Below are 451,866 nucleotides of genomic sequence, written 5' to 3' on the forward strand. Positions count from 1 at the left end.
CTGAAGACACTAAAGAGACCGCACAGGCTGAGCCTGCGGTAGAAGCACCCAAGAATCCGCTGCACCGGGAAGTCATTGTTGCCAAGGGCGACACCCTTTCGACCCTGTTCGAAAAGGTCGGCCTCCCAGCCGCGACGGTCAACGATGTGCTGGCAAGCGACAAGCAGGCCAAGCAGTTCACCCAGCTCAAGCATGGCCAGAAGCTCGAATTCGAACTGGCGCCCGATGGCCAGCTGAACAACCTGCACAGCAATGTCAGCGACCTGGAAAGCATCACGCTGACCAAAGGCGCCAAGGGCTTTGCGTTCAATCGCATCACCACCAAGCCAGTGATGCGCTCCGCCTATGTACACGGCGTGATCAACAGCTCGTTGTCGCAATCCGCCGCCCGCGCCGGTTTGTCCCACAGCATGACCATGGACATGGCCAGCGTGTTTGGCTACGACATCGACTTCGCCCAGGACATTCGCCAGGGCGACGAATTCGACGTGATCTACGAGCAAAAGGTCGCCAACGGCAAGGTCGTCGGCACCGGCAATATCCTTTCTGCGCGGTTCACCAACCGTGGCAAGACCTACACCGCCGTGCGCTACACCAACAAACAAGGCAACAGCAGCTACTACACCGCCGACGGCAACAGCATGCGCAAGGCTTTCATCCGTACTCCGGTTGACTTCGCCCGTATTAGCTCGCGTTTCTCGATGGGTCGCAAGCATCCAATTCTGAACAAAATTCGCGCTCACAAAGGCGTCGACTACGCAGCTCCGCGCGGCACGCCGATCAAGGCTGCTGGTGACGGCAAGGTATTGCTGGCAGGTCGCCGTGGCGGCTACGGCAACACCGTGATCATCCAGCACGGCAACACCTACCGAACGCTGTATGGCCACATGCAAGGTTTTGCCAAAGGCATCCAGACTGGCGGCAACGTCAAGCAAGGGCAGGTGATTGGCTATATCGGCACCACCGGCCTGTCCACCGGCCCGCACCTGCACTACGAGTTCCAAGTCAACGGTGTGCACGTCGACCCACTGGGTCAAAAGCTGCCGATGGCTGATCCAATCGCCAAGGCCGAGCGCGCCCGCTTCCTGCAGCAGAGCCAGCCACTCATGGCCCGCATGGACCAGGAGCGCTCTACCCTCTTGGCCTCGGCGAAACGCTAAGCCATGTCGCTCTATATAGGTGTGATGTCCGGGACCAGCCTTGATGGCCTGGACATCGCGCTGATCGAGCTGGCCCCGGCGATCAAGCTGATCGCCACTCACTACATCCCCATGCCTGAGTCCCTGCGTTCCGAGCTGCTTGGCCTGTGCGCCAGCGGCCCGGACGAGATTGCCCGCTCGGCGATCGCCCAGCACAACTGGGTGACACTCGCCGCCCAGGGCATTCACGCCCTGCTGGATCAGCAGAAACTCAAAGCCCAAGACATTCGAGCGATTGGCAGCCACGGCCAAACCATTCGCCACGAACCGGCCCGTGGCTTTACCGTGCAGATCGGCAACCCGGCGTTGCTCACCGAATTGACCGGAATCACCGTCGTCAGTGATTTCCGCAGCCGCGATGTCGCCGCTGGCGGCCAAGGCGCGCCACTGGTCCCCGCCTTTCATGAGGCATTGTTTGGCGAGCGGGCGGGTCACCGCGCCGTGCTGAACGTTGGCGGTTTCAGCAATCTCAGCTTGATCGAGACTGGCAAGCCGGTCTCTGGCTTTGACTGCGGCCCGGGCAACGTCCTGCTTGATGCCTGGATTCACCAGCAGCGCGGCGAGAACTTTGACCGCGATGGCCAGTGGGCTGCCAGCGGGAAAGTTGAACCCCAACTCCTCAAGGCGTTACTCAGCGATCCGTTCTTCGTGACCAAAGGGCCAAAAAGCACTGGCCGCGAAGTCTTCAACCTGGGATGGCTCGAGCATCACCTGGGACGGTTACCGCCATTCGCAGCCCAAGACGTGCAGGCCACGCTGCTTGAGCTGACTGCCCTGACCATCGTCGAATCCCTGCAAACCGCACAACCTCAGACCGAAACCCTGCTGGTCTGCGGCGGCGGCGCCCACAACGCAACCTTGATGAACCGCCTCAGCGCGCTTCTACCAGCCACCCAAGTCAGCAGCACCGCCACTTACGGCGTGGACCCCGACTGGGTCGAGGCCATGGCCTTCGCCTGGCTGGCCCATTGCTGCCTCGAAGGCATCGCCGCCAACCGCCCCAGCGTGACCGGCGCCCGCGGCCTTCGCGTACTCGGCGCGATCTACCCGGCCTGACCCCCACACAGCAAAACGCCGCTTGACCCTATCAAGGCCAAGCGGCGTTTTTACATCCGCTTTCGATCAGATCGAGAACGAAGACCCGCAACCACAGGTAGTAGTGGCATTCGGGTTCTTGATCACGAAGCGCGAACCTTCCAGACCTTCCTGATAGTCCACCTCGGCTCCTGCCAGGTACTGGAAGCTCATCGGATCGACGACCAGGCTTACGCCCTCGCGCTCAACGATGGTGTCGTCATCGGCCACGTCTTCATCGAAGGTGAAACCGTACTGAAACCCTGAACAACCGCCGCCCGTAACAAATACGCGCAGCTTCAAGCGATCATTACCCTCTTCATCGACCAGGCTCTTCACCTTGTGCGCAGCACCGTGGGTGAATTGCAAAGCCGTGGGGGTGAAGGATTCAACGCTCATGCTGATAATCTCCCGGCGTAGCGCCGCCATATGCGTGATGGCGGGCATTATCCGCTTCTCCTAGAAAAGCGGTCAACTATTGTTACGGTATATCAATCTGCGCAGCGGCCATTAAAAACACGAAAGGCCCGATCAACGGGCCTTTGCGCGACAGCAGAAAACTTACGGCAGCATGCCCGCGTGGGACAGGCCCAGCTTCTCATCCAGGCCAAACAGGATGTTCATGTTCTGCACAGCCTGGCCCGAAGCCCCCTTGACCAGGTTATCGATCACCGACAACACCACCACCAGATCACCATCCTGTGGACGGTGCACCGCGATACGGCACACGTTGGCGCCACGTACGCTGCGGGTTTCCGGGTGGCTGCCCGCCGGCATCACATCGACGAACGGCTCATTGGCATAACGCTTTTCAAACAGCGCCTGCAGGTCCACCGAACGATCGACGACTGTCGCATACAACGTGGAGTGGATCCCGCGGATCATCGGCGTCAGGTGTGGCACAAACGTCAGGCCGACATCTTTACCTGCAGCGCGACGCAGCCCTTGGCGAATTTCCGGCAAGTGACGATGACCTTTTACCGCATAGGCTTTCATGCTTTCCGACGTCTCGGAGTAAAGCGAGCCTACAGCAGCCCCACGGCCAGCACCGCTGACACCCGACTTGCAGTCAGCAATCAAACGCGATGCATCCGCCAACCCGGCTTCCAGCAATGGCAGGAATCCCAGCTGCGTAGCGGTTGGGTAGCAACCCGGTACCGCGATCAAGCGCGCTTGCTTGATCTGCTCGCGATTGACTTCCGGCAGGCCATACACCGCTTCTTCCAGCAACTCCGGCGCACCGTGAGGCTGGCCGTACCACTTGGCCCACTCATCGGCGTCCTGCAAGCGGAAGTCGGCCGACAAGTCGATCACCTTGGTGCCCGCCGCCAGCAACTCGCCCGCCAGGGCATGGGCAACACCGTGGGGCGTGGCGAAGAACACCACATCACAGGCACCCAGGGTCTTGATGTCCGGCACGCTGAACGCCAGGCCGTCGTAGTGGCCTCGCAGGTTCGGATACATGTCGGCCACAGCAAGGCCGGCCTCGGATCGGGAAGTGATCACCACCACCTCAGCTTGCGGATGCTGAGCCAACAGACGCAGCAATTCGACACCGGTGTAACCCGTGCCGCCGACGATACCGACCTTGACCATAAACCTGCCCTCAACGAACCCACTGGAAAGCCGTCGATAATAGGGTCCGTATCGTCCTGCGACAACCGTCAACGTGACGTGTATACGCTTGAGCCACTACTATCTTCAGTTACCGTGAACCTGGGAATAACTAAAAATGCTTTATCTATGGGTAAAAGCCTTCCATATCGTCAGCATCGTTTGCTGGTTTGCCGCGCTGTTCTACCTTCCGCGCCTGTTCGTCTACCACGCCCAAAGCGAAGATACCGTCAGCAAGGAACGCTTCAGCGTAATGGAGCGCAAGCTTTACCGCGGCATCATGGGGCCGGCGATGATTGCCAGCCTGGTGTTCGGCGGCTGGCTGATCTACCTCAATCCCGCCATCTTTCAATCCGGTGCGTGGATTCACGCCAAGTTGACTCTGGTAGTACTGCTGATTGGCTACCACCACATGTGCGGCGCGCAGGTAAAACGTTTTGCCCGTGGCGAAAACACCCGCAGCCATGTCTTTTATCGCTGGTTCAATGAAGTGCCAGTTCTGATATTGCTGGCTATCGTAATTTTGGTCGTGGTTAAACCGTTCTAGTCTCTATTACTCGGGGTACTTCCAATGTCGCTGCCCGCTTCGCTCGAACACAGTCTGCGCCTGCCTGTAGTGGCTGCGCCGATGTTTCTGATTTCCAACCCGCAACTGGTCCTGGCCTGCTGCCGTAACGGAATCGTCGGCAGTTTCCCTGCCCTCAACCAACGGGAAAGCAGCGGTTTCAAGGCCTGGCTGGAAGAGATCGAAGCGGGCCTGGCGCTGCTGGACAACCCGGCGCCCTATGCAGTCAACCTGATCGTGCATAACAGCAACCCACGTGTGGAAGCTGACCTGGCGATCTGCGTCGAGCACAAAGTGCCGATCGTCATCACCAGCCTGGGCGCCGTGAAAGAATTGGTGGACGCCGTACACAGCTACGGCGGCCTGGTATTCCACGATGTCACCACCCGGCGCCATGCAGAGAAAGCCGCTGAGGCGGGCGTCGACGGTTTGATCGCCGTTGCAGCCGGCGCCGGTGGTCACGCCGGCACCTGGAGCCCGTTCTCACTGATTGCAGAAATCCGTCAGTTCTTCGACAAGACCCTGCTACTCGCTGGTTGCCTCAACCACGGCCACGAGATCCTCGCGGCGCAGTTGCTCGGTGCCGACCTGGCCTATTTCGGCACCCGCTTTATCGGCACCACCGAAAGCCACGCCCCGGATGCTTGTAAAGAGATGCTGCTCACATCGCGCGCCGCCGACATCGTGCACACTCCAGCCGTCTCCGGTGTACCCGCAAGCTTCATGCGCCAAAGCCTGGAAAACGCCGGTTTCGACCTGGCCGCGCTGCAAGGCAAGGGCGAAGTCAATTTCGGCTCCAAGCTCAAGCCACTCAACGACGAAACCAAAGCCTGGAAGACCGTGTGGTCCGCCGGCCAGGGCGTCGGTGAGATTGATGATTTGCCCAGCGTCGATGAACTCGTGGCCCGCCTGGATGCCGAATACCGCAAGGCGCTCGAGCACGCGGCACAACTGCCGGCACGCTGGCCACGCTAACCCGCGACGTAACGCCTGCTGATCAACGCAGGCTTCCCCCATTCAAGTGACAAGGATGCCCGCATGAGCGACAACCGTTTCAAAATTGTGTTTGATGGCGCATTGCTCCCGGGTGTCGAGAGCACCACCGCCAAGCTGAATCTCGCCGAACTGTTCAAAAGCGACGTTGAAGCGATCGAAAAACTCTTTACCGGCCGCCCGGTCGCCCTGAAACGCGACCTTTCCCGCGCCGATGCCGAGACCTATCTGCAAGCGCTGAAAAACGCCGGGGTCGATGCACGCATAGAAGAAGAGCAGCCTGTCGCCTTCAGCCTTGCCGAAACCCACGAAACGGATTCCGGCAGCTCCACTGATTACACCCGCCCCGCCGCTTCGCCTTACGCCCCGCCCCGGGCAGCCGTCGGCGAGAACCTGACGGAGTTTTCCACCCTTAAAGTGTTCACCGTCAACGGGCGTATCGGACGCCTGCGCTTCCTGGCGTGGACACTGGTGTTGAGCGTGGTGATGCTCCTTATCTCAGGCGCGTTCTTCACTGTCGGGCTGGGCATCGCCGCGGTGTCTCCGACGATTGCCATGGTCATTGGCTTCCTGGTGGGGATTGCTCTGCTCGTGGCCGCTGTGTGGGTCAGCGTGCAGATCACCGTGCAGCGCCTGCATGACCTGGGCTGGTCCGGCTGGCTGTGGTTCCTGCACCTGGTGCCCTTCGTAGGCAGCATCTTCCCGATTCTGCTGATGGTTCTGCCGGGCAATACCGGCGCCAACCAGTACGGCGCACCACCACCGCGCAACTCTACCGCGGTCAAAATCCTGTCCGCCCTGTGGCTGGCATTCATTCCGCTGGTCTTTGCCGGCGCAGTGTTAGTGGGCATGAGCGGCTACCTTGACCAACTGGAAAGCGACGTAGGCGGCAGCTACGAAAGCAGCTCCATCAACTCCGATGACGACAGCGACCAGGCCACCACCGTCGATGAAGTCGATGTGCAAAGTGCTGACGACACAGCCGAACCTGTAGACTCTACGCAACAGTGAAAAACGCCCGACGCCTGTGACGCCTCTGTCACAGGCCCGGTAGCGTTGCGATGGAGAAACGCATGACCCGTTACGCTCTGATCACCGGTGCCTCCAGCGGTATCGGCCTGGCCTTGGCCGAAGCACTGGCCCGTCGCGGCCGCAGCTTGATTCTGGTGGCCCGCCAGCGTGATCAGTTGGAAAGCATTGCAATCGAATTGACTCAGCGCTTCGGCGTCGAGGTGCTGTTCCGCGCCTGCGACCTCGGTGAACCCTTGCGGCTGTCGGGGTTCCTGCTGGAGCTTGAGGAAGGCGAGCGGCAGATCGACCTGCTGGTCAATTGCGCCGGCATCGGCACCAGCGGCCCGTTCCTGGCACAGGACTGGATGACCGAACAGGACCTGATGGAAGTCAACATCCTGGCCCTGACCCGCATGTGCCATGCACTCGGCAATGCCATGGCCCTGCACGGCGGCGGGCAGATTCTCAACGTCGCGTCGGTTGCCGCCTTCCAGCCGGGGCCGTGGATGAGCACCTACTACGCCAGCAAGGCTTACGTGCTGCACTTCTCCGAAGGCTTGCGCGAAGAACTGAAGACCTGTGGCATCAAGGTTTCTGTACTCTGCCCGGGCCCAACCCGCACCGCGTTCTTCGGCACCGCACAAATGGACACCGCCAAGCTGGACCGCAGCCAACAGCTGATGAGCCCGGAAGAAGTCGCGCTCTACACCGTGCGCGCCCTGGCCAAGAACAAAGCCATCATCATTCCGGGCCGGCGTAATCGCTGGCTGGCGTTCAGCCCGCGCCTGAGCCCGCGCTGGCTGACCCGCAAAATCGCCGGCGCGATCAACAAGGCCTATTGCCCGCGCTGATCGCCTGAGTACACTCACCCTGCACTTTCACAATGGAGAAACAGCTGTGGATACTCTGTTCACCAAGATCATCAACAGAGAAATACCCGCGAAGATCATCTACGAGGATGACCAGGTCCTGGCGTTCCACGACATCGCGCCAATGGCCCCGGTGCATTTCCTGGTGATCCCGAAAAAGCCGATCCGCACCCTTAACGACCTCACCGAGGAAGACAAGGCACTGGCCGGGCATATCCTGTTCACCGCGCAACGCCTGGCCGTTGAGCAAGGCTGCGAAAAGGGCTTCCGTGTGGTGATGAACTGCAATGAAGACGGCGGGCAAACCGTTTATCACATCCATATGCACGTGCTGGGTCAGCGCCAGATGAACTGGCCGCCGGGCTGAGCACTACCTGTGGCGAGGGAGCTTGCTCCCGCTCGGTCGCGTAGCGGCCGCACAAAACCGGGAGCGCTGCGTGCTCCAGCGGGAGCAAGCTCCCTCGCCACACAAGCAATTTGACCCAGCGCAAACGCTTCCCCCTCTCTTGCGGTAAACTGGCCGCCGAGATTCTTCCCGGAGGTCAGCATGACTACCCAACGTCACTACTCGCCGATTGATCGCCTGTTGCTGCAAGCCGACACGGCCATGCGCACGCTGTTGCCATTCAGTGGCCAACCGCACCGTCCTTCGCCCGCCATCGTGCAGCCCGAAGCACAGATGAGCGAGACCGACACCCGCCACGTCGCTGGCCTGATGCGCATCAACCATACCGGTGAAGTCTGTGCCCAGGCGCTGTACCAAGGCCAGGCCCTGACCGCCAAGCTGCCGCAAGTGCGCGCCGCGATGGAACACGCCGCCGAAGAAGAAATCGACCACCTGGCCTGGTGCGAGCAACGTATCCGCCAGTTGAACAGCCACCCAAGCGTGCTGAACCCGCTGTTCTACGGCTTATCGTTTGGTATTGGCGCGGTAGCTGGGCTGATCAGCGACAAAGTCAGCCTGGGTTTTGTAGCGGCCACCGAGCATCAGGTGTGCAAGCACCTCAATGAACACCTTGAGCAACTGCCGGCTGAAGACGAAAAGTCCCGGGCGATTCTTGAGCAGATGCGCATTGATGAAGAACATCACGCCGAAAGCGCGCTGGACGCGGGCGGCTTCCGCTTCCCGGCTCCGGTGAAGTTTGGCATGAGCCTGTTGGCCAAGGTCATGACCAAGAGCACTTACCGCATCTGACAGTCCCGCATCACGCAAAAAGGGCGCTTTTTAAGCGCCCTTTCTTTTTGCCTGCCAATCAATGATCAGCCCAGCTCAATGATCTCGTAGTCATGAGTGATGACAACACCCGCAGCGCCCAGCATGATCGAGGCCGAGCAATACTTCTCAGCCGACAGCTCGATGGCACGCTTGACCTGGGCTTCTTTCAGCGCCCGGCCCTTGACGACAAAGTGCATGTGGATCTTGGTAAACACCTTCGGGTCTTCGGTCGCACGCTCAGCTTCCAGGAACGCTTCGCAGCTTTCCACCGCCTGGCGGGATTTCTTCAGGATGCTGACCACGTCGAAATTGCTGCAACCGCCTACACCGAGCAGGAGCATTTCCATCGGGCGTACGCCCAGGTTGCGGCCACCGGCCTCAGGCGGACCGTCCATGACCACAACATGGCCACTGCCCGACTCACCGAGGAACATGGCTTCGCCCGCCCATTGGATGCGTGCCTTCATCGCCCAGACTCCACTGCTAAAAAAGGGTCGCCAGCTTAGCACAGGGCTTTGGGACCTCAGCGTTTCCCATGAAAGCGATCAACAGCAGCGATTACGGGGTAAATTCCCTAATGGAGTCAGAATGTGTCTGTTAAGCTGGCGCCAAATCAATGGCGCATTGCCATCCATTGGGTGACATAACTCAACCGTTGATCGCGCTGACTAAAAAAACAAGCTCAACAACACCGTGCAGTCTTTTCGGGATACAACCATGGTTGCTATTACTCCCACACCCAAAATCAAGAACCTCGACAAACTGTTGATGCATTGTCAGCGCCGGCGTCATCCGGCCAAGCACAACATCATCTGCGCGGGCGAGCGTTCGGAAACCCTGTTCTTCATTATCAAAGGCTCAGTCACCATCCTGATCGAGGATGACGATGGCCGCGAAATGATCATCGCCTACCTCAATACCGGAGATTTCTTCGGCGAGCTCGGACTTTTCGAGCAAGCGGGCAAGGAACAGGAGCGCAGCGCCTGGGTGCGGGCCAAGGTCGAATGCGAAGTCGCCGAGATCAGCTATGCGAAGTTTCGCGAACTGGCCCAGCAGGATCCCGACATTCTGTACGCCTTGAGCGGCCAGATTGCCCAGCGCCTGAGAGACACCACGCGCAAAGTCGGCGACCTGGCTTTTTTCGACGTCACCGGCCGGGTTGCCCGCTGCCTGCTGGAACTGTGCAAGCAGCCGGATGCCATGACCCATCCAGACGGGATGCAGATCAAGATCACCCGTCAGGAGATCGGGCGTATCGTCGGTTGCTCAAGGGAAATGGTTGGCCGGGTGCTGAAGGACCTGGAAGAACGCAACCTGGTACATGTCAAAGGCAAGACCATGGTGGTCTTTGGTACCCGCTAAACCGGCAGGAAGCTCGCGAGCATCTGGCGGTATAACGTGTCTAGCCGGGCAATCGCGTCTGGCGCAGCAAAGGCTTCGTGCAGGGCGATGTGGCTTTCGGCGCGCACCCGTTGTTCCAAGCCACACGATTCATTGAAGCGATTGACCGCGGCGATCAACTCGACGCGATCATCATCCAGCAACAACGCACCATGCACCAACCCCACCGGGCGTCCGCCACTCTGGCGCCAGCGCTGGGCAGTGCCGACCATTTTGCGGCCGTCCAGGTTGACGTTATAGCGACCGTCGCAAAAGGCTCCGTCAATCTCGCCCACCGATGCATTGCCACCCAGCTCGATAAGCAGGTCGCAAATCGGCTGGCACAAACGCTGGTAGCCGGTTTCGATACGGCCCTGGTCACCTTCACTGCGTGGTGGCGCGTAGACCAGCGCGATATTGACCGTGGCTGCCGACTGTGGAACCGGCTCACCGCCTGTTTCCCGCAGCAGCACCGGCCAACCGGCGTCTGCCGACACCTGACTGGCGGTCTCGAATGCCGGAAGGCGGCTCAAACGACGAGGCATCACCAACGCTTGATCGCTGGGCTGCCAGAACAGCAGACCGAACGGCTGCTCCCCCGCGCAGACAGCGGCGAGCAAATCCTGCTCGGCCTTAAGGCCTGCCTCGACCGTCATCGCCACCGGCTGGGTCATCATCAATCCAGGGTCGAACCGCTGACAGCAACGCCACGCTCCGGGAAGAACAAGCGCTGCAATTCGGCCCCCGGGTTCTCGGCACGCATGAAGGTTTCGCCGACGAGGAACGAGTACACGCCGCTGATTTCCATCAGTTCGACATCGGCACGATTGACGATGCCACTTTCGGTAATCACCAACCGGTCACGCGGGATACGCGGCAACAGGTCGAGGGTGTTTTCCAGGCTGACTTCAAAAGTGTGCAGGTTGCGGTTGTTGACGCCCACCAACGGTGTGTCGAGGGTTTTCAACGCACGTTCCAGTTCATCACCGTCGTGCACTTCCACCAGCACGTCGAGGCCAACACTTTTGGCCACGGCCGCCAGTTCGGCCATCTTGACGTCATCCAGTGCGGAGACGATCAACAGCACGCAATCGGCGCCCAAGGCACGGGCTTCGACGATCTGGTAGGGGTCGACCATGAAGTCCTTGCGGATCACCGGCAGCGAGCACGCGGCACGCGCTTGCTGCAGGTACAGGTCGGAGCCCTGGAAGAAGTCGATATCGGTCAACACCGAGAGGCACGTCGCGCCGCCCTTCTCGTAGCTTTTGGCAATGTCTTCAGGGATGAAGATCTCGCGAATCACGCCCTTGCTCGGCGAAGCCTTCTTGATTTCAGCGATAACGGCCGGCTGCTTTTCCTTGGCCTGCTTGATCAGCGCATTGGCAAACCCGCGCGGTGCATCAGCGGTTTTCGCCAGGCCTTCCAGCTCAGCCAGGCTGACCCGGGCGCGGCGTTCAGCGACTTCTTCTGCCTTGCGAGCCAGGATTTTCTCCAGAACGGTCGGAACACTCATCCTTCATTCTCCACTTTGAACACCGCAGTAAACGCACCCAGTTCTTCGAGCTTTTCGCGCGCCAGCCCGGTATGCAATGCATCATGAGCGAGGGCAACACCCTCTTTAAGACTGTAGGCGTGATCCGCGGCATACAGCGCCGCACCGGCATTGAGCACAATCATTTCTGCGGCTTTCTGGCCGTTTTCGGTCTTGCGACGCCCCAGGGCATCGCGAATCAATTCTAGGGAGGCTGCCGGGCTTTCCACCGCCAGGCCATGCAGGCTCTGGCTTTTCATGCCGAGGTCTTCAGGCTCGACCCAATATTCGGTGACCTGGTCATCCTTCAGCTCCGCCACGAAGGTCGGTGCGGCCAGGCTGAACTCGTCCAGGCCATCCTTGGAGTGCACCACCAGCACATGCTTGCTGCCCAGGCGCTGCAAGACTTCAGCCAATGGCCGGCACAGCGCCTGGCTGAACACGCCCACCACCTGATGCTTCACACCGGCCGGATTCGTAAGCGGGCCGAGCATGTTGAACAGGGTACGCAGGCCCAAGTCCTTGCGCGGACCGGCGGCGTGCTTCATCGCGCCGTGATGAGACTGGGCGAACATGAAGCCGATGCCGACGTTATCGATGCAACGCGCCACTTGTACCGGGGTCAGGTTGAGGTAGATACCTGCGGCCTCCAGCAAATCGGCACTGCCGCTTTTACCCGACACCGCGCGGTTACCGTGTTTGGCCACCGTGCAGCCAGCAGCTGCCACTACAAAGGATGCCGCCGTCGACACGTTGAAAATGTTCGCACCATCGCCGCCGGTGCCGACCACGTCGACCACACCGTCGAGGGTCTTGAGTTCGACCTTGTCGGCCAGCTCACGCATCACCGACACGGCGCCGACGATTTCGTCGATGCTCTCGCTCTTCATGCGCATTGCCATCATGAACGCGCCAATCTGGGCGTCGGTGCATTGACCGGTCATGATCTCGCGCATCACATCGCTCATTTCAGCGGTGCTCAGGTCCAGATGGCCGACGATACGGCTCAGGGCAGTCTTGATATCCATGAAAAGTCCTTAGCGCGTGCCGCCGCTCTGCTTGAGAAAGTTAGCGAACAGCTCGTAGCCCTGCTCGGTCAAAATCGATTCCGGGTGAAATTGCACCCCTTCGACGTTCAGTGTCTTGTGACGCAGGCCCATGATCTCGTCGACAGAGCCGTCTTCCAGTTGGGTCCAGGCCGTCAGCTCAAGGCATTCGGGCAGGGTTTCACGCTTGACCACCAGCGAGTGGTAGCGGGTTACCGTCACCGGCAGGTTCAAACCGTGGAATACGCCCTGGTCCTTGTGGAACACCGGGCTGGTCTTGCCGTGCATCACCTGGCGGGCGCGAACTACGTCGCCGCCGAACGCCTGGCCGATGGACTGATGGCCCAGGCAAACGCCCAGGATCGGCAGCTTGCCGGCGAAATATTTGATGGCCTCGAGGGAGATGCCCGCTTCGGTCGGCGTGCACGGGCCAGGGGAAACGACGATGCGTTCAGGGTTCAACGCGGCGATTTGCGCCACGCTCAATTCGTCGTTGCGCACGACCTTGACCTCGGCACCGAGCTCGCCCAGGTACTGCACAACGTTGTAGGTAAAGGAGTCGTAGTTATCAATCATCAGCAACATGTGGGTTAAAACCTCTTGAATTCACTGACTTCTAATGACGGCCTTCCAAGGGAGTGACCCGCTGCCAGACGCACTTTCCGGTTGCCGGGGTTGGCCGGCAAGGGGCGTCGAACAAAGGGTGAAGAAGGCAAATCGGTACAGGTCCGGCGTGGCCGGTAGAGAAAAGTTAGGCGCGCCAACGCCAACGGGCGTGTGCCTTGACTACTCGCATCAAGAGTTTGCTGATGATCAACACGGGGAGGGTCTCATTCATACGTCCAAGCACAGTAACGTAGCCTCGCCAGCGGTGCAATATGGCGCCGCAAATACGGGGGTAAGTGCCCGACCGATAATTGGCGTCAATTTTTTCAGAACCCTTGGAAGGTCGCTACAGTCACAGTGCTGATAAAAAAATAAAAGCATGGACGGACTCATGACCAAGACCCCTTGTTTCGCTCCACTCGTCGGCTGCCTGCTAACCCTGGCCTGCTCGCAAGCGTTCGCCGCGCCGTCGCCCTACTCGACCATGATCGTATTCGGCGACAGCCTGGCCGATGCCGGGACATTCGCCGACCCTGGGGCACCGGGCTCAACCTATCGCTTCACCAACCGCACCGGCCCGCAGTACTTCGACGGCAGCGGCGAAAGCACTTCGCTGATTTCCTCGACATTATTGGGCGGCAAGCTGGGAGTCGCGGCAGGCGACCTGAACGCATCCACCTCGCCGCAGCGCGCCGCTCAAGGCCAGGCAGACGGTAACAACTGGGCCGTGGGCGGCTACATCACCCAGCAGATCTACGATGCCATCACCGGTAACTCAACCGTCACCGATAGCGACACCGGGCAGGTGTTGCGTACGCGCCCCGGATACCTGGCATCCACGGGCGGCCGAGCCGACCCCAACGCGTTGTATTTTCTCTCCGGCGGCGGTAATGACTTCCTCGACGGCCTGGTCCTCAGCCCCGGTCAAGCCTCGGCCGCAGCCGGGCGCCTGGCCAACAGCGCCGAGGCTCTGCAACAGGCTGGCGCCCGATATGTAATGGTGTGGATGCTGCCGGACCTGGGCCTGACACCTGCCGTCAATGGCACGCCGCTCCAAGGGAGCGTCAGCGCCCTGGCCGGCGTGTTCAACCAGACTCTGGTGCAGCGCCTGTCGCAAATCGATGCGCAGATCATCCCGTTGAACATTCCGTTGCTGCTCAAGGAAACCTTCGCCGATCCCGGGCGCTTTGGCTTTGCCACCAACCAGAACCTCAACCAGACCTGCTTCAGCGGCACCACCTGCCGGAACCCCGTGTATGGCGTCGGCGGTACCAACCCAGACCCTACCAAGCTGATTTACAACGACACCGTCCACCCGACCGAGGCCGGCCAGCAACTGATCGCCGACTACGCCTACTCGCTGCTCGCCGCCCCTTGGGAAATAACCCTGCTCCCGGAAATGGCCCAGGGCACCTTGCGCGCCCATCAGGATGAATTGCGTAACCAATGGCAAGCCGACTCGGGTAACTGGCAGGCCGTGGGCCAATGGCGAGCGATCGTCGCCGCCGGCGGCCAGCACCTGGACTTCGATGATCAAAGCAGTTCAGCCAGCGGTGACGGCAGCGGCTACAACCTGAACATCGGCGGCAGCTACCGACTCAACGAGGCCTGGCGCGTGGGTGTGGCAGCAGGCTTCTATCGCCAGAGCCTTGAGGCCGGCGCCAGCGATTCGGACTACAAGCTCAACAGCTACCTGGGCACGGCCTTCGCCCAGTACCAACAAAACCACTGGTGGGCCGACGCCGCGTTGACCGGCGGCAAGCTGGACTTCGACAACCTCAAGCGCAAATTTGCCCTAGGCGTCAGCGAAGGCACCGAAAAAGGGGATACCGACGGTTGGCTGTGGGCCCTGAGTGGCCGCGTGGGATATGACATCGCCCAGCCGGGCAGCGACTGGCACCTGTCACCGTTCATCAGCGCCGACTATTCGCGGGTCGAGGTGAATGGTTACTCAGAGAAAGATGCTCGCTCCACGGCATTGACCTTTGATGACCAACAGCGCGACTCCAAACGCTTGGGGATTGGCCTGCAAGCCAACTACCGCGTTACTCCGCAAACCCTGGTGTTTGGCGAAGTGGCCCATGAGCACGAGTTTGAAAACGATACACAGCGGGTGGGCATGTCACTCAACAGCGTGCCGGGGATCGATTTCAAACTGGACGGCTACACGCCACGCAGTAATTCGGATCGCTTGAACCTGGGGATTAGCCACAAGGTGACCAAGGACCTGGCGCTGAATGCGGCCTATAACGTGAGGAAGGATGACAACTTTACCCAGCAGGGGGTGAGTGTCGGGGTGAGTCTGGATTTCTGATTACGCAAAAAATAACTGTAGGAGCGAGCTTGCTCGCCAAGGTCGTTAACGATGACGCGCCCATCCTGAATGCGCGCGGCGCCTATGAGTCCTTCGCGAGCAAGCTCGCTCCTACAAGGTTTGCGGTATTTAGCCCAGCGGGGTCTGCTCAGCCAACGCCACCGCACGGAACATCGCGCGGCGCTTGTTCAGGGTTTCTTCCCATTCCAGCGCCGGCACCGAGTCGGCCACGATCCCGCCGCCTGCCTGCACATGCAGTTCGCCGTCCTTGATCACCGCCGTACGGATCGCGATCGCGGTGTCCATATTGCCGTTCCAGGCGAAATACCCCACCGCGCCGCCATACACGCCACGCTTGACCGGCTCCAGTTCGTCGATGATTTCCATCGCACGAATCTTCGGCGCACCCGACAAGGTGCCCGCCGGCAGGATCGCCCGTAGCGCATCCATCGCCGTCAGCCCGGCCTTCAGCTCGCCGGTGACGTTGGACACGATGTGCATCACGTTGGAATAACGCTCGATCACCATCTTCTCGGTGAGCTTCACCGAACCGATTTCCGAGACACGCCCGGTGTCGTTGCGGCCCAGGTCGATCAGCATCAAGTGCTCGGCGATTTCCTTGTCGTCGCTCAGCAGGTCCAGTTCCAGCGCCAGGTCCGCTTCTTCGGTGGCACCACGCGGGCGCGTGCCGGCAATCGGGCGCACGGTGATCAGGTTGTCTTCGACCCGCACCAGCACTTCCGGCGAACTGCCCACCACGTGGAAGTCGCCAAAGTTGAAGAAGTACATGTACGGCGTCGGGTTGAAACAGCGCAGCGCCCGGTACAGATCGATGGGTGCGGCCTTGAAGTCGATGGACATGCGTTGCGACGGCACCACCTGCATGCAGTCACCGGCAAGGATGTATTCCTTGATGGTATCGACAGCACGCTCGTAGTCATCCTGGGTAAAGCTGGAACGGAATACCGGGTCAGCCGCCGGTGGACGGCTGAGGTCCAGACCACGACGCGGGGTGATCGGCTGGCGCAGCTTTTCCAGCAATGCTTCGAGGCTGGCCTGGCCCTGCTCGAACGCATCGGCCTGGGAAGGGTCGGCGAGCACAATCGCGTGCATCTTGCCAGCGAGGTTGTCGAACACCACCACCGCGTCGGAAACCATCAGCAGAATGTCCGGCACGCCCAATGGATCAGGGTTCGGGGATTTGCCCAGGCGTTTTTCCACGTAGCGCACGCAGTCGTAGCCGAAGTAACCCACCAGGCCGCCGTTGAAACGCGGCAGCCCAGCGATGGTTGGCACGTTGTAGCGCGCCTTGAATGCTTCGACGAAGGCCAGCGGGTCTTCCACGTCGTGACTTTCGATCTCGACGCCGTCCAGGGTGATGCTCACATGGTGGTCATGTACACGCAGCACCGTACGGCACGGCAGGCCGATGATCGAGTAACGGCCCCATTTCTCGCCGCCCTGCACCGACTCCAGCAGATAGGAGTTGGGCTCGTCGGCCAGTTTCAGGTAGATCGACAGCGGGGTGTCGAAGTCGGCCAGGGTTTCGCAGGCCATGGGAATACGGTTGTAGCCGGCAGCGGCCAAACGCAGGAATTCTTCGCGGATCATGAGGTGCCTCGTGGCTTGAGGGTCTAACGGTCAGGTGTGCAAACGTGCCGCAGCGCGGCGAGGATCAGTCAGGCGCGCCAACGCCAGCGGGCCAGGGCCTTGATGACTTTCATCCAGAGTTTGCGAGTGACCACCACGATGGGATTTCCAGAAGGGGATGGAACAGCGTCGGGCAACGTTATCTCAGCGCCCGCTCCCAAGCAACCGGGGATTAACAGGCGCAGGTCATCAATCACCAGCGCCGGGGATTCCTCGGCAATCGGCCGGCCATGGTTGTAGCCGTAACTCAAGGCCACGCACTTGACCCCCGCCGCTTTCGCCGCCAGCACATCACTGCGCGAATCGCCGACGAACAGCGATTGAGACGCCGGGATATTGGCCATTTTCATTACGAAAAACAGTGCCGCCGGGTCGGGTTTCTTCTGCGGCAAGGTATCGCCGCCGATGATCCAGCGGAAATACCGGCCGATCTTCATCTGGTCCAACAGCGGCGCGACGAAGCGCTCCGGCTTGTTGGTGATCAGGGCCATTTCCACGCCCTGCTTGTGCAGCCATTTCAGGGTGTCGCGCACACCGGGATAAACCACGGTCAGCTCGTGGCCGTTTTCATAGGCCACGTTGAACAACTCAAGCGCATGCTCGGCTTCCACATCGTCGACACCCTCGGCCTCGATGTTGTTGGCCAAGGCCCGGCGCACCAGCATCTGCGCGCCGTTGCCAACCCACTCGCGCACCGACTCGATGCCCGCCGGCTTGCGACCGAGCTTGAGCAGCATGTCGTCCACGGCGGCCGCCAGGTCCGGCACCGAATCGATCAACGTACCGTCCAGATCGAACATCACCAGCCGTGGCAGTTTGCCGGGGAACAGCTGCTCAAAGCCGCTCATGGACGCGCCAGCGCCAGTTCTGCACGCATCTTGGCGATCACTTCCTGATAGTCCGGGGCATTGAAGATCGCCGAGCCGGCCACAAAGGTGTCGGCACCGGCCGCAGCGATTTCGCGGATGTTGTTGACGTTGACGCCACCGTCGATCTCCAGGCGGATATCACGGCCCGACGCATCGATCAGCGCCCGCGCTTCACGCAGCTTGTTGAGGGTACCGGGGATGAACTTCTGCCCGCCGAAGCCTGGGTTGACGCTCATCAACAGGACCATGTCGACCTTGTCCATTACGTACTCAAGCACGCTCAGCGGAGTGGCCGGGTTGAACACCAGGCCTGCCTTGCAACCGCCCTCGCGGATCAGTTGCAGGGTGCGGTCCACATGCAACGTGGCTTCCGGGTGGAAGGTGATGTAGGTCGCACCGGCTTCGATGAAGTCACCGACAATGCGGTCCACCGGGCTGACCATCAAGTGCGCATCGATGGGCGCGGTCACGCCGTATTTACGCAGGGCGGCGCAGACCATCGGACCAATGGTCAGGTTCGGCACATAGTGGTTGTCCATGACATCGAAGTGAACGAAGTCGGCACCGGCGGCCAACACGTTGTCCACTTCCTCGCCCAGGCGGGCGAAGTCGGCGGAGAGAATCGATGGAGCAATGACGAAGGGCTGCATGACGCACCTTTTTTGAGCTAAATCACGATGGCGCGCATTGTATACCTCATGCTTTGCCGCGCGCACCGTGACCTCGCTCAATGGTTAGTAAGCGGCCCGGTAGATTTTCTCGATATCCGCGGCACTGAGCTTGCGCGGATTGTTGCGCATCAGGCGCTCGATCCCCGCGGCTTCTACCGCCATGGCCGGAATCGCGTCTTCAGGCACACCGAAGCTGCGCAGGCCGGACGGGATCTCGACTGCGGCACACAGTCGCGTCATCGCATCGACTGCCTGGTCCGCCGCATCCACCGTACTCAGCCCGGTGACATTCACGCCCATGGCCTGGGCAATCTCCTGCATGCGCTCCACGCACGCCAGCTTGTTCCAGTGCATCACATAGGGCAGCAGCAGGGCATTGCTCACGCCATGGGCGATGTTGAAACGCCCGCCCAGCGGATAGGCCAACGCATGCACCGCGCCCACGCCGGCATTCCCGAACGCCATCCCGGCCATCAGGCTGGCGGTGGCCATGTCATCGCGGGCCTCGAGGTTGGCCGGGTTGGCGTAGGCCTTGGGCAACGCCTTGGCGATCAGCTTGATCGCACCGAGTGCCAGCGCATCGGTGATCGGCGAGGCATTCAGCGATAAGTAGGACTCGATGGCGTGCACCAGCGCGTCCACACCACTGGCGGCAGTGACGCTGCGGGGGCAGGTCAGGGTCATTTGCGGGCTGATCAGGGCTACGTCCGGCAGCAAGTAATCGCTGACGATGCCTTTTTTCAGTTGCGCGACCTTGTCCGACAGAATCGCCACGTTGGTCACCTCCGAACCGGTGCCGGCGGTGGTGGGAATCGCGATCAGCGGCGGGCCTTTGCGCGGCACCTGGTCCACGCCGAACAGGTCGGCCAGGGCGCCGTGGTAACCGGCGTAGGCCGCCACGCTCTTGGCGATGTCGATGGCACTGCCGCCGCCGACGCCGATCAGGCCGTCGTGCCCGCCTTCGCGGTAGACGCGCATGCAGTCTTCGACGATGGCGATTTCCGGGTCGGGCAGCACCCGGTCGAAAATTTCATAGGTCCGTTCGCCCAGGTGCGCCAGCGCCAGCGCTACGGTGCCGGATTTGACCAGTGCCGCATCGGTGACAATCAGCGGGTTGTCGATATCCAGCCGCGTCAGCTCGGCGGCCAGTTGTTCGATGGCACCTGGACCGGTGAGCAGTTTGTGGGCGATCTTGAATGAGGAAGTACTCATGTGCGCGGCCTCTTCTCAGTTATGGGCTGGCACAAGATTAGCTGACTTAGGCTGGTTGTCTTGCATTCAGCAACTGAATAGACACAGAACCCATGTGCGAGCGGGCTTGCTCGCGAAGGCAGTAGGCCAGTCGATATCTCTGTTGACTGACACACCGCATTCGCGAGCAGGCCCGTTCGCACATTTTGATCTCTGTTTGGTTTTAGACTTGGGCGGTGCGCAGTTTCTCGCTGCGCCCGCGCAGCCATTCCAGGGTCAGCAACAGCACCACCGAGAACGCAATCAACAAGGTCGCCGCTGCGGCAATGGTAGGGCTGAGGTTTTCGCGGATGCCGCTGAACATCTGGCGGGGCAAGGTTGCCTGCTCGGGCCCGGCGAGGAACAGCGTCACCACCACTTCATCAAATGAGGTGGCAAACGCAAACAGCGCCCCGGAGATCACCCCCGGCGCAATCAGCGGCAAGGTCACCCGGCGAAACGCCGTCAGCGGTGATGCGCCCAGGCTGGCCGCCGCCCGCACCAGGTTATGGTTGAACCCTTGCAAGGTCGCCGACACCGTGATGATCACAAACGGCACGCCCAGCACCGCGTGCACCACGATCAGCGAAAAGAAGCTGTTGCCCAGGCCCAGCGGCGCGAAGAACAGGTAACTCGCCACGCCGATAATCACCACCGGCACCACCATCGGCGAAATCACCAGGGCCATTACCAACGCCTTGCCCGGGAAATTCCCGCGCGTCAGGCCAATCGCCGCCAGCGTGCCGAACACCATCGCCAGCACCGTGGCCGCCGGGGCGACGATGATGCTGTTCTTCAAGGCGCGCATCCATTCCGCCGAGCCGAAGAAGTCCTGGTACCAGTGCAGCGAGAAACCTTGCAGCGGGTAAACCAGGAAGCTTGCGCTGTTGAAGGACAGCGGGATGATCACCAGCACCGGCAAGATCAGGAACAACAGGATCAGGCCGCAGAGGATCCGCAAGCTGTAGAACCAGACCCGTTCCACGGGCGACATATAAGGGCTCAGCATCGCAACGGTCTCCTTAGCTCAGGCGCAGGCGGCTGGCGCCCACCAGCCAGTTGTAGATCAGGTACAGCACCACGGTGGCCAGCAGCAGCAAGCCGCCCAGGGCCGTGGCCATGCCCCAGTTGATGCTGGTGTTGGTGTAGAAGGCCACGAAGTAGCTGACCATCTGGTCGTTCGGGCTGCCCAGCAAGGCCGGGGTGATGTAGTAGCCGATCGCCAAAATGAACACCAACAGGCAGCCGGCGCCAACGCCCGCGTAGGTCTGCGGGAAGTACACGCGCCAGAAGCTGGCGAATGGGTGGCAACCCAGGGAAATCGCCGCCCGCATGTAGGTGGGCGAGATGCCTTTCATCACGCTGTAGATCGGCAGAATCATGAACGGCAGCAGGATGTGCACCATGGAGATGTAGACGCCGAGCCGGTTGAACACCAGTTCCACCGGTTTATCGATCAGGCCCATGCCCATCAGCGCGCTGTTGATCAAACCACCGGACTGCAGCAGCACGATCCAGGCCGCCACTCGCACCAGCACCGAGGTCCAGAACGGCAGCAGCACCAGGATCATCAGCAGGTTGCTTTGCCGCGCCGGCAGGTTGGCCAGCAGGTAAGCCAGTGGATAGGCCAATAGCAGGCAGCACACGGTGATGACCAGACCCATCCAGAACGTACGGGCGAAGATATCGAGGTAGATCGCCTGGTCTGGAGTGGCCGGGGCAATTTCGCCGAGGTCGTCGATGCGGTGATCGACGGCGGCCAGCAGGTAGTAAGGCGTCAGGCTGCTGGTGTTGCGCCGGATGGCCTGCCAGTACGCCGGGTCGCCCCAGCGTTCGTCGAGGTTTTCCAGCGCTTCTTTATAGGAGGCAGGCGCTTCGGTGAACGGCAGCGCCCGCGCGGTTTTCGTCAGCAGGCTGCGATAGCCGGCCAGTTCCATGTTCAAGCGTTTTGAGAGGTCGCCCAGGGTCGAGTTTTTCCGGGCTTCGCCCAGGTCTTCGCTGATGGCCTGGTACACCGGCTCGCCCGGTAGGCCACGACCGTCCCAGGCGGTTACCGCTATCACCGTGCGCGGCAGGCCGCCCATCACTTCCGGGTTGCCGACGCTTTTGTAGAGCAGCGCCACAATCGGCACCAGGAACACCAGCAGCAGAAACACCACCAGCGGCGCGATCAAGGCCTGGGCCTTCCAGCGGTTGAGCCGCTCGGCCCGCGCCAGGCGCTGTTTCAGGGTGGGGCTGGGAATGGCGATGGCCATGGCGAACTCCGGATTCTTAAACATAAATGCAAAACGTGGGTGTAGCGCTTGTCCTGTGGCGAGGGAGCTTGCTCCCGCTGGGGTGCGAAGCGGCCCCAAAAGATGGGACTGCTGCGCAGTCCAGCGGGAGCAAGCTCCCTCGCCACAAGGTGGGTGTCACATCAGCGACCGGGTTACTTGGCAGCCCAGGAATTGAAGCGCTGCTCCAGTTGCTCACCGTTATCCGCCCAGAAGCTCACGTCGATCTGCACCTGGTTGGCGATGTTTTCCGGGGTAGTCGGCATGTCCTTCAGGATGTCCTTCGCCAGCAACGGCACCGCCTGGATGTTGGCCGGGCCGTAGGCGATGTTTTCCGAATAGGTCTTCTGCTGCTGCGGCTGCACCGAGAAGGCGATGAATTTCTTCGCCGCCTCAGCACGGTCCTTGGCCAGGCCTTTTGGAATCGCCCAGGCGTCGAAGTCGTAGATCCCGCCGTTCCACACCACTTTCAAGTTGCTTTCTTTCTGCACGGCGGCGATCCGGCCGTTGTAGGCAGAACTCATCACGACGTCGCCAGAAGCGAGGTATTGCGGCGGTTGGGCGCCCGCTTCCCACCACTGGATGTACGGTTTGAGTTCATCAAGTTTCTTGAACGCACGGTCCTGGCCATCTTTGCCGGCCAGCACTTTGTACACATCCTTCGGTGCCACACCGTCAGCCATCAAGGCGAATTCCAGGGTGTACTTCGCACCCTTGCGCAGGCCGCGCTTGCCCGGGAATTTCTTGGTGTCCCAGAAATCTGCCCAGCCGCCTGGTGCTGCTTTGAGTTTGTCGGCGTTGTAGGCCAGCACGGTGGACCACACAAAGAAGCCCACGCCGCAGGGCTGGATCGCGCCCTTCACGTAGTCGCCCGGGTTGCCGAACAGCTTCGGGTCCAGGGGTTCGAACATGTCTTCGTCACAACCACGGGACAGTTCCGGCGACTCTACTTCCACCAGGTCCCAGGACACGCTCTTGGTGTCGACCATGGCCTTGACCTTGGCCATTTCACCGTTGTACTCGCCGGCGACGATCTTGCCGTTGCCCGCGCTTTCCCACGGTGCGTAGAAGGCCTTGACCTGCGCCGCCTTGTTCGCGCCGCCGAAGGACACGACCGTCAAATCAGGGCCCGCCATGGCCTGTGTCGCGCCCATCAGGCTCAAAGCCAGGACTGAATACTTCAGGGATCTCAACATTGTTGTTCTCTCCACGTGCGAGGTTGGTGAAGCAAGGGGGCGATCAATTCGCCTCTAGAAGTGGGTCGAGTGCGCGAACGTGCTCGACTTGCCAGCCAATCGGTACCACGTCGCCGACCGCCAGGGCCGTGTCCAGCTCGGCGATCGGTTGTTTCACAAAAAAATCGGTCTTGCCGCAGACTTCCAGGCGCACCCGCACGTGGTCGCCCAGGTAGATGAATTCCGCCACGCGCCCGGAGAAACGGTTGACGCAGCTTTCGCTGGAGCCATTCAGGCTCACGCGCTCGGGGCGTACCGACAGGGTCACCGGACCGCCGACCTGGCCAACGTTCACCGCCAGCGCCTCGACCTTTTCGCCACGCGCCAGCTCGACCACGCAGCGGTCGCCGGTGTGGCTGTGCAGGCGGCCATTGAGGCGATTGTTCTCGCCGATGAAGTTGGCGACGAAGGTGTTTTTCGGCTCTTCGTACAACGTGCGCGGCGCGGCGATCTGCTGGATTTCGCCCTGGTGGAATACCGCTACCCGGTCGGACATGGTCAGCGCTTCGCCCTGGTCGTGGGTCACGTACACCACGGTCACGCCGAGGCGCTGGTGCAGGTGCTTGATCTCCATCTGCATGTGTTCGCGCAGCTGCTTGTCGAGGGCGCCGAGGGGTTCGTCCATCAGCACCAGTTGCGGCTCGAACACCAGCGCCCGGGCCAGGGCCACACGCTGTTGCTGGCCGCCGGAGAGTTGCGCCGGGTAGCGCTGGGCGAAGGCATCGAGCTGGACCATGCTCAGTACACGCTTGACCCGCTCGCTGATGTCGGTCTTGCTCAGGCCGCGTACAGAGAGGGGAAATGCCAGGTTCTCGGAGACGGTCATGTGCGGGAACAGCGCGTAGTTCTGGAACACCATGCCGATGTCGCGCTTGTGAGGCGGCACGTTGTTGATCGAGCGGCCGGCCAGTTGGATCTCGCCTGCGGTGGGGGTTTCGAAGCCGGCGAGCATCATCAGGCTGGTGGTCTTGCCCGACCCGGACGGCCCGAGCAGGGTCAGGAACTCGCCCTTGCGAATCTCCAGGTTGAGGTCTTTGACGATCAGGTTCTCGCCGTCGTAGCTCTTTTGCACGCCACGAAAGCTGACCAGCACATCATTTGAATCCACCTCGCTCATACCCGCACCTTTTCGTTTTGGACTGCCATGGAGCAAGCGTAGTCCAGCCGCAAGCCCGCGGAAATCGGGGGGCCGGAGAGATTGGCATCAGCAGGATGGAAGGTTTGGGGTAGGGATTGCCCTACACGGATGGCGGGCACAGGACAGTGCGACAGCTACAGGTGGCAGGAACGGGTCTGTCGGGGCCTGAGGGTGGTCGCAAATAGATATGCGGTTATAGAAGCTTGTGCTCCATGGCGTACTTCACCAGTTCCGCCAGGGAGGTGATGTTGAGCTTTTGCATCAGGCGCGCCTTGTGGGTGCTGATGGTCTTGCTGCTCAAGGCCAACTGCTGGGCGATGTCGTTGACGTTGGCGCCTTGGGCCAGGCGCTCGAATACCGAGAACTCGCGCTCCGACAGCAATGAATGCAACGGGCGCGAATCGGTCAGGCCGACTTCGAAGACCATGCGGTCTGCCAGGTCCGGGTCGATGTACCGTCCGCCCGCCGCGACCTTGCGAATCGCCGTCAGCAGCAGCGCCGGGTCACTGTCCTTGGTGGCGTAGCCGGCGGCACCGACCTTCAGCGCACGAGCGGCCATTTGCGCCTCGTCGTGCATCGACAGCACCAGGATCGCCGGGGGGTTGTTCAGCGCACGAATCCGCGGGATGGCTTCCAGGCCGTTGACGCCGGGCATCGAGATGTCCAGCAACACCACCTCGCAGGGCACGTGGCGCAGGGTTTCCAGCAACTGCTCGCCATTGCTCGCCTCGCCCACCACCAGCAGGTCCTTGGCCAGGCCGATCAGTTGCTTGATGCCTTCGCGAACGATGGTGTGGTCTTCAGCTACCAGTACACGGATCACTGTGGATGTCCTCTTCTTTTGGTTATCAATCCAGCGGCACCGTCACGCTCAGGGTGGTGCCTTCGCCCAACTCACTGTCCAGGCTCAGTTGCCCACCCATGATCAGCACCCGCTCGCGCATGCCCACCAGGCCAAACGACACCGGTCGCCCGGGCGCCTGGACGAAACCTGTGCCATCGTCGCTGATGGTCAGCCGCAAGTGCGTGCCCTCCACCACCAGCGTCAGCTCGACAGTATGCGCCTGGGCATGGCGCATCACATTGGTCAGTGCCTCCTGCAGGATGCGGAACAGGCCGATGGCCTTGGCGTCGCTCAGTACCGGCAGGTTATCCGGCACCTGTACCAGGCACGGAATCTGCGTACGGGCTTCGAAACGCCGGGCCTGCCATTCGATCGCCGAGGCAATCCCGGCATCGAGAATCGGCGGACGCAAGGCGGTGGCTACATCGCGTACCAGTTGGAACAGTTGGGCGATCAGGCGCTTCATGCTGTTCAGCCGCTCGTGCAGCCCGGGATCCAGTTGCGCGTAGGTCAGTTCGCACATCGAGGTTTCCAGCTTGAGCACGGTGAGCATCTGCCCCAGTTCGTCGTGCACTTCCCGGGCGATGCGGGCCTTCTCTTCCTCGCGCACGGTTTCCAGGTGCGCCGACAATTCCCGCAGTTGCGCGCGGGAGGCGTCCAACTCCAGCTCGATGCGTTTACTCTCGCTGATGTCCCAGACAATTCCGTCCCAGACCACGGCGCCGTCTTCCAGGCGCCGGGTCACGGCCTTGATATCGGCCCAGCGCTGCTCGCCCAGGCGGGTCAGGATGCGGCCCTGCCAGGCCCAATTGCTCTCGGTCTCGATGGCCTGGTCCTGGGTGCGGTGATAACTGGCGCGGTCGTCGGGATGCACCAGGCTGCGAATACCCATGGCCGGATGGCTGAGCACTTCCGGTGCGTACCCGACCAAGCCCTCGCTGCCCTGGCTGATGTAGGCGAACTCGATCGCCTCGCTGCGCGGCAAACGCTCCAGGCGAAACACCAGCCCCGGCACATTGGCGGCGATCCCTTGCAGCCGCGCTTCACTTTCCTGCAAGGCCGCGAGGGCCCGGCGACGCTCGGTGACGTCGTTGAGGTAGACCACCAGATATTCGCCGTCGGCAAAGCGCAGGAAACTCAGGGACACATCCGCCGGCAATACGCTGCCATCGGCGCGCAGGCAATTGGTCGCAAAACTCTGCGGCCCGTCTTCGCTGGCCCGCGCGCGTTTCCACAGGTTGAGCCAGCGGTCCATGGTCAGCGTCGGGTCGAATTCGATCAGCGGTCGCTCGATCAGGGCGCCGGGAGCGTAGCCGAGCATGGTTTCTGCCGCCTGATTGGCGTAGCGCACATGGCTGTCCCAATTGACCCAGAGGATGCCGACGGTGCTTTGATCGATGGAGAACTGAGTCAGGCGCAAGGCTTCGGCGCCGGCCGCGCGGGCGGCGCTTTCTTCCCGGGCGGCCAGCAGGTTGTGTTCCAGGCCGCGTTGCTGGCGGCGCTGCCAGAACACCACGGCCAGGCTGGCGAGCAATAAGAGCCCCAACAACAGAGTGAGGTTTTGCCAGAAACCGGGCGACTCGGTCACCCGCGGATATTTGGGCTGCAGCCAGCGTGTGTGCAGTTGGTCCAGATCGCGGGCGGGAATCGCGCGCAAGGCGCTTTGCATGATCTCGGCCAGCTCTGGCCAGTCGCGCCGCGTTGCCACCCGCAACAATTGCGGCAGGCCGATATCGCCCACCACGGCAAGACCGGCGAACTCGGTTTCGCCAGACAACCGGCTCAATTGCGCCTCATCCACTACTGCATACCGGGCTTGCTGGCTCACCAGCAATTGCAGGGCCTGGCGCTCCATGGGCACGCCTTGCAGGTTGAGGCTCGGGTAGGTGCTGCGCAGGTAATCCGCCACGGCGCTGGGCATGCGCACGGCGACGCGGGATTGGTCATCGAGTTTCTCCAGGTCTACCGATGTGCCGCCGTCGCGGATCCCGACGATGTGCTGGGGCACGCGCATATACGGATCAGAGAACAACCATAAACGCAGGCCGGCCGGGGTTTGCACCAGGCCCGGGGCGAGGTCGACCTCGCCGTCACGCACCGCCGCCTCCAGTTGCTCCTGATTGGGAAAGTTGCGCCAGGTCAGCTCGATGTTCAGCGCCTTGGCCAGCCATTGCATCAATTCGACGTTGGCCCCGGACAGCCGCTGCAAGCGCCGATCGTATTGGGCATAAGGCGCCTGCAGTACCAGGCCGACCCGCAGGTCCGGATGGTGGTCGAGCCATTCACGCTGGCCGGCGTCAAGCTGCGCCTGGTAACTGACGGGCGCAGGCACGGCGCCCGCGATCAAGGGAAAGCATAAACAGCCGATAACCAGCAGGTAGCGAAAACCCATGATCCACGTCTCATATCACTGACAAATACTGACCAACCCATTAGGCTGCCGGAATCACTTCTGGCCGGAATTCAACGATGCCACTTTCCCACCGTTCGGCACTGCCAGCATTGTGCCTGTCGCTGCTGTTTACCAGCGCCTTTTGTGTCGAGGCTGCCGACACTCCCGCTCCCGTCCCGGAAAAACCGGTGGTACGCCAGCCCTTGCCGGAGCGCAGCCAGGAAGAAGCCAACGCCCTGGAGCGACAAATCCCGCAGCAGGAACAGCAACAGTTGCAGGCGGGCAGCGATTCTTTCCTGGCCCTGTGGAAGCCGGCCAACACTGGCGAACCTGAAGGCGTGGTGATTATCGTCCCGGGCAACGGCGAAAGTGCTGACTGGCCTCAAGCAATCGGGCCGTTGCGCAAGAAATTGCCGGACGCTGCCTGGGGCACCCTGAGCTTGTCGCTGCCGGACCTGACTCTGGACACGCTGCCACCCCGGGTCATCGAATCGCCCAAGGCGGCCGTGGACACCAGCAGCAAAGACGCCAGCACCGTCGCCAAACCCGTGGAGCAAGCCGCCAGCGCCGAAGCCGAAGGCACCGACCCGGCCGTGGTTCCGGGCAACGATGAACAAGACAAGACCGATGCCACGCGGATCTTCGCGCGCATTGACGCCGCCCTCGCCTTTGCCCAGGCCCAGAATGCCCGCAGCATTGTGCTGCTGGGCCATGGCACCGGCGCCTGGTGGGTCGCACGCTACCTGAGTGAAAAACAACCGGCGCAGGTGCAGAAATTTGTGATGGTTGCAGCGCAAACGCCGGCGAGTCGGCAACCCGATCTGCTACAACTGGCTCCGACCTTGAAACTGCCCACGGCAGACTTCTTCTACCAGGACAGCGCCCAAGCAAGCAAAGCTGCCCAGGAACGCTCCCAGGCCAGCAAGCGCTTGAAGAACGGCAGCTACAAGCAGGTGTCCCTGAAGGCTGTCCCCGACAACAGCCCGGCCGGACAAGAGCAACTGTACCGGAGGATTCGCGGTTGGCTGAGCCCGCAAAAACCGGGGGACTGATCGTCAATCTCAAAAACACTGAAGAGTAAAATGTGGGAGTGGCGGTGCGACGATTCGACTTGCTCGCGAATGCGGTGAGTCAGTCACTGTATCTGTTACTGATCCACCGCATTCGCGAGCAAGCCCGCTCCCACAGTTGATCCGGTTTACACCATAAAAAACAGCGGCTCCTGCTTCTGCTAGCGAAAGTCTCGTCTTTCGCGAATCAGCGCATAGGCGTTGTGCAGCTCGCGAGTGCGCTCGGTCGCCTCGCGCACCTGGGCTGGGCTGGCGCCACTGCCGGCAATCTTGTCCGGGTGGTGCCGGCTCAGCAGGCGCCGGTAGGCGCGTTTGATCACCGAAGGCTCAGTGGTCGAGGTCACCCCCAGAATCCGCAGCGCCTCCTGATAGGCCCCGCCACGATTGGCCAACGGTTTGCGCTCGGGCTCGTAGTCAGCCGCCAAAGCCCGGATCTGCTGCACGGTCCAACCCAGCCATTTGCCCCATTGCTCAATCAACTCGCGCTCGGCGGTACTGGCCTTGCCGTCCGCCCAGGCCATGCGCCAACAGGCACGCAGCACACCTTCCGCCGCGTGAGGCTGAGCCTTGAGCACGCCCAAATAACTGCGCACCCGGTCGGAGCCGGACTTGCCCCGGTTGAAGGCGGCAATCGCACGGCGCTGGGCCGGCTCGGACATGTCCAGCGAGCGCATTTCCTGGCGCGCCTGCTGGATATGCCCGTCCACCACCCGGCCGTTGCTCTTGGCCAGGCGGCCGAGCAACACGAACAGCAGTTCGTCATTGCGCAACGCCGGCCGGCCGCCGAGGCGCTCGCGTAACTGAGCCCAGCTTTGCAGCTCCAGGCGCCGGTCCAGCGCCTGGCCCAGCAACGCGCCCAACATGGCCCCCGGAATGCTGGCAATGGCAAAGCCCGCCCCGGCTCCGATCAGAGTCCCTGGCCACAACATCCTAGTGCCCCGCTGTCAGCAGGGTTTCGACTTGCGCGAGGCGCTCCAGCGTCCCGACATCGATCCAGCGTCCGTTCATATGTTCCCCCGTCACCAACCCTTTCGCCATGGCGTCACGCAACAGCGGCGCCAGCTTGAAAGCACCCGCACTGCAACCCGCGAACAACTTCGGGTCGAGCACGGAAATGCCACTGAAGGTCAGGTTATCGGCACCGGGAGCAGCATCATGAAGCGTGCCGTCCTTTATGTAGAAGTCACCGCCGGACGGGTGATGGGGCGGGTTGTCGACCATTACCAGGTGGGCCAGGCCATTCAACGGTTGGTTCAGGCTGGCGAAGTCGTAATCGGTCCAGATGTCGCCATTGACCACCAGGAACGGTTCGTCCCCCAGCAACGGCAAGGCCTTGAAAATCCCGCCGCCGGTTTCCAGCGGCTCGCCTTCGGCCGAGTACTGGATACGTACGCCGTACTGCGCGCCGTCCCCCAGGTAACCTTCGATCTGCTGGCCGAGCCACGCATGGTTGATGACGATATCGGTGAAGCCCGCTTTCGCCAGCGCCTCGAGGTGATACTCGATCAGGCGCTTGCCGCCGGCCTGAATCAGCGGCTTGGGCGTGTGCAGGGTGAGCGGACGCATCCGCTCACCTTTGCCGGCGGCCAGGATCATGGCCTTCATACCACCGCCTCGGCGCGCAGAGTCGTCAGCAATTCACCCAGGGCGCTCAACTCTGGCCGGTCTGCGAGCACCGCCTCTATATAAGCAAAGAAGCGCGGCACGTCCGCCAGGTAGCGTGGCTTACCATCGCGATGGCAAATGCGCGCGAAGATGCCGATCACCTTCAGGTGACGCTGCACGCCCATCAGGTCGCTGGCTCGCAGGAACTCTTCGAAGTCCGACTGCACCGGGATGCCCAGCGCGCCGGCGCGCTGCCAATAACCGCGCTGCCATTCCCGTACGCGGGCTTTCGGCCAACTGAGGAACGCATCCTTGAACAGGCACGTGATGTCGTACGTCACCGGGCCGTAGACCGCATCCTGAAAATCCAGCACGCCGGGGTTCGGCTCACTGATCATCAGGTTGCGCGGCATGTAGTCGCGGTGCACCAGTACCTTGGGCTGCGCCAGGGCGCTGTCGATCAGGTGTTCGCTGACGCGCTGCCACAGCGAAAGTTGCTGCGCGTCGAACTCGATGCCCAACTCCCGGCGAACGTACCATTCAGGAAACAATTCCAGCTCCCGACGTAACAGAGCAACGTCATAGCTGGGCAATGGCGTCTCCATCGGCAATTGCTGGAAAGCCAGCAACGCATCGATGGCATCGGCGAACAATTGATCGGCATTTTGCTCGTCAATCACGTCCAGATAGGTTTTTTTCCCCAGGTCGTTAAGCAAAAGAAAGCCGCGAATCAGATCTTGCGCATAAATTTTCGGAACATTTATTCCCGATTGACCGAGAAAATGCGCGATATCGACGAAAGGTTTGCAGTTTTCCTGGGGGGGTGGAGCGTCCATTACGACAAAACTGCGACCTCCTCCGTCCCACCGGAAGTAACGCCTGAAACTCGCGTCACTGCTGGCCGCAGTCAACGTGGCCGGGGGTACGACACCCCAGCCTTGGGCGGTAAAAAGGCGAGGCAATTGCTCATCAAGCCAGACTTTCAGCTGTTGCAAACGTAGATCTTGGTCGGGCATTACAAGGGTCTCCGACGGCGCTAGCCGTCAAGCGGGTCATGCTTTATTATCACGCATCTTTTTCAGACCATCGAGAGGCGTGCGGCCCACACCGCGGGCAGATGGCACGCAGGAAGCCCGGACTAATAAGATGGCATTGAAATCCCCCGCGTTTCGTAGAAAATTTCCGTTGCTGGTAACCGGCAGTCTGCTGGCCATGCAACCTTTCGCCACCTCATTCGTGGTCGCCGCGGAACAGTATGACTGCTCAGTCTCTGCTTCGGGTGCCTGGGATTGCGCGCCGAAGACGGCCGCAGCCCCGCTGCCACCGCGCCCGGTGCATGACGGCAGTGCCGTCAGCTCCGCCAGCAGCACGCCGCAAGGCGAGTCTGCTGGCACTGCCGAGGCCGTGCCGCAGACCACATTGGTCACCGAAGCCAAGGGCCGCGGCCTGCGTTCGCGCAGCGCCGACTACAGCCATCTGGACTGGGTCCCTCGCGAGAAGCTCACCGCTGCGCAACTGGCCGAAACCGGCCCGTACTGCTCCGGCGCGTACATCGAGCCGATCCGTCCTGGCATGAACGACAAGACGAACAAGAGCGACGCACCGACTTTCATCGGCGCCAAGGTCTCTCGTTACGAGCAGGAACAGCAGGTTGCCTCCCTGGCCGGTGACGTCGTCATGCGCCAGGGCAGCATGCAGGTCGAGGCCGACGAGGCCAACCTCTACCAGGCCGAGAACCGTGGCGAGCTGAACGGCAACGTCCGTCTGCGCGACAACGGCGCCCTGCTGGTGGGCGACCACGCTGAAGTCCAACTGGACACCGGCGCCGCCAAGGTCGACAACGCCGAATACGTGATGCACAAATCGCGCATCCGCGGCAACGCGCTGTACGCCAAGCGCGCCGAGAACGCGATCATCCGTCTCAAGGACGGTACGTACACCACCTGTGAGCCGAACAGCAACGCCTGGCAGCTCAAGGGCAACAACATCACGCTCAACCCGGCGACCGGTTTCGGTACGGCGACCAACGTGACGTTGCGGGTCAAGGACATTCCGATCCTTTACACCCCGTACATCTACTTCCCGATCGACAACCGTCGTCAATCCGGCTTCCTGCCGCCGAGCTTCAGCACCGGTGGCGAGACTGGCTTCACGCTGGTTACGCCGTACTACTTCAACCTGGCGCCGAACTACGATGCCACGTTGTACCCGCAATACATGACCAAGCGCGGCATGTTGATGGAAGGCGAATTCCGCTACCTCACCAAGTCCAGCGAAGGGCAGTTTGGCGGCGCGTACCTGAACGACGATAGCGACGAGCGAAGCAAGCAGACCGACTCCGAAAAAACCCGTTATATGCTCAATTGGCAGCATAGAGGTGGGCTGGATTCACGCTTGTCGACACTGGTTGATTACACCAAGATCAGCGATCCGTTCTACTTCCAGGACTTGAAGTCCTATCAGGAAGGCGTTCAGAGCCAGGACTTCCTGAACCAGCAGGGTACTGTGACTTACCGTGGCGACAGCTATCAGGCCGCTGTGAACTTGCAATCGTACCAACTGGCGACGATTTCCCAGATCACTCCGTATGATCGGCTACCGCAAATTACATTTAACGGTACCCTCCCGTTTCAACCGGCCGGACTGAACTTCTCCTATGAGACAGAAGCCGTCAGGTTTGATCGTGACCTGCGCAGCGGTACAGTTCGTGACCAGGATGGTGGCCCGTTTAATGCGGATGGCACCATTGGTGAGAAGCGCCTGGACGAAAACGTAACAGGTCTGACCCGTGCAAACGGTACTCGCCTGAACGTTGCGCCAGCCGTCTCTTACCCGATGAACTGGAGCTACGGCTTTATCACGCCGAAGTTGAAGTACGTCTATACCAAGTACGACTTGGATCTTGATGGTAAAGGCAAGGACCAAATGGCCCTGGCCGGCCAGACATTTAATAGCTCGCAAGATCGCTCCGTACCTATCGCCAGCATCGACAGCGGGCTGTTCTTCGACCGCAAAACCAATTGGTTCGGTAAAGACTACAACCAGACCCTCGAACCTCGTGCGTTCTACCTCTACGTACCGAATAAAGACCAAAGCGAGATCCCTGTTTTCGACACGAGCGAAAACTCGTTCAGCTTCTCCTCGCTGTTCCGGGATAACCGCTTCAGCGGCTCCGACCGTATCGGTGACGAGAACAAGCTGTCCTTTGGCCTTACCAGCCGCTGGATCGAAGAAAACGGCTTCGAACGTCAGCGCGCTTCCATCGGCCAGGCGATGTACTTCAAGGATCGTGAAGTTCAATTGCCAGGCGTCGACGCCAAGACGCGTGATGATGCTCACTCCAACGTTTCGCCAATTGCGCTTGAATACGAGTTCCGCTTCAACCGCGACTGGCGCGCCACGGCCGATTACAACTGGGATACTGACAGCCATAGTCCCCGCTCCGGCAGCGCGATGTTCCACTACCAACCGGAAGACAACCCGAACAAGGTCGTCAACCTCGGCTATCGCTATCGCAACGACCAAGTGGTCTACAACCAACTGACCGGCAAATGGCAGTTTGGTGGAGACTTCGGCCAGGAAGGTGATCCGAACTTCGTGAAGGATTACTACAAAATCCAGCAACACGACTTCTCGATGATGTGGCCGATCGTTCCACAGTGGAACCTGATCACCCGCTGGCAGTATGACTATGCCCGCAACCGTACCCTGGAAGCCTTCGGTGGTTTCGAGTACGACAACTGCTGCTGGAAACTGCGCGTCATCAACCGTTACTGGGTTTCCAACGACGAATACAGCCAGATCGCCCCACAGAACGAAAAGGGTGACCACGGGCTCTTCCTGCAAATCGTCCTTAAAGGACTCGGCGGCCTGACCGGCGCCAAGGTAGAGAGCTTCCTCGACAAAGGCATTGAAGGTTATCGTGAACGTGAAGACCAAGCTTTCTGATTGTCTGCGCCCGCTGATGCTGGGCGCGCTGTTCCTGGGTACTGCCGCAGCTCACGCTGCGGTTCAACCGCTGGATAAGGTAGTGGCCATCGTCGATAACGACGTGATCATGCAGAGCCAACTGGACCAACGGGTCAAGGAAGTTCAGCAAACCATCGCCAAGCGTGGCGGCGGCGTACCGCCGACCAGCGTGCTGGACCAGCAGGTGCTTGAGCGCCTGATCGTTGAAAACCTGCAATTGCAGATCGGCGATCGCTCCGGCATCCGTATCAGCGACGAAGAATTGAACCAGGCTGTCGGCACCATCGCCCAGCGCAACAACATGAGTGTTGATCAGTTCCGCGCGGCCCTGGCCCACGACGGCCTGTCCTATGAGGACGCCCGTGACCAGATTCGCCGTGAAATGATCATCAGCCGTGTGCGTCAGCGCCGTGTGGCCGAGCGGGTTCAGGTGTCCGAGCAGGAAGTGAAGAACTTCCTGGCCTCTGACCTTGGCAAGATGCAGCTTTCCGAAGAACTGCACCTGGCCAACATCCTGGTTCCTACCCCAGACAGCGCCAACGCTGAACAGCTCAATGCTGCCGCGGCGAAAACCCAAGCTATTTATGACCGGCTCAAGCAAGGCGCTGACTTTGCTCAGATGGCCATTGCCCAGTCCGGCAGCGACAACGCCCTCGAAGGCGGTGACATGGGCTGGCGTAAAGCCGCTCAACTGCCACCACCGTTCGACCGCGAGCTGAGCACCATGGAAGTGGGTGGCATCACCCAGCCTGCGCGCACGCCAGGCGGTTTCATCATCCTCAAGTTGCTCGACAAGCGCGGCGGCGAAGAAGCCCAGATGAAGGACGAAGTTCATGTTCGTCACATCCTGGTCAAGCCAAGCGAAATCCGTACCGAAGCCCAAACCAAGGAACTGGCCCAGAAGATCTATGACCGCATCGAAAGCGGCGAAGACTTTGCCACCCTGGCCAAAAGCTTCTCGGAAGACCCAGGCTCAGCCCTCAACGGCGGCGATCTGAACTGGATCGATCCGAAAGCACTGGTTCCAGAGTTCCAGGACGTCATGGCCAAGACTCCGCAAGGTGTACTGTCCAAGCCGTTCAAGACCCAATATGGCTGGCATGTGCTGGAAGTCCTTGGCCGTCGCGCCACTGACAACACCGCCCAGGCCCGCGAGCAACAAGCCCTGACCGTATTGCGTAACCGCAAATACGACGAAGAGCTGCAAACCTGGTTGCGTCAGATCCGTGACGAAGCCTACGTAGAGAACAAGCTTCCTGGCGCCGACCAAACAGGCACCGACCAGGCAGCCCAGTGAAACCCAAGCGTTTCGCATTGACACCCGGCGAGCCGGCCGGCATTGGTCCTGACCTGTGCCTGCTGCTCGCCTCGCAACCCCAGCCACACCCCCTGATTGCCATTACCAGCCGCGACCTGCTCCTTGAGCGGGCCGCGCAACTGGGCGTGGTTGTCGATCTGCTGTCGGTGGGGCCGGGCAACTGGCCTGATCTGCCTGCGCCAGCCAACAGCCTGTACGTATGGGATACCCCGCTGGCGGCCAAGGTCGTCGCCGGGCAACTGAACAAGGCCAATGCAGCCTTTGTTCTGGAAACCCTGACCCGGGCTGGCCAAGGCTGCATCGACGGGGATTTCGCCGGGATGATCACGGCGCCCGTGCACAAGGGCGTGATCAATGAATCGGGCATCGCCTTTTCCGGGCATACCGAATTCCTCGCCGAGCTGACCCACACCGAACAAGTGGTAATGATGCTGGCAACGGGCGACCTGCGGGTGGCCCTGGTGACCACTCACCTGCCTCTGCGGGAGATTGCCGACGCCATTACCCCCGAGCGCCTGGAGCGTGTCACACGCATCCTGCACGCCGACCTGCAACAGAAATTCGGCATCGCCCAGCCACGCATCCTGGTCTGCGGGCTCAACCCCCACGCCGGTGAAGGTGGCCACTTGGGCCATGAAGAAATCGACATCATCGAACCAACCCTGGAGCGTCTGCGCCTTGAGGGCATGGACCTGCGCGGCCCATTGCCTGCCGACACTCTGTTTACCCCCAAATATCTGGAGCACTGCGACGCAGTGCTGGCGATGTACCATGACCAGGGGCTGCCCGTGCTGAAGTACAAAGGCTTCGGCGCCGCCGTCAACGTGACGCTGGGCCTGCCGATCATCCGCACCTCCGTCGACCATGGCACCGCCCTGGACCTCGCCGGCAGCGGCAAGATCGATACCGGCAGCCTGCACGTGGCCCTGGAAACCGCCTATCAGATGGCCGAGACCCGTATATGACCGAGCATTACCAACACCGGGCGCGCAAGCGTTTCGGGCAAAACTTCCTGCACGACGCTGGCGTGATTGATCGCATCCTGCGCTCCATCCACGCCAAGCCTGAAGACCGCCTGCTGGAAATCGGCCCGGGCCAGGGTGCCCTGACCCAAGGCCTGCTGAAGAGCGGCGGCCAGTTGGACGTGGTTGAGTTGGACAAGGACCTGATCCCGATCCTCAACCAGCAGTTCGCCGGCATGCCCAATTTCAACCTGCACCAAGGCGATGCGCTGAAGTTCGACTTCACCAGCCTCAATGCGGCGCCCAACAGCCTGCGGGTGGTCGGCAACCTGCCGTACAACATCTCCACCCCGCTGATTTTTCACCTGCTGAACAACGCCGGCATCATCCGCGACATGCACTTCATGCTGCAAAAGGAAGTAGTTGAGCGTCTCGCTGCGGGTCCTGGCGGTGGTGACTGGGGTCGCCTGTCGATCATGGTTCAGTACCATTGCCGCGTAGAGCACCTGTTCAACGTCGGCCCGGGCGCGTTCAACCCGCCGCCGAAGGTCGACTCCGCCATCGTGCGCCTGGTGCCTCACGCGGTGCTGCCGCACCCGGCCAAAGATCACAAATTGCTTGAGCGCGTGGTACGCGAAGCGTTTAACCAACGCCGCAAGACCTTGCGCAATACGCTGAAGGCTTTGCTTAGCAACGCTGAAATCGAAGCCGCCGGCGTCGACGGCAGCCTGCGCCCCGAGCAGTTGGACCTGGCCGCCTTCGTGCGCCTGGCTGACCAGCTCGCCATTCAGCCTGCACCAGCGGCCGAATAAGTAGAGTCGGGCGCGGCCAGACAGCATGTCTGGCCTAGTGCCCACCACTTGGCCTAGACTGATCGGCATCCGCTGTTCCCCCGCTTTTGCTTTTAAGGCCTCTTGCATGTCCGATCCTCGTTATCAGATCGACGTCAGCGTCGTCACCCGCTTTCTGGCGGAACAATCGCAACCCGAGCAGAACCGCTTTGCGTTCGCCTACACCATTACCGTGCAAAACAATTGCGAGCTGCCTGCCAAGCTGCTGTCGCGCCATTGGGTCATCACCGACGGTGACGGCCAGGTCGAGGAAGTCCGCGGCGCCGGCGTGGTCGGCCAACAACCGCTGATCGCCCCCGGCAAGAGCCACACCTACAGCAGCGGCACCGTCATGACCTCCCGCGTCGGCAACATGCAAGGCAGCTACCAGATGCTCGCCGACGACGGCAAACACTTCGACGCCATCATCGCCCCGTTCCGCCTCGCGGTACCTGGAGCCCTGCACTGATGGCGACGTATGCCGTCGGTGACCTGCAAGGCTGCCTGGAACCGCTCAAGTGCCTGCTCGACCGCGTGGCCTTCGATCCTGCCAAGGATCGCCTGTGGCTGGTAGGCGACTTGGTCAATCGTGGCCCGCAATCCCTGGAAACCCTGCGCTTCCTTTATGGCATGCGCGACTCCCTGGTGTGTGTGCTGGGCAACCATGACCTGCACCTGCTGGCGGCCGGCAATAACATCGAGCGTCTGAAAAAGGGCGATACCCTGCGGGAAATCCTTGAAGCACCGGATCGCGCCCAATTGCTTGACTGGCTGCGCCGGCAAAAGATCATGCACTACGACGAGAGTCGTGACATGGCCTTGGTGCATGCCGGCATTCCACCGCAGTGGACGCTGAAGAAAGCCCTCAAGTGTGCAGGCGAAGTCGAAGCCGCCTTGGCCGACGACAACCTGTACACGGCTTACCTGGATGGCATGTACGGCAACGATCCGGTGAAGTGGGACAACGAACTCACCGGCGTCGCGCGCCTGCGGGTAATCACCAACTACTTCACCCGCATGCGCTTCTGCACCGCCGAAGGCAAACTGGACCTCAAGAGCAAGGAAGGTGCCGACACCGCGCTGCCCGGCTACAAGCCCTGGTTCGCCCACAAGGAACGCAAGACCCGTGAAACGAAGATCATCTTCGGCCACTGGGCAGCCCTGGAAGGCAAATGCGATGAACCCGGTGTATTCGCCCTCGACACCGGCTGTGTGTGGGGCGGCGCGATGACCCTGATGAATGTCGACACCGGCGAGCGCTCGAGCTGCCAGTGCGACTCGCCCATCCCCGACCAACTGCAGGCCACGGCAAAGCGCTGAGCCGCGCTTTCATACAGGCCAAAGGAGCCCGCCATGACTGAATTCAAACGTATCCCTCCCGAGCAAGCCCAGGCCTTGCGCGAAAAAGGCGCAGTGGTTGTCGACATCCGCGACCAGCCCACCTACATCGCCGGCCACATCAGTGGCGCCCAGCATCTGGACAACCACAACATCGCCGACTTCATCCGTGCCGCCGACCTCGACGCGCCAGTGATTGTGGCGTGCTACCACGGCAACTCCAGCCAAAGTGCGGCGGCCTACCTGGTGAGCCAGGGTTTCTCCGACGTGTATAGCCTCGACGGTGGCTTTGAGCTATGGCGTGCGACCTATCCTGCAGAAATTGCCGCAGGCGACGCGCAATAATTTTTTTCAAACCCCGCTACCCCGCGTGACGCTTGGCCTCGCGCCGTTTCTGACGAACGGCGCGGCCAAACTAATTTCGTATCGCGCCTTGACCTCCCTGATTCCGAACTATCCTTAAGCGCAGGCCATCCAAAACAGGGGAGAGCCGGTACACCGGCGTACGGGTCATCGGTAGCGTTTCAGGGTGTTCTGGGGGGAAAACAGCCATTGGTGTCCACCAATGACTGCCAGCATCGACTGATTGATCCGGCGTCGGCTCCACGTATCGAGCGAGGTGACGACGTCATGAGTATTTTTAGCCACTTCCAACAACGCTTCGAGTCCACCCGCCAGGAAGAGCTCTCGCTTCAGGAGTATCTCGAACTGTGCAAAAAGGACCGCAGCGCCTACGCGTCTGCCGCTGAACGCCTGCTGCTGGCGATCGGCGAGCCGGAGCTGGTGGACACCGCAGCCAATTCGCGACTGTCGCGAATTTTCTCGAACAAGGTGATCCGTCGCTACCCGGCCTTTGAAGACTTCCATGGCATGGAAGAATGCATTGACCAGATCGTCTCGTATTTCCGCCATGCCGCCCAAGGCCTGGAAGAGAAGAAACAGATCCTCTACCTGCTCGGCCCCGTCGGCGGCGGTAAGTCGTCCCTGGCCGAGAAGCTCAAACAACTGATCGAGAAGGTGCCGTTCTACGCCATCAAGGGCTCGCCGGTGTTCGAGTCGCCCCTGGGGCTGTTCAACGCCACGGAAGATGGCGCGATCCTCGAAGAAGACTTCGGTATTCCACGGCGCTACCTCAATACCATCATGTCGCCGTGGGCGACCAAGCGCCTGGCCGAATTCGGCGGCGACATCAGCCAGTTCCGGGTGGTGAAGCTCTATCCATCGATCCTCAACCAGATCGCCGTGGCCAAGACCGAACCCGGTGACGAGAACAACCAGGACATCTCGGCGCTGGTGGGTAAGGTCGATATCCGCAAACTCGAAGAATTTCCGCAGAACGACGCCGATGCCTACAGCTACTCGGGCGCACTGTGCCGGGCCAACCAGGGCCTGATGGAGTTCGTGGAGATGTTCAAGGCACCGATCAAGGTGCTGCACCCACTGCTCACCGCGACACAGGAAGGTAACTACAACAGTACCGAAGGCCTGGGGGCGATTCCGTTTACCGGCATCCTGCTGGCCCACTCCAACGAATCGGAATGGCACACCTTCCGCAACAACAAGAACAACGAAGCCTTCATCGACCGGATCTACATCGTCAAGGTGCCGTACTGCCTGCGGGTCAGCGATGAAATCAAGATCTACGACAAGCTGCTGTTCAACAGCTCCCTGGCCAAGGCCCATTGCGCGCCTGACACCCTGAAGATGCTGGCCCAGTTCACTGTGCTGTCGCGCCTCAAGGAGCCGGAAAACTCCAACATCTACTCGAAGATGCGGGTGTATGACGGCGAAAACCTCAAGGACACCGATCCGAAGGCCAAGTCGATCCAGGAGTACCGTGACACCGCGGGTGTTGACGAGGGCATGAACGGCCTGTCGACACGCTTTGCGTTCAAGATCCTGTCCAAGGTCTTCAACTTCGACCCGCACGAAATCGCCGCCAACCCGGTGCACCTGCTCTACGTGCTGGAACAGCAGATCGAACAGGAACAGTTCCAGGCTGAAACCCGCGAGCGCTATCTGCGCTTCCTCAAGGAATACCTGGCACCGCGCTACATCGAGTTCATCGGCAAGGAAATCCAGACCGCGTACCTGGAGTCCTACAGCGAATACGGCCAGAACATCTTCGACCGCTACGTGCTGTACGCAGACTTCTGGATCCAGGACCAGGAATACCGCGACCCGGAAACCGGCGAGATCCTCAACCGGGTAGCCCTCAACGAGGAACTGGAAAAGATCGAAAAACCCGCTGGCATCAGCAATCCGAAGGATTTCCGCAACGAAATCGTCAACTTCGTGCTGCGCGCCCGGGCCAACAACAACGGCAAGAACCCTACCTGGCTCAGCTACGAGAAGCTGCGGGTGGTCATCGAGAAGAAAATGTTCTCCAACACCGAGGATCTGCTGCCGGTCATCAGCTTCAACGCCAAGGCCAGCAAGGAGGATCAGCAAAAACACAACGACTTCGTCACTCGAATGGTCGAGCGTGGCTACACCGACAAACAGGTACGACTGCTCTCCGAGTGGTACTTGCGGGTCCGCAAATCGCAGTAAGGCAGCGACAAGCGTGCATGCCAGGCTCCCGGTACGCCGGACAGCCTGGCAATTGACCGCTTGTCTTTAAGCTTGAAGCTTGTAACTTGAAGCTGCCCGGAGGGCTCCTACATGAGCTATGTGATCGACCGACGTCTCAATGGCAAGAACAAGAGCACGGTAAACCGCCAGCGTTTCCTGCGGCGTTACCGTGACCACATCAAAAAGGCCGTCGAAGAGGCCGTCAGCCGCCGCTCCATCACCGACATGGAGCATGGCGAACAGATCAGCATTCCCGGACGCGACATCGATGAACCGGTGCTGCACCACGGCCGGGGCGGCAAACAAACTGTCGTGCATCCCGGCAACAAGGAATTCACCAGCGGCGAACATATCCAGCGGCCTCAAGGCGGCGCGGGCGGCAAAGGGCCGGGCAAGGCCGGCAACTCCGGCGAAGGCATGGATGAGTTCGTGTTCCAGATCACCCAGGAAGAATTCCTGGAGTTCATGTTCGAAGATCTGGAACTCCCCAACCTGGTCAAACGCAACCTGACCGGTACCGACACCTTCAAAACCGTGCGCGCCGGGATCAGCAACGAAGGCAATCCGTCGCGGATCAACATCATCCGCACCCTGCGTTCAGCCCATGCGCGACGTATCGCCTTGTCTGGCAGCAGCCGCGCGAAGCTGCGGGATGCCAAGGTGGAACTGGAGCGCCTGAAACGCGAAGAGCCGGACAACTTCGGCGATATCCAGGAGATCGAAGCCGAAATCGCCAAACTCAGTGCGCGAATTCACCGCGTGCCGTTTCTCGATACCTTCGACTTGAAGTACAACCTGCTGGTCAAGCAACCCAATCCCAGTTCCAAGGCGGTGATGTTCTGCCTGATGGACGTGTCCGGTTCCATGACCCAGGCGACCAAGGACATCGCCAAGCGCTTCTTCATCCTGCTGTACCTGTTCCTCAAGCGTAACTACGACAAAATCGATGTGGTGTTCATCCGCCATCACACCAGCGCCCGGGAAGTCGACGAAGAAGAGTTCTTCTACTCGCGGGAAACCGGCGGCACCATTGTTTCCAGCGCCTTGAAGCTGATGCAGGAAATCATGGCTGAACGCTATCCGGCCAACGAGTGGAACATCTACGCCGCCCAGGCCTCCGATGGCGACAACTGGAACGACGACTCACCCATTTGCCGCGATATCCTGATCAATCAGATCATGCCGTTCGTGCAGTACTACACCTACGTCGAAATCACCCCGCGCGAACACCAGGCGCTGTGGTTCGAATACGAGCGCATCAGCGAAGCCTTCGCTGACACCTTCGCCCAGCAACAATTGGTCTCGGCCGGCGATATCTATCCGGTCTTCCGTGAACTCTTCCAGCGCAGGTTAGTGACATGACCGCCAAAGAGCATAAGCGCCAACCCATATCCACGGGGTCCGAATGGACCTTCGAACTGATCCAGGCCTATGACAAGGAAATCAGCCGCATCGCGGCGGGTTATGCCCTGGACACCTACCCCAACCAGATCGAAGTGATCACCGCCGAACAGATGATGGACGCCTACGCGTCCGTGGGCATGCCCCTGGGTTATCACCACTGGTCCTACGGCAAACACTTCCTCAGCACCGAAAAGTCCTACACCCGCGGCCAGATGGGCCTGGCCTACGAAATCGTCATCAACTCCGACCCGTGCATTGCCTACCTGATGGAAGAAAACACCATCTGCATGCAGGCACTGGTGGTAGCCCATGCGTGCTACGGGCATAACAGCTTTTTCAAGGGCAACTACCTGTTCCGCACCTGGACCGATGCCAGCTCGATCATCGATTACCTGGTGTTCGCCAAGCAGTACATCATGCAGTGCGAGGAGCGCCACGGCATCGATGCAGTGGAAGACTTGCTCGATTCTTGCCATGCGCTGATGAACTACGGTGTCGATCGCTACAAACGCCCGTACCCGATTTCCGCCGAAGAAGAACGGCTGCGCCAGAAGGACCGTGAAGAGCATCTGCAAAAGCAGATCAACGACCTGTGGCGCACCATACCCAAACGCGCCGGCAAGAACAGCGACAAGGACAATGCGCGCTTCCCCGCCGAACCTCAGGAAAACATCCTGTACTTCATCGAAAAGCACGCGCCGTTGCTGGAGCCCTGGCAGCGGGAAATCGTGCGGATCGTGCGCAAGATTGCCCAGTACTTCTACCCACAACGCCAGACCCAGGTGATGAACGAAGGCTGGGCCACGTTCTGGCACTACACCCTGATGAACGACCTGTACGACGAAGGCCTGGTGACCGACGGCTTCATGATGGAGTTCCTGACGTCCCATACCAGCGTGGTCTATCAACCGGGCTTCGACAGCCCGTATTACAGCGGCATCAACCCGTATGCGCTGGGCTTTGCCATGTACCGCGACATCCGGCGCATGTGCGAACACCCCACCGAAGAAGACCGCCGCTGGTTCCCGGAGATTGCCGGCAGCGATTGGTTGTCGACGATCAAGTTCGCCATGAGCAGCTTCAAGGATGAAAGCTTCATCCTGCAGTACCTGTCACCTCAGGTGATTCGTGACCTGAAGCTGTTCAGCATCATGGATGACGACCTCAAGGATGACCTGCTGGTGCCGGCGATCCATGATGAGCCGGGTTACCGCACCATCCGCGAAACCCTGGCAGCGCAGTACAACCTGGGCAACCGTGAACCCAACGTGCAGATCTACAGCATCGACGTACGTGGCGATCGCTCGCTGACCCTGCGCCATCAGCAGCACGACCGCAAACCGCTGGGAGAGTCCACTGAAGAGGTCCTCAAGCACCTGCACCGACTGTGGGGGTTCGATATTCACCTGGAAACGCTGCAAGGCGACCAGGTTATGAAAACCCACCATGTTCCGCCCCGCAACGAACACAGCGACAATGATTACGGCCGGCTGGACCTGGCCATCGTGCATCTGTGAAACGGCAAAGCCTCCATTGGCGGGCCGCAGGCGTTATCCTGTGCCGCTAATGGAGGCTTTTTCATGCAAATCTACAAAGTCGGCGGTGCGGTGCGTGATCGCCTGCTGGGTATCCCCGTTACCGATGTCGACCGTGTCGTAGTCGGCGCTACCACTGAAGAAATGCTCGCCCTGGGCTACAAGCCCGTGGGCTCGGATTTCCCCGTCTTTCTTGACCCGAAAAACGGCGATGAGTACGCCCTCGCCCGCACAGAGCGCAAGAGCGGCCGGGGTTATGGCGGCTTTGTGTTTCACGCGAGCCCCGAAGTTACCCTGGAAGAAGACCTGGTCCGCCGCGACCTGACCATCAATGCGATGGCAGAAGATGACGACGGCAACCTGACTGATCCCTACCACGGTCAGCGCGATCTGAAAGAGCGCATTCTTCGCCACGTTTCCCCCGCATTCGCCGAAGATCCTCTCCGAGTCCTGCGCGTTGCCCGTTTTGCTGCGCGATACGCAGGCCTGGGTTTTACCGTCGCGCCAGAAACCCTGGAGCTGATGCGCGAACTCAGCGATTCAGGCGAGCTGGAAGCCCTGACGCCTGAGCGCAGCTGGAAAGAAATTTCCCGCGCCCTGATGGAAAATCAGCCACAGGTATTTATCCAGGTACTACGCGATTGCGGCGCGTTGAAAACCCTGATGCCTGAAATCGACGCGCTGTTCGGCGTGCCACAACCCGAAGTCCATCACCCCGAGATCGATACCGGCATCCACACGCTGAGCGTGCTGGAGCAGGCGGCCATCCACGCCCAACCGCTGACCGTGCGCTGGGCCTGCCTGCTGCACGACCTGGGCAAAGGCCTCACGCCTGTGGATAAGTTGCCGCAGCACATTGCTCATGAGCATCGCGGCCTGCAGTTGATCAAGGCGGTGAATGAGCGCTTCAAGGTACCAAGGGATTGCCAGGAACTGGCGCTGCTGGTGGGCGAATATCACACCCACGGACATCGCGCACTGGAGCTGAGGCCTGCAACTTTGCTGGAGTTGCTGCAAAGCTTTGACATTTACCGTCGCCCGCAGCGCTTCGAGGAGTTTGTGGTGGCGTGCGAGATGGACGCCCGCGGCCGCAAAGGCCTCGAGCAGAGAAGTTATCCACAAGCGGATTATTTGCGCGGCGCGGCGCTCGCCGCACGGGGTGTCGCGGTCGCACCGCTACTGGAACAAGGATTCAAAGGTCCCGACCTGGGTGAAGCACTGAAACGCGAACGGCTCAAGGCTCTGAAAGCCTACAAGAGCACATCCGGCGTTAACGGCTGATTCCGCCACTCGAAAGCGACCGGCGCCAGTACCTGGTCGATTTGTGCATCTTGCCAAAGCGCGGCAAATGTCTTGCCCGCCTCAGGGTGCACACGCTCCGACGCCATCAGCGACAGCGGCCACAGCACAAACGCATTCTTCAGGATTTCGGCCCGCGGCAGAATCAGGCCATCGAAGTTACCGACCAAGTCGCCGTACAGCAGCACGTCGATATCCAGCGGCAAGCCCTTGCGATCCGGGGCATAGCGGCCATTGTCGGCCTCGATAAACTTCAGTCGACGGTCCAGTTCCATCAGCGGCAGGTCGGTATACGCCGACACCACCAGATTGAAGAACGGCCCGCTCTTGATGCCCACCGGCTGGCTTTCAAACACCGCCGAACAGCGCAGATCCGTCAGGAAAGCCGCCAGCGCATCGAGGCCAGCGCGTAAATGGGCCTCACGCTCGATATTGCTGCCAAGACCAAGGTAAACCTGAGTTAGCGACATCCGCGCTCGATCTCCACGCCCACGCCCTTGGCTGCCGGAACGGCGCCGGGCTTGGTCAGTTTGAGGTGCAGCCAGGGAATCTGGAATTCACTCATCAAGACTTCGGCCAGGCGCTCGGCGAAGGTTTCCACCAGTTGGAACTGCGCCTGCTCGGCAAAGGCCTGGATACGCGCGGACACGCTGGCGTAGTCCAGCGCCAGGGTCAGGTCGTCACCGGCAGCAGCCGGGCGGTTATCCCAGGCGAAGCTCAGGTCCAGGCGCAGGCATTGCCGGATCCCGCGCTCCCAGTCGTAGGCCCCGATCACGGTGTCGACTTCCAGGCCATCGATAAACACTCTGTCCAAGCACTCTTCTCCGCTGCACGACAAGGGCGCAATGCCCCGTTAGAATCAGGGCGTCCTCGCCCGGAATAGTTAGCATGTTTTGGTTACTGGCGACTCTCGCCTACCTGCTCGGCTCGCTGTCCTTCGCCATCTTGCTCAGCCGCCTGACGGGAAATCCCGACCCGCGAATGAGTGGCTCAGGCAATGCCGGCGCCACCAATATGTTGCGCCTGGCCGGCAAGAAACTCGCCGTACTGACGTTGTTCGGCGACGTCTGCAAGGGCCTGTTGCCGGTGCTGATCGCCGATCTCGCCGGGCTTTCGCTGCAACAGCAAGCCTGGATCGGCGTCTGCGCGGTGCTCGGCCACCTGTTCCCGCTGTACTTCCGCTTTCGCGGTGGCAAGGGCGTTGCGACGGCGGCTGGCATGCTGCTGGGCATCTACCCACCGGCGGCGCTGCTGGCCATCCTGGCCTGGCTGCTGACGTTCTACCTGACCCGCACCAGCTCGCTGGCCGCATTGATCGCCACACCGCTGACCCTGCCGTTGCTGGCCTGGCAGGAGCCGGCGGCGCTGGTGCCGATGAGCGTGCTCACGCTGCTGATCGTCTGGCGCCACCGGGGCAATTTACGCGACCTGTTTGCCGGGCGCGAACGGCATTTTTAAATACGTCCGGTGAACCTGGTTCACGTTCGCCGGTTACAGCGGCGGCAGTTGCTCCATCGGCCAGCGTGCCTGCACGCTGATTGCCAGGCTTTCATGCTGCCCGGCCTGCAAACGCTGGCAACCGGCATAAGCGATCATCGCGCCGTTATCGGTACAGAATTCGGGGCGGGCGTAAAACACGTCGCCCTTCATGTCGCCGAGCATTTTCTCCAGGGAGCTGCGCAACGCCTTGTTCGCGCTGACGCCACCCGCGATCACTAGGCGCTTCATGCCCGCCTGCTTCAGGGCCCGCTTGCACTTGATGGTCAAAGTCTCCACCACGGCCTGCTGGAACGCCAGCGAGATGTCGCAACGGGCTTGTTCACTGTCGTCTCCGGCGCTGACGCTCTGCTGCCATGTATTCAGGGCAGAGGTTTTCAAGCCGCTGAAGCTGAACATCAGGCCAGGGCGATCGCACATCGGACGCGGGAAGGTGTAACGCCCTGCCACGCCTTTTTCCGCCAGCCGCGCAATTTCCGGACCGCCGGGATAATTGAGCCCCATCATTTTCGCGGTCTTGTCGAAAGCTTCACCGGCAGCGTCGTCCAGGCTTTCACCCAGCAGCGTGTATTGACCGATTCCGTCGACCTGAACCAGCTGTGTATGGCCACCTGAAACCAACAAAGCGACGAACGGGAACTCTGGCGGGTTTTCTTCCAGCATCGGTGCCAGTAAATGGCCTTCCATGTGGTGCACACCGAGGGCCGGAATGCCCCAGGCAAATGCCAGCGCCTGGGCGCAAGAGGCCCCAACCAGCAGGGCTCCGACCAATCCCGGGCCTGCGGTATAGGCAATGGCGTCGATCTCGGTCGGCACGCAGCCGGCCTCGTCCAATACCTGGCGAATCAATGGCAGCATGCGTTTCACATGATCACGGCTGGCCAGCTCCGGCACCACGCCACCATAGGCGCGATGCAGGTCGATCTGACTGAACAGTGCGTCGGCCAAAAGCCCGCGTTCACTGTCGTAAAGTGCGACACCGGTTTCGTCGCACGAGGTTTCTAATCCCAGAACTAGCATGGGTTTGCGCCTTGTAGAGGCTGAATTCGAAGGCGCGCATAATAGTCGCCGCTCCCCCTCCCGACTAGCGGTTTTCGATCAGAGGCTTTGCATTCCGGGCAATGAGGGGTTAACATCCGCAACCCTTAAAAACCGACGACCTCAGCCGCGAATTTTTTGCGACGAGAACGTTGATTCCCGGTAATGAAAGAAGGTAGCTCTGGATGCCAGCCGTCAAAGTAAAAGAGAACGAACCCTTCGACGTAGCTCTGCGTCGTTTCAAGCGCTCCTGCGAAAAAGCCGGTGTTCTGGCTGAAGTTCGTAGCCGCGAATTTTACGAGAAGCCAACTTCTGAGCGTAAGCGTAAAGCAGCAGCCGCTGTTAAGCGTCACGCCAAGAAAGTTCAGCGCGAGCAGCGCCGCGCCGTTCGTCTGTACTAATACACAGACGTTCGTAGCAAGCTTCTGCCAAGCCCGGCCCTCAGCCGGGCTGTTGGCATTTGCGGATATCGCTTGATGCTTCACCGTTGAGGCCGCACACGCGACTGAAACGAACTGCTTCACACGTCAGGACTGGCTCTTTTGCCAGCGGTGCACGTCTCTTCTGACGAGCCTAACAAGGCTACTGACGAGCACACTTATTTTTTAACAGACGATCAACAGGTCGGCTGCGCCCATCGATGAGCTTCCGAGGCCCGCACATGGCCAAGACCGGACTCCCGGGCAACATTTCTACGCCGGGCACTGATCGGAACTAACGTCAGTGAATGTTCGGCAGATACACTTCCTGACAGACCAAGCAGACGACAGTTGATCGAGCCGCACAATACGCGCGCCTTGAGCACTTTGCGGGCCCTCTTTTACACGCAGTGATGACGAGAACGCCATGGCCGGGCTAATTCCCCAGAGCTTTATTGACGACCTTCTGAACCGCACCGACATCGTCGATGTTGTCAGCTCGCGCCTGCAAATGAAAAAGGCCGGCAAGAACTACACCGCCTGCTGCCCGTTCCACAAAGAAAAGACGCCGTCGTTCAGCGTCAGCCCCGACAAGCAGTTCTACTACTGCTTCGGCTGCGGCGCCGGCGGCAACGCCCTCGGCTTCATCATGGACCACGACAACCTGGACTTCCCCCAGGCCGTCGAGGAACTGGCGAAAGCCGCCGGCATGGAAATCCCCCGCGAAGAAAGTGGCCGCCCGCACAAACCGCGGCAACCCACCGATTCGCCGCTGTACCCGCTGCTCACCGCTGCTGCCGACTTTTACCGCCAGGCACTGAAAAGCCACCCGCAGCGCAAAGCCGCCGTCGATTACCTCAAGGGCCGCGGCCTGACCGGTGAAATCGCCCGCGACTTCGGCCTCGGTTTCGCCCCGCCCGGCTGGGACAATCTGTACAAACACCTGAGCAGCGACACCCTGCAGCAAAAAGCCATGATCGACGCCGGCCTGTTGGTGGAGAACGCCGAGACCGGCAAGCGTTATGACCGTTTCCGCGATCGCGTGATGTTCCCGATCCGCGACAGTCGCGGCCGCATCATCGCTTTCGGCGGCCGGGTGCTGGGGGACGACAAGCCCAAATACCTGAACTCACCGGAAACCCCGGTATTTCACAAAGGCCAGGAACTCTACGGCCTGTTTGAAGCGCGCAAGAACAATCGCAACCTCGATGAAATCATCGTGGTTGAAGGCTATATGGACGTGATCGCCTTGGCCCAGCAAGGCTTGCGCAACGCCGTGGCCACCCTGGGCACCGCAACCAGCGAAGAGCACTTGAAGCGCCTGTTTCGTGTGGTGCCCAACGTACTGTTCTGCTTTGACGGCGACCAGGCCGGCCGCAATGCCGCCTGGCGCGCCCTTGAGTCAACGCTTTCAAGCCTGCAGGACGGACGTCGCGCACGCTTCCTGTTCCTACCCGAAGGCGAAGACCCGGACACCCTGGTGCGCTCCGAAGGCACCGACGCGTTCCGCGCGCGCATCAACCAGCACGCACAACCGCTGGCCGATTATTTTTTCCAGCAACTGACCGAAGAGTCCGACCCGCGCTCCCTCGAAGGCAAGGCCCATATGGTCACCCTCGCGGCACCGCTGATCGACAAGGTCCCAGGCGCGAACCTGCGAACCCTGATGCGCCAGCGACTGCTGGAAATTACCGGATTGAGTGGCGAGGCTGTCAGCCAGCTGGCGCGCAGCGCGCCGCAAGAGGCGCCGCCGGCCTACGACCCGGGCATGGATTACGACGCCATGCCGGACTATTCCGACTTCCACCAACCGCAGGAGGCCTACACGCCCCAGCAGGAGTGGACACCGAAGAAACCCGGTGCCGGCGGCAAGAAATGGGACAAGAAACCCTGGGACAAAAACGGCAAACGTGGCGGTGACCGTGACGAACCGCGCGGCCCGCGCGTCCCAGCAGCAGTAGAGCCGCCCACCATGGCAGCCCTGCGCACACTTTTGCATCACCCGCAGCTGGCACAAAAAGTCGAAGACGCGGGGCACTTTGCGGCCGAAGACCACACCAATACACAACTGTTGGTGGCCCTGCTCGAGGCCGTACAGAAGAATCCTAAGCTAAACTCATTCCAGCTGATTGCACGCTGGCACGGCACTGAACAGGGCCGCTTGCTAAAGGCGTTGGCAGAAAAGGAATGGCTGATTGATGGCGATAACCTTGAACAACAGTTTTTCGACACCATTACTAGCTTGGTAGCTCGTCAACGCGAGCGAAACCTGGAACAACTTCTTCGAAAAGCGCGTCAGAGTGAATTGACCGCCGAAGAGAAAAATCAACTGCGCGACCTTTTAAGTCGCAATGTTTCCGCATCAAACCCGACCTCAGCTGGCGTGTGAGGTCATAGCTCGGGTATAATCCTCGGCTTGTTTTTTGCCCGCCAAGACCTTCAGTGGATAGGGTGTTATGTCCGGAAAAGCGCAACAGCAGTCTCGTATCAAAGAGTTGATCACCCTTGGTCGTGAGCAGAAGTATCTGACTTACGCAGAGGTCAACGACCACCTGCCTGAGGATATTTCAGATCCAGAGCAGGTGGAAGACATCATCCGCATGATTAATGACATGGGGATCCCCGTACACGAGAGTGCTCCGGATGCGGACGCCCTTATGTTGGCCGACGCCGATACCGACGAGGCAGCCGCTGAAGAAGCAGCCGCAGCGTTGGCAGCGGTCGAGACCGACATCGGTCGCACGACTGACCCTGTGCGCATGTATATGCGCGAAATGGGAACGGTAGAGCTGCTGACACGTGAAGGCGAAATCGAAATCGCCAAGCGTATCGAAGAGGGCATCCGTGAAGTGATGGGCGCAATTGCGCACTTCCCAGGCACGGTTGACCACATTCTCTCCGAGTACACTCGCGTCACCACCGAAGGTGGCCGCCTGTCCGACGTCCTGAGCGGTTATATCGACCCGGACGACGGCATTGCGCCACCTGCGGCTGAAGTTCCTCCGCCGATCGATGCCAAGGCTGCCAAAGCAGACGACGACACCGACGATGAAGAAGCTGAAGCCAGCACCGATGACGAAGAAGAAGTCGAAAGCGGTCCGGATCCGGTCATCGCAGCCCAGCGCTTTGGCGCGGTCTCCGATCAGATGGAACTGGCTCGCAAGGCCCTGAAGAAGCATGGTCGCGGCAGCAAGCAGGCAACTGCTGAATTGCTGGCCCTGGCTGAACTCTTCATGCCGATCAAACTGGTACCGAAGCAATTCGAAGGCCTGGTTGAGCGGGTTCGTAGCGCCCTTGAGCGTCTGCGTGCACAAGAGCGTGCGATTATGCAGCTCTGTGTCCGTGATGCGCGCATGCCGCGTGCCGATTTCCTGCGCCAATTCCCGGGCAACGAAGTCGACGAAAGCTGGACCGACGCACTGGCCAAAGGCAAAAGCAAATACGCTGAAGCCATTGGTCGCTTCCAGGCCGACATCGTTCGTTGCCAGCAGAAGCTGACTGCATTGCAGACCGAAACCGGTCTGACGATTGCCGAGATCAAGGACATCAACCGTCGCATGTCGATCGGTGAGGCCAAGGCCCGCCGCGCGAAGAAAGAGATGGTTGAAGCGAACTTGCGTCTGGTGATCTCCATCGCCAAGAAGTACACCAACCGTGGCCTGCAATTCCTCGATCTGATCCAGGAAGGCAACATCGGCTTGATGAAAGCGGTGGATAAGTTCGAATACCGTCGCGGCTACAAATTCTCGACTTATGCCACCTGGTGGATCCGTCAGGCGATCACTCGCTCGATCGCCGACCAGGCCCGCACCATCCGTATTCCGGTGCACATGATCGAGACGATCAACAAGCTCAACCGTATTTCCCGGCAGATGTTGCAGGAAATGGGTCGCGAACCGACCCCGGAAGAGCTGGGCGAACGCATGGAAATGCCTGAGGATAAAATCCGCAAGGTATTGAAGATCGCTAAAGAGCCGATCTCCATGGAAACCCCGATCGGTGATGACGAAGACTCCCACCTGGGTGACTTCATCGAAGACTCGACCATGCAGTCGCCAATCGATGTTGCTACCGTTGAGAGCCTGAAAGAAGCGACTCGCGACGTACTGTCCGGCCTCACTGCCCGTGAAGCCAAGGTACTGCGCATGCGCTTCGGCATCGACATGAATACCGACCACACCCTTGAGGAAGTCGGTAAGCAGTTCGACGTTACCCGTGAGCGGATTCGTCAGATCGAAGCCAAGGCGTTGCGCAAGCTGCGCCACCCGACGAGAAGCGAGCATTTGCGCTCCTTCCTCGACGAGTGATCACAAAAACCCCGGCCCAGGCCGGGGTTTTTGCTTCTACAGATTAAATCCTCGCTGCCTCCCCTCCCCCGCAATGCCCGTCTACACTCGAAACATTCCCCGTGCCATAACGAGACCGTTATGCCCAGATTGCCGACCGTGTTACTGCTGTCGCTGCTGACCTGGACCGCAACGGCTGGCGCGTTGACTCTCACCGATGAAGAGCGTGGCTGGCTGGCGGACCACCAAGAGTTGCGCCTGGGCGTCGATGCCTCTTGGCCACCCTTTGAATACCGCGACGAAGACGGGCGCTACCAAGGCCTGGCCGCCGATTACGTGCGGCTGATGCAGGATCGCCTTGGGATCCGGCTAAAGCTGATCGAGCCGGTAAACTGGAATGCAGTGCTGGAGCAGGCTCGCAACAACCAACTCGACCTGCTGCCGGGCATCATGTCCACCCCGGAACGCCAAGGCTTCCTGTCGTTCACCCGACCCTATCTCGACTTCCCCATCGTCATCCTCGCCCATGAAGGCGGTCCGCAACCGCGCAACCTCAAAGACCTCTATGGGCTGAAGATCGCCGTGGTGGAGAACTATGCCCCTCACGAACTGCTACGCACTCACCATCCCGACCTCAATCTCGTGGCCATGCCCAACGTCAGCTCGGCGCTGCAGGCCCTGGCCACCGACAAGGTTGATGCCGTGGTCGGCGATCTGGCATCCAGCGTGTGGAGCCTGCGCCAACTGAAGCTGGAAGGCCTGTACGTCAGTGGCGAAACGCCCTATCGCTATCAATTGGCCATGGGCGTACCCAGCGCCGACAAGATGCTAGTGGGCATCCTCGACAAGGTCCTGGCGGATATCAGTCCGGCCGAAACCGAGGCCATCCAGCAACGCTGGGTCGGCAATGTCGTCGACCACCGCACCCTCTGGACGGATGTACTGCTCTACGGGCTGCCGGCCGTATTGCTATTGAGCATCGTGCTGGCGGTGGTCATCCGGATCAATCGCCGGCTCAGTTCGGAGATTTCCCGCCGTGTCGCCCTCGAACAGGAACTGCGCAGCAGCGAATACCACTATCGCGGCCTGGTCGAGAGCCTTTCCGCGATTGCCTGGGAAGCCAGCATCAGCGATTTCACCTACAGCTACGTGTCGCCCCATGCCGAGGAGCTGCTCGGCTACCCCCGCGCCCATTGGCTGATCCCGGGCTTCTGGCGCAACATCATCCACCCGGCCGACCTGACCCGCACCGAATCCTATTGCTACGCAGAAACCCGAGCCAACCGTGACCACAGCGTCGACTACCGGGTGATCACCGCCGATGGCCGCTGCCTGTGGGTGCGGGACATCGTCAGCCTGATCGAGCACGGCCACGAGCCGGTGCTACGTGGCCTGATGATCGACATCAGCGAAGCCAAGCGCACCGAGGAAGCATTGCAGCTTTCGGAACAGAAGTTTGCCTCGGTGTTCCAGCAATGCCCCGACATCCTGGTGATCGCCCGCCTGTCCGACGGCTGCCTAATGGAAGTCAATAAGGCATTCGAAGACCAGATCGGGCTGAGCGCCGAAGACGTCGTGGGCAAAACCGCCACCGAACTGAATATCTGGGGAATTCAGGGCGTAGGCCCCGGCCTGCTGCAACGGGTACAGACCACCAGCATCCGCAACCTGGAAATGCCCTTCCGGCGCAATAACGGCCAGGCCTTCACCGGGCTGATCTCCGCCGAACCCTTTCAACTCGATACGACCGAAGCCTTGGTGGTCGTGGTGCGTGACATCACCCAACTGAAAGAAACCCAGCAACGCCTGCAAACCTCCGAAGAGAAATTCGCCAAGGCCTTCCACGCTTCCCCTGACGGCCTGCTATTGAGCCGTCAAAGCGACGGCTTGCTGATTGAAGTCAACGAAGGATTCAGCCGCATAACCGGCTTCAACAGCGTGATGTCACTCGACCAGTCAACCCTGGACCTGGGCATCTGGGTCGACCTGAACGAACGCAAGCACATGCTGGAGCTACTGCAACGGGACGGATTTGTCCGCGACTTTGTCTGCCACATCCGCCGCAACGACGGCGAGATTCGCCTCTGCGAGGTCTCCAGCCGCCCGCTGCCCATCGGCGACGACGACTGCATGCTCACCATCGCCCGGGACATCACCGAACGCCAGCTGATGCAGGAAAAACTGCAACAGGCCGCCACTGTGTTCGAGAGCACGGCCGAAGGCGTACTGATCACCGACACCCGGCAAAATATCAGCGCCGTGAACCGCGCCTTCAGCGAGATCACCGGCTACAGCGAAGCCGAGGCCCTCGGCCAAACCCCGCGCCTGCTCGCCTCCGGCCTGCACGACAGCGCCTTCTACGCGGCCATGTGGCACCAACTGACGGCCCACGGCCATTGGCAAGGCGAGATCTCCAACCGGCGCAAGAACGGCGAGCTATACCCCAGCTGGCTGACCATCAGCGCCGTGCGCAACCAAGACCAATCGATCACCCACTTTGTCGCCGTGTTCGCCGACATCTCCAGCCTCAAGCACGCCCAGGCGCGCCTCGATTACCAGGCCCACCATGACCCGCTGACCGGCCTGCCCAACCGCACCCTGTTCGAAAGCCGCCTGCAGGCCGCCCTCAACAATCAACAGGAAAACGGCAGCCAGGGCGCCGTGCTGTTCCTCGACCTCGACCGCTTCAAACACATCAACGACAGCCTCGGCCACCCGATTGGCGACCTGCTGCTCAAAGACATCGCCGTACGCCTCAAAGACCAACTGCGAGACGTCGACACCGTCGCGCGCCTGGGCGGCGACGAGTTCATCATCCTGCTGCCCGGCCTGCAACAAGCCAGCGACGCCGAACACCTGGCCAATAAACTGCTGGCCTGCTTCACCCCGCCGTTCCAGGCGGGCGAACACGAGTTCTTTATCAGCGCCAGCATCGGCACCAGTCTGTATCCACGGGACGGCGATGATGTCGCCACCCTGGTGAAAAATGCCGACGCCGCCATGTACCGCTCCAAGGCCAAGGGCCGCAACCGCGTTGAAAGCTACACCCAGGACCTCACCGCCCAGGCCAACGAACGCGTGGCGCTTGAGCACGAACTTCGTCGGGCGATTGAACGCGACGAATTTTCTCTCTGTTACCAGCCGAAGCTGAGCCTCGACACCCAACAACTGATCGGCGCCGAAGCGCTGATTCGCTGGCGCCATCCCACCTTCGGCGAAGTGCCACCCGAGCACTTCATCGCCCTAGCCGAAGAGAACGGCATGATCCTGCAGATTGGCGACTGGGTACTGGAACAGGCTTGCCGACAAATGCACGACTGGAGAGAGTCCTATGACGAATTCGGCACGCTGTCCGTCAACCTCGCCGGCGCGCAACTGCGCCACCCCAACCTGCTGGCGCGCATCGAACAATTGCTGCGGGACAACCGCCTGGAGCCTGGCTGCCTGCAACTGGAGATCACCGAAAACTTCATCATGAGCCAGGCCGAAGAAGCGCTGGAGGTGCTGCACCAGCTCAAGTATCTGGGCGTGCAACTGGCCATTGATGACTTCGGCACCGGCTATTCGTCCCTCAGCTATTTGAAGCGCCTGCCGCTGGACTTCCTGAAGATCGACCAATCCTTCGTGCGCGGCCTGCCCGATGACCCACATGATGCGGCGATCGTACGCGCCATTATTGCCCTGGGGCACAGCATGCAATTCACTATCATCGCTGAGGGTGTGGAAACGCCTGCGCAGCAAGCGTTTCTGGCGGCTGAAGGCTGTGAGCAGATGCAGGGCTACATCGTCAGCCTGCCACTGCCGCCGGACCTTTTTGCCGCTACGTTCCTTCGTATGAGCGTTTCGGACTTTTCGGATGGCACAGCGAAGAAACCATCGCTATAATCCGCGGCCTACTGAGGGCCTATAGCTCAGTTGGTTAGAGCAGGGGACTCATAATCCCTTGGTCGTAGGTTCGAGTCCTACTGGGCCCACCATCTTGAAAGCCGCGCATTGCGCGGCTTTCGTGTTTTTGGGCAGCTCGTCTTCCGGCTTGTTTCTCGTTTGAAAAAGCAAAAGTGTCCACTTTCATTTTGGATTGGATTACGTGCCGCCCCTTTGAGCCTATGGTCAGCACTGAAATTCGTGAACGTTTGAGCCATGCTCGACGCCACATGTGCTGACAATTTTGGTAGTTTTCGTTGATTGTCGCCCTCGGCGCATAACGTTAGTCTCTTCGCGTCGCTGCTCATCAGCGACCGGGCCTGGAAACCCGATAAGAAGACGCTACAGCGTCGTCAAACAATCAGCGGGCGCTTTTTTTAGGCCCGCCGTTTGTGCTTTATGGCGGCTGTACGTGGGAGACACTTGTGTCTGCCGAGTCGCTTCTTCTCGGTTTCCAGCCTGCGTACAGCTGCCACCTTTCGCCTGGAAACGTCAGTGGCAGCTCTTGTTGGTTGTACCAAAGGAGCAAGCTAATGCCACACGAAAAAACCGCAATTCCCACGAGCCAACACTTCCATTGCTCTCCAGTATCAGGAGATGCGCAATGAGTGCCACATCCTCAGTAGCAACCATCGGCGTAGTGACCTTCGCGGACTGCGGAGAGAAAAAACACGAAATAAAAGTACTGCGCGTTAATGCCGGCGTCCCGCTCCGGGAAGCGCTGGAACACGCCTCTCACCTGCTCTACTACGCAAAAGTTCTTTCACTTGAAGCAGCCATGGATACCGGGGGAGAGCACTACGCTTTTGCCTCGCATTACCTTGGCGAAATGGGCAAGGCGATCGTTGATGACATCTCCCAAGCCTTGCTGCCAGATGGGCCTGACCCACAGTGAAAAATTGAGCTTTGCGGGCGCTCGATACGACGCGTCGAGCGCCGACTCAGCAGCTCCACCATCACAACTGAAAAATAAATCGACCCCTTTTGGGCGGCAGAAAAATAGCCTCGAAACCGACAACTTCAAACTCGATAAAGCAAAGAAATGACGCCATAAAATCGTCAGCTTCAAGTGCTGAGGCTGGCCATTTCAAAGGATCTAAATAGGCGCGAGTGAAGAGTATTTCAAAATGTGTCAGCCTTGGAAGCGCGTAGCCCGCGGTTTAGAAGGCCTGGGCATCCATACAGCATGAGAATGGATCCAAATCGCAGTTTACACACAAGTTATCCACAGACCTGTGATCTTGCATTGTGAAATAGACCACACTATCTTGTAGGTATGCCCGCACTTGACACACCATATGTTGTGTTTCTGCGAGTAAGCTGCGGATTCAGTTAAGACAGCGGGTATGAGTGCGAAGTTTGGACGCCAAGCACTCATACCCGCCCCCCCTGAGCCAATGCGAACATCGGTGGGATGCGCATTAGAGAAAAACCTGACTTTGGATGTCAACCATCCAGTTTGGTTTCCGCTCAAAGGTTACCCCTGCCTACTCGATCTTTATGTAGATACAGGAGCACCTAATCGTGCCAAAAAACACTAAACAAACTTCGACTCCGGTGGCCAGCCTAGCCTCCAAAATTCTCCGTAGCGACAGTTCCTCGGCCATTCAGAAAGAGTTGGCGGGGTCGGCTATGGCTCAGGCCTCCAGCGGTAAGCAAACGGGGGCTGATATGGAGACTAAAGCCAGTCACGTCTTGGACAGCAACAAGTACAACGATATCACCAAAACCCTCGCTGCCTCGGTACTCGCCCAATCAAATAAAGAGCGGAGTAAGTAACATGGCCCAATATTTCGTTAACCGCAATGCTCAGAACAACGGCGACCATGAGGTACATGTCAGTTCGTGCGTTTTCTTGCCGGCACTACAAAACCGCCTTGATCTCGGCCAGCACCTCACCTGCGTGACTGCTGTGCGCCAAGCTCGCAACACCTACCCACAGTCGAACGGTTGCCGGACATGTTCTTCGGCTTGTCACACCCAGTAGGCGATTTTAAATGTCTCATCTGGGCCGGGGCCAGCCCGTAGGCTGGCCCCTCTCCATCGTCGGTCGAATCCCTAAAGTTAAGTCGATTGGATGGTCGCATCGAATGATTCACGATCATGAATACAGTTTATTGGGCGGGGTCAATCGCGCGTTAATCGGGCGGTACCTCACAATACTGGCAAGTGCCATTTCTGGCATTGCAGTTTTTCTGCTGCTCTCAGCTGAAGATTGAGTTGTATTTATTAAACTGCGGCGAGGGAATTAACGAATAACTGAAAGCCCCAGTATTTCCTAGCGATTGATTCGGTTCAGACCGGACGGACAGTATCCGGACGAACAATTTAGGCACCACTTTCCGGTCCGTACAGCACCACATAAAGGTTCGAGTGCTACTGGGCCCACCATCTTGAAAGCCGCGCATTGCGCGGCTTTGTCGTTTCTGGCGTGCAGCAATGAAAGATTAGTTAGTTGTCCCGAACGGCGACGGCGAAGACCATGATTCCCAGTCAACGCCACTCCAGCACGAGGGAAACTTGTTCCATGCCTCAGAAGAAACGTTCGCCGCACAACGCAATCCACCGCCTGGGCCTACGTGCCGCAGCCGCCGTCGCAATCACCCTCGCCACCTTGAGCGGCGCCCAAGCCGCCCCCGCTGCCACTGACACCATCAAGGCTTTCAAGCTGTGCACCGGCGCCGACAACGCCTCCCACGTACTGGTAGGCACCATCGACCAGAGCATGCGCAACGACGTGACCGCCATCCACTTCAAGCAAACCCCGGCGCACTCCTCGTATGGCTGGCATAACGACCCGGAGCCCCAGTACGTCATGACGCTGTCCGGTACCCTGGCATTCGTGACTCGCGGTGGTGAGAAGTTCACGCTGCATCCGGGTGAAGTGCTGATTGCCGCAGACAATACCGGCACAGGGCACCGCTGGAATCTGGTGGACGATCAACCGTGGCGGCGCGGGTACGTGGTGCTGAAGCCAGACGCGCCGGATTCATTTATCCCGAACGATCCTGCGGCTGCGAAGGTGTGCAAGGGGCCGTAGTCTCGCTGACCACCCCGCCTCGGATAAAAGAAAGGCTTACGCTTTGCGGCGCAAGCCTTTTTTGTACTGTGTGCTCTCTCAGCCCGTTATCAAACGGAAAGTTCGCGCAAAGCCGCCGTCGCCAGGAACCCCGAGCGCGAGGCATAGCGGTGATCCTTTTGTACTCGCTCATCAATACGATTCAACAGTTGCTCCGGCAATGAGGCGTTGAACCTCACTGACTTGCCCAGGTAAGGAGTGAGATCAAAATCGATGACCGCCCACACCCCACCAGCAAAGTCGCGATTCTCTAAATGGAAGTCGACCTCTCTTGCCTGTGGGAGCCGCTCGTCATCGGCAACCAATCCCTCCAGATGCAGCGCCAAGGCTTCGCGCACGTTATCCAGAGCTTCCGAAAACGTAGTGCCGGCCGAGAAGCAACCTGGCACGTCCGGGACTGTCACGCTGTAATCTGAGTCAGCGTCTTTATGCATCACCACAGGAAATTTCATTTTTCATCCTCTGAATGAGCCGCCTGGGGCTCACTCAACAGATCAGAGACGTGTTCCGCCATAGTGCCTTTCAGCTTACCAATGCATCAACAATGACCTGCGCCGTGCTCAGCAACGGCGCATCCCCTCTGAACGCCCCAATCACCTGCAACCCCACCGGCAACTCCCCGTCACCACGCGCCACCGGCACATTCACCTGCGGCAACCCAAACGCGCCCCAGAACTTGATGAAGTCCGACGGCCCCGTGGTCTCCAACCCCACCGGCGCGAGCATCCCGCAGGAAACACTCAACATCGCATCAAACGGCTGGCAGATTTGCGCAAGCTGCGGGGCCAGTTGCGCCAAGCGCACCTTGGCCGCCGACTCCTGCTCCCAACTCGTCGCCTTGGCACGTTCGATCATGGCCGACGTCGAGTCGCTAAGTAGCCCGGGATGGGATTGAAACTCCTTGGCCAACGAACGGGCTCCTTCGCAATCGTTGATCAACTGGTGATCGTCGAATACCCCGTCGAACGCCTCGGGCAACACGACTTCACGGACAAGAGGCCCCAACCGGGCAACCGCTTGTTCAATCGCCTGGGCCACCACCGGCTGCACGTCAGGCCAGCGAGAGGTACGGCAGAAGCCAAGTCGCAAAGGCCGGCGCCCTGCCTCAACAGCCGGAAACCCCGGGATCAACACCCGCGCCACCCGCTCAAGATCACGCACCGAACACCCATACCAACCCACCGTATCGAAGCTCGGCGCCAGGGGTTTCACGCCTTCCAGCGAGACCAGTCCAAACGATGGCTTGAAGGCATACAACCCGCAATAAGCGGCTGGCTTGAGCAACGACCCAGCCGTCTGGGTCCCCAACGCCAACGGGAAAAACCCGGCCGCCATCCCCGCCGCGGAACCCGCGCTGGAGCTACCCGGCGTGCGGGACAGATCGAGCGGATTACGCGTCGGCCCCGTGTGCATGTAGGCAAATTCAGTGGTGTGGGTCTTGCCCATGATGATCGCGCCAGCCTGGCGCAACAGTGTCACCACATGAGCATCCCGCGATGGACGATTGCCTTGGTAAATCGGCGAATAGAACTCCGTTGGATGGTCGGCGGTATCGAAGATGTCCTTGATCCCCACAGGCACTCCCGCAAGCGGACCGGCACAGCCGTCAAGCTGCCTTGCCTGCTCGCGTACCTCTTCAGGATCGAAGGATACAAAAGCCTGGATCTGCGGCTCGTCGATACCGATCCGCTCAAGAAAGTGTTCAGCAACCAGAGCCGACTTACTAGCACCAGAACCCACCGCGTCGGCAATGCCCGTCGCATCAAGGTGATCCATCGACGCGCCCTCACTTGGCAAACAACTGCCCAATATCCTTGAACGCCTTGAACTCCAACGCATTGCCGCACGGATCAAACAGAAACAACGTCGCCTGCTCACCCACCTGACCTTTGAAACGAATGTGGGGCTCAAGCACAAATCGCGTATTCCGCGCCTGCAATCGCTCCGCCAGCGCATGCCAATCATCCCAACTCAGCACTACACCAAAATGCGGCACCGGTACGTCGTGACCGTCTACCGCATTGGTGTGCGCCGCTTCCTGAGAAGCGGTTTTCGGATGTTCATGAATGACCAGTTGATGCCCGAAGAAATCAAAGTCGACCCAGTGATCACTGGCACGTCCCTCCTCCAACCCAAACACCTCACCATAAAACTGCCGCGCAGCCGCCAAGTCGAATACCGGAATTGCCAAGTGAAAAGGAGCCAGTGCCATCAGGTCTAACCTCTATGGGTATTAAGTCCTTCCGAGTCTAGCCTTGCCGTCATCGATGGAAAGACGATAGTTTTCGCAGCGAGCTCAAATTATTTTGATCAATCGAGACGTCCATGCTGCGGGAACTGAAAACCTTTATCGCCGTCACCCGCCATGGCACGTTCGCCGCGGCGGGCATGCATATCGGGCTGACGCAGTCGGCGGTGAGTGCGCAGATTCGCCAGTTGGAGCAGGTACTCGGCGTGCAGTTGTTCGACCGCACCGGGCGCCAGGCCATGCTGAATGCGGCGGGCATCCGCGCGCTGCCACTGGCCAAGGAGATTCTCGAGACGTTCAACCGCATGGCCGTGCCGGTGGATGCCAACGAATACCGTGGGGAATTGAAAGTCGGCGCGATCACCACCGCCCAGACCGGGCTGCTGCCCCAGGCCCTGGTGCGCTTGCGCCAGGCTGCGCCGACGGTCGAATGCAAATTAGTGCCAGGGGTTTCCCTGGAGTTGCTCAGCCAGGTAGACGCAGGCGAGTTGGATTCGGCGATCATCATTCGCCCGCCCTTTGATTTGCCCAAGGAACTGCACGTGCAGGTGCTGCGCAAGGAGCCGTTTGTGTTGATCGTGCCGCACACGGTCAAGGGTGATGACCCGCTGCAACTGCTCGCCGCTCATCCTCATGTGCGCTACGACCGTGCTTCGTTTGGCGGCCGGCTGGTCAGTCGTTTTCTGCGGGAGCAGCGGCTGGATGTGCAAGTGGCGCTGGAACTGGACGAGATCGAGGCGCTGGTCAAAATGGTCGAATGCGGCCTGGGGGTGTCACTGGTTCCCCATGCCGGGCTATGGCTGGATCGCACGCCACAGGTGCGCGTCATCCCGCTGGGCGAGCTGACCTTTCACCGGGAAATCATCCTGCTCAGCCGCTATAGCCAGCGCAACCTTCCGGTGCCACAACTCTTTGCCCGATGCCTGCTGGCTGACGTGATCTGAGACGCAAAAAAAAGCCGCACATCCGTGCGGCTTTTTCAGGCCCTACTTCTTGGGCAACGCGTAGGCAATCACATAGTCCCCACGGTCCGGCGACTGTCGCGCGCCGCCGGCGGTGAGCACGATGTACTGCGTGCCTGTCTTGGGCGACACATAGGTCATCGGCCCCGATTGGCTACCCACTGGCAGGCGGGATTTCCAGATCTCATTGCCGTTGCCGGTATCGAAGGCGCGCAGGTAGAAGTCCTGGGTGCCGGCGAAGAACAACAGACCAGACTGGGTCGCCAGAGATGCGCCAAGGGTCGGCATGCCAATCGGAATCGGCATGTGCATGCGGATGCCCAGCGGCCCGGTGTCTTCAACCGTGCCCACCGGTACTTGCCACACAAGCTTGTGGGTTTTCAGGTCGATGGCAGATATGGTGCCGAACGGCGGCTTCTGACAGGGAATGCCCGCCGCCGAGAGGAAGCGCTCGCGCATCGCACCGAACGGTGTACCGTCTTGCGGCACCACGCCCATTTCGATGCCACTGGCACCGGCGGCGATCTTGTCTCGCGGAATCATGTAGTTGGCCAGGCCCAGGCGCATGTCGTTGACGAACATGTAGTGGGTGTTCGGGTCCACCGACACGCTTCCCCAGTTCATACCCCCCAGCGAACCCGGGAATTGCAACGCACGGTCCAGGCCTGGCGGCGTGTAGACGCCTTGGTGACGCATGCCCTTGAACTGGATGCGGCACATCAGTTGGTCAAACGGCGTGGCGCCCCACATGTCGGATTCGGTCAGTTGCTGATTGCCTATGGAAGGCATGTCCACCGAAAACGGCTGGGTCAGCGAATAACGCTCGCCGGGCACATTGCCCTGAGGTACCGGGCGCTCTTCGACCCGGGCGATGGGCACGCCGGTTTCGCGGTTGAGCAGGAAGATCTCGCCTTGCTTGGTGACTTGGGCCAGTGCGGGTTGTACGCCACCGTTGCCGTCCGGGATGTCGTAGAGCAAAGGTTGCGCCGGCAGGTCAAAGTCCCACAGGTCGTGGTGAGTGGTCTGGAAGTGCCAGCGCACCTGGCCGGTCTTCACGTCGATGGCGACGATGGAGGAGCTCCACTTGTCGTCATAGGCGGTACGTTCACCGGCGTAGAAATCCGGGGTGGCGTTACCGGTAGGCAGGTAGACCAGGCCGAGCTTGGCGTCGTAGGACATGGCCGACCACACGTTCGGCGTGCCACGGGTGTAGGTCTCGCCCGCAGGCGGGCGTTTGGTGGTGTTCGGGTTGCCCGGATCCCAGGCCCACACCAGTTCGCCGCTGTGCACGTCAAAGGCGCGCACCACGCCTGGCGGTTCGCCGGTGGAGAAGTTATCCGCCACGCGTCCGCCAACGATCACCACATTGCCCGCCACCAGTGGCGTCGAGGTTTGCTGGTAATAACCGGGTTTTACTTCGCCCATGTCGGTTTTCAGGTCGACGGTGCCGTGGTCGCCGAAGTCGTCGCAGGGCGCGCCGGTTTCAGCATTGATCGCAATCAACCGGGCATCGCCGGTCGGTAGAAACAGACGTTTCACACAGGCTTTAGCGCTGGCAGGTTGCTCGCTCGCGCTGCTGTCGAAATAGCCCAGGCCACGGCAACGCTGCCAGTTGGGACCGCTGCCCTGGGGGTCGAATTTCCAGCGTTGGGCGCCGGTGTCGGCATCCAGGGAAAACACTTTGCCATAGGCGGTGCACACGTAAACGCTGTCACCGATCTGCAGCGGGGTGTTCTGGTCTTCGGCGCCGGCGCCATTGCTCTCGGGGATGTCGCCGGTGTGGAAGGTCCACGCCACCTGCAACTTGTCGATGTTGCCTTTGTTGATCTGGTCCAGCGCGGCAAATCGGTTGCCAGCGGTCGTATTGCCCCAGTGGGCCCAGTCTTTTTGCTCGGTGCCCGGTGTCACCGGCGTCACCGCCGGCTCACTGCTGGCCTTGACCACATGGGTCGGCACAAACATGTACGCCAGGGTGGCGACCACGCCCACACCCAGCAGCCCCGCAACGCCATAGGCGCCGCGCCCGGGTGTCGATCCGGAAGCGCGGACGAGCTGTGGATAAATCAGCGCGACTACCAGGCCGATGACGGCAAAGGTCAACACTCGCGAAACAAGCGGCCAGTATTCCAGGCCGGTGTCCCACACCGCCCAGATCGCAGTCAGCACCAATGCCACGGCGTACAGCCAGGCGCCCTGAGGCTTGCGCTTGGCGATCAGTACGCCGGAGACCAGCATCGCGAGGCCCATCAGCAGGAAATACCAACTGCCGCCCAACGCTACGAGGTAACCGCCACCGCCTGCCAAACCCAAGCCGATCAAGCCGATCAGCAGGCCCAGCCCAACCAGCAACACTCTGCTGCCGGTGGCAGCCCCAAAGTTATTCATCGCGCAAACGTCCTTCCTGTATACCCAACTGGAAATAATGTACCAAACGGTTACTTTTAACAATCTGGCACAAATCAATGTGTGCGATCAGCGGCGAAAATAAATTCCGGGGCTTACTTGAAGTGGAATTTTATTTCCAATAGTGTCTACTTCAGAATCTTTGTCGCGCCAAAACAATAAAAAGGAAACCCTCATGAAGCGCCTGCTTGGCTGTGCCTGTGCCCTGCTGTTGTCCACCGCCGCCCACGCTGAATTGCGCATCGGGGTATCCGTCGGACAATTCGATAACTACGTCTCCTACCTGGTGCAGGCCATGCAGGACCGCGCCAAGGCCTCGCCTGATGGAGTCAAGTTGCAGGTGGAAGACTCCGCAAGCGACGTGGTCCGCCAGTTGAACCAGGTGGAAAGCTTCATCGGCCAGAAAGTCGACGCGATCATCGTCAACCCGGCCGACACCGCGGCTACCCGCAAGATCACCGAGAAAGCCAACGCCGCCGGTATCCCGCTGGTGTATATGAACAGCCGTCCCGAGGTCGAAACCTTCCCGCCGGGCGTGGTCTTCGTCGGCACCGACGAGCGCGCCATCGGCCGGATGCAGATGGAATACCTGGCCGAGAAGATGGGCGGCAAAGGTAACCTGGCGATCATTCTCGGACGTCTCGCCCACAGTGATACCGGCAAACGCACCAATGGGGTCAAGGACGTGCTGGCCAAATACCCCGGCATCAAAGTCGTCGAAGAACAGTCCGGCGACTGGCAGCGGGAAAAAGGCATGGACCTGATGAATGATTGGCTGACCAAGGGCCAAACCATCAACGCCGTGGCCTCCAACAATGACGAGATGGGCATCGGCGCCGCCATGGCCCTGCGCCAGACCGGTCGCCAGGACATTCTGGTGGGCGGCATCGACGGTACGCCGGATGGTTTGCAGGCGCTGAAAAAGGGCCAACTGGCAGTGACCGTGTTCCGCGACCCGGTGGCCATCGGCGCTGGCTCGGTGGACGCCGCGCTGATGCTGATCAAGCATGCCGCCCTGCAAGGCGATGTATGGATTCCTACGCAACTGGTCACCCCGGAAAACTACCAGCAGTTCCTGCGCAACTGAGCCAAATGCCGCCGCGAGCATCAAGGGGAACGAGCCTGTAACATGCTCGCCCATTGATGCCCGCGCCGGAGAACACCTTGCCCGCCTCTCACCCTCCCGTCCTCGATGAAATCGATCGCCAGTTGATCGCCGCGTTGCAGATCAACGCCCGCGAAAGCGTGGCCATGCTCGCCCGGCAACTGGGCATCGCCCGCACCACCGTCACCTCGCGCCTGGCACGCCTGGAAAAAACCCAAGTGATTACCGGCTATGGCGTGCGCCTGAGCCAGCGCGTGGTAAATGGCGGTTTGCAGGCCTACGTGGGGATTACCGTGCAACCGCGTTCCGGCAAGGAAGTGCTGCGTCGGATCAGCGCCATGGCGCAGGTTCAGCAACTGTGTGCGGTCAGTGGCGAGTTCGATTACGTGGCCTGGCTGCGCACCGATTCGCCGGAACAGCTGGATCAACTGCTGGACCAGATCGGCAGCGTCGACGGTGTGGAGAAGACCACCACCTCGATCATCCTCAGTAACAAACTGGATCGTGGCCAACCAATCTGACCACCCGCTTCGTCACTCTGACTAAAAACAATTCATTTCGACGACACATTGCGTCTTATTAACGAACGCTACGCTCCCTAGAATGGCTGCCATCTTTTCCTATACTCAGCGGGTCGCGCCCCGCCGAGTCGCCAGCAAGGTCAGCCATGAGCATTCCTTCCAGCACCATCAGCAAGCCCAATCGCCACCCCGCCAACGGTAAAAAGCCGATCACCATCTTTGGCCCGGACTTCCCGTTCGCCTTCGATGACTGGATCGAACACCCGGCGGGCCTGGGCAGCATTCCGGCGGCCAACCACGGCGCCGAAGTGGCGATCGTCGGCGCCGGGATTGCCGGGCTGGTGGCCGCCTACGAGCTGATGAAGCTGGGCCTGAAACCCGTGGTGTATGAAGCCTCGAAAATGGGTGGCCGCTTGCGCTCCCAAGCGTTTGAAGGCGCCGAAGGCATCATCGCGGAACTGGGCGGCATGCGCTTCCCGGTGTCCTCCACCGCGTTCTACCACTATGTGGACAAGCTTGGCCTTGCGACCAAACCGTTTCCCAACCCGCTGACGCCCGCTTCCGGCAGCACGGTCATCGACCTCGAAGGCCAGACGCACTACGCACAGAAACTCGCCGACCTTCCTGCACTGTTCCAGGAAGTGGCTGACGCCTGGGCCGACGCCCTGGAAGCCGGCTCGCAGTTCAGCGATATCCAGCAAGCCATCCGCGACCGTGACGTACCGCGTCTGAAAGAGCTGTGGAATACGCTGGTTCCGTTGTGGGACGACCGCACCTTCTACGACTTCGTAGCGACCTCCAAAGCGTTCGCCAAGTTGTCCTTCCATCACCGTGAAGTGTTCGGCCAGGTTGGCTTCGGCACAGGTGGCTGGGACTCGGACTTCCCCAACTCGATGCTGGAAATCTTCCGCGTGGTGATGACCAACTGCGACGATCACCAGCACCTGGTGGTCGGCGGCGTCGCCCAAGTACCCATGGGTATCTGGCGCCATGTGCCGGAGCGTTGCGCCCACTGGCCCGAAGGCACCAGCCTGAGTTCGCTGCACAACGGCGCGCCACGGGCCGGGGTCAAGCGCATTGCCCACGCGCCGGACGGCCGTTTCGCCGTCACCGACAACTACGGCGACACCCGTGAATACGCCGCCGTGCTGACCACCTGCCAGAGCTGGCTGCTGACCACCCAGATCGAGTGCGACGAAACCCTGTTCTCGCAAAAGATGTGGATGGCCCTCGACCGCACCCGCTACATGCAGTCGTCGAAGACCTTCGTGATGGTCGACCGGCCATTCTGGAAGGACAAGGATCCGGAGACAGGCCGCGACCTGATGAGCATGACGCTGACCGACCGCCTGACCCGTGGCACCTATCTGTTCGACAATGGCGACGACAAGCCGGGGGTGATTTGCCTGTCCTATTCCTGGATGAGCGACGCCTTGAAAATGCTTCCGCAGCCCATCGAGAAGCGGGTGAAACTAGCCCTCGACGCGTTGAAAAAGATCTACCCGAAAGTCGACATCGCCGCGCGGATCATCGGCGATCCGATCACCGTTTCGTGGGAAGCCGACCCGCACTTCCTCGGGGCTTTCAAGGGTGCGCTGCCGGGCCACTATCGCTACAACCAACGGATGTACGCGCACTTCATGCAGAAGGACATGCCGGCGGAGCAACGCGGTATTTTCATCGCCGGCGACGACGTATCGTGGACACCTGCGTGGGTTGAAGGCGCCGTGCAAACCTCGCTGAATGCGGTGTGGGGCATCATGACTCACTTCGGCGGCAGCACTCACCCGCAGAACCCGGGCCCGGGCGATGTGTTCGATGAAATCGGGCCGATCGCACTGCCCGAATAAGGAGTTGCCCATGCGTGTCGCCCTGTATCAATGCCCGCCTCTGCCACTGGACGTGGCCGGCAATCTCAAGCGCCTGCATCAGTTGGCGCAAGAGGCCACCGACGCCGACCTGCTGGTACTGCCGGAGATGTTTCTCACCGGCTATAACATCGGCGTGGAAGCGGTCGGCGCCCTGGCTGAGGCGCAGGACGGCCCGTCTGCCCAGTCCATCGCCGCGCTGGCGAAAAATTCGGGCGTGGCGATTCTGTATGGCTATCCGGAACGCGGCGCAGATGGGCAGATCTACAACGCCGTGCAGTTGATCGACGCCAACGGGCAACGCCTGTGCAACTACCGCAAGACGCACCTGTTTGGCGATCTCGACAACTCGATGTTCAGCGCCGGCGACGATGATTTCCCGCTGGTGGAATTGAGCGGGTGGAAGCTGGGTTTCCTGATTTGCTATGACCTGGAGTTCCCGGAGAACACCCGTCGCCTGGCGCTGGCCGGGGCGGAGTTGATCCTGGTACCGACGGCCAATATGGTGCCCTTCGATTTCGTCGCCGATGTGACGGTGCGGGCGCGGGCGTTTGAAAACCAGTGTTATGTGGCCTACGCCAATTACTGTGGGGAGGAAGGCGAGATCCAGTATTGCGGGCAAAGCAGCATCGCCGCACCGGATGGCCAGCGGATAGCCCAGGCGGGGCTCGATGAGGCGTTGATTGTCGGCACTCTGGATCGGCAGTTGATGGTCGACTCACGCGCGGCCAATCGCTACCTGCTGGACCGGCGTCCCGAGCTTTATGGTGCGTTGCACAAGCACTGATCCGGCAGGTTTGCGCTAGCATAGGCACTTCCTACGTTTCGGAAGTGCCCATGCCTGCGCCGGCCCACCCTCATTACCTTCAATTGACCCTCGCCAACGGCCTGCGGGTTTCCTTGCGTCATGCGCCGCGTTTGAAGCGCTGCGCGGGGGCCTTGCGCGTTGCGGCGGGCAGTCACGATGTGCCCTTGGCCTGGCCGGGACTGGCGCATTTTCTTGAGCATTTGCTGTTCCTGGGCACCGTGCGTTTTCCTGCAAATGAAGGGCTGATGGCCTACGTGCAGCGTCAGGGCGGGCAGGTCAATGCCAGCACTCGCGAACGCACTACCGACTTTTTCTTTGAGGTGCCTGTTTCGGCATTTGAAGCAGCGTTGGAGCGCTTGGGGGATATGCTCGGCCATCCGCGCCTGGCCATCGAAGACCAGTTGCGCGAGCGTGAAGTGCTACACGCGGAGTTTATCGCCTGGTCGCAAGATGCCACGGCGCAACAGCAACAAGCGTTGCTGGAAGGTGTTGCGGCGAATCATCCGTTGCGGGCGTTTCATGCGGGCAATCGGGATAGCTTGCCGGTAGAACGTGAGGATTTTCAGCAGGCGTTGCGGGATTTTTATGAAGGTTTCTATCAGACCGGGCAGATGACCTTGAGCCTTGCGGGCCCTCAGTCGCTGGCGGAGCTAGAGGCATTGGCGCAACAGTTTGGCGCTGCGTTGAAGACTGCACCGCTGCTGCCACAGAAGCCTGCGCCCGCGTTGCTGGCCGGCAATCAACGTACTTATCAACACACCGATGAGCATCACTGGCATCAGGTTGTGGTAAGCGAGGCATCCCCTGACGCGTTGGACTTCCTCTGCCTGTGGCTGAACGCTTCGGCGCCAGGCGGATTGCTCGCCGAGTTGCAGACGCAACAGCTGGTCAGCGCCATTAACGCAACTGTCCTGTATCAGTTCGCCGGCCAGGCTGTATTGGATATCAAGTTCACTCTGGACACTCACGGAGCACCACAGACGATCCTGATCGAAGAACTGCTGCACGACTGGCTGAGCTTTTTCGCCCACAGTGACTGGACCCTGTTGCGGGAAGAGTACGCGCTGCTGCTCGCTCGCAAACTACAGGTCAGCGGTGCCCTGGCATTGGTCCGACAGAATCACGAGCCCGTCCTGTCAGAACATGGCGCCGCGTCCCTCAAAGTCCTGTTGGACTCGCTGCAATTGCCGCCGTCCCGGCACGCCTGGCAACTGCCGCCCCCCAATCCGTTCCTGCGCCCGGCGGTCAAGGAAGAGCGCCCGGGTTTGATTCGAGGCCAGACCAGCGCCCATCGCGGTTTGCGCACGTTCGCCCAGGATCGCTCCCGTGGCCGAAAGGATCTCTCGGCATTGACCTTCAGCCAAGCGCTGCCAGGCGACACAGATGAAGGCGCGCTTTACCTGCGCTGGCATCTGGATTCGCCGCCGCATGCAGAGCTTTTCCCACGGTTGCGTGAGAACGCCCGCCAGGCTGGCGTCCAGCTGTCTTTCGAGACAATTGGCGGTTACTGGCAGTTGAAGATGGTCGGGCTGCACGAACCCATGCCAGCGATAGTAGAGGAAGTGGCACGCGGTCTGACCCAGCTGGATGAAACGACCGTGACGCAACCCGCCGCTGCACAGACCATGGCGATCCGGCAGTTGCTCAAGGCATTGCCCGGCTATTGCGCCGGCATCCCACCGGCAGAACAGACGGCCGGCCAAGATCGGTGGTCGACCGCTCGCTGGCAAGGGCTTGCCGTCGGACTGCCAGCCGCCTGCGAGGTGGCGATAAAAAGCGCAGCGGGGAAACTGCCGGGGCAACCGGACGCGGCTATCAGCAAGCTTCCATCAATCAGTGGCCAGCAGGTGTGGCACGAAGTGAGCACCGATTCCAGCGACAGCGCGCTGCTGCTGTTCTGTCCTACACCGACCCAGTCCCTGGCCGACGAGGCATGCTGGCGTTTGCTCGCACATCTACTGCAGGCCCCCTTCTACCAACGCCTGCGGGTCGAACTGCAACTGGGCTACGCGGTATTCAGCGGTATCCGACAATTCAACGGACAAACCGGCCTGCTGTTCGGGGTGCAATCCCCGAACGTTTCCGTCGCGCAAATCCTCGATCACCTGCACACGTTCCTGAAACAGCTGCCCGCACTGATCAACGCCGGCGAACTGCCAAACGATCTGGCCCAGCAATTTTCCCTCGACGCCCTACCCTCCGCCCAATCCACCGAACTGCTCTGGCACGCGCATTTGGCAGGCCACCCGTCGGATTACATCCAACAGCTGCGAGATTTCATCCAGCCCCGCACCCGCCAGGATTTAATGGAAGCGGCACAGCATCTCAATGCTGCTGCAGGCGGCTGGCGCTGCGTGGCTAACAGCGAGTGCCTGGCGGCTCCCTGGCAATTATCTGGCTGATCATTGCCGCTTCGGTAAAAGGCTTTTTCCCACAGGACAGCGCTATCTTCACAAGAAGTACGTAACATTCACATGCACACCTCTGAACATCTCCGCTTGGAGGTGGACTATATGTATTGGTAGTAAATGTCCCATCCATCCGTAGGAGTAAGAACATGACCTGGTCCAAACCTGCTTACACTGATCTGCGTATCGGCTTTGAAGTCACCATGTACTTTGCCAGCCGCTGATTGGCTTTGTATCGCAATGCAACGCCTCGGCCCGCCCGGGGCGTTTTTATTTTTGAGTTATGTGTAGTGGAGCGGCCATGTTTGTCCAGATTCTAGGTTCCGCCGCGGGCGGTGGTTTCCCGCAATGGAACTGCAACTGCGTGAACTGCGCAGGTTTTCGCGACGGTAGCCTGCGGGCCGAGGCGCGTACCCAGTCGTCCATCGCGATTTCCGATGACGGCGTGAACTGGGTGCTGTGCAACGCTTCGCCAGACATCCGCGCCCAGCTTCAAGGGTTCGCCCCGATGCAACCCGGTCGCGCCCTGCGGGACACCGGCATCAGCGCGATCATCCTGATGGACAGCCAGATCGACCACACCACCGGCCTGCTCAGCCTGCGCGAAGGCTGCCCGCACCAGGTGTGGTGCACCGATATGGTCCATGAAGACCTGAGCACCGGCTTCCCGCTGTTCACCATGCTGACCCACTGGAATGGCGGCCTGGCCTGGAACCGCATCGAGCTGGATGCCAGCTTCACGATTCCGGCCTGCCCCAACCTGCGCTTTACGCCGTTGCCCCTGCGTAGCGCGGCGCCGCCCTACTCGCCTCACCGATTCGACCCACACCCGGGCGACAACATCGGCCTGATCGTCGAAGACCTGCGCACCGGCGGCAAGCTGTTCTATGCGCCGGGCCTGGGCAAGGTCGACGGGCCGTTGCTGGAGATCATGGCCGGCAGCGATTGCCTGCTGGTGGACGGCACGCTGTGGGATGACGACGAAATGCAGCGCCGTGGCGTCGGCACCCGTACCGGTCGCGAGATGGGCCACCTTGCGCAAAACGGCCCCGGCGGCATGCTGGAAGTGCTGGAGCAGTTGCCCAAGCAGCGCAAAGTGCTTATCCACATCAACAACACCAACCCGATCCTGGATGAGGACTCGCCCGAGCGAGCCGAGCTGCTGCGACGCAATGTGGAAGTGGCGTACGACGGCATGAGCATTGAATTGTAGGAGTGAGCCAAATGACTGACACACCGCTGACCACTGCCGAGTTTGAACAGGCCCTGAGAGCCAAGGGCGCGTTCTACCATATTCATCACCCGTATCACGTGGCGATGTATGAAGGCCGCGCCACCCGCGAGCAGATCCAGGGTTGGGTCGCCAACCGTTTTTATTATCAGGTGAACATTCCCCTCAAGGACGCCGCGATCCTGGCCAACTGCCCGGACCGGGAGATTCGTCGTGAGTGGATCCAGCGCCTGCTGGATCACGACGGCGCCCCCGGCGAAGACGGCGGCATTGAAGCCTGGCTGCGCCTGGGCCAGGCAGTCGGCCTGGACCCGGATCAACTGCGCTCCCAGGAATTGGTACTGCCCGGCGTACGATTTGCGGTAGACGCCTACGTCAACTTCGCCCGTCGCGCCAGCTGGCAAGAAGCTGCCAGCAGCTCCCTGACCGAATTGTTCGCCCCACAGATCCACCAGTCGCGCCTCGACAGCTGGCCCCAGCACTACCCGTGGATCGACCCGGCAGGCTACGAGTATTTCCGCACCCGTCTGGGCCAGGCTCGCCGGGATGTGGAGCACGGTCTGGCAATCACCTTGCAGCACTACACCACCCGCGAAGGCCAGGAGCGCATGCTGGAAATTCTCCAGTTCAAACTGGACATTCTTTGGAGCATGCTCGATGCCATGAGCATGGCTTACGAACTGAAACGCCCGCCGTATCACAGCGTGACTGATCAGCGTGTATGGCATAAGGGGATCACCCTATGAGCTTCGATCGCAGCAAAAAACCGACCTGGCGCCAGGGCTATCGTTTCCAGTACGAACCGGCGCAAAAAGGCCACGTGCTGCTGTACCCGGAAGGCATGATCAAGCTCAACGACAGCGCCGCGCTGATCGGTGGCTTGATCGATGGCGAGCGCGATGTAAGCGCGATCATTGCCGAGCTGGACAAGCAATTCCCTGGCGTGCCCGAGCTCGGTGAAGACATCGAGCAATTCATGGAGGTTGCCCGTGCTCAGCACTGGATCGAACTTGCCTGACCTGCCACCGAAACCGGAGATCGGCCTCCCTCTGTGGTTGCTGGCCGAGCTGACGTATCGCTGTCCGCTGCAATGCCCGTATTGCTCCAATCCGCTGGATTTCGCCGAGCAGGGCAAGGAGCTGAGCACCGAACAGTGGATCAAGGTATTTCGTGAAGCCCGGGAAATGGGCGCCGCGCAACTGGGGTTTTCCGGCGGCGAGCCGCTGGTGCGCCAGGACCTCGCCGAACTGATCGCCGAGGCGCGCAAGCTGGGTTTCTACACCAACCTGATCACCTCCGGCATCGGCCTCACCGAGCAGAAGATCAGCGACTTCAAGAAGGCTGGCCTGGACCATATCCAGATCAGCTTCCAGGCCAGCGACGAGCAAGTGAACAACCTGCTGGCCGGCTCGAAAAAAGCCTTCGCGCAAAAACTGGAAATGGCCCGGGCAGTGAAAGCCCACGGGTACCCAATGGTGCTGAATTTTGTCACCCATCGGCACAATATCGACAAGATCGACCGCATCATTGAGCTGTGCATTGCCCTGGAAGCGGACTTTGTCGAGCTTGCCACCTGCCAGTTCTACGGCTGGGCCCAGCTCAATCGTGTCGGCCTGTTGCCGACCCAGGAACAGCTGGTGCGCGCCGAACGCATCACCAACGAGTACCGCGCCAAACTCGAAGCCGAAGGCCATCCGTGCAAGCTGATCTTCGTCACACCGGATTACTACGAGGAACGCCCGAAAGCCTGCATGAATGGCTGGGGCAGCATCTTTCTGACGGTAACGCCGGACGGTACTGCACTGCCGTGCCACGGAGCCCGACAAATGCCGGTGCAATTTCCCAACGTGCGCGACCACAGCATGCAACACATCTGGTACGACTCGTTCGGCTTCAACCGCTTTCGCGGCTACGACTGGATGCCCGAGCCGTGCCGTTCATGCGATGAGAAGGAAAAGGACTTCGGCGGCTGCCGCTGCCAGGCGTTCATGCTGACCGGGGATGCCAGCAATGCCGACCCGGTGTGCAGCAAATCGGAGCATCACGGGATGATCCTCCAGGCCCGCGAAGAAGCGGAGCACGCCACCCAGACCATCGAGCAACTGGCCTTTCGCAACGAGCGAAACTCACGGCTTATCGCGAAAGGCTGAGGTCTTTTTAGCGTTTGGCGATGATGTACACCGCGTGCACGATACCCGGGATATAACCGCACAAGGTCAGCAGAATATTCAGCCAGAACGCGCCGGCGAAACCCACTTGCAGGAACACACCCAGTGGCGGCAGCAAAATGGCGATGATGATTCGAATGATATCCATGGGTTCAGCTCCAGAAAATCGGCTCGTGTGAGCCGTACAAGCTAATCGACCTTGGGCGTTGATAAGGGTTCAGTGGGATCTGGCACGGGGCCATCCTCAGGCCAGGATTTCCAAACCATGCTTCTGCACGATGCTCAACAGCTTGAGCGCCATGCCGCTGGGGCGCTTTTCACCAGACTCCCATTGCTTCACCGTGGAGGCGCTGGTGTTCAAGTAACGGGCAAATACAGGTTGGCTGACGTGGCTTCGCTCGCGTAGTTGTTTGATTTGCTCAGCCGGGATTTGCACCGGAATATCCGCAAGACATGCATCGTCGAACTCACGAAGAGTCGTTTTGTTAATAGCGCCAATTGCATAAAGCGCTTCGGCGGATTGATGAATGGACTCAAACGCCTCACTTTTATATTTCTTGGTCATGATGTATCTCCACAAACTCCCTGAGATCCAGCATCTGCTGAATCTGTGCTTCGCTGAAACCTTCATAAGTCTTAGCCAGCGACCGAAACCAAACCAGTTCGCTTTGAGTGATATTGCTTTGGTTCTGCTTGGCGTATAGCAATTGATAAACCCAGCAGTGCCTACCCTTGGCCAAGACAATTGAACGATGTCGGTTCTGATTCAGACGTTTCTTCCAAACACCACCGCCCAAATTGTCGGCTTGGCCGTCAAGCATCTCGCTGAATGCTTCCCTCAATTCCGAATCACATATCCAAGCCTTGCTGGCTGCGTTGGCAAAATTCCGCGTTTTGAACAGCCTGAGCCTCATAGGCATCCCTTCCCGAAAACATACCACTCAGTGGTATAGATTAGAAATAGGGCATAAAAAAACTTCACACCCTATCGGCAGTCCTTGCCGACGCCCGCTAAAAGGCCATTTTTCCTAACGATGCTCAAGCACCCTTTTCAATCCAAAAATTACGCAGACAAAAAAACGCCCCCAGCCAAAAGAATCAGGCTGGAGGCGCCGCGTATACCGCGAGACGGTTCAGGAAATAAGGGGTTAAACGGCAATGCCCTTGCGGCATTGCAGCTGTGCGGTACGCACCCGGGAGAACGCTCGCGCCAGGCGCAGAAGCATTTCGTCGACGTTGCTTTTGCTCAAGGTGAGCGCCGGAGTGAAGCGCAGGCAGTCGGGTTGCGGCGCGCTCAGGATCAGTCCTTCACTCAGCGCTGCCTTTACCACCGCATCTGCCGAATCTTCCGACAGGCTCAGGCCCCACAGCAGCCCCTGGCCACGTAGCTCACCCTGGCCATAACGATGAGCCAGGCGGGCCAATCCATCGCCCAGGTACGCGCCGACCTCGCAGATGTGTTCAAGAAATCCGTGGTTCAGCACCGTATCCAGCACCGCTACGCCAGCAGATGCCATCAGCGCATTGCCGTGGTGGGTGCCTTCTAGCTCACCGAGTTCGAAACAGCATGCCTTGCCCCGCGCAAGCAACGCCGCCAGCGGCACACCTCCACCCAAGCCCTTGCCCAGGCAGATAATGTCGGCGCGTACGCCATAGTGCTGTTCGGCGAGCAACGTGCCACAGCGTCCAGTGCCGGTTTGCACTTCGTCGAGGATCAACAGGATGCCCAGCTCGCGGCACAGGCGTTCGACGCCCTTGAGGTAATGCTCGGTCGCGGGAATGACACCCGCATCGTTCTGGATCGGTTCCAGCATGATGGCCACGGTTTGTGCGTCGACGGCTGCATGTAATGCAGACAGATCGTTGAACGGCACGTGACTGAAGCCCGGCAATTGCGGCTCGAAGCGGTTTTCGCTGACGGCTGCCGAGGCCGACATCGCGGCAAAGCTGCGGCCATGGCAACCGTTGCTGGCGGTGATGATGCGATAGGCGCCACCGCGGTGCAGTTGGCCCCATTTGCGCGCCAGTTTGATCGCCGCTTCGCAGGCTTCAGCGCCGCTGTTGAGCAGGTACGCCTGGTCGCTGCCGGTGCGGTGGCACAGGCGATCGGCGAGGCTCAGTTGAATGCGGTTGTGCAGGCCGTGGCCGGGGTTGATCAGTGATTGGGCCTGATCGGCCAACGCCTGGGTCAGTACCTGCGGGCTATGGCCCAAGCTGTTGGCGCCGCCACCCTGGCTGAAGTCGAGATAGGCGCGGTCTTCGCTGTCCCATAGCCAGGAACCCTGGCCGCGTACAAACACCTGGGGCGGACGAGTCACGCTGGGCATCAGGCAGTTGCTGGAAAGGTCGTCTCGCAGTGTCGGAGTTTTCGCATCGAGGATCAGATCATCAAGGCTGGGGACCGGGCGACGCAGGTTGAACAGGTTCATGGATAAAACCCGCTGGCAATCGCACCTTGGTCGGTATTACCTATCAACCCACGGCTGAGGTTTTTTGCCCTGCCTATGCAAACACCATCAACATAAACACTACTCATCGCACTTTCCGGCCCTGTAAGCCCTGTGAATAGGCGCTAGACTAGGCGTCTCGGGGGCACTCGGCCATTTCGATTTTCCAGCATTTTCGATAAGCGTTACTTATGGATTTCAAGCAACTGCGTTATTTCGTCGCGGTGTATGAAGAAGGCCACGTGGGCCGGGCGGCAGAGCGCCTGTCGATCTCCCAGCCCGCCTTGTCGCAGCAGATTCGCCAGCTCGAACAGAACCTCGATGTGAGCCTGTTCGAACGCAGCAGCAAGCGCCTGCTGCCAACTCTCGCCGCCCATACCTTATACAACCACGCCCTGCCCTTACTCGACGGCATGCAGCAAGCCGTGGAAGCCCTGCGCAACTTCAAGGGCCAGGCGTTGCGTACCCTGGCGATCGGCGTGCTGCAAACCGTACACACCAGCCTGGTGCCGCAAATGCTCGAACGGGTGCGCAAGGCCCAGCCGCACTTGGTGGTACAGATCTACGAACTGACCGGTATGGAAATCGAACGCCGGCTGCTCAACGGTTCGCTCGACATCGGCATCAGCTACCTGCCGCCACGCCAGCCGGGGCTGCACGGTGTGCTGCTGTATGAAGATGAACTCAAGGTGGTCATCCCGTCTGACCACCCGCTGCGGGAATTCAAGAAAGTCTCCTTGAAGCAAGCCGCGGAGTTACCGATGTTGCTGCTGGGGGAGGAGTTTCAGGTACGGCAGATCTGGCAGGGTCAACTGGCCAACCTGGGCCGTCGTCCGCAAGTGCAGGCAGAGTTGAATACGATGGTGGGGATTCTCGACAGCCTGCCCTACACCAAGCTGGCGACAGTACTGCCCGGGCGCTCCCAGGACGAACACAACAGCAAGGCGTTGCTGTGGAAACCCCTGAGCGAACCACGGGTGCCGCTGAAAGTAGGATTGGTGTGCCGGGATGTGCAGCGTCAGCAAGCAACGTTGGAATTGTTACGCACGCTGCTGGAAGACGTGATGAACGCGCCTGTCTGACTTTTTCGCAGGCAAAAGAAAACCCCGCCGAAGCGGGGCTTTGCAGACTGTTTCCCTGACATCCATTTCACTCCGCCTTCCTGGCAGAATCCTACGTGTCCGTGTTGTTGCTTTGCGCTTCCTGCGCGACGTCCATGTGAAGTAGATTATCCGTGGATCCAATATGGCGATAGAGGACGAATAGCAGCACGTCATGTAAGAGAATGCTTACACGCCCTCCAAACCCTTAGAACAGTGCTTCATCCAGCAAAAACAGCGATTCGCTACCGGCTTTTACCGAAGCACTGAGGGACACGATCCTCGGCAGCAGGCGGGCAAAGTAGAAACGCGCGGTGCCCAGTTTGCTGGCGTAGAAGTCTTCCTGAGCCTCTTTGCCCACGGCCGCCTTGGCCATCAGGGCCCACATGTAGGCATAGGCCATGTAGCCGAACGCGTGCAGGTATTCCACCGACGCCGCACCGATTTCATTCGGGTTGGACTTGGCGCGATCCAGCAGCCAGGCGGTCAGATCGTCCAGATCATCCACCGCCGCGTTCAGCGGCTTGGTGAACTCGGCCAGTTCGGCGCCAGCGGTAGCGGTGAAATGGCGGATCTCGTCGGCGAACAACTTATAGAACGCCCCGCCGCTGCCGACGATCTTGCGTCCCACCAGGTCCAGGGCCTGAATGCCGTTGGTGCCTTCGTAGATCTGGGTGATGCGCACATCACGCACCAGTTGCTCCTGGCCCCATTCGCGAATGTAGCCGTGGCCGCCGAAAATCTGCTGGCCATGCACGGTGGTTTCCAGGCCCAGGTCAGTCAGAAATGCCTTGGCAACCGGGGTCAGCAAGGCAACCACGTCGTCCGCACGTTTGCGGGTGGTGGCGTCTTCGCTGAACTTCGCGGTGTCGAGTTGCATCGCCACGTAGGTGGAGAATGCGCGGCCACCTTCGTTCGAGGCTTTCATGGTCAGCAGCATGCGCCGCACGTCCGGGTGGACGATGATCGGGTCGGCAACCTTATCCTTGGCTTTTGGACCGGTTGGCGAACGGCTTTGCAGGCGGTCGCGGGCGTATTCGATAGCGTTCTGATAAGAGCGCTCGCCGGAAGCCAGGCCTTGGATGCCGACACCCAGGCGCTCGTAATTCATCATGGTGAACATCGCAGCCAGGCCACGGTTCGGTTCGCCCACCAGGTAGCCCACGGCTTCGTCGAAGTTCATTACGCACGTCGCGGAAGCCTGGATGCCCATCTTGTGTTCGATGGAGCCACAGGTCACCGGGTTGCGCGCGCCCAGGCTGCCGTCGGCATTGACCATGAACTTGGGCACGAGGAACAGCGAGATGCCTTTGGGACCCGCCGGTGCGTCCGGGAGCTTGGCCAGTACCAGATGGATGATGTTGTCGGTGAGGTCGTGCTCGCCACCGGTGATGAAGATCTTGGTGCCGCTGACCTTGTAGGAACCGTCTGCCTGAGGCTCGGCCTTGGTCCGAATAATCCCCAGGTCGGTGCCCGCATGAGGCTCGGTCAGGCACATGGAGCCGGCCCACACGCCCGAATACATATTCGGCAGATAGGTGGCCTTGAGTTCTTCGCTGGCGTGGGTGTTGATCGACACGCAGGCGCCGGACGTCAGCATCGGGTACAGGCCGAAGGCCAGGCCCGAGGAGTTGATCATCTCTTCAACCTGGGCCGACACCGCTTTGGGCATGCCCATGCCGCCGTAGGTCGGATCGCCACCGACACCTACCCAACCGCCTTCGGCGTATGTCTTGTAGGCGTCTTTGAAACCGGCCGGGGTGAAGACCGCGCCATTCTCCCAGCGGCAGCCTTCTTCGTCGCCGCCACGGCTGAGCGGGGCGACGGTCTTGGAGGTGACTTTGCCGGCTTCTTCGAGGATTGCCTCAACGGTCTCGGCGTCGACGGTCTCCGCCAGCGCAGGCAGTTGGGCCCAGAGTTTGGCGACCTCGAAAACTTCGTTGAGGACGAAGCGCATATCGCGCAGCGGCGCTTTGTAGTCAGCCATGGCAAACCTCGTGAGAACTAAAACGTTATTCGGGTGGGGTCAGTTTTACAGACCCCGAGTGTAACCGAACAACTTTTGTGATACATAGGGTCTGATCATGACCAACAAGTATTTTACGGTCACTAAAGCGCGAAAAGCTCCGCGGGCAGACTCATCAGGCATTCGCTGCCCGCCTCCACTGCCGCCCGGTGGGCTCCCGTGCGCGGTAGCAGGCGCTTGAAGTAGAACTCGCATGTCGCCAGCTTGCCTCGAGCGTAATCGGCATCACCGCTGCCGCTGTCCAACTGCTCCTGTGCCACCAGCGCCATGCGCAGCCACAGATAGGCGAGGATGATGTAGCCGCTGTACATGAGGTAATCCAGGGCCGCCGCGCCGACTTCATCCGGATTCTTCATGGCGGCCATGCCGACCTTGACCGTCAGTTCGCCCCATTGCTGATTCAACTCATTGAGCTGCGCCACATGGGCCTTGAGTTGCGGATGCTCGGCGTTTGCCGCGCAGAACTTGTGGACGCTCCTGGTAAAGCCCCGCAGCAGCTTGCCCTGGCTGCCGAGCACCTTGCGCCCGAGCAAATCCAGCGCCTGGATGCCATTGGTGCCTTCATAGATCGGCGCAATCCGGCAGTCCCGCACCAACTGCTCCATGCCCCACTCACGAATGTAGCCATGGCCGCCGAATACTTGCATGCCGTGGTTGGTCACCTCCAGCCCGGTTTCGGTCATGAAGGCTTTGCAGATCGGCGTAAGGAAGGCCAACAGGTCTTCAGCTTCCTGACGCTGACCTTCGTCGCCGCTCAAGTGCGCGGTATCGAGTAACTGCGCGCAGAAGTAGGTCAGCGCCCGGTTGCCTTCGTTGAAGGCTTTCATGGTCAGCAACATGCGCCGCACATCCGGGTGGACGATGATCGGGTCGGCGGCTTTTTCCGGAGCCTTGGCACCGGTCAGCGAACGCATCTGCAAGCGGTCGTTGGCGTACTTGATCGCGCCCTGGAAGCTCGCTTCACCCAGGCAAAGGCCCTGCATGCCGGTGCCCAACCGCGCATGGTTCATCATGGTGAACATGCAGTTCAGGCCCTTGTTCGCCTCACCGATCAGGAAGCCGCGGGCGCCATCGAAGTTCAGCACACAGGTGGCCGAAGCCTTGATGCCCATCTTGTGTTCGATCGAGCCGCACGCCATCGCATTGCGCTCACCCGAGTCGGCGTGGAATTTAGGCACGATAAACAGCGAAATACCCTTGGTCCCGGCCGGCGCATCCGGCAGCTTGGCCAGCACCAGGTGGATGATGTTTTCACTCATGTCGTGCTCGCCGGCCGAGATGAAAATCTTGCTGCCGGTGACTGCGTAGCTGCCGTCTGCCTGAGGTACGGCGCGGGTCTTGATCAGCCCAAGGTCGGTGCCGCAATGGGCCTCGGTCAGGCACATGGTGCCCGTCCACTGGCCAGCGGTGAGTTTGCTCAGGTAGGTGTTTTTCTGCTCTTCAGTGCCATGGGCGCGGATCGCCGACATCGCACCGTGGGTCAGGCCGGGGTACATGCCCCAGGACGTGTTGCTGGAGGAGATCATCTCCGCAAGCACCAGGCCGAGGGACATTGGCAAGCCCTGCCCGCCGTAGGCCGGGTCTGCAGCCAAACCGTGCCAGCCGCCTTCCACGTACTGGGCGAAGGCTTCCTTGAAGCCCTTTGGCGTGGTCACCACGCCGTTGTCGAAATGGCAGCCTTCTTCGTCGCCGGAACGGTTCAACGGCGAGAGAACGTTTTCGCAGAACTTCGCGCCTTCTTCGAGGATCGCGCCGACCATGTCCGGGCTCGCGTCAGTTGCCCCCAGCGCCGCGTAGTGGCCGTGGAAGTCAAAAACGTGATCGATCAGAAAGCGCATGTCGCGCAGGGGAGCTTTATAGTCAGGCATGGCAATGTCTCCGGCAGCAGATGCCTTCAACCTACTGCCGCACGGCCCACCGGACAATCACAGTAGGGCCGCTGAATACACCACCATCACTCAACCGGCAGCGCTGTCCATGCGCACCGCGCCGCGGCGGGTCTGCCCCGAAGCGACCACGCAGTTACGCCCCGCGCCCTTGGCGTTGTACAGCGCCTGGTCGGCGGATTTGAGCACTTCTTCAGGGCTGCGCTGCTCGGCCTGGCGCTCGGCGACGCCGATGCTGACGGTCACCGACACGCTTGACGCACCACTGCCTGCACGACGTTGTCGGCCCTGTTGATCATCGTTGGGACGATCGGGGTTACGCAGCTTGATGTCGTAGTTGGCGATGATTTCGCGGATTTCTTCGAGGTGCGGCAGGCATTCATCCAGGGTCTTGCCGGCGAACACCACGGCAAACTCTTCACCGCCATACCGATAAGCCCGGCCGCCGCCGTTGACCTTGGACAGCTTGCTGGCCACCAGGCGCAGTACCTGGTCGCCTACATCGTGGCCATGGGTGTCGTTGAAGCGCTTGAAATGATCGACGTCGCCCATGGCCAGCACATAGTTGCGCCCCAGGCGCTGCATGCGTTCGTTGAGTGCGCGGCGGCCAGGCAGGCCGGTCAGTTCGTCACGGAAGGCCATTTGATAAGCCTCGTGGGCCACGCCGGCGGCAATCATCAGCATCACCTGGCTGCACATGATGTTCAGGGTGAACGGCAGGATGAAAGTCTGCGGCAACATCCAGAACAAACCCAGCAAACCCACCAGTTGCGCGGCGTGCAACGGTCTTGGCTGGTACCAGTACTGCGCGGCCAAGGTCACAAAGCCAATCAGGAACATCGGGTACGACAACTGGATCAGGCTCATCCAGCGGCCATGCAAGGCGGGCCAGCGAATCTCGGCCAACCAGCTCAACAGCGCCTGGGGGAAACTTTGCTCAAGGGCCAGCGCCACGCTGCCGATCGCAAGCAGCACCGCGCACCGTGCGACGAAGTCGCGAAACAGGTGGGTTTTTTCCTGCCAGACCGCATAGATGCCGAACAGCAGCGGCAACAACAGGCAGCACAGATGGAAGACAACCGCCGCGTCCTCTCGAACACGGCCGTGGTCGCGGTAGTAATCGGTCTGGGTGTCCAGCAGGAAATAGACCACGTACACCGTGAGCATCAGGAACAGTTCGCGCTGGCGACGGTAAACCGCGCAGTACGAACCGCCTAGCAGCAGCACGAGGGTCGGCAGCACATTGAACAGTGAGGTGAAGAACACATTGAGGTCCTTCACGTACGCAGCCGAGAGCCCCGCCAGCAGCAACAGCAGTGAAGGTAAAAAATGACTGAAACGTAAAGCAGACACGCGTGGCAAGGGTAAAGCTCCGACCCACTAAAAAGATGGCACAGTGCCTTCACTGATCACAGTTAAGCACATTCGATGTGATGCGTATCACATTGCCATCACTTTAACGGCCGAGCGGCGCAATCCCTGAGTGCTGCGCTGTGGTTTTTTATTGCGCAAAAAAAACCGCCGCTCCCGAAGGAGCGGCGGCTTTAGAAATGAACCCGCCGAGGCTTAGTAGCCCAGGTCGAAGTTCTCTTCTTTCATGTCCATCAGATTGTTGGCGCCCGACAGCATGGTTGCAACGTGGGTGCGGGTACGCGGCAGGATGCGCTGGAAGTAGAAGCGCGCAGTCTGCAGCTTGGCGGTATAGAAGCCTTCTTCGGTGGTGCCGGCAGCCAGTTTCTCAGCGGCCAGGCGGGCCATGTCAGCCCAGAAGTAGGCCAGGCAGGCGTAGCCGGAGTACATCAGGTAATCCACCGAAGCGGCGCCGACTTCTTCACGGTCTTTCATGGCCGCCATGCCGACCTTCATGGTCAACTCGCCCCACTCTTTGTTCAGTGCCGCCAGCGGTGCAACGAATTCTTGTACCGCTTCGTTGCCTTCGTTGGCCTGGCAGAACTTGTGGATGATCTTGGTGAAGCCCTTCAGCGCTTCGCCTTGGGTCATCAGCACTTTACGGCCCAGCAGGTCGAGGGCCTGGATACCGGTGGTGCCTTCGTACAGCATCGAAATGCGGCTGTCGCGAACGTTCTGCTCCATGCCCCACTCGGCGATGAAGCCGTGGCCGCCGTAGATTTGCACGCCGTGGTTGGCGGCTTCAAAACCGACTTCGGTCATGAACGCCTTGGCGATCGGGGTCATGAACGCCAGCAGTGCGTCAGCCTGTTTCTTGGCTTCGTCGTCGGTGCCGTACTTGACCACGTCAACCTGCTTGGCGGTGAAGTACACCATCGCGCGGTTGCCTTCGGCGAAGGCTTTCATGGTCAGCAGCATGCGGCGCACGTCAGGGTGCACGATGATCGGGTCGGCTGCCTTGTCCGGCGCTTTCGGGCCAGTCAGGGAGCGCATTTGCAGGCGGTCACGAGCGTATTTCAGGCCGCCCTGGAAGCCGATTTCAGCGTGAGACAGGCCTTGCAGCGCGGTACCCAAACGAGCGGTGTTCATAAAGGTGAACATGCAGTTCAGACCTTTGTTCGCCGGGCCGATCAGGAAACCAGTGGCCGCGTCGAAGTTCATCACGCAGGTGGCGTTACCGTGGATGCCCATCTTGTGTTCCAGGGAACCACAGGACACCGCATTGCGCTCGCCAATCGAACCGTCGGCGTTCGGTACGAACTTGGGAACGATGAACAGCGAAATGCCTTTGGTGCCGGCCGGTGCGTCCGGCAGGCGGGCCAGCACGATGTGGACGATGTTGTCGGCCATGTCGTGTTCGCCGGCCGAGATGAAGATCTTGGTGCCGGAAACCTTGTAGGAACCATCTGCCTGAGGCTCGGCCTTGGTGCGCAGCATGCCGAGGTCGGTGCCGCAGTGCGGCTCGGTCAGGCACATGGTGCCAGTCCACTCACCCGACACCAGTTTGGTCAGGTAAGCCTCTTGCTGCTCGGGGGTGCCGTGCTCGGAGATGGTGTTCATCGCGCCGTGCGACAAGCCCGGGTACATCCCCCACGACCAGTTGGCTTCGCCGACCATTTCGCTGACTGCCAGGCCCAGGGACTCCGGCAGGCCTTGGCCACCGTGCGCCACGTCGTGGGCCAGGCTTGGCCAGCCGCCTTCAACGAACTGTTTGTAGGCTTCTTTGAAACCGGTAGGGGTCTTAACGCCTGACTCGCTCCAGGTGCAACCTTCGATGTCACCCACGCGGTTCAGCGGTGCCAGTACCTGCTCACAGAACTTGGCGCCTTCTTCGAGAATGGCGTCAACCATGTCCGGGGTAGCGTCCTGGCAAGCCGGCAGGCTCTGATAGTGCGCTTCATAGCCGAGCAGTTCGTCACGAACGAAGCGAATATCACGCAAGGGGGCCTTGTAGTCAGGCATAGCGATAAACCTCTGCTGATGTATCTGGGATGAACAACCGCGTGGATTGTTGTAGCGGTCAAACAGTTGTTTGAAACATACGTTTACGACCTATCCTTGTCAAGCGTCGTGCAAATGCCGTTTGTCATGACGCAGGTCAACGTCAGGCACAGCAAGGCCTGCAGCGAAATGCCGCATGGAGTTCCAAGGGTTTAGAAGGAATCGAGGGTGACGGGGATCAGGGTGGGAGCTGGCTTGCCTGCGATGCAGGCGCCACGGTGCTTCAGGAGGATTGGGGCGACATTATCGCAGGCAAGCCAGCTCCCACAGAGAACCTGGAGAGCGCAATATTCAAGCGTAGGTATCGATCAACGTGCCGAGCATTTCGTCGGAAGCCTTGGCTACTTTGGCGCCCAGTTCTACCTGGAACTTGCCTTGGGCCATCTCGACCATATTGCTCGCCGAGTTGCTTGCCTGATTGACGTCTACCGAACGCAAACGATCATTTTGCGCGTCCGAAGGCTGGGTAGTAGCGGCGCTGGCGATCTTGCCGGCGGCCTGGTCGACACGGTTCTGCCCGGTCTGAATCGCGCTCAGTCCCGAGTAAAACGCACTGCTGCCAGAGATTTCCATGGCGTGAACCTGCCTGAAAGAGAATCGTGAAATGTTATTGAAGCAGACATACCGGCAAAAGGCCCGTTAAAAACACTAATGGCATAATGCCTTATTGATAGGCAAAACTAGTCAAGCAAGTCCAGTTGCAAGTAATCGGCAACCGCTTCGGCGCTGGGATGCTTGAGCTTGGGCACCCTTCCCAGGCATGGCGCGGGAAGTCGTTCAGCCAGGGTCGCGAGGTTTTCTTCCAGACGAGAGGTCTTCGGATCGATGATATTCGCCACCCAGCCCGCCAGCGGCAAACCGTCCCGGGCGATGGCTTCGGCGGTCAGCAACGCATGGCTGATGCAACCCAGCCGCACGCCCACTACCAGAATCACCGGCAGCTTCAATGCCTGGGCCAGGTCCGAGAGGTTGTCCTGATCCGCCAAGGGCACACGCCAACCGCCCGCGCCTTCAATCAAGGTGAAGTCTGCCTGCTTGGCCAGAATATGCTGCATGGGCTTCAACAACGACTGCACCGTCAGTGCCACACCGGCTTCACGGGCTGCCAGATGCGGCGCGATGGCCGGCTCGAACGCCACCGGATTGACCTCGGCATAGGTCAAGGGCAGTGAGCATTCAGCCAGCAACGCCAGGGCATCCGAATTGCGCAGGCCCTTGGGTGTCAGCTGACATCCCGAGGCCACCGGCTTGCCCGCCGCCGTGCTTTTGCCGGCTTGCCGCGCGGCATGCAGCAGGCCAGCGGCGATGGTGGTCTTGCCGACGTCGGTGTCGGTCCCCGTGATGAAGTAAGCGGCATTCATAGAGGTTTCTCCAGGACGGCGTACACCACTTGATAAGTCGCCGGCAGGCCCTGGGCCTGGCGGAACTGCTCGTAGGCTTGCACCAGTGCAACAATCCGCGCCCGGCCCGTCAAGCCTCCGGGGCGCCCCGGGTTCAGATTGTGCGCACCCAACGCTTTCAGTTCGTGGGTCAGGCTGCGCACGTCAGGGTAGTGCAGCACATGGGGACACTGCTCCAGGCTGCGCACCCGCAAGCCACTGGCTGCGCACAGTTGCTCATAAGCACTGAACGGCCGGAAGCGGTTCACGTGAACCATGCCATCCGCCGCGCGCCAGCTTTCGCGCAACTCATCCAGCGTACCCACGCACAGGCTGGCAAACGCCAGCACGCCGCCGGGCTGCAACACCCGCTGCGCTTCGCTGAGTACTGCCGCAAAATCCGAACACCACTGCACGGCAAGGCTCGAATAGATCAGCCCGCAACTGGCATCCTGCAACGGCAAACGCTCGGCATCCCCAGCGATAAAATGTTGCGCGCCGCCCAAGGGCCGGGCGTGGTTGAGCATGCCCTCGGCGATATCCAGGGCCAAACCCTGGCTATCCGGAAATGACTGGCCCAGCACGCGACTGAAATAACCCGTACCGCAGCCCAGATCCAGCCAGCGTTGCGGCGAAATACCATCGGGCAAACGCCGCAGCAGCTCGCTGCCCACCGCACGCTGCAACTCGGCAACACTGTCGTAACTGGCGGCTGCGCGGGAAAAGGAGGCCGCTACCTGGCGCTTGTCTGGCAAGCCGCCGGGCAACACATGGGACAAATCAGTCATCACCGCACTCATGCAAAAAAGCCTGGATGGCCCCCGCTACACCGTGGGGGTCCTCCAGTAGAAAAGCGTGACCGGCCTGTTCAATCAGGCCGATTTCAACATCGGGCAACAACGTCAGCAGATCACTGGCCGCCTCGGCGGGCACCAGGCCGTCCATGCCGGCAAACAGGTGCAACTGCGGGCCGCGAAAGGCCAGCAACGCCTCACGTGTATCCATCTGAGCGAGTAACTCAAGGCCGGTCATCAGGACCGGAGAAGGCGTATTCGGCGCCCCGCTGACCAACAAGCGCGCCAACCCGCGAGGATCTTCCGCGCCCTTGGCGCACAACAAACCAAAGCGCTTGAGCGTGACTTGAGAATCGGCATTGCAACCCGCGAGAAACGCATCGAAGGTTTCGCCGGGCATTGCGCTCGGCCAGCCGTCATGGGCGACAAAACACGGGTTACTGGCCAGAGTCACCAGGCCGCAGCAACGATCACCGCGGCGCGCTGCAAGCTCCGAAGCCAACATCCCGCCGAGGGACCAGCCGCCCAGCCAAGCGTTGTCCGGCAGGCTGGCGTCCAGTTCGTCGAGCCATTCGTCGAGGTCACTGGAAGCCAGCACCGGCAAGGGTTCGATATGCACCCGCAGGTGTTCATCCAGCCCCTGCAACGCCGCCGCCAACGGTTCCAGCGGCGAAATGCCGAGGCCCCAGCCGGGCAGCAGTATCAGTCGATCACGCATGGTCGGGCTCCTGGCCTAACAAGCGGAAACACTCTTCCAATTCGTTTAACAATAGCTGCACCTGGACTTCGCTGTGGGCCGCCGTGAGGGTTACCCGCAGACGGGCGCTACCGGCAGGCACGGTCGGTGGCCGGATCGCGGTCACCATCAGCCCGCGCTCACGCAGCATCTGCGACAAACGCATCGCACGGGCACTGTCGCCAATCATGATCGGCTGGATCGGCGTGAAACTGTCCATCAGCTCCAGGCCGATCTGCTCGGCGCCCAGACGGAACTGGCGGATCAGCCCGTTGAGATGCTCACGCCGCCAATGCTCGGTGCGCAGCAGTTCCAGGCTTTTCAGCGTGGCGCAGGCCAGCGCCGGCGGTTGGCTGGTGGTGTAGATGTACGGGCGGGCGAACTGGATCAGGCTTTCGATCAGTTCCTCACTACCCGCCACAAATGCCCCGGCAGTACCGAAGGCCTTGCCCAGGGTGCCCACCAATACCGGCACGTCTTCCTGGCTCAAGCCAAAGTGCTCGACGATCCCGCCACCATTGGTGCCCAGAGGCCCGAAGCCATGGGCGTCATCCACCATCAGCCACGCTCCCCGGGCCCGGGTTTCACGGGCCAGCGCCGGCAGGTCGGCCAGGTCGCCGTCCATGCTGAACACGCCGTCGGTCACTACCAGCGTATTGCCGGTGGCCTTCTCCAGGCGCTTGGCCAGGCTGGCCGCGTCGTTGTGCAGATAACGATTGAAGCGCGCTCCCGAGAGCAAACCGGCATCCAGCAACGAGGCATGGTTGAGACGGTCTTCCAGCACCGTATCGCCCTGCCCCACCAGCGCCGTGACGGCTCCGAGGTTGGCCATGTAACCGGTGGTGAACAACAGCGCACGCGGGCGACCGGTCAGGTCGGCGAGGGCCTCTTCCAGTTCATGGTGCGGCGTGCTGTGGCCAATCACCAGATGGGAAGCGCCGCCACCGACACCCCAACGCGCTGCGCCCGCGCGCCAGGCTTCAATCACTTGCGGGTGATTGGCCAGGCCCAGGTAATCGTTGTTGCAGAACGCCAGCAACGGCTGGCCGTCGACCACCACTTCAGGGCCTTGCGGGCTCTGCAGCAGTGGACGTTGGCGATACAGGTGTTCGGCACGACGAGCCGCAAGACGCGCGGCGAGATCGAAAGACATGCAGACCTCGATTAGCGCTCAACCCTGTGGGAGCTGGCTTGCCTGCGATGACGGCGGCACATTCAGTATCAATGTGCCTGACAGACCGCTATCGCAGGCAAGCCAACTCCCACACTGGATCGCACTTCGGCAGGAGAAATGGCTTAAACAGCCGCGTTATAGAACTGCTCGCTGCTCTTCTGCTCCACCAGCGCCTGCTCGATCGCCGCCTGGTGCACTTCATCGGCGTGCTCTTCGCGGGCTTCCGGCAAGATGCCCAGGCGCGAGAACAGTTGCATGTCCTTGTCCGCCTGCGGGTTGGCGGTGGTCAGCAGTTTGTCGCCGTAGAAAATCGAGTTGGCACCGGCAAAAAACGCCAGGGCCTGCATCTGCTCGTTCATCGCCTCACGCCCGGCCGACAGCCGCACATGGGACTGCGGCATCAGGATGCGCGCCACTGCCAGCATGCGGATGAAGTCGAACGGGTCGATGTCGTCGGCGTTTTCCAGCGGCGTACCGGCGACTTTCACCAGCATGTTGATCGGCACCGATTCCGGATGCTCCGGCAGGTTGGCCAGTTGGATCAGCAGGTTGGCGCGGTCGTCCAGCGACTCGCCCATGCCGAGGATGCCACCCGAGCAGATTTTCATCCCTGAATCACGCACGTAGGCCAGGGTTTGCAGGCGTTCGCCGTAGGTGCGGGTGGTGATGATCGAGCCGTAGAACTCCGGCGACGTGTCGAGGTTGTGGTTGTAGTAATCGAGGCCGGCCTGGGCCAGGGCTTCGGTCTGGTCCTGGTCGAGGCGGCCGAGGGTCATGCAGGTTTCCAGGCCCATGGCTTTCACGCCTTTGACCATTTCCAGCACATAGGGCATGTCTTTGGCCGACGGATGCTTCCAGGCGGCGCCCATGCAGAAGCGGGTCGAACCGATGGCCTTGGCGCGGGCGGCCTCTTCGAGGACCTTCTGCACTTCCATCAGCTTCTCTTTTTCCAGGCCCGTGTTGTAGTGGCCCGACTGCGGACAATATTTGCAATCTTCCGGGCAGGCGCCGGTCTTGATCGACAGCAGCGTGGAAACCTGGACGCGGTTGGCGTCGAAATGCGCGCGGTGCACGGTCTGCGCCTGGAACAACAGGTCGTTGAAGGGCTGCACGAACAGCGCTTTGACTTCGGCTAAAGACCAATCGTGACGCAGGTTGGCAGTGATGCTGGCGCTCATGGGCGATTCCTTGATTATGCTTTGGCAAGCCCTGCGGGAAGTAATACCCACAGGCACGACACGGATGCTCGGCATATTTAAGGAAGATTCATGCACTGTCAACTTGAGAACAAACACGAGGTTTACATCTGGTTAAAAAGCGACCAAATCTGCTTAGTCTGCGATGAAAGCAGCGAAACAGCCCATTCCATCTGCAACGCCTGCGAAACCGAACTGCCTTGGTTGATGGATCATTGCGAGGTGTGTGCACTGCCGTTGCCCATGACAGGCCTGATATGCGGCCAATGCCTGAAGCGGCCACCGGCGTTTAAACAGGTGGTTGCACCCTGGACCTACAGCTTTCCCATCGACAGCCTGATCAGTAGTTTCAAGCACCAGGCCCGATGGCCCCTCGGCCATTTGCTCGCGCACCTGCTGGGGCAGTTTCTGCAACACCGTTATGACGATGCCGAACTGACGCGCCCCGACTGCCTGCTGCCCGTGCCCTTGGCTCGCAAACGCCTGCGGGAACGGGGTTACAACCAGTCAGCCATGCTCGCGCGCTGGCTGAGCAAGGACCTGAATATCCCCTACGACGAGCACCTGCTGTTACGGCCTCATGAAACGGTGGCGCAACAGGACCTGGACGCCAAGACCCGCAAGCGCAACCTGCTCCAGGCCTTTGCCTTGGCGGACGGTGCGCAAATCAAAGGCCGGCACCTGGCGCTGATTGATGACGTACTGACTACCGGCGCCACCGCCAACAGCCTGGCCCGCCTATTGATGGACGCCGGCGCCCGACAGGTGGATGTGTATTGCCTGGCGCGCACGCCCAAGCCCGGCACATGACTTGACTCTCAGGCGCCCTGCCCGCAACGTCTGCCCATTCCATCGAAGCGTGTCCCCATGTCCCTGCCAACCCTCTTGAGCCAACACATCGTCCGTCGCCCCCAGCGCATTGCGCTGTTGCAACACATTGCCGAGCAGGGCTCCATCACCCGTGCGGCAAAGAGTGCCGGCCTGAGTTACAAGGCTGCCTGGGACGCCATCGACGAGCTGAACAACCTGGCGCAAAAGCCCCTGGTGGAACGCAGTGTCGGCGGCAAAGGCGGTGGCGGCGCCAAGCTGACGGCAGAGGGCGAACGGGTATTGCGCCTCTACCAGCGCTTGCAAGTGTTGCAAGCCCAGGTGCTGGATTCCGCCGAAGACGCCAGCGACTTCAACCTGCTGGGCCGCCTGATGCTGCGCACCAGCGCGCGCAACCAGTTGCACGGCAAGGTCATTGCTATCGACAGCCATGGCCGCAACGACCTGATTCGCCTGGAACTGGCCGCAGGCCTGAGCCTGGATGCGCAAATCACCCACGACAGCACCGTGCATCTGGAGTTGGAGACTGGCACCGAAGTGGTCGCTCTGATCAAGGCCGGCTGGCTTGAAGTGCTGGCCGCCTCGCAGTCAGAAACACCTGGACACAATTGCCTGAAAGGAAAAATCGAGGCAATTCTCGACGCCGAAGACGGCCCCAGCGAGGTTCGTATCACCCTGCCCAATGGCCAGGTTTTATGTGCCCTGGCCCGGCCCGACGCGCTTGCGCAGATCGCCGTTACCAAAGGCCTGCAAGTGAAGGTGCAGTTCTCCCCCAGCAACGTGCTGCTGGGCACCCCGGTGTAACGCTTCAAACTGCAACAATTTCGTCACGACCGCTCCCTAAGGTGTCTGCAAAAACCCGCAGGGAGCCTGAAATGAGCCTATTAGAAGAAAACCAAGCCACCGACCTGGAACAGATGGTCGGCCTCACCCGCCGGCGGTTTATCGGCGCCGGCGCCCTCTGCGGTGCCGCGATGTTTCTCGGCGGCAACCTGCTGACCCGCAGCGCCCTGGCGGTCAACGCCGCAGCAAACAGCCCACTACTGGGTTTCACCAGCATCGCCGCAGCCACCAGCGACACCATCACCCTGCCGCCCGGCTACAGCGCCTCGGTACTGATCAGCTGGGGCCAGCCGCTGCACAAGAATGCGCCTGCCTTCGACCCCAGCGGCAACGGCACCGCCAAGGCCCAGGAACAACAGTTCGGCGACAACAACGACGGCATGAGCCTGTTCGCCTTCCCCGGTGACGACAACCGCGCGCTGATGGCGATCAACAACGAATACACCAACTACCGCTACCTCTACACCCACGGCGGCGCGCCGCAATCGGCTGAAGACGTGCGCAAGGCGCTGGCCAGCGAAGGCGTGTCGGTGATCGAAGTGCGGCGCAAAGGCGACACCTGGCAGTTTGTCCAGGACTCGCGCTACAACCGCCGCATCCACGGCAACTCGCCGATCCGCTTTGGCGGCCCGGCGGCGGGCCATGCCTGGCTGAAAACCAGCGCCGACAAAACCGGCAAAAAAGTCCTCGGCACCTTCCAGAACTGCGCCAACGGCAAGACCCCATGGGGCACCTACCTGACCTGCGAAGAAAACTTCACCGACTGCTTCGGCAGCAGCAACCCGCAACAGGCGTTCGACGCCGGGCAGAAACGCTACGGTGTGGTGGCCGCGAGCAAAGACATCAACTGGCACCCGCACGACCCGCGCTTCGACATGGCCAAGAACCCCAACGAACTCAACCGCCATGGCTGGGTGGTGGAAATCGACCCGTTCGACCCGCAATCCACGCCGGTCAAACGCACCGCCCTGGGCCGCTTCAAGCACGAAAACGCCGCCCTGGCGGAAACCCGCGACGGTCGCGCCGTGGTGTACATGGGCGACGACGAACGCGGCGAGTTCATCTACAAGTTCATCAGCCGCGACAAGATCAATCACAAGAACCCCAAGGCCAACAAGGACCTGCTGGACCACGGCACCTTGTACGTGGCGATCTTCGACGCGGGCGACGGCAATGCCGACCATCCCAAGGGCCAGGGCCAATGGGTCGAGCTGACCTACGGCAAGAACGGCATCGACGCCAACAGCGGTTTTGCCAGCCAGGCCGAAGTGCTGATCCACGCACGCCTCGCCGCCAGCGTGGTGAAAGCCACCCGCATGGACCGCCCGGAATGGATCGTGGTCAGCCCCACCGACGGCCAGGTGTATTGCACCCTGACCAACAACGCCAAGCGCGGCGAAGAAGGCCAGCCGGTCGGCGGCCCGAACCCGCGGGAGAAAAACGTCTACGGGCAGATCCTGCGCTGGAAGGCCAATGCCAACGACCATGGCGCGCCGGATTTCAGCTGGGATTTGTTTGTGGTGGCCGGCAACCCGGCGCTGCATGCCAGGACGCCCAAGGGCGGCTCGTCCAACATCAATCCGCAGAACATGTTCAACAGCCCGGATGGATTGGGCTTCGACAAGGCCGGGCGGTTGTGGATCCTGACCGATGGCGACTACAGCAACGGCGGCGACTTTGCCGGCATGGGCAATAACCAGATGCTCTGTGCCGATCCGTCGACCGGTGAGATTCGCCGGTTCATGGTGGGGCCGGTGGCGTGTGAAGTGACCGGGATCAGCTTCTCGCCGGACCAGAAAACCCTGTTTGTGGGGATTCAGCATCCTGGCGAAACCGGTGGCTCGACCTGGCCGGAACACCTGCCGAATGGCAAGCCGCGGTCCTCGGTGATGGCGATTCGTCGGGACGATGGCGGGATCGTCGGCGCCTGATAAGGCCCCTTCGCGAGCAAGCCCGCTCCCACATTAAACCGAGTCCTAGCCTTGGAATGCGGTCAAATGTGGGAGCGGGCTTGCTCGCGAAGGCGTCCGCACAGCCACCACCTATCCCACCACCTATCTATGCCCGTGTGCGTTACCATACCCGGCCGGACGCGGCGCCCTGCTGCGCGCAGGAGTTCGCATGGCACACCCGTTTGAAACACTGACCCCTGACCTGGTGCTCGACGCTGTCGAAAGCATCGGTTTCCTCAGCGACGCCCGCATCCTCGCGCTCAACAGCTACGAAAACCGTGTCTACCAGGTCGGCATCGAAGACTCCGAGCCCTTGATCGCCAAGTTCTACCGGCCACAGCGCTGGACCAACGAGGCTATCCTCGAAGAACACAGCTTCACCTTCGAACTGGCCGAGTGCGACGTGCCGGTAGTGGCGCCGATGATTCACAACGGCGAAAGCCTGTTCGAACACGCCGGTTTCCGCTTCACCCTGTTCCCGCGCCGTGGTGGCCGCGCGCCAGAGCCGGGCAACCTCGACCAGTTGTACCGTCTTGGCCAACTGCTGGGGCGTCTGCACGCCGTCGGCTCAACCCGGCCCTTCGAGCACCGCGAAGCCCTGGGCGTGAAGAATTTCGGTCACGACTCCCTGAACACCTTGCTGGAAGGCAATTTCATTCCTCGCAGCCTGCTGCCAGCCTACGAGTCCGTGGCCCGCGACCTGCTCAAGCGTGTGGAAGAGGTCTACAAGGCCACGCCCCACAAGAACATCCGCATGCACGGCGATTGCCACCCCGGCAACATGATGTGCCGCGACGAGATGTTCCACATCGTCGACCTCGATGACTGCCGCATGGGCCCTGCCGTTCAGGACCTGTGGATGATGCTCGCCGGTGACCGTCAGGAATGCCTGGGGCAGCTGTCGGAATTGATGGACGGCTACCAGGAATTCCACGACTTCGACCCACGCGAACTGGCCCTGATCGAACCGCTGCGCGCCCTGCGTCTGATGCACTACAGCGCCTGGCTCGCACGACGCTGGGACGACCCTGCGTTCCCCCATAGCTTCCCGTGGTTCGGCAGCGAACGTTACTGGGGCGACCAAGTGCTGGCGTTGCGTGAGCAGTTGTCGGCGCTCAACGAAGAACCGTTGAAGCTGTTCTGATCGCTACCGTCTGGGCCCTGACCTAGGGCCCTACACTTTCAACACACATCCCCTGAAAAATATCCTTACAATCGCGGCTTTGTTAGCTGCCTAAGCAAGGATTCTGCATGCAAGCCGCCAACCCCCGTCGCGGGTACATCTTGGGCCTGAGTGCCTACGTCATCTGGGGCCTGTTCCCGATCTACTTCAAAGCCATCGCCAGCGTTCCCGCCGCAGAAATCATCGTCAACCGCGTGCTGTGGTCGGCGCTGTTCGGCAGTTTGCTGCTGATGGTCTGGAAACACCCGGGCTGGTTTCGCGAACTGCGGGACAATCCCAAGCGACTGGCGATCCTGGCCCTGAGCGGCACCTTGATCGCAGCCAACTGGCTGACCTATGTGTGGTCGGTGAACAGTGGCCGCATGCTCGAGGCCAGTCTCGGTTACTACATCAACCCGCTGGTGAACGTGCTGCTGGGCATGGTGATCCTGGGTGAGCGCCTGCGCCGCCTGCAATGGGTCGCCGTCGGGCTGGCTGCTGTGGGTGTGGCGCAACAGGTGTGGCAAGTCGGCAGCTTGCCGTGGGTGTCCCTGGTACTGGCAGCCACCTTTGGTTTCTACGGTTTGATCCGCAAGCAGGCGCCGGTCAAGGCACTGCCCGGGCTGGTAGTGGAAACCTGGATGTTGGTGCCGATTGCCATTGCATGGCTGCTGTTCAACCCGTCTGCACACAGTGCACAGATGGAATTCTGGAGCACCTCCGAGGCGTGGTGGCTGGTGGCCGCTGGCCCGGTGACGCTGATCCCGCTGGTGTGTTTCAACGCCGCCGCGCGGCATTTGCCCTACACCGCCCTGGGTTTCCTGCAATATGTGGCACCGACCCTGGTGCTGCTGGAAGCGGTGTTGCTGTTCAATGAACACCTGGCGCCGGCCACGTTGATCGCCTTCTGCTTTATCTGGGCCGGCCTGGTGGTTTACAGCCTCGACGCGTGGCTGACCATGCGGAAAAACTGATCAAATAACGTACAAACCCCTGCAAGCCACAGCCGGCGTGGCTTGCAGGCATTCACCCCAAGGTTATCCACAGCCTGATCCCCGGCGTTTGTGCACAAGCCCTTGAAACTGCTCGTTTTTTGCTCAATCCACGCAGAGCCACGGCCCGCCTGGGCTGGACACGGGTCTCTACAGGTTATCCACAGGCCCATGCAAGATTTCCATGCATAACCTTGTGGGCAACTATTCCTCGCTGCGCAGTTCCAGCTCCACCATCAGGTCGTCTGCCAGGGTTTCCAATGCTGCCTGCAAGGTCTCCAACGGCAGTGTCAAAGGCACCGCCAACAAGGCTTCGGCGTGAAACAGCGGGTCACTGCTCATGGGTGCCGGGCGCACGTCGGTGATCAGGCGCTCCAGGTTGACGCCCTGCTTGCTGAGCAGCGCGGTAATGTCACGAACAATCCCCGGCCGGTCATTGCCCACCAGCGCCATCGCGATCGGTTGCGACTCACTGGCGGCGACCGAACTGCTTTCGCCCAGCAGTACGCGAATGCCGTGGGTGGACAAGTCTTCCAGCGCCCCAATCAAATCCAGACGATTTTCCGCCGGCACGCTCACCCGCAAGATCCCGGCAAACTGCCCGGCCATGTGCGCCATGCGGCTTTCCAGCCAGTTGCCGCCGTGGGACGCGATGCATTGGGCGATGCGTTCGACCACGCCGGGTTTGTCCGGGGCGATGACAGTCAGTACGAGATGGTCCATGGTGTCGTCCTCTTCTTTTGATTCTTGTAGGAGCGAGCTTGCTCGCGAAGAACGTGAGAGCACCGTTGGGTGTCAGGCATCCCGCGTTATCGTTAACGACCTTCGCGAGCAAGCTCGCTCCTACAAGGTGGACGCAGGCGCCCGCGAAAACAAATCGTGTACCATTTTTATATTTATCTGGAACAATCTAATAGTTTTTTGAGAACATCCTGTACCCCACTGTGACCGTACGACCAAAGTGGGTCGCTAAACGACGTATTTAGTCTAATTTTCACAACCGCAACTCATCATGTAGTATGCCCAATCGCGCACTACATAACGTTAGGTCGATGTCTGCCAAGGCAACCACGCACCGCGACGCAGCCCGCCCAGCCGCCTTCAACGGCATGTACTGGTGCAGCGTGTTCACGGTTTACATGGCCAGAGGCTTCATTGGTAAATTGAAAAGCTGAAAAGCGCATAAGCTCCGCAGAGTGAGGCAAGCAATGACTGAACACGTTCAAGTCGGTGGCCTGCAGGTCGCCAAAGTCCTGTTCGACTTCGTGAACAACGAAGCCATTCCTGGTACCGGCATTACCGCCGACCAGTTCTGGGCCGGTGCCGACAAGGTCATCCATGACCTGGCGCCGAAGAACAAAGCCCTACTCGCCAAACGCGACGATTTTCAAGTGCGGATCGACACCTGGCACCAGGCACACGCCGGCCAGGCCCACGACGCCGTGGCCTACAAAGCCTTCCTTCAAGATATCGGATACCTGCTGCCAGAAGCCGCGGATTTCCAGGCGTCGACCCAAAACGTCGATGAAGAAATTGCCCACATGGCCGGCCCGCAGCTGGTCGTGCCGGTGATGAACGCCCGTTTCGCCCTCAACGCCTCGAACGCGCGCTGGGGCTCCCTGTATGACGCGCTGTATGGCACCGACGCCATCAGCGAAGCCGACGGCGCCGAGAAGGGCAAAGGCTACAACAAGGTGCGTGGCGACAAAGTCATCGCCTTCGCCCGCGCCTTCCTCGACGAAGCCGCACCACTGGCTGCTGGCAGCCACGTGGATTCCACCGGCTACAAGATCGTCGACGGCAAGCTGGTGGTCAGCCTCAAGGGCGGCAGCAACAGCGGCCTGCGCAGCGATGCGCAACTGATCGGCTACCAGGGCGACGCTGCCAAGCCGACTGCTATCCTGCTCAAACACAACGGCCTGCACTTCGAAATCCAGATCGACGCCAGCACCCCGGTCGGCCAGACCGACGCCGCCGGCGTGAAAGACGTGCTGATGGAAGCCGCCCTGACCACCATCATGGACTGCGAAGACTCCGTCGCTGCCGTCGATGCCGATGACAAGGTGGTGATCTACCGCAACTGGCTCGGCCTGATGAAGGGCGACCTGTCGGAAGAAGTCGCCAAGGGTGGCAAGACCTTTACCCGCACTATGAACGCCGACCGCGTTTACACCGGTGCTGACGGCAAAGAAGTGACCCTGCACGGGCGTTCGCTGCTGTTCGTGCGTAACGTTGGCCACTTGATGACCATCGACGCAATTCTCGACAAAGACGGCAACGAAGTGCCGGAAGGCATTCTCGACGGCCTGCTTACCAGCCTGTCGGCGATCCACAGCCTCAACGGCAACACCAGCCGCAAGAACAGCCGCACCGGTTCGGTGTACATCGTTAAGCCGAAGATGCACGGCCCGGAAGAAGCTGCGTTCACCAACGAGCTGTTCGGCCGTATCGAAGACGTGCTGAAGCTGCCACGCAACACCCTCAAAGTCGGGATCATGGACGAGGAGCGCCGCACCACGGTCAACCTCAAGGCCTGCATCAAGGCGGCCAGCGAGCGTGTGGTGTTTATCAACACCGGCTTCCTCGACCGCACCGGCGACGAAATCCACACCTCCATGGAAGCTGGCGCGATGGTGCGAAAGGCCGCCATGAAGACCGAGAAATGGATCGGCGCCTACGAAAACTGGAACGTCGATATCGGCTTGAGCACCGGCCTGCAAGGCCGCGCACAAATCGGCAAAGGCATGTGGGCCATGCCCGACCTGATGGCCGCCATGCTTGAGCAGAAGATTGCTCACCCGCTGGCCGGCGCCAACACGGCGTGGGTTCCTTCGCCAACGGCGGCTGCGCTGCACGCGCTGCACTACCACAAGGTCGACGTATTCGCCCGCCAGGCCGAGTTGGCCAAGCGCGAACGTGCTTCGGTGGACGATATCCTGACCATTCCTCTGGCCCAAAATACCGATTGGTCCGACGAAGAAATCCGCAACGAACTGGACAACAACGCCCAGGGCATCCTCGGTTACGTGGTGCGCTGGATCGACCAGGGCGTGGGTTGTTCGAAAGTGCCGGACATCAACGACGTCGGCCTTATGGAAGACCGTGCCACCCTGCGTATCTCCAGCCAGCACATCGCCAACTGGCTGCGCCATGGCATCGTCAATGAAGGCCAGGTGATGGAAAGCCTCAAGCGCATGGCGCCGGTGGTGGACCGTCAGAACGCCGGTGACGCGCTGTATCGCCCGCTGGCTCCGGATTTCGACAGCAACATCGCGTTCCAGGCAGCGGTGGAGTTGGTGATTGAAGGGACCAAGCAGCCGAACGGTTACACCGAGCCGGTGTTGCACCGTCGGCGTCGGGAGTTCAAGGCCAAAAATGGCTTGTAACTAATCGCTGGAAACGAAAAAGCCCTGATCAATAAATGGTCAGGGCTTTTTTTGGCATTTCGTAGCAGCTGTCGAGCCTTGGCGAGGCTGCGTCGGGCGCGACTCGGTTCAGTGCCTGGATCATCATCGGCAGTGCGACCGACGCAGCCTCGCTGGCGCTCGACAGCTGCACGGGAGGATCCGTTACTGCGCCATCCCCAACTCCCGCTTCACCATCTTCGCCAGCTTCACGCTATCAATGGGCTTGAGCAAAAAGTCCACCACGCTCAAATGCATCGCATCAATCACATCCGGCGCCTCGGCATCCCCCGACATGATGATGATCGGCAGTGCGGCCCGGGTGGACCCGCGCACCTGGCGAATCAATTGCAACCCGTTGCTCGGCGCCATGCGCAGGTCGGTGATCAGCAAGCCAATGGAGCTGGTGGAGCTCAACAAGTCCCATGCCGACTCGCCGCTGTCGGCGGTCATGCAGCGAATGCCGTCCAAACCAAGAATTTCTGCCAGCAGTTCACGCGCGTCCTTGTCGTCATCCACGATCAAAACCCGTTGTGGCGGTAAATCAGGCTCCTGCATAACCGCGCTCAGGGCCTCGCGCTCGGCGTCACTCAAAATATCGTGGTCGGACATACGTTTCTCGGCAGTTCTGATCAATCTCCCAGCACAGAAGTCAGACATCACCGGAAGGGCGAACAATGTGCACTTCGTCGGAAAGTTTGCCTAGTGGGCGTTCTACGGGGTTTGGACGATATTCATGTAAGGTTTTTCCCTAGTCAGTGAGGGCGAATCGCTACCTAGACTTACGTCCAATGGGCACCCGCAGCGCAGGAGCCGACCATGAGGCACGATAACGACAAAAAAACTGCGGTCATAGGTATGAGTAAAGCTGATGCTTTCACACAAGCGGGGAAAACCGCTGTGTTGCAGAACATCCACGGCACCCTGCAATTCCTGCAACGCTTCCCACCGTTCAACCAGATGGAAAACACCCACCTGGGATTTCTGGTAGAGCAGTGCCAATTGCGCTTCTACGGCCCCGGCGAGAGCATCCTCAAGCCGTCGGGCGGGCCGGTGGAACACTTCTATATCGTCAAGCAAGGGCGCGTGGTCGGCGAGCGTCCCGACTCGGCCGAAACCACCTTTGAAATCACCACCGGTGAATGTTTTCCGCTGGCGGCGTTGCTCGGAGAACGGGCGACCCGCACCGAGCATAAAGCCGCCGAAGACACCTTCTGCCTGCAACTGAATAAGCCGGCCTTTATCAAGCTGTTCGCCCTTTCCAGCGTGTTTCGCGACTTCGCTTTGCGCGGGGTGAGCAGCCTGCTGGACCAGGTCAACCAGCAAGTCCAGCAAAAGGCCGTGGAAACCCTCGGCACGCAATACTCGCTGAACACCCGCCTGGGCGAATTGGCCATGCGTCATCCGGTGACCTGCAGCCCGCTGACGCCGCTGCGTGAAGCGGTCACGCAGATGCACGAGCAGCAAGTGGGCAGCATTGTGATCGTGGATGAGCACAAGGCACCCCTGGGGATTTTCACCCTGCGGGACCTGCGCCAGGTGGTGGCCGACGGCACCAGTGATTTCAACCAGAGCATCGAGCGCCATATGACCCAGGCGCCGTTCTTCCTCACCCCGGACCACAGCGCCTTCGACGCCGCGATCGCGATGACCGAACGGCATATTGCCCACGTGTGCCTGGTCAAGGATCAGCGTCTGTGCGGCGTAGTCTCCGAACGTGATCTGTTTTCCCTGCAACGGGTAGACCTGGTGCACCTCGCGCGCACCATTCGCAATGCGCCCAGGGTCGAAAACCTGGTGGCGATCCGTGGCGAAATCGGCCAGTTGGTGGAGCGCATGCTCGCCCACGGTGCTTCGTCCACGCAGATCACCCACATCATCACCTTGCTCAACGACCACACGGTGTGCCGCGTCATCGAACTGACCCTGGCCGAAAAAGGCGACCCCGGCGTGCCGTTCAGCTGGCTGTGTTTCGGCAGCGAGGGTCGCCGCGAACAAACGCTGTATACCGACCAGGACAACGGCATCCTGTTCGAAGCCAAGGACGCCGCCGAAGCCGCCGAGATTCGTGGCCGCCTGCTGCCGCTGGCACAGCAGATCAACCAGAGCCTGGCGCTGTGCGGCTTTACCCTGTGCAAGGGCAACATCATGGCCGGCAACCCTGAGCTGTGCCTGTCCCGGGCTGAATGGGCCCGGCGTTTTGCCGGGTTTATCCGTGAGGCAACGCCAGAGAACCTGCTGGGTTCGAGCATCTATTTTGATTTGCGGGTGGTTTGGGGCGATGAGCAAGGGTGCGAGCAATTGCGCCAGGGCATTCTCGACCAAGTCGCAGACAACCGTTTGTTCCAGCGCATGCTGGCGGACAACGCGTTACGCCAGCGCCCGCCAGTGGGGCGTTTCCGGGATTTCGTGCTGACGCGCAAAGGTGCAGACAAGGCGACACTCGACCTCAAGGTGCAAGGCCTCACGCCCTTTGTCGACGGTGCCCGGCTGCTGGCATTGGCCAATGGCATCAGCGCCATCAACACCCTGGAGCGCTTGCGCCAACTGGTGGCCAAGGAAGTCATCGAACGCCTGGACGGCGCGGCGTATGAAGAGGCCTACCACTTCATCCAACAAACCCGCATGCAGCAGCACCAACTGCAAACCCGCGAGAACCTGCCCTATTCCAACCGCGTCGACCCCGACAGCCTAAACCACCTGGACCGGCGCATCCTGCGCGAATCCCTGCGCCAGGCCCAACGCCTGCAAAGCAGCCTGACCTTGCGGTATCAGCTGTGAGCTTGTTTGGCTGGCTGCGCAAACCCAAACCTGGGCTGGACGCGGCGCAACAGCGGCGGGTTGAGCAATTGCCCAAACCTCGAGAGCTGGGGGACGGTTCGCTGCGGGACCAGCGTTGGGTGGTGGTGGACCTGGAAACCAGCGGCCTGAACCTCAATCGTGACCAAGTGCTTTCCATCGGCGCGGTGGTGATCGAGGACGGCGCAGTGGATTTCTCCCAACTGTTCGAACGCACCCTGCAACGGGCCGAGGCCAAGCTCAGCCCCAGTGTGCTGATCCACGGCCTGGGGCCCAGCGCCATCGCGGCGGGCAGTAACCCGGCAGAAGCGCTGATGGACTTCATGGAGTTTGTCGGCGACAGCCCGTTGCTGGCGTTTCATGCGCCCTTCGATCAACACATGCTGTGCCGGGCACTCAAGGACAGCCTGGGCTATCGCTTGAACCACCCGTTCCTGGACGTGGCCGACATCGCCCCGCTGCTGTGCCCTGATGCCAATATTCGCGAAGCCGGACTGGACGACTGGATCGGGCATTTCAAGCTGCAGGTGGGCGAGCGCCATCACGCCAGTGCGGATGCGTTGGCGACGGCGGAGTTGATGTTGATTTTGTTCAGCCGCGCACGGCAGCAGCAGATCGACAGCCCGCACGCGTTACAACAGCGCCTGGGCCAATGGAAACGCCGCAAGCAAGCGCCCTCATTCTAATTGTGGCGAGGGAGCTTGCTCCCGCCGGGGTGCGAAGCGCCCCCAAAATCAGCCAACCCATTTCCAACTGAATAAATGCACTGCCTGGATTACGACTGCTGCGCAGCCGAGCGGGAGCAAGCTCCCTCGCCACAGTAAGCTGCATCATCATGATAGATATCATTACGCCGCCGCCCGACCAACGCCAATTGCACCCGCCTTACACCTCTGCCACAATCGCGAATAATTCTCGTTAGTTTAAACTTTCCGATCGGTGTCGCCTTGTCGTCAATCCAAAGTCCCCACAGTGAGCTTGTTGGCGCGTTATACCGCGACCATCGCAGCTGGCTGTTGGCGTGGCTGCGACGCAATGTGGCCTGCCCCAGCCGTGCCGAAGACCTGAGCCAGGACACCTTCATGCGCCTGCTGGGCCGTGAAGAACTGCGCGAACCCCGCGAGCCGCGGGCCTTCTTGGTGGCCATCGCCAAGGGACTGCTGTTCGACTACTTCCGCCGCGCCGCGCTGGAACAGGCTTACCTCACCGAGCTGATGCTGATCCCGGAAAGCGAGCACCCGTCACCGGAAGAGCAGCAACTGATCCTCGAAGACCTCAAGGCCATCGACCGCCTGCTGGGCAAACTCTCGAGCAAAGCCCGCGCGGCCTTCCTCTATAACCGCCTCGATGGCATGGGCCACGCCGAAATCGCCCAGCGCCTCGGGGTTTCCGTGCCCCGGGTGCGGCAATACCTGGCCCAGGGCATTCGACAGTGCTACATCGCCTTGTACGGCGAGCCGCTGTGAGCCCGGTCAGTTCCAAGCCGGTGACGGCGCGGGTGCTCGATGCAGCCATTGCCTGGCAACTGTCCCTCGGTTCGGGCGACGGCAGCGCGGTGGAACAGGAAGAATTCGCCAAATGGCTGGCCAGCGATGAAGAACACGCCCGGGCCTGGCGCCAACTGGGCATGCTCGATCAGCGTTTCAGCGTGGCCTCGGGCCCGGCCCGTGCGGCGTTATTGAACTCGCGCGAAGGCATTCGCCGGCGCGTGCGCAAGCTCGGCAGCGGCCTGGCCAGCGTGGTGCTGGTGTGCGGCCTGGTGCTCTTCGCTGGCCAGCGCTACATGCCGCTCAACTATTGGCTGGCCGACCAGCGCACCGCCACCGGCGAACAGCGCACGCTCAAGCTGGCGGACGGTACGGTGATCAACCTCAATACCCACAGCGCGATCGACGTGCGCTTCGACGAAAAACGCCGAGTGATCGTGTTGCAGGAAGGCGAGATCCTCGTCGAGACCGGCCATAACGACGCCCGCCCGTTTTTTGTCGAAACCCGCGAAGGCAGCCTGCGCGCCTTGGGCACGCGGTTTATCGTCAAGCGCGAAGAGGACGGCACGCGCCTCAGCGTGTTGCAGTCTGCCGTCGGCGCGCAGCCTGAGGCGTTGCATCAGGAGCAGATCTTCAAGGAAGGCCAGCAAGTACTGATGCGCCGCGACGGCCTCGGCCCGATGCTGGCTGTCAGCCCCGGCACCGACGCCTGGACACGCGGCATGCTGGTGGTAGACAACGCGCGCCTCGGCGATGTGGTTGAGGAACTGAGCCGCTACCGCACCGGATACCTGGGTGTGGATAAACAAGTGGCCGACCTGCGGATCACCGGCAGCTTCCCGTTGCACGACACCAACCTGGCGCTGAATGCATTGCTGCCAACCTTGCCCGTGCAAATCGAACAGCACACCCCATGGTGGGTCACCGTAAAGGCCAAGCCGCCCACGCAATAGCCGCGTAGCGCACTCAATAGCCGCGTAGCAGCTGTCGAGCCTAAGCGAGGCTGGGTTGGCAGCGCTGCCAAACTTCAGCCTGGCATCGTACCGAGTCGCGCCCGACGCAGCCTCGCTTGGGCTCGACAGCTGCTACGGAAAAATAGCGCCTGGAGCTACCGATGCGGGCCAAATAGAAATTATTTTCATTCGGCCCTATCACTTTTTGCATTTCGTTCGGCACATAGGCAATTGAGAAATATTTCCATTCAGGAGCCGCCGTATGTCCCGCACGCTAGACACCTTGTTGCGCCCCAGCCTGTTAGCCGTGGCTATTGCCCTCAGCGCCCCGCTGGCCAGCACTCAGCTGATCGCCGCCGAACAGGCATCCAGCGTGCGCGCGTACAACCTGCCGGCAGCGCCGCTGTCCACCACCCTGAACCAGATCGCCAGCCAGGCGGGCTTGGCGCTGACGCTGAATCCAGGGTTGGCCTCGGGCAAGACTTCCGCACCGGTGAAGGGCCAATTCGATGCGCAGGGTGCGTTGCGTGAAGCGTTGCGTGGGACCGGGCTGCAACTGGAGCAAAGCAGTGCAGGCACGTTCAGCCTGGTAGCGATTCCGGATGGGGTTGTGGCGCTGCCGGAGACCAGCATTACCGGGCAGGCGGATGCGGAGAGTGCGTGGGGGCCGGTTGACGGCTACCTGGCGTCTCGCACCGCTGCCGGCACCAAGACCGATACCGCACTGGTCGAAGCCCCGCGCTCGATTTCTGTCGCCACCCGACAACAAATGCAGGACCGCAACGTCCAGAACCTGGATGACGCCGTGAAGTACATGCCCGGCATCGTGTCCGCCAGCTACGGCAGTGACACCCGCTACGACTGGATGCGTGTACGCGGCTTCGAACCCACCCAATTCCTCGATGGCCTGCCGCTGCCCCGCGGCGTGTACGCCAATCCCAAAGCCGAAACCTGGAACCTCGACCGCCTCGCGCTGCTGCGTGGCCCAGCCTCGTCGGTCTACGGCCAGACCCCACCGGGCGGTCTGCTGGACATGGTCAGCCGACGTCCCAGCGCTGAATCGAGCAATGCTATCCAAGTGCAATACGGCAGCGACAACTACCGCCAGATCAACTTCGCCAGCACCGGCAAGATTGATGATGAAGGCCAGTTTCTCTACGGCCTCAGCGGTGTGGTGCGCGATGCTGGCACTCAGGTCGATCACATCGACAACAAGCGCTACAACATCGCCCCCAGCCTGACGTGGAACATCGACACCGACACCAAGCTGACTTTCCTGTCGCAGTTCACTCGTGACGATACCGGCGCTACCAGTCAGTTTCTGCCGATTGTAGGCACCAAGATCCACTCGCCACTGGGCGACATATCTCATCACAAAAACCTCGGCGATCCGGACTACGAGTACTACGACCGCACCTACTACGCACTGGGCTATGCCTTTGAGCATCGCTTCAACGACACCTGGCAGTTCAAGCAGAACCTGCGCTACACCAAGTCGGAACTGTCCTTCCAACAACTTACCGTAGGCTCCTACGGCTTCTCGACCATTGATGCCGAGGGTAATACCAGCCGCGGGTCGACCAACGTGGACGAAAACATCGGCCAGTTCGCCGTAGACAACAATTTCCAGGCTGACTTCGCCACGGGCGACATCACCCACACCCTGCTGCTCGGCCTGGATCACCAGCGCACCGACACCTCCTACCTGTCGATCTTCGGTGATGGCGGGACGGTCAACCTCTACAACCCGGTCAACACCACGCCGGTGGTGCGCCCGGCGCGCTCCACGGCTTATTACGACTACAACCAGAAAACTATCCAGACCGGCCTGTACGCCCAGGACCAGATGGCCTTGGACAAGTGGCGCCTGACATTGGGCGGTCGTGAAGACTGGGTGCACCAAGGCACCACGTACTTCAACAAAAACGATGCAACCAATACCGACCGCAGCAAGAATTTCAGTGGCAACGCCGCACTGAGCTATGTGTTCGATTCGGGCTTCGTGCCTTACCTCTCCTACGCCGAATCGTTCCAGCCAGCGAGCAACGCCAGCGTCTCGCCGACCGAGTCGTACAAACCCACCGAAGGCAAGCAATGGGAACTGGGGGTCAAGTACCAGCCGCCCGGCTCAAATACCCTGCTGAGTGCGGCCGTCTACGACCTGACCCAAAAGAACGTGCTGGTTACCAGCTTCGGTGCCGGTGGCCAGTCGATCACCAACCAGACCGGCGAAGTGAAGGTCAAGGGCCTGGAACTGGAAGCCGTATCTGACGTGACCGAGAACCTCAAGGTCATCGCTGCGTACACCTTGGCCAAATCCGAAGTTCAAAAAGGCCAATACAAAGGCAACCGCCTGCAACTGATGCCGAACCAGCAAGCGTCCCTGTGGACCGACTACACCTGGCACGCCGGTGTACTCGACGGTTTTGGTATTGGCGCGGGTGCCCGCTACACCGGCAACACCTATGGCGACCAAGGCAACACCTGGCTGGGCAAAGCCGATGCCTACACCGTGTTCGACGCCTCGGTGCACTACGACCTCGGCCGCCTGGACAACAGTCTCAAAGGTGCATCGCTGAAACTCAACGCCACCAACCTGTTCGACAAGGACTACATTTCCACCTGCGACGCTTCGTACTGCTACTACGGCGACCAGCGCAGCGTGGTCGCCAGTGCCACCTACCAGTGGTAATCGACTGAGCTAACAACCAGGCCGCCCCTTTGGGCGGCTTCGGTGTGTCTGAAGGCTAGAAAATGAAAAGCAAAACCATCCGCCGCTGGTCCTTCATCCACACCTGGACCAGTCTCGTCTGCACCGTGTTCCTGCTGCTGCTCGCCCTCACCGGCCTGCCATTGATCTTCCACCACGAGATCGACCACCTGCTGGGCAACGAACCCGAGCTGGCACACATGCCGGCGGACACCCCACAGCTGAACCTCGAACAGCTGGTAGCCAAGGCCCAGGCCCATCGCCCCGGCGAAGCCATGCAATACCTGGCCTGGGACGAAGACGACAAGAACGGCGTGATCGCGATCATGGCCGCCACCGCCGGCACGGAGCCCAATTCGTCCCACACCTTCATGCTCGACGCCCGCACCGGTGAAGCGGTGGAAACGCCGTCGGCCAACGGTGGGCTGACGATGTTCCTGCTGCGCCTGCACGTCGATATGTTCGCCGGGTTGCCGGGCAAGTTGCTGTTGGCGTTCATGGGCATTCTGTTTGTGCTGGCGATTATCTCCGGCACGGTGTTGTACCTGCCGTTCATGCGCCGGCTGAAATTCGCCACGGTGCGCCAGGACAAATCCACCCGCCTGCGCTGGCTCGACCTGCACAACCTGATCGGCGTGGTCACCCTGACCTGGGCGCTGGTGGTGGGCGTGACCGGCGTGATCAGCGCCTGCGCCGACCTGATCATCGCCGCCTGGCGTACCGACAGCCTCAGCGCGATGATCGAACCCTACAAAAACGCCCCGCCGCTGACCTTGCGCGCCCCCGCCACCGACCTGCTGACGATCGCCGCCAAGGCCGCGCCGGGCATGGAGCCGGACTTTATCGCGTTCCCCGGCACGCGCTTTTCCAGCGAGCATCACTACGCGGTGTTCATGAAAGGCAGCACTCACCTGACCTCGCACCTGCTGACGCCGGTGTTGATCGACGCCAGCAACCTGCACGTCACCGCCATCGCCGAACGGCCGTGGTACATGGACGCCATGGGCATGTCCCAACCGCTGCACTTCGGTGACTACGGCGGCATGCCGATGAAGATTCTCTGGGCGGTGCTGGATGTGCTGACCATCATCGTTCTGGGCAGTGGCGTGTACCTGTGGCTGGTGCGGCGCAAGGCGGCCAAGTCATGAAGCCGCGGCAGTCGAATTTCTGGAAGGTGTTCAGCATCCCACTGGCCATTGGGTTACTGAGTGCGGCCGGGTTGTTTGCGGCGTTGCTGGGGGATGGGTTGTGGGATTCGTTGAGCTGGGTGGGGCTGGGCATTCCGGCTGCAATTGGGGTATGGGCCTTTTGTAGGCGCTAGCTTGCTCGCGAAAAACCTGAGAGCGCCGCGTTAAACCAGACGCGCTGCGTTATCGTTGACGCCTTTCGCGAGCAAGCTCGCTCCTACAGAGGAATGCCCATGTCCACCTCAAGCATGACGTTGTTCCACAACCCTGCCTCGCCGTTTGTTCGCAAAGTACGGGTACTGCTGCACGAGACCGGCCAACTGAATCGCGTGACCTTGCACGCCTGCGTGCCGACGCCGGTCAAGCCCGATGCCGATGTAATCCTGGACAACGCGCTGGGCAAGATCCCCGCGCTGCGCCTGGCCGATGGCAATGCATTACACGACAGCCGGGTGATCCTGGATTACCTCGACTACCAACATGCCGGGACCCCACTGATCCCACGCGACGGCCCTGCCCGCTGGCGGCGCCTGACCCTGGCCTCGACCGCCGACGGCATCATGGATGCCGCCGTGCTGGTGCGTTATGAAACCGCCATGCGCCCCGAGGAAAAACACTGGGACCTGTGGCTGGAGGGCCAGCGGGACAAGATCCGCCGCGCCCTCGACATGCTGGAACAGGACGCCATTGCAGAGCTGGCCGGGCCGTTTGATGTGGCGGCGATCAGCGTGGCGTGTGCACTGGCTTACCTGGACTTCCGCCACCCGGACATGCAGTGGCGGTCGAGCCATCCGAAGCTGGCGGCGTGGTATGCCGAGGTGAGTCAGCGGCCGTCGATGCTCCAGACCCAGCCGCCTGCTTAACCTGCTGCAAGGGTTCCTCTGTGGCGAGGGAGCTTGCTCCCGCTGGGCTGCGCAGCGGCCCCAAAAATCCTGGGAGCGCTTCGCACTCCAGCGGGAGCAAGCTCCCTCGCCACAGCAAGCTCCCGGGCTTCGGGAAACAGTGCATTGATCCGCATCATCAACGTCGCCCCTACCTGCTGATCCTCCCGCAACCCCAACGACCTACTCATCACCCACCTCCTTGCGCTTGCCCACCCCATACCAATCCAGCTTGCGGGTCAGCACCATCACCGTGCCCAACAACCCGAACAGCAGCAACGAACCCATCAACAACGCGTAATCCTCGGCACTCAACAACCCGTACAGCAAGCCATACAACGCCGCCAACCCGGCCGAGAACCCCAGGCCATGGGCGACGCTGCGCAGCACATTGCAGACGTAAAAACCAATCAGCACCACACAGGCAGTCGCCGATATCAGATACGCCGGGGCAAACCCGATGTGCTCAGACAACGACAACAGCAGCAGGTAAAAAAACGCCAGGGCAAACCCCACCAACGCGTACTGGATCGGGTGCACCGCCAGGCTCTTGAGCACCTCGAACAGAAAGAAACCGGCAAACGTCAGGGCGATAAACAACAGCGCATATTTGATCGCCCGGTCGCTCTTGAGGTACTGGTCCACCGGGTCGATAAAGCTCACGCCGAAGCTGCGCCCGTTGAAGTCGTCACACACCTGGTCCCACGAGCAGCCGCGCATGGTTTCTTCCAGGTTGGTGGAGAAAAATGTCGTCTGCCAATTGGCGGTAAAGCCTTGAGCGGTGACCTCGCGCTGGGACGGCAGGAAGTTGCCAATAAAGCTCGGGTGCGGCCAGTTGGACGCCAGCTTGACCTGGCTGGTCTTGCCCACCGGCACCACTTGCAGTTGCTCGGTGCCTTGCAGGCGCAGGTCAAAGGCGAAGTCAAAGGGTGTCGGCTTCTTGCTGTCCTGCTCGGGCAGCATCACGTGTACGCCCTCCCCCAGCCATGCCACTTGAGTGCCCGGCGAAAACTCCAGTTGCTGACTGCCCAGCTCCAGCTTCAGCGCGTTTTCGATGCCGCGAATGTCACTGATACCCACCGCCAGATACGCCGGGTCAAACCGGTAATCGGCAAAATCTTCCTTGATACCCAATTGCTCCGGCAATACAAAGCGCCCGCTGATCCGGCTGTCGGCGTGGAACAACCGTGCCTGGTAAATGCCCCGGGCCCGCACTTCGGTTTGCACCTGCCCGTCGAGGGCAAATTGCTCCGGCAGGAAATACAGACGACCGCGCACCTCACGGGTTTCTTCGTAGCGTTCGTTGAGTTTTTCATTGAGCTTCCACTCCCGGACGGTCTTGCGATAAGGCACCACCATCACCGGGCCGTTGAGAAGCTGGCTGTAGCTGGAGCTGCGGGCGATGTCCTGCAAGACATCGTCACGCATCTGCTGACGGTCGGTAATCACCCCGTGGATCATCAGCAACGGAATCAACAACAGCACCACCAGCAGCGCGATGGTGCCCAGTTTGAAAAGCAGATTGCGGTTCATGAAGCTCTCCCTGTTTTGATGGGGGAGAGTCTGGCGGGCGCTTAAGGGGACTTTATGAAGGGAATGTGGAGACTGTGTGGAGATGCAGTTTCACCTGCACGCCACCGGGCACGTTGCCGATCTGCAGTGAGCCGCCGTGCAGCTTCATCACCTCTTCGACAAAATTGAGCCCAAGGCCGGTGCTCTTGCGCCCGCTGGACGGGCGCGGCAGGGAATAGAAGCGCTCGCTGAGGCGCGGCAAGGCGTATTCGGGAATCGGCTCGGCCTGGTTGAACAGGGTGAATTCGATGCCGTCACTCAAGGCCTTGGCGCTGAACCGCAGGACGCCACCGGGCGGGGTGAAATCCAGGGCGTTTTCCAGCAGATTCCCCAAGGCCTGACGCAGCAGGAACGGCTCGCCGTACACCTGCACATCCGCCGCAATCGCCTGCTCAACCTGCAACCCGGCCCCTTCGATGCGCGCGCATTGAGCCTTGAGCACTTCGCTCACCAGCGCTGCCAGCGACAAGCTGCTCTGGTCTTCAAGTCCCTGGCGCTGCTCAACCTGAGCCAGGTTCAGCAGGCGTTCGATCAACTGCTGCAAGCGCGCACTTTCACTGTCGATATTGCCCACGAAACGCTGCTGCTGATCCCGGGACATGTCGCCCTGTAACAGTTCCGCCGCCCCGCGAATCGCAGCCAGCGGGCTTTTCAGTTCGTGGGTCAGGGTGTGCACATAACGCTCGACGTAAGCCTTGCCTTCCAGCTGGGTGCGCATGTGCTCCACCGCAGTAGACAGCTGCTCCAGCTCACCGCCGCGATAGTGCGGCAACTCGGCACGCCGGCCTTCGCTGACCGCCTGGGCATACGCCGTGAGCCGGCGCAGCGCGACACTCAACCACCACGACAACAACGCGCCAAACAACAGGCCGAGGCCAACCAGCCCGGCGCCGTACCACAGCAACCGGTTTTCGGTACGGTCCACGTAGGGCTGCAATGAGCTGTTGGGCTTGGCCACCGTGACTACGCCGATGATCTGCCCGTTATCGCGGATCGGCGCGCCGACGTGCATCACCGACGAAGCGGGGTCGTCCAGTTCGCTGCGGGTCGAGCGCGCACCGTATTCGCCGCGCAGGGTCAGGTACACGTCATTCCACTTCGAGTAATCCTCGCCCACGGCCTCGCCGGTGGAGTCCAGCAGCACGATGCCCTTGGCGTCGGTGACGTAGATGCGGTGGTTGACCTGGTTTTTCGGCAGGCCCCAGATGTTGGCGCCGGGCTGGCGTTCGCCATAGGCCTTGAGCAACTCGGGCCAATGGCTCTGGCCGAGGGTGCCGTTCTTCACATCCTCGCGCAGGATTTCCGCCAGCAGGTTGGCGGTGTCCACCAGAGTTTCTTCGGTGGACTGGCGCACACCGGGGCGGATTTCCTTCATTACGGTGCTGAGTACAAAGTAGCCGGTCAGGCCGATAAACAGCGCATACACCAGGAAGAACCGGATCCCCAGGCGCATCAGCTGTTGCCCGGGCTGTAGCTGTAGCCAAGGCCGCGGTGGGTCTGGATCGGTTCAGACTCGGGCGCCACCGTGCGCAATTTGCTGCGAACACTTTTGATATGGCTGTCGATATTGCGCTCGTAGCCTGCATCGGCCGCCACGCCCACCGCATCCAGCAGTTGCTCGCGGCTGAACACCCGCTCGGGTTGCTCCAACAGGCTTTGCAGCAAGCGAAATTCATGGCGCGTAAGGTTAAGCGGCTGCCCGCGATAACTGATCTGCATACGCTCCAGGTCCACCTGGAACACGGCCGGAGCAACACCGGGGCCAACCCGCTTGAGGATCGCCCGTACCCGCGCCGCCACTTCGCGCGGGCTGAATGGCTTGACCACATAGTCGTCAGCACCGATCTCCAGGCCCACCACGCGGTCGATCTCGCCGTCCCGGGCGCTGAGGAACATCACCGGCACTTCGCTGAAGCGCCGCAGTTGTTTGCAGGTTTCAAAACCGGTGATATCCGGCAGGCCGATGTCGAGGATGATCAGGTCCGCCGGGGTTTGCCGCTGATGGGCCAACGCCGCTTGGCCGAGGCTCAGCCAGGTGGTGGTGAAGCCCTCGCCTTGCAGGGCGAAAATCAGCGTGTCGGCGATGGCCGCTTCGTCTTCGACAATCAGGATATGCGGCATGGTGGTCCGTCAGCAGTCCGGTTTGTCCGCAGTGTAACGGCGAGCCGGGTTTACCGCAGCGCCGAATTCACGCAGGGCCTTGGCGCCGATCAGCAGCGGGTAGTTGAAGCTGCTGCGGTCGGTGAGGTTGACCTCGACGGTGCGCTTGACGTTGCCCAGGCACATTTCCAGGTCGATCACCGGGCGCTTGGCCACGGTGGCCTCGTCCTTATCGTCATCTTCGTCGGCGCGGCTTTTGATTTTGCTGATGCGCGACACCTTGTGCTCGTAGACCTTGTTGGTGGCGTCCTTGCCGCCGAGGCGGAAGCGCACCCAGTCGTCGCCATCACGGGTGAAGGTCTCGATGTCCCGGGCCGACAGCGAGGCGGTCAGCGCGCCGGTGTCCATCTTGGCCTTGAAGGTCTCGCCGATTTCCGGCAGTTGGATGTATTCGTAGCGACCGTAGAGGGTCGGCTCGGCGGCCATGACAGGCAAGGCCACGAGCGCTAGTAGGGCAAGGATGGATTTCACGTAGGAGGTTTCCTTGAAATAGATGGGCCAATTCTAGACTGCAAAAACGCCGCTTAGTTAGATCACAGAGCATACCCAGCCCGCTGTGAAACATTCGTCAGCTTATTTGCGATTTGGCCTCTAGACCCAAGCTGCTTATCATGGCGGGCCAAAATGATTCCAAGAGTTACTTATGCGCCGCCTGCTCACCGGCTGTTTCGTCACATTGCTGCTATTGCTCAACACCTTGGTGCTGTTCGGGCCGTTGATGGTGTTTGCCCTGCTCAAGCTGGTGGCGCCCGGTCGCTTGCGCGACTACGCCTCCTGGGCCGTCATGTGGATCGCCGAAACCTGGGCCGAGATCGACAAGCTGATCTTCGCCCTGTGCATCCCCACCCAATGGGACATTCGCGGCGGCGGCGACCTGCGAAGCGACACGTCCTACCTGGTGATCAGCAACCACCAATCCTGGGTCGACATCCCCGCACTGATCCAGGCCCTCAACCGGCGCACGCCGTTCTTCAAGTTCTTCCTGAAAAAGGAACTGATCTGGGTACCCTTCCTGGGCCTGGCCTGGTGGGCGCTGGATTACCCGTTCATGAAGCGCTACACCAAGGCGTTCCTGGCCAAGCACCCGGAGCTGGCAGGCCAGGACCTGAAGATCACCAAGGAGGCCTGTGAGCTGTTCAAGCGCCAGCCGGTCACGGTGGTGAATTACCTGGAAGGCACGCGGTTCAACCCGGCCAAGCGCAAACAGCAGGATTCACCCTTCGAGCGCCTGCTCAAACCCAAGGCGGGTGGCGTGGCGTTCGTGCTCGCGGCGTTGGGTGAACAGCTGGATGCGGTGCTCGACGTCACCGTGGTTTATCCACAGGAAAACATTCCGGGCTTCTGGGACTTGATCAGTGGCGCAGTGCCAAAGGTGATCGTGGATATCCGCACCCGTGAACTGGATTCGGCGTTGTGGCGGGGGGATTACGAAAACGATCCGGTGTTTCGCCAGACCGTCCAGAACTGGGTCAACCAGCTCTGGAAGGAGAAGGATGCGCGCATCGCCCAACTGCGCGCGGAGCGGTCTTAGCCGCCAGTGCCCCAGGCCGAAGCCAGTTTGCCCAGCACCGACTCGCTGGCGCCTTGGCCGCCCAGGTATTTCAGGATAACCGGGGCAAACTGGCCAACCATCCCACTGTCCATGCCCAGCGCGCTGAACGCGGTGTTCAGGTCGTTGGTGTTCTTCACGTTACCCAACACGCCGTCCAGGCCCGAAGTCTTGCTGCCGCCGCTCTGGCCGAGCATGCCGCTCAAGGCGCCGAGGCTGCCCAGGGAGTTGCTGCCGGAGAGCTTGTCCAGCCCAGGTACGCTCTGGGTCAGTTGCGAGTAATCACCGCCGCCCAATTTATTCTTGGCCAGGCCCAGCATCGCGCCGGTACCGCCGACGGCCTGCTCTGGGGTCACGTTCAATTGCGAGGTCAGGGCGCCCAGCAAACCGGCGGTCTGTGAGGTCGGCGCAGCCGCTGCTGCCTTGTCGCCACCCTGTGCGCCTGAAACGGCATTGGCTACGTCGCCGAGGCTGAAACCTGCCGCAAACACCGGGGTGGCCGCCACGGTCAACAGGCAGGACAGGGCAAAACCGCGTGAAATCTTCATCAAGACAACCTCTGAAAGTAAGCGCTAAAAGCAGGGGTTTGACTGGGTGTTACGAAAGATTGTTCCCACCTCACAGATTAGTTCAGAAAACCACTGCATCCGAACTGCCCTGCGCTGCGTATATCCACCACGAGCCGCGCGGAGGTAGATGGAATGAATGCCCAAGCTGGACTAACCTCAGCCTGCCCTCTTTACCGTGCGCCGTCCCATCGCCCTGTTGCAAGTGCCTGGAGAAGCCCCATTTCGACCCACGATGCAGATCAGTTGCGGCAATTGCTGGCCCAGTGTTCCCTGGGTAACCGCCAGGCGTTTGAAACGCTCTATCGCAGCGTTTCCCCGCGTTTGCACGGTGTCGCCCTGCGGTTCATGGGTCGCCGGGACCTGGCTGAAGAAGTCTTGCAGGATAGCTTCGTGCGCATCTGGTTCAACGCCTCGCGGTATGAAGCCCACTTGTCGGCGCCGCTGACCTGGATGATCAACATCACCCGCAACCTGGCCATCGACCAGTTACGCAAACACCGCGAACAACCCTTGGGCGACGGCCAGCAAGATGCCATGGCCGACGAAAGCCCCAGCGCCCATGAATTGCTCGACAGCGAGCGCGAAGCCCACGCCCTGAACCGCTGCCTCGACAGCCTCGAAGGCATGCAGCGTCAATCGATCACCGTGGCTTACTTCCAAGGCTTGTCCTGCTCGGAGTTGGCCGACCACCTGGCCGCGCCGCTGGGCTCGGTCAAATCCTGGATTCGCCGCGGCATGGAGCGCTTGCGCAGGTGCCTTGAATCATGAACTACCAGACTACCTCCCTGCGCCGCGCCCTCGCGGCTGACTATGCCATCGGGCTGATGCCTGCCACCGCCCGTCGGCGCTTTGAAACACTGCTGCTGGACGATGCAGCGCTGCGCGTTGAGCTAGGACACTGGCAGGACGCCCTCGCCAGCTTCACCGGGCCACTGCCTGAGCGGCCGGTGCCGGATCACGTGTGGGAAGGCATCAAGGCACGCATTGAGCCGCAAGTGCTGCATATGCCAGCGAAAAAACCGTTCTGGATGAGCTTGCGGTTGCTGGTAGCGGCGTGCGGGGTGGTGATCGCGGTGTTGGTGGGTGTGTTGTACCAGCGCGATCTTGGGGTGGAATACAACGCCACCCTGGTTGCGGCTAACCAGCAGCCTGCGCTGAAGATCCAGGCCTATGCGGACCATCTGCAGGTTGAACCGCTGGCCTTGGCGGCGGTGGAACCCGCTCGGGACCTGGAGCTGTGGGCAATTCCCAAGGGCGGCAAACCGATCTCTCTCGGGCTGGTGCCGGTCTCGGGCAAAGGCCGTATCCAATTGAGCAAAGAACACCAGGCGCTGCTGACGACGCCGTTGACGCTGGCAGTGAGCCTTGAGCCCCAAGGTGGTTCGCCGACCGGACAACCCACCGGGCCGGTGCTGTATCAGGGCCAATTGGCATCACTCTGAACAGAGGCTCAATACGATGGATGAGGAACCGATCGCCGTTAACTGGGTCCATGAAAGACTACAAAACATGTCAGGAAGAGCCTAATGACTGCGATCGACCCCCAAGTGATTGAGCACAAGCCTTCATTCTGGAGCCGCCCGCGCCTGTTCGTCGGCGCTTGTTTGGTGGTAGTCGCCGGCGTCGGCGGCGCGCTCTACACCCAGGACAGCGTCAAGTCTGCCGCACTGCTGGTGAACACCACCCAGCAACCGGCCGCACAGATCATGGCCCACAAGGATTACCTCGAAGTGCAGCCGATTGCCGCCACGGCACCGCCTCCGGACCAAAGCCTGGAGCTGTGGGCCGTCCCGGCTGACGGCACGCCGGTGTCGCTGGGCCTGTTGCCGGAAGACGGCAAAGGCATTATTGGCATCAACCCGCGCCAGCAGGAGTCGATCAGCAAACCGGTGACGCTGATGGTCAGTTCGGAAACCAAGGGCGGCTCGGTAACCAAGCAGCCGACGGGGCCAACGGTGTATCAGGGGGCTTTGGCGATTCGCTGAGTGACCCACGCAGGCAAAGAAGGCGACCCCCGGGGTCGCCTTTTTTTTGCCCGGCACGCTCAGGTTTTTCGCGGGCAAGCCCGCTCCTACAGTTGATCGTCGTTGTGTCGGGAAATGTGTTCGGCATTGCGTCTTGCCTCGGCCAAACAAGGAAGCTTATAGTCCGGCGGTCGTCCACATGGCGATACGGGTTTGGCGACTCGATTGAAATAATGCATGCAAAAGTACCTGTTTCTTTGCAGGTCTTTTTGCACCCGCAAAGCTGTGCTTTATGGCGGCTGTGCGCGGGAGACCTTCGGGTCTGCCGGCTTTGCTTCATTTCACCGGTTCGCCAACCTGCGTACAGCTGCCACCCATTCGTTTGGCGACGGGTGAGTGGTAGCCCCATTATCTGAAATGAGGTTGCACACATGAACCGCTACATGCCACTAACCGGCCACGACTGCACCGTCCCTTCCCTGCTCATCGACACCCAAACCCCGCTGGACGTGCTCCACGACGCAGCCGCCTACCGCATCCGCGCGGTGACCCAAGTCCTGGAAAACCTCGCGTTTCGCGACACCCTCATCACCGACACCATCGTCCTCAAGGACTTCGCCCTGCTCTGCGCCATTCCGCTGCGCGACGGTTGCGATTTGATGGATGTGATCGGTCGGCGGCTGCAGGAGTAGGCATACGCCGACACTTAAGTAGTCCATTTCCGAAACACTAAAAACGTCCCTGCACGCGTCTTACCTCGCCTGCAGCGCTTTCTTATAGTCGTGCGCCTCAGTCACTTGGAGGTGCACGCGATGCAGGGACCTTACGCATTTATCAATGATCGATCACAGCCTTATCCGCTACTGAAACAACGCCTCTCGCTTAATTCTCATGCTCAAACCAAGTTCGACATCCTTAACCAACATATCCGCAACACCGTGGTGTTACCTGGGCAGCTGGTGATTATCGGTGACAGCCGTACGGCTTCTTGTACCGTCGAAGAAGCGCGGTTGATGAGTTCGGCGCAGAACATAAAACATGCCCTGTTGGCACACTCCGCAACTGATCAATTCCTGATCAAAAATTACGACCAGCTGCAGAAGATCATGACCTACGCTTCGATCGGTGTCGGGAGTGCCACCAGCGCGTGGAGTAAACACCTGGAAGAAATCGAAAAGACCCTTCAGGAAATCGACGGCCTGCATAAGCAGTACTTAAGCAAGGGCACTGTGGCCGCAAGGGGTGAGTTCGTGGTTAAACGAAGCAACTTATTCTCCCGGCTCGAGAGTCAACTCTACGGCATGGCACGCTTCGGGAGCGGATTGAAAAATGAAGACTCCATCAAGAAAATGTTGGGTATTTCCAGTAAAAGCTATTGGCATCATGGAGAAATTCGCGGGTATGAAGAAACGGTCAAGCGCGTAGCCAAGGCTTCGCAGGTATTGAAGAAGGGGACTTACATTGGTATTGCGCTGGATGTTGGAGCGACAGCACTGGAGATAACGGAAGCGTGCTCCACGGGCCGCGAGCAAGCGTGTACGCAAGCGAAGTACGTTGAAGGTGGCAAGTTGGTGATTGGAGTGGGTGGCGCATCTGCGGGCGGGACACTTGGAGCACTTGGCGGTATCGGCGCCTGCGCGATTGTTTTTGGTATACCTACGGCTGGCGCCGGTGCTTTGGCATGCTCCATCATCGGTGGTGCAGCAGGTGGATTCGCCTTGGGCAAGCTTGGAAGCAATGCTGGAGAATGGGTGGGTAAAGTTCTCTATCAGGCAGTGGAGGATTGAATGCACTTGGAATACTTTGCGGTGGTCTCATGCGCCCTCCTGCTACTCAGCTTCCCAATCGTCTTTTCTGCCATGTACAAAAAGCTCGATGCCGCTGAGCGCTATATGCAATACAGCACCTTTATAGTCGGATGCAGGCAAACGTTTCGTCATAGCCACTTTGAAGGAAGACCGCAACGCGTATTCGCTATGGCAACCGTTATTCTCATTCCGGGAATAATTCAACGCAGGGGTATGGTACTGGTTGAGGACGTTGAACAAATACCACGGCACCTCAAGTATTGGATGGTCATACCAACACTCGTTACCTGCCTCTCGCTTATAGGTATCACCATCACCGGGTTTCTTATAGAAAACTGAAATTTTATATAAAAAGGGCGCCCCTTGGGTTAATGCCAATTAGTAGCCGCTTTATGGCGGCACACTTGGGGAAGCGCTTGGCACACGACTCTATGAAGCCTCAGGAGATTGAAATGAATCTGGAGTCGATTGGAATTTACGCCGCCCTGATCATGATACTGAGCCTTCCCCTCAACTTTTATGTCATGTTTACAAAGCTCGAAACCGCGGAAAGTTACCTGCGATACAGCGTATATATCGCCATGAACAAACATATATTCCGCAACGACACATTCAACGGCAAGCACCAGCGCCTGTTTGCCGCTGCCACCATCATTCTGATGCCAAGCGTATTCGAGTGGAGGCGCCTCGTGCTGGCTGAGGACGTTAAAGCCATTCCTAAAAAATTGAAGCTATGGATTGTGTTGCCTTCATTACTGACGTTGATATCCGCCGCAATAATGACCCTTTCGGGATTAGCGCTGATTTACAAATCATAAATAATAAGGGCGCCCTCAGGACGCCCTTATTAATCACGTCACTGCCTACGCCGCGCTGAACAACTTGTGCGGATCGATCACAAACTTCTTCGGCACACCCGCATCGAACTCGCCGTAACCGCGGGGCGCGTCATCCAGGCTGATGACTTCCACGCCCACAATGTCGGCAATCTTGATGCGGTCCCACATGATCGCCTGCATCAGCTGACGGTTGTACTTCATCACCGGCGTCTGCCCGGTATGGAAGCTGTGGGACTTGGCCCAACCCAGGCCAAAGCGGATGCTCAGGCTGCCCATTTTCGCGGCAGCATCCACCGCACCCGGGTCTTCAGTCACATACAGGCCCGGGATGCCGATCTTGCCGGCTACCCGCACCACGCCCATCAACGAGTTGAGCACGGTGGCCGGAGCCTCGTGCTTGACGCCGTCATGCCCGTGGCCGCGCGCTTCAAAGCCCACCGCATCCACCGCGCAATCCACTTCCGGCTCGCCCAGCAGTGCGGCGATTTGTTCATGCAGCGGCGTGTCTTTCGACAGGTCGGCAATTTCAAAACCCTGGGCCTTGGCGTGGGCCAGGCGGATCGGGTTGACGTCACCGATGATCACCACCGCCGCGCCCAACAGCCGAGCGGAAGCGGCAGCGGCCAGGCCGACAGGGCCGGCACCGGCCACATAGACGGTGCTGCCCGGGCCGACACCGGCAGTGACTGCGCCGTGATAACCGGTGGGCAGGATGTCGGAGAGGCACGTCAGGTCACGGATTTTCTCCATGGCGCGGTCGCGGTCCGGCAGCTTCAGCAGGTTGAAGTCGGCGTACGGCACCAGCGCGTATTCGGCTTGGCCGCCGGTCCAGTCACCCATGTCGACGTAGCCGTAGGCACCGCCCGGACGGGCCGGGTTGACGCTCAGGCACACGCCGGTGTGCATTTCCTTGCAGGAACGGCAACGGCCGCACGCCACGTTGAACGGCACGGACACCAGATCGCCGATTTTCAGGTTCTCGACGTCGCTGCCCTTCTCGATCACTTCGCCGGTGATTTCGTGGCCCAGGACCAGGCCGGTCTGGGCAGTGGTGCGGCCGCGCACCATGTGTTGGTCGGAGCCGCAGATGTTGGTGGAGACCACGCGCAGGATGACGCCGTGCTCAATCTTCCTGCCACGGGGGTCCTGCATTTTGGGATAGTCGATTTTCTGTACTTCGACCTTGCCGTTGCCGAGATACACGACACCACGATTACCAGACATGCTTTCACCTCGCTGTTGTTTTTATGAAACCGCGTTGCCCAGGCAGGCAGCGCGTTAAAGTGCTCGGGTACAGATGCTGTTTTTTGCGTTGTTAGTAAGGGCCTCTTCGCGAGCAAGCCCGCTCCCACATTCGACCGCATTTCAAAGGTAGGACTCGGTCAACTGTGGGAGCGGGCTTGCTCGCGAAGGCGTCCATCAGAGCACCACTGTCCGATTGGCGTTCAGAAACACCCGCCGCTCAATGTGATACCCCACGGCCCGGGCCAGGGTCAGGCCTTCGATATCCCGCCCCTTGGCAATCAAGTCTTCCGGATAGTGACTGTGGTCCACCACCTCAACGCCCTGGGCGATGATCGGGCCTTCGTCCAAATCGTTGTTGATGTAATGCGCGGTGGCGCCCACCAGTTTCACGCCCTTGTTGTAGGCCTGGTGATACGGCTTGGCGCCCTTGAAACCGGGCAGCAGGGAGTGGTGGATGTTGATGGCTTTACCATCGAGCTTGCGGCACAGCTCCGGCGACAGCACTTGCATGTAGCGCGCAAGGATCACCAGTTCAGCGCCCGACTCTTCGATCACCTGCCACACCTGGCGCTCTTGGGACGGCTTGTCGTTGGGGTCCAGGGGAAAGTGGTAATAGGGAATCTGATGCCAGTCGGCGAGCGGCTTGAGGTCGGGGTGATTAGACACCACGGCCACCACATCCATCGACAGTTGGCCGATGCGCTGGCGGTAGAGCAAATCGTTGAGGCAGTGATCGGCCTTGGAGACCATGATCACCACTTTCGGCCGGTAATTCGGCGCAGTCAGTTCGAAGATCATGCCGAACGCTTCACCGCGGGTGGCCAGGCCATCGCGGAAGCCTTGTTCGTCAAAACCGTCGGGCTGGCGAAACTCCACGCGGATGAAGAAACGGCCCGAAAGCCGGTCATCAAACGAGTGGTGCTCAGTGACGTAGCAGCCCTGCTCGAACAGATAGCGGGTCACCGCGTCCACCGTGCCGAGCACGCTGGGGCAGTCGGCGGTCAAAATCCATGTATCGGGTACGCGGCTCATATTGGAATCCTCAGGCCTTTGTGGCGAGGGGGCTTGTCCCCCGTTGGGCTGCGAAGCAGCCCCAAAACCTGCCGCTCGGTTGTTTTCAGAAAAAATGCGCTGACCTTATTGGGACCGCTGCGCGCTCCAACGGGGGACAAGCCCCCTCGCCACAACAGCGTTCATTCCATCAAGCTTCGCCGCTTAAACCATACTCAGCCGCCGCATCCTGCAACCACAGCCACCAGTAATCCGAGAAGCTGCGACGAATCACCAGCTCCCAGGTGTCTTCAGCGGTATGACGAATCACCAACTGCGACTTGGCGAACACCGTACCCACGGCCTTGCCCACCGGGAAGCTGTTGGGGTGTACGTCGTAGCTGGTGGACTTCATCAGCACATCGCGTACGTTCGGACCGCTGAGTTCCAGAATCTGCTGGCCGCCGCTGACGTTGACGATCTGGATATGCAAATCCCCCAGCGCCTCACGCAGGCTTTTTTCGGCGGCGAATTCTTCACCACTCGGCACCACCAGCAGCCACTCATCCGGGCCCAGCCATTGCAGGCTGGTTTCACCCTTGACGATGACTTGCAACGCGCCGGGCAACTCGATGCCCAGGGCTTTGTGCACGCCGGCGGCGAAGGCTGCGTCGTGACCATCGCCACGAATGGTCAGGTGGCCGAGGAGTTTCTTTTCACGCACGGTCACGCCGGCGTTCTTGCGGCCCTTGCCCACCAGGCTGGCGAGGTCGGCATGGTGCAGCGACGACTCGGCCTTGGCTCCGGAGGTGGGGCGTTGTTGGTAAACATTGGCTGCTGTCATAAAGCACCTTTCTGAATTCTGTGGTGAATCTACTGGCGCCAACGCGGGCAAGCCCGGCTCCCACATTTTTAAATTGCGAATACCTTCAAATGTGGGAGCTGGCTTGCCTGCGATGCAGGCGACTCGGTCTGTCAGATGTTCTGGCGGTCGCCTTTAGGGTCAAAGAACACCGAAGAAACAATCTCCGCCTCGATCACGCTGCCATCCGCCAACGGGGCAAACACCCGCTCGCCGATGCGCTTCAAGCCGCCCTTCACCACGCCCATGGCAAACGAATAACCGAGGGAGTTGTGGGCATAACTGGAGGTGACGTGGCCGACCATCTTCATCGGGATCGTCTGCTTGGTGTCGAACACCAGTTGCGCGCCTTCCGGCAGCCACACGTTCGGGTCAATCGGCTTGAGTCCGACAAGCTGCTTGCGGTCTTCACGCACACAATCTTCGCGATTCATCCCGCGCCAGCCGAGCCACGAGAACGGTTTGGTGCGGCCTACACACCAGCCCATGTTCAGGTCGTCCGGGGTCATCGAGCCGTCGGTATCCTGGCCAACGATGATGAAACCCTTCTCGGCCCGCAGCACGTGCATGGTCTCGGTGCCGTATGGAGTCAGGTTGTACTTTTTACCAGCCTCGACGATTTTCTCGAGCACGCCCATGGCGTAGTCGGCCTGCACGTTGACTTCGTACGACAGCTCACCGGTAAACGAAATCCGGAACACCCGCGCCGGCACGCCGCCTACCAGGCCTTCTTTCCAGGTCATGAACGGGAAACCGTCCTTGTCCAGGTCGATGTCGGTGACTTCGCTCAACAGCTTCCGGCTGTTGGGGCCGGACAAGGTCATGGTTGCCCAGTGATCGGTGACCGAGGTGAAGTACACCTTGAGGTCTGGCCATTCGGTCTGCTGGTAGATTTCCAGCCACTGCAGTACGCGTGCTGCGCCGCCGGTGGTGGTGGTCATCAGGAAGTGGTTGTCGGCGAGGCAGGCGGTGACGCCGTCGTCGAAGACCATGCCGTCTTCCTTGCACATCAGGCCGTAGCGGGCCTTGCCCACGTCGAGCTTGGTCCAGGCGTTGCTGTAGATGCGGTTGAGAAACTCGCGGGCATCCGGGCCCTGAATGTCGATCTTGCCGAGGGTGGACGCGTCCAGCAGGCCGACGCTGTCGCGCACGGCCAGGCATTCGCGTTTCACGGCGGCGTGCAGGTCTTCACCGTTGCGCGGGAAGTACCATGGGCGTTTCCACTGGCCGACGTCTTCAAACTCGGCGCCGTTTTTCACGTGCCAAGCCTGCAGCGCGGTGTAGCGTACCGGCTCGAAGATGTGCCCACAGTGTCGGCCCGCTACTGCGCCGAACGTCACCGGCGTGTAGTTGGGACGGAACATGGTGGTGCCCATCTGCGGGATGGTCACGTTCAGCGAACGGGCCGCGATGGCCAGGCCGTTGACGTTGCCGAGCTTGCCCTGGTCGGTGCCGAAGCCCAGTGCGGTGTAGCGTTTGACGTGCTCTACCGACTCGAAACCTTCGCGGGTGGCGAGTTCGATGGCGGCGGCGGTGACGTCGTTTTGCAGGTCGACAAATTGCTTCGGCGCCCGTGCGGTAGCTTTCTCGTGAGGCACCTGGAACAGCGCCAGGGTCGGCTCTTCCAGACGGCTCAAGGCTTTGGGCAGCGTGCCTTCCACCGGCGCGAAACCGGCGTCGCTGGCTGCGCGCACGCCACCTTCAAAACCGTCGGCCAGGGAGTCGCCGAGGCCATAGACGCCATTGATACCACCGACGCACACGCGTTTCTGCGGTGCTTCGCCCGGTACAAAACCGAGGATGTCTTCACGCCAGGTCGGCTTGCCGCCCAAGTGTGAGGCCAGGTGAACCACCGGGCTGTAGCCGCCGGAACTGGCGACCAGGTCGCAGTCCAGCCATTCGCCAGGGCTGGTGACCTTGTGGGCTTTGACATCGATGGCGGCCACGCGGGCGCCGGTCACGTGCTTGCTGCCACGGGCTTCGATCACGGCGCTGCCGGTGAGGATGCGGATGCCTTTGGCACGCGCCTCTTCAACCAGTGCACCGCGCGGGTTGTGGCGCGCATCCGCCACAGCCACCACGGAGAGGCCAGCATCAAACCAGTCCAGTGCAACGCGGTAGGCGTGATCGTTGTTAGTCGACAGCACCAGTTTTTTACCCGGCGCCACGCCGTAGCGGCGCACGTAAGTGGAGACGGCACCGGCCAGCATGTTTCCCGGCACGTCGTTGTTGCCGTACACCAGCGGACGTTCACAAGCGCCGGTCGCCAGCACCACACGCTTGGCGCGAACCCGGTGAATACGCTGACGCACCTGGCCAATCGGCGCACGGTCACCGAGGTGGTCGGTAAGGCGCTCGTGAATGGTCAGGAAGTTATGGTCGTGGTAACCGTTAACTGTGGCGCGAGGCAGCAGCACCACGTCCGGCAGGGATTTCAGTTCAGCGATAACACTGGCAACCCAATCGGCCGCCGGCTTGCCATCGAGGCTTTCACGGGAGTCCAGCAAGGAACCGCCAAACTCTTCCTGCTCGTCCGCGATGATCACCCGTGCGCCACTGCGGGCTGCGGCCAATGCAGCGGACAGGCCGGCAGGGCCAGCGCCCACAATCAGCACGTCGCAATGACGGTTCATGTAGTCGTAGGTGTCCGGATCGTTCTCGGTCGGTGAGCGGCCAAGACCAGCGGCCTTACGGATGTACTTCTCGTAAGTCATCCAGAACGATTGCGGGTACATGAAGGTTTTGTAGTAGAAGCCCGGCGGCATCAGCTTGCCGCCGACCTTGCCGAGAATGCCCATCATGTCGTTGTTCACGCTCGGCCAGCCGTTGGTGCTGGTGGCGACCAAACCCTGGTACAGCGCCTGTTGCGTGGCACGCACGTTAGGGATTTGCGTGGCTTCGGTAGCGCCGATCTGCAACACCGCGTTCGGCTCTTCGGCACCGGCGGCGAAGATGCCGCGCGGGCGGGAATACTTGAAGCTGCGACCGATGATGTCGACGCCGTTGGCCAGCAGTGCGGCGGCCAGGGTGTCGCCTTCAAAGCCTTTGTAGCTCTGGCCGTTGAAGGTAAAGCTCAGGGCTTTGTTACGGTCGATGCGACCACCGTTGGACAGGCGATTGATCTGGCTCATACCTTCTCTCCAGAAGCCTTGGCGGTGAATTGCGGCTTGCTGCCAATCTTGTAGGTTTCAAGAATTTCGTAGGTCACGGTGTCGCGGGTCGCGTTGAAATACTGGCGGCAACCGGCGGCGTGAATCCACAGTTCGTGGTGCAGGCCGCGCGGGTTGTCGCGGAAGAACATGTAGTCGCCCCACTGCTCATCGGTGCAGGTGTTCGGGTCCAGCGGGCGCGGGATGTGCGCTTGGCCGGACGCGTGGAATTCCTCTTCGGAGCGCAGTTCGCCACAGTGAGGACAGAAGATATGCAACATAGGGAATTTCTCCTGTTAGTGGGCGACGGCCGCAGCGCCGTGTTCGTCGATCAGCGCACCGTTGTGGAAACGGTCGATGGAGAATGGAGCAGCCAATGGGTGCATTTCACCCTTGGCAAGGCTGGCGGCAAACACGTTGCCTGAGCCGGGGGTGGCCTTGAAGCCACCGGTGCCCCAACCGCAGTTGAAGAACATGTTCGGTACCGGGGTCTTGGAGATGATCGGGCACGCGTCCGGCGTGGTGTCGACGATGCCGCCCCACTGGCGGTTCATGCGCACGCGGGACAGCACCGGGAACATCTCGACGATGGCCTGGATGGTGTGTTCGATTACCGGGTACGAGCCGCGCTGGCCATAGCCGTTGTAGCCGTCGATACCGGCGCCGATCACCAGGTCGCCTTTGTCGGACTGGCTGATGTAGCCGTGCACGGCGTTGGACATGATCACGCTGTCGATGATGGGTTTGATCGGCTCCGACACCAACGCTTGCAGCGGGTGTGATTCGATTGGCAGGCGGAAGCCCGCCAGCGAAGCCATGTGACCGGAGTTACCGGCCGTCACCACGCCGACGCGCTTGGCGCCGATGAAGCCTTTGTTGGTTTCCACGCCGATGCACACGCCGTTTTCCTTGCGGAAACCGATGACTTCGGTCTGCTGGATCAGGTCCACGCCCAGTGCGTCAGCGGCGCGGGCAAAGCCCCAGGCCACGGCATCGTGACGGGCCACGCCGCCGCGACGTTGCACGGTGGCGCCGAGTACTGGGTAGCGGGTGTTCTTGGAGCAGTCGAGGTACGGAATCTCGTCGGCCACTTGTTTGGCGTTGAGCAGTTCACCGTCCACGCCGTTGAGGCGGTTGGCGCTGACGCGACGCTCGGAGTCACGGATGTCTTGCAGGGTGTGGCACAGGTTGTAGACGCCACGCTGGGAGAACATCACGTTGTAGTTCAGGTCCTGAGACAAACCTTCCCAGAGCTTCATCGCGTGTTCGTACAGGTGCGCCGATTCGTCCCACAGGTAGTTGGAACGCACGATGGTGGTGTTGCGCGCGGTGTTACCGCCGCCCAGCCAGCCTTTCTCGACCACGGCCACGTTGGTGATGCCGTGTTCTTTGGCCAGGTAGTAAGCGGTTGCCAGACCATGCCCGCCGCCGCCGACGATGACCACGTCGTAGACCTTTTTAGGGGTGGGCGTGCGCCACATTTTCTGCCAGTTTTCGTGGTGGCTGAGTGAGTGCTTGAAGAGGCCGAAGCCCGAGTAGCGTTGCATAGTCATTACTCCAAAACCGCGCTCAGCGATAAACCGGGAAATCAGCGCACAGGGCGGCCACATGCCTGGCGACGTTGGCCTCTACATCGGCGTCGCCGAGGTTGTCGAGGATGTCGCAGATCCAGCCGGCCAGCTCCAGGCATTGGGTCGCTTTGAAGCCACGCGTGGTCACCGCCGGCGTACCGATGCGCAGGCCCGAAGTCACGAAGGGCGACTGCGGGTCGTTAGGCACGGCGTTCTTGTTGACGGTGATATGGGCGCGACCAAGGGCTGCGTCCGCCTCTTTGCCGGTGAGGCCCTGACGGATCAGGCTGACCAGGAACAAGTGGTTATCGGTGCCGCCGGACACTACATCGTAGCCGCGTTTGATAAACACGCCGGCCATGGCCTGGGCGTTGTCGATCACTTGCTGCTGATAGGCCTTGAAACCCGGCTCCTGGGCTTCCTTGAAGCACACCGCCTTGCCGGCGATCACGTGCATCAGCGGGCCGCCCTGGGCACCCGGGAACACTGCAGAGTTGAGTTTCTTTTCAATTTCTTCGTTGGCACGGGCCAGGATCAACCCGCCACGGGGACCACGCAGGGTCTTGTGGGTCGTGGTGGTGACCACATCGGCGTAGGGCAGCGGGTTCGGGTACAGACCAGCGGCCACCAGGCCAGCGACGTGGGCCATGTCGACGAACAGCAGCGCACCGACCTTGTCGGCAATCTGGCGGAAGCGCGGGAAATCCAGGGTCTTGGAGTAAGCGGAGAAACCGGCCACGACCATCTTCGGCTTGTGCTCCACGGCCAGGCGCTCGACTTCGTCGTAGTCGATCAGGCCGGTGGCGGTGTCGATGCCGTATTGCACCGCGTTGTACAGCTTGCCCGAGGACGACACTTTGGCGCCGTGGGTCAGGTGGCCGCCGTGGGCCAGGCTCATGCCAAGGATAGTGTCACCAGCGTTCAGCAGCGCCAGGTACACCGCGCTGTTGGCGGACGAACCGGAGTGTGGCTGCACGTTGGCGTAGTCGGCGTCGAACAGCTGCTTGGCGCGTTCGATGGCCAGCACTTCTACTTTATCGACGTGCTCGCAGCCACCGTAGTAGCGCTTGCCCGGATAACCTTCGGCGTATTTGTTGGTGAGGCCGCTGCCCTGGGCTTCCATGACGCGCTTGCTGGTGTAGTTCTCTGACGCGATCAGCTCGATATGATCTTCCTGGCGCTGCTCCTCGGCATTCATGGCCGCCAGCAGTGCATCGTCATAACCCTGGATCTGGTCTTGCTTGCTGAACATCGCGTCTCTCCCAGCATTTCGTCTTGTTGAGGCCCGTGCACGCGGCAGCGCCCTTTGATGCGATGGTAGGGCTGGTACAGACAGACCAAATGCCTACGGACGCCACGCAAAGGTGCGTTTACGACATGGCCCTCGGCATTTGTAGGAGCGAGCTTGCTCGCGAAAAACCTGAGGGCGCCGCGCGCATCCAGACAGCCCTCGTAATCGTTGACGTTTTTCGCGAGCAAGCTCGCTCCTACAAGGGGTTAGGCGATGATCTTTCGAAGGAGTAGCAGCAGCAAGAAATGCGCTGGATAAAGCGCATACGCCCAGCGCCGCATGGCCGGCGGCGACACCTGCCTGGCCTGTCGCAACAAGACCAATCCGGCCAGTGGCGCAATCAGGCATGTCGCCAATCCCAGCATCGCCACCGGCGTGCCGCTATTGAGCAGGATCTGCCATTGATTGGCGGCCAGGCACACCACACCCGGCAGCACGCTGAAATACCACGGCCGGCGAAACACCAGCAGCATCGCCAACGGCAGCAGCACGCCAAAAAAGCCGAACATCAACTGCGCCGAAAACAACCCCGCCAAAACCAGCGCGATCAACGCCAATCCTCGATCAATTGCCGCCTTCTGCTGCCATCCACGGGCAACCAGCAAGCCCAGCGCCAGGGTTGGCAGGACGTTCAGCGTATCGGCGTCGTCAATGAACATCCGGTACGGCACCTCACTGATCACACTGAACAGCAGCAACCAGCCCAGATAGCGCCACTGCCCGGTCACCGGCGCGTCCTTGACCCGATGCAAATTCGCCGCAATCGCCAGGCAAAACCACGGGAACGCCAGGCGGCCCGGCACATACAGCCCGTCCAGGCTCAAACCGACATACCGCAGGTGGTCCAGCACCATACTCAGCAGCGCCAGCCACTTGAGCAGGTCCAGGGCGCCATCGCGGACGCGGCTTACAGGAACGCTTTCAGAACCGTGCATAATTCCCCAATGACTTTGCATTAACAGTGCGTGCGCCCGCCCGACAATCTTGGGTAAAGTGCGCACCAACATCGACCACAGGACTGGGCCATGACCGACAAGAGCCAACAATTCGCCAGCGACAACTATTCCGGCATCTGCCCGGAAGCCTGGGCCGCCATGGAACTCGCCAACCAGGGCCATCAACGCGCCTATGGCGATGATGAATGGACCCACCGCGCCGCCGACGGTTTCCGCAAACTGTTCGAAACCGACTGCGAAGTGTTCTTCGCCTTCAACGGTACCGCGGCCAACTCCCTGGCGCTGTCCTCCTTGTGCCAGAGCTACCATAGCGTGATTTGCTCGGAAACCGCCCACGTCGAAACCGACGAATGCGGCGCGCCGGAGTTTTTCTCCAACGGTTCCAAGCTGCTCACCGCCCGCACCGAAAACGGCAAGCTGACCCCGGAGTCGATCCGCGAGATCGCCCTCAAGCGCCAGGACATCCACTACCCGAAACCCCGCGTCGTCACCCTGACCCAGGCCACCGAAGTCGGCAGCGTCTACACCCCGGAAGAAATCCGCGCCATCAGCGTCACCTGCAAGGAACTGGGGCTGAACCTGCACATGGACGGCGCGCGTTTCTCCAACGCTTGCGCATTCCTCGGCTGCTCGCCGGCCGACCTGACCTGGAAAGCCGGCGTCGACGTGCTGTGTTTTGGCGGCACCAAGAACGGCATGGCCGTGGGTGAAGCGATCCTGTTCTTCAACCACAAGCTGGCCGAAGACTTCGACTACCGCTGCAAACAGGCCGGGCAGCTTGCCTCAAAGATGCGCTTCCTCTCCGCCCCGTGGGTGGGCCTGCTGGAAAACGACGCCTGGCTCAAACACGCCCGCCACGCCAACCACTGCGCGCAATTGCTCAGCAGCCTGGTGGCGGATATTCCGGGGGTGGAGTTGATGTTCCCGGTGCAGGCCAACGGCGTGTTCCTGCAACTGTCGGAACCGGCGATTGCTGCGCTGACGGCCAAGGGCTGGCGCTTCTACACCTTCATCGGCAAAGGCGGCGCCCGGTTCATGTGTGCGTGGGATACCGAGGAAGAGCGCGTGCGGGAACTGGCCGCGGATATTCGGGAAGTGATGCAGGGCTGAACATCCTGGGCGCGGCCATACCGGCCGCGCCCTCCGAGGTTACAGCTCTACTGGCGTGAGCACCTCCCACGCATCCCTTTGTGAAGATTCAGCCGCGCCTCAAGAGCCGGGTGATTGGTATCGGCCTGGTGGCGGCGGTGATTTTCATGATCACCCTGAGTATTCCCGAGAGTTACCTGGCAAGTTTCAACACCTTTGTGCTGCTGATGTTGTACTTCCTGGTGCCGTGGACCGCCGTGAACCTCGCGGACTTCTACCTGGTGCGCAAAGGCAAATACGCCATCAGCGACATCTTCAACCCGGCCGGCATCTACGGCCAATGGGGCAGCGTCGGCCTGGTTGCGTACTGCCTGGGGCTGATGTCGATGGTGCCGTTCATGTCGCTGAGTTTCTATGAAGGCCCTGCGGCCGCAGCACTGGGAGGTGCGGATGTGGCGTTTGTCATCGGGCTGGCGGTTTCGGCAGTGATCTATTGTGTGATGAGCCGCAACCTCGACCGCGAGGCAGAGCGTCGTGCTATTGCCGCCAGCGAGGCGGTTCTGGAAGGAGTCCAGCCATGAATCCTGTACGAGTGATGTGTCATCAACTGGCACCACGGATCGCCGATGTACCTTACAACCGCGCGCTATGCGCCGACGCGATCCGTGGTGCAGCCGCACTGGGCGCACAGGTGGTCGTCCTGCCGGAACTGATACAAAGCGGCTACGTGTTCAATGACCGGGAAGACGCCCATGCGGTATCGGAGACCCTGGACGGGCCGACGCTCAGCGAGTGGAAAACCCTGGCCGCCGAGCTGAACATCATCATCGTTGCCGGTTTTTGCGAGCGGCTGACCGCCGGGCGAGTGGCCAACAGTGCGGCGCTGGTAGAGCCCGACGGCGGCCTGACGGTGTATCGCAAGGCGCACCTGTGGAATCGCGAAAAGCTGATATTCACCCCCGGCAGCGCACCGCCGCCCGTGGTGGAAACCGTCGTGGGCCGGATTGCCGTAATGATTTGTTATGACCTGGAACTGCCCGAATGGGTGCGTCTGGCGGCACTCGCTGGCGCCGACCTGCTGTGCGCCCCGGTGAACTGGCCCGACGGCTCACGCCCCGCCGGTGAACGGCCAGGAGAAGTCGTGCGGGTACAAGCCAACGCGGCGGTCAATCGCATGTTTATCGCAGCCTGCGACCGCTACGGCGAAGAACGCGGCGTCAACTGGGTGGGTGGCTCGGTGATCGTCAGCTCCGAAGGTTACCCATTGGCCGGTGGCACCGCCCATCAGAAAGAACTGCGGTTAATCGTTGACCTGCCACTGGTTCAGGCCCGGGACAAATACATCAGCGACTACAACCATGTGCATCAGGACCGTCGACCAGGATTGTACTGAGCCCGACAATGGATGCTGGCGGAGTGCCGAGACTGTTTTTTGATATTTCTGACAGCAACCAACCTGAATTTCTTTGACTAGCCTCTTGGAACCCGAAAGGAAAAGGCCGCCTTTCGGGACCAACCGCCAGCCGAATAATCGGCCGGAAACGGAAATCCAGCAGAGGGCAATACCATGGAAGCACAACGCTACGGCAACAACCTGCAAGGCGAAGGCACTATCAGCACCACCGTCATCGACTGGGACGAATTCAGAAAATCCGCGAAAATCGGTGACACCATCAGCGAACCGACGAGGACATTGCGGATCACTGACAAAGTCTTTGAACTGACAGCATCAGGCCAGCACTTCGTTGTGCATATTTACGCGCAATAACCGATAACGCCTTAAGACACGCGCAGAAGATTCATGACCTTCTGCGCGGTGCCGAGATGATTTAACCCCGTCCCCTTCCAGTCCGTCTGACGCAGACGCACCTATTTTGGCTTGTCAACCTGTAAAACTTGACAGCTAGGCAAGACAGCCGCGGGCTACTACTGTCGCCCTGCACTCAAGCACCAAAAAATGAAGAGAGATTGGTCGAGTGCCCTATTGATTTGTCACCTGGCAAGGAGAAACAAATGAGCTCACAACCAACAATCAAATTTACGGTTAATGGCGTAGCACAAACCCCGTCACTGACGGACGCCGGTGTAGAGTCTCTTCTCAAGATGCATACCCATGACCGAGTGGATAATGGCCCAGACAGTGGCTTCTATCGATCCCTAAAGCTGGTACGTAAAGATTTTGTATATAGGGACGACCTCTACCAGCTCTCCGAGGTTTTTTTTGAAGGTACTAACTGAAACTTCCTCGGCACTCCCGCCGTTCGTCGACACTGGTATTTCTGACAGTGCGCCCCACCTGACTGCGGCGGCGTACTGTCTGACGACACCTGAAAAGGAATTCACGCCTTCTTTCGGGCCACATCGAGGACAACACTATGACCGAACATGACCACGGCAAACCGCTCCAAAGCAAAACCCATCATGCTGACACCATCGTTGATTGGGATGAGTTCAGGAAAATCGTGAACATCGGTGACACCTATGAATTCGAGGGTGTGTCCAGGGTCGTTACCAAAAAGGTCTACGAAGTGACGCCAGCAGGGGACGCGTTCAACATCTACGTTTACATCGACTGACAGACTGCCGCCCTAACCTGCCTCTTAGGGCCCCCGCTCTGCCGAGAGCCTAAAGAGGCAACCCGATTAGAATTCGATCCGCACATCACCCTTCGGCACGCTGCAGCACGACAGGATGTAACCCTCGGCTTCGTCTTCCTCGGTGATCCCGCCGTTGTGCTCCATCTCGACCTCCCCACCCAGTTTCATCACCTTGCACGTCCCGCAAATCCCCATTCCGCAGGCCTTCGGAATCAGCAAGCCAAGTTTGGCCGCCGCCGCGTGTACGGTCTCGCCCGGTGCCACGCGGATGCTTTTGCCCGAGGCAATGAATTCCACCTGGTGCAGGTCCGCGAGGTCGATTTCCGGCGCATCCGCCGCTTGTTCGGCTTGTTCCACTGCGTCCGCACGGGCTTCCGGTGGCGTCGCGCCGAAAGACTCCTCGTGGTAGCGGCTCATGTCGAAGCCGGCGGCTTCCAGCAGGCGCTTTACCGCATTCATGTAAGGCGTCGGGCCGCAGCAGAAGACTTCCCGCTCCAGGAAGTCCGGCACCATCAGTTCGAGCATCTTGTGGTTCAGGTAGCCGCGATAGCCAGCCCAGGGTTCACCCAAGCCGTGTTTCTCGCAGATCAGGTGCAGGCTGAAGTTATCGATCCGCGACGCCATGTGCTCCAGTTCGCGGTGATAGATGATGTCTTTCGGCGAGCGGGCGCTGTGGATAAATGTCATGTCGACGTTGGCGTTGGTGTCGTAATACCAGCGGGCCATGGACATGACCGGTGTGATACCCACGCCACCGCTCAAGTACAAAACTTTCGGGTTGCTGAAGTCGATGGCGTTGAACAGACCCACCGGCCCGTGCACCGCCAGCTCCTGGCCTTCGTGCAGCGTGTCGTGCAGCCAGTTGGATACCTTGCCGCCCGGCACACGCTTGATGGTCACCGAAAAGCTGTAAGGCACCGAGGGCGAACTGGAAATAGTGTACGAGCGCATGATCGGCTGGCCGTCGATTTCCAGCTCCAGGGTGACGAACTGCCCGGGCTTGAAAAAGAACAGGATCGGCTGGTCGGCCATAAAGCAGAAGGTGCGCACGTCCCAGGTTTCCTGGATGACTTTGACGCAACGGACGATGTGCCGACCATTGGCCCAGGTCTGGGTAGTTACCGGATTCAGGAAGCTGTTGGACATGCTGTTCTCCGTAGCCGTGTGTCGGCCTTATGGTGGCGATTCTGCGTAACGCGCGAATCACCCATTTACCTATCTGCGACATTCACATACTTATCGCGACCAGCCCCCATACCACGGGGGTTGCGCGTCGGGAACAGAGTGGGCCATGTCGTTCATGGATAAGGTTCTGGCCTTTGCGGGGCCCACACTCGCTCCCAACAAAGACGCTTTCTTTACGCCTTGCTGCAAAACCTGATCAGCCACTTTTCGCCGGCCACACAGAATGGCCATGAGGACACACACGATGGACGTCACCGCAACCTTAAGCTTGGGCGATCCGCTGGAACCCGCACGCAAGGCCACCGCGCAAATGCTGCAAGAGCGCGAGCGCACCTTTTCGCTGCCGCAGCCGTTTTACTCTGATGAGCGGCTGTTCGATATCGACATGCAGGAAATTTTCCAGAAAGAGTGGTTGATCGCCGGCATGACCTGCGAGATCCCTGCCAAAGGCAACTACATCACGCTGCAAGTGGGCAAGAACCCGATCATCGTGATCCGTGGCGCCGACGGCGTGGTGCATGCGTTCCATAACGTGTGCCGCCATCGCGGTTCGCGCTTGTGCACCAGCGACAAGGGCAAGGTCGCCAAGCTGGTGTGCCATTACCACCAGTGGACGTACGAGCTGGACGGCCGCCTGCTGTTCGCCGGCACCGAAATGGGCGCCGACTTCGACATGAAGCAGTACGGCCTCAAGCCGGTAAACGTGAAAACCGCCGGTGGCTACATCTTTATCAGCCTGTCTTCGACTCCACCGGCCATCGACGACTTCCTGTCGACCCTGAGCCATTACATGGAACCCTACGACATGGAGAACACCAAGGTGGCGATCCAGACCACCTTGTTCGAAAAAGCCAACTGGAAGCTGGTGCTGGAAAACAACCGCGAGTGCTACCACTGCAACGCGTCGCACCCGGAACTGTTGAAAACCCTGCTGGAGTGGGACGACGTCACCGACCCGCGGGCCGACCAGGCCTTCAAGGACCACGTAGCCGCTTCCGCTGCCGCCTGGGATGCCGAAAAGATCCCTTACGCCCACGCCAGCTTTGGCCTGCGTAACCGTATCGTGCGCATGCCGTTGCTCAAGGGCACCGTGTCGATGACCCTCGACGGCAAGCAAGGCTGCAACAAGCTGATGGGCCGCATCAAGAACCCGGACCTGGGTTCGATGCGCATCCTGCACCTGCCACATTCGTGGAACCACTGCATGGGCGACCACATCATCGTGTTCACCGTGTGGCCGATCAGCGCCCAGGAAACCATGGTCACCACCAAGTGGATCGTGCACAAGGACGCCGTGGAAGGTGTGGATTACGACGTCGAGCGCATGCGCAAAGTGTGGGACGCCACCAACGACCAGGACCGTCGCCTGGCCGAAGAGAACCAGCGCGGGATCAACTCCACTGCGTACCAGCCAGGGCCGTACTCCAAAACTTATGAGTTTGGTGTGGTCAACTTTGTGGACTGGTACAGCGAGCGGATGCTGAACAACCTGGGGGCGGCGCCAGCGCCGTATCTGAAAGGCGTGGCCGTACACGAGTAACCGGCTGACACGCCGCCGATCAACATGTGGGAGCCGGGCTTGCCCGCGATAGCGATTTAACATTCAACCCCTCTGTTGGCTGTTACTCCGTCATCGCGGGCAAGCCCGGCTCCCACACTGGTTTGTGACTGTACAAAATTCATCCAACACTCTGACAGACCGCTGCCCGCCTTACTTCCAGCCATTGCCCAACAACTTATCCACAAAGCCACCCACAGCAGTTGTGGGCAACTGCGCTTTCCCGTCGAAATAAAACCAAGAAAATCCGTGACTTATTCAAAGGTACCGGTTTTATCCCACATTGATCGTTTTTTGATCTAAAGCCTGAAAGCCACGGCGGGTATGGGCTACAGAGGAACGCAAACACCTTATCCACAGAAACGCCAACAGACTTTGGGGGCAACTTTGGCCTATCTGTGGAAAACCGGCTGAAGCAGAGGAAAATCGCGGCTTTGAGCGCAAAATGAAGCTGGAATGGCGATATTGGTTATATTTTAACCAGAACACTGTAAGCCACGCTTCATATGGTCTACAGCGGATAGCGAACATCTTATCCACAGAAGCACCAACAGACTTTGGGGGCAAGTCTGCGCCGGGCATTTTCCTTATCCACAGAAAAACCCAAGGAAAAACCGTCAGTTAGGTTGGTTGTTTTTCATACAGAGCGCTGGAGGGCTTGATTTGCGTGGGGTGTGGACAGCCGCGAACAGGTTATCCACAGGTGGGTGAACAGGGATTGTGGGTAACCTAACAAGCGCCGCAAACAATGTGGGAGCGGGCTTGCTCGCGAAGGTCGTTAACGATGACGTGCGCTTTCTGGATGAACGCGGCGCCCTCGGGCTCTTCGCGAGCAAGCTCGCTCCTACAAGGGTTTAGCGCACTACGCCTTCTTCTATGAGCAGCTTGAGAATGGCTTCCGCGCCGGCCTCAGGGCTAACGCCCTTGAGCACTTGCCCGCCACCACCGCTGGCCTTGGCCGTGGCGGCCTTCATCCGGTCCGCCCCACTCTTGGCCTTGATCACCTTGAGCCGCTTGGGCCGTGGCTTGGCCGGCTGCAACACAGCACCTGTGAATAACTCATCCTCCAGCACCTCAACGTCGTGGGCTTCCAGCACCCCGCGCTGAGCCGGCCCGTAGGCGCTTTGCCGGGGCTTGGGCGCGGCGTTATCCACCGTGGCCAGGAACGGAAGGCGCACCTTCAGGCGCCGCCGCTGGCCACGTGGCAGCGCTTGCAGCACATGGGCCACGCCACCGTCGATGGATTCCACCTGGGCCAGGCCGACAATCAGCGGCCAACCCAGTTGCTCGGCCAGCAGGAACGGCAGCATCCCCGACCCTTCGCCGGTTTCCGCCTGGCTGCCGGTCAGCACCACTTGGGCGCCAGCGTCCCGCAGGTAGTCACTGAGCACCGGCAAGGCATCCGCCCCCGCTGGTTGCTCCAACACATGCAACTGCGGCAAGCCCATGCCCAGGTAAGCGCGCAGGGTCGGTTCGGCGATGTCACCCGCGTGCAGCACTTGCAGTTTATCCCCAGCCAGTTGCAGGCCCAGTTCCACAGCGCGCGCATCTTGCTCGGCGCGGCGCGGACGGCCGGAAGTCGGGTGGGCGCCGATGGACACCAGGCTGATTACATTCGTCGTCATGGCCATTTCCTTAAGCCGCATCGCGCTTGGCGCCGTTGCGGTAAGCCTCGACCGCAGCGATCAAGGCTTGCAGAATCGCGGCGCTTTCGCCGATCACCGACAAGTCGGCACGCTTGATCATGTCGCAACTCGGGTCGAGGTTGATCGCCACCACCTTGTCGCAGGCACCAATGCCTTGCAGGTGCTGGATCGCCCCGGAAATCCCCACCGCCACGTAAACCCGCGCGGTGACCCAGGTACCGCTGGCGCCGACCTGGCGATCACGGGCCATGAAGCCGTCGTCCACCGCCACCCGCGAGGCGCCTTCGGTGGCGCCCAACGCGGCCGCAGTCTGGTGGAACAGTGCCCAGTCCTTGACCCCGTTGCCGCCCGAGAAGATGAATTCGGCTTCGGCCATGGGAATCGCTCCCGGATCGACCGCCACCGCGCCCAAATCCTCAATGCGCGGCAAGCTGCGCGCCAGGCTTGTGGATAACTCCACCGGCAGCGCTTCGTGACGGGTATCACTGACCGGTTCGGCGCATTCCACCGCCGCCAGAATCATGCGGGGCAACGGCCGGGCGATATCTTGCTGACCGGCGCCCGCGCGTCCAATACATTCCTCGCCCTTGATCTGCCAGACCCGTGTGGCCGGGCGCTCCTTGAGGCTTGCGGCAAAGCGCCGGCCCAATTCCCCGCCACCGCTGCGGCTGTCCGGCAGCAACCAGTGGCGCGGGTTGAACTGGTTATCCACAGCCCGCAGGCCCTGGACCCGTTGCTCCGGTGAATAACCGTCGAACTCATGCCCGTCCAGCACCAGCAACCGATCCACACCGGCGGTGGCGAAGGCGCTTTCCTTGTGTTCGCCGAACACCACGGCCAGTACCGCACCGTCGGCGCCGGCCAGCTGTCGGGCCAGACCCAGCAAGTCGCGGTCGTGGCTGCTCAGGCGACCGCCGACCATGTCCGGCACCACGTTGATGTAGAACGCCGGCGCCGGTACCTGATGCAGCGGCAGCTGAACTTCTACTGCCGCCGAACGCTTGGCCGCGCCGCCCTGCTGGGCGCCGCTGCGGTCAATACGCTTGATGCCGTTGGGGCCGATAAAACCGACGCCATGCACGTTTTTGCGGATGACGCCGTTCGGCCCCATCCAGCTGTGTTGCACCGGCTGCATGGCTGTGTGCAGCGGGTGCAGGCGGTTACGGGCGATCCATTCGGCTCGCGGGTCGCGGCGGATAATGTCGCTCATCAATGCACCTCCGCAGGTTCGCGTTTCGGGGTCTTGACCGGTGCGGCGTCTTCGAGCAACGCGTCGGCCACCAGTTCAGCGATGTCCTTGATCAACGGACGCGGCTCAACCACGCCTTCCAGCATCGCCGTGCACTGTGGACACCCCACGGCCACCAGCTCGGCGCCGGTTTCGCGGATGTCTTCCATGCGCATGTCGGGAATCCGCTGCTTGCCGGGAATGTCGGTGATCGGCGCCCCGCCACCGCCGCCGCAGCAGCGGGAACGGAAACCGGAACGTTGCATTTCCTTGACCTCAATCCCCAGCGCCCGCAGTACTTGGCGCGGTGCTTCGTACTCGCCGTTATAGCGGCCCAGGTAGCACGGGTCGTGATAAGTCACGCTGCTGCCTTTGTGCTGGCCCAGGTTCAGGGCGCCAGCGTCGATCAACTCGGCCATGTAGGTGCTGTGGTGCTGCACCAGGTAGTTGCCGTCGAAGGCGCCGTATTCGTTTTTCAGCACGTGGAAACTGTGGGGGTCGCAGGTGACGATGCGCTTGAAGCTGTACTTGGCCAGGGTCTGGATATTGCGCGCGGCCAGCAGCTGGAAGGTGGCTTCATCGCCCAGGCGCCGGGCCACGTCACCGCTGTCGCGCTCTTCAAGGCCCAGTACCGCGAAGTCGACCTTGGCGGCTTTCAGGACTTTGACGAACGAGCGCAGAGTGCGCTGGTTGCGCATGTCGAACGCGCCGTCGCCAACCCAAAAGAGCACGTCGACGGTTTTCTTGTCGCTGAGCAAGGGCAGGTTCAAATCCGCCGCCCAGTTCATCCGTCCGCCCGGCGCGAAACCGCCCGGGTTGTCGGTGGCGATCAGGTTTTCCAGGACTTCGGCGCCTTTGTTCGGGGTCGCGCCTTTTTCCAGGGTGAGGTGACGGCGCATGTCGACGATGGCGTCCACGTGCTCGATCATCATCGGGCACTCTTCCACGCAAGCGCGGCAAGTGGTGCAGGACCACAGGGTTTCCGCATCCACCAGGCCGTTGACGATTGGCTGGTGCGGGTTACCGCTGTGTTCGCCGATGGCTTTGCCAGGGTAAGGGCTGCCGGCGAACTTGGCGTCGGTGCCACCGGCCAGGCCGACCACCATGTCTTGAATCAGTTTTTTCGGGTTCAACGGCTGGCCGGCGGCGAACGCCGGGCACGCGGCTTCGCACTTGCCGCACTGCACGCAGGCGTCGAAACCGAGCAACTGGTTCCAGGTGAAATCCACCGGTTTTTCCACACCCAGGGGCGCGGTTTTATCTGTGAGATCCAGAGGCTTCAAGCCGGTGGATCGGCCACCACCGAAACGCTCGGCGCGGCGGTGCCAGGCCAGGTGCAGGGCACCGGCGAAGGCGTGTTTCATCGGGCCGCCCCAGGTCATGCCGAAGAACATCTCGGACACACCCCACAACACGCCCAAGCTCAGCAGCGCGGCGAGCAGCCAGCCGCCGAAATCAGCAGGCAGAATCCCGGCCACCGGCAAGGTCACCAGGAAGAAACTCACCGAGAACGCCATCAGGCTTTTCGGCAGGCGCATCCACGGACCTTTTGACAGGCGCGCAGGCGGGTTGCGTCGGCGCAGGTAGACGAACGTGGCACCGACAAACATCAACACCGAGGCCAGCAGCAAGGCGTAGCCGAGGATGCGGTTATGCAGGCCGAAACCGTGCACCAGGATTGCCAGCAACGCCGAGAGCACAAAGCCCAGGGCGGTGGCGACGTGGGTGTTGGCGATGTATTTGTCGCGGGCGACTACGTGGTGCAGGTCGACCATGTAGCGTTTGGGCATGGCCAGCAGGCCGCCGATCAGGTCGACTTTGGAGGAGCGGCCGCGGCGCCACATGTTCACCCGGCGCAGGGCACCGAGGACGGCAAGGCCCAGGGCGGCGAACAAAAGAACAGGAAGCAAGGTGTTCAACATGGTGAAGCTCCCACAGACCACACAGGTCTAATGTGGGAGCGGGCTTGCTCGCGAAGGCGGTGAATCAGCCACCGGATGCATCGACTGACACATCGCTTTCGCGAGCAAGCCCGCTCCCACATTTTTGACCGAGTCCACATTGGTTCGGTGTTGGATCAGAAATCCTTGCACAGGCGCAGGGCGTCGTAGATGGCAGCGTGGGTATTACGCTGGGCCACACAGTCACCGATGCGGAACAGCAAGTACCCCTCACCCGGCTCGCTCAGGCACGGCTGCGGCTTGATCGCGAACAAGGCTTCGATGTCCATCTGGCCCTTGTTGCGCGAACCTGCCTTGAGCCCGTAGTAGATTTCTTCATCCGGACGCACGCCGTTCTCGACCACTACCTGATCGACCACCCGCTCCTCTTTGGCACCGGTGTATTCGTTCTCCAGCACCGCCACCAGCTTGTCGCCTTCGCGGTAGACCTTTTCCAGCATCATGTCGCCGGTCATGATCACTTCCTTCGGGTACATGCTGCGGTAGTACGTCGGGAACGACGTACCGCCGACGGCCACGCCCGGCTTGATGTCGTCGGTGACGATCTCGACCTGGCTGCCCTTGTCTGCCAGGAAGTCCGCCACCGACATGCCGGTGAACTCGCAGATGGTGTCGTACACCAGCACGTTCTTGCCCGGCGCGACCTTGCCATCGAGCACGTCCCAGCTGCTGACCACCAGGCCTTCAGCCGCGCCCCAGTGTTCGTTCTGTTCCAGGAACGGATGACCGCCCACCGCCAGCACCACCACATCCGGGCGCAGGTCCAGGATGGTTGCCGCGTCTGCCGCCACGCCCAGGCGCAAGTCGACGTTCAGGCGTGCCAGTTCCAGCTGGAACCAGCGGGTGATCCCGGCAATCTGGTCGCGCTGCGGCGCTTTGGAGGCGGTAGTGATTTGCCCGCCGATGAATTCTTTCTTCTCGAACAGCGTCACGTCGTGGCCGCGCTCAGCAGCAACCCGCGCAGCTTCCATCCCGGCAGGGCCGGCCCCCACCACCACGACTTTGCGTTTCGGCCCGGTGGATTTCTCGATGATGTGCGGCACGCCCATGTATTCACGGGAAGTGGCGGCGTTCTGGATGCACAGCACGTCCAGCCCTTGGTACTGGCGGTCGATGCAATAGTTGGCGCCCACGCACTGTTTGATCTGGTCGATCTGGCCCATCTTGATCTTGGCGATCAGGTGCGGGTCGGCGATGTGGGCGCGGGTCATGCCGACCATGTCCACGTAGCCGCCTTCCAGGATGCGGGTCGCCTGGTTCGGGTCCTTGATGTTCTGCGCGTGCAGCACCGGGGCCTTGACCACTTCCTTGATGCCGGCCGCCAGATGCAGGAAGGGCTCCGGTGGATAACTCATGTTCGGGATAACGTTGGCCAGGGTGTTGTGGGTATCGCAACCCGAGCCGACCACACCGATAAAGTCCAGCATGCCGGTGTCGTCGTAGTACTTGGCGATCTGTTTCATGTCCTCGTGGGACAGGCCGTCCGGGTGGAATTCGTCGCCGCACAAACGGATGCCGACGCAGAAATCCGGGCCGACTTCCTTGCGTACCGCCTTCAACACCTCAAGGCCGAAACGCATGCGGTTTTCGAAGCTACCGCCCCATTCGTCTGTGCGCTTGTTGACCCGCGGGCTCCAGAACTGGTCGATCATGTGCTGGTGCACCGCCGACAGTTCCACGCCATCCAGGCCACCGGCCTTGGCGCGTGCCGCTGCGGTGGCGTAGTTGCCGATCACCCGCCAGATTTCTTCCGGCTCGATGGTTTTGCAGGTGGCGCGGTGCACCGGCTCGCGGATGCCCGACGGCGACAGCAGCGTCGGCCAATGCTCGCCGTCCCAGCGTGAGCGACGGCCCATGTGGGTAATCTGGATCATGATCTTGGCGCCATGCTTGTGCATGGCATCGGCCAGGTTCTGGAAGTGCGGGATGATCCGGTCATCCGCCAGGTTCACCGACTTCCACCAGCCTTGCGGGCTGTCGATGGCAACACTGGAAGAACCGCCGCAGATCGCCAGGCCGATCCCGCCCTTGGCTTTCTCTTCGTAGTACTTCACATAGCGGTCGGTGGTCATGCCGCCGTCGGTGGCATACACCTCGGCGTGGGCGGTACTGAGCACGCGGTTGCGGATGGTCAGTTTGCCGATCTGGATCGGCGCAAACATTGCTTCGAAAGCCATGGCAGGGTCCTCGACTTACAACGGCTTGACGGTGAACAGGCCGTCGTCATGGCCCTCTTCGGAGCCACCGTAGACCTGTTCCGCAACGGTGCGGATCTTGCTGCCGCGGGCTTCGAGAATCTGGTCCATCGCACCGGCAAACCAGCCGGTGAACATGTAGTCGACCTTGCGCCCGACCTTGCCGTACACATAGACGAATGCCGAGTGTTCGAGCTTGACGCTGGCCGTGCCTTTGTCGAGATCGATGTCCTGGATCTTGAACAGGCCCCAGCCACGCTGCGACAGGCGCTTCATGTAGTGCTCGAACACCGCGACGCCTTCCAGGCCGTGGCATTCAGCTTCTTTTTCACACCAGTGCCAGGCGGATTTGTAGCCGGCTTTGTAAAGGATCTCGGCGTAGGCGTCGGCGCCCAGGACTTCTTCGATACCCATGTGGTTATTGACGAAGAAATGGCGTGGCACGTAGAGCATCGGCAGGGCGTCGGAGGTCCAGACACCGGTTTCGCTGTCGACTTCGATAGGCAATTGAGGGGCGATCTTGGCCATGGAAACTTAACTCCGGAAAATTCGTTGTGTTGTTGTCCCGTAGCAGCTGTCGAGCTCCAGCGAGGCTGCGTAGGGCGCGCCGCTGATCTGGAACCGAGTCGCGCCTGACGCAGCCTCGCTGGGGCTCGACAGCTGCTACGGGGCATCATTGTTTAGAGGTTGGCTTATTCGCCCCAAACGTCCTTCAAGACGTTGACCCAGTTCTCGCCCATGATCTTGCGCACCACGCGCTCGGGATGGCCGCGCTTGAGCAGGGTCTCGGTGAGGTTGGGGAACTCGCCCACGGTACGGATGCCCAGCGGGTTGATGATCTTGCCGAAGCTGGTCAGGCGGCGTGCGTAGCCTTTGTCGTGGGTCAGCATTTCGAAGAAATCCTGGCCATGGCCCTGGGTGAAGTCGGTGCCGATGCCGATGGCGTCTTCGCCCACGATGTTCATGGTGTATTCGATGGCTTCGGCGTAGTCGTCGATGGTCGAATCGATGCCCTTGGCGAGGAACGGCGCAAACATGGTCACGCCAACAAAGCCGCCGTGGTCGGCGATGAACTTCAGCTCTTCATCGGACTTGTTGCGCGGGTGCTCTTTCAGGCCCGACGGCAGGCAGTGGGAGTAGCACACCGGCTTTTTCGATTCGAGGATGACCTCTTCAGAGGTTTTGGAGCCGACGTGGGACAGGTCGCACATGATGCCGACGCGGTTCATCTCGGCGACGACCTCGCGACCGAAGCCCGACAGGCCGCCGTCACGCTCATAGCAGCCGGTGCCCACCAGGTTCTGGGTGTTGTAGCACATCTGCACCACGCCAACCCCGAGCTGCTTGAAGATCTCGACGTAGCCGAGCTGGTCTTCAAAGGCATGGGCGTTCTGGAAGCCGAAGATGATGCCGGTCTTACCTTGCTCCTTGGCGCGACGGATATCGGCGGTGGTTTTCACCGGGATCACCAGGTCGCTGTTTTCGCGAATCAGGGTCTGGCTGGCCACGATATTGTTAATGGTGGCCTGGAACCCTTCCCATACCGACACCGTGCAGTTGGCCGCTGTGAGGCCACCCTTGCGCATGTCTTCGAACAGGTCGCGGTTCCACTTGGCAATGATCAGCCCGTCGATAACGATGCTGTCGGCGTGCAATTCGGCTGGGCTCATCAGGCGTCCCCTTATTGGCGATTCATGCGCCGAATCGTCTGCCGGCGCTTTGGGGCCAGCATATGCCCCGGGGCAGAAGGAGCCGGGTGCAAAAACGACAAGGGAATTGCCGAAAGCGTCAATCCGCGACAAAGGCCAACATGACATCTCTGACGGGTGTCTGTTCTTTGTCTTACGCTTAAGCCAGAATTTGCTTATCAACTGATATGAGACGGCGCAATGAAATCGATTTTCCTGGCTTTGGCACTCATCGCAACCGGCGTACACGCGGCTGAAGACACCGACAACACGCCTTGCGATGGCATCGAGAACGACAAGCAAACCCTGGAATGCGCCACCTATAACAAAACCACCGCCGAGCAACTGCTCAAGGATAACTACCAGGGCTTGCTGGAACGCATGGGTTCGACCTATGGCAGCAACAAGACGCAGCTGGCGGACATTACCGCTCGTCTGAAGGATGCCCAGCAGAAGTGGGAAAAGTTACGGGATGCGGATTGCGCCGTGGATACCTTCCCGGCAGTGGCGGGAAGCAAGGACTATGCGATCCAGCAGAATGATTGTTTGGCGCGGATGAGTGATGAACGGTCGGAGTTTTTGGAGTCGATTGGGCAGGAATAAACACCACTCCCGCGCCATTGCGCGGGATGGTGGCTCCCTCATGCCATGAAGGGCGATTTGAAGGGGCTTTTTGTCAATGGCTGACTGGGGCTATAGGCGTAACCCAGCGCACTGATATCCATCACGTCTCTGATGCGACGGGTCCAGGGCTTGATCACATCGTCATAGTTGTGGCCCGGCGGGCCGTCCTGCATGGGGCAATAGTGGGGAGCCAGGCCCGGCTTATCCAGCTTCATCTGCGCTTGCCAGTCCGCCCATATCTTGTCGACAAAGCAATGGTGCAGGAAGAACACGGGGTCTTCCGGTGAAGTCATTGCCAGCATGTTGCCCCCAATCCACAGGTGCACCCGATTATGTAGCTGCGAACCGGGCGTCGTGACTTGCGGGTCACCGCGCTGGGTAATCCAGCCTTCCAGGCGATTCCTGAAACCTCGATTGAAAGGGCTCGAATTGTAATTGGGCTCGTCGTACAGCCCTTCGCGCATGACCATCTGTAGATCGTTTACGGTCGGCAACGAGCTGACCAGTTGCCCGAACTGACGCTTGAGTCCCGTTCCCGGCAAGCCGTCTTCCGGGTATGCCGGCACCGGCCAATTTCCGTACTTTTGTGCAAAAGCGCCCTCCTGCACCCGGTGCTGATCAGCTGGGTCACCGTTGCCGCCCATGAAGCCCTGGCTCCACACCGGCGATTGACCTGGATCCGCCGCATCCTGGGTCCAGTCCCAGTAAGGCAGCGTGACACCCGGCTGGATGCTTTGCAGATCCCCCTCAAGCTGCATCAACATTTCACGGTGCCAGGGCAAAAATGCCGGCCCCAGGTGAGCACCATTGCGGTAGTCAGGATCCTGAGGCTCATCCGGATGAACCGTAGGTATCATGACTTGATGATGCCAGTGGACATACTTGTCGTAACCTCCTTGTTTCTTGAGTGCCAATAAGGTGTTGATAAACACCAGCTGTTCCGCCGGGCTGAGCGTACGAACTTCCTTGCGTATATTCATGGCGCGATTCTCTTATCAGGCAAGTGATGGGATGAATGCGAAACCATGGTTCGGTCCCTCCACCAATCTAAAGACGCCCGGTACGAGGATCTACTGTCAGAAATAACAGGTCACCGGCCCTTTCAGACAAGTGGTAAAAAGCCAGGTCGAGGTGATCGTTTAAAGCGCTCCACATGCAACCGAAAGTGCGCGACCATCGCGCCATCTCTTTTTCCAAAGGCAATACCATGAAAATCTGCGGCATCGAAATCAAAGGCAGCGAAGCCATTATCGCTGTCGCCTCGCTCGACGGTCAGACATTGGGCCACGTTGCCCTGGCCACCAAGAAAATCGCCCTTGAAGACGATGATGAGGCGGCCAATGTCAAAGCATTTGCCACCCAGGTGAGTGCGTTTGTGCGGGAAAACGGCATCAGCCGCATCGCGATCAAGAAGCGCAGCAAGAAAGGCGAATTCGCCGGTGGCCCGACCACGTTCAAGATTGAAGGCGTGTTTCAGCTGCTGGAGGGTGTTGAGGTGACGCTGCTGTCGCCGCAGATCATCAATGCGCAGAACAAGAAACACGATTTTGCCCTGCCGGCGACGCTGAACAAGTATCAGCATGAGGCGTTTAAAGCGGCGTGCTCGGCACTGATGAAGAAGTAAGCCACACCACAAATCTCCTGTGGGAGCGGGCTTGCTCGCGAATGCGGTGTGTCAGCCATATAAGTGTCGACTGACACACCGCATTCGCGAGCAAGCCCGCTCCCACATTTGATCTGTGTTGTTTTCAAGAGCCGTGATCACACCGCCTCCCGCCGCCGATCCTCCCTTGGGCACTTGGCAAACCTTGCCCGGTAACTGCGGGTGAAATACGACGGCGACTCAAACCCACAGGCGATGCTCACTTCCAGCACGCTCATGTCGGTCTGGCGCAACAGCTGCCGAGCCTTCTCCAGGCGCAGGCCCAGGTAGAAATTGCTCGGCGTGTCGTTCAGGTGCAACCGGAACAAGCGCTCCAGCTGCCGTCGCGTCACCTTGATCGCGTCCGCCAGCGCCAAGGTGCTCAGCGGCGGCTCGGTGTGCTGTTCCATCTCGCCAATCACCTGCACCAACTTCTTGTTGTTGATGCCGTAGCGCGTGGCGATTTGCATGCGTTGGTGGTCTTTGCGCGGGCGGATGCGGCCGAGCACGAACTGTTCGGACACCTGGATCGCCAATTCGGGCCCGTGGGCCTGGCTGATCAAGTCGAGCATCAGGTCGATGGAGGCGGTGCCGCCCGCCGAGGTGATGCGCCGGCGGTCGATCTCGAACAGCTCCTGGGTCACTGTCAGCTGTGGATAAGACTCCTTGAAGGCGTCGATGGCTTCCCAGTGCAGGGTCAGGCGGTGGCCGTCGAGCAGGCCGGCTTCAGCGAGGACGCAAGCCCCGGTGTCGATGGCGCCGAGGGTCACGCCGTCGTGATCGAGTCGGCGCAGCCAGTGCTCCAGTGCCGGCGTGGCGAACTTCAGCGGTTCGAAGCCGGCCACCACCAATAAGGTCGAGCCTTTCTTCAGCGGCTCCAGCGCGGCGTCGGCGTTGACCGACATGCCATTGCTCGCCAGCACCGCGCCGCCGTCGGCACTCAAGACGTGCCAGCGGTACAGCTCGCCACGAAAACGATTGGCGACACGTAAAGGTTCGATCGCGGAGATAAAGCCGATGGCGGAGAAGCCCGGCATCAGCAGAAAGTAGAAATCCTGGGACATGGAGCGCTCTCGTAGGACGGACAGCGTGGTCACTGTGATACGCCAGTTCATTCGGTCATTCAAGGGGGCAGGTCGCTGCAGTGCAAGAGCTGGTCGCCGCCGTGCGTTTTGTCGCACTTCAAGCTGCGTAACTTGATCGCACGGCGCACAAAGACGCCGGAACCCACAATAACAACCTGCCGAGGGAACCACCATGAACCGACTGATCAGCCGCTGCGTGCTCGCACTCAGCGCCAGCGCCATTTTGAGCACCAACGTCATGGCAGCCGATGCGGCTTCTTGCCAGAACGTGCGCATGGGCGTGGTGAACTGGACCGACGTAATCGCCACCAGCGCCATGACTCAAGTGTTGCTCGACGGCCTCGGCTACAAGACCAAACAGACCAGCGCGTCCCAGCAAATCATCTTTGCCGGGATCCGCGACCAGCGCCTGGACATGTTCCTGGGCTACTGGAACCCGTTGATGACCCAGACCATCACCCCGTTTGTCGATGCCAAGCAGGTCAAGGTGCTCGACAAGCCGTCGCTGGAAGATGCCCGCGCTACGTTGGCGGTGCCGACTTACCTGGCTGATAAAGGCCTGAAGACCTTCGCCGACATCGCCAAGTTTGAAAAAGAACTGGGCGGTAAGATCTACGGCATTGAACCGGGCTCGGGCGCCAACACCCAGATCAAGGCGATGATTGCCAAGAATCAGTTCGGCCTCGGCAAGTTCCAACTGGTGGAATCCAGCGAGGCCGGCATGCTCGCCGCCGTCGACCGCGCCGTGCGCCGCAAGGAAGCCGTGGTGTTCTTCGGCTGGGCGCCGCACCCGATGAACGTCAACGTGGCGATGACTTACCTCACTGGCAGTGATGACGCGCTGGGCCCCAACGAGGGCATGGCCACCGTGTGGTCCGTCACCTCGCCGACCTACGCCGAGCAATGCCCCAACGTGCACAAGTTGCTCAGCAACCTGACCTTCACCGCCGCCGACGAGAGCCGAATGATGCAGCCATTGCTGGATCACAAAGACGCTTTCGAATCGGCCAAGCAATGGCTCAAGGATCACCCCCAAGACCAGCAGCGCTGGCTGGAAGGCGTGACCACCTTTGACGGCAAACCCGCCGCGGCCAACCTGCAATTGACCAGCAAATAACCGCTATTGAATCACCGTTTCGCAGCCGCTCCTGGCTGCGAACGGTATGACTACGCCTGAAAATCACGCCTGTAAGGAACCTGCCCCATGAACCACGACGTCATCATCACCTGCGCACTCACCGGTGCTGGCGACACGGCCGCCAGAAGCCCTCACGTGCCGGTCACTCCCAAACAAATCGCCGCCGCGGCGGTGGAAGCTGCCAAGGCCGGTGCCACCGTGGTGCATTGCCACGTACGTGACCCCGAAACCGGCAAGTTCAGCCGCGACGTGGCGCTGTACCGCGAAGTGATGGAGCGCATCCGCGAGGCGGACGTCGACATCATCGTCAACCTCACCGCCGGCATGGGTGGCGACCTGGAAATCGGTGGCGGCGAGAACCCGATGGAGTTCGGCCCCAACACCGACCTGGTCGGCCCGCTGACCCGCCTGGCCCACGTGGAAGCGCTGCTGCCGGAAATCTGCACCCTCGATTGCGGCACCCTGAACTTCGGCGATGGCGACACCATTTACGTCTCCACCCCGGCGCAACTTCGAGCGGGCGCCAAACGTATTCAAGAGCTGGGCGTAAAAGCCGAGCTGGAAATTTTCGACACCGGTCACCTGTGGTTCGCCAAGCAGATGATCAAGGAAGGCTTGCTCGACAACCCGCTGTTCCAGCTGTGCCTGGGCATCCCGTGGGGCGCCCCGGCCGACACCACCACCATGAAAGCCATGGTCGACAACCTGCCGGCAGACGCAGTGTGGGCCGGCTTCGGCATTGGTCGCATGCAGATGCCGATGGCAGCACAAGCGGTACTGCTGGGCGGCAACGTGCGGGTCGGCCTGGAAGACAACCTGTGGCTGGACAAGGGCGTGCTGGCGACCAACGGCCAGTTGGTGGAACGCGCCAGCGAAATCCTCAGCCGCTTGGGTGCGCGGGTCATGACCCCGGCTGAAGGCCGCGTGAAGATGGGCCTGACCAAGCGCGGCTAACACACAACGCACCACTCCCAGCAGGAACCGAATCAAATGTGGGAGCAGGCTTGCTCGCGAATGCGGTGAATCAGTCACCGAATGCATCAACTGATACACCGCATTCGCGAGCAAGCCCGCTCCCACAGGAGATCACCGAACTCTTTAGGAATTTGCCATGAGCTTTATCACTGAAATCAAAACCTTCGCCGCGCTGGGCAGCGGTGTTATCGGCAGCGGCTGGGTATCCCGGGCCCTGGCCCATGGCCTGGACGTGGTGGCCTGGGACCCGGCGCCCGGCGCCGAAGCGGCCCTGCGCAAACGTGTCGCGAATGCTTGGGGCGCCCTGGAAAAACAAGGCCTTGCACCCGGCGCCTCGCAAGACCGCCTGCGCTTTGTCGCCACGATTGAAGAGTGTGTGAAAGACGCTGACTTCATCCAGGAAAGCGCCCCGGAACGCCTTGAGTTGAAGCTGGAATTGCACAGCAAGATCAGCGCAGCGGCCAAGCCGAATGCCTTGATTGGTTCGAGTACTTCTGGGCTGTTGCCGAGTGAATTTTACGAAGGCTCCACGCACCCGGAACGTTGCGTGGTAGGCCATCCGTTCAACCCGGTTTACCTGTTGCCGCTGGTGGAAGTGGTAGGCGGCAAAAACACTGCGCCAGAAGCCATTCAGGCGGCGATCAAAGTGTATGAATCCCTCGGCATGCGCCCATTGCATGTGCGTAAAGAAGTGCCTGGGTTTATCGCTGACCGACTGCTGGAAGCTTTGTGGCGTGAGGCGTTGCACCTGGTCAACGACGGGGTGGCAACCACCGGCGAGATCGACGACGCGATTCGGTTTGGCGCCGGGTTGCGCTGGTCATTCATGGGCACGTTCCTGACGTATACGCTGGCCGGCGGTGACGCCGGGATGCGGCACTTCATGGCGCAGTTCGGCCCGGCGTTGCAGTTGCCGTGGACCTACTTGCCGGCCCCGGAACTGACCGACAAGTTGATTGACGATGTTGTGGATGGCACCAGCGATCAGTTGGGCAAACACAGCATTTCGGCGCTGGAGCGCTATCGTGATGATTGCCTGCTGGCGGTGCTGGAAGCGGTGAAGACGACCAAGGAAAAACACGGTATGACCTTCGCCGAATAACCGATGAACATCCAATGTGGGAGCGGCGGTGCGACGATTCGACTTGCTCGCGAAGGCGGTGTGCCAGGCGGTGAATGCATCGACGGATACACCGCCTTCGCGAGCAAGCCCGCTCCCACATTTTGACTGCGTACATTTTGGAATTTAAGTCATGGCCGCATTGACCACCTACACCACCAAAATCCTCCCCGACTGGGTCGACTACAACGGCCACCTGCGCGATGCGTTCTACCTGCTGATCTTCAGCTACGCCACCGATGCGCTGATGGACACCCTGGGCCTGGACAGCGAAAACCGCGAAGCCAGCGGCAACTCGCTGTTCACCCTGGAGTTGCACCTCAACTACCTGCACGAAGTGAAGCTGGGCGCCGACGTCGAAGTGCGCACCCAACTCATCGCCCACGACCGCAAGCGCTTGCACCTCTATCACAGCCTGCATCTCGTGGGCGACGAAAAGGAGCTGGCCGGCAACGAGCAAATGTTGCTCCACGTCGACCTCGCCGGCCCGCATTCGGCGCCGTTCAGCGAGGCGGTGCTGGGCAAGCTTGCAAGCATCAGTGCCGAACAAACCGACCTGCCGAAGCCCGCCCTGCTCGGCCGCGTGATTGGACTGCCACCCCAGAAATAAGGAATCGCCATGCAAACCGCCGCCGCTGTTGCCGACTTCCGTACTTACCCGCTGATCAGCGACCTGGCCGAGGTGCAGGTGCGCAGCGATCACCTGCGCGTGCAATGGGCCGATGGACGGGTTAGTCCGTTCCATCACCAGTGGCTGCGAGACAACTGCCCGTGCCCGACCTGCGTCTACAGCGTGACCCGTGAGCAGGTGCTGGAAATCGTCGATGTGGACGAAAACCTCACGGCTGTCAGCGCGCGTATCGACCAGGGTTTGCTGACGGTTGAATGGAGTGGCGGGCATCGCAGCCAGTACGATCCCGGCTGGCTGCGTGCGCACGCCTACGACGATGAGTCCCGCGCTGAACGCCGGGCGGCCAAGCCGAAATCCAGACTGTGGGACCGTAGTTTCGAGCTGCCCGTCTTCGACTATGCGGCTCTGATGGAAGACCCGAAAGCCCTGCTGCAATGGTTGCTGGCCCTGCGTGACAGCGGCCTCACGCAAGTGCGCGGCGTGCCCACCGAACCTGGCTCCCTGGCACTGATCGCCAAGCGCATTTCGTTCATCCGCGAGAGCAACTTCGGCGTGTTGTTCAACGTGCAATCCAAGGCCGATGCCGACAGCAACGCCTACACCGCTTTCAACCTGCCGCTGCACAGCGACTTGCCCACTCGCGAGCTGCAACCGGGACTGCAATTTTTGCATTGCCTGGTGAACGACGCCGACGGTGGCGAGAGTATTTTTGTCGATGGTTTTGCCATCGCCCGGGCATTGCGCGATGAAGACCCCGAAGCCTTTCGCGCGCTGTGCGAGATCCCCGTGGAATTTCGCAACAAGGACCGTCACAGCGACTATCGCCGGCTGGCGCCGATCATTGCGCTGGATGCTCTGGGTGAAGTCGCCGAGATTCGCATGGCCAACTTTCTGCGCGGGCCATTTGAGGCGCCGGCAGAGCAGATGCCCTTGCTGTATCGCGCCTATCGGCGGTTTATTGCGATGACCCGGGAGGAGCGTTTTCGGCTGGTCAAACGCCTGAATCCGGGCGAGCTGTGGTGCTTCGATAACCGCCGCACCTTGCATGCGCGCAATGCGTTTGATCCGGCGTCCGGCGCCCGGCATTTCCAGGGCTGCTATGTCGATAGGGATGAGTTGTTGTCCCGGATACTGGTGTTGCAGCGGTAGACCGAGGTGCGCCCTTCGCGAGCAAGCCCGCTCCCACAGTTGACCGCGTTCGCCCTGGAAAAACGCGGTCAACTGTGGGAGCGGGCTTGCTCGCGAAGGGGCCCGCACAACCACTAAAAATTCAGCCAAAAAAAGCCCCGATCAAGCCGTGACAGGATCGGGGCAGAGTGCTTTGTGTGAGCTGCGCATCCCGAGGGTGACCAAACCTTCAAGCTGCTTGCTGGATTCCAGTGTGCACACTCCCCTCTCTTGCGAGTTAGCCGAAAACGACCTGTTCATAGGTGTGCCGGACATTCGCGAATTCAGGCCTTGCCGACTCGGTGATGGCCTACCAGAATCGACCTCAATCCCCCGCTCCCCTAACAAGGATAAACGTCATGATGCACGCGGATTTGATTGACCAGGATGACCTGCTGGGCCAACTGCGGTCGTTGGGTTTCGAGGTGTCCAGCGGCGCTACCGCCGAGCAGGCGTGTGAGTGTGCGGTGCGCGGTTTGAGTGAAGCGCGGGCCAAGGCGCTGAAGAACATGGTTGAGCAGATGTACACCGGCAGCGCGACGATCTTGCCGGCGGTGAGGCAGGCGATCGATAAGCAGTTGTTGCCGGCTTTGGTGCAATTTCGGCAGAACTCTGGCGCCTGATATACCGCATTCGCGAGCAAGCCCGCTCCCACATTCGACCGCGTTCCTACTGAAAAAACGCGGTCAAGTGTGGGAGCGGGCTTGCTCGCGAATGCAGGCGACTCGGTCTAAAGCCTTACACTGGCGAAAGTCGACTCATTCCTGGCCTGGCTCAACGCCGACAACGGCCCGGACAACGGTGACAACACCAGCGCCTGCGGAATCGGCATCATCGCCACTTGCTGCGTGGTATTGGACCCCACGCGCTCATCCCGCGGCGGAATGCCGAAGTATTCGCGGTAGCACTTGGAGAAGTGCGGCGTGGAGACAAAACCGCACACCGACGCCACTTCGATGATCGACATCGGCGTTTGCTTGAGCAACTGCCGCGCACGGATCAAGCGCAACTTGAGGTAATAGCGCGACGGCGAACAGTGCAGGTATTTCTGGAACAGCCGCTCCAGCTGACGCCGGGAAACCGCGACGTACACCGCCAGTTCGTCGAGGTCGATCGGCTCTTCCAGGTTGGCTTCCATCAGCGCGACGATTTCCTGCAGTTTCGGCTGGTTGGTGCCGAGCATGTGCTTGAGCGGCACACGCTGGTGATCCTGTTCGTTGCGGATGCGCTCGTACACAAACATCTCGGAGATCGCCGCCGACAATTCACGGCCGTGGTCGCGGCTGATCAGGTGCAGCATCATGTCCAGCGGCGCAGTGCCGCCGGAGCTGGTGAAGCGGTTGCGGTCGAGGGTGAACAGGCGTGTGCTCATGGCCACGCGAGGGAAAGCTTCCTGCATCGACGCCAGGCACTCCCAGTGCACGCTGCAATCAAAACCGTCCAGCAGGCCGGCGCAGGCCAGGGCCCAGCTGCCGGTGCACACGGCGCCAAGGCGACGGGACTGGCGCGCCTGGCTTTGCAGCCACGACACGTGCTCACGGGTCACGGTGCGCTGGATTCCTACGCCGCCGCAGACGATCACAGTGTCCAGGGCCGGGGCTTTGTGCATGGAGGCATCGGGGGTGATTTGCAGACCGTCGCTGGCCCACACCTGGTTTCCGTCCACACTCAACGTCGTCCAGCGATACAGCTCGCGGCCGGAGAGTTGGTTGGCCATGCGCAGGGGTTCGACTGCGGAGGCCAGGGAAATCAGCGTGAAATTGTCCAGCAGCAAAAAGCCGATGGATTGAGGCGCACGGTTCTGGGGTTGAGCCCCTGAGTTGAACGACGTCATCGCGGTATCTCCTCACACAAAGCGGGTGATGGCCTCAGGCGAGGCTCTTGTTATTGCGCTCATCACCTTAAGGAAACTCCTGTGGCGAGAGGCTTTGTATTGATAGAGCAAATGCCATGCCTAAAGTTGAATGCGCATTCAATAACTCCTGAAAACGACCTCATGACGTGTCTATATAAGCCCGCGCATGGAGTGCGGGATATGACCCGAAAACGACCTGAGAGGACGCAGGCTCAAGGTGTGTGAGCAGATCGGTAGCACTTGTGGGAAGGGAGAGAAACGACGTAGGAAAAGTCTGTCACCACAAGCACGGGTGACAGAGGGCCGGGGCGGGAAATCGTTTGGGAGCTACTTATCTAATTGCGACGCGCTAAAAGGTGGCGTGACGAGTTGGTGATGCTCAATGTAGGAGCGAGCTTGCTCGCGAAAAACCTGAGAGCGCCGCGCTCGTTATCGTTCACGACCTTCGCGAGCAAGCTCGCTCCTACAGGGGGGGCTTACTTCAACACTCCACCGCACTCACCGCCAACCCGCCTCGCGATGTTTCCTTGTACTTGTCATGCATATCCGCCCCGGTATCCCGCATGGTGCGGATCACCCGATCCAGCGAGATAAAGTGCTGGCCATCCCCCCGCAGCGCCATCTGTGCCGCGTTGATCGCCTTCACCGCTGCAATCGCATTACGCTCGATACACGGCACCTGCACCAGGCCGCCTACCGGGTCGCAGGTCAGGCCGAGGTTGTGTTCCAAGCCGATTTCCGCCGCGTTGCACAACTGCTCCGGCGTAGCCCCGAGGATCTCCGCCAACCCCGCCGCCGCCATGGCGCACGCCGAACCGACTTCACCCTGGCAACCGACCTCGGCACCCGAAATCGACGCGTTCTTTTTACACAGGATGCCCACCGCCGCCGCCGCGAGGAAATAGTCGACGACGTTGGCCTCGGTCACTTCTTCGCTGAACTTCATAAAGTAATGCAACACCGCCGGGATGATCCCCGCCGCGCCGTTGGTCGGTGCCGTGACCATGCGCCCGCCCGCGGCGTTTTCTTCATTCACCGCCAGGGCGAACAGGTTGACCCACTCCATCGCGCTCAGGGTCGAGCCAATCACATTTGGCTTGCCCAGCTCCTGCAGGCTGCGGTGCAACTTGGCCGCGCGGCGCCGTACATTGAGGCCGCCGGGAAGAATGCCTTCGTGCTTGAGACCTTGCTCCACGCAATCCTGCATGGCGCGCCAAAGCTTCATCAGGCCGCTGCGGATCTCGTCTTCCGAGCGCCAGGTTTTTTCATTCGCCAACATCAGTTCAGCGACCCGCAGGTTGTGGGTCTTGCACAACTGCAGCAACTCCACCGCACTGGAAAAATCATAGGGCAGCTCGGTGCGGTCCATGTCCGCCACGCCGCTGGTGGCCTGGGCTTCATCCACCACAAACCCGCCACCCACCGAATAGTAGGTGTCACGGTGCAGCTCGCCGTTATCACCGAACACCACCAGGGTCATGGCATTGGGATGGAACGGCAGGTTTTCGTCGATCAGGCGCATGTCCCGCGCCCATAAGAAAGGCACCGGCAAATGTCCGTCCAGCAACAGTGTGTTGGTCTCGCGCAGGGTTTCGATGCGGATGCCGATCTGCGACGGATCGATCGCGTCGGGCCACTCGCCCATCAGGCCCATGATCACGGCGTTATCGCTGCCGTGGCCGATGCCGGTGGCCGATAAGGAGCCAAACAGCTGAACTTCGACGCGCGTTACTTGTTCCAACACATCACGTTCACGCAATCCTTGAACGAACAACGCCGCGGCGCGCATGGGGCCGACGGTGTGAGAACTCGAAGGCCCAATGCCGATCTTGAACAGGTCGAAAACGCTGATAGCCATTGACGTGAAACTCCTCGATGAGCACAGGCCAGGCGTAGAAAAGCACCTGGTGACGGAGCTGCTACGCTCATGTCGCAATCCGCCGAGATGCGGCCATCATCAAGCTTTTGTTGGCGCTCACGGCGTCTCACACCGACGTACCCATGCTCATCAGCGCCGCTGTTGTGGAAGGCGACGTTTTGGCCGTTTTTTGCGGTTCAGATCGGTAAAAAGTGCAGTTTTGCCGTTGAAAAAATCTGTAAGCGACGTCACCGACACTGGATACGACCATCCCTGTACTGGATACGACGCCCCCTGTAGGCGTCAGATTTTCACTGGTACATGATCAGTCTCGACTCGTTTGCACAGTTGCGTGGCAGAGCTGTGCCGCACGCCCAACCGCAACACCTATAAGCGCGGTGTTATTGCCGCCAGAAAAACACCAGGAGTCCACCCCCATGAAAGGTTCCCCGTCGTTGTTGTTGGCCGCCATGCTGAGTCTGCCAGTCCTGGCTCACGCTGCAGAACCGGCGCAATGCCAGACCGTCAACTTCTCCGATGTCGGCTGGACCGACATCACCGTCACTACCGCCACCACCAGCGAAGTTCTCAAGGGCCTCGGCTACAAACCCCGCACCACGATGATTTCCGTACCAGTGACCTACAAGTCCCTGGCCGATGGCAAGAACATGGACATCTTCCTCGGCAACTGGATGCCGACCATGGAAAACGACATCAAGCAGTACCGTGATGCCGGCACCGTGGAAACCGTGCGCGCCAACCTGGAAAACGCCAAGTACACCCTGGCCGTACCGGAAGCGCTGTACAACAAGGGCCTGAAAGACTTCGCCGACATCGTCAAATTCAAGGATGAGCTGGGCGGCAAGATCTACGGCATCGAGCCGGGCAACGACGGTAACCGCACCATTCAGACCCTTATCGACAAAGACGCGTTCGGCCTGAAAACCGCAGGTTTCAAAGTGGTTGAATCCAGCGAAGCCGGAATGCTCTCGCAGGTGGAACGCGCCACCAAGCGCGACCAGGCCATCGTGTTCCTCGGCTGGGAACCGCACCCGATGAACACCCGCTTCAAGATGAAGTACCTGACCGGGGGTGATGATTCATTCGGCCCCAACTACGGCCAGGCCACCATCTACACCAACGTCCGCAAGGGCTACACCCAGGAATGCAGCAACGTGGGCCAGTTGCTGAAAAACCTGTCGTTCACCCTGAACATGGAAAGCACCCTGATGGGTAACGTCCTGGACGACAAAATGAAGCCTGACGCCGCCGCCAAGGCGTGGCTGAAGAAGAACCCGCAAGTGCTCGACACCTGGCTCGCCGGTGTCACCACTGTCGATGGCAAACCAGGATTGGAGGCCGTCAAAGCTTACCTCGCCAAGTAACCGCTGACCCCGGGCCGGTACGCTGGCCCGGGATGTTTTTCCTCTTCGCATGTGGACATTCACTACCATGCTGACTGAACATAAAATCCCGCTAGGCCAGTACATCGCTGCCTTCGTTGAATGGTTGACCCAACACGGGGCCAACTACTTCGACGCAATCGCATCGACCCTGGAAACGATGATCCACGGCGTGACGTTCGCGCTGACCTGGTTCAATCCACTGGCATTGATCGGTCTGATTGCGCTGCTCGCTCACTTCATTCAACGCAAATGGGGCCTGACGGTGTTTGTCATCGCCTCCTTCCTGCTGATCCTGAATCTTGGGTACTGGCAGGAAACCATGGAGACTCTGGCGCAGGTGCTGTTCGCCACCCTGGTCTGCGTGGTGATCGGCGTGCCGCTGGGCATCGTTGCCGCGCACAAACCGATGTTCTACACCCTGATGCGGCCGGTGCTCGATCTGATGCAGACCGTACCGACCTTCGTCTACCTCATCCCTACCCTGACCCTCTTCGGGCTGGGCGTGGTGCCCGGGCTGATTTCCACGGTGGTGTTTGCGATTGCCGCGCCTATCCGTCTGACTTACCTGGGTATCCGTGATGTGCCGCAAGAGTTGATGGACGCCGGCAAGGCCTTTGGCTGCTCGCGCCGTCAGTTGCTCTCGCGGATTGAACTGCCCCACGCCATGCCGAGCATCGCCGCCGGCATTACCCAATGCATCATGCTGTCGTTGTCGATGGTGGTTATCGCAGCCCTGGTGGGCGCCGACGGCCTCGGCAAGCCGGTGGTCAACGCACTGAACACCGCTGACATCGCCCTGGGCTTTGAAGCGGGCCTGGCGATCGTATTGCTGGCCATCATGCTCGACCGCATCTGCAAACAACCCGACGCCAAAGTAGGGGGTGATGCATGAGCATTATCCGGTTCGAAAATGTCGACGTGATCTTCTCCAAAGACCCACGCGAAGCGCTCAAGCTGCTGGACCAGGGCATGACGCGCAACGAAATCCTGAAAAAGACCGGGCAGATTGTCGGCGTTGAAAACGCCAGCCTGGATGTCGAGAAAGGCGAGATCTGCGTGCTGATGGGCCTGTCCGGCTCGGGCAAGTCGAGCTTGCTGCGCTGCATCAATGGCTTGAACACCGTCAGCCGCGGCAAGCTGTTTGTGGAGCATGAAGGTCGGCAGATCGACATCGCGTCCTGCACCCCCGCCGAGCTGAAAATGATGCGCACCCAGCGCATCGCGATGGTGTTCCAGAAGTTCGCCCTGATGCCTTGGCTGACGGTGCGCGAAAACATCAGCTTCGGCCTGGAGATGCAGGGCCGCCCGGAGAAAGAGCGGCGCAAGCTGGTGGATGACAAGCTGGAACTGGTGGGCCTGTCGCAGTGGCGCAACAAGAAGCCCGACGAGCTTTCCGGCGGCATGCAGCAACGTGTCGGCCTGGCCCGAGCGTTGGCGATGGACGCCGATATCCTGCTGATGGACGAACCCTTCTCCGCACTCGACCCGCTGATCCGCCAGGGTTTGCAGGATGAGTTGCTGGAGCTGCAACGCAAGCTGAGCAAGACCATCGTATTTGTAAGCCACGACCTGGATGAGGCGCTGAAACTCGGCAGCCGCATCGCGATCATGAAAGACGGTCGGATCATCCAGTACAGCGTGCCGGAAGAGATCGTGCTGAACCCGGCGGATGACTATGTGCGGACCTTCGTGGCCCACACCAACCCGCTGAATGTGTTGTGTGGCCGCAGCCTGATGCGCACGGTGGATAACTGCACCCACGTCAACGGTTCCATCAGCCTGGACCCGGGTGGTGACTCGTGGCTGGACCTGGCCGAAGGCAACACCATCAAGGGTGCGCGGCAGAACGGCGCGGTGCTGAACTTGCAGAACTGGGCACCGGGGCAAGCCGTGGAAGGTTTGGGGCGGATGCCGACGCTGGTGGATTCCAATATCGGGATGCGCGATGCGTTGCAGATTCGGTACCAGACAGGGAACAAGCTGGTGCTGCAGGACAACGACAAGGTGGTGGGGATTTTGGGTGACAGCGAGCTCTACCACGCCCTCTTGGGCAAGAACCTGGGCTAACAGACACCGCAAAATAAATGTGGGAGCGGGCTTGCTCGCGAATGCGGTGTATCAGTGTCAGATGTACTGACTGACACTGCGCATTCGCGAGCAAGCCCGCTCCCACATTTTGCTCAGGTGGTGTCAGTAACGACACCACCTGTCCTTTCAACACTCAGCTATAGACACGGCCAAGGAGCTGCCGATGGCTTTCAAACTGATCGAGCACGTCCCGGGTGATTTGTTCCTGGGCAAAGCCCATCAGGTCGTACTCCTGAGGCCCGTTGTGCAGGTAAACCTCGGCGCGGTAGTAACGCGTGCGCTCTTCCTCGGGCAAGTCGCTCGGTGCCGACGAATAAGCATCCAGGCTCACCTCGTAGACAAACGGATTACCCTCTTCCATCTCGATGCGCACACCAATGCAGCGCTTGGATTTACCCAGCAGGGTCTGCACTTCCAGCCCCTGATCACGCAACGCAGTCGCCGCTTCTTCCAGCGCCGGCGTGACGTGTTTGTCCATAAAGCGCTGCACGGTGCCTTGGCTCGGTTGCAGGTCCAGGGCAGTCAAACGCTCGCTGAAACCACGCCGACCACGTTCAGCCAATTGCGCCTGCTCCAGCTCGATCGCCACGTCCTGGCGCATTGCCTTATGCAGGCCGAACATGAACAGGATCAGCACCACCGAGAACGGCAGGCCGGCCAGCACCACCATGGTTTGCATGGCTTCGAAGTTACCGGCGAACAACAGGCCGATGGTCACCAGCGTGATGACGACCGACCAGAAAATCCGCAGCCAGTGCGGCGCATCTTCGTCAACGTTGCCGCCCTTGCAGGACAGGTTCGCCATCATCACCGCGCCGGAATCCGCCGGGGTCAGGAACAGTACGAAGCCGACAAAGATCGACACACCGATGACGATTTTCGACGCCGGGTAATGCTCAAGCAGCTGGTAGATCGCCATGGACGGCTGTTCCAGTGCGGTTTTGCCCAACTCCACCGCGCCATGGTTCAACACCAGGTCCAGGGCCGAGTTGCCGAAGATCGACAACCACGCCAGGGTGAAGCCCAACGGGATCAGCAGCACACCGGCGACCAGTTCACGCACGGTACGACCACGGGAAATACGTGCGATGAACATGCCCACGAATGGCGCCCAGGAAATCCACCAGGCCCAGTAGAACAGGGTCCACAGGCCCATCCAGCGTTCGGTCTTGTCGGCGTCGCCTTCGTACACATACAGGTCGAAGGTTTTCAGCACGATACCGTTCAAGTAGTCGCCGGTGTTCTGCACCAGGCCGTTGAGCAAGTGCAGGGTCGGGCCAAACAGCAGCACGAAAATCAGCAGGCCGCTGAACAGCACGATGTTCAGGTTGGACAGGCGACGAATGCCGTTTTCCACGCCCGACACGGCAGCAATAGTCGCCACGGTGCTCATCACGATGATCACGATCAGCAGGTTGGTGTTGCTGTGCTCCATGCCGAACAGGTTTTCCAACCCGGAGGACACTTGCATCGAACCAATCCCCAGGTTCGTCACCAGGCCCAGCAGCGTTACGAACATGCCGAAACCGTCCACCGCGTGACCGGCCGCGCCTTTGACCCAACGCTCGCCCACCAGCGGGTACAGCGCCGAGCGCAAGGCCAGCGGCTGGTTATGACGGTAGGCAAAGTACGCCACGGCCAGGCCGACCAGTGCGTAGATCGCCCAGCCGTGCAGGCCCCAGTGCAGGAACGTCAACTGCAACGCCTGACGCGCAGCGCCGCCAGTGGCCGACGCGCCTTCAGGCGGGTTGAAGTAGTGGTCCAGCGGCTCGGACGCACCGAAGTACAGCAGCGAGATGCCGATGCCCGACGAGAAGAGCATGCCGGCCCAGGCGCCGTAGCTGAAGTCCGGGGTGTCGTCCTTGCTGCCCAGTTTCAATTTCCCATAGGACGAAAACGCCAGGCCCACCACAAACACCAGGTAGGCGGCGATCACCACCATGTAGTACCAGCCAAAGCTTTTCGACAACCAGGCTTGGGCCACACCGAGCATCCTGCCGGCTTCCTGCGGGGCGATAATCAGAATCGCGGTCAACAACAGAATCAGCGCGGTGGAGGTGTAGAACACCCAACCGTTGACCCGCACCTTTTCCGGCGGGGTCTTTATAAGAGAGGCAGAACTCATGGCACAGATGCTCCGGGCAGTGCAGAGAAACACAAGGCAACGCATGACCCGAGCCATCGATTTTTCGGCAGTCGACGGACGGGTGTATAAAGACACCCCGAAAAACCATGAACCCTCGGCGAACCGCTGTGCCGGGCTGTTTCATGGGTTTTCCCGATGTCAGGTGGCGCCACATGCACGTAGGAAATACCTGTAGGCAGCGACCATTTGTCGCAGATCTTATTCTTTGTTGATTGAACGTTCAATCAAAACAAAATAGACTGGCCCACAAGCCGACGGACGTTTATCGCCCGTTGGCAGGCCTAAGGAGAGGTGCACGATGCCCAAGGTCGGTATGCAACCCATACGCCGCCAGCAGTTGATCGAAGCCACATTGACTGCGGTCGATCAGGTCGGGATGGGAGATGCCAGCATTGCGCTGATCGCCCGTCTGGCCGGTGTCTCGAATGGCATCATCAGTCACTATTTTCAGGACAAGAATGGCCTGATCGCCGCCACGATGCGGTATCTGATGAACGTCCTGATCGAAAACGTCACCGAGCGCCGGTTGGCGCTGAAAGATGACAGCCCGCGGGCTCATCTTCAGGTGATCATCGAAGGCAACTTCGACGCCAGCCAAGTCAACGGCCCGGCTATGAAAACCTGGCTGGCCTTCTGGGCCACCAGCATGCACCACCCGTCATTGCACAGGCTGCAGCGGATCAACGATCACCGTCTGTATTCCAACCTGTGCTGCCAGTTCCGCCGAGCGTTGCCGTTGTCCGAGGCACGCAGCGCAGCCCGAGGCCTGGCGGCCCTGATCGACGGTTTGTGGTTGCGCGGCGCCCTGTCGGGAGACGCTTTCGACACGGAGCAGGCGCAACGGATCGCTTACGAATACATGGATTTCCAATTGGCCAAGCAGGTGAGTTAGAGCACACATAAACGCTCAACCCCTGAACGGCTGCCGGCCGGTGTTGCCAGAACCTTATGGCCCACCTTCGGCGGTTAACGCCAACCACTGATGCACTTGCGAGGACTTTATGGCCCGTTTCGAACTGCAAAAACTCTACATTGACGGCGGCTACTCCGACGCTGGCAGCGATGCCACTTTCGAAGCCATCAACCCGGCTAACGGTGAAGTTCTCGCCAACGTGCAACGCGCCACTAAAGAAGACGTTGAGCGCGCTGTGGTCAGCGCCGAAAAGGGCCAGAAAATCTGGGCCGCCATGACCGCCATGGAGCGTTCGCGCATCCTGCGTCGCGCCGTCGACATCCTGCGCGAGCGCAACGATGAGCTGGCCGCCCTGGAAACCCTGGACACCGGCAAGCCGTACTCCGAAACCCAATACGTCGACATCGTCACCGGCGCCGACGTGCTGGAATACTACGCAGGCCTGGTGCCCGCCATCGAAGGCGAGCAGATCCCGCTGCGTGACACTTCGTTCGTCTACACCCGTCGCGAGCCGCTGGGCGTCGTGGCCGGTATCGGCGCGTGGAACTACCCGATCCAGATCGCCCTGTGGAAATCCGCACCCGCCCTGGCGGCCGGTAACGCGATGATCTTCAAGCCAAGCGAAGTCACCTCGCTGACCACCCTGAAACTGGCTGAAATCTACACCGCAGCCGGCGTTCCGGACGGTGTGTTCAACGTTCTGACCGGCAGCGGCCGTGAAGTCGGCACCTGGCTGACCGAGCACCCGCGCATCGAGAAAGTCTCCTTCACCGGCGGCACCGACACCGGCAAGAAAGTCATGGCCAGCGCTTCGAGCTCCTCGCTCAAAGAAGTCACCATGGAACTGGGCGGCAAATCCCCGCTGATCATTTTCGACGACGCCGACCTCGACCGCGCCGCCGACATCGCGATGATGGCCAACTTCTACAGCTCGGGCCAGGTCTGCACCAACGGCACTCGCGTATTCGTTCCGACCGCCCTCAAAGGCGCGTTCGAAGCCAAGATCGCCGAGCGCGTTGCACGCATCCGCATCGGCAACCCGGAAGATGAAAACACCAACTTCGGCCCGCTGGTCAGCTTCGCCCACATGGAAAGCGTGCTCGGCTACATCGCCAAAGGTAAAGAGCAAGGTGCGCGCCTGCTGTGCGGCGGCGACCGCCTGACCGACGGCGAATTCGCCAAGGGTGCCTACGTGGCTCCGACCGTGTTCACTGACTGCACCGACGAGATGACCATCGTCCGTGAAGAAATCTTCGGCCCGGTGATGAGCATCCTCACCTACGACACCGAAGAAGAAGTGATCCGTCGCGCCAACGACACCGACTTCGGCCTGGCCGCTGGCCTGGTGACCAAAGACCTGAACCGCGCGCACCGCGTGATTCATCAGCTGGAAGCCGGTATCTGCTGGATCAACGCCTGGGGCGAGTCCGACGCGAAGATGCCGGTGGGTGGCTACAAGCAGTCGGGCGTTGGCCGTGAAAACGGGATCAGCTCGCTGAACAACTTCACTCGCATCAAATCGGTACAGGTTGAGCTGGGCGACTACGCCTCGGTGTTCTAAAGCACACCTGCTCCCCCCGTAGCAGCTGCCGAGCGCCAGCGAGGCTGCGTAGCGATCTCAGGGTCTGCTACGCAGCCCAACGCAGCCTCGTACCTCGGCAGCTGCTACGCCTGACCAAACTTCAAAGAGGGTGCATTTAATGTCCCAAGAATACGACTACATCATTGTGGGTGCCGGCTCCGCCGGTAACACCCTGGCGACCCGTCTGACCGAAGACGAAGGCGTCACTGTCCTGCTGCTGGAAGCCGGCGGCCCGGACTACCGTCTCGATTTCCGTACCCAAATGCCAGCCGCCCTGGCGTTCCCCCTGCAAGGCCGCCGCTACAACTGGGCCTACGAAACCGATCCAGAGCCACACATGGACGGTCGCCGGATGGAATGCGGTCGCGGCAAGGGCCTCGGTGGTTCCTCGCTGATCAACGGCATGTGCTACATCCGCGGCAACGCGATGGACTACGACAACTGGTCGAAACTGCCGGGCCTGGAAAACTGGACCTACCTCGACTGCCTGCCGTACTTCCGTAAAGCCGAAACCCGCGACATCGGCCCGAACGACTACCACGGTGGCGACGGCCCGGTCAGCGTGACCACGCCAAAGGCCGGCAACAACCCGCTGTTCCACGCGATGGTTGAAGCAGGCGTACAAGCCGGCTACCCGCGCACTGAAGACTTGAACGGCTACCAGCAGGAAGGTTTCGGCCCGATGGACCGTACCGTGACGCCAAACGGTCGTCGCGCCAGCACCGCTCGCGGTTACCTGGACACGGCCAAGAAGCGCTCGACGCTGACCATCGTCACCCACGCCCTGACCGACAAAGTCCTGTTCGAAGGCAAGCGTGCCGTTGGCGTTCGCTACCTCATCGGTGCTGCCGAAGAGCGTGTTGAAGCCCGTGCCCGCAAGGAAGTCCTGGTGTGCAGCGGCGCAATCGCTTCGCCGCAACTGCTGCAACGCTCCGGCGTAGGCCCGGCGAAATTGCTGGAAAGCCTCGACATCCCGGTGGTCCATGACCTGCCTGGCGTCGGCGAAAACCTGCAGGATCACCTTGAGCTGTACCTGCAATACGCGTGCACCCAACCGGTCTCGCTGTACCCGTCGCTGCTCTGGTACAACCAACCGGCCATCGGTGCCGAATGGCTGTTCAACGGCACCGGCATCGGCGCCAGCAACCAGTTCGAAGCGGGCGGTTTCATCCGTACCCGTGAAGACTTCGATTGGCCGAACATCCAGTACCACTTCCTGCCGGTGGCGATTAACTACAACGGCAGCAACGGTGTGAAAGAGCACGGTTTCCAGGCACACATGGGCTCCATGCGTTCGCCGAGCCGTGGCCGCGTGCAGTTGAAGTCGAAGAACCCACGGGAATACCCGAGCATCCTCTTCAACTACATGGCCACCGAGCAGGACTGGCAGGAATTCCGCGACGGCATTCGCCTGACCCGTGAAATCATGCAGCAGCCGGCACTCGACCAATACCGTGGCCGTGAAATCAGCCCGGGCATCGACGTACAGACCGACGAGCAACTGGATAAATTTATCCGTGAGCACGCCGAAACTGCGTTCCACCCGTCCTGCTCGTGCAAGATGGGCACCGACGAGATGGCCGTGGTAGACGCCGAAGGCCGTGTGCATGGCATGCAGGGTCTGCGCGTAGTTGATGCGTCGATCATGCCGATCATCACCACCGGTAACCTGAACGCGCCGACGATCATGATCGCCGAGAAAATCGCCGACAAGATCCGTGGCCGCCAGCCACTGCCGCGCAGCACTGCGGATTACTACGTAGCAGGCGATGCGCCGGTGCGTGGCAAGCCGATGCGGGAAGTAGGTCCTACTGCGCAGTAACTGATAGACCGCGGCGCTCCCTTCGCGAGCAAGCCCGCTCCCACATTTTTGACCGTGTGAACCCGATCAAATGTGGGAGGGGGCTTGCTCCCGAATAGGCTTGATCTGACACCGCAAGACCTCCCGCCTGCCTACACTTTCCTTGATCAGCTCCCCGCCCCCAGGCCTACTCTGTTTGCCTGCCCGCGCCGAGCCGCCCACAAGGAAGGCCCCATGTTCGAACACCACGTCACACTCAAAAAGCAGTTCAGTGCCCTGCGCACCACCGCCGAATTCTTCTCCCTGCGCTATGTCCGCGAGTCCGGCCAGTACCTGTCGGTACGCAAAAACGTCGCCGAGCCGCCACACCTCAGCCAGGACGAAGGCGCGATGCTCACCGTGCGCCTCAACGGCGTCGAAGCCTACGCCGCCACTCACGACATTTCCCTGCCCGGCCTGCAAGCCGCCCTCGAGCGCGCCGAACAGCAAGCCCGACTCATCAAGCCTCACGCCCTGCTCGACCTGCGCGACCAGCCGGTGTCCAGCGACATCGGCGACTACCTGTCGCCGAACCTCGACCAGCCCTTCCCGTCCCTGAGCGACTGCTACCAGCTGCTCGGCGCCGAATCGGCCGCCGTGCCCAAGGACGAACGCCTGGTGAATTGGGAAGTCAGCCTGGGCACCACCCACGTCGAACAGATCTACCTCAACAGCGCCGGCGCCGAACTGCGCCAGGCCCAGCGGTTTGTGTTCCCCGGCGTCAGCGTCACGGCCTACGATGGCAATGACAGCCAGACCCGCACTCTGGGCGGCACTAACTTCGGCCAGCAAGGCGGCTTTGACGTGATCAGCCGCTTCGGCCTGGTAGGCGCAGCCCCGAAAGTCGCAGACGGCGCCCTACAATTGTTGTTGGCGCCCAATACGCCCAACGGCCAACGCGACCTGCTGCTCCTGCCCGACCAGATGATCCTGCAGATCCACGAATCCATCGGCCACCCGCTGGAACTCGACCGCATCCTCGGCGACGAGCGCAATTACGCCGGCACCAGCTTCGTCAAGGCCAGCGACTTCGGCCACCTGCAATACGGCTCCAAGCTGCTGAACGTAACCTTCGACCCGGACATTCCCGAGCAGCTCGCCAGCTACGGGCATGACGACGACGGCACGAGGGCCAGCAAACAATTCCTGATCCGCGAAGGCCTGCTGCTCAAACCGTTGGGCGGTGCGCTGTCGCAATACCGCTCCGGCATGCAAGGCGTGGCCAACAGCCGTGCCTGCAGTTGGAATCGCGCGCCCATCGACCGCATGGCCAACCTGAATATCGAGGCCGGCGACCAGAGCATGGCGCAGCTGATTGGCGGTATCGAGAACGGCATCCTGATGTCCACCAACCGTTCCTGGTCGATTGACGACGCGCGCAACAAGTTTCAGTTCGGTTGCGAATGGGGCCAGTTGATTGAAAACGGCGAGCTCAAAGGCGTGGTGAAAAACCCCAACTACCGGGCGATTTCCGCGCAGTTCTGGCGCAACCTCAGCGCTGTCGGCGACGCCAGCACCTCCAGGGTCCTGGGCACGCCAAATTGCGGCAAGGGCGAACCGAACCAGGTGATCCGCGTCGGCCATGCGTCGCCGGCCTGCGTGTTCAGCAACGTGGACGTATTCGGGGGAGACGCCTGATGAACAATTTCAAAGCCCTGGTGGACTGGCTCAAGCAGGCCATCACCGACAACGAACAATTCCACCTCGGCTACGCCGACGAGTCGTCAGAGTTTGTGCGTTTCAACCACGGCAAAGTGCGCCAGGCCGGCCAGGTGCAACAAGCCAGCCTGAACCTGAAGCTGATCAACGACGGGCGCCACGCCGATCTCGGCATCACCCTGGCGGGCGAGCCTGAGCTGGATCGCCAGCGCCTGGCCAACGGCCTGCAACAGCTGCGCGAGACCTTGCCGTTGTTGCCGCAGTATCCGTACCTGCTGCTCAATCACAACGCCTGGCAAAACAAGGACCAGCAGGCCCGGCCGCTGCCGGATCTGGCCCAGGTGCTTGAAGAAATCAGTGTGGCCGCTGAAGGTGTGGACATGGTCGGCTTCTACGCCGCTGGCCCGATCAGTCGTGGCTTCGCCAGTTCATCAGGCGCCTTTGGCTGGCACCAGGCCAACAGTTTCAACTTCGACTTCAGCCTGTTCCACGCCAACGGCGAAGCGGTAAAAGCCAGCTACGCCGGCAACGATTGGGACCGTGCGGCCTTCGCCCAGCGTTTCCAGCAGGCCCGCGAGCAACTGGAATTCCTAGGCCGCCCGCTGCACCCGCTGGCGCCCGGGCAGTACCGCGCCTACCTGGCGCCGGCGGCCATGGAAGAGATCATCAGCATGCTGACCTGGGGCGGTTTTTCCGCCCAGTCCATCGCCAGTAAAGGCAGCTCGTTGCAACGCTTGTACAACGGCGACCAGGCCTTGAGCCCGTTGGTGGCCATAGACGAACAGGTCAGTGGTTCCCTGAGCTCGGCGTTTTCCCGCGACGGCTATCCACGCAGCGACGTGAAGCTGATCAATGCCGGCAAGGCCGAAGGCCAACTGGTGAACTCCCGCAGCGCGGCCGAATACGGCTTGAGCACCAACGGCGCCAGCAGCGATGAATCGCCCAGCGCCTTGCAGATGGCCGCCGGCAGCCTGGCCCAGGCCGATATCCTCAAGCAATTGGGCACCGGTTTGTACATCAGCAACCTGTGGTACCTGAACTACTCCGACCAGCCCGCCGCGCGCCTGACCGGCATGACCCGCTTCGCCACGTTCTGGGTCGAGGACGGCGAGATCAAGGCGCCGGTCAGCACCATGCGTTTTGATGACAGCGTGTACAGCCTGCTGGGTTCGCAGTTGGAGGCATTGACCGCTGATCGGGAATTGCTGCTTTCGGCGAGTACGTATAGCCAGCGCAATACCTCATCCAATCTATTACCGGGCGCATTGGTAAAACGCCTGACACTGACCCTGTAAAACTCCTCCCCCGTTTTGAATGACAATTCCTACGGGGGATTATCCTCCCTCCCGGCGAACCTTCCGCCTCTCTATACCGGCCATCCGGTCTGTTGTTCCCTGCCGGAATTCTCGTTATAACGGTTAGTGGCACTCAGCCACCCAAAGCCACCGTAGGAGCGAGCTTGCTCGCGAAAAACCCGAGAGCACCGCGTCAAGGCAGGCAAACCGCGTCATCGTTGACGATCTTCGCGAGCAAGCTCGCTCCTACATTCAAGTGATGCACGACCTTGCCCGGGATAGGGCAAGCTGGAGCGTTGACATGAACCATGGAAGTTTTGTCATTGAAAACCTGTTCAAGCACTACAACGTTCACGTAGAGCAGCTTGGTAACAACCCAGAGAAGAAAACCGTGCTGTTGGTCAATGGCGCGCTGTCCACCACCCGTTCGTTTGCCCGCACCAGCAAGTGCCTGTCGGAGCACTTCAATGTGCTGATGTTCGACTTGCCGTTCTCCGGCTATTCGCGCCCCCACAACACCGAACTCGACCTTGTGACCAAGGACGATGAAGTGCAGATCCTGCGGGCACTGGTGGAGCGCTTTCAGGTCAATCATCTGGTGTCCGCCTCATGGGGCGGGATTTCCACGCTGCTGACCCTGGCCCATAACCCGCCCTCCATTGAAAGCTCGGTGGTGATGGCACTGGCGCCCAACCTCAATCAGGCGATGCTCGAGTACGTGGAACGGGTGCGCGTACTGATCGAGGCCGATGACAAATCCGCCGTCGGCCATCTGCTGAATGAAACCGTGGGCAAATACCTGTCACCCCGGCTCAAGCGCAACAACCACCGTCATCTGTCGAACATGGCCACCACCGAGTATCGCCAGGCGCGGTTCCATATCCATCAGGTGCTGGCGCTGGGTGACGGCAACTACCTGCCGCAATTGACCCGGATCGAAACCCCGGTGCATTTCCTCAACGGCGTGCTGGACGAGTACACCCCGGCAGATGAAGCCCAACTGTTCAAAAAATACGTAGGCCGCAGCAGCTTTGCCACGGCCGAGCACACCGGCCATTTGCTCGACCTGGAATCCCGCGAAGCGGCCCTGGCCGTGCACCGCGCGCTGATTGATTTCCTGGTGGGCAAAGACGTGGCGTTGTCAGATATAGACGAAGGGCCTGTGGGAAAAGGAGCTGCCGATGGCGCATAATCGCCGACACATAGGCTGCTAACAAAAAAGGTAACTCATGCCGAATCGCGCCCCTCTCGACGCCAAGACCGCCCGCTGGCTACCCTGGGTGGTAGCGATTGCCTTCTTCATGCAATCGCTGGATGGGACGATTCTCAACACCGCATTGCCGGCCATGGCCCGAGACCTGGCGGAGAACCCCTTGCGCATGCAAGGCGTGGTGATCGCCTACATGCTGACCGTTGCGTTGCTGATCCCGGCCTCCGGCTGGGTCGCCGACCGCTTCGGCACCAAGAAGATTTTCTTCGGCGCGATCATGCTGTTCAGCATTGGCTCGTTGCTCTGCGCGCTCTCCAGCACGCTGACCATGCTGGTGGGCGCCCGGGTCATCCAGGGCCTGGGCGGTGCCTTGATGTTGCCGGTGGGCCGGCTGGTGGTGCTGCGTGCCTACCCGCGTTCGGAGCTGGTGCGGATCATGGGCTTCATCACCATTCCCGGGCTGCTGGGCCCGCTGCTCGGCCCGACCATGGGCGGCTGGATGGTGCAATACCTGACCTGGCACTGGATCTTCCTGATCAACCTGCCGGTGGGCATCATCGGCTGCTACGCCGTCTGGAAATTCATCCCCGACCTGCGCGGCAGCGAACGCACCCGTTTCGACGGCGTGGGTTTCCTGCTGTTCGGCGCGGCGATGGTGCTGATCACCATCGCCATGGAAGGCCTCGGTGAATTGCACCTGCCGCACCTGCGGGTGATGTTGCTGCTGTTCGGTGGCCTGGCGTGCCTGGCGGCGTATTGGCTGCGGGCCGGGCATATCGACAACCCGCTGTTCTCGCCGGTGCTGTTCAAGACCCGGACCTTTGCCGTGGGCATCCTCGGCAACCTGTTCGCCCGCCTGGGCAGCGGCGCGTTGCCGTTCCTGGTGCCGCTGCTGTTGCAGGTGGCGCTGGGTTATTCGCCGTCCGAAGCGGGGATGAGCATGCTGCCCCTGGCGGCAGCGGCGATGTTTGCCAAGTCCATTGCCCGGCCGCTGATCGAGCGCCTGGGCTATCGCGTGGTGCTCACCGGCAATACCCTGGCGCTGGGGATCATGCTGGCGAGCATGGGCCTGGTCAGCGAACACACGCCCTACCCCTTGCTGCTGGGCATGCTGGCGATCCTCGGGGCGATCAACTCGCTGCAATTTACCGCGATGAACACCGTGACCCTGATCGACCTCGACGATGCCCAGGCCAGCAGCGGCAACAGTTTGCTGTCGGTGGTCGCGCAATTGTCCCTGAGCCTGGGGGTGGCCTGCGCCGGTGCGTTGCTGGGCGGTTTTACCGCTGAAGTGGGCAACGACGGGGTCGATACCGTGCTCGGCGCGTTCCAATTGACCTTCGTCACCGTGGGCATCATGGCGATGCTGGCGGCGGCGATCTTCCTGCAATTGTCGCCAAAAGACGGCAAACGGATGGTCAGCCGCGAGCACGACATTGAGCATTAACAGGCTTCTCGTCTAGAACTTGCAGGGAAAATCCCCCGAGGCTGGTACACTGCGCGACATTTTGTTTTGCAGAGCCAGTCCCGTGACTACCATCGCCACCGCTTTTAATACTTTGCCGCTCTCCGCCGCCATGCTGGCTAACCTCGACTCTCTGGGTTATGTCGAGATGACGCAGATCCAGGCGCAAAGCTTGCCGGTGATCCTCAAAGGGCTGGACCTGATCGCCCAGGCCAAGACCGGCAGCGGCAAAACCGCGGCCTTTGGCATCGGCCTGCTGAACCCGATCAACCCGCGCTACTTCGGCTGCCAGGCGCTCGTCATGTGCCCGACCCGCGAACTCGCTGACCAGGTTGCCAAGGAAATCCGTCGCCTGGCCCGCGCCGAAGACAACATCAAGGTGCTGACCCTGTGCGGCGGCGTGTCCCTCGGCCCACAGATCGCTTCCCTGGAACACGGCGCCCACGTCATCGTCGGCACCCCGGGCCGCATCCAGCAGCACCTGCGCAAGGGTTCGCTGGTACTCGACGGTTTGAACACGCTGATCCTCGATGAAGCCGACCGCATGCTCGACATGGGCTTCTACGACGCCATCGAAGACATCATCAGCAAGACCCCGGCCCGCCGCCAGACCCTGCTGTTCTCGGCCACCTACCCGGTGAGCATCAAGCAGCTGGCCTCGAAATTCATGCGCGCGCCGCAGCAGGTCAAGGCCGAAGCGTTCCACTCGGACGATCAGATCGAACAGCGCTTCTACGAGATTTCCCCGGAAGAGCGCATGGACGCGGTGACCAAGGTCCTGGCGCATTTCCGTCCGGCTTCTTGCGTAGCCTTCTGCTTTACCAAGCAGCAAGTGCAGGAAACCGTGGACCATCTGACCTCCAAGGGCATTTCCGCCGTCGGCCTGCACGGCGACCTGGAACAGCGCGACCGCGACCAGGTGCTGGCGATGTTCGCCAACCGCAGTACGTCGGTACTGGTTGCCACCGACGTTGCCGCCCGCGGCTTGGACATTGATGCACTGGACATGGTGATCAACGTCGAACTGGCCCGCGACTCGGAAATCCACATCCACCGTGTGGGCCGTACCGGCCGTGCGGGCGAGACTGGCATTGCTATCAGCCTGGTCGCACCGTCTGAAGCCCATCGCGCCCAGGCCATCGAGCAACTGCAGAAGTCGCCGCTGAACTGGGACCAACTGGACAACCTCAAGCCTCAGAGCGGCGGCCCGTTGCTGCCGGTGATGAGCACCCTGTGCATTGCCGCTGGCCGTAAAGACAAGGTTCGCCCGGGCGACATCCTTGGCGCACTGACCGGTGACGCCGGGATTCCGGGGGCCCAGGTTGGCAAGATCGCGATCTTTGATTTCCAGGCCTTCGTGGCTGTGGAACGCGGGATCGCCAAGCAGGCGCTGCAGCGCTTGAATGACGGCAAGATCAAAGGCCGTTCGTTGCGCGTGCGTATCCTGTAAAGATCTCAAGCTATACCGAGATCAAAAATGTGGGAGCGGGCTTGCTCGCGAATGCGGTGTATCAGTCGACAGATTCGGTGACTGACACTCCGCATTCGCGAGCAAGCCCGCTCCCACATTTGACTGTATTCCAATTCAGAATTTGTATGAGGACATGGCTGTGCGCTCGACCGAAGTTGTGATCATTGGCGCCGGCGCCGCAGGCTTGATGTGTGCGCTGACCGCCGCCGGGCGTGGGCGCAAGGTGATGTTGATCGACCACGCGAACAAGGCCGGCAAAAAGATCCTGATGTCCGGCGGTGGCCGCTGCAACTTCACCAATATGTACACCGAGCCGGCCAACTTCCTCTCCCACAACGCGCACTTCTGCAAGTCTGCCCTTGCCCGCTACACCCAGTGGGATTTCATCGGGCTGGTGGCCAAGCACGGCGTGCCGTACCACGAGAAGAAACTCGGCCAGCTGTTCTGCGACAACAAGTCCAGCGACATCCTCGGGATGCTGCTGGATGAGTGCATCCAGGTCGGCGTAAGCATGCACTTGGATACATCGGTGCAGGAGATCGCCAAGCTGGAAGCCGGTTATCAGTTGCAAACCACCCTGGGTGAGTTGCGCTGCGAGTCACTGGTGATCGCCACCGGCGGGCTGTCGATCCCGACCCTGGGGGCCACCGGTTTTGGCTACCAAGTGGCCAAGCAGTTCGGCCATGAGCTGCTGCCGACCCGGGCCGGGCTGGTGCCGTTCACCATCACCGATCAGCTCAAGGAGTTGTGCGGCGAGCTGTCCGGTACTTCCGTGGATTGCCTGGTGAGCTGCAACGACCAGAGCTTTCGCGAGAACATCCTGTTTACCCACCGTGGCCTGAGCGGGCCGGCGATCCTGCAGATTTCCTCGTACTGGGAATCTGGCGACACCGTGGAAATCAACCTGCTGCCCGATCACGACGCCCACACCTGGCTGCAAGAGCAACAGGTGGAGCGCCCGAACAGCGAGCTGAAAACCCTGCTGGGTGAGATCTTCACCAAGAAGATGGCCAACCTGCTGGCTGAAACCTGGTTCGTTTCCAAGCCGATGAAGCAGTACACCCACGCCGAGATTGCCGACATCGCCAGCAAACTGGGGAGCTGGCAATTGGTGCCGGCGGGCACCGAAGGCTATCGCACCGCCGAGGTCACACTGGGTGGCGTGGACACGCGGGAGGTTTCGTCCAAGACCATGGAATCCCTGAAAAGCCCCGGTTTGTACTTTATCGGCGAAGTGTTGGATGTGACCGGTCACCTGGGCGGGTTCAACTTTCAGTGGGCGTGGGCTTCCGGGTATGCTGCTGCCCAATTTGCCTGACGGAACGCGGTAAAAAATGTGGGAGCGGGCTTGCTCGCGAAGGCGGAGTGTCAGCTAATACATCAGTGACTGATACACCGCCTTCGCGAGCAAGCCCGCTCCCACATTTGGTTCGTGGTGTGCTTGGAAGTAATGACCGGAATAAATTTTGCTGTTGGATGTGATCGCCACACTTGCCGTGGCGTCCTTGATAGCTCAATTTAGCGGCATCGTCCCGGAAGACCCCAGACTTCATGTCATCGACCTCCTTCAAGCAGTCCATGCGGCGCCTTTGGGCACTGGATAAATTCAGTTACAGCGTACGGGTATTCATCGCCCTGACCGGCAGCATGGCGCTGTGCTGGTACCAGAATGAAATGGCGCTGCTGATCCCGTTGTTCCTGGGGATTATCGCCAGCGCCCTGGCCGAGACCGATGACAACTGGCAAGGCCGGCTCAACGCCCTGGCCGTGACACTGGTGTGCTTCAGCACCGCGGCACTGTCCGTCGAACTGCTCTTCCCCTACCCCTGGATCTTCGCGATCTTCCTGGCGCTCTCCAGCTTCGGCCTGACCATGCTCGGTGCGCTGGGCGAGCGTTATGGGGCGATCGCTTCGGCCACCCTGATTCTGTCGGTCTACACCATGATCGGCGTGGACCAGCGCGGTGGTGCGGTCACCGATTTCTGGCATGAACCCTTGTTGTTGGTGGCCGGTGCCGCGTGGTATGGCGCGCTGTCGGTGCTGTGGCAGGTGCTGTTTTCCAACCAGCCAGTGCAGCAGAGCCTGGCGCGGTTGTTTCGTGAGTTGGGACGCTACCTCAAGCTCAAGTCGTCGCTGTTCGAACCGATCCGCCAGCTGGATGTGGAAGCACGACGCCTGGAACTGGCGCAGCAAAACGGCCGGGTGGTGGCGGCACTGAATGCTGCCAAAGAGATCATCCTGCACCGGGTCGGCAATGGCCGCCCGGGCTCCAAGGTCAGCCGCTACCTCAAGCTGTACTTCCTGGCCCAGGACATCCACGAACGCGCCAGCTCCTCGCACTACCCTTACAACGCACTTGCCGAGGCCTTCTTCCACAGCGACGTGCTGTTCCGCTGCCAGCGCCTGCTGCGCCAGCAAGGCAAAGCCTGCCAGACCCTCGCCGAATCGATCCAGCTGCGCCAGCCTTTCGTCTATGACGACAGCTTTGCCGAAGCCCTGGGCGACCTGAATGCCTCCCTGGAACACCTGCGCATCCAGAGCAACCCGGCCTGGCGCGGCCTGCTGCGCTCCCTGCGTGCCCTGGCCGCCAACCTGTCGACCCTGGACCGCCTGCTGGGCGACGCCGCCAACCCCGACAGCCTGGCAGACGCCACCGACAGCAGCCTGCTGGACCGTGCACCGCGCAACCTCAAGGAGATGTGGACCCGCCTGCGCACGCAACTGACGCCGACTTCGTTGCTGTTCCGCCACGCCCTGCGCCTGCCGCTGGCACTGAGCATCGGCTATTGGATGGTGCATTTGATTCACCCGTCCCAAGGCTACTGGATCATCCTCACCACGCTGTTCGTGTGCCAGCCGAATTACGGCGCCACCCGGCGCAAGCTCGGCCAGCGGATCATCGGCACGGCTATCGGCCTGACCATCGCCTGGGCGCTGTTCGACCTGTTCCCCAACCCGCTGATCCAGTCGATGTTCGCCATTGCCGCCGGCCTGGTGTTCTTTATCAACCGCACCACGCGCTACACCCTGGCGACCGCCGCGATCACGCTGATGGTGCTGTTCTGCTTCAACCAGGTGGGCGACGGCTACGGGCTGTTCCTGCCACGCTTGTTCGATACCTTGCTCGGCAGCCTGATCGCCGGGCTGGCGGTGTTCCTGTTCCTGCCGGACTGGCAGGGCCGACGCCTGAACAAAGTGCTGGCCAACACCCTGACCTGCAACAGCATCTACCTGCGCCAGATCATGCAGCAGTACGCCGCGGGCAAAAGCGACGACCTGGCTTACCGCCTGGCCCGGCGCAATGCCCACAACGCCGACGCCGCGCTGTCCACCACCCTGGCGAATATGCTGATGGAGCCGGGGCATTTCCGTAAGGAAGCGGATGTGGGGTTCAGGTTCCTGGTGCTGTCCCACACGTTGCTCAGCTACCTGTCAGGGCTGGGTGCGCACCGGGAAACCCAATTGCCGGCGGAGGTGCGCGAACACTTGATCGAAGGCGCCGGGAAGACGCTGGCGGCGAGTATCGACGAGATCGCCACGGGACTGGCCAACAAGCAGCCGATCGCGATTCAGAGTGATGCGGAAGAAGCCTTGGCGGTGGACCTGGAGCAGATGCCGGATGAGATTGATGAAGGACAGCGGCTGGTGCAGACGCAACTGGCGTTGATCTGCCGGCAGCTGGGGCCGTTGCGCACTTTGGCTGCTCACCTGATCAAAGACACCAGCGAAGCCTGAATCGCCATCGCAGGCAAGCCAGCTCCCACACTTGAATGCGTTCACAAATCAAAATGTGGGAGCGGGCTTGCTCGCGAAGAGGCCATTAGCCTCACTACATCCCATGCTGCTTCATCAACCGCGCATAGCTACCATCCGCTTTCATCTTGGCGATCTCCCGATCAAACCCGGCGACAATCTGCTCATGCTGGGGATTCTTCAGGCTGACCAAAATGTGCAGGCTGTTCTCGCTCAGCGGCATCGGCAAAAACTCCACCGCATTACGCACGGTGGCGGACTCCCTCGCCAGGTAGTAGCGGGCGACGAACTCATCTTCCACCGTCAGCCGAACCCGCTGCGCCGCCAGCATGCGTACGGCCATGGCGAAGTTATGCACAGGGACTTTCTGCAATTGCGGATCAGCGTCGAACGCCGCGGAATAGGCATACCCGCGCACCACTGCGATGGGGTAGTCGTGGAGTTGTTGCAGGTTCCGGTACTCAATGGCGTCGTCACGACGCTTTAGAAACAGCACCCGATTGAGCAAGTACTCACCGGAAAACTGCCCCAACTGAGTACGCGCATCGTCGTACCAGGCATTGACCAGCACGTCGTAACGCCCATCGCCCACGCCCATCAGCGCTCGGGCCCAGGGCACCTGTTCAAAGTCACTGGCATAGCCGGCGCGGGCCAGGGCGGTGGTGACGATGTCGGTGGCCAACCCACCATTGATCAGGGTGGCATCGGTAAACGGCGGCCAGGCATCCGCCACCAGGCGCAAGCGTTCTGCCGCCGCCGTCTGGGCCAGCAACAACAAACCGATCAAAGCAACGGCACGAGAAAATCGCGGCATGCTCAAGTCCTTGGCGGGCGTTCTATGGCCTGACCTCAGGGTTGAACCTGAGGGTTTAACAGTAGCTCATCAATGAGCCTGTACTGCAGATTACACAAAGACAGCAGCAGCGCATCCACAGAATGATGGCAAATTGATCTCACTCACAAAAAAGCCGCAATTTAGACACTCGCCTCCCACGCGCTTACTATCCTGACCAGACAATTAGCCGAGAGAACACCATGACAGTCGAATGGGTCTGCAAACACCACAGTGACTTGGGCAAGGAGCAGCTGTACGCCATTTTGCGCCTGCGTTCGGAGGTCTTCGTTGTCGAGCAGAAATGCGTCTACCAGGACATTGATGGCCAGGACCTGGACGGCGACACCCATCACCTGATGGCCTGGAGCGGCGGTCAATTGCAGGCCTACCTGCGCCTGCTTGATCCTGAATCCCAGGGCGGCGATGTGGTGATCGGCCGGGTGATCGTCGCACCGAGTGCGCGGGGCACCGGGCTGGGGCACGAGATGATGGATGAGGCGCTCAGGCAGGCGGAGAAACAGTGGCCCGATGTGCCGATCTATCTGTCGGCCCAGGCGCATTTGCAGGGGTATTACGGGCGGTACGGGTTTGTGGTGGCGGGTGAGGAATACCTGGAGGATGACATTCCACATATAGGAATGCGTCGTCCCTAGGCACTGGGCTTTTGTGGCGAGGGGGCTTGTCCCCCGTTGGAGTGCGTAGCGCTCCCGCTTTTTTTGGGGCCGCTTCGCAGCCCAACGGGGGACAAGCCCCCTCGCCACAGGAAAAGCCTCCTCGCCGCAGGCTCAGGGGTACCCCAACACCTGTTTAATGCTCGCCAGGTTCGCCTCGATCCATCGCCGATCAATCGCGCCCCAATCACGAATCCGATAGCGCCCGGCATGGTTGCGGGCGCCGTCTTCCTGCTCAAACTCACACACAATGTCCAAATCCGCCAACGCCGCAATCGTGTCCTGGGCAGTGCGCCGGGGCATGCCCGTGACTTCGGTCAGGGCCGGGACGCTGCTGGCCAGCTGGCTGTCGATCAGATACGCCACATACAGGCGCCGGTAGAAGCTGCTTTTAGTCTTGCTCACATCCATGCTCGATCGCCTTTGAAGGTTAGGGCTTGCCCTGCATGTCCCGCCAGGTCAGGTATACCCGCAGGTCGAATTCCACCTGATGGTAGCCCGGCAGCATGTATTCACAGAGTTTGTAGAACGCCTTGTTGTGGTCCGATTCCTTGAAGTGCGCCAGTTCGTGTACCACGATCATGCGCAGAAACTCCGGCGCGGCTTCCTTGAACAGCGAGGCGATGCGGATTTCTTTCTTCGACTTGAGGTTGCCGCCCTGCACCCGGGAGATGGTGGTGTGCAGGCCGAGGGCGCGGTGGGTCAGGTCCAGGCGGTTATCGAACAGCACTTTGTCGATGGCCGGGGCGTTGCGCAGGTGTTCCTGCTTCAAGGCCTGGGCGTAGTTGTACAGCGCTTTGTCGCTCTGCACCCCGTGCCGCTCGGGGTAGCGCTGGGTCAGGTAGTCGCCGAGTTGGTCCTTGGCAATCAACTGATGCACTTGCTCCTGCAATGCTGGGGGGTAGGCCTGGAGGTATTTCAGCGCAGTCATGAGGTCAACAACGGGTATTTGAATGGCCGCCAGTGTAGCGAATTCAGCGGGACGCTGCGCGCAGGTGCCAGTTGGCGACTTCATCCGCGATCAACGGGGCCGCCACCTGCGGCCCCTGGATGAACTGGCAACCGCTGGCCTTGAGCCAATCGACTTGCTCCTGGGTCTCGACGCCCTCGGCAATCACCAGCAGATCGAAGTGCCGGCACAGTTCGATAATGCTCCGCGCCATCGCCGCGTCCCGGGATGAGCCCGGCAGGCGAGCGACCAGCTTCGGGTCGAGCTTGAGGGTGTCGAATTCCAGGTCCCGCAGGTGCGCCAGGGAACAGTTCCCGGCGCCAAAATCATCCAGCGCAATCCGCACACCGGCCTGGCGCAACAGCTTGAGCTGCTTGGTGGACTCATCCAGATTGTGCATCAGGCTTTCTTCGCTGATCTCCACCTCAAGCTGCCGGCCCTGCAGCCCATGTCGATCCAGCACCTGCTGCAGCTGGCTGGCGAGGTTCGGCATATTGAACTGGCTGCTGCTCAAACTCACGCTCAGCACCAACTCGTCGCCGAACACCGACTTCCACGCCTGCCGCTGGGCGGCCACCTGCTGGTAGATCCAGGTGCTCAATTGGCTGATCAGCCGCGCCTCTTCCAGCAACGGCAAAAACAGCCCCGGCGGCACATCGCCAACGCTCGGATGCTGCCAGCGCAACAACGCCTCGACGCCCCGCAGCTGGCCGTCGTGCAACGACACCTGCGGCTGATAAACCAAGGTGAAATCCTTGCTGTCGATGGCGCTGCGCACACTGTCTTCAAGCATCAAGCGTGAGCGGGCACGGCCGTTCATTTCCTGATCGTAATAGCGATATTGCTGGCGTCCGGCGCGCTTGGCTTCGTACATCGCGACGTCCGCCGCGCGCAGCAGGCCGTTGAGGTCCGAGCCGCAGTCCGGGAACGTGGCAATACCGATACTGACCCCGAGCATCACATCCAAACCGTCGACCTGCTGACAGATCGACACCCGTTCGATCAGTTTTTCCGCAATCTTGGCCGCCTGCTCCGGGAATTCCAGCTCCAGCAGCGCGGTGAATTCATCCCCGCCCATGCGCCCAAGAATGTCATAGGAGCGCAGGCACGCTTTCAACTGCTCCGAGACCCAGCGCAGCACCCGGTCACCGGCGTCGTGGCCCAGGGAATCATTGACCCGCTTGAACCCGTCGAGGTCCAGGTACAGCAGCACCAGCGACTGTTCGTTACGCTCACTGCGCAGGAGCACATTCTCCACGGACTGGTGAAACCCGCGCCGATTGAGCAAGCCCGTCAGCGGGTCGGTCACCGCCTGGAACTCCAGTTGCTGATGCAGATGGCGCACCTCGGACATGTCCAGCACCGTCACCACCATGGCTTTCTGCTCGGCCGGCAGCGGCGCACACGACATCGCCACCGGCAACTGCTGGCCGGGCGCGGTGCGCAAAATCGCGTCGTGCAGGCGCCAGGTTTCGCCGCGTTTGTAGCCTTCGTACAACGCCGAGTCAGACCAGGCAGGCACGTGGGGTTTTTGCAAAAAGTCGAGGAACTCGGCGCCCTGCAACTCGGCAACCGGCGCATTCAGCAGCCGCGAAATCGCCGGGTTGGCGTAGCTGATCACACCCTCCTCGCCCACCACCAGGATGCCTTCGGCGGCATTGTCCAGCACTGAGGCATTGAAGGCACGGGCGGATTCCAGGTCGTGGCTCAGCCGCTGCAAGGCACGGCGGTTACGCTGGTGCTCCAGTAGGGCTTGGACCTTGGGCTTGAGGATATTCGGGTCGAAGGGTTTCAGCAGGTAGTCGATCGCGCCGCTGGCATACCCTTCCAGCATCGCCGCCGGCGACTGGGCGTGGGCGCTGAGAAAGATGATCGGGGTCAGTTGCGTGCGCTGGCTGCCCCGCATCAGCCGAGCCACCTCGAACCCGTCCATGCCGGGCATCATCACATCCAGCAGCACCAGGTCGACGTCATGCTCGAGCAGCAATTCCAAGGCTTCAACCCCGGATGCCGCCGTCACCACATGCCAGTCTTCACGCTGCAATAGCGCACGCATGCTGATCAGGTTTTCGGGATAGTCATCGACCACCAGAAGCACTGAACAACCATCGCGGGGCTTGATTGGAGCGCATTCCATTGCTGCTTCTCTTTCGTCGGCGTCATTCCGGTCATTTTTGCGACAAAACCGGATAAACAATAAGGGCTCACTCTAGCCTTGGATCCCATAAAGCAGAAGCCACGACGGTGCCATCATTGCGCCAAACTCCACACAACCGACTAACGGTCAGTGTCTACAGCCCGCGGTTTACGGGAAACATGGCTTTTTGACATTTGATTGGCGCCAACAATCCGCCACAAAATCATTAACAATCCATTTCGAGCCACCTATAAAGAAAGTGCCGGCTCCCGAGCCAAGGCCTTCTCTCCCCGTTAAAGGCGTATTCAATGATTGATCTGTCCACCTGGAACCTGAGCATCCCCGTCGGCTCCCCGCCCTCGACCATCGACACCCCGAAACTGCTCAGCGGGTTCAAGGACCAATACTTCCAGGCCGAAGGCAGCAGCGTGCAATTCTGGACCCCGGTCACCGGCACGCGTACCGAAAACGCGGTTTACCCCCGCAGCGAACTGCGTGAAACCTACTCCGACGGCCGCCTGCGCAACTGGCTGTACAGCGACGCTGACAACTACCTGCGTGCCACGTTGGCGGTCAACAAGGTGCCGTCGTCCGGCAAGGTGGTGATCGGTCAAATCCACGCCTACGAAAGCCAGAAGCCACTGATCAAGGTCGAGTACCAATACAAGGAAAAAACCCAGACCGGCAACATCGTCGCCAAGGTGCGCATGCGCCCCGACGAGTCAGAAGGCCGGGTGATCATCGTTGCCGAGAACGTACCGCTGGACCGCGACTTCACCTACGTCATCCATCTGAACAAGGCTGGCCTGCTGAGCGTCGACGCGGCCAACGGGCAATGGAACGAACGCATCGGTGCTGCGTGGGGCAAACAGCCGCTGTACTTCAAGGCCGGTGCCTACGTGCAGGACAACAGCGGCAACAGCAAGGAAGGCGCCCGGGTGACGTTTGCCAAGCTGGATATTGATCACGACTGAAGCTGATTCGCTTCAGCGACCGGTCCCACGACGCTTTAGGACAGAACCGCGACCCAGGGTCTCGACTTTCTTGTAGGACAATCCGAGTATGGCGCCGCGCACGCGCACTACCCCCTATAAGAAAGTCATGGAGACTGCCCAATGCCCTTTTCCCGCACCCTGCTCGCCCTCTCTATGGGCATGGCTCTGCTGCAAAACCCGGCCTTCGCCGCCCCGCCCCTCTCGATGGCCGACGGGGTGGCCCAGGTCAATATCCAGGACAGCAACGCCTGGGTCGAAATCAACAAAGTCGCCTTCGAAAACAACATCCGCACCCTGCAAGCCAGCCTCGCTGACAAGTCGAAAATCTGCGCCGTGCTCAAGGCGGATGCCTACGGTCACGGCATCGGTTTACTGATGCCTTCGGTGATCAAATTGGGCGTACCCTGCGTCGGCATCGCCAGCAACGAAGAAGCCCGCGTGGTCCGTGAAAGCGGCTTCAAAGGCCAACTGATCCGCGTACGCACCGCCGCCCTGAGCGAGCTGGAAGCTGCGTTGCCGTATAACGTCGAAGAGCTGGTGGGCAATCTGGACTTCGCCGTGCGCGCCAGCCTGATCGCCGAAAACCACGGCCGCCCGCTGGTCGTGCACCTGGGCCTGAACTCCAGCGGCATGAGCCGCAACGGCGTGGAAATGACCACCGCCCAAGGCCGCCGCGACGCCGTAGCCATTACCAAGGTGCCGAACCTGCAGGTGACGGCGATCATGACCCACTTCGCCGTTGAAGATGCCGCCGACGTGCGCACCGGGCTCAAGGCGTTTAACGAACAAGCCAACTGGCTGATAAGCGTCGCCCAGCTCGACCGCAGCAAAATCACCCTGCACGCCGCCAACTCCTTCGCCACCCTGGAAGTGCCCGAGTCACGGCTGGACATGGTTCGTCCGGGCGGCCTGCTGTTCGGTGATACCGTGCCGTCGTTCACCGAATACAAGCGCGTGATGCAGTTCAAATCCCACGTGGCGTCGGTCAACAGCTACCCGAAGGGCAACACCGTGGGCTACGACCGCACCTACACCCTTGCGCGGGATTCGAAACTGGCGAACATCACCGTCGGTTATTCCGACGGTTATCGCCGGGCGTTTACCAACAAAGGCATCGTGCTGATCAACGGGCACCGGGTGCCGGTGGTGGGCAAGGTGTCGATGAACACGCTGATGGTAGATGTCACCGACGTGCCGACCGTTAAGAGCGGCGATGAGGTGGTGTTGTTCGGCAAGCAGGGCGCGGTGGCGACCAGCCAGGCGGAGGTTGAAGACATCAACGGGGCGTTGCTGGCAGATCTGTATACGGTGTGGGGTAACTCGAATCCGAAGGTACTTGTGGACAGATAAATCGCCACCTATGCCGTAGGTATCGTCCTATAGGGCCTGCGGATCATTCGGTGATAAACAGAACCTGTTAAACACTACCAATCAACTGTGGGAGCCGGGCTTGCCCGCGATGGCGGTGTGTCAGCCACTGAATAAGTTGGCTGACCCACCGCCATCGCGGGCAAGTCGAATCGTCGCACCGCCAGCTCCCACAGGGGTTCTGCGTCCTACAGGGCCGTTGCGGTGAATCGGAGCGCCGCTTATAGTTCGCCCCGTCGCCGGCATTGAACGGCGACAGGGTTTCGCAGCCCTACAGAGTTAATACCGTACCCGTCAAAATACGACATAGGCAGTCCTGCCAATGCTCGGCTTTTTATGGCGGTTGTACGTGGGAGACCTTCGGGTCTGCCGGGTCTTAACTCCTCGGTCTGCGAACCCGCGTACAGCTGCCACCCTATTTGTTTCGCAGCAAACGGTGGCCAATTTTCTTTTGAGTTAAGGATTTGCCATGAAGCCACAACTCCCACCCCGCCGTTTCACCCCTTGCACCGAAACAGCCACCGAATACCCCGTGCTATTGATCGACAGCGAAGCTCCGCTGCAGGACCTGCACGCCTGCCTGCGTGAACGCCTCAACGCCGCCCTCGAACACCTCAACCTGATGGCCTGCTCCAGCCTGCCCGATTTTGCGGAGCGTGACCTGAACCACGTAGCCAACACCGCCCGCATCCTGGTGCAGGACGTAAGCGACGTATTCCGCGTCATCGAATACCGCGGCTTCGACACCCCCGCAGCCGCCTGATCAAATTTCGGCCACAAAAAAGCCCGCATCGCTGCGGGCTTTTCATTAACGCGTAAGGCTTAGTTGACCTTAGCGTTCAACTCACCTTTCAAATAACGCTGGTACATCGCTTCCAGGGAGATCGGCTTGATCTTCGAAGCATTACCCGCAGTACCGAAGGCTTCATAACGTGCGATACATACGTCACGCATGGCCGTCACGGTAGCGCCGAAGAATTTACGTGGGTCAAATTCGCTCGGGTTGGTGGCCATCAGGCGACGCATTGCACCGGTGGAGGCCAGGCGCAGGTCGGTGTCGATGTTGACCTTGCGCACGCCGTACTTGATGCCTTCGACGATTTCTTCAACCGGCACGCCGTAGGTTTCTTTGATGTCGCCGCCGTACTGGTTGATGATCGCCAGCCACTCTTGCGGTACCGAGGAAGAACCGTGCATCACCAGGTGGGTGTTCGGGATGCGCTTGTGGATTTCCTTGATGCGGTCGATGGCCAACACGTCGCCGGTAGGTGGCTTGGTGAATTTGTAGGCGCCGTGGCTGGTGCCGATGGCGATGGCCAGGGCATCAACTTGGGTTTTCTTGACGAAGTCGGCAGCTTCTTCCGGATCGGTCAGCATTTGGCTGTGATCCAGTACGCCTTCGGCGCCGATGCCGTCTTCTTCACCGGCCATACCGGTTTCCAGGGAACCCAGGCAGCCCAGCTCGCCTTCAACCGAAACGCCGCAGGCGTGTGCCATGGCTACGGTTTGTTGGGTGACGCGTACGTTGTATTCGTAGTCGGTCGGGGTCTTGCCGTCTTCACCCAGGGAACCGTCCATCATTACCGAGCTAAAGCCCAGCTGGATGGAGCGCTGGCACACGTCAGGGCTGGTGCCGTGGTCCTGGTGCATGCACACCGGGATGTGCGGGAATTCTTCGATCGCGGCGAGGATCAGGTGACGCAGGAACGGAGCACCGGCGTATTTGCGGGCGCCGGCCGAAGCCTGGACGATCACTGGAGAGTCAGTCTTGTCAGCGGCTTCCATGATGGCGCGCATCTGCTCAAGGTTGTTGACGTTGAAGGCTGGAACGCCATAGCCGAATTCGGCTGCGTGGTCCAACATCTGGCGCATGCTGATAAGTGCCATTGTGAGTCTCTCTCCCGGTCGAGGGTCGTTAATCGTGCAAGCCTGCCGTAGCGGCGGCTGCTATTCAAGTTATTGAAGGTCAGGCTTTCAAAGCCTGCCTTGCTTAATCGTTAAATCAGTATTTCGGTGCGGCTGATGGCCCCTTGTAGGCAAGCCAGCGCCTACATCGCTTTACAGCCGCGCCCGATCAAATCGTCGGTGGCAACCCAGTAAACCAGGCCTTCCTCACCCTTTGTGTGAAACGCCAACTGGCCGTCGCTGTACAGCACGCCCGAAGCCGCCACTTCCTGCTTGAGGCGATACACCTGGTCTGAGCCACCGAGGCGTACATCCACCTGGGTGCGGGCCTGGTCGGCAAAGCGCCAGTTGACTTGCGCCTGGCTGTCACACGTCCAGGTGGTCCACTTGTCTACCGGCTCTGCCTTCTTGTCGAACATGTTCAGGTTGGTGCATCCGGCCAATAACGCCAGTGCTGCCAGGGCGAAAACGCCTTTCATTGCCAATCCTCAAGCGGCGACCTGCGGCCACCGCTGCTGTCGGTTAGTGAATCAGACCCGTCAAGGGCAACCCTGTTCCTGACCGTTGGGCGCAGAGTCGTATTTCTCCAACCCGTCCGGCCCGATGCGCTTACTGATCACCGGCATGGTTTCGGCTTGCCAGTCAGCCTGGTAGCAACTCTTTCGCGGCGCAGCCCCGGGCTTATCAGACCCGGGCGCCGCTTCAGGCGTGCTGCCGCAGCCGGCCAAAACGCCCGCTGCAATCACCAGTGCCAACGACTTGATCATCGGAATGCTCCTTTTCCTCAGCAAGTGCTTCAGCCCTTCGCTCGGCTTTCCAGCACTTCGACAGCCGGCAGTACCTTGCCTTCGACGAATTCGAGGAATGCACCACCACCGGTAGAAATGTAGGAGATCTGGTCAGCAACGCCATATTTATCGATGGCTGCCAGGGTGTCGCCACCGCCGGCAATGGAGAATGCCGAGCTTTCAGCGATGGCGTGGGCCAATACTTTGGTGCCGTTGCCGAACTGGTCGAACTCGAACACACCAACCGGGCCGTTCCACAGGATGGTCCTGGACGACTTCAGCAGTTCAGCGAAGTTGGCTGCAGTTTGCGGGCCGATATCCAGGATCATGTCGTCAGCGGCAACGTCAGCAATCAGCTTGACGGTGGCTTCGGCGCTTTCAGCGAATTCCTTGGCCACGACTACGTCCACCGGCAGCGGCACGCTGACCTTGGCGGCGATGGCGCGGGCGGTGTCCAGCAGGTCCGGCTCGTACAGCGATTTGCCCACCGGGTGACCGGCAGCCGCCAGGAAGGTGTTGGCAATGCCGCCGCCGACGATCAGCTGGTTGCAGATCTGGCTCAGGCTGTTCAACACGTCGAGCTTGGTGGACACCTTGGAGCCGGCAACGATGGCGGCCATTGGTTGTGCCGGAGCGCCGAGGGCCTTGCCCAGTGCGTCCAGCTCAGCGGCCAGCAACGGGCCAGCAGCAGCCACTTTGGCGAACTTGGCCACGCCGTGGGTCGAACCCTCGGCACGGTGAGCGGTACCAAAGGCGTCCATCACGAACACGTCGCACAGGGCAGCGTATTGCTGGGCCAGTTCGTCGCTGTTCTTTTTCTCGCCCTTGTTGAAGCGCACGTTTTCGAACAGCACGATGTCGCCGGCCTTCACGTCTACACCGTTCAGGTAGTCGGCGACCAGCGGCACATCGCGGCCCAGGGCCTTGCTCAGGTACTCGGCCACAGGCTTGAGGCTGTTTTCTGCCGAGAACTCACCTTCGGTCGGACGACCCAGGTGGGAGCAGACCATCACGGCCGCGCCTTTTTCCAGGGCCAGCTTGATGGTCGGCAGCGAGGCCAGGATTCGCGCATCGCTGGTGACAACACCGTCCTTGACTGGGACGTTGAGGTCTTCGCGGATCAGTACGCGCTTACCTTGCAGATCGAGGTCGGTCATCTTCAACACGGTCATGGGTGGCAATTCCTGAGAGCTAAAGTTGTGGAGAGGCTGTTTGCAGATAGTGTTCTGCAACGTCCAGCATACGGTTGGCAAAACCCCATTCGTTGTCGAACCACGCCAGGATGTTCACCAGCCGTGGGCCGGAAACGCGGGTCTGGCTGGCATCGACGATGGCCGAATGCGGGTCATGGTTGAAATCACAGCTGGCGTGGGGCAACTCGGTGTAGGCCAACAGGCCTTTGAGCGGGCCGCTGGTGGCGGCGTCGCGCAGGATCCGGTTGACCTCGCCGGCGTCGGTGTCGCTGACGGTTTGCATGGTGATGTCCAGGCAAGACACATTCACCGTCGGTACCCGTACGGCTTTGGCCTGGATTCGCCCGGCAAGTTCCGGCAACAGTCGCTCGATACCGCGCGCCAGCCCGGTGGACACCGGAATCACTGACTGAAACGCCGAACGCGTGCGACGCAGGTCTTCATGGTGGTAGGCATCGATCACCGGCTGATCGTTCATCGCCGAGTGAATGGTGGTGATCGACACGTATTCCAGGCCGATCGCCTGGTCCAACAGGCGCAACAGCGGCACGCCGCAGTTGGTGGTGCAGGAGGCGTTGGACACCAGCAGTTCGGCGCCGGTCAGGCAATCCTGGTTCACGCCATAGACGATGGTGGCGTCGACATCCGCCTCGCTGGCCATCGGCTGGGAGAACAGGACCCGCGGCGCGCCGGCGTCGAGAAACCGCTGGCCGTCGGCACGGGTGTGGTAAGCACCGGAGCATTCCAACACAAGGTCGACGTCCAGCGCCGCCCAGTCGATGCCCTCGGGGGTGGCACTGCGCAACACCTTCACGCAGTTGCCATTAATATGCAGACAGTCGTCTTCAACCCGCACTTCGCCGGGGAACCGGCCGTGGGTGGAGTCAAAGCGTGTCAGGTATTCGATGCTGGCCATGTCAGCCAGATCGTTGATCGCAACAATTTCAAACCCGGCAGCCGCCCCTCGCTCGAACAGAGCACGCAAGACGCAACGACCAATCCGGCCGTAGCCGTTGAGTGCAACTTTGTAGGGACGCGGTTGAGGCATGGGGTTCTCGCATTGTGGGCGACACAAACCATTGTAGGAGCGAGCTTGCTCGCGAAGAACCCGAGAACGCCGCGTTAAACCAGAAACGCTGCGTTATCGTTGACGATCTTCGCGAGCAAGCTCGCTCCTACAGTGGATGCGGTAACCAAAGGGTCACCGCGTTCGAGCTTTTAGTCTTCCAGCAGCTCTTCAGCCTGACCCAGGATGTTTTCCAGGGTAAAGCCGAACTCTTCGAACAACGCTGGCGCCGGCGCCGACTCACCGTAGGTGGTCATGCCGATCACGCGGCCTTCCAGGCCCACGTACTTGTACCAGTAGTCGGCGTGAGCCGCTTCGATGGCGATACGTGCGCTGACCTGCAACGGCAACACCGATTGCTTGTAGTCCGCATCCTGGGCTTCGAAGACGCTGGTGCACGGCATGGAAACCACACGCACATTGCGACCGGCGGCCGTCAGCTTGTCGTACGCCTGAACCGCCAGGCCCACTTCGGAGCCGGTGGAGATCAGGATCAGCTCCGGCTCGCCGATGCAGTCTTTCAGCACGTAGCCACCACGGCTGATGCCTTCGATTTGCGCCGCATCGCGGGTTTGGTGCTGCAGGTTCTGACGGGAGAAGATCAGCGCCGAAGGGCCGTCTTTACGCTCGATCGCGTGCTTCCAGGCCACAGCCGATTCGACTGCGTCCGACGGGCGCCAGGTGTCCAGGTTCGGCGTGGTGCGCAGGCTGGTCAGTTGCTCGACCGGCTGGTGCGTCGGGCCGTCTTCGCCCAGGCCGATGGAGTCGTGGGTGTAGACGAAGATCACACGCTTCTTCATCAGCGACGCCATGCGTACTGCGTTGCGGGCGTATTCCATGAACATCAGGAAAGTCGCGCCGTAAGGCACAAGGCCGCCGTGCAGGGCGACGCCGTTCATGATGGCGCTCATGCCGAACTCGCGCACGCCGTAGTACATGTAGTTGCCGCTGGCGTCTTCCGCCGAGACACCTTTGCAACCTTTCCACAGGGTCAGGTTGGAACCGGCCAGGTCAGCCGAACCGCCAAGGAACTCAGGCAGCAGCGGGCCGAACGCGTTCAGGGTGTTCTGGCTGGCTTTACGGCTGGCGATGGTTTCGCCCTTGGCAGCCACTTCGGCGATGTAGGCCGAGGCTTTTTCCGAGAAGTCGGCAGGCAGGTCACCCGCGAGGCGGCGTACCAGTTCGTTGGCCAACTCAGGGAATTCAGCGGAGTAGGCAGCAAAACGCTGGTCCCACTCGGCTTCGACAGCCAGACCGGCTTCCTTGGCATCCCACTCGGCGTAGATGTCAGACGGGATTTCGAACGGCCCGTGGTTCCACTTCAGCGCAGCGCGGGTCAGGGCGATTTCCGCGTCACCCAGTGGGGCGCCGTGGCAGTCTTCTTTACCTTGCTTGTTCGGCGAACCGAAGCCGATGGTGGTCTTGCAGCAGATCAGGGTCGGCTGCTCGCTCTTGCGGGCGGTCTCGATGGCGGTCTTGATCTCTTCAGGATCGTGGCCGTCGACGTTGCGGATCACCTGCCAGTTGTAGGCTTCGAAACGCTTTGGCGTGTCGTCGGTGAACCAGCCTTCGACTTCGCCGTCGATGGAGATGCCGTTGTCATCGTAGAAGGCAATCAGCTTGCCCAGGCCCAGGGTACCGGCCAGGGAAGCGACTTCGTGGGAAATGCCTTCCATCATGCAGCCATCACCCAGGAACACGTAGGTGTGGTGGTCGACAACGTTGTGGTTTGGACGGTTGAACTGTGCGCCCAACACTTTTTCAGCCAGGGCAAAACCCACAGCGTTGGCCAGGCCCTGGCCCAATGGACCGGTGGTGGTCTCGACGCCAGGGGTGTAGCCGTATTCCGGGTGGCCCGGGGTGCGGCTGTGGATCTGGCGGAAGTTTTTCAGGTCGTCGATGGTGACGTCGTAGCCGGTCAGGTGCAGCAACGAGTAGATCAGCATCGAGCCGTGGCCGTTGGACAGGATGAACCGGTCACGGTCGGCGAACGACGGGTTGCTCGGGTTGTGTTTCAGGTAGTCACGCCAAAGTACCTCGGCGATATCCGCCATGCCCATCGGGGCACCGGGATGGCCGCTGTTGGCTTTTTGCACGGCATCCATGCTGAGGGCACGAATGGCGTTGGCACGCTCACGACGGCTGGGCATCGCTGATCTCCTGGAGGTTGAATAAAAGAAACGGAAAAAAGGATCGGCATTTTCCCTCAGCCACGGCCCTCGGGGCAATGACAGATAGTCACTTGGGGGTGTTTTTCCTGCGGATTGACTGGAGAAACCGCCCCCCGCTTCGTCCATGGGTTATAGCGGCTGCTTATAACCGCCGATTATCGACCAATATCAAAACTTTTTGATATTGGCCTTGCGGGGTTTTCCCACCGTCTCTAGACTGCTGGCCTTATGAACTTAAGCGCATCTTCCATTCGCCCCGACGACAGCGACGAGCTGGCAGCCCTGTGCAAGGCCGGCGGCGACCCGTTGCGCCTGAATGTATTGCGCGCGCTGACCAACGATTCGTTCGGGGTGTTGGAACTGGCGCAGATCTTCGCCATCGGCCAGTCCGGCATGAGCCACCACTTGAAGGTACTGGCCCAGGCCGACCTGGTGGCGACCCGCCGTGAAGGCAATGCGATTTTTTACCGTCGCGCCCTGCCCCACACCGAACAGTTGGGCGGCAGGCTGCACGCTGCGCTGCTGGAAGAAATTGACAGCCTGGCCCTGCCAGCTGATGTGCAGTCGCGCATCAGCCAGGTGCACGGGCAACGCGCTGCGGCCAGCCAGGACTTTTTCTCACGGGTAGCCGAGAAGTTTCGCGCCCAGCAGGACCTGATCGCCGGCTTGGCGCAATACCGCGAAAGCGTGTTGGCACTTTTGGACAAGCTGAGCTTCAGTGATGATGCGACGGCGGTTGAAGTGGGCCCCGGCGATGGCGGTTTTCTGCCGGAGCTGGCGCGTCGCTTTCATCAGGTTACGGCGCTGGACAACAGCCCGGCGATGCTGGAACTGGCCCGCCAATTGTGTGAGCGCGAGGCGCTGGGCAATGTCCACCTGCAGTTGGCGGACGCCCTGAATGACACCAGCCTGCGGGCCGACTGCGTGGTGCTGAACATGGTCCTGCACCATTTCGCCGCCCCGGCAGAGGCCCTCAAGCAGATGGCGAATTTGCTGCAACCAGGCGGCAGCCTGTTGGTCACGGATTTATGCAGCCACAACCAGAGTTGGGCCAGGGAAGCCTGCGGTGATCTCTGGCTGGGTTTTGAACAGGACGATCTGGCCCGTTGGGCCACCGCTGCGGGACTCGTTCCCGGGGAAAGCCTCTATGTAGGTTTACGTAATGGTTTCCAGATTCAGGTCCGCCACTTTCAGCGACCGACTGGCGACACTCACCATCGGTAAATATCAGGAAAACATCGAGATGAGCGAATACTCCCTTTTCACCTCCGAGTCCGTGTCTGAAGGGCATCCGGACAAAATCGCCGACCAGATCTCTGACGCGGTGCTGGACGCCATCATTGCTGAAGACAAGTTCGCCCGAGTGGCGTGCGAGACTCTGGTGAAAACGGGCGTGGCGATCATCGCCGGCGAAGTCACCACCTCTGCCTGGGTAGACCTGGAGCAGATCGTTCGTGACGTGATCATCGACATTGGCTACAACAGCTCCGACGTCGGCTTCGACGGCGCGACCTGCGGCGTGATGAACATCATCGGCAAGCAGTCCCCGGACATCAACCAGGGTGTCGACCGTGCCAAGCCTGAAGATCAGGGCGCCGGCGACCAGGGCCTGATGTTCGGCTACGCCAGCAACGAAACCGACGTGCTGATGCCAGCACCGATCACCTTCTCCCACCAGTTGGTGAAGCGCCAGGCCGAAGCCCGTAAATCGGGTGTGTTGCCATGGCTGCGCCCGGACGCCAAGTCCCAGGTGACCTGCCGTTATGAAGGCGGCAAAGTCGTCGCCATCGACGCGGTTGTACTGTCGACCCAGCACAACCCGGACGTTTCCTACAGCGACCTGCGCGAAGGCGTCATGGAGCTGATCGTCAAGCACGTACTGCCTGCCGAACTGCTGACCAAAGACACCCAGTTCCACATCAACCCCACCGGCCAATTCATCATCGGTGGCCCGGTAGGCGACTGCGGCCTGACCGGTCGCAAGATCATCGTCGACAGCTACGGCGGCATGGCCCGTCACGGCGGCGGCGCGTTCTCCGGCAAGGATCCATCCAAGGTTGACCGTTCGGCTGCCTACGCCGGTCGTTATGTGGCCAAGAACATCGTGGCAGCGGGTCTGGCCGAGCGTTGCGAGATCCAGGTGTCCTACGCCATCGGTGTGGCCCAGCCTACGTCGATCTCGCTGAACACCTTCGGTACCGGCAAGATCAGCGACGACAAGATCGTCAAGCTGGTGCGTGAAATCTTCGACCTGCGTCCTTACGCAATCACCACCATGCTCGACCTGCTGCACCCGATGTACCAGGAAACCGCGGCCTACGGCCACTTCGGTCGCACCCCTGAGCAGAAGACTGTCGGCAACGACACCTTCACCACGTTCACCTGGGAAAAGACCGACCGCGCCAACGACCTGCGCACTGCCGCCGGCCTGTAATCGCATTACGGTGAACACAAAACCCTGCCGGGCTATCCCGGCAGGGTTTTTTTATTGCCGGATGATTTGCGGGCGATGCTCACTTTTTTGGATCCAATGCTTGCAGGCCAAATGATGGCCCACTAGAATCCGCGCCCTCCCGGGCCTTCACCTCTTATTGGATATTGCACTGCGCCTGCCCGGGACTGATAAGCGCGCAGGCAATCGTACATTGAGGTTTTCCATGCGCATTTCCACACTCGCCCCTGCCGCCCTTCTGCTCAGCCTGTTTGCCCTACCGGCGCACGCCGACTTGAGCGCACTCAGCGGCCTGACTTCCCAACTGGGCGTGTCTTCCGGCGATTGCGAAAAACAGGGCACAGACCTGCAGGCCAAGGTCGACGCGGCCAAAGCCAATGGCGAAGAATTGAAAGTGAAGGCCATGCAGGCCGCTCTGGATCAAGTAAACAAAGGTTGCAAAAAAGTCGGCGAGTCCCAGGCCAAGCTCGATGCCAGCCAACAAAAGCAGCAGGCCAAGGCGGACAGCAACGACACCGTGAAAGCGTTGGGTGGTCTGTTCAAGTAAGCCGAAACATCGGGTAAAAAGCCTCGCGGTTGCGGGGCTTTTTTATGCCCGCTGGGATGGCTTAGGCTGGGCGCCCTTTCAGAGCAAGGATGCTCATGATGATGCTGCCTATGCGCTTGCTGTTCTTCTTTTTACTGAGTCTCTCGCCGCTGATTACGTGGGCGCGGGAGTGTCCCGACTGGGAGGCCGATCACGCCCGGGCCCAGATCGCCGACTTGGCGCAGCAAGTCCGCTTGTGGGATGACAGCTATCACCGACTCGGCCAGTCATTGATCAGCGATGAGCTCTATGACCAGGCCCGCCAGCGCCTTGGCCTATGGCGCAGTTGCTTCGCCTCCTCCGCGCCGACCACGGACAATCCGCTGGCCAGCGCACGAGGCACCATCGCTCACCCGACACCACACACCGGCCTGGAAAAACTGCTGGACGACAATACCGTTCAAACCTGGCTGAGCACTCGCCAGGACGTATGGATTCAACCCAAGGTCGATGGCGTCGCCGTCACGCTGGTTTACCGCAAGGGCCGACTGAGCCGGGTCATCAGTCGTGGCGATGGCCGGCTGGGCCAGGATTGGTCAGCCTCCGCCCGCAGGATTCCCGGGATCGTCCAGCAACTGCCCGAGCCCGTAGACCTGTTGTTGCAAGGCGAACTCTATTGGCGACTGGGTGATCACGTGCAGGCCGCCGAAGGTGGCCTCGGCGCCCGCAGTAAAGTCGCCGGGCTGATGAATCGCCGGCAGTTGAGCGAAGCCGAAGCCGCCAATATTGGGCTGTTTGTGTGGGCCTGGCCCCAAGGCCCCGATGATTTTTCCGAACGGCTGAGCCAGCTTGCGAAATGGGGCTTCAATGACAGCGAGCGTTATAGCCATCCGATCAAGGGCATTACCGAAGCAGCGCACTGGCGCAGCTACTGGTACAGCCACCCACTGCCCTTCGCCAGCGATGGCGTGGTGTTGCATCAGGGCCAGCGAGCGCCGGCCAAGCGCTGGAGGGTCAGTTCGCCCTATTGGGCGGTTGCCTGGAAATACCCGGTCGTCAAAGCGCTGGCCCATGTGCGCAAGGTGCATTTCAAGATTGGGCGCACCGGGCGCATCACCTCCATCCTGGAACTGGAGCCGGTACTGCTTGATGACCGGAAAATCAGCCGGGTCAGCGTTGGCTCCCTGAAACGCTGGCGGGAAATGGATATTCGCCCTGGCGACCAGGTGTCCATCAGCCTTGCCGGCCAGGTCATTCCGCGCCTTGACCACGTCGTGCTGCGCAGCCAGCCACGGGTCGAGATGCAGATCCCCCAGGCCAACAACTTTCATCCCCTGAGTTGCTGGGAACTGGCACCAGGCTGTGAGGAACAACTGCTCGCGCGCCTGACCTGGCTGAGCGGCGCCCAAGGCTTGGCCCTGCCACATATCGGACGTGAAACCTGGAACACTTTGATTCAGGCCGGTCTAATCGGCGGGCTGCTCGATTGGTTAACCCTGGATGAGGCAGAGCTTGCTAACATTGATGGCTTAGGTGAACGCAGCAGTGCACGTTTACTCGACAGCTTGCGCGGCGCCCGGCAGCGGCCGTTCGCGCAATGGCTGATGGCCTTGGGAGTACCGCCCACGGCCCGCAACAATCTACAAGGCGGCTGGCAAACCCTGGCCGCCAAAGACACTCAAGCCTGGCTGGCCGAAGATGGCATAGGCCCGGGCCGCGCGGCGCAACTGAGCGCTTTTTTTCGCGACCCGCAGGTGCTGGCCTTGGGTGAAACATTACGGGCTGCCGGGATAGATGGTTTTTGACCTCTGCCCGACAGCATTAACCGGTGCCGGCAGAATTCATCCTGCCCACCTGATTGCGACCTTGTTTGCCTTGGAGCCTTTATGAAATTTCTCGCACCTTTTGCCTTGTTGACCGTCGCAACCTTTATGGCCACACCACTGCTGGCGGCCGAGGAAGCCCCGCAACTCACCGGCTGCGCCGCCAAGCGCCAGGCCATCAGCACCCAGATCGAACAAGCCAAGGCCCACGGCAACAGCGAGCAGCAAGCCGGCCTGGAAAAAGCCTTGAGTGAAGTCACTGCCAATTGCACCGACGCTTCTTTGAAAAAGGAGCGCGAAAACAAGGTGCTCGACGCCAAGCATGAAGTCAGCCGCCGTCAGGCCGACCTCGACAAGGCGATGAAAAAAGGTGATTCCGACAAGATCAACAAGCGCAAGGACAAGCTGGCCCAGTCACGCAAGGACTTGCAGGAAGCCCTGGACGATCTGGACAAGTAAGACGCCTCAGTGATCGCGGAACTGTTTATGGCACGCGGTGCAGGCATCTTCGACTTTCTGCACGGCCGGCCCCAGGTTACTGGCCTTGTAGGGCTGGACTTGGCTGGCGATCACCAATTCACCGGTGGCCGCTTCAAGGTTGCGGGCCATCTCCTGGAAGCGTGCCTGTTGCTGCCACACGTCGTCCTTGGCGCTGGTGTGGTCTTCTTCACGCACGCTCGGGAAATGTTTCCACGGTTCATGGGACAACGCATCAAGCTTGACCGCGCCTTCGGCAAATTTAGCGCCATCGAATGGAATGCGCCCACGCAGCATGCCGCCCAGGTCTTCGCCGGTCTTGAGCATCTGCTTGAAAATCGCCTTGCGCTGGCCAAGGGGCGAATTCGGATCAACTCCGCCACAGGCGGACAGTGTCAGGCAGGCCAGCAATACAACGGTCAGTCTTTTAAAAGTCATGATGGCTCAAGGTCACGGGAAACGGCGGCCAGTATCCTCGCCCCGCCTGTAAAGACCAATACCCCTATTAATAATAAGGGTTGTTCGAGCGCCAAACCGCGCGTGCAATCGCCTCAGGAATTTTGTGTATGAATACCCGCTTTAAACCCTGGAGCCGCCGCCTGGCGTGGGCTCTGCCAATGATCGCGTTGCTGGCCGGTTGCGACACCGGCAAAGATGAAAAAGCCAAGCCCCACGCCATCGCGACCTACACCAGTGCCACCTGGGAAAACTTGCCGGCGGTGTCGGACAGCGACCTGCAAGCCGGCTTCGAATCCTGGCGCAGTGCCTGCCAACGACTCAAGGCTGATCCTGTATGGGGCACGACGTGCGCGGCGTCGGCCACCGTACCGTCGACCGCAGTGGCGATTCGCGACTTCCTCAAGGCCAACCTTGATGTCTACGGCCTGCGTTCGGCTGACAACAGCCCCAACGGCCTGATCACCGGTTACTACGAACCGGTTTACCCCGGCAGCCTCACCGAAACCCCTACCGCCCACGTGCCGGTATTCGGCGTGCCGGATGACCTGATCATCGTCAACCTGGAAAGTATCTACCCGGAACTCAAGGGCAAACGCCTGCGCGGTCGCCTGGAAGGTCGGGTACTCAAACCCTATGACGACGCCAGCGCCATCAACCAGCAAGGCTCCACCGCCAAGCCTATCGCCTGGCTGACCAACCCGATGGACCTGCAATTCCTGCAGATTCAGGGTTCGGGCCGCATCCAACTGGCCGATGGCCGCCAATTGCGTGTCGGTTACGGCGACCAGAACGGCTACCCGTACCGCCCCATCGGCCGCTGGCTGGTTGAGCAAGGCGAGCTGAAAAAAGAAGACGTGACCATGGGCGCCATCGCGGCCTGGGCCAAGGCGCATCCGCAGCGCATTCCTGAATTGCTGGCAAGCAACCCCAGCTACGTGTTCTTCAGCGCCCGCCCCGACAGCAACGAAGGCCCGCGAGGTTCGCTGAACGTGCCGCTGACCGCGGGTTATAGCGTTGCGGTGGATCGCAAGGTGATTCCGCTGGGCAGCCTGTTATGGCTGTCGACTACGCGACCGGATGGCGCACCGATTGCCCGCCCGGTGGCCGCGCAGGATACCGGTGGTGCAATTACCGGCGAAGTGCGCGCCGACCTGTTCTGGGGAACCGGTGATGCCGCCGGTGAGTTGGCGGGCAACATGAAGCAACAGGGCCAGATCTGGATGCTGTGGCCCAAAGGCGCAGCGCTGCCGAAAGTACCGGACGCGCCAGCCGGGAGCTGACGCGCACTCCCAGGGATACTCTTACCCTGTGGCGAGGGGGCTTGTCCCCCGTTGGGCCGCGAAGCGGCCCCGAAACTGCAATCAGGTTCTACTTGAAGAAATCCGACGTGCTGATTGGGGCTGCTACGCAGCCCAACGGGGGACAAGCCCCCTCTCCACAGGAGCCCGCCCGCCGGCAAGCCTCAGATCGAGACGAAGAAGAAACTCGCAATCAACGCCATCCCCACCGCCCACACCACCGACCGCAGGATCGCCCAGTCCGCCAGATAGCAGATGATGTAAAGCAACCGGCTGGTAATAAACAGCACCGCCAGCACGTTGATCGTCACCAGCGACGCCGCGCCGGCCAAATGGGCAATGATCACCGCCGCCGCAAAGGCCGGGGTCACTTCAAAGCTGTTGAGTTGCGCACTGTGGGCACGCTTGGCAAACCCCTCCAGCGTATCCAGGAAGGCACGCGGATCGTGGTTCTGCCGGGGCCCGAACTTGCCACCGCTGAACTTGGCCACGCCCGTGCACAGGTACGGCAGAAAAATTGCGATCAATACACACCAGAAAGCGACTGTCATAACCCATTCCTTTTTTAGTTTTGTCCGACGGTTAGAGTTTCATCACGAACATGCCGATCAGCACCAACCCACAGGCTATGAGCCGCGGGCGGCCGAAAGGTTCTTTCAGGTAACGCATACCGAACAGCACCACCAGGATCACGCTGACTTCACGCAGCGCGGCAGCCTCGGCAATCGAGCCCAACTGCATGGCCCAAAGCACCAGAGCGTAGCTCAACAACACGCACAACCCGACACTCAGCCCCAGCCGCCACTGGGTACGCCAGAAAAGCCCGAACGCCACCCGCTTGCGCACCACCGCCAGCAACGGAAACGGCCAGGCGCTGATCAGCGTCAGCCACACCAGGTAATCCAGCGGGTGTGACCAACGGCGCAACGCCTGGCCATCGAGGAAGGTGTAGCAGCCGATGCACAGCCCGATCAATGCCACCACCGGCAGCATCGACCAGGGCAAACGGTCACCGCCGCCGCCCTGCCACAATAGGCACAGCATGCCGAACGGAATCAGCAGAATGCCGAGGATCTGTTGGGTGCTGAGCACCTCACCGGCAAACACCAGCGTCAGCACCAGCACCACCAGAGGCGACAGCCCACGCATCAACGGGTACACCAACCCCAGGTCACCCACCCGATAGGCCTGGATCAGCAGGTAGCGATAGAGCAATTCAAACAGTGCCGAGGCGATGATCCATGGCCAGATTTCCAGCGGCGGCAACGACACGAAACCTACCGCCAGCAAGACAAACAGCAACGCCACCGTGTCCATGCAGGCGATCACCAACAGGCGCTCGCCGCTGAATTTGATCAAGGTGTTCCAAGTCGCATGCAGCAGCGCCGCTACCAGTACCAGAGCTGTTGCAATCACTCGTGACTCCCCAGTCAGAAACAGCAGAATTGATGCGCCATATGTCAGCACCTGTTTATACTAAAGCCAACTACGCCGCACTCAGTTGCGCAAAGACCTCTACCAATAAATTTTTGCTGCTGCCCGATCTTCGCCGATCCTGGCCTCGGCATTCGTTTGCCTGATCAGAGCGTCACGATTACCGACAGGAGATCTTTGAATGCCGCTCGGTAATTCCGGCCGCGATTACCTTGCTGCTGTGGGGCGTGTTCGCCTTTGCCCTGTGCCCGATCCTGCAACTGCTGATCATCGACCAGGCCCACGAAGCTCCCAACTTGGGCAACGCCGCCGGTGCCTGGATCGTCGGGATGGTGCTGGCGGCACTTTTGTTCATCTACCTGCAACGTCGCCGCTCTGCTGCGGTCCACTTACCCAACTAAAAGCTAAAGCTTGCGTAGGAGCTGTCGAGCCCAAGCGGGGCTGCGATGGCAGCGCTGCGGTCTGACAGGAACACCGCGGTGCTCCCATCGCAGCCCCGCTTGGGCTCGACAGCTCCTACGTGTTATTCCGAAGTAGATTTCCCACTCCCCCATCCAAGGACCCCGGATGCTTGAACTTGTCGCTGCGTTTATTTGCCTCACCACCCTGCTCACTTACGTGAATTACCGCTTCATCGGCCTGCCGCCCACCATCGGCGTGATGGTGACGGCGCTGATGTTTTCCCTGCTGCTGCAAGGCTTGAGCTTTATCGGCTACCCCGGCCTTGAAGAGCGCATCCAGCAGTTGATCGGCCAGATCGACTTCGGCGACTTGCTGATGAACTGGATGCTCTCGTTCCTGCTGTTCGCCGGCGCCTTGCACGTTAACCTGAGCGACCTGCGCAGCTACCGCTGGCCCATCGGCCTGCTCGCCACCTTCGGCGTATTGATCGCCACGGTGGTGATCGGCAGCCTGGCCTTCTACATCTTTGCCCTGTTCGGCTGGCACGTGAGCTTCCTGTATTGCCTGCTGTTCGGCGCGCTGATTTCCCCCACCGACCCGATTGCCGTACTCGGTGTGCTACGAACCGCCAACGCGTCCAAGCCGCTGAAGACCACCATCGTCGGCGAATCGTTGTTCAACGACGGCACGGCGGTGGTGGTGTTCACGGTGTTGTTGGGCATCGCACAGTTGGGCGAGACGCCTACGGTCGGTGCCACGGCCATGCTGTTTGCCCATGAGGCGATTGGTGGCGTGGTGTTCGGCGGGCTGATCGGCTACATCGTGTACCTGATGATCAAGAGCATCGAGCAGTACCAGATCGAAGTAATGTTGACCCTCGCCCTGGTAATCGGCGGCTCGGCAATGGCCACCGAACTGCACGTATCGGCGCCGATTGCGATGGTGGTCGCGGGGCTGATCATCGGTAACCTGGGCCGCAAGCTGGCAATGAACGACATGACCCGCCGCTACCTGGACGGTTTCTGGGAACTGCTCGATGACATGCTCAACGCCCTGCTGTTCGCGCTGATCGGCATGGAATTGCTGCTGTTGCCATTCAACTGGCTGCACGTGCTGGCGGCGAGTTTGCTGGCAGTGGCGATCCTGTTGTCACGCCTGCTGACGGTCGCCCCGGCGATCCTGCTGCTGCGGCGCTGGCGCACGGTGCCCCGCGGCACCATCCGCATCCTTACCTGGGGCGGCTTGCGCGGCGGGGTTTCCGTGGCATTGGCCCTGGCCCTGCCGTTGGGCCCGGAGCGCGACTTGCTGCTGAGCATCACCTACATCGTGGTGCTGTCGTCGATCCTGTTGCAGGGCTTGAGCATCGGCAAGCTGGTCAAGCATGTGACCAAGGATGATCCGGCGCCTGCTGCAGCGCCGGAAACTCACTGATCCTTTTTGATCTGCTGCGGATGCCTAGGGTCCGCAGCAGCTTTGCCCGGCAAGCTGCTTTCGCTGCGAATCTGCGCATGGCTGATCAGCGCAAAGATAAAGCTGCCGCCGATGATATTGCCCGCCAGTGTCGGCCCGGCGAAAACCAGCCAGAAGTCTTTCCACGGCAACTCACCGGCAAATACCAGGTACGACACTTCCGCCGAGCCCACCACGATGTGGGTGAAGTCTCCCAGTGCCATCAGGTAGGTGATCAGGATGATGATCCAGATTTTGGCGCTTTCCATGGAGGGGATCATCCAGACCATGGTGGCGATCATCCAGCCGGACACGATGCCCTTGGCGAACATCTGGCCGGGATCGTTTTCCATGACCTTGCGCCCGATTTCCAGAAAGGCCAGGTCGGTCTTGGTGTCAAAGATCGGCAAGTGCAGCATCACGTACGCCACCAGCAAGGTGCCGCACAGGTTGCCCACCAGCACCACTGCCCATAAACGCAGCAGACGTCCGAAATTACTCAGCGTGGGTTTGCTCATCACCGGCAACACCGCAGTCAGGGTGTTTTCGGTGAACAACTGCTGACGGGCGAGGATCACCGCCAGAAAACCTGCGCAGTAGCCAAAACTGGCGATCACCTTGAACTCTTCGCCATCCGGCAGGCGCGAGTTGAGCAAGCCCATGCCCATCAGCGACAGGCCCATGGTCAAGCCGGCGGCCAGCGCCGACCACCACAACGCGGCGACGTTGCGCTCCAGTTCCTGGTCGCCTTGAGTGCGGATGATTTCATGCAGAACCGCCGCGCGAGGCGGCTGGTTCTTGTCGACGTCGTGCTGCTCTTCCTGCGACAGATTGGGGGTCTTGCCGTCTTTTTGGGTGGCCATGGTGATACCTGAACGGGGGGGCGATGTTCAGGTACGACCTATGGTTGATCAAGAGCGTTCACTGGCCCTGCGCAGGATTACTCGCCGAGGCCTTCCGACTGGAACTGATCCTTCACGTACTTGATCTCGGTGCGGCCATGGGGCGCCGGCAAACCGTCTTCACCCAGGTTCACGAAGACCATTTTTTCCACCGTCAGAATGCTCTTGCGCGTGATCTTGTTACGCACTTCGCAGGTCAGGGTGATGGAGGTGCGACCAAATTCGGTGGCGGTGATGCCCAGCTCGATGATGTCGCCCTGACGCGAGGCGCTGACAAAGTTGATTTCAGAAATGTACTTGGTCACCACCCGCTGGTTGCCCAACTGGACAATCGCGTAGATGGCAGCTTCTTCGTCGATCCAGCGCAGCAGGCTGCCACCGAACAGGGTGCCGTTGGGGTTGAGGTCTTCGGGTTTTACCCATTTGCGGGTGTGGAAGTTCATGTTCACTCCAAAGCGTGTTGCGAAATGATGGTCAACATCATGGCAGAGGCCGGCCCCAAGCTCTATGAGCCATTGCCTATCAACCCCATGAGCGATCTTCATGCCGCCGACAGAAAGGCTTTAGAAGTCAGGCGCAGGCGGCTATAATCGCCTCCGCTTCAAAACGGTCATCTTCGATTGATACCGTTCTCCCGCCACCTGTCCGAGGGGCGCTGCAGCAGGCTCGACCTGTCAGGCTCGGATGGGGCGTTGTCTGGCCTGGTTAATTGGGCCTGATACTAAACGCACAACGGCGCCCATTCGCACACTACGAATGGAGGCTCTTCATGAGCGCTGTAATCACGCCTGCAGGTTTTACCGACTACAAAGTCGCCGACATGTCCCTCGCTGCCTGGGGCCGTCGCGAAACCTTTATCGCCGAATCCGAAATGCCAGCCCTGATGGGCCTGCGCCGCAAGTACGCCGCTGAGCAGCCGCTCAAGGGCGCGAAGATTCTCGGCTGCATCCACATGACCATTCAGACTGCCGTGCTGATCGAAACCCTGGTTGCCCTGGGTGCCGAAGTGCGTTGGTCGTCCTGCAACATTTTCTCGACTCAAGACCAGGCCGCTGCCGCTATCGCTGCTGCCGGGATCGCTGTTTACGCCTGGAAAGGCGAGACCGAAGAAGAGTACGAGTGGTGCCTGGAGCAAACCATCCTCAAGGATGGCAAGCCATGGGACGCCAACATGATCCTCGACGACGGCGGCGACCTGACCGAACTGCTGCACAAGAAGTACCCGCAGATCCTCGACCGCGTCCACGGCGTGACCGAAGAAACCACCACCGGCGTTCACCGCCTGCTGGACATGCTGGCCAAGGGCGAGCTGAAAATCCCGGCCATCAACGTCAACGACTCGGTGACCAAGAGCAAGAACGACAACAAGTACGGCTGCCGTCATAGCCTGAACGATGCGATCAAGCGCGGCACCGACCACCTGTTGTCCGGCAAGCAAGCGCTGGTGATTGGCTACGGTGACGTGGGCAAGGGCTCGTCCCAGTCCCTGCGTCAGGAAGGCATGATCGTTAAAGTCTCCGAAGTTGACCCGATCTGCGCCATGCAAGCATGCATGGACGGTTTCGAAGTGGTTTCGCCGTTCATCAACGGCCAGAACGACGGCACCGAAGCCAGCATCGACAAAGCACTGCTGGGCAAGATCGACCTGATCGTGACCACCACCGGCAACGTGAACGTGTGCGACTCGAACATGCTCAAGGCCCTGAAAAAGCGCGCCGTGGTGTGCAACATCGGTCACTTCGACAACGAAATCGACACCGCTTTCATGCGCAAGAACTGGGCATGGGAAGAAGTGAAGCCACAGGTACACAAGGTTCACCGTACCGGTGCTGGTGATTTCGACCCGCAGAACGATGACTACCTGATCCTGCTGGCCGAAGGCCGTCTGGTGAACCTGGGCAACGCCACTGGCCACCCAAGCCGCATCATGGATGGCTCGTTCGCCAACCAGGTTCTGGCGCAGATCTTCCTGTTCGGCCAGAAATACGCCGACCTGTCGCCAGCCCAGAAAGCCGAGCGCCTGACCGTGGAAGTACTGCCGAAGAAACTCGACGAAGAAGTGGCCCTGGAAATGGTCCGCGGCTTTGGCGGCGTAGTGACTCAACTGACCAAGACCCAGGCCGACTACATCGGCGTGACCGTCGAAGGCCCGTTCAAGCCGCACGCTTACCGCTACTGATTTGCCTGCTGCCTGCTCCCCATGTGGGGGTGGGCTTTTGTGGGAGCGGGCTTGCTCGCGAAGGCGGTGTGTCAGTCGACTTATCGACTACTGGCATACCGCCTTCGCGAGCAAGCCCGCTCCCACATTGACGGTGTACACCTTCTGGCTTTATGAGTTTCCATAGGTATGACCATGTCCCAAGACCGTCGCTACAGCTTCGAGTTCTTCCCGACCAAGACCGATGCTGGGCATGAAAAACTGATGGCGACTGCCAAGCAGTTGGCCAGCTTCAACCCCGATTTCTTCTCCTGCACCTACGGTGCCGGTGGCTCCACCCGCGATCGCACGATCAACACCGTGTTGCAGCTGGAAAGCGAAGTCAAAGTCCCCGCTGCTCCGCATTTGTCCTGCGTGGGCGACAGCAAGGCCGACCTGCGCAGCCTGCTGACCCAATACAAGCAAGCCGGCATCAAGCGCATCGTCGCCCTGCGCGGTGACCTGCCGTCCGGCATGGGCATGGCCAGCGGCGAGCTGCGCTACGCCAATGACCTGGTGAGCTTCATCCGCGAAGAAACCGGCGATCACTTCCACATCGAAGTGGCCGCTTATCCGGAGATGCACCCCCAGGCGCGCAATTTCGAAGACGATTTGCAGAACTTCGTGCGCAAAGCCAACGCCGGCGCCAACAGCGCAATCACCCAGTACTTCTTCAACGCAGAGAGCTACTTCTACTTCGTTGAACGTGTACAGGCGATGGGCGTGAATATCCCGATCGTGCCGGGCATCATGCCGATCACCAACTACAGCAAACTGGCGCGCTTCTCTGACGCCTGCGGCGCGGAAATCCCACGCTGGATTCGCAAACAACTGGAAGCCTACGGCGACGACGTCAAGAGCATCCAGGCGTTCGGCGAACAGGTCATCAGCGAAATGTGTGAACAATTGTTGCAAGGTGGCGCGCCAGGGTTGCACTTCTATACCCTGAACCAGGCTGAGCCAAGCCTCGCTGTCTGGAACAACCTGAAGCTGCCACGCTAAGGTCTGCTCCGAAATGCCAGGGCCCTCATATCGAGGGCCTTTGCCGTTCTAAACGCCCACGGAATTCTGCAGTCCATGAATACAACCGCCCCGACGTCCCGCCCGCAACTGGTCTACCTGGTATTCGGCGCCGAGACTTACCATCAGGAAGCGGTATTCAGTATCGCCAGCGCCCTGGCCTTCCTGCGGAATACGCCGGATGCCGGCATCGATATCCAGGTCTTCAGCGACAACCCCGAGCCTTATCGCCTGCTGCCGGTACGGGTGCGCCCGCTGGATGAAGCCACGCGCAAACGCTGGAGCGAGCCCCATGGCTACCACTTCCGCACCAAGCACGTGGTGCTGCGGCAGGTGCTGCAAGAGTCCGAAGTGGCGCTGCTGATCGACACCGACACGTTTTTCCACCACTCGCCCCTGGCGCTGTTTGAACGCGTGCAGCCCGGCACCCTGCTGTGCAACGCCTTCTACACCAAATACGGCGACAACCACGAAAGCATTCTGTACAGCGCCCTGTACCAGCGCCTGCTGGACATGGGCGTGGCCGACGACGACATGATGACCCTCAACTCCGGGGTCATGGGCCTGACGCAGCAGGACGCGCACATTCTCGACCGTTCGATCGAGTTGATGGACGAACTGTTTCCCCATGCCCAGGGCGCCTACACCCTGGAAGAGTTCTGCCTGTCCATCGCCGCTTATCGCACCCTCAACGTGCGCGAATGCCCGGACCTGATCCACCACTACTGGAGCCGCAAGCAGCTGTTCCGAGCCAAGGTCAAGGCATGGATCGCCAAGCATGCGGCGAACCCCACCAGCGTCACGGCCCTCGACGATACCCGCCAGGTCTCCGCCCACCTGCCGCGCCCGCCGCGCCTGCAACGGCTGATGTACAAGCTGATCACTCTGATATTGCCCAAGCACCAGCAGCAGTTCATCCGGGAAATCCTCTACGGCTGCTATGAGCATGAAAACGAGTTCGACCAGGCGTGTGGCCCGGTTTGGTGGGACAAGGCCCGGCAAAATCAGGAAGAGCGCCAGGGCCGGCCCGTTGATGCCCATCTGCTGGAGCACTGGTTTGCCAATCCCGTGGTGCGGCTGATTCTCGGTGAGCGGCGCGAGGCGATCTACGAACACTTGATCAAATCTCCCGGTAAGTAAAACCGGCGGGCGCCCGCAGATCGCTGAGCCAGAGCTTCTCTTTAGCCCGAGACAGTCGTAATCTCGGGGCATGCCTGTCACTTTCCGGTTGTTGACCGTTGTTCTTTTCGCTTGCCTGAGCCTCGGTGCCCATGGCGAGAAACTGCGCATTGTCACCGAGCCCTGGGCGCCATACGTATACGACGACAAAGGCACCATGCGCGGGCTCGACTACGAGACTACGGTGATCGTGTTCCAGCGTTTGGGCATCGATGTGGATTGGCAATTCTTGCCCTGGAAGCGCTGCCTGGCGATGCTCGATCAAGGCCAGGCCGATGGCGCACTGGATATTTTCCACAGCCACGAACGCGACGCGGTGCTGCTGTACCCCAGCGAGCCGCTGTCCGAGGTGGAGTTCGTGCTGTTCTACGCCAACAAGCGCCCATATCCGTTCCAGACCTTCGACGACCTGCGCGGCCTGACCATCGGCACGTCGCCGGGCTACCTCTATGGCGCCGAGTTCAGCGAGTCCACACAGTTCAAGCAGGAGCCGGCCGCCAGCCATGAGGCCAACTTCGGCAAACTCGCGCTGGGGCGGATCGACCTGGTCATCACGGACCGCCGGGTCGGCCAGCATGTGCTCAAGGCCCTCGGACTTGAGGGCCAGATCACCCAGGCACCCCAGGTGGTCAGCAGCCAGCCACAATTCCTCGCCGTGCGCCGTGGTGCCGGCATGGATTTGCTGGTGCAACGTTTTGCCGCCGAACTCAAACGCTTCAAGCAAGAGCCGGCCTACGCGGCTTTGAGCGCCAAATATGCAGGCAGCAGCCCCCAAACCAGCGTATCCGCCGTGCCCGCGCACACCGTTGAGCAGCAGGAAAGCAGCGCAGAGTGATTGCTCTGTTATACTCCGGCCTTTCCGCCAGGCTTACGCCCGGACGCTTCGGTCTTGCAAAAGGCACCCGACCCCGCTACAGCGCAGCTTTCAAGCCCGCGCGAGCCGTCTGAGTGCCTGCCAGCCCCAGCAGGACCGGACGGGATTGCGTTCATCTAAACGCCATTCACGCCAGGCAAGACTATCCCTCTGGGCCAAGCCCTAACTAAAACAGGATTACTCATGTCCTTTGCTTCCCTCGGTCTCTCCGAGGCTTTAGTCCGCGCCATCGAGGCAGCGGGCTATACCGAGCCTACTCCGGTGCAACAGCGGGCCATTCCCGCCGTGTTGCAAGGCCGCGACCTGATGGTTGCGGCTCAGACAGGTACTGGTAAAACCGGCGGGTTCGCCCTTCCGATCCTGGAGCGGTTGTTCCCCAACGGTCACCCGGACAAATCCCAGCGTCATGGCCCGCGCCAACCGCGCGTACTGGTCCTGACCCCTACCCGCGAACTCGCCGCCCAAGTGCATGACAGCTTCAAGCTGTATGCCCGCGACTTGAAGTTCGTCAGCGCCTGCATCTTCGGCGGCGTCGGCATGAACCCACAGGTTCAGGCCATGTCCCGCGGTGTCGACGTACTGGTTGCATGCCCGGGTCGTTTGCTCGACCTGTGCGGCCAAGGCAGCGTCGATTTGTCCCACGTGGAAATCCTCGTACTGGACGAAGCCGACCGCATGCTCGACATGGGCTTTGTCCATGACGTAAAAAAGGTCCTCGCGCGCCTGCCGGCCAAACGCCAGAACCTGCTGTTCTCGGCTACGTTCTCCAACGACATCACCGCTTTGGCGGGCAAGTTGTTGCACAACCCGGAGCGCATTGAAGTCACGCCGCCGAACACCACGGTCGAGCGTATCGAGCAGCGCGTGTTCCGCCTGCCGGCCGCCCACAAGCGTTCGCTGCTGGCCCACCTGATCACCGCCGGCGCGTGGGAACAGGTATTGGTCTTCACCCGCACCAAGCACGGCGCCAACCGCCTGGCCGAGTACCTGGACAAGCACGGCCTCACCGCCGTCGCCATCCACGGCAACAAGAGCCAGAACGCCCGCACCAAAGCCCTGGCCGACTTCAAGGCCGGTGAAGTGCGCATCCTGGTCGCCACCGACATCGCCGCTCGCGGCCTGGACATCGACCAACTGCCCCACGTGGTCAACTTCGAGCTGCCAAACGTCGACGAAGACTACGTGCACCGTATCGGCCGTACTGGCCGGGCTGGTCGTTCGGGCGAGGCCATTTCCCTGGTCGCTCCGGACGAAGAAAAGCTGCTGAAAAGCATCGAGCGCATGACCAAGCAGAAAATCACCGACGGCGACCTGATGGGCTTCGACTCCAGCGCCGTTGAGGCTGAAAAGCCTGAAGTGCGCGAGCGTCCGGATGTGCGCAACCCACGCAACAACCCACGCGGTCCGAAGGGCGATGGCCCGAACGGCGGCGGTGGTGGTGGCGGTCGTAAAGACAAGGGCAAGGACAAAGGCGGCAAGGACAAGGCTGCGACCAACGGCCGTGGCGAACGCCCGGCTCGTGAGCAAAAGCCCCGTGAAGGCACCCCGGCCCGCGAACAGCGCCAGCCGAGCCAGCCGGCACGTGCTGCTGCCGACCGAGCGCCGGACGAGTTCCTGGACGACGACGTAGACAACTTCGGTAACCGCGTTGACTACGTGCCCCAGGCCAAGCCAGCCCAGGGCCGTGGTCGTCGCCCGGGCGCTCCAGCCCAGGGCGCAGGCGCAGGTTCTGCGCCACGCACTGGCGGCCAGCCACAAGGTCGCCAGAACGGTCCGCGCAGCAGCAACGGCGCCACCACCGGTACCCCGCCTGCCAAGCGCAGCGGCCCGCGCAACGGCGCACCGCGTGACGGCCAGGCGCGTCGCGAAGAGTCGCGTAACCGTCGCCCGGCCGGTGATGATCAACCTCGTCTGTCGGAGCCAGCGGTGCAAAACCCGCGCGGCGGCCCGGCACCGAAGATCATCCACAAAGAGTCGAAAAGCGATCGCACGCTGACACCTGAGCAGTTGGATCAACTGCCGGGCCGTCCACGTGGTGAAAAACCGGCGTTGCTGACCCGCAACCGCTGATTTTCACGCTTCATAAAAAATGCCCCGGATCGTGAGATCCGGGGCATTTTTGTGTGGCTGGCGAAAATTACTTCGCTTTCACACCTTCAAACGTCACGTACAGCTCAACAGTGTTGGACGCTGGGCCCAGGTCCATCTGCTTGCCGAAGTCCTGGCGGTTGAAGGAAGTAGTACCTTCAAAGCCGGCACGGTAGCCGCCCCATGGATCCTTGCCTTCACCCAGGAAGGTGGCCTTGACGACGATTGGCTTGGTCACGCCATGGAAGGTCAGGTCGCCGGTCACGTCTGCAGTGACTTTGCCGTCAGCATTCTTGCCGGTGGTCTTGACGCTGGTGGAGACGAACTTGGCATCGGCAAACTTGCCAACATCCAGGAAGTCTTTGCTGGCGATGTGCTTGTCACGTTCGGCGTGGTTGGTGAACACGCTGGCAGTGCGGACGTTGAACTCAATCTTGCTGTCTTCAGGCTTGGCAGCATCGAAGCTGAACTTGCCGTCCAGGTCCTTGAAGGTACCGGTGATGAAGCTGTAGCCCAAGTGGCTGATCTTGAAGTCAACGAAGGCGTGTTGGCCTTCCTTGTCGACAACGTAGTCAGCTGCCATCGCCTGACCGGCAGTCAGCAGGGCAGAACCGATGGCCAGAGCGGCGAGAGTCTTTTTCAACATGCTTTCTATTCCTTGTGAGTCGAGGTTGAACATCAGGCTTTGCGCCCCAGCATACGAACCAGGGTCACATCACGATCAATGAAATGGTGTTTCAACGCAGCCACACCATGGAGGCCGGAGAACACCACCAATACCCAGGCCAGGTACAAATGCACCACGCCTGCGGTGTCTGCCTGGTCCGGTAGCCCGGAAACCAGTGCAGGAATCTCAAACAGGCCAAATACCGGGATCCCGACACCGTCTGCGGTGGAAATCAGGTAACCGGCAATCATCACGGCAAACAGCCCGAGATACAGGAATGCGTGGCCAAACGCAGCCCCCAGACGCGTCATGCGGCTATAGCTGGCAAGCGGGGGCGGCGGCGGGCTGAGCAAACGCCAGACAATACGCACAAGCATGATGGCGAACAGCGTGATGCCGATGCTTTTGTGCAGGTCCGGGGCGTCTTTACGCCAGGTGCTGTAGTAGTCGAGACCCACCATCCACAGGCCCAACGCGAACAGACCGAACACCACCAGGGCCACGCCCCAGTGCAAAACAATGCTGACCCAGCCGTAGCGGGCCGATGAGTTACGTAGCTGCATGTTCCAAATCCCGTAAGAACTGTGCCAAGACTATCGACTTACCTATCGATTTAAAGCGGAAAATTTCGCTTTGAAATATCGAGAAATACGATCAAGAGCGTATGCAGAGTAAGTTAACAAGAGATTAAGGACTATCCAGAAGAAACGTGACGGACTGTCCTGCGTTTACCACCAATTTACGCTTCCACCTCGCAATGGGTTGTGACACAGGTCTGCATTGCATAGGCTTGCGCGATTGTTTCGCCCGCGCATGGCGCGAGCCGCTTCGAGGAGAATGAAGATGGGGTTGAATAACCAGTGGATGCAACGCGACCTTGCGGTGCTGTGGCATCCCTGCACCCAGATGAAAGACCACCAGCAACTGCCGTTGATCCCGATCAAGCGTGGCGAAGGCGTCTGGCTGGAAGACTTCGAAGGCAAACGCTACCTCGACGCCGTCAGTTCCTGGTGGGTCAACGTGTTTGGCCACGCCAACCCGCGCATCAACCAGCGCATCAAGGACCAAGTGGATCAGCTGGAACACGTGATTCTCGCCGGTTTCAGCCACCAGCCGGTGATCGAGCTGTCCGAGCGCCTGGTGAAGATGACGCCCGAAGGCCTGACCCGCTGCTTCTACGCCGACAACGGCTCGTCGTGCATCGAAGTCGCGCTGAAGATGAGCTTTCACTATTGGCTCAACCGTGGCCTGCCGAACAAGAAGCGCTTTGTCACCCTGACCAACAGCTACCACGGCGAAACCATCGCCGCGATGTCGGTGGGCGATGTGCCGCTGTTCACCGAAACCTACAAGGCCTTGCTGCTGGACACCATCAAGGTGCCGAGCCCGGACTGCTACCTGCGCCCCGAGGGCATGAGCTGGGAAGAACATTCCCGGAACATGTTCCTGGCCATGGAGCAGACCCTCGCCGACAACCACGACACCGTGGCCGCCGTGATCGTCGAGCCGCTGATCCAGGGCGCCGGCGGCATGCGCATGTACCACCCGGTGTACCTCAAGCTGCTACGGGAAGCCTGCGACCGCTATGGCGTGCACCTGATCCACGACGAAATCGCCGTGGGCTTTGGCCGCACCGGCACGATGTTCGCCTGTGAACAGGCCGGCATCCGCCCGGACTTCCTGTGCCTGTCCAAGGCCCTGACTGGCGGCTACCTGCCGTTGGCGGCGGTGGTCACCACCGACGATGTGTACGACGCCTTCTACGACGACTACCCGACCCTGCGTGCCTTCCTGCACTCCCACAGCTACACCGGCAACCCGCTGGCCTGTGCGGCGGCCCTGGCGACCTTGGATATCTTCGAAGAAGACAACGTCATCGAAAACAACAAGGCCCTGGCCCAGCGCATGGCCACCGCTACTGCGCACCTGGTGGATCACCCTCACGTCTCGGAAGTACGCCAGACCGGTATGGTGCTGGCCATTGAGATGGTGCAGGACAAGGCCACCAAGACCGCCTACCCGTGGCAGGAACGCCGTGGCCTCAAGGTATTCGAGCATGCGCTGGAGCGTGGCGCGTTGCTGCGGCCATTGGGCAGCGTGGTGTATTTCCTGCCGCCGTATGTGATCACCCCGGAGCAGATCGACTTCCTGGCCGAAGTGGCCAGCGAAGGGATTGATATCGCCACCAACAGCAAGGTCAGCGTGGCGGTGCCCAAGGATTTCCACCCGGGGTTTCGTGATCCGGGCTGATTGAGTTCACTCGATTAATCGGGTGCCGCTGCTGCCTGACCTGTAGGAGCGAGCTTGCTCGCGAAAATCGTCAACGATAATGCGGGTATCCTGTTTAAACGCGGCGCCCTTACGTTCTTCGCGAGCAAGCTCGCTCCTACATGAACCTCCCCAGAGAACAGAAATGAGACTGTCCCGCTTTTTTGTCGACGCCCCACTGAGCCTTGGCGACCACGAGTTGCCGGAAGCCCAGGCGCATTACATCAGCCGCGTGTTGCGCATGAGCGAAGGCGACGCCGTGCAACTGTTCGACGGCTCCGGCCAGGAGTTTCGCGCCAGCTTGCTGGAAGTCGGCAAAAAACGCGTGGTGGTGCAGGTCACCGAGACTTTCGCCGGGCAGATCGAATCACCGTTGCAGATTCACCTCGGCCAGGGCCTGTCCCGTGGCGAGCGGATGGACTGGGCGATCCAGAAGGCCACCGAGCTTGGGGTAAATGAAATCACCCCGATCTTCAGCGACCGCTGCGAGGTTCGTCTCAAGGACGAACGCGCCGACAAACGCCTGCAGCACTGGCGCCAGGTGGCGATCAGCGCGTGCGAGCAGTGCGGTCGTTCGCGGGTGCCGGTGATTCACCCACCGCTGTTGCTGGCGGATTGGCTGAAGCAGGCCGAAGCGGATTTGAAGCTGGTGCTGCACCCGGTGGCCGAGCCGCTGGTGAGCCACGCCAAGCCTGGGAGCCTGGCCTTCCTGATCGGGCCGGAAGGTGGTTTGACTGATGGTGAAGTCGAAACAGCCCAAGGTGCAGGTTTTCATTCTGCACGCCTGGGCCCTAGGGTGCTGCGCACCGAAACTGCGCCAGTCGTGGCGCTGGCGGTGGCCCAACAACTCTGGGGCGACTTCTAAACCCTGCCTTGCAAACCCAATCAAATGTGGGAGCGGGCTTGCTCGCGAATGCGGTGAATCAGCCACACATGTATTGGCTGACCCTCCGCTTTCGCGAGCAAGCCCGCTCCCACATTTTGATCGGGTTACCACCCCTGGCCCGGCTTATTCCACTGGATCACTCACAGGCGTCGCAATAATCGCCTTCAACTCACTGGTCATCGGGAATTCCAGGTTCAAGCCCTTGGGCGGAATCGGCTGTTCAAACCAGCGCTGGTAAATCCCGTTGATCTCCCCCGAGCTGTAAAGGCCGGCCAGGGTTTCGTTGACCACCGCGAGAAACTGCGGATCGTCCTTGCGGACCATGCAGCTGTAGATTTCCCGTGACTGCTCCTCCCCCACCACTACCCACTTGTGCGGGTCCTTGGCCTTGGCCCGCTCGCCGTAGAGCAACGCGTCATCCATGTAAAACGCCGCTGCCCGGCCCGATTGCAGCATCTGGAACGCTTCGCCATGGTCCTTGGCGCTGATCACCGACATGTTCAGTTTGTGGTCGACGTTGTAGCTCTTGAGAAAGCGTTCGTTGGTGGTGCCGGCAGTGGTCACCACGTTCTTGTCCCGCAGGTCGGCGAAGCGTTTGATGCCGCTGTCGTTGGCGGTCAGTAACTGGCCCTTCACGTAGATAAACCCGTAGGAAAACGCCACCTGTTTCTGCCGCTCGGCGGTCACGCCGGTGGAGCCGCACTCAAGATCCACAGTGCCGTTTTGCACCAGGGCAATGCGGGTCTGGGAGGTCACCAGGTTGTACTTCACGTTGAGTTTTGGCACACCGGTTTTCTGCTGGATGCGCTCGACGATCTTGTTCGCCAGCTCCACCGAATAGCCCATGGGCTTGCCGCTGTGATCACCCACATAGGAAAACGGCACCGAGGCGTCGCGGTAGCCGAGGGTGATGCTCTTGGCGTTGGCGATCTTGCTCAGTGTGCCTTCCAGGGGGGCTTCGGTTGCCTGGGTCTGGGCGCTCAATATCAGGGCCAGGAAGAGTATGGGGCTGCTGCGCAGCCCAACGGGGGATAAACCCCCTCGCCACAGTTTTTGCATTGTTATTCTCCCTTTTTGTTTTAGTTATGGACGGCGGGCAGCGATGACGCTGATCTCCACCAATACATCGGGCCGTGCCAACTGCGCCTGCAACGTGGTACGCGTCGGTGCCTGCCCCGGCGACAACCAGGCGGACCAGACTTCATTCATCGGCGCAAACCCGTCCTGAATATTGTTCAGGTAGATGGTCGCGTTCAGCAGATGATCCTTGTCGCTGCCGGCCTCGGCCAGCAGCGCATCAATCTTGGCCAACACTTCTTCGGTCTGGGTCTTCACATCGCGGCCTTCGCCCGGCACCTGGCCGGACAAAAACACCAGATCCTGAAACACCACGGCGCCAGACAGGCGATTGTTGCTGTTGATTCGGGTGATGGTCATCGAAACATCCTCAAGCGGCACAGGGCGCGAAGCCCTGCATATCAATGGAAGTGCTGTGCCGGCCGATCAACTCAGCCAGCACTTGGCCGCTGCCGCAAGCCAGGGTAAACCCAAGGGCGCCATGCCCGAGGTTAAGCCACAGGTTGCTATAGGCGCTGGCACCAATCAGCGGCACACCCGTAGGCGTCGCCGGGCGCATGCCGGCCCATTCGACCGCATGCTGGTAATCACCGGCCAGTGGGAACGTCTCAAGCGCCTGGCGTTTAATCAGCGCCAGGCGCTTGGGTTCAAGGCGGGTGTCGAAGCCGACGATATCCACCATCGCCGCCACCCGCAGTTGCTCACCGATGCGCGCGTAGACGATCTTGCGATCGTAGTCGGTGATGCTGATATTCGGTGCCTGATGCTGCGGGCCAATCGGCACGCTCAGGCTGTAGCCCTTGAGGGGATAGAGCGGCAGCGACACGCCGGGCAAGGCCAGCTCGGGGCTGCGGTGTCCGGCGGCGAGCACCAGGTGCTGCACGGGCAGCCGCTCACTGCCCATCTCGATCGCCTGCACGGTGCCCGCACTGTGAAGAATCCCCGTCACCTTGCGCCCCAGCAGGAACGTGCAGCGCCCCGACGCTTCAAGGCGCGCCGCCAGCTGTTGGCAGAACGCATGGCAGTCACCGACTTCTTCATTGGGCGTATAGATGCCGCCAGCAAAACTGGCACCGTCCAGGGTCGGTTCCAGCCGGGCGCAATCCGCCGCCGAGAGCACTTGCTGCTGCAAAGGGTCCGTCACTTTATTCAGCGCGCGCTCATAGCTGTCGAGGCTGCGGAAGGTCACCAGCTTGCCATTGCGCCGCCAGTGGAAATCCCCCAACTGGTCCTCTTCACGCCAGCGTTGCAGGGTGTCCTGGCTCAGGGACGCCAGGCGCAGCAGATGGGCCGCATTGCGCTGGTTCACCGAGCCACGGCAAGCCCCCAGGAACGACGCCATCCAGCGCCACTGCGCCGGGTCCATACGCGGGCGCAGCTTCAGCGGCGAGTCACCCCGCAGCATCCAGCCAATGGCTTGCAGCGGCACGCCCTTGTCGGCCAGGGGCGCAACATAGCGGTAGGACAGCTGCCCGCCGTTGGCGAAACTGGTCTCGCTGCCCAGGGTTTCCCGAGCCTCGATCACGGTCACTTGCATCCCGGCACGCACCAGCGCGTAGGCACTCGCCAGGCCGATAACCCCACCACCGATGATGCAAACCTGCTGAGCCATGTGCGTCCCTTAACCGTGCGATGTCAGGCTTGAAGGTTAGGGGCAGGTGACATCCGCGGGACAATGAATAAAGATGGGTCACCCATAAACAAAGGTTATGGACTGCCCATGCGCTTGCGTCATATCGAAATCTTCCAGGCCATCCGCCAGACCGGCTCCATCAGCGCCGCTGCACAACTGCTGCATGTCTCGCAGCCGGCGGTGAGCAAGGTGTTGCAGCATGCCGAGTTGCAGTTGGGGTTCCCGCTGTTCCTGCGCATACGCGGCAAGTTGCAGCCGACGCCGGAAGCGTTGGCGCTGGAACGGGAGGTCGACAAGGTGACCGAGAGCCTGCAAGGCGTGCGGCGCCTGGCGCAGAACCTGCGACGCGAGCCGGGCCAGAGCTTGCGTATCGGCGCCACGCCAGCGTTGGCCCTGTCGTTGTTGCCACCGGCCATCCGCGAATGGACCCAACGCTACCCGGATATCGCCTGCGAGCTGTCCAGCGCCCACAGCCGCGAGCTGGTGCAAAACCTGTTGATGCGTGAAGTCGACGTGGCGCTGACGCTGCAGCCACCCGATCACCCGGGGCTGAGCGCCCAGGCGTTGGCCCACGGCGTATTGGTAGCGCTGGCGCCAAAGGATTACTGGAACGAAAACGAATGGGGCAAACCGCTGCCGCTGATGGCCCTGGCGGGCGCGCCGTTGATTGGCCTGTCCAGCGCCGACCCGTTGTCGGCGAAGCTGGACAGCTACCTGGAAGCGGTCGATCCGCCACCGCAGGTCAGCATTGCGGTGCAGACCTATTCCCTGGCCAGAGCCATGGTCGAGTCCGGCGCCGGGCTGGCGGTGATCGATCCGTTCACCGCCCTCGGCGCATCACCGGCCACCACCTGCATTCGCCCGCTGGCGCCGCCGCTGCCGATCACCTTGTACGCCCTGACCCGCGCCAACGAACCGCCGCCGCATATGCTCGCGAGCCTGCTGGAGATCTTCAGCAGCCGCGCCCAGGAGCAGTTGGACCGGCTATAACACATAGCCCATGATCGCCACAAAATGCAGCAGGCTGCCGCCGATCACGAACAAATGCCAGATCCCGTGGGAGTGCCGCAATCGGTCCTCCAGGGCAAAGAAAATAATGCCCACGGTGTACAGCACCCCGCCCGATGCCAGCCACGCAAACCCCGTGGGCCCCAGCGCGGCAATCAGCGGCTTGACCGCCACCAGCACGATCCAGCCCATCACGGCGTAGATCACAATCGACAGAATCCGCGCCTCGGAGCGTGGCTTGATCTCCTGCAGGATGCCGATCACCGCCAGCCCCCACACAATCCCGAACAGCGTCCAGCCCCACGGCCCACGCAGCGTCACCAGGCAAAACGGCGTGTAGCTGCCGGCGATCAGCAGGTAGATCGAAAAGTGATCCACCTTCTGCATGATCTCTTTTTTACGCCCGCGCACGCTGTGGTACACGGTCGACGCGCTGTACAGCACCAACAACGTGAAACCGTAAATGGCCACGCTGACAATCTTCCAGGGGCTGCCGTCCATACCGGCCACCACCAACATCCATACCGCGCCCACAAAAGCCCCAACCGCCCCGAGCAAGTGGCTCCAGGCGTTGAATCGTTCCCCGTGATACATGTGTCACTCACCTCGAATAACGGTTATCACCCAGACCATTCTGACGTCACCTACTCAATATCAGGTAACAACCTTTCTTCATTTGCCCAAATACACGAGCCGATAGATGATTCGCTTCATCCTGTGGGAACTGGCTTGCCTGCTCCCACATAAAAGCTCCTCATCGGTAACGCCCATGCCCGACGTCGAACCTGCCCCGCCTCACCCCAGTCTGTGGCAGTTGTTTTACAACTTCGCCATGGTCGGCCTGTTTGGCTTCGGCGGCGTGATGCCTTGGGCGCGGCAGATGATGGTCGACCGCAGGCAGTGGGTCAGCGAACAAGGCTTCAACGAGCTGCTGACCACCGGCCAATTCTTCCCCGGGCCGAATATCGCCAACGTCGGCATCATCTACGGCCGGCGCCTTCACGGCTTGCCGGGTGCGGTTGTGACCGTGGTCGGCTTGTATCTGTTCCCCTCGCTGATCACCGTGCTGGCCGGCTTCGCCTATGCCAAATGGTGGAGCCATGACGTGGTGCAGCAGGTCTTCGGCGCGGTCATGCCGATCGCCACCGGGCTGATGCTCGGTACCACCTTGCGCCTGCTCAAGGCCATGCCGCGGACCCTGGCGAATTACAGCGCGTTCGTCCTGACCTTCGTGTTGATGGCGGTGCTGGTGTTGCCGTTGTGGATGGTCTTGTTGATCTGCATCCCAAGCTCCTTGGCCTTGAGTTTCATCGGTTCGCAAAAGGTGGCCGGCTGATGCAGAGCGTGCTGTTTCACCTGATGATCCAATGCGCGCTGTGGTCGCTGATGGCGATTGGCGGTAACACCGTGGCCCTGAGCGACATCCACCGCTACACCGTCACCGACATGAACTGGATCACCGACGCGCAGTTCGTCGCCTTCTTCGCCCTGTCCCAGGCCCTGCCTGGCCCCAACGGCATGTTCCTGGTGTTTATCGGCCAGCAAGCCGCCGGGTTACCGGGCGCGCTGGTGGCGCTGACCGCCAAGCTGCTGCCCTGCTCGGTGCTCACCTACTTCGGCGCCGGCTGGCTGGAAAAACACACCGCGACGCCATGGGTGCAGCGGGTCAAGCGCAGCCTGTTGCCGATCTCCATCGGGCTGATCCTGGCCGCCAGCTACATCCTGATGAACAGCCTGGAAAACAACGCCACCAGCCTGGTGCTGACCCTGGCCAGCGCCGCCGTGGTGTATTACACGCGGCTTAACGCGATCTGGCTGATCATCCTCGGCGTGCTACTGGGCCTGTGCAGTTCATGGCTGGGAGCGGGCTGGTTTTAGGGGCACAATCGACGGCATTCGAACAAGGGTCACTGTCATGCTGATCGACGAAGAATTCACCCTCAAGAAGCTCGAAATCTTCCTGGCGTTCATGCGCACCGGCAACCTGGCGCGGGCGGCGGCTGAGTTGCAGACCAGCAACGTCAGCGTGCACCGGGCGATCCACTCCCTGGAAAACGCCCTGCGCTGCCCGCTGTTCAAGCACGAAGGGCGCAACCTCACGCCGCTGGAAAGCGCCTATGTGCTGGAAGAGCGTGCGCAGAAGCTGGTGCAGGACGTGGTGGACAGTGTGCGGCTGACCCGCGAAGCCGCCGGGTTCTCCGCCGAGCGTTTCAAGCTGGGCTCGCTGTATTCACTGACGGTGAAGACCGTGCCGCAGTTGATCATGGGGCTGAAGATTCGCCGCAGCGAGCTGAACATCGACCTGATCCTCGGCTCCAATTTCGACTTGCTCTACAAGCTGAAGAACATGGAAGTCGACGCGATCCTGATCTCCCTCGACGAGCACGCCAACGATCCCGACTGCGAGCAGATCGCCCTGTTCTCCGACGACATCTTCCTCGCCACCCCGGCCGATTCACCCTTCGACCGCGAACAGGAAATCGACCTGGCGGACGTGCGCGACGCCACCTTCATCACCCTCACCCAAGGCTTCGCCACCCATCAGGATGGCAACCGCGTATTCAAGCAGGCAGGGTTCGAGCCGAAGGTGGCGATGCAGGTCAACGATATCTTCACCCTGCTGAGCATGGTCAGCTCGGGTGTGGGCTATGCGCTGCTGCCGGGGCGGATTGCGGCGGTGTATGAGAACCGGGTCAAGCTGATTCCCCTGCAACCGCGCTACCGTTTGCAGCAGCACATTGGCGTGGTGTTTCTGAAAGCCAAGGAGCGCGACCCGAATTTGCTCGCGCTGTTGGCAGAGTGCCGGATGTATGCGAATCGCCAAACCTGACAATGATCCCCTGTGGCGAGGGAGCTTGCTCCCGCTCGGCTGCGCAGCAGTCGTAAAATCAGCGCCCGCGTTGTTTCTGGAAAGATGCAATGGGACCGCTTCGCGCTCCAGCGGGAGCAAGCTCCCTCGCCACAAAAGCGGTCGGACACATCTCCGGGTTAGCCAACAATCCCGCGCACGATGAAGTAGAGCAACGAAGGCCCCAGCAAGCACCCAAGCCCGGTGTGAAAGGTGGCGGTCAACGCGCCATACGGCACCAGCCGCCGGTCCGTCGCCGCCAGGCCCGCCGTCACACCACTCACCGTGCCGGCCAGGCCCCCAAACACCATGGCCGAGCGCGGGTTATCCAGGCCCATCCAGCGGGCCGCCATCGGCGTACCCACCATCACCAGGATCGCCTTGATCAAGCCCGTCGCGATGGACAGCGCCACCACATCCGAGCTTGCACCCAACGCCGCCCCGGTCACCGGCCCGACGATGTAAGTCACCGCGCCCGCACCGATGGTGGTCATGCTGATCGCATCGCGATAACCAAACGCCCAGGCGATACTCGCGCCCACAATAAACGGCAATACCGTGCCCAGCAGCAAGGCAATCGCACCAATCAAACCGGCCTTGCGCGCCTCGGTAGCCTGTACTTCAAACGCCGTGGCCACGATGGCAAAGTCCCGCAGCATGGCGCCGCCCATCAACCCGATCCCGGAAAACAGCGCCACGTCCGCCAGGCCTTTCTGCCCTCCGGTCAAGGTGCCTCCCACCCAGGCCAGCACCAGCCCGATCACAATCGCGATGGCTGAGCCGTGGATGCGTCCGAAGGTCAGGCGCTTGGACAGCACCACCGAAATCCACATCACCACGCCGACAAATGCAAAGGCGGTGACCAAGCCGTTATTTGCCAGGCCTTTCTCGATGAGTTCCCACATATCAGCGACCTCCAGCGACAGGTGCAGCCGCGATCAGCGGCTCTTCGTCGGGCAACGGTTCGCCTTTGTGCGTACGGCTGATCAAGGCAATCGTGCAACCGCACACCACCACCGAACCAATCGCCGCCAGCACCGCCACCGGGCCGCCGTGCAGCGCGGTCACCACGTTTTGCTGGGCCGCCATCGCCACCACCACCGGGATGTACATCGCGCCCCAGAAGCCGACACCCATCTCGCATTCCTTGGTCATGCCACCGTGCTTGTGCATCCACAGCCGCGCGCAGATCAGCAGGATCATTGCGATGCCCACCCCGCCCACGTTGGATTTCACTCCCAGCAACACGCCGAGCATGTCTCCCAGAATCACGCCTGCCAACATGCAGATCGCCAGCAACGCCACACCGTAAATAATCATGATGGTTGTCCTCAAAGTGCTTCATCGAAATTGTTGTTTTTGTGCTTCGAAAGCCTTGGGTGGTGCTTTATCGGTGGTGGGCGCCCTCCTCTCGCAGCAAGGCCTGCAAGGTGTCCAGGCGGGCGCCTTCGAAGGCGATGACGGTGCCTTGCTCGAACACCCGGCGCGCAAGGCCAGTGAGCACGGCGCCGGTCGGCAGTTCGATATGCAGGCGCACGCCACGCTCAAAGGCGCTTTGCACAGTGCCGCGCCAGTCGACGATGCGGCACATGTTGAAGGCGAGGTCGTCGCGCAGGTGTTCAGTGTTGTGGATCGGCCGGGCGCGGGTGCTGCTCAGGTAAGTGATGCTCGGCGGTTTCAGTGTCACTTCAGCGAAGGCTTGAGCCAGTGTTTCGGCGGGCTTTTCCAGCAGCACGCAATGGGACGGCACGCTGACGGCCAGGCGTTTGGCGACGCCGTTGCCACGGACCAGGTTGGCCACTGCTTTCATTGCTTCGTCGCTGCCCGCGATAACCGTCTGGTTGTCGGCATTGATATTGGCCAGGTACACCGGGGTCTGCTGGCTGTTGACCTGGGCGAGCAAGGCTTCGACAGTCGACAGGTCCGGGCCGATAAGCGCGGTCATGCCGTAGCCGTGGGGATACGCTTTTTGCATCAGTTCGCCGCGCAGGCTGACGAGTTTCAGCGCATCGGCAAACTCCAGGGAGCCAGCAATTACAGCTGCCGGATAGGCGCCGATGGACAGGCCGGCGACGTAGTCGGGTGTGTGTTCCAGCAAGCGCGCGCTAGCCACGCCGGCAATCAACAGACAGAGCTGCACGGCGCGGGTCGAGGCCAGCGCTTCGGCAGAGTCGAGTTTCAGCACGTCTTCATTCAAGGCAGCACTGGCTTCGTCCAGCACTGCGCGCGGCAACTGCTGGAGCATGCCGGGACGCTGGGCGCCCTGCCCCGGAAAAGCCAGAAGGCTGCTCATGCAACCGCCTGCCACGGGTCGATCACCAACTGCGCGCCACCGGCATTTTTCAGCAGCACGCGACGTGAGCCACCGGCCCATTCGCGCAAGGCGACGGCACCAAACGGCGTTTGCAGTTGCAGGTCTACAGCGCACACCGCTGTATCAAGTATCGCCAGCAAGTCCTCGGCATCGCCGCGATCAAGCCGCTCGGGGGTGCGCAGAATCAAATCCAGATCACTCTTGGCGTGCAACGCTTCGATGCCGCTGGCCAGTTCAAAACCGGCACTGCCAGTGACGCCCCAGTTCTCCTTCGCCAACACCGGACGCAACTGAGCGAGGGCCTGCAACGCCGGTAAATCCCGTGGAGAGATCACACCGCGCAAGTCTTCCGGCACCACGCATCGCCGCACGGCCGCGATCGGCATCACGGCGGCAAAACGTTGCTCGCGCAAGCGCCCACGCACGCCCACCGCCACATGGCCCGGCGGCGCGATGGCACGCCGCACCACCACCGGATGCCCAGCGGCCAATGCATCCAGCACCCAGGCCGGCGCATCAGCGGGGGCCTGCACCGGGGTCATGCCCCAGAGCAAGTCGTGGGCGTTCACCATTGCTCCCGCAGCAGTTGGCGCACATGGCTCGAGGCCGCGCGATTGGTGGCGCCCAAGCGACCGCTCAGGTCACGGCCGCCCGCTCGCACGTCCTTAATCGCATGCAGCAGGCAATCGCTGACCCGCGCAATATCTTCGGCAGTGGGTTGCTCAATCTGGCTGACCGACAAGGTCTCCCAGAGCAAGCCAAGGCTCGCATAGCTGTCGATGTCATAGGCCATCGGCGGCACGCTGGCGGCCAAGGCTTCCAGCTCCTCGACACTGCGCAGGGTGACCCGCGCCGCCGAGGCTTTGCCCATGGCATGCACCATCACGCCGGGATCGCGCAGGGCAATCAGGCGGTTGGCCTGGTAACCATGGGCGAGGAACGCGCCGGACATCGCCTTGCCCACCAGCAGCGCGATCACCGGATGACCGGCCAAGCGGGCACGGGCGTAGCTGTCGGCAGCGGCGGCCAATGCCTGGTGAATGCCCAGGGCCTCTTCGCGACGACCATAAGCCTGGCTCGGCACATCGACGATGGCAATCAGCGGACGTTTGTCGCCGGTGTAGATCGCTCCATCAACCGCCTTGGCCAAGCCCCAGCCTTCCAGCAAACCGACTTCACCGTTGCGAGCGCGGGGAAAGCGGTTTTGTGCATCGGTGACAACCGCGATAAAGCGCACAGGCAGATCACCGAGCACACCGTCGGCGACTTTCAGCGAGTTCGGCAAACCGCTCACCGGCATTGCATCGCCGCTCAGTGCGTTGAACCACTGCAAACCTCTCATGAGCGTTCTCCCTGATACAGATCGCGAACCGTCGCCGGGTCGATTTGCGGTTCGGCGTTCAGTGCGGCCAGGCGTTCCAGATAGTGTTCGACCTGACGGCTGCGCTGTTTTTCCGGCAAGCCTTGTTGCAGCAGCTCAGTGATTTGCTGCTGAATCTGCGCCACGTCGTCGGCCACATACCGGTCGGCCAAGCCGCTGTTAAAGCGTTGCTCACCGCCGGTCAGGCTCCAGATGAAGGGCCGGTCGCGGGAGTCGTATTCCTCAAGCCCGGCTTCCTGTTCGATCACCTGCGGGCCATTCAGGCCAAGGCGCGCCTCACGGGTCACCAGCAGATAACTGCACAGGCCTGCCGCGATGGACATGCCGCCAAAGCAACCGACGCTGCCCGCCACCACGCCGATTACCGGCAGGTACTGGCGCAGGTCGACAATCGCCGCGTGGATATCGGCAATCGCGGCCAGGCCCAGGTTGGCTTCCTGCAAGCGCACGCCGCCGGTTTCCAGCAGCAGGACGGCGCGAGTCGGGATGCCGTTGCGGTTGTCTTCAGCGGCCAGTTCCAGTGCGCCGGCCATCTTCGCGCCACCGACTTCACCGAGGCTGCCGCCCTGGAAATTGCCTTCGATAGCGGCGATGACCACCGGCAAGCCGGCGATGCTGCCCTTGGCGATCACCACGCCGTCATCTGCCTGAGGCACCACGCCCTGGCGACTCAGCCATGGCGACATGACGCGCTGGAACGGATCGATCAGTTCGCGATAGCTGCCCGCATCGAGCAAGGCCTTGGCCCGCTGCCGGGCGCCGAGTTCGACGAAGCTGTGTTTGTTGAGCAAGTCAGTCATGACCGATCTCCTCGAAGCCCTGCTCCAGGCGCAAACGCACCACGCCGGGTGTGGCGCCGAAGTCGTGGATATCGATATTCAGTGCGGGCGGCGTCTGCTCCTGGAAGATCCGTTCAAACAGGTGCTGCCAACGTAACTGCGCACCATTGACCGACGTCTGTACCTGGATCGTCAGGGTGCCGGCGCTGCCCGGTTCCAGCAGCACTTCCAGGTCGCCGGAGCCGACGCAGCCCACCAGCGCGCGGCCCTTCGCAGGCTGCCCGGCGGGGAATTCAAAGGATAAGGTTTCCATCACAGCGCTCCGTCGAGGCGGTCGATAAACAGGCAGGCGGCCAACAGGTCGGCGGCGCCACCGGGGGAGGCATTCAGCGCCAGCAGTTGCTGGTCCAGCTCATGCAGTTGGCGGCGGCCGGCGAGGCTCGCACTGCCGCCGGCGTCCAGCACCGCTTGGGCGCCTTGTTGCATGGCCTGCAAGCCTTCAGGGCCGGCGCGGTAGAGCACGCAGGTGTCGGCCAGGTCCGTCATGATCGCCAGCAAGGCATCGAGGCGAGCGTTCTGTTCGCCGTGTTGTTGCAGGCGGCTTCTTTTCAGCTGTGGCAGGCCGCGTTGCAATACTGATGGGAAGCCCAGTTGAGCTTCTTCACGGGCACCGCGAGCGCCATAGCGTTGTGCGACCTGGGCGCCGTGGCTCAGCGGTTGAGGAGCGTAGCGGTCGTTGAGCAAGGCCAGGCGGGCAGCGCGCAAAGTCACTGCGTTGGCCGTGCAGGATTCGGGTTGCAGTGCGGCGGCGGCGACTAACAGGCCGAGCGCCCAGATCGCACCGCGATGGGTATTCACGCCGCTGGTAGTAACGAGCATCGCCTGTTCGCCTTCGCGACCGATCCGTCCAAGGGCTTCTCGCAAGGACAAACCCACTTCGCCACATTCAACCGCCGCTTCGGCCATTTCCTTGAACGCCGGCCACAGCGACAGCGCCGAGGCGTGCATCAAGCCGAGGTGCAAATCGGTATGGGCGCCGTTGCCGCGACGGTCCACCAGGGCCGGTTTCGGCGACAGGTCGGCTTCATCAATCAAGGCGTCGACGGCCATGTCGGCCAGGCGTTCGGCCAGTGTCAGGTCGTGCAGTTTGAGTGCGTGCATTTACCAGCTCCTGAACTTGGCGGGCGGGCTGTACAAGCCACCGGACCACTCCACCAGATCGGCCACGCTCTTGGCGGCCAGCAACTCGCGGGTGGCATCGGTGCGGCGGATGCCGAGGTCTTCGGGCTGCGCGATCAGGCCTTCGCGGCGCATGCGCGCGGTGTCTTTGGGGTTGTGGCGCATGCCGATGGCGGTCACCCCGGCCACGGCAGCGATCATGGCCTGGCGCTCTTCCAGGGAACGGGCCTTGTACAGGTAGGCGATGCCTTCTTCGGTGAGCAAGTGGGTGACGTCATCGCCGTAGATCATGATCGGCGCCAGGGGCATGCCGCTTTTGCGCGCCACTTCCACCGCATCGAGGGTTTCGACGAAGGTCGGTTTGCCGCCTTCCTGGAACGTCTCGACCATCTGCACCACGAGTTTTTTGCCGCGTTCGAGCAAGGCTTCCGGGGCGTCGTCGTGGCGCATGTCGAGCCAGGCGGGTGTGCCGTGGCGGCGACCGCGTGGGTCATGGCCCATGTTCGGCGCACCGCCAAAGCCGGCGAGGCGGCCACGGGTGACGGTGGAGGAATGCCCGTCCCCGTCGACCTGCAAGGTGGCGCCGATAAACAGATCCACCGCGTATTGGCCGGCCAGTTGGCAGAACATTCGGTTGGAACGCAGCGAGCCGTCGCGGCCGGTGAAGAACACATCCGGCCGGGCGGCGATGTAGTTTTCCATGCCCAGTTCGGTGCCGAAGCAATGCACGCTTTCCACCCAGCCGCTTTCGATAGCCGGGATCAAAGTCGGGTGCGGATTGAGGGTCCAGTTACGGCAGATCTTGCCCTTCAGCCCCAGGGATTCACCGTAGGTTGGCAGGATCAATTCAATGGCGGCGGTGTTGAAACCGATGCCGTGGTTCAGGGACTGGACGTTGTGTTTCTCGTAGATGCCACGGATCGCCATCATCGCCATCAATACATGCACCGGCTTGATGTGCCGTGGGTCGCGGGTGAACAGCGGTTCAATGTAGAAAGGCTTGTCGGCGACCACCACGAAATCGACCCAGCTCGCGGGGATATCGACACGCGGCAGGTCGCTGACGTCATCCACCAACTGGTTGACCTGGACGATCACGATGCCATCGCTGAAGGCGGCCGGCTCAATCAGCGCTGGCGTGTCTTCAGTGCTGGGGCCGGTGTAGATATTGCCGGCGCGGTCGGCCATGAAACCGGCGGACAGGACCACGTTGGGAATCAGGTCCACCACCAGCCGCGCGTAGAGTTCGATGTAAGTGTGGATCGCGCCGATCTCCAGCAGACCGTCTTCCAGCAACTGGCTGATGCGCAGGGATTGGGTGCCGGCGAAGGAGAAATCCAGCTTACGGGCGATGCCCTTTTCAAACAGGTCCAGGTGCTCGGAGCGCCCGACACTGGGCATGATCATGTGCAGGTCGTGGAGCTTGGCGGGGTCGGTCTTGGCCAGGGAGCGGGAGAGGAAATCGGCCTGCTTCTGGTTGTTGCCTTCCAGCACCACACGGTCGCCAGGGAGGATCAGGGCTTCCAGGGCTTCGACGATGCGGTCGCTGGGGAGCACGGCGCCATCGGCGAAGGATCGCACCAGTGCGAGCCGGCGCTGCTTCTCATCGCGCCGCCGCGTCCAGCGCGAGTCGGGGGAAGTTGTTGTTGTCATGGTCGCTCCACGGGATTTGCTGTCGTGGGCTGTACCTTAGGAGGGTATTGGGGGGCCATCAATCAAGCTGGGCGGTGAACCGTTACGATTGGAGTAATGGTTCGCCAGCAAACGCTGAGGCTCGGGCTAAGCGCAGTTCAAATGTGGGAGCGGGCTTGCTCGCGAATACGGTGGGTCAGTTGATAAATCGGGTACTGACACACCGTATCGCGAGCAAGCCCGCTCCCACATTAGCTCACCGCTGTTCGTGAGAACGCGTGCAGAAGTCCCAAAATGGGAACGATCAGTCCCTTTTTGGGACTGATCTCACTTCGTCACATAGCCGCTGGGCTCACCTGCTCCAGAGCCTGATCAACCAGCAACTGCCCCAGCTCACTCATCTGCTGAATGGCCAGCACCACGCCGCGCTGGGAGCCTTCCAATTCGAAGGCCAGGTTGGAAGTCAGGGCGTTGAGTGAGGCAAAGGTTTCAGAAGCGTTGGCCAGCAGGGCTTCGGTGGATTGAGAGGGAGTGACGGTAAAGAGTGAAGATGAAGCGGAAGTCGGAAAGTAATGATCCATTGCACGCTCGGCGGCGGCCTGGAGTTTGCGGTGTTCGATTTCGGTGTTGTGCGGCGGATTGGGGGTAGGTTTGAACATGATGTGCAGCTCCGATATGTATTAGGGAAGCTGACACCGTCCGCTTGCACGCGAATTATGGTGGCAGCTGTGCGCAGGTGTGCAAGACCGGGCATATCGGACCCCGGCAGACCCCAAGGGATCTCCCACGCACGGCCGCCATAAGAAATACAGCAGGCATAAAAAACGCCCGTTGAATGGCTATGGGCGTTAGTGCGCCGATATGTAACCGGACTTGCACGTCCGTGTCACCGTTTTTTGCGATGACGGACGAAGACTAGGCGCGATCACAGAGCACAACAAGTTCATGCACAGCGCGAGAGGTTGCAGGAAAAATCCGAAGGCAAACACGCGCCGATTGTTCCTACGAACTTTTCGGGTTGTTGCTCGGAATCGTCCCATCTAGCCTTCATTTCCAAATCGTATAGCCGCTGAAAGCGGCCGAATGCAAAGCGCCAACGACCAAGCGGAGTTGTAGTGAGCGGGCTTACCTCGCTCACTACAAGGATCACAGGAGCTCATCCATACCGATTGCCTATAGCCATACTAGATTCCTATTTTTGATCGTACTTGAGCATACATAATATATAATTTTGTATGCTCATGACCTATCAATAAATATTTAAACGTATGCTTAAGAGCATACAATCGGCTAGATACGAATACTTCCAGGCTAAAAAAGGTGGCATCTCATGGCCTCATCCGATCTCTCTAAATTGCGCCTGACCCAAGTGGAGCGGGCACTCGAACCCTTTGAAGCACTGCGGGGCAAGCCCACGCCGCCGGGCGGCTGGCTGCGCTCCATCAGGGAAGCACTGGGCCGATCGTTAAGGGCTCAAGCAGCCTTGGTTGGCGTAGCCTTCGCAACCTTGCAACAGTCGGAACGGGCCGAAGCCGAAGATCGGATCACACTCGCGCAATTACGCAAGCTGGCGGCGGGTTTGGACTGCGAACTCGTTTACGCCCTGGTGCCGCGAAAACCACTGCACCAGACGGTTGAAGCCCGCGCCGAGTGGCTGGCCAGACAAGAGATTATGGGGGTCACCCACACAATGAGCCTTGAAGATCAGCGGCCTTCAGATACGTTCATCGAAAGCCAAGTGGACGATCGACGCAAAGAACTGCTCTCCGGATCGTGGGCTCGACTATGGCGATAGAACTTGAACTCAAACCTGGGCAAACACCGTTAGACCTTGATGAAGCCGCAGGCCTGAAGCCAAAGCACATCGGTACTCAAGGTGAACTTGATGAATGGGAAGCGGCAAACATCATCAAGGCCATACGCTGGCTTGGGCGGCAAAAAAAGTTGGACGTCCTGGACGAACACTTCTGCCGTCAACTTCACATCAAAATGTTCAGCGATACCTGGATCTGGGCCGGGACGTTTCGCAAGTCCGACAAAAATATTGGCTGCGACTGGACAAAAATCTCAGTCAACCTGCGCCAGTTACTCGATAACACGACCTACTGGCTGGAGCACGACGTGTTCCCTGCCGAAGAGGTGGCTGTGCGCTTCCACCACCAACTCGTGTCGTTGCACCCATTCCCCAATGGAAACGGACGACACTCACGCCTTATGGCCGACTGCCTCCTGAGGCAGCAAGGGCTCGCTCCGTTCTCTTGGGGAAGCGCGAACCTGATAGCAGCCAGTGAAGTACGCACGTTATATATCCATGCACTGCGTGCCGCCGACATAAATGACTACGGCCCGCTTCAGGCTTTCGTGCGCAGTTGAGCGTATGTTATTGCTTATAGAAAATGTGTAGATCAGGCCAACCCCGCCTCCACCAACAACGCCTCCAACCCCATCAAATCCGGCACCCTGGCCACATGCTCCCCCACCTGCACCGCCGCCAGTTCCAGCGGGCACAACGGCACGTCCACATAACTCAGCTGGCTATCGAGCTTGTACGAACGCGGAATCCCCTGGATCACCAACGCAATAAACTTCAACGTCGGCCGTCCTCCAAGGGCGTTCAGCACCACAATCCGCGCGCGCTCTCCCACCACGCCCGACTCGCCACACGCCGCCTCAAAGCTGATCAACGGCAACTGCCGATCCCGCCATGTGACTTGCCGCAGGTACCACGGCGGCGCGTCGCTGGCGGGTTCGCCGCGCTGGAAGTCGATCAACTCGGCCACGGCGACGTTGGGCAATAACAGGTGGCGGTCGGCCAATGGCAGCAGCAAGCCGGTGAGTTGCGTAGCGCGGTGATCAAGCACGGGACTTGCTCCAATAAGCGATGCTTTCCAGCAGCACCGACTCTTGATACGGCTTGCCGAGGTAGTCGTTGACGCCAATCGCCATGGCCCGGTCGCGATGTTTTTGCCCGGTGCGGGAGGTGATCATGATGATGGGCATGCGCATCAGCCGTGGGTCGTCGCGCACCTGGATCGCCACTTCGAAGCCGTCCATGCGCGGCATTTCGATGTCGAGCAGCATCAGGTCCGGGGTGTGTTCTTCCAGCACGGCCATGGCGTCGATGCCGTCCTTGGCGGTGAGCACGTTCATGCCGTTGCGTTCCAGCAGGCGGCTGGTGACTTTGCGCACGGTGACCGAGTCGTCCACCACCAGCACCAGCAACGGGCGCTTTTTCAGGGGGTCGTTGAGGATCAAGGGCGCCTCGACCGCCTGGGCCGGCAAGGCCGGTGGCCGCGCGCGGATATGCGCCAGCAGGTCGATGATCAGTACCACGCGGCCATCGCCGAGGATGGTTGCGCCCGACAGGCCCTTCACCCCGGCAAATTGCGGCCCCAGGCCCTTGACCACGATCTCCCGGGTGCCGGCCATCGCATCTACCTGCACCGCCACGCGCCGTTCGTTGCACTGCACCAGCAGCACCGGCAGCGGCTGGTATTGGCCGAGCAGGTTCGGGCGGCCAACGGTGTGCAACAGGTCGCCAAGGTAGAACAACTCGTAGCGCTGGCCCGCGTATTCGTAGCGCGGCGGATTCAGCTGATAGTGCCCTTCCAGCTCATGGGGCATGACCCGAACCAGGCCTTCGATGGTGTTCAGCGGGATCGCGTACTGATCGTCCGCACACTGCACCATCAATGCCTGGTTGACCGACACGGTGAACGGCAGGCGAATGCGAAAGTGCACGCCCTCCCCCGGCGTCGAGTCGATGACCATCGTACCGCCCAGCTGGCGTACTTCTTCATGCACCACGTCCATGCCGACGCCACGCCCGGAAATCTGGGTGATTTTTTCGGCGGTGGAAAAGCCCGGTTGCAGGATGAACTGCAACACGTCGCGGTCGCTGATTTCCAGGTTGGGGTCGAGCAAACCACGCTTGATCGCCTTGCGCCGAACCGCTTCAAGCGGCACGCCGGCGCCGTCGTCGCGCATGTCGAAAACGATGTCGCCGCCTTCGTGGGTCAGGTCCAGGGTGATCCGGCCTTTCTCGGGCTTGCCCGCCAGCAATCGCGCATCGCGGGATTCCAGGCCATGGTCGACGGCGTTGCGCAGCATATGCTCCAACGGCGCGACCATACGCTCCAGTACGTTGCGGTCCATCTCGCCTTCGGCGTTGCCGACGATAAATTCCACATCCTTGCCCAGCTCGCCCGCCACCTGCCGCACGATGCGTTTAAGGCGCGGCAGCATGCGTTCGAAGGGCACCATGCGCGTGCGCATCAGGCCTTCTTGCAACTCGGTGTTGATGCGCGCCTGTTGCTGCAAAAGGTTGTGGGCGTCCTGGTTGCGACGCTCGAGGGTTTCCTTGAGGTCGAGCAGGTCGGAGGCTGACTCGAACAGGGCCCGGGACAGTTGTTGCAGTTGGGAATGGCGGTCCATTTCCAGCGGGTCGAATTCTTCGTAGCCCAGGCGTTCGGCCTCAGCTTGTTGGCGGCTGAGAATGCGACCCTGGGTTTCGGTGTCGAGCCGGCGCAGTTGGTCGCGCATGCGCTCGATGGTGGTTTCCACTTCGTGCAGGGCGATGCTCGCGTCGTTGACCTGCTGCTCGATACGCCCGCGGAAGATCGAGGTTTCACCGGCCAGGTTGACCAGGTCATCCAGCAAGTCGGCAGAGATCTTCACCATGTCGGCGGCCGGATCGCTGGCCGGCACCGCTTCGGTTTTGGTGGCCGCCAACGCCACCGGTGCGGCCGTCACTTCAGCCGGATGCACCAGGCTTTTGATCCGCTCGATCAGCAGATCCACCGAGCCCACCGGCATTCCCGCCGCCACTGCATCGATCATCTGCGCCAGGCGGTCGTGGCAGCCTTGCAGCAACGCGAAGAGTTCAGCCGAGGGCGCCAGCAAACCTGCCGACAAGCCTTCGTAGAGAAACTCCAGCTCATGGGCCAGGTCGCCAATCGGGCCGATCTCGACCATGCGGGCGCCGCCCTTGAGGGTGTGCAGGTCGCGCAGCAGTGTCTCGACTTCCTGGCGATTTTTTGGCTCGGCCTGCCAGCGCAACAGCGCGGCGCCGGAGCTGTCGAGGATGTCGGCGGCTTCTTCGAGAAAGATATCCAGCAGCTCGGGATCACTGCCTGGCGTCTCGACTTCGGCGGCGGCTGCGGCTGCGGGCGCCGCTTGTACGGTGCCTTGGCGCAACTCACGCAAGTGGCTGATCAGGTCGGTGGAGTCGCTCAGCGGCTGCTGGTATTGCAGTTGCTCAAGCAGCAGCGCCAGTCGCTCATGACTGGCCATCAATACGTTCCCCAGCTCGCCGGAATAACTGTAGCGACGGTCTACCAGGCCTTCGTAAAGGTTTTCCAACTCAAGGGCCAGGTCGCCCACCGCGCCGATTTCAGCCATGCGTGCACCACCTTTGAGGGTGTGCAAATCCCGTTGCAGCGACGACAGCGGTGCTGCGTTATCCGGGTCCAACAGCCAGCGTTTCAGGGACTGGCCGGCGCTGTCGAGGATGTCTACCGCCTCTTCAAGGAATATCTCGACGATCTCATCGTCTACCGCAAAACCTTGGTCCAGCTTCGCCGTGGCGGCACCCAGTTCGGAGATGCTCAGCGCACGGCTGCCATCGGTTTTGATCAAGCCGGTTGCCGACGGGTCGAGGCCTTCATCCAACAGCTCGCGCAGGGCTCGAACCCGTGCCGGAGCCGCGCTGATTTCCTGGCCGGCAGCCAGTTGGTCGAGCATGTTGATCAGCGCTTCGTGGGCCTGTTCAGCCTCGTGGAAGAAGCGCTCGCTGACCGCCAGGCTGCTTTCTTCCACCGCGCCGTAGAGGTCGAGCAAGGCTTCGCACAACTCATCCATCGAGTGCAGGTCGGCCAGGTGCGCGCCTTCGCCGAGGGTGGTCAGCTCGTCCAGCAGTGCACTCAGTTCCTGCCGCTCGCCGGGATGTTGTTGCCAGCGGCGCAGCAAGCTTTCGGCGTCCAGCAGGATATCCATGCCCTGGGCCAGGAAGTTGGCAATCAACTGCGGGTCGCGCTTGATCCGCAGGCCGGTGTTGGGCGCATTCAGCAAGGCTTCAAGCTGGCTGTTCAGCAGGTTCTGTGTGCGTTCGATCAACCCTGCCGCACCGGTAATGTGCGCATGGGGATCGCTGTCCAGCTGGCGCACGCCGCGCTGGAACAGCGCCTCGGCCTCCAGCAGCAATTCAATTTCATCCAGGTCCAGCGGCAGGCGATGGGCCTTGTATTCGCGGGTCAGGTGATCCAGCGGTCGCGCCAGTTCGGCGATGGGCAACACGCCGGCCATGTAGGCGCTGCCCTTGAGGGTGTGCAGTGCCCGTTGCAGTTCATCGCTGACTTGCAGCGGCAGGTGCTCGGTGGCCTGTTGCAGGAAATGGTTGAGGCTGTCGAGGTGGCTCTGGGCTTCGTTGCGGAAGATCTCCAGCAACTGCGGGTCCAGGGCGGCCGGGTCTGTGGCCGACGGTTCGACACCGCTGGCCAGGGCGTGAGCCCGCGCCGCCAGTTCGTCTACGTCGTCGCGCTGGCGCTGGGCATCGGCGGCGAAATCGGTGATCAGCTCAGGCAGCAATTCCACCACGTCATCCAGCACCGCTTGCACATCAGGGCCCGGCGCAACGCTGCGTTCCAGTATGCGGTTGAGCAGGTTTTCTACCGCCCAGGCCAGCTCCGCCAACACCAACGCGCGGACCATGCGACCACTGCCTTTCAAGGTGTGGAAGGCGCGGCGCATTTCGCTCAGGGTGGCCTTGTCTGCCAGGCTCGCAGTGCCGGCGGGTAGGTAGCGGTGCAGCACGTCGAGGACTTCGGCGGTTTCTTCGAGGAACACTTCCCGCAGTTCGTCGTCGATGGGCTCCTCGCCGGCAGGCGGTGGCAGCAAGCTGCCAGGGCGTTGGAGGGCTGGCGGGTTGAGGCGCGAGGTGGGGCTGGCCAGGGCATCCGCGAGAAACGGGGTTTGTTCCGCCGGCGTGTCATCCTGGGCGAGCAGCGCCTGGCGCCACGGCTTCTCGGCCGGCAAATAGCCCAGTGCAGCGAGGCCTTCGGCAGCGACTTCCAGAACCCGTTCGCCCGGGGCGTCGTGGTCCTGCAGCATGCGTTCGAGGTAATACTCGAGACTGGTGAGCACATCGGCAAAATGCTCGAGCTGCGCCTCGGAAGGCGCTGCCTCACTGACCATCAGTTGCTCGTTGACGTAGTCATTGCAGCCGCGCATCAGGCTCGCCGCACGCGGCAGCGGAATCATCGCCAGCGCACCGCGCACCTGGGTCAGCAACTCGGGCAGTGACTCCAGACGCTGGCGGTCCCAATGGGCTTCGATGCAGTCGATCACCAGCTCTTTGGCCTGGGTCAGGCACTGGCAGGATTCGCGGATCACCAGGTGGTGGATCTGCGTCAAATCGGTGGTGGGCAGGCGGCTTTCTTCGCGGCGTTCCGGCTCGACAGTACCGACCATCCCGGCCAGCGTCGCCTCGACGTAGAGCAACGCACCGGCGACATCCATCAATACCGCGTCGTTGGGCTCGCGCTGCCCTTGGGCCAGGCCAAGCACCACCGCCAATTGGTCGATGATCACTTTGCGCGGCTGGCCGAAACCCAATACCGCCAGGGTATCGGCGATCTGGCGCAAGGGCGCCAGCAAGGCTTCAAGGTCGGAGGCGTGCTGGCGGTCGCTGCGTACGAACAGGTCCAGGCGTTCCTTGACCCGCACCAGCTCCTCACACAGCGCGCCGAGCACCGAACCCATCGCGTCGCGGTCCGGGCCGGCCAGGCGGGCGCGTTCGGCGTCCACCACGGCGCTGTCGGGCAGGGCTTCATCGAGGCCATAACGTTCTTTCAAACTTTGCATCCGTGGAGTCGGTCGGGTGACTTTGGCAACGTAGAACAACAGGCTCTTGAGCAACTCATCCGGGGCCGGGGTGTTGATGCCGTTGATGCCCTGGATCAGCAGGCGCTTGAGTTCCTTGTCGCAGGCTTTGAGCAAACTGCGCAACGCCGGGCTGTTGGCGACCACGCCAATGAGCATGCCTTCCACCAGCGCCGAGGTCACCTGCCACAACGGTAACAGCGGCGCACCATGGCACAGGGCTTCGAGACGGGCGAAAACCCGTGCCATGTCTTCCAGGTTGCTGGGGCCGTGGTCTTCGCGCAACAAACCGACCAGCGCCTGTTGCAGCATCTGCCGCCACTGACGCAGCAGCCCGGGGAAATCCTCCGGCGTGCGCTGGGCCAGCGCCTCCTCGGGCAGTGGCGGGATAATCAGCAGTTGCGGGCTGAACAGACTGGTTTCCGAGAGCAGGCTTTCGCCGCGTACGCTGCGCAGGTCGTTGAGCAGCGGCAACACCACCAAGGGCAGGTCGCGTCGGGCGCTGTGTACGCGGTCGAGGTACAGCGGCAGTTGGCCGAGGCCCTGTTGCAGCAGGCGAATACCTTCGTCGCGCGGGCTGACGCGCGCGCCTTGCAGGGCGAGGGCCAGTTGCTCCATTTCTTCGGCGAACAGGGCTGCGCCGTAGAACTCGACCATCAGCAAACTGCCATGGACCTGATGGATGCATTCCAGGCATTGGCCGATGGCTTCGCTGCTGCCTTCTTCTACATAGGCGTCCAGCGCCGAACGGGCCTGTTTCAGGGTTTCGGCAATTTCGCCCTTGACCCATTCGAGGGCCACGTAGTCGTGCCGATCAACCATAACTGCTCCCGTCTGAATTCATGAGTTGCCGTGTTGCTTGAACATAACGCCCTGTAGGAGCGAGCTTGCTCGCGAAGAGCGCTAACGATGACGCGGGTATTCTGAATGAACGCGGCGCTCTCGGGTTTTTCGCGAGCAAGCTCGCTCCTACGGGGCTGGCGGCAAGGTGAACCCCGACACCGACCGCCGCAGCTGACTGGCCATTTTTGCCAGGTTGCCGATGCTCTCGGCAGTGGCCGTGGAGCCAGAGGAAGTTTGAGTGGTGATCTGCTGAATCACGTTCATCGTCAAGGAAATCTGCCCCGCCGACGACGTCTGCTGCTGCGCGGCGTTGGAGATACTCTGGATCAACGCCGCCAGGGTTTTCGACACACCTTCGATCTCTTCCAGCGCCACGCCGGCGTCCTGGGCCAGCCGCGCACCGCGCACCACTTCGGTGGTGGTCTGCTCCATGGAAATCACCGCTTCGTTGGTGTCCGTCTGGATCGCCCGCACCAGGGTTTCGATCTGCCGCGTTGCCGCCGAAGAACGCTCGGCCAGGCGCTGTACTTCATCGGCCACCACCGCAAAACCACGCCCGGCGTCACCGGCCATGCTCGCCTGGATCGCCGCGTTGAGGGCGAGGATGTTGGTCTGCTCGGCGATGTCGTCGATCAGGCTGACGATGTCGCCAATCTCCTGGGACGATTCCCCCAGGCGCTTGATGCGCTTGGCGGTGTCCTGGATCTGTTCGCGGATGTTGTCCATGCCGTGGATAGTGTTGTGCACCACCTCATTGCCCTTGTTGGCGATCTCTACCGAACGCTCGGCCACTGCCGAAGATTCGGCGGCGTTGGCCGACACCTGGTCGATGGACTGGGCCATCTGGTTGATCGCCGTGGAGGCTTCGGCAATCTGCTGCGCCTGATGCTCCGACGCTTGGGCCAGGTGCATGGCGGTGGCCTGGGTGTCCTGCACTGCGCCAGCCACCTGGCCCGCGGTGAGGTTGATGGTCGCCACCAGGTCGCGCAGTTGGTCCACGGAATAGTTGATGGAGTCGGCGATGGTGCCGGTGAAGTCTTCGGTGACCGAGGCGGTGACGGTCAGGTCGCCGTCGGCCAGGTCTTCAATCTCATCCAGCAGGCGCATGATCGCGTTCTGGTTGCGCTCGTTTTTCTCGGCGGTTTCCCGCAACTGGCGGTTAGTCTCGCGGACCATCACCAGGCCGATCAGGATGATCGAGGCCAGCGCCAACAAGCCCAGCACGTAGCCGCCGATGGTGTCGAAGGTGCGCCCGTCGGCCAGGTTTTCAAAACCGGTGGCCAGGTGCGAGGCTTCGTCCAGCAGGGTTTGCGACAGGTTGAAAATATTGCTCGCCGAGGCGCGCACCTGGAACAGTTGCGGCGAGGTCTCGAGGATTTCGTCCACGGAGCCGGAGACGAATTCGAACAGCTCGGCGATTTCCGCCAGCCGCGCCCGCGCATCGTGATCTTCTACCTGAGAGATACGCAGCCCAGGGTTGCCCTGGAGCATGCCGTTGAGCACCTGGCCGAAACGGTTGGCATCGCGGCCAAAGGCATCGGCGGCCTGCACGGCGGTTTCGTCGCCCGCCAGCACGGTGTTCACCGCACCGAGGATGCGCTCAGCCAGCAACGACTGGCGCTGGGCCAAAGCCACCTGGCTGGCCGGCGCGCCCCGTTGCAGGAGGATATCCACAACCTTTTCCGATTCGACCTGCAGCTGCGGCACCGTTTCCGCCAAGGTGGCAGCCACTTGATGCAGCGACAAAACCGTCTGTTCGCTGGCCAGAATCGCATCAGCGTTTTTCAGCAGCGCTTCCCAGTCGGTCTGCACCGCGCGCATTTCTGCGCGAACAGCGGTAGGTGCCGCGGGCAGGCCGGTGGCCGGGTCGCCTTTTTTCAGGTAACCCCAGCGCTGGGCAAAATCGTTGCGCGCATCCCCCAGCAGCTTGAACGCAGCCGCCTTGCCGGCGGCGGCCTCGGTGGCGTTCTTGGCGATGCGTTGGGACAGCACCCGCAGCTCACCGGCGTGGCCGATGTACTGCTTGTCGTAGGTGGACTGGGTGTTGAGGTAAGCGAAGTTGGCGAACAGCAGCATGATGAACACGATCAGCGCGATAAACAGCACGATGATCTGCGAGCGGCTGCGGGAAGCCTCCTGGGGCTTGACGGGGGTGACGGTACTCATGCGGCAACATCCATGAAGCCTGGAGCCAGGGCCAGGGCGAAGGGGCTGAAGACCTGCCACAGCTGGTCGCCGTCGAACTGGCCCTGGATAAACGGCGCGCTGGCCGCAGTGCTCGTCGACAATGCGTCTTGTGCGAAATGCTGCATGCCCACCACCTCGTCCACCAACAGGCCGACAAACACGTCCTGATATTCCACCACCAGCACCCGCCGTTGTTTGCGCGCCACCGACAGCTCAAGGCCGAGGAACCCGCCCAAATCCATCACCGGCAGCAAGCGCCCGCGCAGGTTGGCCACGCCCTTGACCCACGGCTTGACCCCGGGCATCACGGTGCAGCGCGGTTCGTGCAGCACTTCCGCGACCTCGCCCATGGGCGCCACGTACCAGTGCTCGCCCAGGCGAAACCCGATCCCGCTCCAGCTGTGCAGCCGGGTTTCCTGGGACGGCAGGTCGGCAGCCAGCAAGCGGCAGCGGCGGTCGATGTCCAGCAGCAGCTCGAAGGCGGTTTGCGACTCGGTCATGGGAACGTGCCGTCAGCCGGCCAGCACCTTGTTCAGGGTGGCGATCAGGGTTTCTTCGTCCACAGGCTTGGTCAGGTAATCCTTGGCGCCCTGGCGTTCACCCCAGATCTTGTCGGTTTCCTGATCCTTGGTGGTGATGATGATCACCGGGATGTGCCCGGTTTCAGGGTCTTTGGTCAGCTGCCGGGTGGCCTGGAAGCCATTGAGGCCGGGCATGACGATGTCCATCAATACCGCGTCAGGCTTTTCCTGGCGGGCCAGCGCGACGCCGTCGCCGCCGTTCTGGGCCTTGAGGACTTCGTGACCATGCTTTTCGAGCATTTCAGTCAGTTTGTACATTTCAGTCGGCGAATCGTCGACGATCAGAACACGTGCCATGGTTTTCCCCACTTATCTAGTAGACGCAAGCCCTCGTGGGGCCCTCGTCAGTGTGCTTGTTCTACTGCGGCGAAGCCCGGTACATAGGCCTTGATCGCGCTCAGCAGTTCTTCCTTGCTGAAAGGCTTGGTCAAAAACTGATCAGAACCGACGATGCGCCCCTTGGCCTTGTCGAACAGACCATCCTTGGAAGACAACATGATCACCGGGATCGACTTGAACGCCGGGTTGTTCTTCACCAGCGCGCAAGTCTGATAGCCATCCAGGCGCGGCATCATGATGTCGACAAAGATAATGTGCGGGTGATGGTCAACAATCTTGGCCAGGGCATCGAAACCGTCGATGGCCGTGATGACGTCGCACCCTACGTTCTTCAACAGTGTTTCGGCCGTGCGGCGAATCGTTTTCGAATCGTCGATCACCATCACTTTCAAGGCGTTGGAATGCTGTTCCATATCTGCTCTACCATCGCCACAGCGAATAGGTTTTCGGTGTGTACTGCCTGATGTTGCACAGGACGAGCGTCAAAAGCCTCGGAATTCAAGGGCTGATGTGCCATGGCAGCCTTTTTAGCACAGTCTCAGAACGCAATCTATCGGCCGACCCGCGCGGTGGTTTTTCCTTGACCCACAACAGCCGCAGCGCCACTCTGACGCCACTTTTATGCGCCCTTATTTGCTAGAGGAAATCCCCCATGAGCGTTCGCGTCGGCATTGTCATGGACCCTATCGCCAGCATCTCCTATAAAAAGGATAGCTCGCTGGCCATGCTGCTGGCCGCCCAGGCCCGCGGCTGGAGCCTGTTCTATATGGAGCAGCCGGACCTTTACCAGGGCGACGGTGAAGCGCGGGCGCGGATGCGCCCGCTGCAGGTGTTTGCCAACCCTGAGAAGTGGTTCGAACTGCAAGACGAAATCGACAGCCCCCTGAGCGACCTCGACGTAATCCTGATGCGCAAGGATCCGCCGTTCGACATGGAGTTCGTCTATTCCACCTACCTGCTGGAGCAGGCCGAGCGCGCGGGCGTGCTGATCGTCAACAAGCCCCAGAGCCTGCGCGACTGCAATGAAAAGCTGTTCGCCACCCTGTTCCCACAGTGCACGCCGCCGACCGTGGTCAGCCGCCGCGCCGATGTGCTGCGTGAATTCGCCGCCAAGCACGGTGATGTGATCCTCAAGCCGCTGGACGGCATGGGCGGCACTTCGATTTTCCGCCACCGCGCGGGCGACCCGAACCTGTCGGTGATCCTGGAAACCCTGACCGCACTGGGCACCCAGCAAATCATGGGCCAAGCCTACATTCCGGCAATCAAGGACGGCGACAAGCGCATCCTGATGATCGATGGCGAGCCGGTGCCTTATTGCCTGGCGCGTATTCCGGCGGCCGGCGAGACCCGTGGCAACCTGGCAGCCGGTGGCCGGGGTGAAGCCCGCCCGCTGACGGACAAGGACCGCTGGATTGCCGCCCAAGTCGGCCCAACCCTGCGTGAAAAGGGCCTGCTGTTTGTAGGACTAGACGTAATCGGCGAAAACCTCACCGAGATCAACGTCACCAGTCCGACCTGTATTCGCGAGATCGACAATGCATTTGGCACGAACATCGGCGAAATGCTGATGGCGGCCATTGCCTCCAAGCTACAAGCCAAGTGACATAGAACAGCCGGACACAAACCAACATTGCGTTATCATGCGCCACCTGTGAAACGCGCGATGTTGGTTTTCTTGTCATGACGCTCCCGTCCGATCTGCCCCCCGAACTCTCCCACAGCGGCGTGCGCCCGGCTGATCGGCTCGGATTTACCCTGTTTCTCGCGGCGTTGATTCACCTGGCGTTGATCCTCGGCCTGGGCTTCACCTTTGCCGAACCCAAGCAGATCACCAAGACCCTGGAAATCACCCTCGCCACCTTCAAGAGCGAAAAGAAGCCCGAGAAGGCTGACTTTCTCGCCCAGGACAACCAGCAAGGCAGCGGCACCCTCGACAAGAAGGCCGTGCCCAAGACCACCGAAGTCGCGCCGTTCCAGGACAACAAGGTCAATAAGGTCACGCCACCGCCAGCGCCCAAGCCGGAGGTGAAACAGGCTGCACCCAAGGCCGCCGTGACCACCGTGGCGCCCAAACCGCAAAAAGCGCCCACCCAACGGGAAAAGACCAAGACTGAACCCACGCCTGCGCCGCCGGCCCCGACGTTTGACAGCTCGCAACTCTCCAGTGAAATCTCCAGCCTGGAAGCCGAGCTGGCCCATGAACAACAGCTGTACGCCAAGCGCCCGCGGATCTACCGCCTCAACGCCGCCTCCACCATGCGCGACAAAGGCGCCTGGTATAAGGATGAGTGGCGCAAGAAGGTCGAGCGCATCGGTAACCTGAACTACCCGGACGAAGCCCGCCGCCAGCAGATCTACGGCAATTTGCGACTGCTGGTGTCGATCAACCGCGACGGCACCTTGTACGAAGTGCAGGTGCTGGAGTCCTCCGGCCAGCCGCTGCTGGACCAGGCGGCGCAACGCATCGTGCGCCTGGCAGCGCCTTTTGCGCCGTTTACCGGGGACTTGAACGACATCGACCGCCTGGAAATCATACGCACCTGGCGCTTTGCCAAAGGTGATCGACTGTCCAGTAACTAACCGCCCCTGCTCTCTGTAGGAGCGAGCTTGCTCGCGAAGGTCGTTAACGATAAAGCGGGCTTTCTGGTTTAACCCGGCGCTCTCAGTTTTTTCGCGACCCTGCTCGCTCCTACAGAGAATCAACGCGCCAAACCAATTCCTGCGCATCCTCAGCTTGTCAGTTCGCCCCTCCAACGCCACACTAGCGGACATGAAAAATGTCAGCCCGACCTACCTCAAGCACCAATTCCTGATCGCCATGCCCCATATGGCCGACCCGAACTTTGCGCAGACCTTGACCTACATCGTCGAGCACACCGCCAATGGTGCGATGGGGCTGGTGGTCAACCGCCCGCAAGACCTGAACCTGGCCGATATCCTCGAGCAACTGCGCCCGGACATCGACCCGCCCGCCAACTGCCAGCACGTACCGATCTACATCGGCGGGCCAGTGCAGACTGACCGGGGTTTTGTGCTGCACCCTACCGGGCCGAAATTCCAGGCGACCGTCGACCTTGAAGGACTGTCGCTTTCCACTTCCCAGGATGTGTTGTTCGCCATCGCTGATGGCATCGGGCCTGATCAAAGCGTGATCACCCTGGGCTACGCCGGTTGGGAAGCCGGGCAACTGGAGGCCGAGCTGGCGAGCAATGCCTGGCTGACGTGCCCGTTTGACGCCGACATCCTGTTCAACACCCCCAGCGAACTGCGCCTTGAAGCCGCCGCCGCCAAGCTGCGGATCAACCTCAGCCTGTTGACCAGCCAGGCGGGGCACGCCTGATGGCCTTGCGTCTGATCCTCGGCTTTGACTACGGCACCAAACAGATCGGCGTAGCGGTCGGCCAGGTCATCACCGGCCAGGCCCGCGAGCTGTGCACCTTGAAAGCCCAGAACGGCGTGCCGGACTGGAACCAGGTCGAAGCCCTGATCAAGGAGTGGAAGCCCGACGCTGTCGTCGTTGGCCTGCCCTTGAACATGGACGGCACCCCGAGCGAGATGTGCCTGCGGGCCGAAAAATTCGCCCGCCGCCTGAATGGCCGCTACAACCTGCCCTTCTATACCCACGACGAACGCCTGACCACGTTCGAAGCCAAGGGCGAGCGCCGCGACCGTGGCGGGCAGAAAGGCAGCTACCGCGACAACCCGGTGGATGCCATCGCCGCGGCCCTGCTGTTGCAGGGCTGGCTGGATGAAAACACCGCTTTATTTGAATCCTGAATTGCCGCATTGCTTTTTGTAGGAGCGAGCTTGCTCGCGAAAAACGTCAACGATTACGCGCGCGTCCAGTGATGCACGCGGTGCCTGTGAGTTCTTCGCGAGCAAGCTCGCTCCTACAGTGTCTTTTACGTTTGAGCCCGGACCTTGCCTGCGCAAGGCCTTGAAGGAGCCACCATGAGCCTGCCCAATCCCGCCGACCTGATCAGCCAGATGGCGATCCGCCTCAAGGCGCACCTGGAACACCGCGCTATCAGCGAGCCGCACTTTATCGGCATCCGTACCGGTGGCGTGTGGGTGGCCCAGGCACTATTGGAAGAACTGGGCAGCGACTCGCCCCTGGGCACCCTGGACGTGTCTTTCTACCGTGACGACTTCAGCCAGAACGGCCTGCACCCGCAAGTGCGCCCTTCGGCCCTGCCGTTCGAGATTGAAGGCCAGCATTTGGTGCTGATCGATGACGTCCTGATGAGCGGTCGTACCATCCGCGCCGCCATGAACGAACTGTTCGACTACGGCCGCCCGGCCAGCGTGACACTGGTCTGCCTGCTGGACCTGGATGCCGGCGAATTGCCGATCAGCCCGGACGTGGTCGGCGCAACCCTGTCCCTGGAAGCCCACCAGCGGGTAAAATTGTCCGGTCCCACGCCGCTCGAACTCGAACTGCAAGACCTTGCCCTTTAACCGCCTTGTAAAGAGTCCCCGCGATGACGCCTCTAGATGCCAAGCGCCCGCTGCAGCTCAACGCTCAGGGCCAGCTGCAACACTTCCTGTCCCTCGACGGCTTGCCCCGCGAACTGCTCACCGAAATCCTCGACACGGCCGACTCGTTCCTCGAAGTCGGCGGCCGGGCGGTGAAAAAAGTCCCGCTGTTACGCGGCAAGACCATCTGCAACGTGTTCTTCGAGAACTCGACCCGCACCCGCACCACCTTTGAGCTGGCGGCCCAGCGCCTGTCGGCTGACGTGATCACCCTGAACGTGTCCACCTCGTCGGCGAGCAAGGGCGAAACCCTGCTCGACACCCTGCGCAACCTGGAAGCCATGGCCGCCGACATGTTCGTGGTGCGCCACGGCGACTCCGGTGCTGCGCACTTCATCGCCGAGCACGTGTGCCCGAACGTGGCGATCATCAACGGCGGCGACGGCCGTCACGCCCACCCGACCCAGGGCATGCTCGACATGCTGACCATCCGTCGGCACAAAGGCAGCTTCGAAAACCTCTCGGTGGCCATCGTTGGCGACATCCTGCACTCGCGGGTAGCGCGCTCGAACATGCTGGCCCTGAAAGCCCTGGGCTGCCCGGACATCCGCGTGATCGCGCCAAAAACCCTGCTGCCCATCGGCATCGAGCAATACGGCGTGAAGGTCTACACCGACATGGCCGAAGGCCTGAAGGATGTGGACGTGGTGATCATGCTGCGCCTGCAGCGCGAGCGCATGGCCGGCGGCCTGTTGCCGAGCGAAGGCGAGTTCTATCGCCTGTTCGGCCTGACCACCGCGCGCCTGGCCGGCGCCAAGCCGGATGCCATCGTGATGCACCCGGGGCCGATCAACCGTGGCGTGGAGATTGAGTCGGCGGTGGCCGACGGCGCGCAGTCGGTGATTCTCAACCAGGTGACCTACGGCATCGCCGTCCGCATGGCTGTGTTGTCCATGGCCATGAGCGGGCAAACCGCACAACGTCAATTCGAGCAGGAGAACGCCCAGTGAAGCTCAGCATTCTCGGCGCCCGAGTCATCGATCCGGCCAGCGGCCTGGATCAAGTCACCGATCTGCACCTGGAAGCCGGCAAGATCATTGCCATCGGCGCCGCACCCGCAGGCTTCAGCGCCAGTGAAACCATCGACGCCAAAGGCCTGATCGCCGCGCCCGGGCTGGTGGACCTGAACGTCGCCCTGCGCGAACCGGGTTACAGCCGCAAAGGCAGCATCGCCAGCGAAACCCGCGCCGCCGCAGCCGGCGGCGTCACCAGCCTGTGCTGCCCGCCCCACACCAAGCCGGTGCTGGACACCTCGGCCGTGACCGAGCTGATCCTCGACCGCGCCCGCGAAGCCGGGAACTGCAAAGTGTTCCCCATCGGCGCGCTGAGCAAAGGCCTGGACGGCGAACAGCTGGCCGAGCTGATCGCCTTGCGCGACGCTGGCTGCGTGGCCTTCGGCAACGGTCTGGAGAGCTTTCGCAGCACCCGCACCCTGTGCCGCGCGCTGGAATATGCAGCGACCTTCGACCTGACAGTGATTTTCCACTCCCAGGACCGTGACCTGGCCGAAGGTGGCCTGGCCCACGAAGGCGCCACGGCAAGCTTCCTTGGCCTGCCGGGCATCCCGGAAACCGCCGAGACCGTGGCCCTGGCCCGGGACCTGCTGCTGGTGGAGCAAAGCGGCGTACGCGCGCACTTCAGCCAACTGACCAGCGCTCGCGGCGTGGCCCTGATCGCTCAGGCCCAAGCCCGCGGCTTGCCGGTGACGGCGGATGTGGCGTTGTATCAGCTGATTTTGACGGATGAGGCGTTGATCGACTTCTCCAGCCTGTATCACGTGCAGCCGCCCCTGCGTACCCGCGCTGACCGTGACGGTTTGCGGGCTGCGGTGAAGTCCGGGGTGGTTTCGGCGATTTCCAGCCATCACCAGCCCCACGAGCGGGACGCCAAGCTGGCGCCATTCGGCGCGACAGAGCCGGGCATCAGCAGTGTCGAGCTGTTGCTGCCGCTGGCAATGACGCTGGTGGAGGATGGCTTGCTGGACCTGCCGACGCTGCTGGCACGTCTCAGTGCGGGCCCTGCCGAGGCGCTGCGCCTGCCGGCGGGCAAGCTGGCGGTGGGTTCGGCGGCGGACCTGGTGCTGTTTGATCCGGCCAGCTCCACGATTGCCGGGGAACACTGGCTGTCCAAGGGCGAGAACTGCCCGTTCATTGGTCACAGCTTGCCGGCGAATGTGCGGTACACGCTGGTGGATGGGCGGATCAGCTACCAGGCTTAAATCCGATCCAGAGTGGGCACAGTAAATGTGGGAGCTGGCTTGCCTGCGATGCGGGCACCTCGGTGTATCTGATGCACCGAGGTGATGCTATCGCGGGCAAGCCCGGCTCCCACATTGACCGTGCCCACATGGGATTTGTGTGAGGCTTACCGACCGCCGCTACGCTCGGCATTACGGATCGAAACCTGCGTATTCAGCGTCCAAAAGTCATACAGCACGCCGATCAGGAATAACCCGCCGGTCAGCAAATAAACAATCCCGCTGATCCATTTGCCCTGATACATGCGGTGCAACCCGAACACACCCAGGAACGCCAACAGAATCCAGGCCACGTTGTATTCAATCGGCCCGGCCGTAAATCGCAGGTCCGCTTCCCGGTCCATTGCCGGAATCAGGAACAAGTCGATCAGCCAGCCAATCCCGAACAAACCGAAGGTGAAAAACCAGATCGTCCCGGTCACCGGCTTGCCGTAATAAAAGCGGTGAGCACCGGTAAAACCGAAAATCCAGAGCAGGTAACCGATCACCTTGCTGTGGGTGTCTTGTTGCGAAACATCCTGTCGATAGGTGTTCATGGAGTACCTCTTTCGCCTCGATAGATAAATTTTTTCATTTTCTTTGTGACTTTTTTACGGGCGCCCGACGCACGGCAAATGGTATCTTCCCTCCCGCAAAGCCTTATGCCACCTGACCTGAGTCGGACAATAGCGACAATTCGTCGCGTTTTTCCTGAATTTGACCCCAGGGTTCAGTCGACAAACGGCCTTAGAACGACACAAAAAGCTGTTATAAAGTTGCGCGCAAACCAAAAAGAGCCACGCCTAATGCGACCATTTTTCAAGACATGGCTAACCATTTGCCTATTAATGCCACTGGCCGCCCACGCCACCAATCGTGAGCAACGACTTCCAAACGTTAACGGTTTCACCCCTAAAGTTCACGCCACTACCAGCTCCGCCAAATCGGTAAAGCTGACCGTGAAGCGCCCGACTCAACTGAGCAAGGCCAACGGTAAGGCAGTGCCAGGGTTGATGGCCGTCAACACCAAGCAAAGCAGCAACGTCCTCAGCCGCGCCGTCAACGTGCTCGGTACTCCTTATCGTTGGGGCGGCAGCAGCCCAAGTAAAGGGTTCGACTGCAGCGGTTTGGTGAAATATGCGTTTAACGACGTAAAAGCCGTGGATTTGCCGCGCACTTCCAACGCCATGGCCGCCGGCCACGGGCAAAAGGTTGAGCGCAAGGATTTGAAACCGGGCGACCTGCTGTTCTTCAAACTGAAGAGCCGCCAGGTGAACCACGTTGCCATTTACCTGGGCAACGACCGCTTTATCCACGCACCGCGTCGTGGCAAGTCCGTGAGCATCGATACCCTGAAGAAGCCGTTCTGGGACAAGAACTACGTGATTGCCAAGCGTGTCCTGCCTAAAGAGCAGAACAATCTGCGGATTGTGCAGCGCTGATATCAGGCTGAGAACGCGGTAAAAATATGGGAGCGGGCTTGCTCGCGAATGCGGAGTGTCAGTCGATGCATTTTTGACTGAACCACCGCATTCGCGAGCAAGCCCGCTCCCACATTAGATTTTTATCGTTCTAAAGATCTTAAATATCCCCTGGCGCCCTCGCCTTCTCCCGCGCATGCTCCCGGCTGATCAGCCCCTGGCTGACCAACGCCTTCAAACTCATGTCCATCGTCGTCATCCCCAGCGCCCCACCCGTCTGGATCGCCGAATACATCTGCGCCACCTTGTCCTCGCGGATCAGGTTACGAATCGCCGGCGTGCCAAGCATGATTTCATGAGCCGCCACCCGTCCGCCGCCGACTTTCTTCACCAGCACCTGGGACACCACCGCCTGCAATGACTCCGAGAGCATCGAGCGGACCATGGCCTTTTCCCCCGCCGGAAACACATCCACCACTCGATCCACGGTTTTAGCCGCCGACGTGGTGTGCAATGTGCCGAACACCAGATGCCCGGTTTCCGCCGCCGTCAGTGCGAGCCGAATGGTTTCCAGGTCCCGTAATTCGCCCACCAGGATCACATCCGGGTCCTCCCGCAATGCCGAACGCAGGGCGGCCGAGAAACTGTGGGTGTCGCGATGCACCTGCCGCTGGTTAATCAGGGCGCTTTTCGGTTGATGGATGAACTCGATAGGGTCTTCAAGGGTGAGGATATGCTGGCGACGATGGGTGTTGAGATAATCGATCATCGCCGCCAGGGTCGTGGACTTGCCGGAACCGGTCGGCCCGGTGACCAGTACCAACCCTCGGGGCAGGTCTGCGATGCGCCGGAACACCTCGCCCAACCCCAGGCTTTCCAGGCTCTGCACCGTCGAGGGGATGGTACGAAACACCGCGCCCATGCCCCGATGCTGCTGGAACACATTTACCCGAAACCGCGCCACCTCGGGCAGCTCGAAGGCAAAATCCGTTTCAAGAGATGTTTCGAAATCCTTTTGCTGATGATTGTTCAGCAAAGGGCTGAGTAACTCCGCCACTTGCGTAGGGATCAGCACCGGCCAATCGAGAGGCCAGACCTCGCCATCAACTCGCAGCATCGGCGCCAACCCGGCCGACAAATGCAGGTCCGAGGCCCCCAGGCGCACGCCGGCAGCCAGCAGTTCAGTGATATCCATAGGGCTTTCCATTTCCAGTAGAATGCCGCGGACTCCATATCCACGGGCGCAACTTGAATGTCGACCATAGCAGACAACATCAGCCTGGTTTCCGAGCGGATCCGAGCCGCGGCCCAAGCCTCGCAGCGCGACGCAGACAGCGTGCACCTGCTGGCCGTGAGCAAGACCAAACCCGCACAAGCCGTACGCGAGGCGTATGCCGCCGGGATGCGTGAATTTGGCGAAAACTATCTGCAGGAAGCCCTGGGTAAACAGGCCGAATTAACCGACCTGCCCTTGAGTTGGCACTTCATCGGCCCCATTCAATCGAACAAGACTCGTGCGATCGCCGAGAACTTCGCTTGGGTGCATTCCGTGGACCGCCTGAAAATCGCACAACGCCTGTCCGAGCAACGCCCGGCTGACCTGCCGCCGCTGAATATCTGCATTCAGGTCAACGTCAGTGGCGAAGCCAGCAAGTCCGGCTGTACACCCGCCGACCTGCCCGCCCTGGCCGAAGCCATCAGCGCCCTGCCGCGTCTGAAGCTGCGCGGTTTGATGGCGATCCCCGAGCCAACCGACGACCGCGCAGAACAGGACGCAGCCTTCGCGACAGTACGCGACCTGCAAGCGAGCCTGAACCTGGGTCTCGACACACTTTCCATGGGCATGAGCCACGACCTTGAGTCGGCCATTGCCCAAGGGGCCACCTGGGTGCGGATCGGTACCGCCCTGTTTGGTGCCCGCGACTACGGCCAGCCGTGAAATGGCTGACTTCCATCTGAGTAAGGACCTGTCATGAGCAACACGCGTATTGCCTTTATCGGCGCCGGTAACATGGCGGCCAGCCTGATCGGCGGCCTGCGGGCCAAGGGCCTGGAAGCACAACAGATTCGCGCCAGCGACCCGGGCGCCGACACCCGCTCCCGCGTCAGCGCCGAGCACGGCATCGAAACCTTCGCCGACAACGCAGAAGCGATTGAAGGCGTTGACGTGGTGGTGCTGGCGGTCAAGCCACAAGCCATGAAAGCCGTATGCGAAAGCCTGCGCCCAAGCCTCAAGCCCCATCAACTGGTGGTGTCCATCGCCGCCGGCATCACTTGCGCCAGCATGACCCACTGGCTCGGCGCCCAGCCAATTGTGCGTTGCATGCCCAACACCCCGGCGCTGCTGCGCAAGGGCGTGAGCGGCTTGTACGCCACGTCCGAAGTCACTGCCCAACAGCGTGATCAGGCACAAGAGCTGTTGTCCGCCGTGGGTATCGCCGTGTGGCTGGAACACGAGAAGCAACTGGACGCCGTCACCGCTGTGTCCGGCAGCGGCCCGGCGTATTTCTTCCTGCTGATCGAGGCCATGACCGCCGCTGGCGTGAAACTCGGCCTGCCACAGGAAGTCGCCGAGCAATTGGCCGAGCAAACCGCACTGGGCGCCGCGCAGATGGCCGTGACCAGTGATGTCGACGCCGCCGAACTGCGCCGTCGCGTGACCTCGCCGGGCGGAACTACCCAAGCGGCAATCGAATCGTTCCAGGCCGGGGGCTTTGAAGCCCTGGTGGAAAAAGCACTGGGTGCCGCAGCACATCGTTCGGCTGAAATGGCCGAGCAGCTGGGCAAATAGTCGTCCCCCACATAGGAATTAAACATGCTCGGAATCAATGACGCTGCCATTTTCATCATCCAGACCCTGGGCAGCCTGTACCTGCTGATCGTGCTGATGCGTTTTATCCTGCAACTGGTGCGGGCGAACTTCTACAACCCGCTGTGCCAGTTCGTGGTGAAGGCCACGCAGCCGCTGCTCAAGCCACTGCGCCGGGTGATCCCGAGCATGTTCGGCCTGGACATGTCCTCGCTGGTGCTGGCGCTGCTGCTGCAGATCCTGCTGTTCGCGGTCATCCTGCTGCTCAACGGCTACCAGGCCACCACGCTGCTGTTGCTGCCGTGGGCCTTGATCGGGATTTTCTCGCTGTTTTTGAAGATCATTTTTTGGTCGATGATCATCAGCGTGATCCTCTCGTGGGTCGCTCCCGGCAGCCGCAGCCCTGGCGCAGAGCTGGTGGGGCAGATCACTGAACCGGTGCTGGCGCCGTTCCGCCGTCTGATACCGAACCTGGGTGGCCTGGATATCTCGCCGATCTTCGCGTTTATCGCGATTCAGCTGCTGCAAAGCTGGGTGATTCCGCGCCTGGCTTTCTACGCATTCATGCCCAAAGAACTGTTCGGTCTGATTTGACAACAAAGTGGCGAGGGAGCTTGCTCCCGCTGGGCTGCGCAGCAACCCCAAAAAGGCCGACCGCGTTGCACGTGCAGAATCGCGATGGCCGGCCTGGGACCGCTTCGCGCTCCAGCGGGAGCAAGCTCCCTCGCCACAAAAAGCCTTAAAAACACCAGCAGCAGGCCTTTGCTTGCCGCTGGGTGCAGCGGTCTTTAGACTTACGCCTCATTTAAACGAGAGCAGGGTCGATGCCAGCTGCCTTCCCCCCCGATTCTGTTGGACTGGTCGTGCCCCAAGTGGCGCACTTCAGCGAACCGCTGGCCCTGGCCTGCGGCCGTTCGCTGCCCGCCTACGACCTGATCTATGAAACCTACGGCCAACTGAACGCCACAGGCAGCAATGCCGTGCTGATCTGCCACGCCCTGTCCGGCCATCACCACGCTGCGGGCTTCCACAGCATGGACGAGCGCAAGCCCGGCTGGTGGGACAGCTGCATCGGCCCGGGCAAACCGATCGACACCAACAAGTTCTTCGTGGTCAGCCTGAACAACCTCGGCGGCTGCAACGGTTCCACTGGCCCCAGCAGCCTCAACCCGGAAACCGGCAAGCCGTTTGGCGCCGATTTCCCGGTATTGACCGTGGAAGACTGGGTGCACAGCCAGGCGCGCCTGGCCGACGTACTGGGCATCGCCCAATGGGCCGCGGTAATCGGCGGCAGCCTGGGCGGCATGCAGGCCCTGCAATGGACCATCACCTACCCGGACCGCGTGCGCCATTGCCTGGCCATCGCCTCGGCCCCCAAGCTGTCGGCGCAGAACATCGCCTTCAACGAAGTGGCGCGCCAGGCGATCCTCACCGACCCGGAGTTCCACGGCGGTTCGTTCCAGGAAGCCGGCGTGATCCCCAAGCGCGGGCTGATGCTCGCGCGCATGGTCGGGCACATCACTTACCTGTCGGATGACTCCATGGGCGAGAAATTCGGCCGTGGCCTCAAGAGCGAGAAGCTCAACTACGACTTCCACAGCGTCGAGTTCCAGGTCGAGAGTTACCTGCGTTATCAAGGCGAGGAGTTTTCCGGGCGTTTCGACGCCAACACCTACCTGCTGATGACCAAGGCCCTGGACTACTTCGACCCGGCGGCAAACTTCGACGACGACCTGGCGCGCACCTTCGAGGCGGCCACCGCCAAGTTCTGCGTGATGTCGTTCACCACCGACTGGCGCTTCTCCCCGGCCCGCTCGCGGGAATTGGTGGATGCGCTGATGGCCGCCAAGAAAGACGTCTGCTACCTGGAGATCGACGCACCGCAAGGCCACGACGCCTTCCTGATCCCGATCCCGCGTTACTTGCAGGCCTTTGGCAACTACATGAACCGAATAGCGCTTATATGAATTGCTTACGCTTTGGGAGAACGCCATGAGAGCCGACCTGGAAATCATCCAAGACTGGATCCCCGCCGGCAGCCGCGTGCTCGACCTCGGTTGCGGCGATGGCGAACTGCTGAGCTGGCTGCGAGACAACAAGCAAGTCACCGGCTACGGCCTGGAAAACGACCCGGACAACATCGCCCAGTGCGTGGCCAAGGGCATTAACGTGATCGAGCAGGACCTGGACAAGGGCCTCGGCAACTTTGCCAGCAACAGCTTCGACATCGTGGTCATGACCCAGGCGCTGCAAGCCGTGCACTACCCGGACCGGATCCTCGACGAAATGTTGCGCGTCGGCCGCCAGTGCATCATCACCTTCCCCAATTTCGGCCACTGGCGCTGCCGCTGGTACCTGGCCACCAAGGGCCGCATGCCGGTGTCGGATTTCCTGCCCTACACCTGGTACAACACGCCCAACATCCACTTCTGCACCTTCGAAGACTTCGAAGCCCTGTGCAGCGAGCGCGAAGCCAAAGTCATCAACCGCCTTGCCGTCGATCAACAGCACCGTCACGGCTGGGCGAGTAAGCTATGGCCCAACCTGCTGGGTGAGATCGGGATATACCGGGTCAGCAGCCCGGGCCTGACGGACCACCAGATTGCCGTCTAACCATTTTCAAGGAGGACGAACATGAGTCGTTTGGCTACTTTTTTACTCACCGCGTGCCTGAGCGTCAGCGCTATGGCGGCGGATGTTATCGACGGTAATCGCCAGAAAGAATTCGGCGATATCACGGTGCACTACAACACCCTGACCACCAGTTTCCTGACACCGGAAATGGCCCAGGAAGCCGGGATCGTACGCAGCAAAGAGCTGGGCATGATCAATGTGTTCGTGAACAAGGGCGTCGAATCGATAGACGCCACCGTCACCGGCACGATCAAAGACCTGAGCGGCAAGAGCGAGATGCTGACGTTCAAGAAAATCACCCAGAAAGGTTCTACGCTTTACGTCGCCCAGTACCCGGTGCCGCAGCAGGAAACCAAGATTTTCACCATCAACGTTGAAACCGGTGGCAAAGCCCACGGTTTCAGTTTCAACCAGGAACTGTTTCCGGCCGAATGATGAACCTCACACAACTCGTACTTGCCAGCCATAACGCCGGCAAGCTCAAAGAACTCCAGGCCATGCTCGGCGACTCGGTGCAATTGCGCTCGATTGGCGAGTTCAGCCAGGTAGAGCCGGAAGAGACCGGCCTGTCGTTCGTCGAGAATGCCATCCTCAAGGCCCGCAATGCCGCGCGCATTTCCGGCCTGCCGGCACTGGCCGATGATTCGGGCTTGGCCGTGGACTTCCTCGGTGGTGCCCCGGGCATCTACTCGGCGCGTTACGCCGACGGCAAAGGCGACGCGGCCAACAACGCCAAGCTGCTCGACGCCCTCAAGGACGTGCCCGACGCGATGCGCGGCGCACAGTTCGTCTGCGTGCTGGCCCTGGTGCGTCACGCCGATGATCCACTGCCAATCCTCTGTGAAGGCCTGTGGCACGGTCGCATCCTGCACGCGGCCAGCGGCGAGCACGGCTTTGGCTACGACCCGCTGTTCTGGGTGCCGGAGCGCAACGTCTCCAGCGCCGAACTGAGCCCGGCCGACAAGAACCAGATCAGCCACCGCGCCCGCGCAATGGATTTGCTGCGCCAGCGTCTGGGCCTGAAATGACTCAGAACACCTCTGCGCAGCCGCTGATCCTCGGTGGCGCGCAAACACCTCGGGCGGCCTTGCCTCACCTGCCGCCCCTGGCGCTGTACATCCACATCCCGTGGTGCGTGCGCAAATGCCCTTACTGCGACTTCAACTCCCACACCGCCAGCAAGGTGCTGCCGGAAGAAGAGTACGTCGACGCATTGCTGGCCGACCTCGATCAGGGCCTGCACGCGGTGTATGGCCGCGAGCTGAGTTCGATCTTTTTCGGCGGCGGCACCCCGAGCCTGTTCAGCGCCGCTGCGCTGGGCCGGTTGCTCAAGGGCGTGGAAGCGCGCATCCCGTTTGCCAGCGACATCGAGATCACCCTGGAAGCCAACCCCGGCACCTTCGAGCAAGAGAAGTTCGTGGCGTACCGCAAGCTGGGGATCAATCGGCTGTCGATTGGTATCCAGAGTTTCCAGCAGGAGAAACTCGAAGCCCTGGGCCGCATCCATAACGGCGACGAAGCGGTACGTGCCGCCGGCATGGCGCGCCAGGCCGGGTTCGACAACTTCAACCTGGACTTGATGCACGGTTTGCCCGATCAGTCCCTGGACGACGCCCTGAGCGACCTGCGCCAGGCCATTGCCCTCAAACCCACGCATCTGTCCTGGTATCAACTGACCCTGGAACCCAACACGGTGTTCTGGAACCAGCCGCCCGTGCTGCCGGAAGACGACACCCTGTGGGACATTCAGGAAGCCGGCCAGGCGTTGCTCGCCGAACACGGTTACGCCCAGTACGAAGTATCGGCCTACGCCCAGCCGGGCCGGCCGGCGCGGCACAACCTGAACTACTGGAGCTTTGGCGATTTTATCGGCATCGGCGCCGGTGCCCACGGCAAGCTCAGCCATCCGGATGGGCGCATCGTGCGCACCTGGAAAACCCGGGCGCCGAAGGACTACCTCAACCCGGCGAAAAACTACCAGGCCGGCGCGAAAGAACTGACCAACGAAGAGTTACCGTTCGAGTTCCTGATGAACGCCCTGCGCCTCACCGACGGCGTCGAAGCCCGGCTTTACGCCGAGCGCACCGGCCTTGAGCTGGCGAGTCTCGATGAAGCCCGTCGTGAGGCAGAACAAAGTGGCTTAATGCAGGTCGAACCGTCACGCCTGGCGGCCACCGACCGCGGGCAACTCTTTCTCAATGACCTGCTGCAGAAGTTTTTGAGCTGATTGCTCTTAAGGAAATCGAATGGATCTGGTACTCGACCTGCTCGCCACCGTATCCCGCTGGAGCCGTAGCAACCTGTCGGAAATCTCCCTGGCGTTGGTAGGCTGCCTGCTGGTGCTGTTTGGCGCTGACATCAAGGGTTGGGTCGAAGCACGACTGGGCAGCATCGCGGGCGCGCTGCGCGTGCCGCTGATGGCACTGGTGTGCATGATCGGCAGCGGTGCGGCACTGATCTATGCCACACCGTGGATTGTTCGCGGGTTGAGCCAGTTCAACAACTACAGCCTGGCGCCGGTGTTGTTGGTGGTGCTGGTGTTGATTGGGGTGGTGGCGGATCGCCGCTGATTCAAGGAACGACACAAGCCACTGTAGGAGCGAGCTTGCTCGCGAAGAACGTCAACGATAACGCAGCGCTATCAGGTAGCACGCGTCGCCTGTTGTTTTTTCGCGAGCAAGCTCGCTCCTACAGTGAGTTGCATTTCAAGGTTGTGGCGAGTTACGCCAGCTTCTCGAACTTCAAATCCCAAACCCCATGCCCGAGTCGCTCGCCGCGACGTTCGAACTTGGTGATCGGCCGCTCGGCCGGGCGCGGGACGCATTTGCCGTCTTCCGCCAGGTTGCGGTAGCCAGGGGCGACGTTCATCACTTCCAGCATGTACTCAGCATACGGTTCCCAGTCGGTGGCCATGTGCAGGATGCCGCCCACTTTCAGCTTGCTGCGCACCAGTTCCGCGAAGGAAGCCTGGACGATACGGCGCTTGTGGTGACGGCTCTTGTGCCATGGATCCGGGAAGAACAGCATCAGGCGGTCGAGGCTGTTGTCGGCAATGCAGCGGTTGAGCACTTCGATCGCGTCGCAGTCGTAGACCCGCAGGTTGGTCAGACCCTGAGTCAGCACGCCGTTCAGCAGCGCGCCAACACCCGGACGGTGTACTTCAACCCCGATAAAATCCTGCTCCGGCGAAGCCGCAGCCATTTCCAGCAGGGAATGGCCCATGCCGAAGCCGATTTCCAGGGAACGTGGCGCCGAGCGGCCGAACACCTGGTCGTAATCCACCGGTGCATCCACCAGCGGCAGGACGAACAGCGGCGTGCCCTGCTCCAGGCCTTTTTGCTGGCCTTCGGTCATGCGACCGGCGCGCATCACAAAACTCTTGATGCGGCGGTGCTTGGACTCGTCGCCTTCTTCCAGGGTGTTCGGCGTTTCGTTTGATTCAGTCATCAATGGCTCTTACTTGATCAGACCATCCAGCGGCGAGGAGGCGCTGGCGTAAAGTTTTTTCGGCATGCGCCCGGCGAGGTACGCCAGGCGGCCGGCGACGATCGCGTGTTGCATGGCTTCAGCCATCATGATCGGTTGCTGCGCATGGGCGATGGCCGAGTTCATCAGCACCGCATCGCAACCCAGTTCCATGGCGATGGTGGCGTCGGAGGCAGTACCCACGCCCGCATCCACCAGCACCGGGATCTTGGCTTCTTCGAGGATGATCTGCAGGTTGTACGGATTGCAGATACCCAAACCGGAACCGATCAGGCCAGCCAGCGGCATCACGGCGATGCAGCCGATCTCGGCCAGTTGGCGGGCGATGATCGGGTCGTCGCTGGTGTAGACCATCACGTCGAAGCCTTCCTTGACCAGGGTTTCGGCGGCCTTGAGGGTTTCGATCACGTTGGGGAACAGGGTTTTCTGGTCGGCCAGCACTTCCAGCTTCACCAGGTTGTGGCCGTCGAGCAACTCACGGGCCAGGCGGCAGGTGCGTACGGCTTCGATGGCGTCGTAGCAACCGGCGGTGTTCGGCAAGAAGGTGTAGCGATCCGGCGACAGCACTTCGAGCAGGTTCGGCTCGCCCTCGATCTGACCGAGGTTGGTGCGGCGCACGGCGAAAGTAACGATCTCGGCACCCGAGGCTTCGATGGCCAGGCGAGTTTCTTCCATGTCGCGGTACTTGCCGGTACCGACCAGCAAACGGGACTGGTAGGTACGACCGGCCAGGACAAAAGGCTTGTCGCTACGAACGATGCTCATGGGAAATCCTCGAGTTGGGGTGAGGTTCTGCAGAATGCGGTTTGGCGCTCTTGAGCGCCGGGCGGCTAGCCGCCGCCGATGGCGTGGACCACTTCGACCTGGTCACCTTCGGTGAGCGCGGTCTCGGCGTGCTGGCTACGCGGGACGATATCCTGGTTGAGCTCCACTGCGACGCGACGCCCGGTCAAATCCAGACGGGTCAGCAGGGCCGAAACGGTTTCACCGTCGGGCAGTTCAAAGGATTCGCCGTTCAACTGAATGCGCATGCCACGGGCCGCCATCGTTTTTAGGGGCCAGCATTCTAGCGTGATCGGCGCTGATGACCCAAGCCCTCCGGTCAGCAACCTACCGCCAGCTTCAGGCGGCCTGGAGGCGCCAGGCTGCGAGGCCCAGGAAAAACCAGCCCAGCAGGAACGCAAGGCCACCGAACGGGGTGATGATGCCGAGCTTGCTGATGCCGGTCATGGTCAGCACATACAGGCTGCCGGAGAACAGCAGAATGCCCACGGCAAAGGACACGCCCGCCCACGTCACCAGCCGGCCCGGAATGTGTACCGCCAGCAATGCCACACCGAACAGCGCCAGGGTGTGCACCAGTTGGTAGGTCACGCCGGTGTGAAAAATCGCCAGGTACTCGGCGCTCAGGCGGTTTTTCAGGCCGTGGGCCGCAAACGCGCCGAGGGCAACGCCGGTGAAACCGAAAAAGGCAGCCAGCATCAGAAAGCCACGCAACATGAGGAACTCCAGTCAGACTCAGTGGGCAGGGTCTGTATAATGGCCCGCTCAACGGGTTCGGCCAAGCCATCTCTATGCTGCGTCTCCTCTTCAAGCGTGTTCTCAAAGCCCTCAAGTGGTTTGCCATCGGCAGTGTGCTGCTGGTGCTGCTGTTCCGTTTCGTGCCGCCTCCGGGCACCGCGTTGATGGTTGAGCGCAAGGTCGAGTCCTGGGTCGACGGCGAGCCGATTGACGTACAGCGCACGTGGGTGCCGTGGGATCAGATCTCCGACGAGCTTAAAGTGGCGGTGATGGCGGGTGAAGACCAGCGCTTCCCGCAGCATTGGGGCTTTGATTTTGGCGCGATCCAGGCGGCATTGCTGCATAACGAGCGCGGCGGTTCGATTCGTGGCGCCAGTACGTTGAGCCAGCAGGTGTCGAAGAACCTGTTTTTGTGGACCGGCCGCAGCTATTTCCGCAAGGGCCTGGAAGCCTGGTTTACCGGGCTGATCGAGATTTTATGGCCCAAGCGGCGGATTCTTGAGGTGTACCTCAACAGCGTGGAGTGGGATGAAGGCGTGTTCGGCGCAGAAGCGGCGGCGCGGCATCATTTTGGGGTGAGTGCCAAGGCGCTGACCCGCCAGCAGGCCAGCTATCTGGCTGCGGTGCTGCCTAACCCGCGGGTGTGGAGTGCCAGTCATCCAACGTCGTATGTGGCGCGACGGGCGGCGTGGATTCGGCAGCAGATGAGTCAGTTGGGTGGCGACAGCTACCTGAATGAGCTCAACAACTCGCGCAAGGCGCCTTGGGCTGACTAACCCGTCACTCCGGCCGCCGCTACTCCCCCGTAGCAGCTGTCGAGCTTTAGCGAGGCTGCGTAAGGCGCGACGCGGTATTGAAGACTGCGGCGCGGCCTACGCAGCCTCGCTAAAGCTCGACAGCTGCTACGGGGGGACGGGGAGACGGGAGGACGGGTAGCGCTAATGGCCGGACCTTGCGCAAACAAAAATGCCCCAATCTCTCGATCGGGGCATTTTTTTGTCACTTCGCAGCTGTTTAGGCGGCGATCGACAGTTTCAGCTTGTTCATCGCACTCTTCTCGAGCTGACGAATCCGCTCGGCCGACACGTTGTACTTCTGCGCCAGGTCGTGCAGCGTGGCTTTTTCTTCTGCCAACCAGCGTTGGTAGAGAATGTCACGGCTGCGGTCGTCCAGCACTTCCAGCGCTTCGTGCAGGTTGTGGTTGGAGTTGTCGCTCCAGTCAGCATCTTCCAGTTGACGCGCCGGGTCGTACCGGTGGTCTTCCAGGTAGTTGGCCGGCGATTGGAAGGCGCTGTCGTCGTCCGCTTCGGCGGCCGGGTCGAAGGCCATGTCATGGCCGGTCAGGCGACTTTCCATCTCGCGCACTTCACGCGGCTCTACGCCAAGGCTTTCGGCCACGCGATGCACTTCTTCGTTGTTCAGCCACGCCAGGCGTTTCTTCTGGCTGCGCAGGTTGAAGAACAGTTTGCGCTGGGCCTTGGTGGTCGCGACTTTCACGATGCGCCAGTTGCGCAGGATGAATTCGTGAATTTCCGCCTTGATCCAGTGCACAGCAAACGACACCAGGCGCACACCCATTTCCGGGTTGAAGCGCTTTACAGCTTTCATCAGGCCAACGTTGCCTTCCTGAATCAGGTCAGCCTGGGCCAAGCCGTAGCCGGAATAACTACGGGCGATATGTACGACAAAACGCAGGTGGGCGAGCACCATCTGCCGAGCCGCCCCCAAATCCTGCTCATAGTAGAGACTCTCGGCCAGTTCACGCTCCTGCTCGGGCGTCAGCAATGGAATGCTGTTGACCGTGTGCACATAGGCCTCCAGGTTCGCACCCGGGACCAGAGCATAAGCAGGTTGCAAAGAAGTGGTCATACGAAAAAACCTCCGACTCACATAACTCGTGCAGTTCAGCACTGCGAAAATTGACCGGGAACCGTAGGACAAGTTCCCTAAACCACTGATACGGTCAATACAAACGAAACCACATTACCCTGACATTAACTACTTCGGTGCCAGCTCACGTAAATGCCGTGCGACCGCAATCCACGCACCGATATACCCCAAGAGCACTGCCCCAAGCAACAATGACAGACCGTCGGCTGCCGGCACGCCGGCCAAGGCAAAATCACTGCCGTACAAGCCGGCAAGCCCCACCACCGCGTCGTTCAGCCAATCAAGGCCAAAAGCCAGTACCCCCCAGGACAAAATCCCGGCACCAAAGCCATAAAGCGCGCCCATGTACAGAAATGGACGACGCACATAGCTGTCCGTGCCGCCGACGAGTTTAATCACTTCTATCTCGGTGCGGCGGTTTTCAATATGAAGACGAATGGTATTGCCTATCACCAAAAGTAATGCAGAAACCAGCAACACTGTCAGGCCGAACACAAACCGGTCGCCCAGCTTGAGAATTGCCGCCAACCGCTCTACCCAGACTAGATCAAGTTGTGCCTGCTGAACCTTCGGCATCTCTGCGAGTTTTTGTCGCAGGGCTTCCAGGGTCATCTTGTCCACTTCGTTCGGCGTTACCAGCACCACGCCTGGTAGCGGGTTCTGCGGCAACTCCTTGAGCGCCTCACCCAGGCCGGACTGTTGCTGGAACTCTTCCAGGGCTTGGTCGCGGCTGATGTATTCAGCCTCGGCCACACCTGGAAGCTCTTTGATCTCGTCGCGCAGGGACTCGCCGTCTTTGGCGCTGGCGTCCAGGTTCAGGTACAGGGAAATCTGCGCCGCCCGCTGCCACGAGCCGCCAAGGCGCTCGACATTATTGAGCAGCAGCGACAACCCCATCGGCAGGCTCAAGGCCACGGCCATCACCAGGCAGGTAAAGAAGCTGCCGATCGGCTGTTTGCCCAGGCGGCGCAGGCTGTCTACCAGGCTGGCACGGTGACTTTCGATCCAGGCATGCACCAGGGTGCCGAAGTCCGGGCCATCGTCTTCGTCGCGTTTTTTCTTCTGAGGCTGCGGGTCGGCCGCTTTTGGCGCGACGCGTTCGGAAACCTTAGGGCTGCGTGTAGCACTCATACCCCAGCCTCCCCGTCGCCAATCAGGCGGCCGCGCTGCAGGGTCAACATGCGGTGACGCATGCGGGCGATCAGCGCCAGGTCGTGACTGGCGATCAGCACGCTGGTGCCCAGGCGGTTGATGTCTTCGAACACGCCCATGATTTCTGCAGCCAGGCGCGGGTCGAGGTTACCGGTAGGTTCGTCCGCCAGCAGCAAGGCCGGGCGATGCACGATGGCGCGGGCGATGCCGACGCGCTGTTGCTGGCCGGTGGACAGGTCGCCCGGGAAGAGATCGGTCTTGTCCGAGAGCGCGACGCGCTCCAGTGCCGAATCCACGCGCTTGATGATTTCGGCCTTGGACAGCCCGAGAATCTGCAATGGCAAGGCGATGTTGTTGAACACCGTGCGGTCGAACAGCAACTGGTGATTCTGGAACACCACGCCGATCTGCCGGCGCAGGAATGGAATCTGTGCGTTGCTGATGGTAGCCAGGTCCTGGCCCGCCAGCAGCAGTTTGCCGGTGGTTGGGCGCTCCATGGCCAGCAGCAAGCGCAGCAAGGTACTTTTACCGGCACCGGAATGGCCGGTCACAAACAAGAATTCGCCGCGACGCACCCGGAAACTCAGCTCATGCAAGCCGACATGCCCGTTGGCGTAGCGTTTACCGACCTGTTCGAAACGAATCATGAACGCTCCCGCTCGGCAAACAGTGCCTGTACAAAGGGTTCGGCTTCAAAAGTGCGCAGGTCGTCGATGCCTTCACCGACGCCGATATAACGAATCGGCAACCCGAACTGCTTGGCCAGGGCGAAGATCACGCCGCCTTTGGCCGTGCCGTCGAGCTTAGTCAATGCCAGGCCGGTCAGCTGGACCGTCTGGTGGAATTGTTTGGCCTGGCTGATAGCGTTCTGACCAGTACCGGCGTCCAGCACCAGCAACACCTCGTGGGGCGCGTCGGCGTCGAGCTTGCCGATCACGCGGCGAACTTTCTTCAACTCTTCCATCAGGTTGTCTTTGGTGTGCAGGCGACCGGCGGTATCGGCGATCAGCACATCAATGTTGCGGGCCTTGGCAGCCTGCACCGCATCGAAGATCACCGAAGCCGAATCGGCGCCGGTGTGCTGTGCGATGACCGGGATCTTGTTGCGCTCGCCCCAGACCTGCAACTGCTCCACAGCGGCAGCCCGGAAGGTGTCACCGGCAGCCAGCATGACTTTCTTACCTTCCAGCTGAAGCTTCTTGGCCAGCTTGCCGATGGTGGTGGTCTTGCCGGCGCCGTTGACGCCGACCACCAGGATCACAAACGGTTTTTTCTGCGTATCGATGACCAGCGGTGCTTCCACCGGCTTGAGCATGGCCGCCAGCTCGGCCTGCAGCGACTTGTAAAGTGCATCGGCGTCGGTCAACTGCTTGCGCGCGACCTTCTGGGTCAGGCTCTGGATGATCACGGCGGTGGCTTCAACGCCCACGTCGGCAGTCAGCAGGCGGGTTTCGATGTCTTCAAGCAGCTCGTCATCGATGGTCTTTTTGCCGAGGAACAGGCTGGCCATGCCTTCGCCGATACTGGCGCTGGTCTTGCTCAGGCCTTGCTTGAGGCGGGCAAAGAAGCCGGTCTTGCTGGTTTCGGTGGGAGCGGCAGGTGCTTCGACTTCGATGACAGCAGGAGCGGCAACCACCACAGGAGCCGGTACTGGCTCGACCACCGCCGGCGCTGGCGCCTCGACGATGATTTGCGGCTCGACAACCACAGGAATCGGCGGTGCAACATGCTCGGCCTGCACATCCTCGACCAGCGCCACCGGCTCTTCAGCCACCGGCAACTCCGGCCATGGCGTGTGCTCGGGTTCAGGCTCGGGCTCTACCTCGGCTACCGGCTGCAACACCGGCTCCGCCATCGGCAACACCACCGGGGCCGGGGTTTCAGCAACCGGTTCGGCTTCTACTGGGGATTCAGGGATCGGTTCTGCTTGAACCTGCGGCTGTTCGACGACGGTTTCCTGCGGCTTTTTGCGCAGCCATCCGAACAGGCCTTTTTTCTCGCCAGCCGCAGCTGGGGTCTTCTTGTCGTCGTTGGAACCAAACATGGAGACGGCTATCTCAAGGTAGCGACGCGCCAAGGGGCGCGTCGGTAAATAAAATTCGATGCGTAACAGACTGTTTTTTAGCCAGCTCGTTCATGCGCAACATTTTGTAAGGCCTAAATAGGGCCTCAACAAGACAGCCGTAGTGGCCGTCCCTAGGTCGGATCAGTATCCTAGCACCTCCTCGCCCGCCGACGCTAAGACCAAGCGGGCAGCTCAACAGGTTTAAAAACGAATGAATGCTCTAGCCCGCCGCGCCGCAGGCCTGCTGCTCAGCACAGTTTGTCTGCCCCTTTCAGCTTTGGCTGCCGACCCACAACCCACCCACGAATTCACCCTGGACAACGGCCTCAAGGTCGTCGTGCGCGAAGACCATCGCGCGCCGGTGGTGGTTTCCCAGGTCTGGTACAAGGTTGGCTCGAGCTATGAAACCCCGGGCCAGACCGGTTTGTCCCACGCCCTGGAACACATGATGTTCAAGGGCAGCGCCAAGGTCGGCCCCGGCGAAGCCTCGCTGATCCTGCGTGACCTGGGCGCCGAAGAAAACGCCTTCACCAGTGACGACTACACCGCTTACTACCAAGTGCTGGCCCGTGACCGCCTGGGCGTTGCCTTCGAGCTGGAAGCCGACCGCATGGCCAGCCTGCGCCTGCCGGCCGACGAGTTCAGCCGCGAAATCGAGGTGATCAAGGAAGAGCGCCGAATGCGCACCGACGACAACCCGATGTCCAAGGCCTACGAGCGCTTCAAGGCCATGGCCTACCCCGCCAGCGGCTACCACACGCCGACCATCGGCTGGATGGCCGACCTGGACCGCATGAAGGTTGAAGAGCTGCGCCACTGGTACCAATCCTGGTACGTGCCGAACAACGCCACCCTGGTGGTGGTGGGCGACGTGACCCCGGATGAAGTCAAGACCCTGGCCCAACGCTACTTCGGCCCGATCCCCAAGCGCGACGTGCCACCGGCGAAAATCCCGCTGGAACTGGCCGAGCCCGGCGAACGCCTGCTGACAATGCACGTACAGACCAAACTGCCGAGCGTGATCCTTGGTTTCAACGTGCCCAGCCTCGCCACCGCTGAAGACAAGCGTTCGGTCAACGCCCTGCGCCTGATCTCGGCCCTGCTGGACGGCGGCTACAGCGCACGCATCTCGACGCAACTGGAGCGCGGCGAAGAGCTGGTGTCTGGCGGTTCGTCGAGTTACGACGCCTACACCCGCGGTGACAGCCTGTTCACCCTGACCGCTACCCCGAACCTGCAGAAGAAAAAGACCGTGGCCCAGGCTGAAGCCGGCCTGTGGCGCCTGCTGGATGAACTGAAGGCCAAGCCACCGAGCGCAGAGGAACTGGAGCGTATCCGCGCCCAAGTCATCGCCGGGGTGGTTTACCAGCGCGACTCGATCACCAGCCAGGCCACTGCCATCGGCTCCCTGGAGACGGTGGGCCTGTCCTGGAAGCTCATGGACACTGAGCTGGCCGAGCTGCAAAGCGTAACCGCCGAAGACATCCAGAAAGCTGCACGCACCTATTTCACCCGCGAACGTCTCAGCGTCGCCCATGTTTTGCCTGAGGAGACCGCTCATGAGTGAACGTAAAAACAACCGTCTGGTGCTGCCCGGTTTGATCGTGGTCACTTTGGCTGCGGCGTGCGCGGTGTATTTCCTGCGCCCGAGCGAATCCGTCGCCAGCCAGGCGCTGGAGCAGGCCAAGTCCGCCAACACGCTGCAATCCCTGGCCGAGCTGGACGACAAGGCACCGACCAACCGCAAGCTCGACGTGCAAACCTGGACCACCGCTGAAGGCGCCAAGGTGCTGTTCGTCGAAGCCCATGAGCTGCCGATGTTCGACATGCGCATCCTGTTCGCCGCCGGCAGCAGCCAGGACGGCGACACGCCTGGCCTGGCGTTGTTGACCAACGCAATGCTCAACGAAGGCGTGCCAGGCAAGGACGTCAGCCAGATTGCAGCCGGTTTCGACGGCTTGGGTGCCGATTTCAGCAATGGCGCCTACCGCGACATGGCGCTGGTTTCCCTGCGCAGCCTGAGCGCCAGCGACAAGCGTGATGCGGCCCTTTCGCTGTTTGACGACGTGATCGGCAAGCCGACCTTCCCCGCCGACTCCCTGGCGCGCATCAAGAACCAACTGCTGGCGGGCTTCGAGTACCAGAAGCAGAACCCCGGCAAACTAGCGAGCATCGAGCTGTTCAAGCAGCTCTATGGCGACCACCCTTACGCCCATCCGAGCGAAGGCAATGCCGAGAGCGTGCCGAAGGTGACCCTCGCGCAGTTGAAGGACTTCCACGCCAAGGCCTACGCCGCTGGCAACGCGGTGATTTCTGTAGTCGGCGATCTGACCCGCGCTGAAGCCGAAGCCATGACCGCCAAGGTCTCCGCATCACTGCCCAAAGGCCCGGCGCTGGCGAAGATCGCCCAACCGGTCGAGCCGAAGGCAGGCACCACGCATATCGAGTTCCCGTCCAAGCAGACGACCCTGCTGCTGGCGCAACTGGGCATCGACCGTGCCGACCCGGATTACGCCGCGCTGTCCCTGGGCAACCAGATCCTCGGCGGCGGTGGCTTCGGCACCCGCTTGATGAGCGAAGTGCGCGAGAAACGTGGCCTGACCTACGGCGTATACTCCGGCTTCTCACCGATGCAGGTGCGCGGCCCGTTCATGATCAACCTGCAAACCCGCGCCGAAATGAGCACCGGCACGCTGCGATTGGTGCAGGACGTACTCGCCGACTACCTCAAGACCGGCCCGACACAAAAAGAACTCGACGACGCCAAGCGCGAACTGGCCGGCAGCTTCCCGCTGTCCACCGCGAGCAACGCCGATATCGTCGGGCAGCTGGGCGCCATGGGTTTCTACAACTTGCCGCTGAGCTACCTGGAAGATTTCATGAAACAATCCCAGGCGCTGACCGTTGACCAGGTCAAAGCTGCTTTGAACAAACATTTGAGTGCCGACAAGCTGGTCATCGTGACCGCCGGCCCAACGATTGCGCAAAAGCCACTACCGCCCCCCACAGATAAACCCGCCGAGCAGCCGCTCGGGGTTCCGGAGCATTAATGGCCCGTCCATCCCGTCCCAAAAAACCTGTCCACAACGTTCACAACGGTGTGGGCCAACTGCGCATCATCGGCGGAGAGTGGGGCAGCCGTAAGCTGAGCTTCCCTGACGTCGTAGGCCTGCGCCCGACGCCCGACCGCGTGCGTGAAACCCTGTTCAACTGGCTCGCGCCGTATATTGCCGGGGCCAAGGTGCTGGACCCGTTCGCGGGCAGCGGCGCGTTGTTCCTTGAAAGCCTGTCCCGTGGCGCTGCCTTGGGCCAGGCGCTGGATGCCAGCAATGTGGCGGTTGCCAGCCTCAAGGAACACCTGGGCACGCTGCGTTGCACCACGGGGCAAGTGCAGACGGCTGATGCGCTGCGCTACCTGGAAACCCAGGAAGCGCGTGAGTTTGACGTGGTGTTCCTGGACCCGCCGTTTAACCAGAACCTGCTGCCGACCGTTTGCGCGTTGCTGGAAGAGCGCCAGTGGTTGGCACCGGATGCCTGGATCTACACTGAAAGCGAAACCGCACCGTCCACACTCGGCCTGCCGGGCACCTGGCGCTTGCACCGCGAGCAGAAATCCGGGCGGGTGTATTACGCGTTGTGGCAGCGCACGACACAAAACTAACCCTGTGGCGAGGGAGCTTGCTCCCGCTGGGCTGCGCAGCAGCCCCAAAGCAGGTGACCGTGTTTCCTGAGAAATTGAGTGATCAGCTTTTAGGGCCGCTTCGCAGCCCAGCGGGAGCAAGCTCCCTCGCCACAGGTTGCTTATCCGCTCTGCCACCTGCCGCGAGAATCATCGTGTCAAAAACGTCCGACCGCTTCACCCCCGCCTTCGGCCTCGGCAACCCGCACCTGCAAACGTTGTGGGGACCGCTGTGGCGTAAAACCACCCACATCGAACGCCAGCGCGAACGGCTGTGGCTCGCAGACGGCGACTTTCTCGACCTCGACTGGCACGGGCCCCATGACGCAACCACCCCGTTGGTGCTGGTGCTGCATGGGCTGACCGGCTCTTCCAACTCGCCTTACGTGGCGGGCCTGCAAAAAGCCCTGGCGGCTCAAGGCTGGGCCAGCGTGGCGCTCAACTGGCGTGGCTGTTCCGGCGAACCCAACCTGCTCGCCCGCAGCTACCATTCCGGCGCCAGCGAAGACCTGGCCGAAACCATCGCTCACTTGCGGGCCAAGCGACCGTTGGCGCCGCTGTATGCGGTGGGTTATTCGCTGGGCGGGAATGTGCTGCTCAAGCATCTGGGGGAAACCGGCGAAGCCTCCGGGCTGCAAGGCACGGCAGCCGTGTCGGTGCCGTTTCGCCTGGATCAGTGCGCAGATCGCATCGGGCTGGGGTTTTCTCGGGTATATCAAAAGCACTTCATGCGCGAAATGCTGGCCTATATCCGTGTCAAACAAAGCCGCTTTCTAAAGGATGGCCACGAGGCAGGCCTGAAAACCCTGGCCGACCTGGGCTCACTGGAGAAGATGCGCACGTTCTGGGACTTTGACGGCCGCGTCACCGCGCCGCTGCACGGGTTCCTCAGTGCCGAGGATTATTACCGCCGGGCCTCAAGCCGCTATTACCTCGGGTCGATTCGCACGCCGACCCTGATCATCCAGGCCGCCGATGATCCCTTCGTGTTCGCCCACAGCCTGCCCGAGGCCAGCGAGTTGTCGGACTGCACCGAGTTCGAACTGCTGGCCAAGGGCGGGCATGTGGGTTTTGTGGATGGCTCGCTGAAACAGCCAACTTACTACCTGGAACGACGAATCCCCGAGTGGCTGCTGACACAACGCGGATAAAAATGTGGGAGCGGGCTTGCTCTCGAAGGCGGAGTGTCAGCCAATATATCTGTGCCTGACACACCGCCTTCGAGAGCAAGCCCGCTCCCACACTTTGGATAAGACCGTGTCAGATAGACCTCAGTCGCCTGTCGCAACTTCCCGCTTGGGATCAGTGATCCACTCGCTCCACGATCCCGCGTACAACTTGCCCAACGGGTAACCCGCCAGACACAACGCAAACAGGTTATGGCACGCCGTCACACCCGAACCGCAGTAAGCCACCAGGTCATCCGGCGAGCGATCTTGCAGCTTGGCGGCGAAGCGTTGCTTGAGCTGGTCCGCCGGCAGGAAACGGCCGTCGCTGCCCAGGTTTTCATTGAACGCCGCACACTGCGCGCCCGGGATATGCCCGGCAACCGGGTCGATCGGCTCCACTTCACCGCGAAAGCGCGGCTGGGCGCGGGCGTCGATCAGGGTCAGGCCGGGCTGGCCGAGGCGTTTTTGCAGGTGTTCGGCATCCAGTTGCAGGTGGTTGTCCGGCGAGCCGCTGAAGGTGCCGGGCTCGGTCACCGGCGCATCCAGGCTCAGGGGGAAGCCCGCCGCGTGCCAGGCTTTCAGGCCGCCATCGAGGATAAACACCCCGTCGCGCTTGCCCAGCCAGGCCAGCAGCCACCAGGCACGGGCGGCGTAGGCACCGGGGCCGTCGTCATACAAAACGATATCGCTTTCGGCGCTAACGCCCCATGCCCGCAGTTGCCGGATAAACGCATCCGCCGCAGGCAGCGGATGGCGACCGGTCACGCCCTTGATGATCGGCCCGCTGAGGTGGCGCTCCAGATCGGCATACTGCGCCCCTTCGATATGCCCTTCGGCGTAGCTGCACAGGCCGTAATCCGGGTCTTCCAGGGCAAAGCGGCAATCGAGGATCACCAGCCCGCCGGACTTCTGGCGCTCGGCCAGTTGCTGGGGGCTGATCAGTTGGGCAAGCGGCATGACTGACTCCTGTGGCTACGTTAGCGTTCGGGAAACATCCTACTTCACTTCTTCCAGCGCCTGATTCAACGGCACGTAAAACTCTTTGAACAGCGCATCCACCGCGTCCTTGGCTTTTGGGGTGATAAACCCGGCTTCCAGCACCAACACCTGGTACACACCGCGCTTGATCGCCTCGGCGCTCAGGTGCGTGGATTTTTCATTGGTGGTGCACAGGAAGCGCACCCACGAGGTGAGGATGATCCAGGCGTTGAGGGTCAGGGCTTCGGTTTGTACCGGGTCCATGTTCAGGATGCCGGCATCGACAAAACCCTGATAGATGGCCGCACCCTGGATCAGGCAGCGCTGGGAAAACCGTCGGTAGCCGGTGGCCAGTTCCGGGTCGCTTTCCAGCAGGTGTTCGAGGTCGCGGTGCAAAAAGCGGTAGCGCCACATGCCGGCGAGCACCGCCTGCAGGTAGAAGCGTTTGTCTTCCACGGTCACCGCGCGGCCCTGGGGCGGGCGCAGGAAACTGTCCACCAACGCTTCGTACTCGCGAAACAGCACGGCGATAATCGCCTGCTTGTTGGGGAAGTGGTAGTACAGGTTGCCCGGGGAAATTTCCATATGGGCAGCGATATGGTTGGTGCTGACACTGCGCTCGCCCTGCTGGTTGAACAGCTCCAGGCTGGTTTGCACAATGCGCTCGCTGGTCTTGACTCGTGGTGCCATGGGAAATCAACTTCTAGACCCGTGATGACGGCATCTTACGGACTATCCTTGTCCGGATAAATCGGCATGTACGTGCAATGTTATTTGACAATTTAGAGCAATGACTCTAAAAAATGAAGCATTCCAATAACAATCGGGAACTTCGCCATGTCTGCCAACGTTGCCTACCTGCAAGATTCCCAGGCGCTGGACCAGCTCCAGGTCCTGTTCGACGCTCAGCGCCAGGCCTATGCGGCCAACCCGATGCCGCCGGCCGCCGAGCGTCAGCAATGGCTCAAGGCCTTGCGCGACCTGTTGAGCGATGAGCGCCAAGCGCTGATCAACGCCATCAGCCGTGATTTCAGCCACCGCAGCGCCGACGAAACCCTGTTCGCCGAACTGATGCCCAGCCTGCATGGCATTCACTACGCCAGCAAACACCTCAAAGGCTGGATGAAGCCTTCCCGTCGCGCTGTAGGCATCGCCTTCCAGCCCGCGTCGGCCAAGGTCATCTATCAACCGCTGGGCGTGGTCGGGGTAATCGTGCCCTGGAACTACCCGCTGTACCTGGCCATCGGCCCTTTGGTGGGCGCCCTGGCGGCAGGCAATCGGGTGATGCTCAAGCTCAGCGAATCCACCCCCGCCACCGGCCAGTTGCTCAAGGCGCTGCTGGCGAAGATCTTCCCCGAAGACCTGGTGTGTGTAGTGCTCGGCGAAGCGGAAGTCGGCATGGCGTTTTCCAAGTTGCGCTTCGATCACCTGCTGTTCACCGGCGCCACCAGCATCGGCAAGCACGTGATGCGCGCGGCGGCCGAACACCTGACGCCGGTCACCCTGGAACTGGGCGGCAAGTCACCGGCGATTGTTTCCGCCGACGTGCCGCTCAAGGACGCCGCCGAACGCATCGCCTTCGGCAAGGCGCTGAATGCCGGGCAAACCTGCGTGGCGCCGGACTACGTGCTGGTGCCGGAAGACCGTGTGGACGGTTTCGTCGAGGCCTACAGCAAAGCGGTTCGTGGGTTTTACCCGACCCTGGCCGACAACCCGGACTACACCGCGATCATCAACGAACGACAACTGGCCCGGCTCAACGGCTACGTGAAAGACGCCACCGACAAGGGAGCCACGCTGATCCCGCTGTACGACCAGGGCCAGGAACGCCGCATGGCCCACAGCCTGCTGCTGAATGTCAGCGATGACATGACGGTGATGCAGGACGAAATCTTCGGCCCGGTGCTGCCGATCGTGCCGTATCGCGGCCTCGACCAGGCTTTCGCCTACATCAATCAGCGCCCTCGCCCACTGGCGCTGTATTACTTCGGCTACAACAAGGCCGAACAGAACCGCGTACTGCACGAGACCCATTCCGGCGGCGTGTGCCTGAACGACACCTTGCTGCATGTGGCCCAGGACGACATGCCCTTCGGCGGCATCGGCCCGTCGGGCATGGGCCATTACCACGGTCATGAAGGCTTCCTGACCTTCAGCAAGGCCAAGGGTGTGTTGATCAAGCAACGCCTGAACGCAGCCAAATTGATTTACCCGCCCTACGGCAAATCCATCCAGAAGTTGATCCAGAAGCTGTTCGTCCGCTAACAAACCCATCATCGGGATAACAATAAGAATGAACCCTAGCCTGACTGAATCACCCGCGCTGTCACGGCGCGGCGTCTTGAAACTCGGCCTGTGCGCCAGCGCCTTCCTGGCCACCGCCGGGCTTGGCGCCAGCCTCAGCGGCTGCTCCAGCAGCACCCCGGCCAGCGGCTTTGCGATGTTGCGCAGCAGCGACCTGCCGTTTTTGCGGGCGGTGATCCCGGTGCTGCTGGAGGGCGTGGCCAGCGCCGAGGTGGTAGTGGCCGGCATCGATGACACCTTGAAAAAGCTCGACTTCAGCCTGCAACACCTGTCGCCGGAGATGTTCAAGCTCACCCAGCAACTGTTCGACGTACTGGGCATGGCGGTCACCCGTGGGCCGCTGACCGGGGTGTGGGGCAGTTGGGAAAACGCCAGCAGCGAGCAGATCCGCAACTTCCTGCACCGCTGGGAAAACAGCTACCTGAACCTGCTGCGCATGGGCCAGGGCTCGTTGCTAAAGCTGGTGATCATGGCCTGGTATTTCCGCCCCGAGTCCTGGGCGCATTGCGGCTACCCCGGCCCACCGAAAATCTGATTCGCATCCCGATAAAAACAAGAGAAGACCCTGATGCCCGTACCTGATCTGTTCCGCGATGGCATGGCCCGCGGCTGGAAAACCCACAATGGCGCCGCCCTCGACCAGGACCTGACCCTGGAGGCTGACGTCGCAATCATCGGCAGCGGTGCCGGCGGCGGCACCACCGCCGAAATCCTCAGCGCCGCCGGCTACAAGGTGCTGTTGATCGAAGAAGGCCCGCTGAAAACCAGCAACGACTTCAAGCTGCTGGAAGACGAGGCCTACGCCAGCCTGTACCAGGAAGGTATCGGGCGCATGAGCAAGGACGGCGCCATCACCATTTTGCAGGGCCGCGCGGTCGGCGGCACCACGCTGATCAACTGGACCTCCAGCTTCCGCACCCCGGACCCGACCCTCGCCCACTGGGCCAGCGAGTACGCGGTCAAGGGCCACAGCAGCGCCGAGATGGCACCCTGGTTCGAAAAAATGGAACAGCGCCTCGGTATCGCCCCTTGGGCCATGCCGCCGAATGCCAACAACGACGTGATCCGCAAAGGCTGCGAAAAGCTCGGCTACAGCTGGCACGTGATCCCGCGCAACGTGCGCGGCTGTTTCAACCTAGGGTATTGCGGCATGGGTTGCCCGGTCAACGCCAAGCAATCAATGCTGGTGACGACCATTCCGTCCACCCTGGAGAAAGGCGGCGAGTTGCTGTACCTGGCCCGCGCCGAACGCCTGAAGTTCAGCGGCGACACCATCACCAGCCTCGAATGCGTGGCCATGGATCAGTATTGCGTGGCTCCCACAGGCCGCAAAATCACGGTCAAAGCCAAGCACTACGTATTGGCCGGCGGCGGCATCAACAGCCCGGCGCTGCTGCTTCGTTCCGATGCGCCCGACCCCCACTCGCGCCTGGGCAAGCGGACCTTTCTGCATCTGGTGAATTTTTCTGCCGGACTGTTCGACGAGGTGATCAACCCGTTCTACGGTGCGCCGCAGTCGATTTACTCCGATCACTTCCAATGGCAGGACGGCACCACCGGCAAAATGTCCTACAAGCTCGAAGTGCCGCCACTGCATCCCGGCCTGGCCAGCACCTTGCTCGGCGGCTATGGCACCCAGAACGCCCTGGATATGGGCCAACTGCCGAAAACTCACGCGATGCTTGCCCTGTTACGCGATGGTTTCCACCCCGACAGCCCGGGCGGCACAGTCGATTTGCGCGGCGATGGCACCCCAGTGCTCGATTATCAGGTCTCGCCCTACGCCTGGGACGGCCTGCGCCGGGCCTTCCACAGCATGGCGGAGATTCAGTTCGCCGGCGGTGCCAAGTCGGTGATGCCGCTGCACGGGGATGCACGCTACGTGAACACATTGGCCGAAGCCCGCAGCATGATTGACGGCTTGAACCTTGAATTGCATCGCACACGGCTCGGCAGCGCGCATGTGATGGGCGGTTGCGCCATGGGTGAAGAACCGAAAAATGCCGTGGCCGACAGCCTTGGGCGCCATCACCAGCTGAGCAACTTGTCGATTCACGATGGCTCGCTATTCCCTACCAGCATTGGGGCTAACCCGCAGCTATCGGTGTATGGATTGACCGCGCAACTGGCGACAGCGTTGGCCGAACGTCTGAAAACGGCCTGAAAAAACCGGGTATTCGCGGTGTCTATAGTGCTTTCTTCTGAATAAGTTGACTTGGCCGACCGGGATGGCTGCGATACCATCCGGTTCCCCAACGGACTCCGCCAGGACGACGCGATGAACCGAGTGTTGTACCCAGGTACCTTCGACCCAATCACCAAGGGCCATGGCGATCTGGTCGAACGCGCCTCGCGCTTGTTCGACCATGTGATTATCGCGGTCGCTGCCAGCCCCAAGAAAAACCCGCTGTTTCCCCTGGAACAGCGCGTGGAGCTGGCCCGTGAGGTCACCAAGCATCTGCCCAACGTTGAAGTGGTCGGCTTTGCCACCCTGCTGGCGCACTTTGCCAAGGAGCAGAACGCGAATGTGTTCCTGCGCGGCCTGCGAGCGGTGTCGGACTTCGAATACGAATTCCAGCTGGCCAACATGAACCGCCAGCTGGCGCCGGACGTGGAAAGCCTGTTTCTTACGCCGTCGGAGCGTTATTCGTTCATTTCCTCGACGTTGGTGCGAGAAATCGCGGCATTGGGCGGGGATATCACCAAGTTTGTGCACCCGGCTGTGGCGGATGCGCTGACGCTGCGCTTCAAGAAGTAATTCTGGTCTTTGGGCTTATTGTGGCGAGGGGCTTGTCCCCCGTTGGGCTGCGAAGCAGCCCCAATAAAGACGCCGCTTAGTTTCAGGTAAAACCCAATCGCCTGATTCGGGGCCGCTTCGCGCCCCAACGGGGGACAAGCCCCCTCGTCACAGACAAGCCCCCTCGCCACAGGGGCGCCAATGCGGCACAATTGCGCGCATTAGTTTTCAGATGCCTTGGCTGACAGCCCTGGCAGGAGTTTCCATGTCCCTGATCATCACCGACGATTGCATCAACTGCGACGTCTGCGAACCCGAGTGCCCGAACGCTGCCATTTCACAGGGTGAAGAGATCTACGTGATCGACCCCAACCTGTGCACCCAGTGTGTCGGCCACTACGACGAACCCCAGTGCCAGCAGGTTTGCCCGGTGGATTGCATTCCGCTGGACGAGGCTCATCCGGAGACGGAAGAGCAGTTGATGGAGAAGTACCGGCTGATTACCGGGAAGGCCTAAGTCTGGCAGCGTGGGCAGAACACACTTGCCCGCTGCCCCAGCGTCACACTGCGCAATTCGGTCCCACAGACCTTGCACGCCTCGCCACCACGGCCATAGACGAACAATTCCTGCTGGAAATACCCCGGTTGCCCATCACCGCCGATAAAGTCCCGCAGCGTGGTGCCGCCGCGCTCGATGGCCGCCGCCAGGATGCGTTTGATCTCGATCGCCAGCTTCAAGTAACGCCCGCGGGAAATGCCCTTGGCTTCCCGACGCGGATCAATCCCGGCGGCAAACAGCGCTTCTGTCGCATAGATATTGCCCACGCCCACCACCACCGCGTTGTCCATGATGAACGGTTTCACCGCCATCGAGCGTCCACGGGACAGCTGGAACAGCCGCTCGCCGTCAAACAGGTCGGTCAACGGCTCCGGCCCCAGGCGAATCAGCAGTTCGTGGTTCAGCGGGTCGAGGCTCCAGAGCATTGCGCCAAAGCGTCGCGGGTCGGTGTAACGCAGGGCCAGGCCCGACTCCAGCTCGATATCCACATGCTCATGCTTGGCCGCCGGGCTGCCGGCCTCCACCAGGCGCAGGTTGCCCGACATGCCCAGATGGCTGATCAAGGTGCCGACTTCGGCATTGATCAACAGGTACTTGGCCCGCCGTTCCACCAGCACGATCCGTTGCCCGGACAGCCGTACATCCAGGTCTTCCGGGATCGGCCAGCGCAGGCGCCGCTCACGCACCACCACACGGCTGACCCGCTGGCCTTCCAGATGCGGCGCAATTCCGCGCCGGGTGGTTTCGACTTCCGGTAACTCGGGCATGTTTACCTCTTGGAGAAAGGGTTAGTGCGCGCCCAGCTCGCGGATCGACAACTTCAAACTCTCGAAGTCGTAGTCCGACAGGCCGATGTGGTCCAGCACCAGCGGGCCGATGGCGTTCCACTCATGGTCATCCACCTGGTTGCCCAGCACGCGGTACGACGCACAAATGTGCTCGGCCATTTTCAGGATCGCCAGCAGGTTTTTCAGCTGCGGCTTGTGGTTGGACTCGTCGCTGAAAATCGCCAGGGCATTGTGGTGATTGGCGATGGCGTCGGTCACATGTTCCGGCAGGCGCCAGGATTTGGCGGTGTAGTAACCCACCACGGCATGGTTGGTGTTGAACGCCTGGTTCTCGGTGTCGACCACACGGCATTCCGGGCCGGCGTTGGCATAGGCCTCTTCCAGCACGCTCATGTAGTTCGGGAAACGCTTGAGCATCAACGGCACGCCGCAATCGTGGAACAGCCCCAATGCATAGGCTTCATCGACCGCCTGACTGCCGGTGCGCTTGGCCAGGGCCAGGCAGGTCATGGCCACATCCTGGGCGGTGTCCCAGAAACGGTTGAGGGTGACGATGGTGTCGTCGCTCATCTCGCCCTTGATCGACTGCGCGTTGATCAGGTTGACGATGGAGCGGCTGCCCAGCAGGTTCACCGCGCGCTGGATCGAGACGATCTTGTTGCTCAGCCCGTAATACGGCGAGTTGACGATCTTCAGCAGCGAGCCGGAGAGGCCCGGGTCCTGGGCGATCAGCCGGGCGATCACTTCCAGGTCCGGATCAGGCATGTACTGCTCCATCTGCAAATCCACCATGATTTGCGGTTGAGGCGGCACGCTGATGCCTTGGAGGCTCTGTTGGATCTGTTCGGCGGATAGCTCTTGGGACATAGGGGCACACTCTGGACTAGGCGGCGATTCTAACCTTTATAAAGACTCGGCTGACACCTCAAAAACCCGAACTGAACCGGATCAAATGTGGGAGCGGGCTTGCTCGCGAAAGCGGTGTGTCAGCCACCGAATGTGTTTACTGATCCTCTGCTTTCGCGAGCAAGCCCGCTCCCACATGTCCGGCGGCGCCGCCAAGTACTAAACAACACGGTATACTCCCGCTCTTTTTTCCGGAGCGACGTCATGTCCCTGCCAAGCCTGCGTCTCAAAGCCAACGCCGATCGTCGTTTGCGCAACGGCCACCTGTGGGTCTACAGCAACGAAATCGATGTGGCCGCCACACCCCTTCACGGCTTCCAGGCAGGCGACCAGGCGATCCTGGAAGCAGCCGGCGGCAAGACCCTCGGCATCGTGGCCATGAGCCCGAACAACCTGATCTGCGCCCGCCTGCTGTCTCGCGACATCAAGCTGCCGCTGGACAAGTCGCTGCTGGTGCACCGCATCAACGTGGCCCTGTCCCTGCGTGACCGCCTGTTCGACAAGCCGTTCTACCGCCTGGTGTACGGCGATTCCGACCTGTTGCCTGGCCTGGTGGTTGACCGTTTCGGTGACATCCTGGTGGTGCAGATCGCTTCAGCGACCATGGAAGCCCACAAGGAAGACGTGATCGCCGCACTGACCCAAGTGCTCAAGCCAAGCGGCATCCTGTTCAAGAACGACTCCGCCGCGCGTGATGCCGAAGGCCTCAACCGCTACGTCGAAACCGTATTCGGCCTGGTGCCGGAGTGGGTTGCCCTGGAAGAAAACGGCGTGAAGTTCGAAGCGCCGGTGATCCAGGGTCAGAAGACCGGCTGGTTCTACGACCACCGCATGAACCGCGCCCGCCTGGCCCCGTATGCCAAAGGCAAGCGCGTACTCGACCTGTACAGCTACATCGGCGGCTGGGGCGTGCAAGCCGCAGCTTTCGGCGCCAGTGAAGTGTTCTGCGTCGACGCCTCCGCCTTCGCCCTCGACGGCGTGGAGCGCAACGCAGCACTGAACGGCGTTGCCGAGAAGATGACCTGCATCGAAGGCGACGTGTTCGAAGCCCTCAAAGAGCTGAAAGCCAGCGAAGAGCGTTTCGACGTGATCGTTGCCGACCCGCCGGCCTTCATCAAGCGCAAGAAAGACATGAAAAACGGCGAAGGCGCCTACCGCCGCCTGAACGAGCAAGCCATGCGCCTGCTCAGCAAGGACGGCATCCTGGTCAGCGCTTCGTGCTCTATGCATCTGCCGGAAGACGACCTGCAGAACATCCTGCTGACCAGCGCCCGTCACCTGGACCGCAATATCCAGATGCTGGAACGCGGCGGCCAGGGCCCGGATCACCCGGTGCACCCGGCAATTGCCGAGACCCGGTATATCAAGAGCATTACTTGCCGGTTGTTGCCGAATAGCTAACGCCCAATTGGAACCGGATCAACTGTAGGAGCGAGCTTGCTCGCGAAAGACGAATAGACAACACGGGCTACCTGATAGCGCTGCGTTATCGTTGACGTTCTTCGCGAGCAAGCTCGCTCCTACAGCGGCAACAAACATCATCATGGGCTGGCCTCCCACAACACTTTTGATTGAATTCCCCGTTTCGCAGACTAGTATCGGTTTCTGGTTTTACTCCGGAAAATAAAAACAATGTCTGAGTCCTCTTATTCGCCACCCCATGGCGACGTAAAACGCCGACAACTCTCACGCTTCATCCTCATCACCTGCATCTCCCTGATCAGCTTCTTCCCGATCAATATCCTGCTGCCCTCCTTTCCAGCCCTGGCCGCGAAGTTCGACACTTCAACTGCTGAAGTCGCGCTGTCCATCAGTCTGTTCACCCTGGTATTTGCGATTTCCCAACTGATCGCCGGCCCGCTTTCAGACAAATTCGGGCGCAAGGAAGTACTGCTGGGCTGCATTGTGGTTTCCACCCTCGGCTCGATCGGCTGCGCACTGGCGGCCAATTACCCGAGCTTCCTGCTGTTTCGCGCCGTCCAGGCCATCGGCTGTGGTTTTTTCGTACTAGGCCATGCGCTGGTCGAGGACCTGTTTGAAGAACAGGATCGCGCCCGCATCCGCATCTATTACATGACCCTGAGCGGATCGTTTGTCGCGCTGTCGCCGCTGCTCGGCTCCTGGCTGCAAACCACATTTGATTGGCAGGGCAGCTTTTATGGGTTTGCGGTAATGGCGCTGGGCATGTTCATCCATGCCTGGCTGATATTGCCGTCCAAAGCCGCCAGCCCTGAAAGAGCGCCGGTTTCGATCATCGCCACGCTGAAATCCATCGCCGCAAACCGGGACTTCATCCGCTATTGGTGGATCGCCGCGCTGGTATTCGCGTGTTACTTCGCCTTGATCAGCGTGACGCCGCTGATTTTCATGGATGAGTTGAAGCTGTCCGAATACCAGTACGCGGTGGTGCTGATGGTGTATGGCGTCGCCTATCTGCTGGGCGGCGTAGCAGCGACCGCCCTGCAGAAACACATCTCCCTCACGCGGCAAATCAACCTCGGGCTGGGCCTGCTGGGGATCGCCGGCGTGTTGCTGGCGCTGGTGATCAGCTATGAGGCCATGACCACCATCACCCTGCTGATCCCGATGCTGATCAGCGCCCTGGCCGTGACCCTTGTACGCCCCGCCGCGATTTCTGCGGCCATGCTGCTGTTCTCCAGCAGCGCCGGCACCGCCGCCTCGGCCGGCAACAGCATCATGTTCATCACCGCCGCCGTCAGCAGCGCCGCGCTTGCCCAAGCCGGGGCCAACTTGTTGATGACCATCGCCATCAGCTTCATCGTGTTCAGCGTCTGGGGCGTGCTGACGAACATCAGAGTTGGACGCTAAAGGCCTCCCACTCCGCCCCCACTGTAGGAGCGAGCTTGCTCGCGAAAAACGTATAGGCGACACGGGCTACCTGATAGCGCTGCGTTATCGTTGACGTTCTTCGCGAGCAAGCTCGCTCCTACAGAAAGGCATGACATATTCGGAACCAGTGTTTAAACGCCAATAGACACTGTTGCCTCCTACCGTTTCTCTTCTACTCACACGAAGAGGACGAAGGAATGTCCACCCAGCAAAACGCACATCGTCTGCGTACAGGCCGCTATTCAGAATCCGGCCGCATTTACCTGCTCACCGCTGTCACGCATCAACGACATTTAATCTTCCAGGACTGGCGTATTGGCCGCCTGCTTGTTCGCGAATTCAGAAAGGCTCAGGACGACGGCGAGGCGACTTCACTGGCCTGGGTCGTGATGCCGGACCATTTCCATTGGCTGGTGGAATTGCACAACGGCGATTTGCCGAGACTGATGCGGATTACCAAGTCGCGCAGTGCCCACGCCATTAACAAAGCGAGGAGTTGCCACGGGGCACTTTGGCAAAAGGGCTACTTTGATCGCGCGTTGCGCCGGGAAGATGACCTGAAAGCAACAGCTCGATACATCGTCGCCAATCCATTAAGAGCAGGGCTGGTTGAGCGTATAGGCGACTATCCACTCTGGGACGCCATGTGGCTTTGAAATACGCCCTCCTGTAGGAGCGAGCTTGCTCGCGAAAAACATATAGGCGACACGGACCACCTGATAGCGCCGCGTTACCGTTGACGTTTTTCGCGAGCAAGCTCGCTCCTACAGGTAGACGGCCATTCCCTCCGGCCGCCAGCGGTGTAGAATCGATGCTATTCATCGCCAGTCATCCCCCGGCGGGTTTATGAGCTCGAGGCCCAAGCAAGCGGCGATCCCGCGACGCGAGTGGCAACTTCCGGACACACGGCCATTTTTCGGGTGTTCCAGTCGTCAATTAGAAGCTCACTCCCCTTTAGTACTTGATTAGCCGCCCGGAGTGCTCCAATGCCTGATTACCGTTCGAAAACATCCACCCACGGCCGCAACATGGCCGGCGCTCGCGCACTGTGGCGCGCCACGGGGATGAAAGATGACGACTTCAAGAAGCCGATCATCGCGATTGCCAACTCGTTCACCCAGTTCGTACCCGGCCATGTCCACCTCAAGGACCTGGGCCAACTGGTCGCCCGCGAGATCGAACGCGCCGGCGGTGTAGCGAAAGAATTCAACACCATCGCCGTGGATGACGGCATCGCCATGGGCCATGACGGCATGCTGTATTCCCTGCCGAGCCGCGAGATCATCGCCGACTCCGTGGAATACATGGTCAACGCCCACTGCGCCGACGCCATTGTGTGCATCTCCAACTGCGACAAGATCACCCCCGGCATGCTGATGGCCTCCCTGCGCCTGAACATCCCGGTGATCTTCGTTTCCGGCGGCCCGATGGAAGCCGGCAAGACCAAACTGGCCTCCCACGGCCTCGACCTGGTGGACGCCATGGTCATCGCCGCCGATTCCAGCGCTTCTGACGAGAAGGTCGCGGAATACGAGCGCAGCGCTTGCCCTACCTGCGGTTCGTGCTCCGGCATGTTCACCGCCAACTCGATGAACTGCCTGGTGGAAGCCCTGGGCCTGGCCTTGCCGGGCAACGGCTCGACACTGGCCACCCACAGCGACCGCGAGCAGCTGTTCCTGCAGGCAGGCCGCACCATCGTCGAGCTGTGCAAGCGTTACTACACCGAGAACGATGAGTCGGTGTTGCCGCGCAACATCGCCAACTTCAAGGCGTTCGAAAACGCCATGACCCTGGACATCGCCATGGGCGGTTCCACCAACACCATCCTGCACTTGCTGGCCGCCGCGCAAGAAGCCGAGATCGACTTCGACCTGCGGGACATCGACCGCCTGTCGCGCCACGTGCCGCAACTGTGCAAAGTCGCGCCGAACATCCAGAAGTACCACATGGAAGACGTGCACCGCGCCGGCGGGATCTTCTCGATCCTCGGTTCGCTGGCCCGTGGCGGCCTGTTGCACACCGACCTGCCGACCGTGCACAGCAAATCCCTGGCCGAAGGCATCGCCAAGTGGGACATCACCCAGACCACCGACGAAGCCGTGCATCACTTCTTCAAGGCGGGCCCGGCCGGCATCCCGACGCAAACCGCGTTCAGCCAGTCGACCCGTTGGGAAACCCTCGACGACGACCGTGAAAACGGCTGCATCCGCAGTGTCGAGCACGCCTACTCCCAAGAAGGCGGCCTGGCTGTGCTGTACGGCAACATCGCGCTGGATGGCTGCGTAGTGAAAACCGCCGGTGTCGACGAATCGATCCACGTGTTCGAAGGCCGCGCCAAGATCTACGAAAGCCAGGACAGCTCGGTACGCGGCATCCTTGCTGACGAAGTGAAGGAAGGCGACATTGTCATCATCCGTTACGAAGGCCCGAAAGGCGGCCCGGGCATGCAAGAGATGCTCTACCCGACGTCGTACCTGAAATCCAAAGGCCTGGGCAAAGCCTGCGCCTTGCTCACCGACGGCCGCTTCTCCGGCGGTACCTCGGGCCTGTCCATCGGCCATGCTTCGCCGGAAGCCGCTGCGGGCGGCGCGATTGGTCTGGTGCAAGATGGCGACAAGGTACTGATCGACATTCCGAACCGCTCGATCAACCTGTTGATCAGCGATGAAGAATTGGCGGCACGCCGGGTTGAGCAGGACAAGAAAGGCTGGAAGCCGGTGGAGAAGCGTCCGCGCAAAGTCACCACCGCGTTGAAGGCTTACGCCCTGCTGGCCACCAGTGCCGACAAAGGTGCTGTGCGTAACAAGGCGATGCTTGACGGTCTGTAAACCTCGCCCATAAAAATGCCCCGCCACGTGCGGGGCATTTTTTTGCCTGGTTGAATCAGAACTGCGGTGTATAGGTCATGGTGAACATCACGTTACGCGGGTCGCCATAGTAGTTGCTGCCCCAGGTCGCGTTGTACGCAGGGATGTAGTACTTCTTGTCGAACATGTTGTTCAGGTTTGCCGCCACGGTGAATTCCTGATTGATCTTGTAGGCCACCCGCGAATCCCAGAGGGCGTTGCCCGGCACGCTGAACTTGCGGTCATAGGATTCAGTGCTGCTTTGCGCGGTGACGCCGGCGCCGACGCTGACTTTCTCCCAGTCACCCGGCAACTGGTAATCACCCCACACCTTGAGCAGGTGCTTCGGGGTCCATGTGCTGAAGATCTTGCCTTCGTAAGTATTGTCCTTGAGGAACTTGGTGGTGTTGTAGGTGTAACTGGATGCCAGTTGCAGGCCAGGCAGCACCTCACCGCTCAAGGTGGCTTCAAAGCCCTGGCTGCGGACCTTGCCCGACGCGACCGAGCAGTACCAGCCACCACAGTTCATCGGCCCTTGCAGGTCCTGCACGCCACGGTTTTCCTGGTCGTAGCGGAAGATCGCAAACGAGGTATTGAGACGACCATCGGCCAATTCACCTTTGAGGCCCAGTTCGTAATTCTTGCCCTCGATAGGCTTGAGCATGCTGCCGGATGTAGTCAGGTTGGTCTGGGGTTCGAATGCATCGGCATAGCTGGCGTAGGCCGACCATTGGTCATTGAGGGCATACACCAGGCCTGCGTATGGCGTGACCCGGCCAGTGGTTTGGGTGGTGCTTTGAGTAGGGGCGTCGTACACACCCTGGAAACCGCTTTCGTCGATATAGGAAAAGTCATACCAACTGGTACGGGCGCCAACGATCAGGGTCAGCGGCTCCAGCAACTGGACGCGCCACGTGCCGTAGATGCCTTTCTGGCGAATGTCATACCAGTTCTTTGACCCGGAGCCGTCCTGGAACAGTTGATATTTGTCGCGCTGCACACGGTTGTGGTCGATGTTGAAGATATCCGCACCGTCGGTGGCATCCCGGGCGTACAGGTCGTGGGTCGTAAGCTTCGAGTAGTTGGCGCCCAGCACGAGTTCCTGGCGGAACCCCAGGGTCTCGAACTTGCCGTTGACGTAGACGTCCACCCCGCGGCTCTTGTTGTTGAAGTCGGTGACCCAATCCACATAACGCACGTTGCCGGTGCTGCCCGGATTGGGGATCTCGTCCCACGTCGCCTGATAAGTGGCGTCGTTGTGTTCATCCATGGCCACCACGGCGGCTTTCAATTTCCAATCGTCGTTGAAGCGATGCTCCAGGTCGGCGAACACTTGGGTCTGGTTGTTGACGCTACGGTTCCAGCTGGCACCGACAAAGGTCGAGCGCGGAAGGCCGATGTCGCTGCCATTGGCATAACGCGGCAGCGACATGAAATTCGGGCGAGAGTGACCTTTCTGGTTGCTGATGCCCACGCCGACGGTGGTGTCAGGGGTGAAGTCGTAGTCCACGGCGGCATACACCGTCTGGTTCCAACTGCCGGCGTAGTCGACAAACGAGTGGGTGGTGTCGTAATCCGCCACAAAGCGGCCGCGCAACGTGCCCTCGGCGTTCAGCGGGCCGCCGGCGTCGACCTGGGTGCCATAGTGGTCCCAGGAGCCTGCCTTGGCGGTGATGGTGACTGTCGGCACCTCCTGGCCGCGCTTGCGCACCAGGTTCATGGTGCCACCGGGGCTGTTCGCGCCTTGCAGCAGGGCGGCCGGGCCGCGCAGGGTCTCTACACGGTCGTAGATCGCCATGTTTTCAGTGAGGTAGCTGCCCAGCGCGTAGGTGTTACGCGGGATGCCCACACCGTCGTATTGCAGGGTGCCCACTTCGAAGCCACGGGAAAAGATGAACATGCCGGGGCCGGGTGATTTGGTCGCCGTCAGGCCCGGGGTGCGCTTGACCACTTCGGAGAGCTTGGTGGTGTTCTGGTCATCCATCTGCTTGCGGGTCATGACGCTGACCGATTGCGGGATATCCTTGAGTTTCTGCTCACCCTTGCCGATGGTCACCGCACCGGTGGTGTAGGAGCCGGTGCCTTCGGTTGTCGTCCCAAGGTGTTCGGCGCTGATGGTGGTTGCGCCCACTTCAAGGGCTGTGCCTGATGACACACGCTTTTCCAGGGTCACGGTATCGGCGTTGATAAAGGCCGCACTCAACCCCGTTCCCGCGAGCAACCGCGCCAGAGCGTCCCGTTGCCCCAGGCTGCCACTGACACCGGGCGATGCCACGCCTTGCGTCAACTCACTGGGCACCAACACCTGAATCCGCGTTACCGCCGAAAACGCCGCCAATGCGCCGTCCAGGCTTTGTCCCGGAATATCGAAACGGTAGGTCTGGGCCTGAGTGGTCTCGGCGGCCTGCAGAGACAATGGCGCAGTGCCGCAAGCCAAGGAAATGGCCAGCGCCAGCAAGGGCCGTGCGGCGAATCGGTGTGCCATGGGTGGTGCTCCCCGGTGCAAAAGTCAGTGAACGGGCGCGGCACTACTTGAGAGTGCTTACTATTTACGCCTCAGTGATCAAGGACGATGGCTTGGGGAGAAACCCTGAAAGATTTTTGAAAAAGATTCGCCTAGGACGCTTTGCCTTCGCGCAACACCAGCAAATACGGGGTGTAATGCTCGGCACGCAGGTTGAGGGTGTATTCCAGGGCCTTGATGACCGCGTCAGGTTTATCGATCTCGAATACGCCGGACACCACGCGATCGCGCAATGCATCGCCAAACACCAGCGTCTTGCCCGGCCAGTAGCGATTCAGTTCGGCCACCACTTCAGACAGCGGCTGCTGGCGAAACACCAGTTGCCGCTGGCGCCAGGCAAACCCGCTGGCCGGGTCGAACGCGTGGACTGCGGCCAAGCGTTGATCCTGATACTCCACCGCTCGCCCCGGCTCCAGGTACACCGGCTCACCCACGCCGGAGCTGACCTGAACCTTGCCCTGGGCGACCTGCACCTGAGTCTGCGCATCGCGGCGAGCAACGCTGAACTGCGTACCCACCACCTTCACCCAACCGTCGCCGGACTGCACCACGAAAGGCCGCGATGGATCCTTGGTCACGCTGAAAAATCCTTCGCCCCGCAGCAGGCGAACCTGGCGTTCACCGGCGCTCATGCGGATCTGCACAGCGCTGTCGGTGTTGAGTTGCAGCTGCGAGCCGTCCGCCAGTTCGACGGTGCGCGACTCGCCGGTGCCGGTGGCGTAGTCAGCCCGCAGACGATCCAGCCATGGCGTGTTCTGCAGCGTCAGGCCGACGGCCAGCAACACAGCGGCAGCACAGGCCCAACGACGCGCCGGCTTGCGCCAGGCCGCTTGCTCGGCCCGACGAATCACCCGCGCTGGCTCGCGCAGGCCGCCCAGCATCGCCTGGACTTCCTGCCACGCATCATCCTGGGCAGCGCCCTGCCCGAGCCACGCGGAAAACGCCTCGATTTCAGCCGCAGTGACGTCCTCAGCCTGAAGACGGAAATACCAGCCGGACGCTTCGGCAAACAAATCGTCGGCAGTGGGTGCGGCGCTCATGACCGGCGTCCTTGTTCATCACAGGCCAGTCGCGCCTTGATAAAGGCACGGCATTCGATCAAGGCCCGACGCAATTGGTATTCCACACTGCGCGGGGTGATCGACAGGCGTTCGCCAATCTCGCGGTAGGAAAGTTCGTCGACATGATAAAGCAGGAAGATCTGCCGAGTCGCTTCGGGCAGGGCCAGGATCGCGTCCTGCATTAGTTGCTCCTGTTGATAGGCAGCCAATTGCTCGTCGGCACTTGGGTTGCTGCAGGGCAGTTCTTCGCTGGGTTCGCCGGCATCCAGGCGCTCGCGGCGGATGGCCTGGCGTTGATGGTCGCGCACCAGGTTACTGGCGATGGTGAAGAGGAAAGCCGGGAGATTGTCGATCTTCTCGCCGGAGTCCAGTCGGGCCAGGCGCAGGAACGATTCCTGGGTCAGGTCGGCGGCCACCTGGGCACTGCCGGTGCGGCGGGTGACGAAGGCTTCGAGGGCCTTCTTCTGCTCCGCGAACAGGCGCGCGATCTGAGAATTCCAGGAGAGCACAGCACTACCTTGAGAAGAACGGGATGTTCAGGAAGTGCGCACGCTAGCAGAGGATGAGATTGCTTCGCAATTGATATCTATTTTTGCCGGGGTTTTGCAGTGCTGCCGACGGCCTCATCGCGGGCAAGCCCGGCTCCCACATGGGCCGAGTTGCCTGAGCGAACTCGGTCCATGTGGGAGCTGGCTTGCCTGCGATGGCCGCGCCTCGGTCTTACTGAATCTCGTCCGGCTTGACGATCACCCAGTTTTTATCCGCCGTCACCGGCAACCCTTCCTTGGCCTGGGCCGCCGCGTGCTTGGCCATCATGCCGTTGAGCTGGGTCATGTATTTGTCTTTACGGTTGATCCACAGGTGGATGCCGCCCTTGGCCACGTCCACATCATGGAACAGCATGTAGCCGTCACTGGTTGGCGTGTCGCCACCGACGATCACCGGTTTTTTCCACTCGTCGATATAGGTCAGGATCGCCGCGTGCTTGCCAGCCATCCAGGTCGCTGGGGTCCACAGGTACGGGGTCAGTTCCAGGCCGAGATTGGCCTTCTCGTCATACTTGCCGGCAGCAATCTGCTTGCGCGCGGTGGTCAGCTCGCCGGTCTTGCGGTCCTTGAGCAAGGTGGTCACGCCGATGACATTCTCGGGTTTAACGTTGTAGCCGTACTTCGGATCGGCCGCGACCATGCGCACCAGTTCCTCGGACGCGGCGGTCATCACGTAGACCTCAATGCCATTTTCCATCAGCTTGTTGAACAGCTCAGCCTGGCCGGTGAAGACCTTCGGCGGCTGCACTTCCATCTTCTTGACCACGTCACCTTCGTAATAGGTGACCGGCACCGGCTTGCCCGACGCCATCATCTCGTCGACGTAGCCCTTGAGTTCCTTGAGGGTGAAACCGGAGAAAATCTGCGCGACCCACGGGTAGCAGACCATGTCGTCGACTTCGCAGAGGCGGTAGTAGTAACTGAACAGGCTTTCCTTGTGGTCGGCGGTGTCTTTGAACGGGATCAGCTTCAGGGAAGGGTCCATCGTGTCGCGGGTGATCAGGCCCTTGTTTTCCAGGTACGGCAGCAACGACTCTTCAAGGTCGTAGCGGTAACTGGTGTTGTCCATGTCGAATACCGCGAAGTTGCCCTTGTTGGCATTGGCGGCAATCATCGTGTCCAGTTGCTTGGCGGCAGCCGCCGGCCAATGTTTCAACTCGGTGGCGGCAAAGGCCTGGCTCGCAAGGCCCAGGCACAGCGCGGCGGCAAACAGTTTCGGCGCTAGCTTCATGTGCGTTTTCTCCCTGAGTGAAAGACATCGACGCTAACAAATCCGTGTGACAGTTATCGCCCGAGCGCGACCGCTTTCGTCGTGATCGCGCCACCCGCGTACGCCTGGGCGCCATTTGCTTATTCCAAAAACGACAGTGACCATTCCATAAAGGTATTAAATCATTATATTTCAAGCTGTTAGCATTTCCGGTTCGCAATCGCAGGCTCACGCGATTGGCTGCCTTCTCAACGGAGCTTCAATGAATCTGCCCCTGATTCTCAACTTACTGGTGTTCGTGGCCCTGTTGCTGGGCCTGGCACAAACCCGTCGAACCAACTGGAGCCTCGCCAAGAAGGTGTTGTTTGCGTTGGTACTCGGCGTGATCTTCGGTGTGGTGCTGCACGCGATCTACGGTGCCGGCAACCCGGTGCTCAAGGCCTCGATCGGCTGGTTCGACCTGGTCGGCAACGGTTACGTGCAGTTGCTGCAAATGATCGTGATCCCGCTGGTGTTCGCCTCGATCCTCAGCGCCGTAGCCCGCCTGCATAACGCGTCGTCCCTGGGCAAGATCAGCTTCCTGACCATCGGTACGCTGCTGTTCACCACGGCCATTGCGGCGCTGATCGGTATCGGCCTGACCAACCTGTTCGGCCTTACCGCCGAAGGCCTGGTGGCCGGTACCCAGGAAATGGCACGCCTGCAAGTTATCCAGAGTGATTACGCCGGCAAGGTCGCCGACCTGAATATCCCGCAACTGCTGCTGTCGTTCATCCCGCAGAACCCGTTCGCCGACCTGGCTCGGGCCAAGCCGACGTCAATTATCAGTGTGGTGATCTTCGCTGCATTCCTTGGGGTTGCCGCGCTGCAACTGCTCAAGGATGACGTGGAAAAAGGCCAGAAAGTCCTCAACGCCATCGACACCCTGCAAGCCTGGGTGATGCGCCTGGTGCGCCTGGTGATGAAACTGACCCCGTACGGCGTATTGGCGCTGATGACCAAAGTGGTCGCCAGCTCCAACCTACAAGACATCATCAAGCTCGGCAGTTTTGTGGTGGTGTCGTACCTGGCCCTGGGCCTGATGTTTGTGGTGCACGGCCTGCTGCTGTCCCTGGCCGGGGTCAACCCGCTGCGGTTCTTCCGCAAGGTCTGGCCAGTGCTGACCTTTGCCTTCACCAGCCGCTCCAGCGCCGCCAGCATCCCGCTGAGCATTGAAGCGCAGACCCGTCGCCTGGGGATCCCACAGTCCATCGCAGGCTTTGCCGCCTCGTTTGGCGCAACGATTGGCCAGAACGGTTGCGCGGGTCTTTACCCGGCGATGCTGGCGGTGATGGTTGCGCCGACCGTGGGCATCAACCCGCTGGACCCGCTGTGGATCGCAACACTGGTGGCGATTGTGACCTTGAGTTCCGCCGGTGTGGCGGGCGTGGGCGGCGGTGCGACGTTTGCCGCGCTGATCGTGCTGCCGGCGATGGGCTTGCCGGTGTCACTGGTGGCGTTGCTGATTTCGGTTGAGCCGCTGATCGACATGGGCCGTACGGCGTTGAACGTGAACGGTTCGATGACGGCAGGGGCGATTACCAGCCAAATCATGCAGCAGACGGATAAAGAGTTGTTGAATGCGGATGAGCATGCGGAGTTGGCGCAGGCTTAACGGCTGAACTTTGTGGCGAGGGAGCTTGCGCCCGCTGGGCTGCGCAGCAGCCCCAAAGCAGGCGACCGAGTTTTCTGAGAGATTGAGGGATCAGCTTTCAGGGCCGCTTCGCAGCCCAGCGGGAGCAAGCTCCCTCGCCACATGAGTTTTTAGGCTTTTTCCCAAACTTCGAAGTTGTACGCTGGCTTGTCCCCCTCAGCCGCATTCTCGACATTCGACACCAGCTTCCACCGGTTCAAATCAAACTCGGGAAACCACGCATCGCCCTCCGGGGTCAACGCCACCCGCGTCAAATACAGGCGATCCGCCTGCTCCAGCCCCTGGGCATACAACTGCGCGCCGCCGATCAGCATCAGCTCATCCACGCCCTGCGCCTTGGCCCATTCCTCAGCCCGCTCCACTGCCGCTTCGAGGGACGGAAAAACTTCCGCACCTTCCAGCGCCAAGTCGGTCTGACGGCTGACCACAATGTTCAAGCGGCCCGGCAAGGGTCGACCCAGGGAATCCCAGGTCTTGCGCCCCATGATGATCGGCTTGCCCAAGGTGGTGGCCTTGAAATATTTGAAATCCCCCGGCAAATGCCAGGGCATGCTGTTGTCGACGCCGATCACACGGTTTTCACCGAGGGCTGCGATCAGGCTTAAAGGGAGAGTTTTTTTCATGGCGACGAGAATACCAGAGGCGCGCGTGGCATACCCCAACCGGCGTTCCAGCGGTTATGCTCCAACCTCACTGGCTCAACAGGACGGCGCGTGACAGCTCTGAATTCCCTGCAAATACTCTGGCTGACCGAAACCGTGCGCCTGCGCGAGGAACACGCCGGCGCCCTGGAAGACCAGGAAGCCAATCGCCTGGCCCGCAGCAGCGGCGGTGACTTGCCGACGCGCATTCAAAACCGCGCGCTGTGGCTGGCTGAACGCGATGGCCTGACCGCCGCCCTGACCCGCTGGCTGCAGGGCGCGCGCCTGGCGCTGATCCTGCTGGCGGTGGTTGCTATCGTCAGCGGTGCCGGCCTGGCCTTTGCCGCGCTGGGCAACGGGCTGGCGCCGGTCAATGTGTTCTGGGCCCTGGGCAGCTTGCTGGGTTTGAACCTGATCCTGCTGTTGAGCTGGGCCCTGGGCCTGTTGTTTGCCGGTGAACACGGCGCGAGCCTCGGCCGCCTGTGGTTATGGCTCAGCGAAAAACTCGCCCGCGACGCCAAGGCCGCGCAACTGGCGCCCGCCCTGCTGCTGTTGCTGCAACGGCGCAAACTCAATCGCTGGGCCGTCGGTGTGCTGGTCAACAGCTTGTGGCTGCTGGCCCTGCTCAGCGCCCTGCTGATCCTGCTGACGCTCTTGGCCACCCGGCGCTATGGCTTTGTGTGGGAGACCACCATCCTGCGGGCCGATACCTTTGTCGCCGTGACCCAAACCCTCGGCGCCCTGCCCGCCTTGCTCGGTTTCAATGTGCCCACCGTCGAGATGATCCGCGCCAGCGGCGATGCCGCCCTGAATATCGAAAGCGCCCGCCAGTCCTGGGCTGCATGGCTGGTTGGCGTGCTGCTGGTGTACGGCATCCTGCCGCGGCTGATCCTCGCGTTGATGTGCCTGTGGCGCTGGAAACGCGGGCGCGCCGCCCTGAGTCTCGACCTTAACCTGCCCGGCTACAGCCAACTGCGTGAGCGGCTGATGCCCAGCAGCGAACGGCTTGGGGTCAACGATGCGGCGCCCGAACAGTTGCACCACGTGACCGGCGGCGTCAGCGAACTGGAAAGCGACGGCGCCCTGCTAGTGGCCATTGAACTCGATGACCAACGCACCTGGCCGCCGAAGCTCCCGGCCAGCGTCAAGGACGCCGGCATCCTCGACAGCCGTGAATCCCGTAACAAGCTGCTGGAGCAACTCACCCGCTTCCCGCCCGCACGCCTGGCCATCGCCTGCGACCCACGCCGCTCGCCGGATCGTGGCAGCCTCGCGCTGATTGCCGAACTGGCCCGCAGCGCCACCGCCACCCGCGTCTGGCTGCTGCAAGCGCCGGCGGGCCAGGCGCTGGACGCGGAACGTTTGGGTGATTGGCATACAGCATTGCAGCAGTTGCAGATCCCGTTCGCTGATTGCGCGCCGCTCACTTGGCTGGAGACCGGTCATGACTAAGCCCCTGAAACTCGCCGTGGTCGGCCACACCAACGTCGGCAAGACCTCGTTGCTGCGCACCCTCACGCGAGACGTCGGCTTCGGAGAAGTCTCCCATCGGCCCAGCACCACCCGGCATGTCGAAGGTGCTCGGCTGTCGGTAGACGGCGAAGCCTTGCTGGAGCTGTACGACACGCCCGGACTGGAAGATGCCATCGCCCTGCTCGATTACCTCGAGCGCCTGGACCGCCCCGGCGAACGCCTCGACGGCCCGGCACGGCTGGCGCGTTTTCTGGAAGGCAGCGAGGCCCGGCAACGCTTCGAACAGGAAGCCAAGGTGCTGTGCCAACTGCTGGCCTCGGATGCCGGTCTGTATGTGATAGATGCCCGGGAGCCAGTGCTGGCCAAGTACCGCGATGAGCTGCAAGTGCTGGCCAGCTGTGGCAAGCCGTTGCTGCCGGTGCTCAATTTTGTCAGCAGCGCCGACCAGCGCGAGCCGGACTGGCGTGAAGCCCTCGCCCGCCTCGGCCTGCACGCACTGGTGCGTTTCGACAGCGTCGCGCCACCGGAAGACGGCGAGCGCCGCCTCTATGAAAGCCTCGCCCTGCTGCTGGAAAATTCCCGTGGGCAACTGGAGCGGCTGATCCTCGATCAGGAAGCCCAGCGCCAGGCTCGCCAGCAAAGTGCTGCGCGGCTGATCGCCGAACTGCTGGTCGACTGCGCCGCCTGCCGCCGCAGTGTGGTCAGCGAAGCCGAGGTGGAACAGCAAGCCATCAGCGAACTGCGCAAAGCCGTGCGCCAGCGCGAACAGCGTTGCGTGGAGGCCTTGCTCAAGTTGTTCGGCTTCCGCCCGCAAGACGCCGCCGCCAGCGATTTACCGCTGCTGGACGGGCGTTGGGGCGATGACCTGTTCAACCCCGAAACCCTCAAGCAACTGGGCGTGCGGGTCGGTGGCGGTATCGCGGCCGGCGCGGCGGCCGGTGCAGGTGTGGATCTACTCGTAGGCGGCCTGACCCTCGGTGCCGCCGCGCTCGCCGGGGCCATCGCGGGAGGCGCGCTGCAAACGGCTCGCAGTTACGGCAGCCGCCTGCTGGGCAAGATCAAGGGCCAACGCGAGCTGACCGTCGACGACAGCGTGCTGCGCCTGTTGGCCCTGCGCCAGCGGCAACTGCTCAAGGCCCTTAACCTGCGCGGGCATGCGGCGATCCACAGCATCAAGGTCGACACGCCACAGGACAAGACCTGGCGCGAAGGCAAATTGCCGGAAGCCCTGAACAAGGCCCGCGCCCATCCGCAATGGTCGTCCCTCAACCCGCACCCCAGGTTGAGCCAGGCCGAACGCCAGGAACAGATCGAAGCCCTGGCCCAGCGCCTGGACGAGACCTAAGCCGCCAACAGTTGCCGCGCCTTGGACTTCAGCACTTCAAGGTCCAGCACCGGCACATGCATTTCCTTGGCCTGTTCATCCCAGTGGCGCATGCGCAGGCTGACGGCGCACAGCGGATCCTGCTCGAACGCTTGGGCTTCCTCGGCAGTCATCACGCCGCCCTGGTAACCCAAGGTACGGCGGCTGGCTTCGCTCAAGCGTGCGTAATAATCCGGCTGGCTGAAGGTCAGGTAACGCTTGGCTTGCACGTGGTATTCCACCAGCTTGGCGATCCGCTCGCTGAAGCCTGCGCGGCGCAGATAATCGGCGCCCAGCCGTTCATGGCTGACCACGCCATAGCCGCCCATGTTCTCGCCGCCTTGGCCGCAGATATGCCCGATATCGTGGAAGAACGCCGCCAGCACCACTTCATCATCGAAGCCCTCAGCCATGGCCAACTGCGCAGCCTGGGACATGTGCTCGATCTGCGAGACCGGCTCGCCGATGTAGTCAGCGGTGCCGTGTTGTTCGTACAGGCCGAAGACCTCGGCGATTGCCTGTTCAGTGTTCATCAAGCACTTCCCCACAGCTCATTGATATTGCGCTCGGCCATCGCCGGCCCGACGCTCATGCCCACGCCGGTGTGCATCAACGCCGCGCTCACCCCGGGTGCCGCCCGCAGGAACGAAAACGGCCTTGGGCCACGGGAACCATAGACACCCTGCCAGCGTTCCACTACCTGGATCTTGCAGCCCAGCGTCTCTTCGGCCAACTCGATCATCCAGGTGTCCACCTGCTCAGCGTTGAACGGTGAAGGGTCGCTGCCGTAATGGTGGGAGTCACCGATGATCAGCTCGCCATAAGGCGTTGGGCTGATCAGCAGGTGAATGCCGTTTTCGTGCAGGTGCGGTACATCCCGCAGGATTTCGGCCTGCACCGGCGCGGCTTCCGGCAAATCAGCGAAGGCGCCGTAGTGGACGCAGCTCAGACCGGTCAGCAGCGCGTGTTGCAGGTTCAACGCAACCGCAGGCCGGGCGCGCAGCATTTGCAGGCGGCAGATTTGCGGGTTGAGTTCGGCGATCTGCTCGGCCAGCAGCGTCTGGTAGTCGTGGCCGGAGCAGACAATGATCTGCTCGCCGCGAAAGGAACCGGCAGTGGTGTGAACCTGCCCGGGCTCGATGTCGCGGACCAGGGTGGAGAAATGAAACTCCACGTTCAGTTCGCGGCTCAGGTAGTTGATCAGCGCCGGGATCGCTTCGCGGGAATACAGTTGTTGATCGTCCAGCCCGTGAAGCGCGGCGCGGTGATGCTTGAACTGGCCGCCATAAAGGTCGTGCAGGCCGGCACCTTGCAGCAACTCGACGCGATAACCGTGCTCCTTGGCGCGGCCGGCGCAGAAAGCTTCAAGCAAGTGCTCTTCGGCCTCGGTACGGGCGAACAGGTAGGAGCCGTTGCGTTTGAGCTGGATACCGGCGAGCTGTGCCCACTGGCCCCAGATTTCGCGACTGTCCCGCGCCAGGTCGAGCATCGGCCCCGGCGGCTGGCCGGTGACCAATGCTTGGCCGAAGTTGCGTACGGAAGCACCCAATGGAGTGGCGCTGCGCTCGAAGACCTTGACCTTGAGGCCGCGTTTGGCGGCCGCATAAGCGTGGGAAAGGCCGAGGATGCCGGCGCCGATGATCAGCAGTTGTGTCATGAAGTGATGTCCTGAATTCGAGACCGCTATCGCAGGCAAGCCAGCTCCCACATTGGAAGGTATTCACAATCCAAAAATGTGGGTGCCAGGCTTGCCCGCGATGAGGCCATCAGCCCAAACGAAATGCTTACTGACCCGCCACCTTTTCCGACTTGCCGTCATAGCGCTTGCGCCACTCGGTCAGGATGCTGTCGCGGTTTTTCGACGCCCAGGCGAAGTCGTTCTTGATCAGCCGCTGCTCATAGTCAGCCGGCAATTCGGTCTGCGGCTTGGCGATGCCCGGCTGGGCCAGTACCGCGAAGTTTTCCTTGTACAGCTCCATCGCCGCCGGGCTCGCGGAGAAGTCGGCGAGTTTCTGTGCCGCGTCCGCGTGGGCAGTGCCTTTGATCACGGCAGTCGCTTCGATGTCCCAGCCCAGGCCTTCTTTCGGCAGGATGATGTCCAGCGGTGCACCCTGGCGCTTCAGTTGAACGGCCGGGTATTCAAACGAAATGCCGATCGGGAACTCACCCGAGGCCGCCAGCTTGCACGGCTTGGAACCGGAGTGAACGTACTGGCCGATGTTCTGGTGCAGGTCGTCCATGTACTGCCAGCCCTGCTTCTCGCCGAAGGTCTGCAGCCAGGCGCTCACATCCAGGAAACCGGTGCCGGACGAGGCCGGGTTGGGCATCACGATCTTGCCTTTGTACTCAGGCTTGGTCAGGTCTTGCCAGCTCACCGGCTTGCTCAGGCCCTGCTTTTCGGCTTCGACGGTGTTGAAGCAGATAGTCGCAGCCCACACGTCCATGCCGACCCAGGCCGGTGGATTGGCGGCGTCGCGGTAGTTCGCACCGATCTTGCCCAGGTCCTTGGGTGCGTAGTTTTGCAGCATGCCCTGCTGATCGAGGATCGCCAGGCTGGAAGCCGCCAGGCCCCAGACCACGTCAGCCTGCGGGCGGGACTTTTCGGCCAGCAGCTTGGCGGTGATGATGCCGGTGGAGTCGCGCACCCATTTGATATCGATGTCCGGGTTAGCCTTTTCGAAGGCCTGTTTGTAAGTCTTCAATTGCTCGGCTTCGAGGGCCGTGTACACGGTCAACTCGGTCTTGGCGGCAAAGGCATTCAGGCTGAACGCAGTGAGCACAGCAGCGGCTAACGCCAGGGGCTTGAACATGGTGCAGTTCCTTTATGGATGATTTATTGACCGGGCGCGGTTTGGCGCCAGGCCTGGGAGCGGCGCAACAAGCCGCGTGAGGCCCACGCCAGCAGCAAGGACACGCCCGCCGAGGTGAACAGAATCAGGGTCGACATGGCCGCCGCGCCGCCGACGTTGCCGGCGTCGTCCATGTTCAACACGGCGACTGCCGCGAGGATGGTGTCGGGGCTGTAGAGGAAGATCGCGGCGGAGACGGTGGTCATCGCCGAGACGAACAGGTAGCGCACGATGTCCAGCAACGCCGGCAGGCAGATCGGCACGGTGACCCGCAGGTAATGCCGGTACAGCGGCGCCTTGAGGGACAACGCGGCGGCTTCGAACTCGGCGTCCAACTGGCGCAGGGCCGTGGTGGCGGTCATTTGTGCGGTGGTCAAATAGTGAGCAATGGTGCACACCACCAGCAGCGTCATGGTGCCGTAGAGCACATGCAGCGGGTTGCCGTTGAGGTTGAAAAAGAACACGTAGCCCAGGCCCAGCACCAACCCTGGCACCGCCATCGGCACGAAGCTGAGCATGCGCAGCGCCAGGTTCAGGCCTTTTTGGCCCTTGGTCTTTTCCATCAGGTAGGCGCCGGTAAAGATCAGCACGCTGCCGATCAATGCAGTGCACAGGGCCATGGTGATGCTGTTGCGGTAGGCCAGCCAACCGCCGCCGGCCGTGTCCTCGAACTGGTAGTGGGCCAGCGACAGCGACAGGTTGTAGGGCCAGAACTTCACCAGCGACGAGTAAACCGCCATGCCGAACACCAGCAGCAGGATCGCGCAGATCAGCAGGACGATGGCCAGGTAGCAGCCATCTCGCAGTTTCGACGGCGCCGGCTGGAACACTTGGGCGCGGCCGCTCATGGAGTCGCCGTGGCGACGGCGTAGCCAGGCGTCGACACCAAAACTGAACAGTGCCGGCAGCAGCAGGACCATGCCGATCAAGGCGCCCCGGCCGAATTGCTGCTGACCGACCACGGCTTTGTAGGCTTCCAGGGCCAGTACTTGATAGTCGCCACCGACTACCACGGGCACGCCGAAGTCAGTGATGGTCAAGGTGAACACCAGGCAAAACGCGGCGAAGACAGCCTGGCGCGTCGCCGGCCAGGTGATGCTGCGGAACGCTCGGGACGGGCTTGCGCCCATGCTCGATGCGGCGTCAAACAGTCGTGCATCCGCCAGGGAAAGCGCCGACAACAAAATCATCAAAGCATGAGGAAAGGTGTAGATCACTTCACCGAGGACGATGCCCCAGAAGCCATAGATGTTGTCCGACAGCAGCCCGCGCAACATGCCTTGGTTACCGAACAGGTAGACCAGTGCAATCCCGGGCAGCATCGACGGCGCCATCAACGGCAGCAGTGACATGCCCCGCCAGATCGCCTTGCCGGGAATCAGCGTGCGTTGCAGCGCGTAGGCAAACAGATAAGCCAGCGGTACGACGATGGCCGCCACGCTGAGGGAAACCTTCAGGCTGTTACCCAGCAACCAGTGGAAGTTATCGCTGGTGACCAGTTCCCGCGCAGCCACCAGGCCACCGCCCTGCCCGGCTTCACTGCTGAAGCCGCGCCAGAAGATGGCCAGCAGCGGCAGCAGTACCGCGACGCCCAGCAGGCACAGCCAGAGCAGCTTGCCGCCGACTACAAAAATACGGTCGCCGACTTCGGCACGGGAAACCTGACGAGCCACGTTATCGGGTATCGGCAGAGTCATATCGCGGGCCATCTCAGGCAAACACCTGCAGGCTGCGCGGGGGCAGCGCGACCCAAATGTCCTGGGCGCCGAGGCGCGGCATGGCTTCCGGGGCCAGTTCGGCCAGCAGCGGATGGCCGGGCAGTTGGTCCAGCTCAAAGCTCATGCGGCAGCGGTTGCCGAGGAAGGTGATCTCGCGGACCTTGGCCGGGAACAGGTTTTCTTCATGCACCGGCGGGTTGACGTTGATGGCTTCCGGACGGCAGAACAGGCGACCCGATTTTGCGGCACCGGAGTTTTCCGCCAGGCGCATATTCATCCCGCCGACCTGGGCGTGGCTGGCGCTGTTGCGGCTGAACGGCAGCCAATTGCCCTGGCCGACGAACTCAGCCACGAACGGCGTGGCCGGGCGGTCGTAGATTTCCTGGGGCGTGGCGTACTGCTCGACCTTGCCGTTGTTCATCACGGCGATGCGGTCGGCCATCAGCATGGCCTCGTCCTGGTTGTGGGTGACCATCAGGGTGGTAATGCCCAGGCGGCGTTGCAGTTGGCGCAGCTCGGTGCACAGATGCTCGCGTACCCGGGCGTCGAGGGCCGACATGGGTTCGTCCAGCAGCAACAAGGACGGCGCCGGTGCCAGGGCGCGGGCCAGGGCCACACGCTGCTGCTGGCCGCCGGAGAGTTGACCGGGGAATTTCTTTTCGCTGCCCACCAGGCCTACGAGCTCCAGCATCTGCCCGACGCGCTTGCGCACCTCATCGCGACCACTGCCGGTGAGGCCGTAGCCGATGTTCGCTTCGACGGTGAGATTGGGAAACAGCGCGTAGGACTGGAACAGAATGCCGTAGTCCCGTGCCTGGGGTGCCAGTAGGGAAACGTCGCGTTCACCGAGGTACAACTCGCCGCTATCCTGGCGTTCAAGGCCGGCGATGCAGCGCAGCAAGGTAGTCTTGCCGCAGCCCGACGGGCCCAGCAGGCACACCAGTTCGCCGGCGGCGACGTCCAGGGACACGTTATCCAGCGCGGTAAAGGCGCCGAAGCGTTTCTGCACACCGCGCACCTTCATTGGCGCGCCGGGGCGGGTCTGTGCTGTGTTCATGGAGGCACCTCATCAAACTGATGAAGGTCATCCTAGGCAGACAATGCGTCCCTCTTGTGGCAGAAAGGCAAAACGTGGCGATAGTGGTATTGGTGGATTTGGGTAAGGTTTACCCCGTATCTAAAGCCTGGCGCTTGTGGCGAGGGGGCTTGTCCCCCGTTGGACTGCGCAGCAGTCCTAAACCCTGCTGGCGCGATCTGCCAGGAAAAATGCAGTGACCTTATTGGGGCTGCTTCGCAGCCCAACGGGGGACAAGCCCCCTCGCCACAAAAGCCCGCTCGCCATGGAAGCAAGTTAGCCTGCCGGAGACATTTCCTGCGCCAACCCCAGGAAAGCCGCCGGCAACCGGGCGCCCTTTCTCTCTTTGAGACAGTACAAATACTCGGGAATTTGCGGCGCATTCTCGATGGTCAGTACACGCAATTGTGGGTCATGGGGCACTTCCTGCCGGGCGATGATGCTGATGCCGATGTTGCGCAGCACTGCCTCACGGATCGACTCCCGACTGCCGATCTCCAGCAGCGGCCCGTAACTTACACCGGCGCCCTGCAACATCTCTTCGGTCAATCGGCGGGTGGTGGAGCCCGGCTCGCGCATCAGCAAGGTGTGCCCGGCCAGCGCGGTCAGCGGTACATGGTCGAGCACTGCCAGCGGATGCTTGCGATGCACCGCCAGCACCAGCGGGTCCATGCCCAGTACCCGCCGGATCAGGCGCGGGTCTTCAAGCAACTGGGAGGAGGCAGCGACGTCGACACGGTAGTCATCCAGCGCTTCCAGCACCTGCTGGGAGTTGCCGATTTCCACCGAAACCTCAACCTGCGGCAGCCGCTCACGGAAGGTTTTGACCAGGTCGAGGATGTAATAAGGCGCCGTGGCGGCAATCCTCAACGTGCCTTGCACCTGGCCGCTGTTGCGCAGGAAAAACTCGATATCCGCTTCCTGCTGCAACAGCGCCTTGACCATCGGCAACAGCCGCGCGCCTTCCTCGCTGACGGTCAGGCGGCGCCCGCCGCGGTAGAACAACTCCACCGAGTACTGGCCTTCCAGGTGACGAATCTGGGTGGTCACCGTGGGCTGGCTCAGCCCGAGCTTTTTCGCCGCCTGGGTAATGCTGCCCAGGCGGGCGACCATGTAAAACGCCTTCAGCTCGGCACTCAGCACACCACCCTCTCATCGACTATTTGCGCAACAGGCGCAGACCATTGAACACCACCAGCAGGCTCACGCCCATGTCGGCGAACACTGCCATCCACATGGTGGCCATCCCAAGGAAGGTCACCGCCAGGAAGATCGCCTTGATCACCAGGGCCAGGGCAATGTTCTGCTTGAGGATACTCGACGTGCGCCGCGACAGTTGAATGAATGCCGGAATCTTGCGCAGGTCGTCGTCCATCAGCGCCACGTCGGCGGTCTCGATGGCGGTGTCGGTACCGGCGGCGGCCATTGCAAACCCGATCTCGGAACGGGCCAGCGCCGGGGCGTCGTTGATGCCGTCGCCGACCATGCCCACCCGGTGGCCCTTGGCGTAGAGCGCTTCGATGGCTTGCAGTTTGTCGGTGGGCAACAGGTCGCCCTGGGCTTGGTCGATGCCGACCTGATCGGCGATTGCCTTGGCGGTGTGGGTGTTGTCGCCGGTGAGCATCAGGGTCTTGATGCCCAGGTCATGCAACTGCTGGATAGCTTCGCGGCTGGTGTCTTTCACGGTGTCGGCCACGGCGAACAGCGCCAACGGGCCGGATTTGTCCAGCAGCAGGACCACGGACTTGCCTTGTTTTTCCAGGGCGAAGAGTTTTTCTTCGAGGGCCGGCGAGCACAGGTTCAGCTCTTCCACCAGGCGGTGATTGCCCAGGTAATAGACTTCGCCGTTGATTTCGCCACGTACGCCACGACCGGCCAGGGCTTCGAAGTTATCCACAGTGTGCACGGTAAGATTCTTATCCACCGCCGCGTTGGCGATGGCCAGGGACACCGGGTGATCGGAGCGCCCGGCCAAGCTCGCGGCCAGGGCCGGCGCGCTGTCTTCCATGTTCGGGAACAGCGACAGGTAATCGGTTTGCACCGGTTTACCGTGGGTGATGGTGCCGGTCTTGTCCAGGGCCAGGTAGTCGAGCTTGTAACCGCCCTCCAGGTACACGCCGCCCTTGATCAGGATGCCTTTGCGCGCCGCGGCGGCCAGGCCGCTGACGATGGTCACCGGGGTGGAAATCACCAGCGCACAAGGGCAGGCGACGACCAGCAATACCAGCGCACGGTAGATCCAATCAAACCACGCGCCTGCCATGAACAGCGGCGGAATCAGCGCCACGCCCAAGGCAAAGATAAACACCGCCGGGGTGTAGACCTTGGCGAAGGTATCGACAAAACGCTGGGTTGGCGCACGGGCGCCTTGGGCCTGTTCCACGGCGTGGATAATTCGCGCCAGGGTCGAGTTGTTGGCGGCGGCGGTGACTTTGTACTCCAGGGAGCCTGCCTGGTTGATGGTGCCGGCGAAGACTTTGTCGCCCACGGTCTTTTCGATCGGCAGGCTTTCACCGGTAATCGGCGCCTGGTCGATGGTGGACTGGCCGGAAGTGACTTCCCCGTCGAGACCAATCCGCTCACCGGGACGAACCCGCACGATTGCGCCAATTTCGATGACTTTGACATCCTGTTCGACCCAACTTCCGTCGACCTGACGAACCGTGGCCTGTTCCGGGGTCATCTGCATCAAGCCACTGATGGCATTGCGCGCGCGGTCGAGGGACTTGGCTTCGATCAGTTCGGCCACGGTGAACAGGAACATCACCATCGCGGCTTCAGGCCACTGGCCGATCAGGATCGCGCCGGTGACGGCGATGCTCATCAGGGCGTTGATGTTCAGGTTGAGGTTTTTCAGGGCAATCCAGCCCTTTTTGTAGGTGGTGAGGCCGCCGCTGAAGATCGAGATCAGTGCGACCAGGGCGATCACCCACGTCGGGGCTGCGTTGGTGAAATGCAGCACTTCGGCGCCTAACGCACCAACGCCAGACAGGGCCAGCGGCCACCAGTGCTTCTTCGCCGGCGGTTCCGCCGGGGCGACGCCCTCTTCGATGGGATCCGCCTGCATGCCCAAGGACTTGATGGCGTCGATGATCGGCGCGGTAGTCGGCAGGTCGTGGGTCACGCCGAGGATGCGGTTTATCAGGTTGAATTCCAGTTGCTGCACACCGGCGAGCTTGCCCAGTTTGTTCTGGATCAGCGTCTGCTCGGTGGGGCAGTCCATGGCTTCAATGCGGAAGGTGCTCAGCCGCGAGCCCGCCGTCGGGGCTTCAGTCAGCTTCACCAGCGCAGGCGCGGCCTTGCTGGAACAGCAGGAATCGCCATGGCTGCCATGGTCGTGCTTCTGCACAGGTTTCAGCTTGGGGCCGTGATCGTGCGCGTGGTCATGATCATGGTCGTGCTTGTGCGGGGTGTGGATGGAGTCGCTCATTCTGTCGCGTCCGTAAAGGTGCCTGTTGCCAAGTAAAGACCCTGTAGCCACTATAGGGTCAAGCACCCTTTTGGAGATTGCTGCGATGAAGATCGGCGAATTGGCAAAATTGACGGATTGCCAGGTGGAAACCATCCGTTATTACGAGAAGGAAGGCCTCCTGCCGCCGCCTGCGCGCAGTGACGGAAACTACCGTCTGTACACCCAGGCGCACACTGAGCGGCTGGTGTTTATCCGCAACTGCCGCAGCCTGGACATGACCCTTGAGGAAATTCGCAGCCTGCTGGGCCTGCGGGACAGTCCTCAGGACCAGTGCGAAAGCGTGAATGCATTGATTGACGAGCACATCCACCACGTGAAGGCGCGGATCGACGGACTGCTGGCGTTGCAGGAACAGCTGCTCGACCTGCGCCAACGCTGCGGCGGCGGGCCGGATCTGGATCAGTGCGGGATTTTGCAGCGGCTGGAAGTCAGCGGAAGTGTCGCGGCCAGCGAGGCTGAGCCCTCACATGTGGGCAGAAGCCACGGCCATTGAATGTGCACACAGAACAAATGTGGGAGCGGGCTTGCTCGCGAAGGCGGTAAATCAGTCATATTTCCGGCGACTGACACACCGCTTTCGCGAGCAAGCCCCCTCCCACATTGATCAGATGGCTACGTCGGCCTTGATGCTCGGGTCGGCGTCATAACCCACGATTTCAAAGTCTTCGAATTTGTAATCGTAGATCGACTCGGGTTTGCGCTTGATCACCAGTTCCGGCAGCTTCTTCGGCGTGCGCGCCAGCTGGGTCTGGATCTGTTCCATATGGTTGCTGTAGGCATGGGTGTCGCCCGTGGTGACGATGATCTCGTGAGGGATCAGTTCGCACTGTTGGGCCAGCATATGGGTGAGCAACGCCAGGGCCGCGGTGTTGTACGGCAGGCCGAGGAATACATCGGAGCTGCGGATATACAACTGCATCGACAGATGACCGTCATGCACAAAGGCCTGGTAAAGCAGGTGGCAAGGCGGCAGTGCCTGCTTGCCGTCGCGGGCGTTTTGCTGGGGGCTTTTGGTCTCGTCCGGCAGGTACTCGACGTTCCAGCCGTGGAACAGGATGCGGCGGCTGTTGGGGTTGGTTTTCAGCGTCTCGACCATGTAGTCGATCTGGTTGATCTTGCCGCCGTCCTTGGTTGGCCAGGCGGTCCACTGCTCGCCGTACACCGGGCCCAAGTCGCCGTCTTCGGTGGCCCATTCGTCCCAGATTTTTACGCCATTCTCGTTCAACCACTTGATGTTGGTGTTGCCACTCAACATCCAGATCAATTCGTTGGCGATGCTTTTGAAGTGAAGCTTCTTGGTGGTCAGCAGCGGGAAGCCGTCGGCCAAGCTATGCCGAAACTGACGGGCAAACACCGCCTTGGTGCCGGTGCCGGTGCGATCGCCCTTGGTCAGGCCATTGGTCACGACATCGTTCAGTAGTTCGAGATATTGCTTCATGTCTATACCTGTTTCGTTGAAGCCGGGACCCTCGGGCCCCGGCGTTCGAATTTAAAGCGCGGTGTTCTTGATGCCTTGCGGGCGATTGTAAGCCCACCACAGCAGACCCAGGCCGGCGATGATCATCGGCAGGCTGAGAATCTGACCCATGGTCAACCAGCCCCACGCCAGGTAGCCCAGCTGCGCATCCGGCACCCGCACGAACTCGACGATAAAGCGGAAGATCCCGTAGAACAGCGCGAACATGCCCGACACGGCCATGGTTGGGCGTGGCTTGCGCGAGAAGATATAGAGGATCAGGAACAGCGCCACACCTTCCAGGGCGAACTGGTACAGCTGCGACGGATGACGCGGCAATTGCGCCGGGTCGCTGAACGGCGGGAACACCATGGCCCACGGCACGTCAGTCGGCTTGCCCCACAATTCGGCATTGATGAAGTTACCGATACGCCCGGCACCCAGGCCAATCGGCACGAACGGCGCGACGAAGTCCATCAGTTGGAAGAACGACTTGCCGTTACGCCGGCCAAACCACCAGGCAGCGATCATCACGCCCACAAACCCGCCGTGGAACGCCATGCCGCCCTTCCACACCTCGAAGATCAGCGTCGGGTTGGCGATGTAGGCTGATAGGTCGTAGAACAGCACATACCCCAGGCGTCCGCCGACGATGACCCCCATCGACATCCAGAACACCATGTCGGAGAGCTTCTCCTTGGTCCAGGTCGGGTCGAAACGGTTCAGACGCCGGGAAGCCAGCAGCCAGGCACCGCCGATGCCGATCAGGTACATCAACCCGTACCAATGGATTTGCAGCGGACCGATGGCCAAGGCCACCGGGTTGATCTGCGGGTAAGGCAGCATTGCGACTCCTCGTTAAATCAATAGTCATGGCGCATCGGACCATGCCGTTGCGCGATTAAGCCTGCGTTACAACAAAAAATTCAAACCTACGCAAAACAGCAGGCCGGCGAACAGCCGCTTGAGCAGCCGCGGCGACAACCGATGCGCCAGGCGCGCGCCGAAACGGGCCGCCACCATGCTGGTCAGGGCAATGCCCAGCAGCGCCGGCAAATACACAAAGCCGAGACTATGCTCGGGCAGCAGCGGGTCATGCCAGCCCAGAATCATGAAACTTAATGCACTGGCCAGGGCGATCGGCAAGCCGCAGGCCGACGAAGTGGCCACCGCCTGCTGCATCGGCACGCTGCGCCAGGTCAGGAACGGCACGGTCAACGAACCACCACCGGTGCCGAAAATCGCCGACGACCAGCCGATCACGCCGCCGGCCAAGGTCAGGCCGAGCTTGCCCGGCACCTGGCGGCTGGCCTTGGGCTTGAGCTCCAGGGTCATCTGCACAGCGATCACCAGGGCGAACACACCGATGATCTTCTGCAAATGCGGCCCGGAAATCGCCTCGGCAGTCAGCGCACCGAAGCCTGCACCCAGCAGAATGCCCACGGCCATCCACACAAAGATCGGCCAGCGCACGGCGCCCCGGCGGTGATGCTCGCGCACCGCGTTGACCGAGGTGAAGATAATAGACGCCAGGGACGTGCCGACAGCGAGGTGGGTCAACACCGAGGGATCGAAGCCCTGCAAGGTGAAACTGAACACCAGCACCGGCACGATAATGATCCCGCCGCCCACGCCAAACAGCCCGGCGAGCATGCCCGCACAGGAACCCAGCAGCAAATACAGCAGAAATTCCATGGGAGCCCCCGAAAACAGACCGGCATGTTAACGGATGCAAAGCACAGGGTTCTATGGGTAGAGTGGGCAAAACACAAAGGGATCGCCTTATGTGCCTGATTGTTTTTGCCTGGCGGCCGGGCCACGCCCAGCCGCTGATCGTCGCGGCCAACCGTGATGAGTTCTATGCCCGGCCCAGTCTGCCGTTGGCCCAGTGGCTGGATGCGCCCCATGTTTACGCCGGGCGCGATCAGGAAGCCGGCGGGACTTGGCTGGGGGTCGGGGCGGATGGGCGCTTTGCGGCGCTGACCAATATTCGTGACCCGCACCAGCCGCCGGCGCGCAAGTCGCGGGGCGAGTTGGTGGCGCGGTTTCTCAGCGGTTCGCTGCTGATTGACGATTACTTGGCCGACGTTAACGGCAGATCGATTGAATATGCCGGGTTTAACCTGTTGGTGGGGACGCGGGACGAATTGTGGCATTACAACGCCAGCGAATCAGCGCCGACGCGCCTGGAAGCAGGGGTTTATGGGTTATCCAACGCGGGGCTGGATACGCCGTGGCCGAAGTTGTTGAAGGCCAAGGCGGCGCTGACGCAAGTGCTGGAAGATCCTCAGCCCGAGGCCTTGCTGGGGATTTTGAGCGACCCGCAGACCGCGCCGTTTGCCGACTTGCCGGATACCGGCGTGGGGTTGGCGACAGAGAGTCTGTTGTCGAGCGTGTTTATTGCCAGCCCCAGTTACGGGACGCGGGCGAGTACGGCGTTGATTGTGAATGCCGACGGGACACGACATATCGTGGAGCGTAGTTTTGGGCCGTATGGTGGACAGTTGGGTGAAGTTGAACTGAAGGTCTAATTACCCACGTAGCAGCTGTCGAGCCTTGGCGAGGCTGCGTCCGCGGTGTGTCAGGCACACCGCTAACGCAGCCTCGCTGAGGCTCGACAGCTGCTACGTACGCATCACCCCTCTATAAGGTTTTTGCAGACGCCGGGTTGATCATCCGCGCCAACCCAAGGTTCTTCAGCGCCAATTGCAGCGAGCTGTGGATAACTTGCGGGTTGTCGATGGTCATCAACTCCGCCAGCAGTTCCTTGGCCCGGCTGAGGTTAATCTGGCGCAGCATCCATTTCACCTTCGGCAAGTTGGTGGCGTTCATCGACAGGCTGTCAAAGCCCATCGCCATCAACAGCACGGCCGCCGCCGGGTCACCGGCCATCTCGCCGCAGATACTCACTTGCTTGCCTTCGGCATGGGCATCGCGCACCACGTTCTGCAAGGCTTGCAGCACTGCCGGGTGCAGGTAGTCGTAAAGGTCGGCCACCCGAGGGTTGTTGCGGTCAACGGCCAGCAGGTACTGGGTCAGGTCGTTGGAACCCACCGACAGGAAGTCCACCTGCCGCGCAAGCTCTTTAGCCTGGTACACCGCCGCCGGAATCTCGATCATCACGCCAATCGGCGGCATCGGTACATCAGAACCTTCGTCGCGCACTTCGCCCCAGGCCCGGTGGATCAGGTGCAGGGCTTCTTCCAACTCGTGGGTGCCGGAAATCATCGGGAGAAGAATGCGCAGGTTATTCAGGCCTTCGCTGGCCTTGAGCATGGCGCGGGTCTGGACGAGGAAGATTTCAGGATGGTCGAGGGTAACGCGAATACCGCGCCAGCCAAGGAAGGGGTTGTCTTCCTTGATGGGGAAATACGACAGTGACTTGTCGCCGCCAATGTCCAGGCTGCGCATGGTCACCGGTAACGGATGGAAGGCGGACAGTTGCTCGCGATAAATCGCCAGCTGCTCCTTCTCACTCGGAAAGCGTTGGTTGATCATGAACGGCACTTCGGTGCGGTACAGCCCAACACCTTCAGCGCCGCGCTGTTGTGCGCGTGCCACGTCCGCCAGCAGGCCAGTGTTGACCAGCAGCGGTACACGGTGGCCGTCGAGGGTCACGCACGGCAGTTCCCGCAGGGCGTCGAGGCCCTGGGACAGCTGGCGTTCTTCTTCCACCACTTCAGCGTATTGCTTACGCAGCACTTCGCTGGGGTTGGTGTAGACCTCGCCGTGGTAGCCGTCGACGATCATTTGGATGCCGTCGACCTTGGAATACGGCAGGTCCACCAGGCCCATCACCGTCGGAATACCCATGGCCCGGGCCAGGATCGCGACGTGGGAGTTACCCGAACCCAATACCGAGACCAGGCCCACCAGTTTGCCTTCTGGCACTTCGCCGAGCATGGTGGCGGTCAGTTCTTCACTGATCAGGATGGTGTTGTCGGGGTACACCAGCGTGGTCGAGCGTTCCTCCTGCAGGTAGGCCAGCAGGCGGCGACCGAGGTCTTTCACGTCCGAGGCGCGTTCGCGCAGGTAGGCGTCGTCCATCAATTCGAAACGGTTGACGTGATCGGTGACCACTTGGCGCAGCGCGCCTTGGGCCCACTGGCCGGTCTTGATCACGTCCTTGACTTCGCTGCCCAGGGACGCGTCGTCAAGCATCATCAGGTACACGTCGAACAGCGCCCGTTCTTCAGGCCGTAGCTGGGTGGCCAGCTTGGTCGACAGGGTACGCATGTCATTGCGCACGCCTTCGAGGGCGGTCTTGAAGAGGATGATTTCAGCGTCGATGTCGGTGACGGTCTTGTCCGGCACCACGTCCAGGTCGGCCGGCGGCAGCATGACCACCGCGGTACCGACGGCAGCGCCCGGCGAACCCGGTACGCCGACGAACTTGGCTTCCTGGATACCCTTGCCCTGGCGCCCCAGGCCGCGAATCGAACCGGTGGCCTCGGCGTGGGCAATAACCCCGGCGAGCTGCGCGCTCATGGTCACGAGGAAGGCTTCTTCACCTTCGTCGAACTGGCGGCGTTCTTTCTGCTGGATGACCAACACGCCGACAACGCGGCGGTGGTGAATGATCGGTGCACCGAGGAACGAGGCGTAGCGCTCTTCGCCGGTTTCGGCAAAGTAGCGATAACGCGGGTGATCGGCAGCGTTTTCAAGGTTCAGGGGTTCTTCACGCGTCCCCACCAGGCCCACCAGACCTTCATTGGGCGCCATGCTGACCTTGCCAATGGAGCGCTTGTTCAAGCCCTCGGTGGCCATCAGGACAAAACGGTTGGTCTCGGGGTCCAGCAGGTAAACCGAGCAGACCTGGCTGCCCATGGCTTCCTTGACGCGCAACACAATAATCCCCAACGCCGCCTTGAGATCCTTGGCGGAGTTAACTTCCTGGACGATCTTGCGCAGCGTATTGAGCATGGCTCGGGGTCGAACTCCGTCGTCAGTCGCGCGCTAAAAGGCGCGGGGCAAGCTCTTTAAGAGCGCGACGATAAACCTCGCGCTTGAATGTCACCACCTGGCCCAACGGATACCAATAACTGACCCAGCGCCAGCCATCGAACTCCGGTTTACCGGTCAAATCCATCCGCACCCGCTGCTCGTTGGAGATCAGGCGCAGGAGAAACCATTTCTGTTTCTGGCCGATGCACAGCGGTTGGCTGTGGGTACGCACCAGACGTTGCGGCAAACGATAGCGCAACCAGCCTCGGGTGCAGGCCAGAATTTGCACATCTTCACGTTCAAGGCCTACTTCTTCGTTCAACTCACGGTACAAGGCGTCTTCAGGGGTTTCGTCGGGGTTGATTCCGCCTTGAGGAAACTGCCAGGCATCTTGGTTGATACGGCGAGCCCATAGCACCTGTCCGGCATCATTCGTAAGAATAATCCCGACATTAGGACGGAAACCATCGGGGTCGATCACGGCAACAACCTCGCAAACGCATGTCACCGCATTGTTCCACAAAGATTGATACAGCGGCAACGAGGCTGCTTACCTTATGTGCACTCTTGTGAAAAGACCGTATTCTGGACGCCTTTTTACAGACTTTTCAGCGAGTAACTGCAATGCGCCTGGCTTTATTCGACTTGGACAACACGCTTTTGGGGGGTGACAGCGATCACGCCTGGGGCGATTACCTCTGTGAACGCGGGATTCTCGACGCCGTGGCCTACAAGGCCCGCAACGATGAGTTCTACCAGGACTACCTGGCCGGCAAGCTGGATAACGCCGAGTACCTGAACTTCTGCCTGGAAATCCTCGGCCGCACCGAGATGGCCCAGCTGGATGAGTGGCACCGCGACTACATGCGCGACTGCATCGAGCCGATCATGCTGCCCCAGGCGGTTGAGTTGCTGGCCAAGCACCGGGCGGCGGGCGACAAGTTGGTGATCATCACCGCGACCAACCGTTTTGTGACGGCACCGATTGCCGAGCGGCTGGGGGTTGAAACCCTGATTGCGACGGAATGCGAGATGCAAGATGGCCGTTACACCGGGCGCAGTACGGATATCCCGTGCTTTCGCGAAGGTAAAGTGACGCGCTTGAATCGTTGGCTGGAAGAGACCGGGTACAGCCTGGAGGACAGTTACTTCTATAGCGATTCGATGAATGACCTGCCGTTGCTGGAGCAGGTGACGCATGCGGTGGCGGTGGATCCGGATCCGAATCTGCGGGCTGAGGCTCAGAAGCGTGGTTGGCCGGTGATTACTCTGCGCGGCTGATAAAGCTTTCGCGAGCAAGCCCGCTCCCACATTTGATCGAGTTCCACCGTTGGAATGCAGTCGAATGTGGGAGCCGGGCTTGCCCGCGATGAAGGCAACGCGGTCTCAAGCCCTAAACGGGTTTAGCACCCATCAACCCGGCAATCGCCACAAACCCCACCAAACTGACCACGGCCAGCGCTACGGTGAAGTTCACACTCCCCGCCCCGCCCAACCGCAGTCGATTAAGCCGCGCCACCAGCCAGAACCAGCTCAGCGCCGCCACGGTGTAGATCACGCTCGAACCCAGAATCCAGGTTTGCCCCAGCGGCCAGCCGATCAAGTGCGCCAGCCACCAGCCGGTGAACGGCATGCTCACCACGCAAATCCCCATCAACAACCACACAAACACCCACGGCCGCTGCACGGTATAGGCAGGCCCTGCGCTGCGTTTGCGCCAGGCCAGCGCCGCCAGCGCGACGCCGCTGAGCAGCAGCAACACCGTGGCCGCGATGTGGATAACTTTAAGGGTGGTCAGCGTTTCCATGTTCTCGATTCCTTGAAGGCCGCTCAGTCAGCGTAGTCGCTCAACCGAGGAACAGTTGGTAGGCCGGGTTATCACTTTCATCCCAGTACGGGTAGCCAATGGCTTCAAGCGCCGCCGGCACCAGGTGGCGCTCGTCCGCCGGCACTTGCAGGCCCGCCACTACGCGCCCGTCAGCGGCGCCGTGGTTGCGATAGTGGAACATCGAGATGTTCCAGCGCCCGCCCAATTTGTTCAGGAAATTGAACAACGCTCCCGGACGTTCCGGGAATTCGAAGCGGAACACCACCTCGTCGCTGACGTACGCCGCATGGCCACCGACCATATGACGGATGTGCAGCTTGGCCAGTTCGTTTTCCGTCAGGTCCAGCACCGGGAAACCCTGGCTGGTAAGGCTGGCGATCAGCGCGCTGCGCGGGTCATTTTCCGGGTGGGTCTGCACGCCGACAAAAATGTGCGCTTCGCGGCCAGAGTGGTAGCGGTAGTTGAATTCGGTGATCTGGCGCTTGCCCACGGCCTCGCAGAAGGCCTTGAAGCTGCCCGGCTTCTCGGGGATGGTCACGGCGATGATGGCTTCGCGGCCTTCACCCAACTCGGCGCGCTCGGCCACATGGCGCAGGCGGTCGAAGTTGACATTGGCCCCGGAATCGATGGCCACCAGGGTTTGCCCGGTGATGCCACGGGTCTCGACGTACTTCTTGATGCCCGCCACGCCCAGGGCGCCAGCCGGCTCCGTGATGGAGCGGGTGTCGTCGTAGATGTCCTTGATCGCCGCGCAGATTTCATCGGTGCTGACGGTGATCACTTCATCCACGTAATCCTTGCAGATGTCGAAGGTGTGCTGGCCGATCTGCGCCACCGCCACGCCGTCGGCGAAGATGCCCACGGTCGGCAATACCACGCGCTCGCCCGCCGCCATGGCGGCTTGCAGGCAGTTGGAGTCGTCCGGCTCGACGCCGATGATCTTGATTTCAGGCCGCAGGTATTTCACGTACGCCGCGATCCCGGCGATCAGGCCACCACCGCCCACCGGGACGAAAATCGCGTCCAGCGGCCCCGGGTGCTGGCGCAGAATCTCCATCGCCACCGTGCCCTGCCCGGCAATGGTGTGCGGATCATCGTAGGGGTGAATGTAGACGTAGCCTTTTTCGTCGACCAGCTTCAGCGAATACGCCAGCGCTTCCGGGAAAGAATCCCCGTGCAGCACCACTTTGCCGCCACGGGAGCGCACGCCTTCGACCTTGATCTCGGGCGTGGTCTTGGGCATCACGATGGTGGCCTTGACCCCCAGCACCTTGGCCGCCAGGGCCAGGCCCTGGGCGTGGTTGCCCGCTGAAGCGGTGACCACGCCGCGCGCACGCTCTTCGGCGCTCAGTTGGGTCAGCTTGTTGTAGGCACCGCGAATCTTGAACGAGAACACCGGCTGCAAGTCTTCGCGCTTGAGCCAGACCTTGTTACCCAGGCGCTCGGAGAGCTGGCGGGCGGTCTGCAGCGGGGTTTCTACGGCAACGTCGTAAACGCGCGAGGTGAGGATCTTTTTGACGTACTGTTCAAGCATCGGAAAGCATCACTGGGCGGGTTGGGCAGGGCCAAGGAGTCTAACCCAGCGTTCGGCCGGGCGACCACACGAAAACCGAGGTTTTGTTGGGTTATACTCGCGCCCCTCTTTACTCCCCGCCCGTTCCGGAGCCCGCATGACCCAGGATCAACTCAAACAGGCAGTGGCCCAGGCCGCCGTCGATTTAATCCTTCCTAAACTCGACGATAAAAGCATCGTCGGTGTCGGCACCGGCTCCACCGCCAACTGCTTTATCGATGCGCTGGCCCTGCACAAGGGCGCGTTCGACGGCGCGGTCGCCAGCTCCGAAGCCACCGCTGCGCGGCTCAAGGGCCACGGCATTCCGGTGTATGAGCTGAACACCGTCAGCGACCTGGAGTTCTATGTCGACGGCGCCGATGAAAGCGACGCACACCTGAACCTGATCAAGGGCGGCGGCGCAGCCCTGACCCGCGAGAAGATCGTCGCGGCCGTGGCCAAGACCTTTATCTGCATCGCCGACGCCAGCAAACTGGTGCCCGTACTTGGCGCGTTCCCGCTGCCGGTTGAAGTGATCCCGATGGCCCGCAGCCACGTGGCGCGCGAGCTGGTGAAGCTGGGCGGCGACCCGGTGTACCGCGAAGGCGTGCTGACCGACAACGGCAACATCATCATCGACGTGTTCAACATGCAGATCACCAACCCGGTGGAACTGGAGCGCCAGATCAACGCCATCGTCGGCGTCGTCACCAACGGCCTGTTCGCGGCACGCCCGGCTGACGTATTGCTGCTGGGCACCCCGGAAGGCGTGAAAACCCTCAAAGCCTGAACCGCTCCTCCGCTGTAGGAGCGGGCTTGCCCGCGAAAAACCAACAAGCGCCTCGCCCGCTCAGGACGACCCGCGTTACCGGTAACGTTTTTCGCGAGCAAGCGTGCTCCTGCAAGCAGCATTTGCGCTCACCCTCGGCCGAAACCGAGCACCCGCCACGGCATCTCTCGCCGCGCTTCGTATCAAATCTGTTACAAATTACAGCCAGGCGACTCGTGCGTTTAACAATGCGCCAATTCGCCGCCGCCCATGGAATGAGGCGCGCATTGTGCAAAAGGTCTCGGCTCCCGACTCCAATCACTTCAAGGAAGACCCTGTGATAAAGCCTCTAGCCCTCGCTGTCAGCGTTGCCAGTGCCCTGCTGTCCACCAGCGCCCAGTCATACGATTACGGCCAACACGCCAACACCACCCTGGAAACGCTGATCAACGACTATCCCGGTCGCTATCGCGGCACCGCCAATTTCGCCGGGGCCGCCGATTGGATGCAAAGCCAGATGGGCAGCGCCTACAGCATCAGCCGCCAGGATTTTTCCTGGACCGCCAGCGGCACCTCCCGCAGTTCGCAAAACGTGGTGGCCTACGCCGCCGGCACCCAGCCGCAATATGTGGTGATCGGCGCGCACTTCGACACCTACTTTGGTCGCCCTACCTTGCAAGGTCTCGATGACAACGGCTCGGGCGCCAGTGTGCTGACCGAGGTGGCAAAAAACCTGGGCGGGTTGCAGTTGGAGAACGGCCTGCAAATCGTCGGCTTTGGCGCGGAGGAAGAAGGCTTGCGCGGCTCGAAAGCCTTCGTCAACTCATTGAGCGCCAGCCAGAAGGCCAACATGCTGGCGATGATCAACCTCGACAGCCTGATCACCGGCGACATGATGTACGCCCACGCCGGCCAGAACAGCACGGCCAACCCGGCGCTGGCATCGTTGCGCGAGCACACGTTCCAGATCGCCAGGGAGCTGAACATTCCGCTGTTCACCAACCCCGGCCTCGACCCGCAATACCCCAAGGGCACCGGCTGCTGCAGCGACGGCGAACCCTTCGAGCCGCTGAATATCCCGATCCTGTATATCGAAGCAACCAACTGGGAATTGGGCGACCTGGATGGTTATACCCAGACCAACAACCCGGCCATCCCTGGTGGATCGACCTGGCACGACCCTACCGAGGACAACAAGGACGTGCTGACCAACGCCTTCGGCCAGGAACGTATTGATCAGCGCCTGCGGGACTATTCGCGGCTGCTCAGCCGGCTGGTATTGGAGTTGACCAATGCCGACTTGATGGCCTCCACCGCCTCGGGTGGCGCCGTTGCGCGCAACATGCAGGACAACCTGCAACGCCAGCATCAGTCGATGGTGCGCCTGCACGATCGCCGCTGGCTGACCCTGCAGTCGGCTAGCCGCGAGGTCGGCAGCTTCGATGGCGAAATCGGCGTAGACGGCGAATACAACCCCGACAGTGGTTTCGACGCCGCTCCCAACCCAGAGGCGCGGAGTCTCGGCCTGCATGCCCTGGGCGACTACCAGTTGAGTTCCAGCCTGAACCTCGGCGCCAGCCTCAGCTACCTCAATGGGCGCGACAAGCTTGAGCATCGCGGCAAACTGCAAAGCGACACCTGGCAGGCAGCCGCCTACGCACTGTTAAATGACGGCGGCCCGAGCTGGCTGGCCGGCGACTTGAGCGTGGGCCACAGTCGCTTTGACTCCCGGCGCAATTTGCTGATCCAGGCCAGCGGTGGGCCGGTATTGCTCAATCAGCACCTGACCGGGAAAACCGATGCGTTGGCATTGGGCGCGCGGGTGCTGGGTGGTTATGACTTCGACTTCGGCGCGATCAAGAGCGGGCCCTTTGCCGGGCTGGACTACACCCATTACCGCATCGATAAATTCCATGAAAAGCAGGACCTGCGTACCGCCCTTGAGTACGAAGAACAGTCGTTCGACTCACTTGAAGCCAGCCTCGGCTGGCGTGTACGCGGTGCTGTCGCCTTGCCTTATGGCCTGAGCCTGATGCCTTACGCCGACATCGCCTGGGTCAAGGAACTGGCCGACGGCCGCCTGGACGACCTTGACCTGACCGCCCGCGCCGATGGCCAGGCACGCACGGCCCGGCTGGGGTCAGTAGATAAAAGTTTCGGCCGCGCCCAGGTCGGCAGCCAACTGGCAATCACTCCGCAGTTAGGCGTGTATGCCGAAGTGAACGGCCGATTGGGCCATGCCGAGGGTAGCCAGACCGGCTATTCGCTGGGCGTGCAGTGGATGTTCTGATCAGGGCTTCTTGAACACATAAAAGAGGTTCGGCTCACTGACCATGTACAACGTGCCGTCGTTGTCCATGGCAATCCCCTCGGCCTGAGGCACTCGCTGCTTCAGGCCATGGCGCCCCTTGAGCAGCGACAAACTGCTCAGGGGACGACCGTCGATATCCAGTTCCAGCACCAGGAATGACTCATCCGACAGCGCCAGCAAATGGCCGCTGCGCTCGTCGTATTGCAGGCTCGACAGGTCGCGCACAAACAACCCGGCATCGCGCTTGGGGTTGTTGATCACGTGCACCGAGTAGGTTTTTTCCGGTTTGAAATGGGGAAAGCCGTGCACCTCGTAGATCAGCATCGGGTCACGTTCCTTGGCCACAAACAGGCGCTTGCCCACCGAGTCATAGGCCAGGCCTTCGAAGCCATTATTGCCACCCAGGTGCACGCCGAGGGTCATTTGCTCGGCGTCGGCGGCATCGAGGAATTGGGTGTCGTCATCCACATGGACCTTGATCAGCCGCTGCTGGCGCTCGTCGCTGATGACGTAGGTGTTATCGCTGATGTACTCCACCGCCTCGGCATCACCAAACCCCACCAGCGCAATGCGCCGCAGGATTTTGCCCTCCAGGGACAGCTCCACCAGCTCGGCATTCTTGTTGGTCACGGTAAACAGGCTGTTGCGCACCGGATCAAAGGTCAGGGCCGAGACATCATCGTTGAGGCCGTCGATCACCTGCGCTTCCAGGCTGACCCGGTAATCCCCCAGGCCAATCGAATGCTCCCCGGCAGGATTGCGCCAGGATTGCCAGTTGAACCAGGCACGCTCGAACAGACGCAATTGCTGGGCAACCACACCGCAAGCCACCAGGGCGATCAGGATCAGGATGAAAAAAGCAGGTTTGGGACGGGCAAGTCGACGCATCGGGGCGGGGCTCAAAGTGAAAACTGGCGAATGAATATCACGGTCGCCTGAATTTAAACTTAAACGCCCCGGGTGTCTGGCAGATGCCGCAAATAGCGAAAAATCTGACGTAATCGAACTATTGCGCCTGTTTCTCGAAACGGTAGAACAGGTTCGGCTCGCTGACCATGTACAGCGTGCCGTTCTCGTCCATGGTTACGCCTTCGGCACGGGGAATGGTGTTCTTCAAGCCATTGAAGCCACCGAGCAAAGTCATGAAGCTGACTTGCTCGCCCTTTTCGTCGAGTTCCAGCAGCAGATGGGAATCGGCCGACAGCGCCAGCAGATGGCCAGTACGCGGGTCGACGGTCAGTGCCGAGAGGTTGCGCATGTCCAGTTCAGTGCTGGCGAGCTTTTGCTTGTCACCGGTGAGGGTCTGGCTGCCGTCGCTTTTCCAGGTGAACAGCGCCGGCGGGCGTTCTTCGCCGAGGATCAGCTGTTGATTGCGCTTGTCCCAGGTGATCGCTTCGAAGGCTTTGTTCTGGTCCTTCGAGGGGCCGAGGTCATAGGACGGGAAGTCGGCTTTGTTCAATTGCTGGGTCTGCGGGTCAACCTTGATGATGGTCAGGCTGTGCTGACGCTCATCGACCACAGCCATCAGGCCGTTTTCCATCATGGTCAAGCCTTCCGGGTTGTTCCAGCCGTTGAGCGGCATCTTGCGCAGCACGTCGCCTTGCAGGGTCAGCTCAACCAGGAACGGGTTCTTGCCCATGACCGAGAACAGGGTCTTGGTCAGCGGGTTATAGGCCAGGTCCGAGGCTTCGTCCTTCTCCATGCCGGGCAGCAGCTTGGCGTCGATCACCGCGTGGTAGTCCGGGAGCCAGACGCTTTCCAAGCGCTCGGTCGGGGTTTCGAAGCCCTCCGCCACCCACAACACGCCGCGATCGTCCCAATGCATGGCCCAGGCCACGCCATAAATGATCGCGCCGGCCAGGAACAGCCAGGAATACCAGCGCATGGCAAGGCGTGAACGCAGCGTGGGTTTTACGGAGGGAAGAGGCACGGCCATTACGCTTTCCAGAAAGTCAGCTTTAGGGGATAGCACAGGATCACAAGGTCCGCGCGCAGGAGGCTGAGGATTATCCGGATGGGGTGTGAAAAAAATGCAAAAACCCGATTTTGCAGCCATACACCGATCAAATGTGGGAGCGGGCTTGCTCGCGAATGCGCAGTGTCAGTCACTGAATCTGCCACTGATACACCGCTTTCGCGAGCAAGCCCGCTCCCACATTTTTATCCGCGTGTCGCCAGGTATTTAGCGAACGCTGCTTTCGAACCGGCTCACACCCGGCAATTCCAGCACCAGCTCATCGCCCACGTTCAGCGGGCCCACGCCTGCCGGCGTACCGGTGAGGATCACATCCCCGGCCTGCAGCGAGAAGCAACCGGCCATGTACTGGATCATCGGGATGATCGGGTTGAGCATGATCGCGCTGTTGCCGTCCTGGCGCACTTCGCCATTGATGGTCAGGCGAATGCCGATGTCAGTCACATCCGGGAAGGTACTGCCGACCACGAACGGTGCAATCACTGCCGCGCCATCAAACGACTTGGCGATTTCCCACGGCAGGCCCTTGGCTTTCAGCTCGGCCTGTTTGTCCCGCAGGGTCAGGTCCAGGGCCGGGGCGAAGCCGGAGATGGCGTCCAGCACTTCCTCGCGGCTCGGCTTGGTCGACAGCGGCTTGCCGATCAACACCGCGATTTCCGCTTCGTAGTGCACCGAACCGCGCTCGGTAGGAATGGCGAAACCGCCTTCCAACGCCACCACGCAGCTGCCTGGCTTGATAAACAGCAGCGGCTCGGTGGGTACCGGGTTATCCAGTTCCTTGGCGTGTTCGGCGTAGTTACGCCCGATGCACACCACTTTCCCTAGCGGAAAGTGAATATTGGTGCCGTCGACATATTTGTGCTGGTAGCTCATGGACCGACTCCTTCAGGGACTGTTAAACAGCGAAAATCTTGCCCGGGTTCATGATCCCGTTCGGGTCGAACACCGCTTTCACTGCTTTCATGTATTCGATTTCAACCGGCGAGCGGCTGTAGGTCAGGTAGTCGCGCTTGGTCATGCCCACGCCGTGTTCGGCGGAGATCGAGCCGTTGTACTTCTGTACGGTCTCGAACACCCACTTGTTCACGGTGGCGCACTTGGCGAAGAACTCGTCCTTGCTCAGGTTTTCCGGCTTGAGGATGTTCAGGTGCAGGTTGCCGTCGCCGATGTGGCCGAACCAGACGATTTCGAAGTCGGGGTAGTGTTCGCCGACGATCGCGTCGATTTCCTTCAGGAAGGCCGGCACTTTCGACACAGTCACCGAAATGTCGTTCTTGTACGGCGTCCAGTGGGAGATGGTCTCGGAGATGTACTCGCGCAGCTTCCACAGGTTGTGCAGTTGGGTTTCGCTCTGGCTCATCACGCCGTCCAGCACCCAGCCCTGCTCCACGCAGTGTTCGAACGTGGCCAGGGCGTCGTTGGCCACTTCTTCGGTGGTCGCTTCAAATTCCAGCAGCGCGTAGAACGGGCAGTCGGACTCGAACGGCGCCGGCACGTCGCCGCGCGCGAGGACTTTGGCCAGGGCCTTGTCGGAGAAGAACTCGAAGGCGGTCAGGTCCAGCTTGCTCTGGAAGGCGTGCAACACCGGCATGATCGAGTCGAAATCGGTGGTGCCGAGCACCATCGCGGTGAGGTTTTTAGGCGCCCGGTCCAGGCGCATGGTCGCTTCGACCACAAAGCCCAGGGTGCCTTCCGCGCCGATGAACAGCTGGCGCATGTCGTAGCCGGTGGCGTTCTTGATCAGGTCTTTGTTCAGTTCCAGCAGGTCGCCCTTGCCGGTGACGACTTTCATGCCGGCGACCCAGTTACGGGTCATGCCGTAGCGAATGACCTTGATCCCGCCGGCATTGGTGCCGATATTGCCGCCAATCTGGCTGGAACCGGACGAAGCGAAGTCCACCGGGTAGTACAGGCCTTTTTCTTCGGCGACGTTCTGCAATTGCTTGGTGACCACGCCCGGCTGGCACACGGCGGTGCGGTCGGTGAGGTTCACGTCGAGGATCTGGTTCATATAGTCGAACGACACGACCACTTCGCCATTGGCCGCCACCGCAGCAGCCGACAAGCCGGTACGGCCACCGGACGGCACCAGCGCCACCTTGTGTTCATTGGCCCAACGGACGATGGCCTGCACCTGTTCGGTGGTCTTCGGGAAGACGATGGCCACCGGGGCTGGGGCGAAATGCTTGGTCCAGTCCTTGCCGTAAGCCTCAAGGGAGTCAGCATCGGTCAGGACCTTGCCAGGCTCAACCAGGGTCTTCAGCTCATCAATCAGGGCAGGATGGGTCATCGACAGAACTCTCGAACAATTCATGGTCATCCTGAGAACGCTTCACGTCGCAGGAATGGGTGTTTAGCGGGGCACGTATGCTAGCATACCGCCCCCGCAGGATAGTGCCCAAGGGCGTTCTGCGGTGACGGCTTTCCTGCCGTCCGGGTCAGCTTACGCGATCCGATTCCCTGCCATTTTTCTCCGGGATACAGGTTTACGCAGATGAGCAAGACTTCTCTCGATAAGAGCAAGATCAAGTTCCTTCTTCTGGAAGGCGTCCACCCATCGGCCGTCGAAGTTCTGAAGGCTGCTGGGTACTCCAGCATTGAGTACATCACCAGTTCTCTGCCGGAAGCCCAGCTCAAGGAAAAGATCGCCGACGCGCACTTTATCGGCATTCGCTCCCGCACTCAGCTGACCGAAGAGATCTTCGATCACGCCAAGAAGCTTGTCGCTGTAGGTTGTTTCTGCATCGGCACCAACCAGGTCGACCTCAACGCAGCGCGCGAGCGCGGCATCGCGGTGTTCAACGCACCGTACTCCAACACCCGCTCCGTGGCTGAGCTGGTATTGGCCGAGGCCATCCTGCTGTTGCGCGGTATTCCTGAGAAGAACGCCTCCTGCCACCGTGGCGGCTGGATCAAGAGCGCAGCCAACTCCTTCGAAATCCGCGGCAAGAAGCTGGGTATCGTCGGTTACGGCTCGATCGGCACTCAACTGTCGGTTCTGGCCGAAGGCCTGGGCATGCAGGTGTTCTTCTACGACACCCTGACCAAGCTGCCATTGGGCAACGCCACTCAGGTGTCGAGCCTGACCGAGCTGCTGGGCATGTCCGACATCGTGACCCTGCACGTACCGGAAACCGCTGAGACCCAGTGGATGATCGGCGAGAAGGAAATCCGTGCCATCAAGAAGGGCGGGATCCTGATCAACGCCGCACGTGGCACTGTTGTTGAGCTGGACGCCCTGGCCGACGCGATCAAGGACAAGCACCTGATCGGCGCCGCCATCGACGTGTTCCCGGTAGAGCCGCGCTCTAACGACGACATCTTCGAAAGCCCGCTGCGCGGCCTGGACAACGTGATCCTGACCCCGCACATCGGCGGCTCCACCGCTGAAGCCCAAGCCAACATCGGCCTGGAAGTGTCGGAGAAACTGGTCAAGTACAGCGACAACGGTACGTCGGTGTCCTCGGTCAACTTCCCGGAAGTGGCCCTGCCGGCTCACCCTGGCAAGCACCGTTTGCTGCACATCCACCAGAACATCCCTGGCGTGATGATGGAGATCAACAAGGTCTTCGCGGAAAACGGTATCAACATTTCCGGTCAGTTCCTGCAGACCAACGAGAAAGTCGGCTACGTGGTTATCGACGTAGACGCCGAATACTCGGACCTGGCGCAAGAGAAGCTGCAACACATCAAAGGCACTATCCGTAGCCGCGTGTTGTTTTAATCCTGTAGGAGCGGGCTTGCCCGCGAAAAACGTTAACGAAAACGCGTGCATCCTGGATGCACGCAGTGCCCTCAGGTTTTTCGCGAGCAAGCTCGCTCCTACAAATAAAAAACGGGAGCCCCGCAAGGGGCTCCCGTTTTTTATTTCACGTTAACCGTGATGACTTTTGACGCTACAGTCGGGTTGAACTGCATATGCAGCTTGTCGCCGGCTACCAGTTGGAGCGTGTGCTTGCCTGGTGTGAGGGTCAGCTCGGTTTCGGTCTGGGCCTTGCCGTAGTGGATCACGGTGTCGGTGGCCGGGATTGGCACGCTGGCGTCAGGCAGGGCTTTCTGGTCGATCAACAGGTGGTGGTGGCCGGTGCCCGGGTCCTGGCTGGTGGCCGGGGCCAGTTTCAGGCCTTCCATGCCGAATTTCACGGTGAAGGTTTTATCGACAGTGGCGCCGTCTTTTGGCGACACGATGAACACTTTGGCACCTTCTGGTGGAGCGCTGCGCGGGATGCCATCAGCAGCGGTCGCCAACATCGAAGCACCCAGCAGCAGGCTGGCCAGGGTTGCACGGGTCAAAAAGGCTTTCATTCACTTCTCCAGTTTTTCGGTGAAATCTGTAGGGTTATGACAACTTCGCGACAAATTGCTGTCCAAGGCACTCAACACCATAGCAAAGCGAGCCGGAACAGCGCCTCGCTCATTCGAATTCTTTAGGAGAGACCATGCGCTTCCTGCCTGGCCTGTTACTTTTACTTCCCCTTGTGAGCCCCTTGGCCCACGCCGAACTGATCGACGATGTGTTTGACCGTGGGGAATTGCGCATCGCCCTGGAAGCCAACACCCCGCCCTTCAACTTCAAGGAAGGCGACAAACTCACCGGCTTTGAAGTGGAGCTAGGTGAGTTACTGGCCAAGGAAATGGACGTACGCCCCTCCTTTATCACCGTCGATGCCGCCGAGTTGCTGGCGGGCGTGGAAAGCGCCAAGTACGACGTGGCCATCAACCATATCGCTATGACTCCTGAACTGGCGGATCGTTTCGACTTCAGCGAGCCCTACAGTTACTCCAGTGCACAGCTGATCGTGCGCAAGCAGGAACAACGCCCACTGGGCAGCTTCGCGGCGCTCAAGGGCAAAGCGCTGGGCGTGGCCCAGGGCAGCCAGTTTGTGGAGCAGGCGCGCACCGCCGAGGGCGTTGATTTGCGCAGCTATGCCGATGCCAAGCAGCCGATCAAGGACGTCGCTGACCAACAGATCGATGCCGCCATCAGTGACCGGTTGCTGGTTCCCTACGCAATTCGCGACAGCCAGTTGCCGGTGAAGGAAGGCGCAGACGTCGGCCCTACGCTGAGTTTGGCGATTCCGTTCCAGAAAGGTAACCCGGCGTTCAAGGCCAGCCTGGACAAGGCCCTGCAGCGAGTAAAGGCCGATGGCCGGCTGACGGCGTTGTCGGAGAAGTGGTTCGGAATGGATGCGAGCAAGCCGGTCAAAAAGGCCGAATAAACGACTCGGTCAATGGGGGAGCGGGCTTGCTCGCGAATGCGGTGGGTCAGCTTGAGCATCGGGTGACTGACACTCCGCTTTCGCGAGCAAGCCCGCTCCCACATTTTTGTTCTATGTCGGGCTTGAGAATTTTGCCAGTGCTAATGCCGCTTCGGGCAACTCCAGCTCACTGAACACCAACACCCCATGGCGCTTGAGCAATGCCGCCGTCACGCCTTCGCCCGTGACCTTCACGCCGGTGAAGGTGCCGTCATAGGTCAGCAGATTGCCGCAAGACGGGCTGTTGGCCTTGAGCACGGCGACCCGGATGTTGTGACGCTGCACCAAGGCCAACGCTTGGCGGGCACCCTCGAGGAAAGCTTCGCTGAAGTCTTCGCCTTGGGCCGTCAGCACTTGTGCGCGGCCTTCCCACACATCAATCCCCTGCCCGCCCGGGATCTCGGCTGACGGCCGTGGCGTCGGCAAACCTCCCGCAACCTCGGGGCACACGGCAACCACCCGGCCTTCGGCCTGCCATGCGGCGAGTTGGTCGAAAGGCCCGCTGGCCCCTCCGTCGTAGCGTACCCGGTGCCCCAGCAGGCAGCGGCTGACCAGAATCTTTTGCATCATCAGAACGGCTCGTTACCCCGCCGGCGAAACCAGCCGGTAAGGGACAGGCGTTCGCGGGTGGCGGGCATGACTTCATGGGGGATCTCCCCCGACAGGAACACCACCAGGCAACCGCCGATGGGCACCACATCGTATTCAACGTCGCCCTTGAGGTACATGCGCAACTGGCCACCATGCTCCGGCAGCCAGGCGTTGTTCAAGTAGATCACTGCCGACACCATGCGCCGGTCGTCATCGCGAAAACGGTCTACATGCTTGAGGTAAAACGCCCCCGGCGGGTACATCGCGAAGTGGCTTTCGAAGTCTTCCAGGCCCAGGAACAGGCCCCGGTTCATCGCCACCCGCAGGCTGTCCATCAGTTCGAGGTAGGTGTCGCAGGCGACAACTTCACCCGGCTCCAGCCACTGGATATGGTCACCCCGAATGCCCTCGCGAATCTCCTGGGACGGCCCGCGCCCGACGGCTGCCGGCGCCAATTCACCCTCGGCGGCGCGTTTATGGCACTCAGCCGCCAGTTCGAGGGTCAGAGCCTCGGGCAGGAAGATATTCTGCTGCGACCAGCCTTGTGCGGCCAGGTCATCGACAATGCGTAACAGCAGCGGGTGATCGGAGGGTATGGGCATGGCGCGCATAGTATCCATACGCCTGTGAATCCGACAGAGCCGCCGAGCGTCTGAATACACTTTAGTCAGGTGACCGATAGGATTTCTCGACAAATCCTACGCCCGACACGGACAATAGTGGCCGACTGACAGGAGTCCCTATGCGTCGTTTGTTTTTTTCCTTGCTGATGCTCTGCGTTTTGCCCGCCTGGGCAGACAGCCATGACCAGTTGTACAAGGTCGCCGGCTGGGCAGACCAGCGCGCGCATTTTAATGACGCCCTCAGTGCCGCCCAGCAACGCTACCGCAACAGCTTGCCGCCGGCGGTGTATCAAGCGCTGGTGGACAACAGCAATAAACGCTTTGCGCCCCAGTCGGTAGACCAGCGCGCTGAGGCACAACTGCGCAAGAACCTGGCGGACCCGAAGCCGGCGTTGGCCTTTTTCCAATCGCCCCTTGGCCGCAAGATTGTCGCCGCCGAGTTGCTGGCCACGCGCCGGGATCAACTGGCGAAGAATGCCCAGGGCTTGCCGCATATGGAGGCCGACGCCACCCGCAGCCTGATCATCGGCCACCTGGCCCAGGCGCTGCCTGCGCGGGAAGCCGGGGCTGAAGTCAGCCTGGCGATTGCCGGTGTGGCGGCCGACAGCTTGAGCCAGATGATCCCCGGCCTGTTGGGCGGCGGTCAGGCGCAAGGCATGTTGAACGGCCAGCGTGAGCGCTTGATGCAGCAGATTGGCAATGATTTGAACAACACGTTGCTGTACGTCTACCGGGATCTGTCTGACCCGGAACTGGAGGAGTTCGCCACCTTCGCGGAGTCGCCAGATGGCAAGGCGTACTATAAGGCGGCATTGGCGGCGATTCGCGCCGGCCTGGCGGTCGGGCAGAGCACCTCAAGCCTGGCGCCGTGATCAGCCTGTAGGAGCAAGCTTGCTCGCGATGGTCGTCAACGATTACGCGGGGAACCTGACACTCAGCGGTGCTCTCTGGTTTTTCGCGAGCAAGCTCGCTCCTACAAGTGATCACTTAGAAACTTGAAGTACACCTGCCGAATCTCCGGAATCTCATTCGCCAAATGATGCCTGCCACGCGGCAGCATCAAGATCTCCGGCTGGTCGAACTTGCCGCGCAGCACCTTCAGGTTGTGCTGCCAGTCCACCGTCATGTCTTCCTCGCCCTGCACGATCACCGGCCGCCGCGTACTGCGTGGCGCGGCTTCAATGCGTTTGATCCAGCGCGCCAAGGCGCCCACCCACGCGGTCGGCAGTTGCCGGGGCTGCAACGGGTCGGCCTCCAGGAACGGCCTGAACTGCGGGTCGTTGGTGTTATCGCTGAAACGCCGGGCGATACCTTTGACGAACGGCCGTAACAGGTAATAGCTGAGCTGCGACCAACCCCAGGCACGGGGGCGCACCAGCGGTGACAGCAAAAAGGTCTTGCCTTGGGCCGGGCTGTCGACGCCATGGTTAAGCAGGTGATCCACCACAATCGCGCCGCCGGTGCTTTGCCCGAACAGGTGCCACGGCTGCGGCAATTGCAACGCCCTGGCCTGTTCAAACAACGCCTGCACCACGTTCTGGTACACCGCAAAGTCATCGATGCTGGCCCGCGCGCCGCTGGACAAACCATGGCCCGGCAAGTCGCAGGCGATCACCACAAAGCCCTGGTCCAGCGCCCAATCCACGGCATTGCGGTACAAACCCATGTGGTCGTAGAAGCCATGGAACAGGAACATCGTCGCCACCGGAACGGGCGGCCACCACACCTGGCAGACCACCTCGAACCCATCCACCGCAACCCGCCCCAGGCGGCTCACTGCGGGCACCTTGCGGGAGGGCAGGTCCAGGCCATAGAAGCGCTGGTAGACCCGGGCCTCGGCAGAAAGCGGCTGCGCGTCCACCAGGGACCGCAAGCTTTCGCGTAGATGATCAGGGTCAAACGTAACGGGCATAAGAACTTCCAGACTGTGGCTTCAACGCATTGAACAGATGAATATCGAGCCGCGATATTCATCTGTCAGGGCAAGCATGGCAAGCTACGCGTCCTCCGAGGATCGATCCAAATGCGACAGCCCTACCGCACCACCCTCTTCGCCAGCCTGATCGTGATCATTTGCGCCGGGGTGTTATGGGCGGCGTATGACTGGTTTCAGGGGCGCTACCTGCGGGCGTTCAGTGAGCATACGGCGGTGTTTTCCGGTGACAGCCTGAGCCTGCCGGCCGAGCTTGCCGGTCCGGGCCCGATCCGCCTGGTGCACTTCTGGGACCCGGCCTGCCCGTGCAATGTCGGCAATCAACAGCACCTAAGCGAGCTGATCGAGCAGTACGCGCCCCAAGGCGTAGAGTTCTATTCCCTGCAGAAAGCCGGCAGCCACGGCCAACTGCCCGCGACCCTCGGCGCGATGAAGGCCCTCAAGGCCGTGCCAGGCGCCCAACACCTGCCTGCCAGCCCCGCCGTAGGCATCTGGGACCGCAGCGGCAAGCTGGCCTACTTCGGGCCCTACAGCGAAGGGCTGACGTGTAACTCAAGCAACAGCTTTATCGAACCCATCCTGCAAGCCCTCGGAGTCGGGCGCGAGGTCAATGCGACCCACACCCTGGCGGTAGGCTGTTACTGCGAGTGGAGCGCGGCCGCCCCTCCACCCTGAGGCGACACGCCAAGCTGAACAGACGCTGTTCATTCGGCAAACTCAAATAACTGTATCGGCATGCTCCTGTATCGTGAGCAGCTAGTGGGGCGGACGGCGTTTGAGTCGTCGGTGCCAGGCGCACAAGCAGACGACACGGGAACACATGAGCCAATTAACCATCATCCTCTGGATACTCAACGTCATCGTTGATACGTCCGGCCAGTTGGCGTTTAAAGCCGCTGCCTCAGCCAGCGCCGAGCATGACGGCATGGCCCACTGGCGCCATATGCTCAAGCGTCCGTGGATCTGGCTGGGCATCATCTGCTATGTCTTCGAATTCGTGCTGTGGCTGGCCTTCCTGACGCTGGTGCCGTTGTCGGTCGGGGTGATGCTGGGCTCCATCAATATTGTCGTGATCATGATTGCCGGGCGTTTCCTGTTCAAGGAAAGCCTGACCAAATGGCGGTTGATCGGCATCATGCTGATCGCCTGTGGCGTGACCGTCGTGGGGTTTGAGTAATGAAACGGTTTTATATCCTGGGTTTTCTGTCGCTGATCGTTTTCGATACCTTGGCGCAAGTCAGCTTTAAGTTCGCCTCGATTCACGCCGAGCCACTGACGATGGACGCCGCGTGGCTGATACGCGTGTTCGGTGCGCCGTGGATCTACGGTGCATTTGTTGGCTACATCGGCGCGTTTTTTACCTGGATGACGTTGTTGAAATACGCGCCGGTCGGCCCGGCGTTTGCGGCGTCACACCTGGAGCTGATCAGTGTGACGCTGATCTCCGTCTGGCTGTTCAACGACACCCTGACCCTGCCTAAAATCGTCGGTGGCGCGCTGATTATCGCGGGCATCCTGTGCCTGGCGCGCAGCGAAGAAAAAGAGAGCAAGACCGTCGAGGCCGAGCCCTCGCAGACGCTGGCGTCATGACCCGCGTTGCCGGCCGGGAGACTCCGCCAACAGCGGGCCTTCCCCTGCGCTGGCGGGATTTGTTCAACCTCTCGGGCGACCTGGCCCGCTCGCTGGCCCAGCAACTCGATATCCCGCTGCCGGCCCTGCCCTGTTCCGGCACTGCCGCCCTGATCATGGCGCTGCGGGTGTTGCAGCAACGTAGTCCTGGGCGCACCGAGCTTATCGTGCCGGCTTACACCTGCCCGCTGGTGGCCCTGGCTGCCCACCACTGCCCGCCTCTACGGGTGGTGCCGTGCGATTTACAGCCCGGCAGCATCGACTTGGACGAGCAACAGCTGGCGCAGCTGTGCAACGAAAACACCTTGGCGATCGTCGTCACCCACCTGGCCGGGCGTGTGGCGGATGTGGATGCCGCCAAGCGCATTGCCGAGCCGCTTGGCGTGGCGATCATCGAAGATGCCGCCCAAGCCATGGGCGCGCTGGATGACGGAAAAAGCGTCGGGCTCAAAGGCGACATCGGCTTTTTCAGCATGGCGCTGGGCAAAGGCCTGACGACGGCCGAAGGCGGCGTGTTATTCAGCCGGGACCCGGCGCTGCATCAGGCATTGCACCAGCAATGCCGGCAGGACTTGCCGTTCAGCCTGCGCTGGGAAGTGCAACGCAGCGCCGAGCTGTGGGGCTATGCCGCGGCGTATCAGCCTCGCGGGCTCAAGTACGTGTACGGCAAGCCGTTGCGGGCGGCGCTGGCGCGGGGCGATGAAGTGGCGGCGGTCGGCGACGACTTTTCCGTCAACGATATCCCGTTGCACCGTCTGGGCGGCTATCGCCAAAAAGTAGGTGCTGCAGCGCTGACACGCTTGCCCGAACATTTGCAGCAAGGGCGCCTGCGGGCGTTGCGCCGCGTGGCGTTGCTCAACAGCTTGCCCGGCGTCTCGGTGTTGACCGACGGCCCGGGCCAGCAAGGCACCTGGCCGTTCCTGATGGTGGTGATGCCCAGCGCACAAACCCGCGATACCGCCATGGCGCAGCTGTGGACATCGGGCCTGGGCGTCACCCGCCTGTTCATCCACGTCTTGCCGGGCTACCCGGCACTCACCCCGCTCTTGCAGCAAGGCGTCGCGACCCCGCGTGCGCAATGCTTCGCCGCCCAAACCCTGTCGATCAGCAACAGCCACTGGCTGACGGACGAACTGTTCGAGCAAGTGCTGGATCATCTACGGCGAATTCTTAAACGCTAGCCCAGCTCTGATCGATGCGGGTCAACAAGCGTGCATTCAACTCATTCTGCTGCTGTTGCCAGATGACCACCTGGTTCTCCGGCAACGCTTCCTGGCCATCCGATGCGCTCAGCCAACGCTTGAACTTGCTCTGGTAGTGATAAGCCGAGACGTCGCCGGTGATGTCCGCGCCAATGATGCTGCCGTGGCATGCATCGATCAGCTGATTCAAATGCGTCTCCAGAAACTCGCCCTGGTCCCAGTTGGTATTCACCACCTGCGGGCTCAGCACGTCTTTGTCGATGGAGAGATACACCGGCAACGACCGGTCGAGCTGCGCCAGGAACGCGCTCATCAGCTCGTCCGCGTTGGCGAATGCACGATTGCTGCGGCCTGCGCCGATCCACTTCAACCAGCGGGTATCGACGTTGGTGTTCCAGTAGGTCAGCTTGTGTTTCACCAACGGCGACCAGTGATTCTCCCAGGCGTGCTTGAGGGAAATGTCCGGCGAGCCAATGCCCAGCACATGCACATGCTCGACCTGCGGCAAACGGCTGGCCCAGTAGACCCAGGACCCACAATGGATACCAAACGGATAGCGCATGTTGTCCGGGTGGTTATCGCAGATGATCAGTTGGATTCTTTGCTGGGTGGGGAGGCGGTTCAACAGCAACTGGCTGAGATGGTGGTAGTCACCGCTGCCGGTGAACACACAGCCGTAGTCACTGGGCATCTGTGTTTGCAGCGCACGTTCCAGTTCCTTGAACTGCGCCCAGCGGCAACCGAACCGGATCGTCTCCTGCCAGGCTTGCAGCGGCAGGGTAATGGCGCCGGGAATGTTATTCACGGCCCCGTCAAAATCGAGGATCAATGCGGGACGGGCCTGGCTCATGCGGTTTGCTCCTGCTGCCACTGCATATCGCTTTCAAAATGGTGCCGGAAACGGTTCAACACTTTGCGCAGCAGCGGGTTCCTCACCCAGACCAGATGGCGGGTAAACGTGAACTTGGCGCCGAGGCTGGACTTGACCTGTGGGTCGGTCCAACCCGCGACATAAAACTGCAGGCCCTTTTCCAGGGCGAACTCCAGGTTCACAAACCAACTGACGAAGTACAGGTTGTGCTCCAGTGCCAGCGGGTAGTTCAGGCCGATGTACTTGTCGAGCAACTTGCCGTCTTGCTGATAGCACAGGTTATAGCCAACCAGCTCGTCCTCGTCCCAGTAACAGAACACATGCCCGCCGCTGTCGGCATCAGTGAGCAACTGGATGAAGAAGTCGGGCGTGAGCAAGTCGAAGTGGATTTCGCTCTGTTCGTACACCGCCTTGTACAGCCGATACAGTTCCTGCTGCCATTGCTCATCGCTGAAGCGGGCATCGCCGGTGTCCAGGATCTCAATGCGCAGCTCATCACGGCTGCGTAGCTTGCGGCGGATATTGCGGCGACGGCTGTGGGACAACCGCGACAGGTACTCGTCCGTCGAGCTGAAGTCGATCGGCACATAGGCCAGCGCCTGGCCCTCCACACTGATAAAGCCACGCTGGGTGCAGGCCTCGATCAACGCGAGTGCGTAGCGATTGTCCTCGACGCTGAGCAGCGGAGAATCCAGCGGCACATCTTTGACGACGGTGAGTTTGCGTTGCGGCGCACATTCCTGTTGCAGCCATTGCGCCATCTCCTGTGGCGGTACGCTCAGCGGAAACGGCGAATACTCGCTGACCGTGGTGCCGACAAAACAGGTGTCGACTTGCAGCCACGACTGCCACAGACGGTATCCCGGCCAACTGCGCAGGCGGGCACGCAGCTCATCGTCGGCGGTGGTTTGCAGGTCGAACCGGGTGAAAAAGTACGGCAGTCCCTGTGCTGACAGCCGGGCGTTGAAGCCCACCGGCGGGTATCGCAAAAAGTGGCTGATCAGCGATGGCGTTTCCATGCAGCAGGCATAAGGCACCTGTGCACGGCTGGGATCTGTCATAAATTGCATTCCGAAAGTGATAGCAAAGGCGCGCCCGGATGACGGGGTGAATCATCGCGCCGCTGGTTTCATGTAACAGAGTAAACATAATACTCCGCCCACCCGCGGCCCACGTCAGAACCCCGACTTCATGCAGCTCAGGTTCAGGGAGCACGAACCCGAGAGCATTTTCCGCAGCGCTCGCCAAACCCACTAAACTGCCCGAATCTTCACGGCGACCGACTAATAAGGGACACCCCATGAAACGCATCCTGACCGCGCTGGCCATCCTGCTCGTAGCCCTTATGGTTGGCGCCGGCTGGTACGTGTACAGCAAGCAGCCGACCCGCCAGGGCACGGTGGAGCTGGCCCACCTGCAAGGCTCGGTCACCGTGCGCTACGACGACCGAGGCGTGCCGCATATCCGCGCCGAGAATGAGACCGACCTGTACCGCGCCCTCGGCTACGTGCATGCCCAGGACCGGTTGTTCCAGATGGAGATCATGCGGCGCCTGTCCCGTGGCGAACTGGCCGAGGTGCTGGGGCCCAAGTTGCTGGAAACCGACAAACTGTTTCGCAGCCTGCGCATTCGCGAGCGTGCCTTGGGCTACGTCGAACACATGGACCATGAGTCTGCGTCCTGGAAGGCCCTGCAAGCCTACCTGGACGGGGTCAACCAGTATCAGGACAGCCACGCCAAACCCATGGAGTTCGACGTACTGGGCATCCCCAAGCGTCCGTTTACCGCCGAAGACACCATCAGCGTCGCCGGCTACCTGGCCTACAGCTTTGCCGCCGCCTTCCGTACCGAACCCTTGCTGACCTACGTACGCGATCAGTTGGGCAACGATTACCTGAAGGTCTTCGACCTCGACTGGCAGCCCAAGGGCGCACTGAACCTGGCGGCCGGTGACTGGAAAGACCTCGGCGCCATCGCCCAACTGAGTGAACAGGCACTGGCCGAGAACGGCCTGCCGCAGTTCGAAGGCAGCAACGCCTGGGCCATCAGCGGCAGCCGCACCAAGAGCGGCAAACCGTTGCTGGCGGGTGACCCGCATATCCGCTTCTCGGTGCCATCGGTGTGGTACGAGGCGCAGCTGTCAGCGCCGGGTTTCGAGCTTTACGGTTATCACAACGCGCTGGTGCCGGTGGCGTTCCTGGGCCACAACAAGGATTTCGGCTGGAGCCTGACCATGTTCCAGAACGATGACCTCGACCTGATCGCCGAGAAGGTCAACCCGGACAACCCCAACCAGGTCTGGTACCACGACCAGTGGGTGGACATGACCAGCAGCGAGCAACAGATCGCGGTCAAGGGCCAGGACCCGGTGACCATGACCCTGCGCACCTCGCCCCACGGCCCGATCATCAACGATGTGCTCGGCGAAAACGCCGGCAAGACGCCGATTGCCATGTGGTGGGCGTTCCTCAACACCGAGAACCCGATCCTCGACGGTTTCTACCAGCTCAACCGTGCCGACACGCTGGCCAAGGCCCGTGCGGCGGCGGCCAAGGTCCAGGCGCCTGGCTTGAATATCGTGTGGGCCAATGCCAAGGGCGATATCGGCTGGTGGGCAGCGGCGCAATTGCCGATCCGCCCCGCCGGGGTCAACCCGGGTTTTATCCTCGACGGCAGCACCGCCCAGGCGGACAAGCTCGGCTTCTACCCGTTCAGCGCCAACCCCCAGGAAGAAAACCCGGCCCGCGGTTACGTGGTGTCGGCCAACGCCCAGCCGGCATCCCCCACCGGCATGCCGATTCCCGGTTATTACAACCTGGCGGACCGTGGCCAGCAGTTGAATGCCCAGTTGAGCGACAACAGCGTGAAATGGGATGTGGACAACAGCCAGGCCTTGCAGCTCGGCACCACCACTGCCTACGGCCCACGGCTGCTGGCGCCGTTGCTGCCGGTGCTGCGTGAGGTGGTCAAGGACCCGGCGCAGTTGAAACTGGTGGAGCAATTGGCAACGTGGAAAGGCGATTACCCGCTGGATTCCACCAGTGCCACGCTGTTCAACCAGTTCCTGTTCAACCTCACTGACGCCGCGTTCCACCCAAAACTGGGCGATGCGATGTTCAAGACCTTGCTCACCACCCGGGTGGTGGATGCAGCCTTACCGCGCCTGACCGCTTCAGCGGATTCGCCTTGGTGGGATGGCCACCGCGCCGAGACCGTCAAGCTCGCGTGGGACAACAGCCTGCAACACCTCAAGGCGACCTTCGGCGACGACCCGTCGCAGTGGCAATGGGGCAAGGCCCACACCCTGACCCACGGCCATCCGCTGGGCTCGCAGAAGCCGTTGGACAAAATCGTCAACGTCGGCCCGTTTGCCGCTCCCGGTACTCATGAAGTGCCTAACAACCAATCCGCACAGATCGGCCCGGCGCCATGGCCAGTGACGTATGGCCCATCGACCCGACGCCTGATCGACTTCGCCGATGCGGCGCATGCGCTGACCATCAACCCGGTCGGGCAGAGTGGCGTGCCGTTCGACAAGCACTACTCCGACCAGGCGGAAACCTATATCGAAGGCGGGTATGAGCAGGCGCATTTCAATGATGAGGAAGTGACAGCGAATACCCGTAGTACGCTGAAGCTGTTGCCGGCCCGCACACCGCAATAACTGAAGAAACAGAAGACCCAATGTGGGAGCGGCGGTGCGACGATTCGACTTGCTCGCGAATGCGGAGTGTCAGTCACCAGATGTATTGACTGATCCACCGCTTTCGCGAGCAAGCCCGCTCCCACATTTTGATCTGCTTTGTTGCGTCTATCGTGCTCGCAGCCGCCCCGGCGCTTCACCGTAGGTCTCTTTGAATTTCTTGCTGAACGCCGCCTGGGATTGATACCCCGCCTGGGCGGCAATATCCGTCAGGCTCAGCCGCGAATGCTGCAGCAGGTTGAACGCCAACTCCATGCGCAGTTGCGTCAACAACACCCACGGCGACACGCCGGCCACTTTGACAAACCCACGCATGAACGTCGCCCGGGACATCGACGCGGCGCTGGCCAGGCTGTCGATGGTCCACTCATGCCCGGGCTCCGCCAGCATCGCCTGCCAGGCCTTGCCCAGGCGTTTGTCGGCCAGCAAGGCAAAGGTGCCCGCCACGGGCGCTTGCTGCGTCAGCCAGGCCCGCAGGATCAGGGTGAACAACGCCGACGACAGTGCATCGATAAAAAATCTGGCGCCCAGTCGCTGCCCATCTGCCTCGCTGCGCAGCAAGGCAATCAGCGCAGCCAGTTGCCCATCGGCCTGCCACTGCCGACTCGACACCACCAGATAGTCCGGCAACGCACTGAACAACAACGACTGACGGTTATAGCGAAAGCTGCCGCAAAGCATGTCCACGTCCGGCTGCTCACCGCCCAGGCGATGGATCGGCAACAGGCCGCCCTCGATCACGGTCTGCGCCACCGGCTTCACCCGCACGCCCTGGCTGCGCACCAGGTGCGTCGCGCCGCCGGGCATCAACAGGATGTCGCCCTCCTCCAGCGTCACCTGCTGCCCACCGGACAATTCGGCGCGGCACGTGCCCGCCAGCACAATGTGATACGGCGCCACGCCCAGCGGCTCGGGCTCGTGGTCCATGGCCCAGGCGCCCTGGAACTGGCAACGCAGGTCCAGGCTGCCCCGCAGGTTGGCCAACGCGATCAAGGTGTCGATGGAGTTCATTTGCGAGCATCGGTCAAAAAGATGAGCGGATTGAACAATACCGCCAAACCGGAACGGCCCAGACTGGTTTCACACCCAACCCGTTCAGGAGTTAACGCGATGTTCAATAACTGGTCCGACTTGCTGCCTACCGTGAAGAAAGCCTTTGGCGCACTGGGCAAGAGCAACCCGAAGATGGTCAAAGCCTACATGGCGCTGGGGGAAGCTGCCGAGGAAAACAACGTCCTGGATGCCAAGACCCGTGAGCTGATTTCCATCGCCGTGGCCATCACCACGCGCTGCGACGGTTGCATCGGCGTGCATGCCGACGCGGCGATCAAGGCCGGCGCTACCCGCGAAGAAGTGGCGGCGACCCTGGCCACGGCGATTTCGCTGAATGCCGGTGCGGCGTATATCTACTCGCTGCGTGCCCTGGAAGCCTACGACACGCTCAAACCGGCGCCGCAAAGTTAAGCCGGAATTGTTGCGGCGTCACGCCCAACCGGCGGTTGAACACACTGCGCATGTGCTGGGCATCGCGAAAGCCGCATTGATACGCCACGGTCTTGAGCGGTGCGTGGGTGCTTTCCAGCATCACCCGCGCCGCGTCCACCCGCGCCCGCTCGACAAACTCGGCCGGGGTGATCTGCGCTTCCCGGGCGAATACCCGCGAGAAGTTGCGCGCGCTCATGTTGGCGGCCTTGGCCAGGTCGGCGATGGTCAAGTCGCCTGTCAGGTTGGCCAATACATACAGCTGCACCAGCGCCACCGCCGAGGTGGCTTCCGCGTGGGGTGTAAGGAACGGGCTGAACTGCGACTGCCCGCCTGAACGCTGGGTGAACACCACCAGGCGCTTGGCCACGCTGAGGGCGACTTCCGGCCCGTGGTCCTGGGCCAGCAGGTACAGCGACAGGTCGATGCCCGCCGTCACCCCGGCCGAGGTGTAGAGGTTGCCGTCTTGCACGTAGAGGCGGTCGGCTTCGACCTGGGCCGATGGGCACAAACTGGCCAGACCGGCCGCGTCGCCCCAGTGGGTGGTGACGGTGCGCCCGTCCAGCAGACCGGCACGGGCGAGCATGAAGGCGCCGTTGCAGATGGAGCCGAAACGTTTGGCTCGCGCGCTGGCATCACGCAGCCATTGATTGAACGCCGAGCCGAAATCCTCGAACGGCAACTGCGGCCCGCCGGCCATCAATAGCAAATCGTAGGGCTCGACGGCTTCGCTGAAATGCCGGTGCGCCTGCAACGACAAGCCGTTGGAACAGGCCATGTTGCCGTGGCCCAGGCCAATCACCTCCAGTTGGTAATGCTCCTCGGGCGGCAGAAAACGGTTGGCCTCGCAAAACACATCCAGGGGGCCGGTCACGTCCAGTGACTGGACGCCGGGGAAGATCAGGATGGCGACGGTTTTGCCCATGAGCAGGAACACCTTTTTCTAACTGATTAAATGCAAAACCCCTGTGGGAGCTGGCTTGCCTGCGATACAAGCGACTCGGTCCATCAGGTATACCGAGGTGATGCTATCGCAGGCAAGCCAGCTCCTACAGTTGATTGCGCATAGCCTTGGCGCGATACCGCGGCACATTGGCCGGGATCACTCCCTCACCACGGTAGCCCCCTCGCGAGCGCACGACCAGACTGGACTCATCGGCGCCAACCCGGCGCTTTCTTGAGGACAACGACCATGAGCACCACCATCGCCGGCATCAAGATCCCGGACAGCGCCCTGGCCAAGGCCACCACTGAATACATCCGCGACATCGAATCCGACCTGCTTTACCACCACTCCCGCCGGGTGTTCCTGTTCGGCGCCTTGAGCGGTGAGCGCCAGCAACTGGCCTATGACCCGGAGCTGCTGTACGTCGGCGCGATGTTCCACGATCTGGGTTTGGTGGAAGGTCACCGCAGTGATGACGAGCGCTTTGAAGTGGACGGCGCCAATGCAGCGGCGGACTTTCTCAAGCCTTACGGGCTGAGCGATGACGACATCGAGCAGGTGTGGTTGTCGATTGCCCTGCACACCACGCCGGGCGTGCCCAAGCATTTGCGTCCGACTGTGGCGCTGGTGACCGCTGGCGTGGAAATGGACGTGCTGGGGATGGAGTACGCGGCGTTTACCAGCGTGCAGCGCGAAGCAGTGGTGCATGCGCATCCACGAGGTGAAGGGTTCAAGGAGTGCATCATCTGCGCGTTTGCCGATGGCCTGCGCCATCGTCCGCAGACCACGTTCGGCAACGTGAAGACCGATGTGTTGGTGGATCAGGAGCCGGGGTTCAAGCCGATGAACTTTGTCGAGGTGATTCGTAAATCACCTTGGACTGCTTAACCCGAAATTGGAATGCAATCAAAATGTGGGAGCGGCGGTGCGACGATTCGACTTGCTCGCGAAGGCGGTGGATCAGTCGACATATCCAGTGACTGACACTCAGCTTTCGCGAGCAAGCCCGCTCCCACATTTTTGATCCGGTTTCTTCAGATAGACCTGATTAGACCGGTGCCGGTGCGCGACGCGAATCCGCCGGCTTCTCCCAACCATCCGCAGCCGCTTCTTCAATCGCCTGCTGGATCGCTTTCTTGCGCATCTCTTCCGCACGACGGCTGAAGAACCACACCAGGAACGTCACGATCGACACCGCCAACAGAATCAAACTGGCCACGGCGTTGATCTCGGGTTTAACCCCCAGACGCACCGCCGAGAACACTTCCATCGGCAACGTGGTCGAACCCGGCCCCGACACAAAGCTGGCCAGTACCAGGTCATCCAGCGACAGCGCGAACGACATCATGCCGCCCGCCGCCAGCGACGGCGCGATCATCGGGATGGTGATCAGGAAGAACACCTTCCACGGCCGCGCACCCAGGTCCATCGCCGCCTCTTCAATCGACAGGTCCAGCTCACGCAAGCGCGCCGACACCACCACCGCCACATACGCCGAACAGAACGTGGTGTGGGCGATCCAGATGGTCACCAGGCCGCGTTCCTGAGGCCAACCGATCATCTGCGCCATGGCCACGAACAGCAGCAACAGCGACAGACCGGTGATCACTTCCGGCATCACCAGCGGTGCCGTCACCAGGCCGCCGAACAGCGTGCGGCCCTTGAACTGGCTGATACGTGTCAGCACGAACGCCGCCAACGTACCCAGCGCCACCGCCGCAATCGCCGTGTAGCAGGCGATTTCCAGGGAACGACCGACCGAGCCCATCAACTGGGTGTTGTCCAACAGGCCGACGTACCACTTCACCGACCAACCGCCCCACACCGTCACCAGTTTGGATTCGTTGAACGAGTAGATCACCAGGATCAGCATCGGCAGGTAGATGAACAGCAACCCCGCCACCAGCATGAAGCTTGAGAAACTGACGCGCTTCATATCTTGCCCTCCATCTCTTTGGCTTGGCTGCGGTTGAACAGAATGATCGGCACGATCAGGATCGCCAGCATCACTACCGCCAAGGCAGACGCCACCGGCCAGTCACGGTTGTTGAAGAACTCTTGCCACAACACTTTACCGATCATCAGGGTTTCCGGGCCACCCAGCAGTTCCGGGATCACGAACTCGCCCACCACCGGGATAAACACCAGCATGCAGCCGGCGATGATGCCGTTCTTGGACAGCGGCACGGTGATTTTCCAGAAGCTGTTGAAGGTGCTCGAACCCAGGTCCGATGCGGCTTCCAGCAGGCTCTGGTCGTGCTTCACCAGGTTGGCGTAGAGCGGCAGGATCATGAACGGCAGGTACGAATAGACCACGCCGATGTACACCGCGATGTTGGTGTTGAGGATCTGCAGCGGTTCGTTGATCAGCCCGATGGACATCAGGAAGCCGTTGAGCAAACCGTTGTTGCTGAGGATGCCCATCCACGCATAGACGCGGATCAGGATCGCCGTCCAGGTCGGCATCATGATCAGCAGCACCAGCACGGTCTGGATTTCCTTGCGCGCGCTGGCAATGGCGTAGGCCATCGGGTAGCCGATCAGCAGGCAGAGGATGGTGCTGAAAAACGCCATCTTCAGCGAGCCCAGGTACGCGGCGATGTACAACTCATCGTCGCCGAGCATCGCGTAGTTGCCCAGGTTGAGCACCAATTGCAGCTTTTGCTCAACGAAGGTGTAGATCTCGGTGTAAGGCGGGATCGCCACGTCGGCTTCGGCAAAGCTGATCTTCAAGACGATGAAGAATGGCAGCGCGAAAAACAGGAACAGCCAGAGGAAAGGGATCCCGATGACCACATGCCGGCCACCGGGGGTTATTCGTTGCAGCTGGCGTTTGAACTTCTTCATGTTCATGAGCGAAGTACCACGCCGCTGTCGTCTTCCCACCACACGTACACCTGGTCGCCCCAGGTTGGGCGCTGGCCACGGCGCTCGGCGTTGGCCACGAAGGATTGCACCAGCTTGCCGCTCGGCAATTCGACGTAGAACACCGAGTGGCCGCCGAGGTAGGCGATGTCGTGCACCTTGCCGCTGGACCAGTTGTGCTCGCAGGTCGGCATTTCGCTGGTCACCAGCAGCTTTTCAGGGCGGATGGCGTAGGTCACCGACTTGTCTTCCACCGAGGTGGCGATGCCGTGGCCGACGTAGATGTTACGGTCCAGGTCCGGGCACTTGAGCACCGCATGGCCTTCGGCGTCGTCCACCACCTGGGTTTCGAAGATGTTGACGTTGCCGATGAACTCGCACACCAGGCGGCTGGTCGGCGTCTCATAGATGTCGATCGGGCTGCCGATCTGGGCAATCCAGCCCAGGTGCATGATCGCGATGCGCTCGGCCATGGTCATGGCCTCTTCCTGGTCGTGGGTTACCATCACGCAGGTCACGCCTACGCGCTCGATGATCTCAACCAGTTCCAGCTGCATCTGCGAACGCAGCTTCTTGTCCAGTGCGCCCATCGGCTCATCGAGCAGCAGCAGTTTCGGACGCTTGGCCAGGGAACGCGCCAGTGCCACCCGCTGGCGTTGACCGCCAGACAGTTGGTGCGGCTTGCGCTTGGCGTACTGGCTCATCTGCACCAGCTTGAGCATCTCGGCCACGCGGGCGTCGACTTCCGACTTGGGAATCTTGTCCTGCTGCAGGCCAAACGCGATGTTCTGGGCCACGGTCATGTGGGGGAACAAGGCGTAGGACTGGAACATCATGTTGATCGGCCGCTCGTACGGCGGCATGTCGGTGATGTCCACACCGTCGAGGTAAATGCGTCCTTCCGTTGGGCGCTCGAAGCCTGCAAGCATGCGCAGCAAGGTGGATTTGCCCGAACCCGATCCGCCGAGCAAGGCGAAGATTTCGCCCTTCTTGATTTCCAGGGACACATCGTCCACCGCAATCGTCTCGTCGAACTTCTTCGTGACCCGGTCGATTTTGACCAGCACCTTTTTAGGTGTCTGGTCGCCCTCGAGGGCTTTCTTATAGGCGCCGGAGGCAACTGCCATTTACGAAACTCCCAGAAAAAAAGAGTGCAGCTCGCCCAACACAGGCGAGCCCAGGATATTTTGAGCTTTACTTGCCCGTCTTGACCTTGGTCCAGCTACGGGTCATCAAACGTTGCACTTTCGGGGGTAGCTCGAAGTTGACAAAAGTCCGGTCGAGAACCGCCTGCGGTGGGTAAACCGCTTCGTCGGTGCGTATCGATTGCTCCATCAGTTTGTCCGCCCCTGGGTTAGGGTTGGCGTAACCGACGTAATCACTGACCTGAGCGATCACTTCAGGTTTCAGCAAATAGTTGATGAAGGCGAGAGCCTCTTTGACGTTGGTGGCATCCTTGGGGATGGCCAGCACGTCGAACCACAGGTTGCCGCCTTCTTTCGGAATCACGTAGGCGATGTTCACGCCTTTGCCCGCTTCGGCTGCACGAGCCTTGGCCTGGAACACATCACCGGAGAAACCGGCCGCCACGCAGATATTGCCGTTGGCCAGGTCCGAGATGTACTTGGAAGAATGGAAGTAGGTCACGTAAGGACGCACTTTCAAGAGTTTCTCTTCAGCCTTCTTATAGTCTTCAGGGTTGGTGCTGTTGGGGTTCAAGCCCATGTAGTTGAGCACCGCCGGCAGCATTTCGTCCGCCGAGTCCATGAACGACACGCCGCAGCTCGCCAGCTTCTTCATGTTTTCCGGCTCGAACAGCACGGCCCAGGAGTCGATCTTGTCGACGCCCAGCACTTCCTTGACCTTGTCGACGTTGTAGCCAATGCCGTTGGTGCCCCACAGGTACGGCACCGCGTACTGGTTGCCCGGGTCGTTCTTTTCCAGGCGCTTGAGCAGCGCCGGGTCGAGGTTGGCGTAATTGGTCAGCTGCGACTTGTCGATTTTCTGGAACGCCCCGGCCTTGATCTGCTTGCCGAGGAAGTGGTTCGACGGCACTACCACGTCATACCCGGTACGACCGGCGAGCAACTTGCCTTCCAGGGTTTCGTTGGAGTCGAACACGTCGTAGACCGGCTTGATGCCGGTGGCCTTTTCAAAATTGGCCAGGGTGTCCGGGCCGATGTAGTCCGACCAGTTATAAATATGCACAGTCGGGGCGGCCTGCACGCTGACAGCCAGCGTGATACCTGCACCCACCAGCAAGGCTTTGCGAAATAAAGAAATTGGCAAGTGGAGGTCCTCTTAAATAGTTGGGCCCGAAGTTGTTGCCCGGCAACAAAACCGGCGCGCAACTTACCCTCGATAAACCGATCCGGCAAAACTTTCTGTCATTTAATTGGTGGGAGCGGGCTATGTGGGAGCGGGCTTGCTCGCGAAAGCGGTGTATCAGTTGATACACCTGCTGGCTGACACACCGTCTTCGCGAGCAAGCCCGCTCCCACACAAGCCCGCTCCCACAGGTTTTAAGGCTTACTTGCCCGATTTGATTTTGGTCCAGCTGCGGGTCATTTCCCGCTGAGTAGCAGCTGGCAAGTCAGCAATGGCATAAAGCTTGGCTTGCACGTCCGCTGGCGGATAGATGCCTGGGTCGCTGGTAATGTCTTTGTCGACCAATGCAGTGGCTTTCTCGTTACCGTTCGGGAAACGCACGCTGTTGGTAATGCTCGCCATGACTTCCGGCTTGAGCAGGTAGTTCATGAACTTGTAGGCGGCGTCGACGTTCTCGGCATCTTTAGGGATGGCGACCATGTCATAGAAGCTGCCGGCACCTTCTTTCGGAATGTCGTAGGCAACCTTGACCTTGCCACCGGCTTCAGCCGCGCGGGACTTGGCCTGTTGCACGTCACCCGAATAACCCACGGCTACGCAGATGTTGCCGTTGGCCAGGTCGGAGATGTACTTGGACGAATGGAAGTAACCGATCGAAGGACGCAGCTTGAGGAACAGCGCCTCGGCTTGCTTGAGGTCTTCTTTCTTCTGGGTGTCGGTCGGCAGGCCCAGGTAATGCAGTGCCACTGGCAGCATTTCGGTTGGCGAATCGAGGAAGCTCACACCGCAGCCTTTGAGCTTGGCGAGGTTTTCCGGCTTGAGGATGACATCCCACGAGTCGATCTTGTCGATGCCCAGCGCGGCCTTGACCTTCTCCGGGTTGTAGCCGATGCCGATGGAGCCCCACATGTACGGGAAGGCGTGCTTGTTGTCCGGGTCGCTGACGGACACGGCTTTAAGCAGGGATTTGTTCAAGTTGTCGTAGTTCGGCAGCTTGGACTTGTCCAGTTCCTGGTAAACACCGGCCTTGATCTGCTTGGCGAGGAAGTTGTTCGACGGCACGACGATGTCGTAGCCGGACTTGCCTGCCAGCAACTTGGCTTCCAGGGTTTCGTTGGAGTCGAACACGTCATAGACCACCTTGATCCCGGACTCTTTTTCAAAGTTCGCGATGGTGTCCGGTGCGATGTAGTCGGACCAGTTATAAACGTGCAGCACTTTATCGTCGGCGTGCGCCGCGCCTGCCATGGCCCCCATCAGGGACAAGGCCAGGAGGGTCTTGCCAGCGTTCTTCAAACCTAATGCCTTCATTCGGTCATGCTCCAATTTTTTCTTTTTTGGGCCACGTTCGTTCTTTAAGTACAACGTGTTTCGCAGCCCGTCTAAGGGGCAACAAAACAGGGCGACAGTCTGGCAAGTTCCGAGGCCGGCTTTCAACCAAAGCGCTCTTTTTATAAATGCCTTTTCTAACATCCCAGAAGCAGCGCCCAATCGGCGCTGCGCTCTGAGCCTAGCACTTAGCCCTGCAAAGCCGCCAAAGTCAGGTCCAGGCAGTGCCGCGCCTTGGTCACCAGCTCGTCAATCTCGGCCTTGCTGATCACCAACGGCGGCGAAATGATCATGGTGTCGCCCACGGCGCGCATGATCAGGCCATTCTCGAAGCAGAACGTGCGGCAGATCATGCCAACACCACGGCCTTCGTAACGCTTGCGCGTTGCCTTGTCCTGAACCAGCTCGATTGCACCGAGCATGCCCACACCGCGAACTTCACCCACCAGCGGGTGATCCGCCAGTTCCCTCAAACGCTTTTGCAAATAGGGTGCCGTTTCGTCGTGCACACGCTTAACAATTTGTTCATCGCGCATGATGCGGATGTTTTCCAGGGCTACCGCCGCTGCAACCGGGTGACCGGAATAGGTGAAGCCGTGGTTGAAATCACCGCCTTCGTTCAGCACGGCGACCACTTCGTCGCGCACGATCAGGCCGCCCATCGGGATGTAGCCGGAGGTCAGGCCCTTAGCGATGGTCATCATGTCGGGCTTGAGGTCGTAGAAATCGCTACCGAACCACTCTCCGGTACGGCCAAAGCCGCAGATCACTTCATCGGCGACGAACAGGATGTCGTACTTGGCGAGGATTTCCTTGATGCGCGGCCAGTAGCTGGCAGGCGGCACGATCACGCCACCGGCACCCTGGATCGGCTCGGCAATAAAGGCACCGACGTTGTCCACGCCCAGTTCCAGAATCTTCTCTTCCAGCTGGTTGGCCGCCCACACGCCGAATTCTTCCGGGCTCATGTCGCCGCCTTCGCCGAACCAGTAAGGCTGGGCAATGTGAACGATGCCCGGGATCGGCAAGTCGCCCTGTTCATGCATATAAGTCATGCCGCCCAGGCTGGCGCCGGCCACGGTGGAGCCGTGGTAGCCATTCTTGCGGCTGATGATGGTTTTCTTGTTCGGCTGGCCTTTGATCGCCCAGTAGTGGCGGACCATACGCAGCATGGTGTCGTTGCCTTCAGAGCCGGAACCGGTGAAAAACACATGGTTCATGCCTTGCGGGGCGATATCGGAGATGGCTTTGGCCAGTTCCAGCACCGGCGGGTGGGCAGTCTGGAAGAACAGGTTGTAGTACGGCAGCTCTTTCATCTGCTTGGCGGCCGCATCAGCCAGTTCATCGCGACCGTAACCGATCGCCACGCACCACAGGCCGGCCATGCCGTCGAGGATCTTGTTGCCTTCGCTGTCCCACAGGTAAACGCCGTGGGCTTTGGTGATGATCCGTGGGCCTTTCTCTTTCAATTGCTTGAAGTCGCTGAACGGCGCCAGGTGGTGATCGCTGCTCAAGGCTTGCCATTCACGGGTTTGCGGGTTGTTGCTGGACATACCAATCTCCTAGATGTTTCAGGTGAGGACGCGCCGTTTGAAGGGCGCGCCCGGCGCATCAGACGGCGAAGAGCAGGAATTCCCGCTCCCACGAACTGATGACGCGCTTGAAGTTTTCATGCTCGGCCCGCTTGACCGCGACGTAGCCTGTGATGAATTTGTGACCCAGGTATTTCTCGATGGTCTTGCTGTTTTCCATGCGTTCCAGGGCGTCTTCGATGGTCAGCGGCAGGCGCAGGTTGCGGCGCTCGTAACCACGACCCACCACTGGCGCGCTTGGGCTGATGCCTTCGACCATGCCGATGTAGCCACACAGCAAGCTGGCGGCAATCGCCAGGTACGGGTTGGCGTCGGCACCTGGCAGGCGGTTTTCCACCCGACGGTTTTGTGGGCCGGCGTCCGGTACGCGCAGGCCTACGGTGCGGTTTTCTTCGCCCCACTCCACGTTGACCGGCGCCGAGGTGTCGGGCAGGAAGCGGCGGAACGAGTTGACGTTCGGTGCGAACAGCGGCAACAGCTCAGGGATAAATTTCTGCAGGCCACCGATGTGGTGCAGGAACAGCTCGCTCTTGGTCCCGTCTTCATTAGAGAACACGTTCTTGCCAGTGGCGATGTCGATGATGCTCTGGTGCAGGTGCATCGCGCTGCCGGGCTCGCCGGTCATGGGCTTGGCCATAAAGGTGGCCGCCACGTTGTGCTTGAGCGCCGCTTCACGCATGGTCCGCTTGAACACCAGGATCTGGTCGGCCAGGGACAGGGCGTCGCCGTGACGGAAGTTGATTTCCATCTGCGCCGTGCCGTCTTCGTGGATCAGCGTGTCGAGGTCCAGCTCCTGCAGCTCGCACCAGTCGTAGACGTCTTCGAACAACGGATCGAATTCGTTGGCTGCTTCTATAGAGAAGGACTGGCGGCCGGTTTCCGGGCGACCGGAACGGCCAATCGGCGGTTGCAGCGGGAAGTCCGGGTCTTCGCAGCGCTTGGTCAGGTAGAACTCCATCTCCGGCGCCACGATGGGCTGCCAGCCTTTATCGGCGTAGAGCTTGAGGACTTTCTTGAGCACGTTGCGCGGCGACAGCTCGATCGGGTTGCCTTGCTTGTCGTAGGTGTCGTGGATCACCTGGGCCGTAGGCTCGATGGCCCAAGGCACGAGGTACACCGCGTTCTCGTCCGGGCGGCAGATCATGTCGATGTCGGCCGGGTCGAGCAATTCGTAATAGATGTCGTCTTCGACATAGTCGCCGGTCACGGTCTGCAACAGAACGCTTTCGGGCAGGCGCATGCCTTTTTCGGCGATGAACTTGTTGGTCGGCGAGATCTTGCCCCGGGTGATGCCGGTGAGGTCGCCAATCATGCATTCGACTTCTGTGATCTTGTGGTCTTTCAACCAATCGGTGAGCTGGTCGAGGTTGTTACTCATAAATGCCTCTGGGCTGTGTTTCCTGACATCCATTAAAGGTCAGGCGTAAGTTGACGCAGCATCCGCGTCGCGTTGCATCACCCGCTTTCGACAAGCATTGCCAAATGCCTGGAAGATTACGAGGTAGTGCGGGTTAGAGCTTACCTGCCATTCGGGGTGCCATTGCACTCCTAAAGCAAAAGCCTTGCCCGCGGGAACCGAAAAGCCTTCGATCAGGCCGTCCGGCGCGGTGGCCTCTACCTGAAAACCCGGCGCCAGGCGATCGATGCCCTGTGAATGAATCGAGTTGACCTGGATCGTCGGCGGCAAGCCCAGGCTTGCCAATACCCCATTCGGGGAGATGGCCACTGCGTGCGCCGGGCCATACTGGATATCCAGCGGCTGGGTGTCGTCTTCGCGGTGATCCATCATGCCCGGCACTTCGTGAACGTTCTGGTGCAGGCTGCCGCCAAACGCCACGTTCATTTCCTGGAAGCCACGGCAAATCCCCAGCACCGGAACGCCTGCCGCAATCGCGGCACGCAGCAGCGGTAGCGTGGTTTGGTCCCGTGCAGAATCATGAGCAGTCCCGGGCGCGCTGGCCGGACCGTCGTATTGATAGGGTTCGATATTGGAAGGTGAGCCGGTGAAAAGAATGCCGTCCAGACCGTCAAGAATATTGGCCGGGTCGAGCACATCCGCCAGGGACGGAATAATCAACGGCAAGCCCTTGGCAGCGGTGGCCACTGCACGGACGTATTTGTCGCCACTGATGTGATAAGCATGCAGACCGACCTGTTTGGAGCAGGCGGTGACGCCGATTAACGGCAGGCGAGACATGAAGCACCCCGGTATTATTGCTGTTATGGGTTTGAATCGAGCTTAGCCTTGTTCATTTTTTTACACAACACCCCCGTAAAAAATACAACACGGCCCGCTCAAACGTGCTGGTTCCAAGAGCACCAATCCCAAAAAACCGCCCCAAAAAGCCCCAAAAAAGCCCTCAAGGCGCTTTTTTAGGGCAAAAAAGGCCTCGCTTGACTTCGGCATGCCGTTCGGGTTGACTGAAACCCGAAGAGATCAATGATTGATATTTTTAACAACAAAGGTGTTGCATCATGTCGGTACCCCCGCGTGCCGTTCAGCTTAACGAAGCGAACGCGTTCCTTAAGGATCATCCTGAGGTTCTGTACGTAGACCTTCTAATTGCGGATATGAATGGTGTGGTGCGCGGCAAGCGCATCGAACGCACCAGCCTCCACAAGGTTTACGAGAAGGGCATTAACCTGCCTGCCTCTCTATTTGCCCTGGATATCAATGGCTCAACGGTGGAAAGCACCGGCCTGGGTCTGGACATCGGTGATGCTGACCGAATCTGTTATCCAATCCCCGACACCCTGTGCAATGAACCCTGGCAAAAGCGCCCAACCGCGCAATTGCTGATGACCATGCACGAACTCGAAGGTGAACCTTTCTTCGCCGATCCTCGCGAAGTACTCCGCCAAGTTGTAAGCAAATTTGACGACCTCGGTCTGACCATCTGCGCCGCATTCGAGCTGGAGTTCTACCTGATTGACCAGGAGAACGTGAATGGCCGGCCACAACCGCCCCGCTCGCCGATCTCCGGCAAACGCCCGCACTCGACACAGGTCTACCTGATCGACGACCTCGACGAATACGTCGACTGCCTCCAGGACATTCTGGAAGGTGCAAAAGAGCAAGGCATCCCTGCCGACGCCATCGTCAAGGAAAGTGCCCCGGCGCAGTTCGAAGTGAACCTGCACCACGTTGCCGACCCTATAAAGGCCTGCGACTACGCGGTACTGCTCAAGCGCTTGATCAAGAACATCGCCTACGACCATGAGATGGACACCACGTTCATGGCCAAGCCTTACCCGGGCCAGGCAGGCAACGGCTTACACGTACACATTTCGATCCTGGACAAGGACGGCAAGAACATCTTTGCCAGCGAGGATCCCGAGCAGAACGCCGCATTGCGTCACGCGATCGGCGGTGTGCTGGAGACCCTACCCGCCCAAATGGCGTTCCTGTGCCCTAACGTCAACTCCTACCGTCGTTTCGGCGCACAGTTCTACGTGCCGAACTCGCCGTGCTGGGGCCTGGATAACCGCACCGTGGCGATTCGCGTACCGACCGGCTCGTCCGACGCCGTACGTATCGAACACCGTGTGGCCGGCGCCGACGCCAACCCTTACCTGCTGATGGCTTCGGTCCTGGCGGGCGTGCATCACGGCCTGACCAACAAGATCGAGCCTGGCGCACCCGTGGAAGGCAACAGCTACGAGCAGAACGAACAGAGCCTGCCGAACAACCTGCGCGATGCCCTGCGCGAGTTGGACGACAGCGAGGTGATGGCCAAGTACATCGATCCTAAATACATCGATATCTTCGTCGCCTGTAAGGAAAGTGAGCTGGAAGAGTTTGAGCACTCCATCTCCGACCTTGAGTACAACTGGTACCTGCATACCGTGTAAGCGGTTGCCGGGTTAAAAAGAACGCCGCAGGCTTTTGGCTTGCGGCGTTTTTTTATGCCTGTCTGTAGGGGCGGGCTTGCTCGCGAAAAACCTGAGGGCGCCGCGTTGATTCAGGATGCCCGCGTCATCGTTTACGACCATCGCGAGCAAGCTCGCTCCTACATGGTGTGGATCATGGGCTGTCTCTCGTACAATGCCCGCTGCCCTGTAGGAGACTTCAATGAATCGCCCTGCCACCCCTCGCAAACCCCGCGCCCGCAGCCAGGCCCGGATCGACGCGATCCTCGATGCCGCCCGCACTTTGCTGGCCGCCGAAGGCGTGGCCAGCCTGTCGATCTACAGCGTGGCCGAGCGGGCGCAGATTCCGCCGTCATCGGTGTACCACTTCTTCGCCAGCGTGCCTGCCTTGCTGGAGGCGCTGACCGCTGATGTCCATGCAGCCTTTCGCGCGGCCATTCAGGCGCCAATCGACCACGACTCACTCAAGCATTGGCGCGACCTGTCCTGCGTGGTGGAGCAGCGCATGCTCACCATCTACAGCAACGACGCCGCCGCCCGGCAATTGATCCTGGCCCAGCACGGGTTGACCGAAGTGACACAGGCCGACCGCCAGCACGATCTGGAGCTGGGAAACCTGATGCATGAAGTGTTCAACCGGCACTTCGAGGTGCCGAGCCTGCCCGCCGATGTCGACGTGTTTGCCCTGGCCCTGGAACTGAGCGACCGCGTCTACGCGCGCTCGGTGCATCAGCACGGGCAGATCACTCCGCGCATGGCCGAGGAAGGCATGCGGGTGTTTGATGCGTATGTGGGACTTTACCTGCCGGCGTTCTTGCCCAAGCGGGTGGCTGCGCTCTGATTTTTTGTTGCCTGTCCGGGCCTCTTCGCGAGCAAGCCCGCTCCCACATTTGACCGAGTTTTAACTTTGGAATGCGGTCGAATGTGGGAGCGGGCTTGCTCGCGAAAGCTATCTCAAGAACGACAAAAACCCCGACAGGCTTTCACCTTCGGGGTTTTGTGCGAACCATCGATCACAGCTTGGCGATCGACACCTCGGTGGATTTGACGAAGGCAATCACTTCACTGCCGATCACCAGTTCCAGCTCTTTCACCGAACGGGTGGTGATCACGGACGTGACGATGCCGGACGCGGTCTGCACGTCGATTTCCGACAGCACGTCGCCTTCGACGATTTCCTTGATGGTGCCTTTGAACTGGTTACGCACGTTGATGGCTTTAATAGTCATGGTCGTTCTTCCTGTGTAAGACAAGTGAGTTATTGAGCCCAACGCAATTGCGTAGGCAGCGGTGAAACAGGTTCGGGTTCCGGCGGGGTGCCGGGCAGCGACAACACACGGTTAAGCACTTCGGTTTCCAACGCCGCCAGGCGGTGGGAGCCACGCACCCGCGGGCGTGGGAGTTCCACGTGCAGGTCGAGGCCGATTTCGCCGTCTTCGATCAGGATCACCCGGTCGGCAATGGCCACGGCTTCGCTGACGTCGTGAGTCACCAGCAATACGGTGAAGCCGTGTTTCTGCCAGAGGTTCTCGATCAGTTGCTGCATCTCGATCCGGGTCAGGGCATCCAGGGCCCCCAGCGGTTCGTCCAGCAGCAACAGGCGTGGCTGGTGGATCAAGGCGCGGGCCAGGGCCACGCGTTGCTTCTGGCCACCGGACAACGCCGCCGGCCACTCATTGGCACGCTCGGCCAGGCCGACCGCTTCCAGCGCTTCCAACGCCTGCGGACGCCAGTTGCCCTTGAGGCCCAGCCCCACGTTGTCGATGATCTTTTTCCACGGCAGCAGGCGCGCTTCCTGGAACATCAACCGCGTGTCCTCAATCGCCTCGCTCAGCGGTGCGGAGCCGGCGAGCAATTCGCCGCCGCTGGCTTTGTCCAGGCCGGCCAGCAGACGCAGCAAGGTACTTTTGCCGCAGCCACTGCGGCCCACGACCGCAACAAATTGACCGGCTGGAATGTGCAGGTCGATTGCCTTCAGCACTTCCCGCGCGCCGAAAGCCTTGCGCAATTTGCGCACTGCCAGGGGAATGCCCCGCAGCAGGCGTGGAGGTTGTTGAGCGGTCATGCCGCACCTCCTTTATTCACTTGATAGGCCGGGTGCCAGCGCAGCCATACACGTTCCAGGCCACGCGCCGCCAGGTCTGCCAGCTTGCCGAGTACCGCGTACAGCACGATCGCCAGTACCACTACGTCGGTTTGCAGGAATTCCCGGGCGTTCATCGCCAGGTAGCCGATGCCGGAACTGGCGGAGATGGTTTCCGCAACGATCAGCGTCAACCACATAAAGCCCAACGCGAAGCGCACGCCCACCAGAATCGAAGGCAAGGCGCCCGGCAAAATCACTTGGCGAAACAGGCTGAAACCGGACAGGCCATAACTGCGGGCCATTTCCACCAACGCCGGGTCGACGTTGCGGATGCCGTGGTAAGTGTTGAGGTAGATCGGGAACAGCGTGCCGAGGGCGACCAGGAATATCTTCGCGGTCTCGTCAATCCCGAACCACAGAATCACCAGCGGGATCAGCGCCAGGTGCGGCACGTTGCGGATCATCTGCACCGAGCTGTCCAGCAGGCGTTCACCCCAGGTCGACAGGCCGGTGATAAAGCCCAGGGCCAGGCCGATGCCGCCGCCGATCACAAAGCCCAGGCCAGCACGCCAGCCGCTGATGGCCAGGTGCGTCCAGATTTCGCCGCTGCGCACCAGGCTGACGCCCGCTTCAATCACCGCGCTGGGCGCCGGCAGAATGCGCGTAGACAACCAACCGGCCGAAACGGACAACTGCCATACCGCCAGCAACAGAATCGGCAGCGCCCAGGGCGCCAATCGATGACTTAACTTTTCAAGGTTCATGGCGGCGCCTCAGCTCTGGGACGCAGCTTTGGGGAGAATGTCGTTGGCGACCATTTCGCCAAACGGGCTGACGTAGCCGGTACTTTTCGGCAGCTCGGGACGTTCGATGTCCAGGTGCGGGAACAGCAGCTCGGCCACGCGATACGACTCTTCCAGGTGTGGATAACCGGAGAAGATAAAGGTGTCGATGCCCAGGTCAGCGTATTCCTTCACCCGTGCAGCTACGGTGGGGCCATCACCTACCAAGGCAGTGCCGGCACCGCCGCGCACCAGCCCTACGCCGGCCCACAGGTTGGGGCTGACTTCCAGGTTGTCGCGGCTACCGCCGTGCAAGGCAGCCATGCGCTGCTGACCTACGGAATCGAAGCGCGACAATGAGGCCTGGGCGCGGGCGATGGTTTCATCGTCCACGTGGGAGATCAGTTTGTCGGCGGCCTGCCAGGCTTCGGCGTTGGTTTCACGCACGATCACATGCAGGCGAATGCCGAAGCGCAGGGTACGCCCGAGCTTGGCGGCCTTGGCGCGAACCTGTGCAATCTTTTCCGCCACAGCGGCCGGCGGCTCGCCCCAGGTCAGGACCATTTCCACTTGTTCAGCTGCCAGGTCCTGGGCCGCTTCGGAGGAACCCCCGAAATACAGCGGCGGACGCGGTTGCTGGATCGGCGGATAGAGCAACTTCGCGCCTTTGACGCTGATGTGCTGGCCGTCGTAATCGACGGTTTCGCCTTCCAGCACGCGGCGCCAGATGCGAGTGAATTCCACCGATGCCTGATACCGCTCTTCATGGCTCAGGAACAACCCGTCGCCGGCCAATTCTTCCGGGTCACCGCCGGTCACCAGGTTGAACAACGCGCGGCCGCCGGACAGACGATCCAGAGTTGCCGCCTGACGCGCGGCCACCGTCGGGGAAATGATCCCGGGGCGCAGCGCGACAAGGAATTTCAAACGTTGGGTCACCGGGATCAGCGACGCCGCCACCAACCACGAATCCTCGCAGGAACGGCCGGTAGGGATCAGCACCCCGCCGAAGCCAAGGCGGTCTGCCGCCTGGGCCACTTGCTGCAGGTAACCGTGATCAACGGCGCGAGCGCCTTCGGCGGTGCCAAGGTAATGGCCGTCGCCGTGGGTAGGCAGGAACCAGAAAATATTGAGGCTCATGGAGTTGTCTCCTGAAGAAGTCGGATTACGGCGCTTTGGCAACGGCGGCGGGTGGCGTCCAGATCACGTCCTTGATGTTCAAGGGTTTGGGGATCAATTTGAGTTGGTAGAAGCTGTCGGCAATTTTCTGCTGCGCGGCGACCACTTCCGGGGTCAGGAACAGCGCGCCGTAGCCCTGGCGTTTTACCGAGGTGAGAGTGATGTCGGCCGGCAAGCCCAGCAGCGGTGCAACTTGTTCGGTGACTTGCTCCGGATTGGCCTTGGACCATTCGCCCACGGCGCGCACTTCTTCCACCAGCGCCTTGATCACCTCAGGGTGTTTTTCGGCGTAAGGCTTGGTGGCCAGGTAGAACTGATGGTTGTCAGCGATGCCGGTGCCGTCACGCAGGGTGCGCGCTTGCAGTTGTTTTTCGGCGGCTGCCTGGTACGGGTCCCAGATCACCCAGGCATCGACGCTGCCACGCTCGAACGCGGCGCGGGCATCGGCGGGCGGCAGGAACACAGTCTGTACGTCGGTGTATTTCAGGCCGGCATCATCCAGGGCACGTACCAGCAGGTAGTGCACGTTGGAGCCCTTATTGAGGACGACTTTCTTGCCCTTGAGGTCTTGCACCGATTTGATCGGCGAATCTTTCGGTACCAAGATCGCTTCGCTGGTCGGCGCCGGTGGTTCGTAGGCGACGTAGAGCAGATCGGCACCGGCAGCCTGGGCAAACACTGGCGGCGTTTCACCCGTCACGCCGAAGTCGATGGAGCCGACGTTCAGTCCTTCCAGCAGTTGCGGGCCGCCGGGGAACTCCGTCCATTGCACTTGCACGCCCTGCTCGGCCAGGCGCTTTTCCAGCGAGCCCTTGGCCTTGAGCAGCACCAGGGTGCCGTATTTCTGATAGCCGATCCGCAGTGTTTCGGCGGCTTGGGCTTGAACAATGGCGCCGAACGACACAGCCGCAGCAAACAGTGCGACCAGTCCACGACGCAAGATGACAGTGCGCATGGCGCTCTCTCCAACTATACGATTAGGGGGTTGGCTGCACCTGCTTGGCCGTTGACGGCTGAGTAAGGTGAGTAGTACTTGTCGAATTCAGGTGAAGCTCGGTAAGGCTTAAATGCTCCAGCGAGCACTCAACAGACGTTCATTCAACACATTGGGATCAAGAGGTTTCGGGCGGCGGGCCATGGCGCTGTAGAACTGCTCCAGGGCCTCGCTCAAACGTTGTTCCAGCACCGGCACCAGTTGCGCCTGGGCACTGCCTTCGCCGTAGGCGATCTGGCTGTCTTCGGCGAAAATCCCGTGAAGCAATTCCTGGGCTTTCAGGGCCGACAGCACTGGCTTCAAGGCGTAGTCCACCGCGAGCATGTGGGCGATGCTGCCGCCGGTGGCCATCGGCAATACCACTTTGTGGGCCAGGGCGCGTTCGGGCAGCAGGTCAAGGATGGTTTTCAGCGCACCGGAAAACGAAGCCTTGTACACCGGCGTGGCGATCACCAGGCCATCGGCATTTGCCACTTGCTGCAGCAGGTCGATGATTTTCGGGCTGTCGAACCGCGCGTGCAGCAAGTCTTCGGCCGGGAAGTCCCGTATCTGATAACTCACCACTTCCACACCTTGTTGCTGCAACCAGTTGCGGGTGTGATCCAGCAAGACCCCGGACCGGGAACGTTGGCTGGGGCTACCACCAAGTGTTACGACCAGCATGTAGGCAATTCCTTTGGAAAGTGTCGGCGGTTCGCTATGCGGCGATGGCGCCAAGATGGGACAGACCATATCAGCCAATTTATATATCTATAAATCTTATTTTTTCATTTGTTTATTCTTTAAATGCATATACGGCTGACTAAATTCCGGGCGTAAAAAAAGGCCGTCGAAACGGCCTTAAAACCCCTGCTTTGTGAGACTTGAAATGCGATCAAGTGTGGGAGCGGGCTTGCTCGCGAAAGCGGTGTGTCACTCAAAGATGCGTCAACTGACAGTGTGCATTCGCGAGCAAGCCCGCTCCCACATTTGGTTCTGTGTTAACGATTCGGTTGAGGGGTGAGCCGCAGGTACGGCTTCACTGCGCGGTAACCCTTCGGAAAGCGCTTCTTGATCTCTTCCTCGTCCTTGAGCGACGGCACGATCACCACCTCATCGCCGTCCTGCCAGTTGGCCGGGGTGGCGACTTTGTGGCTGTCGGTCAGTTGCAGCGAGTCAATCACCCGCAGGATTTCGTGGAAGTTGCGCCCGGTGCTGGCTGGGTAGGTGATGGTCAGGCGAATCTTTTTGTTCGGATCGATCACGAACAGCGAACGCACGGTGAGGGTGTCACTGGCATTCGGGTGGATCAGGTCATACAGGTCGGAGACCTTGCGGTCAGCGTCGGCCAGGATCGGGAAGTTGACGATGGTGTTCTGGGTTTCGTTGATGTCTTCGATCCACTTGTGGTGGGAATCCACCGGGTCGACCGACAGGGCAATGGCCTTGACGCCGCGCTTGGCGAATTCGTCCTTGAGCTTGGCGGTGAAGCCCAGCTCCGTGGTGCACACCGGGGTGAAATCCGCCGGGTGGGAAAACAGCACGCCCCAGCTATCGCCCAGCCACTCGTGGAAGCGAATCTTGCCGGCGCTGGAATCCTGTTCAAAGTCGGGGGCGATGTCGCCCAGTCTGAGGCTCATGGTGTGGCTCCTGATGAGTGCTTATGGAGCCCACTGTGCCTGTGTCGCGGATTATTTAAAAAGAATAAATATCGATTTATCTAGACGATAAAGGAATATTAAAAATCTGTTCATTGGACTTGGCAACAGGCGTGGATCAACATCCGCTTCAAGGTTCGAGAAGGCCTTGAGACGCTGTACAAAGAGGGGATTCAGGAAGGGCTTGCGGGGGTTGAGCCCGACTTGAAAAGTAAAACACCTTGCCCGGCATTGCGCCGGGCAAGGATTACAGCCTTACAACAGCTTTACGCTACTAGAACAGTGGCAGCGAGTAGCTGACGATCAGACGGTTTTCGTCTTGGTCACGTGCAGAAGCAACATCGGTACGCCACATTGCGTTTTTCCAGGCGACGCCCAGGTTTTTCAGTGGGCCTTCCGGGATCACGTAGGCAATAGTGATGTCACGCTCCCACTCGGACTGACCAGTGAACTCAGCGCGGCTACCGTTTACCGTGTCGATATCAGTACCTTTGAGGTACACGACACCTGCAGTCAGACCAGGTACGCCGACCTTGGCGAAGTCATAGGCGTAACGAGCTTGCCAGGTACGCTCGCCGGCGCGGGCGAACTTCTGGATCTGCATGTCAGTGGTGAGGTAGGCAGACGAACCGTCACCTTGGTTCAACCAAGGGAAGTCACTGCTACCGTTGCTGACTTGGTAACCGCCACCAAAGGTATGACCAGCAACGGTGTAAAGGAACAGCCCGCTGTACAGGTTGTTGTCGACTTTGCCTTTACCCGATGCAACGCCACTGTAGTTACCGCTGGAGTAGTAGGCAGGGGTATTGCCGTTTTTACCATCGTCAGAGCTGTTGAAATAACGCAGGTCAGACTTCAGTACGCCCGGGCCGATCGCCCAGTTGTGGGTCAGACCCAGGAAGTGCTGCTTGTAGAAGTCTTCCAGGTTGCCGTAGTAGTACTGGGCCGTCAGGTCTTTGGTGAGCTTGTAGTCACCACCGGCGTAGTAGAACTTGTTAACGAACCTGCCTGCGTTGTAGTTGGAGCTACCGTTGGCACCGCCAATCGACAGGTTTTCGTTATTGCTGGAGTTACGACCCTTGGCTTTTTCAACCTGACCAGCAACCAAGGTCAGATCCTTGATGTCGTTGGTAGTGATCTGGCCACCCTGGAAGGTCTGCGGCAGCAGACGACCATCGTTGGTCACAATAACTGGCAGCTTAGGTTGCAGGGTGCCCAGTTTCAGTTCGGTCTGGGAGATCTTGACCTTGCCGGTCACGCCCAGGCTGGCGAAATCATTGACAGCCTCGTTGCCATCGCTTGGGAATACAGTACCGCCCGAAAGCGTACCGTTGTAGTTCCCGTGTTCAGCGCGGCTGGAATCCAGGCGAACGCCGTACAGGCCGATAGCGTCAACACCAAACTGCACAGTACCTTGGGTGTAACCCGAGATGAAACGCAGGTCGAAGCCTTGGCCCCATTCCGCGTTTTTGCTGTGGCTGGTAGCTGTATCAGCGCCATTACGGTTATCGGTGTTGATGTAAAAGTTACGTGCGCTCAGTGTGGCGTGGCTGTCTTCGATGAAACCTGCGGCGCCTGCTTGTTGAGCGATTGCCCCCAAAGCTACGGCCAACGCCAATGTTGACTTCTTCATGTACCGCTCCTCTCATTTCTAATTTTTGTATTTCTTAGGTCTCGGGTCTGACGCCCTTGATCCACAGATGCGCGATTAGCGCCGGATAGTGACTGACAAGTCAATCGTAACCTTGTGTGTCTACTACTTTCGTCTAACCGCAGTTGATTTGGTCCCTGCAGGGTAATGAGTTTTTCATACACCCAAAAAGAATTGTTTCATTCTTTTTCATACGATTCAGGAATAAGACTTTCCATGGGGCAGTCAAGCCGTTGAGGCAGTACCGCTCCATAAGGTTGTTCCTGAAGAGTATGTCTCTGCGTTTTTTTAGATCGTTTTGTGTTGACCAAATGGGGTCATACGTCACTCACGATCAAAAACGCGACGCCATCATGGCCAAATGCACATCATTCCGTCAATTTGTTACAGTTTTTGTATCGATGAAACTTTTCTGCCGTCCCGCTAATGCACCTCACCGTACCTGGCGATAATGTCACTTTGATGTCAGTTGTGTGGATAATTCTGCAAACCCGGCGAGTGGCATCATTGCACCCGGCCCGGATGCAAGACTCGCCAAAGTGACAGGCGAGAGGATTGCCCCCTCGCCGCTTCAGGCTTACAACACCTTTTCGAAGATCTTCGAATTACGCTGATAGTTGTACAACGACGCCCGCGCCGACGGCAGGCGGTCGACCGTACTCGGTACAAAACCACGCTCGCGAAACCAGTGGGCCGTACGGGTGGTCAGCACGAACAACGTCTTCAAACCCTGGGCCCGGGCACGGGTCTCGATACGCTCCAGCAGCTCATCACCGCGACCGCCATGACGGTACTCCGGGTTCACGGCCAGGCACGCCAGCTCGCCTGCGTCTGAGTCGGCGATCTGATACAGCGCCGCACAGGCGATGATCATGCCTTCACGTTCCACCACGCTGAACTGCTCGATTTCCCGCTCCAGCACCTCCCGGGAACGGCGCACCAGAATCCCCTGCTCTTCGAGCGGGCTGATCAGGTCCAGCAGACCGCCAACATCTTCAATCGCCGCTTCGCGCACCAGCTCAAACTGTTCCTGGGCCACCAGCGTACCGCCGCCGTCCCGGGTGAACAGCTCGGTCAGCAAGGCACCGTCTTCGGCATAACTGACAATATGGCTGCGGCCTACGCCGCCACGGCACGCCTCGGCTGCCGCGTCCAACAGTTCGGCCTGGTAGTTGTTGCCCAAGCGCTGCAGGTGCGCGGGCACCTGTTGCGGCCGCAGTTCACGCACCAGGCGGCCGTGTTCGTCGATCAGGCCGAGGTCGGCGCCGAACAACAGCAGCTTGTCAGCGCCAAGGTCGATGGCGGCGCGGGTGGCGACGTCTTCGCAGGCGAGGTTGAAGATTTCACCAGTGGGCGAGTAACCCAACGGCGACAGCAGCACGATGGAGCGCTCGTCCAACAGGCGGTTGATACCCTTGCGGTCGACGCGGCGCACTTCGCCGGTGTGGTGATAGTCGACGCCTTCAAGCACACCGATCGGGCGCGCCGTCACCAGGTTGCCGCTGGCCACCCGCAGGCGCGAGCCCTGCATCGGCGAAGACGCCATGTCCATCGACAACCGCGCTTCAATGGCGATACGCAGATGGCCGACCGCGTCGATCACACACTCCAGGGTCGCGGCATCGGTGATGCGCAAGCCTTCATGGTAAGCCGGGGTCAGGCCGCGGGCGGCGAGGCGGGTTTCGATTTGCGGACGCGAACCGTGGACCAGCACCAGGCGCACGCCCAGGCTGTGGAGCAGCACCAGGTCGTGGACGATATTGCCGAAGTTCGGATGTTCCACACCATCGCCCGGCAGCATGACCACAAAGGTGCAGTCGCGGTGGGCATTGATGTAAGGCGAAGCGTGACGAAGCCAATTGACGTATTCGGGCATAAAACCTGGGCCTGTAATAAAAAGCAGCCAAAAAGGGATGAATCATGAAAACGCACAGCGGGCTGTTGGTTATCGTCGGAACAGGCTTGGCGACACGCTCGCTCTCCTTCTATGTACGGATGGGCAGGGGTTAATTTATGCTGGTGTCAGGCAGTAATGTTGAATCAGTTCCCGCAATAGACGCACTGTAGGCGTCAAGCGTGACATTTCAAGGTACTCGCCGGGCTGGTGGGCGCAGGCGATATCGCCAGGGCCGAGCACCAGGGTCTCGCAACCAAGGCGCTGAAGATAAGGCGCTTCGGTGCCGAACGCTACTGCTTCGGCGCGATGACCGGTAAGTCGTTCAGCCACCCGCACCAACTCGGCATCCTCGGCCTGCTCGAACGGCGGCACTTCGGGGAACAACGGCGCGTAGTCGATCTTCACCTTATGCCGCTCGGCCAGGGGTTCAAGCTTCTGCCGGATGGCCGCGCGCAGTACCTGGGGATCCATGCCGGGCAAGGGCCGCAGGTCGAATTCCAGGGAGCATTGGCCGCAAATGCGGTTGGGGTTATCGCCGCCGTGAATGCAGCCGAAGTTCATGGTCGGTTGCGGCACACTGAACTGCGGGTTGCGGTATTCGCGCTGCCAGGCCAGGCGCAGGCCACGCAGTTCGCCGATGGCGTCGTGCATGGCTTCGAGCGCGCTGTGGCCCAGGCTTGGATCCGACGAATGGCCGCTGCGCCCGAGAATATCGATGCGCTCCATCATCACGCCTTTGTGCAGGCGGATGGGTTTGAGGCCCGTCGGCTCGCCGATCACCGCCGCGCGACCTAAAGGACGGCCCGCCTCGGCCAGCGCACGGGCGCCGGCCATGGAGCTTTCTTCATCGCAGGTGGCAAGGATCAGCAGCGGTTGCTTGAAGGCTTGGTCCAGCAACGGCTGGACGGCTTCGATCACCAGGGCGAAAAAACCTTTCATGTCACAGCTGCCCAGTCCTACCCAGCGGCCGTCGACTTCCGTCAGCTTCAGCGGATCGGTCTGCCATAGCGCGCCGTCGTACGGCACGGTGTCGCTATGCCCCGCCAACACCAGGCCGCCGGGGCCCGTGCCGAAACTGGCCAGCAGATTGAATTTGCCGGGGCTGACCTGCTGGATATCGCAGGCAAAGCCCAGATCCCCCAGCCAGGTAGCGAGCAAATCGATCACCGGGCGGTTGGATTGGTCGAGAGAAGCCTGGGTACAACTAACCGAAGGCGCGGCAATCAGCGCGGCGAATTGTTCTTTCATGGACGGTAAAGGCATGCGCTGTCTCTCAACTTCCCGGATGAACCCCATCATAGAGCCATCTGCACGACACAATAAACCGTTGCGGCGCGTTGCCGGGCTCAGTCCTGTACACTGCACGGCCTTGGCAGCCACTCATTTCCCCGGCTGCGCTCCCGATCCTGGATTTTCCGGCCATGCAGAAAGAAACCGAAATCAAGCTCCGCGTCAGCCGCGAAACCCTCGCCGCGCTGCGTGAGCACCCGTTACTGAAAAAACGCAACAAAAGTGGCTGGGAACGCCGTGAGTTGATGAACCAGTACTTCGACACCCCGGAACGCGACCTGGCCCAGGCCAAAGTGGCCCTGCGCCTGCGCAAAGACGGCGACGAAGTGATCCAGACCCTCAAGACCCGTGGCCAGAGCGTTGCCGGCTTGTCGGAACGCAATGAGTACAACTGGGACCTGGCCAAAGCCAAGCTCGACGTGAAGAAGCTCGACGGCGAATGCTGGCCAGAGCAACTGGCCGAGCTGGACAAAAAGACCCTCAAGCCGATCTTCACCACCGATTTCGTTCGCGAACGCGCCGAAATTGCCTGGGGCCGCGGCAAGGCCAAGGTGGTGATCGAAGCCGCCCTGGACCTCGGCCACGTGGTCGCCGGCAAGCAGAAAGAAGAAATCTGCGAACTGGAACTGGAACTGCGCGAAGGCGACCCGGCCGCCCTGCTGGAGCTGGCCGCTGAACTGGCCGCAACCCTGGCCCTGATGCCGTGCGATATCAGCAAGGCTGAGCGTGGCTATCGCCTGTTCGACGCCAACAGCTATTCCCTGAGCTTGCCAGCGCCGGTGCTGCACGCTGAAATGCCGCTGGACGACGCGTTTGCCGCCGTCATGTGGCACCTGTTGGGCAGCAGCCAGCGCCTGGCCGAGCAATACCGTTTCAATGGCCACTGGCGTCTGCTGCAAGACTGGGTAGAAAACCTCGACGAACTGCGTGCCCTGCTCGGCAGCCTCGGCCAGGCCGCGCCACGCCAATCCACCAGCGAACTGCGCGCCGCACTGGACGCCTTGCTGGAAGACTGGCGCCCGCTGGTGCAGGCGGGTGACGACGATGAAGACATCCGCAAGGCCGCGCCAGAACAGTTCGCTGAAGAACTGGAAGACGTGCGCTGGGGCCTCTTCTCGCTGACCACTTCCCGCTGGCTGCTGGCCCGTACCTGGACAGCGGAGCGCAACGTACGTGGCAATCGCCAGGGCGCTGCACAGCTCGCCAACTGGCTGCCGCGCCTGCTGGCCGACGACGCCGTCGCCCTGCAACTGCCGCGCTACCAGCAACAGCCGGAAGACCTGGCCGAGCAACTGCCGCGTATCGAACGCATCCTGGCCTGGCTGCACCATGCACGCCAAGTGCTGGATATCGCCGAGCTGGACCGTTTGTATGGCGAGCTGAACAAGCTGGCGCACCTGGCCAACCAGCCGATCACCGATGAGTCGCTGGATGCGCGGATGCATCAGGCGATTGCGGTTTATCAGAATCGCGCCTGGAAGACCCTGCTGCGTCTGTAAACCCTGTGGCGAGGGAGCCTGCCTCCCTCGCCTTCAGCGCAACACCGGCAAACTCGTGGTGGACTTGATCTCCGACAAGGCCACTATCGAGTTGACCTCCTGAATCCCCGGCACCATCGAGAGTTTTTCGAAGAAAAACCGCTCATACGCTTCAATGTCCGACGTGACAATCCGCAGTAAAAAGTCCACCGCCCCCATCAGCACATAACATTCCAGCACTTCCGGAAAACCGCGAATCGCCTCGGTGAATTCAGTGAAGTTGGAACGGCCATGGGCGTTGAGTTTCACCTCGGCAAAGATCTGCGTGTTGAGGCCGATTTTTTTGCGGTCCAGCAGGGTGACCTGGCCGCGAATCACACCCTCCTCTTTCAGCCGCTGAATCCTGCGCCAGCACGGCGACTGCGACAGGCCGACCTGCTCGGCAATCTGCGCGCTGGAGAGCGAAGCGTCTTCCTGCAACAGCGCCAGGATGCGCCGGTCGTACACGTCCAACTCACTGTGCATAGAAATACCCATTAATCGTACTTTACGGAATTTAATGAGTCTCTTATAAGCCAATACGGGCTTTTTTAGATAAGAAATCTCCTGCGCCGCATGTAAAAATTTCTCCAGTCGAATCCGGAGAATCATCATGCACGTCGTCGAATCCGCCAGCCCCGCCCCACGCGTCGATGCCTGGGCCGTCAGCAATGCTCACTGCCAGGCGCACTATCAAATCCTCGCCGAGGCTGAACCCGATGTGTTGTGCAGGGTGCTCAACTATTTTGCCCTGCAGTTCCTGGTTCCTCGCGAGGTGAACGTGCAGCGCGAAGACGACCTGTTGGCGATCGATATCGTGATGGACGGCCTGAGCTGGCATCGGGCCCAAGTGATCGGCGAAAAACTTCGTAACCTGATCAGTGTGTGCTCGCTGGAACTGCAACCGGCTGATGCGGCGCGGCCTCTGGCGGTGCAGGCGGCCAGTCAGTAAAAGCCTGCAACAAACCCCGGAAGCCGAAGCGCAACGGGTGACTAGCCTGAGGACTACGCCTATCCGTTGCCCAGGAACGTCATCATGTCCGTTGCGCCAAACACCCAGGATCGCTGGCTGGAAATCCATCAGTTATTGCCTGCCCTGATCGACCAGGGCCTGGTGCCTGCCAACCTGACCGTTCCGGCGAACAGCGAGCTGCATCCCCTGGAATGCATTGCCAGCCACGGGCCGTCCCTGGAAATCCTGACCGAATGGCTCGCCCGTCACTGCGGGCAGCCCTACCTGCGTATCGACCCGTTGAAAATCGATGTCGCCGCAGTGGTGCCGCTGATGTCATACGCCTTTGCCCAGCGGCACAGGATCCTCGCGGTGGCGGTCGACGGCGGCAGCGTTACAGTCGCCAGCGCCCAGCCCTACGTGACCAGCTGGGAAGCTGGCCTGGCCCAAGTGTTGAAACGCTCCATCAAGCGCGTGGTGGCCAACCCCGAGGATATTCAGCGCTGCACCGTAGAGTTTTATCGGCTGGCGAAATCGGTCAGCGGCGCTATTGATCAAAAAACGTCCAGCGCTACCAACATTGAGCAACTCCTCAACCTTGGCGCCAGCGACCAGGAACCCGACGCCAATGACGCGCACATCGTCAATATCGTCGACTGGCTGTTGCAGTACGCCTTCGGCCAACGGGCCAGTGATATCCATATCGAACCCGGTCGCGACCAGGGCCGCGTGCGTTTTCGCATTGATGGGCTGCTGCACGACGTCTATCAATTCCCGTCCCAAGTGACGATGGCAGTGGTCAGCCGCCTGAAAAGTCTCGGGCGGATGAACGTGGCGGAAAAACGCAAACCCCAGGACGGCCGGGTGAAGACCAAAAGCCCGGCGGGCGGTGAAGTGGAACTGCGCCTGTCGACCTTGCCCACGGCCTTCGGCGAAAAGCTGGTGATGCGAATTTTCGATCCTCAGGTGCTGCACAAGGATTTCCAGCAACTGGGGCTCTCCGACGACGACCTGCAACGCTGGCAATCCATGACCGTCCAGGCCAACGGCATCATCCTGGTCACCGGGCCCACCGGTTCGGGCAAGACCAGCACCCTCTACACCACGCTCAAGCAACTGGCCACCCGCGAGGTCAACCTGTGCACCGTCGAAGACCCGATCGAGATGGTCGAGCCGGCCTTCAACCAGATGCAGGTCCAACCCAACATCGACCTGACCTTCGCCAGCGGCATCCGTGCCCTGATGCGCCAGGATCCGGACATCATCATGATCGGCGAGATTCGCGACCTGGAAACCGCAGAAATGGCGATCCAGGCCGCCCTGACCGGGCACCTGGTGCTGTCGACGCTGCACACCAACGATGCACCCGGCGCCATCAGTCGCTTGCTGGAACTGGGCATTCCTCATTACCTGATCAATGCGACATTGCTGGGAGTGATGGCCCAGCGTCTGGTGCGTCTGTTGTGCCCGCACTGCAAGCAGCCTGCCGGGCAGGTCTATCAGGCCGTGGGTTGTGGGGAATGTCGGGGAAGTGGTTATCGAGGACGGGCCGGGATCTACGAGATCATGCTGATGAACGACCGCCTCAAGGCTCTGATCACCCCGGGCACCGACCTCCAGGCCTTGCGCCACGCGGCCCTTGACCAAGGCATGTGCAGCTTGCGGTCTGCCGGTACGCGCAAGGTAATGGCAGGGCTGACGACGAAGGAAGAGGTGCTGCGGGTGACGCCTGGGGATTCAGAAACAAATCCTTTGATTGATGGGCCGGTAAACCGTTCTTATCCGTGACAACACCGTTACAATCGGAAAAACCTCGCTTTACCGCCCACACCAGACAAGGAATCGTTATGCAGATCGGAACCGTACTGCTTCTTTTTGTAGGCTTGGCCGTCGCCATACTGTTCATGGGCTTCAAGGTCGTTCCGCAGGGTTACCAGTGGACGGTCGAGCGCTTCGGCCGCTACACCAACACCCTCAAGCCGGGCCTGAACATCATTATCCCGGTCATGGACCGTATCGGTCGCAAGATCAACGTGATGGAAAGCGTGCTGGATATTCCACCCCAGGAAGTCATCACCGCCGACAACGCCACGGTGCAGATCGACGCCGTGTGCTTCTTCCAGGTGGTCAATACCGCCCAGGCCGCCTACGAGGTGAACAACCTCGAACACGCCATCCGCAACCTGCTGCAAACCAACATCCGTACTGTGCTCGGCTCCATGGAGCTGGATGCAATGCTCAGCCAGCGTGACGGCATCAACGAAAAACTGCTGCGCACCGTCGACGAAGCCACCGCACCGTGGGGCATCAAGATCACCCGGATCGAGATCAAGGACATCAGCCCGCCTGCCGACCTGATGGCCGCCATGTCCGGCCAGATGAAGGCCGAGCGGATCAAGCGTGCACAGATCCTCGAAGCCGAAGGCCTGCGAGCCTCCGCGATCCTGACCGCCGAAGGCAAGAAGCAGGCGCAGATTCTTGAGGCCGAAGGTGGTCGTCAGGCGGCGTTCCTGGAATCCGAAGCCCGTGAGCGTCAGGCCGAAGCTGAAGCCCGCGCCACTCAAGTGGTATCGGAGGCGATCGCCACCGGTAACGTGCAGGCCATCAACTACTTTGTCGCCCAGAAATACATCGACGCACTGGGCAAGCTGGCCTCGGCCAACAACAGCAAGGTGATCCTGATGCCGCTGGAAGCCAGCCAGGTGATTGGCGCCGTCGGTGGTATCGGCGAGATCGTCAAGGCAACCTTCGACAACAAGAAAGCCTGAGGCACGCGCCATGTGGGAATTCCTGCAGCACCTGTCGTTTTGGGACTGGCTGGCACTGGGCACGGTGCTGTTGATCCTTGAAGTGTTCGGTGCCGGCGGTTATCTGCTGTGGATGGGCATCGCCGCGGCAGCCGTGGGCGTGATCAAATTCCTGATCCCGAGCCTGGGCCTCGAATGGCAACTGCTGCTGTTCGCGGTGTTATCGATCCTGACGGCGGTGTACTGGTGGCGACGCCAGCGCAGCAGCGCCAAGGTCAGCGACCAGCCGGGGTTGAACATGCGCGGTTCGGAGCTGATCGGCCGCACCTTTGTGGTGCATCAAGCCATTATCGAGGGCCGAGGCAAGATCAAGGTGGGCGACGGTGTCTGGATGGCTTCCGGGCCTGACGCGCCGGTTGGGGCACACGTACGTGTCACTGGTCAGGAAGGTGTGATTCTGCAGGTTGAAACTGTTTAGTCATCCATGGAACTCGACTGCGCTATCTACAATCAAACTGTTCAGATAACCCAGTCGGAGTCACCCATCATGCGTCTAAAATATGCTGTCGCAACCCTCGCTGTGCTTTCCCTTCCTGTCGGTTCAGCCATGGCCGACAGCTTCTGGCGTAATGTCATCTCATCGGGTGCCACCACCGGCTCGACGTACCTGACCTTCAAGGACCACAAAATGGTGGTCGCCGCCCAGGACGACGCCGGTAGCTTCGTCGCCAGCGACGGCAGCATCCGTGGCCCGTACCTGGAAGCTGCGATGCAGAAGGTGCGCGCTGATAACCCTGGCCTCAAGGCCACGGACATGGACCTGGCCAACGCGATCCTGGCGAAAAACGCCATTGCTTCCGAGTAATACCGCCGCATAAAAAATGCCGCTCTTCGAGAGCGGCATTTTTTTGCCCCGCCTTCCTACACCCGACGCTGACGATTCAGGATTTGATCAGGAAAAGTCCTGTCGAGCGGCCCGCCCCCCCAGCAACAAGCTATCGATTCCCTTTTAAATCAAGTGAATCGATGACCATGCAAAAACTCTCCTGCGCCCTGCTGTTTGCCGCGATCGTCACCCCTTACGCCCAGGCAGAAGGTTGGTACGGGTCGGCAAAGCTCAACAGCGCCCGGCAGAATCTCTCAAGCTCACTGTTGACCAGCCCGCGCGTGACCCACCGGGTAGAAGCGCCAGACAACAGCAAGACATTCACCGGTTCATTTGCCGTGGGTTATGCCTTGGCTGATGGCTGGCGCGTTGAAGGTGAATACACCATGCCCAGCCAATCGAACTACAAATCCCGTTGGGCACCGTTCAATCCCAACGTCAACAGCCTGCAGACCGACAGCCAGCGCTTGATGCTCAACGGTTATAAAAATATCCCGATCAACGAGTGGCTGTCGTTCTACGGCATGGCAGGGGTGGGCCTGGCCCAAATTGACGCCAATGGCTATCAGACCGACGAAACCCGTCGCTTCGCCAGCCATCGCCAACACAACTTCGCCTACAGCGTGGGCCTGGGGCTGGATGCCAAGGTCAGCAAAACCCTGACCCTGGGCACCGGCTGGCGTTACGTGGACATGGGCAGGATCGAAACCGGCTACAACACGTTCGCAAACCGGATAAATGCCCTGGACGAACAGCTCAAAGGCAAGCTCAAGGAACAGAATGTGTTTCTTGAGGCACGCGTCGCCTTCTGACACCGATGCTGAAAATGCCGCTCCCAAGGCGGCATTTTTGTTTAAGGGGGGGGACGATTCATTCACAGACGACAGGCTATATTCAGTCGAGCCGTGCAACTATGCCCGGCATTGATATGCTTTTTTCTCATTGCCTTCTGAAACGGATGCCTTCAACGTCATGAGCCAACTGCCCTTTCTGCCGTTCTCCAAGCCCACCATTGATGAAGCCACCATCTCGGCGGTAGGCGATGTACTGCGCTCCGGCTGGATCACCAGCGGGCCGAAAGTGCAGGCGTTCGAAGCGCAGTTGTCGGAATACTTTGGCGGGCGCCCGGTGCGCACCTTCAACTCGGGCACTTGCACTATGGAGATCGCCTTGCGCATCGCCGGTATCGGCCCTGGAGATGAAGTCATCACCACCCCGATTTCGTGGGTCGCCACGGCCAACGTGATTCTGGAAGTCGGCGCCACGCCGGTGTTCGCTGATATCGACCCGGTTACCCGCAATATCGACCTGGCCCAGGTGGAAGCCGCAATCACGCCGCGCACCAAGGCGATCATCCCGGTGTACCTGGCCGGTCTGCCACTGGACATGCCATTGCTCTACGCGCTGGCCAACAAGTACAACCTGCGCATCGTCGAAGACGCCGCCCAGGCCTTGGGCTCCAGCTGGGATGGCCAGCGCATCGGTGCTACCGGCGATTTCGTGTCGTTCAGCTTCCAGGCGAACAAGAACATCACGTCATCCGAAGGCGGCTGCCTGGTGTTGAACAACGCTGAAGAAGCGCGCCTGGCGGAAAAATATCGCCTGCAAGGCGTGACCCGCACCGGCTTCGACGGCCTGGACGTGGATGTACTCGGCGGCAAGTTCAACATGACCGACATCGCAGCGGCCATCGGCCTGGGCCAATTCGCCCATATCGAGAAGATCACTGCCCATCGCCAGGAGCTGGCGCGGCACTATTTCGAATGTTTCGGCAGTGATTTTGAAGAAAAGTACGGCGCGCAATTGCCACCGGCAGACTTCGAAAACAGCAACTGGCACCTGTTCCAACTGGTACTGCCGGAGCGCCAGGACGGGTTGCCGGCACGCGCCACGTTCATGGAGCAGATGCAGGCCCACGGCGTCGGCATTGGCTATCACTACCCGCCGATCCACCTGCTGAGCTTGTACAAGGCGCAGGGATTCAAGGAAGGCATGTTCCCGGTAGCGGAAAAAGTGGGGCGTTTGATTGTGTCGTTGCCGATGTTCACGGCGATGACGAAGGCGGATGTAGAGCGTTCGGTAGCGGCAGTCAAAGCGGTATTGAAGCGCTGATAAAACCTTTGCGGGAGCCGATTGCCGGCTCCCGCAGCAGGATCACTCGCCGATGGCAGCCTTGTAACCGGCAGCGTCCAGCAGCTTGTCCAACTCAGCCGGGTTGCTTGGCTTGAGCTTGAAGATCCAGGCGCCATAAGGGTCGGAGTTCAACAGCTCTGGCTCACCGCTCAAGGCGTCGTTCACCGCGATCACTTCGCCAGCAATTGGCGAGTAGATATCTGAAGCGGCCTTAACCGATTCAACTACACCCGCCTGCTGAGTCGCCTCAAATACGTTGCCGACTTCGGTCAACTCGACGAACACCACATCCCCCAATGCTTCCTGGGCATGGTCCGAGATCCCGACGGTCACGGTGCCGTCAGCTTCCAGACGGGCCCATTCGTGACTTTCGGCAAAACGCAGGTCGGCAGGGATATCGCTCATAGTCTGTGTCCTCAAGAAAAAATGTCAGCGGCCATTGGCCCGCCGGAAAAGTTAAATCAATGTTTTGCCATGACGCACGAAGGTCGGTTTGACCACCCGAACCGGGTACCACTTGCCGCGGATTTCCACCTCGGCCCGGTCAGCAGTCGCCGACGGCACACGCGCCAGGGCAATGGATTTGCTTAGCGTAGGAGAGAAACTACCACTGGTGATCTCTCCTTCGCCAACATTGACGATACGAACCACCTGATGAGCGCGTAAAACCCCGCGCTCCTCCAGTACCAGGCCGACCAGCTTGGACTTCACGCCCGCAGCCTTTTCGGCTTCCAGGGCGGCGCGGCCGATGAAATCGCGCTCGGCCGGCTCCCAGGCGATGCTCCAGGCCATGTTGGCTGCCAGGGGCGAAACGTCCTGATGAATATCCTGACCGTAGAGGTTCATCCCGGCCTCAAGGCGTAGCGTGTCGCGGGCGCCGAGGCCGATGGGCGAAATACCTGCGCCGACCAGATCGTTGAAAAATGCCGGGGCCTGGTTGGCCGGAAGGACAATTTCCAGGCCGTCTTCACCGGTATAACCGGTGCGCGCAATAAACCAGTCGCCGTCGGCAAAACCTTCAAAGGGCTTGAGCTGGTGAATCAAGGTGGCGCGTGATTGGGTGACCAGTTCGGCAATCTTTTGCCGGGCATGGGGGCCCTGAATAGCGAGCATGGCCAATTCGGGCCGCTCGTGGATCTGGGCCTGGAAGCTGCCGAGCCGGGCCTGCATCCAGGCCATGTCCTGGTCGCGGGTGGCAGCGTTGACCACCAGCCGGTAACCGGTCTCGGTGCGGTACACGATCATGTCGTCCACCACGCCGCCCTGCTCATTGAGCATGGCGCTGTACAACGCACGGCCGCAGCCGTGCAGTCGGTCAACATCATTGGCCAGCAGATGCTGAAGCCATTCCTTGGCCTGGGGGCCTTTGATATCGATCACGGTCATATGGGATACATCAAACACCCCGCAGTCGCGTCGCACCTGATGGTGTTCCTCAACCTGCGAGCCGTAGTGCAAAGGCATATCCCAACCGCCAAAATCGACCATTTTCGCGCCAAGGGCGAGATGCAGGTCATACAGAGGCGTGCGCTGTCCCATGGGTTTCTCCTTCCGGGCGTGGCGAAGGTGCGGACGGTCGCCGTTCGGGCCGCACGCCTTGAAATACAAGGCCTGTAGCCGCGTTCAGCAACCCGATCTGAAAGATCGACCGCACCGAATGCCGCGCATTGTAGCCTCATGCCGTAGGACTGGCACCTAACCGATTCGTCTCGCCGAACGTCGGATCAACCCGATGACCGGTAACAGGCCCACCAACACCAGGGTCAAGGCCGGCAGCGAAGCCCGCGCCCACTCCCCTTCACTGGTCATCTCGAAAATCCGAACCGCCAGTGTGTCCCAGCCGAACGGGCGCATCAGCAGGGTGGCGGGCATTTCCTTGAGCACATCGACAAACACCAGCAACGCCGCGCTCAGGGTGCCCGGCAGCAAAAGCGGCAGATACACTTTGCAAAACAGTCGCGGCCCGCTGACGCCCAGGCTGCGGGCAGCTTCCGGCAAGGACGGACGGATTCGCGCCAGGCTGTTTTCCAGCGGCCCGTAGGCCACCGCAATGAAGCGCACCAGATACGCCAGCAGCAAGGCCGACAAACTGCCCAGTAGCAGCGGCTTGCCGGCGCCACCCAGCCAGCCTGATACCGGGATCACCAACTCACGATCCAGGTAGCTGAACGCCAACATGATCGACACCGCCAGCACCGAGCCCGGCAGCGCGTAACCCACGTTGGCCAGGCTGATGCCGGAGCGGATGGCCCGGGTGGGCGCCAAACGATGGGCGAACGCCAGCACCAGGGCCACGCTGACGGTGATCAGCGCCGCCATGCCACCCAGGTAGAGGGTATGGACGATCAAGCCGGCGTAGCGCTCGTCCAGATCAAAGCGGCCCCGCTGCCAGAACCAGGCCACCAGTTGCAGCATCGGAATCACGAACGCGCAGGCGAATACCAATCCGCACCAACCGCTGGCCAACGCCGCCTTGAACCCGTGCAGGTGGTACAGCGCCTTGCCGCGAGGTCGCTCGTTGCTGGGTCGGCTGGCGCCCCGGGCGCGGCGCTCGCCGTACAACACCAGCATCACCACCAGCAGCAACAGGCTGGCCAGTTGCGCGGCACTGGAGAGGCTGAAAAAGCCATACCAGGTCTTGTAGATGGCGGTGGTAAAGGTGTCGAAGTTGAACACCGAGACGGCGCCAAAATCTGCCAAAGTCTCCATCAACGCCAGGGCCACACCCGCACCGATGGCCGGGCGCGCCATGGGCAAGGCCACACGCCAGAACGCTTGCCACGGTGACTGACCCAAAACCCGCGCCGCTTCCATCAGGCCTTTGCCCTGGGCGAGAAACGCGGTGCGCGCCAACAGGTAGACGTAGGGGTAGAACACCAGCACCAGCACGATGATCACGTCGCTGGTGGACCGAACGCGAGGCAGGCGCAGCCCCGTGCCGAACCATTCGCGCAGCAGGGTTTGCACCGGACCGGAGAAGTCCAGCAAGCCAACGAAGACGAAGGCGAGCACATAGGCAGGAATCGCGAAAGGCAGCATCAACGCCCAGTCCAGCCAGCGCCGGCCGGGGAATTCGCAGAGGCTGGTCAGCCAGGCCAGGCTGACACCCAGCAGCGTAACGCCCACACCGACGCCCAGCACCAGGGTCAAGGTGTTGCCCAGCAGGCGTGGCATCTGGGTTTCCCACAGGTGGGACCAGATCTGGTGATCGATGCTCTGCCACGACAGCAACAGCACGCTCAGCGGCAGCAGCACCAGGGCGGCGACGGTGAAGACCGGCAGGTACCAGCGGCGTTGGGAGGGATGGGCCAAAGGTTAATTCTCAGAGAATGAATAGCTTGAAGCCACCGCTAACCAATGTGGGAGCGGGCTTGCTCGCGAAAGCGGCGTATCAGTCAACGCATATGTGACTGACACACCGTCTTCGCGAGCAAGCCCGCTCCCACATTTAGATCGGCGGTGCCTTACAAATTGTATCTAGTTCCAGCCAGCCCGATCCATCAAGCGAATAGCTTCAGCCTGACGCTTGCCCGCCACTTCCACCGGCAACGTATCGGCCACAAACTTGCCCCAGGTCGCCACTTCCGCAGACGGCGGCACGGCCGGGTTGGCCGGGAATTCCTGGTTCACATCCGCAAAGATCTTCTGCGCTTCCGGCGTGGTCATCCATTCAACCAGCGCCTTGGCTGCTTCCGGGTGCGGGGCGTGCTTGGTCAGGCCGATGCCCGACAGGTTGACGTGCACCCCACGGTCGCCCTGGTTCGGCCAGAACAGTTTCACCGCCAGGTCCGGCTTCTGCTTGTGCAGCCGGCCGTAGTAGTAGGTGTTGACGATACCGACGTCGCACTGCCCGGCATTGATCGCCTCGAGCACGGCGATGTCATCGGAGAACACGTCGGTGGACAGGTTGTTGACCCAACCCTTGACGATTTCTTCGGTCTTGGCCGCGCCGTGGGTTTCGATCAGGGTGGCGGTCAGCGACTGGTTGTAGACCTTCTTCGCAGTGCGCAGGCACAGGCGGCCTTCCCATTGCTTGTCGGCCAGCGCCTCGTAGGTGGTCAGGTCGCCCGGCTTCACGCGATCCGTCGAGTAGGCGATGGTCCGCGCGCGCAGGCTCAAGCCGGTCCAGGCATGGGCCGAAGATCGGTATTGAAGGGGGATATTCTTGTCGATCACCGCAGAGGTGAACGGTTGCAGGATGCCCATCTGCTCGGCCTGCCAGAGGTTGCCGGCATCGACGGTGAGCAGCAGGTCGGCGGTGGCGTTTTCACCTTCGGCCTTGATGCGCTGCATCAGCGGCGCTTCCTTGTCGGTGATGAACTTCACCTGCACGCCGGTCTTTTTGGTGTAGGCGTCGAACACCGGCTTGATCAGTTCGTCGATGCGCGAGGAGTAGACCACGACCTCATCGGCCGCCTGCACGGTGGTGCTGCCGATCAGGGTGAGTGCCAGGGCAGTCAGGAGGCGCTTGGGTGCCAACATGGGTGCGGTCTCTCATTTGCGAAAAGAGGGCAAATGATAAGGACTCACATTTGGTAACGCTCGACGGAGCCGTTACCAAATGTTGCGCAGCCCCCTCAGGCCTTGGCCAGCTCCGGCAAATCGCCGGACAAGCCCAAGGCCTGACGCACAAACAAAGCCTTGGCCTCCGGCATCTGCTCAACCACCTTCAGCCCGGCATTACGCAACCAGCGCAGCGGCAGTTGATCAGCCTGGAACAACCGCTCGAAGCCTTCCATCGCCGCCATCAGTGCCAGGTTGTGCGGCATGCGCCGGCGCTCGTAACGGCTGAGCACCTTCGCATCCGCCAGGCGCTCACCGCGCTCGTTGGCCGCCAACAGCACCTCGGCCAGCACCGCCGCATCGAGGAAACCCAGGTTCACGCCCTGCCCCGCTAACGGATGAATGACGTGGGCCGCGTCGCCAATCAATGCCAGCCCTTCTGCCACGTAACGTTTGGCATGGCGCTGACGCAACGGCACGCACACCCGTGGATCGGCGCTTACCACGGTGCCCAGGCGTCCTTCGAAGGCGAGTTCCAGCTCACGGCAGAAGCTTCCATCGTCCAGCGCCATCAAGCGCTCGGACTCACTCGGGGTGGTCGACCAGACGATCGAACACCAGTCTTCCTGCCCATCGCGTACCAGCGGCAAAAACGCCAGCGGGCCGTTGTCGGTAAAACGCTGCCATGCCGTGCGCTGATGCGACTGACTGCTGCGCACACTGGTGACGATGGCGTTGTGCAAATAATCCCATTCCCGGGTGGCGGTGCCGGTCAGGCGGCGCACGGCCGAGTTGGCGCCGTCCGCCGCGACCACCAGCGGCGCGCGCGAGGTGCGGCCGTCGGCCAGGGTCAGCAGCCAGTCATCGCCGGAGCGGCGCATCTGTTCCAGGCGCGCGTTGGCCAGCAACCCGAGGTCGCAGTCGTGCAGGCGATCGAGCAAGGCGTCCTGAACCACACGGTTTTCGACGATATGCCCAAGCACCTCGGCATGCACACTGGCTGCCGAGAAGTGAATCTGCCCGGTGCCGCTGCCGTCCCACACCTGCATCTCGCCATAAGGGCTGGCACGTCGCTCGACAATCCCGTCCCACACGCCAAGGCGCTCGAGGATGCGCTGGCTGGCGGCCGACAAGGCGCTCACCCGCGGCTCGAACGCAGCATGAGGGTCGAACGGTTTGACGCTCAGCGGGCTGCCGTCGAGCAGCAGCACCTGCAGGCCACTGCCCTGCAACGCCAGCGCCAGGGCGCTTCCGACCATTCCGGCCCCGACAATCAGCACATCTGCGCGCATGTCCATGCTTTAAGCCTGTCTCGATTGCGGCTTGCGCCGCACGTAAAGGGTTTTGTCGACCCGCGCCACCAGGGTGCCGGAGCCGTCATGAATCTGCACCTTGAGCTGCGGCAGGTACTTCTCGCCGCCGGAGGTGTGCTGGCGAATCTCGTCCAGCAACGCCTGGTCGATGGAAAATTCGGCAAACACCGGGCCTTTGCCCGGGGAGATGAAATCGATGGCCGCAGCCTTGTCCCAGACAATGTAGTCGCGCCCCAGGTTCTCCATCAGCATCAGCATGTAGAAAGGGTCGACCATCGAATACAGGCTGCCGCCAAACTGCGTGCCAACGTAATTACGGTTGTACCAGCCCAGGCCCATGCACACCTTGACCTCGCGAAAATCGCTGCCGATGTGCAACACCCGAACTCCGGCCCCGAGGTACGGCGGGTACAGGGTCATGATCCAGCGTAACAGCCGCGCCTTGCCCAGGCGTTGGGTCAGCCACTCACGCATCGGGACGGGTACCCAGGCCCATGGCCTGGCGCGCAAACCAGCGCTTGGCCGGCGGCAGCAGGTCCAGACCCAGCAACCCCATGTTGCGGCCCAGCGCTACCAACGGTTGCGCACTGCCAAACAGGCGGGTGACTTGGTCGGAAAAGCCGACAGTGAGTTTCTGGTCCATGCGCTGGCGCTCGCGATATGCCTGTAAGGTCGCCAGGTCGCCCGGGATCGCAGGCCCGGCCAGCAGCGCCTCGGCCAACGCGTAGGCATCCCGCAGGGACAGGTTGAAGCCCTGACCGGCAATCGGGTGCAGGCTGTGGGCGGCATTGCCGAGCACCGCCAGATTGGAGCGCACTTGTTCTTCCGCTTCCACAAGGGTCAACGGGTACAAGTGACGCGCACCGACCTGCTTGAGAGTGCCCAGGCGGTAGCCGAACACGCCCTGCAATTCACTGAGGAAGCTGCGCTCGTCCAGCTCGGCCAGGCGCTGGGCGTCCATGCCGATGCGGGTCCACACCAGCGCGCAACGGTTGTCCGGCAGCGGCAGCAAGGCCATCGGGCCTTCGTCGGTGAACCGCTCGAACGCCTCGCCGTTGTGGGCCTCGCTTGGGGTGATGTTGGCGATCAGCGCACTCTGGTTGTACGGCCGCTTTTTGACGCCGATGCCCAGTTGCTCGCGCAAGCCGGAGCGGCCGCCATCGGCCAGCACCGCGAGGTCGCACTCCAGCACGGTTTCGTCATTGAGGGTCAGGCGGTAGCCATCGGCAAGCGGCTCCATGCGGGTGACTTCCGCCGGGCAGCGCCAGCTGACCACCTCCTTGTCCAGGCCTTGCCACAGGCATTGGCCGAGCCAGGCGTTTTCCACCACGTAGCCGAGGGCGGGCACGCCTTCTTCCATGGCCGACAGGCGCGCAGTGGAGAAGCGGCCACGGTCCGACACATGAATCTGCTTGATCGGCTCAGCGCGACGGGAGATTTCCTGCCATACGCCCAAGCGTTGATAAATCTGCCGCGCGCCAAAAGACAGTGCCGAAGAACGTGCGTCGTAGCTCGGCTGGTAGCTGTCGCCAGGCGCAAACGGCTCGATCAGCACGATCTTCCAGCCACGGGCCTTGGCCCCGGCCTGCAACGCCAACGCGAGGCTGGCGCCCACCAGGCCGCCGCCGATAATCGCCAGATTGACCCGGCTCATCGGACACCCGCCATCAGTGCTTCGATCTCGGCGACGGACTTGGGCACGCCACCGGTCAGAATTTCACAGCCTTGCTTGGTCACCACCACGTCGTCCTCGATGCGTACGCCAATGCCACGCCATTTCTTCGCCACGTTCTGGTTGTCCGGGGAAATGTAGATCCCCGGCTCCACGGTCAGCGCCATGCCGACTTCCAGCACCCGCCACTCGCCGCCTACCTTGTACTCGCCCACATCGTGCACATCCATCCCCAACCAGTGGCCGGCGCGGTGCATGTAGAAGGCTTTATAGGCTTCGCTGGCGATCAGCTCGTCGACGTCACCCTGCAACAACCCCAGCTTCACCAGCCCGGCGGTGATCACTTGCACCGTCGCCTCGTGGGCCTGGTTCCAATGCTTGTTCGGGGCGATTTCGGCAAAGGCGGCTTCCTGGGAAGCCAGCACGATTTCGTAAATCGCCTTTTGCTCAGCCGAAAACTTGCCGCTCACCGGCCAGGTGCGGGTGATGTCGCTGGCGTAGCAGTCGATCTCGCAACCGGCGTCAATCAGCACCAGGTCGCCATCCTTGAGCAACGCGTCATTCTGCTGGTAATGCAGGATGCAGCTGTTGCGCCCCGAGGCGACGATGGAACCATAGGCCGGCATCTTCGCCCCGCCCTTGCGAAACTCGTAGTCGAGCTCCGCCTCAAGGCTGAACTCATACAATCCGGCGCGGCTGGCCTGCATGGCCCGCACATGGGCCGCGCAGGAAATCCGCGCGGCCTCGCGCATCACCTTCACTTCTGCCGCCGATTTATACAGGCGCATGTCGTGAAGCAGATGATCCAGGGCAACAAATTCATTCGGCGGCTGGGCGCCGAGGTGCGCTTTAGAGCGGATCACGTTGATCCACTCCATCAGGTGCCGGTCGAATTCAGCATTGCTGCCCATGGCCGAATACACCCGGTCGCGGCCTTCGATCAGGCCGGGCAGGATGTCGTCGATATCGGTAATCGGGAAAGCGTCATCGGCACCGAATTCGCGGATCGCGCCTTCGGTGCCCGCTCGCAGGCCGTCCCACAATTCCCGCTCGGCATTGCGTTCACGGCAGAACAGCACGTACTCGCCGTGCTGGCGGCCGGGCATCAGCACGATCACCGCTTCCGGTTCGGGGAAGCCGCTCAGGTACTGAAAGTCGCTGTCCTGACGGTAGACGTGCTCGACGTCACGGTTGCGGATGGCTACCGCAGCCGCCGGCAGGATGGCGATGCTGTTGGGTTCCATCTGCGCCATGAGCGCCTTGCGGCGCCGGGTGTATTCCGCTTTGGGGATATGGATCATGGACAGATGGGCTTCCTTTCTTAGTGCAGCGACGGCTTGGGTGCAGCGGGCTCAGCCGATTTACGGGTCTCGGTGAACAGCAGCAGCGGCGCGACGCGCAGGTATTCCATGACTTCCATGTAGTCGCTTTCACCGTCTTCGGATTCTTCCAGGGCGTCTTGCACCTGGGAGATGGCGGCCAGGTCTTGCAGCACTTCCTGGGCATCGGTGCTCAGGTCCAGGCCGCCGGCGTTCACGCCGAAACCGTGGAGGAAGCCTTGGCACCATTGGCCCAGCGCGGCGGCGCGCTCGGTGAGCGGCGCGTCATCGGTCGGCAGCAGCAACACAACGGTGACGTCATCACCAGTCAGTTCGCCTTTGACCATCTCTTGCAAGCCGATGAGGGCGTTGCGCACGTTTTCGGTGGGCTCGGTTTCCAGCAGCTCGGCGACGTCGGCCAGCCAGTTGTCGGCATCAAAGCCGACACCGGTGCAACTGCGGCCCAGCAGCACGCCGTGAAGCTCGGCAGGCGAGCAAGGATGACCGCTGGAGCTCAGCAGTTTGGAAAAAGCATCGTACGGGGAATTCTGAATGGGCATGGTGAGCTAGGCGCCAGGCGGCGCAATGTCTAGAATGAAGCGCTGTATCCTAGCATCGGCAGACGTACCAAGACTATCGAGGGCGTCAGATCGTTTATCCAGCAGTTGCCATTCATCAGACAAATCCAGTGGAACCCAATGGAAGACACCGACCTGCAAGCGCTGATGGCCAGACTCGAGCTGCTAATTAACCGGGTCGAGCAACTTAAGAGCCAAAACGGACTCCTATTAGCTCAGGAAAAGACCTGGCGCGAGGAACGCGCTCACCTCATTGAAAAAAACGAAATCGCCCGGCGTAAGGTCGAATCGATGATTTCGCGCCTGAAGGCCCTGGAGCAAGACTCATGAGTTCAAGCAATAGCGTCACCGTGCAGATTCTCGACAAAGAATATTCGATCATCTGCCCACAGGAAGAACGCAGCAACCTGGTGAGCGCTGCCCGCTACCTGGACGGCAAGATGCGTGAAATCCGCAGCAGCGGCAAAGTCATCGGCGCCGATCGCATCGCGGTGATGGCCGCACTGAACATTACCCACGATTTACTGCATAAGCAGGAACGGCCTGACGTGCAGGCCAGCGGCTCGACGCGCGAGCAAGTGCGCGACCTGCTGGAGCGGGTTGATCTGGTACTTTCTACCGATCCAGAGCCACCCAAGGGCTGATTGCGGCGTCGGTTTCGGGTATACTCGCCCCACTCCCTGGCGTGCTTGCCAGTCGGCGATGTCCCGGAGCCGATTCGCACTACCCTGGAAGTTGCACGTTGGGCTGGTGTGCATGTCCGCTAGACGGAAAGCCTTAAAGCCTACTGCTTCTTCCACCTTGAACTTTCGGGTTCAAGGGCTTAGTCGACAGCGGTTCTGTCGGGGAGCCTGATTCCCAAATCCAATGCCAGTCTTAGGACTGGCATTGTTTTATGAGCCGAAAACCATGACCGAACCTGCGCCGCTTTCCCGCCCGCAACTTCGACGCATGCTGCGCACAGCCCGCCGCGCCCTGACGCCCAGCGAGCAACGCCAGGCCGCCCTGGGCCTGTATCGGCAACTGGCACAGCACCCGCTGTTTCGCCGAGCCAAACACATCTCCTTGTATCTACCGACGGACGGTGAAATCGACCCGCGCCTGCTGCTGCGCGCCGCGCAGCGCCGGGGCAAGGCGACTTACCTGCCGGTGCTCAGCGCATGGCCGCGAACCAAGATGGTGTTCCAGCGGGTGCGCCCCGGCGAGAAGCTGAGCCCCAATCGTTTTCGCATCCTTGAGCCACAGGTGAATGTCAGCCGGCAACGCAAGGTCTGGGCGCTGGACCTGGTGCTGTTGCCACTGGTGGGATTCGATGATGTGGGCGGACGGCTGGGCATGGGCGGCGGTTTCTATGACCGCAGCCTGGCCTACATGGCCCGCCGGAAATCCTGGCGCAAACCGACACTGTTGGGCCTGGCCCATGAATGCCAGAAGGTCGAACGATTGGCGCAGGCAAGCTGGGATGTACCGCTTGAGGGCACAGTCACCGATAAGGATTGGTATATAGCAGAGACGCTACTGGAACCAGCAGCGCCTTAAAGACAGGTCAGCGTTTGAACGGTTGCGGTTGTTGCTGTGCGAGTTCAATCGGTGCGTCAGTCTTGTTCGACCACAAGCTCTGCGCATAGCCGGTGGTCACGACGCCCAGACCGAACAAAATAACCAATATCCATAGTAAATCCGGTTTGCGTTTCATCGATTGCCCCCCTTCAGGCATCTTGCACACGATGACAGCAACGTTCCATTAGTAGTCCGTGCCAGCTGCGCCAAGCTCAAAACCCCGGCATTCTGCGTTAACGTGGACCAACACGCAAACCTTGACGCCAACCGACCGTCGGTTTGTCATAAAATTGCCGGACAACTTTCCCAATCGTCTTTTGAGGAGCGAAAACATGGCCTATTGGCTGATGAAATCCGAGCCCGATGAACTGTCCATCAAGGGCCTGGAAAAGCTCGGTGAAGCCCGTTGGGACGGGGTGCGCAACTATCAGGCGCGTAACTTCCTGCGGGCAATGGCGGTAGGTGACCAGTTTTTCTTTTATCACTCCAGCTGCCCGGAGCCGGGGATTGCCGGCATCGGCAAAATCGTCGAGGCGGCATACCCGGACCCGACCGCGCTGGAGCCTGACAGCCATTACTTTGACGCCAAGGCCAGCCCTGAAAAAAACCCGTGGAGCGCGATCAATGTCGCCCACGTCGAGACCTTTCCCAAGGTCCTGGGGCTGGGCTATCTGAAACAGCAAACCGCCCTCGCAGAGTTGCCCCTGGTGCAAAAAGGCAGCCGCCTTTCGGTGATGCCGGTCACCGCCGAGCAATGGGCCGCCGTACTCGGCCTGCGTTAAATAGCAGAACCCTGCGGTCACACCCATGGCGCATGCATCTGCACGCCAACCGGGTTAGGGTGGCGCTTCATTTGACCCGCATCAAGGGCCTTCGGGCAGGATCGGTCAAACTAGGACGCTAACGCCGCAGGATGCACCCATGTCGACGAACCACCGCACCTCCCATCTTTTCGCCATTCCGTTGATTGTCTTGCTGCTGGCCGCCGGCGGCTTTGGCTATTGGCAATCCACCCAGGACCGCCTGCCCGAAGGCTTGAGCATGGGCAATGGCCGGCTGGAATCGACCGAAGTGCAGATCGCCGCCAAGATCCCCGGGCGCCTCGCCGAAGTGCGGGTGGACGAAGGCGACAAGGTGCTCAAGGGCCAACTGCTCGCGCGTATGGACACCCGCACCCTGGAAGCCCAGCGCGCCCAGGCCGAAGCCGAAGTGCTGCGCGCCAAAGAGAATTTCGCCGCCGCCCAAGCCAATGTGCAACTGCGCCAGAGCGAACAACTGCTGGCCAGCCAGGAACTCAAACGCACCCAGGAGCTGTACAAACGCGGCTTCGCCAGCGGCCAGTTGATCGACCAGCAGCAGGCGCGGCAAAACACCGGCAACGCCGCCGTGGTCGCTGCGCAAGCCCAGGTCAATTCGGTGAAGGCCGCCATCGGCGCCGCCCAGGCCCAGGTCGCACAGCTCACCAGCGAAATCGAAGACAGCAGCCTGCGGGCGCCCATCGACGGCATCATCCAGCTGCGCCTGGCCGAACCCGGCGAAGTGCTCGGCGCCGGTGGCCGCGTGTTGCTGCTGATTGACCCCAACGACCAATACATGAACCTGTATCTGCCCGCTTCAGTCACAGGCGCTTTGACCGTGGGCAGCGACGCGCGGATCGTCCTCGACGCCCTGCCGAAGCAACCGCTGCCGGCGAAGATCAGTTTTGTCGCGGCCAAGTCGCAGTTCACCCCCAAGGAAGTGGAAACCCGCGACGAGCGCCAGAAGCTGGTGTTCCGGGTCAAACTGCGCCTGACTCAACCGAGCGCCGTGCCGCAAGCCAAACCGGGCATGCCCGGCGCCGGCTATGTGCGCACCGCTGAACTGGACTGGCCGGCCAACCTGCAATGAGCAGCCTGGCGCTGCACGCCACGGGCATCAATCATCGCTACGGCAAGCAACAGGCGCTGATCGACATCGCCTTCAGCTTGCCCGCTGGCACACGCTGCGGGCTGATCGGCCCGGACGGCGCCGGCAAGTCGAGCCTGCTGGGCTTGATTGCCGGGGTTAAAAAGCTTCAACAAGGCGAACTGCAAGTACTCGGCGGCTCCATCGAAGACCGCCGCCACCGCAACAGCCTGTACCCGCGCATTGCCTTCATGCCCCAGGGCCTGGGCGGCAACCTGTACCCCGAGCTGTCCATCAGCGAGAACATCCGGTTCTTCGCCACGCTGTTCGGCCTGACGAAAGCCGACTGCGACCAGCGCATGCATAACCTGCTGCTGGCCACCGACCTCGCGCGCTTCGCCGAGCGCCCTGCCGGCAAACTCTCCGGCGGCATGAAACAGAAACTCGGCCTGTGCTGTGCGCTGATCCACGACCCGGACCTGCTGATCCTCGACGAGCCCACCACCGGCGTCGACCCGCTGTCCCGTCGGCGCTTCTGGGAACTGGTAGAAACCGTACGCAGCGAACGCCCGCAGCTGACATTGCTGGTAGCCACCGCCTACATGGAAGAAGCCGAGCAGTTCGAACACTGCCTGATGCTCGACCGCGGCAAGCTGATCGCCGACGGCCTGAGCAACGAACTCGCCGCCGCGACACCCAGCGGCAAACTGGACGAAGCCTTCACCCATTTCCAGGGCGACAGCGCCCACAACAACCAGCCGCTGGTGATTCCGCCACGGCAAAGCGACAACACCGACATCGCCATCGAAGCCCACGACCTGACCCTGCGCTTCGGCGATTTCACGGCGGTCGACAAAGTCAGCTTCGCCATTGGCCGAGGCGAGATCTTTGGTTTCCTCGGTTCCAACGGCTGCGGCAAGACCACCACCATGAAAGTCCTCACCGGGCTCATGCCCGCCACCGAGGGCACCGCGACCCTGCTGGGCAACCCGGTAAACGCCAAGGACCTGGCGACCCGCAAGCGCGTGGGTTTCATGTCGCAAAGCTTCTCGCTGTACGGCGAACTCAGCGTGCGCCAGAACCTGGTGCTGCATGCGCAGTTGTTCGACCTGCCGAAGGCTGAAAGCGGCCAGCGCATTGATGAGTTGATCGAGCGTTTTGACCTGGGCGACGTTGCCGAGCAGCCTTCCGGCGAGTTGCCATTGGGTTTGCGTCAGCGTTTGTCCCTGGCGGTGGCGGTGCTGCACCGCCCGGAAGTGCTGATCCTCGATGAGCCGACCTCGGGCGTCGACCCGGCCGCGCGGGATGCTTTCTGGCGGTTGTTGATCGAGCTGTCCCGGGAACAGGGCGTGACGATCTTCCTGTCCACGCACTTCATGAACGAGGCCCAGCGCTGCGACCGGATCTCGCTGATGCACGCGGGCAAGGTACTGGCCTGCGACACGCCGGACGCGCTGCAACAGCAATTCCACGGCGAAACCCTGGAAGCGGCGTTCGTCACCTGCCTTGAACAGGCCCAAGGTGCGCCCGAAGCAACCACCGCGCCCACCGAAACCGTCAGCGAACCCATGGCGCCGCCCGTCAGCAAACGCGGGTTCAGCGTCGCCCGCCTATTGGCCGTTGCCAGCCGCGAAGGCAAGGAGCTGCTGCGGGACAAAGTGCGCATGGCCTTCGCCCTGCTGGGTGCGATTTTCATGATGGTGATCTTCGGCTATGGCATTTCCCTGGACGTGGAAAAGCTCGCCTTCGCCGTCTACGACCAGGATCAAACGCCGCAAAGCCGCGCCTATCTGGAAGCCTTTCGCAGCTCACGCTACTTCGCCGAACAGCCGCCGATCACCGATTCCAACGAGCTGCACAAACGCCTGCAACGCTCGGAAATCAAACTCGCGCTGGAAATCCCACCGGGTTTCGGCCGTGACCTCTACGCCGGCCGCCAACCCGCCGTGGCCGCCTGGCTCGATGGCGGCATGCCGTTCCGTGCGGAAACCAGCCGCAATTATGTAGAAGCGGTGCATCAGGCCAATCTCCAGCAACTAGCCGAACTGAACAGCACGCCACTGAATCAGCAAGCTGCCGCCAAACTGGAAACCCGCTTTCGCTACAACCAGGACGTGGTCAGCGTGAACGCCATCGGCCCGGGCGTGATGGCGCTGATCCTCGCGTTTATCCCGGCGATGCTTACGGCCCTGGGGATCGTGCGCGAAAAGGAACTGGGCTCGATCACCAACTTCTATGCCACACCGCTGACTCGCTTGGAGTTCCTGCTGGGCAAACAGGCACCGTACCTGGCGGTGAGCCTGATCAACCTCGGGCTGCTGGTGGCAATGAACCGCTGGCTATTCGGCGTGCCCTTCAAAGGCAGCGGCGTGACCCTGGCCTTCGGCGGCCTGCTGTATGTGCTCGCCACCACCAGCATGGGCCTGCTGATTTCCGCGTTCACCCGCACCCAGATCGCGGCGATTCTCGGCACCATGATCATCACCAGCCTGCCGACCATTCAGTTCTCCGGGCTGATCGTGCCGCGCTCGTCCCTGGAAGGCGCCGCCGCGTTGATGGGTATGCTGTTCCCGGCGGGCTACTTCCTCGACATTGCGGTGGGCACTTTTACCAAGGCCCTGGACCTGCGCCAGTTGTGGCCGCAGTGCCTGGCGCTGTTCGGGTTCTTCCTGGGGTTTACCGGGCTTAGCCTTATCATGCTCAAGAAGCAGGAGGCCTGAGATGCACAAATTCGCCCATATCCTGCGCCTCGGCATCAAGGAACTGACCAGCCTGCGCCACGACAGCGTGTTGCTGCTGTTCCTGTTCTACGCCTTCACCGTCGCCATCTATATGCCCGCCGCCGGTTCGGTGATCGGCGTGCATAACGCGAGCGTGGCCTTCGTAGATGAGGACCACAGCGCGCTGTCCCGACAACTGGCCGAAGCACTGCAACCACCGGAATTCCAGGCGGCGGTGCCGTTGCCGTATGACCAGTTGGACAAGGTGATGGACAGCGGCCAGTACACCTTCGTGATCAACGTGCCGGCGAATTTCCAGGCGGACCTGTTGGCCGGGCGCCAGCCGGGTGTACAGGTCAACGTCGATGCCACGGCCATGAGCCAGGCGTTCATGGGCGCCGGGTATATCGGGCGGATTTTCCAGCGGGAACTGCTGACCTATGGCGGCCAGGCCGATGCGGCCCAAAAAGCGCCGACGCTGCTGACCACCCGGGCGTTGTTCAACACGAACCTGGAAGGCGGCTGGTTTCTGGCGGTGATTCAGATCGTCAACAACATCACCATTCTCGCCATCGTGCTGACCGGCACCGCGCTGCTGCGTGAACGTGAACACGGCACCCTCGACCATCTGCTGGTGCTGCCGCTGACGGCACTGGAAATCATGCTGGCGAAAATCTGGAGCAACATGCTGGTGGTAGTGCTGTGCACCTGGCTGTCGCTGGAAGTGGTGGTGAAAGGCTTGCTCGGCGTGCCGCTGGCCGGGTCGCTGACGTTGTTTTTGCTGGTGACGGCGCTGTACCTGTTTGCCAGTACTGCCCTGGGCATCTTCCTCGCCACCCTCGCCCGCTCGACGCCGCAGTTCGGACTGCTGGCGATCCCGGTAATTATTCCGATGCTGTTGTTGTCCGGCGGGAGTACGCCACTGGACAGCATGCCGCAGTGGTTGCAATGGGTGATGCAGGGCTCGCCGTCGACGCATTTTGTGAGCCTGAGTGCGGCGATATTGTTCAGGGATGCAGGCGTGAGCGTGGTGTGGCCGGACTTGCTGGCGCTGGCGGGGATTGGATTGTTGTTCTTTGCGGTGGCGTTGGCGCGGTTCAGGAAGAGCCTGGCCTCCTGAGAGCGATGCGCTTTCGTGGCGAGGGAGCTTCCTCCCGCTGGACCGGGCTGGCGCTCCAGTGCGAAGCGCTCCCAAGATTTTGGGGCCGCTGCGCAGCCCAACGGGAGCAAGCTCCCTCGCCACAAGAGCGCCCTTTTACCAGACGTCAATTCAGTGGGCTTACTGGATGATCAGGTTGTTGAACAACAAATCCTCAACCTGCGGCTTGCCGGTCTCGTCGTTCATTACTTGCTGGGTCTGCTTCAGGGCTTCCTGGCGCAGTTTTTCCTTCCCATCAACGCTGCTCATGGTGTCGTTGGTTTGCTGGGTAAACAGCGCCACCAGCTGGTTGCGAATCAATGCATCGTTGGCTTTGACGGCAGCGGCCGCCTCGGGGCCGGTCACCCGCAGGGCGATATCCGCCTTGAACACCCGCAGCTTCGCGGTGCCGTCCAGGCCGTAGTTACCGACGAACGGCGGGTTCAGGCTGATATAGCTGACCTTCGGCGCGTCGCCTTCTTTGGCTTCTTCAGCCAGGGCCGCCGTCGGCAGTGTCAGGGCCAGCATCAACAGGATCCACGCTTTCACAATTCATTCCTCAATTCGGTTGCCCAGTAGCATAACGCTAGCAGCCCTGAGCACAAGCTTATGGCGACTTATCAGGCCGGGGCATGCTCGTTGACCCGTCGCCCTGCCCACCTACACTTATCGGCCAACACGCCAAAAGGAATAGTCCGATGAAAGCTGTGCTGTGCAAAGCCTTCGGCCCCGCCGAAACCCTGGTGCTGGAAGACGTCGAAAGCCCGGCGATCAAGAAGAACGAAATCCTGTTGGACGTGCATGCCGCCGGGGTCAATTTCCCGGACACCCTGATCATCGAGGGTAAATACCAGTTCAAGCCGCCCTTCCCGTTTTCGCCGGGCGGTGAAGCGGCGGGCGTGGTCAGCCAAGTCGGGGAAAACGTCAGCCACCTGAAGGTCGGTGACCGGGTGATGGCGTTGACCGGCTGGGGCAGCTTCGCCGAGCAGGTCGCCGTGCCGGGCTACAACGTGTTGCCGATCCCGCCGAGCATGGACTTCAACACCGCCGCCGCGTTCAGCATGACCTACGGCACGTCGATGCACGCACTGAAGCAGCGGGCCAACCTGCAACCTGGGGAAACCCTGCTGGTACTCGGAGCCTCCGGCGGTGTCGGCCTGGCCGCAGTGGAAATCGGCAAGGCCATGGGCGCCCGGGTGATCGCCGCGGCCAGCAGTGCCGACAAGCTGGCGGTGGCCAAGGCGGCCGGTGCCGATGAGTTGATCAATTACAGCGAAGCCAGCCTCAAGGACGAAATCAAACGCCTTACCGGCGGCAACGGTGTGGATGTGATCTACGACCCGGTGGGCGGCGACTTGTTTGACCAAGCCATTCGCGGCATCGCCTGGAATGGCCGGCTGCTGGTGGTGGGCTTTGCCAGCGGGCGCATTCCTGAGTTGCCGGTAAACCTGGCGCTGCTCAAGGGCGCGTCGGTGGTCGGGGTGTTCTGGGGGTCGTTTGCCCAGCGCCAGCCTCAGGACAATGCCGCCAACTTCCAGCAACTGTTCAACTGGTTTGCCGAAGGCAAGTTGAAGCCGCTGGTGTCCCAGGTGTACCCGCTGGAGCAAGCGGCGCAGGCAATCAATGACCTCGGCCAGCGCAAGGCCGTCGGTAAGGTCGTGGTGCAGCTACGCTGACGATTGTTTCATTTTGTCGGCGAGGTGCCTGGGCCCATGATTGGCCGAGGCACTCATTCATTGGCAGGAAAAATAATGGTCACACGGTTGCGCGCGCTGCTGCTGGGGTTGTTGATGGTGATCTCCGCTCAAGCCTTTGCCCATAAAGAGGACAAGGATGTGCGCGGGCTAAACAACGTGACCGTGCTGATCGTGCGTCATGCAGAAAAACCCGATGAAGGCCCGTTGCTAAGCCCCAAGGGCGAACAAAGGGCGGCAGCCTATGCCAGTTATTTCGACCCACTGTTGTTGAATGGAATCTCCGTGGTGCCCCAGCGGCTGATCGCTACCAGCGACAGCAAGGAAAGCTCCCGCCCTCGCCTGACCCTGACGCCGCTGGCCCAGCGCCTGCAACTCCCACTTGAAACACCCTACTCAGACGATCAAGTCGGCAAGCTGGTGAAGTCGCTACGCAAGTCCAACCAGGCCCAAACCGTGCTGATCGCGTGGCACCACGGGCATATCGACAAGTTGATCGAAGCCTTTGGCGGTGACGGCCCGGCGCTCACCGGCAGGAAGAAATGGCCGGAAAATGTGTATGACTGGCTGATCGTGTTGCGCTTCGACGAACAGGGCCAACTGGTGGAGTCACGCAGCCAGAAAGTCCAGGAACACCTGCTTCCGGGTGATATCGCAGCCGCCAACGGCATCTGAACCGAATCACTGTCTGTGGCGAGGGAGCTTGCTCCCGCTGGGTCGCGAAGCGGCACCCAAAGATGGGCCTGCTGCGCAGTCCAGCGGGAGCAAGCTCCCTCGCCACAGGTTCTTGGCATTCTCTCCTGAAAACGTCCTTCACTTGCCTCTAAGCGACATGTTCGTAAAAGAACATGCAATTGCACTCAATTCCTATGCCGGCAGATAAGAGGCGGTGCTATTTTCGGTAACGAAACTGTAACATTCGCATCCGCAGTCAAAACAAGAAATCTGGAGCTCTTGAATGTTTGCTTTCTTCCGTCCTGCCGCACATCAGGCGCCCCTGCCTGAAGAAAAAATAGACAGCACGTATCGACGCCTGCGCTGGCAGATCTTCGCCGGTATTTTCTTCGGCTACGCCGGGTACTACCTGCTGCGAAAAAACTTCTCCCTCGCCATGCCGTACCTGATTGACGAGGGTTACACCCGTGGCCAACTGGGCCTGGCGATGTCGGCGATTGCGATTGCCTACGGCCTGTCCAAGTTCCTCATGGGCCTGGTGTCCGACCGCTCCAACCCGCGCTACTTCCTGCCTTTCGGCCTGTTGGTGTCCGCCGGGGTGATGTTCATTTTCGGTTTCGCGCCTTGGGCAACGTCCAGCGTGACCATGATGTTCATTTTGCTGTTCATCAACGGCTGGGCCCAAGGCATGGGCTGGCCGCCAAGCGGGCGGACCATGGTGCACTGGTGGTCGCAGAAGGAACGCGGCGGCGTGGTTTCCGTATGGAACGTCGCGCATAACGTCGGCGGTGGCTTGATCGGCCCGCTGTTCCTGCTGGGCATGGCGTGGTTCAACGACTGGCACGCGGCGTTCTACGTCCCGGCCACCGTGGCCCTGCTGGTGGCGGCATTTGCCTTCATCACCATGCGCGACACTCCGCAATCGGTTGGCCTGCCGCCTATCGAGCAATACAAGAACGACTACCCGGAAGGCTACGACGCCAGCCACGAAGACGAATTCAGCGCCAAGGAAATCTTCGTCAAGTACGTGCTGCGCAACAAAATGCTCTGGTACATCGCCTTCGCCAACGTCTTCGTCTACCTGCTGCGCTACGGCGTACTGGACTGGGCACCGACGTACCTCAAGGAAGCCAAGCACTTCGACGTGGATAAAACCTCGTGGGCGTACTTCTTCTACGAGTGGGCGGGCATTCCGGGCACGCTGCTGTGCGGCTGGATGTCGGACAAGATCTTCCGTGGTAACCGTGGCCTGACGGGCATCGTGTTCATGGCCTTGGTGACCGTCGCGACCCTGGTTTACTGGCTCAACCCGCCGGGCAACCCGATGGTCGACATGATCGCGTTGTTCTCCATCGGCTTCCTGATCTACGGCCCGGTGATGCTGATCGGCCTGCAGGCGCTGGAGCTGGCACCGAAGAAAGCCGCCGGTACTGCGGCGGGCTTTACGGGCCTGTTCGGTTACCTGGGTGGTTCGGTGGCAGCGAGTGCGGCCATGGGCTACACCGTTGACCATTTCGGTTGGGACGGTGGTTTCGTGCTGCTGATCGGCGCGTGCCTGCTGGCGATTGCGTTCCTGATCCCCACCTTGTGGCACACCAATAGCGTCAGTACCGCACGTTAATCGTCGGAACAGCCTTTGGAACACCGCTTGAGCCGCGCCTCCAGATTCTTGTCTGGCATGGCGTGGCTACGCAGGGCGTTGACGGTCTGCTCGACATAATCGCGAGTGGTCCCGTAACGCCCGCAAGCGCTTTGCAACACGTGATTCAGCACAATGTCGGGCAAATTCCCGGCATAGCTGGGCAGGTGCCGTTCCAAAACAAATCCCAATGCCTGCACCTGGCTGCCATCTTCAAGACGGCAGGTGAGCCAGTGTGGCCGGTAGGACGGGTAAGGCATCTCGCGCTGCCACAAGGCATAAAGCGAAGCCTCCAACTGATCTTCCGGCAAGCGGTAGGCAAACCCACTGCACGAGCCACCGCGATCCAGGCCAAACACCAACCCCGGTGTTTCCGGCGTGCCCCGGTGCTCATGGGACCACAGGTACAAACCCCGGTGATAACCGTGGACCCGCGCCCGCATGCGCTGTGTCGACGAACATTCAGGCCGCCAGATCAGCGAACCATAAGCGAATAGCCAGACCGGCCCACCCTTATGCAACGCCATGGTGGCCTGCATCGAGCTCATCAACTGCTCGTGAGTGAGTTGCGGCCCCAGATCGAGCCGCGGAGGGTAAGCCAATTGCAAAAGATCAGATTCAATGGCGGTCATGGCAAATCGCTTAGGTCTCCTTTGTCGTTACGAGAAGCTGTTACCAGTTGTAAGCAACTTTACCGTAATAGAACGCGCCGCTGTAACCGTACGGCGAAAAAGTGCTATAGGCCAAATTGCCACCACTGCTGGCGTAGGCATTGAGTTTTTCCGGGTACTTGTCGGTGACGTTGTCGCCGCCAACGGTGAAGGTCCAGTTTTTCAGCTTGTAGTCGGCTGACAGGTCCAACAGCCAAGCGGCCTTGAAGCTCTGGTCGTTGGCCGGGTCGGCCTGGTAGCTGGTGAATGAACCATAGCGCACCAAATTACTGTGCAGCGCCCAATTGCCGAAGCTCAGGTCGTTACCCAGGCTCAGCTTGTGCTGGGGCGTGGTGTCGCCCAACAGGCCGATGCGTTCGCGACGATCCACCCGGACCAGGCTCGCACCCAGACTATCCAGTACAGCCGGGTTGGCTTTTACGTCGGTGACCTTGGTGTGGTTGTAGTTGTAGCCCACGGTGCTGTTCCAGCGCACACCGTTGTCCAGCTGATAGCGATAGTTGGCCACCAGGTCGACGCCATTGGTGGTGGTGTCGGTGGCGTTGGTGAAGTAACGCACGGTGGTGTAGTTAATGTTGCCGACGCCGTTGGCCTGCAGGTACGCCAGCGCAGCCGGGTTCTTGCTCAGGTCCAGGTTGGAAGACAGGCTGATGCGGTCGCTGATGTCGATACGGTAGACGTCGGCGGTCACAGTCAGGTTGTCGGTAGGCTCCAGCACCAGGCCGAGGCTGTAGTTGCGGGACTTCTCGGCTTTCAGGTCTTCAGCACCGAGCAGGCGCGCCACCTGGCTGTTGGCCGGGAACGTACCGGCTTCCTGGATGGTGTTGCCGATCAGTTGCGACGAGGTGTAGGCGAAGTTCTGCTGCGCCAGGGACGGCGCGCGGAAACCGTTGGATACACTGCCGCGCAAGGCCACTTGTGGTGTGAAGTCGTAGCGGGCCGAGAGCGAGCCGCTGACGTTGGAGCCAAAATCACTGTAGTCCTCATGACGCACGGCAGCCGAGGCGCTGAGCTTTTCGGTGAAGTTGGTTTCCAGGTCCAGGTACTGCGCCCAGTTATGTCGTGTGCTGGTGCCTGCGTCGGAATCCCGGAAGCCGCCCAGGCCCGAACTGCCGGTCTGGTAGTAGGACGCCGGGTCACCCGCCTTGATCTGGTAACCCTGGTCCAGGTATTCGCCACCAAACGCTACCGACACCGGATACGGCAACCAGCCCACGCTGAATTCCCGCGACAGGTCCAGGCTGAGTTGCTTCTGGTCATTGACCAAAGTGCCGTTGTCGAACTTGCGCGGCGTCGCCAGGCCCAGTGAAGTGTTGATGGTTTCGGTACCGAGCTGGTACTGGTTCTTGCCGTAGTTGACCGACACGTCGTAGTGCCAGTCGTAGGCCAACAGGCCGCGCAGACCGACCGCCAGGGACGTGTCTTCCACGTCGCCGCGAATCAGTGGCAAGTAGCCGTTGGGGTTGAGCGCAGGAATATTGTTGCTCGCGTTGCTGGCCCGGTAGAACGCCGCCGTCTCGCCGCGGGTCTTGCTGTAGCCGCCAAACGCGTAGAATTCGGCGGCTTCGTTGAAGGAATATTCCGAGTTGAGAAACAGCTTGCCCTGGTCCGTAGCCGGCTCGCCCTGGCGGAATACTCGCTGGCCATAGGTCGTCGAACCGACGCTGCCCGGACGCAGATCCTTGCCGGCGCGGTTGGTGTAATCGTTGTCGGCACCTTCGGCCGAGATGTTGATAAAGCCGTTATCGCCCAGCGCCACACCCGTGTTGCCGCTGAGATTGCGCTGGATACCGTCACCCTTCTTGTACTCACCGAACTTGCTGGTGATCGAGCCGCCGTGGTCGTCATGCTTGAGGATCACGTTGATCACCCCGGCAATCGCATCGGAGCCGTAACGGGCCGATGCGCCGTCACGCAGCACTTCGATATGGTCGACCGCCGACAGCGGGATCGCATTCAGATCCGCCGGTGCCGAGCCGCGGCCCACTGCGCCGCCGAGGTTGACGAAGGCACTGGTGTGGCGGCGCTTGCCGTTGACCAGCACCAACACCTGGTCCGGTGACAGGCCGCGCAGTTGCGCCGGGCGTACCAGTTCGGCGCCGTCTACCAGGCTGGGCCGTGGAAAGTTGATGGACGGAATCAGACGGGCCAACACCGCGCCCAATTCATCAGAGCCGGTGCTGCGCAAGGTGTCGCCGGAAATCACATCGATGGGCGACAGCGAAGCACTGGCAGTGCGCTCTTGGGCGCGGGTGCCGGTCACGATGACTGTGTCGAGTTTGGGTACATCGGCAGTGGCCGTTTCAGCGGCTGCCACTGGACTGAATCCCACAGCGGTCAGCAAGTTAGCCGACAAAATCGCCGTGTACAGCAGGTGCTGCTTGTTGCTCCCCATACCGCTCCCCTTGGAATCAAAAGCCAGAACGTCAGTGCTCTGAGCTCATACGATCGATCCGTGTGGCGGACGGTGGCGGTCATTTATTGGTTATTGGCAGAAATTCGGTAGTCCGTTGCCATATAGCTTAATGATATCCATGTAACAAATTAAATACCTTTAAAGAATAAGCGAATGCATAAGCCCGGGCCGCTCCGCTCATCAGGATTGGCCGCCTCAATCCCTGTAGTTTCAGCGCACGTTCAGCCTAGAGGCGCTGGGAGCCGTCAAAATACGAACTCATCACGACCCACTTAGCCGACAACCGAACCGACTATCGAGGTCGCACCATGAAATACCGACTTTCCAGCCTGCTGCTCCTGGCACAGGCCACCACCGCCCTGGCGGTGGAAGCACCCAGCCAAGACGAAAAAGGCTTCTGGTACGCCCAGACAAGTGTCTACACCCGGCACTTTGCGCCGGACAAGGACCACAACAACAATCAGGACCTGATCGGCCTGGAGCGCAATGAAGCGTCAGGCCTGGTGTATGGCGGGGCGACATTTCGCAACTCGTTCAGACAGCGGTCGTACTACGCCTACGCCGGCAAACGCTACGACATGACCGATTATCCGGTGTACTTGAAGCTCACTGGCGGCGTGATCCAGGGCTATCGCGGCAAGTACCGCGACAAGATTCCGCTGAATGGACTGGGAGTGGCGCCGGTGATCATCCCGTCCGTGGGCACTCACTACGGGCCGGTTGCCGCCGAGTTGGTGTTGCTCGGGTTTAATGCGGCGATGGTGACGACGGGCGTTCGTTTCTGATTGAGCCGCTGAAGGGCTTCTGTGGCGAGGGAGCTTGCTCCCGCTGGGTCGCGAAGCGGCCCCTGAAGTTCATGCGGTCTTTCAGATAGAACACAGCGACTGTTTTGGGGCTGCTACGCAGCCCAGCGGGAGCAAGCTCCCTCGCCACATGTTACGGACGAGGCGCGTAGGCGAATACGTCAGCACGCATCTGGTGCGCATCCATGCCAGCCTCGACCAACGCATCCAGGGTGCCATAGATCATCGCCGGTGAGCCGCTGGCGTAGACATGCACGGCCTTGAGGTCGCTGATGTCTTCGCACACAGCTTCATGCAGCAACCCGCAGCGCCCTTCCCAGCCGCACAGGTCGCTGACCACTTTGTGCAGGAACAGGTTGGGCAGTTGCAGCCACTGGTCCCAGTGCTCGATCTCGTAGAAATCTTCCGGTCGACGTACACCCCAATACAGATGCACCGGGTGCTTGAAACCACTGGCGCGACAGTGTTCGATCAGGCTGTGCATCTGGGCCATGCCTGTACCGGCGGCGATCAGCACCAGCGGCCCGTCGGGCAGTTCGGCCAGGTGAGTATCGCCAAACGGCATTTCGATGCGCGCCATCTGGTTGCGCTGCAACTGCTCCAGCAGGCTGCGGGCGCTGTCTTCCCGGGCCAGTACGTGCAATTCCAGCTCGCGCCCGGCATGGGGTGCCGAGGCCAGGGAGAACGCCGACTTCTCGCCGTTTTCCCGTTCGATCATCAGGTATTGCCCGGCGTGGTAACGCACTGCCTTGCCGGCCGGAGCCCGCAGGCGCACGCGCCACACATCACCGCCCACTTCAACGCATTCACTCAGTTGGCAAGACAATTTGCGCACCGGCAACTCTCCCGGCGCCAGCACGCCATCCCACAACACAATGCAATCTTCCAGCGGTTCGGCAATGCAGGTATAGAACTCGCCATGGTCACGCACCTCACCGGCTTGCTGCACCCGGCCTTCCACCAGCAGCGCTGCACATACGTGGCACACACCATTGCGGCACGCCTGGGGGCAATCGTAGCCCAAGCGTCGCGCGCCCTCGAGAATCCGCTCGCCAGGCGTCAGTTCAAGTACCGCACCGGAAGGCTGCAGGGTTACACGCATCAATCTATTCCTAATTCTTTCCAGAGCGCATCCACACGGGCAGTTACCGCTTCGTCCTTGACGATCACACGGCCCCATTCGCGGGTGGTTTCACCCGGCCATTTATGGGTGGCATCCAGGCCCATTTTCGAGCCGAGGCCCGATACCGGCGAGGCAAAGTCGAGGTAGTCGATCGGCGTGTTATCGATCATCACCGTGTCGCGCTTGGGGTCCATGCGCGTGGTGATGGCCCAGATCACGTCGTTCCAGTCCCGGGCGTTGATGTCGTCGTCGGTGACAATAACGAACTTGGTGTACATGAACTGTCGCAAAAACGACCACACACCCAGCATTACCCGCTTGGCGTGGCCGGGGTACGACTTCTTCATCGTCACGATGGCCATGCGGTACGAGCAGCCTTCGGGCGGCAGGTAGAAGTCGGTGATTTCCGGAAACTGCTTTTGCAGGATCGGTACAAACACTTCGTTCAACGCCACGCCGAGGATCGCCGGCTCATCCGGCGGACGGCCGGTGTAGGTGCTGTGGTAGATCGGCTTGATTCGGTGGGTGATGCGCTCGACGGTGAACACCGGGAAGCTGTCGACTTCGTTGTAGTAGCCGGTGTGGTCGCCGTACGGGCCTTCATCGGCCATCTCACCGGGGTGAATCACGCCTTCAAGGATGATTTCGGCGGTGGCCGGCACTTGCAGGTCATTACCACGGCATTTCACCAACTCGGTGCGGTTACCGCGCAACAGACCGGCGAAAGCGTACTCGGAGAGGCTGTCGGGCACTGGCGTAACGGCGCCGAGGATGGTCGCCGGGTCAGCGCCCAGGGCCACCGAAACAGGGAATGGCTTGCCGGGATGCTTTTCGCACCACTCACGGAAATCCAGCGCGCCGCCACGGTGGCTCAGCCAGCGCATGATGACCTTGTTGCGGCCAATCACTTGCTGACGGTAGATGCCGAGGTTCTGGCGGTCCTTGTTCGGGCCTTTGGTGACGGTCAGGCCCCAGGTGATCAGCGGGCCGACGTCGCCAGGCCAGCAGGTCTGCACGGGAAGCATGCCGAGGTCGACATCATCGCCTTCGATGACCACTTCCTGGCATACCGCGTCTTTTACGACCTTGGGAGCCATGGCGATGATCTTGCGGAAGATTGGCAGCTTCGACCAGGCGTCTTTCAGACCCTTGGGTGGCTCAGGCTCCTTGAGGAAGGCCAGCAGCTTGCCGATCTCGCGCAGTTCGCTGACGGACTCGGCGCCCATGCCAAACGCAACGCGGTCAGGGGTGCCGAACAGGTTGCCGAGCACCGGAATATCAAAGCCCACCGGGTTTTCGAACAGCAGCGCCGGGCCCTTGTTACGCAAGGTGCGGTCGCAAATCTCAGTCATCTCCAGGACCGGGGAAATCGGCACCTGGATACGTTTCAACTCTCCGCGCTGCTCAAGTTGCTGCACGAAATCCCGAAGATCCTTGAATTTCATTAACCATGCCACCCGTAAAATAGGCGTACATCCTACCTGCTCTTACGGTCGCTGGCAGCTTATTGAGCAGCATTGCCGACGACACAGACTCAAAGAGCCGAAGCCTGGGTTTCATTGCGCAAGGCTTTGAACAACGGTTCAAGGAACGCCTCGACATACCGCGAGCCGACCGCCGAGAGGTGATTGTCGTCGGTGTACAGCGACTGACCGTCCAGTTCCACGCGACACCAGTCATTCGCACTGCATAGCTTAGGCGCCGGATCCATTACCTTCACCCCGGGGTCAGCCGCCGCGATGCGCTCGAATACGCTGCTGATATAGGCCTGGCGCTGGAGGTGATCAGCCAGGGGCATGCCTTCTTTGTCGGTGGGACGGCCAAGCATCGCCAGGCGACTGAGGCGGTAAGGCGGATTGAATTCCTGCAGGGGGACTTCCTTGACCAGCCACACCCGATGGCCGCTGGCGCGCAATTGCTGCACAAGGGCGCCCAAACTTTCAGCGAAGCGCCGCTCGGCGAAGGCCCGGTCATAGGTTCCGGTCGCCGGGTCCAGCAACGAAGCCTCGGTGTCACCATCGCGCTGCCCATAGACATACAGGCTCCAGCGCGCCACCAGCACCACGTCGCTAAAGGTTTCCTTGCCGAGCAGTTGCGTGACCTGCTGGTTAAAGGTCAAGCAGCCCGGAACGCTTTCCTTGCGATTAAACGGCAGGCAACCGGCATAACCTGCCTGGGTGACGCTGACACCGTACTTGCTCGCGCCGTCTCGCAACGCCGGAACCAGCGCCGTGGCATGGCTATCGCCCCATACCAACGCGCGTGTCGGCGCAGACTGAGGTCCGAAATGACAAAATCCATGATGGCGATTTTTACCCCCGTCCACCAGGCAGGCCATGAGGTCCGGGCTCCACTCGCGCGCCTGGGCAAATTGAAGCGCCTCGGGCGACAGGCGCCAAGGCAACCCCTTTGTCCAGACCAGGCCTTTGCCGAGCAGCCCCACCGCCAGCAGCGCGATACCCGCCACCACCAGGATTTGCTTGCGCCCTGCCAACAACCGACGCTCACGGAACGGCGCCTCGACGAATCGCCAGGATCCGTAACCCAGCACCAGGCTCAACACAAACAGCGCACCAAGCTCCCATGGCCCCAGGCCATCGACACTGGCGTACTTGCCGAACACGTAGACCGGCCAATGCCACAGGTACCAAGAGTAGGAGATCAGGCCGATCCCCACCAGCAATCGGCTACCCAGCAGCTTGCTCGCCAGGGTGGCTTGCTGGCCGTTGGCCCAAATCAGGCAGACCACGCCCACCACCGGCAACAGCGCTGCGGCGCCGGGAAACGGCGTGCTTGGGTCATAGGCGAAGACCGCCAGCAGGATCAGGCCAAGACCGGCAAGGCTGACGACCTGCGCCAATGCCGGGCTCGCGCGGTACTGGCGTACAGGCATAACCGCCAGCATTGCGCCCGCCAACAGTTCCCAGGCACGCATCTGCAGCAGGAAAAAGGCCCTTTCCGGAGCGTGGGCCACCGCCCACGTACTCATCCCGAACGACACCAGCAACAACACAAACAGCGCCGCACGCCAGTGTTTGAGCCGGCTCGACAGCACTGTCAGCAACAGAGGAAAAAGAATGTAGAACTGCTCTTCAACCGACAATGACCAGGTATGCAGCAACGGCTTGATGTCGGAGGCCACATCAAAGTAGCCGTCCTGGCGCATGAAAAACAGGTTGGAGATAAACACCACTTGGTTGTGAATCGAGCGCCCCAACTCGCTGTAATCCTTGGGCGCCAGCAAAAACCAGCCCACCACCAGCGTGCCGAGCATCATCACAAACAGTGCCGGCAGGATACGCCGCGCTCGCCGGGCCCAGAAGCCGACAAAACTGAAGCGTCCGGCCTCACGCTCACGCCAGATGATCGAGGTGATCAAGTAACCGGAGATCACGAAAAATACATCAACACCGACAAAGCCGCCGGTGAAGCCCGGTACACCAAAATGAAACAGTACAACAGCGAGAACGGCTATGGCACGCAGGCCGTCAATATCCCTGCGATAAGCGAGAATGGTCATAAATCTTGTTGTTTGCCTGATCAGATTGACAGCGAGTGTAGTCACACCCACGATTTTGTTTCTAAACAGACACACACTAAGGCCAAACCTCCCTTTCCAGAAACAAAAAAAATGGCGCCCCATGGGGCGCCATCCTTTTTGACCGAAGCGTCGTGTTACTTGCGCTTCATCGACAGGAAGAACTCGTCGTTGGTCTTGGTGGTTTTCAGCTTGTCGATCAGGAACTCGATGGCAGCCACTTCATCCATCGGGTGCAGCAGCTTGCGCAGGATCCACATACGCTGCAGTTCGTCGTCGGCGGTCAGCAACTCTTCACGGCGTGTGCCGGAGCGGTTGATGTTGATGGCCGGGAACACACGCTTTTCAGCGATACGGCGGTCCAAAGGCAGTTCCATGTTGCCGGTACCTTTAAACTCTTCGTAGATCACTTCATCCATCTTCGAGCCGGTTTCAACCAGCGCGGTGGCGATGATGGTCAGCGAGCCGCCTTCTTCGATGTTCCGCGCAGCGCCGAAGAAACGTTTCGGTTTCTCCAGGGCGTGGGCATCGACACCACCGGTGAGCACTTTGCCGGAGCTCGGGATCACGGTGTTGTAGGCACGGGCCAGACGGGTGATGGAGTCGAGCAGAATCACCACGTCTTTCTTGTGTTCGACCAGGCGCTTGGCCTTCTCGATCACCATTTCGGCAACCTGCACGTGGCGGGTTGGCGGCTCATCGAACGTCGAGGCAACCACTTCGCCGCGCACGGTGCGCTGCATTTCGGTTACTTCTTCCGGACGCTCATCGATCAGCAACACGATCAGATGAACTTCAGGATTGTTACGGGCGATGTTCGCTGCGATGTTCTGCAGCATGATGGTCTTACCGGCTTTCGGCGGGGCCACGATCAGGCCGCGCTGGCCTTTGCCGATCGGGGCGCACAGGTCGATGACACGACCGGTCAGGTCTTCGGTGGAACCGTTACCGGCTTCCATCTTCATGCGCACGGTCGGGAACAGCGGGGTCAGGTTCTCGAAGAGAATCTTGTTTTTCGCGTTCTCGGGACGATCGTAGTTGATCGTGTCGACCTTGAGCAGGGCGAAATAACGCTCGCCTTCCTTTGGAGGGCGGATCTTGCCAACGATGGTGTCACCGGTGCGCAAGTTGAAGCGACGGATCTGGCTCGGCGAGACGTAGATATCGTCTGGGCCGGCGAGATAGGAAGCGTCTGCAGAGCGGAGGAAGCCGAAGCCGTCCTGGAGAATCTCCAGCACGCCATCACCGGAGATTTCCTCGCCGCTTTTCGCGTGCTTTTTGAGCAGGGAGAAAATCACGTCCTGCTTGCGCGAACGGGCCATATTTTCTATGCCCATCTGTTCGGCCAATTCGAGCAGTTCGGTAATCGGCTTTTGCTTGAGTTCAGTCAGATTCATATAGGAATGACGTAATCATTTATGGAGGGGGGGAAATTAAGCTTTTGGCTTAATGAGGCCGCGCCGCAGAGAAGGCGACAGGATCGCGTACTAATCGAAAAGGAGAGCGTCGGCGACGGCTTGCAGGGGGCAGTGGAGAAACCAGTGCGGGGCCGAATGTACCACCTGAATTTCAGAGCGTCTAGCCCTGTCTCACGAAAAAGCCCCGCAATTTGCGGGGCCTTTTGAGGACGCTTAGATGTTGGCGTCGAGGAAAGCTTGCAGCTGGGACTTCGACAGCGCGCCGACCTTGGTGGCCTCGACATTGCCGTTCTTGAACAGCATCAGGGTTGGGATACCACGCACGCCGTGCTTGGCCGGGGTTTCCTGGTTGTCGTCGATGTTCAGCTTGGCAATGGTCAACTTGCCTTCGTAAGTGGTGGCAATGTCGTCCAGGACCGGAGCGATCATTTTGCAAGGACCGCACCACTCAGCCCAGTAGTCAACCAGCACCGGGCCCTGGGCCTTCAGTACTTCGGCCTCAAAGGTCGCGTCGGTGACGTGCTTGATAAGATCGTTGCTCATGGATGTCTCCGGGTTGTAAGCAAAAAAAACGTTGCCCATCATAGCCGCCCTTCCCGCGTTCAGGAAGCCGCAGCTGATTGACTCTTGCTATGGTGGTGCATGAGTTTGGGTATAGCCCAATTCATGGGGTCACGGGAGTCATGAACGCAATGCCGGTGCGCAGCGCTGCGTTACGTACGTGTTCCTGCATGCTTTTCTGGGCCGCCCCGCTGGCGCGCCGGGCCAGCGCACGGAGGATCTTGCGGTGCTCCTGCCAGGTCTCCATGGCCCGCTCCGGCCGGATGAACGGTAGCTTCTGACTCTCCAGAAACACCTCGGCGCTGGCACTGAGAATATTCACCATCGCCTGATTGCCGCTGGCCAGCAGGATGCGCTGGTGGAATTCGAAGTCCAGCCGGGCCGCGGCTTCAAAGTCGCCGGCCTTGAGCTCCTTGCGCATCGCCTCGACATTGTCTTCCAGGCTATCCAGCTCATCGGTGGTCAGCGTCACCGCCGCCAGCCCCGCGGCAAAGCCTTCCAGGGCGTAGCGCAATTGGAAGATATCCAGCGGCGTTGCCTGCGCCGTAAACGGCCAGGCCAAACCCGGAAGCTCCTCGGCCGCTTGCACAAACACGCCCTTTCCCGGCTGCACACTCACCACGCCTAACGCACTGAGGGACGACAAGGCTTCGCGCAACGAGGCCCGGCTCACACCCAATTGCAGCGCCAGATCGCGCTGGGAGGGCAATGCATCGCCCGGCCCGAAGCCTTCGTCAGCGATCAACTTGCGGATGGCCTGTAGCGCCACTTCCGGTACGGCTTGGGCGATGGAATTCATAAAAACTCGAGTTTTTGTCAACTGAGCGACTAGTTGTAAAGCTATTCGCAGCGCCCGGCAAGCCACGCCCCAAAGGAGCTCGCGGGGTTTTGAAGGCGCTCGAAAAGGGTGCAGAAAACGCGGTAACTGTTCAGACCAGTAAGACCGCCAGAACTCAACAGTTACCGGCCTTCCAGCGAATTAAGACAGTGCTGGCATGGGCTGTGCACTGGCAAAACTCAGAAAATCCTTTCGTCCCTTTCGGAGAGTTGCCATGACCAAGCGTTGCAGCGCCCTGCTCACTGCCCTGTTTGCCAGCCTGATGCTGAGCCAGCCGCCCGCCCAGGCCAACGGTCTGGACGATATCGTCGCCCGTGGCACCCTCAAGGTGGCCGTGCCTCAGGATTTCCCGCCGTTCGGCTCGGTCGGCCCGGACATGAAGCCTCGCGGGCTGGATATCGACACCGCAAAACTGCTGGCCGACCAGCTCAAGGTCAAGCTTGAACTGACCCCGGTCAACAGCACCAACCGCATCCCGTTCCTCACCACCGGCAAGGTCGACCTGGTAATTTCCAGCCTCGGCAAGAACGCCGAGCGCGAAAAGGTCATCGACTTCTCCAAGGCCTACGCGCCGTTCTACCTCGCCGTATTCGGCCCGCCAGATGCGCCGATCAGCACCGTTGACGACCTCAAGGGCAAGACCATCAGCGTGACCCGCGGCGCCATCGAAGACATCGAGCTGACCGCCGTCGCGCCTAAAGAGGCAACGATCAAGCGCTTTGAAGACAACAATTCGACCATCGCCGCCTACCTCGCCGGCCAGGTGGACCTGATCGCCAGCGGCAACGTGGTGATGGTGGCCATCAGCGAGCGCAACCCCAAGCGCGTACCGGCACTGAAAGTGAAGCTCAAGGACTCGCCAGTCTATGTGGGCGTAAACAAGAACGAGCCGGCGCTGCTGGACAAGGTCAACCAGATCCTGGTCGCGGCCAAAGCCGACGGCAGCCTGGAAAAGAACGCAATGCAGTGGCTTAAAGAGCCGCTGCCGGCTGATCTCTGATCGCGGTAACGAGGGTTAGCTATGGCCTATCAATTCGACTTTGTGCCGGTTCTGGCCAATACCGATCTGTTGCTGCGCGGCGCGCTGTTCACCCTCGAGCTGACCGCCATCGGTGCAGTACTGGGCGTGGCGCTGGGAATCGTCGGCGCCGTGGTGCGGGCGTGGAAGATCCAGCCGTTCAGCTGGATCTTCGGGGTGTACGTCGAGTTGATCCGCAACACGCCATTCCTGGTGCAGTTGTTTTTCATCTTCTTCGGCCTGCCGTCCCTTGGTTTGAAAATCACCGAATGGCAGGCGGCGGTGCTGGCGATGGTGATCAACCTGGGGGCGTACTCCACGGAGATCATCCGCGCCGGGATCCAGGCGATCCCGCGCGGGCAACTGGAAGCGGCGGCCGCGCTGGCGATGACGCGTTTCGAGGCGTTCCGCCATGTGGTGTTGCTGCCCGCGCTGGGCAAGGTCTGGCCGGCCCTGAGCAGCCAAATCATCATCGTGATGCTCGGTTCCGCGGTCTGTTCTCAGATCGCCACCGAAGAGCTGAGCTTCGCCGCCAACTTTATCCAGTCACGCAACTTCCGTGCTTTTGAAACCTATGCACTGACCACCTTGGTCTACCTGTGCATGGCGCTGATGATCCGCCAATTGCTGAACTGGATCGGCCGGCGCTATGTCATGAGGAACGCCCGATGAGTGATTTTTCGTTCTGGGACATCGTGCGCAACCTGCTCACCGGCTTGCAGTGGACGCTGTTGCTGTCGCTGGTGGCGTTTATCGGCGGCGGCGTGATCGGCTTGTTGGTGATGACCCTGCGTATCAGCAGCAAAGCCTTCCCGCGCAACGTTGCACGCACCTACATCGAACTGTTCCAGGGCACGCCGCTGTTGATGCAGTTGTTCCTGGTGTTCTTCGGCATCGCCTTGCTCGGCGTGGACATTTCGCCCTGGCTGGCGGCAGCGATTGCCTTGACCCTGTTCACCAGCGCCTACCTGGCCGAGATCTGGCGTGGCTGTGTCGACTCCATCGCCCACGGGCAATGGGAAGCGTCCGCGAGCCTGGCCCTCAAACCGCTTGAACAACTGCGCTACGTGATCCTGCCCCAAGCCCTGCGCATTGCCGTGGCGCCGACCGTGGGCTTCTCGGTGCAAGTGGTCAAAGGCACCGCCGTGACCTCGATCATCGGCTTCACCGAGCTGACCAAGACCGGCGGCATGCTCGCCAACGCGACCTTCGAACCCTTCATGGTCTATGGCCTGGTGGCGCTCGGTTACTTCCTGCTCTGCTACCCCTTGTCCCTCAGTGCGCGCTACCTGGAAAGGAGACTGCATGCCTCTGCTTAGAATTTCCGCCCTGCATAAGTATTACGGCGATCACCATGTACTCAAGGGCATCGACTTAAGTGTCGAAGAAGGCCAGGTGGTGGCGATCATTGGTCGAAGCGGCTCGGGCAAATCCACCTTGTTGCGCACCCTCAATGGCCTGGAGTCGATCAACGATGGAGTGATTGAAGTCGACGGCGAATACCTCGACGCCGCCCGCGCCGACCTGCGCAGCTTGCGGCAAAAGGTCGGCATGGTGTTCCAGCAGTTCAACCTGTTCCCGCACCTGACGGTGGGTGAAAACGTCATGCTTGCGCCACAAGTGGTGCAGAAAGTGCCGAAAGCCAAGGCCGCGCAACTGGCGCGGCAGATGCTGGAGCGGGTCGGGCTGGGAGAGAAGTTCGACGCCTTCCCCGATCGTTTGTCCGGCGGCCAACAGCAGCGGGTAGCTATCGCCCGGGCGCTGGCCATGTCACCCAAGGTGTTGCTGTGTGATGAAATCACCTCGGCCCTGGACCCGGAACTGGTCAACGAAGTACTCAGCGTGGTGCGCCAATTGGCCAAGGATGGCATGACACTGATCATGGTCACACACGAGATGCGTTTTGCCCGGGAAGTGGGGGACAAGCTGGTGTTCATGCACCAGGGCAAGGTGCATGAAGTGGGTGACCCGAAAACCCTGTTTGCCAACCCGCAGACCGCCGAACTGGCCAACTTTATCGGCTCGACAGAGACACCCGACTGAGCCGTCAGCCAGCTGGCACCAGCTCAAAACGCCCACCGCCCTCCAGCACGGTTTTGTCGCGCACGGCGGTGGTCGTGTCGAAGAGATAAGTGTCGACCTGCACCTGAGCCGAAAACACGCGACCCACGACGGGCAGTCCGGCTGCCAGCACCACCATGGTCTGGTCCGGCAGCAGTTGGCCGCTTCGCTCGGCCCGATTATGCATCGGGGCCAACTCCGCGGGCCTGCCGTCCAGCACCGCCTGCTGAAGGCTAAGGTTGAAATACCCCTGCTCGCCAAACTTGAAGCCTTGGCCCACAGCGGGTACGCCTCGAAAACGCAGGGCGATGAGCGTGTCCTGCGGGCACACCACATTCAAATGCACCGTGCGCTTACCAAAAAGTACGCCTTGCGCAGCAGCCTGCCCACCATGGCGCAAGGCGCCAAGATCAACCTCTTGCCGGCTCAACGACAGACGACATTCTGCGGCATAGGCCTCGCCCGCCATCAACAGGCAGGACAGCACGCCTGCAGCGCCTACCTTAACGGCAGGTCGCTGAGGCGGTTTCGTAGGGTCGCTCATCATAAGATTGCTCCGCCAGGTCGAGTTGAAGTGTGCACAAAGCCCCGCTTGGCGATGACACCGTGAGGGTTTGCGCGCTATCGATATTGCTCAGGAAAATCATGCCGTCTGCGACTACGTTGGTCAGGAATGCATTACCTGCGCCCAACACCGATGCACCCTGGGGCAGAGGCTCGCCAGCTGTATCAGTGGCCCTCAGTAGCACGCGTCGAACTTTAACCACCTCGAAGTCGACCTTGCTGAATGAACCTCGCCCGGCCTCCAGCACTTTCGTACCGTTCTTGATATCCACCTGCCGCGGCAAGGACTTGCCTTCTATTTCAAGCTGGCTGACTTGATAGGCGGGCAGCCCGGGAAGCACCGCCATGCCCCAGCGATCAGTCCACACAGGCCCTTGGGGAGTGCTGATACGAGCCCCGGTAATATCCCCGGCCGAGGCAACGCCGAACGTATCCTCGACCCGATACGGCGTAAAGGTCACGCCCCGGTCATGGGCAACCACGGCGCCCTGCAATTGCCCGCTGTAGCGTGTACTGGAGCCGTCCCGATCAATGCCCGCACCGACCTGGGTATAACGCGACAACGTATTAACCCAGCCGCCCACGGCCTGCTCATGATCGCCCCTTAAGTCTCTCTCGCCACGAAGCTCATAGTTCAGGGTCTCATCCACACGTTCGTTATACGTGGTACCAATACTGGATCGACGACCTTGGTGTCGTGCAACAGAGCTGAGGGACCGCTCGCGGCCCAGCGGCACGGTGAGCTGCAAGCGAACCCCGACGCCTTCCTTATCGCTCCGGGCAGCACCCGACGTACCCACCTGCGAGTCCACCGTCACACCCACGTTCGCGTACCTGAAGTCCTTGCTCCATGAGCCGTAGACGTTTTGGGTGGTCCTGCTATTGAAATGAGCCGCCCGGGAATAGCCCAACGAAAACTCGCCAAACTCCCGTGCAGCCCAACTGAAGCCCGCGGTGTACTGACTTTTAAACCGCGCTTCCCGGGCCTCGCCAGCGGCAGTGCGCACGGTATCGAGTACCTCACGATAGCCTGGGGTTTGAGTAGTGGCGCTCAGCGAAACCTGTACGTTGCCAGGCAACGTGCTTCCCACGGAAACGCTATTGCGCGCGCCCTGGATCTTTTTCTTACGGTCCCGCGCAAGGTTGTTGCGCAGCCCCAGGGAAAAACGTTCGCCAAAGCCGGTGTCCAGCGCAAAGCCCACCGAATTGTAGTTATCGGTGCCCTGCACCCCGGAGCTGAAGGCGCTGCTCTTGCCAAATGCCCAGGTTCCGCTGGCCATTCCGAGCACAGGCTCTTTGGCGCCACTGCGGTCCACATCACGCACCTTGCCCAGCCCAGCCGTATAACCCGCCCTGACCGGTACCGCCGCGCGAAAAGACGCAGCCGGTACCACGAAGCTACGTTGTGCCCCTCGTGTATCGATGACGCTGACCTGAAGGTCACTTGTGCCATTGAGCAAAGGTAAATTGCTCAATGAAAAGGGGCCTTCGGGCACCACCGTGGTGTAAATCAGGGCGCCTGATTGACGCACTTCAACCCGTGATTGGCTGACGGCTACACCCTCGACCACCACGCCACCGCTGCTCGAACTGCTCGCGATCCCGTCGGGAAACAACTGCGCGCCCAACAGTTGCACACCGCCAAATACCGGGCTGATGCCGGATATCTGCCCCACTTGGAACGTAGAAGCCAATGGCACTAAATCACGTTGCGCATAGGCAAACAGATGCTCGGTAGTGGAGCGCCCATCGCTGGAGACGTACAGCTGGCGACTACGTGCAATCCAGTCTCCGAAGTTGAACCCTGCTTCTGTCGAAGCGGAGAAATAACGGCTGGTGTCCTCCCGCGAATGGCTATTACTGCCCTGCAGGTCATAGTTGAGCATCCCTGCGGTACCGCCCCGGGAGTAGTGGCCAGACCCGCGTTGCAGTTCGCGCAACGCCTGGGTAGGCACTACCAGGAATACTTCCTCGCTTCCCGGGCGTAACGTTGCGACCGTATTGGGATACTCAGAGAGAAAGTCATGGCAAGCCTGGTCAACCGCTGCGTCTTTGTTCAGTACCCGGGAAGGCACTTGCAAGCCCGCTCGGTCGAGCAAACCACGGGTGAAACACAAATCGCCTTCATGATTGAAACGCACATCCGCCAGCCCGACCCGGTCACCATTCACCGTCAGCCCGACAACGCGCACGCCTTCGGTGAAACGCGCAGCGCTACGGAAATAACGAGCGACGCCGGGGTCAATGCCGCGAGCCTGTAAGGTCGCCAGGTCGAACCCCAGCAACTGGGTGCCGGGCTGGGCAGCGTAAGCCTGCTCAGCCATCCCCGACAGGATCGCCACACACACCAGGCCATTACGCCTGAATCGCTCATCGTCACGCTTGGTTTTAGATAGCTTTTTACTGACTGCGCTGGGAACTCTTTTGACTTTTCTCATGACCGGTCAAGGCGCATTGGCTAGGAGTAATGCGTCGTAGCTGTCGACGGTAAATCCATAGATGGTGGCCGGCTCGAGGGTCACTGAAGTGGCGTCCGGTAAGGCCTTCTTCAGGTCAACCCTCAACACTTCGCCCGGCAAGATATAGGCGCGAGGAAGGATGGCTTGAATTTTTTGCGGATTGACCTTCACTTCAGTGCCCAGTCGGACCACATACGGACTGTCGTTGCGCACGATCAGAGTGCTGGCCTGCAGTTGCCAGGTCAGTAGCTCCCAGGGTGCTTCATTTCGAGGCAAGCCTTTGGGGTGCAGGATCAGGGGCAAATTCTGCCGAAGGCTGATACCGATGGTCGCACCCGAACCGGGTCGCGTCTGAGGAACGCCCTCGAAAGACACGCGCTTCAAACGCTGTGTCTTGAGCGGCTCCTTGCCAATTGCCAGGAACCTCACCATCTGCTGCTCTCCTGCATCGACTCGTGCAACAGGCGGCGTTATAAGCACCAACGGCTCAAGGTCCTCAGGAATATCTTCGATCGTCGAATGAAGTAAGGCGGGGCCTCCATCGGTATTAGATACGTTGATGCTGACTTCACCCTCCGACTCGTTCAGCACAATAACGGTTGTTTCAGGACGCATACCATCTGCCCATACATCAGCAGCAAACACCATTTTCAAACAAATATACAAAGGCGCAAGAACTTTGAATCTCAACTTAGTCATTGACCAACCTTCCCATTACCTCAAGATTACAAACCAGTCGACGCAAGCTTTGGCAAGCAACTACCAGCCCCAACCTGCATCGACTCAATTCAAATGATTCTTAGAGGTAACGCAGTTCCAGGGTCGCCTGACCATCAAGAGTGATTTGACTCGTCATATCAAGTTCAGAGGTTTTATTGATAACTGCCTGAATTTCCAGATTCCCGGCCAGTGTATTCAGTTGGATTGGCGTATTGGTGCCAGTGTGCCATGCGGCAATATTCGCGCCTTGCCCCAAAGCCGCCCCGCCCTGCACCCAACTCGTACCATTATTGCTACTGGTAAGAACGTTTACCGCCCGGCCATCAGCGACAGAATTACGCAGATGCACAACGTAACCGCCTATTTTTTGCGCTCTTGCGGTCGTGCCCAAGCCGTAGTTATAGGTATCGGTGTAAGGCGCACCGAACTGACTGACCATCAGGTTCGAGATACGGCTGCTGGCACGGTTATCCACGGCCTTGATTCCGACCTTGGTCTTTACATTGCTACCGCACCTGATTGCATACGGTGTGGTCTTGGTGGCCAACTTGGTATAGTTAGTGGGGCTCAAGGTACTCGGATTGATAGCCCCGTAATCAATAACAGAGTTAGTAATTGTGAAACTGCAGCTGCTGGGCGCGATGGTGCCCTTGACACGAAGATCGGCGGCTTGCGCGCTCAGACCTGCAACAGCTACAAACATGCCTACCAATACAGCAACATTTTTCTTCATAAGATATTTACCCTTCAATGAGATATGGCTAATTACAGATGGCCAGAAACGATCACTGCCCCTCATCCACGCGGGTAAGTTCATGTTGCACGACGTTCTGACCCATAAATAAATACCGCCACGGCACAAACGCCGAATCGAAGTATCGGCATATCAATTCCACAATAAAGCCGGAAAAAATTGCAATCCTCGTATGAACCATCAGCTCTATCGCCTTGAAGTTTCCGGCGCCGTTGTGCGAGCGAGCACAAAATCGGTCAGGATGAATATAAAACCGTGTAGGAACTATCAACTACCCCAGTAAGTGCTGGCTTTCACAAACTTGGATTACATTAACTATTAACTTAGTAATACAAGGTGAACGATCATTTCCTACAACGGCAGCTCGCCCATCCCATAGCCATGCTGGAAAAATTACTCTGGCACTTCGCGTTGGCGCCAGCGGTTGATCGTGGCACGATGTCGAGGTTATCGACCGAGACCCCTTAACCATGCCGCAATCCCAAGCCAAGAATCTGTCCCTGATCGCCGCCATCGACCTGGGCTCCAACAGCTTTCACATGGTCGTGGCCAAGGCCCAGAACGGCGAAATCCGCATCCTTGAGCGGCTCGGCGAGAAAGTGCAACTGGCTGCCGGGATCGACGATGAGCGTCAGCTCAATGAAGAATCCATGCAGCGCGGGCTCGATTGCCTGAAGCGCTTTGCCCAACTGATCAACGGCATGCCCCCGGGCGCCGTGCGGATCGTCGGCACCAACGCCCTGCGCGAAGCCCGCAACCGCGGCGAATTCATCCGCCGTGCCGAGGACATACTCGGCCACCCCGTAGAAGTCATCTCCGGCCGTGAGGAAGCGCGCCTCATCTACCTCGGCGTGTCCCACACCCTGGCCGACACACCGGGCAAGCGCCTGGTGGCCGACATCGGCGGGGGCAGTACCGAGTTCATCATTGGCCAGCGTTTCGAACCGTTGCTGCGCGAAAGCCTGCAGATGGGCTGCGTCAGCTACACCCAGCGCTATTTCAAGGATGGCAAGATCACCCCGGCCCGCTACGCCCAGGCTTATACGGCGGCGCGGCTGGAGATCATGAGCATCGAGCACGCCCTGCACCGCCTGACCTGGGATGAGGCCATCGGCTCGTCCGGTACCATTCGCGCCATCGGTCTGGCGCTCAAGGCCGGCGGCCACGGCACTGGCGAGGTCAATGCCGAAGGCCTGGCCTGGCTCAAGCGCAAGCTGTTCAAGCTGGGGGATGCCGAGAAGATCGATTTTGACGGCATCAAGCCTGACCGCCGCACGATTTTCCCCGCGGGCCTGGCGATTCTCGAAGCTATTTTCGACGCCCTCGAACTGCAACGCATGGACCACTGCGACGGCGCCCTGCGTGAAGGCGTGCTGTACGACCTGCTGGGCCGCCATCATCACGAGGACGTCCGTGAACGCACCCTCAGCTCGTTGATGGAGCGTTACCACGTCGACCTGGAACAAGCGGCGCGGGTTGAGCGCAAAGCGCTGCACGCGTTTGACCAGGTGGCCGAGGACTGGGACCTGGAAGACGGCGTCTGGCGTGAACTGCTGGGCTGGGCAGCCAAGGTCCATGAAGTGGGGCTGGACATCGCCCACTACCATTACCACAAGCACGGCGCCTACCTGATCGAACACTCGGACCTGGCGGGTTTCTCTCGGGAAGACCAGCAGATGCTCGCGTTGCTGGTACGCGGCCACCGCCGCAATATCCCCCGGGACAAGTTTGCCGAATTCGGCGCCGACGGCATCAAGCTGATTCGCCTGTGTGCGCTGCTGCGCTTCGCGATCCTGTTCCACCACATCCGTGGTACCCAGGAAATGCCGCAGGTGGTGCTGCGCGCCAATGCCGACAGCCTGGACGTGGTATTCCCGAAGAACTGGCTGGATGAAAACCAGCTGACCCAGGCGGATTTCGCCCAGGAAGCCGAATGGCTGACGCGGGTTGGGTTGACGCTGAACGTGCGCTAAACGATCTATATAACGCCACAAAACAAATGTGGGAGCGGGCTTGCTCGCGAAGGCGGAGTGTCAGTCAACAGATTCATCGACTGATCCACCGCTTTCGCGAGCAAGCCCGCTCCCACATTTTTGACTGCGTCGGTTTTTAGTTCACCGGCAGAATCGGGCTGCCCAACTTCTCCAGCAACGTCGCCTGGGCGCTGCGCGGGTTCTGGTTGCCGGTCGGGGTGTTGCGCACGTAGCGCCCGTCCGACTGCAGGCTCCAGCTGTGGGTGTTATCGGTGAGGTAACTCTCCAGCTCCTTCTTGACCCGCATGATCAGCTTCTTGCCTTCTACCGGGAAGCAAGTCTCCACACGCTTGTCGAGGTTGCGCTCCATCCAGTCGGCGCTGGAGAGGAACATCTGCTCCTCGCCGCCATTGAGGAAGTAGAACACCCGTGTGTGCTCCAGGAAGCGCCCGATGATCGAACGCACGTGGATGTTATGGGAGACCCCGGCAATGCCCGGCCGCAGGCAGCACATGCCACGCACCACCAAATCAATACGCACACCCGACTGACTGGCCTTGTACAGCGCGCGGATGATCTTCGGATCGGTCAGCGAGTTGAACTTGGCGATGATGTGCGCCGGCTTGCCTTCGAGGGCGAACTGGGTCTCGCGGGCAATCATGTCGAGCATGCCCTTCTTCAGGGTGAACGGCGCGTGCAGCAGCTTCTTCATGCGCAGCGTCTTGCCCATGCCGATCAGCTGGCTGAACAACTTGCCGACGTCTTCACACAAGGCGTCGTCAGAGGTCAGCAAGCTGTAGTCGGTGTAGAGCTTGGCATTGCCGGCGTGGTAGTTGCCGGTGCCCAAGTGGGCGTAACGCACAATCTCGCCGGCTTCACGGCGCAGGATCAGCATCATCTTGGCGTGGGTCTTGAAGCCGACCACGCCATAGATCACCACCGCACCGGCCGCTTGCAGGCGGCTGGCCAGTTGCAGGTTGGATTCTTCGTCGAACCGCGCCCGCAATTCGATCACTGCCGTCACTTCCTTGCCGTTACGCGCGGCGTCTACCAGCGCATCGACGATTTCGGAGTTGGCGCCGGAGCGGTACAGGGTTTGGCGTACGGCCAATACATGCGGGTCCTTGGCGGCCTGGCGCAGCAGGTCGACCACCGGGGTGAAGGACTCGAAAGGGTGCAGCAGCAGGATGTCCTGCTTGCTCACCACACTGAAGATGTTCTCGCTGTTCTGCAGCAGTTTCGGGATCTGCGGGGTGAACGGCGTGTATTGCAGCTCCGGGTGGCTGTCCAGGCCAGTGATGCTGAACAGGCGCGTCAGGTTCACCGGGCCGTTGACCTGGTAAAGCTCGGTCTCGCTCAGGTTGAACTGCTTGAGCAGGTAGTCGGACAGGTGTTTCGGGCAGGTATCGGCCACTTCCAGGCGCACCGCGTCACCGTAGCGACGGGAGAACAGCTCGCCGCGCAGGGCGCGGGCCAAGTCTTCGACGTCCTCGGAGTCCAGCGCCAGGTCGGCGTTACGGGTCAGACGGAACTGGTAGCAGCCCTTGACCTTCATACCCTGGAACAGGTCATCGGCGTGGGCGTGGATCATCGACGAAAGGAATACATAGTTATCGCCAGCGCCCCCCACTTCTTCCGGTACCTTGATGATCCGTGGCAGCAAGCGCGGCGCCGGGATGATCGCCAAGCCGGAATCGCGACCGAAGGCGTCGATACCTTCCAGCTCGACGATGAAGTTCAGGCTCTTGTTCACCAGCAGCGGGAACGGGTGCGTCGGGTCGAGACCGATGGGGGTGATGATCGGCGAGATTTCGTCGCGAAAGAAGCGGCGCACCCAGGTCTTGATCTTGGTGGTCCAGTGACGGCGCCGGATGAAGCGGACGTGATGCTTTTCCAGTTCCGGCAACAGAATGTCGTTGAGGATCGCGTATTGGCGGTCCACATGGCCGTGCACCAGCTCGCTGATGCGGGCCAGCGCCTGATGCGGTTGCAGGCCGTCGGCGCCGGCTTGTTCACGGGCGAAGGTGATCTGCTTCTTGAGGCCGGCGACACGAATCTCGAAGAACTCGTCCAGGTTGCTGGAGAAGATCAGCAGGAACTTCAGCCGCTCCAGCAACGGGTAGGACTCATCCAGCGCCTGTTCCAGCACGCGGATGTTGAATTGCAGTTGTGACAGCTCGCGATGGATGTACAGGCTGCTGTCATCCAGGTTGGGAATCGCAACCACCGGCACCGGTGCGGCGGCAGGCGTTTCGGCCACCACGGCAGGCGGTGCCGGCTCCAGCTCCGGCGGGGTCTCGGTGACTTGTTCAACCACCGGGTGAGCGTCTTTTACGGCAACTTCTGTGAGTCCTTCGGTATTCATCGAGTGTTCCTGTGAGGGCTAGTGTTGCTCTCTAAGCAATTGGGCGGCGCGGGCGGCGAAGTAAGTCAGGATGCCATCGGCACCCGCACGTTTAAAGGCAGTCAGGGATTCAAGGATCACCCCTTCACTCAACCAACCATTCTGGATCGCGGCCATGTGCATGGCGTATTCACCGCTGACCTGATAGACAAAGGTCGGCACCTTGAATTCCTCTTTGACCCGATAAAGGATGTCGAGGTACGGCATCCCGGGCTTGACCATGACCATGTCGGCACCTTCAGCCAGGTCCGCCGCCACTTCGTGCAGGGCTTCGTGGCTGTTGGCCGGGTCCATCTGGTACGAGGCCTTGTTGGCCTTGCCCAGGTTCAGCGCCGAGCCCACCGCATCGCGGAACGGGCCGTAATAGGCGCTGGCATACTTGGCCGAGTAAGCCATGATGCGCACGTTGACGTGGCCGGCCAGCTCCAGGGCTTCGCGAATCGCCTGGATGCGACCGTCCATCATGTCAGACGGTGCCACTACCTGGGCGCCCGCTGCGGCGTGGGACAAGGCCTGCTTGACCAGCGCATCAACGGTGATGTCGTTCTGAACATAGCCTTCTTCGTCGAGAATGCCATCCTGCCCGTGGGTGGTGAACGGGTCCAGGGCCACGTCGGTGATCACTCCCAGTTCCGGAAAGCGTTCGCGCAAGGCGCGGGTGGCGCGCTGGGCGATACCCTCCGGGTTCCAGGCTTCAGCGGCGTCCAGGGACTTGAGTTCAGACGGCGTGACCGGGAACAGCGCCAGCGCCGGGATCCCCAGTTCAACCCAGTTCGCGGCCTCTTCGAGCAACAAATCAAGGGTCAAGCGCTCCACGCCCGGCATCGACGCCACCGCTTCCCGACGATTTTCACCGTCCAGCACAAACACCGGCAGGATCAGGTCATTCACCGTCAGCACGTTTTCACGCACCAGGCGACGGGAAAAATCATCGCGACGGTTGCGACGCAGACGGGTGGCGGGAAACAGGCGGTTGGCGGGGGTAAAGCTCACGGCAGACTCCTGAGCCCGGCTTGACGGGCGAGCGTGACAGTTATAAGCGGCCATTATGACGAAGGAATTACAGTTGTGGTGAGCTCATGCACCGTAAGGCAACCGGCATGCGACCCGTAGTCGCATTCGTCGTTTATGTAGGAATTGTTCACTTCGTGACACATCTCGATACTTTCATGAATGTTCGCGAAGGCGTAGGCTGCGCGTTCATTTCGCCAGCACCCAGACCATGCTTCAACAATTTCTGCATGACTTCGGCTACTTTGCGCTGTTCCTAGGCACCTTCTTCGAAGGCGAAACCATTCTGGTTCTCGCAGGCTTCCTGGCGTTCCGTGGATACATGGATATCAACCTGGTGGTGGTCGTTGCCTTTTTCGGCAGCTACGCCGGCGACCAGTTGTGGTACTTCCTGGGGCGCAAGCACGGCCGCAAACTGTTGGCACGCAAGCCGCGCTGGCAACTGCTGGGTGACAAGGCCCTGGAGCACATCCGCAAGCACCCGGACATCTGGGTGCTGAGCTTCCGTTTTGTCTACGGTTTGCGCACGGTGATGCCAGTGGCCATCGGTTTGTCGGGCTACCCGCCGGGCCGCTACCTGTTGCTGAACGGAATTGGCGCAGCTGTATGGGCCGCTGCGCTAGGGGCTGCGGCTTACCATTTCGGCGCGGTACTGGAAGGCATGCTGGGCAGCGTCAAGAAATATGAGCTGTGGGTGCTGGGCGCACTGCTGTTACTGGGCTTGGGCTTGTGGCTGCGCCGCCGCATCAAGAACGCCCGCCTGACCCGCGAAGCCTGCGCTGCGGAAAAGGTTCGCCTGGCGGCAGGCGAACCTGCAAAAACCGAAAAGCCTACGACGCCAGTCGAGTAAGCCGGTCTCTGCAACAGTAGAGGCCGATGCCGCTGAGCAAGCTGTAACTGACCAGGCCCAGCCAGCCCAACGAGCTGGCCGGCCACAGCCCCACCAGCGGCGCCAGCCACACCAAAGGCACATTCAGCGCCAGGCGTGCCAGCTCGGCCTTCAACGCCCACGGGCGATTCTCCAGCGCCACCCCCAGGGTGAACAACCCCAACGCCATCGCGCTCCAGCCCAACACCAGGGCGGCGGTCGGCAAGCCCTCGCCGAAATTCATCAAATAGCTGCCAAAGCCCACGTACGCGGCAAACTGCAGGGCGATGTAAATCTGTTGGCGCCCATCCAGCGGCACCTCGAACTTGCGGAACTGGCTCAAGTCCGGCTTGGCCATCGGGTACTTCGCCGCCACATCCGCCGGACGCCAGCCGGTGCGCATGAACCAGATGCGCAGCTTGTCCCACCAGCTCTCAGCACGCCGTGCATCACTCCACAACTGCGCGTAAAACTGCAGGTTGGCCCACAGCGGGTTCCAACTGGCCAATGGCGTGGTCACGCCAAAGATCACCGGCTCGTTATCGTCTTCTTCCTGAAAGGAGCCGAACAGGCGGTCCCAAATAATGAACACCCCGCCGTAGTTGCGATCCATGTAGAGAGCGTTCTGTGCATGGTGGGCCCGATGATTGGACGGCGTAACGAAAAACCACTCGTACCAGCCGAGCTTCGGCACATGGCGTGTGTGCACCCAGAATTGATACAGCAGGTTGAGGGAAGCCACACTGATAAACACCACCAGCGGCACGCCCAACACGGCCAGCGGCAGGTAGAAGATCCAGCTCAGCAGGAAGCCGGTGCTTGTTTGGCGCAAGGCAGTGCTGAGGTTGTAGTCCTCGCTCTGGTGATGCACCGAATGCGCGGCCCAGAGGATGTTGCGCTCATGGCCCATACGATGCAGCCAGTAGTAGCAGAAGTCATAGAACACAAAGGCGAACACCCAGGTCCAGACGCTTTGGGCCGACAGCTCGATGATCGCGAGGTGCTTGAGCGCGAAGGCGTAGGTAAGGATGCCCACACCTTTGGTCAGCAACCCTGTGGTGGTGGACAGCACGCCGGTGCTGAGGCTGTTGATGGCGTCGGCCACCCGGTAGTTGCGTTGGCCACGCCGGTAGTCGGCCAGCAGCTCGACCACGATCAAGGCAATGAAAAACGGTACCGCGTAAGGGACGAAGTCCATGGGCAAGTCCGGTCAATTATTGTTACATCAAGATTAGGTGTAACCGCGAAATATCCCATTGGCATCGAGTTACAAATTGGTAGACATTTAACGCCATGAATCAGGAGAAATGCCCATGAGCAAAAAGATTGCAGTGATCCTTTCCGGCTGTGGCGTGTACGACGGCGCCGAGGTTCATGAAAGCGTGATCACCCTGCTGCGTCTGGACCAACGTGGCGCCGAGGTGCAGTGCTTTGCGCCGAACATTGCCCAACTGCATGTGATCAATCACCTGACGGGCGAGGAAATGCCTGAGTCGCGCAATGTGCTGGTGGAGTCGGCGCGCATTGCCCGTGGCGAGGTGAAGGACATTCGTGAGGCCAACGCCGAGGACTTCGACGCACTGATCGTGCCCGGCGGTTTTGGCGCGGCAAAGAACCTGTCGAACTTTGCCGTGGAAGGCGCCGGGTGCACGGTCAACCCGCAGGTGCTGGAACTGGCCGAAGCCTTTGCCGAAGCGGGCAAGCCAGTCGGGCTGATCTGCATCTCGCCAGCCTTGGCGGCGAAGATCTATGGCCCGGGCGTGACCTGCACCATCGGTAACGACGCCGACACGGCAGCGGCCATGGACAAGATGGGCGCCACCCACCAGGTGTGTGCGGTGGACGATATCGTCGAAGACAAGGCACGCAAACTGGTGAGCACCCCGGCCTACATGCTGGGCAAGCGCATCAGCGAAGTGGCGTCAGGCATCAACAAGCTGGTGGACCGAGTGCTGGAGCTGACCCACGAGAACGATTAGGCCTTCATCAGCCTCGTCAGAATCCGATCCAGTGAGTTGGCAAACGCCTGCTTGTCCTTGTCCCCATGGGGCAGTGGGCCACCGCCCATCTGCCCCTGCTCCCGCAGATCGGTGAACAGGTTGCGCACCGCCAGCCGCTCGCTCATGTTCTGCGGGCTGAACTCCTTGCCTCGCGGGTCCAGCGCTGCCACGCCGTTCTTTACCAAACGGTCGGCCAGCGGCACATCGCTGCAGATCACCAGTTCGCCGGGCACCGCGTGCTCCACCAGGTAGTCATCGGCCGCATCCGGACCGCTGGGCACCACAATCAGCTTCACACACGAAAAGCTCGGCTTGATCTGGCTCTGCCCGGCCACCAGCACCACTTCGAACTGGCGCTTGAGGGCGAACTTCACCACCTGGTCCTTGGCCGCCCGTGGGCAAGCATCTGCATCGATCCACACGCGCATGGTTACGCCACCACCCGGCGCTTTTCAGCCAGCCGGCTGCGACCGTACAGCACCACAATCGCCAGGATCGCCACGGCCTGGGCACTCAACGAATAAGCATCGGCGTGGATGCCCAGCCAGTCGAAGTCAAAGAACGCCACTGGCCGGGTGCCAAAGATCCCGGCTTCCTGCAACGCCTTGACGCCATGCCCGGCGAACACCACCGACAACGCACACAGCAATGCCGCGTTGATACCGAAGAACAGCGCCAGCGGCAGTTTCGCCGAGCCCCGCAGAATCACCCAGGCCAGGCCCACCAACAGCACCAGCGCCGTGGCACCTCCGGCCAATACCGCGTTGTGCCCGGCTGGGCCTGCCTGCAACCACAGGGTTTCGTAGAACAGGATCACTTCGAACAGCTCGCGGTACACCGAGAAGAACGCCAGCATCGCAAAGCCGAAGCGCCCGCCGCCGCCCACCAGGCTGCTCTTGATGTAGTCCTGCCAGGCGGCTGCGTGACGGCGGTCGTGCATCCACACCCCGAGCCACAGCACCATCACGCTGGCAAACAGCGCCGTGCAGCCTTCCAGCAACTCGCGCTGGGCGCCGCTGACGTCAATCACATAAGCCGCCAACGCCCAGGTGGCCAAGCCGGCCAACAGCGCCAGGCCCCAGCCGACGTTAACGCTGCGCACCGCCGATTGCTGGCCGGTGTTACGCAGGAACGCGAGGATCGCCGCCAGCACCAGGATTGCTTCCAGGCCTTCGCGCAGCAGGATCAACAAACCAGAGATATAACTCAGGGACCAGCTCAAGCCATCGCTGCCCAGCAGGCCGGCCGACTCGGTGAGCTTGCCCTTGGCCACGTCCAGGCGCTGCTGCACTTGCTCGATCGGCAAGCCGTCCTGCAACGACTGCCGGTAGGCCATCAAGGCCTTTTCGGTGTCCTTGCGCACGTTGGCGTCGACGTTATCGAGGGAGCTTTCAACCAGCTCGAAACCTTCCAGGTAAGCCGCTACCGACAGGTCGTAGGCCTGCTCGTGCTCACCGTTACGGAAAGCGGCGAGGCTTTTGTCGAGGGTGGTCGCGGTGTAATCGAGCAACTGCGCCGGGCCACGCTTGACCTGCGGCGGCTGGGCGCGCTGGGCACGGAAGGTGGCGACCGCGTCGGGGCCTTCGGCGGCGAGCACTTCATTGGGGGTTTGGCGCGCCAGGTCAGCGAGGTTGAAGGACTTCTCGCTTTTCGCCGCAGCCGGGTCGGCGGTGAAGCCGGCGATATAGGTGGCCAGGTCCCAGCGTTGGCGGTCGTCCAGTTGATCGGCGAAAGACGGCATGTCGGTGCCTTCGACGCCCAGCCCAAGGGTGTTGTAGATCGCGTAGAGACTCAGTCGGTCGAGGCGCGCAGCGTCTCGCAGGTTGGCTGGCGGCGGGGTCATGCCGACAGCGGCAGGGCCATCGCCGGCGCCCGCGGCGCCGTGGCACACCGAGCAATTCTGCGCGTACAGCGGCGCACCACGAGTCGGGTCGGGCGTAATGGCTGGCGCTTGGCTGACTTCATATGCCACCGCCAGCTTGGCGCCCAATTGCCGGGCCTGGTGAGCAACCAACGCGCCATCCTGATGGGCCGTTACGGCAGCCAGCAGTTCATCCACGCCTTTTATCAGCTCGGCACGCTCGGGCTTTTCCGGTAGATCGGCCACCAGCCCCTGCAACACCCCGAGAAACTCTACCTGTTCACGGTATTCGGAATCATCGATAACCTTGCCCGCCTCCACTGTCGGGGGGTAGTCCGCACCGATGTAGTCCAGTAAATGCAGGGCTTGGGGCGCGCCCTCGGCAGTTGCCGCCAGCAGGTTGAAACTGCACGACATCAACGCCGGCAGCACCAGCCAGGCAAGAAAACGGAAGGGGGCAATCATGAATGGATCTCAAATGGAAATACGAAGTAACACATTGTCAAACCTTACGGGGTTTGACTCAAGTTGTTAGTGATAAAGGGCTGGGTTTACCCAGACGCTGATGCTGGCCTCATTACCGGAGAATGGAGCCAAAAGGCCATTGTTTTGCCAGTAATCGGGCTTATAATGCCGCGCCTTCGTTATTGCGAACTGGCATTTTCGCTCCTCTTTTTATGAGGAATTGGCAGGATGCAGCGCCTTCCTGCCATTGGTGATTCGGTCCGACCAGCACCTTCGGCCGATTACGTTCAGGGAAGAAGCTCCTCGATGGCATCTCGCGCCTTTACCTCGCTCGCGCTCGCAGCAGTCACCTTGTTGTCCGGTTGTTCGATGTTCCGCAGCTACGACACCGAGCTGCAAGCCACCAATCAGCAGTTGGCCACCGGCAATGTCGACGGCGCGCTGACCCTGCTTGAGAAGAACAACACCGGCGACGACAAGGACCTTCTCTACTACTTCGAAAAAGGCGAGTTGTTGCGGGCCAAGGGCGACCTGACCGGCAGCCAGACCGCCTGGCGCAGCGCCGACCTGCAAGTCTACAAGTGGGAAGAGTCGGTCAAGTTCGACACCGATAAGTACCTCGCGCAGTTCGGCTCCTTTCTGGTCAATGACAAGGTCCGCCGCTACGAAGGCTACGACTACGAAAAAGTCATGCTCACCACGCAGATGGCCCTGAACCTGCTGGCCCTGAATGACTTCGACGGCGCCCGCACCGAGATCAAGAAGACCCACGAACGCGAAGCGGTGATTGCCGACCTGCGGGACAAGGAATACCTCAAGAGCGAAAACGAAGCCGAGCGCCAAGGCATCGCGACCCAGTTCAAGGACCTGCGCGGCTACCCGGTGGAAAGCCTCAACGCCCCGGAAGTGGTGGGCCTGAAGAACAGCTACCAGAGCGCGTTCAGCCATTACCTGGCCGGCTTCGTCTACGAAGCCCTGGGCGAAAAAGACCTGGCCGCGCCGGGCTACCGCAAGGCCGCCGAACTGCGCCCCAACACCCCACTGCTGGAACAGGCGCTGCTCAACCTGGATAAATCCAAAGTCGGTGCCGATGAGACCGACGTGCTGATCGTGGTGCAAAGCGGCCTGGCACCGGCCCGCGACTCGATTCGCCTGCCGTTGCCGATCCCCATCGACGGCCACCTGGTGATCACCCCGCTGTCGTTCCCGGTGATCAAGCCCGACACCTCCACCGCGACCTTCGCGCAGATTGGGGTCGATGGCCAGCAGCAGAACCTCACGGCCCTCAACAGCACCACCGCCATGTCCCGCCGCGCCCTGCGGGATGACATGCCGGGCATCATCCTGCGCACCACCGTGCGGGCCGTCACTCGCGGCGTCACCCAGAACAACCTGAACAAGACCAACCCGATGGCGGGCCTGGTACTCGGTATCGCTTCGGCCGTCACCGAAGGCGCCGACACCCGCACCTGGCGCACGCTGCCGGACATGACCCAAGTGACACGCCTGCGCCTCAAGCACGGCGAGCACCAGGTCAGCCTGCCCAACGCCCTGGGCGGCACGCTGGTAACGGTCAAGGCCGACCAGCGCTACCAAGTGATCACCTTGCGCGTGGTCGGCAACCAGGTATTCACCGGCGGTCTTGCGGCCCATGTGGTTCAGAGTAATCCGCCCCAGGCCGTCGCCACTCTCAAACAACCTTAAGGAGCACGCTATGCGTCATTTCATCCTCGGCGCCCTGGCGCTGATCCTGCTGGCCGGTTGCGCCACCCCGCCACCGCCGGAACCTGGCAGCGCCGCGAGCAAAATCGTGGTGATGGGCAAGTTCAAGGGCATCGCCGTCGGCGCGATCCGCGTCGCCCGGGAAAACGGTTTCCTGACCGCCAAGGTGCAGTTGAGCAATATCACCAGCAGCAACCAGATGATGTATTACCGCTTCGCCTGGCTGGGCGCCGACGGCTTCCCGGTGGGCGACGAAGAAACCTGGAAAGTGCTGAACCTCTACGCAAACCAGGCGACCTTCCTGCCGGCCATCGCCAACCTGCCCCAGGCTGCCGACTTCCGCCTTGAAGTGAAAACGCCTTGATCCGCCCACTCATTCAGTTTCAGAGAGACATCCCCATGTTTGCACGCTTCTCGTTCCTCGCCGTGGTCGCCGTTCTGGCCAGCGGCTGCGCCAACACCTCGCCGGTACTGGGCGGTAAAAACATCAGCTACGGCGACAGCAAGGCCGTGGAACTGGTGACCAACGAGTTCGGTTCCACCGACCTGCAGATGATCGCCGAAAGCATGACCCGCTCCCTGGCCCAGTCCGGCATCCTCCAGGGCCGCCCGGTGGTGCAGGTATATGACGTAAAGAACAAGACCAGCGAGTACATCGATACCCGCGAGATCACCACGTCGATCAAGACCCAGCTGATGAAGACCGGCACCGCCCGCTTCGCCAGCGACAACACCGACATGCAAAGCCAGGTCGACCAACTGAAGCTGCAGAACCAGAGCGGCCTGTACAAGAAGTCGACCGTCAGCAAGACCGGCAACATGGTCGCCGCCAAGTACCGTCTGGAAGGCTCCATCAGCTCCATCGTCAAGCGCAGCTCGGACTACAAGGACGTGTTCTACAAGTTCAGCCTGCAACTGATTGACGTTGAAAGCGGCCTGGCCGAATGGATGGACGAAAAAGAAATCCGCAAGACCACGGAGCGCTAAGCAATGCGTGCATGGATCGGCATGATCGGCCTGTTGTGCGCCTTTGGCGCCTCGGCCGCACCGAAGATCGCGGTGACCGACCTGGCCTACGAGGCCCGGGTGGAGGAGTACATTCATCAGGTCGCGGCCAGCAACAACTTCCAGGCCAGCGCCTATAGCGCCAGCGGCGGCTCGAGTTACAGCGAGTACGAGAGCCGCAACAGCTACATCGAGCAGACCGAACTGCGCAAGTTCAGCGGCGACATCAAGGGTGAAATCCTCAAGTCGCGGCAGTTCCAGCTGGTGCAGGGCACGCCGTACACCGCTGACGCCAAGGGCGATGTGTATGACGTGATCAAGCGGATCAAGGCCGGTAACTTCAAGGGCGCGGACTACGTGTTGTTCGGCACCTTGTCGGACATCGACTTCACCCAGGACGTCAACGCGCTGGACCACACCAACAGTTATTCGGCGGTGCTGGGCCTGACGCTGGTGGCAGACTTCAGCCTGATCAACACCCGCACCTTTGAGATCACCTCGGCGTTTACGGCCATGGGTGAAGGCCAGGACACCAAGCTGGTGAACAACCGTGACGTGCGCGTGAGCCTGAACCGGCCTCGTGTGGTGCGGGAAGTGTCGAAGGCGTTGGGCGAGGATGTTGCGCGGCAGTTGGCCGAACAACTTGGCGGTGGTTATCAGGAGCAACCGGGGCAGCCTGCATTGCGCAATAACCTGCCACGGGATGAAGCGCCGAAGATCTTGCGCTGATCACCGGAAGTACATGCAACACAAAACCAATGTGGGAGCGGGCTTGCTCACGAATGCGGAGTGTCAGTCACCAGATGTATTGACTGACCCAGCGCATTCGCGAGCAAGCACGCTCCCACATTTTTGATCCGGTTTCGTCAGTTACGCCGTTGCGCGATGCAGGCTGGCGAGAAAGCCCGCCGCACCAACAAACAGCCCGGCAAACGTGCGGTTCATGCGTTTCTGCTGCTTGGGTGTGCGCAGCAAGCGCAACACTTTCGACGCCAGCCCGGTGTAGCCGGCCATCACGATCATGTCCACGCAGATCATTGTTGCACCCAGGATCAGGTACTGGTTCAGCAGCGGCGCCTGTGGGTTCACGAACTGTGGCAGCACCGCCAGCATGAACACCAGGGCCTTGGGGTTGCTGGCGTTGACCAAAAACCCACGGAACATCATCGCCATCGGCTTGCCGATCGGGCGGATCGCCGCGTCATCGCTAAGGTCAGTTGGCAGCGCGCGCCATTGCTTGATGGCCAGGTACACGAGGTACGCCACGCCAAACCATTTGATCGCGTAGAACGCAGTGGAGGATGCCGCGAGAATCGCCCCCAGGCCGCCGGCGACCACGGCAATTTGCATCGCCAGGCCCAGTTGCAGGCCCAGGGCATTCCAGTAGCCGCGCAGGAAACCGTATTGCAGGCCGCTGGACATCGACGCAATGGCGCCGGCGCCAGGAGAGAGACTGATGATCCAACTGGCCAGGAAAAAGGCCAGCCATGTGTCGAGAGCCATTACACACCTCGTATCAAATTCGTTGTCGGCACTAAGCTAACTCCGACACATAAGGGCTGGCTACAGAATTCTTGCTGTAGGAGCGAGCTCGCTCGCGAAAAACCCACAGGCACCACGGACTGCCGGAAGCGCTGCGTCATCGTTGACGCTTTTAGCGAGCAAGCTCGCTCCTACAGGCCGGTAATGTCTGTGTCGCGCCAACGGCGCACCGAACGCTGGAAGAACAGGCTGTTGGGCACTTGCACCATGACACTGCCGGTACCGGCCTCTTCCACTTCGATCAGCGTGGTGTAGAGCAGATTGATCGCCACCACCCGGCCTTTGACGCCGGGCTTGTCGACGGTGTCCACCAACTCGACCACGTCGCCCAAGCGGAACGGCCCAACGGTGAAGATCAGAATGGCGCACAGCAGGTTCGACAACACCGACCACATGGCGAAGAACGCCACCGCAGCCACCGCCACAAAGCCCGACAACGCCGTCCACAGCACCGTGGCGGACACGCCCAGGCGCTCCAGCACAAAGATCAGCGCACTGCCCATGATCAGCCAGCGCAGGCCGCCGCGCAGGGGCATCAGCAACTGCGGCGGGAACGGATAACGTTCCCCAAGGCGGTTCAGGCATTTGGCGACGAACCGCTGGGCGAGATAGCCGCCCAGCAAGATCAGCAAAATCTGTACGGCCACCCAGATCGGCGCGATCCATTGGGCCGGCAGCGGCAGTTGCAGCGTTTCCATCAGGACAGCGCCTCCAGCTCCGCTTGCAAGGATTCCAGCAGTTCGAGGGCTTCCATCCAGGTCTCCTCCAACTGTGCCTCACGCACCTTGAGCTTGGCCTGTTCGGCCAGCAGGTCGCGCAATTCATCCTTGCGGGCCGGCTCGTACACGGCGCTGTCACCCAGGCTGGTTTCGATCTTCGCCAGCTTCTCGTGGATCTTGCCCAACTCGGCTTCCAGCTTGTCGGCTTCACGCTTGTGCGGTGCCAGCTGCTGACGCAATGCAGCAGCGGCCTGGCGCTGGGCCTTCTTGTCGGTCTTGTCCGGGTTGACCGGCGTGTTGCTGACCGGCGCGTTGCGCAGGCGGTAGTCCGACAGCCAGCGCGCGTAGTCTTCCAGGTCGCCGTCGAATTCCTCGACCTTGCCGTCAGCCACCAGCAGGAAGTTATCCGTGGTGCTCTTGAGCAAATGCCGATCGTGAGACACCACCAACACCGCGCCGCTGAATTCCTGCAGGGCCATGGTCAGCGCCAGGCGCATTTCCAGGTCGAGGTGGTTGGTCGGTTCGTCAAGCAGCAACAGGTTTGGCCGGTCCCAGGCGATCAACGCCAGGGCCAGGCGGGCCTTTTCGCCACCGGAGAAATTCAACACCGGCTCGTCGATGCGCGCACCGCGGAAGTCGAAACCACCGAGGAAGTCCCGCAGGGTCTGCTCGCGTTCGGTCGGCGCCAGGCGCTGCAAGTGCAGCAGTGGGCTAGCCTTGGCGTCGAGTGAGTCCAACTGGTGCTGGGCGAAGTAGCCCACCACCAGGTTCTCGCCGCGCACCAGGCGACCGGCCAAAGGCTGCAATTCGCCCGAGAGGTTTTTGATCAGTGTCGACTTGCCCGCACCGTTGGGGCCGAGCAGGCCGATCCGCGCGCCGGGGGTGAGCTGCAACTTGACCTTCTCGAGGATGGTCTTGTCGCCATAACCCAGGCGGGCGTCGGACAGATCCAGCAACGGGCTGGAGATTTTCACCGACTCGCGGAACACAAAGTCGAACGGTGAATCGACGTGGGCCGCCGACAGTTCTTCCATGCGCTCCAGGGCCTTGATTCGGCTCTGGGCCTGACGGGCCTTGGTGGCCTGGGCCTTGAACCGGGCGATGTAGCTTTCCATGTGCGCACGTTGCGCCTGCTGCTTCTCGTAGGCCTGCTGTTGCTGGGCCAGGCGTTCGGCACGGGCGCGTTCGAAGGCGCTGTAGCCACCGCGGTACAGGGTGATTTTCTTCTGGTCGACGTGGGCGATGTTGTCGACCACGGCGTCGAGGAAATCCCGGTCGTGGGAAATCAGCAGCAAAGTGCCCGGGTAGCTTTTGAGGAAGTCTTCCAGCCACAGGATCGCATCGAGGTCCAAGTGGTTGGTCGGTTCATCGAGCAGCAACAGGTCCGAGGGGCACATCAGCGCCTGGGCCAGGTTCAGGCGCATGCGCCAGCCGCCGGAGAAGTCGGCGACCGGGCGGTCCATCTGTTCGTTGGTAAAGCCAAGGCCGGCAAGCATCTTGCGGGCGCGGGCGTCGGCGGTGTAGCCGTCGGCGCTGTCCAGTTCCGAGTGCAGGCGGGCCTGTGCGGCGCCGTCCTGGGCTTTCTCGGCCTCGGCGAGGTCGTGTTGCACCTGGCGCAGGCGCAGGTCGCCATCGAGCACGTAGTCGATCGCAATGCGGTCGAGGGTGTCGATCTCTTGGCGCATATGGGCGATGCGCCAGTCGGCCGGCAGCAGACAGTTCCCGGAATCAGGCGTCAGCTCACCCAGCAGCAAGGCGAACAACGTGGATTTGCCGGCGCCGTTGGCACCGATCAGGCCGGCTTTGTGACCGGCGTGCAGGGTCAGCTCGGCGTCTTCGAGAAGACGTTGCGGGCCACGCTGTAATGTTAGGCTTTGAAGTCGGATCATAATGGCGGCGGAGTCTACCAGCTTCGTTGGCCGCTGGCTTGGGTGTGAATATGTGCGCTGACCTGTGGAGCTTTGCCCTCTCGACTTACGCCCGCCCGGGCGTCGAGGACGCGTGCCTGCGCCTGCAGGCGCAAGGGGCCGATGTGTGCCTGATGTTGTGCGGGTTGTGGCTGGAGCAGCGTGGCGTGGCGCCGGAAACGTCGCGTTTGCAGGCACTGCGGCAGGTCGCCGAGCCGTGGCAGGCGGAGGTGGTCGAGCCGCTGCGACAAGTGCGCACGCAATGGCGGGCCACGGCGCAGCAGGATGCTGAGCTGGGAGCGTTACGGGAACGGGTCAAGGCTCTGGAGCAGGAAGCTGAGCGGCTGCTGTTATCGCGCCTGGAAGGCGTTGCGCAGGGTTGGCCGATGGCCGAGGCGGGCGTTCAAGCGTGGCTTGAAGGACTGGCGGCCGAAACCGCCAACCTTGACCACGACGCGCTGCATCAGCTGCGCGCCGCAGTCACCAGCACTTAGGAAGCGCTGGTTGGGGTGACGCTTGGCGCTGCCGGTGCAGGCGTGCTGCTGGCCGGAGCGGTTGGCGCTGCGGTGCTGGCAGCCGGTGCGGCAGGTGTCGCAGGCTTTGCAGCTGGGGTAGCTGGTTTGGCCGGTGCAGGCTTGGCAGCTGCTGGTTTTGCGGCTGGCTTTGCAGCAGCAGGTTTAGCGGCTGGCTTGGCAGCTGGTTTTGCAGCAGCAGGTTTAGCAGCTGGCTTGGCGGCTGGTTTTGCAGCAGCGGTTTTAGCAGCTGGCTTCGCGGCTGGTTTCGCAGCAGCAGGTTTAGCGGCTGGCTTGGCAGCTGGTTTGGCAGCAGCAGGTTTAGCAACTGGCTTGGCGGCTGGTTTTGCGGCAGCAGTTTTAGCAGCTGGCTTGGCGGCTGGTTTTGCAGCAGCAGTTTTAGCAGCTGGCTTGGCGGCTGGTTTTGCAGCAGCGGTTTTAGCAGCTGGCTTGGCGGCTGGTTTTGCAGCAGCAGTTTTAGCAGCTGGCTTGGCGGCTGGTTTTGCAGCAGCAGTTTTAGCGGCTGGCTTGGCGGCTGGTTTCGCAGCAGCAGTTTTAGCAGCTGCCTTGGCGGCTGGTTTCGCAGCAGCCGTTTTAGCAGCTGGCTTGGCGGCTGGTTTCGCAGCAGCCGTTTTAGCAGCTGGCTTGGCAGCTGGTTTTGCAGCAGCAGTTTTAGCAGTCGGCTTGGCAGCCGATTTAGCCGGTGCTTTTGCCGCAGGTTTTGCCGCAGTTTTCGCAGGTGCCTTGGCGGCGACTGCTTTGCTGGCTGGCTTCTTCGCTGCGCTGGCTGCAACAGCTTTAGCCGGAGCACGGGTGCTTAGCACTTTGCCTACAGCTTCCTTCACACGACCAACACCCTGAGCCAGTTTCAGGCTCTCGGAAGCATCACGCTTGAGTTGGGAAATGTAGGTGCGGGTTTCGGATTGACGATCCTTGAGGGCGTCGAGCAAGTCCTCAAGTTCTTTGACGGCGTCCTTGGCTTTGGCTTGTGCCTTGGCTTTGCCAGCGGTCGCTGCACCTTGCAGTTTGGTACGGGATTTGTGCAGTTTTTCCTGAGCTTTGCCGCGTTGTTTTTCAAGCTTGGCGAGCAACTTCTCAGCATCAGCCAAGGCTTGGGAACAAGCAGTTTCCAAATGTTCGAGCAGGCTGCCCGAAAGTTGTTGGAGCAAATGCAACGGGGTATTTACAGGCTTCTGTTTGGCCGACATGGTTTACCTCCTGGCTGACGTGGGTGCGGCTCATACTAGCCCTCTGCTCTTACCGCCGCTAGGGCATGTTGACAGTATCGATTGGCTTGCGTTGCACCGCACGAAAATTCTTATTGATATAACGAAAATCCACGCCACATTTTAAGCATTCACACTGGCATAATCCATCGCACTTTCGGCTGGAGAACGCCCATGTCGCGTTACCTTTTTTTAGTGTTGGGCCTGGCGCTTTCAGTGGCCAATGCGAGTGAGAAATCCCCGTCCAAAGATGACCACGACCTTGCCTACAGCCTGGGCGTCAGCCTGGGTGAGCGCCTGCGCCAGGAGATGCCGGGCCTGCAACTCGAGGCACTGATCGACGGCCTCAAACAGGCTTACCAGGGCAAGCCGCTGGCGCTGGACGACACACGCATCGAACAGATACTTGCCCAGCACGAAGCGCAAAACGCACCGGACAATCGAGCACCACAAAGTGAAAAGGCTCTGGCTGCCGAGCAACAATTTTTAGCCAGTGAGAAATCCAAAAGTGGTGTGCGCGAATTGGCAGGCGGCATCCTGATGACCGAACTGACCCCTGGCAGCGGAAAAAAACCTGCGGCCGATGATCGCGTGCAAGTGAATTACGTTGGGCGGTTACCCGACGGGACAGTCTTCGACAAGAGCACGCAGCCTCAGTGGTTTCGCCTGGACAGTGTGATCAGCGGCTGGCGAAGCGCGTTGCAACAGATGCCGGTGGGTGCGAAATGGCGTCTGGTGATTCCGTCCGACCAAGCCTATGGGGCTGACGGTGCCGGCGAGTTGATCCCGCCTTACACACCGTTGGTATTTGAGATCGAATTACTCGGCGCGGGTGCCTGAACCCAAACGAAAAACGGTGCGCAATGCGCACCGTTTTTTTGTGTTGCGGCGAGTCAGGCTTTGGCCGCCAACTCTTCCTTGTGAGCATTGTGCAGCACTTCGATCAGACAATCTTCCAGCTCGAAACGCTCATGCAGCAAACCGCCCAACTCTTTGAATTTTTCTGCGACACATTTGCCGGCATCACACAGGTCGTTGAAGGCCAGCAGCTTCTCGGTGATGACATCGATGCGCGGGTAAATCGTTTCTGCCAGGTCCAAGCCACGTTGATCGTCGAAGGCCTCGCCCTCTTTGGTCAACTGCTCGTAGACACCGAAGTGCCCCGCCGAGACGTAGTCCACCAATACACCGCAGAATTCCTGCAACGGCTTGCGTTTCTCGCTCAGCGCTTCGGGCTTGGCACCGAGAGCATCAAAGGACCGAACCAGTTCGTGACGCGCTTTCAACCAACCATCGATCAGTTTGTGCACCCCACCCCAGCGTTCCTGAGCATTCTGACAACTTTCCAACATGATGATCTCTCTTCCCTATAGGGGCGCCGCCCGCTGCCCGCGCAACACTTCAAGGTTAAAGCGGCAACCGGGCAGACGTGCATCGAACAGTCTGTTTCACTAACGCGTGCGGGCCAGATTATGCCCGCACGACTATGGCATCAAGGTACGCAGGAGAGAAAGTTCATACAAGTGTTTAATCCCTTCCTACAACCCGCGGGCACCTGTCAGTGCCGTGCAAGGCCAAAACGCTGACTCAACGCCAACCGCGAGAACTGCGCTACACCAAGGATCAGCATCGCCACGAAGAACAGCAGGCTCCACTCGGGAATACTTAAATCGAACAGCGTCCAGTTGATTTCTACACAGTCAACGCTGCCCTTGAACATCAGGGACAACGCTTCTCGTATCGACGGGTTTTCGATCATGGATTGAAGGCCGGGCCAACAGGTCGGCAGCTGCTCCGGCGGCGTATTTTGCAGCAGCACCTGGCGTACGGCGGTGATGGCGCCCAGCACGGCACAGCCCATGCTCGCCGCCCAATACACGTAGATCCCGGAACGCTTGGGCCCATGAATCGCCGCCACCAGGTTGATCAGCGTGAAGGCCGCCACAAGAATTCGTTGCACCTGACACAGGAAACAAGGCCGCAACAGCGCGGCATATTCCAGGTAAAAGGACGCGCCCAGCGTCAGCGCACCAGCCAGGAACGCCAGGAGGAACAGGGAGCGTGAGGGGGCCAAAGACATTGTTTATCCGCAACGCAAGAGATAGGTAGTTACGGTAGAGGAAAGGCCTTACCCCTTTCAATACGCGCCAGAGCAGACGATTCCGCGAGAGCGTAGGGATATCCCGTCAGAAGGTGAGCGATTAAACGCCCGTCTGCGTAGGAGTTTACTACAAGCCATATTGCCTACAGCTATTGAGCGCTATTGAAGGGTTGCCCACGAGACAACTCTGAGGCAACCCTTACGCCATTTCCTACCTCAAACCCGTGCCGGCACAGGCAGAGGTGACGCCAGTAGACGCTTGTCCAATAGGCCCAGGCCTTCCTGGAACAACTGGTTGCTGCGCTCGGTGTCGCCCAATTGCGCCAGCAGGCGTGCCAGTTCGGCGCAGGCTTCGGGATTGCGCTGCACCTGCAGGCTGCTTTCCAGGTAGTCCCGCGCCTTGCCCCACAGGCTGTTTTGCAGGCACAGGCGGCCGAGGGTCAGCAACAGGCTGGCATCGCCCGGATGGTCCTTGAGCCAGCCTTCGGCAAACTTCAACTGCTTCGCCGAATCGCTGCCTCGCAGCAAGCCGTAGAGCCTGATCAGATGGCTGTCGTACTCACGTTTGAGGGCACCGCGCAGCACCTCTTCAGCCTTGGCATCCGCGCCCAATTGACGCAGTTGCTCGGCATAGGCCAGCACCAGTTGCGGCTCTTGGCGCTGGGCCGAAGTCAATTGCTGCCACGCCCGCTCAAGGGATTGCTGACCAGCCTCGCCTTGCTCTTCGCGTTGGGCAGCCAAGGTCAGGTTCTCGCCCCAGGCGCGACGCTCCAGGTCGGCCAGCTCGGCAGGCGGCAGCGCTTTGTCTTTGCGCAGTTCCGGCAACAGCCGAATGACCGAAGACCAATCACCGCGCTGTTGATAAAGCCGCTGTAATTGACGCAATACCTGGACGTTATGCGGATGCCGCTCATGCATGGCCTGCAAGGTGACCAGGGCACCCTCGGTGTCACCACGGTCCACCTGCAACTGCGCATGACTCAAGGCCACCGCGAGTTCTGCCTGGGGCTGACGCTCAAGCGCCCGCTCCAGCAGGCCGTCCGCCTCCTCATAACGGCCCTGTTCGTTGGCCGCGCGGGCAGCGCCGAGGTAGTAGAGCAATGGCTGGCGTTCCGCTTCGGCCGCACGGTGCAAGTGACGCTCGGCACTGGCCCACCGCCCTTCGGCGAGGTCCATCTGACCCTGTTCGATGGCGATCTGAACACGACGACTACGATTGCGCCGCGACCATGGGTTGACCACACCACCGGAAGTCAGCACCAGGCTCAACAGCACCCTGACCAGATAGATCACCAGGCCAATGGCAAACAGCGCCACCAGCGTCGACCAGAGTCCGGACTCGTAATGCAGCACATGGGGATAAGTAATCAGCACGTAACCGGTGTGTTTCGAAATGCCCACAGCCAGTGCCAGGGCGATCGCAATCGCCAGCACCAGGATCACATAGAAACGCTTCATCGGCTTTACTCCTGGGTCGCCGGCTTGCCAGCAGAAACCTTGGCTTCTTCGGCAGACAGGTGGCGACGGTCAAGGTAAGCCTGCACGGCGGCCAGGCTTGCGGCCAGGTCCGGCGTTACCACCGAGACAGCCTTGGGCTCAAGCTCGGCAATACGGGCCAGCATGTTTTTGCTTTGCGGGTTGTCTTGATTGAAGTTGTCCTGCAGGACGCTGCGCGCCTCGCCCAAGGATCGGCTATACACCGCCGGCTCGCCGTTGAGCGCCGCCCATTGCGCCTGCTCCAGCGCCAGGCTCAGCGCCAGGCGCACCTGATTCAGACCTTGCCCTGCCAGCAGCGGACGAATGTTGTCATCCGGGTTGAAATCGATGCGGAAATACCGCGAGATCTGCTCCCACCACTGGCTCCAGCGGCTCTCCGTATCGGCGGTCGGACGGCCGCCATTGGCGGCTTCCGGGAGCTGGTATTCCGGGGCGATGGCCGACAGTTGCACGACCTGATCGCGCAATGCCGCCAGTTGCAGATACAGCCCGGTACGGTCCGGCTGTTCGATATTGCGCAACGCGGCGAGGCTCTTGGCCAACTGCTCACGGGCGGCGTACGAGCCGGGATCACTTTGTTCGCGGAGGATTTCGTCAGCGCCTTGGACCAGCGCTTGGGCACTGTTGATGTCCTGCAAGGCGGAAAGACGCAGGCTGGCCAGGCGGATCAGGTGTTCAGCCTCGGCAAGGCGCCAGTCCTGGCGGCTGGCACCCAGCACGGTTTCCAGGCGTTGGCTCAATCGCTGCTGGTCGCCCTGCAATTGCGCCACCAGTCGGCGGCGCTCTTCCAGTTCTTCAGCACCCGGCAATTGCCCCAGGCGTGCCGACAGCTGCTGCTGGCTCTGCTTGAGGCTCTGGGATTGGTCGTCCAGGGTCTGCACTTGGCCCAGCTGTTGCTGGCTGCTCGCCTGCAGTGCGCGGACCTGCCAGATCCCCCAACCACCGGCGGCAACACCGGCAGCGCCGAGCAACAAGGCCACGATAGCCAGGCCGTTACCACGGCGCGGGGCGGTGGTAACCGGTGTCTCAACAGGCGCATCAAGCGCGGGCTGAGCTTCATCTTTAGGCAAGGCTGTTTCGCTCACGTATCCATCCTTTGCGTATTAGAGAGTGGGAACGGAGAAACTCCGTAACGCCACTAACAAAGCCGCGGCACTGGCGCCACGACAATCCACAACTTCTTGCGCACCAGCGACACGGGCCATCTCGGCGACTCGCGGGCTGGGCACGAACAATGGCAGCTGTGCCACCAGGGGCCAATCCGGGCCGGCCAGGGCTTGCAGGTGTAAAAAACCCTGCCCACTGCTGACCACCACGCCGTTCAAGCGTTCCACGTTTATGCGCTGGATCAGGGTTGCACTGTCGTAATCCGGCAGGAAACGGCGATACAACTCCAGATAGTCGACACTAGCACCTTGCTCGCGCAAACGCTCAGCCAGCAACTCGCGCCCGCCCTCGCCCCGCAGGATCAGCACCCGGGCCCCAGGCCGGGCGATAGCCTCGCGCAAGGCGACCAGTTCAAGCAAGGCTTCACTGTCGTCGCCTTCCTTGGGATAGCTGACATCAAGGCCGTGTTCAGCCAGCACCTGCGCCGTAGCAGCACCGACGCTGAACCATGGCAATGCCGGAGGTTGCAGCCAGTGTTGCGCCAACAACTGCAAGCCCAGGCGCGCCGCCGGCTTGCTCACCACGATTACCGCGCAATAGCGGTCCAGCTCACGAAAAACCGCGTGCTGTTCGGCCGTGACGGGCAGCGCTTCGATCTCCAGCAACGGCAGGCTGCTGCTGAAAATACCTTCTTCAGATAACGTCGCGGCCAACGCTGCCGACTCCTCGGCAGGCCGCGTCAGCAGCACACGCCATTGCGTCACTGCGGCCCGGCCTCGCCATACACCGCTTGCAGAATGGCACCGGCGCCTTTCTCCAGCAGTTCCTCGGCAACCTTGATCCCCAGGCTGGTCGCTTCGCTTTGTGGCCCGCGGATCTCTGCGGTGAGCAGCAACCTACCACTCGGATCGCCCACCAGCCCACGCAGCCAGAGGTTCTCACCTTCAAGCACCGCGTAGCAGGCGATCGGCACTTGGCAGCCACCGTTGAGGTGCTTGTTCAAGGCGCGTTCGGCGGTGACGCGAATCTCGGTGTCCTGGTGATCCAGCGGCTTGAGCAGCGCATGAATTTCGCTGTCGGCGGTGCGGCACTCGATCCCCACGGCGCCCTGCCCGCCAGCCGGCAAGCTGTCTTCGACGCTGATGGCCGAAGTGATGCGGTCTTCAAAACCGAGGCGGATCAAGCCGGCTGCCGCGAGGATGATCGCGTCATATTCACCGGCGTCGAGCTTGGCCAGGCGAGTATTAACGTTGCCCCGCAGAAAGCGGATTTGCAGGTCCGGGCGGCGGGTCAGCAACTGTGCCTGGCGACGCAGGCTGGAAGTGCCGACGACGCTGCCCAGCGGCAACTCATCAAGAGAGGCGTAGGTATTGGAAACGAAAGCGTCGCGCGGGTCTTCGCGCTCGCAGATGCAAAAAAGGCCCAGGCCTTCGGGGAAGTCCATGGGCACATCTTTCATCGAATGCACCGCGATGTCGGCTTCGTTCTCCAGCAGAGCGGTTTCCAGTTCCTTGACGAACAGGCCCTTGCCGCCGATTTTCGACAATGGCGAATCAAGCAGCTTGTCGCCGCGACTGACCATGGGCACCAGGGACACCTTCAGGCCGGGGTGGGCCTGCTCAAGACGTGCTTTGACGTACTCGGCCTGCCATAAGGCCAAGGCACTTTTACGGGTGGCGATGCGGATTTCGCGAGAGGACATGGATCAATCCGTACTGAATAGATACGGCAGATAATAACAGCTCAGGCAAAGGCGCTTTGATTTGAATCAGCAAGTGCGGGGCCTCCCTGGCCGCGTCGCACCGGGATATGGGCGGTGAAGCTCGCGTCAGCCCTTGGGCTAAAGCTGCTGCATCATCTTGCGCACACCGGCGACGTGGCGCCGGCTGACGATCAAGGCGTCGCCATTGAGGCCTTTCAGGAACAGCTGAAAGTGCCCAAGCGGCGTGCGCTGCAGACGTTCGATACGCTCGCGTGCCACCAGCGCATTGCGGTGGATGCGCACAAAGCGGTCACCAAATTCGTCTTCCAGGGCCTTGAGCGGCTCATCGAGCAGCACTTCACCGGCCTCGTGACGCAAGGTCACGTACTTGTGATCGGCAATGAAATAGACCACCTGGTCCAAAGGAATCAGCTCGATGCCCTTGCGGGTGCGGGCACTGATATGGCTGCGCGGCCCGTTGCCACCCTGGGCTGCGGGCTGGGTCAAGGCAGCGAGCTGGACGCGATTGGGACGCTCGGCCTTTTTCAAGGCCCGAAGCAAGGCATCGGCATTGATCGGCTTAACCAGGAAACTGGCGCCACTGGAATCCAGAGCCTCGGAAGAGAACTCATCCTGGGAGGCGCACAGCACCACCGAAGGCGGCGATTCTCGCTCGCTCAGGCGGGCAGCTACCTGCAAGCCATCAAGGCCCGGCATGCGGATGTCGAGTAACACGACGTCCGGCTTGAGGCTGTCAATAAGGGCCAAGGCTTCTTCGCCACTGGTGGCGCTCGGCTCTAGGACACTGTAACCCTCGAGCTCACTGACCAAACGGCTCAGTCGCTCGCGGGCTTGGGGTTCGTCATCAACGATCAGGACATTCATATTGCGCTGGATTCCTGCGTGAGTCTCGCACAAGGATAGCGTAGACAGGTGCGGTGACTTCCGTCACGGCGATCCACGCTAAGACTAGCGCGAGCGGCAAAAAGTGCCCCGAGAGTGGCACCAATATTTACCCGGACCTGTTCAATCGCGCCCAAAGCCTGCTGCCTTTGGGCATCGTCGTAGGGTTTGCTGATACACAATACGAACACCCCCTCTCTAATGGTTAGCCTGGAGTTCGACCTCATCGCCCGGCATTGGTGCAGTGCACCGTCTGTCAGCGCGACGCTCTATCAGTGCAACTGTAGACGCTCGTGAAGACGATAATGCTCAATCGTCAAATATCGTTTCAATAAACACGCTTTGTTTACCAAAGACCGCAAGCTTTAAACCCCCGTTCGGTCCTGGCTCCAGTCTCGTCCTGCGCGAGTCCGGCGGCAAGGCACTTAGCCATCCTGGAAACAAATAAAAATGCCGCGCCCCCGCATCCTCGCCTCCGGGAGCAACCCTGTTATTATCGGCGCCACACTTTCATGCCCTCTTTCCAGCAGATCACGAGCGAATCCATGAGCACCGACAAGACCAACCAGTCCTGGGGCGGCCGCTTCAGTGAACCCGTCGACGCCTTCGTCGCGCGCTTCACCGCCTCCGTCACCTTCGACCAGCGCCTCTACCGCCACGACATCATGGGCTCGATCGCCCACGCCACGATGCTGGCCAAGGTCGGCGTACTGACCGACGCCGAGCGAGACAGCATCATCGACGGCCTGACCACCATCCGTGGTGAGATCGAAGCTGGCACCTTCGACTGGCGCGTCGACCTGGAAGATGTGCACATGAACATCGAAGCCCGCCTCACCGACCGCATCGGCGTGACCGGCAAGAAACTGCACACCGGTCGCAGCCGTAACGACCAGGTGGCGACCGACATCCGCCTGTGGCTGCGGGACGAGATCGACCTGATCCTGGCCGAAATCACCCGCCTGCAAAAAGGCCTGCTGGAGCAGGCAGAGCGTGAGTCCGGCACCATCATGCCCGGCTTCACCCACCTGCAAACCGCGCAGCCTGTGACCTTCGGCCACCACCTGCTGGCCTGGTTCGAAATGCTCAGCCGCGACTACGAGCGCCTGGTGGACTGCCGCAAGCGCGCCAACCGCATGCCTCTGGGCAGCGCCGCACTGGCCGGCACCACCTACCCGATCGACCGCGAATACACCGCGCAGCTCCTGGGTTTCGACGCGGTGGGTGGTAACTCCCTGGACGGCGTGTCGGACCGTGACTTCGCCATCGAATTCTGTGCCGCGGCCAGCATCGCGATGATGCACTTGTCGCGTTTCTCCGAAGAGCTGGTGCTGTGGACCAGTGCGCAATTCCAGTTCATCGACCTGCCGGACCGCTTCTGCACCGGCAGCTCGATCATGCCGCAAAAGAAAAACCCCGACGTGCCTGAGCTGGTACGCGGCAAAAGCGGCCGTGTATTCGGCGCGCTGATGGGCCTGTTGACCCTGATGAAAGGCCAGCCGCTGGCTTACAACAAGGACAACCAGGAAGACAAGGAACCGCTGTTCGACGCCGCCGACACCCTGCGCGACTCGCTGCGAGCCTTTGCCGACATGATCCCCGCGATCAAGCCCAAGCACGCCATCATGCGTGAAGCGGCCCTGCGTGGTTTCTCCACCGCCACCGACCTGGCCGACTACCTGGTGCGCCGTGGGCTGCCGTTCCGTGACTGCCACGAAATCGTCGGGCATGCCGTGAAATACGGTGTGGACACCGGCAAGGACCTGGCGGAAATGAGCCTGGAAGAGCTGCGTAAGTTCAGCGACCAGATCGAGCAGGACGTGTTTGCGGTACTGACCCTGGAAGGCTCGGTGAATGCCCGTAACCATATCGGCGGGACTGCACCGGCGCAGGTGAAGGCTGCCGTGGTTCGCGGCCAGGAATTGCTCGCCAGCCGCTAAAAGCTTCGCGAGCAAGCCCGCTCCCACATTCGACTGCATTCCAAAGGCGGAACTCGGTCAAATGTGGGAGCGGGCTTGCTCGCGAAAGCGTCATCACAAACACCCAAGATCTATTTCTTGGCAGCAATCATCGCCATAAACGCCGGCATCGCCGCTTCCTTGTCCGCCGCTACCCGCCGGGCATTCGGCAACGCCTGCAAGCGCTCCAGCAACGCCCTGGCCTTCGGCAACTCAGCCAACAGATCCAGTCCGAACAGCTTCCCGGCCACGGCACACGCCAGGTCCACGCTGTACACAAAGTACAAATCCGCAATCGTGAAACTGTCCCCCGCCACATACGGCGCGAACTTCCCGTGCCGCCCCAACGATGCGATCCCCAGCAATAACTCCGCCTTGGATTTCTCCTTGATCGCCTCCGGCACCGGCATTCCGAAAAACGCCTCGGCAAAAGACGCCCGGGCCGGCAGCTCGATGTACAGCTCGATCTCCCTGCACAACGCCAGCACCTGAGCGCGCTGGAACGCATCGCTTGGCAGCAGCGAACGGCCGCCCTGGGTCTGTTCGAGGTATTCGAGGATCACGCTGGTTTCGTTGATAAAGCCTTGCTCGACACCCAACACCGGCACCTTGCCCCGCGGGCTCACGGCCAATGCTTCAGGGGTCTGGCCTGCGTAGAACGGCACCTCTTCGAAGGGCAGCCCTTTCTCCAGCAGCGCCAGTTTGACCATGTTGTAGTAGTTGCTGACCGAAAATCCATAAAGCTTGAGCATCACAAAGCCTCCAGGCCGTGTACGGGGTTGGCAGCAGTGGTTATAGAACGGGATGCCACGCCTGACCAGCAGCATCAGCCGAGTGAATGGGGGTAGACTGGCGCCCTTTCCTTCAGGAGCCTGCCATGAGCGAGCCAACCGATATCGACAACGACGAAGAAGAGTTCGCCGAGACCACCTTGATTGAAGCGATCGAAAACCAGCTCGAAAGCGACAACCCGCCCGCCGCCAAGGCCACGTTCAACAAGCTGACCCTGGTGGGCTACGAGCGCGAAGACATCCTGCAAATGATGGCCCACGTACTCGCCATCGAAATCGACGCCCTGCTCGAAGAAGACCGCGCCTTCAATACCGAATGGTATGAAACTGCCTTGCGCGCCCTGCCAGAGCTACCGCCCGAGAAGCAATAAGCCCGACACCGCGCTGGCCAGCAAGCGCTTGCTGGCCACAATCCTGCCCCACATCAACACTGCATGAGTTCCGACTGGACAGCTCGCCAAAGTGCGTTCACCTTATGGCTGCTAACGTCTAAAAATTCCTAGAAAGTCTGGAGTCCTTATGTCGTATACCCCTGAGTTGGTTGCCGAACTGGAAATCCTTGCACTCTTCAACCTGGGCAGCTCCCAGGAAGGTCTGAAAGTTCATCAGACTGCCGCTCCTACTGCCATTGCCGCTGCCCGGCGCCTGTTTGATAAAGACCTGATCGACCAGCCAGATGGTGGCTACCTCACCAGCCTTGGCCGGGATGCTGCCGAACACGCACAAAGCCTGCTGACTATTCTGACGACCAGCAAAGAAGCCGCCTGACACCTCGTATCGCCCACGGGATCCTCTTTTCACGGATTCCGCGGGCATTTCTGCGCCTGGGATAAAATTCTGGCGCCAAAAACAAAATCCCGCTAAACCTCCTACGCTACTGGCTGTAAACTCCTACACGGCCGCCCATGTCGGGCCCTGCGAGCCACCGAGTTCGACATGACCCGCACCCACGAAATCCGCCCCGACCTGGACGAAGGCATCGACCGCAAGGTGCTGACCCAGTTGCGCGCGCGGTTTCTGGCCCTGAACGAGGGCCGCATGGCCCGGGCCGTCGAAGGGCTGACGCCACGCCAGCAAAGCGTACTGACGCTGCTGCCGCTGTTCTTTCACGTCAACCATCCGCTGCTGCCGGGCTATGTGTCGGGCAGCACGCCGGCCGGCCTGTCGAATTTTGAACCCGACGCACAAGCCTTGGCCGAGGCCCAGCGCCTGACCCGCACGTTTTCCTACAAGCCCCGACACGGCAACCCACCGCGGCCGATTCATGGCCTGTTTCTGATGGGCAGTCTCGGCACGCTGGCCCAGGCCGATCAAAGTGATATGGACGTGTGGGTCTGCCACGCTGCCGATCTCAGTGAGAACGAGCTGGCCGAGCTACGCAAAAAATGCCAGTTGCTGGAAACCTGGGCCCTGAGCATGGGCGCCGAGGCGCATTTTTTCCTGATCGAGCCCACGCGGTTTATCCAGGGCGAGCGTGACACCCAGCTCAGCTCCGAAGACTGCGGCACCAGCCAGCATTACCTGCTGCTGGACGAGTTCTACCGCACCGCCATCTGGCTGGCCGGGCGCACGCCGATCTGGTGGCTGGTGCCGGTGTATGAAGAAACCCGCTATGCAGAATTCACCCACGCGCTGATCTCCAAGCGCTTTATCCGCGCCGATGAAACCCTCGACCTGGGCCATCTGGCTCACATCCCACCGGGTGAATTTATCGGCGCCGGCCTGTGGCAGTTGTTCAAGGGCATCGAATCGCCCTACAAGTCGGTACTCAAACTCCTGCTGACCGAGGTCTACGCCAGCGAACACCCGAAGGTGCAGTGCCTGAGCTTGCGCTTCAAACGCGCGGTGTTTGCCAACCAGATGGACCTCGACGAGTTGGACCCGTACATCGTGGTCTACCGCCGCATCGAGGAATACCTCAAGGCCCGCAACGAGCCGGAGCGCCTGGAACTGGTGCGGCGCGCCCTGTACCTGAAGGTCAACCGCAAACTCACGGCCGGCCAACGCACCGACCGCTGGCAACGCTTGCTACTGGAGCGCCTGGCCCGTGAATGGGGTTGGGACCAGCGCCAACTGGCCCTGCTGGACAGCCGCAGCCAATGGAAAGTCCGCCAGGTGGCTTCCGAGCGCCGGGCGCTGGTCAACGAGCTTAACTACAGCTATCGCTTCCTGACCCAGTTTGCCCGCACCGAACAGACCGTCAGCCTGATCAACAAGCGCGACCTCAATGTGCTGGGCCGGCGCCTGTACGCCGCCTTTGAGCGCAAGGCCGGCAAGGTCGAGTTCATCAACCCCGGCATTGCGCCCGATCTTGCCGAAGACACCCTGACCCTGGTGCAGTCGCCCAACCGCAAAGAGCCGGGCCAGCATCATTGGGGCCTGTACAACGGCAGCCTGACCGCCCTGGAATGGGAGCACTTCGCGCCGATCAAGCGCAGCCGCGACCTGCTGGAAATGCTCACCTGGTGCCACCGCAACGGCGTGATCGACAGCAGCACCCGCCTGGCTTTGCACCCCGGCAGCAGCGACATGACCGAATTCGAGCTGTTCAACCTGCTGGGCAGCCTGCAACAGACCGTCGCCCTGCCCTTGGCCAGCGTCGATGAAGAACGCCTGTTGCGCTCGGCGGTGCCCGAGGAAGTGCTGCTGTTGATCAACGTCGGCGTCGACCCGCTCAAGCACCACCGCGACCTGAATATTTTGATGACCACAGAGCGCACCGACTCCCTGAGTTACGCGGGTGTGCGGGAAAACCTGGTGCTGACCCTGGACCAGGTCACCCTCAACAGCTGGAACGAGGTGATGGTCAGCCGCTACGACGGCCCCCACGCGCTGCTCGACTGCCTGCGCGACTACCTCAATCAACTGCCGGCCAATCATTTGCCGAGATTGCGCGTGCGCTGCTTCTGCCACAACCGCGCGCAATTCATTGCCCAGCGCGTGGAAGAGATCTTCGACACCGCGCAAAACCTGCTGCTCAGCCAGGAAAACCATCGCTACCTGGTGCAGGTACAACAGCACTACCACGTGATGGAGTTGACGCCCGGCCAAGCTAACCATGTGTCACTGGCGACCCAGGACGCGCTGATCGCCTACCTCAGCGAGGAACTGGCCAGCTACAGCCCGTTGCACCTGGACAGCATGGCCCTCGAAGACCACGACCTGGCGCTGTTGCTGCCGATGGGCCTGCCCGACTGCGTGCAGGTGTTCTACCGGATCAACGACGGATTCGCCGAGCTGTACGTGCTGGATGAATTCAACGCGCTCTGGCAGCAGCGCCTGCCGTTTCACGACGAACAAAGCCTGTTGGTGCCGCTGCAACGCTTCCTGCAGTCGATCATTTATCGCCGCGACGCGCTGCTGCCGCTGGACCCGCAACAGCCCCTCGGCGCGGTGCAAATTCTGTATTACCAGCTGTTGCCGTCAGGCACCGGCCGGGCACGCAGGGCCGAACCGCGCCCTGCGCCGCAAACCCCGGCCAATAAACCTTTCTACGACGTGCAGGCGATTATCGGCAAGGCAGCGCCGGGCCAGGTGGGGATCACCTTGTACTGCAATCAACGGGAGTTTTCCGAGCTGGAATTTGGCGACCAACTGTTTGCGGTGGTCGCCCAGCAAATCGTCGGGCAACGCCGAGAAGCTGAGCGCTACCGCTGCTACATCACCGATCTGGACCTGTCCGGCCTGCTCGGTGATGTTCAAAGCCCGAGCAATCTCTACCTGCGCTACAAGGCTGATCTGGAACTGGCACTCAATGAGGCGCTGAACCAGGTTTAGAGAGGAAAGGCGCCACCGTCTTTCGGCTGGCCTTCGACGCCGAGCAATTCAAGCTTGAGGGTCTTGCCACCCGGTGCTGGCCAGTCGATGTGCTGGCCGACTTGCAGGCCCAGCAATGCACTGCCCACTGGAGCCAGGATCGAGATTTTGCCTTCGTCGGCGTTCGCGTCCTTGGGGTAGACCAGGGTCAGGTGATAGTCCTTGCCACTGCCTTGTTCACGGCAATGCACGCTGGAGTTCATGGTCACGACAGTTGCAGGCACTTCATCGTGGCCAACCACTTCTTCGGCGCGGTCGAGTTCGTGTTGCAGGGCTTCAACGCCCGGCGACGCCTCGCCGACACGGTCGATCAGTTGCTCAAGACGCTGCACGTCAAGACGGGTGAGGATGATGGAAGGTGCGGTCATGATTCAGGCAGACTCCTTTTTTCTGCACAAAAAAGCAAAACCCCGCCAGGAAAAGGCGGGGTTCTCACGGACCTCGATGAGTTGAGGTGTATCCGGACACTACCACAGCACAATAAATAAACAAGACGGCCTCAGGCGCAGGCCTTGCGCTGCTCGGCCTGGGCGACGATCACGCGGCGCCGCGCATCATCGGCGGAGCGCCATTCGCGGATGTCTTCCACATGGCGGAAGCAGCCGAGGCAGACTTTGTGCTCATCCAGCCGACATAAACTGATACAAGGTGACGGCACCGCCGGGCTGACATTGCTGAACAGCGGCTTGGGCGGGCGTACGGGTGCGGGCTGCGTCACGATCAGATCTCGTCGAAGTCCAGCTCGACGCCGGCTTGTTCCTGGGTGAGGCGCGCGAGCATTTCGCTCAGCAGCTCATCGGTGGTGTCGTGGGTCCAGCGACTTTCTTCTTCATCGTAATCGAAGTGAAAACCACCGGAACGCGCTGCCAGCCAGAGCTGACGCAGGGGTTCCTGGCGGCTGAAAATCAGTTGGGTGCCATTTTCGAACTTGACGGTCAGCACACCGGCCGAGTTCTCCAGGTCCACATCCAGACCGCTGTCGTCGAAAATATCCTCCAGCGCTTGCTGGGTCGAATCCACCAGGTCGTGAAAACGGGCTTCGGTCAAACTCATTGTGGGAACCTCGAAAAGTGTCTGGTCTCGCTCAAGCGCCGCACAATACGGACGCGCCATCATGATTGCAAAGGATACCGATTTCATTACCCGCAGCCGCGTGAATTATCCCTGATTAGCGTAAGCGCAATCGCGACAAACTCGGCAAAGCCCCGCCGGACGGGTATTTCGGCGCATAGGCAATCCGGCGGGTGGTCGGTATACTCGGGCGCAATTAATGCATATTCAAGGATTTCGCCATGAAGCGCCTGATCTCTTCCCTTGCTGCGCTCGTCGCGGTCGCTTGCCTCGTTAGTGCCTGTGGTCAAAAAGGCCCGCTGTATCTGCCCGATGACAGCAAAGACCCGAATGAACAGGCGCAATCGTCGCAAACCAAAGCGCACAAGCACGACACCTACTAAGGGAACATCATGGACGCTTTTAACTACCGGGACGGCGAGCTGTTCGCGGAAGGTGTCGCGCTGTCCGCCATTGCCGAGCGCTTTGGTACCCCGACGTACGTGTACTCCCGTGCCCACATCGAAGCGCAATACCGCTCCTTTGCCGACGCGCTGGAAGGCACGCCAAGCCTGGTGTGCTACGCGGTAAAAGCCAACTCCAACCTGGGCGTACTGAATGTCCTGGCGCGCCTGGGCGCCGGTTTCGACATCGTGTCCCGTGGTGAGCTTGAGCGTGTGCTGGCGGCGGGTGGCAAGGCTGACAAGATCGTGTTCTCCGGCGTCGGCAAGAGCCGCGAAGACATGCGCCGGGCCCTGGAAGTAGGCGTGCACTGCTTCAACGTTGAATCCACCGACGAGCTGGAGCGCCTGCAAGTGGTGGCCGCCGAGATGGGCGTTCGCGCGCCGATCTCCCTGCGGGTCAACCCGGACGTAGATGCCGGCACTCATCCGTACATTTCCACCGGTCTCAAAGAGAACAAGTTCGGCATCGCCATTGCCGACGCCGAGGACGTGTACATCCGCGCCGCCCAACTGCCGAACCTGGAAGTATTGGGCGTCGACTGCCATATCGGCTCGCAACTGACCAGCCTGCCACCGTTCCTCGACGCCCTCGACCGCCTGCTGGCGTTGATCGACCGTCTCGGCGAATGCGGCATCTACCTGCACCACATCGACCTCGGTGGCGGCGTGGGCGTGCGTTATCGCGATGAAGAGCCGCCACTGGTTTGCGACTACATCAAGGCCGTGCGTGAGCGCACAGAAGGCCGCGACCTGACGCTGATGTTCGAGCCGGGCCGCTACGTCGTTGCCAATGCCGGCGTGCTGCTGACCCAGGTCGAGTACCTCAAGCACACCGAACACAAGGATTTCGCCATCGTTGACGCGGCGATGAACGACCTGATCCGCCCGGCGCTGTACCAGGCCTGGATGGACGTGACGGCCGTCAAGCCACGCGCGGGCGAAGGCCGCACCTACGACGTGGTCGGCCCGATCTGCGAGACCGGCGACTTCCTGGCCAAGGAGCGTCAGCTGGCCCTCGAAGAAGGCGACCTGCTGGCCGTGCATTCGGCCGGTGCCTACGGGTTTGTCATGAGCTCCAACTACAACACCCGCGGGCGTACCGCCGAGGTGCTGGTGGACGGTGATCAAGCGTTTGAAGTGCGTCGCCGCGAGACGGTAGCCGAGTTGTTTGCTGGCGAAAGCCTGCTGCCGGAGTAAGGCCATGTTGCTGCGTTTTACCAAGATGCACGGGCTGGGCAATGACTTCATGGTTCTCGACCTGGTCAGCCAGCACGCGCACATCCTGCCCAAGCACGCCAAGCTGTGGGGCGACCGGCACACCGGTGTCGGTTTCGACCAGTTGTTGCTGGTGGAAGCACCGAGCAACCCGGAAGTGGATTTCCGTTACCGGATCTTCAACTCCGACGGTTCCGAAGTGGAGCAGTGCGGCAACGGTGCCCGCTGCTTCGCCCGTTTTGTGCTGGACAAGCGCCTGACCGCCAAGCGGCAGATTCGCGTCGAGACCAAAAGCGGCATCATCGAGCTGGATATTCGCAGCGACGGCCAGATCGGCGTCAATATGGGCGCCCCACGGCTGGTGCCGGCGGACATTCCGTTCCAGGCCACCGAACAAGCGCTGAGCTACGCCGTGGACGTGGACGGCAAGACCGTCAACCTGGCTGCCGTATCCATGGGCAACCCCCATGCCGTGCTGCGGGTCGATGACATCAACAGCGCACCGGTTCACGAACTGGGGCCGAAGATCGAAAACCACCCGCGCTTTCCGGCGCGGGTTAACGTGGGTTTCCTGCAGGTCATCGACCGTTCCCGTGCGCTCTTGCGCGTCTGGGAACGCGGTGCCGGCGAAACCCAGGCTTGCGGTACCGGCGCCTGCGCCGCTGCCGTAGCCGCGATCAGCCAAGGGTGGATGGATTCGCCGCTGCTGATCGACCTGCCCGGCGGACGTCTGTCCATCGAATGGGCAGGCCCCGGCCAACCGGTGAAAATGACCGGCCCGGCCACCCGCGTCTACGAAGGACAGGTCCGTCTATGAGTGAGCAAATCTAATGACTGATAAGCCTCAAGTACCCGCGCAAGCATCCCCAAGCGAAAGTCTGGAGGCCGCAGCCGTTGCGGCGTATCTGGAGGCTAATCCGGACTTCTTCGTCGAACACGAAGAGCTGCTGCCAGCCCTGCGTATTCCCCACCAGCGCGGCGATACCGTGTCGCTGGTGGAGCGGCAGATGAAGATCCTGCGCGAGCGCAATATCGAGATGCGTCATCGGCTCTCGCAGCTGATGGACGTAGCCCGCGACAACGACCGCCTGTTCGACAAGACCCGCCGCCTGGTCCTGACCCTGATGGACGCCGCCAGCCTGGAAGAAGCGGTGATTGCCGTCGAAGACAGCCTGCGCCAGGACTTCCAGGTGCCTTTTGTCAGCCTGATCCTGTTCAGCGACAACCCGATGCCGGTAGGGCGTTGGGTAAGCGGCAGCGATGCCCAGACTGCCATTGGCGGCTTGCTGTCCGAAGGCAAGACCATCAGCGGCACCCTGCGTGAGCATGAGCTGGACTTCCTGTTTGGTGCCGAGCAGCGCCAGCAGATCGGCTCCACGGCGGTGGTTGCCCTGAGTCATCAAGGGCTGCATGGAGTGCTGGCCATCGCCAGCCGCGATCCGCAGCACTACAAAAGCTCGGTGGGCACGCTGTTCCTGAGCTACATCGCCGAAGTGCTGGGCCGCGTCCTGCCGCGCTTCACCACCGCCTTGCGCGCGGTGCGCTAGCCATGGAACGACAACTGGACGCCTACTGCGCTCACCTGCGCAGCGAGCGCCAGGTGTCACCGCATACCCTGGAAGCCTACCGGCGGGACTTGAACAAGGTCCTGGCGTTCTGCGAGAAACAAAACATCAGCAGCTGGAAGGCCCTGGATATCCAGGGTCTGCGCAGCCTGATCGCCCGCCTGCACCAGCAAGGCCAATCCTCCCGCAGCCTGGCGCGCCTGCTGTCGGCGGTGCGCGGCCTCTATCACTACCTGAACCGCGAAGGCCTGTGCGACCACGACCCGGCCAACGGCCTGGCGCCGCCCAAGGGTGAACGTCGCCTGCCCAAGACCCTCGATACCGACCGAGCCCTGCAATTGCTAGACGGCGCGGTGGAAGATGACTTCCTGGCCCATCGCGACCAGGCGATCCTCGAACTGTTCTACTCTTCGGGCCTGCGCCTGTCGGAACTGACCGGGCTTAACCTCGATCAGTTGGACCTGGCAGATGGCCTGGTGCAAGTGCTCGGCAAAGGCAGCAAGACTCGCGTATTGCCGGTGGGCAAAAAGGCCCGCGAAGCCTTGCTGCTGTGGCTGCCCCTGCGTGCGCTGGCCAACCCGGCGGATGACGCGGTGTTTATCAGCCAGCAAGGCCGGCGCCTTGGGCCCCGGGCCATTCAGGTACGGGTCAAGGCCGCCGGCGAGCGCGAGCTGGGGCAAAACCTGCACCCGCACATGCTTCGGCACTCCTTTGCCAGCCACCTGCTGGAGTCGTCCCAGGACCTGCGCGCGGTGCAGGAACTGCTTGGGCACTCCGACATCAAGACCACCCAGATCTACACCCACCTGGACTTCCAGCACCTGGCAACGGTGTACGACAGCGCCCATCCACGGGCCAAACGCATTAAGGGCAGTGACTCATGAGCATCAAGCTGATCACCTTCGACCTGGACGATACGCTCTGGGATAACGTGCCGGTCATCGTCAGCGCCGAGGCGTCAATGCGCGAGTGGTTGGCGACCCATGCCACCAAGGTGGGCGACTTGCCCCTGGAGAAGTTTGCCAGCCTGCGCCAACAGGTGCTGGAGCGGCATCCTGAGCTGAAATACCGCATCAGCGTGCTGCGTCACAAGGTGCTGCAATATGCTTTCGAGGAGGCTGGATATCCGCTGCCGGAAGCAGCGCAGATGGCGGATGTGTGCTTTGAAGCGTTCATCCACGCCCGGCACCAGCTCACGGTATTCCCCGAGGCCGAGCCGATGCTCCACGCGCTACGCCAGCACTATCTGCTGGGGGTGATTACCAACGGCAATGCCGATGTTCAGCGTGTGGGGCTGGCGGATTACTTTCACTTTGCCCTGAGGGCCGAAGACATTGGTATCGCCAAGCCGGATGCGCGGTTGTTTCAGGAAGCCTTGCAGCGCGGTGGCGTAGAGCCGGGCGCGGCGGTGCATGTGGGTGATCATCCGGGGGATGACATTGCCGGTGCGCAGCAGGCGGGGCTGCGGGCGGTGTGGTTCAACCCGGCGGGCAAGGCCTGGGAAGCAGAAAAACGCCCGGATGCCGAGATTCGCAGCCTGACCGAGTTGCCACCGTTGCTGGCCAGCTGGAATGCATAACCTGTAGGAGCGAGCTTGCTCGCGAAGAACGTCAACGATAACGCGGGCATCCTGAATAAACGCGGTGCCCTTGCGCTTTTCGCGAGCAAGCTCGCTCCTACAGTAGCGCCCATGAAAAAGCCCGCAGCGACGGCGGGCTTTTTCAGCAAGCGAACAGCTGACCTTAGATAGGCCGGCTGCCGTACTTGTTATCAGGCTTCTTCGGCGGATCTGCCACCACGTTAGCCTCGACTTCCTGCACTTTGCCGCCTTTAGCGAGGAATTCTTCCATCGCACGGGCCAGCGCATCGCGCTCTTTGTTCTTGGCTTCTACGCTCGGCAGTTCGTCGACCGACACCGCAGCCTTGGCCTTGCCCTTGGCTGCCGGGGCCGGTGCATCGTCGCCACCGTCGTCGTCAGCCACGTCTTCGGCAGCCGCCTCAAGACCTTCTTCGGTTTCGTCGTCGTCGCCTACTTCGAGGTCGTCGTTTTCCAGATCATCGTCGCTCATGTTCTACCTCATGACTTGCGAAAAGCAGATTAGTTATAGCCCAGCTTCGCCACCTGTCGACGGCCGCCGGGAAAAAATCAACATCCACCGGATCACCAGTGGCTTATGCCCCATCACCGTGCAAGGTGGCGAGGACTTTACGAGCACCGCCATGATCACGGTGCTCGCCCAGATAAACACCTTGCCAGGTCCCCATCGCCAAGCGGCCGGCCCTTACCGGCAAACTCAACTGACAGCCCAGCAGACTGGCCTTGAAGTGCGCAGGCAGGTCATCCGGACCTTCGTCGTTGTGTTCATATCCCGCCATGCCTTGCGGCACCAGCGCATTGAAAAAACGCTCGAAGTCACGGCGAACCGCCGGGTCGGCATTCTCGTTGACCGTCAACGAGGCCGAGGTGTGCTGCAGCCACAAATGCAACAGTCCCACCCGACAGGCCTTCAATTCAGGCAGGCCGGCGAGCAACTCGTCCGTCACCAGATGAAAGCCCCGGGGCTTGGCCCGCAGGGTTATCAGGGTCTGTTGCCACATACAGTTCTCCGCACATCGGCGCGCATTCTAGCGCGCTCAGGAAAAAAACAAAGTGCCGAATACGCCTACATGCCTGTAAGACATTCGCACACTGAAAAGTGCGGTGTGGATCCCATCACAAAGTCGCCAAAAAACCCATACACCTTTAGCCACAGACAAACCCCAGGCAAAAAAATGCCCGGCAAGCCGGGCATCTTTTTTTCGCGTACTTACAAGTTGTAGCCGCGCTCGTTGTGTTGCGCCAGGTCGAGGCCAACCGCCTCTTCTTCTTCGGTCACCCGCAGGCCCATCACCACATCCAGCACCTTGAGGATGATGAAGGTCACGATAGCGGTGTAGATGACGGTGAAGCCGACACCCTTGGCCTGAATCCAGACCTGCGCCGCCACGTCAGTCACAGTGCCGAAGCCGCCCAGTGCAGGGGCTGCGAACACACCCGTGAGGATCGCACCCACGATACCGCCGATACCATGAACGCCGAACGCGTCCAGGGAGTCGTCGTAGCCCAGCTTGCGCTTGAGGCTGGTGGCGCAGAAGAAGCAGATCACACCGGCAACCAGGCCGATCACCAGGGCGCCCATCGGGCCCACGGTGCCAGCGGCTGGAGTGATTGCCACCAGGCCAGCGACCACACCCGAGGCGATGCCCAGAGCGCTTGGCTTACCGTGAGTGACCCACTCGGCGAACATCCAGCCCAGCGCAGCAGCCGCGGTAGCGATCTGGGTCACCAGCATCGCCATACCGGCAGTGCCGTTGGCCGCAGCAGCGGAGCCAGCGTTGAAGCCGAACCAGCCAACCCACAGCATGGCCGCGCCCACCAGGGTGTAACCGAGGTTGTGAGGTGCCATTGGGGTAGTCGGGAAGCCTTTACGCTTGCCGAGCACGATGCACGCCACCAGGCCAGCCACACCGGCGTTGATGTGCACCACGGTGCCGCCTGCGAAATCCAGCACGCCCCAGTCGCCCAGCAACGAACCCGGACCGCCCCACACCATGTGGGCAATCGGTGCGTAGACCAGGGTGAACCAGACGCCCATGAAGATCAGCATCGCAGAGAACTTCATGCGCTCGGCGAACGCACCGACGATCAGCGCCGGGGTGATGATCGCGAAGGTCATCTGGAAGGTCACAAACACGGCTTCAGGGAACAACGCCGCCGGGCCGGTGATGCTGGCCGGGGTCACACCCGAGAGGAACAGTTTGGACAAACCACCCACAAACGAGTTGAAGTTGACGACGCCTGCTTCCATCCCGGTGGTGTCGAACGCCATGCTGTAGCCGTAGACGAACCACAGGATGGTGATCAAGCCGGTGATGGCGAAGCACTGCATCATCACGGAAAGAATGTTTTTGGAGCGAACCATGCCGCCGTAGAACAGCGCCAGGCCTGGAATGGTCATGAACAGCACCAACGCAGTGGATGTGAGCATCCAAGCGGTGTCGCCGGAATTGAGGACTGGAGCAGCCACTTCGTCTGCCGCCATGGCCAGGCTTGGCATTACGATGGACAACAGGGCTCCGAGCCCTGCGAATTTACGCAGAGTCATATTGTTTTCTCCTGGGGCGTTGGGGTTTGGCGGCTTAGATTGCGTCGGTATCGGTTTCGCCGGTACGGATGCGAATAGCCTGTTCCAGATTGACCACGAAGATCTTGCCGTCACCGATCTTGCCGGTGTTGGCAGCCTTGGTTATCGCCTCGATAACCCGGTCAAGATCCTTGTCGTCAATGGCGACATCAATCTTCACCTTTGGCAGGAAATCGACCACGTATTCCGCGCCGCGATACAGCTCGGTGTGACCCTTCTGCCGACCGAAGCCTTTGACCTCAGTAACGGTAATGCCCTGCACGCCGATCTCGGACAGTGACTCGCGTACATCGTCCAACTTGAACGGCTTGATGATGGCAGTGACTAGCTTCATGAAAACTCTCTCCCGAATTGGTGGACTTGCCCCAGGAAAACAAACCCGTCTCAAGTCTAAGCGCAGTGCCTGGCTTTGTAACGCTTCGTCGCCTTGGCATTTGCCATTGCGACGCTCGCTAACCACTGGTGACGAAACATGTACCGCTGGTCCGTCGGCGCACTGCATCGTCACAGCGACTGCATCAGTGCATGGGTCATGAACGTCTAAGCAGAAAGCTTGCCAGCTCCGTAAAAATCACTGAAATCAGTCCTTTGTTCGCTTGCGGCCACCCACCGGGCGCCGTTGCCGCGAAGATGCGCACGAAAACGGTGCGCGACCGCCCGGCCCCATGCGCGAAAAGCGTGCGCCTGTGGTGGCGAAAAAGACTATAGACGCTGCGTGATACACTGCCGGCCAACAGATTTTCCGGACTATTTCCCATGCTCGCGCCCAAAGACCTCCTCGACGCCCTGAGCGGCCACGCCTCCCGCCTGTTCAGCGGCGACACGCCGCTGCCGCGCAATGAAATTGAAAGCCAGTTCAAGGCGCTGCTGCAAAGCGGTTTCAGCAAGCTGGACCTGGTAAGCCGGGAAGAGTTTGATAGCCAGATGGTGGTGTTGGCGCGCACTCGGGCGCGGTTGGAAAGCCTTGAGGCCAAGGTGGCGGAACTGGAAGCGCGATTGACGCCGACCGCCGAATAAACCGGCCCAACCGGGGCAGGTTTCGCCTGTCCCCGTTAAACCGTTGTAACCCTCAGCTCACCCGCTGATACCCGCCGACAACCCCCTTCTTCGACAATACCCACTGCCATAACTGGATATCCCGCGCGCGAAACGCCCCTGCACACGACAGCAGGTAATAGCGCCACATCCGGTAGAAACGCCGGCCGAAGGTTTCGGCGAAATCCGGCCAAGCCAGTTCGAAGTTTTCGCACCAGGCCATCAGCGTCTTGTCGTAGTCGGCGCCAAAGTTGTGCAGATCCTCGGCAACAAACAACCCGTCCATGGCGTCGCCAATCTGCCCGATCGAGGGCAAATCCCCGTTGGGAAAGATGTATTTGTCGATCCACGGATCCGGCGTGCTGTTGCGCTGGTTCTTGCCGATGGTGTGCAACAGGAACAGCCCGTCGTCCTTCAGGCAGCGGTTGGCCACCTCCATATACGCCCGATGGTTCTTGCGCCCCACATGCTCAAACATGCCGACGCTGGCGATATGGTCGAATTGCTCGTCGATATCCCGATAGTCCTGCAGACGAAACTCGATCGGCAGATGTGAGTACTTGGCGCGGCCCCACTCCGCCTGCTCTTTGGAAATGGTCACGCCAACGCACTCGACACCATAGTGCTCGGCAGCATGGCTCATGAAACTGCCCCAGCCACAGCCGATATCCAGCACGCGCATGCCCGGCTTGAGTCCGAGTTTTTTACAGATCAGATCCAGCTTGGCGAACTGCGCTTGTTCAAGAGTGGTGGCGTCTTTCCAGTAGCCACAGGTGTAAGTCATGCGCGAGTCGAGCATGCGCGCGTAGAAGTCATTGCCAAGGTCGTAGTGCGCCTCGCCGACTTGCCAGGCGCGTTTCTTGTTTTGCAGGTTCAGCCACCGGGAGCTGAACGCGTGAAACAACAAGGTGGCCGGGTTGGCCTGGTCGAT

Annotated in this window: 427 protein-coding genes, 1 tRNA gene, 1 other RNA gene, 3 pseudogenes and 1 riboswitch (2 of these 433 running past the window's edge); of the genes and pseudogenes, 212 read left to right on the forward strand and 220 right to left on the reverse strand. The window is 60.9% G+C overall.

Annotation, left to right across the window (positions count from 1 at the left end; genetic code table 11):
• A protein-coding gene (locus tag ACA046_RS29625; protein WP_459024181.1) for a peptidoglycan DD-metalloendopeptidase family protein crosses the window boundary here: on the forward strand, positions 1–1,160 show its 3' portion. Its footprint begins 253 nt before the window's first position; only the last 1,160 of its 1,413 coding nucleotides appear in the window; its start codon lies off the left edge, out of view; it ends in the stop codon at positions 1,158–1,160.
• A gap of 3 nt (positions 1,161–1,163) precedes the next feature.
• A complete protein-coding gene (locus ACA046_RS29630) occupies positions 1,164–2,255 on the forward strand; it encodes an anhydro-N-acetylmuramic acid kinase (protein ID WP_497675465.1) in 1,092 nt (363 codons plus the stop codon).
• A 66-nt stretch (positions 2,256–2,321) separates the two neighbouring features.
• On the opposite strand, the gene erpA is transcribed toward ACA046_RS29630, so the two are convergent.
• A complete protein-coding gene (gene erpA, locus ACA046_RS29635; protein ID WP_003176443.1) occupies positions 2,322–2,672 on the reverse strand; it encodes an iron-sulfur cluster insertion protein ErpA in 351 nt (116 codons plus the stop codon).
• A 162-nt stretch (positions 2,673–2,834) separates the two neighbouring features.
• Positions 2,835–3,869, reverse strand: coding sequence for an N-acetyl-gamma-glutamyl-phosphate reductase (gene argC / locus ACA046_RS29640; protein ID WP_010206935.1), 1,035 nt, complete (start codon positions 3,867–3,869; stop codon positions 2,835–2,837).
• A gap of 136 nt (positions 3,870–4,005) precedes the next feature.
• Between argC and hemJ the strand changes: the two genes are divergently transcribed.
• The 6 genes from hemJ (at position 4,006) to coq7 (ending at position 8,520) form a co-directional block, all read left to right on the forward strand.
• Complete coding sequence (gene hemJ, locus ACA046_RS29645) at positions 4,006–4,434, forward strand: protoporphyrinogen oxidase HemJ (protein ID WP_017476328.1); 429 nt, start codon at positions 4,006–4,008, stop codon at positions 4,432–4,434.
• 24 nt (positions 4,435–4,458) lie between these two features.
• A complete protein-coding gene (locus ACA046_RS29650) occupies positions 4,459–5,427 on the forward strand; it encodes an NAD(P)H-dependent flavin oxidoreductase (protein WP_497675466.1) in 969 nt (322 codons plus the stop codon).
• Between the two features lie 63 nt (positions 5,428–5,490).
• Positions 5,491–6,456 carry a DUF805 domain-containing protein gene (locus ACA046_RS29655; protein WP_497675467.1) on the forward strand — a complete coding sequence of 322 codons (966 nt, stop codon included), beginning with the start codon at positions 5,491–5,493 and terminating at the stop codon, positions 6,454–6,456.
• 62 nt (positions 6,457–6,518) lie between these two features.
• A complete protein-coding gene (locus tag ACA046_RS29660; RefSeq protein WP_010167219.1) occupies positions 6,519–7,307 on the forward strand; it encodes an SDR family NAD(P)-dependent oxidoreductase in 789 nt (262 codons plus the stop codon).
• Between the two features lie 46 nt (positions 7,308–7,353).
• Positions 7,354–7,692, forward strand: coding sequence for a histidine triad nucleotide-binding protein (locus ACA046_RS29665; RefSeq protein WP_003210943.1), 339 nt, complete (start codon positions 7,354–7,356; stop codon positions 7,690–7,692).
• 180 nt (positions 7,693–7,872) lie between these two features.
• Positions 7,873–8,520, forward strand: a complete 648-nt coding sequence (gene coq7, locus ACA046_RS29670) for a 2-polyprenyl-3-methyl-6-methoxy-1,4-benzoquinone monooxygenase (protein ID WP_076017915.1) — start codon at positions 7,873–7,875, stop codon at positions 8,518–8,520.
• A 65-nt stretch (positions 8,521–8,585) separates the two neighbouring features.
• Here the strand turns inward: coq7 and ACA046_RS29675 are convergent, their stop codons facing one another.
• Positions 8,586–9,008: an OsmC family protein gene (locus ACA046_RS29675; RefSeq protein WP_003194686.1), complete on the reverse strand. Its 423-nt coding sequence runs from the start codon at positions 9,006–9,008 to the stop codon at positions 8,586–8,588.
• A 250-nt stretch (positions 9,009–9,258) separates the two neighbouring features.
• Here ACA046_RS29675 and crp point away from each other — a divergent pair, with 250 nt between their 5' ends.
• Positions 9,259–9,903 (forward strand): cAMP-activated global transcriptional regulator CRP, encoded by a 645-nt coding sequence (crp, locus tag ACA046_RS29680; RefSeq protein WP_017476332.1) that lies wholly within the window; start codon positions 9,259–9,261, stop codon positions 9,901–9,903.
• Here crp and ACA046_RS29685 read toward each other — a convergent pair.
• From ACA046_RS29685 to ACA046_RS29700, 4 genes are read right to left on the reverse strand one after another with little or no spacing between them, the layout of a single operon-like run.
• Positions 9,900–10,595, reverse strand: coding sequence for a lipoate--protein ligase family protein (locus ACA046_RS29685; RefSeq protein ID WP_497675468.1), 696 nt, complete (start codon positions 10,593–10,595; stop codon positions 9,900–9,902). The genes crp and ACA046_RS29685 overlap by 4 nt on opposite strands.
• Before the next feature lie 2 nt (positions 10,596–10,597).
• Positions 10,598–11,434, reverse strand: a complete 837-nt coding sequence (gene trpC, locus ACA046_RS29690) for an indole-3-glycerol phosphate synthase TrpC (protein WP_063026793.1) — start codon at positions 11,432–11,434, stop codon at positions 10,598–10,600.
• On the reverse strand, positions 11,431–12,480 hold the full coding sequence (trpD, locus tag ACA046_RS29695; protein ID WP_076017912.1) for an anthranilate phosphoribosyltransferase: 1,050 nt from the start codon (positions 12,478–12,480) through the stop codon (positions 11,431–11,433). Before trpD ends, trpC begins: the two co-directional genes overlap by 4 nt.
• Before the next feature lie 9 nt (positions 12,481–12,489).
• Complete coding sequence (locus tag ACA046_RS29700) at positions 12,490–13,083, reverse strand: aminodeoxychorismate/anthranilate synthase component II (protein WP_076017911.1); 594 nt, start codon at positions 13,081–13,083, stop codon at positions 12,490–12,492.
• A gap of 412 nt (positions 13,084–13,495) precedes the next feature.
• Between ACA046_RS29700 and estP the strand changes: the two genes are divergently transcribed.
• Entirely contained in the window at positions 13,496–15,418 is a 1,923-nt protein-coding gene (gene estP, locus ACA046_RS29705) for an esterase EstP (protein WP_497675469.1), read from the forward strand.
• A 129-nt stretch (positions 15,419–15,547) separates the two neighbouring features.
• Here the strand turns inward: estP and trpE are convergent, their stop codons facing one another.
• The 10 genes from trpE to ACA046_RS29755 all read right to left on the reverse strand — a co-directional run bounded on the left by trpE (position 15,548) and on the right by ACA046_RS29755 (position 27,720).
• Complete coding sequence (trpE, locus tag ACA046_RS29710) at positions 15,548–17,029, reverse strand: anthranilate synthase component I (protein WP_459024192.1); 1,482 nt, start codon at positions 17,027–17,029, stop codon at positions 15,548–15,550.
• A 68-nt stretch (positions 17,030–17,097) separates the two neighbouring features.
• Positions 17,098–17,916, reverse strand: a complete 819-nt coding sequence (locus ACA046_RS29715; RefSeq protein WP_076017908.1) for a phosphoglycolate phosphatase — start codon at positions 17,914–17,916, stop codon at positions 17,098–17,100.
• A complete protein-coding gene (gene rpe, locus ACA046_RS29720) occupies positions 17,913–18,587 on the reverse strand; it encodes a ribulose-phosphate 3-epimerase (protein ID WP_008434441.1) in 675 nt (224 codons plus the stop codon). Before rpe ends, ACA046_RS29715 begins: the two co-directional genes overlap by 4 nt.
• Before the next feature lie 84 nt (positions 18,588–18,671).
• Complete coding sequence (locus tag ACA046_RS29725; RefSeq protein WP_497675470.1) at positions 18,672–19,820, reverse strand: iron-containing alcohol dehydrogenase; 1,149 nt, start codon at positions 19,818–19,820, stop codon at positions 18,672–18,674.
• A 202-nt stretch (positions 19,821–20,022) separates the two neighbouring features.
• Positions 20,023–20,847 (reverse strand): ABC transporter permease, encoded by an 825-nt coding sequence (locus ACA046_RS29730; RefSeq protein ID WP_459024197.1) that lies wholly within the window; start codon positions 20,845–20,847, stop codon positions 20,023–20,025.
• A gap of 13 nt (positions 20,848–20,860) precedes the next feature.
• Entirely contained in the window at positions 20,861–22,093 is a 1,233-nt protein-coding gene (locus tag ACA046_RS29735; protein WP_497677149.1) for an ABC transporter permease, read from the reverse strand.
• A 173-nt stretch (positions 22,094–22,266) separates the two neighbouring features.
• Positions 22,267–23,307: an ABC transporter substrate-binding protein gene (locus ACA046_RS29740; RefSeq protein WP_497675471.1), complete on the reverse strand. Its 1,041-nt coding sequence runs from the start codon at positions 23,305–23,307 to the stop codon at positions 22,267–22,269.
• Positions 23,308–23,350: 43 nt separating this feature from the next.
• Positions 23,351–24,463 carry an ABC transporter ATP-binding protein gene (locus ACA046_RS29745; RefSeq protein ID WP_003210974.1) on the reverse strand — a complete coding sequence of 371 codons (1,113 nt, stop codon included), beginning with the start codon at positions 24,461–24,463 and terminating at the stop codon, positions 23,351–23,353.
• Between the two features lie 214 nt (positions 24,464–24,677).
• On the reverse strand, positions 24,678–25,307 hold the full coding sequence (locus tag ACA046_RS29750; RefSeq protein WP_003210977.1) for a response regulator: 630 nt from the start codon (positions 25,305–25,307) through the stop codon (positions 24,678–24,680).
• 25 nt (positions 25,308–25,332) lie between these two features.
• Positions 25,333–27,720, reverse strand: coding sequence for a PAS domain-containing sensor histidine kinase (locus tag ACA046_RS29755; RefSeq protein WP_497675472.1), 2,388 nt, complete (start codon positions 27,718–27,720; stop codon positions 25,333–25,335).
• 77 nt (positions 27,721–27,797) lie between these two features.
• Here ACA046_RS29755 and ACA046_RS29760 point away from each other — a divergent pair, with 77 nt between their 5' ends.
• Entirely contained in the window at positions 27,798–28,772 is a 975-nt protein-coding gene (locus ACA046_RS29760; RefSeq protein WP_497675473.1) for an alpha/beta hydrolase family protein, read from the forward strand.
• A gap of 179 nt (positions 28,773–28,951) precedes the next feature.
• On the opposite strand, the gene ACA046_RS29765 is transcribed toward ACA046_RS29760, so the two are convergent.
• Genes ACA046_RS29765 through ACA046_RS29775 form a run of 3 tightly spaced genes read right to left on the reverse strand, consistent with a single transcriptional unit; the run spans position 28,952 to position 31,411 of the window.
• Positions 28,952–29,719, reverse strand: a complete 768-nt coding sequence (locus tag ACA046_RS29765) for a TerB family tellurite resistance protein (RefSeq protein WP_167664185.1) — start codon at positions 29,717–29,719, stop codon at positions 28,952–28,954.
• A 1-nt stretch (position 29,720) separates the two neighbouring features.
• Positions 29,721–30,395 carry an N-acetylmuramate alpha-1-phosphate uridylyltransferase MurU gene (gene murU / locus ACA046_RS29770; protein WP_318304024.1) on the reverse strand — a complete coding sequence of 225 codons (675 nt, stop codon included), beginning with the start codon at positions 30,393–30,395 and terminating at the stop codon, positions 29,721–29,723.
• The gene (locus tag ACA046_RS29775; RefSeq protein WP_497675474.1) at positions 30,392–31,411 is read right to left on the reverse strand and encodes an aminoglycoside phosphotransferase family protein; all 1,020 of its coding nucleotides are present in this window, start codon (positions 31,409–31,411) and stop codon (positions 30,392–30,394) included. Before ACA046_RS29775 ends, murU begins: the two co-directional genes overlap by 4 nt.
• A gap of 130 nt (positions 31,412–31,541) precedes the next feature.
• Between ACA046_RS29775 and ACA046_RS29780 the strand changes: the two genes are divergently transcribed.
• The 11 genes from ACA046_RS29780 to ACA046_RS29830 all read left to right on the forward strand — a co-directional run bounded on the left by ACA046_RS29780 (position 31,542) and on the right by ACA046_RS29830 (position 45,606).
• Complete coding sequence (locus ACA046_RS29780) at positions 31,542–34,343, forward strand: LPS-assembly protein LptD (protein ID WP_497675475.1); 2,802 nt, start codon at positions 31,542–31,544, stop codon at positions 34,341–34,343.
• A complete protein-coding gene (locus ACA046_RS29785; protein ID WP_497675476.1) occupies positions 34,324–35,661 on the forward strand; it encodes a peptidylprolyl isomerase in 1,338 nt (445 codons plus the stop codon). Before ACA046_RS29780 ends, ACA046_RS29785 begins: the two co-directional genes overlap by 20 nt.
• Complete coding sequence (gene pdxA / locus ACA046_RS29790; RefSeq protein WP_497675477.1) at positions 35,658–36,647, forward strand: 4-hydroxythreonine-4-phosphate dehydrogenase PdxA; 990 nt, start codon at positions 35,658–35,660, stop codon at positions 36,645–36,647. Before ACA046_RS29785 ends, pdxA begins: the two co-directional genes overlap by 4 nt.
• Positions 36,644–37,456: a 16S rRNA (adenine(1518)-N(6)/adenine(1519)-N(6))-dimethyltransferase RsmA gene (gene rsmA, locus ACA046_RS29795; RefSeq protein ID WP_076017896.1), complete on the forward strand. Its 813-nt coding sequence runs from the start codon at positions 36,644–36,646 to the stop codon at positions 37,454–37,456. The genes pdxA and rsmA overlap by 4 nt, the downstream gene beginning before the upstream one ends.
• Positions 37,457–37,562: 106 nt before the next feature.
• Positions 37,563–37,943, forward strand: coding sequence for a Co2+/Mg2+ efflux facilitator ApaG/CorD (apaG, locus tag ACA046_RS29800; protein WP_497675478.1), 381 nt, complete (start codon positions 37,563–37,565; stop codon positions 37,941–37,943).
• Complete coding sequence (locus tag ACA046_RS29805) at positions 37,943–38,794, forward strand: symmetrical bis(5'-nucleosyl)-tetraphosphatase (RefSeq protein WP_497675479.1); 852 nt, start codon at positions 37,943–37,945, stop codon at positions 38,792–38,794. The genes apaG and ACA046_RS29805 overlap by 1 nt, the downstream gene beginning before the upstream one ends.
• A 33-nt stretch (positions 38,795–38,827) precedes the next feature.
• A complete protein-coding gene (glpE, locus tag ACA046_RS29810; RefSeq protein WP_497675480.1) occupies positions 38,828–39,157 on the forward strand; it encodes a thiosulfate sulfurtransferase GlpE in 330 nt (109 codons plus the stop codon).
• 285 nt (positions 39,158–39,442) lie between these two features.
• Positions 39,443–41,365 carry a PrkA family serine protein kinase gene (locus ACA046_RS29815; protein WP_003210999.1) on the forward strand — a complete coding sequence of 641 codons (1,923 nt, stop codon included), beginning with the start codon at positions 39,443–39,445 and terminating at the stop codon, positions 41,363–41,365.
• Between the two features lie 111 nt (positions 41,366–41,476).
• Positions 41,477–42,748, forward strand: a complete 1,272-nt coding sequence (locus ACA046_RS29820; RefSeq protein WP_421523768.1) for a YeaH/YhbH family protein — start codon at positions 41,477–41,479, stop codon at positions 42,746–42,748.
• Positions 42,745–44,307 carry a SpoVR family protein gene (locus tag ACA046_RS29825; protein WP_167664177.1) on the forward strand — a complete coding sequence of 521 codons (1,563 nt, stop codon included), beginning with the start codon at positions 42,745–42,747 and terminating at the stop codon, positions 44,305–44,307. Before ACA046_RS29820 ends, ACA046_RS29825 begins: the two co-directional genes overlap by 4 nt.
• 63 nt (positions 44,308–44,370) lie before the next feature.
• Positions 44,371–45,606, forward strand: a complete 1,236-nt coding sequence (locus ACA046_RS29830) for a multifunctional CCA addition/repair protein (RefSeq protein ID WP_497675481.1) — start codon at positions 44,371–44,373, stop codon at positions 45,604–45,606.
• Here the strand turns inward: ACA046_RS29830 and folK are convergent.
• Both folK and folB read right to left on the reverse strand, forming a co-directional pair.
• Positions 45,576–46,094: a 2-amino-4-hydroxy-6-hydroxymethyldihydropteridine diphosphokinase gene (folK, locus tag ACA046_RS29835; RefSeq protein WP_497675482.1), complete on the reverse strand. Its 519-nt coding sequence runs from the start codon at positions 46,092–46,094 to the stop codon at positions 45,576–45,578. The genes ACA046_RS29830 and folK overlap by 31 nt on opposite strands.
• Positions 46,085–46,438 (reverse strand): dihydroneopterin aldolase, encoded by a 354-nt coding sequence (gene folB / locus ACA046_RS29840; protein ID WP_459024223.1) that lies wholly within the window; start codon positions 46,436–46,438, stop codon positions 46,085–46,087. Before folB ends, folK begins: the two co-directional genes overlap by 10 nt.
• 74 nt (positions 46,439–46,512) lie before the next feature.
• Here folB and plsY point away from each other — a divergent pair, with 74 nt between their 5' ends.
• A complete protein-coding gene (gene plsY, locus ACA046_RS29845; RefSeq protein ID WP_088423353.1) occupies positions 46,513–47,082 on the forward strand; it encodes a glycerol-3-phosphate 1-O-acyltransferase PlsY in 570 nt (189 codons plus the stop codon).
• A 33-nt stretch (positions 47,083–47,115) separates the two neighbouring features.
• Here plsY and tsaD read toward each other — a convergent pair whose 3' ends face one another.
• Positions 47,116–48,141, reverse strand: coding sequence for a tRNA (adenosine(37)-N6)-threonylcarbamoyltransferase complex transferase subunit TsaD (tsaD, locus tag ACA046_RS29850; RefSeq protein ID WP_167664174.1), 1,026 nt, complete (start codon positions 48,139–48,141; stop codon positions 47,116–47,118).
• Between the two features lie 203 nt (positions 48,142–48,344).
• Between tsaD and rpsU the strand changes: the two genes are divergently transcribed.
• The 8 genes from rpsU to ACA046_RS29890 all read left to right on the forward strand — a co-directional run bounded on the left by rpsU (position 48,345) and on the right by ACA046_RS29890 (position 59,828).
• Complete coding sequence (gene rpsU / locus ACA046_RS29855) at positions 48,345–48,560, forward strand: 30S ribosomal protein S21 (RefSeq protein WP_002551877.1); 216 nt, start codon at positions 48,345–48,347, stop codon at positions 48,558–48,560.
• Between the two features lie 445 nt (positions 48,561–49,005).
• Entirely contained in the window at positions 49,006–50,967 is a 1,962-nt protein-coding gene (gene dnaG / locus ACA046_RS29860) for a DNA primase (protein WP_003211012.1), read from the forward strand.
• A 67-nt stretch (positions 50,968–51,034) separates the two neighbouring features.
• The gene (gene rpoD, locus ACA046_RS29865; protein WP_459024227.1) at positions 51,035–52,885 is read left to right on the forward strand and encodes an RNA polymerase sigma factor RpoD; all 1,851 of its coding nucleotides are present in this window, start codon (positions 51,035–51,037) and stop codon (positions 52,883–52,885) included.
• Between the two features lie 120 nt (positions 52,886–53,005).
• Positions 53,006–56,749, forward strand: a complete 3,744-nt coding sequence (locus ACA046_RS29870) for an EAL domain-containing protein (protein ID WP_497675483.1) — start codon at positions 53,006–53,008, stop codon at positions 56,747–56,749.
• Positions 56,750–56,764: 15 nt separating this feature from the next.
• Positions 56,765–56,841: transfer RNA gene (locus tag ACA046_RS29875), tRNA-Ile, on the forward strand.
• A gap of 551 nt (positions 56,842–57,392) precedes the next feature.
• Positions 57,393–57,683 carry a DUF3077 domain-containing protein gene (locus tag ACA046_RS29880; protein ID WP_497675484.1) on the forward strand — a complete coding sequence of 97 codons (291 nt, stop codon included), beginning with the start codon at positions 57,393–57,395 and terminating at the stop codon, positions 57,681–57,683.
• A 629-nt stretch (positions 57,684–58,312) separates the two neighbouring features.
• Positions 58,313–58,567, forward strand: a complete 255-nt coding sequence (locus ACA046_RS29885) for a hypothetical protein (RefSeq protein WP_421523774.1) — start codon at positions 58,313–58,315, stop codon at positions 58,565–58,567.
• Between the two features lie 748 nt (positions 58,568–59,315).
• Positions 59,316–59,828: a hypothetical protein gene (locus ACA046_RS29890; protein WP_497675485.1), complete on the forward strand. Its 513-nt coding sequence runs from the start codon at positions 59,316–59,318 to the stop codon at positions 59,826–59,828.
• Positions 59,829–59,917: 89 nt separating this feature from the next.
• Here ACA046_RS29890 and ACA046_RS29895 read toward each other — a convergent pair whose 3' ends face one another.
• The 3 genes from ACA046_RS29895 to ACA046_RS29905 form a co-directional block, all read right to left on the reverse strand.
• Entirely contained in the window at positions 59,918–60,319 is a 402-nt protein-coding gene (locus ACA046_RS29895; protein ID WP_318304043.1) for a type II toxin-antitoxin system HicB family antitoxin, read from the reverse strand.
• Positions 60,320–60,389: 70 nt separating this feature from the next.
• Positions 60,390–61,643 (reverse strand): amidase, encoded by a 1,254-nt coding sequence (locus ACA046_RS29900; RefSeq protein ID WP_497675486.1) that lies wholly within the window; start codon positions 61,641–61,643, stop codon positions 60,390–60,392.
• Between the two features lie 10 nt (positions 61,644–61,653).
• Positions 61,654–62,079: a VOC family protein gene (locus ACA046_RS29905; RefSeq protein ID WP_010167388.1), complete on the reverse strand. Its 426-nt coding sequence runs from the start codon at positions 62,077–62,079 to the stop codon at positions 61,654–61,656.
• Positions 62,080–62,192: 113 nt separating this feature from the next.
• Here ACA046_RS29905 and ACA046_RS29910 point away from each other — a divergent pair, with 113 nt between their 5' ends.
• Positions 62,193–63,059, forward strand: a complete 867-nt coding sequence (locus ACA046_RS29910) for a LysR family transcriptional regulator (protein ID WP_497675487.1) — start codon at positions 62,193–62,195, stop codon at positions 63,057–63,059.
• Between the two features lie 42 nt (positions 63,060–63,101).
• Here ACA046_RS29910 and ACA046_RS29915 read toward each other — a convergent pair whose 3' ends face one another.
• Positions 63,102–65,462, reverse strand: a complete 2,361-nt coding sequence (locus ACA046_RS29915) for a glucose/quinate/shikimate family membrane-bound PQQ-dependent dehydrogenase (RefSeq protein WP_497675488.1) — start codon at positions 65,460–65,462, stop codon at positions 63,102–63,104.
• 193 nt (positions 65,463–65,655) lie between these two features.
• On the opposite strand from ACA046_RS29915, the gene ACA046_RS29920 reads away from it, so the two are divergent.
• The 10 genes from ACA046_RS29920 (at position 65,656) to pqqE (ending at position 75,571) form a co-directional block, all read left to right on the forward strand.
• The gene (locus ACA046_RS29920; RefSeq protein WP_497675489.1) at positions 65,656–66,567 is read left to right on the forward strand and encodes a sugar ABC transporter substrate-binding protein; all 912 of its coding nucleotides are present in this window, start codon (positions 65,656–65,658) and stop codon (positions 66,565–66,567) included.
• 56 nt (positions 66,568–66,623) lie between these two features.
• Entirely contained in the window at positions 66,624–67,106 is a 483-nt protein-coding gene (locus tag ACA046_RS29925) for an Lrp/AsnC family transcriptional regulator (RefSeq protein ID WP_063026735.1), read from the forward strand.
• A gap of 167 nt (positions 67,107–67,273) precedes the next feature.
• Positions 67,274–68,956 carry a flavin monoamine oxidase family protein gene (locus ACA046_RS29930; protein ID WP_459029449.1) on the forward strand — a complete coding sequence of 561 codons (1,683 nt, stop codon included), beginning with the start codon at positions 67,274–67,276 and terminating at the stop codon, positions 68,954–68,956.
• A gap of 10 nt (positions 68,957–68,966) precedes the next feature.
• Positions 68,967–69,761 (forward strand): carbon-nitrogen hydrolase family protein, encoded by a 795-nt coding sequence (locus ACA046_RS29935; protein WP_497675490.1) that lies wholly within the window; start codon positions 68,967–68,969, stop codon positions 69,759–69,761.
• 50 nt (positions 69,762–69,811) lie between these two features.
• A complete protein-coding gene (pqqF, locus tag ACA046_RS29940; RefSeq protein WP_497675491.1) occupies positions 69,812–72,184 on the forward strand; it encodes a pyrroloquinoline quinone biosynthesis protein PqqF in 2,373 nt (790 codons plus the stop codon).
• 155 nt (positions 72,185–72,339) lie between these two features.
• Entirely contained in the window at positions 72,340–72,414 is a 75-nt protein-coding gene (gene pqqA / locus ACA046_RS29945) for a pyrroloquinoline quinone precursor peptide PqqA (protein WP_003194766.1), read from the forward strand.
• A gap of 77 nt (positions 72,415–72,491) precedes the next feature.
• Entirely contained in the window at positions 72,492–73,403 is a 912-nt protein-coding gene (gene pqqB / locus ACA046_RS29950) for a pyrroloquinoline quinone biosynthesis protein PqqB (RefSeq protein ID WP_219273779.1), read from the forward strand.
• A gap of 11 nt (positions 73,404–73,414) precedes the next feature.
• Positions 73,415–74,167 carry a pyrroloquinoline-quinone synthase PqqC gene (gene pqqC / locus ACA046_RS29955; RefSeq protein ID WP_003211042.1) on the forward strand — a complete coding sequence of 251 codons (753 nt, stop codon included), beginning with the start codon at positions 73,415–73,417 and terminating at the stop codon, positions 74,165–74,167.
• Positions 74,164–74,439, forward strand: a complete 276-nt coding sequence (pqqD, locus tag ACA046_RS29960; protein WP_003211043.1) for a pyrroloquinoline quinone biosynthesis peptide chaperone PqqD — start codon at positions 74,164–74,166, stop codon at positions 74,437–74,439. The genes pqqC and pqqD overlap by 4 nt, the downstream gene beginning before the upstream one ends.
• Positions 74,432–75,571, forward strand: a complete 1,140-nt coding sequence (gene pqqE / locus ACA046_RS29965) for a pyrroloquinoline quinone biosynthesis protein PqqE (protein ID WP_008434380.1) — start codon at positions 74,432–74,434, stop codon at positions 75,569–75,571. Before pqqD ends, pqqE begins: the two co-directional genes overlap by 8 nt.
• Positions 75,572–75,578: 7 nt before the next feature.
• On the opposite strand, the gene ACA046_RS29970 is transcribed toward pqqE, so the two are convergent.
• The 4 genes from ACA046_RS29970 to ACA046_RS29985 all read right to left on the reverse strand — a co-directional run bounded on the left by ACA046_RS29970 (position 75,579) and on the right by ACA046_RS29985 (position 78,018).
• Entirely contained in the window at positions 75,579–75,737 is a 159-nt protein-coding gene (locus ACA046_RS29970) for a YqaE/Pmp3 family membrane protein (RefSeq protein WP_003211049.1), read from the reverse strand.
• Between the two features lie 96 nt (positions 75,738–75,833).
• Positions 75,834–76,154, reverse strand: coding sequence for a helix-turn-helix domain-containing protein (locus ACA046_RS29975; protein ID WP_459024243.1), 321 nt, complete (start codon positions 76,152–76,154; stop codon positions 75,834–75,836).
• On the reverse strand, positions 76,138–76,503 hold the full coding sequence (locus ACA046_RS29980) for a type II toxin-antitoxin system RelE/ParE family toxin (protein WP_459024245.1): 366 nt from the start codon (positions 76,501–76,503) through the stop codon (positions 76,138–76,140). The genes ACA046_RS29975 and ACA046_RS29980 overlap by 17 nt, the downstream gene beginning before the upstream one ends.
• Before the next feature lie 234 nt (positions 76,504–76,737).
• Positions 76,738–78,018, reverse strand: coding sequence for an aspartate aminotransferase family protein (locus ACA046_RS29985; RefSeq protein WP_459024247.1), 1,281 nt, complete (start codon positions 78,016–78,018; stop codon positions 76,738–76,740).
• Positions 78,019–78,227: 209 nt separating this feature from the next.
• Between ACA046_RS29985 and ACA046_RS29990 the strand changes: the two genes are divergently transcribed.
• Positions 78,228–79,118, forward strand: a complete 891-nt coding sequence (locus ACA046_RS29990; protein ID WP_063026719.1) for a LysR family transcriptional regulator — start codon at positions 78,228–78,230, stop codon at positions 79,116–79,118.
• Positions 79,119–79,344: 226 nt separating this feature from the next.
• Here ACA046_RS29990 and ACA046_RS29995 read toward each other — a convergent pair whose 3' ends face one another.
• From ACA046_RS29995 to bioB, 10 genes are all read right to left on the reverse strand, one after another.
• Positions 79,345–81,123 (reverse strand): acyl-CoA dehydrogenase C-terminal domain-containing protein, encoded by a 1,779-nt coding sequence (locus ACA046_RS29995; protein WP_497675492.1) that lies wholly within the window; start codon positions 81,121–81,123, stop codon positions 79,345–79,347.
• A gap of 122 nt (positions 81,124–81,245) precedes the next feature.
• Positions 81,246–83,030, reverse strand: a complete 1,785-nt coding sequence (locus ACA046_RS30000; RefSeq protein ID WP_497675493.1) for an acyl-CoA dehydrogenase C-terminal domain-containing protein — start codon at positions 83,028–83,030, stop codon at positions 81,246–81,248.
• Between the two features lie 90 nt (positions 83,031–83,120).
• Complete coding sequence (locus tag ACA046_RS30005) at positions 83,121–84,410, reverse strand: GGDEF domain-containing protein (RefSeq protein ID WP_167664163.1); 1,290 nt, start codon at positions 84,408–84,410, stop codon at positions 83,121–83,123.
• Between the two features lie 204 nt (positions 84,411–84,614).
• Complete coding sequence (locus tag ACA046_RS30010) at positions 84,615–86,420, reverse strand: phenylacyl-CoA dehydrogenase (RefSeq protein WP_497675494.1); 1,806 nt, start codon at positions 86,418–86,420, stop codon at positions 84,615–84,617.
• Positions 86,421–86,750: 330 nt separating this feature from the next.
• Positions 86,751–87,032 carry a pyrroloquinoline quinone biosynthesis protein PqqE gene (locus ACA046_RS30015; RefSeq protein WP_459024254.1) on the reverse strand — a complete coding sequence of 94 codons (282 nt, stop codon included), beginning with the start codon at positions 87,030–87,032 and terminating at the stop codon, positions 86,751–86,753.
• A gap of 107 nt (positions 87,033–87,139) precedes the next feature.
• Entirely contained in the window at positions 87,140–87,820 is a 681-nt protein-coding gene (bioD, locus tag ACA046_RS30020; protein WP_445573805.1) for a dethiobiotin synthase, read from the reverse strand.
• Positions 87,817–88,626 (reverse strand): malonyl-ACP O-methyltransferase BioC, encoded by an 810-nt coding sequence (bioC, locus tag ACA046_RS30025; RefSeq protein WP_459024256.1) that lies wholly within the window; start codon positions 88,624–88,626, stop codon positions 87,817–87,819. The genes bioD and bioC overlap by 4 nt, the downstream gene beginning before the upstream one ends.
• On the reverse strand, positions 88,619–89,350 hold the full coding sequence (locus ACA046_RS30030; RefSeq protein WP_459024258.1) for an alpha/beta fold hydrolase: 732 nt from the start codon (positions 89,348–89,350) through the stop codon (positions 88,619–88,621). Before ACA046_RS30030 ends, bioC begins: the two co-directional genes overlap by 8 nt.
• A complete protein-coding gene (gene bioF / locus ACA046_RS30035) occupies positions 89,343–90,521 on the reverse strand; it encodes an 8-amino-7-oxononanoate synthase (RefSeq protein ID WP_459024260.1) in 1,179 nt (392 codons plus the stop codon). Before bioF ends, ACA046_RS30030 begins: the two co-directional genes overlap by 8 nt.
• A 143-nt stretch (positions 90,522–90,664) precedes the next feature.
• Positions 90,665–91,720, reverse strand: a complete 1,056-nt coding sequence (gene bioB / locus ACA046_RS30040) for a biotin synthase BioB (protein WP_003211072.1) — start codon at positions 91,718–91,720, stop codon at positions 90,665–90,667.
• A 90-nt stretch (positions 91,721–91,810) separates the two neighbouring features.
• Here bioB and ACA046_RS30045 point away from each other — a divergent pair, with 90 nt between their 5' ends.
• From ACA046_RS30045 to rarD, 5 genes are all read left to right on the forward strand, one after another.
• Positions 91,811–92,548 carry a ComFC family protein gene (locus ACA046_RS30045; RefSeq protein WP_497675495.1) on the forward strand — a complete coding sequence of 246 codons (738 nt, stop codon included), beginning with the start codon at positions 91,811–91,813 and terminating at the stop codon, positions 92,546–92,548.
• A gap of 57 nt (positions 92,549–92,605) precedes the next feature.
• On the forward strand, positions 92,606–93,370 hold the full coding sequence (locus ACA046_RS30050) for a TOBE domain-containing protein (RefSeq protein ID WP_497675496.1): 765 nt from the start codon (positions 92,606–92,608) through the stop codon (positions 93,368–93,370).
• A 71-nt stretch (positions 93,371–93,441) separates the two neighbouring features.
• Positions 93,442–95,340 (forward strand): PhoX family protein, encoded by a 1,899-nt coding sequence (locus tag ACA046_RS30055; protein WP_497675497.1) that lies wholly within the window; start codon positions 93,442–93,444, stop codon positions 95,338–95,340.
• 190 nt (positions 95,341–95,530) lie between these two features.
• Positions 95,531–96,505 (forward strand): serine/threonine protein kinase, encoded by a 975-nt coding sequence (locus ACA046_RS30060; protein WP_017476395.1) that lies wholly within the window; start codon positions 95,531–95,533, stop codon positions 96,503–96,505.
• A 107-nt stretch (positions 96,506–96,612) separates the two neighbouring features.
• Positions 96,613–97,497, forward strand: coding sequence for an EamA family transporter RarD (gene rarD / locus ACA046_RS30065; RefSeq protein WP_076017859.1), 885 nt, complete (start codon positions 96,613–96,615; stop codon positions 97,495–97,497).
• Positions 97,498–97,719: 222 nt separating this feature from the next.
• Here the strand turns inward: rarD and ACA046_RS30070 are convergent, their stop codons facing one another.
• Complete coding sequence (locus ACA046_RS30070) at positions 97,720–98,238, reverse strand: glycine cleavage system transcriptional repressor (protein WP_088423326.1); 519 nt, start codon at positions 98,236–98,238, stop codon at positions 97,720–97,722.
• 485 nt (positions 98,239–98,723) lie between these two features.
• On the opposite strand from ACA046_RS30070, the gene ACA046_RS30075 reads away from it, so the two are divergent.
• A complete protein-coding gene (locus tag ACA046_RS30075) occupies positions 98,724–100,901 on the forward strand; it encodes a malate synthase G (RefSeq protein ID WP_497675498.1) in 2,178 nt (725 codons plus the stop codon).
• A 28-nt stretch (positions 100,902–100,929) separates the two neighbouring features.
• Here ACA046_RS30075 and ACA046_RS30080 read toward each other — a convergent pair whose 3' ends face one another.
• Positions 100,930–101,073, reverse strand: a complete 144-nt coding sequence (locus ACA046_RS30080) for a hypothetical protein (RefSeq protein ID WP_497675499.1) — start codon at positions 101,071–101,073, stop codon at positions 100,930–100,932.
• Positions 101,074–101,084: 11 nt separating this feature from the next.
• Complete coding sequence (locus ACA046_RS30085) at positions 101,085–101,531, reverse strand: response regulator (RefSeq protein ID WP_076017856.1); 447 nt, start codon at positions 101,529–101,531, stop codon at positions 101,085–101,087.
• A gap of 246 nt (positions 101,532–101,777) precedes the next feature.
• Here ACA046_RS30085 and ACA046_RS30090 point away from each other — a divergent pair, with 246 nt between their 5' ends.
• The 8 genes from ACA046_RS30090 to ACA046_RS30125 all read left to right on the forward strand — a co-directional run bounded on the left by ACA046_RS30090 (position 101,778) and on the right by ACA046_RS30125 (position 110,918).
• Positions 101,778–103,700, forward strand: coding sequence for a putative nucleotidyltransferase substrate binding domain-containing protein (locus tag ACA046_RS30090; RefSeq protein WP_497675500.1), 1,923 nt, complete (start codon positions 101,778–101,780; stop codon positions 103,698–103,700).
• Positions 103,697–104,404 (forward strand): 3'-5' exonuclease, encoded by a 708-nt coding sequence (locus ACA046_RS30095; RefSeq protein WP_459024273.1) that lies wholly within the window; start codon positions 103,697–103,699, stop codon positions 104,402–104,404. The genes ACA046_RS30090 and ACA046_RS30095 overlap by 4 nt, the downstream gene beginning before the upstream one ends.
• A gap of 261 nt (positions 104,405–104,665) precedes the next feature.
• Complete coding sequence (locus ACA046_RS30100) at positions 104,666–105,184, forward strand: RNA polymerase sigma factor (protein WP_010167452.1); 519 nt, start codon at positions 104,666–104,668, stop codon at positions 105,182–105,184.
• A complete protein-coding gene (locus tag ACA046_RS30105) occupies positions 105,181–106,158 on the forward strand; it encodes a FecR domain-containing protein (protein WP_459024276.1) in 978 nt (325 codons plus the stop codon). The genes ACA046_RS30100 and ACA046_RS30105 overlap by 4 nt, the downstream gene beginning before the upstream one ends.
• A 262-nt stretch (positions 106,159–106,420) precedes the next feature.
• Positions 106,421–108,850 carry a TonB-dependent siderophore receptor gene (locus ACA046_RS30110; protein WP_497675501.1) on the forward strand — a complete coding sequence of 810 codons (2,430 nt, stop codon included), beginning with the start codon at positions 106,421–106,423 and terminating at the stop codon, positions 108,848–108,850.
• 62 nt (positions 108,851–108,912) lie between these two features.
• On the forward strand, positions 108,913–110,016 hold the full coding sequence (locus ACA046_RS30115) for a PepSY-associated TM helix domain-containing protein (RefSeq protein WP_497675502.1): 1,104 nt from the start codon (positions 108,913–108,915) through the stop codon (positions 110,014–110,016).
• Positions 110,013–110,189, forward strand: coding sequence for a hypothetical protein (locus ACA046_RS30120; RefSeq protein WP_497675503.1), 177 nt, complete (start codon positions 110,013–110,015; stop codon positions 110,187–110,189). Before ACA046_RS30115 ends, ACA046_RS30120 begins: the two co-directional genes overlap by 4 nt.
• 99 nt (positions 110,190–110,288) lie before the next feature.
• Complete coding sequence (locus tag ACA046_RS30125) at positions 110,289–110,918, forward strand: glutathione S-transferase (protein WP_497675504.1); 630 nt, start codon at positions 110,289–110,291, stop codon at positions 110,916–110,918.
• 201 nt (positions 110,919–111,119) lie between these two features.
• On the opposite strand, the gene creD is transcribed toward ACA046_RS30125, so the two are convergent.
• Genes creD through rloA2 form a run of 4 tightly spaced genes read right to left on the reverse strand, consistent with a single transcriptional unit; the run spans position 111,120 to position 115,139 of the window.
• On the reverse strand, positions 111,120–112,469 hold the full coding sequence (gene creD, locus ACA046_RS30130) for a cell envelope integrity protein CreD (protein WP_497675505.1): 1,350 nt from the start codon (positions 112,467–112,469) through the stop codon (positions 111,120–111,122).
• A 52-nt stretch (positions 112,470–112,521) separates the two neighbouring features.
• Complete coding sequence (creC, locus tag ACA046_RS30135) at positions 112,522–113,961, reverse strand: two-component system sensor histidine kinase CreC (RefSeq protein WP_497675506.1); 1,440 nt, start codon at positions 113,959–113,961, stop codon at positions 112,522–112,524.
• Positions 113,961–114,629 (reverse strand): two-component system response regulator CreB, encoded by a 669-nt coding sequence (creB, locus tag ACA046_RS30140; protein WP_258342525.1) that lies wholly within the window; start codon positions 114,627–114,629, stop codon positions 113,961–113,963. Before creB ends, creC begins: the two co-directional genes overlap by 1 nt.
• Before the next feature lie 9 nt (positions 114,630–114,638).
• Positions 114,639–115,139, reverse strand: a complete 501-nt coding sequence (rloA2, locus tag ACA046_RS30145; protein WP_076017844.1) for a retropepsin-like aspartic peptidase RloA2 — start codon at positions 115,137–115,139, stop codon at positions 114,639–114,641.
• Positions 115,140–115,311: 172 nt separating this feature from the next.
• Between rloA2 and yihG the strand changes: the two genes are divergently transcribed.
• On the forward strand, positions 115,312–116,199 hold the full coding sequence (gene yihG, locus ACA046_RS30150) for a 1-acylglycerol-3-phosphate O-acyltransferase, YihG family (protein ID WP_459024291.1): 888 nt from the start codon (positions 115,312–115,314) through the stop codon (positions 116,197–116,199).
• Here the strand turns inward: yihG and ACA046_RS30155 are convergent.
• Entirely contained in the window at positions 116,196–116,765 is a 570-nt protein-coding gene (locus ACA046_RS30155) for a DUF2780 domain-containing protein (protein ID WP_497675507.1), read from the reverse strand. The two genes, yihG and ACA046_RS30155, sit on opposite strands and share 4 nt — an antisense overlap.
• A gap of 153 nt (positions 116,766–116,918) precedes the next feature.
• Between ACA046_RS30155 and ACA046_RS30160 the strand changes: the two genes are divergently transcribed.
• The 5 genes from ACA046_RS30160 to ACA046_RS30180 all read left to right on the forward strand — a co-directional run bounded on the left by ACA046_RS30160 (position 116,919) and on the right by ACA046_RS30180 (position 120,537).
• Complete coding sequence (locus tag ACA046_RS30160) at positions 116,919–117,554, forward strand: sigma-70 family RNA polymerase sigma factor (protein ID WP_497675508.1); 636 nt, start codon at positions 116,919–116,921, stop codon at positions 117,552–117,554.
• Positions 117,551–118,228: an anti-sigma factor gene (locus ACA046_RS30165; RefSeq protein ID WP_497675509.1), complete on the forward strand. Its 678-nt coding sequence runs from the start codon at positions 117,551–117,553 to the stop codon at positions 118,226–118,228. Before ACA046_RS30160 ends, ACA046_RS30165 begins: the two co-directional genes overlap by 4 nt.
• An 84-nt stretch (positions 118,229–118,312) precedes the next feature.
• Positions 118,313–118,771 (forward strand): anti-sigma factor, encoded by a 459-nt coding sequence (locus ACA046_RS30170; protein WP_459024297.1) that lies wholly within the window; start codon positions 118,313–118,315, stop codon positions 118,769–118,771.
• A gap of 422 nt (positions 118,772–119,193) precedes the next feature.
• Positions 119,194–119,442, forward strand: a complete 249-nt coding sequence (locus ACA046_RS30175; protein ID WP_258342535.1) for a hypothetical protein — start codon at positions 119,194–119,196, stop codon at positions 119,440–119,442.
• A gap of 120 nt (positions 119,443–119,562) precedes the next feature.
• Positions 119,563–120,537 carry a hypothetical protein gene (locus tag ACA046_RS30180; RefSeq protein ID WP_497675510.1) on the forward strand — a complete coding sequence of 325 codons (975 nt, stop codon included), beginning with the start codon at positions 119,563–119,565 and terminating at the stop codon, positions 120,535–120,537.
• Positions 120,538–120,579: 42 nt separating this feature from the next.
• Here the strand turns inward: ACA046_RS30180 and ACA046_RS30185 are convergent, their stop codons facing one another.
• Positions 120,580–120,936, reverse strand: coding sequence for a hypothetical protein (locus ACA046_RS30185; protein ID WP_497675511.1), 357 nt, complete (start codon positions 120,934–120,936; stop codon positions 120,580–120,582).
• A gap of 74 nt (positions 120,937–121,010) precedes the next feature.
• Between ACA046_RS30185 and ACA046_RS30190 the strand changes: the two genes are divergently transcribed.
• Positions 121,011–121,376: a hypothetical protein gene (locus tag ACA046_RS30190; protein ID WP_497675512.1), complete on the forward strand. Its 366-nt coding sequence runs from the start codon at positions 121,011–121,013 to the stop codon at positions 121,374–121,376.
• Between the two features lie 45 nt (positions 121,377–121,421).
• Here the strand turns inward: ACA046_RS30190 and fdhA are convergent, their stop codons facing one another.
• From fdhA to ACA046_RS30230, 8 genes are all read right to left on the reverse strand, one after another.
• Positions 121,422–122,621, reverse strand: a complete 1,200-nt coding sequence (gene fdhA, locus ACA046_RS30195) for a formaldehyde dehydrogenase, glutathione-independent (protein WP_088423304.1) — start codon at positions 122,619–122,621, stop codon at positions 121,422–121,424.
• 195 nt (positions 122,622–122,816) lie between these two features.
• Positions 122,817–123,674 carry a formyltetrahydrofolate deformylase gene (gene purU / locus ACA046_RS30200; RefSeq protein WP_167664144.1) on the reverse strand — a complete coding sequence of 286 codons (858 nt, stop codon included), beginning with the start codon at positions 123,672–123,674 and terminating at the stop codon, positions 122,817–122,819.
• Between the two features lie 169 nt (positions 123,675–123,843).
• The gene (locus ACA046_RS30205) at positions 123,844–124,476 is read right to left on the reverse strand and encodes a sarcosine oxidase subunit gamma (RefSeq protein WP_497675513.1); all 633 of its coding nucleotides are present in this window, start codon (positions 124,474–124,476) and stop codon (positions 123,844–123,846) included.
• 131 nt (positions 124,477–124,607) lie between these two features.
• Positions 124,608–127,625 (reverse strand): sarcosine oxidase subunit alpha, encoded by a 3,018-nt coding sequence (locus ACA046_RS30210; protein WP_459024309.1) that lies wholly within the window; start codon positions 127,623–127,625, stop codon positions 124,608–124,610.
• Positions 127,622–127,924: a sarcosine oxidase subunit delta gene (locus ACA046_RS30215; protein WP_076017832.1), complete on the reverse strand. Its 303-nt coding sequence runs from the start codon at positions 127,922–127,924 to the stop codon at positions 127,622–127,624. The genes ACA046_RS30210 and ACA046_RS30215 overlap by 4 nt, the downstream gene beginning before the upstream one ends.
• 15 nt (positions 127,925–127,939) lie before the next feature.
• Positions 127,940–129,190, reverse strand: coding sequence for a sarcosine oxidase subunit beta (locus ACA046_RS30220; RefSeq protein ID WP_010207084.1), 1,251 nt, complete (start codon positions 129,188–129,190; stop codon positions 127,940–127,942).
• Positions 129,191–129,212: 22 nt separating this feature from the next.
• The gene (gene glyA / locus ACA046_RS30225; RefSeq protein ID WP_497675514.1) at positions 129,213–130,466 is read right to left on the reverse strand and encodes a serine hydroxymethyltransferase; all 1,254 of its coding nucleotides are present in this window, start codon (positions 130,464–130,466) and stop codon (positions 129,213–129,215) included.
• A gap of 245 nt (positions 130,467–130,711) precedes the next feature.
• The gene (locus ACA046_RS30230) at positions 130,712–131,440 is read right to left on the reverse strand and encodes a TraX family protein (protein WP_459024313.1); all 729 of its coding nucleotides are present in this window, start codon (positions 131,438–131,440) and stop codon (positions 130,712–130,714) included.
• Between the two features lie 90 nt (positions 131,441–131,530).
• Here ACA046_RS30230 and ACA046_RS30235 point away from each other — a divergent pair, with 90 nt between their 5' ends.
• The 6 genes and pseudogenes from ACA046_RS30235 (at position 131,531) to ACA046_RS30260 (ending at position 135,126) form a co-directional block, all read left to right on the forward strand.
• Positions 131,531–132,571: a threonine aldolase family protein gene (locus ACA046_RS30235; RefSeq protein ID WP_017476423.1), complete on the forward strand. Its 1,041-nt coding sequence runs from the start codon at positions 131,531–131,533 to the stop codon at positions 132,569–132,571.
• A 77-nt stretch (positions 132,572–132,648) separates the two neighbouring features.
• Positions 132,649–133,131 (forward strand): annotated as a pseudogene (locus tag ACA046_RS30240) (cytosine permease); the annotation flags it as partial.
• The gene (locus ACA046_RS30245; protein ID WP_497675515.1) at positions 133,128–133,943 is read left to right on the forward strand and encodes a nitrilase-related carbon-nitrogen hydrolase; all 816 of its coding nucleotides are present in this window, start codon (positions 133,128–133,130) and stop codon (positions 133,941–133,943) included. The pseudogene ACA046_RS30240 and the gene ACA046_RS30245, both read left to right, overlap by 4 nt.
• 174 nt (positions 133,944–134,117) lie before the next feature.
• Positions 134,118–134,318 carry a hypothetical protein gene (locus ACA046_RS30250; protein ID WP_459024317.1) on the forward strand — a complete coding sequence of 67 codons (201 nt, stop codon included), beginning with the start codon at positions 134,118–134,120 and terminating at the stop codon, positions 134,316–134,318.
• A gap of 245 nt (positions 134,319–134,563) precedes the next feature.
• On the forward strand, positions 134,564–134,788 hold the full coding sequence (locus ACA046_RS30255) for a hypothetical protein (protein WP_497675516.1): 225 nt from the start codon (positions 134,564–134,566) through the stop codon (positions 134,786–134,788).
• Positions 134,789–134,925: 137 nt separating this feature from the next.
• On the forward strand, positions 134,926–135,126 hold the full coding sequence (locus ACA046_RS30260; protein WP_459024321.1) for a hypothetical protein: 201 nt from the start codon (positions 134,926–134,928) through the stop codon (positions 135,124–135,126).
• 66 nt (positions 135,127–135,192) lie between these two features.
• Here ACA046_RS30260 and gbcB read toward each other — a convergent pair whose 3' ends face one another.
• Positions 135,193–136,293 carry a glycine betaine monooxygenase reductase subunit gene (gene gbcB, locus ACA046_RS30265; RefSeq protein WP_076017824.1) on the reverse strand — a complete coding sequence of 367 codons (1,101 nt, stop codon included), beginning with the start codon at positions 136,291–136,293 and terminating at the stop codon, positions 135,193–135,195.
• Positions 136,294–136,576: 283 nt separating this feature from the next.
• Between gbcB and gbca the strand changes: the two genes are divergently transcribed.
• On the forward strand, positions 136,577–137,872 hold the full coding sequence (gbca, locus tag ACA046_RS30270) for a glycine betaine monooxygenase oxygenase subunit (protein WP_497675517.1): 1,296 nt from the start codon (positions 136,577–136,579) through the stop codon (positions 137,870–137,872).
• 872 nt (positions 137,873–138,744) lie between these two features.
• Here the strand turns inward: gbca and etfB are convergent.
• The 6 genes from etfB to ACA046_RS30300 form a co-directional block, all read right to left on the reverse strand.
• Positions 138,745–139,515 (reverse strand): electron transfer flavoprotein subunit beta, encoded by a 771-nt coding sequence (etfB, locus tag ACA046_RS30275; protein WP_497675518.1) that lies wholly within the window; start codon positions 139,513–139,515, stop codon positions 138,745–138,747.
• Between the two features lie 10 nt (positions 139,516–139,525).
• Positions 139,526–140,746 (reverse strand): electron transfer flavoprotein subunit alpha, encoded by a 1,221-nt coding sequence (gene etfA / locus ACA046_RS30280; protein WP_497675519.1) that lies wholly within the window; start codon positions 140,744–140,746, stop codon positions 139,526–139,528.
• Positions 140,746–142,686, reverse strand: a complete 1,941-nt coding sequence (dgcB, locus tag ACA046_RS30285) for a dimethylglycine demethylation protein DgcB (RefSeq protein ID WP_497675520.1) — start codon at positions 142,684–142,686, stop codon at positions 140,746–140,748. Before dgcB ends, etfA begins: the two co-directional genes overlap by 1 nt.
• A 155-nt stretch (positions 142,687–142,841) precedes the next feature.
• Positions 142,842–144,902 carry a dimethylglycine demethylation protein DgcA gene (dgcA, locus tag ACA046_RS30290; RefSeq protein ID WP_076017819.1) on the reverse strand — a complete coding sequence of 687 codons (2,061 nt, stop codon included), beginning with the start codon at positions 144,900–144,902 and terminating at the stop codon, positions 142,842–142,844.
• Between the two features lie 15 nt (positions 144,903–144,917).
• Positions 144,918–145,448: a DUF5943 domain-containing protein gene (locus ACA046_RS30295; RefSeq protein WP_005792152.1), complete on the reverse strand. Its 531-nt coding sequence runs from the start codon at positions 145,446–145,448 to the stop codon at positions 144,918–144,920.
• 164 nt (positions 145,449–145,612) lie between these two features.
• Positions 145,613–146,590, reverse strand: coding sequence for a dipeptidase (locus tag ACA046_RS30300; protein ID WP_003216932.1), 978 nt, complete (start codon positions 146,588–146,590; stop codon positions 145,613–145,615).
• 219 nt (positions 146,591–146,809) lie between these two features.
• Here ACA046_RS30300 and ACA046_RS30305 point away from each other — a divergent pair, with 219 nt between their 5' ends.
• Complete coding sequence (locus ACA046_RS30305; RefSeq protein WP_063026640.1) at positions 146,810–147,211, forward strand: lysozyme inhibitor LprI family protein; 402 nt, start codon at positions 146,810–146,812, stop codon at positions 147,209–147,211.
• Between the two features lie 38 nt (positions 147,212–147,249).
• Here ACA046_RS30305 and ACA046_RS30310 read toward each other — a convergent pair whose 3' ends face one another.
• Entirely contained in the window at positions 147,250–148,212 is a 963-nt protein-coding gene (locus ACA046_RS30310; protein WP_497675521.1) for a tyrosinase family protein, read from the reverse strand.
• Positions 148,213–148,439: 227 nt separating this feature from the next.
• Between ACA046_RS30310 and ACA046_RS30315 the strand changes: the two genes are divergently transcribed.
• A complete protein-coding gene (locus ACA046_RS30315) occupies positions 148,440–148,856 on the forward strand; it encodes a DUF3010 family protein (RefSeq protein WP_497677150.1) in 417 nt (138 codons plus the stop codon).
• A 137-nt stretch (positions 148,857–148,993) separates the two neighbouring features.
• On the opposite strand, the gene ACA046_RS30320 is transcribed toward ACA046_RS30315, so the two are convergent.
• Positions 148,994–149,938 carry a GlxA family transcriptional regulator gene (locus ACA046_RS30320; protein ID WP_497677151.1) on the reverse strand — a complete coding sequence of 315 codons (945 nt, stop codon included), beginning with the start codon at positions 149,936–149,938 and terminating at the stop codon, positions 148,994–148,996.
• A gap of 193 nt (positions 149,939–150,131) precedes the next feature.
• Between ACA046_RS30320 and ACA046_RS30325 the strand changes: the two genes are divergently transcribed.
• From ACA046_RS30325 to ACA046_RS30350, 6 genes are all read left to right on the forward strand, one after another.
• Positions 150,132–151,076 (forward strand): choline ABC transporter substrate-binding protein, encoded by a 945-nt coding sequence (locus ACA046_RS30325; protein WP_076017815.1) that lies wholly within the window; start codon positions 150,132–150,134, stop codon positions 151,074–151,076.
• An 87-nt stretch (positions 151,077–151,163) separates the two neighbouring features.
• Positions 151,164–152,051, forward strand: a complete 888-nt coding sequence (cdhC, locus tag ACA046_RS30330) for a 3-dehydrocarnitine:acetyl-CoA trimethylamine transferase CdhC (protein WP_497675522.1) — start codon at positions 151,164–151,166, stop codon at positions 152,049–152,051.
• A gap of 157 nt (positions 152,052–152,208) precedes the next feature.
• A complete protein-coding gene (locus ACA046_RS30335; RefSeq protein WP_017476440.1) occupies positions 152,209–153,174 on the forward strand; it encodes an L-carnitine dehydrogenase in 966 nt (321 codons plus the stop codon).
• Between the two features lie 151 nt (positions 153,175–153,325).
• Entirely contained in the window at positions 153,326–153,802 is a 477-nt protein-coding gene (locus ACA046_RS30340; RefSeq protein ID WP_497675523.1) for a thioesterase family protein, read from the forward strand.
• A 9-nt stretch (positions 153,803–153,811) separates the two neighbouring features.
• The gene (locus ACA046_RS30345; RefSeq protein ID WP_459024336.1) at positions 153,812–154,972 is read left to right on the forward strand and encodes a gamma-butyrobetaine dioxygenase; all 1,161 of its coding nucleotides are present in this window, start codon (positions 153,812–153,814) and stop codon (positions 154,970–154,972) included.
• A gap of 377 nt (positions 154,973–155,349) precedes the next feature.
• Positions 155,350–155,613 (forward strand): hypothetical protein, encoded by a 264-nt coding sequence (locus ACA046_RS30350; RefSeq protein ID WP_017476443.1) that lies wholly within the window; start codon positions 155,350–155,352, stop codon positions 155,611–155,613.
• Between the two features lie 107 nt (positions 155,614–155,720).
• Here ACA046_RS30350 and gbdR read toward each other — a convergent pair whose 3' ends face one another.
• The 3 genes and pseudogenes from gbdR to ACA046_RS30365 form a co-directional block, all read right to left on the reverse strand.
• Entirely contained in the window at positions 155,721–156,824 is a 1,104-nt protein-coding gene (gene gbdR, locus ACA046_RS30355) for a choline metabolism transcriptional regulator GbdR (RefSeq protein WP_003216915.1), read from the reverse strand.
• 401 nt (positions 156,825–157,225) lie between these two features.
• Positions 157,226–157,300: pseudogene (locus ACA046_RS30360) on the reverse strand (outer membrane lipoprotein carrier protein LolA); the annotation flags it as partial.
• A gap of 26 nt (positions 157,301–157,326) precedes the next feature.
• Positions 157,327–158,703: an L-serine ammonia-lyase gene (locus ACA046_RS30365; protein ID WP_459024337.1), complete on the reverse strand. Its 1,377-nt coding sequence runs from the start codon at positions 158,701–158,703 to the stop codon at positions 157,327–157,329.
• A gap of 437 nt (positions 158,704–159,140) precedes the next feature.
• On the opposite strand from ACA046_RS30365, the gene ACA046_RS30370 reads away from it, so the two are divergent.
• The 3 genes from ACA046_RS30370 (at position 159,141) to choV (ending at position 162,176) form a co-directional block, all read left to right on the forward strand.
• A complete protein-coding gene (locus ACA046_RS30370; RefSeq protein WP_017476446.1) occupies positions 159,141–160,088 on the forward strand; it encodes a choline ABC transporter substrate-binding protein in 948 nt (315 codons plus the stop codon).
• 67 nt (positions 160,089–160,155) lie between these two features.
• Positions 160,156–161,001, forward strand: coding sequence for a choline ABC transporter permease subunit (gene choW, locus ACA046_RS30375; RefSeq protein ID WP_076017809.1), 846 nt, complete (start codon positions 160,156–160,158; stop codon positions 160,999–161,001).
• A complete protein-coding gene (gene choV, locus ACA046_RS30380) occupies positions 160,998–162,176 on the forward strand; it encodes a choline ABC transporter ATP-binding protein (RefSeq protein WP_421551473.1) in 1,179 nt (392 codons plus the stop codon). Before choW ends, choV begins: the two co-directional genes overlap by 4 nt.
• 154 nt (positions 162,177–162,330) lie before the next feature.
• Here choV and ACA046_RS30385 read toward each other — a convergent pair whose 3' ends face one another.
• Positions 162,331–164,265 carry a BCCT family transporter gene (locus ACA046_RS30385; RefSeq protein WP_459029454.1) on the reverse strand — a complete coding sequence of 645 codons (1,935 nt, stop codon included), beginning with the start codon at positions 164,263–164,265 and terminating at the stop codon, positions 162,331–162,333.
• 376 nt (positions 164,266–164,641) lie between these two features.
• On the opposite strand from ACA046_RS30385, the gene betI reads away from it, so the two are divergent.
• From betI to yccS, 10 genes are all read left to right on the forward strand, one after another.
• The gene (betI, locus tag ACA046_RS30390; protein WP_010167549.1) at positions 164,642–165,235 is read left to right on the forward strand and encodes a transcriptional regulator BetI; all 594 of its coding nucleotides are present in this window, start codon (positions 164,642–164,644) and stop codon (positions 165,233–165,235) included.
• 109 nt (positions 165,236–165,344) lie between these two features.
• Complete coding sequence (betB, locus tag ACA046_RS30395; RefSeq protein ID WP_076017806.1) at positions 165,345–166,817, forward strand: betaine-aldehyde dehydrogenase; 1,473 nt, start codon at positions 165,345–165,347, stop codon at positions 166,815–166,817.
• Positions 166,818–166,956: 139 nt separating this feature from the next.
• The gene (betA, locus tag ACA046_RS30400; protein ID WP_459024338.1) at positions 166,957–168,660 is read left to right on the forward strand and encodes a choline dehydrogenase; all 1,704 of its coding nucleotides are present in this window, start codon (positions 166,957–166,959) and stop codon (positions 168,658–168,660) included.
• Positions 168,661–168,873: 213 nt separating this feature from the next.
• Positions 168,874–170,316, forward strand: coding sequence for a TldD/PmbA family protein (locus ACA046_RS30405; RefSeq protein ID WP_497675524.1), 1,443 nt, complete (start codon positions 168,874–168,876; stop codon positions 170,314–170,316).
• Positions 170,316–171,632 carry a TldD/PmbA family protein gene (locus ACA046_RS30410; protein ID WP_497675525.1) on the forward strand — a complete coding sequence of 439 codons (1,317 nt, stop codon included), beginning with the start codon at positions 170,316–170,318 and terminating at the stop codon, positions 171,630–171,632. Before ACA046_RS30405 ends, ACA046_RS30410 begins: the two co-directional genes overlap by 1 nt.
• Positions 171,633–171,933: 301 nt before the next feature.
• The gene (locus ACA046_RS30415) at positions 171,934–172,824 is read left to right on the forward strand and encodes an alpha/beta fold hydrolase (protein ID WP_459024343.1); all 891 of its coding nucleotides are present in this window, start codon (positions 171,934–171,936) and stop codon (positions 172,822–172,824) included.
• A 37-nt stretch (positions 172,825–172,861) separates the two neighbouring features.
• Positions 172,862–174,289, forward strand: a complete 1,428-nt coding sequence (gene mdtD / locus ACA046_RS30420) for a multidrug transporter subunit MdtD (RefSeq protein ID WP_226475380.1) — start codon at positions 172,862–172,864, stop codon at positions 174,287–174,289.
• Between the two features lie 130 nt (positions 174,290–174,419).
• Positions 174,420–175,757 carry an ATP-dependent RNA helicase DbpA gene (gene dbpA / locus ACA046_RS30425; RefSeq protein WP_256124510.1) on the forward strand — a complete coding sequence of 446 codons (1,338 nt, stop codon included), beginning with the start codon at positions 174,420–174,422 and terminating at the stop codon, positions 175,755–175,757.
• A 160-nt stretch (positions 175,758–175,917) separates the two neighbouring features.
• Positions 175,918–177,096, forward strand: a complete 1,179-nt coding sequence (locus ACA046_RS30430) for a BaiN/RdsA family NAD(P)/FAD-dependent oxidoreductase (RefSeq protein WP_497677152.1) — start codon at positions 175,918–175,920, stop codon at positions 177,094–177,096.
• Positions 177,097–177,329: 233 nt separating this feature from the next.
• Positions 177,330–179,513: a YccS family putative transporter gene (yccS, locus tag ACA046_RS30435; RefSeq protein WP_459024347.1), complete on the forward strand. Its 2,184-nt coding sequence runs from the start codon at positions 177,330–177,332 to the stop codon at positions 179,511–179,513.
• A 94-nt stretch (positions 179,514–179,607) separates the two neighbouring features.
• On the opposite strand, the gene ACA046_RS30440 is transcribed toward yccS, so the two are convergent.
• The gene (locus ACA046_RS30440; RefSeq protein WP_497675526.1) at positions 179,608–180,345 is read right to left on the reverse strand and encodes a substrate-binding periplasmic protein; all 738 of its coding nucleotides are present in this window, start codon (positions 180,343–180,345) and stop codon (positions 179,608–179,610) included.
• 221 nt (positions 180,346–180,566) lie between these two features.
• On the opposite strand from ACA046_RS30440, the gene ACA046_RS30445 reads away from it, so the two are divergent.
• Positions 180,567–181,019 (forward strand): GNAT family N-acetyltransferase, encoded by a 453-nt coding sequence (locus ACA046_RS30445; protein ID WP_497675527.1) that lies wholly within the window; start codon positions 180,567–180,569, stop codon positions 181,017–181,019.
• Between the two features lie 132 nt (positions 181,020–181,151).
• Here ACA046_RS30445 and ACA046_RS30450 read toward each other — a convergent pair whose 3' ends face one another.
• From ACA046_RS30450 to ACA046_RS30460, 3 genes are read right to left on the reverse strand one after another with little or no spacing between them, the layout of a single operon-like run.
• Positions 181,152–181,448, reverse strand: a complete 297-nt coding sequence (locus ACA046_RS30450) for a winged helix-turn-helix domain-containing protein (RefSeq protein WP_008434063.1) — start codon at positions 181,446–181,448, stop codon at positions 181,152–181,154.
• 19 nt (positions 181,449–181,467) lie between these two features.
• Positions 181,468–181,968 (reverse strand): M48 metallopeptidase family protein, encoded by a 501-nt coding sequence (locus ACA046_RS30455; protein ID WP_459024350.1) that lies wholly within the window; start codon positions 181,966–181,968, stop codon positions 181,468–181,470.
• 43 nt (positions 181,969–182,011) lie between these two features.
• Positions 182,012–184,123: a putative bifunctional diguanylate cyclase/phosphodiesterase gene (locus ACA046_RS30460; RefSeq protein WP_459024352.1), complete on the reverse strand. Its 2,112-nt coding sequence runs from the start codon at positions 184,121–184,123 to the stop codon at positions 182,012–182,014.
• A 308-nt stretch (positions 184,124–184,431) separates the two neighbouring features.
• Here ACA046_RS30460 and ACA046_RS30465 point away from each other — a divergent pair, with 308 nt between their 5' ends.
• The 3 genes from ACA046_RS30465 (at position 184,432) to ACA046_RS30475 (ending at position 187,249) form a co-directional block, all read left to right on the forward strand.
• Positions 184,432–185,097, forward strand: a complete 666-nt coding sequence (locus tag ACA046_RS30465) for a polysaccharide lyase family 7 protein (protein ID WP_459024354.1) — start codon at positions 184,432–184,434, stop codon at positions 185,095–185,097.
• Positions 185,098–185,238: 141 nt separating this feature from the next.
• Positions 185,239–186,468: an alanine racemase gene (gene alr / locus ACA046_RS30470; RefSeq protein WP_497675528.1), complete on the forward strand. Its 1,230-nt coding sequence runs from the start codon at positions 185,239–185,241 to the stop codon at positions 186,466–186,468.
• 487 nt (positions 186,469–186,955) lie between these two features.
• Positions 186,956–187,249: a hypothetical protein gene (locus ACA046_RS30475; protein ID WP_003216872.1), complete on the forward strand. Its 294-nt coding sequence runs from the start codon at positions 186,956–186,958 to the stop codon at positions 187,247–187,249.
• A gap of 59 nt (positions 187,250–187,308) precedes the next feature.
• Here ACA046_RS30475 and fba read toward each other — a convergent pair whose 3' ends face one another.
• From fba to tkt, 6 genes are all read right to left on the reverse strand, one after another.
• Entirely contained in the window at positions 187,309–188,373 is a 1,065-nt protein-coding gene (gene fba, locus ACA046_RS30480; protein ID WP_003177554.1) for a class II fructose-bisphosphate aldolase, read from the reverse strand.
• Positions 188,374–188,534: 161 nt separating this feature from the next.
• On the reverse strand, positions 188,535–188,870 hold the full coding sequence (locus tag ACA046_RS30485; protein WP_459024360.1) for an MliC family protein: 336 nt from the start codon (positions 188,868–188,870) through the stop codon (positions 188,535–188,537).
• Positions 188,871–188,930: 60 nt separating this feature from the next.
• A complete protein-coding gene (locus tag ACA046_RS30490; protein ID WP_497675529.1) occupies positions 188,931–189,158 on the reverse strand; it encodes a hypothetical protein in 228 nt (75 codons plus the stop codon).
• A 29-nt stretch (positions 189,159–189,187) separates the two neighbouring features.
• Positions 189,188–190,351: a phosphoglycerate kinase gene (locus tag ACA046_RS30495; protein WP_177087014.1), complete on the reverse strand. Its 1,164-nt coding sequence runs from the start codon at positions 190,349–190,351 to the stop codon at positions 189,188–189,190.
• Positions 190,352–190,370: 19 nt separating this feature from the next.
• Positions 190,371–191,420, reverse strand: coding sequence for an erythrose-4-phosphate dehydrogenase (gene epd / locus ACA046_RS30500; RefSeq protein WP_063026588.1), 1,050 nt, complete (start codon positions 191,418–191,420; stop codon positions 190,371–190,373).
• A 170-nt stretch (positions 191,421–191,590) separates the two neighbouring features.
• Positions 191,591–193,588, reverse strand: a complete 1,998-nt coding sequence (gene tkt, locus ACA046_RS30505; RefSeq protein ID WP_497675530.1) for a transketolase — start codon at positions 193,586–193,588, stop codon at positions 191,591–191,593.
• A gap of 249 nt (positions 193,589–193,837) precedes the next feature.
• Here tkt and ACA046_RS30510 point away from each other — a divergent pair, with 249 nt between their 5' ends.
• The 5 genes from ACA046_RS30510 (at position 193,838) to ACA046_RS30530 (ending at position 198,869) form a co-directional block, all read left to right on the forward strand.
• Positions 193,838–194,833, forward strand: coding sequence for an ArsR/SmtB family transcription factor (locus ACA046_RS30510; RefSeq protein WP_497675531.1), 996 nt, complete (start codon positions 193,838–193,840; stop codon positions 194,831–194,833).
• A 19-nt stretch (positions 194,834–194,852) separates the two neighbouring features.
• Positions 194,853–196,043 (forward strand): methionine adenosyltransferase, encoded by a 1,191-nt coding sequence (gene metK / locus ACA046_RS30515; protein WP_076017785.1) that lies wholly within the window; start codon positions 194,853–194,855, stop codon positions 196,041–196,043.
• Between the two features lie 223 nt (positions 196,044–196,266).
• Positions 196,267–196,608 (forward strand): hypothetical protein, encoded by a 342-nt coding sequence (locus tag ACA046_RS30520; protein ID WP_076017784.1) that lies wholly within the window; start codon positions 196,267–196,269, stop codon positions 196,606–196,608.
• Positions 196,609–196,709: 101 nt separating this feature from the next.
• Entirely contained in the window at positions 196,710–198,392 is a 1,683-nt protein-coding gene (gene ligB, locus ACA046_RS30525) for an NAD-dependent DNA ligase LigB (RefSeq protein WP_497677153.1), read from the forward strand.
• 81 nt (positions 198,393–198,473) lie between these two features.
• The gene (locus ACA046_RS30530) at positions 198,474–198,869 is read left to right on the forward strand and encodes a DUF1090 domain-containing protein (RefSeq protein WP_459024371.1); all 396 of its coding nucleotides are present in this window, start codon (positions 198,474–198,476) and stop codon (positions 198,867–198,869) included.
• A gap of 6 nt (positions 198,870–198,875) precedes the next feature.
• Here the strand turns inward: ACA046_RS30530 and ACA046_RS30535 are convergent, their stop codons facing one another.
• Complete coding sequence (locus ACA046_RS30535) at positions 198,876–199,325, reverse strand: c-type cytochrome (RefSeq protein ID WP_088425324.1); 450 nt, start codon at positions 199,323–199,325, stop codon at positions 198,876–198,878.
• Positions 199,326–199,453: 128 nt separating this feature from the next.
• On the opposite strand from ACA046_RS30535, the gene mltA reads away from it, so the two are divergent.
• Positions 199,454–200,626 carry a murein transglycosylase A gene (mltA, locus tag ACA046_RS30540; RefSeq protein ID WP_459024373.1) on the forward strand — a complete coding sequence of 391 codons (1,173 nt, stop codon included), beginning with the start codon at positions 199,454–199,456 and terminating at the stop codon, positions 200,624–200,626.
• A gap of 182 nt (positions 200,627–200,808) precedes the next feature.
• Here mltA and ACA046_RS30545 read toward each other — a convergent pair whose 3' ends face one another.
• Together ACA046_RS30545 and ACA046_RS30550 are read right to left on the reverse strand one after the other, a co-directional pair.
• Positions 200,809–201,195, reverse strand: coding sequence for an MAPEG family protein (locus tag ACA046_RS30545; RefSeq protein WP_177043143.1), 387 nt, complete (start codon positions 201,193–201,195; stop codon positions 200,809–200,811).
• Between the two features lie 31 nt (positions 201,196–201,226).
• Entirely contained in the window at positions 201,227–202,060 is an 834-nt protein-coding gene (locus ACA046_RS30550; protein WP_497675532.1) for an EamA family transporter, read from the reverse strand.
• Positions 202,061–202,269: 209 nt separating this feature from the next.
• Between ACA046_RS30550 and ACA046_RS30555 the strand changes: the two are divergent.
• Together ACA046_RS30555 and ACA046_RS30560 are read left to right on the forward strand one after the other, a co-directional pair.
• Positions 202,270–202,479 (forward strand): annotated as a pseudogene (locus ACA046_RS30555) (MFS transporter); the annotation flags it as partial.
• Between the two features lie 166 nt (positions 202,480–202,645).
• Positions 202,646–203,911, forward strand: a complete 1,266-nt coding sequence (locus ACA046_RS30560; RefSeq protein WP_076017777.1) for a cation:proton antiporter — start codon at positions 202,646–202,648, stop codon at positions 203,909–203,911.
• Here ACA046_RS30560 and ACA046_RS30565 read toward each other — a convergent pair.
• Together ACA046_RS30565 and ACA046_RS30570 are read right to left on the reverse strand one after the other, a co-directional pair.
• Positions 203,905–204,792, reverse strand: coding sequence for a formate/nitrite transporter family protein (locus ACA046_RS30565; protein ID WP_459024378.1), 888 nt, complete (start codon positions 204,790–204,792; stop codon positions 203,905–203,907). The two genes, ACA046_RS30560 and ACA046_RS30565, sit on opposite strands and share 7 nt — an antisense overlap.
• Before the next feature lie 77 nt (positions 204,793–204,869).
• The gene (locus tag ACA046_RS30570) at positions 204,870–205,274 is read right to left on the reverse strand and encodes an acyl-CoA thioesterase (protein ID WP_003216852.1); all 405 of its coding nucleotides are present in this window, start codon (positions 205,272–205,274) and stop codon (positions 204,870–204,872) included.
• Between the two features lie 198 nt (positions 205,275–205,472).
• Positions 205,473–205,579, forward strand: a riboswitch (S-adenosyl-L-homocysteine riboswitch).
• Positions 205,580–205,600: 21 nt separating this feature from the next.
• Here ACA046_RS30570 and ahcY point away from each other — a divergent pair.
• From ahcY to rhlE2, 5 genes are all read left to right on the forward strand, one after another.
• Positions 205,601–207,010 carry an adenosylhomocysteinase gene (gene ahcY, locus ACA046_RS30575; protein ID WP_076017775.1) on the forward strand — a complete coding sequence of 470 codons (1,410 nt, stop codon included), beginning with the start codon at positions 205,601–205,603 and terminating at the stop codon, positions 207,008–207,010.
• Positions 207,011–207,184: 174 nt separating this feature from the next.
• On the forward strand, positions 207,185–208,030 hold the full coding sequence (metF, locus tag ACA046_RS30580) for a methylenetetrahydrofolate reductase [NAD(P)H] (protein ID WP_063033886.1): 846 nt from the start codon (positions 207,185–207,187) through the stop codon (positions 208,028–208,030).
• Between the two features lie 75 nt (positions 208,031–208,105).
• Complete coding sequence (locus tag ACA046_RS30585) at positions 208,106–209,188, forward strand: hypothetical protein (protein WP_459024383.1); 1,083 nt, start codon at positions 208,106–208,108, stop codon at positions 209,186–209,188.
• Between the two features lie 70 nt (positions 209,189–209,258).
• Positions 209,259–210,062: a substrate-binding periplasmic protein gene (locus ACA046_RS30590; RefSeq protein WP_497675533.1), complete on the forward strand. Its 804-nt coding sequence runs from the start codon at positions 209,259–209,261 to the stop codon at positions 210,060–210,062.
• Positions 210,063–210,284: 222 nt separating this feature from the next.
• Positions 210,285–212,171 carry an RNA helicase RhlE2 gene (gene rhlE2 / locus ACA046_RS30595; protein WP_459024386.1) on the forward strand — a complete coding sequence of 629 codons (1,887 nt, stop codon included), beginning with the start codon at positions 210,285–210,287 and terminating at the stop codon, positions 212,169–212,171.
• 67 nt (positions 212,172–212,238) lie between these two features.
• Here rhlE2 and ACA046_RS30600 read toward each other — a convergent pair whose 3' ends face one another.
• Positions 212,239–212,835: a YceI family protein gene (locus ACA046_RS30600; RefSeq protein ID WP_076017769.1), complete on the reverse strand. Its 597-nt coding sequence runs from the start codon at positions 212,833–212,835 to the stop codon at positions 212,239–212,241.
• 32 nt (positions 212,836–212,867) lie between these two features.
• Positions 212,868–213,419 carry a cytochrome b gene (locus ACA046_RS30605; RefSeq protein WP_076017768.1) on the reverse strand — a complete coding sequence of 184 codons (552 nt, stop codon included), beginning with the start codon at positions 213,417–213,419 and terminating at the stop codon, positions 212,868–212,870.
• A 280-nt stretch (positions 213,420–213,699) separates the two neighbouring features.
• Here ACA046_RS30605 and ACA046_RS30610 point away from each other — a divergent pair, with 280 nt between their 5' ends.
• Together ACA046_RS30610 and ACA046_RS30615 are read left to right on the forward strand one after the other, a co-directional pair.
• Complete coding sequence (locus ACA046_RS30610) at positions 213,700–215,106, forward strand: adenosylmethionine--8-amino-7-oxononanoate transaminase (protein ID WP_076017767.1); 1,407 nt, start codon at positions 213,700–213,702, stop codon at positions 215,104–215,106.
• Positions 215,107–215,269: 163 nt separating this feature from the next.
• A complete protein-coding gene (locus tag ACA046_RS30615) occupies positions 215,270–215,989 on the forward strand; it encodes a 16S rRNA (uracil(1498)-N(3))-methyltransferase (protein WP_076017765.1) in 720 nt (239 codons plus the stop codon).
• A gap of 144 nt (positions 215,990–216,133) precedes the next feature.
• Here ACA046_RS30615 and ACA046_RS30620 read toward each other — a convergent pair whose 3' ends face one another.
• From ACA046_RS30620 to ACA046_RS30630, 3 genes are read right to left on the reverse strand one after another with little or no spacing between them, the layout of a single operon-like run.
• Positions 216,134–217,069 (reverse strand): transporter substrate-binding domain-containing protein, encoded by a 936-nt coding sequence (locus ACA046_RS30620; RefSeq protein ID WP_497675534.1) that lies wholly within the window; start codon positions 217,067–217,069, stop codon positions 216,134–216,136.
• Between the two features lie 24 nt (positions 217,070–217,093).
• On the reverse strand, positions 217,094–217,447 hold the full coding sequence (locus ACA046_RS30625) for a RidA family protein (RefSeq protein ID WP_459024390.1): 354 nt from the start codon (positions 217,445–217,447) through the stop codon (positions 217,094–217,096).
• A 10-nt stretch (positions 217,448–217,457) separates the two neighbouring features.
• Positions 217,458–218,699 carry a D-amino acid dehydrogenase gene (locus ACA046_RS30630; protein WP_497675535.1) on the reverse strand — a complete coding sequence of 414 codons (1,242 nt, stop codon included), beginning with the start codon at positions 218,697–218,699 and terminating at the stop codon, positions 217,458–217,460.
• Positions 218,700–218,807: 108 nt separating this feature from the next.
• On the opposite strand from ACA046_RS30630, the gene ACA046_RS30635 reads away from it, so the two are divergent.
• On the forward strand, positions 218,808–219,710 hold the full coding sequence (locus ACA046_RS30635; RefSeq protein ID WP_497675536.1) for a LysR family transcriptional regulator: 903 nt from the start codon (positions 218,808–218,810) through the stop codon (positions 219,708–219,710).
• Here the strand turns inward: ACA046_RS30635 and trhA are convergent.
• Positions 219,705–220,322, reverse strand: a complete 618-nt coding sequence (gene trhA, locus ACA046_RS30640) for a PAQR family membrane homeostasis protein TrhA (RefSeq protein ID WP_459024394.1) — start codon at positions 220,320–220,322, stop codon at positions 219,705–219,707. The two genes, ACA046_RS30635 and trhA, sit on opposite strands and share 6 nt — an antisense overlap.
• A gap of 175 nt (positions 220,323–220,497) precedes the next feature.
• Between trhA and ACA046_RS30645 the strand changes: the two genes are divergently transcribed.
• Genes ACA046_RS30645 through ACA046_RS30655 form a run of 3 tightly spaced genes read left to right on the forward strand, consistent with a single transcriptional unit; the run spans position 220,498 to position 222,558 of the window.
• The gene (locus ACA046_RS30645; RefSeq protein ID WP_459029458.1) at positions 220,498–221,064 is read left to right on the forward strand and encodes a chromate transporter; all 567 of its coding nucleotides are present in this window, start codon (positions 220,498–220,500) and stop codon (positions 221,062–221,064) included.
• Positions 221,064–221,606 carry a chromate transporter gene (locus ACA046_RS30650; RefSeq protein ID WP_497675537.1) on the forward strand — a complete coding sequence of 181 codons (543 nt, stop codon included), beginning with the start codon at positions 221,064–221,066 and terminating at the stop codon, positions 221,604–221,606. The genes ACA046_RS30645 and ACA046_RS30650 overlap by 1 nt, the downstream gene beginning before the upstream one ends.
• A 37-nt stretch (positions 221,607–221,643) precedes the next feature.
• The gene (locus tag ACA046_RS30655; protein WP_167664108.1) at positions 221,644–222,558 is read left to right on the forward strand and encodes a LysR family transcriptional regulator; all 915 of its coding nucleotides are present in this window, start codon (positions 221,644–221,646) and stop codon (positions 222,556–222,558) included.
• A gap of 158 nt (positions 222,559–222,716) precedes the next feature.
• On the opposite strand, the gene madM is transcribed toward ACA046_RS30655, so the two are convergent.
• The 10 genes from madM to ACA046_RS30705 all read right to left on the reverse strand — a co-directional run bounded on the left by madM (position 222,717) and on the right by ACA046_RS30705 (position 230,520).
• Entirely contained in the window at positions 222,717–223,481 is a 765-nt protein-coding gene (gene madM / locus ACA046_RS30660) for a malonate transporter subunit MadM (protein ID WP_258342614.1), read from the reverse strand.
• Position 223,482: 1 nt separating this feature from the next.
• The gene (madL, locus tag ACA046_RS30665; RefSeq protein WP_003216818.1) at positions 223,483–223,896 is read right to left on the reverse strand and encodes a malonate transporter subunit MadL; all 414 of its coding nucleotides are present in this window, start codon (positions 223,894–223,896) and stop codon (positions 223,483–223,485) included.
• Positions 223,897–223,963: 67 nt separating this feature from the next.
• Positions 223,964–224,869, reverse strand: a complete 906-nt coding sequence (gene mdcH / locus ACA046_RS30670) for a malonate decarboxylase subunit epsilon (protein ID WP_459024398.1) — start codon at positions 224,867–224,869, stop codon at positions 223,964–223,966.
• Positions 224,866–225,462: a malonate decarboxylase holo-ACP synthase gene (locus ACA046_RS30675; RefSeq protein ID WP_497675538.1), complete on the reverse strand. Its 597-nt coding sequence runs from the start codon at positions 225,460–225,462 to the stop codon at positions 224,866–224,868. The genes mdcH and ACA046_RS30675 overlap by 4 nt, the downstream gene beginning before the upstream one ends.
• Entirely contained in the window at positions 225,456–226,232 is a 777-nt protein-coding gene (gene mdcE, locus ACA046_RS30680; RefSeq protein ID WP_497675539.1) for a biotin-independent malonate decarboxylase subunit gamma, read from the reverse strand. The genes ACA046_RS30675 and mdcE overlap by 7 nt, the downstream gene beginning before the upstream one ends.
• Positions 226,229–227,071: a biotin-independent malonate decarboxylase subunit beta gene (locus tag ACA046_RS30685; protein ID WP_497675540.1), complete on the reverse strand. Its 843-nt coding sequence runs from the start codon at positions 227,069–227,071 to the stop codon at positions 226,229–226,231. The genes mdcE and ACA046_RS30685 overlap by 4 nt, the downstream gene beginning before the upstream one ends.
• Entirely contained in the window at positions 227,064–227,363 is a 300-nt protein-coding gene (locus tag ACA046_RS30690) for a malonate decarboxylase subunit delta (protein ID WP_309254262.1), read from the reverse strand. Before ACA046_RS30690 ends, ACA046_RS30685 begins: the two co-directional genes overlap by 8 nt.
• A complete protein-coding gene (locus ACA046_RS30695) occupies positions 227,363–228,211 on the reverse strand; it encodes a triphosphoribosyl-dephospho-CoA synthase (RefSeq protein WP_497675541.1) in 849 nt (282 codons plus the stop codon). The genes ACA046_RS30690 and ACA046_RS30695 overlap by 1 nt, the downstream gene beginning before the upstream one ends.
• On the reverse strand, positions 228,212–229,882 hold the full coding sequence (mdcA, locus tag ACA046_RS30700; protein WP_497675542.1) for a malonate decarboxylase subunit alpha: 1,671 nt from the start codon (positions 229,880–229,882) through the stop codon (positions 228,212–228,214).
• 314 nt (positions 229,883–230,196) lie between these two features.
• Complete coding sequence (locus tag ACA046_RS30705) at positions 230,197–230,520, reverse strand: DUF6124 family protein (protein WP_008434138.1); 324 nt, start codon at positions 230,518–230,520, stop codon at positions 230,197–230,199.
• Positions 230,521–231,191: 671 nt separating this feature from the next.
• Here ACA046_RS30705 and ACA046_RS30710 point away from each other — a divergent pair.
• Entirely contained in the window at positions 231,192–231,656 is a 465-nt protein-coding gene (locus ACA046_RS30710; RefSeq protein WP_177086924.1) for a mobile mystery protein A, read from the forward strand.
• The gene (locus tag ACA046_RS30715) at positions 231,647–232,234 is read left to right on the forward strand and encodes a mobile mystery protein B (RefSeq protein ID WP_497675543.1); all 588 of its coding nucleotides are present in this window, start codon (positions 231,647–231,649) and stop codon (positions 232,232–232,234) included. The genes ACA046_RS30710 and ACA046_RS30715 overlap by 10 nt, the downstream gene beginning before the upstream one ends.
• A 32-nt stretch (positions 232,235–232,266) precedes the next feature.
• On the opposite strand, the gene ACA046_RS30720 is transcribed toward ACA046_RS30715, so the two are convergent.
• The 6 genes from ACA046_RS30720 to pilG all read right to left on the reverse strand — a co-directional run bounded on the left by ACA046_RS30720 (position 232,267) and on the right by pilG (position 242,102).
• Positions 232,267–232,722, reverse strand: coding sequence for a chemotaxis protein CheW (locus ACA046_RS30720; RefSeq protein WP_010167660.1), 456 nt, complete (start codon positions 232,720–232,722; stop codon positions 232,267–232,269).
• The gene (locus tag ACA046_RS30725) at positions 232,715–238,561 is read right to left on the reverse strand and encodes a hybrid sensor histidine kinase/response regulator (RefSeq protein ID WP_497675544.1); all 5,847 of its coding nucleotides are present in this window, start codon (positions 238,559–238,561) and stop codon (positions 232,715–232,717) included. The genes ACA046_RS30720 and ACA046_RS30725 overlap by 8 nt, the downstream gene beginning before the upstream one ends.
• A gap of 147 nt (positions 238,562–238,708) precedes the next feature.
• On the reverse strand, positions 238,709–240,748 hold the full coding sequence (locus tag ACA046_RS30730) for a methyl-accepting chemotaxis protein (RefSeq protein WP_076017745.1): 2,040 nt from the start codon (positions 240,746–240,748) through the stop codon (positions 238,709–238,711).
• Positions 240,745–241,269 carry a chemotaxis protein CheW gene (locus tag ACA046_RS30735; protein WP_459024413.1) on the reverse strand — a complete coding sequence of 175 codons (525 nt, stop codon included), beginning with the start codon at positions 241,267–241,269 and terminating at the stop codon, positions 240,745–240,747. Before ACA046_RS30735 ends, ACA046_RS30730 begins: the two co-directional genes overlap by 4 nt.
• Positions 241,270–241,281: 12 nt before the next feature.
• Positions 241,282–241,647, reverse strand: coding sequence for a twitching motility response regulator PilH (gene pilH, locus ACA046_RS30740; protein WP_017476512.1), 366 nt, complete (start codon positions 241,645–241,647; stop codon positions 241,282–241,284).
• 47 nt (positions 241,648–241,694) lie between these two features.
• The gene (pilG, locus tag ACA046_RS30745) at positions 241,695–242,102 is read right to left on the reverse strand and encodes a twitching motility response regulator PilG (RefSeq protein ID WP_003213736.1); all 408 of its coding nucleotides are present in this window, start codon (positions 242,100–242,102) and stop codon (positions 241,695–241,697) included.
• A gap of 239 nt (positions 242,103–242,341) precedes the next feature.
• Between pilG and gshB the strand changes: the two genes are divergently transcribed.
• From gshB to ACA046_RS30780, 7 genes are all read left to right on the forward strand, one after another.
• Entirely contained in the window at positions 242,342–243,295 is a 954-nt protein-coding gene (gshB, locus tag ACA046_RS30750) for a glutathione synthase (protein WP_010167673.1), read from the forward strand.
• Positions 243,296–243,372: 77 nt separating this feature from the next.
• Complete coding sequence (locus ACA046_RS30755; RefSeq protein WP_076017743.1) at positions 243,373–244,272, forward strand: energy transducer TonB; 900 nt, start codon at positions 243,373–243,375, stop codon at positions 244,270–244,272.
• A gap of 190 nt (positions 244,273–244,462) precedes the next feature.
• Complete coding sequence (locus ACA046_RS30760) at positions 244,463–245,032, forward strand: YqgE/AlgH family protein (protein WP_063026519.1); 570 nt, start codon at positions 244,463–244,465, stop codon at positions 245,030–245,032.
• The gene (ruvX, locus tag ACA046_RS30765) at positions 245,032–245,469 is read left to right on the forward strand and encodes a Holliday junction resolvase RuvX (protein WP_003213744.1); all 438 of its coding nucleotides are present in this window, start codon (positions 245,032–245,034) and stop codon (positions 245,467–245,469) included. Before ACA046_RS30760 ends, ruvX begins: the two co-directional genes overlap by 1 nt.
• Before the next feature lie 174 nt (positions 245,470–245,643).
• Positions 245,644–246,150 carry a bifunctional pyr operon transcriptional regulator/uracil phosphoribosyltransferase PyrR gene (gene pyrR / locus ACA046_RS30770; RefSeq protein WP_497675545.1) on the forward strand — a complete coding sequence of 169 codons (507 nt, stop codon included), beginning with the start codon at positions 245,644–245,646 and terminating at the stop codon, positions 246,148–246,150.
• A 23-nt stretch (positions 246,151–246,173) separates the two neighbouring features.
• Positions 246,174–247,178: an aspartate carbamoyltransferase catalytic subunit gene (locus ACA046_RS30775; protein ID WP_167664094.1), complete on the forward strand. Its 1,005-nt coding sequence runs from the start codon at positions 246,174–246,176 to the stop codon at positions 247,176–247,178.
• On the forward strand, positions 247,175–248,446 hold the full coding sequence (locus tag ACA046_RS30780; protein WP_459024418.1) for a dihydroorotase: 1,272 nt from the start codon (positions 247,175–247,177) through the stop codon (positions 248,444–248,446). Before ACA046_RS30775 ends, ACA046_RS30780 begins: the two co-directional genes overlap by 4 nt.
• A 146-nt stretch (positions 248,447–248,592) precedes the next feature.
• Here ACA046_RS30780 and ACA046_RS30785 read toward each other — a convergent pair whose 3' ends face one another.
• The gene (locus ACA046_RS30785; protein ID WP_076012988.1) at positions 248,593–249,021 is read right to left on the reverse strand and encodes an NINE protein; all 429 of its coding nucleotides are present in this window, start codon (positions 249,019–249,021) and stop codon (positions 248,593–248,595) included.
• Between the two features lie 249 nt (positions 249,022–249,270).
• Between ACA046_RS30785 and ACA046_RS30790 the strand changes: the two genes are divergently transcribed.
• A complete protein-coding gene (locus tag ACA046_RS30790) occupies positions 249,271–249,906 on the forward strand; it encodes a C40 family peptidase (protein ID WP_076012989.1) in 636 nt (211 codons plus the stop codon).
• 139 nt (positions 249,907–250,045) lie between these two features.
• Here the strand turns inward: ACA046_RS30790 and ACA046_RS30795 are convergent, their stop codons facing one another.
• Positions 250,046–251,080, reverse strand: coding sequence for a type IV pilus twitching motility protein PilT (locus ACA046_RS30795; protein ID WP_497675546.1), 1,035 nt, complete (start codon positions 251,078–251,080; stop codon positions 250,046–250,048).
• Positions 251,081–251,137: 57 nt separating this feature from the next.
• Between ACA046_RS30795 and ACA046_RS30800 the strand changes: the two genes are divergently transcribed.
• The 9 genes from ACA046_RS30800 to ACA046_RS30840 all read left to right on the forward strand — a co-directional run bounded on the left by ACA046_RS30800 (position 251,138) and on the right by ACA046_RS30840 (position 257,898).
• Entirely contained in the window at positions 251,138–251,824 is a 687-nt protein-coding gene (locus tag ACA046_RS30800) for a YggS family pyridoxal phosphate-dependent enzyme (RefSeq protein WP_218263036.1), read from the forward strand.
• Between the two features lie 33 nt (positions 251,825–251,857).
• Positions 251,858–252,676 (forward strand): pyrroline-5-carboxylate reductase, encoded by an 819-nt coding sequence (gene proC / locus ACA046_RS30805; protein ID WP_459024423.1) that lies wholly within the window; start codon positions 251,858–251,860, stop codon positions 252,674–252,676.
• A 24-nt stretch (positions 252,677–252,700) separates the two neighbouring features.
• Positions 252,701–253,288, forward strand: coding sequence for a YggT family protein (locus ACA046_RS30810; RefSeq protein WP_017476523.1), 588 nt, complete (start codon positions 252,701–252,703; stop codon positions 253,286–253,288).
• A 230-nt stretch (positions 253,289–253,518) separates the two neighbouring features.
• Complete coding sequence (metX, locus tag ACA046_RS30815) at positions 253,519–254,661, forward strand: homoserine O-succinyltransferase MetX (RefSeq protein ID WP_497675547.1); 1,143 nt, start codon at positions 253,519–253,521, stop codon at positions 254,659–254,661.
• 25 nt (positions 254,662–254,686) lie between these two features.
• Complete coding sequence (gene metW, locus ACA046_RS30820; protein WP_076012994.1) at positions 254,687–255,307, forward strand: methionine biosynthesis protein MetW; 621 nt, start codon at positions 254,687–254,689, stop codon at positions 255,305–255,307.
• A 21-nt stretch (positions 255,308–255,328) separates the two neighbouring features.
• A complete protein-coding gene (locus tag ACA046_RS30825) occupies positions 255,329–255,763 on the forward strand; it encodes a DUF4426 domain-containing protein (protein ID WP_017476526.1) in 435 nt (144 codons plus the stop codon).
• A complete protein-coding gene (rdgB, locus tag ACA046_RS30830; RefSeq protein ID WP_008434161.1) occupies positions 255,760–256,356 on the forward strand; it encodes an RdgB/HAM1 family non-canonical purine NTP pyrophosphatase in 597 nt (198 codons plus the stop codon). Before ACA046_RS30825 ends, rdgB begins: the two co-directional genes overlap by 4 nt.
• On the forward strand, positions 256,353–257,555 hold the full coding sequence (hemW, locus tag ACA046_RS30835) for a radical SAM family heme chaperone HemW (RefSeq protein WP_497675548.1): 1,203 nt from the start codon (positions 256,353–256,355) through the stop codon (positions 257,553–257,555). Before rdgB ends, hemW begins: the two co-directional genes overlap by 4 nt.
• Before the next feature lie 19 nt (positions 257,556–257,574).
• Entirely contained in the window at positions 257,575–257,898 is a 324-nt protein-coding gene (locus ACA046_RS30840; RefSeq protein WP_003213776.1) for a DUF3392 domain-containing protein, read from the forward strand.
• Between the two features lie 151 nt (positions 257,899–258,049).
• On the opposite strand, the gene trmB is transcribed toward ACA046_RS30840, so the two are convergent.
• The 4 genes from trmB to ACA046_RS30860 all read right to left on the reverse strand — a co-directional run bounded on the left by trmB (position 258,050) and on the right by ACA046_RS30860 (position 260,314).
• Positions 258,050–258,775, reverse strand: a complete 726-nt coding sequence (gene trmB / locus ACA046_RS30845) for a tRNA (guanosine(46)-N7)-methyltransferase TrmB (protein ID WP_063026504.1) — start codon at positions 258,773–258,775, stop codon at positions 258,050–258,052.
• Positions 258,776–258,784: 9 nt separating this feature from the next.
• Positions 258,785–259,579 carry a thiazole synthase gene (locus tag ACA046_RS30850; protein WP_003234615.1) on the reverse strand — a complete coding sequence of 265 codons (795 nt, stop codon included), beginning with the start codon at positions 259,577–259,579 and terminating at the stop codon, positions 258,785–258,787.
• Between the two features lie 65 nt (positions 259,580–259,644).
• Entirely contained in the window at positions 259,645–259,845 is a 201-nt protein-coding gene (gene thiS / locus ACA046_RS30855; RefSeq protein ID WP_063026500.1) for a sulfur carrier protein ThiS, read from the reverse strand.
• A 91-nt stretch (positions 259,846–259,936) separates the two neighbouring features.
• The gene (locus tag ACA046_RS30860; protein ID WP_076012998.1) at positions 259,937–260,314 is read right to left on the reverse strand and encodes a DUF423 domain-containing protein; all 378 of its coding nucleotides are present in this window, start codon (positions 260,312–260,314) and stop codon (positions 259,937–259,939) included.
• A gap of 74 nt (positions 260,315–260,388) precedes the next feature.
• Here ACA046_RS30860 and mtgA point away from each other — a divergent pair, with 74 nt between their 5' ends.
• Positions 260,389–261,111, forward strand: a complete 723-nt coding sequence (gene mtgA, locus ACA046_RS30865) for a monofunctional biosynthetic peptidoglycan transglycosylase (RefSeq protein WP_459024432.1) — start codon at positions 260,389–260,391, stop codon at positions 261,109–261,111.
• A gap of 238 nt (positions 261,112–261,349) precedes the next feature.
• On the opposite strand, the gene rpoH is transcribed toward mtgA, so the two are convergent.
• The 4 genes from rpoH to ftsY all read right to left on the reverse strand — a co-directional run bounded on the left by rpoH (position 261,350) and on the right by ftsY (position 265,421).
• Positions 261,350–262,204 (reverse strand): RNA polymerase sigma factor RpoH, encoded by an 855-nt coding sequence (rpoH, locus tag ACA046_RS30870; RefSeq protein WP_003176698.1) that lies wholly within the window; start codon positions 262,202–262,204, stop codon positions 261,350–261,352.
• Between the two features lie 129 nt (positions 262,205–262,333).
• Positions 262,334–263,356: a permease-like cell division protein FtsX gene (gene ftsX, locus ACA046_RS30875; RefSeq protein WP_459024435.1), complete on the reverse strand. Its 1,023-nt coding sequence runs from the start codon at positions 263,354–263,356 to the stop codon at positions 262,334–262,336.
• Positions 263,353–264,024 (reverse strand): cell division ATP-binding protein FtsE, encoded by a 672-nt coding sequence (ftsE, locus tag ACA046_RS30880; protein WP_497675549.1) that lies wholly within the window; start codon positions 264,022–264,024, stop codon positions 263,353–263,355. Before ftsE ends, ftsX begins: the two co-directional genes overlap by 4 nt.
• Positions 264,021–265,421: a signal recognition particle-docking protein FtsY gene (gene ftsY, locus ACA046_RS30885; RefSeq protein ID WP_497675550.1), complete on the reverse strand. Its 1,401-nt coding sequence runs from the start codon at positions 265,419–265,421 to the stop codon at positions 264,021–264,023. The genes ftsE and ftsY overlap by 4 nt, the downstream gene beginning before the upstream one ends.
• Before the next feature lie 232 nt (positions 265,422–265,653).
• Between ftsY and ACA046_RS30890 the strand changes: the two genes are divergently transcribed.
• The 4 genes from ACA046_RS30890 to ACA046_RS30905 all read left to right on the forward strand — a co-directional run bounded on the left by ACA046_RS30890 (position 265,654) and on the right by ACA046_RS30905 (position 270,272).
• Positions 265,654–267,009: a M16 family metallopeptidase gene (locus ACA046_RS30890; protein ID WP_003213786.1), complete on the forward strand. Its 1,356-nt coding sequence runs from the start codon at positions 265,654–265,656 to the stop codon at positions 267,007–267,009.
• On the forward strand, positions 267,002–268,492 hold the full coding sequence (locus ACA046_RS30895; RefSeq protein WP_497675551.1) for a M16 family metallopeptidase: 1,491 nt from the start codon (positions 267,002–267,004) through the stop codon (positions 268,490–268,492). The genes ACA046_RS30890 and ACA046_RS30895 overlap by 8 nt, the downstream gene beginning before the upstream one ends.
• Positions 268,492–269,103 (forward strand): 16S rRNA (guanine(966)-N(2))-methyltransferase RsmD, encoded by a 612-nt coding sequence (gene rsmD, locus ACA046_RS30900; protein ID WP_017476537.1) that lies wholly within the window; start codon positions 268,492–268,494, stop codon positions 269,101–269,103. Before ACA046_RS30895 ends, rsmD begins: the two co-directional genes overlap by 1 nt.
• 173 nt (positions 269,104–269,276) lie before the next feature.
• Positions 269,277–270,272, forward strand: a complete 996-nt coding sequence (locus tag ACA046_RS30905) for a hydrolase (RefSeq protein ID WP_459024442.1) — start codon at positions 269,277–269,279, stop codon at positions 270,270–270,272.
• 120 nt (positions 270,273–270,392) lie between these two features.
• Here the strand turns inward: ACA046_RS30905 and ACA046_RS30910 are convergent, their stop codons facing one another.
• Both ACA046_RS30910 and ACA046_RS30915 read right to left on the reverse strand, forming a co-directional pair.
• Positions 270,393–271,247 (reverse strand): sulfurtransferase, encoded by an 855-nt coding sequence (locus tag ACA046_RS30910; RefSeq protein WP_459024444.1) that lies wholly within the window; start codon positions 271,245–271,247, stop codon positions 270,393–270,395.
• Positions 271,248–271,286: 39 nt separating this feature from the next.
• On the reverse strand, positions 271,287–271,958 hold the full coding sequence (locus ACA046_RS30915; protein ID WP_003213791.1) for a TetR/AcrR family transcriptional regulator: 672 nt from the start codon (positions 271,956–271,958) through the stop codon (positions 271,287–271,289).
• A gap of 147 nt (positions 271,959–272,105) precedes the next feature.
• On the opposite strand from ACA046_RS30915, the gene ACA046_RS30920 reads away from it, so the two are divergent.
• From ACA046_RS30920 to ACA046_RS30940, 5 genes are all read left to right on the forward strand, one after another.
• The gene (locus ACA046_RS30920; protein WP_459024446.1) at positions 272,106–273,533 is read left to right on the forward strand and encodes a coniferyl aldehyde dehydrogenase; all 1,428 of its coding nucleotides are present in this window, start codon (positions 272,106–272,108) and stop codon (positions 273,531–273,533) included.
• A 28-nt stretch (positions 273,534–273,561) separates the two neighbouring features.
• A complete protein-coding gene (locus tag ACA046_RS30925) occupies positions 273,562–274,107 on the forward strand; it encodes a twin-arginine translocation pathway signal protein (RefSeq protein ID WP_076013008.1) in 546 nt (181 codons plus the stop codon).
• Between the two features lie 33 nt (positions 274,108–274,140).
• Positions 274,141–275,736, forward strand: coding sequence for a GMC family oxidoreductase (locus ACA046_RS30930; RefSeq protein WP_497675552.1), 1,596 nt, complete (start codon positions 274,141–274,143; stop codon positions 275,734–275,736).
• Between the two features lie 114 nt (positions 275,737–275,850).
• Positions 275,851–276,330: a pantetheine-phosphate adenylyltransferase gene (coaD, locus tag ACA046_RS30935; RefSeq protein ID WP_049711086.1), complete on the forward strand. Its 480-nt coding sequence runs from the start codon at positions 275,851–275,853 to the stop codon at positions 276,328–276,330.
• Between the two features lie 244 nt (positions 276,331–276,574).
• A complete protein-coding gene (locus tag ACA046_RS30940; RefSeq protein WP_003213796.1) occupies positions 276,575–276,826 on the forward strand; it encodes a YfhL family 4Fe-4S dicluster ferredoxin in 252 nt (83 codons plus the stop codon).
• Here ACA046_RS30940 and mutM read toward each other — a convergent pair.
• Both mutM and ACA046_RS30950 read right to left on the reverse strand, forming a co-directional pair.
• Positions 276,823–277,635, reverse strand: coding sequence for a bifunctional DNA-formamidopyrimidine glycosylase/DNA-(apurinic or apyrimidinic site) lyase (gene mutM, locus ACA046_RS30945; protein WP_010167752.1), 813 nt, complete (start codon positions 277,633–277,635; stop codon positions 276,823–276,825). The two genes, ACA046_RS30940 and mutM, sit on opposite strands and share 4 nt — an antisense overlap.
• Before the next feature lie 21 nt (positions 277,636–277,656).
• Positions 277,657–278,469, reverse strand: coding sequence for an HDOD domain-containing protein (locus tag ACA046_RS30950; RefSeq protein WP_173882995.1), 813 nt, complete (start codon positions 278,467–278,469; stop codon positions 277,657–277,659).
• 297 nt (positions 278,470–278,766) lie between these two features.
• On the opposite strand from ACA046_RS30950, the gene ACA046_RS30955 reads away from it, so the two are divergent.
• From ACA046_RS30955 to ilvD, 4 genes are all read left to right on the forward strand, one after another.
• On the forward strand, positions 278,767–279,963 hold the full coding sequence (locus tag ACA046_RS30955) for a class I SAM-dependent rRNA methyltransferase (protein ID WP_003213799.1): 1,197 nt from the start codon (positions 278,767–278,769) through the stop codon (positions 279,961–279,963).
• 231 nt (positions 279,964–280,194) lie between these two features.
• Positions 280,195–281,391, forward strand: coding sequence for an MFS transporter (locus ACA046_RS30960; RefSeq protein ID WP_459024452.1), 1,197 nt, complete (start codon positions 280,195–280,197; stop codon positions 281,389–281,391).
• A gap of 218 nt (positions 281,392–281,609) precedes the next feature.
• The gene (locus ACA046_RS30965; protein ID WP_459024454.1) at positions 281,610–282,068 is read left to right on the forward strand and encodes an REP-associated tyrosine transposase; all 459 of its coding nucleotides are present in this window, start codon (positions 281,610–281,612) and stop codon (positions 282,066–282,068) included.
• A 330-nt stretch (positions 282,069–282,398) separates the two neighbouring features.
• Entirely contained in the window at positions 282,399–284,240 is a 1,842-nt protein-coding gene (ilvD, locus tag ACA046_RS30970; protein ID WP_459024456.1) for a dihydroxy-acid dehydratase, read from the forward strand.
• A gap of 55 nt (positions 284,241–284,295) precedes the next feature.
• Here ilvD and ACA046_RS30975 read toward each other — a convergent pair whose 3' ends face one another.
• The 4 genes from ACA046_RS30975 to ACA046_RS30990 all read right to left on the reverse strand — a co-directional run bounded on the left by ACA046_RS30975 (position 284,296) and on the right by ACA046_RS30990 (position 289,622).
• Positions 284,296–286,743, reverse strand: a complete 2,448-nt coding sequence (locus ACA046_RS30975; protein ID WP_459024458.1) for a TonB-dependent siderophore receptor — start codon at positions 286,741–286,743, stop codon at positions 284,296–284,298.
• A gap of 131 nt (positions 286,744–286,874) precedes the next feature.
• Positions 286,875–287,822, reverse strand: a complete 948-nt coding sequence (locus ACA046_RS30980; protein WP_497675553.1) for a FecR family protein — start codon at positions 287,820–287,822, stop codon at positions 286,875–286,877.
• Complete coding sequence (locus ACA046_RS30985; RefSeq protein WP_177020251.1) at positions 287,819–288,352, reverse strand: RNA polymerase sigma factor; 534 nt, start codon at positions 288,350–288,352, stop codon at positions 287,819–287,821. Before ACA046_RS30985 ends, ACA046_RS30980 begins: the two co-directional genes overlap by 4 nt.
• Before the next feature lie 211 nt (positions 288,353–288,563).
• Complete coding sequence (locus tag ACA046_RS30990) at positions 288,564–289,622, reverse strand: HAD family hydrolase (protein ID WP_076013015.1); 1,059 nt, start codon at positions 289,620–289,622, stop codon at positions 288,564–288,566.
• A gap of 241 nt (positions 289,623–289,863) precedes the next feature.
• Here ACA046_RS30990 and ACA046_RS30995 point away from each other — a divergent pair, with 241 nt between their 5' ends.
• Positions 289,864–291,255, forward strand: coding sequence for an L-cystine transporter (locus tag ACA046_RS30995; protein WP_076013016.1), 1,392 nt, complete (start codon positions 289,864–289,866; stop codon positions 291,253–291,255).
• A gap of 149 nt (positions 291,256–291,404) precedes the next feature.
• Here the strand turns inward: ACA046_RS30995 and ACA046_RS31000 are convergent, their stop codons facing one another.
• Positions 291,405–291,917 carry a dihydrofolate reductase gene (locus ACA046_RS31000; RefSeq protein ID WP_459024465.1) on the reverse strand — a complete coding sequence of 171 codons (513 nt, stop codon included), beginning with the start codon at positions 291,915–291,917 and terminating at the stop codon, positions 291,405–291,407.
• Positions 291,918–292,007: 90 nt separating this feature from the next.
• Here ACA046_RS31000 and ACA046_RS31005 point away from each other — a divergent pair, with 90 nt between their 5' ends.
• Positions 292,008–293,387, forward strand: a complete 1,380-nt coding sequence (locus ACA046_RS31005; RefSeq protein ID WP_497675554.1) for a DUF2868 domain-containing protein — start codon at positions 292,008–292,010, stop codon at positions 293,385–293,387.
• Positions 293,380–294,753, forward strand: a complete 1,374-nt coding sequence (locus ACA046_RS31010) for a DUF3482 domain-containing protein (RefSeq protein ID WP_497675555.1) — start codon at positions 293,380–293,382, stop codon at positions 294,751–294,753. The genes ACA046_RS31005 and ACA046_RS31010 overlap by 8 nt, the downstream gene beginning before the upstream one ends.
• Here ACA046_RS31010 and ACA046_RS31015 read toward each other — a convergent pair.
• The 7 genes from ACA046_RS31015 to ACA046_RS31045 all read right to left on the reverse strand — a co-directional run bounded on the left by ACA046_RS31015 (position 294,750) and on the right by ACA046_RS31045 (position 303,843).
• A complete protein-coding gene (locus ACA046_RS31015; RefSeq protein WP_497675556.1) occupies positions 294,750–295,304 on the reverse strand; it encodes a phosphonate degradation HD-domain oxygenase in 555 nt (184 codons plus the stop codon). The two genes, ACA046_RS31010 and ACA046_RS31015, sit on opposite strands and share 4 nt — an antisense overlap.
• Positions 295,304–296,428: a TIGR03364 family FAD-dependent oxidoreductase gene (locus tag ACA046_RS31020; protein ID WP_497675557.1), complete on the reverse strand. Its 1,125-nt coding sequence runs from the start codon at positions 296,426–296,428 to the stop codon at positions 295,304–295,306. Before ACA046_RS31020 ends, ACA046_RS31015 begins: the two co-directional genes overlap by 1 nt.
• A 127-nt stretch (positions 296,429–296,555) precedes the next feature.
• The gene (locus ACA046_RS31025) at positions 296,556–297,581 is read right to left on the reverse strand and encodes a putative 2-aminoethylphosphonate ABC transporter substrate-binding protein (protein WP_076013021.1); all 1,026 of its coding nucleotides are present in this window, start codon (positions 297,579–297,581) and stop codon (positions 296,556–296,558) included.
• A 23-nt stretch (positions 297,582–297,604) separates the two neighbouring features.
• Positions 297,605–299,329, reverse strand: coding sequence for a putative 2-aminoethylphosphonate ABC transporter permease subunit (locus ACA046_RS31030; protein WP_497675558.1), 1,725 nt, complete (start codon positions 299,327–299,329; stop codon positions 297,605–297,607).
• A gap of 1 nt (position 299,330) precedes the next feature.
• On the reverse strand, positions 299,331–300,395 hold the full coding sequence (locus tag ACA046_RS31035) for a putative 2-aminoethylphosphonate ABC transporter ATP-binding protein (RefSeq protein ID WP_459024479.1): 1,065 nt from the start codon (positions 300,393–300,395) through the stop codon (positions 299,331–299,333).
• A gap of 294 nt (positions 300,396–300,689) precedes the next feature.
• Positions 300,690–301,556: a LysR family transcriptional regulator gene (locus tag ACA046_RS31040; protein ID WP_497675559.1), complete on the reverse strand. Its 867-nt coding sequence runs from the start codon at positions 301,554–301,556 to the stop codon at positions 300,690–300,692.
• A 16-nt stretch (positions 301,557–301,572) separates the two neighbouring features.
• Entirely contained in the window at positions 301,573–303,843 is a 2,271-nt protein-coding gene (locus tag ACA046_RS31045; protein WP_497675560.1) for a heavy metal translocating P-type ATPase, read from the reverse strand.
• An 85-nt stretch (positions 303,844–303,928) separates the two neighbouring features.
• Between ACA046_RS31045 and cadR the strand changes: the two genes are divergently transcribed.
• Complete coding sequence (gene cadR, locus ACA046_RS31050; protein ID WP_017476559.1) at positions 303,929–304,378, forward strand: Cd(II)/Pb(II)-responsive transcriptional regulator; 450 nt, start codon at positions 303,929–303,931, stop codon at positions 304,376–304,378.
• A gap of 111 nt (positions 304,379–304,489) precedes the next feature.
• Here cadR and ACA046_RS31055 read toward each other — a convergent pair whose 3' ends face one another.
• The 3 genes from ACA046_RS31055 to ACA046_RS31065 form a co-directional block, all read right to left on the reverse strand.
• On the reverse strand, positions 304,490–305,323 hold the full coding sequence (locus ACA046_RS31055; RefSeq protein WP_459024485.1) for a thymidylate synthase: 834 nt from the start codon (positions 305,321–305,323) through the stop codon (positions 304,490–304,492).
• Positions 305,324–305,374: 51 nt separating this feature from the next.
• Positions 305,375–306,187, reverse strand: a complete 813-nt coding sequence (lgt, locus tag ACA046_RS31060) for a prolipoprotein diacylglyceryl transferase (RefSeq protein WP_076013027.1) — start codon at positions 306,185–306,187, stop codon at positions 305,375–305,377.
• A gap of 66 nt (positions 306,188–306,253) precedes the next feature.
• Positions 306,254–307,036, reverse strand: coding sequence for a sulfite exporter TauE/SafE family protein (locus tag ACA046_RS31065; protein WP_459024487.1), 783 nt, complete (start codon positions 307,034–307,036; stop codon positions 306,254–306,256).
• 89 nt (positions 307,037–307,125) lie between these two features.
• On the opposite strand from ACA046_RS31065, the gene ACA046_RS31070 reads away from it, so the two are divergent.
• Positions 307,126–307,872, forward strand: a complete 747-nt coding sequence (locus ACA046_RS31070; protein WP_459024489.1) for an NRDE family protein — start codon at positions 307,126–307,128, stop codon at positions 307,870–307,872.
• 112 nt (positions 307,873–307,984) lie between these two features.
• On the opposite strand, the gene ptsP is transcribed toward ACA046_RS31070, so the two are convergent.
• Complete coding sequence (gene ptsP, locus ACA046_RS31075; protein WP_459024491.1) at positions 307,985–310,264, reverse strand: phosphoenolpyruvate--protein phosphotransferase; 2,280 nt, start codon at positions 310,262–310,264, stop codon at positions 307,985–307,987.
• A 22-nt stretch (positions 310,265–310,286) separates the two neighbouring features.
• Positions 310,287–310,766, reverse strand: a complete 480-nt coding sequence (locus ACA046_RS31080) for an RNA pyrophosphohydrolase (RefSeq protein ID WP_003176750.1) — start codon at positions 310,764–310,766, stop codon at positions 310,287–310,289.
• Positions 310,767–310,909: 143 nt separating this feature from the next.
• Here ACA046_RS31080 and ACA046_RS31085 point away from each other — a divergent pair, with 143 nt between their 5' ends.
• Entirely contained in the window at positions 310,910–311,566 is a 657-nt protein-coding gene (locus ACA046_RS31085) for a histidinol-phosphatase (RefSeq protein WP_497675561.1), read from the forward strand.
• Between the two features lie 112 nt (positions 311,567–311,678).
• On the opposite strand, the gene ACA046_RS31090 is transcribed toward ACA046_RS31085, so the two are convergent.
• Together ACA046_RS31090 and ilvA are read right to left on the reverse strand one after the other, a co-directional pair.
• Positions 311,679–312,092 (reverse strand): DUF2269 family protein, encoded by a 414-nt coding sequence (locus ACA046_RS31090; protein ID WP_497675562.1) that lies wholly within the window; start codon positions 312,090–312,092, stop codon positions 311,679–311,681.
• Between the two features lie 40 nt (positions 312,093–312,132).
• A complete protein-coding gene (gene ilvA, locus ACA046_RS31095) occupies positions 312,133–313,647 on the reverse strand; it encodes a threonine ammonia-lyase, biosynthetic (protein ID WP_497675563.1) in 1,515 nt (504 codons plus the stop codon).
• A 136-nt stretch (positions 313,648–313,783) separates the two neighbouring features.
• On the opposite strand from ilvA, the gene rpiA reads away from it, so the two are divergent.
• Positions 313,784–314,455 carry a ribose-5-phosphate isomerase RpiA gene (gene rpiA / locus ACA046_RS31100; RefSeq protein WP_008438935.1) on the forward strand — a complete coding sequence of 224 codons (672 nt, stop codon included), beginning with the start codon at positions 313,784–313,786 and terminating at the stop codon, positions 314,453–314,455.
• Between the two features lie 316 nt (positions 314,456–314,771).
• The gene (locus ACA046_RS31105; RefSeq protein ID WP_459024497.1) at positions 314,772–316,724 is read left to right on the forward strand and encodes an autotransporter domain-containing protein; all 1,953 of its coding nucleotides are present in this window, start codon (positions 314,772–314,774) and stop codon (positions 316,722–316,724) included.
• Here ACA046_RS31105 and ACA046_RS31110 read toward each other — a convergent pair whose 3' ends face one another.
• The 4 genes from ACA046_RS31110 to ACA046_RS31125 all read right to left on the reverse strand — a co-directional run bounded on the left by ACA046_RS31110 (position 316,725) and on the right by ACA046_RS31125 (position 321,010).
• Complete coding sequence (locus ACA046_RS31110; RefSeq protein ID WP_497675564.1) at positions 316,725–317,633, reverse strand: SdiA-regulated domain-containing protein; 909 nt, start codon at positions 317,631–317,633, stop codon at positions 316,725–316,727.
• 118 nt (positions 317,634–317,751) lie between these two features.
• Positions 317,752–318,681: an SdiA-regulated domain-containing protein gene (locus ACA046_RS31115; protein ID WP_459024499.1), complete on the reverse strand. Its 930-nt coding sequence runs from the start codon at positions 318,679–318,681 to the stop codon at positions 317,752–317,754.
• A gap of 246 nt (positions 318,682–318,927) precedes the next feature.
• A complete protein-coding gene (locus ACA046_RS31120; RefSeq protein ID WP_010167806.1) occupies positions 318,928–319,593 on the reverse strand; it encodes a fumarylacetoacetate hydrolase family protein in 666 nt (221 codons plus the stop codon).
• A 22-nt stretch (positions 319,594–319,615) separates the two neighbouring features.
• A complete protein-coding gene (locus ACA046_RS31125) occupies positions 319,616–321,010 on the reverse strand; it encodes a D-2-hydroxyglutarate dehydrogenase (protein WP_076013036.1) in 1,395 nt (464 codons plus the stop codon).
• A 204-nt stretch (positions 321,011–321,214) separates the two neighbouring features.
• Between ACA046_RS31125 and serA the strand changes: the two genes are divergently transcribed.
• Entirely contained in the window at positions 321,215–322,444 is a 1,230-nt protein-coding gene (serA, locus tag ACA046_RS31130) for a phosphoglycerate dehydrogenase (protein WP_076013037.1), read from the forward strand.
• A 140-nt stretch (positions 322,445–322,584) separates the two neighbouring features.
• Here the strand turns inward: serA and ACA046_RS31135 are convergent, their stop codons facing one another.
• The gene (locus ACA046_RS31135; RefSeq protein ID WP_063026439.1) at positions 322,585–323,025 is read right to left on the reverse strand and encodes a DUF4399 domain-containing protein; all 441 of its coding nucleotides are present in this window, start codon (positions 323,023–323,025) and stop codon (positions 322,585–322,587) included.
• A gap of 134 nt (positions 323,026–323,159) precedes the next feature.
• On the opposite strand from ACA046_RS31135, the gene ACA046_RS31140 reads away from it, so the two are divergent.
• Positions 323,160–323,939, forward strand: coding sequence for a transporter substrate-binding domain-containing protein (locus ACA046_RS31140; protein WP_497675565.1), 780 nt, complete (start codon positions 323,160–323,162; stop codon positions 323,937–323,939).
• Between the two features lie 111 nt (positions 323,940–324,050).
• Here ACA046_RS31140 and ACA046_RS31145 read toward each other — a convergent pair whose 3' ends face one another.
• Positions 324,051–324,545, reverse strand: a complete 495-nt coding sequence (locus ACA046_RS31145) for a 2-thiouracil desulfurase family protein (protein WP_497677154.1) — start codon at positions 324,543–324,545, stop codon at positions 324,051–324,053.
• Positions 324,546–324,547: 2 nt separating this feature from the next.
• Positions 324,548–325,180, reverse strand: coding sequence for a 2OG-Fe(II) oxygenase (locus ACA046_RS31150; protein WP_076013039.1), 633 nt, complete (start codon positions 325,178–325,180; stop codon positions 324,548–324,550).
• 131 nt (positions 325,181–325,311) lie between these two features.
• Between ACA046_RS31150 and ACA046_RS31155 the strand changes: the two genes are divergently transcribed.
• Positions 325,312–326,064 carry a DUF2059 domain-containing protein gene (locus tag ACA046_RS31155; RefSeq protein ID WP_063026433.1) on the forward strand — a complete coding sequence of 251 codons (753 nt, stop codon included), beginning with the start codon at positions 325,312–325,314 and terminating at the stop codon, positions 326,062–326,064.
• 101 nt (positions 326,065–326,165) lie between these two features.
• On the opposite strand, the gene bipL is transcribed toward ACA046_RS31155, so the two are convergent.
• A complete protein-coding gene (gene bipL, locus ACA046_RS31160; RefSeq protein ID WP_497675566.1) occupies positions 326,166–327,104 on the reverse strand; it encodes a phospholipase BipL in 939 nt (312 codons plus the stop codon).
• A gap of 111 nt (positions 327,105–327,215) precedes the next feature.
• Here bipL and ACA046_RS31165 point away from each other — a divergent pair, with 111 nt between their 5' ends.
• The 4 genes from ACA046_RS31165 to ACA046_RS31180 all read left to right on the forward strand — a co-directional run bounded on the left by ACA046_RS31165 (position 327,216) and on the right by ACA046_RS31180 (position 329,935).
• On the forward strand, positions 327,216–327,800 hold the full coding sequence (locus tag ACA046_RS31165) for a DUF6436 domain-containing protein (RefSeq protein WP_497675567.1): 585 nt from the start codon (positions 327,216–327,218) through the stop codon (positions 327,798–327,800).
• Between the two features lie 145 nt (positions 327,801–327,945).
• Positions 327,946–328,302 (forward strand): EamA family transporter, encoded by a 357-nt coding sequence (locus ACA046_RS31170; RefSeq protein WP_076013043.1) that lies wholly within the window; start codon positions 327,946–327,948, stop codon positions 328,300–328,302.
• Positions 328,302–328,715 (forward strand): DMT family transporter, encoded by a 414-nt coding sequence (locus ACA046_RS31175; RefSeq protein ID WP_167664060.1) that lies wholly within the window; start codon positions 328,302–328,304, stop codon positions 328,713–328,715. Before ACA046_RS31170 ends, ACA046_RS31175 begins: the two co-directional genes overlap by 1 nt.
• Positions 328,712–329,935, forward strand: coding sequence for a DegT/DnrJ/EryC1/StrS family aminotransferase (locus ACA046_RS31180; protein ID WP_497675568.1), 1,224 nt, complete (start codon positions 328,712–328,714; stop codon positions 329,933–329,935). The genes ACA046_RS31175 and ACA046_RS31180 overlap by 4 nt, the downstream gene beginning before the upstream one ends.
• Here the strand turns inward: ACA046_RS31180 and ACA046_RS31185 are convergent.
• Positions 329,925–330,806, reverse strand: coding sequence for a hypothetical protein (locus tag ACA046_RS31185; protein ID WP_459024512.1), 882 nt, complete (start codon positions 330,804–330,806; stop codon positions 329,925–329,927). The genes ACA046_RS31180 and ACA046_RS31185 overlap by 11 nt on opposite strands.
• Positions 330,803–331,888, reverse strand: a complete 1,086-nt coding sequence (locus ACA046_RS31190; protein WP_459024514.1) for a GNAT family N-acetyltransferase — start codon at positions 331,886–331,888, stop codon at positions 330,803–330,805. The genes ACA046_RS31185 and ACA046_RS31190 overlap by 4 nt, the downstream gene beginning before the upstream one ends.
• A gap of 239 nt (positions 331,889–332,127) precedes the next feature.
• Here ACA046_RS31190 and ACA046_RS31195 point away from each other — a divergent pair, with 239 nt between their 5' ends.
• Positions 332,128–334,491, forward strand: a complete 2,364-nt coding sequence (locus tag ACA046_RS31195; protein WP_459024516.1) for a penicillin acylase family protein — start codon at positions 332,128–332,130, stop codon at positions 334,489–334,491.
• Positions 334,492–334,638: 147 nt separating this feature from the next.
• Here the strand turns inward: ACA046_RS31195 and ACA046_RS31200 are convergent, their stop codons facing one another.
• Positions 334,639–335,541 carry an AraC family transcriptional regulator gene (locus tag ACA046_RS31200; RefSeq protein ID WP_459024518.1) on the reverse strand — a complete coding sequence of 301 codons (903 nt, stop codon included), beginning with the start codon at positions 335,539–335,541 and terminating at the stop codon, positions 334,639–334,641.
• A gap of 99 nt (positions 335,542–335,640) precedes the next feature.
• On the opposite strand from ACA046_RS31200, the gene ACA046_RS31205 reads away from it, so the two are divergent.
• Entirely contained in the window at positions 335,641–335,994 is a 354-nt protein-coding gene (locus ACA046_RS31205; protein WP_016973032.1) for a carboxymuconolactone decarboxylase family protein, read from the forward strand.
• On the opposite strand, the gene ACA046_RS31210 is transcribed toward ACA046_RS31205, so the two are convergent.
• Positions 335,972–336,937 (reverse strand): GlxA family transcriptional regulator, encoded by a 966-nt coding sequence (locus ACA046_RS31210; RefSeq protein WP_459024520.1) that lies wholly within the window; start codon positions 336,935–336,937, stop codon positions 335,972–335,974. The two genes, ACA046_RS31205 and ACA046_RS31210, sit on opposite strands and share 23 nt — an antisense overlap.
• 267 nt (positions 336,938–337,204) lie before the next feature.
• Here ACA046_RS31210 and ACA046_RS31215 point away from each other — a divergent pair, with 267 nt between their 5' ends.
• Positions 337,205–337,846 carry an HD domain-containing protein gene (locus tag ACA046_RS31215; RefSeq protein ID WP_459024522.1) on the forward strand — a complete coding sequence of 214 codons (642 nt, stop codon included), beginning with the start codon at positions 337,205–337,207 and terminating at the stop codon, positions 337,844–337,846.
• A 160-nt stretch (positions 337,847–338,006) separates the two neighbouring features.
• Here ACA046_RS31215 and ACA046_RS31220 read toward each other — a convergent pair whose 3' ends face one another.
• The 8 genes from ACA046_RS31220 to ACA046_RS31255 form a co-directional block, all read right to left on the reverse strand.
• Positions 338,007–338,894 carry an ABC transporter permease subunit gene (locus ACA046_RS31220; RefSeq protein ID WP_167664054.1) on the reverse strand — a complete coding sequence of 296 codons (888 nt, stop codon included), beginning with the start codon at positions 338,892–338,894 and terminating at the stop codon, positions 338,007–338,009.
• The gene (locus ACA046_RS31225; RefSeq protein ID WP_076013052.1) at positions 338,891–339,811 is read right to left on the reverse strand and encodes an ABC transporter permease subunit; all 921 of its coding nucleotides are present in this window, start codon (positions 339,809–339,811) and stop codon (positions 338,891–338,893) included. The genes ACA046_RS31220 and ACA046_RS31225 overlap by 4 nt, the downstream gene beginning before the upstream one ends.
• On the reverse strand, positions 339,808–340,950 hold the full coding sequence (locus ACA046_RS31230) for an ABC transporter ATP-binding protein (RefSeq protein WP_076013053.1): 1,143 nt from the start codon (positions 340,948–340,950) through the stop codon (positions 339,808–339,810). The genes ACA046_RS31225 and ACA046_RS31230 overlap by 4 nt, the downstream gene beginning before the upstream one ends.
• Positions 340,951–341,017: 67 nt before the next feature.
• Complete coding sequence (locus ACA046_RS31235; protein ID WP_063026413.1) at positions 341,018–342,112, reverse strand: polyamine ABC transporter substrate-binding protein; 1,095 nt, start codon at positions 342,110–342,112, stop codon at positions 341,018–341,020.
• A 240-nt stretch (positions 342,113–342,352) separates the two neighbouring features.
• Positions 342,353–343,447: a polyamine ABC transporter substrate-binding protein gene (locus ACA046_RS31240; protein WP_318304491.1), complete on the reverse strand. Its 1,095-nt coding sequence runs from the start codon at positions 343,445–343,447 to the stop codon at positions 342,353–342,355.
• Positions 343,448–343,668: 221 nt separating this feature from the next.
• Positions 343,669–345,033 (reverse strand): aspartate aminotransferase family protein, encoded by a 1,365-nt coding sequence (locus ACA046_RS31245; protein WP_093203921.1) that lies wholly within the window; start codon positions 345,031–345,033, stop codon positions 343,669–343,671.
• A 58-nt stretch (positions 345,034–345,091) separates the two neighbouring features.
• Positions 345,092–346,450 (reverse strand): glutamine synthetase family protein, encoded by a 1,359-nt coding sequence (locus ACA046_RS31250; RefSeq protein ID WP_010167850.1) that lies wholly within the window; start codon positions 346,448–346,450, stop codon positions 345,092–345,094.
• Positions 346,451–346,489: 39 nt separating this feature from the next.
• A complete protein-coding gene (locus tag ACA046_RS31255; protein ID WP_497675569.1) occupies positions 346,490–347,269 on the reverse strand; it encodes a gamma-glutamyl-gamma-aminobutyrate hydrolase family protein in 780 nt (259 codons plus the stop codon).
• Between the two features lie 278 nt (positions 347,270–347,547).
• Between ACA046_RS31255 and ACA046_RS31260 the strand changes: the two genes are divergently transcribed.
• Entirely contained in the window at positions 347,548–348,924 is a 1,377-nt protein-coding gene (locus ACA046_RS31260) for a glutamine synthetase family protein (protein ID WP_003213894.1), read from the forward strand.
• A gap of 220 nt (positions 348,925–349,144) precedes the next feature.
• On the forward strand, positions 349,145–349,783 hold the full coding sequence (locus tag ACA046_RS31265) for a TetR/AcrR family transcriptional regulator (protein WP_459024529.1): 639 nt from the start codon (positions 349,145–349,147) through the stop codon (positions 349,781–349,783).
• 172 nt (positions 349,784–349,955) lie between these two features.
• Here ACA046_RS31265 and ACA046_RS31270 read toward each other — a convergent pair whose 3' ends face one another.
• From ACA046_RS31270 to argE, 10 genes are all read right to left on the reverse strand, one after another.
• Positions 349,956–350,171, reverse strand: coding sequence for a TOBE domain-containing protein (locus tag ACA046_RS31270; RefSeq protein WP_003213899.1), 216 nt, complete (start codon positions 350,169–350,171; stop codon positions 349,956–349,958).
• A gap of 29 nt (positions 350,172–350,200) precedes the next feature.
• Positions 350,201–351,007: an aliphatic sulfonates ABC transporter ATP-binding protein gene (ssuB, locus tag ACA046_RS31275; RefSeq protein WP_076013058.1), complete on the reverse strand. Its 807-nt coding sequence runs from the start codon at positions 351,005–351,007 to the stop codon at positions 350,201–350,203.
• The gene (gene ssuC / locus ACA046_RS31280) at positions 351,004–351,792 is read right to left on the reverse strand and encodes an aliphatic sulfonate ABC transporter permease SsuC (protein ID WP_167664052.1); all 789 of its coding nucleotides are present in this window, start codon (positions 351,790–351,792) and stop codon (positions 351,004–351,006) included. Before ssuC ends, ssuB begins: the two co-directional genes overlap by 4 nt.
• A 9-nt stretch (positions 351,793–351,801) precedes the next feature.
• Entirely contained in the window at positions 351,802–352,950 is a 1,149-nt protein-coding gene (gene ssuD, locus ACA046_RS31285; RefSeq protein WP_497675570.1) for an FMNH2-dependent alkanesulfonate monooxygenase, read from the reverse strand.
• 25 nt (positions 352,951–352,975) lie between these two features.
• Positions 352,976–353,944, reverse strand: coding sequence for a sulfonate ABC transporter substrate-binding protein (locus tag ACA046_RS31290; RefSeq protein WP_459024533.1), 969 nt, complete (start codon positions 353,942–353,944; stop codon positions 352,976–352,978).
• Positions 353,945–354,052: 108 nt separating this feature from the next.
• The gene (gene ssuE / locus ACA046_RS31295) at positions 354,053–354,646 is read right to left on the reverse strand and encodes an NADPH-dependent FMN reductase (RefSeq protein ID WP_459024535.1); all 594 of its coding nucleotides are present in this window, start codon (positions 354,644–354,646) and stop codon (positions 354,053–354,055) included.
• 317 nt (positions 354,647–354,963) lie between these two features.
• Positions 354,964–355,602 carry a peroxiredoxin gene (locus tag ACA046_RS31300; protein ID WP_010167863.1) on the reverse strand — a complete coding sequence of 213 codons (639 nt, stop codon included), beginning with the start codon at positions 355,600–355,602 and terminating at the stop codon, positions 354,964–354,966.
• Between the two features lie 292 nt (positions 355,603–355,894).
• Positions 355,895–357,253: an OprD family porin gene (locus ACA046_RS31305; RefSeq protein ID WP_497675571.1), complete on the reverse strand. Its 1,359-nt coding sequence runs from the start codon at positions 357,251–357,253 to the stop codon at positions 355,895–355,897.
• 595 nt (positions 357,254–357,848) lie between these two features.
• Positions 357,849–359,147 (reverse strand): amino-acid N-acetyltransferase, encoded by a 1,299-nt coding sequence (gene argA / locus ACA046_RS31310; RefSeq protein ID WP_497675572.1) that lies wholly within the window; start codon positions 359,145–359,147, stop codon positions 357,849–357,851.
• A gap of 135 nt (positions 359,148–359,282) precedes the next feature.
• A complete protein-coding gene (gene argE, locus ACA046_RS31315; protein ID WP_459024540.1) occupies positions 359,283–360,431 on the reverse strand; it encodes an acetylornithine deacetylase in 1,149 nt (382 codons plus the stop codon).
• 158 nt (positions 360,432–360,589) lie between these two features.
• On the opposite strand from argE, the gene ACA046_RS31320 reads away from it, so the two are divergent.
• Positions 360,590–361,957, forward strand: coding sequence for a CYTH domain-containing protein (locus tag ACA046_RS31320; RefSeq protein ID WP_497675573.1), 1,368 nt, complete (start codon positions 360,590–360,592; stop codon positions 361,955–361,957).
• 33 nt (positions 361,958–361,990) lie between these two features.
• Here ACA046_RS31320 and ACA046_RS31325 read toward each other — a convergent pair whose 3' ends face one another.
• Positions 361,991–362,461, reverse strand: coding sequence for an Lrp/AsnC family transcriptional regulator (locus ACA046_RS31325; RefSeq protein ID WP_010167872.1), 471 nt, complete (start codon positions 362,459–362,461; stop codon positions 361,991–361,993).
• 127 nt (positions 362,462–362,588) lie between these two features.
• Between ACA046_RS31325 and ACA046_RS31330 the strand changes: the two genes are divergently transcribed.
• The 7 genes from ACA046_RS31330 (at position 362,589) to ACA046_RS31360 (ending at position 368,672) form a co-directional block, all read left to right on the forward strand.
• Positions 362,589–362,927 carry an ACT-like domain-containing protein gene (locus ACA046_RS31330; RefSeq protein WP_459024544.1) on the forward strand — a complete coding sequence of 113 codons (339 nt, stop codon included), beginning with the start codon at positions 362,589–362,591 and terminating at the stop codon, positions 362,925–362,927.
• Between the two features lie 84 nt (positions 362,928–363,011).
• Positions 363,012–364,715: a GspE/PulE family protein gene (locus tag ACA046_RS31335; protein WP_497675574.1), complete on the forward strand. Its 1,704-nt coding sequence runs from the start codon at positions 363,012–363,014 to the stop codon at positions 364,713–364,715.
• A gap of 59 nt (positions 364,716–364,774) precedes the next feature.
• Positions 364,775–365,695 carry an SPFH domain-containing protein gene (locus ACA046_RS31340; protein WP_003213925.1) on the forward strand — a complete coding sequence of 307 codons (921 nt, stop codon included), beginning with the start codon at positions 364,775–364,777 and terminating at the stop codon, positions 365,693–365,695.
• A gap of 10 nt (positions 365,696–365,705) precedes the next feature.
• The gene (locus ACA046_RS31345; RefSeq protein ID WP_167664049.1) at positions 365,706–366,152 is read left to right on the forward strand and encodes an NfeD family protein; all 447 of its coding nucleotides are present in this window, start codon (positions 365,706–365,708) and stop codon (positions 366,150–366,152) included.
• Positions 366,153–366,221: 69 nt separating this feature from the next.
• Positions 366,222–366,539, forward strand: a complete 318-nt coding sequence (locus ACA046_RS31350; RefSeq protein ID WP_010167882.1) for a DUF2388 domain-containing protein — start codon at positions 366,222–366,224, stop codon at positions 366,537–366,539.
• 161 nt (positions 366,540–366,700) lie between these two features.
• A complete protein-coding gene (locus ACA046_RS31355; RefSeq protein WP_497675575.1) occupies positions 366,701–367,372 on the forward strand; it encodes an outer membrane protein in 672 nt (223 codons plus the stop codon).
• A gap of 160 nt (positions 367,373–367,532) precedes the next feature.
• The gene (locus tag ACA046_RS31360; protein WP_459024551.1) at positions 367,533–368,672 is read left to right on the forward strand and encodes a DegT/DnrJ/EryC1/StrS family aminotransferase; all 1,140 of its coding nucleotides are present in this window, start codon (positions 367,533–367,535) and stop codon (positions 368,670–368,672) included.
• A 42-nt stretch (positions 368,673–368,714) separates the two neighbouring features.
• On the opposite strand, the gene gcvH is transcribed toward ACA046_RS31360, so the two are convergent.
• The 9 genes from gcvH to ACA046_RS31405 form a co-directional block, all read right to left on the reverse strand.
• Positions 368,715–369,098, reverse strand: coding sequence for a glycine cleavage system protein GcvH (gene gcvH / locus ACA046_RS31365; RefSeq protein ID WP_017476603.1), 384 nt, complete (start codon positions 369,096–369,098; stop codon positions 368,715–368,717).
• 51 nt (positions 369,099–369,149) lie between these two features.
• A complete protein-coding gene (gcvT, locus tag ACA046_RS31370) occupies positions 369,150–370,232 on the reverse strand; it encodes a glycine cleavage system aminomethyltransferase GcvT (RefSeq protein ID WP_497675576.1) in 1,083 nt (360 codons plus the stop codon).
• Positions 370,233–370,388: 156 nt separating this feature from the next.
• Positions 370,389–372,005, reverse strand: a complete 1,617-nt coding sequence (locus tag ACA046_RS31375) for an ABC transporter permease (RefSeq protein ID WP_497675577.1) — start codon at positions 372,003–372,005, stop codon at positions 370,389–370,391.
• 165 nt (positions 372,006–372,170) lie between these two features.
• Positions 372,171–373,175, reverse strand: coding sequence for an extracellular solute-binding protein (locus tag ACA046_RS31380; protein ID WP_008438892.1), 1,005 nt, complete (start codon positions 373,173–373,175; stop codon positions 372,171–372,173).
• Positions 373,176–373,270: 95 nt separating this feature from the next.
• Positions 373,271–374,488, reverse strand: coding sequence for a 2-octaprenyl-3-methyl-6-methoxy-1,4-benzoquinol hydroxylase (locus tag ACA046_RS31385; protein ID WP_497677155.1), 1,218 nt, complete (start codon positions 374,486–374,488; stop codon positions 373,271–373,273).
• Between the two features lie 9 nt (positions 374,489–374,497).
• A complete protein-coding gene (locus ACA046_RS31390) occupies positions 374,498–374,983 on the reverse strand; it encodes a DUF4442 domain-containing protein (protein WP_459024558.1) in 486 nt (161 codons plus the stop codon).
• Complete coding sequence (gene ubiH / locus ACA046_RS31395) at positions 374,976–376,163, reverse strand: 2-octaprenyl-6-methoxyphenyl hydroxylase (protein ID WP_459024560.1); 1,188 nt, start codon at positions 376,161–376,163, stop codon at positions 374,976–374,978. The genes ACA046_RS31390 and ubiH overlap by 8 nt, the downstream gene beginning before the upstream one ends.
• Entirely contained in the window at positions 376,160–377,482 is a 1,323-nt protein-coding gene (gene pepP, locus ACA046_RS31400; RefSeq protein ID WP_497675578.1) for a Xaa-Pro aminopeptidase, read from the reverse strand. The genes ubiH and pepP overlap by 4 nt, the downstream gene beginning before the upstream one ends.
• Before the next feature lie 20 nt (positions 377,483–377,502).
• Entirely contained in the window at positions 377,503–378,060 is a 558-nt protein-coding gene (locus ACA046_RS31405; protein ID WP_003213952.1) for a YecA/YgfB family protein, read from the reverse strand.
• 138 nt (positions 378,061–378,198) lie between these two features.
• Here ACA046_RS31405 and ACA046_RS31410 point away from each other — a divergent pair, with 138 nt between their 5' ends.
• The 4 genes from ACA046_RS31410 to ACA046_RS31425 all read left to right on the forward strand — a co-directional run bounded on the left by ACA046_RS31410 (position 378,199) and on the right by ACA046_RS31425 (position 379,617).
• Complete coding sequence (locus tag ACA046_RS31410; RefSeq protein WP_003213954.1) at positions 378,199–378,408, forward strand: TIGR02449 family protein; 210 nt, start codon at positions 378,199–378,201, stop codon at positions 378,406–378,408.
• Complete coding sequence (locus tag ACA046_RS31415; protein WP_003213956.1) at positions 378,405–378,722, forward strand: cell division protein ZapA; 318 nt, start codon at positions 378,405–378,407, stop codon at positions 378,720–378,722. The genes ACA046_RS31410 and ACA046_RS31415 overlap by 4 nt, the downstream gene beginning before the upstream one ends.
• Before the next feature lie 30 nt (positions 378,723–378,752).
• Positions 378,753–378,931, forward strand: a non-coding RNA gene (gene ssrS, locus ACA046_RS31420) — 6S RNA.
• Positions 378,932–378,987: 56 nt separating this feature from the next.
• A complete protein-coding gene (locus tag ACA046_RS31425; RefSeq protein WP_076013078.1) occupies positions 378,988–379,617 on the forward strand; it encodes a 5-formyltetrahydrofolate cyclo-ligase in 630 nt (209 codons plus the stop codon).
• Positions 379,618–379,624: 7 nt separating this feature from the next.
• Here ACA046_RS31425 and ACA046_RS31430 read toward each other — a convergent pair whose 3' ends face one another.
• The gene (locus tag ACA046_RS31430) at positions 379,625–379,774 is read right to left on the reverse strand and encodes a hypothetical protein (RefSeq protein ID WP_003213959.1); all 150 of its coding nucleotides are present in this window, start codon (positions 379,772–379,774) and stop codon (positions 379,625–379,627) included.
• Between the two features lie 196 nt (positions 379,775–379,970).
• Here ACA046_RS31430 and ACA046_RS31435 point away from each other — a divergent pair, with 196 nt between their 5' ends.
• From ACA046_RS31435 to ACA046_RS31450, 4 genes are all read left to right on the forward strand, one after another.
• On the forward strand, positions 379,971–380,420 hold the full coding sequence (locus tag ACA046_RS31435) for an EVE domain-containing protein (protein ID WP_258342747.1): 450 nt from the start codon (positions 379,971–379,973) through the stop codon (positions 380,418–380,420).
• Positions 380,421–380,559: 139 nt separating this feature from the next.
• The gene (locus ACA046_RS31440) at positions 380,560–381,525 is read left to right on the forward strand and encodes an HlyD family secretion protein (RefSeq protein WP_076013080.1); all 966 of its coding nucleotides are present in this window, start codon (positions 380,560–380,562) and stop codon (positions 381,523–381,525) included.
• Complete coding sequence (rbbA, locus tag ACA046_RS31445; protein ID WP_459024570.1) at positions 381,522–384,242, forward strand: ribosome-associated ATPase/putative transporter RbbA; 2,721 nt, start codon at positions 381,522–381,524, stop codon at positions 384,240–384,242. The genes ACA046_RS31440 and rbbA overlap by 4 nt, the downstream gene beginning before the upstream one ends.
• A gap of 1 nt (position 384,243) precedes the next feature.
• Positions 384,244–385,362 carry an ABC transporter permease gene (locus ACA046_RS31450; RefSeq protein WP_497675579.1) on the forward strand — a complete coding sequence of 373 codons (1,119 nt, stop codon included), beginning with the start codon at positions 384,244–384,246 and terminating at the stop codon, positions 385,360–385,362.
• 159 nt (positions 385,363–385,521) lie between these two features.
• On the opposite strand, the gene ACA046_RS31455 is transcribed toward ACA046_RS31450, so the two are convergent.
• Positions 385,522–385,929, reverse strand: a complete 408-nt coding sequence (locus ACA046_RS31455) for a flagellar basal body-associated protein FliL (RefSeq protein ID WP_459024572.1) — start codon at positions 385,927–385,929, stop codon at positions 385,522–385,524.
• Between the two features lie 149 nt (positions 385,930–386,078).
• Between ACA046_RS31455 and ACA046_RS31460 the strand changes: the two genes are divergently transcribed.
• The 3 genes from ACA046_RS31460 (at position 386,079) to glpT (ending at position 389,370) form a co-directional block, all read left to right on the forward strand.
• Positions 386,079–387,056, forward strand: a complete 978-nt coding sequence (locus tag ACA046_RS31460; RefSeq protein WP_076013084.1) for an NADPH:quinone oxidoreductase family protein — start codon at positions 386,079–386,081, stop codon at positions 387,054–387,056.
• 75 nt (positions 387,057–387,131) lie between these two features.
• Positions 387,132–387,749, forward strand: a complete 618-nt coding sequence (locus ACA046_RS31465) for a flagellar basal body-associated protein FliL (RefSeq protein WP_497675580.1) — start codon at positions 387,132–387,134, stop codon at positions 387,747–387,749.
• Positions 387,750–388,032: 283 nt separating this feature from the next.
• Entirely contained in the window at positions 388,033–389,370 is a 1,338-nt protein-coding gene (gene glpT, locus ACA046_RS31470) for a glycerol-3-phosphate transporter (protein ID WP_088422139.1), read from the forward strand.
• Here glpT and ACA046_RS31475 read toward each other — a convergent pair.
• The gene (locus tag ACA046_RS31475) at positions 389,367–390,020 is read right to left on the reverse strand and encodes a gamma-glutamylcyclotransferase (RefSeq protein WP_076013086.1); all 654 of its coding nucleotides are present in this window, start codon (positions 390,018–390,020) and stop codon (positions 389,367–389,369) included. The genes glpT and ACA046_RS31475 overlap by 4 nt on opposite strands.
• Before the next feature lie 40 nt (positions 390,021–390,060).
• Positions 390,061–392,454 carry a TonB-dependent receptor plug domain-containing protein gene (locus ACA046_RS31480; RefSeq protein ID WP_497675581.1) on the reverse strand — a complete coding sequence of 798 codons (2,394 nt, stop codon included), beginning with the start codon at positions 392,452–392,454 and terminating at the stop codon, positions 390,061–390,063.
• 329 nt (positions 392,455–392,783) lie between these two features.
• On the opposite strand from ACA046_RS31480, the gene ACA046_RS31485 reads away from it, so the two are divergent.
• Entirely contained in the window at positions 392,784–393,260 is a 477-nt protein-coding gene (locus ACA046_RS31485) for a sn-glycerol-3-phosphate transporter (RefSeq protein ID WP_076013088.1), read from the forward strand.
• A gap of 151 nt (positions 393,261–393,411) precedes the next feature.
• On the opposite strand, the gene ACA046_RS31490 is transcribed toward ACA046_RS31485, so the two are convergent.
• The 6 genes from ACA046_RS31490 to ACA046_RS31515 all read right to left on the reverse strand — a co-directional run bounded on the left by ACA046_RS31490 (position 393,412) and on the right by ACA046_RS31515 (position 400,717).
• Positions 393,412–394,380 (reverse strand): CDP-6-deoxy-delta-3,4-glucoseen reductase, encoded by a 969-nt coding sequence (locus ACA046_RS31490; protein ID WP_177070905.1) that lies wholly within the window; start codon positions 394,378–394,380, stop codon positions 393,412–393,414.
• Positions 394,380–395,846, reverse strand: coding sequence for a 4-hydroxy-3-polyprenylbenzoate decarboxylase (gene ubiD, locus ACA046_RS31495; protein ID WP_017476626.1), 1,467 nt, complete (start codon positions 395,844–395,846; stop codon positions 394,380–394,382). Before ubiD ends, ACA046_RS31490 begins: the two co-directional genes overlap by 1 nt.
• Before the next feature lie 89 nt (positions 395,847–395,935).
• Positions 395,936–397,921 (reverse strand): acyltransferase family protein, encoded by a 1,986-nt coding sequence (locus ACA046_RS31500; RefSeq protein ID WP_459024581.1) that lies wholly within the window; start codon positions 397,919–397,921, stop codon positions 395,936–395,938.
• 155 nt (positions 397,922–398,076) lie between these two features.
• The gene (rho, locus tag ACA046_RS31505) at positions 398,077–399,336 is read right to left on the reverse strand and encodes a transcription termination factor Rho (RefSeq protein WP_008438874.1); all 1,260 of its coding nucleotides are present in this window, start codon (positions 399,334–399,336) and stop codon (positions 398,077–398,079) included.
• Positions 399,337–399,570: 234 nt separating this feature from the next.
• Positions 399,571–399,900: a thioredoxin TrxA gene (gene trxA / locus ACA046_RS31510; RefSeq protein ID WP_003213989.1), complete on the reverse strand. Its 330-nt coding sequence runs from the start codon at positions 399,898–399,900 to the stop codon at positions 399,571–399,573.
• A gap of 121 nt (positions 399,901–400,021) precedes the next feature.
• Entirely contained in the window at positions 400,022–400,717 is a 696-nt protein-coding gene (locus ACA046_RS31515; RefSeq protein ID WP_497675582.1) for a FadR/GntR family transcriptional regulator, read from the reverse strand.
• 253 nt (positions 400,718–400,970) lie between these two features.
• Between ACA046_RS31515 and ACA046_RS31520 the strand changes: the two genes are divergently transcribed.
• The 4 genes from ACA046_RS31520 to ACA046_RS31535 are packed head-to-tail and all read left to right on the forward strand — an operon-like array spanning position 400,971 to position 403,817.
• Entirely contained in the window at positions 400,971–401,756 is a 786-nt protein-coding gene (locus ACA046_RS31520) for a transporter substrate-binding domain-containing protein (protein WP_459024586.1), read from the forward strand.
• A 21-nt stretch (positions 401,757–401,777) separates the two neighbouring features.
• Positions 401,778–402,446, forward strand: a complete 669-nt coding sequence (locus tag ACA046_RS31525; protein ID WP_003213995.1) for an amino acid ABC transporter permease — start codon at positions 401,778–401,780, stop codon at positions 402,444–402,446.
• Positions 402,443–403,093: an amino acid ABC transporter permease gene (locus ACA046_RS31530; protein ID WP_459024588.1), complete on the forward strand. Its 651-nt coding sequence runs from the start codon at positions 402,443–402,445 to the stop codon at positions 403,091–403,093. The genes ACA046_RS31525 and ACA046_RS31530 overlap by 4 nt, the downstream gene beginning before the upstream one ends.
• Positions 403,080–403,817 carry an amino acid ABC transporter ATP-binding protein gene (locus ACA046_RS31535; RefSeq protein WP_459024590.1) on the forward strand — a complete coding sequence of 246 codons (738 nt, stop codon included), beginning with the start codon at positions 403,080–403,082 and terminating at the stop codon, positions 403,815–403,817. The genes ACA046_RS31530 and ACA046_RS31535 overlap by 14 nt, the downstream gene beginning before the upstream one ends.
• A gap of 4 nt (positions 403,818–403,821) precedes the next feature.
• Here the strand turns inward: ACA046_RS31535 and ACA046_RS31540 are convergent, their stop codons facing one another.
• The 4 genes from ACA046_RS31540 to ACA046_RS31555 form a co-directional block, all read right to left on the reverse strand.
• Positions 403,822–404,322, reverse strand: a complete 501-nt coding sequence (locus ACA046_RS31540) for a DUF1120 domain-containing protein (protein WP_459024592.1) — start codon at positions 404,320–404,322, stop codon at positions 403,822–403,824.
• 16 nt (positions 404,323–404,338) lie between these two features.
• Positions 404,339–406,837: a fimbria/pilus outer membrane usher protein gene (locus ACA046_RS31545; protein WP_497675583.1), complete on the reverse strand. Its 2,499-nt coding sequence runs from the start codon at positions 406,835–406,837 to the stop codon at positions 404,339–404,341.
• 6 nt (positions 406,838–406,843) lie between these two features.
• The gene (locus ACA046_RS31550) at positions 406,844–407,557 is read right to left on the reverse strand and encodes a fimbria/pilus chaperone family protein (RefSeq protein ID WP_497675584.1); all 714 of its coding nucleotides are present in this window, start codon (positions 407,555–407,557) and stop codon (positions 406,844–406,846) included.
• Between the two features lie 100 nt (positions 407,558–407,657).
• Positions 407,658–408,311: a DUF1120 domain-containing protein gene (locus tag ACA046_RS31555; protein ID WP_497675585.1), complete on the reverse strand. Its 654-nt coding sequence runs from the start codon at positions 408,309–408,311 to the stop codon at positions 407,658–407,660.
• A gap of 491 nt (positions 408,312–408,802) precedes the next feature.
• Between ACA046_RS31555 and ppx the strand changes: the two genes are divergently transcribed.
• Positions 408,803–410,305: an exopolyphosphatase gene (gene ppx, locus ACA046_RS31560; RefSeq protein WP_459024600.1), complete on the forward strand. Its 1,503-nt coding sequence runs from the start codon at positions 408,803–408,805 to the stop codon at positions 410,303–410,305.
• A gap of 136 nt (positions 410,306–410,441) precedes the next feature.
• On the opposite strand, the gene ppk1 is transcribed toward ppx, so the two are convergent.
• Together ppk1 and hemB are read right to left on the reverse strand one after the other, a co-directional pair.
• Complete coding sequence (gene ppk1, locus ACA046_RS31565) at positions 410,442–412,670, reverse strand: polyphosphate kinase 1 (protein ID WP_459024602.1); 2,229 nt, start codon at positions 412,668–412,670, stop codon at positions 410,442–410,444.
• Between the two features lie 18 nt (positions 412,671–412,688).
• Complete coding sequence (gene hemB / locus ACA046_RS31570; protein ID WP_167664031.1) at positions 412,689–413,702, reverse strand: porphobilinogen synthase; 1,014 nt, start codon at positions 413,700–413,702, stop codon at positions 412,689–412,691.
• A gap of 229 nt (positions 413,703–413,931) precedes the next feature.
• Here hemB and ACA046_RS31575 point away from each other — a divergent pair, with 229 nt between their 5' ends.
• Positions 413,932–414,570 (forward strand): DedA family protein, encoded by a 639-nt coding sequence (locus ACA046_RS31575; RefSeq protein WP_459024605.1) that lies wholly within the window; start codon positions 413,932–413,934, stop codon positions 414,568–414,570.
• Here the strand turns inward: ACA046_RS31575 and ACA046_RS31580 are convergent.
• The gene (locus tag ACA046_RS31580; protein WP_497675586.1) at positions 414,551–415,786 is read right to left on the reverse strand and encodes a sterol desaturase family protein; all 1,236 of its coding nucleotides are present in this window, start codon (positions 415,784–415,786) and stop codon (positions 414,551–414,553) included. The genes ACA046_RS31575 and ACA046_RS31580 overlap by 20 nt on opposite strands.
• A 115-nt stretch (positions 415,787–415,901) precedes the next feature.
• Here ACA046_RS31580 and elbB point away from each other — a divergent pair, with 115 nt between their 5' ends.
• The gene (gene elbB / locus ACA046_RS31585) at positions 415,902–416,567 is read left to right on the forward strand and encodes an isoprenoid biosynthesis glyoxalase ElbB (protein WP_167664029.1); all 666 of its coding nucleotides are present in this window, start codon (positions 415,902–415,904) and stop codon (positions 416,565–416,567) included.
• Here elbB and ACA046_RS31590 read toward each other — a convergent pair.
• A complete protein-coding gene (locus ACA046_RS31590) occupies positions 416,564–417,016 on the reverse strand; it encodes a YaiI/YqxD family protein (RefSeq protein ID WP_497675587.1) in 453 nt (150 codons plus the stop codon). The genes elbB and ACA046_RS31590 overlap by 4 nt on opposite strands.
• A gap of 2 nt (positions 417,017–417,018) precedes the next feature.
• Positions 417,019–418,914, reverse strand: a complete 1,896-nt coding sequence (locus ACA046_RS31595; RefSeq protein WP_497675588.1) for an FTR1 family protein — start codon at positions 418,912–418,914, stop codon at positions 417,019–417,021.
• Between the two features lie 306 nt (positions 418,915–419,220).
• Between ACA046_RS31595 and ACA046_RS31600 the strand changes: the two genes are divergently transcribed.
• Genes ACA046_RS31600 through ACA046_RS31615 form a run of 4 tightly spaced genes read left to right on the forward strand, consistent with a single transcriptional unit; the run spans position 419,221 to position 422,370 of the window.
• Entirely contained in the window at positions 419,221–420,618 is a 1,398-nt protein-coding gene (locus ACA046_RS31600) for a COG3014 family protein (RefSeq protein WP_497675589.1), read from the forward strand.
• A gap of 10 nt (positions 420,619–420,628) precedes the next feature.
• On the forward strand, positions 420,629–421,000 hold the full coding sequence (locus ACA046_RS31605) for a YcfL family putative periplasmic lipoprotein (protein ID WP_003214024.1): 372 nt from the start codon (positions 420,629–420,631) through the stop codon (positions 420,998–421,000).
• A gap of 35 nt (positions 421,001–421,035) precedes the next feature.
• Positions 421,036–421,623, forward strand: coding sequence for a penicillin-binding protein activator LpoB (gene lpoB, locus ACA046_RS31610; protein WP_459024614.1), 588 nt, complete (start codon positions 421,036–421,038; stop codon positions 421,621–421,623).
• Positions 421,624–421,626: 3 nt separating this feature from the next.
• Positions 421,627–422,370: a penicillin-binding protein activator LpoB gene (locus tag ACA046_RS31615; RefSeq protein ID WP_318303112.1), complete on the forward strand. Its 744-nt coding sequence runs from the start codon at positions 421,627–421,629 to the stop codon at positions 422,368–422,370.
• Positions 422,371–422,511: 141 nt separating this feature from the next.
• On the opposite strand, the gene ACA046_RS31620 is transcribed toward ACA046_RS31615, so the two are convergent.
• The 3 genes from ACA046_RS31620 to ACA046_RS31630 all read right to left on the reverse strand — a co-directional run bounded on the left by ACA046_RS31620 (position 422,512) and on the right by ACA046_RS31630 (position 425,791).
• Positions 422,512–423,144, reverse strand: a complete 633-nt coding sequence (locus tag ACA046_RS31620) for a LysE family transporter (protein ID WP_003208844.1) — start codon at positions 423,142–423,144, stop codon at positions 422,512–422,514.
• Between the two features lie 170 nt (positions 423,145–423,314).
• Positions 423,315–423,881 carry a mechanosensitive ion channel family protein gene (locus tag ACA046_RS31625; protein ID WP_076013108.1) on the reverse strand — a complete coding sequence of 189 codons (567 nt, stop codon included), beginning with the start codon at positions 423,879–423,881 and terminating at the stop codon, positions 423,315–423,317.
• Positions 423,881–425,791, reverse strand: a complete 1,911-nt coding sequence (locus ACA046_RS31630; protein WP_076013109.1) for an ATP-binding cassette domain-containing protein — start codon at positions 425,789–425,791, stop codon at positions 423,881–423,883. Before ACA046_RS31630 ends, ACA046_RS31625 begins: the two co-directional genes overlap by 1 nt.
• Positions 425,792–425,841: 50 nt before the next feature.
• Here ACA046_RS31630 and ACA046_RS31635 point away from each other — a divergent pair, with 50 nt between their 5' ends.
• Positions 425,842–426,303, forward strand: coding sequence for a TIGR02444 family protein (locus ACA046_RS31635; RefSeq protein ID WP_076013110.1), 462 nt, complete (start codon positions 425,842–425,844; stop codon positions 426,301–426,303).
• Here ACA046_RS31635 and ACA046_RS31640 read toward each other — a convergent pair.
• Positions 426,300–427,529 (reverse strand): AlgP family protein, encoded by a 1,230-nt coding sequence (locus ACA046_RS31640; RefSeq protein ID WP_497675590.1) that lies wholly within the window; start codon positions 427,527–427,529, stop codon positions 426,300–426,302. The two genes, ACA046_RS31635 and ACA046_RS31640, sit on opposite strands and share 4 nt — an antisense overlap.
• Positions 427,530–427,721: 192 nt before the next feature.
• On the opposite strand from ACA046_RS31640, the gene ACA046_RS31645 reads away from it, so the two are divergent.
• The gene (locus ACA046_RS31645) at positions 427,722–428,387 is read left to right on the forward strand and encodes an FKBP-type peptidyl-prolyl cis-trans isomerase (protein WP_497675591.1); all 666 of its coding nucleotides are present in this window, start codon (positions 427,722–427,724) and stop codon (positions 428,385–428,387) included.
• 53 nt (positions 428,388–428,440) lie between these two features.
• On the opposite strand, the gene rsd is transcribed toward ACA046_RS31645, so the two are convergent.
• The 7 genes from rsd to ACA046_RS31680 all read right to left on the reverse strand — a co-directional run bounded on the left by rsd (position 428,441) and on the right by ACA046_RS31680 (position 434,839).
• Positions 428,441–428,899 (reverse strand): sigma D regulator, encoded by a 459-nt coding sequence (rsd, locus tag ACA046_RS31650; protein ID WP_497675592.1) that lies wholly within the window; start codon positions 428,897–428,899, stop codon positions 428,441–428,443.
• 206 nt (positions 428,900–429,105) lie between these two features.
• Positions 429,106–429,627 carry a disulfide bond formation protein B gene (locus ACA046_RS31655; protein ID WP_497675593.1) on the reverse strand — a complete coding sequence of 174 codons (522 nt, stop codon included), beginning with the start codon at positions 429,625–429,627 and terminating at the stop codon, positions 429,106–429,108.
• A 237-nt stretch (positions 429,628–429,864) separates the two neighbouring features.
• Complete coding sequence (locus ACA046_RS31660) at positions 429,865–431,106, reverse strand: heme biosynthesis protein HemY (protein WP_459024624.1); 1,242 nt, start codon at positions 431,104–431,106, stop codon at positions 429,865–429,867.
• Positions 431,107–431,111: 5 nt separating this feature from the next.
• Positions 431,112–432,230: a uroporphyrinogen-III C-methyltransferase gene (locus tag ACA046_RS31665; RefSeq protein ID WP_459024626.1), complete on the reverse strand. Its 1,119-nt coding sequence runs from the start codon at positions 432,228–432,230 to the stop codon at positions 431,112–431,114.
• Positions 432,231–432,248: 18 nt separating this feature from the next.
• Entirely contained in the window at positions 432,249–433,016 is a 768-nt protein-coding gene (locus tag ACA046_RS31670; RefSeq protein ID WP_497675594.1) for a uroporphyrinogen-III synthase, read from the reverse strand.
• Entirely contained in the window at positions 433,013–433,954 is a 942-nt protein-coding gene (gene hemC, locus ACA046_RS31675) for a hydroxymethylbilane synthase (protein WP_497675595.1), read from the reverse strand. The genes ACA046_RS31670 and hemC overlap by 4 nt, the downstream gene beginning before the upstream one ends.
• Positions 433,955–434,092: 138 nt before the next feature.
• A complete protein-coding gene (locus ACA046_RS31680) occupies positions 434,093–434,839 on the reverse strand; it encodes a LytR/AlgR family response regulator transcription factor (RefSeq protein ID WP_497675596.1) in 747 nt (248 codons plus the stop codon).
• A gap of 563 nt (positions 434,840–435,402) precedes the next feature.
• Between ACA046_RS31680 and argH the strand changes: the two genes are divergently transcribed.
• Complete coding sequence (gene argH / locus ACA046_RS31685; protein ID WP_076013117.1) at positions 435,403–436,797, forward strand: argininosuccinate lyase; 1,395 nt, start codon at positions 435,403–435,405, stop codon at positions 436,795–436,797.
• A 110-nt stretch (positions 436,798–436,907) separates the two neighbouring features.
• Here the strand turns inward: argH and ACA046_RS31690 are convergent, their stop codons facing one another.
• Positions 436,908–437,567, reverse strand: a complete 660-nt coding sequence (locus ACA046_RS31690; RefSeq protein ID WP_459024631.1) for a glutathione S-transferase family protein — start codon at positions 437,565–437,567, stop codon at positions 436,908–436,910.
• Positions 437,568–437,692: 125 nt separating this feature from the next.
• Between ACA046_RS31690 and ACA046_RS31695 the strand changes: the two genes are divergently transcribed.
• The 3 genes from ACA046_RS31695 to ACA046_RS31705 all read left to right on the forward strand — a co-directional run bounded on the left by ACA046_RS31695 (position 437,693) and on the right by ACA046_RS31705 (position 441,383).
• Positions 437,693–437,977, forward strand: a complete 285-nt coding sequence (locus ACA046_RS31695; protein ID WP_076013119.1) for a hypothetical protein — start codon at positions 437,693–437,695, stop codon at positions 437,975–437,977.
• Between the two features lie 148 nt (positions 437,978–438,125).
• A complete protein-coding gene (locus ACA046_RS31700; RefSeq protein ID WP_438866505.1) occupies positions 438,126–438,374 on the forward strand; it encodes a TIGR02647 family protein in 249 nt (82 codons plus the stop codon).
• Between the two features lie 168 nt (positions 438,375–438,542).
• Positions 438,543–441,383: a class I adenylate cyclase gene (locus tag ACA046_RS31705; protein WP_497675597.1), complete on the forward strand. Its 2,841-nt coding sequence runs from the start codon at positions 438,543–438,545 to the stop codon at positions 441,381–441,383.
• Here the strand turns inward: ACA046_RS31705 and rnk are convergent.
• The 3 genes from rnk to cyaY all read right to left on the reverse strand — a co-directional run bounded on the left by rnk (position 441,380) and on the right by cyaY (position 442,475).
• Positions 441,380–441,790 carry a nucleoside diphosphate kinase regulator gene (rnk, locus tag ACA046_RS31710; protein ID WP_017476667.1) on the reverse strand — a complete coding sequence of 137 codons (411 nt, stop codon included), beginning with the start codon at positions 441,788–441,790 and terminating at the stop codon, positions 441,380–441,382. The two genes, ACA046_RS31705 and rnk, sit on opposite strands and share 4 nt — an antisense overlap.
• A gap of 131 nt (positions 441,791–441,921) precedes the next feature.
• Positions 441,922–442,140: a DUF1289 domain-containing protein gene (locus tag ACA046_RS31715; RefSeq protein WP_010168015.1), complete on the reverse strand. Its 219-nt coding sequence runs from the start codon at positions 442,138–442,140 to the stop codon at positions 441,922–441,924.
• A 2-nt stretch (positions 442,141–442,142) separates the two neighbouring features.
• A complete protein-coding gene (gene cyaY, locus ACA046_RS31720; RefSeq protein ID WP_459024636.1) occupies positions 442,143–442,475 on the reverse strand; it encodes an iron donor protein CyaY in 333 nt (110 codons plus the stop codon).
• 239 nt (positions 442,476–442,714) lie between these two features.
• On the opposite strand from cyaY, the gene lptM reads away from it, so the two are divergent.
• Genes lptM through ACA046_RS31750 form a run of 6 tightly spaced genes read left to right on the forward strand, consistent with a single transcriptional unit; the run spans position 442,715 to position 447,295 of the window.
• Positions 442,715–442,876 carry an LPS translocon maturation chaperone LptM gene (gene lptM, locus ACA046_RS31725; protein ID WP_003208801.1) on the forward strand — a complete coding sequence of 54 codons (162 nt, stop codon included), beginning with the start codon at positions 442,715–442,717 and terminating at the stop codon, positions 442,874–442,876.
• 9 nt (positions 442,877–442,885) lie between these two features.
• Entirely contained in the window at positions 442,886–444,133 is a 1,248-nt protein-coding gene (gene lysA, locus ACA046_RS31730; protein WP_076013123.1) for a diaminopimelate decarboxylase, read from the forward strand.
• 4 nt (positions 444,134–444,137) lie between these two features.
• Complete coding sequence (gene dapF, locus ACA046_RS31735) at positions 444,138–444,968, forward strand: diaminopimelate epimerase (RefSeq protein WP_003208798.1); 831 nt, start codon at positions 444,138–444,140, stop codon at positions 444,966–444,968.
• Positions 444,969–444,981: 13 nt separating this feature from the next.
• On the forward strand, positions 444,982–445,698 hold the full coding sequence (locus tag ACA046_RS31740) for a DUF484 family protein (RefSeq protein ID WP_167664014.1): 717 nt from the start codon (positions 444,982–444,984) through the stop codon (positions 445,696–445,698).
• 2 nt (positions 445,699–445,700) lie between these two features.
• Positions 445,701–446,600 (forward strand): tyrosine recombinase XerC, encoded by a 900-nt coding sequence (xerC, locus tag ACA046_RS31745; protein WP_459024640.1) that lies wholly within the window; start codon positions 445,701–445,703, stop codon positions 446,598–446,600.
• The gene (locus ACA046_RS31750) at positions 446,597–447,295 is read left to right on the forward strand and encodes an HAD family hydrolase (RefSeq protein ID WP_459024642.1); all 699 of its coding nucleotides are present in this window, start codon (positions 446,597–446,599) and stop codon (positions 447,293–447,295) included. The genes xerC and ACA046_RS31750 overlap by 4 nt, the downstream gene beginning before the upstream one ends.
• A 163-nt stretch (positions 447,296–447,458) precedes the next feature.
• Here ACA046_RS31750 and sutA read toward each other — a convergent pair whose 3' ends face one another.
• The 4 genes from sutA to glnK all read right to left on the reverse strand — a co-directional run bounded on the left by sutA (position 447,459) and on the right by glnK (position 450,234).
• Positions 447,459–447,785 (reverse strand): dormancy-specific transcriptional regulator SutA, encoded by a 327-nt coding sequence (gene sutA, locus ACA046_RS31755; RefSeq protein ID WP_064454697.1) that lies wholly within the window; start codon positions 447,783–447,785, stop codon positions 447,459–447,461.
• A 103-nt stretch (positions 447,786–447,888) separates the two neighbouring features.
• Positions 447,889–448,314 carry a secondary thiamine-phosphate synthase enzyme YjbQ gene (locus tag ACA046_RS31760; protein ID WP_017476675.1) on the reverse strand — a complete coding sequence of 142 codons (426 nt, stop codon included), beginning with the start codon at positions 448,312–448,314 and terminating at the stop codon, positions 447,889–447,891.
• Between the two features lie 209 nt (positions 448,315–448,523).
• Positions 448,524–449,861, reverse strand: coding sequence for an ammonium transporter (locus ACA046_RS31765; RefSeq protein WP_258342798.1), 1,338 nt, complete (start codon positions 449,859–449,861; stop codon positions 448,524–448,526).
• A gap of 34 nt (positions 449,862–449,895) precedes the next feature.
• Positions 449,896–450,234: a P-II family nitrogen regulator gene (gene glnK, locus ACA046_RS31770; protein WP_002555808.1), complete on the reverse strand. Its 339-nt coding sequence runs from the start codon at positions 450,232–450,234 to the stop codon at positions 449,896–449,898.
• A 422-nt stretch (positions 450,235–450,656) separates the two neighbouring features.
• Between glnK and ACA046_RS31775 the strand changes: the two genes are divergently transcribed.
• On the forward strand, positions 450,657–450,917 hold the full coding sequence (locus tag ACA046_RS31775; RefSeq protein ID WP_155582475.1) for an accessory factor UbiK family protein: 261 nt from the start codon (positions 450,657–450,659) through the stop codon (positions 450,915–450,917).
• Between the two features lie 52 nt (positions 450,918–450,969).
• Here the strand turns inward: ACA046_RS31775 and cfa are convergent, their stop codons facing one another.
• On the reverse strand, positions 450,970–451,866 hold the 3' portion of the coding sequence (gene cfa, locus ACA046_RS31780) for a cyclopropane fatty acyl phospholipid synthase (RefSeq protein ID WP_497675598.1). The gene runs 216 nt beyond the window's last position; the window shows 897 of its 1,113 coding nt (coding positions 217–1,113); the start codon falls outside the window, past its right edge; its stop codon occupies positions 450,970–450,972.

Source organism: Pseudomonas sp. LBUM1641, from assembly GCF_059716235.1.

Excerpts from the sequence above, each read along its gene's own strand:
- ACA046_RS29985 (WP_459024247.1), bottom strand. The coding sequence starts at position 78,018 with ATGAACCTGTTCAACCTGCGTCGCCCGGTCCCCAGCCTTGATGATCTG.
- ACA046_RS31165 (WP_497675567.1), top strand. The coding sequence starts at position 327,216 with ATGCGACAGCCCTACCGCACCACCCTCTTCGCCAGCCTGATCGTGATC.
- metF (WP_063033886.1), top strand. The coding sequence starts at position 207,185 with ATGTCCCAAGACCGTCGCTACAGCTTCGAGTTCTTCCCGACCAAGACC.
- ACA046_RS29970 (WP_003211049.1), bottom strand. The coding sequence starts at position 75,737 with ATGGATATCATTCGAATCATCATCGCCATTTTGCTGCCGCCACTGGGT.
- ACA046_RS31450 (WP_497675579.1), top strand. The coding sequence starts at position 384,244 with ATGCACAAATTCGCCCATATCCTGCGCCTCGGCATCAAGGAACTGACC.
- ACA046_RS30010 (WP_497675494.1), bottom strand. The coding sequence starts at position 86,420 with ATGCCTGACTACAAGGCCCCCTTGCGTGATATTCGCTTCGTTCGTGAC.
- cadR (WP_017476559.1), top strand. The coding sequence starts at position 303,929 with ATGAAGATCGGCGAATTGGCAAAATTGACGGATTGCCAGGTGGAAACC.
- ACA046_RS29740 (WP_497675471.1), bottom strand. The coding sequence starts at position 23,307 with ATGTTGAGATCCCTGAAGTATTCAGTCCTGGCTTTGAGCCTGATGGGC.
- ACA046_RS30685 (WP_497675540.1), bottom strand. The coding sequence starts at position 227,071 with ATGACTGACTTGCTCAACAAACACAGCTTCGTCGAACTCGGCGCCCGG.
- ACA046_RS30230 (WP_459024313.1), bottom strand. The coding sequence starts at position 131,440 with ATGCACGGTTCTGAAAGCGTTCCTGTAAGCCGCGTCCGCGATGGCGCC.
- ACA046_RS31025 (WP_076013021.1), bottom strand. The coding sequence starts at position 297,581 with ATGTTCAAGCCCCTGGCGTTAGCCGCTGCTGTGCTCACTGCGTTCAGC.
- creB (WP_258342525.1), bottom strand. The coding sequence starts at position 114,629 with ATGCCGCATATCCTGATTGTCGAAGACGAAGCGGCCATCGCCGACACG.
- estP (WP_497675469.1), top strand. The coding sequence starts at position 13,496 with ATGACCAAGACCCCTTGTTTCGCTCCACTCGTCGGCTGCCTGCTAACC.
- ACA046_RS30410 (WP_497675525.1), top strand. The coding sequence starts at position 170,316 with ATGAACAATTTCAAAGCCCTGGTGGACTGGCTCAAGCAGGCCATCACC.
- pqqD (WP_003211043.1), top strand. The coding sequence starts at position 74,164 with ATGAGCTTCGATCGCAGCAAAAAACCGACCTGGCGCCAGGGCTATCGT.
- ACA046_RS30610 (WP_076017767.1), top strand. The coding sequence starts at position 213,700 with ATGGGGTTGAATAACCAGTGGATGCAACGCGACCTTGCGGTGCTGTGG.
- ACA046_RS30630 (WP_497675535.1), bottom strand. The coding sequence starts at position 218,699 with ATGGCTCAGCAGGTTTGCATCATCGGTGGTGGGGTTATCGGCCTGGCG.
- ACA046_RS30650 (WP_497675537.1), top strand. The coding sequence starts at position 221,064 with ATGCAGAGCGTGCTGTTTCACCTGATGATCCAATGCGCGCTGTGGTCG.
- ACA046_RS31590 (WP_497675587.1), bottom strand. The coding sequence starts at position 417,016 with ATGCGCGTGTGGATCGATGCAGATGCTTGCCCACGGGCGGCCAAGGAC.
- ACA046_RS29815 (WP_003210999.1), top strand. The coding sequence starts at position 39,443 with ATGAGTATTTTTAGCCACTTCCAACAACGCTTCGAGTCCACCCGCCAG.
- ACA046_RS30735 (WP_459024413.1), bottom strand. The coding sequence starts at position 241,269 with ATGACCGAGTCGCAAACCGCCTTCGAGCTGCTGCTGGACATCGACCGC.
- gshB (WP_010167673.1), top strand. The coding sequence starts at position 242,342 with ATGAGCGTTCGCGTCGGCATTGTCATGGACCCTATCGCCAGCATCTCC.
- ssuC (WP_167664052.1), bottom strand. The coding sequence starts at position 351,792 with ATGAACCTTGAAAAGTTAAGTCATCGATTGGCGCCCTGGGCGCTGCCG.
- madL (WP_003216818.1), bottom strand. The coding sequence starts at position 223,896 with ATGATTATTTACGGTGTGGCGTTGCTGGCGATCTGCATGTTGGCAGGC.
- ubiD (WP_017476626.1), bottom strand. The coding sequence starts at position 395,846 with ATGAAATTCAAGGATCTTCGGGATTTCGTGCAGCAACTTGAGCAGCGC.
- ACA046_RS31545 (WP_497675583.1), bottom strand. The coding sequence starts at position 406,837 with ATGAGAAAAGTCAAAAGAGTTCCCAGCGCAGTCAGTAAAAAGCTATCT.
- ACA046_RS30785 (WP_076012988.1), bottom strand. The coding sequence starts at position 249,021 with ATGAACACCTATCGACAGGATGTTTCGCAACAAGACACCCACAGCAAG.
- ACA046_RS31415 (WP_003213956.1), top strand. The coding sequence starts at position 378,405 with ATGAGTTCAAGCAATAGCGTCACCGTGCAGATTCTCGACAAAGAATAT.
- proC (WP_459024423.1), top strand. The coding sequence starts at position 251,858 with ATGAGCAACACGCGTATTGCCTTTATCGGCGCCGGTAACATGGCGGCC.
- ACA046_RS31425 (WP_076013078.1), top strand. The coding sequence starts at position 378,988 with ATGACCGAACCTGCGCCGCTTTCCCGCCCGCAACTTCGACGCATGCTG.
- ACA046_RS30115 (WP_497675502.1), top strand. The coding sequence starts at position 108,913 with ATGAAAAGCAAAACCATCCGCCGCTGGTCCTTCATCCACACCTGGACC.
- ACA046_RS30975 (WP_459024458.1), bottom strand. The coding sequence starts at position 286,743 with ATGGCACACCGATTCGCCGCACGGCCCTTGCTGGCGCTGGCCATTTCC.
- ACA046_RS30460 (WP_459024352.1), bottom strand. The coding sequence starts at position 184,123 with ATGGAATGCGCTCCAATCAAGCCCCGCGATGGTTGTTCAGTGCTTCTG.
- ACA046_RS31170 (WP_076013043.1), top strand. The coding sequence starts at position 327,946 with ATGAGCCAATTAACCATCATCCTCTGGATACTCAACGTCATCGTTGAT.
- betA (WP_459024338.1), top strand. The coding sequence starts at position 166,957 with ATGTCCCAAGAATACGACTACATCATTGTGGGTGCCGGCTCCGCCGGT.
- rarD (WP_076017859.1), top strand. The coding sequence starts at position 96,613 with ATGCAAGCCGCCAACCCCCGTCGCGGGTACATCTTGGGCCTGAGTGCC.
- ACA046_RS31035 (WP_459024479.1), bottom strand. The coding sequence starts at position 300,395 with ATGAACACAGCACAGACCCGCCCCGGCGCGCCAATGAAGGTGCGCGGT.
- trpE (WP_459024192.1), bottom strand. The coding sequence starts at position 17,029 with ATGATCCGCGAAGAATTCCTGCGTTTGGCCGCTGCCGGCTACAACCGT.
- ACA046_RS30995 (WP_076013016.1), top strand. The coding sequence starts at position 289,864 with ATGAATCTGCCCCTGATTCTCAACTTACTGGTGTTCGTGGCCCTGTTG.
- ligB (WP_497677153.1), top strand. The coding sequence starts at position 196,710 with ATGCTGCCTATGCGCTTGCTGTTCTTCTTTTTACTGAGTCTCTCGCCG.
- ACA046_RS30030 (WP_459024258.1), bottom strand. The coding sequence starts at position 89,350 with ATGCGTGATCGACTGATACTGCTGCCCGGCTGGGGCCTCGGCATTTCG.
- ACA046_RS30350 (WP_017476443.1), top strand. The coding sequence starts at position 155,350 with ATGATGCACGCGGATTTGATTGACCAGGATGACCTGCTGGGCCAACTG.
- trpD (WP_076017912.1), bottom strand. The coding sequence starts at position 12,480 with ATGGATATCAAGACTGCCCTGAGCCGTATCGTCGGCCATCTGGACCTG.
- ACA046_RS30300 (WP_003216932.1), bottom strand. The coding sequence starts at position 146,590 with ATGAGCCCAGCCGAATTGCACGCCGACAGCATCGTTATCGACGGGCTG.
- ACA046_RS30310 (WP_497675521.1), bottom strand. The coding sequence starts at position 148,212 with ATGAATATACGCAAGGAAGTTCGTACGCTCAGCCCGGCGGAACAGCTG.
- ACA046_RS31330 (WP_459024544.1), top strand. The coding sequence starts at position 362,589 with ATGCACGTCGTCGAATCCGCCAGCCCCGCCCCACGCGTCGATGCCTGG.
- ACA046_RS30345 (WP_459024336.1), top strand. The coding sequence starts at position 153,812 with ATGCAAACCGCCGCCGCTGTTGCCGACTTCCGTACTTACCCGCTGATC.
- metX (WP_497675547.1), top strand. The coding sequence starts at position 253,519 with ATGCCAGCTGCCTTCCCCCCCGATTCTGTTGGACTGGTCGTGCCCCAA.
- ACA046_RS30340 (WP_497675523.1), top strand. The coding sequence starts at position 153,326 with ATGGCCGCATTGACCACCTACACCACCAAAATCCTCCCCGACTGGGTC.
- ACA046_RS30465 (WP_459024354.1), top strand. The coding sequence starts at position 184,432 with ATGATTGATCTGTCCACCTGGAACCTGAGCATCCCCGTCGGCTCCCCG.
- ACA046_RS30530 (WP_459024371.1), top strand. The coding sequence starts at position 198,474 with ATGAAATTTCTCGCACCTTTTGCCTTGTTGACCGTCGCAACCTTTATG.
- yihG (WP_459024291.1), top strand. The coding sequence starts at position 115,312 with ATGCGCCGCCTGCTCACCGGCTGTTTCGTCACATTGCTGCTATTGCTC.
- ACA046_RS31215 (WP_459024522.1), top strand. The coding sequence starts at position 337,205 with ATGAGCACCACCATCGCCGGCATCAAGATCCCGGACAGCGCCCTGGCC.
- ACA046_RS30890 (WP_003213786.1), top strand. The coding sequence starts at position 265,654 with ATGAATGCTCTAGCCCGCCGCGCCGCAGGCCTGCTGCTCAGCACAGTT.
- ACA046_RS31500 (WP_459024581.1), bottom strand. The coding sequence starts at position 397,921 with ATGACCATTCTCGCTTATCGCAGGGATATTGACGGCCTGCGTGCCATA.
- ACA046_RS30155 (WP_497675507.1), bottom strand. The coding sequence starts at position 116,765 with ATGAAGATTTCACGCGGTTTTGCCCTGTCCTGCCTGTTGACCGTGGCG.
- glyA (WP_497675514.1), bottom strand. The coding sequence starts at position 130,466 with ATGTTCAGCAAGCAAGACCAGATCCAGGGTTATGACGATGCACTGCTG.
- ACA046_RS29895 (WP_318304043.1), bottom strand. The coding sequence starts at position 60,319 with ATGAAATTTCCTGTGGTGATGCATAAAGACGCTGACTCAGATTACAGC.
- ACA046_RS31410 (WP_003213954.1), top strand. The coding sequence starts at position 378,199 with ATGGAAGACACCGACCTGCAAGCGCTGATGGCCAGACTCGAGCTGCTA.
- ACA046_RS31430 (WP_003213959.1), bottom strand. The coding sequence starts at position 379,774 with ATGAAACGCAAACCGGATTTACTATGGATATTGGTTATTTTGTTCGGT.
- ACA046_RS31600 (WP_497675589.1), top strand. The coding sequence starts at position 419,221 with ATGGCATCTCGCGCCTTTACCTCGCTCGCGCTCGCAGCAGTCACCTTG.
- ACA046_RS30450 (WP_008434063.1), bottom strand. The coding sequence starts at position 181,448 with ATGGATGTGAGCAAGACTAAAAGCAGCTTCTACCGGCGCCTGTATGTG.
- ACA046_RS30255 (WP_497675516.1), top strand. The coding sequence starts at position 134,564 with ATGAGCTCACAACCAACAATCAAATTTACGGTTAATGGCGTAGCACAA.
- mtgA (WP_459024432.1), top strand. The coding sequence starts at position 260,389 with ATGCTGCGTCTCCTCTTCAAGCGTGTTCTCAAAGCCCTCAAGTGGTTT.
- ACA046_RS29715 (WP_076017908.1), bottom strand. The coding sequence starts at position 17,916 with ATGAGCGGCTTTGAGCAGCTGTTCCCCGGCAAACTGCCACGGCTGGTG.
- ACA046_RS30110 (WP_497675501.1), top strand. The coding sequence starts at position 106,421 with ATGTCCCGCACGCTAGACACCTTGTTGCGCCCCAGCCTGTTAGCCGTG.
- ACA046_RS29995 (WP_497675492.1), bottom strand. The coding sequence starts at position 81,123 with ATGGCTGACTACAAAGCGCCGCTGCGCGATATGCGCTTCGTCCTCAAC.
- dgcB (WP_497675520.1), bottom strand. The coding sequence starts at position 142,686 with ATGTTGAACACCTTGCTTCCTGTTCTTTTGTTCGCCGCCCTGGGCCTT.
- trmB (WP_063026504.1), bottom strand. The coding sequence starts at position 258,775 with ATGACTGAATCAAACGAAACGCCGAACACCCTGGAAGAAGGCGACGAG.
- ACA046_RS31700 (WP_438866505.1), top strand. The coding sequence starts at position 438,126 with ATGTCGTATACCCCTGAGTTGGTTGCCGAACTGGAAATCCTTGCACTC.
- ACA046_RS30565 (WP_459024378.1), bottom strand. The coding sequence starts at position 204,792 with ATGGCCACCCAAAAAGACGGCAAGACCCCCAATCTGTCGCAGGAAGAG.
- ACA046_RS29975 (WP_459024243.1), bottom strand. The coding sequence starts at position 76,154 with ATGACCAAGAAATATAAAAGTGAGGCGTTTGAGTCCATTCATCAATCC.
- ACA046_RS31195 (WP_459024516.1), top strand. The coding sequence starts at position 332,128 with ATGAAACGCATCCTGACCGCGCTGGCCATCCTGCTCGTAGCCCTTATG.
- ACA046_RS29825 (WP_167664177.1), top strand. The coding sequence starts at position 42,745 with ATGACCGCCAAAGAGCATAAGCGCCAACCCATATCCACGGGGTCCGAA.
- ACA046_RS30090 (WP_497675500.1), top strand. The coding sequence starts at position 101,778 with ATGAGTAAAGCTGATGCTTTCACACAAGCGGGGAAAACCGCTGTGTTG.
- ACA046_RS31475 (WP_076013086.1), bottom strand. The coding sequence starts at position 390,020 with ATGACCGCCATTGAATCTGATCTTTTGCAATTGGCTTACCCTCCGCGG.
- rsd (WP_497675592.1), bottom strand. The coding sequence starts at position 428,899 with ATGTTGGAAAGTTGTCAGAATGCTCAGGAACGCTGGGGTGGGGTGCAC.
- ACA046_RS31175 (WP_167664060.1), top strand. The coding sequence starts at position 328,302 with ATGAAACGGTTTTATATCCTGGGTTTTCTGTCGCTGATCGTTTTCGAT.
- ACA046_RS31135 (WP_063026439.1), bottom strand. The coding sequence starts at position 323,025 with ATGAAAGCCTTTTTGACCCGTGCAACCCTGGCCAGCCTGCTGCTGGGT.
- ssuE (WP_459024535.1), bottom strand. The coding sequence starts at position 354,646 with ATGCTGGTCGTAACACTTGGTGGTAGCCCCAGCCAACGTTCCCGGTCC.
- gbcB (WP_076017824.1), bottom strand. The coding sequence starts at position 136,293 with ATGTCCAACAGCTTCCTGAATCCGGTAACTACCCAGACCTGGGCCAAT.
- choV (WP_421551473.1), top strand. The coding sequence starts at position 160,998 with ATGAGCATTATCCGGTTCGAAAATGTCGACGTGATCTTCTCCAAAGAC.
- ACA046_RS30475 (WP_003216872.1), top strand. The coding sequence starts at position 186,956 with ATGAAGCCACAACTCCCACCCCGCCGTTTCACCCCTTGCACCGAAACA.
- metW (WP_076012994.1), top strand. The coding sequence starts at position 254,687 with ATGAGAGCCGACCTGGAAATCATCCAAGACTGGATCCCCGCCGGCAGC.
- ACA046_RS30590 (WP_497675533.1), top strand. The coding sequence starts at position 209,259 with ATGCCTGTCACTTTCCGGTTGTTGACCGTTGTTCTTTTCGCTTGCCTG.
- ACA046_RS30045 (WP_497675495.1), top strand. The coding sequence starts at position 91,811 with ATGCACTGTCAACTTGAGAACAAACACGAGGTTTACATCTGGTTAAAA.
- ACA046_RS30980 (WP_497675553.1), bottom strand. The coding sequence starts at position 287,822 with ATGAGCGCCGCACCCACTGCCGACGATTTGTTTGCCGAAGCGTCCGGC.
- ACA046_RS31150 (WP_076013039.1), bottom strand. The coding sequence starts at position 325,180 with ATGCGCGCCATGCCCATACCCTCCGATCACCCGCTGCTGTTACGCATT.
- ACA046_RS30070 (WP_088423326.1), bottom strand. The coding sequence starts at position 98,238 with ATGGACCATCTCGTACTGACTGTCATCGCCCCGGACAAACCCGGCGTG.
- ACA046_RS30485 (WP_459024360.1), bottom strand. The coding sequence starts at position 188,870 with ATGAAAGGCGTTTTCGCCCTGGCAGCACTGGCGTTATTGGCCGGATGC.
- rdgB (WP_008434161.1), top strand. The coding sequence starts at position 255,760 with ATGATGAACCTCACACAACTCGTACTTGCCAGCCATAACGCCGGCAAG.
- ACA046_RS30965 (WP_459024454.1), top strand. The coding sequence starts at position 281,610 with ATGTCCACCCAGCAAAACGCACATCGTCTGCGTACAGGCCGCTATTCA.
- ACA046_RS29900 (WP_497675486.1), bottom strand. The coding sequence starts at position 61,643 with ATGGATCACCTTGATGCGACGGGCATTGCCGACGCGGTGGGTTCTGGT.
- ACA046_RS31115 (WP_459024499.1), bottom strand. The coding sequence starts at position 318,681 with ATGGCCGTGCCTCTTCCCTCCGTAAAACCCACGCTGCGTTCACGCCTT.
- mdcH (WP_459024398.1), bottom strand. The coding sequence starts at position 224,869 with ATGAGCAGCCTTCTGGCTTTTCCGGGGCAGGGCGCCCAGCGTCCCGGC.
- pepP (WP_497675578.1), bottom strand. The coding sequence starts at position 377,482 with ATGATCCATATCCCCAAAGCGGAATACACCCGGCGCCGCAAGGCGCTC.
- ACA046_RS31605 (WP_003214024.1), top strand. The coding sequence starts at position 420,629 with ATGCGTCATTTCATCCTCGGCGCCCTGGCGCTGATCCTGCTGGCCGGT.
- ACA046_RS30495 (WP_177087014.1), bottom strand. The coding sequence starts at position 190,351 with ATGACCGTGTTGAAGATGACCGACCTCGATCTGCAAGGTAAGCGCGTA.
- ACA046_RS29745 (WP_003210974.1), bottom strand. The coding sequence starts at position 24,463 with ATGAGCGAGGTGGATTCAAATGATGTGCTGGTCAGCTTTCGTGGCGTG.
- ACA046_RS30220 (WP_010207084.1), bottom strand. The coding sequence starts at position 129,190 with ATGCAACGCTACTCGGGCTTCGGCCTCTTCAAGCACTCACTCAGCCAC.
- creC (WP_497675506.1), bottom strand. The coding sequence starts at position 113,961 with ATGCGCCTGGGGATCCGGTTCTTCCTGGTGTATGCGCTGTTTATCGGC.
- ACA046_RS30210 (WP_459024309.1), bottom strand. The coding sequence starts at position 127,625 with ATGAGCCAGATCAATCGCCTGTCCAACGGTGGTCGCATCGACCGTAAC.
- ACA046_RS30800 (WP_218263036.1), top strand. The coding sequence starts at position 251,138 with ATGTCGACCATAGCAGACAACATCAGCCTGGTTTCCGAGCGGATCCGA.
- ACA046_RS29660 (WP_010167219.1), top strand. The coding sequence starts at position 6,519 with ATGACCCGTTACGCTCTGATCACCGGTGCCTCCAGCGGTATCGGCCTG.
- ACA046_RS30315 (WP_497677150.1), top strand. The coding sequence starts at position 148,440 with ATGAAAATCTGCGGCATCGAAATCAAAGGCAGCGAAGCCATTATCGCT.
- ACA046_RS30635 (WP_497675536.1), top strand. The coding sequence starts at position 218,808 with ATGCGCTTGCGTCATATCGAAATCTTCCAGGCCATCCGCCAGACCGGC.
- ACA046_RS30730 (WP_076017745.1), bottom strand. The coding sequence starts at position 240,748 with ATGAGTACCGTCACCCCCGTCAAGCCCCAGGAGGCTTCCCGCAGCCGC.
- lgt (WP_076013027.1), bottom strand. The coding sequence starts at position 306,187 with ATGCTGCCTTACCCGCAGATCAACCCGGTGGCCTTGGCCATCGGTCCG.
- ppx (WP_459024600.1), top strand. The coding sequence starts at position 408,803 with ATGCCGCAATCCCAAGCCAAGAATCTGTCCCTGATCGCCGCCATCGAC.
- rpiA (WP_008438935.1), top strand. The coding sequence starts at position 313,784 with ATGACCCAGGATCAACTCAAACAGGCAGTGGCCCAGGCCGCCGTCGAT.
- ACA046_RS30305 (WP_063026640.1), top strand. The coding sequence starts at position 146,810 with ATGAAATCGATTTTCCTGGCTTTGGCACTCATCGCAACCGGCGTACAC.
- rnk (WP_017476667.1), bottom strand. The coding sequence starts at position 441,790 with ATGACCGCACCTTCCATCATCCTCACCCGTCTTGACGTGCAGCGTCTT.
- ptsP (WP_459024491.1), bottom strand. The coding sequence starts at position 310,264 with ATGCTCAATACGCTGCGCAAGATCGTCCAGGAAGTTAACTCCGCCAAG.
- ACA046_RS31460 (WP_076013084.1), top strand. The coding sequence starts at position 386,079 with ATGAAAGCTGTGCTGTGCAAAGCCTTCGGCCCCGCCGAAACCCTGGTG.
- ACA046_RS31230 (WP_076013053.1), bottom strand. The coding sequence starts at position 340,950 with ATGGCAGTTGCCTCCGGCGCCTATAAGAAAGCCCTCGAGGGCGACCAG.
- ACA046_RS31705 (WP_497675597.1), top strand. The coding sequence starts at position 438,543 with ATGACCCGCACCCACGAAATCCGCCCCGACCTGGACGAAGGCATCGAC.
- argA (WP_497675572.1), bottom strand. The coding sequence starts at position 359,147 with ATGCCCGAATACGTCAATTGGCTTCGTCACGCTTCGCCTTACATCAAT.
- ACA046_RS30790 (WP_076012989.1), top strand. The coding sequence starts at position 249,271 with ATGCGACCATTTTTCAAGACATGGCTAACCATTTGCCTATTAATGCCA.
- metK (WP_076017785.1), top strand. The coding sequence starts at position 194,853 with ATGAGCGAATACTCCCTTTTCACCTCCGAGTCCGTGTCTGAAGGGCAT.
- trxA (WP_003213989.1), bottom strand. The coding sequence starts at position 399,900 with ATGAGCAACGATCTTATCAAGCACGTCACCGACGCGACCTTTGAGGCC.
- ACA046_RS29630 (WP_497675465.1), top strand. The coding sequence starts at position 1,164 with ATGTCGCTCTATATAGGTGTGATGTCCGGGACCAGCCTTGATGGCCTG.
- ACA046_RS30710 (WP_177086924.1), top strand. The coding sequence starts at position 231,192 with ATGGCCTCATCCGATCTCTCTAAATTGCGCCTGACCCAAGTGGAGCGG.
- ACA046_RS31185 (WP_459024512.1), bottom strand. The coding sequence starts at position 330,806 with ATGAGCCAGGCCCGTCCCGCATTGATCCTCGATTTTGACGGGGCCGTG.
- ACA046_RS30585 (WP_459024383.1), top strand. The coding sequence starts at position 208,106 with ATGAATACAACCGCCCCGACGTCCCGCCCGCAACTGGTCTACCTGGTA.
- bioD (WP_445573805.1), bottom strand. The coding sequence starts at position 87,820 with ATGAATGCCGCTTACTTCATCACGGGGACCGACACCGACGTCGGCAAG.
- rsmA (WP_076017896.1), top strand. The coding sequence starts at position 36,644 with ATGACCGAGCATTACCAACACCGGGCGCGCAAGCGTTTCGGGCAAAAC.
- thiS (WP_063026500.1), bottom strand. The coding sequence starts at position 259,845 with ATGCGCATTCAGTTGAACGGCGAATCCTTTGAACTGCCCGACGGTGAA.
- mltA (WP_459024373.1), top strand. The coding sequence starts at position 199,454 with ATGAATACCCGCTTTAAACCCTGGAGCCGCCGCCTGGCGTGGGCTCTG.
- ftsE (WP_497675549.1), bottom strand. The coding sequence starts at position 264,024 with ATGATTCGTTTCGAACAGGTCGGTAAACGCTACGCCAACGGGCATGTC.
- ACA046_RS31000 (WP_459024465.1), bottom strand. The coding sequence starts at position 291,917 with ATGAAAAAAACTCTCCCTTTAAGCCTGATCGCAGCCCTCGGTGAAAAC.
- ACA046_RS31690 (WP_459024631.1), bottom strand. The coding sequence starts at position 437,567 with ATGCTCAAGCTTTATGGATTTTCGGTCAGCAACTACTACAACATGGTC.
- ACA046_RS31405 (WP_003213952.1), bottom strand. The coding sequence starts at position 378,060 with ATGCCCATTCAGAATTCCCCGTACGATGCTTTTTCCAAACTGCTGAGC.
- ACA046_RS30440 (WP_497675526.1), bottom strand. The coding sequence starts at position 180,345 with ATGCCGCGATTTTCTCGTGCCGTTGCTTTGATCGGTTTGTTGTTGCTG.
- ACA046_RS30535 (WP_088425324.1), bottom strand. The coding sequence starts at position 199,325 with ATGACTTTTAAAAGACTGACCGTTGTATTGCTGGCCTGCCTGACACTG.
- etfB (WP_497675518.1), bottom strand. The coding sequence starts at position 139,515 with ATGACGACGAATGTAATCAGCCTGGTGTCCATCGGCGCCCACCCGACT.
- ACA046_RS30170 (WP_459024297.1), top strand. The coding sequence starts at position 118,313 with ATGACTGCGATCGACCCCCAAGTGATTGAGCACAAGCCTTCATTCTGG.
- ACA046_RS29725 (WP_497675470.1), bottom strand. The coding sequence starts at position 19,820 with ATGAGTACTTCCTCATTCAAGATCGCCCACAAACTGCTCACCGGTCCA.
- ACA046_RS29980 (WP_459024245.1), bottom strand. The coding sequence starts at position 76,503 with ATGAGGCTCAGGCTGTTCAAAACGCGGAATTTTGCCAACGCAGCCAGC.
- ACA046_RS30445 (WP_497675527.1), top strand. The coding sequence starts at position 180,567 with ATGACAGTCGAATGGGTCTGCAAACACCACAGTGACTTGGGCAAGGAG.
- ACA046_RS29915 (WP_497675488.1), bottom strand. The coding sequence starts at position 65,462 with ATGAATAACTTTGGGGCTGCCACCGGCAGCAGAGTGTTGCTGGTTGGG.
- alr (WP_497675528.1), top strand. The coding sequence starts at position 185,239 with ATGCCCTTTTCCCGCACCCTGCTCGCCCTCTCTATGGGCATGGCTCTG.
- ACA046_RS30120 (WP_497675503.1), top strand. The coding sequence starts at position 110,013 with ATGAAGCCGCGGCAGTCGAATTTCTGGAAGGTGTTCAGCATCCCACTG.
- ACA046_RS30570 (WP_003216852.1), bottom strand. The coding sequence starts at position 205,274 with ATGAACTTCCACACCCGCAAATGGGTAAAACCCGAAGACCTCAACCCC.
- ACA046_RS30060 (WP_017476395.1), top strand. The coding sequence starts at position 95,531 with ATGGCACACCCGTTTGAAACACTGACCCCTGACCTGGTGCTCGACGCT.
- hemJ (WP_017476328.1), top strand. The coding sequence starts at position 4,006 with ATGCTTTATCTATGGGTAAAAGCCTTCCATATCGTCAGCATCGTTTGC.
- ACA046_RS31480 (WP_497675581.1), bottom strand. The coding sequence starts at position 392,454 with ATGGGGAGCAACAAGCAGCACCTGCTGTACACGGCGATTTTGTCGGCT.
- pqqF (WP_497675491.1), top strand. The coding sequence starts at position 69,812 with ATGCCTGCGCCGGCCCACCCTCATTACCTTCAATTGACCCTCGCCAAC.
- ACA046_RS31300 (WP_010167863.1), bottom strand. The coding sequence starts at position 355,602 with ATGAGCCTCAGACTGGGCGACATCGCCCCCGACTTTGAACAGGATTCC.
- ACA046_RS30295 (WP_005792152.1), bottom strand. The coding sequence starts at position 145,448 with ATGGCCAAGATCGCCCCTCAATTGCCTATCGAAGTCGACAGCGAAACC.
- ACA046_RS30810 (WP_017476523.1), top strand. The coding sequence starts at position 252,701 with ATGCTCGGAATCAATGACGCTGCCATTTTCATCATCCAGACCCTGGGC.
- rbbA (WP_459024570.1), top strand. The coding sequence starts at position 381,522 with ATGAGCAGCCTGGCGCTGCACGCCACGGGCATCAATCATCGCTACGGC.
- ACA046_RS30250 (WP_459024317.1), top strand. The coding sequence starts at position 134,118 with ATGGAAGCACAACGCTACGGCAACAACCTGCAAGGCGAAGGCACTATC.
- madM (WP_258342614.1), bottom strand. The coding sequence starts at position 223,481 with ATGTGGGAACTCATCGAGAAAGGCCTGGCAAATAACGGCTTGGTCACC.
- ACA046_RS30715 (WP_497675543.1), top strand. The coding sequence starts at position 231,647 with ATGGCGATAGAACTTGAACTCAAACCTGGGCAAACACCGTTAGACCTT.
- rpsU (WP_002551877.1), top strand. The coding sequence starts at position 48,345 with ATGCCAGCCGTCAAAGTAAAAGAGAACGAACCCTTCGACGTAGCTCTG.
- ACA046_RS31380 (WP_008438892.1), bottom strand. The coding sequence starts at position 373,175 with ATGTTGGCACCCAAGCGCCTCCTGACTGCCCTGGCACTCACCCTGATC.
- pyrR (WP_497675545.1), top strand. The coding sequence starts at position 245,644 with ATGAGCCTGCCCAATCCCGCCGACCTGATCAGCCAGATGGCGATCCGC.
- ACA046_RS31435 (WP_258342747.1), top strand. The coding sequence starts at position 379,971 with ATGGCCTATTGGCTGATGAAATCCGAGCCCGATGAACTGTCCATCAAG.
- ACA046_RS30940 (WP_003213796.1), top strand. The coding sequence starts at position 276,575 with ATGTCCCTGATCATCACCGACGATTGCATCAACTGCGACGTCTGCGAA.
- ACA046_RS30545 (WP_177043143.1), bottom strand. The coding sequence starts at position 201,195 with ATGACAGTCGCTTTCTGGTGTGTATTGATCGCAATTTTTCTGCCGTAC.
- lpoB (WP_459024614.1), top strand. The coding sequence starts at position 421,036 with ATGTTTGCACGCTTCTCGTTCCTCGCCGTGGTCGCCGTTCTGGCCAGC.
- ACA046_RS31485 (WP_076013088.1), top strand. The coding sequence starts at position 392,784 with ATGAAATACCGACTTTCCAGCCTGCTGCTCCTGGCACAGGCCACCACC.
- ACA046_RS29920 (WP_497675489.1), top strand. The coding sequence starts at position 65,656 with ATGAAGCGCCTGCTTGGCTGTGCCTGTGCCCTGCTGTTGTCCACCGCC.
- ACA046_RS30860 (WP_076012998.1), bottom strand. The coding sequence starts at position 260,314 with ATGTTGCGTGGCTTTCTGATGCTGGCTGCCTTTTTCGGTTTCACCGGC.
- ACA046_RS31535 (WP_459024590.1), top strand. The coding sequence starts at position 403,080 with ATGCCTCTGCTTAGAATTTCCGCCCTGCATAAGTATTACGGCGATCAC.
- ACA046_RS29780 (WP_497675475.1), top strand. The coding sequence starts at position 31,542 with ATGGCATTGAAATCCCCCGCGTTTCGTAGAAAATTTCCGTTGCTGGTA.
- ACA046_RS31200 (WP_459024518.1), bottom strand. The coding sequence starts at position 335,541 with ATGAACTCCATCGACACCTTGATCGCGTTGGCCAACCTGCGGGGCAGC.
- ACA046_RS31775 (WP_155582475.1), top strand. The coding sequence starts at position 450,657 with ATGCTCGCGCCCAAAGACCTCCTCGACGCCCTGAGCGGCCACGCCTCC.
- ACA046_RS30455 (WP_459024350.1), bottom strand. The coding sequence starts at position 181,968 with ATGACTGCGCTGAAATACCTCCAGGCCTACCCCCCAGCATTGCAGGAG.
- ACA046_RS31595 (WP_497675588.1), bottom strand. The coding sequence starts at position 418,914 with ATGATTGCCCCCTTCCGTTTTCTTGCCTGGCTGGTGCTGCCGGCGTTG.
- glpE (WP_497675480.1), top strand. The coding sequence starts at position 38,828 with ATGACTGAATTCAAACGTATCCCTCCCGAGCAAGCCCAGGCCTTGCGC.
- ACA046_RS31305 (WP_497675571.1), bottom strand. The coding sequence starts at position 357,253 with ATGAAGAAGTCAACATTGGCGTTGGCCGTAGCTTTGGGGGCAATCGCT.
- ACA046_RS31145 (WP_497677154.1), bottom strand. The coding sequence starts at position 324,545 with ATGCAAAAGATTCTGGTCAGCCGCTGCCTGCTGGGGCACCGGGTACGC.
- ACA046_RS31260 (WP_003213894.1), top strand. The coding sequence starts at position 347,548 with ATGTCGGTACCCCCGCGTGCCGTTCAGCTTAACGAAGCGAACGCGTTC.
- ACA046_RS31210 (WP_459024520.1), bottom strand. The coding sequence starts at position 336,937 with ATGGGCAAAACCGTCGCCATCCTGATCTTCCCCGGCGTCCAGTCACTG.
- ACA046_RS29760 (WP_497675473.1), top strand. The coding sequence starts at position 27,798 with ATGCCACTTTCCCACCGTTCGGCACTGCCAGCATTGTGCCTGTCGCTG.
- creD (WP_497675505.1), bottom strand. The coding sequence starts at position 112,469 with ATGAACCGCAATCTGCTTTTCAAACTGGGCACCATCGCGCTGCTGGTG.
- coaD (WP_049711086.1), top strand. The coding sequence starts at position 275,851 with ATGAACCGAGTGTTGTACCCAGGTACCTTCGACCCAATCACCAAGGGC.
- ilvD (WP_459024456.1), top strand. The coding sequence starts at position 282,399 with ATGCCTGATTACCGTTCGAAAACATCCACCCACGGCCGCAACATGGCC.
- apaG (WP_497675478.1), top strand. The coding sequence starts at position 37,563 with ATGTCCGATCCTCGTTATCAGATCGACGTCAGCGTCGTCACCCGCTTT.
- ACA046_RS31250 (WP_010167850.1), bottom strand. The coding sequence starts at position 346,450 with ATGAGTAACAACCTCGACCAGCTCACCGATTGGTTGAAAGACCACAAG.
- ruvX (WP_003213744.1), top strand. The coding sequence starts at position 245,032 with ATGGCCTTGCGTCTGATCCTCGGCTTTGACTACGGCACCAAACAGATC.
- ACA046_RS31625 (WP_076013108.1), bottom strand. The coding sequence starts at position 423,881 with ATGGAAACGCTGCAACTGCCGCTGCCGGCCCAATGGATCGCGCCGATC.
- ACA046_RS31765 (WP_258342798.1), bottom strand. The coding sequence starts at position 449,861 with ATGACTCTGCGTAAATTCGCAGGGCTCGGAGCCCTGTTGTCCATCGTA.
- ACA046_RS29910 (WP_497675487.1), top strand. The coding sequence starts at position 62,193 with ATGCTGCGGGAACTGAAAACCTTTATCGCCGTCACCCGCCATGGCACG.
- ACA046_RS30955 (WP_003213799.1), top strand. The coding sequence starts at position 278,767 with ATGTCCCTGCCAAGCCTGCGTCTCAAAGCCAACGCCGATCGTCGTTTG.
- ACA046_RS30510 (WP_497675531.1), top strand. The coding sequence starts at position 193,838 with ATGAACTTAAGCGCATCTTCCATTCGCCCCGACGACAGCGACGAGCTG.
- ACA046_RS30600 (WP_076017769.1), bottom strand. The coding sequence starts at position 212,835 with ATGTTGAAAAAGACTCTCGCCGCTCTGGCCATCGGTTCTGCCCTGCTG.
- bioB (WP_003211072.1), bottom strand. The coding sequence starts at position 91,720 with ATGAGCGCCAGCATCACTGCCAACCTGCGTCACGATTGGTCTTTAGCC.
- ACA046_RS29775 (WP_497675474.1), bottom strand. The coding sequence starts at position 31,411 with ATGCCCGACCAAGATCTACGTTTGCAACAGCTGAAAGTCTGGCTTGAT.
- ACA046_RS31515 (WP_497675582.1), bottom strand. The coding sequence starts at position 400,717 with ATGAATTCCATCGCCCAAGCCGTACCGGAAGTGGCGCTACAGGCCATC.
- pilG (WP_003213736.1), bottom strand. The coding sequence starts at position 242,102 with ATGGAACAGCATTCCAACGCCTTGAAAGTGATGGTGATCGACGATTCG.
- argE (WP_459024540.1), bottom strand. The coding sequence starts at position 360,431 with ATGCCTTTACCGTCCATGAAAGAACAATTCGCCGCGCTGATTGCCGCG.
- ACA046_RS29905 (WP_010167388.1), bottom strand. The coding sequence starts at position 62,079 with ATGGCACTGGCTCCTTTTCACTTGGCAATTCCGGTATTCGACTTGGCG.
- ACA046_RS31205 (WP_016973032.1), top strand. The coding sequence starts at position 335,641 with ATGTTCAATAACTGGTCCGACTTGCTGCCTACCGTGAAGAAAGCCTTT.
- ACA046_RS31270 (WP_003213899.1), bottom strand. The coding sequence starts at position 350,171 with ATGACTATTAAAGCCATCAACGTGCGTAACCAGTTCAAAGGCACCATC.
- ACA046_RS31695 (WP_076013119.1), top strand. The coding sequence starts at position 437,693 with ATGAGCGAGCCAACCGATATCGACAACGACGAAGAAGAGTTCGCCGAG.
- glnK (WP_002555808.1), bottom strand. The coding sequence starts at position 450,234 with ATGAAGCTAGTCACTGCCATCATCAAGCCGTTCAAGTTGGACGATGTA.
- cdhC (WP_497675522.1), top strand. The coding sequence starts at position 151,164 with ATGAACCACGACGTCATCATCACCTGCGCACTCACCGGTGCTGGCGAC.
- ACA046_RS30520 (WP_076017784.1), top strand. The coding sequence starts at position 196,267 with ATGCGCATTTCCACACTCGCCCCTGCCGCCCTTCTGCTCAGCCTGTTT.
- ACA046_RS30050 (WP_497675496.1), top strand. The coding sequence starts at position 92,606 with ATGTCCCTGCCAACCCTCTTGAGCCAACACATCGTCCGTCGCCCCCAG.
- purU (WP_167664144.1), bottom strand. The coding sequence starts at position 123,674 with ATGAGCCGCGTACCCGATACATGGATTTTGACCGCCGACTGCCCCAGC.
- murU (WP_318304024.1), bottom strand. The coding sequence starts at position 30,395 with ATGAAGGCCATGATCCTGGCCGCCGGCAAAGGTGAGCGGATGCGTCCG.
- ACA046_RS30125 (WP_497675504.1), top strand. The coding sequence starts at position 110,289 with ATGTCCACCTCAAGCATGACGTTGTTCCACAACCCTGCCTCGCCGTTT.
- fdhA (WP_088423304.1), bottom strand. The coding sequence starts at position 122,621 with ATGTCTGGTAATCGTGGTGTCGTGTATCTCGGCAACGGCAAGGTCGAA.
- ACA046_RS30075 (WP_497675498.1), top strand. The coding sequence starts at position 98,724 with ATGACTGAACACGTTCAAGTCGGTGGCCTGCAGGTCGCCAAAGTCCTG.
- betI (WP_010167549.1), top strand. The coding sequence starts at position 164,642 with ATGCCCAAGGTCGGTATGCAACCCATACGCCGCCAGCAGTTGATCGAA.
- ACA046_RS30335 (WP_017476440.1), top strand. The coding sequence starts at position 152,209 with ATGAGCTTTATCACTGAAATCAAAACCTTCGCCGCGCTGGGCAGCGGT.
- ACA046_RS30840 (WP_003213776.1), top strand. The coding sequence starts at position 257,575 with ATGGATCTGGTACTCGACCTGCTCGCCACCGTATCCCGCTGGAGCCGT.
- ACA046_RS30655 (WP_167664108.1), top strand. The coding sequence starts at position 221,644 with ATGCTGATCGACGAAGAATTCACCCTCAAGAAGCTCGAAATCTTCCTG.
- ACA046_RS30850 (WP_003234615.1), bottom strand. The coding sequence starts at position 259,579 with ATGAGCATCGTTCGTAGCGACAAGCCTTTTGTCCTGGCCGGTCGTACC.
- ACA046_RS30415 (WP_459024343.1), top strand. The coding sequence starts at position 171,934 with ATGAACCATGGAAGTTTTGTCATTGAAAACCTGTTCAAGCACTACAAC.
- rho (WP_008438874.1), bottom strand. The coding sequence starts at position 399,336 with ATGAATCTGACTGAACTCAAGCAAAAGCCGATTACCGAACTGCTCGAA.
- ACA046_RS30190 (WP_497675512.1), top strand. The coding sequence starts at position 121,011 with ATGAATCTGGAGTCGATTGGAATTTACGCCGCCCTGATCATGATACTG.
- ACA046_RS31110 (WP_497675564.1), bottom strand. The coding sequence starts at position 317,633 with ATGCGTCGACTTGCCCGTCCCAAACCTGCTTTTTTCATCCTGATCCTG.
- ACA046_RS31390 (WP_459024558.1), bottom strand. The coding sequence starts at position 374,983 with ATGCGTGAGTGGCTGACCCAACGCCTGGGCAAGGCGCGGCTGTTACGC.
- ACA046_RS31120 (WP_010167806.1), bottom strand. The coding sequence starts at position 319,593 with ATGAGCTACCAGCACAAATATGTCGACGGCACCAATATTCACTTTCCG.
- bipL (WP_497675566.1), bottom strand. The coding sequence starts at position 327,104 with ATGCCCGTTACGTTTGACCCTGATCATCTACGCGAAAGCTTGCGGTCC.
- ACA046_RS31640 (WP_497675590.1), bottom strand. The coding sequence starts at position 427,529 with ATGTCGGCCAAACAGAAGCCTGTAAATACCCCGTTGCATTTGCTCCAA.
- ACA046_RS31345 (WP_167664049.1), top strand. The coding sequence starts at position 365,706 with ATGTGGGAATTCCTGCAGCACCTGTCGTTTTGGGACTGGCTGGCACTG.
- gbca (WP_497675517.1), top strand. The coding sequence starts at position 136,577 with ATGGACGTCACCGCAACCTTAAGCTTGGGCGATCCGCTGGAACCCGCA.
- ACA046_RS31140 (WP_497675565.1), top strand. The coding sequence starts at position 323,160 with ATGCGCTTCCTGCCTGGCCTGTTACTTTTACTTCCCCTTGTGAGCCCC.
- mdtD (WP_226475380.1), top strand. The coding sequence starts at position 172,862 with ATGCCGAATCGCGCCCCTCTCGACGCCAAGACCGCCCGCTGGCTACCC.
- ACA046_RS30055 (WP_497675497.1), top strand. The coding sequence starts at position 93,442 with ATGAGCCTATTAGAAGAAAACCAAGCCACCGACCTGGAACAGATGGTC.
- ACA046_RS30755 (WP_076017743.1), top strand. The coding sequence starts at position 243,373 with ATGACGCTCCCGTCCGATCTGCCCCCCGAACTCTCCCACAGCGGCGTG.
- ACA046_RS31225 (WP_076013052.1), bottom strand. The coding sequence starts at position 339,811 with ATGAACATGAAGAAGTTCAAACGCCAGCTGCAACGAATAACCCCCGGT.
- cyaY (WP_459024636.1), bottom strand. The coding sequence starts at position 442,475 with ATGAGTTTGACCGAAGCCCGTTTTCACGACCTGGTGGATTCGACCCAG.
- trhA (WP_459024394.1), bottom strand. The coding sequence starts at position 220,322 with ATGTATCACGGGGAACGATTCAACGCCTGGAGCCACTTGCTCGGGGCG.
- ACA046_RS29765 (WP_167664185.1), bottom strand. The coding sequence starts at position 29,719 with ATGTTGTGGCCAGGGACTCTGATCGGAGCCGGGGCGGGCTTTGCCATT.
- betB (WP_076017806.1), top strand. The coding sequence starts at position 165,345 with ATGGCCCGTTTCGAACTGCAAAAACTCTACATTGACGGCGGCTACTCC.
- ACA046_RS30925 (WP_076013008.1), top strand. The coding sequence starts at position 273,562 with ATGAACCCTAGCCTGACTGAATCACCCGCGCTGTCACGGCGCGGCGTC.
- ACA046_RS30560 (WP_076017777.1), top strand. The coding sequence starts at position 202,646 with ATGCTTGAACTTGTCGCTGCGTTTATTTGCCTCACCACCCTGCTCACT.
- ACA046_RS30365 (WP_459024337.1), bottom strand. The coding sequence starts at position 158,703 with ATGGCTATCAGCGTTTTCGACCTGTTCAAGATCGGCATTGGGCCTTCG.
- ACA046_RS30370 (WP_017476446.1), top strand. The coding sequence starts at position 159,141 with ATGAAAGGTTCCCCGTCGTTGTTGTTGGCCGCCATGCTGAGTCTGCCA.
- ACA046_RS31465 (WP_497675580.1), top strand. The coding sequence starts at position 387,132 with ATGGTCACACGGTTGCGCGCGCTGCTGCTGGGGTTGTTGATGGTGATC.
- ACA046_RS31750 (WP_459024642.1), top strand. The coding sequence starts at position 446,597 with ATGAGCATCAAGCTGATCACCTTCGACCTGGACGATACGCTCTGGGAT.
- ACA046_RS31320 (WP_497675573.1), top strand. The coding sequence starts at position 360,590 with ATGCAGAAAGAAACCGAAATCAAGCTCCGCGTCAGCCGCGAAACCCTC.
- ACA046_RS29880 (WP_497675484.1), top strand. The coding sequence starts at position 57,393 with ATGAGTGCCACATCCTCAGTAGCAACCATCGGCGTAGTGACCTTCGCG.
- glpT (WP_088422139.1), top strand. The coding sequence starts at position 388,033 with ATGTTTGCTTTCTTCCGTCCTGCCGCACATCAGGCGCCCCTGCCTGAA.
- ACA046_RS31340 (WP_003213925.1), top strand. The coding sequence starts at position 364,775 with ATGCAGATCGGAACCGTACTGCTTCTTTTTGTAGGCTTGGCCGTCGCC.
- rpoD (WP_459024227.1), top strand. The coding sequence starts at position 51,035 with ATGTCCGGAAAAGCGCAACAGCAGTCTCGTATCAAAGAGTTGATCACC.
- ACA046_RS31290 (WP_459024533.1), bottom strand. The coding sequence starts at position 353,944 with ATGCGCACTGTCATCTTGCGTCGTGGACTGGTCGCACTGTTTGCTGCG.
- ACA046_RS29730 (WP_459024197.1), bottom strand. The coding sequence starts at position 20,847 with ATGCTGAGCCCTTATATGTCGCCCGTGGAACGGGTCTGGTTCTACAGC.
- ACA046_RS30235 (WP_017476423.1), top strand. The coding sequence starts at position 131,531 with ATGACCGACAAGAGCCAACAATTCGCCAGCGACAACTATTCCGGCATC.
- ACA046_RS31155 (WP_063026433.1), top strand. The coding sequence starts at position 325,312 with ATGCGTCGTTTGTTTTTTTCCTTGCTGATGCTCTGCGTTTTGCCCGCC.
- ACA046_RS31220 (WP_167664054.1), bottom strand. The coding sequence starts at position 338,894 with ATGAAGCGCGTCAGTTTCTCAAGCTTCATGCTGGTGGCGGGGTTGCTG.
- ACA046_RS29650 (WP_497675466.1), top strand. The coding sequence starts at position 4,459 with ATGTCGCTGCCCGCTTCGCTCGAACACAGTCTGCGCCTGCCTGTAGTG.
- ACA046_RS30245 (WP_497675515.1), top strand. The coding sequence starts at position 133,128 with ATGAATCCTGTACGAGTGATGTGTCATCAACTGGCACCACGGATCGCC.
- gcvH (WP_017476603.1), bottom strand. The coding sequence starts at position 369,098 with ATGAGCGATATCCCTGCCGACCTGCGTTTTGCCGAAAGTCACGAATGG.
- trpC (WP_063026793.1), bottom strand. The coding sequence starts at position 11,434 with ATGAGTGTTCCGACCGTTCTGGAGAAAATCCTGGCTCGCAAGGCAGAA.
- ACA046_RS30175 (WP_258342535.1), top strand. The coding sequence starts at position 119,194 with ATGCCACTAACCGGCCACGACTGCACCGTCCCTTCCCTGCTCATCGAC.
- ACA046_RS31085 (WP_497675561.1), top strand. The coding sequence starts at position 310,910 with ATGCGCCTGGCTTTATTCGACTTGGACAACACGCTTTTGGGGGGTGAC.
- ACA046_RS29925 (WP_063026735.1), top strand. The coding sequence starts at position 66,624 with ATGCCCGCGCCGGAGAACACCTTGCCCGCCTCTCACCCTCCCGTCCTC.
- ACA046_RS29830 (WP_497675481.1), top strand. The coding sequence starts at position 44,371 with ATGCAAATCTACAAAGTCGGCGGTGCGGTGCGTGATCGCCTGCTGGGT.
- tkt (WP_497675530.1), bottom strand. The coding sequence starts at position 193,588 with ATGCCCAGCCGTCGTGAGCGTGCCAACGCCATTCGTGCCCTCAGCATG.
- ACA046_RS31030 (WP_497675558.1), bottom strand. The coding sequence starts at position 299,329 with ATGGCCCGCGATATGACTCTGCCGATACCCGATAACGTGGCTCGTCAG.
- ACA046_RS29935 (WP_497675490.1), top strand. The coding sequence starts at position 68,967 with ATGCGTGTCGCCCTGTATCAATGCCCGCCTCTGCCACTGGACGTGGCC.
- ACA046_RS31070 (WP_459024489.1), top strand. The coding sequence starts at position 307,126 with ATGTGCCTGATTGTTTTTGCCTGGCGGCCGGGCCACGCCCAGCCGCTG.
- rpe (WP_008434441.1), bottom strand. The coding sequence starts at position 18,587 with ATGCAGCCCTTCGTCATTGCTCCATCGATTCTCTCCGCCGACTTCGCC.
- ACA046_RS31125 (WP_076013036.1), bottom strand. The coding sequence starts at position 321,010 with ATGACCCATCCTGCCCTGATTGATGAGCTGAAGACCCTGGTTGAGCCT.
- ACA046_RS30910 (WP_459024444.1), bottom strand. The coding sequence starts at position 271,247 with ATGCCGCTTGCCCAACTGATCAGCCCCCAGCAACTGGCCGAGCGCCAG.
- ACA046_RS31255 (WP_497675569.1), bottom strand. The coding sequence starts at position 347,269 with ATGTCTCGCCTGCCGTTAATCGGCGTCACCGCCTGCTCCAAACAGGTC.
- gcvT (WP_497675576.1), bottom strand. The coding sequence starts at position 370,232 with ATGGGACAGCGCACGCCTCTGTATGACCTGCATCTCGCCCTTGGCGCG.
- ACA046_RS30705 (WP_008434138.1), bottom strand. The coding sequence starts at position 230,520 with ATGTTCAAACCTACCCCCAATCCGCCGCACAACACCGAAATCGAACAC.
- mutM (WP_010167752.1), bottom strand. The coding sequence starts at position 277,635 with ATGCCCGAGTTACCGGAAGTCGAAACCACCCGGCGCGGAATTGCGCCG.
- ACA046_RS31065 (WP_459024487.1), bottom strand. The coding sequence starts at position 307,036 with ATGGAATTTCTGCTGTATTTGCTGCTGGGTTCCTGTGCGGGCATGCTC.
- ACA046_RS31575 (WP_459024605.1), top strand. The coding sequence starts at position 413,932 with ATGCTTCAACAATTTCTGCATGACTTCGGCTACTTTGCGCTGTTCCTA.
- ACA046_RS30825 (WP_017476526.1), top strand. The coding sequence starts at position 255,329 with ATGAGTCGTTTGGCTACTTTTTTACTCACCGCGTGCCTGAGCGTCAGC.
- ACA046_RS31680 (WP_497675596.1), bottom strand. The coding sequence starts at position 434,839 with ATGAATGTCCTGATCGTTGATGACGAACCCCAAGCCCGCGAGCGACTG.
- ACA046_RS30930 (WP_497675552.1), top strand. The coding sequence starts at position 274,141 with ATGCCCGTACCTGATCTGTTCCGCGATGGCATGGCCCGCGGCTGGAAA.
- ACA046_RS30015 (WP_459024254.1), bottom strand. The coding sequence starts at position 87,032 with ATGGAAATCTCTGGCAGCAGTGCGTTTTACTCGGGACTGAGCGCGATT.
- ACA046_RS31385 (WP_497677155.1), bottom strand. The coding sequence starts at position 374,488 with ATGCGCGCAGATGTGCTGATTGTCGGGGCCGGAATGGTCGGAAGCGCC.
- ilvA (WP_497675563.1), bottom strand. The coding sequence starts at position 313,647 with ATGCTTGAACAGTACGTCAAAAAGATCCTCACCTCGCGCGTTTACGAC.
- ACA046_RS31055 (WP_459024485.1), bottom strand. The coding sequence starts at position 305,323 with ATGAAGCAATATCTCGAACTACTGAACGATGTCGTGACCAATGGCCTG.
- ACA046_RS31520 (WP_459024586.1), top strand. The coding sequence starts at position 400,971 with ATGACCAAGCGTTGCAGCGCCCTGCTCACTGCCCTGTTTGCCAGCCTG.
- ACA046_RS29890 (WP_497675485.1), top strand. The coding sequence starts at position 59,316 with ATGCCTCAGAAGAAACGTTCGCCGCACAACGCAATCCACCGCCTGGGC.
- ACA046_RS30760 (WP_063026519.1), top strand. The coding sequence starts at position 244,463 with ATGAAAAATGTCAGCCCGACCTACCTCAAGCACCAATTCCTGATCGCC.
- ACA046_RS29755 (WP_497675472.1), bottom strand. The coding sequence starts at position 27,720 with ATGGGTTTTCGCTACCTGCTGGTTATCGGCTGTTTATGCTTTCCCTTG.
- ACA046_RS29685 (WP_497675468.1), bottom strand. The coding sequence starts at position 10,595 with ATGACCCAGCCGGTGGCGATGACGGTCGAGGCAGGCCTTAAGGCCGAG.
- ACA046_RS29700 (WP_076017911.1), bottom strand. The coding sequence starts at position 13,083 with ATGTTGCTGATGATTGATAACTACGACTCCTTTACCTACAACGTTGTG.
- ACA046_RS31180 (WP_497675568.1), top strand. The coding sequence starts at position 328,712 with ATGACCCGCGTTGCCGGCCGGGAGACTCCGCCAACAGCGGGCCTTCCC.
- ACA046_RS30620 (WP_497675534.1), bottom strand. The coding sequence starts at position 217,069 with ATGCAAAAACTGTGGCGAGGGGGTTTATCCCCCGTTGGGCTGCGCAGC.
- crp (WP_017476332.1), top strand. The coding sequence starts at position 9,259 with ATGGTTGCTATTACTCCCACACCCAAAATCAAGAACCTCGACAAACTG.
- ACA046_RS30920 (WP_459024446.1), top strand. The coding sequence starts at position 272,106 with ATGTCTGCCAACGTTGCCTACCTGCAAGATTCCCAGGCGCTGGACCAG.
- ahcY (WP_076017775.1), top strand. The coding sequence starts at position 205,601 with ATGAGCGCTGTAATCACGCCTGCAGGTTTTACCGACTACAAAGTCGCC.
- ACA046_RS30675 (WP_497675538.1), bottom strand. The coding sequence starts at position 225,462 with ATGGTGAACGCCCACGACTTGCTCTGGGGCATGACCCCGGTGCAGGCC.
- ACA046_RS30615 (WP_076017765.1), top strand. The coding sequence starts at position 215,270 with ATGAGACTGTCCCGCTTTTTTGTCGACGCCCCACTGAGCCTTGGCGAC.
- epd (WP_063026588.1), bottom strand. The coding sequence starts at position 191,420 with ATGCCTCAACCGCGTCCCTACAAAGTTGCACTCAACGGCTACGGCCGG.
- ACA046_RS30625 (WP_459024390.1), bottom strand. The coding sequence starts at position 217,447 with ATGACCATCACCCGAATCAACAGCAACAATCGCCTGTCTGGCGCCGTG.
- rpoH (WP_003176698.1), bottom strand. The coding sequence starts at position 262,204 with ATGACCACTTCTTTGCAACCTGCTTATGCTCTGGTCCCGGGTGCGAAC.
- ACA046_RS31190 (WP_459024514.1), bottom strand. The coding sequence starts at position 331,888 with ATGACAGATCCCAGCCGTGCACAGGTGCCTTATGCCTGCTGCATGGAA.
- hemW (WP_497675548.1), top strand. The coding sequence starts at position 256,353 with ATGACTCAGAACACCTCTGCGCAGCCGCTGATCCTCGGTGGCGCGCAA.
- ACA046_RS30215 (WP_076017832.1), bottom strand. The coding sequence starts at position 127,924 with ATGTTGCATATCTTCTGTCCTCACTGTGGCGAACTGCGCTCCGAAGAG.
- coq7 (WP_076017915.1), top strand. The coding sequence starts at position 7,873 with ATGACTACCCAACGTCACTACTCGCCGATTGATCGCCTGTTGCTGCAA.
- dgcA (WP_076017819.1), bottom strand. The coding sequence starts at position 144,902 with ATGGCTTTCGAAGCAATGTTTGCGCCGATCCAGATCGGCAAACTGACC.
- etfA (WP_497675519.1), bottom strand. The coding sequence starts at position 140,746 with ATGAGCGACATTATCCGCCGCGACCCGCGAGCCGAATGGATCGCCCGT.
- ACA046_RS30690 (WP_309254262.1), bottom strand. The coding sequence starts at position 227,363 with ATGGAAACCTTATCCTTTGAATTCCCCGCCGGGCAGCCTGCGAAGGGC.
- ACA046_RS30695 (WP_497675541.1), bottom strand. The coding sequence starts at position 228,211 with ATGCACGCACTCAAACTGCACGACCTGACACTGGCCGAACGCCTGGCC.
- ACA046_RS30320 (WP_497677151.1), bottom strand. The coding sequence starts at position 149,938 with ATGTCCCAGGATTTCTACTTTCTGCTGATGCCGGGCTTCTCCGCCATC.
- argC (WP_010206935.1), bottom strand. The coding sequence starts at position 3,869 with ATGGTCAAGGTCGGTATCGTCGGCGGCACGGGTTACACCGGTGTCGAA.
- hemC (WP_497675595.1), bottom strand. The coding sequence starts at position 433,954 with ATGTCCTCTCGCGAAATCCGCATCGCCACCCGTAAAAGTGCCTTGGCC.
- pqqC (WP_003211042.1), top strand. The coding sequence starts at position 73,415 with ATGACTGACACACCGCTGACCACTGCCGAGTTTGAACAGGCCCTGAGA.
- ACA046_RS31525 (WP_003213995.1), top strand. The coding sequence starts at position 401,778 with ATGGCCTATCAATTCGACTTTGTGCCGGTTCTGGCCAATACCGATCTG.
- ACA046_RS31045 (WP_497675560.1), bottom strand. The coding sequence starts at position 303,843 with ATGAGCGACTCCATCCACACCCCGCACAAGCACGACCATGATCATGAC.
- dbpA (WP_256124510.1), top strand. The coding sequence starts at position 174,420 with ATGCTGGCTAACCTCGACTCTCTGGGTTATGTCGAGATGACGCAGATC.
- ssuB (WP_076013058.1), bottom strand. The coding sequence starts at position 351,007 with ATGACCGCTCAACAACCTCCACGCCTGCTGCGGGGCATTCCCCTGGCA.
- ACA046_RS31010 (WP_497675555.1), top strand. The coding sequence starts at position 293,380 with ATGACTAAGCCCCTGAAACTCGCCGTGGTCGGCCACACCAACGTCGGC.
- ACA046_RS31655 (WP_497675593.1), bottom strand. The coding sequence starts at position 429,627 with ATGTCTTTGGCCCCCTCACGCTCCCTGTTCCTCCTGGCGTTCCTGGCT.
- bioF (WP_459024260.1), bottom strand. The coding sequence starts at position 90,521 with ATGTCTTTCGATCTCGCCGCGCGTCTTGCGGCTCGTCGTGCCGAACAC.
- ACA046_RS30990 (WP_076013015.1), bottom strand. The coding sequence starts at position 289,622 with ATGAAGCTAGCGCCGAAACTGTTTGCCGCCGCGCTGTGCCTGGGCCTT.
- ACA046_RS29820 (WP_421523768.1), top strand. The coding sequence starts at position 41,477 with ATGAGCTATGTGATCGACCGACGTCTCAATGGCAAGAACAAGAGCACG.
- ACA046_RS31760 (WP_017476675.1), bottom strand. The coding sequence starts at position 448,314 with ATGTGGCAACAGACCCTGATAACCCTGCGGGCCAAGCCCCGGGGCTTT.
- sutA (WP_064454697.1), bottom strand. The coding sequence starts at position 447,785 with ATGAGCGACGATGATCTGGAAAACGACGACCTCGAAGTAGGCGACGAC.
- ACA046_RS31615 (WP_318303112.1), top strand. The coding sequence starts at position 421,627 with ATGCGTGCATGGATCGGCATGATCGGCCTGTTGTGCGCCTTTGGCGCC.
- ACA046_RS31630 (WP_076013109.1), bottom strand. The coding sequence starts at position 425,791 with ATGATCCGACTTCAAAGCCTAACATTACAGCGTGGCCCGCAACGTCTT.
- argH (WP_076013117.1), top strand. The coding sequence starts at position 435,403 with ATGAGCACCGACAAGACCAACCAGTCCTGGGGCGGCCGCTTCAGTGAA.
- mdcA (WP_497675542.1), bottom strand. The coding sequence starts at position 229,882 with ATGACAACAACAACTTCCCCCGACTCGCGCTGGACGCGGCGGCGCGAT.
- rhlE2 (WP_459024386.1), top strand. The coding sequence starts at position 210,285 with ATGTCCTTTGCTTCCCTCGGTCTCTCCGAGGCTTTAGTCCGCGCCATC.
- ACA046_RS31580 (WP_497675586.1), bottom strand. The coding sequence starts at position 415,786 with ATGGACTTCGTCCCTTACGCGGTACCGTTTTTCATTGCCTTGATCGTG.
- serA (WP_076013037.1), top strand. The coding sequence starts at position 321,215 with ATGAGCAAGACTTCTCTCGATAAGAGCAAGATCAAGTTCCTTCTTCTG.
- ACA046_RS30725 (WP_497675544.1), bottom strand. The coding sequence starts at position 238,561 with ATGGTTGATCGGCACGACTACGTGGCCCTCGAATGGGTCAAGGGCGAA.
- ACA046_RS31530 (WP_459024588.1), top strand. The coding sequence starts at position 402,443 with ATGAGTGATTTTTCGTTCTGGGACATCGTGCGCAACCTGCTCACCGGC.
- ftsX (WP_459024435.1), bottom strand. The coding sequence starts at position 263,356 with ATGAGTGCTACACGCAGCCCTAAGGTTTCCGAACGCGTCGCGCCAAAA.
- ACA046_RS30180 (WP_497675510.1), top strand. The coding sequence starts at position 119,563 with ATGCAGGGACCTTACGCATTTATCAATGATCGATCACAGCCTTATCCG.
- ACA046_RS30645 (WP_459029458.1), top strand. The coding sequence starts at position 220,498 with ATGCCCGACGTCGAACCTGCCCCGCCTCACCCCAGTCTGTGGCAGTTG.
- gbdR (WP_003216915.1), bottom strand. The coding sequence starts at position 156,824 with ATGACGTCGTTCAACTCAGGGGCTCAACCCCAGAACCGTGCGCCTCAA.
- lysA (WP_076013123.1), top strand. The coding sequence starts at position 442,886 with ATGGACGCTTTTAACTACCGGGACGGCGAGCTGTTCGCGGAAGGTGTC.
- ACA046_RS31355 (WP_497675575.1), top strand. The coding sequence starts at position 366,701 with ATGACCATGCAAAAACTCTCCTGCGCCCTGCTGTTTGCCGCGATCGTC.
- ACA046_RS29675 (WP_003194686.1), bottom strand. The coding sequence starts at position 9,008 with ATGAAGGCACGCATCCAATGGGCGGGCGAAGCCATGTTCCTCGGTGAG.
- ACA046_RS31325 (WP_010167872.1), bottom strand. The coding sequence starts at position 362,461 with ATGCACAGTGAGTTGGACGTGTACGACCGGCGCATCCTGGCGCTGTTG.
- lptM (WP_003208801.1), top strand. The coding sequence starts at position 442,715 with ATGAAGCGCCTGATCTCTTCCCTTGCTGCGCTCGTCGCGGTCGCTTGC.
- ACA046_RS31265 (WP_459024529.1), top strand. The coding sequence starts at position 349,145 with ATGAATCGCCCTGCCACCCCTCGCAAACCCCGCGCCCGCAGCCAGGCC.
- ACA046_RS30165 (WP_497675509.1), top strand. The coding sequence starts at position 117,551 with ATGAACTACCAGACTACCTCCCTGCGCCGCGCCCTCGCGGCTGACTAT.
- mdcE (WP_497675539.1), bottom strand. The coding sequence starts at position 226,232 with ATGAGAGGTTTGCAGTGGTTCAACGCACTGAGCGGCGATGCAATGCCG.
- ACA046_RS30605 (WP_076017768.1), bottom strand. The coding sequence starts at position 213,419 with ATGCAGCTACGTAACTCATCGGCCCGCTACGGCTGGGTCAGCATTGTT.
- choW (WP_076017809.1), top strand. The coding sequence starts at position 160,156 with ATGCTGACTGAACATAAAATCCCGCTAGGCCAGTACATCGCTGCCTTC.
- ACA046_RS31440 (WP_076013080.1), top strand. The coding sequence starts at position 380,560 with ATGTCGACGAACCACCGCACCTCCCATCTTTTCGCCATTCCGTTGATT.
- ACA046_RS31090 (WP_497675562.1), bottom strand. The coding sequence starts at position 312,092 with ATGGAAACGCTGACCACCCTTAAAGTTATCCACATCGCGGCCACGGTG.
- ftsY (WP_497675550.1), bottom strand. The coding sequence starts at position 265,421 with ATGTTTGGTTCCAACGACGACAAGAAGACCCCAGCTGCGGCTGGCGAG.
- ACA046_RS31360 (WP_459024551.1), top strand. The coding sequence starts at position 367,533 with ATGAGCCAACTGCCCTTTCTGCCGTTCTCCAAGCCCACCATTGATGAA.
- ACA046_RS29990 (WP_063026719.1), top strand. The coding sequence starts at position 78,228 with ATGGATTTCAAGCAACTGCGTTATTTCGTCGCGGTGTATGAAGAAGGC.
- tsaD (WP_167664174.1), bottom strand. The coding sequence starts at position 48,141 with ATGCTAGTTCTGGGATTAGAAACCTCGTGCGACGAAACCGGTGTCGCA.
- ACA046_RS30960 (WP_459024452.1), top strand. The coding sequence starts at position 280,195 with ATGTCTGAGTCCTCTTATTCGCCACCCCATGGCGACGTAAAACGCCGA.
- ACA046_RS30405 (WP_497675524.1), top strand. The coding sequence starts at position 168,874 with ATGTTCGAACACCACGTCACACTCAAAAAGCAGTTCAGTGCCCTGCGC.
- rsmD (WP_017476537.1), top strand. The coding sequence starts at position 268,492 with ATGGCCCGTCCATCCCGTCCCAAAAAACCTGTCCACAACGTTCACAAC.
- ACA046_RS30205 (WP_497675513.1), bottom strand. The coding sequence starts at position 124,476 with ATGACAGCAGCCAATGTTTACCAACAACGCCCCACCTCCGGAGCCAAG.
- ACA046_RS31350 (WP_010167882.1), top strand. The coding sequence starts at position 366,222 with ATGCGTCTAAAATATGCTGTCGCAACCCTCGCTGTGCTTTCCCTTCCT.
- ACA046_RS30795 (WP_497675546.1), bottom strand. The coding sequence starts at position 251,080 with ATGGATATCACTGAACTGCTGGCTGCCGGCGTGCGCCTGGGGGCCTCG.
- ACA046_RS30775 (WP_167664094.1), top strand. The coding sequence starts at position 246,174 with ATGACGCCTCTAGATGCCAAGCGCCCGCTGCAGCTCAACGCTCAGGGC.
- ACA046_RS29805 (WP_497675479.1), top strand. The coding sequence starts at position 37,943 with ATGGCGACGTATGCCGTCGGTGACCTGCAAGGCTGCCTGGAACCGCTC.
- folK (WP_497675482.1), bottom strand. The coding sequence starts at position 46,094 with ATGTCGCTAACTCAGGTTTACCTTGGTCTTGGCAGCAATATCGAGCGT.
- dnaG (WP_003211012.1), top strand. The coding sequence starts at position 49,006 with ATGGCCGGGCTAATTCCCCAGAGCTTTATTGACGACCTTCTGAACCGC.
- ACA046_RS31335 (WP_497675574.1), top strand. The coding sequence starts at position 363,012 with ATGTCCGTTGCGCCAAACACCCAGGATCGCTGGCTGGAAATCCATCAG.
- ACA046_RS30490 (WP_497675529.1), bottom strand. The coding sequence starts at position 189,158 with ATGATCAAGTCGTTGGCACTGGTGATTGCAGCGGGCGTTTTGGCCGGC.
- ACA046_RS31020 (WP_497675557.1), bottom strand. The coding sequence starts at position 296,428 with ATGACACAACTGCTGATCATCGGCGCCGGCATCCTCGGCCTTTCCCAC.
- xerC (WP_459024640.1), top strand. The coding sequence starts at position 445,701 with ATGGAACGACAACTGGACGCCTACTGCGCTCACCTGCGCAGCGAGCGC.
- ACA046_RS31555 (WP_497675585.1), bottom strand. The coding sequence starts at position 408,311 with ATGAAGAAAAATGTTGCTGTATTGGTAGGCATGTTTGTAGCTGTTGCA.
- pqqB (WP_219273779.1), top strand. The coding sequence starts at position 72,492 with ATGTTTGTCCAGATTCTAGGTTCCGCCGCGGGCGGTGGTTTCCCGCAA.
- ACA046_RS30895 (WP_497675551.1), top strand. The coding sequence starts at position 267,002 with ATGAGTGAACGTAAAAACAACCGTCTGGTGCTGCCCGGTTTGATCGTG.
- ACA046_RS30160 (WP_497675508.1), top strand. The coding sequence starts at position 116,919 with ATGAATGCCCAAGCTGGACTAACCTCAGCCTGCCCTCTTTACCGTGCG.
- ACA046_RS31620 (WP_003208844.1), bottom strand. The coding sequence starts at position 423,144 with ATGGCTCTCGACACATGGCTGGCCTTTTTCCTGGCCAGTTGGATCATC.
- ACA046_RS30325 (WP_076017815.1), top strand. The coding sequence starts at position 150,132 with ATGAACCGACTGATCAGCCGCTGCGTGCTCGCACTCAGCGCCAGCGCC.
- elbB (WP_167664029.1), top strand. The coding sequence starts at position 415,902 with ATGAGCAAAAAGATTGCAGTGATCCTTTCCGGCTGTGGCGTGTACGAC.
- fba (WP_003177554.1), bottom strand. The coding sequence starts at position 188,373 with ATGGCACTTATCAGCATGCGCCAGATGTTGGACCACGCAGCCGAATTC.
- ACA046_RS29655 (WP_497675467.1), top strand. The coding sequence starts at position 5,491 with ATGAGCGACAACCGTTTCAAAATTGTGTTTGATGGCGCATTGCTCCCG.
- ACA046_RS30260 (WP_459024321.1), top strand. The coding sequence starts at position 134,926 with ATGACCGAACATGACCACGGCAAACCGCTCCAAAGCAAAACCCATCAT.
- ACA046_RS30915 (WP_003213791.1), bottom strand. The coding sequence starts at position 271,958 with ATGGCACCACGAGTCAAGACCAGCGAGCGCATTGTGCAAACCAGCCTG.
- ACA046_RS31740 (WP_167664014.1), top strand. The coding sequence starts at position 444,982 with ATGACTGATAAGCCTCAAGTACCCGCGCAAGCATCCCCAAGCGAAAGT.
- ACA046_RS29870 (WP_497675483.1), top strand. The coding sequence starts at position 53,006 with ATGCCCAGATTGCCGACCGTGTTACTGCTGTCGCTGCTGACCTGGACC.
- ubiH (WP_459024560.1), bottom strand. The coding sequence starts at position 376,163 with ATGAGCCGGGTCAATCTGGCGATTATCGGCGGCGGCCTGGTGGGCGCC.
- pilH (WP_017476512.1), bottom strand. The coding sequence starts at position 241,647 with ATGGCACGTGTTCTGATCGTCGACGATTCGCCGACTGAAATGTACAAA.
- ACA046_RS29735 (WP_497677149.1), bottom strand. The coding sequence starts at position 22,093 with ATGGCCATCGCCATTCCCAGCCCCACCCTGAAACAGCGCCTGGCGCGG.
- ACA046_RS30000 (WP_497675493.1), bottom strand. The coding sequence starts at position 83,030 with ATGCCTGACTATAAAGCTCCCCTGCGCGACATGCGCTTTCTGATCGAT.
- ACA046_RS31645 (WP_497675591.1), top strand. The coding sequence starts at position 427,722 with ATGTCGCGTTACCTTTTTTTAGTGTTGGGCCTGGCGCTTTCAGTGGCC.
- yccS (WP_459024347.1), top strand. The coding sequence starts at position 177,330 with ATGTCATCGACCTCCTTCAAGCAGTCCATGCGGCGCCTTTGGGCACTG.
- ssuD (WP_497675570.1), bottom strand. The coding sequence starts at position 352,950 with ATGAGCCTCAATATTTTCTGGTTCCTGCCTACCCACGGCGACGGCCAT.
- plsY (WP_088423353.1), top strand. The coding sequence starts at position 46,513 with ATGTTTTGGTTACTGGCGACTCTCGCCTACCTGCTCGGCTCGCTGTCC.
- ACA046_RS31245 (WP_093203921.1), bottom strand. The coding sequence starts at position 345,033 with ATGTCCAGCAACAACCCGCAAACCCGTGAATGGCAAGCCTTGAGCAGC.
- ACA046_RS31015 (WP_497675556.1), bottom strand. The coding sequence starts at position 295,304 with ATGAACACTGAACAGGCAATCGCCGAGGTCTTCGGCCTGTACGAACAA.
- erpA (WP_003176443.1), bottom strand. The coding sequence starts at position 2,672 with ATGAGCGTTGAATCCTTCACCCCCACGGCTTTGCAATTCACCCACGGT.
- ACA046_RS31490 (WP_177070905.1), bottom strand. The coding sequence starts at position 394,380 with ATGCGTGTAACCCTGCAGCCTTCCGGTGCGGTACTTGAACTGACGCCT.
- ACA046_RS30085 (WP_076017856.1), bottom strand. The coding sequence starts at position 101,531 with ATGTCCGACCACGATATTTTGAGTGACGCCGAGCGCGAGGCCCTGAGC.
- ppk1 (WP_459024602.1), bottom strand. The coding sequence starts at position 412,670 with ATGAATACCGAAGGACTCACAGAAGTTGCCGTAAAAGACGCTCACCCG.
- bioC (WP_459024256.1), bottom strand. The coding sequence starts at position 88,626 with ATGACTGATTTGTCCCATGTGTTGCCCGGCGGCTTGCCAGACAAGCGC.
- dapF (WP_003208798.1), top strand. The coding sequence starts at position 444,138 with ATGTTGCTGCGTTTTACCAAGATGCACGGGCTGGGCAATGACTTCATG.
- ACA046_RS31550 (WP_497675584.1), bottom strand. The coding sequence starts at position 407,557 with ATGACTAAGTTGAGATTCAAAGTTCTTGCGCCTTTGTATATTTGTTTG.
- ACA046_RS31660 (WP_459024624.1), bottom strand. The coding sequence starts at position 431,106 with ATGAAGCGTTTCTATGTGATCCTGGTGCTGGCGATTGCGATCGCCCTG.
- ACA046_RS31635 (WP_076013110.1), top strand. The coding sequence starts at position 425,842 with ATGTGCGCTGACCTGTGGAGCTTTGCCCTCTCGACTTACGCCCGCCCG.